Origin of the sequence: Spirillospora sp. CA-142024, assembly GCF_050942325.1 — a bacterium.
Lineage (GTDB): Bacteria > Actinomycetota > Actinomycetes > Streptosporangiales > Streptosporangiaceae > Spirillospora.
The window spans coordinates 1,232,338-1,680,937 of record NZ_CP192077.1 but is presented as its reverse complement, the minus strand read 5'-3'; the positions used below and the strand labels follow the sequence as shown (position 1 = coordinate 1,680,937).

At 71.1% G+C, this 448,600-nt stretch carries 424 protein-coding genes, 3 tRNA genes, 3 rRNA genes, 3 pseudogenes and 3 riboswitches (1 of these 436 cut by a window edge); of the genes and pseudogenes, 214 read left to right on the top strand and 219 right to left on the bottom strand.

Going from position 1 to position 448,600, the window contains the following annotated elements; translation table 11 throughout:
- Positions 1–188 precede the first annotated feature (188 nt).
- On the top strand, positions 189–431 hold the full coding sequence (locus ACQPZP_RS08210) for a hypothetical protein (protein ID WP_433477029.1): 243 nt from the start codon (positions 189–191) through the stop codon (positions 429–431).
- A gap of 19 nt (positions 432–450) precedes the next feature.
- On the opposite strand, the gene ACQPZP_RS08205 is transcribed toward ACQPZP_RS08210, so the two are convergent.
- A complete protein-coding gene (locus ACQPZP_RS08205; protein ID WP_433477028.1) occupies positions 451–3,078 on the bottom strand; it encodes a LuxR C-terminal-related transcriptional regulator in 2,628 nt (875 codons plus the stop codon).
- Between the two features lie 227 nt (positions 3,079–3,305).
- Between ACQPZP_RS08205 and ACQPZP_RS08200 the strand changes: the two genes are divergently transcribed.
- Positions 3,306–4,355 (top strand): right-handed parallel beta-helix repeat-containing protein, encoded by a 1,050-nt coding sequence (locus ACQPZP_RS08200; protein ID WP_433477027.1) that lies wholly within the window; start codon positions 3,306–3,308, stop codon positions 4,353–4,355.
- Between the two features lie 114 nt (positions 4,356–4,469).
- Here the strand turns inward: ACQPZP_RS08200 and ACQPZP_RS08195 are convergent, their stop codons facing one another.
- Entirely contained in the window at positions 4,470–5,624 is a 1,155-nt protein-coding gene (locus tag ACQPZP_RS08195) for a hypothetical protein (protein WP_433477026.1), read from the bottom strand.
- A gap of 140 nt (positions 5,625–5,764) precedes the next feature.
- Between ACQPZP_RS08195 and ACQPZP_RS08190 the strand changes: the two genes are divergently transcribed.
- The 3 genes from ACQPZP_RS08190 to ACQPZP_RS08180 all read left to right on the top strand — a co-directional run bounded on the left by ACQPZP_RS08190 (position 5,765) and on the right by ACQPZP_RS08180 (position 8,944).
- A complete protein-coding gene (locus ACQPZP_RS08190) occupies positions 5,765–7,126 on the top strand; it encodes a sensor histidine kinase (RefSeq protein ID WP_433477025.1) in 1,362 nt (453 codons plus the stop codon).
- Entirely contained in the window at positions 7,123–7,797 is a 675-nt protein-coding gene (locus tag ACQPZP_RS08185) for a response regulator (protein ID WP_433477024.1), read from the top strand. The genes ACQPZP_RS08190 and ACQPZP_RS08185 overlap by 4 nt, the downstream gene beginning before the upstream one ends.
- A gap of 154 nt (positions 7,798–7,951) precedes the next feature.
- Complete coding sequence (locus ACQPZP_RS08180; RefSeq protein ID WP_433477023.1) at positions 7,952–8,944, top strand: glycoside hydrolase family 16 protein; 993 nt, start codon at positions 7,952–7,954, stop codon at positions 8,942–8,944.
- Between the two features lie 80 nt (positions 8,945–9,024).
- Here ACQPZP_RS08180 and ACQPZP_RS08175 read toward each other — a convergent pair whose 3' ends face one another.
- On the bottom strand, positions 9,025–9,555 hold the full coding sequence (locus ACQPZP_RS08175) for a hypothetical protein (RefSeq protein ID WP_433477022.1): 531 nt from the start codon (positions 9,553–9,555) through the stop codon (positions 9,025–9,027).
- A 301-nt stretch (positions 9,556–9,856) separates the two neighbouring features.
- Between ACQPZP_RS08175 and ACQPZP_RS08170 the strand changes: the two genes are divergently transcribed.
- Together ACQPZP_RS08170 and folP are read left to right on the top strand one after the other, a co-directional pair.
- Positions 9,857–10,333 (top strand): carboxymuconolactone decarboxylase family protein, encoded by a 477-nt coding sequence (locus ACQPZP_RS08170; RefSeq protein ID WP_433477021.1) that lies wholly within the window; start codon positions 9,857–9,859, stop codon positions 10,331–10,333.
- A 210-nt stretch (positions 10,334–10,543) separates the two neighbouring features.
- Positions 10,544–11,350 (top strand): dihydropteroate synthase, encoded by an 807-nt coding sequence (folP, locus tag ACQPZP_RS08165; protein WP_433477020.1) that lies wholly within the window; start codon positions 10,544–10,546, stop codon positions 11,348–11,350.
- Here folP and ACQPZP_RS08160 read toward each other — a convergent pair.
- Complete coding sequence (locus tag ACQPZP_RS08160) at positions 11,347–12,003, bottom strand: dihydrofolate reductase family protein (RefSeq protein ID WP_433477019.1); 657 nt, start codon at positions 12,001–12,003, stop codon at positions 11,347–11,349. The two genes, folP and ACQPZP_RS08160, sit on opposite strands and share 4 nt — an antisense overlap.
- 98 nt (positions 12,004–12,101) lie before the next feature.
- Here ACQPZP_RS08160 and ACQPZP_RS08155 point away from each other — a divergent pair, with 98 nt between their 5' ends.
- Positions 12,102–12,896 carry a glycosyltransferase family 2 protein gene (locus ACQPZP_RS08155; protein WP_433477018.1) on the top strand — a complete coding sequence of 265 codons (795 nt, stop codon included), beginning with the start codon at positions 12,102–12,104 and terminating at the stop codon, positions 12,894–12,896.
- Here ACQPZP_RS08155 and ACQPZP_RS08150 read toward each other — a convergent pair.
- From ACQPZP_RS08150 to ACQPZP_RS08130, 5 genes are all read right to left on the bottom strand, one after another.
- Positions 12,859–13,350, bottom strand: a complete 492-nt coding sequence (locus ACQPZP_RS08150) for a S26 family signal peptidase (RefSeq protein ID WP_433477017.1) — start codon at positions 13,348–13,350, stop codon at positions 12,859–12,861. The two genes, ACQPZP_RS08155 and ACQPZP_RS08150, sit on opposite strands and share 38 nt — an antisense overlap.
- Complete coding sequence (locus ACQPZP_RS08145) at positions 13,347–15,182, bottom strand: ABC transporter ATP-binding protein (protein WP_433477016.1); 1,836 nt, start codon at positions 15,180–15,182, stop codon at positions 13,347–13,349. Before ACQPZP_RS08145 ends, ACQPZP_RS08150 begins: the two co-directional genes overlap by 4 nt.
- A 25-nt stretch (positions 15,183–15,207) precedes the next feature.
- Complete coding sequence (locus ACQPZP_RS08140; RefSeq protein WP_433477015.1) at positions 15,208–15,711, bottom strand: hypothetical protein; 504 nt, start codon at positions 15,709–15,711, stop codon at positions 15,208–15,210.
- Positions 15,711–16,217, bottom strand: coding sequence for a MauE/DoxX family redox-associated membrane protein (locus tag ACQPZP_RS08135; RefSeq protein WP_433477014.1), 507 nt, complete (start codon positions 16,215–16,217; stop codon positions 15,711–15,713). Before ACQPZP_RS08135 ends, ACQPZP_RS08140 begins: the two co-directional genes overlap by 1 nt.
- Before the next feature lie 62 nt (positions 16,218–16,279).
- Positions 16,280–16,486, bottom strand: a complete 207-nt coding sequence (locus tag ACQPZP_RS08130; protein ID WP_433477013.1) for a hypothetical protein — start codon at positions 16,484–16,486, stop codon at positions 16,280–16,282.
- 227 nt (positions 16,487–16,713) lie between these two features.
- On the opposite strand from ACQPZP_RS08130, the gene ACQPZP_RS08125 reads away from it, so the two are divergent.
- Positions 16,714–17,529 (top strand): hypothetical protein, encoded by an 816-nt coding sequence (locus ACQPZP_RS08125; protein ID WP_433477012.1) that lies wholly within the window; start codon positions 16,714–16,716, stop codon positions 17,527–17,529.
- A 244-nt stretch (positions 17,530–17,773) separates the two neighbouring features.
- Entirely contained in the window at positions 17,774–18,502 is a 729-nt protein-coding gene (locus ACQPZP_RS08120) for a hypothetical protein (RefSeq protein ID WP_433477011.1), read from the top strand.
- A gap of 128 nt (positions 18,503–18,630) precedes the next feature.
- On the opposite strand, the gene ACQPZP_RS08115 is transcribed toward ACQPZP_RS08120, so the two are convergent.
- Complete coding sequence (locus ACQPZP_RS08115) at positions 18,631–19,407, bottom strand: enoyl-CoA hydratase/isomerase family protein (RefSeq protein WP_433477010.1); 777 nt, start codon at positions 19,405–19,407, stop codon at positions 18,631–18,633.
- A gap of 228 nt (positions 19,408–19,635) precedes the next feature.
- Between ACQPZP_RS08115 and ACQPZP_RS08110 the strand changes: the two genes are divergently transcribed.
- From ACQPZP_RS08110 to ACQPZP_RS08090, 5 genes are all read left to right on the top strand, one after another.
- Positions 19,636–21,372 carry an N-acyl-D-amino-acid deacylase family protein gene (locus tag ACQPZP_RS08110; RefSeq protein ID WP_433477009.1) on the top strand — a complete coding sequence of 579 codons (1,737 nt, stop codon included), beginning with the start codon at positions 19,636–19,638 and terminating at the stop codon, positions 21,370–21,372.
- Positions 21,369–22,613, top strand: a complete 1,245-nt coding sequence (locus ACQPZP_RS08105; protein ID WP_433477008.1) for a CaiB/BaiF CoA transferase family protein — start codon at positions 21,369–21,371, stop codon at positions 22,611–22,613. The genes ACQPZP_RS08110 and ACQPZP_RS08105 overlap by 4 nt, the downstream gene beginning before the upstream one ends.
- A gap of 97 nt (positions 22,614–22,710) precedes the next feature.
- Positions 22,711–23,601 (top strand): ABC transporter ATP-binding protein, encoded by an 891-nt coding sequence (locus tag ACQPZP_RS08100; RefSeq protein WP_433477007.1) that lies wholly within the window; start codon positions 22,711–22,713, stop codon positions 23,599–23,601.
- On the top strand, positions 23,598–24,467 hold the full coding sequence (locus tag ACQPZP_RS08095; RefSeq protein WP_433477006.1) for an ABC transporter permease: 870 nt from the start codon (positions 23,598–23,600) through the stop codon (positions 24,465–24,467). Before ACQPZP_RS08100 ends, ACQPZP_RS08095 begins: the two co-directional genes overlap by 4 nt.
- 59 nt (positions 24,468–24,526) lie before the next feature.
- Positions 24,527–25,657, top strand: a complete 1,131-nt coding sequence (locus tag ACQPZP_RS08090) for an ABC transporter substrate-binding protein (protein ID WP_433477005.1) — start codon at positions 24,527–24,529, stop codon at positions 25,655–25,657.
- 99 nt (positions 25,658–25,756) lie between these two features.
- Here ACQPZP_RS08090 and ACQPZP_RS08085 read toward each other — a convergent pair whose 3' ends face one another.
- The 7 genes from ACQPZP_RS08085 to ACQPZP_RS08055 form a co-directional block, all read right to left on the bottom strand.
- On the bottom strand, positions 25,757–27,298 hold the full coding sequence (locus tag ACQPZP_RS08085; RefSeq protein ID WP_433477004.1) for an AMP-binding protein: 1,542 nt from the start codon (positions 27,296–27,298) through the stop codon (positions 25,757–25,759).
- Positions 27,299–27,322: 24 nt separating this feature from the next.
- Positions 27,323–28,228, bottom strand: coding sequence for an SDR family oxidoreductase (locus ACQPZP_RS08080; RefSeq protein WP_433477003.1), 906 nt, complete (start codon positions 28,226–28,228; stop codon positions 27,323–27,325).
- A gap of 30 nt (positions 28,229–28,258) precedes the next feature.
- Positions 28,259–29,245, bottom strand: a complete 987-nt coding sequence (locus ACQPZP_RS08075; RefSeq protein ID WP_433477002.1) for an acyl-CoA dehydrogenase family protein — start codon at positions 29,243–29,245, stop codon at positions 28,259–28,261.
- 34 nt (positions 29,246–29,279) lie between these two features.
- Entirely contained in the window at positions 29,280–30,467 is a 1,188-nt protein-coding gene (locus ACQPZP_RS08070) for an acyl-CoA dehydrogenase family protein (RefSeq protein ID WP_433477001.1), read from the bottom strand.
- 3 nt (positions 30,468–30,470) lie between these two features.
- On the bottom strand, positions 30,471–31,676 hold the full coding sequence (locus ACQPZP_RS08065) for an amidohydrolase family protein (RefSeq protein ID WP_433477000.1): 1,206 nt from the start codon (positions 31,674–31,676) through the stop codon (positions 30,471–30,473).
- A 100-nt stretch (positions 31,677–31,776) separates the two neighbouring features.
- The gene (locus ACQPZP_RS08060; RefSeq protein ID WP_433476999.1) at positions 31,777–32,580 is read right to left on the bottom strand and encodes an enoyl-CoA hydratase/isomerase family protein; all 804 of its coding nucleotides are present in this window, start codon (positions 32,578–32,580) and stop codon (positions 31,777–31,779) included.
- Complete coding sequence (locus ACQPZP_RS08055) at positions 32,570–34,741, bottom strand: acetate--CoA ligase family protein (RefSeq protein ID WP_433476998.1); 2,172 nt, start codon at positions 34,739–34,741, stop codon at positions 32,570–32,572. The genes ACQPZP_RS08060 and ACQPZP_RS08055 overlap by 11 nt, the downstream gene beginning before the upstream one ends.
- Positions 34,742–34,809: 68 nt before the next feature.
- Between ACQPZP_RS08055 and ACQPZP_RS08050 the strand changes: the two genes are divergently transcribed.
- Positions 34,810–35,208: a Zn-ribbon domain-containing OB-fold protein gene (locus tag ACQPZP_RS08050; RefSeq protein ID WP_433476997.1), complete on the top strand. Its 399-nt coding sequence runs from the start codon at positions 34,810–34,812 to the stop codon at positions 35,206–35,208.
- Here ACQPZP_RS08050 and ACQPZP_RS08045 read toward each other — a convergent pair.
- The 3 genes from ACQPZP_RS08045 to ACQPZP_RS08035 all read right to left on the bottom strand — a co-directional run bounded on the left by ACQPZP_RS08045 (position 35,150) and on the right by ACQPZP_RS08035 (position 38,577).
- Complete coding sequence (locus tag ACQPZP_RS08045) at positions 35,150–36,685, bottom strand: class I adenylate-forming enzyme family protein (protein ID WP_433476996.1); 1,536 nt, start codon at positions 36,683–36,685, stop codon at positions 35,150–35,152. The two genes, ACQPZP_RS08050 and ACQPZP_RS08045, sit on opposite strands and share 59 nt — an antisense overlap.
- A 13-nt stretch (positions 36,686–36,698) precedes the next feature.
- On the bottom strand, positions 36,699–37,850 hold the full coding sequence (locus tag ACQPZP_RS08040; protein WP_433476995.1) for an acetyl-CoA acetyltransferase: 1,152 nt from the start codon (positions 37,848–37,850) through the stop codon (positions 36,699–36,701).
- A gap of 79 nt (positions 37,851–37,929) precedes the next feature.
- The gene (locus ACQPZP_RS08035) at positions 37,930–38,577 is read right to left on the bottom strand and encodes a TetR family transcriptional regulator (RefSeq protein WP_433476994.1); all 648 of its coding nucleotides are present in this window, start codon (positions 38,575–38,577) and stop codon (positions 37,930–37,932) included.
- Between the two features lie 253 nt (positions 38,578–38,830).
- On the opposite strand from ACQPZP_RS08035, the gene ACQPZP_RS08030 reads away from it, so the two are divergent.
- The 5 genes from ACQPZP_RS08030 to ACQPZP_RS08010 all read left to right on the top strand — a co-directional run bounded on the left by ACQPZP_RS08030 (position 38,831) and on the right by ACQPZP_RS08010 (position 46,511).
- Positions 38,831–39,910, top strand: coding sequence for a hypothetical protein (locus tag ACQPZP_RS08030; RefSeq protein ID WP_433476993.1), 1,080 nt, complete (start codon positions 38,831–38,833; stop codon positions 39,908–39,910).
- 180 nt (positions 39,911–40,090) lie between these two features.
- Positions 40,091–40,768: a hypothetical protein gene (locus tag ACQPZP_RS08025; protein ID WP_433476992.1), complete on the top strand. Its 678-nt coding sequence runs from the start codon at positions 40,091–40,093 to the stop codon at positions 40,766–40,768.
- A gap of 134 nt (positions 40,769–40,902) precedes the next feature.
- Entirely contained in the window at positions 40,903–41,307 is a 405-nt protein-coding gene (locus ACQPZP_RS08020) for a hypothetical protein (RefSeq protein ID WP_433476991.1), read from the top strand.
- Entirely contained in the window at positions 41,300–45,100 is a 3,801-nt protein-coding gene (locus ACQPZP_RS08015; RefSeq protein WP_433476990.1) for a WD40 repeat domain-containing protein, read from the top strand. The genes ACQPZP_RS08020 and ACQPZP_RS08015 overlap by 8 nt, the downstream gene beginning before the upstream one ends.
- A gap of 118 nt (positions 45,101–45,218) precedes the next feature.
- Entirely contained in the window at positions 45,219–46,511 is a 1,293-nt protein-coding gene (locus ACQPZP_RS08010) for an aspartyl protease family protein (RefSeq protein ID WP_433476989.1), read from the top strand.
- 465 nt (positions 46,512–46,976) lie between these two features.
- Here ACQPZP_RS08010 and ACQPZP_RS08005 read toward each other — a convergent pair whose 3' ends face one another.
- The gene (locus tag ACQPZP_RS08005; RefSeq protein ID WP_433476988.1) at positions 46,977–48,398 is read right to left on the bottom strand and encodes a hypothetical protein; all 1,422 of its coding nucleotides are present in this window, start codon (positions 48,396–48,398) and stop codon (positions 46,977–46,979) included.
- A gap of 365 nt (positions 48,399–48,763) precedes the next feature.
- Here ACQPZP_RS08005 and ACQPZP_RS08000 point away from each other — a divergent pair, with 365 nt between their 5' ends.
- Positions 48,764–50,962, top strand: coding sequence for a BTAD domain-containing putative transcriptional regulator (locus ACQPZP_RS08000; protein ID WP_433476987.1), 2,199 nt, complete (start codon positions 48,764–48,766; stop codon positions 50,960–50,962).
- Positions 50,963–51,022: 60 nt separating this feature from the next.
- Positions 51,023–52,327 carry an endonuclease/exonuclease/phosphatase family protein gene (locus ACQPZP_RS07995; RefSeq protein ID WP_433476986.1) on the top strand — a complete coding sequence of 435 codons (1,305 nt, stop codon included), beginning with the start codon at positions 51,023–51,025 and terminating at the stop codon, positions 52,325–52,327.
- 368 nt (positions 52,328–52,695) lie between these two features.
- Here ACQPZP_RS07995 and ACQPZP_RS07990 read toward each other — a convergent pair whose 3' ends face one another.
- Positions 52,696–53,502, bottom strand: coding sequence for a hypothetical protein (locus tag ACQPZP_RS07990; RefSeq protein ID WP_433476985.1), 807 nt, complete (start codon positions 53,500–53,502; stop codon positions 52,696–52,698).
- A 142-nt stretch (positions 53,503–53,644) separates the two neighbouring features.
- Between ACQPZP_RS07990 and ACQPZP_RS07985 the strand changes: the two genes are divergently transcribed.
- Entirely contained in the window at positions 53,645–53,785 is a 141-nt protein-coding gene (locus tag ACQPZP_RS07985) for a hypothetical protein (RefSeq protein ID WP_433476984.1), read from the top strand.
- A gap of 432 nt (positions 53,786–54,217) precedes the next feature.
- Here the strand turns inward: ACQPZP_RS07985 and ACQPZP_RS07980 are convergent.
- From ACQPZP_RS07980 to nagA, 4 genes are all read right to left on the bottom strand, one after another.
- Positions 54,218–54,294, bottom strand: a tRNA-Ala gene (locus tag ACQPZP_RS07980).
- A 47-nt stretch (positions 54,295–54,341) separates the two neighbouring features.
- Positions 54,342–54,869: a divisome protein SepX/GlpR gene (sepX, locus tag ACQPZP_RS07975; RefSeq protein ID WP_433476983.1), complete on the bottom strand. Its 528-nt coding sequence runs from the start codon at positions 54,867–54,869 to the stop codon at positions 54,342–54,344.
- Between the two features lie 215 nt (positions 54,870–55,084).
- A complete protein-coding gene (locus ACQPZP_RS07970; protein ID WP_433467035.1) occupies positions 55,085–55,714 on the bottom strand; it encodes a GNAT family N-acetyltransferase in 630 nt (209 codons plus the stop codon).
- 84 nt (positions 55,715–55,798) lie between these two features.
- Complete coding sequence (gene nagA / locus ACQPZP_RS07965; RefSeq protein ID WP_433476982.1) at positions 55,799–56,926, bottom strand: N-acetylglucosamine-6-phosphate deacetylase; 1,128 nt, start codon at positions 56,924–56,926, stop codon at positions 55,799–55,801.
- 108 nt (positions 56,927–57,034) lie between these two features.
- Here nagA and ACQPZP_RS07960 point away from each other — a divergent pair, with 108 nt between their 5' ends.
- A complete protein-coding gene (locus tag ACQPZP_RS07960) occupies positions 57,035–57,820 on the top strand; it encodes a DeoR/GlpR family DNA-binding transcription regulator (RefSeq protein ID WP_433476981.1) in 786 nt (261 codons plus the stop codon).
- Positions 57,821–57,838: 18 nt separating this feature from the next.
- Here ACQPZP_RS07960 and ACQPZP_RS07955 read toward each other — a convergent pair whose 3' ends face one another.
- The 4 genes from ACQPZP_RS07955 to galU are packed head-to-tail and all read right to left on the bottom strand — an operon-like array spanning position 57,839 to position 60,957.
- Positions 57,839–58,312, bottom strand: a complete 474-nt coding sequence (locus ACQPZP_RS07955; RefSeq protein WP_433479568.1) for a MogA/MoaB family molybdenum cofactor biosynthesis protein — start codon at positions 58,310–58,312, stop codon at positions 57,839–57,841.
- 8 nt (positions 58,313–58,320) lie between these two features.
- A complete protein-coding gene (gene moaC, locus ACQPZP_RS07950) occupies positions 58,321–58,791 on the bottom strand; it encodes a cyclic pyranopterin monophosphate synthase MoaC (RefSeq protein WP_433479567.1) in 471 nt (156 codons plus the stop codon).
- Positions 58,792–58,796: 5 nt separating this feature from the next.
- Complete coding sequence (gene glp / locus ACQPZP_RS07945) at positions 58,797–60,005, bottom strand: molybdotransferase-like divisome protein Glp (RefSeq protein ID WP_433479566.1); 1,209 nt, start codon at positions 60,003–60,005, stop codon at positions 58,797–58,799.
- Positions 60,006–60,030: 25 nt separating this feature from the next.
- The gene (gene galU / locus ACQPZP_RS07940; RefSeq protein ID WP_433467032.1) at positions 60,031–60,957 is read right to left on the bottom strand and encodes a UTP--glucose-1-phosphate uridylyltransferase GalU; all 927 of its coding nucleotides are present in this window, start codon (positions 60,955–60,957) and stop codon (positions 60,031–60,033) included.
- Positions 60,958–60,990: 33 nt separating this feature from the next.
- Here galU and ACQPZP_RS07935 point away from each other — a divergent pair, with 33 nt between their 5' ends.
- From ACQPZP_RS07935 to mscL, 8 genes are all read left to right on the top strand, one after another.
- Positions 60,991–61,572: a 5-formyltetrahydrofolate cyclo-ligase gene (locus tag ACQPZP_RS07935; RefSeq protein ID WP_433467031.1), complete on the top strand. Its 582-nt coding sequence runs from the start codon at positions 60,991–60,993 to the stop codon at positions 61,570–61,572.
- Positions 61,573–61,655: 83 nt separating this feature from the next.
- Complete coding sequence (locus ACQPZP_RS07930) at positions 61,656–62,645, top strand: NAD(P)-dependent oxidoreductase (RefSeq protein WP_433476980.1); 990 nt, start codon at positions 61,656–61,658, stop codon at positions 62,643–62,645.
- Between the two features lie 101 nt (positions 62,646–62,746).
- Positions 62,747–64,234: a potassium/proton antiporter gene (locus ACQPZP_RS07925; protein ID WP_433476979.1), complete on the top strand. Its 1,488-nt coding sequence runs from the start codon at positions 62,747–62,749 to the stop codon at positions 64,232–64,234.
- 121 nt (positions 64,235–64,355) lie between these two features.
- A complete protein-coding gene (locus tag ACQPZP_RS07920) occupies positions 64,356–64,721 on the top strand; it encodes an FmdB family zinc ribbon protein (RefSeq protein WP_433476978.1) in 366 nt (121 codons plus the stop codon).
- A 384-nt stretch (positions 64,722–65,105) separates the two neighbouring features.
- Complete coding sequence (locus ACQPZP_RS07915) at positions 65,106–67,232, top strand: MMPL family transporter (protein ID WP_433476977.1); 2,127 nt, start codon at positions 65,106–65,108, stop codon at positions 67,230–67,232.
- 150 nt (positions 67,233–67,382) lie between these two features.
- The gene (locus ACQPZP_RS07910; RefSeq protein ID WP_433476976.1) at positions 67,383–68,210 is read left to right on the top strand and encodes an S-methyl-5'-thioadenosine phosphorylase; all 828 of its coding nucleotides are present in this window, start codon (positions 67,383–67,385) and stop codon (positions 68,208–68,210) included.
- Positions 68,207–68,899 carry an SAF domain-containing protein gene (locus ACQPZP_RS07905; RefSeq protein WP_433476975.1) on the top strand — a complete coding sequence of 231 codons (693 nt, stop codon included), beginning with the start codon at positions 68,207–68,209 and terminating at the stop codon, positions 68,897–68,899. Before ACQPZP_RS07910 ends, ACQPZP_RS07905 begins: the two co-directional genes overlap by 4 nt.
- Before the next feature lie 142 nt (positions 68,900–69,041).
- Positions 69,042–69,455, top strand: coding sequence for a large conductance mechanosensitive channel protein MscL (gene mscL, locus ACQPZP_RS07900; protein ID WP_433476974.1), 414 nt, complete (start codon positions 69,042–69,044; stop codon positions 69,453–69,455).
- Positions 69,456–69,477: 22 nt separating this feature from the next.
- Here mscL and ACQPZP_RS07895 read toward each other — a convergent pair whose 3' ends face one another.
- Positions 69,478–70,515: a D-alanyl-D-alanine carboxypeptidase family protein gene (locus ACQPZP_RS07895; RefSeq protein ID WP_433476973.1), complete on the bottom strand. Its 1,038-nt coding sequence runs from the start codon at positions 70,513–70,515 to the stop codon at positions 69,478–69,480.
- Between the two features lie 82 nt (positions 70,516–70,597).
- Positions 70,598–71,032, bottom strand: coding sequence for a hypothetical protein (locus ACQPZP_RS07890; protein ID WP_433476972.1), 435 nt, complete (start codon positions 71,030–71,032; stop codon positions 70,598–70,600).
- 128 nt (positions 71,033–71,160) lie between these two features.
- Here ACQPZP_RS07890 and ACQPZP_RS07885 point away from each other — a divergent pair.
- Positions 71,161–71,233 (top strand) — tRNA-Arg (locus ACQPZP_RS07885).
- A 306-nt stretch (positions 71,234–71,539) separates the two neighbouring features.
- Here the strand turns inward: ACQPZP_RS07885 and ACQPZP_RS07880 are convergent.
- From ACQPZP_RS07880 to ACQPZP_RS07865, 4 genes are all read right to left on the bottom strand, one after another.
- Positions 71,540–71,848: a hypothetical protein gene (locus ACQPZP_RS07880; RefSeq protein ID WP_433476971.1), complete on the bottom strand. Its 309-nt coding sequence runs from the start codon at positions 71,846–71,848 to the stop codon at positions 71,540–71,542.
- Positions 71,849–72,154: 306 nt separating this feature from the next.
- Positions 72,155–72,928 carry an ABC transporter permease gene (locus tag ACQPZP_RS07875; RefSeq protein WP_433475085.1) on the bottom strand — a complete coding sequence of 258 codons (774 nt, stop codon included), beginning with the start codon at positions 72,926–72,928 and terminating at the stop codon, positions 72,155–72,157.
- Entirely contained in the window at positions 72,928–73,956 is a 1,029-nt protein-coding gene (locus tag ACQPZP_RS07870; RefSeq protein WP_433475086.1) for an ATP-binding cassette domain-containing protein, read from the bottom strand. The genes ACQPZP_RS07875 and ACQPZP_RS07870 overlap by 1 nt, the downstream gene beginning before the upstream one ends.
- 40 nt (positions 73,957–73,996) lie before the next feature.
- Entirely contained in the window at positions 73,997–74,662 is a 666-nt protein-coding gene (locus tag ACQPZP_RS07865) for a DUF4097 family beta strand repeat-containing protein (RefSeq protein ID WP_433475087.1), read from the bottom strand.
- A 263-nt stretch (positions 74,663–74,925) separates the two neighbouring features.
- On the opposite strand from ACQPZP_RS07865, the gene ACQPZP_RS07860 reads away from it, so the two are divergent.
- Positions 74,926–75,675, top strand: a complete 750-nt coding sequence (locus tag ACQPZP_RS07860) for a helix-turn-helix domain-containing protein (RefSeq protein WP_433476970.1) — start codon at positions 74,926–74,928, stop codon at positions 75,673–75,675.
- Positions 75,676–75,708: 33 nt separating this feature from the next.
- On the opposite strand, the gene ACQPZP_RS07855 is transcribed toward ACQPZP_RS07860, so the two are convergent.
- Positions 75,709–76,755 (bottom strand): response regulator transcription factor, encoded by a 1,047-nt coding sequence (locus ACQPZP_RS07855; protein WP_433476969.1) that lies wholly within the window; start codon positions 76,753–76,755, stop codon positions 75,709–75,711.
- A gap of 197 nt (positions 76,756–76,952) precedes the next feature.
- Here ACQPZP_RS07855 and ACQPZP_RS07850 point away from each other — a divergent pair, with 197 nt between their 5' ends.
- Entirely contained in the window at positions 76,953–77,459 is a 507-nt protein-coding gene (locus ACQPZP_RS07850; RefSeq protein WP_433476968.1) for an RICIN domain-containing protein, read from the top strand.
- 79 nt (positions 77,460–77,538) lie between these two features.
- On the opposite strand, the gene ACQPZP_RS07845 is transcribed toward ACQPZP_RS07850, so the two are convergent.
- From ACQPZP_RS07845 to ACQPZP_RS07835, 3 genes are all read right to left on the bottom strand, one after another.
- Positions 77,539–78,516, bottom strand: coding sequence for a hypothetical protein (locus ACQPZP_RS07845; protein WP_433476967.1), 978 nt, complete (start codon positions 78,514–78,516; stop codon positions 77,539–77,541).
- A gap of 386 nt (positions 78,517–78,902) precedes the next feature.
- Positions 78,903–80,759, bottom strand: coding sequence for a PucR family transcriptional regulator (locus tag ACQPZP_RS07840; protein WP_433476966.1), 1,857 nt, complete (start codon positions 80,757–80,759; stop codon positions 78,903–78,905).
- Between the two features lie 59 nt (positions 80,760–80,818).
- Positions 80,819–81,826 (bottom strand): DUF4331 family protein, encoded by a 1,008-nt coding sequence (locus tag ACQPZP_RS07835; protein WP_433476965.1) that lies wholly within the window; start codon positions 81,824–81,826, stop codon positions 80,819–80,821.
- Between the two features lie 229 nt (positions 81,827–82,055).
- Here ACQPZP_RS07835 and ACQPZP_RS07830 point away from each other — a divergent pair, with 229 nt between their 5' ends.
- From ACQPZP_RS07830 to ACQPZP_RS07810, 5 genes are all read left to right on the top strand, one after another.
- Positions 82,056–82,631 (top strand): GAF domain-containing protein, encoded by a 576-nt coding sequence (locus ACQPZP_RS07830; RefSeq protein ID WP_433476964.1) that lies wholly within the window; start codon positions 82,056–82,058, stop codon positions 82,629–82,631.
- Positions 82,632–82,922: 291 nt separating this feature from the next.
- On the top strand, positions 82,923–84,266 hold the full coding sequence (locus ACQPZP_RS07825) for a sensor histidine kinase (protein WP_433476963.1): 1,344 nt from the start codon (positions 82,923–82,925) through the stop codon (positions 84,264–84,266).
- A gap of 27 nt (positions 84,267–84,293) precedes the next feature.
- On the top strand, positions 84,294–84,740 hold the full coding sequence (locus ACQPZP_RS07820; protein WP_433476962.1) for a roadblock/LC7 domain-containing protein: 447 nt from the start codon (positions 84,294–84,296) through the stop codon (positions 84,738–84,740).
- Entirely contained in the window at positions 84,727–85,092 is a 366-nt protein-coding gene (locus tag ACQPZP_RS07815; protein ID WP_433476961.1) for a DUF742 domain-containing protein, read from the top strand. Before ACQPZP_RS07820 ends, ACQPZP_RS07815 begins: the two co-directional genes overlap by 14 nt.
- Positions 85,073–85,660: a GTP-binding protein gene (locus ACQPZP_RS07810; protein ID WP_433476960.1), complete on the top strand. Its 588-nt coding sequence runs from the start codon at positions 85,073–85,075 to the stop codon at positions 85,658–85,660. Before ACQPZP_RS07815 ends, ACQPZP_RS07810 begins: the two co-directional genes overlap by 20 nt.
- Here the strand turns inward: ACQPZP_RS07810 and ACQPZP_RS07805 are convergent.
- Positions 85,582–88,083, bottom strand: coding sequence for an ATP-binding protein (locus ACQPZP_RS07805; RefSeq protein WP_433476959.1), 2,502 nt, complete (start codon positions 88,081–88,083; stop codon positions 85,582–85,584). The two genes, ACQPZP_RS07810 and ACQPZP_RS07805, sit on opposite strands and share 79 nt — an antisense overlap.
- A gap of 243 nt (positions 88,084–88,326) precedes the next feature.
- Between ACQPZP_RS07805 and ACQPZP_RS07800 the strand changes: the two genes are divergently transcribed.
- The 3 genes from ACQPZP_RS07800 to ACQPZP_RS07790 are packed head-to-tail and all read left to right on the top strand — an operon-like array spanning position 88,327 to position 91,879.
- Entirely contained in the window at positions 88,327–89,181 is an 855-nt protein-coding gene (locus ACQPZP_RS07800) for an SAM-dependent methyltransferase (protein ID WP_433476958.1), read from the top strand.
- A 41-nt stretch (positions 89,182–89,222) separates the two neighbouring features.
- The gene (locus ACQPZP_RS07795) at positions 89,223–90,617 is read left to right on the top strand and encodes an FAD-dependent oxidoreductase (protein ID WP_433476957.1); all 1,395 of its coding nucleotides are present in this window, start codon (positions 89,223–89,225) and stop codon (positions 90,615–90,617) included.
- 32 nt (positions 90,618–90,649) lie between these two features.
- Positions 90,650–91,879 (top strand): cytochrome P450, encoded by a 1,230-nt coding sequence (locus tag ACQPZP_RS07790; RefSeq protein ID WP_433476956.1) that lies wholly within the window; start codon positions 90,650–90,652, stop codon positions 91,877–91,879.
- A gap of 42 nt (positions 91,880–91,921) precedes the next feature.
- On the opposite strand, the gene ACQPZP_RS07785 is transcribed toward ACQPZP_RS07790, so the two are convergent.
- Positions 91,922–92,752 carry a maleylpyruvate isomerase family mycothiol-dependent enzyme gene (locus tag ACQPZP_RS07785; protein WP_433476955.1) on the bottom strand — a complete coding sequence of 277 codons (831 nt, stop codon included), beginning with the start codon at positions 92,750–92,752 and terminating at the stop codon, positions 91,922–91,924.
- Positions 92,753–92,858: 106 nt separating this feature from the next.
- Between ACQPZP_RS07785 and ACQPZP_RS07780 the strand changes: the two genes are divergently transcribed.
- Positions 92,859–93,092 (top strand): hypothetical protein, encoded by a 234-nt coding sequence (locus ACQPZP_RS07780; RefSeq protein WP_433476954.1) that lies wholly within the window; start codon positions 92,859–92,861, stop codon positions 93,090–93,092.
- Positions 93,093–93,256: 164 nt separating this feature from the next.
- Positions 93,257–95,455: a WD40 repeat domain-containing protein gene (locus ACQPZP_RS07775; RefSeq protein WP_433476953.1), complete on the top strand. Its 2,199-nt coding sequence runs from the start codon at positions 93,257–93,259 to the stop codon at positions 95,453–95,455.
- Here ACQPZP_RS07775 and ACQPZP_RS07770 read toward each other — a convergent pair.
- Positions 95,442–95,573, bottom strand: coding sequence for a hypothetical protein (locus tag ACQPZP_RS07770; protein WP_433476952.1), 132 nt, complete (start codon positions 95,571–95,573; stop codon positions 95,442–95,444). The genes ACQPZP_RS07775 and ACQPZP_RS07770 overlap by 14 nt on opposite strands.
- Positions 95,574–95,710: 137 nt before the next feature.
- Between ACQPZP_RS07770 and ACQPZP_RS07765 the strand changes: the two genes are divergently transcribed.
- The 4 genes from ACQPZP_RS07765 (at position 95,711) to ACQPZP_RS07750 (ending at position 97,743) form a co-directional block, all read left to right on the top strand.
- Positions 95,711–95,989: a hypothetical protein gene (locus ACQPZP_RS07765; RefSeq protein WP_433476951.1), complete on the top strand. Its 279-nt coding sequence runs from the start codon at positions 95,711–95,713 to the stop codon at positions 95,987–95,989.
- Between the two features lie 89 nt (positions 95,990–96,078).
- A complete protein-coding gene (locus tag ACQPZP_RS07760; RefSeq protein WP_433476950.1) occupies positions 96,079–96,426 on the top strand; it encodes a VOC family protein in 348 nt (115 codons plus the stop codon).
- Between the two features lie 208 nt (positions 96,427–96,634).
- Positions 96,635–97,156: a hypothetical protein gene (locus ACQPZP_RS07755; protein WP_433476949.1), complete on the top strand. Its 522-nt coding sequence runs from the start codon at positions 96,635–96,637 to the stop codon at positions 97,154–97,156.
- Positions 97,157–97,164: 8 nt separating this feature from the next.
- A complete protein-coding gene (locus tag ACQPZP_RS07750) occupies positions 97,165–97,743 on the top strand; it encodes a TetR/AcrR family transcriptional regulator (protein ID WP_433476948.1) in 579 nt (192 codons plus the stop codon).
- A 16-nt stretch (positions 97,744–97,759) separates the two neighbouring features.
- Here the strand turns inward: ACQPZP_RS07750 and ACQPZP_RS07745 are convergent, their stop codons facing one another.
- The 3 genes from ACQPZP_RS07745 to ACQPZP_RS07735 all read right to left on the bottom strand — a co-directional run bounded on the left by ACQPZP_RS07745 (position 97,760) and on the right by ACQPZP_RS07735 (position 100,405).
- Complete coding sequence (locus tag ACQPZP_RS07745; protein ID WP_433476947.1) at positions 97,760–98,320, bottom strand: NuoB/complex I 20 kDa subunit family protein; 561 nt, start codon at positions 98,318–98,320, stop codon at positions 97,760–97,762.
- 113 nt (positions 98,321–98,433) lie between these two features.
- Positions 98,434–98,928 carry a MarR family winged helix-turn-helix transcriptional regulator gene (locus ACQPZP_RS07740; protein WP_433476946.1) on the bottom strand — a complete coding sequence of 165 codons (495 nt, stop codon included), beginning with the start codon at positions 98,926–98,928 and terminating at the stop codon, positions 98,434–98,436.
- A gap of 31 nt (positions 98,929–98,959) precedes the next feature.
- Positions 98,960–100,405, bottom strand: a complete 1,446-nt coding sequence (locus tag ACQPZP_RS07735; protein ID WP_433476945.1) for a M1 family metallopeptidase — start codon at positions 100,403–100,405, stop codon at positions 98,960–98,962.
- Between the two features lie 416 nt (positions 100,406–100,821).
- A riboswitch (cyclic di-AMP (ydaO/yuaA leader) is annotated at positions 100,822–100,983 on the top strand.
- A 5-nt stretch (positions 100,984–100,988) separates the two neighbouring features.
- On the opposite strand from ACQPZP_RS07735, the gene ACQPZP_RS07730 reads away from it, so the two are divergent.
- The 7 genes and pseudogenes from ACQPZP_RS07730 (at position 100,989) to ACQPZP_RS07700 (ending at position 107,985) form a co-directional block, all read left to right on the top strand.
- Positions 100,989–101,654 (top strand): NlpC/P60 family protein, encoded by a 666-nt coding sequence (locus ACQPZP_RS07730; RefSeq protein WP_433476944.1) that lies wholly within the window; start codon positions 100,989–100,991, stop codon positions 101,652–101,654.
- A 200-nt stretch (positions 101,655–101,854) separates the two neighbouring features.
- Positions 101,855–104,250 (top strand): annotated as a pseudogene (locus ACQPZP_RS07725) (DUF4118 domain-containing protein).
- Positions 104,247–104,764 (top strand): annotated as a pseudogene (locus ACQPZP_RS07720) (winged helix-turn-helix domain-containing protein). The pseudogenes ACQPZP_RS07725 and ACQPZP_RS07720 overlap by 4 nt, the downstream one beginning before the upstream one ends.
- 30 nt (positions 104,765–104,794) lie before the next feature.
- Complete coding sequence (locus ACQPZP_RS07715) at positions 104,795–105,175, top strand: YchJ family protein (protein ID WP_433476943.1); 381 nt, start codon at positions 104,795–104,797, stop codon at positions 105,173–105,175.
- 112 nt (positions 105,176–105,287) lie between these two features.
- The gene (locus tag ACQPZP_RS07710) at positions 105,288–105,941 is read left to right on the top strand and encodes a hypothetical protein (protein WP_433476942.1); all 654 of its coding nucleotides are present in this window, start codon (positions 105,288–105,290) and stop codon (positions 105,939–105,941) included.
- Between the two features lie 11 nt (positions 105,942–105,952).
- Positions 105,953–106,801, top strand: a complete 849-nt coding sequence (sigJ, locus tag ACQPZP_RS07705; RefSeq protein ID WP_433476941.1) for an RNA polymerase sigma factor SigJ — start codon at positions 105,953–105,955, stop codon at positions 106,799–106,801.
- A gap of 68 nt (positions 106,802–106,869) precedes the next feature.
- Complete coding sequence (locus ACQPZP_RS07700; RefSeq protein WP_433476940.1) at positions 106,870–107,985, top strand: NAD(P)/FAD-dependent oxidoreductase; 1,116 nt, start codon at positions 106,870–106,872, stop codon at positions 107,983–107,985.
- Between the two features lie 9 nt (positions 107,986–107,994).
- Here ACQPZP_RS07700 and ACQPZP_RS07695 read toward each other — a convergent pair whose 3' ends face one another.
- The 4 genes from ACQPZP_RS07695 to ACQPZP_RS07680 form a co-directional block, all read right to left on the bottom strand.
- Positions 107,995–109,080 (bottom strand): glycosyltransferase, encoded by a 1,086-nt coding sequence (locus ACQPZP_RS07695; RefSeq protein ID WP_433476939.1) that lies wholly within the window; start codon positions 109,078–109,080, stop codon positions 107,995–107,997.
- Positions 109,077–109,811, bottom strand: a complete 735-nt coding sequence (locus ACQPZP_RS07690; RefSeq protein WP_433476938.1) for a DUF2334 domain-containing protein — start codon at positions 109,809–109,811, stop codon at positions 109,077–109,079. The genes ACQPZP_RS07695 and ACQPZP_RS07690 overlap by 4 nt, the downstream gene beginning before the upstream one ends.
- Complete coding sequence (locus ACQPZP_RS07685; protein WP_433476937.1) at positions 109,808–110,938, bottom strand: glycosyltransferase family 4 protein; 1,131 nt, start codon at positions 110,936–110,938, stop codon at positions 109,808–109,810. The genes ACQPZP_RS07690 and ACQPZP_RS07685 overlap by 4 nt, the downstream gene beginning before the upstream one ends.
- Before the next feature lie 92 nt (positions 110,939–111,030).
- Positions 111,031–112,245: an MFS transporter gene (locus ACQPZP_RS07680; RefSeq protein WP_433476936.1), complete on the bottom strand. Its 1,215-nt coding sequence runs from the start codon at positions 112,243–112,245 to the stop codon at positions 111,031–111,033.
- An 83-nt stretch (positions 112,246–112,328) separates the two neighbouring features.
- On the opposite strand from ACQPZP_RS07680, the gene ACQPZP_RS07675 reads away from it, so the two are divergent.
- The gene (locus tag ACQPZP_RS07675; RefSeq protein WP_433476935.1) at positions 112,329–113,498 is read left to right on the top strand and encodes an ROK family transcriptional regulator; all 1,170 of its coding nucleotides are present in this window, start codon (positions 112,329–112,331) and stop codon (positions 113,496–113,498) included.
- Here the strand turns inward: ACQPZP_RS07675 and ACQPZP_RS07670 are convergent.
- The 3 genes from ACQPZP_RS07670 to ACQPZP_RS07660 are packed head-to-tail and all read right to left on the bottom strand — an operon-like array spanning position 113,495 to position 115,926.
- Positions 113,495–113,902, bottom strand: coding sequence for a cupin domain-containing protein (locus ACQPZP_RS07670; RefSeq protein ID WP_433476934.1), 408 nt, complete (start codon positions 113,900–113,902; stop codon positions 113,495–113,497). The two genes, ACQPZP_RS07675 and ACQPZP_RS07670, sit on opposite strands and share 4 nt — an antisense overlap.
- The gene (locus ACQPZP_RS07665; protein ID WP_433476933.1) at positions 113,903–114,724 is read right to left on the bottom strand and encodes a phosphoenolpyruvate hydrolase family protein; all 822 of its coding nucleotides are present in this window, start codon (positions 114,722–114,724) and stop codon (positions 113,903–113,905) included.
- Positions 114,721–115,926 carry a Tm-1-like ATP-binding domain-containing protein gene (locus ACQPZP_RS07660; protein WP_433476932.1) on the bottom strand — a complete coding sequence of 402 codons (1,206 nt, stop codon included), beginning with the start codon at positions 115,924–115,926 and terminating at the stop codon, positions 114,721–114,723. The genes ACQPZP_RS07665 and ACQPZP_RS07660 overlap by 4 nt, the downstream gene beginning before the upstream one ends.
- 143 nt (positions 115,927–116,069) lie before the next feature.
- Between ACQPZP_RS07660 and ACQPZP_RS07655 the strand changes: the two genes are divergently transcribed.
- Complete coding sequence (locus tag ACQPZP_RS07655; protein WP_433476931.1) at positions 116,070–116,819, top strand: hypothetical protein; 750 nt, start codon at positions 116,070–116,072, stop codon at positions 116,817–116,819.
- 91 nt (positions 116,820–116,910) lie between these two features.
- On the opposite strand, the gene ACQPZP_RS07650 is transcribed toward ACQPZP_RS07655, so the two are convergent.
- The 6 genes from ACQPZP_RS07650 to ACQPZP_RS07625 form a co-directional block, all read right to left on the bottom strand.
- Positions 116,911–119,505, bottom strand: a complete 2,595-nt coding sequence (locus tag ACQPZP_RS07650; protein WP_433476930.1) for an FtsX-like permease family protein — start codon at positions 119,503–119,505, stop codon at positions 116,911–116,913.
- Positions 119,506–119,763: 258 nt separating this feature from the next.
- A complete protein-coding gene (locus ACQPZP_RS07645; protein WP_433476929.1) occupies positions 119,764–120,456 on the bottom strand; it encodes an ABC transporter ATP-binding protein in 693 nt (230 codons plus the stop codon).
- Positions 120,453–121,382 (bottom strand): ABC transporter ATP-binding protein, encoded by a 930-nt coding sequence (locus ACQPZP_RS07640; protein WP_433466919.1) that lies wholly within the window; start codon positions 121,380–121,382, stop codon positions 120,453–120,455. The genes ACQPZP_RS07645 and ACQPZP_RS07640 overlap by 4 nt, the downstream gene beginning before the upstream one ends.
- Entirely contained in the window at positions 121,382–123,943 is a 2,562-nt protein-coding gene (cas5, locus tag ACQPZP_RS07635) for a CRISPR-associated protein Cas5 (protein WP_433476928.1), read from the bottom strand. Before cas5 ends, ACQPZP_RS07640 begins: the two co-directional genes overlap by 1 nt.
- Positions 123,940–127,239, bottom strand: a complete 3,300-nt coding sequence (locus ACQPZP_RS07630) for an FtsX-like permease family protein (protein WP_433476927.1) — start codon at positions 127,237–127,239, stop codon at positions 123,940–123,942. The genes cas5 and ACQPZP_RS07630 overlap by 4 nt, the downstream gene beginning before the upstream one ends.
- Before the next feature lie 124 nt (positions 127,240–127,363).
- Positions 127,364–130,582 (bottom strand): BTAD domain-containing putative transcriptional regulator, encoded by a 3,219-nt coding sequence (locus ACQPZP_RS07625; RefSeq protein ID WP_433476926.1) that lies wholly within the window; start codon positions 130,580–130,582, stop codon positions 127,364–127,366.
- Between the two features lie 151 nt (positions 130,583–130,733).
- Between ACQPZP_RS07625 and ACQPZP_RS07620 the strand changes: the two genes are divergently transcribed.
- Entirely contained in the window at positions 130,734–131,294 is a 561-nt protein-coding gene (locus tag ACQPZP_RS07620) for a dihydrofolate reductase family protein (protein ID WP_433476925.1), read from the top strand.
- A gap of 5 nt (positions 131,295–131,299) precedes the next feature.
- On the opposite strand, the gene ACQPZP_RS07615 is transcribed toward ACQPZP_RS07620, so the two are convergent.
- Together ACQPZP_RS07615 and ACQPZP_RS07610 are read right to left on the bottom strand one after the other, a co-directional pair.
- Positions 131,300–132,205: a helix-turn-helix domain-containing protein gene (locus ACQPZP_RS07615; RefSeq protein ID WP_433476924.1), complete on the bottom strand. Its 906-nt coding sequence runs from the start codon at positions 132,203–132,205 to the stop codon at positions 131,300–131,302.
- Positions 132,202–132,999, bottom strand: coding sequence for an SAM-dependent methyltransferase (locus tag ACQPZP_RS07610; RefSeq protein ID WP_433476923.1), 798 nt, complete (start codon positions 132,997–132,999; stop codon positions 132,202–132,204). Before ACQPZP_RS07610 ends, ACQPZP_RS07615 begins: the two co-directional genes overlap by 4 nt.
- Positions 133,000–133,272: 273 nt before the next feature.
- Between ACQPZP_RS07610 and ACQPZP_RS07605 the strand changes: the two genes are divergently transcribed.
- Together ACQPZP_RS07605 and ACQPZP_RS07600 are read left to right on the top strand one after the other, a co-directional pair.
- Positions 133,273–133,629, top strand: coding sequence for a YciI family protein (locus ACQPZP_RS07605; protein ID WP_433476922.1), 357 nt, complete (start codon positions 133,273–133,275; stop codon positions 133,627–133,629).
- A 50-nt stretch (positions 133,630–133,679) separates the two neighbouring features.
- Positions 133,680–134,951, top strand: coding sequence for an RNA polymerase sigma factor (locus ACQPZP_RS07600; protein ID WP_433476921.1), 1,272 nt, complete (start codon positions 133,680–133,682; stop codon positions 134,949–134,951).
- On the opposite strand, the gene ACQPZP_RS07595 is transcribed toward ACQPZP_RS07600, so the two are convergent.
- Positions 134,932–136,095 carry an FAD-dependent monooxygenase gene (locus tag ACQPZP_RS07595; protein WP_433476920.1) on the bottom strand — a complete coding sequence of 388 codons (1,164 nt, stop codon included), beginning with the start codon at positions 136,093–136,095 and terminating at the stop codon, positions 134,932–134,934. The two genes, ACQPZP_RS07600 and ACQPZP_RS07595, sit on opposite strands and share 20 nt — an antisense overlap.
- A 260-nt stretch (positions 136,096–136,355) precedes the next feature.
- Here ACQPZP_RS07595 and ACQPZP_RS07590 point away from each other — a divergent pair, with 260 nt between their 5' ends.
- On the top strand, positions 136,356–137,297 hold the full coding sequence (locus ACQPZP_RS07590; protein ID WP_433476919.1) for a threonine/serine dehydratase: 942 nt from the start codon (positions 136,356–136,358) through the stop codon (positions 137,295–137,297).
- Positions 137,298–137,313: 16 nt separating this feature from the next.
- Here the strand turns inward: ACQPZP_RS07590 and ACQPZP_RS07585 are convergent, their stop codons facing one another.
- Positions 137,314–138,660: a serine hydrolase domain-containing protein gene (locus ACQPZP_RS07585; RefSeq protein WP_433476918.1), complete on the bottom strand. Its 1,347-nt coding sequence runs from the start codon at positions 138,658–138,660 to the stop codon at positions 137,314–137,316.
- 173 nt (positions 138,661–138,833) lie between these two features.
- Positions 138,834–139,832: an RNA polymerase sigma factor gene (locus ACQPZP_RS07580; RefSeq protein WP_433476917.1), complete on the bottom strand. Its 999-nt coding sequence runs from the start codon at positions 139,830–139,832 to the stop codon at positions 138,834–138,836.
- Positions 139,833–139,929: 97 nt separating this feature from the next.
- Here ACQPZP_RS07580 and ACQPZP_RS07575 point away from each other — a divergent pair, with 97 nt between their 5' ends.
- Positions 139,930–140,568, top strand: coding sequence for a TetR/AcrR family transcriptional regulator (locus tag ACQPZP_RS07575; protein WP_433476916.1), 639 nt, complete (start codon positions 139,930–139,932; stop codon positions 140,566–140,568).
- Here ACQPZP_RS07575 and ACQPZP_RS07570 read toward each other — a convergent pair.
- Positions 140,555–143,929: a pyruvate carboxylase gene (locus ACQPZP_RS07570; RefSeq protein ID WP_433476915.1), complete on the bottom strand. Its 3,375-nt coding sequence runs from the start codon at positions 143,927–143,929 to the stop codon at positions 140,555–140,557. The genes ACQPZP_RS07575 and ACQPZP_RS07570 overlap by 14 nt on opposite strands.
- Positions 143,930–144,152: 223 nt before the next feature.
- Here ACQPZP_RS07570 and ACQPZP_RS07565 point away from each other — a divergent pair, with 223 nt between their 5' ends.
- Both ACQPZP_RS07565 and ACQPZP_RS07560 read left to right on the top strand, forming a co-directional pair.
- Positions 144,153–147,626 carry an AAA family ATPase gene (locus tag ACQPZP_RS07565; protein WP_433476914.1) on the top strand — a complete coding sequence of 1,158 codons (3,474 nt, stop codon included), beginning with the start codon at positions 144,153–144,155 and terminating at the stop codon, positions 147,624–147,626.
- Between the two features lie 160 nt (positions 147,627–147,786).
- Positions 147,787–147,969, top strand: a complete 183-nt coding sequence (locus tag ACQPZP_RS07560; protein ID WP_433476913.1) for a hypothetical protein — start codon at positions 147,787–147,789, stop codon at positions 147,967–147,969.
- 80 nt (positions 147,970–148,049) lie between these two features.
- On the opposite strand, the gene ACQPZP_RS07555 is transcribed toward ACQPZP_RS07560, so the two are convergent.
- Complete coding sequence (locus ACQPZP_RS07555; protein ID WP_433476912.1) at positions 148,050–148,685, bottom strand: TetR/AcrR family transcriptional regulator; 636 nt, start codon at positions 148,683–148,685, stop codon at positions 148,050–148,052.
- A 152-nt stretch (positions 148,686–148,837) separates the two neighbouring features.
- On the opposite strand from ACQPZP_RS07555, the gene ACQPZP_RS07550 reads away from it, so the two are divergent.
- Positions 148,838–150,670: a serine/threonine protein kinase gene (locus ACQPZP_RS07550; protein ID WP_433476911.1), complete on the top strand. Its 1,833-nt coding sequence runs from the start codon at positions 148,838–148,840 to the stop codon at positions 150,668–150,670.
- Between the two features lie 121 nt (positions 150,671–150,791).
- Here ACQPZP_RS07550 and ACQPZP_RS07545 read toward each other — a convergent pair whose 3' ends face one another.
- Complete coding sequence (locus tag ACQPZP_RS07545) at positions 150,792–151,046, bottom strand: DUF397 domain-containing protein (RefSeq protein ID WP_433476910.1); 255 nt, start codon at positions 151,044–151,046, stop codon at positions 150,792–150,794.
- The gene (locus ACQPZP_RS07540) at positions 151,043–151,864 is read right to left on the bottom strand and encodes a helix-turn-helix domain-containing protein (RefSeq protein ID WP_433469916.1); all 822 of its coding nucleotides are present in this window, start codon (positions 151,862–151,864) and stop codon (positions 151,043–151,045) included. Before ACQPZP_RS07540 ends, ACQPZP_RS07545 begins: the two co-directional genes overlap by 4 nt.
- A gap of 271 nt (positions 151,865–152,135) precedes the next feature.
- On the opposite strand from ACQPZP_RS07540, the gene ACQPZP_RS07535 reads away from it, so the two are divergent.
- The 6 genes from ACQPZP_RS07535 (at position 152,136) to ACQPZP_RS07510 (ending at position 159,391) form a co-directional block, all read left to right on the top strand.
- Positions 152,136–152,768 carry an ATP-binding protein gene (locus ACQPZP_RS07535; RefSeq protein ID WP_433476909.1) on the top strand — a complete coding sequence of 211 codons (633 nt, stop codon included), beginning with the start codon at positions 152,136–152,138 and terminating at the stop codon, positions 152,766–152,768.
- A gap of 121 nt (positions 152,769–152,889) precedes the next feature.
- A complete protein-coding gene (locus ACQPZP_RS07530) occupies positions 152,890–153,243 on the top strand; it encodes an STAS domain-containing protein (RefSeq protein WP_433466899.1) in 354 nt (117 codons plus the stop codon).
- 212 nt (positions 153,244–153,455) lie between these two features.
- Positions 153,456–154,712 (top strand): M16 family metallopeptidase, encoded by a 1,257-nt coding sequence (locus ACQPZP_RS07525; protein ID WP_433476908.1) that lies wholly within the window; start codon positions 153,456–153,458, stop codon positions 154,710–154,712.
- Complete coding sequence (locus tag ACQPZP_RS07520; protein WP_433476907.1) at positions 154,709–156,073, top strand: M16 family metallopeptidase; 1,365 nt, start codon at positions 154,709–154,711, stop codon at positions 156,071–156,073. The genes ACQPZP_RS07525 and ACQPZP_RS07520 overlap by 4 nt, the downstream gene beginning before the upstream one ends.
- A 486-nt stretch (positions 156,074–156,559) precedes the next feature.
- On the top strand, positions 156,560–158,389 hold the full coding sequence (locus ACQPZP_RS07515) for a sporulation protein (protein ID WP_433476906.1): 1,830 nt from the start codon (positions 156,560–156,562) through the stop codon (positions 158,387–158,389).
- Between the two features lie 120 nt (positions 158,390–158,509).
- Positions 158,510–159,391, top strand: a complete 882-nt coding sequence (locus tag ACQPZP_RS07510; RefSeq protein WP_433476905.1) for a hypothetical protein — start codon at positions 158,510–158,512, stop codon at positions 159,389–159,391.
- Here the strand turns inward: ACQPZP_RS07510 and ACQPZP_RS07505 are convergent, their stop codons facing one another.
- The 3 genes from ACQPZP_RS07505 to ACQPZP_RS07495 form a co-directional block, all read right to left on the bottom strand.
- Positions 159,392–160,243 (bottom strand): hypothetical protein, encoded by an 852-nt coding sequence (locus ACQPZP_RS07505; RefSeq protein WP_433476904.1) that lies wholly within the window; start codon positions 160,241–160,243, stop codon positions 159,392–159,394.
- Positions 160,244–161,350: 1,107 nt separating this feature from the next.
- Complete coding sequence (locus tag ACQPZP_RS07500) at positions 161,351–162,235, bottom strand: hypothetical protein (protein WP_433476903.1); 885 nt, start codon at positions 162,233–162,235, stop codon at positions 161,351–161,353.
- 128 nt (positions 162,236–162,363) lie between these two features.
- Complete coding sequence (locus ACQPZP_RS07495) at positions 162,364–164,808, bottom strand: SpoIIE family protein phosphatase (protein WP_433476902.1); 2,445 nt, start codon at positions 164,806–164,808, stop codon at positions 162,364–162,366.
- Between the two features lie 201 nt (positions 164,809–165,009).
- Here ACQPZP_RS07495 and ACQPZP_RS07490 point away from each other — a divergent pair, with 201 nt between their 5' ends.
- The 7 genes from ACQPZP_RS07490 to ACQPZP_RS07460 all read left to right on the top strand — a co-directional run bounded on the left by ACQPZP_RS07490 (position 165,010) and on the right by ACQPZP_RS07460 (position 171,375).
- Positions 165,010–165,732: a TetR/AcrR family transcriptional regulator gene (locus tag ACQPZP_RS07490; RefSeq protein ID WP_433476901.1), complete on the top strand. Its 723-nt coding sequence runs from the start codon at positions 165,010–165,012 to the stop codon at positions 165,730–165,732.
- Positions 165,733–166,129: 397 nt separating this feature from the next.
- Entirely contained in the window at positions 166,130–166,759 is a 630-nt protein-coding gene (locus ACQPZP_RS07485; RefSeq protein ID WP_433476900.1) for a sigma-70 family RNA polymerase sigma factor, read from the top strand.
- Positions 166,760–166,888: 129 nt separating this feature from the next.
- A complete protein-coding gene (locus ACQPZP_RS07480) occupies positions 166,889–167,263 on the top strand; it encodes an SSI family serine proteinase inhibitor (protein ID WP_433476899.1) in 375 nt (124 codons plus the stop codon).
- Positions 167,264–167,376: 113 nt separating this feature from the next.
- Positions 167,377–167,799, top strand: coding sequence for a CBS domain-containing protein (locus tag ACQPZP_RS07475; protein ID WP_433466888.1), 423 nt, complete (start codon positions 167,377–167,379; stop codon positions 167,797–167,799).
- Positions 167,800–167,876: 77 nt separating this feature from the next.
- Positions 167,877–168,710: an ANTAR domain-containing protein gene (locus ACQPZP_RS07470; protein WP_433476898.1), complete on the top strand. Its 834-nt coding sequence runs from the start codon at positions 167,877–167,879 to the stop codon at positions 168,708–168,710.
- A gap of 113 nt (positions 168,711–168,823) precedes the next feature.
- A complete protein-coding gene (locus tag ACQPZP_RS07465; protein ID WP_433476897.1) occupies positions 168,824–170,800 on the top strand; it encodes a SpoIIE family protein phosphatase in 1,977 nt (658 codons plus the stop codon).
- Positions 170,801–170,868: 68 nt separating this feature from the next.
- Complete coding sequence (locus ACQPZP_RS07460; protein WP_433476896.1) at positions 170,869–171,375, top strand: DUF6328 family protein; 507 nt, start codon at positions 170,869–170,871, stop codon at positions 171,373–171,375.
- Between the two features lie 18 nt (positions 171,376–171,393).
- On the opposite strand, the gene proS is transcribed toward ACQPZP_RS07460, so the two are convergent.
- Positions 171,394–172,842, bottom strand: coding sequence for a proline--tRNA ligase (proS, locus tag ACQPZP_RS07455; RefSeq protein WP_433476895.1), 1,449 nt, complete (start codon positions 172,840–172,842; stop codon positions 171,394–171,396).
- Between the two features lie 58 nt (positions 172,843–172,900).
- Between proS and ACQPZP_RS07450 the strand changes: the two genes are divergently transcribed.
- The 10 genes from ACQPZP_RS07450 (at position 172,901) to ACQPZP_RS07405 (ending at position 183,244) form a co-directional block, all read left to right on the top strand.
- Positions 172,901–174,595 (top strand): proline--tRNA ligase, encoded by a 1,695-nt coding sequence (locus ACQPZP_RS07450; RefSeq protein WP_433476894.1) that lies wholly within the window; start codon positions 172,901–172,903, stop codon positions 174,593–174,595.
- Positions 174,596–174,638: 43 nt separating this feature from the next.
- Positions 174,639–176,282 (top strand): ABC-F family ATP-binding cassette domain-containing protein, encoded by a 1,644-nt coding sequence (locus tag ACQPZP_RS07445; protein ID WP_433476893.1) that lies wholly within the window; start codon positions 174,639–174,641, stop codon positions 176,280–176,282.
- A 72-nt stretch (positions 176,283–176,354) separates the two neighbouring features.
- The gene (locus ACQPZP_RS07440) at positions 176,355–177,338 is read left to right on the top strand and encodes an NAD-dependent epimerase/dehydratase family protein (protein ID WP_433476892.1); all 984 of its coding nucleotides are present in this window, start codon (positions 176,355–176,357) and stop codon (positions 177,336–177,338) included.
- On the top strand, positions 177,335–178,534 hold the full coding sequence (locus ACQPZP_RS07435; protein WP_433476891.1) for a glycosyltransferase family 4 protein: 1,200 nt from the start codon (positions 177,335–177,337) through the stop codon (positions 178,532–178,534). The genes ACQPZP_RS07440 and ACQPZP_RS07435 overlap by 4 nt, the downstream gene beginning before the upstream one ends.
- Before the next feature lie 55 nt (positions 178,535–178,589).
- Positions 178,590–178,988: an IS200/IS605 family transposase gene (gene tnpA, locus ACQPZP_RS07430; protein ID WP_433476890.1), complete on the top strand. Its 399-nt coding sequence runs from the start codon at positions 178,590–178,592 to the stop codon at positions 178,986–178,988.
- 11 nt (positions 178,989–178,999) lie between these two features.
- Positions 179,000–180,205 (top strand): RNA-guided endonuclease InsQ/TnpB family protein, encoded by a 1,206-nt coding sequence (locus ACQPZP_RS07425; protein WP_433476889.1) that lies wholly within the window; start codon positions 179,000–179,002, stop codon positions 180,203–180,205.
- 78 nt (positions 180,206–180,283) lie between these two features.
- On the top strand, positions 180,284–181,012 hold the full coding sequence (locus ACQPZP_RS07420) for a hypothetical protein (protein ID WP_433476888.1): 729 nt from the start codon (positions 180,284–180,286) through the stop codon (positions 181,010–181,012).
- A complete protein-coding gene (locus tag ACQPZP_RS07415; protein ID WP_433476887.1) occupies positions 181,009–181,362 on the top strand; it encodes a hypothetical protein in 354 nt (117 codons plus the stop codon). The genes ACQPZP_RS07420 and ACQPZP_RS07415 overlap by 4 nt, the downstream gene beginning before the upstream one ends.
- On the top strand, positions 181,362–182,477 hold the full coding sequence (locus ACQPZP_RS07410; protein ID WP_433476886.1) for a glycosyltransferase family 4 protein: 1,116 nt from the start codon (positions 181,362–181,364) through the stop codon (positions 182,475–182,477). The genes ACQPZP_RS07415 and ACQPZP_RS07410 overlap by 1 nt, the downstream gene beginning before the upstream one ends.
- On the top strand, positions 182,474–183,244 hold the full coding sequence (locus tag ACQPZP_RS07405) for a hypothetical protein (protein ID WP_433476885.1): 771 nt from the start codon (positions 182,474–182,476) through the stop codon (positions 183,242–183,244). The genes ACQPZP_RS07410 and ACQPZP_RS07405 overlap by 4 nt, the downstream gene beginning before the upstream one ends.
- Here the strand turns inward: ACQPZP_RS07405 and ACQPZP_RS07400 are convergent.
- From ACQPZP_RS07400 to ACQPZP_RS07380, 5 genes are all read right to left on the bottom strand, one after another.
- Positions 183,231–184,493, bottom strand: a complete 1,263-nt coding sequence (locus ACQPZP_RS07400; RefSeq protein ID WP_433476884.1) for a serine hydrolase domain-containing protein — start codon at positions 184,491–184,493, stop codon at positions 183,231–183,233. The genes ACQPZP_RS07405 and ACQPZP_RS07400 overlap by 14 nt on opposite strands.
- Before the next feature lie 105 nt (positions 184,494–184,598).
- Complete coding sequence (locus tag ACQPZP_RS07395; protein ID WP_433476883.1) at positions 184,599–185,120, bottom strand: YceI family protein; 522 nt, start codon at positions 185,118–185,120, stop codon at positions 184,599–184,601.
- Between the two features lie 23 nt (positions 185,121–185,143).
- Positions 185,144–185,968, bottom strand: a complete 825-nt coding sequence (locus ACQPZP_RS07390; protein ID WP_433476882.1) for a VanW family protein — start codon at positions 185,966–185,968, stop codon at positions 185,144–185,146.
- Between the two features lie 393 nt (positions 185,969–186,361).
- Complete coding sequence (locus ACQPZP_RS07385; RefSeq protein ID WP_433466872.1) at positions 186,362–186,592, bottom strand: DUF6158 family protein; 231 nt, start codon at positions 186,590–186,592, stop codon at positions 186,362–186,364.
- Entirely contained in the window at positions 186,579–188,294 is a 1,716-nt protein-coding gene (locus ACQPZP_RS07380; protein ID WP_433476881.1) for a bifunctional phosphatase PAP2/diacylglycerol kinase family protein, read from the bottom strand. Before ACQPZP_RS07380 ends, ACQPZP_RS07385 begins: the two co-directional genes overlap by 14 nt.
- 178 nt (positions 188,295–188,472) lie before the next feature.
- Between ACQPZP_RS07380 and ACQPZP_RS07375 the strand changes: the two genes are divergently transcribed.
- The 3 genes from ACQPZP_RS07375 to ACQPZP_RS07365 are packed head-to-tail and all read left to right on the top strand — an operon-like array spanning position 188,473 to position 190,723.
- Complete coding sequence (locus ACQPZP_RS07375) at positions 188,473–189,375, top strand: ABC transporter permease (protein ID WP_433476880.1); 903 nt, start codon at positions 188,473–188,475, stop codon at positions 189,373–189,375.
- Between the two features lie 4 nt (positions 189,376–189,379).
- Entirely contained in the window at positions 189,380–190,159 is a 780-nt protein-coding gene (locus ACQPZP_RS07370) for an ABC transporter ATP-binding protein (protein ID WP_433479565.1), read from the top strand.
- A 42-nt stretch (positions 190,160–190,201) separates the two neighbouring features.
- Positions 190,202–190,723, top strand: a complete 522-nt coding sequence (locus ACQPZP_RS07365; protein ID WP_433476879.1) for a YbhB/YbcL family Raf kinase inhibitor-like protein — start codon at positions 190,202–190,204, stop codon at positions 190,721–190,723.
- 78 nt (positions 190,724–190,801) lie between these two features.
- Here ACQPZP_RS07365 and ACQPZP_RS07360 read toward each other — a convergent pair whose 3' ends face one another.
- Entirely contained in the window at positions 190,802–191,302 is a 501-nt protein-coding gene (locus ACQPZP_RS07360) for a MarR family winged helix-turn-helix transcriptional regulator (protein WP_433476878.1), read from the bottom strand.
- An 89-nt stretch (positions 191,303–191,391) separates the two neighbouring features.
- Here ACQPZP_RS07360 and ACQPZP_RS07355 point away from each other — a divergent pair, with 89 nt between their 5' ends.
- The gene (locus ACQPZP_RS07355; protein ID WP_433476877.1) at positions 191,392–192,081 is read left to right on the top strand and encodes a hypothetical protein; all 690 of its coding nucleotides are present in this window, start codon (positions 191,392–191,394) and stop codon (positions 192,079–192,081) included.
- A gap of 40 nt (positions 192,082–192,121) precedes the next feature.
- Here the strand turns inward: ACQPZP_RS07355 and ACQPZP_RS07350 are convergent, their stop codons facing one another.
- Entirely contained in the window at positions 192,122–193,096 is a 975-nt protein-coding gene (locus ACQPZP_RS07350; RefSeq protein WP_433476876.1) for an ArsR/SmtB family transcription factor, read from the bottom strand.
- 59 nt (positions 193,097–193,155) lie between these two features.
- On the opposite strand from ACQPZP_RS07350, the gene ACQPZP_RS07345 reads away from it, so the two are divergent.
- Both ACQPZP_RS07345 and ACQPZP_RS07340 read left to right on the top strand, forming a co-directional pair.
- The gene (locus ACQPZP_RS07345) at positions 193,156–193,983 is read left to right on the top strand and encodes a hypothetical protein (protein ID WP_433479785.1); all 828 of its coding nucleotides are present in this window, start codon (positions 193,156–193,158) and stop codon (positions 193,981–193,983) included.
- The gene (locus tag ACQPZP_RS07340) at positions 193,884–194,345 is read left to right on the top strand and encodes an MFS transporter (RefSeq protein ID WP_433479564.1); all 462 of its coding nucleotides are present in this window, start codon (positions 193,884–193,886) and stop codon (positions 194,343–194,345) included. The genes ACQPZP_RS07345 and ACQPZP_RS07340 overlap by 100 nt, the downstream gene beginning before the upstream one ends.
- Here ACQPZP_RS07340 and ACQPZP_RS07335 read toward each other — a convergent pair.
- Positions 194,326–194,658 carry an SCO4225 family membrane protein gene (locus ACQPZP_RS07335; RefSeq protein ID WP_433476875.1) on the bottom strand — a complete coding sequence of 111 codons (333 nt, stop codon included), beginning with the start codon at positions 194,656–194,658 and terminating at the stop codon, positions 194,326–194,328. The two genes, ACQPZP_RS07340 and ACQPZP_RS07335, sit on opposite strands and share 20 nt — an antisense overlap.
- Positions 194,659–194,776: 118 nt before the next feature.
- Positions 194,777–196,093: a KamA family radical SAM protein gene (locus ACQPZP_RS07330; RefSeq protein WP_433476874.1), complete on the bottom strand. Its 1,317-nt coding sequence runs from the start codon at positions 196,091–196,093 to the stop codon at positions 194,777–194,779.
- Positions 196,094–196,487: 394 nt separating this feature from the next.
- Here ACQPZP_RS07330 and ACQPZP_RS07325 point away from each other — a divergent pair, with 394 nt between their 5' ends.
- The 6 genes from ACQPZP_RS07325 to argS all read left to right on the top strand — a co-directional run bounded on the left by ACQPZP_RS07325 (position 196,488) and on the right by argS (position 202,207).
- Entirely contained in the window at positions 196,488–197,213 is a 726-nt protein-coding gene (locus ACQPZP_RS07325; RefSeq protein WP_433476873.1) for a DUF998 domain-containing protein, read from the top strand.
- Entirely contained in the window at positions 197,204–198,082 is an 879-nt protein-coding gene (locus ACQPZP_RS07320) for an alpha/beta fold hydrolase (RefSeq protein WP_433476872.1), read from the top strand. The genes ACQPZP_RS07325 and ACQPZP_RS07320 overlap by 10 nt, the downstream gene beginning before the upstream one ends.
- The gene (locus ACQPZP_RS07315; RefSeq protein ID WP_433476871.1) at positions 198,079–198,450 is read left to right on the top strand and encodes a hypothetical protein; all 372 of its coding nucleotides are present in this window, start codon (positions 198,079–198,081) and stop codon (positions 198,448–198,450) included. The genes ACQPZP_RS07320 and ACQPZP_RS07315 overlap by 4 nt, the downstream gene beginning before the upstream one ends.
- Before the next feature lie 136 nt (positions 198,451–198,586).
- Positions 198,587–199,045: a hypothetical protein gene (locus tag ACQPZP_RS07310; RefSeq protein ID WP_433479563.1), complete on the top strand. Its 459-nt coding sequence runs from the start codon at positions 198,587–198,589 to the stop codon at positions 199,043–199,045.
- Between the two features lie 188 nt (positions 199,046–199,233).
- Entirely contained in the window at positions 199,234–200,409 is a 1,176-nt protein-coding gene (gene plsX, locus ACQPZP_RS07305) for a phosphate acyltransferase PlsX (protein ID WP_433479562.1), read from the top strand.
- Positions 200,410–200,461: 52 nt separating this feature from the next.
- Entirely contained in the window at positions 200,462–202,207 is a 1,746-nt protein-coding gene (gene argS, locus ACQPZP_RS07300) for an arginine--tRNA ligase (RefSeq protein WP_433476870.1), read from the top strand.
- Between the two features lie 166 nt (positions 202,208–202,373).
- On the opposite strand, the gene ACQPZP_RS07295 is transcribed toward argS, so the two are convergent.
- From ACQPZP_RS07295 to deoC, 6 genes are all read right to left on the bottom strand, one after another.
- Positions 202,374–203,321 carry an LLM class flavin-dependent oxidoreductase gene (locus ACQPZP_RS07295; RefSeq protein WP_433476869.1) on the bottom strand — a complete coding sequence of 316 codons (948 nt, stop codon included), beginning with the start codon at positions 203,319–203,321 and terminating at the stop codon, positions 202,374–202,376.
- Positions 203,318–203,566, bottom strand: a complete 249-nt coding sequence (locus ACQPZP_RS07290; RefSeq protein WP_433466853.1) for a DUF2630 family protein — start codon at positions 203,564–203,566, stop codon at positions 203,318–203,320. Before ACQPZP_RS07290 ends, ACQPZP_RS07295 begins: the two co-directional genes overlap by 4 nt.
- Before the next feature lie 6 nt (positions 203,567–203,572).
- Positions 203,573–204,283: a hypothetical protein gene (locus ACQPZP_RS07285; protein ID WP_433476868.1), complete on the bottom strand. Its 711-nt coding sequence runs from the start codon at positions 204,281–204,283 to the stop codon at positions 203,573–203,575.
- A 241-nt stretch (positions 204,284–204,524) separates the two neighbouring features.
- Complete coding sequence (locus ACQPZP_RS07280) at positions 204,525–205,400, bottom strand: aldehyde dehydrogenase family protein (RefSeq protein WP_433476867.1); 876 nt, start codon at positions 205,398–205,400, stop codon at positions 204,525–204,527.
- The gene (locus ACQPZP_RS07275; protein ID WP_433476866.1) at positions 205,393–206,826 is read right to left on the bottom strand and encodes an aldehyde dehydrogenase family protein; all 1,434 of its coding nucleotides are present in this window, start codon (positions 206,824–206,826) and stop codon (positions 205,393–205,395) included. The genes ACQPZP_RS07280 and ACQPZP_RS07275 overlap by 8 nt, the downstream gene beginning before the upstream one ends.
- A gap of 6 nt (positions 206,827–206,832) precedes the next feature.
- On the bottom strand, positions 206,833–207,756 hold the full coding sequence (gene deoC, locus ACQPZP_RS07270) for a deoxyribose-phosphate aldolase (protein ID WP_433476865.1): 924 nt from the start codon (positions 207,754–207,756) through the stop codon (positions 206,833–206,835).
- Positions 207,757–208,159: 403 nt separating this feature from the next.
- Between deoC and ACQPZP_RS07265 the strand changes: the two genes are divergently transcribed.
- Positions 208,160–208,795, top strand: coding sequence for an NUDIX domain-containing protein (locus ACQPZP_RS07265; RefSeq protein WP_433476864.1), 636 nt, complete (start codon positions 208,160–208,162; stop codon positions 208,793–208,795).
- 259 nt (positions 208,796–209,054) lie between these two features.
- Here ACQPZP_RS07265 and ACQPZP_RS07260 read toward each other — a convergent pair whose 3' ends face one another.
- Complete coding sequence (locus ACQPZP_RS07260; RefSeq protein ID WP_433476863.1) at positions 209,055–209,702, bottom strand: response regulator transcription factor; 648 nt, start codon at positions 209,700–209,702, stop codon at positions 209,055–209,057.
- Positions 209,687–210,946, bottom strand: a complete 1,260-nt coding sequence (locus tag ACQPZP_RS07255; protein WP_433476862.1) for a sensor histidine kinase — start codon at positions 210,944–210,946, stop codon at positions 209,687–209,689. The genes ACQPZP_RS07260 and ACQPZP_RS07255 overlap by 16 nt, the downstream gene beginning before the upstream one ends.
- A 151-nt stretch (positions 210,947–211,097) precedes the next feature.
- On the opposite strand from ACQPZP_RS07255, the gene ACQPZP_RS07250 reads away from it, so the two are divergent.
- Positions 211,098–211,532 (top strand): hypothetical protein, encoded by a 435-nt coding sequence (locus ACQPZP_RS07250; RefSeq protein ID WP_433476861.1) that lies wholly within the window; start codon positions 211,098–211,100, stop codon positions 211,530–211,532.
- Between the two features lie 93 nt (positions 211,533–211,625).
- Here ACQPZP_RS07250 and ACQPZP_RS07245 read toward each other — a convergent pair whose 3' ends face one another.
- The gene (locus ACQPZP_RS07245) at positions 211,626–211,940 is read right to left on the bottom strand and encodes a hypothetical protein (RefSeq protein WP_433476860.1); all 315 of its coding nucleotides are present in this window, start codon (positions 211,938–211,940) and stop codon (positions 211,626–211,628) included.
- A 185-nt stretch (positions 211,941–212,125) separates the two neighbouring features.
- Here ACQPZP_RS07245 and ACQPZP_RS07240 point away from each other — a divergent pair, with 185 nt between their 5' ends.
- Positions 212,126–212,248, top strand: a complete 123-nt coding sequence (locus tag ACQPZP_RS07240; protein WP_433476859.1) for a hypothetical protein — start codon at positions 212,126–212,128, stop codon at positions 212,246–212,248.
- 7 nt (positions 212,249–212,255) lie between these two features.
- Here the strand turns inward: ACQPZP_RS07240 and ACQPZP_RS07235 are convergent, their stop codons facing one another.
- Positions 212,256–213,014, bottom strand: coding sequence for an IclR family transcriptional regulator (locus ACQPZP_RS07235; protein ID WP_433476858.1), 759 nt, complete (start codon positions 213,012–213,014; stop codon positions 212,256–212,258).
- A 126-nt stretch (positions 213,015–213,140) separates the two neighbouring features.
- On the opposite strand from ACQPZP_RS07235, the gene ACQPZP_RS07230 reads away from it, so the two are divergent.
- Both ACQPZP_RS07230 and ACQPZP_RS07225 read left to right on the top strand, forming a co-directional pair.
- The gene (locus tag ACQPZP_RS07230) at positions 213,141–215,093 is read left to right on the top strand and encodes an acyl-CoA dehydrogenase family protein (protein ID WP_433476857.1); all 1,953 of its coding nucleotides are present in this window, start codon (positions 213,141–213,143) and stop codon (positions 215,091–215,093) included.
- A gap of 249 nt (positions 215,094–215,342) precedes the next feature.
- On the top strand, positions 215,343–216,167 hold the full coding sequence (locus ACQPZP_RS07225; protein WP_433476856.1) for a class I SAM-dependent methyltransferase: 825 nt from the start codon (positions 215,343–215,345) through the stop codon (positions 216,165–216,167).
- 306 nt (positions 216,168–216,473) lie between these two features.
- Here ACQPZP_RS07225 and ACQPZP_RS07220 read toward each other — a convergent pair whose 3' ends face one another.
- The 3 genes from ACQPZP_RS07220 to ACQPZP_RS07210 form a co-directional block, all read right to left on the bottom strand.
- Entirely contained in the window at positions 216,474–219,362 is a 2,889-nt protein-coding gene (locus tag ACQPZP_RS07220) for a helix-turn-helix transcriptional regulator (protein WP_433476855.1), read from the bottom strand.
- Between the two features lie 42 nt (positions 219,363–219,404).
- Positions 219,405–220,439: a CaiB/BaiF CoA transferase family protein gene (locus ACQPZP_RS07215; protein WP_433476854.1), complete on the bottom strand. Its 1,035-nt coding sequence runs from the start codon at positions 220,437–220,439 to the stop codon at positions 219,405–219,407.
- A gap of 166 nt (positions 220,440–220,605) precedes the next feature.
- Positions 220,606–220,980, bottom strand: coding sequence for a hypothetical protein (locus ACQPZP_RS07210; RefSeq protein ID WP_433476853.1), 375 nt, complete (start codon positions 220,978–220,980; stop codon positions 220,606–220,608).
- 203 nt (positions 220,981–221,183) lie between these two features.
- Here ACQPZP_RS07210 and ACQPZP_RS07205 point away from each other — a divergent pair, with 203 nt between their 5' ends.
- Positions 221,184–222,854, top strand: coding sequence for an LLM class flavin-dependent oxidoreductase (locus ACQPZP_RS07205; RefSeq protein ID WP_433476852.1), 1,671 nt, complete (start codon positions 221,184–221,186; stop codon positions 222,852–222,854).
- A gap of 454 nt (positions 222,855–223,308) precedes the next feature.
- Here the strand turns inward: ACQPZP_RS07205 and ACQPZP_RS07200 are convergent, their stop codons facing one another.
- The 4 genes and pseudogenes from ACQPZP_RS07200 to ACQPZP_RS07185 form a co-directional block, all read right to left on the bottom strand.
- Complete coding sequence (locus ACQPZP_RS07200) at positions 223,309–224,109, bottom strand: RNA-guided endonuclease InsQ/TnpB family protein (protein ID WP_433476851.1); 801 nt, start codon at positions 224,107–224,109, stop codon at positions 223,309–223,311.
- A 337-nt stretch (positions 224,110–224,446) separates the two neighbouring features.
- A pseudogene (locus tag ACQPZP_RS07195) lies at positions 224,447–224,506 on the bottom strand (hypothetical protein); the annotation flags it as partial.
- 326 nt (positions 224,507–224,832) lie between these two features.
- Positions 224,833–225,570, bottom strand: coding sequence for a hypothetical protein (locus ACQPZP_RS07190; RefSeq protein WP_433476850.1), 738 nt, complete (start codon positions 225,568–225,570; stop codon positions 224,833–224,835).
- Between the two features lie 69 nt (positions 225,571–225,639).
- Positions 225,640–225,972, bottom strand: a complete 333-nt coding sequence (locus ACQPZP_RS07185) for a cupin domain-containing protein (protein ID WP_433476849.1) — start codon at positions 225,970–225,972, stop codon at positions 225,640–225,642.
- 72 nt (positions 225,973–226,044) lie between these two features.
- Here ACQPZP_RS07185 and ACQPZP_RS07180 point away from each other — a divergent pair, with 72 nt between their 5' ends.
- Complete coding sequence (locus ACQPZP_RS07180; RefSeq protein WP_433476848.1) at positions 226,045–227,022, top strand: helix-turn-helix domain-containing protein; 978 nt, start codon at positions 226,045–226,047, stop codon at positions 227,020–227,022.
- On the opposite strand, the gene ACQPZP_RS07175 is transcribed toward ACQPZP_RS07180, so the two are convergent.
- Positions 226,988–229,576, bottom strand: coding sequence for a DUF1963 domain-containing protein (locus tag ACQPZP_RS07175; RefSeq protein WP_433476847.1), 2,589 nt, complete (start codon positions 229,574–229,576; stop codon positions 226,988–226,990). The two genes, ACQPZP_RS07180 and ACQPZP_RS07175, sit on opposite strands and share 35 nt — an antisense overlap.
- Positions 229,577–229,717: 141 nt before the next feature.
- On the bottom strand, positions 229,718–230,155 hold the full coding sequence (locus ACQPZP_RS07170; RefSeq protein WP_433476846.1) for an ATP-binding protein: 438 nt from the start codon (positions 230,153–230,155) through the stop codon (positions 229,718–229,720).
- A 177-nt stretch (positions 230,156–230,332) separates the two neighbouring features.
- Here ACQPZP_RS07170 and ACQPZP_RS07165 point away from each other — a divergent pair, with 177 nt between their 5' ends.
- Positions 230,333–231,142: a helix-turn-helix domain-containing protein gene (locus tag ACQPZP_RS07165; protein WP_433476845.1), complete on the top strand. Its 810-nt coding sequence runs from the start codon at positions 230,333–230,335 to the stop codon at positions 231,140–231,142.
- Positions 231,139–231,510, top strand: coding sequence for a DUF397 domain-containing protein (locus ACQPZP_RS07160; RefSeq protein ID WP_433476844.1), 372 nt, complete (start codon positions 231,139–231,141; stop codon positions 231,508–231,510). Before ACQPZP_RS07165 ends, ACQPZP_RS07160 begins: the two co-directional genes overlap by 4 nt.
- Here the strand turns inward: ACQPZP_RS07160 and ACQPZP_RS07155 are convergent.
- A complete protein-coding gene (locus tag ACQPZP_RS07155) occupies positions 231,485–232,492 on the bottom strand; it encodes an AraC family transcriptional regulator (RefSeq protein WP_433476843.1) in 1,008 nt (335 codons plus the stop codon). The two genes, ACQPZP_RS07160 and ACQPZP_RS07155, sit on opposite strands and share 26 nt — an antisense overlap.
- Before the next feature lie 170 nt (positions 232,493–232,662).
- Here ACQPZP_RS07155 and ACQPZP_RS07150 point away from each other — a divergent pair, with 170 nt between their 5' ends.
- Positions 232,663–233,586 (top strand): NADP-dependent oxidoreductase, encoded by a 924-nt coding sequence (locus ACQPZP_RS07150; protein ID WP_433476842.1) that lies wholly within the window; start codon positions 232,663–232,665, stop codon positions 233,584–233,586.
- 55 nt (positions 233,587–233,641) lie between these two features.
- Here the strand turns inward: ACQPZP_RS07150 and ACQPZP_RS07145 are convergent, their stop codons facing one another.
- From ACQPZP_RS07145 to ACQPZP_RS07135, 3 genes are all read right to left on the bottom strand, one after another.
- Entirely contained in the window at positions 233,642–235,648 is a 2,007-nt protein-coding gene (locus ACQPZP_RS07145) for a WD40 repeat domain-containing serine/threonine protein kinase (protein WP_433476841.1), read from the bottom strand.
- 88 nt (positions 235,649–235,736) lie between these two features.
- The gene (locus tag ACQPZP_RS07140; RefSeq protein ID WP_433476840.1) at positions 235,737–236,531 is read right to left on the bottom strand and encodes an SDR family NAD(P)-dependent oxidoreductase; all 795 of its coding nucleotides are present in this window, start codon (positions 236,529–236,531) and stop codon (positions 235,737–235,739) included.
- Between the two features lie 30 nt (positions 236,532–236,561).
- Entirely contained in the window at positions 236,562–237,947 is a 1,386-nt protein-coding gene (locus ACQPZP_RS07135) for an MFS transporter (RefSeq protein ID WP_433476839.1), read from the bottom strand.
- A gap of 108 nt (positions 237,948–238,055) precedes the next feature.
- Between ACQPZP_RS07135 and ACQPZP_RS07130 the strand changes: the two genes are divergently transcribed.
- Both ACQPZP_RS07130 and ACQPZP_RS07125 read left to right on the top strand, forming a co-directional pair.
- Positions 238,056–238,730, top strand: coding sequence for a TetR/AcrR family transcriptional regulator (locus ACQPZP_RS07130; protein WP_433476838.1), 675 nt, complete (start codon positions 238,056–238,058; stop codon positions 238,728–238,730).
- Positions 238,731–238,827: 97 nt separating this feature from the next.
- Entirely contained in the window at positions 238,828–239,361 is a 534-nt protein-coding gene (locus tag ACQPZP_RS07125; protein WP_433476837.1) for a 2,4'-dihydroxyacetophenone dioxygenase family protein, read from the top strand.
- Between the two features lie 92 nt (positions 239,362–239,453).
- Here the strand turns inward: ACQPZP_RS07125 and ACQPZP_RS07120 are convergent, their stop codons facing one another.
- The gene (locus ACQPZP_RS07120; RefSeq protein ID WP_433476836.1) at positions 239,454–240,650 is read right to left on the bottom strand and encodes an RNA-guided endonuclease InsQ/TnpB family protein; all 1,197 of its coding nucleotides are present in this window, start codon (positions 240,648–240,650) and stop codon (positions 239,454–239,456) included.
- 93 nt (positions 240,651–240,743) lie between these two features.
- Positions 240,744–241,721: a DUF6183 family protein gene (locus tag ACQPZP_RS07115; RefSeq protein WP_433476835.1), complete on the bottom strand. Its 978-nt coding sequence runs from the start codon at positions 241,719–241,721 to the stop codon at positions 240,744–240,746.
- A gap of 55 nt (positions 241,722–241,776) precedes the next feature.
- Here ACQPZP_RS07115 and ACQPZP_RS07110 point away from each other — a divergent pair, with 55 nt between their 5' ends.
- On the top strand, positions 241,777–242,892 hold the full coding sequence (locus ACQPZP_RS07110; RefSeq protein ID WP_433476834.1) for a hypothetical protein: 1,116 nt from the start codon (positions 241,777–241,779) through the stop codon (positions 242,890–242,892).
- 6 nt (positions 242,893–242,898) lie between these two features.
- Here ACQPZP_RS07110 and ACQPZP_RS07105 read toward each other — a convergent pair whose 3' ends face one another.
- From ACQPZP_RS07105 to ACQPZP_RS07090, 4 genes are all read right to left on the bottom strand, one after another.
- Positions 242,899–243,693, bottom strand: a complete 795-nt coding sequence (locus tag ACQPZP_RS07105; protein ID WP_433476833.1) for an enoyl-CoA hydratase/isomerase family protein — start codon at positions 243,691–243,693, stop codon at positions 242,899–242,901.
- Positions 243,694–243,883: 190 nt separating this feature from the next.
- Entirely contained in the window at positions 243,884–245,029 is a 1,146-nt protein-coding gene (locus ACQPZP_RS07100) for an acetyl-CoA C-acetyltransferase (RefSeq protein ID WP_433476832.1), read from the bottom strand.
- A 110-nt stretch (positions 245,030–245,139) separates the two neighbouring features.
- A complete protein-coding gene (locus ACQPZP_RS07095; protein WP_433476831.1) occupies positions 245,140–247,176 on the bottom strand; it encodes an MFS transporter in 2,037 nt (678 codons plus the stop codon).
- A gap of 101 nt (positions 247,177–247,277) precedes the next feature.
- A complete protein-coding gene (locus ACQPZP_RS07090; RefSeq protein WP_433476830.1) occupies positions 247,278–247,679 on the bottom strand; it encodes a hypothetical protein in 402 nt (133 codons plus the stop codon).
- A gap of 87 nt (positions 247,680–247,766) precedes the next feature.
- On the opposite strand from ACQPZP_RS07090, the gene ACQPZP_RS07085 reads away from it, so the two are divergent.
- Together ACQPZP_RS07085 and ACQPZP_RS07080 are read left to right on the top strand one after the other, a co-directional pair.
- Entirely contained in the window at positions 247,767–247,928 is a 162-nt protein-coding gene (locus ACQPZP_RS07085; protein WP_433476829.1) for a hypothetical protein, read from the top strand.
- 249 nt (positions 247,929–248,177) lie between these two features.
- Positions 248,178–249,038, top strand: a complete 861-nt coding sequence (locus ACQPZP_RS07080; RefSeq protein ID WP_433476828.1) for a class I SAM-dependent methyltransferase — start codon at positions 248,178–248,180, stop codon at positions 249,036–249,038.
- Here ACQPZP_RS07080 and ACQPZP_RS07075 read toward each other — a convergent pair.
- The 3 genes from ACQPZP_RS07075 to ACQPZP_RS07065 all read right to left on the bottom strand — a co-directional run bounded on the left by ACQPZP_RS07075 (position 249,035) and on the right by ACQPZP_RS07065 (position 253,281).
- A complete protein-coding gene (locus tag ACQPZP_RS07075; protein WP_433476827.1) occupies positions 249,035–250,030 on the bottom strand; it encodes a zinc-dependent alcohol dehydrogenase family protein in 996 nt (331 codons plus the stop codon). The genes ACQPZP_RS07080 and ACQPZP_RS07075 overlap by 4 nt on opposite strands.
- A 5-nt stretch (positions 250,031–250,035) precedes the next feature.
- Positions 250,036–252,393: a SpoIIE family protein phosphatase gene (locus ACQPZP_RS07070; protein WP_433476826.1), complete on the bottom strand. Its 2,358-nt coding sequence runs from the start codon at positions 252,391–252,393 to the stop codon at positions 250,036–250,038.
- 186 nt (positions 252,394–252,579) lie between these two features.
- Positions 252,580–253,281: a metal-dependent transcriptional regulator gene (locus ACQPZP_RS07065; protein ID WP_433476825.1), complete on the bottom strand. Its 702-nt coding sequence runs from the start codon at positions 253,279–253,281 to the stop codon at positions 252,580–252,582.
- A gap of 99 nt (positions 253,282–253,380) precedes the next feature.
- On the opposite strand from ACQPZP_RS07065, the gene ACQPZP_RS07060 reads away from it, so the two are divergent.
- A complete protein-coding gene (locus ACQPZP_RS07060) occupies positions 253,381–254,085 on the top strand; it encodes a UdgX family uracil-DNA binding protein (RefSeq protein WP_433476824.1) in 705 nt (234 codons plus the stop codon).
- Here the strand turns inward: ACQPZP_RS07060 and ACQPZP_RS07055 are convergent.
- Positions 254,082–255,488, bottom strand: a complete 1,407-nt coding sequence (locus ACQPZP_RS07055; protein ID WP_433476823.1) for an MFS transporter — start codon at positions 255,486–255,488, stop codon at positions 254,082–254,084. The genes ACQPZP_RS07060 and ACQPZP_RS07055 overlap by 4 nt on opposite strands.
- The gene (gene pdxH / locus ACQPZP_RS07050) at positions 255,485–256,195 is read right to left on the bottom strand and encodes a pyridoxamine 5'-phosphate oxidase (RefSeq protein WP_433476822.1); all 711 of its coding nucleotides are present in this window, start codon (positions 256,193–256,195) and stop codon (positions 255,485–255,487) included. The genes ACQPZP_RS07055 and pdxH overlap by 4 nt, the downstream gene beginning before the upstream one ends.
- A 121-nt stretch (positions 256,196–256,316) precedes the next feature.
- On the opposite strand from pdxH, the gene ACQPZP_RS07045 reads away from it, so the two are divergent.
- Positions 256,317–257,420: a citrate synthase 2 gene (locus ACQPZP_RS07045; protein ID WP_433476821.1), complete on the top strand. Its 1,104-nt coding sequence runs from the start codon at positions 256,317–256,319 to the stop codon at positions 257,418–257,420.
- A 68-nt stretch (positions 257,421–257,488) separates the two neighbouring features.
- Here ACQPZP_RS07045 and ACQPZP_RS07040 read toward each other — a convergent pair whose 3' ends face one another.
- A complete protein-coding gene (locus ACQPZP_RS07040) occupies positions 257,489–260,425 on the bottom strand; it encodes an ABC transporter substrate-binding protein (protein WP_433476820.1) in 2,937 nt (978 codons plus the stop codon).
- A gap of 124 nt (positions 260,426–260,549) precedes the next feature.
- Between ACQPZP_RS07040 and ACQPZP_RS07035 the strand changes: the two genes are divergently transcribed.
- Both ACQPZP_RS07035 and serC read left to right on the top strand, forming a co-directional pair.
- Complete coding sequence (locus ACQPZP_RS07035) at positions 260,550–260,945, top strand: hypothetical protein (protein ID WP_433476819.1); 396 nt, start codon at positions 260,550–260,552, stop codon at positions 260,943–260,945.
- Positions 260,946–260,955: 10 nt separating this feature from the next.
- On the top strand, positions 260,956–262,092 hold the full coding sequence (gene serC, locus ACQPZP_RS07030; RefSeq protein WP_433476818.1) for a phosphoserine transaminase: 1,137 nt from the start codon (positions 260,956–260,958) through the stop codon (positions 262,090–262,092).
- Between the two features lie 54 nt (positions 262,093–262,146).
- Here the strand turns inward: serC and ACQPZP_RS07025 are convergent, their stop codons facing one another.
- Positions 262,147–263,076 (bottom strand): class II glutamine amidotransferase, encoded by a 930-nt coding sequence (locus ACQPZP_RS07025; RefSeq protein ID WP_433476817.1) that lies wholly within the window; start codon positions 263,074–263,076, stop codon positions 262,147–262,149.
- 16 nt (positions 263,077–263,092) lie between these two features.
- Between ACQPZP_RS07025 and ACQPZP_RS07020 the strand changes: the two genes are divergently transcribed.
- From ACQPZP_RS07020 to ACQPZP_RS07010, 3 genes are all read left to right on the top strand, one after another.
- Complete coding sequence (locus ACQPZP_RS07020; RefSeq protein WP_433466784.1) at positions 263,093–263,245, top strand: hypothetical protein; 153 nt, start codon at positions 263,093–263,095, stop codon at positions 263,243–263,245.
- Between the two features lie 51 nt (positions 263,246–263,296).
- Positions 263,297–264,310 carry a hypothetical protein gene (locus ACQPZP_RS07015; protein WP_433476816.1) on the top strand — a complete coding sequence of 338 codons (1,014 nt, stop codon included), beginning with the start codon at positions 263,297–263,299 and terminating at the stop codon, positions 264,308–264,310.
- A 128-nt stretch (positions 264,311–264,438) separates the two neighbouring features.
- Positions 264,439–266,538 carry a hypothetical protein gene (locus ACQPZP_RS07010; protein ID WP_433476815.1) on the top strand — a complete coding sequence of 700 codons (2,100 nt, stop codon included), beginning with the start codon at positions 264,439–264,441 and terminating at the stop codon, positions 266,536–266,538.
- Here ACQPZP_RS07010 and thpR read toward each other — a convergent pair.
- The 3 genes from thpR to ACQPZP_RS06995 form a co-directional block, all read right to left on the bottom strand.
- Positions 266,475–267,098: an RNA 2',3'-cyclic phosphodiesterase gene (gene thpR, locus ACQPZP_RS07005; protein WP_433476814.1), complete on the bottom strand. Its 624-nt coding sequence runs from the start codon at positions 267,096–267,098 to the stop codon at positions 266,475–266,477. The genes ACQPZP_RS07010 and thpR overlap by 64 nt on opposite strands.
- 76 nt (positions 267,099–267,174) lie before the next feature.
- Positions 267,175–268,431, bottom strand: coding sequence for an MFS transporter (locus ACQPZP_RS07000; RefSeq protein WP_433476813.1), 1,257 nt, complete (start codon positions 268,429–268,431; stop codon positions 267,175–267,177).
- A gap of 671 nt (positions 268,432–269,102) precedes the next feature.
- Positions 269,103–269,573 (bottom strand): MarR family transcriptional regulator, encoded by a 471-nt coding sequence (locus ACQPZP_RS06995; protein ID WP_433476812.1) that lies wholly within the window; start codon positions 269,571–269,573, stop codon positions 269,103–269,105.
- Between the two features lie 103 nt (positions 269,574–269,676).
- On the opposite strand from ACQPZP_RS06995, the gene ACQPZP_RS06990 reads away from it, so the two are divergent.
- Together ACQPZP_RS06990 and ACQPZP_RS06985 are read left to right on the top strand one after the other, a co-directional pair.
- Entirely contained in the window at positions 269,677–270,252 is a 576-nt protein-coding gene (locus ACQPZP_RS06990) for a TetR-like C-terminal domain-containing protein (protein WP_433476811.1), read from the top strand.
- 4 nt (positions 270,253–270,256) lie between these two features.
- A complete protein-coding gene (locus ACQPZP_RS06985) occupies positions 270,257–270,517 on the top strand; it encodes a DUF2530 domain-containing protein (RefSeq protein WP_433476810.1) in 261 nt (86 codons plus the stop codon).
- Here the strand turns inward: ACQPZP_RS06985 and ACQPZP_RS06980 are convergent.
- Together ACQPZP_RS06980 and ACQPZP_RS06975 are read right to left on the bottom strand one after the other, a co-directional pair.
- The gene (locus ACQPZP_RS06980) at positions 270,514–273,468 is read right to left on the bottom strand and encodes a sacsin N-terminal ATP-binding-like domain-containing protein (RefSeq protein WP_433476809.1); all 2,955 of its coding nucleotides are present in this window, start codon (positions 273,466–273,468) and stop codon (positions 270,514–270,516) included. The genes ACQPZP_RS06985 and ACQPZP_RS06980 overlap by 4 nt on opposite strands.
- A 4-nt stretch (positions 273,469–273,472) precedes the next feature.
- Complete coding sequence (locus ACQPZP_RS06975) at positions 273,473–274,216, bottom strand: DUF3027 domain-containing protein (protein WP_433479561.1); 744 nt, start codon at positions 274,214–274,216, stop codon at positions 273,473–273,475.
- 277 nt (positions 274,217–274,493) lie between these two features.
- Between ACQPZP_RS06975 and ACQPZP_RS06970 the strand changes: the two genes are divergently transcribed.
- Positions 274,494–275,891 carry an MFS transporter gene (locus tag ACQPZP_RS06970; RefSeq protein WP_433476808.1) on the top strand — a complete coding sequence of 466 codons (1,398 nt, stop codon included), beginning with the start codon at positions 274,494–274,496 and terminating at the stop codon, positions 275,889–275,891.
- Between the two features lie 15 nt (positions 275,892–275,906).
- Here the strand turns inward: ACQPZP_RS06970 and ACQPZP_RS06965 are convergent, their stop codons facing one another.
- Positions 275,907–276,302, bottom strand: a complete 396-nt coding sequence (locus tag ACQPZP_RS06965) for a cold-shock protein (protein ID WP_433476807.1) — start codon at positions 276,300–276,302, stop codon at positions 275,907–275,909.
- A gap of 158 nt (positions 276,303–276,460) precedes the next feature.
- The gene (locus ACQPZP_RS06960; RefSeq protein ID WP_433476806.1) at positions 276,461–277,102 is read right to left on the bottom strand and encodes an HAD family hydrolase; all 642 of its coding nucleotides are present in this window, start codon (positions 277,100–277,102) and stop codon (positions 276,461–276,463) included.
- Between the two features lie 225 nt (positions 277,103–277,327).
- Between ACQPZP_RS06960 and ACQPZP_RS06955 the strand changes: the two genes are divergently transcribed.
- A complete protein-coding gene (locus tag ACQPZP_RS06955; protein ID WP_433476805.1) occupies positions 277,328–277,693 on the top strand; it encodes a hypothetical protein in 366 nt (121 codons plus the stop codon).
- Here ACQPZP_RS06955 and ACQPZP_RS06950 read toward each other — a convergent pair.
- Complete coding sequence (locus ACQPZP_RS06950) at positions 277,690–278,172, bottom strand: GNAT family N-acetyltransferase (protein WP_433476804.1); 483 nt, start codon at positions 278,170–278,172, stop codon at positions 277,690–277,692. The two genes, ACQPZP_RS06955 and ACQPZP_RS06950, sit on opposite strands and share 4 nt — an antisense overlap.
- 169 nt (positions 278,173–278,341) lie before the next feature.
- Here ACQPZP_RS06950 and ACQPZP_RS06945 point away from each other — a divergent pair, with 169 nt between their 5' ends.
- From ACQPZP_RS06945 to ACQPZP_RS06930, 4 genes are all read left to right on the top strand, one after another.
- The gene (locus ACQPZP_RS06945; RefSeq protein WP_433466771.1) at positions 278,342–278,959 is read left to right on the top strand and encodes a TetR/AcrR family transcriptional regulator; all 618 of its coding nucleotides are present in this window, start codon (positions 278,342–278,344) and stop codon (positions 278,957–278,959) included.
- A gap of 93 nt (positions 278,960–279,052) precedes the next feature.
- Complete coding sequence (locus ACQPZP_RS06940; protein ID WP_433476803.1) at positions 279,053–281,413, top strand: helicase-associated domain-containing protein; 2,361 nt, start codon at positions 279,053–279,055, stop codon at positions 281,411–281,413.
- Between the two features lie 140 nt (positions 281,414–281,553).
- Entirely contained in the window at positions 281,554–282,024 is a 471-nt protein-coding gene (locus tag ACQPZP_RS06935; protein WP_433476802.1) for a hypothetical protein, read from the top strand.
- Positions 282,025–282,199: 175 nt separating this feature from the next.
- Positions 282,200–283,852: a DNA repair helicase XPB gene (locus tag ACQPZP_RS06930; protein ID WP_433466768.1), complete on the top strand. Its 1,653-nt coding sequence runs from the start codon at positions 282,200–282,202 to the stop codon at positions 283,850–283,852.
- 27 nt (positions 283,853–283,879) lie between these two features.
- Here the strand turns inward: ACQPZP_RS06930 and ACQPZP_RS06925 are convergent, their stop codons facing one another.
- The 14 genes from ACQPZP_RS06925 to ACQPZP_RS06860 form a co-directional block, all read right to left on the bottom strand.
- Positions 283,880–284,815 (bottom strand): hypothetical protein, encoded by a 936-nt coding sequence (locus ACQPZP_RS06925; protein WP_433476801.1) that lies wholly within the window; start codon positions 284,813–284,815, stop codon positions 283,880–283,882.
- A 66-nt stretch (positions 284,816–284,881) separates the two neighbouring features.
- Positions 284,882–284,998 (bottom strand): 5S ribosomal RNA (gene rrf, locus ACQPZP_RS06920).
- Between the two features lie 155 nt (positions 284,999–285,153).
- A 23S ribosomal RNA gene (locus ACQPZP_RS06915) occupies positions 285,154–288,259 on the bottom strand.
- Between the two features lie 442 nt (positions 288,260–288,701).
- Positions 288,702–290,222 (bottom strand): 16S ribosomal RNA (locus ACQPZP_RS06910).
- The 16S, 23S and 5S rRNA genes sit together here, the layout of an rRNA operon.
- A 696-nt stretch (positions 290,223–290,918) precedes the next feature.
- Complete coding sequence (locus ACQPZP_RS06905; RefSeq protein WP_433476800.1) at positions 290,919–291,275, bottom strand: hypothetical protein; 357 nt, start codon at positions 291,273–291,275, stop codon at positions 290,919–290,921.
- A 58-nt stretch (positions 291,276–291,333) separates the two neighbouring features.
- Positions 291,334–291,924, bottom strand: a complete 591-nt coding sequence (locus ACQPZP_RS06900) for a phospholipid scramblase-related protein (protein ID WP_433476799.1) — start codon at positions 291,922–291,924, stop codon at positions 291,334–291,336.
- Between the two features lie 74 nt (positions 291,925–291,998).
- Positions 291,999–292,583 carry a phospholipid scramblase-related protein gene (locus ACQPZP_RS06895; protein WP_433476798.1) on the bottom strand — a complete coding sequence of 195 codons (585 nt, stop codon included), beginning with the start codon at positions 292,581–292,583 and terminating at the stop codon, positions 291,999–292,001.
- Positions 292,584–292,703: 120 nt separating this feature from the next.
- The gene (gene groL, locus ACQPZP_RS06890) at positions 292,704–294,335 is read right to left on the bottom strand and encodes a chaperonin GroEL (RefSeq protein ID WP_433466763.1); all 1,632 of its coding nucleotides are present in this window, start codon (positions 294,333–294,335) and stop codon (positions 292,704–292,706) included.
- A 302-nt stretch (positions 294,336–294,637) separates the two neighbouring features.
- Positions 294,638–295,138: a hypothetical protein gene (locus ACQPZP_RS06885; protein WP_433476797.1), complete on the bottom strand. Its 501-nt coding sequence runs from the start codon at positions 295,136–295,138 to the stop codon at positions 294,638–294,640.
- A gap of 52 nt (positions 295,139–295,190) precedes the next feature.
- Positions 295,191–295,592 (bottom strand): hypothetical protein, encoded by a 402-nt coding sequence (locus tag ACQPZP_RS06880; RefSeq protein ID WP_433476796.1) that lies wholly within the window; start codon positions 295,590–295,592, stop codon positions 295,191–295,193.
- A gap of 187 nt (positions 295,593–295,779) precedes the next feature.
- Positions 295,780–296,871: a hypothetical protein gene (locus ACQPZP_RS06875; RefSeq protein WP_433476795.1), complete on the bottom strand. Its 1,092-nt coding sequence runs from the start codon at positions 296,869–296,871 to the stop codon at positions 295,780–295,782.
- 297 nt (positions 296,872–297,168) lie between these two features.
- On the bottom strand, positions 297,169–297,444 hold the full coding sequence (locus tag ACQPZP_RS06870; protein ID WP_433466760.1) for a MoaD/ThiS family protein: 276 nt from the start codon (positions 297,442–297,444) through the stop codon (positions 297,169–297,171).
- 13 nt (positions 297,445–297,457) lie between these two features.
- Entirely contained in the window at positions 297,458–298,702 is a 1,245-nt protein-coding gene (gene thrC, locus ACQPZP_RS06865) for a threonine synthase (protein WP_433476794.1), read from the bottom strand.
- A 15-nt stretch (positions 298,703–298,717) separates the two neighbouring features.
- Positions 298,718–298,859: riboswitch (SAM riboswitch) on the bottom strand.
- 97 nt (positions 298,860–298,956) lie between these two features.
- Positions 298,957–299,916, bottom strand: coding sequence for a cation diffusion facilitator family transporter (locus ACQPZP_RS06860; protein WP_433476793.1), 960 nt, complete (start codon positions 299,914–299,916; stop codon positions 298,957–298,959).
- Positions 299,917–300,025: 109 nt separating this feature from the next.
- On the opposite strand from ACQPZP_RS06860, the gene ACQPZP_RS06855 reads away from it, so the two are divergent.
- A complete protein-coding gene (locus tag ACQPZP_RS06855) occupies positions 300,026–301,519 on the top strand; it encodes an alpha,alpha-trehalose-phosphate synthase (UDP-forming) (RefSeq protein ID WP_433476792.1) in 1,494 nt (497 codons plus the stop codon).
- A gap of 81 nt (positions 301,520–301,600) precedes the next feature.
- On the opposite strand, the gene ACQPZP_RS06850 is transcribed toward ACQPZP_RS06855, so the two are convergent.
- Together ACQPZP_RS06850 and ACQPZP_RS06845 are read right to left on the bottom strand one after the other, a co-directional pair.
- On the bottom strand, positions 301,601–302,623 hold the full coding sequence (locus tag ACQPZP_RS06850) for a sulfotransferase family protein (RefSeq protein WP_433476791.1): 1,023 nt from the start codon (positions 302,621–302,623) through the stop codon (positions 301,601–301,603).
- Between the two features lie 90 nt (positions 302,624–302,713).
- Positions 302,714–303,265, bottom strand: a complete 552-nt coding sequence (locus tag ACQPZP_RS06845) for an RNA polymerase sigma factor (protein WP_141578537.1) — start codon at positions 303,263–303,265, stop codon at positions 302,714–302,716.
- Positions 303,266–303,318: 53 nt separating this feature from the next.
- On the opposite strand from ACQPZP_RS06845, the gene ACQPZP_RS06840 reads away from it, so the two are divergent.
- Together ACQPZP_RS06840 and ACQPZP_RS06835 are read left to right on the top strand one after the other, a co-directional pair.
- Entirely contained in the window at positions 303,319–305,457 is a 2,139-nt protein-coding gene (locus ACQPZP_RS06840; RefSeq protein ID WP_433476790.1) for a serine/threonine-protein kinase, read from the top strand.
- A 145-nt stretch (positions 305,458–305,602) separates the two neighbouring features.
- Complete coding sequence (locus tag ACQPZP_RS06835; RefSeq protein ID WP_433476789.1) at positions 305,603–306,196, top strand: PadR family transcriptional regulator; 594 nt, start codon at positions 305,603–305,605, stop codon at positions 306,194–306,196.
- Between the two features lie 45 nt (positions 306,197–306,241).
- Here the strand turns inward: ACQPZP_RS06835 and ACQPZP_RS06830 are convergent, their stop codons facing one another.
- From ACQPZP_RS06830 to ACQPZP_RS06820, 3 genes are all read right to left on the bottom strand, one after another.
- On the bottom strand, positions 306,242–307,330 hold the full coding sequence (locus ACQPZP_RS06830) for a hypothetical protein (protein ID WP_433476788.1): 1,089 nt from the start codon (positions 307,328–307,330) through the stop codon (positions 306,242–306,244).
- A 195-nt stretch (positions 307,331–307,525) separates the two neighbouring features.
- Positions 307,526–308,347, bottom strand: a complete 822-nt coding sequence (otsB, locus tag ACQPZP_RS06825) for a trehalose-phosphatase (RefSeq protein ID WP_433476787.1) — start codon at positions 308,345–308,347, stop codon at positions 307,526–307,528.
- Positions 308,348–308,366: 19 nt separating this feature from the next.
- Positions 308,367–308,762, bottom strand: coding sequence for a DUF3263 domain-containing protein (locus ACQPZP_RS06820; protein ID WP_433476786.1), 396 nt, complete (start codon positions 308,760–308,762; stop codon positions 308,367–308,369).
- A 267-nt stretch (positions 308,763–309,029) separates the two neighbouring features.
- Between ACQPZP_RS06820 and ACQPZP_RS06815 the strand changes: the two genes are divergently transcribed.
- Positions 309,030–309,632, top strand: coding sequence for a MarR family winged helix-turn-helix transcriptional regulator (locus tag ACQPZP_RS06815; RefSeq protein ID WP_433476785.1), 603 nt, complete (start codon positions 309,030–309,032; stop codon positions 309,630–309,632).
- 85 nt (positions 309,633–309,717) lie between these two features.
- Here the strand turns inward: ACQPZP_RS06815 and ACQPZP_RS06810 are convergent, their stop codons facing one another.
- The 4 genes from ACQPZP_RS06810 to ACQPZP_RS06795 form a co-directional block, all read right to left on the bottom strand.
- Positions 309,718–310,029, bottom strand: coding sequence for an SHOCT domain-containing protein (locus ACQPZP_RS06810; RefSeq protein ID WP_433476784.1), 312 nt, complete (start codon positions 310,027–310,029; stop codon positions 309,718–309,720).
- Positions 310,030–310,138: 109 nt separating this feature from the next.
- Positions 310,139–312,256 (bottom strand): S8 family serine peptidase, encoded by a 2,118-nt coding sequence (locus tag ACQPZP_RS06805; RefSeq protein WP_433476783.1) that lies wholly within the window; start codon positions 312,254–312,256, stop codon positions 310,139–310,141.
- 186 nt (positions 312,257–312,442) lie between these two features.
- A complete protein-coding gene (locus ACQPZP_RS06800) occupies positions 312,443–312,727 on the bottom strand; it encodes a GlsB/YeaQ/YmgE family stress response membrane protein (protein WP_433476782.1) in 285 nt (94 codons plus the stop codon).
- 60 nt (positions 312,728–312,787) lie between these two features.
- Positions 312,788–313,435: a TetR/AcrR family transcriptional regulator gene (locus ACQPZP_RS06795; RefSeq protein WP_433476781.1), complete on the bottom strand. Its 648-nt coding sequence runs from the start codon at positions 313,433–313,435 to the stop codon at positions 312,788–312,790.
- 92 nt (positions 313,436–313,527) lie between these two features.
- Between ACQPZP_RS06795 and ACQPZP_RS06790 the strand changes: the two genes are divergently transcribed.
- Complete coding sequence (locus ACQPZP_RS06790; protein WP_433476780.1) at positions 313,528–314,691, top strand: FAD-binding oxidoreductase; 1,164 nt, start codon at positions 313,528–313,530, stop codon at positions 314,689–314,691.
- 17 nt (positions 314,692–314,708) lie between these two features.
- Complete coding sequence (locus tag ACQPZP_RS06785; protein WP_433476779.1) at positions 314,709–316,175, top strand: MDR family MFS transporter; 1,467 nt, start codon at positions 314,709–314,711, stop codon at positions 316,173–316,175.
- Here ACQPZP_RS06785 and ACQPZP_RS06780 read toward each other — a convergent pair.
- Positions 316,162–317,400, bottom strand: coding sequence for a cytochrome P450 (locus ACQPZP_RS06780; protein WP_433476778.1), 1,239 nt, complete (start codon positions 317,398–317,400; stop codon positions 316,162–316,164). The genes ACQPZP_RS06785 and ACQPZP_RS06780 overlap by 14 nt on opposite strands.
- Before the next feature lie 376 nt (positions 317,401–317,776).
- Here ACQPZP_RS06780 and ACQPZP_RS06775 point away from each other — a divergent pair, with 376 nt between their 5' ends.
- Positions 317,777–318,370, top strand: coding sequence for a TetR/AcrR family transcriptional regulator (locus tag ACQPZP_RS06775; RefSeq protein ID WP_433476777.1), 594 nt, complete (start codon positions 317,777–317,779; stop codon positions 318,368–318,370).
- A 117-nt stretch (positions 318,371–318,487) separates the two neighbouring features.
- Here the strand turns inward: ACQPZP_RS06775 and ACQPZP_RS06770 are convergent, their stop codons facing one another.
- The 5 genes from ACQPZP_RS06770 to ACQPZP_RS06750 form a co-directional block, all read right to left on the bottom strand.
- On the bottom strand, positions 318,488–319,153 hold the full coding sequence (locus tag ACQPZP_RS06770) for a metallophosphatase domain-containing protein (protein WP_433476776.1): 666 nt from the start codon (positions 319,151–319,153) through the stop codon (positions 318,488–318,490).
- 64 nt (positions 319,154–319,217) lie between these two features.
- Positions 319,218–319,835 (bottom strand): hypothetical protein, encoded by a 618-nt coding sequence (locus tag ACQPZP_RS06765; RefSeq protein WP_433476775.1) that lies wholly within the window; start codon positions 319,833–319,835, stop codon positions 319,218–319,220.
- 135 nt (positions 319,836–319,970) lie between these two features.
- Positions 319,971–320,471 (bottom strand): protein-tyrosine phosphatase family protein, encoded by a 501-nt coding sequence (locus ACQPZP_RS06760; protein WP_433476774.1) that lies wholly within the window; start codon positions 320,469–320,471, stop codon positions 319,971–319,973.
- Positions 320,472–320,619: 148 nt separating this feature from the next.
- Positions 320,620–321,201 (bottom strand): DUF4303 domain-containing protein, encoded by a 582-nt coding sequence (locus ACQPZP_RS06755; RefSeq protein ID WP_433476773.1) that lies wholly within the window; start codon positions 321,199–321,201, stop codon positions 320,620–320,622.
- Positions 321,202–321,257: 56 nt separating this feature from the next.
- Positions 321,258–321,749, bottom strand: a complete 492-nt coding sequence (locus ACQPZP_RS06750; protein ID WP_433476772.1) for a gamma-glutamylcyclotransferase family protein — start codon at positions 321,747–321,749, stop codon at positions 321,258–321,260.
- 486 nt (positions 321,750–322,235) lie between these two features.
- On the opposite strand from ACQPZP_RS06750, the gene ACQPZP_RS06745 reads away from it, so the two are divergent.
- A complete protein-coding gene (locus ACQPZP_RS06745; protein ID WP_433476771.1) occupies positions 322,236–322,646 on the top strand; it encodes a hypothetical protein in 411 nt (136 codons plus the stop codon).
- A 338-nt stretch (positions 322,647–322,984) separates the two neighbouring features.
- On the opposite strand, the gene ACQPZP_RS06740 is transcribed toward ACQPZP_RS06745, so the two are convergent.
- On the bottom strand, positions 322,985–323,422 hold the full coding sequence (locus ACQPZP_RS06740) for a DUF4267 domain-containing protein (protein WP_433476770.1): 438 nt from the start codon (positions 323,420–323,422) through the stop codon (positions 322,985–322,987).
- Positions 323,423–323,462: 40 nt separating this feature from the next.
- Positions 323,463–324,101, bottom strand: coding sequence for a hemerythrin domain-containing protein (locus tag ACQPZP_RS06735; protein WP_433476769.1), 639 nt, complete (start codon positions 324,099–324,101; stop codon positions 323,463–323,465).
- 73 nt (positions 324,102–324,174) lie between these two features.
- On the opposite strand from ACQPZP_RS06735, the gene ACQPZP_RS06730 reads away from it, so the two are divergent.
- The 20 genes from ACQPZP_RS06730 to ACQPZP_RS06635 all read left to right on the top strand — a co-directional run bounded on the left by ACQPZP_RS06730 (position 324,175) and on the right by ACQPZP_RS06635 (position 346,400).
- A complete protein-coding gene (locus ACQPZP_RS06730; RefSeq protein WP_433476768.1) occupies positions 324,175–327,420 on the top strand; it encodes a BTAD domain-containing putative transcriptional regulator in 3,246 nt (1,081 codons plus the stop codon).
- 164 nt (positions 327,421–327,584) lie between these two features.
- Positions 327,585–328,562, top strand: coding sequence for a hypothetical protein (locus ACQPZP_RS06725; protein ID WP_433476767.1), 978 nt, complete (start codon positions 327,585–327,587; stop codon positions 328,560–328,562).
- Positions 328,563–329,649: 1,087 nt separating this feature from the next.
- Positions 329,650–330,516 (top strand): hypothetical protein, encoded by an 867-nt coding sequence (locus ACQPZP_RS06720; protein ID WP_433476766.1) that lies wholly within the window; start codon positions 329,650–329,652, stop codon positions 330,514–330,516.
- A gap of 425 nt (positions 330,517–330,941) precedes the next feature.
- Complete coding sequence (locus ACQPZP_RS06715) at positions 330,942–331,286, top strand: tyrosine-type recombinase/integrase (RefSeq protein ID WP_433476765.1); 345 nt, start codon at positions 330,942–330,944, stop codon at positions 331,284–331,286.
- Between the two features lie 959 nt (positions 331,287–332,245).
- On the top strand, positions 332,246–335,731 hold the full coding sequence (locus tag ACQPZP_RS06710) for a hypothetical protein (RefSeq protein ID WP_433476764.1): 3,486 nt from the start codon (positions 332,246–332,248) through the stop codon (positions 335,729–335,731).
- A gap of 440 nt (positions 335,732–336,171) precedes the next feature.
- Positions 336,172–336,351, top strand: coding sequence for a hypothetical protein (locus tag ACQPZP_RS06705; RefSeq protein ID WP_433476763.1), 180 nt, complete (start codon positions 336,172–336,174; stop codon positions 336,349–336,351).
- Positions 336,352–336,593: 242 nt separating this feature from the next.
- On the top strand, positions 336,594–337,382 hold the full coding sequence (locus ACQPZP_RS06700; protein WP_433476762.1) for a Scr1 family TA system antitoxin-like transcriptional regulator: 789 nt from the start codon (positions 336,594–336,596) through the stop codon (positions 337,380–337,382).
- 73 nt (positions 337,383–337,455) lie between these two features.
- Positions 337,456–337,869: an ATP-binding protein gene (locus tag ACQPZP_RS06695; RefSeq protein ID WP_433476761.1), complete on the top strand. Its 414-nt coding sequence runs from the start codon at positions 337,456–337,458 to the stop codon at positions 337,867–337,869.
- 122 nt (positions 337,870–337,991) lie between these two features.
- Positions 337,992–338,837 carry a sigma-70 family RNA polymerase sigma factor gene (locus tag ACQPZP_RS06690; RefSeq protein ID WP_433476760.1) on the top strand — a complete coding sequence of 282 codons (846 nt, stop codon included), beginning with the start codon at positions 337,992–337,994 and terminating at the stop codon, positions 338,835–338,837.
- A gap of 10 nt (positions 338,838–338,847) precedes the next feature.
- A complete protein-coding gene (locus ACQPZP_RS06685) occupies positions 338,848–339,672 on the top strand; it encodes an integrase (RefSeq protein ID WP_433476759.1) in 825 nt (274 codons plus the stop codon).
- A 137-nt stretch (positions 339,673–339,809) separates the two neighbouring features.
- Entirely contained in the window at positions 339,810–340,181 is a 372-nt protein-coding gene (locus tag ACQPZP_RS06680) for a hypothetical protein (protein ID WP_433476758.1), read from the top strand.
- 14 nt (positions 340,182–340,195) lie between these two features.
- Complete coding sequence (locus ACQPZP_RS06675) at positions 340,196–341,536, top strand: FtsK/SpoIIIE domain-containing protein (protein WP_433476757.1); 1,341 nt, start codon at positions 340,196–340,198, stop codon at positions 341,534–341,536.
- Positions 341,537–341,644: 108 nt separating this feature from the next.
- Positions 341,645–341,899 carry a hypothetical protein gene (locus ACQPZP_RS06670; protein ID WP_433476756.1) on the top strand — a complete coding sequence of 85 codons (255 nt, stop codon included), beginning with the start codon at positions 341,645–341,647 and terminating at the stop codon, positions 341,897–341,899.
- Positions 341,896–342,720 (top strand): DUF2637 domain-containing protein, encoded by an 825-nt coding sequence (locus ACQPZP_RS06665; protein WP_433476755.1) that lies wholly within the window; start codon positions 341,896–341,898, stop codon positions 342,718–342,720. The genes ACQPZP_RS06670 and ACQPZP_RS06665 overlap by 4 nt, the downstream gene beginning before the upstream one ends.
- Before the next feature lie 85 nt (positions 342,721–342,805).
- A complete protein-coding gene (locus tag ACQPZP_RS06660) occupies positions 342,806–343,192 on the top strand; it encodes a hypothetical protein (RefSeq protein ID WP_433476754.1) in 387 nt (128 codons plus the stop codon).
- On the top strand, positions 343,192–343,326 hold the full coding sequence (locus ACQPZP_RS06655) for a hypothetical protein (protein ID WP_433476753.1): 135 nt from the start codon (positions 343,192–343,194) through the stop codon (positions 343,324–343,326). Before ACQPZP_RS06660 ends, ACQPZP_RS06655 begins: the two co-directional genes overlap by 1 nt.
- Before the next feature lie 13 nt (positions 343,327–343,339).
- Complete coding sequence (locus ACQPZP_RS06650; RefSeq protein ID WP_433476752.1) at positions 343,340–343,495, top strand: hypothetical protein; 156 nt, start codon at positions 343,340–343,342, stop codon at positions 343,493–343,495.
- 96 nt (positions 343,496–343,591) lie between these two features.
- Positions 343,592–345,001: a replication initiator gene (locus ACQPZP_RS06645; RefSeq protein WP_433476751.1), complete on the top strand. Its 1,410-nt coding sequence runs from the start codon at positions 343,592–343,594 to the stop codon at positions 344,999–345,001.
- Complete coding sequence (locus ACQPZP_RS06640) at positions 344,998–345,177, top strand: helix-turn-helix domain-containing protein (RefSeq protein WP_433476750.1); 180 nt, start codon at positions 344,998–345,000, stop codon at positions 345,175–345,177. Before ACQPZP_RS06645 ends, ACQPZP_RS06640 begins: the two co-directional genes overlap by 4 nt.
- The gene (locus ACQPZP_RS06635) at positions 345,177–346,400 is read left to right on the top strand and encodes a tyrosine-type recombinase/integrase (protein WP_433476749.1); all 1,224 of its coding nucleotides are present in this window, start codon (positions 345,177–345,179) and stop codon (positions 346,398–346,400) included. The genes ACQPZP_RS06640 and ACQPZP_RS06635 overlap by 1 nt, the downstream gene beginning before the upstream one ends.
- Positions 346,401–346,468: 68 nt before the next feature.
- On the opposite strand, the gene ACQPZP_RS06630 is transcribed toward ACQPZP_RS06635, so the two are convergent.
- Positions 346,469–346,541, bottom strand: a tRNA-Thr gene (locus tag ACQPZP_RS06630).
- 151 nt (positions 346,542–346,692) lie between these two features.
- Between ACQPZP_RS06630 and ACQPZP_RS06625 the strand changes: the two genes are divergently transcribed.
- The 3 genes from ACQPZP_RS06625 to ACQPZP_RS06615 are packed head-to-tail and all read left to right on the top strand — an operon-like array spanning position 346,693 to position 348,844.
- Positions 346,693–347,268, top strand: coding sequence for a dihydrofolate reductase family protein (locus ACQPZP_RS06625; RefSeq protein WP_433476748.1), 576 nt, complete (start codon positions 346,693–346,695; stop codon positions 347,266–347,268).
- Positions 347,265–347,612, top strand: coding sequence for a YciI family protein (locus tag ACQPZP_RS06620; protein WP_433476747.1), 348 nt, complete (start codon positions 347,265–347,267; stop codon positions 347,610–347,612). Before ACQPZP_RS06625 ends, ACQPZP_RS06620 begins: the two co-directional genes overlap by 4 nt.
- Positions 347,609–348,844, top strand: coding sequence for an RNA polymerase sigma factor (locus ACQPZP_RS06615; RefSeq protein ID WP_433476746.1), 1,236 nt, complete (start codon positions 347,609–347,611; stop codon positions 348,842–348,844). The genes ACQPZP_RS06620 and ACQPZP_RS06615 overlap by 4 nt, the downstream gene beginning before the upstream one ends.
- Here the strand turns inward: ACQPZP_RS06615 and ACQPZP_RS06610 are convergent.
- The 7 genes from ACQPZP_RS06610 to ACQPZP_RS06580 form a co-directional block, all read right to left on the bottom strand.
- Positions 348,770–349,654 carry an EamA family transporter gene (locus ACQPZP_RS06610; protein ID WP_433476745.1) on the bottom strand — a complete coding sequence of 295 codons (885 nt, stop codon included), beginning with the start codon at positions 349,652–349,654 and terminating at the stop codon, positions 348,770–348,772. The genes ACQPZP_RS06615 and ACQPZP_RS06610 overlap by 75 nt on opposite strands.
- 122 nt (positions 349,655–349,776) lie before the next feature.
- Entirely contained in the window at positions 349,777–350,694 is a 918-nt protein-coding gene (gene rlmB, locus ACQPZP_RS06605) for a 23S rRNA (guanosine(2251)-2'-O)-methyltransferase RlmB (protein WP_433476744.1), read from the bottom strand.
- Positions 350,695–350,810: 116 nt separating this feature from the next.
- Positions 350,811–352,205, bottom strand: a complete 1,395-nt coding sequence (gene cysS, locus ACQPZP_RS06600; RefSeq protein ID WP_433476743.1) for a cysteine--tRNA ligase — start codon at positions 352,203–352,205, stop codon at positions 350,811–350,813.
- A 68-nt stretch (positions 352,206–352,273) separates the two neighbouring features.
- Positions 352,274–353,095 (bottom strand): alpha/beta fold hydrolase, encoded by an 822-nt coding sequence (locus tag ACQPZP_RS06595; RefSeq protein ID WP_433476742.1) that lies wholly within the window; start codon positions 353,093–353,095, stop codon positions 352,274–352,276.
- Positions 353,082–354,350, bottom strand: coding sequence for an RNA polymerase sigma factor (locus ACQPZP_RS06590; protein WP_433476741.1), 1,269 nt, complete (start codon positions 354,348–354,350; stop codon positions 353,082–353,084). The genes ACQPZP_RS06595 and ACQPZP_RS06590 overlap by 14 nt, the downstream gene beginning before the upstream one ends.
- Positions 354,347–354,712, bottom strand: a complete 366-nt coding sequence (locus tag ACQPZP_RS06585; RefSeq protein ID WP_433476740.1) for a YciI family protein — start codon at positions 354,710–354,712, stop codon at positions 354,347–354,349. Before ACQPZP_RS06585 ends, ACQPZP_RS06590 begins: the two co-directional genes overlap by 4 nt.
- Positions 354,713–354,809: 97 nt before the next feature.
- Entirely contained in the window at positions 354,810–355,553 is a 744-nt protein-coding gene (locus tag ACQPZP_RS06580; RefSeq protein ID WP_433476739.1) for a DUF6585 family protein, read from the bottom strand.
- Positions 355,554–355,759: 206 nt separating this feature from the next.
- Between ACQPZP_RS06580 and ACQPZP_RS06575 the strand changes: the two genes are divergently transcribed.
- The 3 genes from ACQPZP_RS06575 to fahA are packed head-to-tail and all read left to right on the top strand — an operon-like array spanning position 355,760 to position 358,755.
- Positions 355,760–356,800, top strand: a complete 1,041-nt coding sequence (locus ACQPZP_RS06575; RefSeq protein ID WP_433476738.1) for a DUF2637 domain-containing protein — start codon at positions 355,760–355,762, stop codon at positions 356,798–356,800.
- A gap of 57 nt (positions 356,801–356,857) precedes the next feature.
- On the top strand, positions 356,858–357,478 hold the full coding sequence (locus ACQPZP_RS06570; protein ID WP_433476737.1) for a hypothetical protein: 621 nt from the start codon (positions 356,858–356,860) through the stop codon (positions 357,476–357,478).
- Between the two features lie 59 nt (positions 357,479–357,537).
- The gene (gene fahA, locus ACQPZP_RS06565; protein WP_433476736.1) at positions 357,538–358,755 is read left to right on the top strand and encodes a fumarylacetoacetase; all 1,218 of its coding nucleotides are present in this window, start codon (positions 357,538–357,540) and stop codon (positions 358,753–358,755) included.
- Positions 358,756–358,774: 19 nt separating this feature from the next.
- Here fahA and ispF read toward each other — a convergent pair whose 3' ends face one another.
- Both ispF and ACQPZP_RS06555 read right to left on the bottom strand, forming a co-directional pair.
- Positions 358,775–359,245 (bottom strand): 2-C-methyl-D-erythritol 2,4-cyclodiphosphate synthase, encoded by a 471-nt coding sequence (ispF, locus tag ACQPZP_RS06560; protein WP_433476735.1) that lies wholly within the window; start codon positions 359,243–359,245, stop codon positions 358,775–358,777.
- Between the two features lie 34 nt (positions 359,246–359,279).
- Positions 359,280–359,762 carry a CarD family transcriptional regulator gene (locus tag ACQPZP_RS06555; protein ID WP_021599843.1) on the bottom strand — a complete coding sequence of 161 codons (483 nt, stop codon included), beginning with the start codon at positions 359,760–359,762 and terminating at the stop codon, positions 359,280–359,282.
- Positions 359,763–360,105: 343 nt separating this feature from the next.
- Between ACQPZP_RS06555 and ACQPZP_RS06550 the strand changes: the two genes are divergently transcribed.
- Together ACQPZP_RS06550 and ACQPZP_RS06545 are read left to right on the top strand one after the other, a co-directional pair.
- Positions 360,106–360,879, top strand: a complete 774-nt coding sequence (locus ACQPZP_RS06550; protein WP_433476734.1) for a hypothetical protein — start codon at positions 360,106–360,108, stop codon at positions 360,877–360,879.
- Positions 360,880–361,024: 145 nt separating this feature from the next.
- A complete protein-coding gene (locus ACQPZP_RS06545) occupies positions 361,025–361,930 on the top strand; it encodes a hypothetical protein (protein WP_433476733.1) in 906 nt (301 codons plus the stop codon).
- A 132-nt stretch (positions 361,931–362,062) separates the two neighbouring features.
- Here the strand turns inward: ACQPZP_RS06545 and ACQPZP_RS06540 are convergent, their stop codons facing one another.
- The gene (locus ACQPZP_RS06540) at positions 362,063–362,743 is read right to left on the bottom strand and encodes a winged helix-turn-helix domain-containing protein (RefSeq protein WP_433466699.1); all 681 of its coding nucleotides are present in this window, start codon (positions 362,741–362,743) and stop codon (positions 362,063–362,065) included.
- Positions 362,740–363,954, bottom strand: a complete 1,215-nt coding sequence (locus tag ACQPZP_RS06535; protein ID WP_433476732.1) for a sensor histidine kinase — start codon at positions 363,952–363,954, stop codon at positions 362,740–362,742. Before ACQPZP_RS06535 ends, ACQPZP_RS06540 begins: the two co-directional genes overlap by 4 nt.
- Before the next feature lie 174 nt (positions 363,955–364,128).
- Between ACQPZP_RS06535 and phoU the strand changes: the two genes are divergently transcribed.
- Together phoU and ACQPZP_RS06525 are read left to right on the top strand one after the other, a co-directional pair.
- On the top strand, positions 364,129–364,791 hold the full coding sequence (phoU, locus tag ACQPZP_RS06530; RefSeq protein ID WP_433476731.1) for a phosphate signaling complex protein PhoU: 663 nt from the start codon (positions 364,129–364,131) through the stop codon (positions 364,789–364,791).
- Positions 364,792–364,880: 89 nt separating this feature from the next.
- Positions 364,881–365,960, top strand: coding sequence for a WD40/YVTN/BNR-like repeat-containing protein (locus ACQPZP_RS06525; RefSeq protein WP_433476730.1), 1,080 nt, complete (start codon positions 364,881–364,883; stop codon positions 365,958–365,960).
- Between the two features lie 5 nt (positions 365,961–365,965).
- Here the strand turns inward: ACQPZP_RS06525 and ACQPZP_RS06520 are convergent, their stop codons facing one another.
- Both ACQPZP_RS06520 and ACQPZP_RS06515 read right to left on the bottom strand, forming a co-directional pair.
- Positions 365,966–366,304: a hypothetical protein gene (locus ACQPZP_RS06520; protein WP_433476729.1), complete on the bottom strand. Its 339-nt coding sequence runs from the start codon at positions 366,302–366,304 to the stop codon at positions 365,966–365,968.
- A 96-nt stretch (positions 366,305–366,400) separates the two neighbouring features.
- Positions 366,401–366,814 carry a MarR family winged helix-turn-helix transcriptional regulator gene (locus ACQPZP_RS06515; protein WP_433476728.1) on the bottom strand — a complete coding sequence of 138 codons (414 nt, stop codon included), beginning with the start codon at positions 366,812–366,814 and terminating at the stop codon, positions 366,401–366,403.
- Between the two features lie 80 nt (positions 366,815–366,894).
- On the opposite strand from ACQPZP_RS06515, the gene ACQPZP_RS06510 reads away from it, so the two are divergent.
- Positions 366,895–368,049, top strand: a complete 1,155-nt coding sequence (locus ACQPZP_RS06510; protein ID WP_433476727.1) for an MFS transporter — start codon at positions 366,895–366,897, stop codon at positions 368,047–368,049.
- Between the two features lie 8 nt (positions 368,050–368,057).
- Here ACQPZP_RS06510 and ACQPZP_RS06505 read toward each other — a convergent pair whose 3' ends face one another.
- Positions 368,058–368,924: an RNA polymerase sigma-70 factor gene (locus ACQPZP_RS06505; protein WP_433476726.1), complete on the bottom strand. Its 867-nt coding sequence runs from the start codon at positions 368,922–368,924 to the stop codon at positions 368,058–368,060.
- 162 nt (positions 368,925–369,086) lie between these two features.
- Here ACQPZP_RS06505 and ACQPZP_RS06500 point away from each other — a divergent pair, with 162 nt between their 5' ends.
- Positions 369,087–369,572 carry a carboxymuconolactone decarboxylase family protein gene (locus tag ACQPZP_RS06500; RefSeq protein WP_433476725.1) on the top strand — a complete coding sequence of 162 codons (486 nt, stop codon included), beginning with the start codon at positions 369,087–369,089 and terminating at the stop codon, positions 369,570–369,572.
- Between the two features lie 81 nt (positions 369,573–369,653).
- On the opposite strand, the gene ACQPZP_RS06495 is transcribed toward ACQPZP_RS06500, so the two are convergent.
- From ACQPZP_RS06495 to mshA, 3 genes are read right to left on the bottom strand one after another with little or no spacing between them, the layout of a single operon-like run.
- Complete coding sequence (locus tag ACQPZP_RS06495; RefSeq protein WP_433476724.1) at positions 369,654–370,457, bottom strand: phosphoglyceromutase; 804 nt, start codon at positions 370,455–370,457, stop codon at positions 369,654–369,656.
- Between the two features lie 29 nt (positions 370,458–370,486).
- Entirely contained in the window at positions 370,487–370,978 is a 492-nt protein-coding gene (locus ACQPZP_RS06490) for a YbjN domain-containing protein (RefSeq protein ID WP_433476723.1), read from the bottom strand.
- Positions 370,975–372,303 (bottom strand): D-inositol-3-phosphate glycosyltransferase, encoded by a 1,329-nt coding sequence (gene mshA, locus ACQPZP_RS06485; RefSeq protein ID WP_433476722.1) that lies wholly within the window; start codon positions 372,301–372,303, stop codon positions 370,975–370,977. The genes ACQPZP_RS06490 and mshA overlap by 4 nt, the downstream gene beginning before the upstream one ends.
- A 134-nt stretch (positions 372,304–372,437) precedes the next feature.
- Here mshA and ACQPZP_RS06480 point away from each other — a divergent pair, with 134 nt between their 5' ends.
- The gene (locus ACQPZP_RS06480) at positions 372,438–373,196 is read left to right on the top strand and encodes an SDR family NAD(P)-dependent oxidoreductase (protein WP_433476721.1); all 759 of its coding nucleotides are present in this window, start codon (positions 372,438–372,440) and stop codon (positions 373,194–373,196) included.
- Here ACQPZP_RS06480 and ACQPZP_RS06475 read toward each other — a convergent pair.
- Complete coding sequence (locus tag ACQPZP_RS06475) at positions 373,184–374,035, bottom strand: class I SAM-dependent methyltransferase (RefSeq protein ID WP_433476720.1); 852 nt, start codon at positions 374,033–374,035, stop codon at positions 373,184–373,186. The two genes, ACQPZP_RS06480 and ACQPZP_RS06475, sit on opposite strands and share 13 nt — an antisense overlap.
- Before the next feature lie 113 nt (positions 374,036–374,148).
- Between ACQPZP_RS06475 and ACQPZP_RS06470 the strand changes: the two genes are divergently transcribed.
- The 3 genes from ACQPZP_RS06470 to ACQPZP_RS06460 all read left to right on the top strand — a co-directional run bounded on the left by ACQPZP_RS06470 (position 374,149) and on the right by ACQPZP_RS06460 (position 377,106).
- Positions 374,149–375,750 (top strand): AMP-binding protein, encoded by a 1,602-nt coding sequence (locus ACQPZP_RS06470; RefSeq protein ID WP_433476719.1) that lies wholly within the window; start codon positions 374,149–374,151, stop codon positions 375,748–375,750.
- Between the two features lie 49 nt (positions 375,751–375,799).
- A complete protein-coding gene (locus ACQPZP_RS06465; RefSeq protein ID WP_433476718.1) occupies positions 375,800–376,588 on the top strand; it encodes a TIGR03084 family metal-binding protein in 789 nt (262 codons plus the stop codon).
- Positions 376,589–376,650: 62 nt separating this feature from the next.
- Entirely contained in the window at positions 376,651–377,106 is a 456-nt protein-coding gene (locus tag ACQPZP_RS06460) for a universal stress protein (RefSeq protein WP_433476717.1), read from the top strand.
- Here ACQPZP_RS06460 and ACQPZP_RS06455 read toward each other — a convergent pair.
- Positions 377,103–377,615: an O-acetyl-ADP-ribose deacetylase gene (locus ACQPZP_RS06455; RefSeq protein WP_433476716.1), complete on the bottom strand. Its 513-nt coding sequence runs from the start codon at positions 377,613–377,615 to the stop codon at positions 377,103–377,105. The genes ACQPZP_RS06460 and ACQPZP_RS06455 overlap by 4 nt on opposite strands.
- A 250-nt stretch (positions 377,616–377,865) precedes the next feature.
- Here ACQPZP_RS06455 and ACQPZP_RS06450 point away from each other — a divergent pair, with 250 nt between their 5' ends.
- On the top strand, positions 377,866–378,720 hold the full coding sequence (locus ACQPZP_RS06450) for an NAD-dependent epimerase/dehydratase family protein (protein WP_433476715.1): 855 nt from the start codon (positions 377,866–377,868) through the stop codon (positions 378,718–378,720).
- A 52-nt stretch (positions 378,721–378,772) separates the two neighbouring features.
- Here the strand turns inward: ACQPZP_RS06450 and ACQPZP_RS06445 are convergent, their stop codons facing one another.
- On the bottom strand, positions 378,773–379,534 hold the full coding sequence (locus ACQPZP_RS06445; RefSeq protein WP_433476714.1) for a dioxygenase family protein: 762 nt from the start codon (positions 379,532–379,534) through the stop codon (positions 378,773–378,775).
- Between the two features lie 93 nt (positions 379,535–379,627).
- Between ACQPZP_RS06445 and ACQPZP_RS06440 the strand changes: the two genes are divergently transcribed.
- Positions 379,628–380,140, top strand: coding sequence for a MarR family winged helix-turn-helix transcriptional regulator (locus tag ACQPZP_RS06440; protein WP_433476713.1), 513 nt, complete (start codon positions 379,628–379,630; stop codon positions 380,138–380,140).
- Here the strand turns inward: ACQPZP_RS06440 and ACQPZP_RS06435 are convergent.
- From ACQPZP_RS06435 to ACQPZP_RS06425, 3 genes are read right to left on the bottom strand one after another with little or no spacing between them, the layout of a single operon-like run.
- Positions 380,137–381,222 (bottom strand): winged helix DNA-binding domain-containing protein, encoded by a 1,086-nt coding sequence (locus ACQPZP_RS06435; RefSeq protein ID WP_433476712.1) that lies wholly within the window; start codon positions 381,220–381,222, stop codon positions 380,137–380,139. The two genes, ACQPZP_RS06440 and ACQPZP_RS06435, sit on opposite strands and share 4 nt — an antisense overlap.
- Positions 381,212–381,850 carry a TetR/AcrR family transcriptional regulator gene (locus ACQPZP_RS06430; RefSeq protein ID WP_433476711.1) on the bottom strand — a complete coding sequence of 213 codons (639 nt, stop codon included), beginning with the start codon at positions 381,848–381,850 and terminating at the stop codon, positions 381,212–381,214. Before ACQPZP_RS06430 ends, ACQPZP_RS06435 begins: the two co-directional genes overlap by 11 nt.
- A 32-nt stretch (positions 381,851–381,882) precedes the next feature.
- On the bottom strand, positions 381,883–384,759 hold the full coding sequence (locus ACQPZP_RS06425) for an ATP-binding protein (protein WP_433476710.1): 2,877 nt from the start codon (positions 384,757–384,759) through the stop codon (positions 381,883–381,885).
- Between the two features lie 104 nt (positions 384,760–384,863).
- Between ACQPZP_RS06425 and ACQPZP_RS06420 the strand changes: the two genes are divergently transcribed.
- The 4 genes from ACQPZP_RS06420 to ACQPZP_RS06405 all read left to right on the top strand — a co-directional run bounded on the left by ACQPZP_RS06420 (position 384,864) and on the right by ACQPZP_RS06405 (position 388,404).
- Positions 384,864–386,321 carry an MFS transporter gene (locus ACQPZP_RS06420; RefSeq protein WP_433476709.1) on the top strand — a complete coding sequence of 486 codons (1,458 nt, stop codon included), beginning with the start codon at positions 384,864–384,866 and terminating at the stop codon, positions 386,319–386,321.
- A 69-nt stretch (positions 386,322–386,390) separates the two neighbouring features.
- A complete protein-coding gene (locus tag ACQPZP_RS06415) occupies positions 386,391–387,203 on the top strand; it encodes a class I SAM-dependent methyltransferase (protein WP_433476708.1) in 813 nt (270 codons plus the stop codon).
- Positions 387,200–387,793, top strand: a complete 594-nt coding sequence (locus tag ACQPZP_RS06410) for a hypothetical protein (RefSeq protein WP_433476707.1) — start codon at positions 387,200–387,202, stop codon at positions 387,791–387,793. The genes ACQPZP_RS06415 and ACQPZP_RS06410 overlap by 4 nt, the downstream gene beginning before the upstream one ends.
- On the top strand, positions 387,793–388,404 hold the full coding sequence (locus ACQPZP_RS06405) for a TetR/AcrR family transcriptional regulator (RefSeq protein WP_433476706.1): 612 nt from the start codon (positions 387,793–387,795) through the stop codon (positions 388,402–388,404). The genes ACQPZP_RS06410 and ACQPZP_RS06405 overlap by 1 nt, the downstream gene beginning before the upstream one ends.
- A gap of 40 nt (positions 388,405–388,444) precedes the next feature.
- Here ACQPZP_RS06405 and trpS read toward each other — a convergent pair whose 3' ends face one another.
- Positions 388,445–389,476 carry a tryptophan--tRNA ligase gene (gene trpS / locus ACQPZP_RS06400; protein WP_433476705.1) on the bottom strand — a complete coding sequence of 344 codons (1,032 nt, stop codon included), beginning with the start codon at positions 389,474–389,476 and terminating at the stop codon, positions 388,445–388,447.
- 225 nt (positions 389,477–389,701) lie between these two features.
- On the opposite strand from trpS, the gene ACQPZP_RS06395 reads away from it, so the two are divergent.
- From ACQPZP_RS06395 to ACQPZP_RS06385, 3 genes are all read left to right on the top strand, one after another.
- Positions 389,702–390,190 carry a MarR family winged helix-turn-helix transcriptional regulator gene (locus tag ACQPZP_RS06395; protein WP_433476704.1) on the top strand — a complete coding sequence of 163 codons (489 nt, stop codon included), beginning with the start codon at positions 389,702–389,704 and terminating at the stop codon, positions 390,188–390,190.
- A gap of 72 nt (positions 390,191–390,262) precedes the next feature.
- Complete coding sequence (locus ACQPZP_RS06390) at positions 390,263–391,723, top strand: MFS transporter (protein WP_433476703.1); 1,461 nt, start codon at positions 390,263–390,265, stop codon at positions 391,721–391,723.
- A 29-nt stretch (positions 391,724–391,752) separates the two neighbouring features.
- Positions 391,753–392,220, top strand: a complete 468-nt coding sequence (locus tag ACQPZP_RS06385) for a TIGR03618 family F420-dependent PPOX class oxidoreductase (RefSeq protein ID WP_433476702.1) — start codon at positions 391,753–391,755, stop codon at positions 392,218–392,220.
- Here the strand turns inward: ACQPZP_RS06385 and ACQPZP_RS06380 are convergent.
- The 4 genes from ACQPZP_RS06380 to ACQPZP_RS06365 are packed head-to-tail and all read right to left on the bottom strand — an operon-like array spanning position 392,217 to position 395,330.
- The gene (locus ACQPZP_RS06380; RefSeq protein ID WP_433476701.1) at positions 392,217–393,125 is read right to left on the bottom strand and encodes a M56 family metallopeptidase; all 909 of its coding nucleotides are present in this window, start codon (positions 393,123–393,125) and stop codon (positions 392,217–392,219) included. The genes ACQPZP_RS06385 and ACQPZP_RS06380 overlap by 4 nt on opposite strands.
- Positions 393,122–393,505 carry a BlaI/MecI/CopY family transcriptional regulator gene (locus tag ACQPZP_RS06375; protein WP_433476700.1) on the bottom strand — a complete coding sequence of 128 codons (384 nt, stop codon included), beginning with the start codon at positions 393,503–393,505 and terminating at the stop codon, positions 393,122–393,124. Before ACQPZP_RS06375 ends, ACQPZP_RS06380 begins: the two co-directional genes overlap by 4 nt.
- Positions 393,506–393,543: 38 nt before the next feature.
- Positions 393,544–394,206 carry a response regulator gene (locus tag ACQPZP_RS06370; protein WP_433476699.1) on the bottom strand — a complete coding sequence of 221 codons (663 nt, stop codon included), beginning with the start codon at positions 394,204–394,206 and terminating at the stop codon, positions 393,544–393,546.
- The gene (locus ACQPZP_RS06365; RefSeq protein WP_433476698.1) at positions 394,203–395,330 is read right to left on the bottom strand and encodes a sensor histidine kinase; all 1,128 of its coding nucleotides are present in this window, start codon (positions 395,328–395,330) and stop codon (positions 394,203–394,205) included. Before ACQPZP_RS06365 ends, ACQPZP_RS06370 begins: the two co-directional genes overlap by 4 nt.
- A gap of 133 nt (positions 395,331–395,463) precedes the next feature.
- On the opposite strand from ACQPZP_RS06365, the gene ACQPZP_RS06360 reads away from it, so the two are divergent.
- A complete protein-coding gene (locus tag ACQPZP_RS06360; protein ID WP_433476697.1) occupies positions 395,464–396,633 on the top strand; it encodes a glycosyltransferase 87 family protein in 1,170 nt (389 codons plus the stop codon).
- Here the strand turns inward: ACQPZP_RS06360 and bluB are convergent.
- From bluB to ACQPZP_RS06340, 4 genes are all read right to left on the bottom strand, one after another.
- Complete coding sequence (gene bluB / locus ACQPZP_RS06355) at positions 396,542–397,156, bottom strand: 5,6-dimethylbenzimidazole synthase (RefSeq protein ID WP_433476696.1); 615 nt, start codon at positions 397,154–397,156, stop codon at positions 396,542–396,544. The genes ACQPZP_RS06360 and bluB overlap by 92 nt on opposite strands.
- A gap of 35 nt (positions 397,157–397,191) precedes the next feature.
- A riboswitch (cobalamin riboswitch) is annotated at positions 397,192–397,387 on the bottom strand.
- Positions 397,388–397,415: 28 nt separating this feature from the next.
- Positions 397,416–397,940 carry a hypothetical protein gene (locus ACQPZP_RS06350; RefSeq protein ID WP_433476695.1) on the bottom strand — a complete coding sequence of 175 codons (525 nt, stop codon included), beginning with the start codon at positions 397,938–397,940 and terminating at the stop codon, positions 397,416–397,418.
- 40 nt (positions 397,941–397,980) lie between these two features.
- Complete coding sequence (locus ACQPZP_RS06345; protein WP_433476694.1) at positions 397,981–398,373, bottom strand: hypothetical protein; 393 nt, start codon at positions 398,371–398,373, stop codon at positions 397,981–397,983.
- The gene (locus ACQPZP_RS06340) at positions 398,370–398,645 is read right to left on the bottom strand and encodes a hypothetical protein (RefSeq protein WP_433476693.1); all 276 of its coding nucleotides are present in this window, start codon (positions 398,643–398,645) and stop codon (positions 398,370–398,372) included. The genes ACQPZP_RS06345 and ACQPZP_RS06340 overlap by 4 nt, the downstream gene beginning before the upstream one ends.
- 532 nt (positions 398,646–399,177) lie before the next feature.
- On the opposite strand from ACQPZP_RS06340, the gene ACQPZP_RS06335 reads away from it, so the two are divergent.
- The gene (locus tag ACQPZP_RS06335) at positions 399,178–400,194 is read left to right on the top strand and encodes a hypothetical protein (protein ID WP_433476692.1); all 1,017 of its coding nucleotides are present in this window, start codon (positions 399,178–399,180) and stop codon (positions 400,192–400,194) included.
- A 389-nt stretch (positions 400,195–400,583) separates the two neighbouring features.
- Positions 400,584–400,994, top strand: a complete 411-nt coding sequence (locus ACQPZP_RS06330) for a hypothetical protein (protein WP_433476691.1) — start codon at positions 400,584–400,586, stop codon at positions 400,992–400,994.
- Positions 400,995–401,307: 313 nt separating this feature from the next.
- On the opposite strand, the gene ACQPZP_RS06325 is transcribed toward ACQPZP_RS06330, so the two are convergent.
- The gene (locus tag ACQPZP_RS06325) at positions 401,308–402,339 is read right to left on the bottom strand and encodes a saccharopine dehydrogenase family protein (RefSeq protein WP_433476690.1); all 1,032 of its coding nucleotides are present in this window, start codon (positions 402,337–402,339) and stop codon (positions 401,308–401,310) included.
- Between the two features lie 100 nt (positions 402,340–402,439).
- Here ACQPZP_RS06325 and ACQPZP_RS06320 point away from each other — a divergent pair, with 100 nt between their 5' ends.
- Positions 402,440–403,408, top strand: a complete 969-nt coding sequence (locus ACQPZP_RS06320; RefSeq protein ID WP_433476689.1) for a helix-turn-helix domain-containing protein — start codon at positions 402,440–402,442, stop codon at positions 403,406–403,408.
- A gap of 58 nt (positions 403,409–403,466) precedes the next feature.
- Here ACQPZP_RS06320 and ACQPZP_RS06315 read toward each other — a convergent pair whose 3' ends face one another.
- A complete protein-coding gene (locus ACQPZP_RS06315; RefSeq protein WP_433476688.1) occupies positions 403,467–403,895 on the bottom strand; it encodes an organic hydroperoxide resistance protein in 429 nt (142 codons plus the stop codon).
- Positions 403,896–403,987: 92 nt separating this feature from the next.
- Between ACQPZP_RS06315 and ACQPZP_RS06310 the strand changes: the two genes are divergently transcribed.
- The 3 genes from ACQPZP_RS06310 to ACQPZP_RS06300 are packed head-to-tail and all read left to right on the top strand — an operon-like array spanning position 403,988 to position 406,279.
- Positions 403,988–404,911 (top strand): LLM class flavin-dependent oxidoreductase, encoded by a 924-nt coding sequence (locus ACQPZP_RS06310; RefSeq protein ID WP_433476687.1) that lies wholly within the window; start codon positions 403,988–403,990, stop codon positions 404,909–404,911.
- Positions 404,908–405,591, top strand: coding sequence for an alpha/beta fold hydrolase (locus ACQPZP_RS06305; protein ID WP_433476686.1), 684 nt, complete (start codon positions 404,908–404,910; stop codon positions 405,589–405,591). The genes ACQPZP_RS06310 and ACQPZP_RS06305 overlap by 4 nt, the downstream gene beginning before the upstream one ends.
- 4 nt (positions 405,592–405,595) lie before the next feature.
- Entirely contained in the window at positions 405,596–406,279 is a 684-nt protein-coding gene (locus tag ACQPZP_RS06300) for a winged helix-turn-helix transcriptional regulator (RefSeq protein ID WP_433476685.1), read from the top strand.
- Between the two features lies 1 nt (position 406,280).
- Here the strand turns inward: ACQPZP_RS06300 and ACQPZP_RS06295 are convergent, their stop codons facing one another.
- The gene (locus ACQPZP_RS06295) at positions 406,281–407,123 is read right to left on the bottom strand and encodes an SMP-30/gluconolactonase/LRE family protein (protein ID WP_433476684.1); all 843 of its coding nucleotides are present in this window, start codon (positions 407,121–407,123) and stop codon (positions 406,281–406,283) included.
- Between the two features lie 178 nt (positions 407,124–407,301).
- On the opposite strand from ACQPZP_RS06295, the gene ACQPZP_RS06290 reads away from it, so the two are divergent.
- Both ACQPZP_RS06290 and ACQPZP_RS06285 read left to right on the top strand, forming a co-directional pair.
- Positions 407,302–407,538, top strand: a complete 237-nt coding sequence (locus ACQPZP_RS06290; protein WP_433466645.1) for a hypothetical protein — start codon at positions 407,302–407,304, stop codon at positions 407,536–407,538.
- Entirely contained in the window at positions 407,535–407,924 is a 390-nt protein-coding gene (locus ACQPZP_RS06285) for a hypothetical protein (protein ID WP_433476683.1), read from the top strand. The genes ACQPZP_RS06290 and ACQPZP_RS06285 overlap by 4 nt, the downstream gene beginning before the upstream one ends.
- 1 nt (position 407,925) lies before the next feature.
- Here ACQPZP_RS06285 and ACQPZP_RS06280 read toward each other — a convergent pair whose 3' ends face one another.
- Positions 407,926–410,256 (bottom strand): MMPL family transporter, encoded by a 2,331-nt coding sequence (locus tag ACQPZP_RS06280; RefSeq protein ID WP_433476682.1) that lies wholly within the window; start codon positions 410,254–410,256, stop codon positions 407,926–407,928.
- A 57-nt stretch (positions 410,257–410,313) separates the two neighbouring features.
- On the opposite strand from ACQPZP_RS06280, the gene ACQPZP_RS06275 reads away from it, so the two are divergent.
- A complete protein-coding gene (locus ACQPZP_RS06275) occupies positions 410,314–410,943 on the top strand; it encodes a TetR/AcrR family transcriptional regulator (protein ID WP_433476681.1) in 630 nt (209 codons plus the stop codon).
- Between the two features lie 65 nt (positions 410,944–411,008).
- On the opposite strand, the gene ACQPZP_RS06270 is transcribed toward ACQPZP_RS06275, so the two are convergent.
- The 6 genes from ACQPZP_RS06270 to ACQPZP_RS06245 form a co-directional block, all read right to left on the bottom strand.
- The gene (locus ACQPZP_RS06270; RefSeq protein WP_433476680.1) at positions 411,009–411,743 is read right to left on the bottom strand and encodes an alanyl-tRNA editing protein; all 735 of its coding nucleotides are present in this window, start codon (positions 411,741–411,743) and stop codon (positions 411,009–411,011) included.
- Positions 411,744–411,759: 16 nt separating this feature from the next.
- Positions 411,760–412,122, bottom strand: coding sequence for a DUF2516 family protein (locus tag ACQPZP_RS06265; protein ID WP_433466638.1), 363 nt, complete (start codon positions 412,120–412,122; stop codon positions 411,760–411,762).
- Between the two features lie 176 nt (positions 412,123–412,298).
- Positions 412,299–412,781 carry a hypothetical protein gene (locus tag ACQPZP_RS06260; RefSeq protein ID WP_433476679.1) on the bottom strand — a complete coding sequence of 161 codons (483 nt, stop codon included), beginning with the start codon at positions 412,779–412,781 and terminating at the stop codon, positions 412,299–412,301.
- Entirely contained in the window at positions 412,778–413,206 is a 429-nt protein-coding gene (locus tag ACQPZP_RS06255; protein ID WP_433476678.1) for a helix-turn-helix domain-containing protein, read from the bottom strand. The genes ACQPZP_RS06260 and ACQPZP_RS06255 overlap by 4 nt, the downstream gene beginning before the upstream one ends.
- A 123-nt stretch (positions 413,207–413,329) precedes the next feature.
- Positions 413,330–413,626, bottom strand: a complete 297-nt coding sequence (locus ACQPZP_RS06250) for a YiaA/YiaB family inner membrane protein (protein ID WP_433466635.1) — start codon at positions 413,624–413,626, stop codon at positions 413,330–413,332.
- A gap of 84 nt (positions 413,627–413,710) precedes the next feature.
- On the bottom strand, positions 413,711–414,592 hold the full coding sequence (locus ACQPZP_RS06245; RefSeq protein ID WP_433476677.1) for a neutral zinc metallopeptidase: 882 nt from the start codon (positions 414,590–414,592) through the stop codon (positions 413,711–413,713).
- A gap of 201 nt (positions 414,593–414,793) precedes the next feature.
- Here ACQPZP_RS06245 and ACQPZP_RS06240 point away from each other — a divergent pair, with 201 nt between their 5' ends.
- The 5 genes from ACQPZP_RS06240 to ACQPZP_RS06220 all read left to right on the top strand — a co-directional run bounded on the left by ACQPZP_RS06240 (position 414,794) and on the right by ACQPZP_RS06220 (position 419,511).
- Positions 414,794–416,536, top strand: a complete 1,743-nt coding sequence (locus ACQPZP_RS06240; RefSeq protein WP_433476676.1) for a DUF2207 domain-containing protein — start codon at positions 414,794–414,796, stop codon at positions 416,534–416,536.
- A 62-nt stretch (positions 416,537–416,598) separates the two neighbouring features.
- On the top strand, positions 416,599–416,988 hold the full coding sequence (locus ACQPZP_RS06235; RefSeq protein ID WP_433476675.1) for a hypothetical protein: 390 nt from the start codon (positions 416,599–416,601) through the stop codon (positions 416,986–416,988).
- A 147-nt stretch (positions 416,989–417,135) separates the two neighbouring features.
- Positions 417,136–417,822, top strand: a complete 687-nt coding sequence (locus ACQPZP_RS06230; protein WP_433476674.1) for a FadR/GntR family transcriptional regulator — start codon at positions 417,136–417,138, stop codon at positions 417,820–417,822.
- Positions 417,819–419,066: a CynX/NimT family MFS transporter gene (locus ACQPZP_RS06225; protein ID WP_433476673.1), complete on the top strand. Its 1,248-nt coding sequence runs from the start codon at positions 417,819–417,821 to the stop codon at positions 419,064–419,066. The genes ACQPZP_RS06230 and ACQPZP_RS06225 overlap by 4 nt, the downstream gene beginning before the upstream one ends.
- A gap of 43 nt (positions 419,067–419,109) precedes the next feature.
- Entirely contained in the window at positions 419,110–419,511 is a 402-nt protein-coding gene (locus ACQPZP_RS06220; protein WP_433476672.1) for a hypothetical protein, read from the top strand.
- A 22-nt stretch (positions 419,512–419,533) separates the two neighbouring features.
- On the opposite strand, the gene ACQPZP_RS06215 is transcribed toward ACQPZP_RS06220, so the two are convergent.
- Together ACQPZP_RS06215 and ACQPZP_RS06210 are read right to left on the bottom strand one after the other, a co-directional pair.
- The gene (locus tag ACQPZP_RS06215) at positions 419,534–420,508 is read right to left on the bottom strand and encodes an asparaginase (RefSeq protein WP_433476671.1); all 975 of its coding nucleotides are present in this window, start codon (positions 420,506–420,508) and stop codon (positions 419,534–419,536) included.
- A 17-nt stretch (positions 420,509–420,525) separates the two neighbouring features.
- Positions 420,526–421,353 (bottom strand): 3-keto-5-aminohexanoate cleavage protein, encoded by an 828-nt coding sequence (locus ACQPZP_RS06210; protein ID WP_433476670.1) that lies wholly within the window; start codon positions 421,351–421,353, stop codon positions 420,526–420,528.
- Positions 421,354–421,373: 20 nt separating this feature from the next.
- Here ACQPZP_RS06210 and dtd point away from each other — a divergent pair, with 20 nt between their 5' ends.
- Positions 421,374–421,799 (top strand): D-aminoacyl-tRNA deacylase, encoded by a 426-nt coding sequence (gene dtd / locus ACQPZP_RS06205; protein WP_433476669.1) that lies wholly within the window; start codon positions 421,374–421,376, stop codon positions 421,797–421,799.
- 46 nt (positions 421,800–421,845) lie between these two features.
- Here dtd and ACQPZP_RS06200 read toward each other — a convergent pair whose 3' ends face one another.
- The 4 genes from ACQPZP_RS06200 to ACQPZP_RS06185 form a co-directional block, all read right to left on the bottom strand.
- On the bottom strand, positions 421,846–422,334 hold the full coding sequence (locus ACQPZP_RS06200; protein ID WP_433476668.1) for a hypothetical protein: 489 nt from the start codon (positions 422,332–422,334) through the stop codon (positions 421,846–421,848).
- 79 nt (positions 422,335–422,413) lie between these two features.
- On the bottom strand, positions 422,414–423,397 hold the full coding sequence (locus ACQPZP_RS06195) for a YgfZ/GcvT domain-containing protein (RefSeq protein WP_433476667.1): 984 nt from the start codon (positions 423,395–423,397) through the stop codon (positions 422,414–422,416).
- 10 nt (positions 423,398–423,407) lie between these two features.
- Positions 423,408–423,824 (bottom strand): Fur family transcriptional regulator, encoded by a 417-nt coding sequence (locus ACQPZP_RS06190; protein ID WP_433476666.1) that lies wholly within the window; start codon positions 423,822–423,824, stop codon positions 423,408–423,410.
- 316 nt (positions 423,825–424,140) lie between these two features.
- Positions 424,141–424,626, bottom strand: a complete 486-nt coding sequence (locus ACQPZP_RS06185) for an FABP family protein (RefSeq protein ID WP_433476665.1) — start codon at positions 424,624–424,626, stop codon at positions 424,141–424,143.
- Positions 424,627–424,821: 195 nt separating this feature from the next.
- On the opposite strand from ACQPZP_RS06185, the gene ACQPZP_RS06180 reads away from it, so the two are divergent.
- Positions 424,822–425,184, top strand: coding sequence for a DsrE family protein (locus ACQPZP_RS06180; protein WP_433476664.1), 363 nt, complete (start codon positions 424,822–424,824; stop codon positions 425,182–425,184).
- Between the two features lie 789 nt (positions 425,185–425,973).
- A complete protein-coding gene (locus tag ACQPZP_RS06175) occupies positions 425,974–426,999 on the top strand; it encodes a TerC family protein (protein WP_433476663.1) in 1,026 nt (341 codons plus the stop codon).
- Positions 427,000–427,032: 33 nt separating this feature from the next.
- Here ACQPZP_RS06175 and ACQPZP_RS06170 read toward each other — a convergent pair whose 3' ends face one another.
- The 4 genes from ACQPZP_RS06170 to ACQPZP_RS06155 form a co-directional block, all read right to left on the bottom strand.
- Entirely contained in the window at positions 427,033–427,560 is a 528-nt protein-coding gene (locus ACQPZP_RS06170; protein WP_433476662.1) for a DinB family protein, read from the bottom strand.
- 83 nt (positions 427,561–427,643) lie between these two features.
- Complete coding sequence (locus tag ACQPZP_RS06165; protein WP_433476661.1) at positions 427,644–429,257, bottom strand: pyruvate, phosphate dikinase; 1,614 nt, start codon at positions 429,255–429,257, stop codon at positions 427,644–427,646.
- A gap of 12 nt (positions 429,258–429,269) precedes the next feature.
- A complete protein-coding gene (locus tag ACQPZP_RS06160; RefSeq protein ID WP_433476660.1) occupies positions 429,270–429,911 on the bottom strand; it encodes a transcriptional regulator in 642 nt (213 codons plus the stop codon).
- Positions 429,908–430,999 (bottom strand): TetR/AcrR family transcriptional regulator, encoded by a 1,092-nt coding sequence (locus ACQPZP_RS06155; RefSeq protein ID WP_433476659.1) that lies wholly within the window; start codon positions 430,997–430,999, stop codon positions 429,908–429,910. Before ACQPZP_RS06155 ends, ACQPZP_RS06160 begins: the two co-directional genes overlap by 4 nt.
- Before the next feature lie 55 nt (positions 431,000–431,054).
- Between ACQPZP_RS06155 and ACQPZP_RS06150 the strand changes: the two genes are divergently transcribed.
- Entirely contained in the window at positions 431,055–431,240 is a 186-nt protein-coding gene (locus ACQPZP_RS06150) for a hypothetical protein (RefSeq protein ID WP_433476658.1), read from the top strand.
- 15 nt (positions 431,241–431,255) lie between these two features.
- On the opposite strand, the gene ACQPZP_RS06145 is transcribed toward ACQPZP_RS06150, so the two are convergent.
- The gene (locus ACQPZP_RS06145; protein WP_433476657.1) at positions 431,256–432,443 is read right to left on the bottom strand and encodes an alpha/beta fold hydrolase; all 1,188 of its coding nucleotides are present in this window, start codon (positions 432,441–432,443) and stop codon (positions 431,256–431,258) included.
- 89 nt (positions 432,444–432,532) lie between these two features.
- Between ACQPZP_RS06145 and ACQPZP_RS06140 the strand changes: the two genes are divergently transcribed.
- Together ACQPZP_RS06140 and ACQPZP_RS06135 are read left to right on the top strand one after the other, a co-directional pair.
- Entirely contained in the window at positions 432,533–433,135 is a 603-nt protein-coding gene (locus ACQPZP_RS06140; protein ID WP_433476656.1) for a TetR/AcrR family transcriptional regulator, read from the top strand.
- A gap of 137 nt (positions 433,136–433,272) precedes the next feature.
- Complete coding sequence (locus tag ACQPZP_RS06135) at positions 433,273–433,812, top strand: putative immunity protein (RefSeq protein WP_433476655.1); 540 nt, start codon at positions 433,273–433,275, stop codon at positions 433,810–433,812.
- A 408-nt stretch (positions 433,813–434,220) separates the two neighbouring features.
- Here ACQPZP_RS06135 and ACQPZP_RS06130 read toward each other — a convergent pair whose 3' ends face one another.
- Positions 434,221–434,793 (bottom strand): TetR/AcrR family transcriptional regulator, encoded by a 573-nt coding sequence (locus ACQPZP_RS06130; protein ID WP_433476654.1) that lies wholly within the window; start codon positions 434,791–434,793, stop codon positions 434,221–434,223.
- A 152-nt stretch (positions 434,794–434,945) separates the two neighbouring features.
- Between ACQPZP_RS06130 and ACQPZP_RS06125 the strand changes: the two genes are divergently transcribed.
- Together ACQPZP_RS06125 and ACQPZP_RS06120 are read left to right on the top strand one after the other, a co-directional pair.
- Positions 434,946–436,388: an amidase gene (locus ACQPZP_RS06125; RefSeq protein ID WP_433476653.1), complete on the top strand. Its 1,443-nt coding sequence runs from the start codon at positions 434,946–434,948 to the stop codon at positions 436,386–436,388.
- The gene (locus ACQPZP_RS06120; protein ID WP_433476652.1) at positions 436,385–436,921 is read left to right on the top strand and encodes a DUF2087 domain-containing protein; all 537 of its coding nucleotides are present in this window, start codon (positions 436,385–436,387) and stop codon (positions 436,919–436,921) included. Before ACQPZP_RS06125 ends, ACQPZP_RS06120 begins: the two co-directional genes overlap by 4 nt.
- 111 nt (positions 436,922–437,032) lie before the next feature.
- Here the strand turns inward: ACQPZP_RS06120 and ACQPZP_RS06115 are convergent, their stop codons facing one another.
- A complete protein-coding gene (locus tag ACQPZP_RS06115; protein WP_433476651.1) occupies positions 437,033–437,482 on the bottom strand; it encodes a hypothetical protein in 450 nt (149 codons plus the stop codon).
- A 219-nt stretch (positions 437,483–437,701) separates the two neighbouring features.
- On the opposite strand from ACQPZP_RS06115, the gene ACQPZP_RS06110 reads away from it, so the two are divergent.
- Both ACQPZP_RS06110 and ACQPZP_RS06105 read left to right on the top strand, forming a co-directional pair.
- The gene (locus ACQPZP_RS06110) at positions 437,702–438,688 is read left to right on the top strand and encodes a HEAT repeat domain-containing protein (protein ID WP_433476650.1); all 987 of its coding nucleotides are present in this window, start codon (positions 437,702–437,704) and stop codon (positions 438,686–438,688) included.
- Between the two features lie 248 nt (positions 438,689–438,936).
- Complete coding sequence (locus ACQPZP_RS06105) at positions 438,937–439,740, top strand: hypothetical protein (RefSeq protein ID WP_433476649.1); 804 nt, start codon at positions 438,937–438,939, stop codon at positions 439,738–439,740.
- A 100-nt stretch (positions 439,741–439,840) separates the two neighbouring features.
- Here ACQPZP_RS06105 and ACQPZP_RS06100 read toward each other — a convergent pair whose 3' ends face one another.
- Both ACQPZP_RS06100 and ACQPZP_RS06095 read right to left on the bottom strand, forming a co-directional pair.
- Positions 439,841–440,794 (bottom strand): zinc-binding dehydrogenase, encoded by a 954-nt coding sequence (locus ACQPZP_RS06100; protein ID WP_433476648.1) that lies wholly within the window; start codon positions 440,792–440,794, stop codon positions 439,841–439,843.
- Between the two features lie 158 nt (positions 440,795–440,952).
- A complete protein-coding gene (locus ACQPZP_RS06095; protein ID WP_433476647.1) occupies positions 440,953–441,297 on the bottom strand; it encodes a hypothetical protein in 345 nt (114 codons plus the stop codon).
- Positions 441,298–441,608: 311 nt separating this feature from the next.
- Here ACQPZP_RS06095 and ACQPZP_RS06090 point away from each other — a divergent pair, with 311 nt between their 5' ends.
- Positions 441,609–442,238 (top strand): hypothetical protein, encoded by a 630-nt coding sequence (locus tag ACQPZP_RS06090; RefSeq protein WP_433476646.1) that lies wholly within the window; start codon positions 441,609–441,611, stop codon positions 442,236–442,238.
- Between the two features lie 21 nt (positions 442,239–442,259).
- Here the strand turns inward: ACQPZP_RS06090 and ACQPZP_RS06085 are convergent, their stop codons facing one another.
- Both ACQPZP_RS06085 and ACQPZP_RS06080 read right to left on the bottom strand, forming a co-directional pair.
- Complete coding sequence (locus tag ACQPZP_RS06085; protein WP_433476645.1) at positions 442,260–442,445, bottom strand: DUF397 domain-containing protein; 186 nt, start codon at positions 442,443–442,445, stop codon at positions 442,260–442,262.
- Positions 442,436–443,263: a helix-turn-helix domain-containing protein gene (locus tag ACQPZP_RS06080; RefSeq protein WP_433476644.1), complete on the bottom strand. Its 828-nt coding sequence runs from the start codon at positions 443,261–443,263 to the stop codon at positions 442,436–442,438. The genes ACQPZP_RS06085 and ACQPZP_RS06080 overlap by 10 nt, the downstream gene beginning before the upstream one ends.
- Between ACQPZP_RS06080 and ACQPZP_RS06075 the strand changes: the two genes are divergently transcribed.
- The gene (locus ACQPZP_RS06075; protein ID WP_433476643.1) at positions 443,262–443,660 is read left to right on the top strand and encodes an ATP-binding protein; all 399 of its coding nucleotides are present in this window, start codon (positions 443,262–443,264) and stop codon (positions 443,658–443,660) included. The two genes, ACQPZP_RS06080 and ACQPZP_RS06075, sit on opposite strands and share 2 nt — an antisense overlap.
- 917 nt (positions 443,661–444,577) lie before the next feature.
- Positions 444,578–445,234 carry an SDR family oxidoreductase gene (locus tag ACQPZP_RS06070; RefSeq protein ID WP_433476642.1) on the top strand — a complete coding sequence of 219 codons (657 nt, stop codon included), beginning with the start codon at positions 444,578–444,580 and terminating at the stop codon, positions 445,232–445,234.
- Positions 445,235–445,286: 52 nt separating this feature from the next.
- On the opposite strand, the gene ACQPZP_RS06065 is transcribed toward ACQPZP_RS06070, so the two are convergent.
- On the bottom strand, positions 445,287–447,377 hold the full coding sequence (locus tag ACQPZP_RS06065; RefSeq protein WP_433476641.1) for an N-acetylmuramoyl-L-alanine amidase: 2,091 nt from the start codon (positions 447,375–447,377) through the stop codon (positions 445,287–445,289).
- A gap of 266 nt (positions 447,378–447,643) precedes the next feature.
- On the opposite strand from ACQPZP_RS06065, the gene ACQPZP_RS06060 reads away from it, so the two are divergent.
- Complete coding sequence (locus ACQPZP_RS06060) at positions 447,644–447,931, top strand: hypothetical protein (protein WP_433476640.1); 288 nt, start codon at positions 447,644–447,646, stop codon at positions 447,929–447,931.
- A gap of 61 nt (positions 447,932–447,992) precedes the next feature.
- Here the strand turns inward: ACQPZP_RS06060 and ACQPZP_RS06055 are convergent, their stop codons facing one another.
- Entirely contained in the window at positions 447,993–448,487 is a 495-nt protein-coding gene (locus tag ACQPZP_RS06055) for a pyridoxamine 5'-phosphate oxidase family protein (protein WP_433476639.1), read from the bottom strand.
- A gap of 52 nt (positions 448,488–448,539) precedes the next feature.
- A protein-coding gene (locus tag ACQPZP_RS06050; RefSeq protein ID WP_433476638.1) for an alkene reductase crosses the window boundary here: on the bottom strand, positions 448,540–448,600 show its 3' end. 1,031 nt of this gene lie beyond the right edge of the window; 61 of the gene's 1,092 nt are visible here — the last part of the coding sequence; its start codon lies off the right edge, out of view; the stop codon is at positions 448,540–448,542.

The window sequence follows — 448,600 nt, the reverse complement described above, 5'->3', positions numbered from 1 at the left end:
CGCCGCGGACTCACCCGCTACGGATGAGTTCCGGCGCGTTTCCCCGGCCGCCGTCGGCTCACCCGCCGGGGAGGATGCGACGTCCTCCCGGACCGGACGATCGTGGCCGAAGAGTTGCCGGAGCGGCTCCCGCCCACGGCGGCGCCCGCGTCTTCGATGCCGTACCGGGCGGAAGGAGAGGAGGTGGCGTGCCGAAGCCGGATGACGCCACACGGCATGTGGCGTCCGACTACGAGATAAGGATCAGCGGCCGGGTCGGCGAGTCGTTCCGGCTCGCCTTCGAGGAGCTCAGCATCACGGTGAGACCCGCCGAGACGGTCATGCGCGGCCGCGACATGGACCAGGCGGCGCTCTACGGGATCCTGGACCGGATCCAGGCGCTGGGGTTCGAGCTGATCGAGGTTCGCCAGATCCCGCCGACCGCGTCCTGAGCGCGAGCACGCTCAAGGGTCACAGCAGCCGGTACCGGTGTGCACGGCGCACCGCCTCGCCCCGGCGCGTCACCGCGAGCTTGCGGTAGATGCTCTTCAGGTGCGTCTTCACGGTGTTGACCGAGATGTACATTTCGGCGGCGATCTCGTCCGTCGTGAGCATCCTGGAAAGCAGGCGCAGCACCTCCAGCTCCCGCGTGCTCAACTGGCCGACGACGGCGGCGGGTGCCCCGTCCGGGTCCGGTTCCGGCGGGTGGCGGGGCATGGGGCCGAGAGGGTCGATGAGCCGCCGGTGCGGCCGCAGCAGCTCCGGATCCTGGCGCAGCACGGGGAGCAGCCAGCTCCGGGCCATGGCGAACGGCAGCCTGATCTTCTCGCGCTCGCCCAGCCGCAGCGCACGCTCCAGCGAACGACGGCCCCGCGAGCGATCGTCCGCCCGGTAGGCCAGGTACGCGTCCAGCAGCCACGCCTCCACGCGGGCCGTGGCGGGCGCGGAGGACTCCGCCAGCACCGGACGGACCGCGCGCGACGCGGCCGCCGGTTGCCGTTCGTGCAGGTGAACGCGGGCGAGCGCGACGGCTCCCTCGGCACCGCCGGCGTCCCGGGCCGCCTTCATCGCGGCCTCCGGCGCACCGCCCGCGGTCCGCGCCTCGGCCTCGACGAGGCGCATCCGGCGATGCAGCCAGGGCAGGGCGGCGGCGTCCTCGCCGATGGCGTCCAGCGCGGTCAGCGCCCGGTCGGGCCGTCCGGCGGCCATGTCCAGGCGGGCCGCGAGCAGATCGTGCAGGGCGGCGAGGAGACCGTCCGGGGACTGGTCGTTGGCCACGCGGACCTTGTCCAGCTCGTCCCGGGCCTCGTCCAGGCTGACGTCTTCGAGCGCCACCCAGGCGCAGGCGAGGTGAACCGCCGTGACCCGCCGCCCCGCGGGACTGGTGGAGACCTCGGGCAGCTGTCCCGCCCGCGTCGTCAGGTGGGACGCCCAGCGGAAGCCGCCCTGGAGCGCCTCCGCCAGCGCCAGCGCGCCCAGGCATCGCCGCCGCTGAAGGTCGCCCCCGGCCTCGGCGGCGGGCAGGGCGCGCTTGAACTCCGCCCCGGCCCTGCCCGGCCGTCCGGCCCGCAGTTCCAGGAGCCCGTGCGCGTAGCGGACCAGTGCGTGCAGCTCCGGCAGCTCGCGCGACGGCGTGCACGGAATGTCGTCGAGCAGCCGGTCCAGGTCGTGGACGAGGTCCCGCAGGTCCTCGTACCGCGTGGGGCAGTCGGCGACGAGCCTGATCAGTCCCGCGGTGAGCCGCGCCGGGACGGCATGGCCGTCCGGCAGGCCCGCCAGGAGACGTTCCGCACGGGCCAGGTGCGCGGCGCAGGCCTCGTCGTCGCCTCCGTCCAGCGCCACCGCGGCGGCCACGAGCGGCGGCTCCGGCTCCTTCACCCCCGCGGCATGGTCGGGGATGCCGCGCAGTAGCCCGGCGAGCGGCCGTCCGTCCGACAGGCCGAGCAGCCGGCCGATCGCCAGCCCGTCGACCGTCAGCCGGGACGCATAGGGCCAGTCCCCCGCCAGCACCGCCTGCCGGACGGCCTCCTCCAGCGGCCCCGCGCGGCTGAACCACTCCGCCGCACGCCGGTGCAGAGGGGCCACGTCCGCCGGATGTTCGTGCCGCAGCGTCAGGTTCAGCGCCGCGCCGAGCACCGCGTGATAGCGGTACCAGCCGTGTTCCAGCGGGACGACGAAGGCGTTCTCGCGGACCAGGCCCGCGAAGAGCTCGCCCGCCTCCGGCCCCGCGAGTTCCGCCGCCAGTTCCGCGTCGAATCGCTCCGCGACGCTCAGCCTGAGCAGCAGCCGGCGGATCGCGGCGGGCTGGGCGTCCAGCACCTCCGCGACGAGGTAGTCGACGACGGCGTGGTCGTCCCCGGCGAACGCCGCGGCGAAGCCGTCCGGGTCGGGATGGCCCTCCATCGTCATGGCGGCCAGGCGCAGCCCCGCCGCCCAGCCCTCGGTCCGCTCGCGCAGTGCTCCGACCGAGGCGGGGCTCGCCGAGACCTTGTGGTGGGCGAGCAGCGTACGGATCTCCTCCTCGTCGAACGCCAGGTCCCCGCTCCTGATCTCGGCGACCTCACCGGTCAGCCGGTAGCGGTGCAGCGGCAGCGGCGGGTCACACCGGGAGGTCAGCACCAGCCGCAGGACCGGACCGGCCGCCTTGAGGACGCGGGCCACGTCGCGGGCCAGATCGGAGCCCGCCGGCGGGCGGAAGTCGTCCAGCACGAGGACGACCGGAGCGAGGCGGCCGGAAAGGGCGAATGCGAGTTGCGCGCAGAAGATGTCGTGTTCCCGTGCGGAGCGCCGCGGGACATTGGCCACTTCCGCGCGTTCCAGCGCCGCGGCCACGAGATCCCAGAACACGTCCGGGCGGTGGTCCTCCTCCTCCAGGGAGACCCAGGCGACCGGGCCGGGCGTCCTGCCCGTCGCCGCCCAGGAGGCCGCCATGACCGACTTGCCCGCTCCCGGAGGACCGGTCACGACCGTCAGCGGACCGCGGGTCCCCGTTTCGAGCCGCTCCATCAGGCGGTCCCGGGTGATGACCCAATTGTGCCGGGCGGGGACGCACACCTTCGCTGTCGAGATCGGCGCCCTGCCCGCATCAATTCCGGCCACGGAACTAGACACTTTAGTTACCTATCCTGCGCTATGCCGCGATAGGTCCACAAGAAACCCATAAATTGGGAAAGATAAGCACCGACTGACCCGACTCCCCTCTCGGTGCCGGGGATTGAGGTCGTCGATGTCGCGGTCCGGGGCCCTAGGGCCCTCCGGGCCGGGCGCCGCGCTCCGTAGCGTTCCTGCCGATCAGTCGGGGACCGATCTTCATCGAGGAGCGAGACATGCGCCAGACCGTGCTCTTGACCGGCCTCTCCGCCGCCGTTGTCGTGGCGGCGGGAGGGGTGATCGCGACGACCCTGCGCCCCGGGCCCCTGACGGCCACGTCGGCGGGCGCCCGGCAGGGCGACGAGGTCGTCGTTCACGTGAGCCCCGCAGGAGGGGCCGGGACGTCCGCCAAGCAGGGGAACACCGCCTCGTCCCTGGCGGAGGCGGAGAAGATCCTGGAGGACAAGAGGGCGTCCAAGGCCACGGTGCTCGTCAAGGGCGGAACCTACAAGGGCGAGTCGTTCGAGTGGCGCTACTCCCCGAAGGGCGGGGACATCACCGTCCGGCCCGAGTCGGGAACGGGCCGCGTGGTCTTCGACGGCGGCGGCCGCGACGGCTACTGGGCCACCGTGCGGCCCGGCGACGCGAAGATCCACTTCAGCGGGATGACCGTCCAGAACTACACCGCGGGCGGCATCCTGTTCAGGGGCGACAAGGAGAGCCGCAAGAAGATCACCGGCGGTTCCGTCCGGAACATGACCTTCCGCAAGCTGGGCACCAAGTACGGCTCCGGTGCGGAGGGGTACGGGGCCGTCCACATGTACTACTCCTGGAACATGAAGATCGAGAAAAACAACTTCTGGAACCTGGAGAACGACACGGTCCTCAGCCGGATCCATGGCGTCTACTTCTCCAACGGCTCCGGGGACAACTCCGTGTCCGGCAACGCCTTCTACAAGGTCAGCGGCGACCCGGTGCGGGCCAGCGACGGTGCGAGCGGCAACCGGGTGACCGGTAACAAGTTCCAGACCACCGGCTGGTACGGCCTGTTCTCGTACTTCAAGTTCGACCGCGACCCGGTGTGCGGGAAGAACAACTACTTCGCCGGCAACACCTACGGGAAGGTGTATCCGCGCCCCGGCCGCAAGAAGAGCTTCAAGAACCAGCCCGTCGACTGGGACAAGCGGGGAAAGCGCGGCGCCTGCAAGCCGGACCCGATCAAGGTCGGCCCGGGCAACCGGTACGCCCCGGGTCAGCGCATCAGCATGGTCGGTGGTGCGGGGTGACGGCCCCTTCGCCCAGGTCGTGATCCCGGCGACCTGGGCGGCCGCCGCACGGCGCGGCCCGGACCGCTCGAACGAGGCGGCCGACCTCCGGTCGGCCGCCTCGTCGCCGTCCGCTCAGTTTCCGGCGGGGCCCATTACCGGAACGAACGTGTAGCCCCAGATCGACGTCTTGGCGCAGGTGGTGTGGACGGCCTGGACGGTGCCCGGGTGCAGGGTGTCGATGCCCACGCACATTCCGCTCTGGCGGGTCTCGGCGGACAGCAGGTTGAAAAGAGGCGCCGGCCGGGACGTCCCATTGTTCGCCGAGGTCTGGCCCTCCGGTTTGGCGGTCTCCAGGTTGAAGCGCTGCAACTTGTTCTTGTTGTCGCAGGCACTCGGATGCAGGAGGGCACCGTCCTTGGGGGCGTCCAGCGTGAGGCACAAGATCTGGTCTTCGTTCGTGTTGGCCTGGACGACATACGTACCGTTCGGGCGGGCTTCAAGCCGGAAGCGCTGCAGGCGGTCCTCGTCGTCGCACTTGTCCTGGGAGAGCGTCGGATCCAACTCGTCGTCAGGAAGGATCGTCAGGCATTCCCCGACCGACACCGCGCTCTCGGGCTGGATGGAGTACCAGCCCGTGCTCGGCGGGGCGGAGGCGGACAACTCGCCCTTGTGATTGTTCTCCTTCTGGCCGGGGTCGTCGTCGGCGAACCCGTTCAGCATGGCCACCCCGATGACCGCGACGGTGATGAACGCCGGCGCGGCCACGAGCGGGGTGAGAGGACGGCGCTTGCGCGACTGATCGCGCCTGCCGGAGTGATCGTCCTGGTGGGAGTGATCGCGCCTCCGCGAGTGGCCCTTGCGAGAGTGGACGCGCCTCGGAGGGGACTTGCGATGCCGGGGGAGGTGCTGGTTCGGCTGCTCTTCGGGCTGCGCCTGCTCGGGCGAGGGGGGCACGGGCGGCTCCAAAACGGCGGCGGGCTTGTCCGGAATACCGGGATCGGCATTCGCCGACGCGACCCGCTCGTGCGCACGCATCCATTCGGCCTGAACCTCGGGCACGCATCCGCACGCGCTGATGAACGCCGACACCAGTTCCCGTCTTGGCAGACTACTGCCTCCGAGCAGGCTGACCAGTCCTCCCGGGAAGAGCACGGGGGCGGTCGCCGTCCGGGCCTCAAGCTCCTGGAGGGTCAGTCCCGACCAGCGTTGAAGGTCCCGCATCACCGCGACGAACTCGGCGGGCGTACGGACGCCGTCCGGCCGTGGGACGGTCCTCCGCACCGGCATTCTCGACCCTTCTTGAGTGGAAATGCCGTTGATCGTGGGCATAGTAGCGACCTCCACTAAAGATGTGGCTAATGTTCCTATGTAGATGCGTGCGGTGACCGGTGCCTGGCCGGCGGAGCGAACTCGCGGAGGGCAGTCCGATGTCCGACCTGACCGACCGCGCCTCCGGGTCTTTGCGCGGGTCCGTCGAATCCCGGATCGGCACGACGTTCGTGCTGCTCATCCAGGTGCGGGTGCTGGTCGTCGGGGTGACGGTGCTGATCGACCAGCAGGTGCGCGGCGACTTCTGGGCGATGACCGTGCTGGTCGTGGTGGCGCTGCTCTCCGGGCTGATGCTGCTCGGCTGGGAACGGCTCATCCCGCGGCTGTACGCGCAGCCCGCACTGCTGGCCTGGGACGTGCTCGTCGGCTACGCGGTGCTCGAAGCGGGCGGGATCATCGGCCCCTACTTTCTGGTCACCGTGATCGCCGCCGGTCTGGCGGGGCTGCTGTACCGCTGGCCGACGACGCTGGCGTTGTGCCTCCAGCAGGCCGTCCTGTACTACGTGGCGCTCTTCCGGGGCGACGGCGCGGACGACATCCGGCACAGCGCCGCGCTCCCGCTGCTCCTCGCGATGCCCGCGTTCTACGGGATCGGCGCCCTGGTCGGGACGGTGATCCGGCGGCTGTTCGACGAGCAGGCCGCGGCCGAGGAGGCGGTCTGGCGCTCGGAGGCGCTGGCCATGGCAGCCGAGGAGCGTTCCCGCCTGGCCCGGGAGATGCACGACTCGCTGACCGGCACTCTGTCCGGGATCGCGTTGACGGCGTCCAGCCTTCCCACGATCGTGCGCAGGTCGCCGGACCGCGCGGAGAAGGAGGCCCAGCGCATCTCGGCCGCCGCGCAGATCGCCACTCGGCAGGCGCGCTCGCTCATCGCCGAGCTGCGCGCCGACGCCGTGCAGCGCCCTCTGCACGTCGTGGTCCGCGAGCTGGTCGCGGAGTGGGGGCGGACGGCCGGCGTCCAGGTGCGCGATCGCGTGCAGGACGGCGCCGACCTTCCGCTGCGCGCCCGGCACGAGACCGTGGCGATCATCAAGGAGGCGCTGGAGAACGTCCGGCGGCACGCCGGGGCCTCGGCCGTGGAGGTCGCCGTGACCGGCGGCCCGGAGGACCTGCGGGTGGTCGTCCGCGACGACGGCCGCGGCCTCCCCGGCCGGCCCGGCCGGGACGGCTGGCTCGACGCGCTCGCCGACGACGGCCACTACGGCCTCCTCGGCATGCACGAACGCGCACAGCGGGTCGGAGGGGAGCTCACGGTGGACTCGATCCCCGGCGGCGGCACCGCCATCACCGTCCGATTCCCCCACACCGCCTCGACCGGGACCGCCCGCGCGTCGCAAAGCCTCGTGGCCGGCGACGGCCGGGCCGAGAACGGAGCGGACGGGCGGGAGTCCGCCGGGACGGCGGCGGTGCTCGAACCGGACTGGGAGAACGCCCAGCCCGTGGACCGGAGAGGCCAATGAACGTTGACGTGCTGTGCCGGGTGCTGGTGGTGGACGACAACCCGTTCATCCGCTCCGGGCTCGCGCTGGCGCTCGAAGCGAGCGGCGAGATCGAGGTCGTGGGCGAGGCGGGCGACGGCCGCCGGGCCGTCGAGCTGGCACGGGAGCTGGTTCCGGACGTGATCCTGCTGGACGTCCGCATGCCGCATGTCGACGGGGTCTCCGCCGCCGGCGTGCTGAGCGAGATCGGCCGGGTCATCATGCTCACCCAGGTCGAGGAGCCCGAGGTGGTGCTGGCGGCCGTCCGGAACGGGGCCGTGGGCTATCTGGTGCACAACACCTTCACTCCCGAGGAGCTGTGCGCGGCGGTTCTGGAGACGGTCCGGCAACGGGCTCACCCCCTTTCCCGGGTGGCGTCGGCTGCTCTGATCGACGCCGCCCGGACGGATCCGGCCACCGTGTCGGCGGCGGCCGACCCGGCCGAGCAGCGAAAGCGTTTCGGACTTTCGGAACGCGAAGCCGAGGTCATGCATCTCATTGCCCAAGGACATCCGAACTCGACGATCGCGGCCAAACTATTTCTCACCGAGAAGACAGTCAAGAATTACATCAACCGGATCTACGCCAAACTCGGCTCCCCCAACCGGTCCACAGCCATCGTGACCTGGCTCGGAATGCCTCCGCAGGGTTGAGCGGCCGCACTGGATTGGGGTCCCTCAGGCCCGATACAGGGCCCTAGGGCCCTAGGGCCCCGGGACGCGCGCACAGTAGATTTCCACCGAATTATTCGAGTGCCGAACGGCCAGAATCGGCGGCCGGCGCAATAGCTCGGTTCGGAGGTTTACTGTGCCTTTCTCTTTCCGAAGACGAACCGTCGTCGTGGCGCTCACCACGGTGACCATCACGGTCTCGGCGTTCGCCGCCCTGCGCGAGGGCCCGGCCGACTTCGACCCGGCGTCCGACACCCAGCGGATCCCTCCCGGTGAAACGACCGTCTGGGACGCCCCCGGCCGCTTCGAACCCCCCGACGGCGCCGGCCCCTCCGACGGCCCAGGAGGGCCTGAGAGCATCGCGCCCCCGACCCCCGAGGAGACCGGGAAGCCCCGGACGCCCTCCGGCGGGACGACTGCGGCACAGCGCTATGGGTGGGGGGCTCCGCGGGCGGCGGACGAGTTCAACACCACCCTCGACACGAAGGCGTGGGAGGTCTACGACGGCCCCGGACACGCCGGGAACGGAAAGCGCAGGCCGGAAGCCGTGACCGTGAAGAACGGGGCGCTGCGGATCACCGGCGGGCCCGACGGGACCACCGGCGGACTCGGCTGGCACAAGGGCAGCCAGAAGCTGGGCCGCTGGGAGGCGCGGTTGAAGCTCAACCGCTCCTGCGCCTGCTACAACGCGAACATGCTGCTGTGGCCCGTCGGCGGAGGCGGCGGCACCGCGCCCAAGGGCGGCGGCGGCGAGATCGACTACATGGAGACCTATGAGGACAACGGCCTCCGGACGGGCGCGAACTTCTTCCTCCACTACGACCAGAAGGAAGGGTCGGAGCAGAAGGGCCGGGAGGGTGACTCGGGCCGCCTCGACGCCCACGCGAAGGTCGACCTCACCACCTGGCACACGTTCGCGGTCGAGTGGACCGCGAAGGAGATCAACGGGTATCTCGACGGCCGGCGCTGGTTCCACACCACCAGGCGGGACGCGCAGCCGCCGGGCCCGATGGGCCAGGCGATCCAGCTCGACTGGATCCCCGGGCTGACGGACACGACCGCGCCCGGCATCGACAAGAAGGGCAAGGCGGTCCTTCAGGTCGACTGGATCCGCATGTACGGCCCCTGAACGAATTCGGGCGGCGCCCACGCGGCGCCGGGTCGGCGGGGGCCGGCCCGGCGCCGTAACGGGTGGCGTTCACCGGTGCGTCAACGGATGATCTGCCACATGCCCTCGGCGTTGCGGCGCAGCACGAACTCCGACTGGAGGGTTCGCTCCGTCAGATGCCCCTCGGTCCAGCTCAGTCCCGAGAACGGCAGGACGGCGTCGCCGGATTTGTTGATCTTCCCGCCGTTGACCAGGACCCGGCTGAGCGCCTGCCGCTCCCTCGGTCTGAGGAAATGCGGCGTGTTCTTCACGCCCTTGGTGCAGTTGCCCCGTAGAGCCGGGCCGTTCACGAATTCGCCGTCCTTCGCCACGTACCGGCATACCAGGCTCTCCCCCTTCGCCTGCCCCTGGAGGAACGCCTTCAACGCGGCGCGCGCCCCGGGAAGCCCAGGCGTGGAACCCGGATCCAGTTCAAGAGGGTCGTTCGTCTCCGGCGGCGGCGTGGTCTTCAGCGCGGACTGCTTGGAAGACGGCCCCTGGGCCCCCTTGTCGTCCGAGCCGCCGCCGCAGGCGGTGGCGGTCAGCATTCCGACGAGGAGAAGGACACAACCGGCCGATTTCCGGTAAGCCATCGAACGCCTCCCTGAGAGCCCTGAATCGACCGTTGATCATACTGTGCATTAACCAATTTCTGCAATGGCTCCAGAAGCTGCAATTCGGGCGGCGAACCGCACCTGGATAGCCATTTTCACGGGCCCGCCTCTTTCGCCGCCGCCGATCTCGTTCGGCGGCGGCCGCGGCACCGGCCGGAGCAGCGCCGCGAGGCCGCCGACCGCTCCGCCACCGGCGATGCACATCACATCCCGGCGGCCGTCACATCTCGTCCGGCCGCTCCGTCAGTGAGGTGTAACAGTCGACAACGGCAAGGGGATCATGATGGAAGCCCGCTTCAACTACTACGGCACCGCGGTCGCGACCAAGTACATGAAGTACCTCCAGTCGGCGGCCAAGGTCATCTCCGGCTCGGGGCTGCCGATCGCGACCCAGCACCTGGTGGAGATCCGGGCCAGCCAGATCAACGGCTGCGCCGTCTGCACCGACATGCACACCAAGGACGCCGCGCATGCCGGAGAGACCTCGGTGCGCCTCAACCTGGTCGCGACCTGGCGTGAGGCCACGGTCTTCACCGAGGCCGAGCGGGCCGCGCTGGAGCTGGCCGAAGAGGGCACCCGCATCGCCGACACCGCCGGAGGCGTGAGCGACGAGGTCTGGGCGAACGCCGCGAAGCACTACGACGACGAGCAGCTCGCCGGCCTGGTGTCCCTCATCGCCGGGATCAACAGCTGGAACCGCATGAACGTCATCACCCGGCAGCCCGCCGGCGACTACCGGCCCGGCCAGTGGGGGTGACCCGGCGCCCCTGACCGCCCGCGGCGCACCTGACGGGTGTCCAGTGGTCACCTCGGTGACCACTGGACCCCGGTCGGGATACGCTGGTATCCGGTTCGACTTTGGGTGGTCAATGTGTCCGAGCACAGCGCTGTCTACTATCCCGAGATTTCCAGCCCGCAACGGCTGATCGGGCGGCGCACGTTTGATTTCACCCGGCAAGTGGCCGTAATGGCGATAATCAATCGCACCCCCGACTCTTTTCACGATCGCGGACGCACTTTCGCCCTGGACAAGGCGTTGACCGCGGCCCAGGACGCGCTCGACGAGGGAGCCGACTGGCTCGATATCGGAGGTGTGCCGTTCGCCCCCGGACCCGCGGTGAGCATCGAAGAGGAGATGGACCGGGTGGTGCCGGTCATCGAGGGCGCCCGGTCCCGCACGGACGCGGTCATCTCGGTCGAGACGTACCGTCCCGAGGTCGCGCGTGCGGCCTTCGACGCGGGCGCCGACGTCCTCAACAACACGAGCGGGCTCCATGACCCCGCGCTCGCCGATGTGGTCGCGGAGGCCGGCGCGAGTCTCGTCATCACGCACAGCCTCGCCGATCCCCGGACGCCCTACCCCCGTCCGCGGTATGACGACGTGGTGTCGGAGGTCGCCGAGTTCCTTCGCGAGCGGGCCGCCCTGGCCGAGAAGCACGGCGTGCCGGCGGACCGGATCATCGTCGACCCCGGCCACGACCTGAACAAGAACACCTACCACTCACTCGAACTCACCCGCCGCCTCCCGGAGATCGCACGGGTCGGCTACCCGATGCTCGTGGCGGTGTCCAACAAGGACTTCATCGGCGAGACGCTGGAGCGAGCTCAGCAGGAAAGGGTCGAGGGCACGATCGCCACCCTCGTCGTCTCCATCCTGAGCGGCGCCCGCATCGTGCGCGTTCACGATGTGGCGGAGGCGAAGCAGGCGGTGAACATGGTCGAAGGCATTCTCGGCTGGCGCCCTCCCGCCTACGTCCGCCACAACGTCGACTAGCCCTGCGCGATGCGGTAACGCAGAAACAGATAGTTTCCGTCCTGGATCGCATGGCACAGTTCCATGCTCTGCATATCGATCACCGGGCCGTTCAGGATGCGTGCGGCGTCGCCGGCGGTGATGGACGGGCTCAACGTCAGGCACAGCTCATGCAGCCAGCCGGCGGCGGCGACCTCGGCCAGGACCACCGGGCCGCCCTCGCAGAGCTGACGCTTGTAGCCGCGTCCCGCCAACTCGGTCAGCGCCTTGCCGATGTCCGCCGATTCGGCACCGCAGACGATGACCTCGGCTCGCTGCTCGGCCATCCGCCGCCTTTCACGCGGGGCGCCCTCGCAGGTGATGACGATCGGCCGGTGCCGCGTCCTCGCGAAGATCGGGCCGTCGAAGTCGAGGTTCAGGCTTCGGGACACGATGGCCAGCGGCGGCGCCGACTCGGGGAAGTCGTCGTACTCCCGGACGGTCGCGGCCCCCATGATCACGACGTCGGCGAGGCTCCGGAGCCGCCGCATGAGCTCCCAGTCGCCCCGGTAGCCGATCGCACCGGTGTTCCCCTTGTACTGGATGGCTCCGTCGAGGGTCGCGATCATGTTCGCCCGCAGCCACGGCGTCGTCTCCGGGTAGGCGTAGTTCTCCAGCATCGCGTCCACGTCCATCTGACCACTGTAGACACGGCAGGCTTCCGTTCCCCGCCTCGGTCTGTGTGACGATCAAGGCCGGGCGCCCGGCCTCGGCGCCCGCGGAAAGGAGTGACATGCCGCTGATCTCGATCATCACCGCGGTGCGCGAGCCGATGGCCGGCCACCTGCGGCAGGCCGCCGACGGCGTGGCCGCCCAGCGCCTCCCGGCCGGCTGGGAACTCGAATGGCTCGTCCAGGAGGACGGGGAGACGCCGACGGCGCGCGACCTGTGCCCCGGCGCCCTCTACGAGGCGAACGGTGCCCAGCTCGGCACCGGGACGACCCGGAACTTCGCGCTGAGTCGCGCACGTGGCGAATTGGTGGCGGTGCTCGACCATGACGACGTCCTTCTTCCCGATGGCCTCGCGACGCTCATCCCCGCCTTCGCCGAGCATCCCGGGATCGGCTGGGCGATCGGCCAGGCGGACGACCTGATCGACGGCCACCGCGTGCCCTATCCCCTCGCCTATCCGTGCGGCAGGGTCCCCGCCGGGACGATCGGCCGGCTGTACGAAGAGACCGGCCTGTGCCAAGCCGCCTGCGCCGGCCTCGTCGCCCCGACCGAACTGATTCGCGCGTTCGGCGGCTGGGGAGCCCTTCCCCGGGCCCAGGACGTGGCCCTGTTCATCGCGCTCAGCGAACTGCTCGACGGCTATCAGGAACCGGCCGTCACCTGGCTCTACCGAAAGCACCCCGGGCAAAGCACCCATCCCACCAAGACCGACACGTGGGGCGGCTACCAGGACCGCTTCATCCGCCAGCGCCTGAACGCCGTCCGCAACGGCAATCTGCCGCCTCTCCCGACCCTGGATTCGCTGAGCCCTGCCGGGGTCAGCCCGCCTGGAGGCGGCGGATCACCACGCCGATGAACTGTTCGGCGTGGACGAACCCGTAGTCGCGGGAATCCCAGCTGGTGGGCGCGTTGTCGCCCAGCACGACGAGTGCGCCCGGAGGCACGGTCGTCTCCCTGGTCTCCCCCAGGCATGGCACCCGGTCCACCGGCACGGGATCACCGGCCACGGCGATCGCCCGCTTGATGAACAGCGGACCGTCCGGGTGCTCAGTCATCACCGGGACGGCCTCCGGGACGGGGACGTGATCCGGCGGTGGCTCGGCCAGCGTCGGCGGCCGGACCCTGACCACCACGATCTGGCCCGCGCGGACGCGGCGGGTCCGGCGGACGAGGAGCCGGTCACCGGAATGGAGCGCCGGCTCCATGCTGGGCCCGTCGACCGTGGTGACCAGGTATCGCCGGCGCACCCATACGGCGAGAACACCGGCCGCCGTCAGCACGCCTCCGACGACGACCGCGAGCGCCGTCATCCGAAGTCCTCGTGAGGCTGAGAGACCTCCTGGTACCCGGCCGCCTGGAGCCGGAACAACCGGGCGTAGTGGCCGCCCGCCGCCATCAGGGTCTCGTGCGCGCCGAGTTCGGCGACGCGCCCGCCGTCGAGGATCGCGATGAGATCGGCCTCCCGGACGGCGCTGAGCCGATGCGAGATCAGCAGGCTGGTCCGGCCGGCCCGGTAGCGGCGCATCTGGCCGTGGACCTCATGCTCGGCCTCCGGGTCGAGGCCGGAGCTCGGCTCGTCGAGGATCATCAGGTCCCGGCCGTCCCGGACGAAGGCCCGGGCCAGCGCGAGACGCTGCCACTGCCCGCCGGACAGCACGACTCCGGTGTCGGGGTCCTCTTTGTCGGCCTCTGAGAAGAACATCCGGGTCAGCAGGGTGTCATAGCCACTGGGCAGCCCGGCGAGCTTGTCGTGGACGCCGGCGCGGGCGGCCGCCTGCCGGATCGCGTCCGGCCGGTCGAGCGCCCGGAGGTCGCCGACCGCGATGTTCTCCTTCGCGGTCATGTCGTAGTTCATGTGGTCCTGGAACACCGCACTGATGCGGTCGCGCAGCGCGTGCGGCGGTATGTCCCGCAGGTCCACCCCGTCCCACAGGATGCGCCCGCACGTCGGGTCGTACATCCTGCAGAGCAGTTTGACCAACGTACTCTTGCCCGCGCCGTTCAGCCCGACCAGCGCGACGGCCCGGCCGTGCGGGATCGTCAGGTCGACGCCGCGCAACACCCACGGATGGTCGTCGCTGTAGCGGAACCACACGTCCCGGAACTCGATGCCCCGCCGCAACTCCGGAGCATCGCCCGTGGCGGCGCTCGGCAGGTCCGGTTCCGCCCGGGTCACCGCGACGTAGTGGGTGAACGTGAGCAGGCGGCCATGGGCGGTGGCGATGGAGGACGTCAGCAGGTCCATGGCGGTCTGCACGCCGGCGACCGCGGCGAGGAACATGGTGACGTCGCCGACTCCGAGCGTGCCGTGCCGCGCCGCCGTGATCGCCCACCACAGGCCACCGCCCGCCACCGCGGCGCTCAGCGTGGTGAGACCGCCCTGGGCCGCCAGCTCACGCCGGCTCATCCGCTGTTCGGCACGGTTGCCGCGTGCACGTTCGGACATCATCCGGGCGCGTAGGAAGGCGCCGATGCCGAACAGCCGGATCTCGGTGGCCGCCTCCACGTCGGTCAGCAGGCGGCCGTAGAAGAACTCGCGGCGATGAGTCTGCTCGATCGCCCACTGCATGGCCGCCCGGCTCCGCGACAGCAGCAGCTCGGCGACCAGCGCCGGTATCGCGGCCAGCAGCACCAGGATCGTCATCATCGGGCTGATGACCAGCAGCGATGTGAGGAAGCCGAGGAGGGACAGCATGCCGCGCGCGGTGCCGCAGACGGCGTCCACCAGGTACCCGGTGGTGGCGGTCGCCTCCTGCGCCAGGCGCAGCCGGTCCAGGAAGACCGGATCCTCGAACCGCCGCAGTCCGACCTGGCGTTCGGTCGCGGCGAACAGCCGGTCGGTCGCCCGGACCCCGGCGGCCCGGCCGGTCTGGTCGCGCAGGTACCGGCCGATCCCAGGGAGGGCCGCGGTCGCCAGTCCGGTCGCCACCAGCGCGGCGGCCGGGCCCGCGACCGGGCCCTGCGCCGTCGCCAGCCGGTCGACGACCGTCTTCATCAGCCAGGCGGTCGCGATCGGCGCGCCGGCCTCGGCCAGGGTGATCAGCACGTAACCGGACACGCCGCCGGGCGCCGACCGCCAGGTGAGCACGGTCGCCTCGGCCCCGGCGACGGCCAGTTCCCGTGCCTGGACGTGCCTTCTCAACTGCGTGGCCCGGCGTTCGACGTCCTCATGCCGGGGTTTCGATGGGCAGGTCTTCCAGGCGTCCGCCCGTGGCCGCCACCCGGCCCTCGCCGTCGACGATGTACAGCGCCGGCGTCCAGGTGTTCTGGAAGGCGCGGCTTACAGTGCCGCCGTCCTCCTCGGCGACCACGCGGGCCGCCGGCGAAAGGACCGCGACCAGGTCCGGGTCGTCACCGGTCACCACCGCGAGCCTGGGCAGCCCCGTCGTGAGCCGCGCGAACCGCGGAGCCAGGTCGTGGCACGGCTCGCAGCCCGCGGAGAAGAAGCCGACCAGCCCGATGAGGTTCTCGCGCGAGACCGGATCGCCTTCGGTGGTCGTCGTGGTGAACTCACCGACCTGCGAGCCGGGTCCGAGCGCCACCGGCGGCCCGGTGTCCCGCGGCTGCGTCGCGCCCTGCTCCCGCAGCCTGCGGACCAGCGCGAGCGTGAGGACGAGGTTCAGCACGGACAGCAGCCCGATGAGGACGACGGCGGCGGCAAGGTAGGGCATCAGGGGTTCCTTGCGAACAGGTCGACGATGTCGTCGAGGGAGACGATCAGCACCGCTCCGACCAGCCCGGCCGCGGCGGCCACCGCGATCCCGCCCGCCGGCGGCAGGCCGCCGGGGGAAAGGCCGCCGAGCACGGCGCAGGTGAGCAGCGCCCCGTTGCGGACGAGGTGGCGCGGACCGAGCGGAACGCTGGACGGGCCGAAGCAGCGGCAGGTGGCGCGGCGTCCACGCCGGATCGAGGCCGCGATGGCGGTGGCGAAGACGGCGAGCAGCGCCGCGGCAAGACCGAAGCCGTACGGCGCGGTGGCCTGCGCGATCAGCAGCGGCGGCACCAGTGCCTCAAGCACGGTCGTCATGATCGCCAGGAGCCGCGCGTGCCCGGCCCACGCCGGCGCCAGCGCGGGAACGGACCTGGTGAAGCCGTCGAAGTCGCGGAGCTTGGAAACGGCCGACACGGCGAAGACCAGCCCGATCAGGCAGGCGCTCCCGATCCGCACGAGTTCCATGCGCACTCCTCAGAGAACGCCCGTCGCGGGCGGCCGCATGACGCCACCGCCCGCGAGGGACCTCACGGTGATCCGCAGGCACCGACCACCCAGGTGTGGCACCCCTCGTTGAGGCAGCACTGACGCTGGTACCTCAAGCCTTTGGAGCAGTAGTAGTAGTTGCTGCAGCCGGCGGACGCGGTGGCCTTCGGAGCCATCCGCGCCAGCAGGCGATCGACGAGACGGGCCATACGTGTCTCCTTCTCCCGGCCGCTGACGGCCGTGGACACCGTGATCACGATCCGGACTACCGGATTACAGCACAACCGGGCCCACGAGTGGTGGTCAAAAATGATCATTTCTCCGGCGCACCCGCCTGGATGACCTCGTGCCCTGCCGCCTCCGCTCCCACCTTGCCGCCTGGACTTTGCCCAGGACGGTCATCCTCGACGGGCCCACCCCTGGGTCCGTCTGGCTAAGCCACCAGTTTCAATTCACAACGCAAAGGAAAACGATCATGCTCGAATCAACAGGGCAGAACACCCCCGGGGCCAAGCTCATCGAGGCGTTGAGCCTCGCCGACCGCGAGTGGAGTACCCACGCGCTCGCGGCCATGGAGGAGGCCGCTGGGGCGGACACCCATCTGTTCGTTCTCCTCAAGAAGAACGACACCAGACCCCAGCTGTACCTGAACACGCCGTATGGCGTGCTCCGCCTGGACGACCTCTACAAGGTGGACCGCGGTCTGGAGGCCATCGTCGAGCCCTACCGGGGACAGGCACGGCATCGGCGTTACCTGCGGCCGCTCTGCGAGCTTTCGTGGTGGAACCGGTTCATGCTGGTGCATTACTTCGCGGGGTACCCGATCCCCAGGAAGCTGCTCGACGAGCTTCGCACGAGCCCGTTGACGCGCACGCTGAGCTGGGGAGAGCTGAACGGTCTCAACCTGCTCAACGGACGCTTCCACCAGTTCGGCGAGGAGGACCTGCTGGCTGGTGAAGGGCGCCCCCGTGAGGGAAACGTATGCTTCGACCAGTTCGCTGTGAAGGACCTGCTGGGCCGTGAAGGGCGTCCTCGTGAAGGAACTGCCTGGGCCCTCTTTGGCCAGTTCGCCGAAGTGCGGAGCAAGCTTGGTCGGCCGGTCACCGCTGGCGAGAGGCTGAGCAAGGCGACCTGGGTGAAGCCGAGGGCGCTGCGGAGGCTGCTGCGGCTGGATTCCGGCTCGGCGATCCGGCAACCGGAGGACCAGCCGCGTGATCGGCGCGGCATCACGCTCGTGACGATCGAGGCCTCCGGTACCACGATCACCGGGGTGAGCCTGAAGCAGGCCTGATTCCGAGTAACCGTCGACCTCTCAACAGAGGCCGACCACGACCATCAACCTAATCCGACAGGGCCCGGCACCTCCGCCGGGCCCTGTCCTTCTTCGGGCAACAGCCCGGGTGACCTCGGGGCACTACCGCCCTGGCTCCCACCTTGCCGCCGGGGCCCGCTTCGGGACGGTCGTCTTCGACGGGTCCACCATTGGGTCCGTCTGGCAAAGCCGGTTTCATTTCACAACGCAAAGGAAAACGATCATGCTTTCAACAGGGCAGAACCGCTCCGGGGCCGAGCTCATCGAGGCTCTGGAACTCGTCGGCCGTAAGTGGAGTTTCGAAGCACTCACGGCCATGGAGGAGGCCGCTGGGAGGGATACGCATCTGTTCGTTCTCCTCAAGGAGGACGACAGCAGCCCCCGGCTGTGCCTGAGGACTCCAGGCGGTGTGCTCGACCTGGACCACCACGACCTGGCGCCCTCCGCGGAACAGGCACCTGGTCTGTGCTACCTGCGGCCGCTCTGCGAGCTTTCGCCGAGTGACCTTTCCAAGATGGTGGATCACGACGGGAACCCGATCCCTGCGGATGTGCTCGACGAGCTTCGCACGTGGCCGGAGACGCGCGCGCTGAGCTGGAGGGAGCTCAACGCTCTCGGCCAGATCGGCGAACGCTTCCGCGAGCGCGGCGAGGAGAACCTGATGGGCCCTGACGGGCGCCCTCGTGACGGATATCTCTGGTGCGTCTTCGGCAGGGCTGCTGGAGTACGGACCGAGCTTCGTCGGCCGGTCACCGCCGCCGAGCGGCTGACCAACGCGGCCTTGGTGACCCTGCGGGCCCCGCGGAGGCTGCTGGGGCAGCGTCTCGACTTGCTCTCCACGACGATCGGATACCTGGAGGAACGTCTGCGTGACCGGCGCGACATCACGCTCGTGACGATCAAGACGACAGGTAACACCGTCGACCGGGTGAGCCTGGAGCGGGTGTCCTGATCACCGCGGCACTCCGGTAGTTGACCTATCGGCCTCTCAACAGGGGCCGACCGCGACCATCAACCTAATCGACAGGGCCCGGCACCTCCGCCGGGCCCTGTCCTTCTTCGGGCGACGGCCGCGGCCCGTCAGCGCGGTCGCCAGGTGCCGGGGCGGGTGCGGAACAGGTCTTCTTGCCCGTCCTTGTCCAGGCTTCCCAGGTTGACGAGTGAGGGGGCCACCGCGAGGGCCTGCTGGCGGCTCATGTCCCTGGCGGCCCAGACGGCGCGGACGGTTCCCTGGACGGCGGCCGGCGGGTGGGAGGCGATGACCGTCGCCACGCGGTCCGCGGCGGCGTGCAGTTCGGCGCCCGGGACGACCTCGGACACCAGGCCGATCTCGTAGGCGCGCCGGGCGGTGATTCGCTCGGCGGTCCCGGTGAGGGACATGCGCATCAGCTCCCCGAACGGCAGGCGCCGGCTCAGCTGCGCGGGCTCGACCGCCGCGACCATGCCGTAAGAGACGTGCGGGTCGAAGAACGTCGCGTGCTCGGCGGCGATCACGAACTCGCTCTCGCCGAGCAGATGGAAGGCGCCGCCGCAGGCCATGCCGTTCACGGCGGCGATCACGGGCTTCCACAGGCCGGCGGACTTGGGGCCGAGCCGCTCGGACGGGTCGTCGGCCATGAAGGGCGAACTCGGCTGGGGAATCACCTCGGCCCGGTCGATGCCGGTGCAGAACGCCCGGTCCCCGGCGCCGGTCAGCACGATGACCCGGACCGCGTCGTCGAACCGCAGGCTCCGCCAGAGCCCGTGCAGTTCGTCGACCAGGGTGCGGTCGAACGCGTTGTGCCGGTCCGGCCGGTCGAGGGTGACCCATCCGACGCCGTCCGCGGCCCGGTAGCGCAGTGTCCGAAAGTCCGTCACCTGTCCTCCCACCGTGGTGTCGGTTCATCGTCGGTCATCTGACGACCTTTCAGCAAGGCGCCTCCAGCGTTAATCTGACGGGTAGTCAGAAAGGGCGGGTGGGTCGGAGGCGGTCGTGCGGGGCAACGCCATCCGCATGCTGCACCTCGGGTCGGGCGGCCGCTGGGCCGCGGCGGCCCGGTAGCGGGAGGTGGACACCCGAGTGGGACCCAGGCGAAAGGGACCGGGATGCTGGATTATCTGATCAAGGGCGGGACGATCGTCGACGGAACCGGGGCGCCCGGATTCACCGGCGACGTCGGGGTGCGGGACGGGCGCGTCACCGCGCTGGGGGCCCGCATCGGCGAGCCGGCCGCGGAGACGATCGACGCGGCCGGGCTGGTGGTGGCCCCCGGGTTTATCGATCCCCACACCCACTACGACGCGCAGCTGTGCTGGGATCCGTTCGCCACTCCGTCGAACGTGCACGGCGTGACGACCGTGATGAGCGGCAACTGCGGCTTCACCCTCGCCCCGTTGCGGGAGCGGGACGCCGACTACATCCGGCGGATGATGGCGAAGGTCGAGGGCATGTCCCTGGCCGCGCTCGAAACCGGTGCCGACTGGAACTGGGAGTCGTTCGGGGACTACCTGGACGTCCTGGAGGGCCGGATCGCGGTGAACGCGGGCTTCATGGTGGGGCACTGCGCGCTGCGCCGCTACGTCATGGGGCCGCGCGCGGTCGGCGGCGAGGCGGACGAGGCCGAGCTCGCGGAGATGGCGCGGCTGCTGCACGCGTCCATAGAGGCCGGCGGGATGGGGCTGTCGACCACCCTCTCGCACACCCATTCCGACGGGGACGGCGAGCCGGTCCCCTCCAGGTCCGCCACGCGCGAGGAGCTCATCGCGCTGTCCCGCGCGACCGGTGAGCACGAGGGGACCACGCTGGAGGGGGCGTTCGAGGGCTGTCTCGACACGTTCTCCGACGAGGAGATCGACCTCGTCACCGCGATGAGCGCCGCCGCCGGACGTCCGCTCAACTGGAACGTGCTGACCATCGACTCGCGCTCCCCCGACACGGTGCGGCGGCAGCTGGAGGCCTCGGCGGCGGCCGCGGCCGCCGGCGGCCGGGTCGTGGCGCTGACCATGCCGGTGCTGGTCCCGATGAACATGAGCCTGGGCACGTTCTGCGCGCTCAACCTCCTCCCGGGCTGGGGCAACATCCTCGGTCTGCCGATCGACCGGCGCATCACCGCGCTGCGCGACCCACTCGTGCAGGCCGGCCTGCTGGAGCGCGCCCGCAGCCCCGAGGCCGGCGTCTTCCGCCGGCTGGCCGACTTCGGCAGGTACGTCATCGGCGACACCTACTCGGCCGAGAACGAGGGGCTCACGGGCCGTGTGGTGGAGGAGGTGGCCGCCGAGCGGGGGCTCGACCCCTTCCAGGCGCTGGTCGATATCGCCGCCGCCGACGGGCTGCGCACCGTCCTGTGGCCGATGCCGCCGGACAACGACCCGGCGTCGTGGCGGCTGCGGCAGGTGATCTGGGAGAACGAGCACGTCATGCTGGGCGGTTCCGACGCCGGCGCGCACCTGGACCGCATGTGCGGCGCCCCGTACACCACCCGCTTCCTCGGCGACACGCTCCGGGGCCGCAGGCTGGTGTCGCTGGAGCGGGCGGTCCAGATGATCACCCGTGATCCGGCACGGCTGTTCGGCCTGCGAGGGCGCGGCACCCTCGCGGAGGGCGGGCACGCCGACATCGTGCTCTTCGACCCCGCGACGGTGGGCGCCGAGAACGCGCGGCTCGTGCACGACCTTCCGGGGGGCGGGCCCCGGCTGACGGCGGGCTCGACGGGCGTGGTCCGGGTCCTGGTCGGCGGGGTGGAGACCGTCCGGGACGGCGCCGCCACCGGTGCGACGCCGGGGACCGTGCTGCGGTCCGGCCGCGACACGGCCACGGTGACGACGTCCGGGAAGCTCTCGTGACGGGCGGGGACGGACACGGCGCCCCGCTCGCCGGGGTCCGGATCGTCGAGGCGTCCATGCTCGGGCCCGGTGCGGTCACCACGCACCTGGCCGACCTGGGCGCCGACGTGATCAAGGTCGAGCCGCCGCACGGCGACTACATCCGCGAGATGACCTGGCCCATGGTGGAGGGCGTGTCGCTGATGCACCTCCACATCAGCCGCGGCAAGCGCAGCGTGGTCCTCGACCTGCGCCTGCCGGAGGGCCGGGACGTGTTCCTCGACCTGGTCCGGGGCGCGGACGCCGTCGTCGAGGCGATGCGGCCCGGCGGGCTGGAACGGCGCGGGCTCGGTCCCCGGGTGCTGGCCGAGGTCAACCCGCGGCTCGTGTTCTGCGGGATCTCCGGATACGGGGCGACGGGCCCCTACCGGGATCTGCCCAGCCACGGGATCGCCTATGACACCTGGGCCGGTCTCGTCCAGCCGGAACCGGCCGGGGACGGTCACTGGGCGATCCCCGAACACCCTTCGATCGGCATCCACGCCGGTCCGCTGTACGCGGCGCTGGGCATCCTCGCGGGGATCCTCCGGGCCAGGGCGACGGGGACGGGCGGGGTGCTGGAGGTGGCGCAGTCGGACGCGGCCGCGTCGATGGACTGGCTGCGGAGCGAGACCTGGCGCGCCTACGAGCGGCCGGAGGACGAGGTCACCGGCAATCCGGCCGACGGGTACCGGCGGCGCGAGCCCGGGACGGCGGGAATGCGCCACGGCGTGCGCTACCAGTTCTACGCGACCACCGACGGCCACGTCCTCTTCATGGCGTCCGAGCGGGAACTGTGGCGCAACTTCTGTGCGGGCGTCGGGCGGCCCGACCTGTTCGAACGGCATCCCGGGTCGCGCTACGCCGATCACGCCGTCGGGGACACCCCGCTGCGGGACGCGCTGACGGAGATCTTCGCGGGCCGCAGCAGCGCGGAGTGGATCGCGTTCGGCGTCGAGCACAACGTGCCGATCGGCCCGGTGAACACGCCCCGCACGCTGGCCTGCGACCCGCAGTTCCAGCACCGCCTGCCGTGGATCCCGGCCGACCGCCTGGGCGCCGAGCAGCTGCCGAGCCCGATCCGGTTCCTCGACGAGGAGCCGCGGTCACCGCGGCACGCGCCCTCGCTGGGCGAGCACACCGAGGAGGTCCTGCGCGACGTGCTCGGCTACGACCCGCCGGACATCGCACGGCTGCGCGACACCGGGGCGCTGGGCGCCTGACCGGCGGGGCCGCGGTGAGATCGCCGGGTGGGTGCTATTGCGTAAATCTGACGACCCGTCATATTGTCGCTTCCACCGCGCCCTTGGAGGTGAGGCCATGGAACTCAGCCGAAATGACACGAGTTCTACGATCCCCCGCGACGATTCGGAGCCGACGCCAGGCCGGGACCCCGAGCCGTCCGTCAAGATCCGGGCCACCGGCGTCGAACGCCGGTTCCGCCGCGGCAGGGCCCGGCTGCCGCGGCCCGGACGCCGTCCTGCCGCCGCCGGCGAGGTGCACGCGCTCGGACCGCTCGACCTGGACGTCGCGACCGGCGAGTTCTGCTGCCTGGTGGGGCCGTCCGGCTGCGGCAAGTCCACGTTCCTGCGCCTGGTCGCGGGGCTGCTGCGGCCGAGCGCCGGACGCCTGGAGATCCGCGCCACCGCCCCGGACCCGGCGGCGATGATCTTCCAGGACTATGGCATCTATCCCTGGAAGACGGTCCTGGCCAACGTGCGCTTCGGCCTGGACGTCCAGGGCGTCCCGCGCAAGGAGGCGACGGCGCGGGCCCGGGACTGGCTCGGCCGCATGGGCCTGACCGACTTCGCCGACTCCTATCCCGCCGCACTGTCGGGCGGGATGCGGCAGCGGGTGTCGATCGCCCGCGCGCTCGCCGTGGAGCCGGAGATCCTGCTCATGGACGAGCCGTTCGCCGCGCTCGACGCCCAGCTGCGCACCATCCTCCAGGAGGAGCTGCTGGCGATCTGCAACGCCGACCGGCGCACCGTCCTGTTCGTCACCCACAGCCTGGAGGAGGCCATCGTCCTCGGCGACCGGGTCCTGGTGATGAGCGCGCGCCCCGGCCGGATCCTGGCCGAGCGCGTGCCCCCGTTCGGCCGCCCGCGCAGCGGGGACGTCCGCAACTCGCCGGAGTGCGCGGAGCTGAAGGCCGAGCTGTGGCACCTGCTGCGAGGAGAGGTCGAGCCCTCCGAGAGGACGAGCCGATGACCGCGCCGAGCAAGTCCCACGCCCCCGCGGAACGGTTGATCGTGCGCGAGCCGGGCGCCGCCGAACGGTCCCCGGCACGTGCCGCCGCGCGGCGGCGGGCCCTGGAGATCGGCCTGGCGATCGCCGTGCCCACCGTCCTGATCGCGCTGTGGCAGCTGGCCTCGGCACGCGGCTGGATCGACGCCAGGGTCTACCCGGCGCCGTCCACGATCGCCGCGAACGGATGGGAGCGCGCGGTCGACGGCGAGCTGTGGCCGGACGCGTGGGCCACGACCCGCCGGGTCGTCCTCGGCTTCCTGCTGGGCACGGCGGTCGGCATGCTGCTCGGCCTGCTCATGGGGACCTCGCGGACGGTGCGCGCCGCGCTGGAGCCGCTGCTCGACGCGCTGTACGTGGTCCCGAAGCTGGCCCTGCTGCCGATCTTCCTCAACATGTTCGGCCTCGGCGAGGGGCCGCAGCTGGCGCTGGTCGCCACCACCGTGTTCTTCTTCGTGTGGATCTCCACCATGACGGCGATCATGGCCGTGCCGGAGGGCTACCGGGAGGCGGGCGCGGTGTTCGGCGCGAGCCGCCGGCAGATGTTCCGGCACGTGCTGCTGCCCGCCGCGCTGCCGCAGATCCTGGTCGGCACGCGGATCGCGGCCGGCGTGTCCGTCCTGGTCATCGTGGCCGCCGAGTTCGTCGCCGCCACCGACGGCCTGGGCTACCTGATCTTCAACTCGCGTTCGCTGTTCCAGAACGACGTGATGTACGTCGGCATCGTCTGCGTCGCCGTCCTCGGCGTGGTCTTCTCGGAGATCATCCGGTTCGCCGGGCGGCGCCTCACCCCCTGGGCGCCCGATGACCGCGACCGCGTCCGCACCTGATCCCCGTTCCTGTTCCGGCCCCACCCCACCACCAGCCGCTTCGGCAGCGGAGGACACCCATGAGATTTCCCGCAACCGTCCCGGTCATCGCCGCCCTGGCGCTCACCGCCGCCGCGTGCACTTCGGGGGCGACGACCTCGGCCGAGCCGCGCAAGGCACGCCCCATCACCCCGGTCGCCGGGTGCGGCGCGGGCTCCTGGACCGATCCGGCCGACCTGGCGCAGGACCGCAAGCCGGCGCGCTGCGAGAAGGGCATGCCCGCGGCCAGGCCCCTGGCCCGCAAGACCAAGATCACGGTGGCGTCGAGCACCGGCTCGGCCGAGTTCGTGGCGCCCGTCAAGCTGGGCATCGCCAACGGCGAGTTCGGCAAGGAGAACCTGGAGGTGGAGTTCAAGCAGCTGGGCGTCGCCGACTCGATCCCGCTGCTGGCCAAGGGCGAGGTCGACGCGATCTGGTCGGCGCCCGAGGCGGCCTTCTTCAACGGCATCGACCAGGGGTTCGAGCTGCGCTGGGTGCTGGGCAACTTCGCCCCCGGCGCCGGGTCCAAGTCCGGCCTGTGGGCGCGCGTCCCGCAGGGCACCGCGCCGGACGCCCTCAAGTTCGGTGACGGGACCCCGGTGGGGACGCTCATCGGCAAGGGCAGCGTGATCATGTACCCGATGCGGGAGGTGCTGCGCAAGCACGGCACCGACCTCAAGAAGGTGCGCTTCACCGGCCTCGGCGGGCCCGCGGACGTCGTGACCGCGCTCGACAACGGCGGCGTGAAGGCGGCATGGGTGGTCGACCCGCTGTGGAAGCAGCTGGACGGCAAGCCCGGGATGGCCTTCCTCGGCGGGCAGCCGCACGGCGAGCCGCTGGGCGGCATGATCTACGGGCCCAGCATGCTGCGGGAGAACCCCGACGCGGGCGTCGCCTTCGTCCGCGCCCTCATCCGCATCTACAACACCTACTTCACCGGCGACTACAAGAAGGACCCGGCGTTCGTCAAGCAGCTGTCCTCGGTCCTGGGCCTCAAGTCCGAGATCCTCAACGCCGTGCCGTCCTCGCAGTGGGACTGGGAGATCCGCAAGGACACGGTGGAGCGGTTGCAGCAGGCGTTCATCGAGGGCGGGGCCCTCGGCAAGGCCGTGCCGGAGAGCGAGGCCGTCGACCGCACCCTGTACGCCGAGGCGGTCGGTCACAAACCCTGAGCATCGGCGTCGATCTCGCGGAGCGACAGGCGCGCGGCCCCGGAACCGGTATCGGTCCCGGGGCCGAGTCCGCTGTGGAGCGGGCGTCGCGGCCCGCCGCTAGCCGAAGCGGCTGCGCAGATCGTTCTTGAGGATCTTCCCGGCGGGGTTGCGCGGCAGAACCTCGACGAGTTCCAGCCGTTCCGGATGCTTCTGGATCATCAGGCCGCGTTCCCCGAGCCAGGCCGACAGCTCGCGCAGCGACGGCGGTTCGCGGCCGGCCTCGGGGACCAGCACCGCACAGCACACCTCGCCCAGCGCCGGATCGGGCAGGCCGACGACCGCCACGTCACGCACTCCAGGATGCTCGTACAGCAGCCCCTCGACCTCGGTGGCGCTGATGTTCTCGCCTTTGCGGACGATGACGTCCTTGAGCCGTCCCGTCACGGTCACGTAGCCGTGCTCGTCGATGGTGCCCAAGTCTCCGGTGCGGAAGTAGCCGTCCGCGTCGAAGGCCGCCGCGTCGAGCGAGGCGTCGGCGTAGCCGGCCATCATCTGCGGTGCCCTGGCGCGGAGTTCGCCCTCCTCACCGGGGCGGGCGACGCGGCCGTCCGGCGTCACCACGCGCAGGTCCACGCCGGGCATCGCGCGGCCCTCGGTGCCGGCGAGGGCCCGGTCCGGATCCCGCACACTCGCCATCGAGAGAATGGGGCATTCGGTCAGGCCCCAGCCCGACGCGACCCCCGCGCCGCCGAGCTCCCTCTTGACGTCGAGGTGCAGCCTGGGCGGCTTGGGGGCGCCGCCGCCCGGGCAGACCCGCAGGCTCGGGAACCGCCGGTCGTCCGGGTGCTCGCGCTGGGCGGCGAGGTAGGCCAGATGGAACGGGGTGCCCGCGCCGGCCGTCGTCACGCCCTCCCGCCGCAGCACCTCGGTCGTGGCCCTCGGGTCGAACGTCTCGGCGAGGATCTGCGCGAACCCGTGCAGCAGGCCGGCGAACAGCCACACGATCCCGCCGATGTGGGTGAAGGGGAAGACCAGGGCGTTGCGGTCTCCGGCCGTCATGTCCAGCCGCTCGGCCATGCCCGCCGCGGTCGCCATGAGAGCGGCGTCGGTGTGCAGCGCGCCCTTCGGGTCCGCGGTCGTTCCCGAGGTGTAGAAGAGCCATCGCACCGGTGGGGCGCCGCCGGGCCGTGCGGGCGGCGGCAGGGCGGCCGGATCTCCCTCGGGCAGCGCACCGTCCACGACCAGCACGCCCACGCCCGGTGTCGCGCCCGCGATCCGGTGGGCCATCGCCGCGTGGTCGTACCCCCGCCACACCGGCGGCACGACCAGCATCGCCGGCCGTGCCTGCCCGGCGATGAACCCGACCTCGCGATCCCGGTAGATCGGCAGGATCGGATTCTGCGCGACGTCGAGCCGGGCGAGCGCCGCCACCAGTACGAGCGACTCGATCCGGGTCGGCAGCTGCCAGGAGACCGCGGCGATCCGGCCAGGTCCTCCCCCGTCCGCAGCACCTGCGGCGAGCCCTGCCGCGGCCCTTTCGGCCGCCGCGCGGTACTCCCTGAACGTCAGGCGGCGGCCGTGCTCGTCGACGGCCATCTCGGCGTCCGGCGAGGCCGCCGCCCGCCACTCGACCAGCTCCCACAGGCTCGAGGGCCGCATCGTCGTCATCCGCGGGCCGCCGGCTCAGGCGTTCGGCCGGGCGCCGTCGGCGGCGGCGCGGGCCATCGCCTCGATCCGGTCCAGCATCGGCATCCGCTCCTGGCCGATGTCGCCGGGCAGCCGGTCGGCGATCTCCGCGGGAGTCCAGCGGCCGTCGGCGTACATGGCGCGCGTCTCGTGCGGCTGGTTCCACACGGCGATCTTGCCGCCCGCGGCGGTGTAGACCTGGCCGGTGACGTCGCGCGCCGCGTCCGACAGCAGGTACACCACCAGCGGGGCGACGTCCTCGGGCTCGCCCATCTCCCCCAGGGCGAACGGCACCCCCGCCGACATCCGGGTGCGGGCGACCGGCGCGACGGCGTTCGCGGTGACGCCGTACTTGTGCATGCCGAGCGCGGCGCTGCGCACCAGCGAGACCACCCCGCCCTTGGCGGCCGAGTAGTTGGCCTGCGACACGCTGCCGGCGTGGTTTCCGGAGGTGAAGCCGATGAGGCTGCCCGAGCGCTGCCGCCGCATCTGCTCGGCGGCGGCGCGGAACACGGTGAACGTGCCCTTGAGGTGGGTGGCGACCACCGGGTCCCACTCGTCCTCGGTCATGTTGAACAGCATCCGCTCGCGCAGGATCCCCGCCACGCACACGACGCCGTCGATCCGGCCGAACGTCTCGACGGCGGTTCCCACGATGCGGCTGCCGCCCGCCATGGTCGTCACGGTGTCGGAGACAGCGACGGCAGCGCCGCCCGCCCCCGTGATCTCCGCGGCGACGGCCGCGGCGACCTCGCTGGCCGGCTCCTCGCCGGAGACGCCCACGCCGTGGTCGTTGACGACGACGGCGGCGCCCTCGGCGGCGCAGGCCAGCGCCACCGCCCGGCCGATACCGCGCCCGGCGCCCGTCACCGCGACGACCTTGTCCTTCAGGAAACCCGTCAACTCTCGCTCCTCGTGTCCGGTGTGATCAGCTCAGTCGGGGGTCAGGGCCGCGGCGAGCGCCTCCTCGTGCACGGCCGCGGTCCCGAAGGAGGCCGCCAGCACCGACGCGCGCTTAAGGAAGAGGTGCACTCCGGCCTCCCAGGTGAAGCCCATGCCGCCGTGCACCTGAACGCAGCTCCGGGCGTTGTCCAGCGCCGCCCGGTCGGCCATGACCTTGGCCGTGGCGACGGGAGGTCCGCAGTCCCCCGGCGGGACGTCCGGGTCGTCCAGCGTCACGGCGGCGGCGTACACCGCGACGCGGGCCAGTTCCGCCCGGGCGAACATGTCGGCGCACAGATGCTTGACCGCCTGGAACGACCCGATGGGGCGCCCGAACTGCTCGCGCTCCTTGGCGTACGCCACGGCCAGCTCGGTGGTGCGCAGCGCGATGCCAGCCTGAAGGGCCGCGGTGAGCACCGCGCCCTCCCGCCGCCATCGCCGCGCGGTTTCCGGACCGCCGATGTCCTCACCGGCTGGGAGTCCGGTGGCGCGGTGCAAGGGGGTGAGCGGGTCCAACGGCTCGGCGACCAGCGCGAGGGCGCCCGGTTCGAGTGCCTTGACGTCCAGGCACCGCACGCCCGTGTCGTCCAGGACGAACAGAACATCGAGCACGTCGGCGTGCTGCACGAGCGTGTGCGCCGCGGGCAGTTCGACCACCCCTGCCACCAGGTCTCCGGTGCCCGCCCCGGGAACCACGCCGCTCGCCAGGAAAGTGGCGGCCAGCGGCCCCGGCATCAGCGACCGGCCGAGCTCCTCGAACACCAGCGCCGCCTCGGCCATGCCCAGGCCCGCGCCGCCGGCCTCGTCCGGCAGACGCAGGGAGAACACCCCGACGTCCGCCAGTTCCTGCCAGAGCTCCGGGGCGAAGGGCTTTCCGTCCGCGAGGGCCAGCAGCAGCCGCCGGTCGAGACGGCCGTCCAGCAGTTCCCGGATGCCCGTCCGCAGCGCCCGCTGATCCTCGGTGGGCTGGAAGTCCACTGCGGGCTCCTCCCGTCCTCGTACCGGATGGATGTCATCGCGGGGCGGCGGCCGGCTCCCTGGGCAGACCGAGGATCCGCTCGCCGATGATGTTGCGCTGGATCTGGGAGCTGCCCGCCGCGATCGTGTACGAGAGCGAGGACAGCCGTTCCCGCGCGTACCGGCCGCTCGGCAGCCCGTCGAGATCGGACCGGGCCAGCGCGGCCGGGCCGAGCACCGCGGCCGCCGCCTCGAACAACCGCTGCCGCAGTTCGGAGAAGCGCAGCTTGACGACGGAGCCGCCGATTCCGGGGACGCCCGACCGGTTCTGCGACACGTTCCACTTGGTCAGCGACCAGAGCGCGGCCAGCTCCGCGTGCAGCCGTCCCAGCTCGCGGCGGAGCGCGCCGTCGCCCCACACCGCCTCCGACGCCCGGGCCAGGACGGCGAGCTCGCGCAGCAGCCGCAGGCAGGAGACGAGGTCCCCGGCGAACGCCGCTCCGCGTTCGAACCGGAGCGTGACCATGGCCACCCGCCAGCCGTCGTTCTCCGCGCCGATCCGGTTGGCGACCGGCACGCGGACGTCGTCGAGGAACAGCTCGGCGAACTCCGCCGTCCCGGCCAGGGTCCGCATGGGGCGGATCTCGATGCCCGGCAGGTCCATCGGAAGGATCAGCCAGGTGATCCCCTTGTGCTCGGGGGCGTCCGGGTCGGTGCGGACGAGCAGCTCGCAGTAGTCCGCCACCTGGGCGAACGAGCTCCACGTCTTCTGACCGCGCACCACGTAGGTGTCATCGTCGCGCACCGCGGTCGTGCGCAGCGCGGCGAGGTCCGACCCGGCGGCGGGCTCGGAGAAGCCCTGGCACCACACCTCCTCGCCGGACAGGATCCGCGGCAGGTGGCGGCGCCGCTGCTCGGGCGTGCCCTCGGCGATGATCGTGGGACCGGCGTGGAGCAGGCCGACGAAGTTCACCCCCACATCCGGGACGCCGGGGCGCGCGGTCTCCTCCAGATAGATCAGCTGCTCGACCGGTGAGGCTCCGCGCCCGCCCGACTCCGCCGGCCAGTCGACGCCCGCGTACCCGGCCTGGTGGAGCCTGCGCTGCCAGCCGGTGTCGTACGCGCGCCGTCCCGTCCAGTCGTCGCGCCGCGGAGCGGGCGGGAGGACGGGCAGGGTCGCGTCCAGCCACGTCCGCAGGTCATGCCGGAACGCCGACTCGGCTTCGCTGAAGCGAAGGTCCATGCTTCACGCCAGGTCGAGCTTCAGCATGCGGATCGCGTTCCCTCTCACGATCTTGTGGACGGTGTCGGCGTCCAGCCCCTGGAACATCTCCTCGGCCACCTTCCTGGTCTGCGGCCAGGTGGAGTCGGTGTGCGGGTAGTCGGTCTCGAACGTCACCCGGTCCACGCCGATGCGGTGCAGGGACTCCAGCCCATGCCGGTCGCGGAAGAAGCAGCCGTACACCTGGCGGTGGAAGTAGGTGGACGGCGGCTCGGGAATCGTGTCGCGGACGCCGCCCCAGGCGCGGTGCTCGTCCCAGACGTCGTCGACCCGCTCCAGGACGTACGGCAGCCAGCCGATCTGGCCTTCGGAGTAGGCCACGTCCAGCCGCGGGAACCTGACCAGGACGCCGGAGAACAGGAAGTCGCACAACGAGGCCATGGCGTTGTTGAACGACAGGGAGGCGGCGACGGCGGGCGGCGCGTCGGCGGAGGTGGCCGGCATCTTGGACGACGACCCGATGTGCATGTTCACGACCGTGCCCGTGTCCTCGCAGGCGGCGAAGAAGGGGTCCCAGTCGCCGGAGTGGATGCTCGGCAGTCCGAGGTGGGGCGGGATCTCGCTGAAGCACACCGCGCGGACGCCCCGTTCGGCATTGCGGAGCACCTCCTGTGCGGCGAGTTCGGCGTCCCACAGGGGGATCAGGCAGAGCGGGATCAGCCTGCCGCCCGAGTCGCCGCACCACTCCTCGACCATCCAGTCGTTGTAGGCCTTCACGCAAGCCAGGCCGAGCTCGCGGTCACTGGCCTCGGTGAAGGTCTGCCCGCAGAAGCGGGGGAAGGTGGGGAAGCACAGCGAGGCCTCGACGTGGTTGAGCTCCATGTCCTCGACACGGGCCTTCGGGTCCCAGCACCCCTTGCGCATCTCGTCGTAGGTGATGGGCGACATCGTCATGTCGTCGCGGTCGAACCCCACGGCGGCGACATGACGCTTGTGGATGTAGACGAGGTCCTCGTAGATCCAGCAGTCCGCCTGGGGGCCGTCGTCGTCGAACGTCTGGCGGTAGGTGCCGCCGCCGAGATGTTCCATCGCACCGATGCCGCGGCGCTCGATCCGCGGGCCGCGGTCGCGGAGCCGGGCGGGCAGCCAGTCGCGCCAGACGTGCGGCGGTTCGACGACGTGATCGTCGACGCTGATGATCTTCGGCAGTTCCCCGAAGGACAGGGTCATTTCACACATCCTCAGCTATCTGATGGGTCGTCAGAAACAAGTTAATCGCTGTGCGGCCGGTAGGGAAGACGGCCGGCCGAACAATCTGATGGTGCGTCAGTTACCTGCCTTCGAAGGACGCGCGGCGTCCCTCGGCGAACGCCCGCAGCCCCTCCCGGGCGTCCCGGGCGGTCATGTTGATCTCCTGCGCCAGTGCCTCGGCCTCGAAGCAGGACGCCCGGTCGCCCTCCAGCGCCCGGTTCACCAGGCGCTTGGTGAGCGCATGGGCGAGGGTCGGGCCGGCCGCCAGCCGCCGCGCCCAGTGGTCCGCCGTCGACGCCAGCTCGCCGTCCGCGACGACGCGGTTGACCAGCCCGAGCCGGGCCGCCTCGTCGGCCGGCAGATCGTCGCCGAAGAACATCAGCTCCTTCGCCCGCTGCGGGCCGACCAGCCGTGTCAGCAGGTAGGCTCCGCCGCCGTCAGGCACCAGCCCGCGCCGGGCGAACACCTCGATGAACCGCGCGCCGTCCGCGGTCAGGACCAGGTCGCACGCCAGGGCCAGATGGCAGCCGATCCCGGCGGCGGTCCCGTTGACCGCCGCGATCACGGGACGCTCGCAGTCCAGCACGGCGGCGATGAGCCGCTGCGCCCCGTTGCGGAGGAGACGCGCGATGTCGCCCGCGCGCGGCGCGGCGCCGTCCTCCTGGGCGTCGGCCGCGGCGCGGAGGTCCGCCCCGGAGCAGAAGGCCCGGCCCGTCCCGGTGAGCAGCACCGCCCGCACGCCGGGATTCCCGCTTGCGTCGCCGAACGCCTTGATCAGCCGTTCCCGCATGTCAGGGGTGATGGCATTGAGGGCCTGTGGACGGTTGAGCGTCAGTCGGCAGACACCGTCCTCCACCTCGTAGAGCAGGTCGTCAGCGCTCATCGTCGCTCTCCTCACTGCGGGACTCACGCGTCCGCTCCGGGGTGGTGACGGCGAGCGCGTCGAGGGCGACCGCTCCGGCGGGCAGCACGGCCAGGGGGTTGATGTCCAGTTCGGTGAGGACGCCGTCCAGCTCCAGGCCCATCCGCTGCACCTTCATGATCACGTCGACGAGCGCATCGACGTCCGCGGCGGGCCGGCCGCGAGTCCCGGTGAGCAGCGGGAACCCGCGCAGCCCCGCCACCATCCGCCCGGCCTCCTCGGCGTCGAACGGCGGAACCCGGAAGGCCATGTCCCGGAACACCTCGACGAACACCCCGCCCAGGCCGACCATCACCGTGGGGCCGAACACCTCGTCGCGGGCCAGGCCGACGACCGTCTCGACGCCGCCCCGCACCTGCTCGCAGACGAGTGCGGCGTCGACTCCGTCATGCGCGGTGACGTGCCGGTACGCGTCCCGGACCTGCGCCTCACCGCGCAGGTCCAGATGGACGAGCCCGAGCTCGGACTTGTGCTCGACACCCGGCCCGCAGCCCTTGAGGACGACCGGGAAACCGATCTTCGCCGCGGCGCGTACGGCTGCTTCGGCGCCGTCCACCAGCTCCTCGCGCGGCGTCCGGATGCCGTACGCGCGCAGCAGCCGCTTGGCCGTGTGCTCCGACGCGGGGCCCGGCGCAAGCGACCGCCGGGCCTCGGCGGCGGCCGGAGACGGGTGCCGGGGCACGTCGCCGAAGGGAGACCGGTACCGGGCCCGGAACTCGTGGTGGTCGAAGTAGGCGCGGACCGCGCCGACGCAGTTGCCGAACGTGCGGAACACCGCCAGCCGCCGCGAGCCGAGCAGGATGTCGCGGTACGCCGCCTCGGTGCCGACCGGCGAGCCCCACACCACGCACACCGGCTTGTCGGTCCGTTCGGCGATGTCGGCCAGGTCCCGCGCCAGGGTGTCGCTCATGGGCGGGAACGCTCCGGTGATCGGGCAGATGAGCACGCCGACCGCCGGGTCGTCGACCAGGGCCTCCAGGATGCGGCGGCCACGCCAGTCGCCGACGGGGTGGCCGCCGTTGTCGACCGGGTTGGAGACCCGCAGGTAGCCGGGGATCCACTGGTGCAGCGCCTCCTGCGTCCGCTCCGACAGCGCGGGCAGCGGCAGGCCAGCGGCCGCGCACAGGTCGGCCATGTGCGCGCCCGTGCCGCCTGAGATGGCGTACACGCAGACACCGGTACTCACCGGCGGCTTGGCTCGGGCCAGCAGCTGCGCGGTGTCCAGGAGTTCGTCGAGCCCGTCGACCCGGGTGACGCCGTACTGGCGCAGGACCGCGGAGGTCACCGCGTCGGACCCGGTGAGCTTTCCGGTGTGGGACGCGGCCATCGACGCGCCGTCCCGGGTCCGCCCGACCTTCACCAGCACGACCGGGAGGCCGCGCCGGGCCGCGTGGTCGGCGGCGAGCATGAGGGTGCGGCCGTCCTTGAAGCCCTCGACGTAGCCGGCCACGGCACCGACCTCGGGAAGGTCGGCGAAGTACCGGAGGAAGTCGGCGAACTCCAGATCCGCCTCGTTGCCGGTGGGGGCCCAGTGCGACACCCGGATGCCGAGCTCTTGGGCCTGGAAGACGGGCCGTCCCTGGTGCCCGCTCTGCGAGATGAGCGCGATGGCGGGCCCGTCGAGGTCTTCGCGGAAGGTCTCGAACGCGTTGAGGTTGGTGTTGGGACCGAGGACGCGCGGACCGCCGGCCGCGACCGCGGCCATCCGCTCCTGCGCGTGCCTGCCGTCGCCGTCGAGCTCGGCGAATCCGGAGGCGAAGACCACGGCGAAGCGCGCCCCGACGGCCGCCAGTTCCTCGATCACCTTGACCGGATCGCCCACGAGGACCGCCGCGACGTCGATGGGCTCGGGCACGCCGGCCACCGACCGGTGGCACGGCTCGCCGTCCACCAGGTCACGTCCGGCGTTGACGGGATGGACGCGCGCGCCGACGCGCCCGGCCCAGGCGCGCAGCCTGCGGTAGACGGCGGCGTTCGGCCGGTCCGGCGCGTCCGAGGCCCCGATCACCGCGAGGGTGCGCGGCCGGAAGAAGGTGCCGAGATCCGCCGTGCCGAGCGCCAGGACCCGGCCGCTCACGTCCTGTTCCGCGTCCACCGCCTGCGGCGGGCTGTTATCTGACATGTCGTCAGTTTAAGCTCACGGAGGAGATCATCTGATAGACCGTCAGATTTCTTTCGGAGGAGGGGACGTTGCCGCACTCGCATCTGCCGCTGGTCGAGGAGGAGACACGGCCGTACTGGGACGCCGCCCGTGAGGGCAGGCTGCTGATCCGGCACTGCGAGCCCTGCGGGGAGCCGTTCTTCTACCCCCGGCCGTTCTGCCCGCGATGCTGGAGCGACCGGGTCCACTGGATCGAGGCGAGCGGACGGGCCCGCCTCTACACCTACTCGGTCGTGCGCTGGAACGACCTGCCGCCGTTCGGTGAACGGGTGCCCTACATCCCGGCCGTCGTCGACCTGGCGGAAGGGCCGCGCATGATGACCGAGCTCGTCGGCTGCGAACCCGGCGCGGCGGCCATCGGGATGCCGCTCAGGGTCGAGTTCCGCGACGAGGGTGAGGTGAGCGTCCCGGTGTTCCGGCCCGGGTGACCAGACCGGCCAGGGCACGCCGGTCGATCTTGTACATCGAGGTGAGCGGAAGTTCGGCCACGACCAGCAACTCCTCCGGGAGCTTGTGCCGGGCCAGCCGTCCCGCGGCGAACGCGCGCAGTTCGTCGAGTCCGGGCGGCGCGCCGGGATCCGCCGGCACGACGACCGCCACCCCGATCTCGCCCATCACCGCGTCCGGCGTGGGCGCCACCGCGACCGCCGCGACGCCGGGACACTCGGCGAGAACGGCCTCCACCTCCTGCGGATGGACGTTGTAGCCGCCGCGGATGTACATCTCCCCGTGCCGGCCGGCCAGCCGCAGGCATCCCCGGTCGTCGACGACGCCGAGGTCCCCGGTGCGCAGGAACCCGCCGGAGAGCGCGGCGCGGGTCGCCGCTTCGTCCCGCCAGTACCCGGTCATCGTCGCGGGCGACCGGAGGAAGATCTGCCCGACCTCGCCGGGCGGCAGCGCGCGTCCGCGATCGTCGCGGATCTCGATGTCGATGCCCGGCCGGGGGCGGCCCACGGTGTGCAGCGCCTCCTCGTCCGGTCCGTCGAAGGCGGTCATGGTCCCCACCCCGCCGGACTCGGTGCTCGAATAGCGGATCGAGTACGCCGCCCCGAACCGCGTGCGCGCCCGGCGCACCAGCTCGGGCGGCGAGGGACCGCCCCCCACGACCAGCGCCCGCACCGCCGACAGATCGTGGGAACCGAACTCCGGTACCCGCAGCAGCAGCGCCACCTGCGCGGACACCCCGCCGATCACCGGCATGCGCTGCTCGGCGACCAGCCGCAGCACGTCCGCCGCGCGCCAGCGGCGCAGCAACTGCACACGGGCACCCGCCAGCAGGTGGCCTGGCAGCTTGGTCATGAAACCCACATGCGGCAGCTCCGTCCCTGCCAGCACCGGCGGAGCGGGGCGCGGACCGCCCGCGTCGATCGACGCGATCGCCCGCAACTGGCGGCCCGCGAACACCGCCCCCTTGGGCGTCCCGGTGGAGCCCGAGGTGAACACGATCGCCACCGGCCGATCCGGATCGGTCCGCACGGCCGGCGGAGCCCGCCGGTCGTCGCGCAGGCCGGCGAGCACCGCCTCCGGCGTCCCGGCAAGCGGCACCTCGATCGTCTCTGCGGCGCCTCGCCGTTCCGCGACGAGCTCCGCGGTGCCGATGACCACGTCCGGCCGGGCCCTGTCCAGGACGGCCCGGCCCTCCGGCGCGGTGAGCCGCGGGTTCACGCCCGCGGTGATCGCGCCGAGCCGGGCGAGGGCCAGGTAGGCCACCACGTACTCCACCGAGGCCGGCAGCAGCAGCGCCGCCACCTGCCCTTCGCGGACCCCGCGACGGGCCAGGCCGGCGGCCGTCTCGTCGGTGAGCCGGCCGAGATCGGCGTACGACAGCTCCGCTCCTTCAGGCGTGCGGAGCGCCGGCCTGCGGCCGTACCGCCTCACCGCCTCGTCGAGCGCCTCGGTCAGCACGCCGGACCCCCGGTCACCGGTCGGCTCCCAGGATCATCGTGCCGTTGGAGCAGAACCAGCCGCCCGTCCCGCTCACGCAGGCAAGCCGAGCGCCGGGGGCCTGCCGCTCGCCGCCCTCGCCGCGGAGCTGGCGCACCGCCTCCACCAGCAGGAACAGGCCGCGCATTCCCGGATGGCAGGCCGACAGCCCGCCGCCGTCGGTGTTGGTGGGCAGCGCGCCGCCCGGCCCGATCCGCCCCTCCGCGACGAACGCGCCTCCCTCGCCCTTGGCGCAGAAGCCGAGGTCCTCCAGGGCGACCGGCACCATGTAGGTGAACGCGTCGTAGATCTCGCACACGTCGATCTCGTCCGGCCGTATCCCCGCCCTGCCGAAGGCCAGCGGCCCCGAGACCGCCGCGGGCGACACCGTGAAGTCCGGCCACTCGCTCATCGTGACGTGCGAGACGTGCTCGCCGGTCCCCAGCACCCACACCGGCGGCCGGGCGCAGTCGCGGACGAGATCCGCGGCCGCCAGGATGACCGCGGCGCCGCCGTCCGACCGGATGCAGCAGTGCAGCCTGGTGAACGGATCCGCGATCATCGGCTCGCCGAGCACGTCGTCCACCGTGATCGGATCGCGGTACTGGGCGCCGGGGTTGCGCGCGGCGTGCCGCCGGGCCGCGACGGCGACCTCCGCGAGCTGCTCGGGCGTCGTGCCGTACTCGTGCATGTGCCGCCGGGCCGCCATCGCGTACTTGGCGATGAGCGTATGGCCGTAGGGCGCCTCGAACTGGGCCGGGCCGCGGTTGCCGGACGACAGGTTCGCGGCGCGCAGCCCGCGCTTGAGGTCCGATCGGGCGGTGGACCCGTAGGCGAGCAGCACCGCGTCGGCGTGACCGGCCGCGATCGCGTCGGCCGCGTGCGCGGCCATCACCTCCCAGGTGCCGCCGCCCACCGAGGTGGAGTCGACCCAGCGCGGCCGGAGCCCCAGGTACTCGGCGACCTCGGCCGGGGCCAGCGTGCCGAGCCCGGCGGAGGCGAAGCCGTCGATCCGCGTCCGCGGCAGCCCGGCGTCATCGAGCGCGCGACGCGCGGCCTGGGCGTGCAGCGCGTAGGGAGTCGCGCCGTCGACCCGCCCGCAGTCGGACAGCGCGACGCCGACGATCGCCACCTGGCGGCTGGACACCGGTCCCTCCCCAAGCTCATCTGACGGGTCATCAGATTAACGCTCGGGCGAACCGGTGGGAATACCCCCGCCCGGGCTGCTACTTCGGCGGACGCCGGCCCGACACGGCCCAGCAGACCAGTTGGGCCATGCTGTCCCGCAGGTCGTCGACGGAGATGTCCCAGGCCTCGAAACCCCGCTGATGTGCGGCGTTGTGCGCGAGCATGCCGACGAGCGCGCCGGCCATGGCGACCGGCCGCACGTTCTCGGCCACCCGCCCGCGCCGCTGCAGTTCCGCGATCTCGTCGGCGAGGGCCGTCGTCACGTTGTTGAGCATGCGGACGCGCAGCTCGTGGAACCGTTCGTCGCCTTCGATCGTGGCCAGGTCCACCACGCGGAGGACGGACTCGTGGTGGCGCCAGAACTCCAGGAACCCGTCGACGAGCATCCGCGCCGTCTCGTACCCGGACTTGCCGGTCCAGGGCTGGTCCTCGACCAGCGGGCGCAGCTGCTTGCCCCCCTGCGCCATCTCGGCCGCGATCGTGAGGACGGCGGCCTCGATGTCGGGAAAGTACTGGTAGAACGTGGCAGGCGACGTTCCGGCGCGGCGCGCCATGTCGATCACCGTGATGTCGCGGTACGGCGATTCGCCGAGCATCTCCGTGAGCACCTCGAGCAGTCGCCGCCGGGTGGCTTTGGCGCGCCGCCCAGCGACCCTGCCGTCTGCGGTCAGCACCGTTTCTGGCATGCCGTCAGCTTAGAGCCTCCGCGTCTGACTCGGTGTCAGATCGGCACCTCCCTCCCACGCCCGTCTGAGGCGTTCCCACCGCGCCCGGCCGGTGAGGTCCCCGGCCAAGGATGCGGAGCGCGACCGCCACCACGCACAGTTACGTCCCTCGCTTGCCCTGCGGGTTCTTCTCCGGACGGTAAGCAATGTCCAGATCAAATCCGATCTCGGACCGTTCGCGACCAGGTCGCGGACGAAGGCAAACGGAGGCAAGATGAGCAATTATTACACTGGCCAGGCGTCCCATATAGGTTCGCATCGCAACCTGTTGGCCGACTTATCGAAGGTCGACATAGGGACTCCCGGAACGATAGACGCCATCGTGGTTCCCACGATCAACCCACAGCGAGTGGGGCCCGCGATCACTCTGGCGAGGGCACTGGGGTGCGTGATCGTCCTGCTCTGCAGCACATCTTCACAGGTGCAGGAGATCCGGACAGGGTGTTCGCTGCCCCCCAACGCACTTCTCCTCGAAGTTCCGCCGGGATACAACCACCCGCTGTTCGACTTCGAGTGGCGGATCCTGGAAAAGTATACGGATATCGCGTTGAAGAGGAACATCGGGCTGACGCTCGCCCGCCTGTGCGGCTGGCGGACGATCCTCTTCCTCGATGACGACATCCGGGGCATGACGGCTTCCATGATCAGGAAGGCCGCGGCCCTGACCGAGTGGTTCCCGGTGGTCGGGTTCCAGATTCCCTGGTTCCCGGATAACTCGGTCGTATGCCATGCCAACCGGGCTTCCGGAGGTGAGCAGTCGACCTTCATTGGCGTCAACGCCACCATCGTCGACACATTTCGTGAGGTTACATACTTCCCCGATATGTACAACGAGGACTGGATGTACTTGCGCGACGCGGTCGCAGCTGGTTTGGTAGCCGTCGCAGGCGAACTGCGGCAACTGCCGTACGATCCGTTCAGCCGGAACGCCGCTACGGAGGAGTTCGGCGACCTCATCGCCGAAGCACTGGTCCGGGCGCTCCATTCCGGATTGGACGTGACCTCGTTGCCCTTCTGGGTGGACGCGATCGAAAAGCGCTCGCGTTTCATTGACGAGGTGGCGGCCCGCATTCACGGTCGCGAAAAGGAAGAACCTGTTCCGGATCGCGACCGGATCCTCCTCCGCCTCGCAGAGGCGAAGGAGCGTCTCCAGGAGATCCGGCCGACGGACTGTCTATCCTTCTATCGCACCTGGCGTGAGAATGTGGACATCTGGCGGCGGCAGCTTGGGAGTCTTCCCACCTCCCTCACCGCTCAACAGGCGGCCGCTTACCTGCATCTGTCAGGCGCGTAACCGGGACTCGCCGGTGAAGGAAGGGACCCGGTCGGCAATGGCCGGGTCCCGCTGATCTCACCGGTCCCGGGGGTCGAGGCCCCCGGGACCGGCCGTCCTCGCCCCTTGCCCGGCCGGCAGGCGGTTCCCCCGCCCGATCGTCCGGCTCGATGTCGGCGGGAGGATCTACGCTTCCGAGACATGAGCTTCGACCTGGGTGTCTGGTGCGAGGAAGCCCCCATAACGGCGAGCGTGGCCGGTGAGAAGTACCGGCAGTTCTGCGAGGGAATCCTGGACGGCGAGACGGACCCGAGAGTCGCCGCCTTCCTCACGGGTCTGAGGTCTCGTTTCCCGGATTTGAAGGACGACCTGGAGTCATCGCCCTGGAACAGCGACCCCTGGGTCGGCGGCGATCACGTGATCCTGACCGCCGCCTGGTCGCGGGCCGGCGAGATCGAAGCCTTCGTCGAACGCCTGGCCGCAGAGCATGAACTGGTCCTCTACAACCCCCAGGACGAGATCGTCCGCAACCCGCCGGTCCTGCTGTCCCTGCCGGGCCGGACGTTGAGCATGTGCGACGGCTCCGCGCTCCACAAGCCCGCCGGCGCCGCTTTGAGAGAGGCGCTCCACACGCTTTCACCACGCAATTGGTTCGCCATCCTCGACGTCGCGGAACAGGTGTACGTCCAGGTCGGTCTCGGCCCGAACGCGGGCCTCGAAGAAGGCATGTACTCCCTGGAACACCGGGACGGCTCCCCGGAGCGGCACCGCCGCCACGTGACCACCGAACTGGAGGCCGTGATCGCGGCCTTTGAAGCCGTCGCCGCGAACGAGCCGGACTGGACCGAACGGCTGACCTGGGAGCCGCTCACCTTCTGATGTGAGGTGTGCGGCGAACTGGTGCACACCGTGGCCCGCGAGATTCTTGTGGTCGTCATGGGACTTGCGGGCGCCGGTGGCCCTGGCGGACGATCTGGTTCGACGGCGCGGCGCGACGGGGACGGGCGTGGGGCATGAGCGGTGCGGTGGGACGCGGGATCGTGGCGGCGGGATCGATCGTCCTCGGGGGCGTTACGGGGGCCGCCATCAACATCGCGACGAGCGAACCGGTGACGGCCGCCGTGGTCGGGGCCGTCGTCCTCGTGCTGGCCTGGGCGACGGTAGAAGGATGGCGCGCCTACCGCGAGCACGAGCCGCAGAGCCGGTCCGAGCCGTCCCGCGAACCCGAGTCGTCGGACGATTCCCGGCCGTCCGGCCGGTCGATCGACCTCCAGCAGGACGTCGAGACGCTCAGCGGCGCGAACCTGACGGGTGCCCGCGCCGTGTCACCGGACGCGTCGGTGAAGATCAGGCAGAAGGTGAAGAAGGCCGAGGGCCGAAGCGAGATCGTCGGTTACGACGGAAGGGCCGATGGATAACCGTTCAGGCCCCCCGTCCGTTCCCGACTCCTTCGTCGCGCGGCCGTGGGTGCTCCGCCGGGTCGGCGGGTGGCTGCGCGATCCGTCCGGCGGATCGCTGCTGATCACCGGGGACCCCGGCGCCGGCAAGACTGAGATCGCCGGACATCTGGTGCGCATCGCGCGCGGCGAGGCCCCCGCACCGGGCGAGCTGGACGGATTCCGGCTCAACGCCGCGCACTTCTGCCGCGTCCGGGTCTCCGACAGCATCAGCGGAGGCGGCGTCGTCAGCAACATCTCCGCGCAGCTCGCGGACTCCGTCCCCGGCTACCTTCGCGTCCTGGCGGATCAGGCGGGGGACGCGGCCCCGCGAGAGTTCACCCTGAGCCAGCACGTCGGCGAGGTCACCGGCGGCACGGTCGAGATGAGCCTGATCCGCGAGCTTCACCTCGCCGCGCACAACCACCGGGAGACCTACAACCTCCTGATCCGCAGGCCGCTGCGGGCGCTGAGCGAGTCGGGCGCCCTGACCGGCGCCGTGGTCGTGCTCGTCGACGGCGTCGACGAGGCGCGGTCCGGCGACCACGGCAGGCTTTTCCTCGACCTGCTGGAGGCCGAGCTGGCCGAGGCGGTCCCCGGTCTGCGGTGGCTGCTGCTCGGTCGTTCCAAGCCGGTCGCCGGACGGATCGCGCGCTACCTGGACGCCCGGATCGACCTGCACGCGGACCGCCTGGACGACGCCGACGACATCGGCTCCTACGTCGCGGTCCGGCTCGGCGACCGGCCGCGGCTGGCGGCGCGCATCGCCGGGCAGGCCCAGGGCAACTTCCTCTACGCCCACTTCGTGACCGAGGAGATCCTGGCCGGACGGCGCGACGCCGGCCCTTCCCTGCCCCACGGACTGACCCAGGTGTACGAAGACTTCCTCGACCGTGAGGTGCGCGCCGACCACGACCGGTGGGCGTCGGTCGTCCGTCCCGTCCTCTCGGCGCTCGCGGTCAGCTACGGCGAGGGCCTGACCAGGCGGCAGCTCCGCCTGGCGACCGGCCTGCCCCCGGCGCTGGTGGCGGACGCCGTCAGGCTGTGCGGTCCCTACCTGCGCGCGCAGTCGACGGACGGCCCCTTCCGCCTCTACCACGACTCCCTGCGCGCGCACCTGCTCTCCCCGCCCCAGGCGGCGCCGTCGGCGACGTCCCGCCCCGGGGACGACATCGCCGAGCCCGCCGAGCGCCACATCGACCCGGCGGGCGCGCGGACGGCGCTCATCGAGGGCCTGCGCGGCGCCCAGTCCGGCCGCTGGTCGGAGTGCGACGACCCCTACGTCCTGAAATACCTCCTGGAGCACATGGTCGACGCGCTCGACGACGGCTCCGGCGACCTCGCCGCCGCCTTCGCGGCCACCTGCACCGACCCCGGCTTCCTCTGCGCCGTGATGGCCTGCGACGACACGTCCGACGCCTTCGTGCTGACGCTGGCCCGGGCGCGCAGGAGCGGGGACACCCGGGTCCGCCGCGCCGCCGACGACGTCTACCTCATCATCTCCAGGCAGCGTGCCTCGATGCGGTTCAACGTCAAGGACTTCCCGTTCGACTTCCTGTGCCATCTCGCCCACCAGGCCCACCTGGTGGGCCTCCCGGGCTTCGCCGCCGCGGTCGACGACCATCTCGACCGGCACGGGGCCGCGGGCCTGCGCACCCGCTGGTCCACCGACCATCGGATGCCCGTCGTCGCGCACCTGACCGCGGGCACGCGCGACGAGTTCGCCTGCAACGTCCTGACGATCATCGACGACGGCCGCCGGGCCCTGGGCGGGTTCGCCGACGGGACGGTCTGCCTCTGGGACGTCGCGGTCGGCGCCCGGCGGTACTCGGCACGCGTCCACGAGGACGGGGTCAGCGCCCTCGCCGTGACCTCCGACGAGGCGACGGCCGTGAGCGGCGGGTACGACGGCTCGCTGTGCGTCTGGCAGGTGGAGACCGGGGAGATCGTCCATCGCCTGCGTCCGTCCGACCGGCGCCGCAAGGCCTGGCAGAACGGCGGCAACGGCTCCTACCAGCACATCTCCGGCGCCGCAAGTATGGTCGGGCGGATCCTCGTCGCCCCCGACGACCGGACCGTCATCGCGGGCGCGGGCACCGACGTCGAGGTCTGGGAGCTGGAGACCGGCGAACGCCTGACGACCCTCACCGGACACCGGAACCTCGTCGTCCACCCGATCATCACCGCGTCGGGCGACCTCGTCACCGCCGACGGGATGCGGGAGTGGGCCGTGTGGTCCGAAGCGTCCGACCTGCTCCGCGACCGCCTGCGCGACCGGCGCCCGCAGAGACGGGACCACCTGGTGTCCACCGACTTCACCGCCGTGCACCTCCACGACCCGGCGACGGGCGAGCTCGTCGCGTCCGTCCCCGCCGCGGACGACACGGCCGAGCGGCCCGCGGTCACCTCCGACGGCGGCTTCGTCGTCGTTCCCGCGGCGGGCGACTCCTACATCATCAGGGCGGTGACCGGCGGCGAGGTCGTGGGCGGGTTCAAGAGCGACCGCACGCTCAAGTGCCACATCGTCGACTGGCGCGCGGAGAACATCGCGGTGAGCGTCCCGGGCGGCTATGTCCTCGAAGGCCTGCTGAGCGGCGTGGTCCGCGTCCACCGCCTGGGCTCCGACCAGGACTCGCGCCGTGTCCCGCACGCCGGTGCCGTCGGCGCGGCGGCATTCGCCCCGGACGGCCGGACGGCGATCACTGCCTCGCGCGATGCCACGCTCGGGTATTGGGACGTCGACACCGGCGCCTGCACGCGGCACGGGTACACCACCGAGGAGGAGGACGACATCCAGCGGTTCGCCCAGGAGCGGGCCTGGTGGATGGGGATGAGGGCGCCCGACCTGGAGATCCTGGCGATGGCGGTGTCGCCCGACGGCCGCACCCTCGCCGGTGGCTGGAGCAGCGGGGCGGTGACGCTGTGGGACGCCCGCTCGGGCGAGCGCACCGGCGTCCTGCTCGAACACCAGTCCTTCGGGAGAGGCGACTACATCATGGCGATCGGGACGGGCGACGACCTGGTCACCGCCGCCTCCGGCAGGTCCGTCCGGGCCTGGCACCCGTCCGACGGCCGGGAGGTGTTCACCATCGAGCACGACGGAGACGCGGTCATCACCCCCACGGGGAGCCACGCGCTCGTCCCCCGCGGCGAGGACTTCCAGGCCTGGGAGATCGCGACCGGCACTCTGGTCGCCGAGCTGACGGGGGCCCGCAACCGCCTCCTCCGCGTGGGAGACAGCCACCACCTCTCATCCGACGGACGCACCGCCGTGCTGTGCGGAGACGAGATCGAGATCTGGGACCTCACCGAATCCCGCATGCTCCACCGCTTGTCCGGCCCGCGCCAATGGAACGGCCACAAGGAGGTCACCCCCGACGGCGGCCGCCTGATCGACATCGGCGAGCGCCGCTCGAACGCACGGTACGAGAGCACCGGCTCACGGTACAAGGGCACCACCGCGCACCGCCTCACCTGGGATTCGGAGCCCGTCCTCACCGTGTGGGACCTGCGCACCGGCACCCGGCTCCACGAAACAAGGATGTCGTTCCTTCCGGGGAGGACGGCGCTTTCCCGAAGCGGCCGGCTCCTCCTGGCCCACGACGGCCGCACCCTCGCCGTCTGGGACCTGGAGCACGCCGCCGAGCTCGGCGTCCTCACCTTCGGCAAAAGCGTGTCCCACTGCGTGATCAACCCGGCGCGCGAGACCGAATTCGTGGTCGTTCTGGAGAGCGGCGAGGTCGTCTGCATGCGTCAGGCGGGCGTGACCTCGTAGGGATCCTCGCCGCCGCGATTCCGGGTCACAGCCGGGTCACAGCTTTTGGCGCCGCGCTGTGACCGTTCGTTGGATAGGAAATTGCCGACGGCAAAGTGATCCCGAAAAGGAGAAGGCCGTGGCAAATGACGGAGAATGGGACCGGCGTTCACTGCTGCGAGGCGCCGCCGTGCTGGCCGGCGCCGCCGCGACCGCACCACTGCTGGGCAACGCCACGTCGCAAGCCGACACCGGTGACGCGGACGCGCTGTTCAAGGCCGGGAAGTTCGAGCAGGCCGGCCGCGCCTACGAGGAGATCCTGAAAAGGGACCCTGCGAACGTGCACGCGGCCCGCCAGCGCGGCCATGTGGCGCTACTGGTCAACCAGTTCCCCGATGCCGAGAAGTATCTGACGATGGCCCTCAAACTGGCGCCCAGCGACAAGGACACCAACCAGCTCCTGGGCGACTGCTACATCCGGCAAGACAAATTCTCCCTCTCCCTCCCATGCTGGGAAGCCGCCGGAGGGGACGTCCGCGCCAAATGGTTCGGAGCGATCCGCGGCCGGCCGTATCAGATCCACGGCGACATCGCGCGGCTGCCGTGGCAGCAGATGGACCCGACACCGCTGGTGGAGGCCTCGGTCAACGGCGGACCGCCGAAGCGCTTCATGTTCTACACCGGCGCCCCCTGGCTGGGCATGAACGCAGAAGTAGCCAGGGAAGCCGGGCTGAGCGCCGTGGCCAAGCAACAGATCGACTATCTGGACGGCACCGCATGGCAGTACTTCGGGGTCCTGGACTCCTTCAAGCTGGGCGGCATCGAACTGCGCAACATCCCCGTGGAATGGTCGGAGACGGACCAGGAGAACCCCGGGCGGCCCAACGACGGCATCATCGGCACGTGGATCTGGTACCACTTGCTGACCACCTTCGACTACGCGGGCCAGTCGCTGATCCTGCGGCGCAGAACCCCCGAAACGGCCAGGAAGGCACGCGCCGATGCCGCCCGGTCGGGCGCCAAGCCCCTCCCGCTGTGGCTGGGCCATGAGCACGAGGTGTACAGCAGGGGCAGCATCGCCGGCTCCGGCCCAGGAATGGTGGGCCTGTCCATCGGCGGAGTCGGCGAGATCGCCGCGGCCATGTCCGAGGAAACGGCCGAGCGGCTGCGGATCCGCATCGACCACGACCGCCCATTGGAGACTTTCGCCCACAGCCACCCGGTCGTCGTCTACCCCTGCTACCCGAAGGAGATCCGCCTGGGCGACGCCGTGGCCAAGGGTGTCTACTGCAACGCGAACCCGGACAGCAGACCCTCCCGCTCCGGCTTCGACACCCTGGGCGCCTTCTTCCACCCCTTCTACAAGCCCTACAACGTCACCCTCGACTTCACCGACATGAACCTCTACATCGCCCGCGGCACGGCCCCTTGATCATCGCGACTACGCGGGCGAGATGTCTCATTCAGAGCTTGGCGGCGGCCATCTTCGCCAGCGGTGCCGTCGAAACAGCCGCCACCTAGGTTGATCTGGGAACTGGTGGGGACCCGCATGCTCGTCGGCAGGCGGTCGACGGCTATCCCGGCGCTCTTCTCGGAGATCAAGACGTTGCCCCGCAGGCCCGGGAGGTCGAAGTGGATACCGCAACTCGCTCCTTCACTGTGACTCCCCGTCCGGAGAAGAGCAGCCTGACGTCCTTGTCCTGCGATTCGTACCGAACGTTCGCGGCCTGGGGGAAAACGGATTCGAGCTCCGCCTCGGTCAGCAGGGAGCAGGCCTGCCAAGCCCAGAAGTACTCCTTGCGGCCTATCAAAATGCTTTCTGCTTCCTGTCGCGCCTGGTCAACGCGTTCATCCACAGCTCGCGGCGGAGCAGGCCGCCTGATCAACAGCGACTACGTCATCGGCCACTGTCTGAAGCTCTCCTAGGGGGTTGACGCAGCGTGTCGAGTGCGCGGGCGAGTTCCTGGTCGTCTCGGCCGTGCCGGCTGGTCAACCAGCACGTCATCACGTCAGCGTCGGCGTCTTTCAATACACGGTCGCGTAGCCGTTCGTGCAGCCGCCGGCGCAGCGCCACGACTCGCGGAGCGCGGGAGGCGGGCAGTAGTGGGCCCCGATAGCGATCAAGCAGGCCGGCCACCCCGGCCGCGGCGAGGTCGCGGTCGAAGTCGATGAAGTCGGCCCGGACCGGGCCGGTCAGACGGTACGGTGCCGACGCGAGCCGGTATCCGACCAGGCGGCGTAACCGTGCCAGCTCGGCGCGGATGGTGACCGCCTTCCCTCCCGGGCCGTAGATCTCGTGGGCCAGTTGCTCGGCCGTCAGGCCGCCGGGGGCGGAGAGCAGGACGGCCATCAACTCACCATGACGGCCGCTGAGTTCGTGGCAGACGCCGTCGACCCTCAGCCATGCACGGGAGAGGCCCAGCCCACCGAAGATCAGGGGGCGCTCTTCTCCGCTGGTGGTGGACTGTGCGAGGACGAAGAACGGACCACCGGGCGCAAGCCGTTCGGCGATCATCGATCGCCCGTCGGGCAGCAGCGCAGGCCCTTCCGTCAGGGGGCCGGGCAGACGCCGCGGTAGCCAGCGGGGCGGGTCGGCCCGAATGACGTGGCCATCCGGGGTGACGATCGCGCTTTGCACGCCCAGACGCCGGGTCAGACGGTCGACGTAGAGATCATTCTGTCGTGCCAGCTCGCGGTCGGCCGCCTCGCGCAGGCACGACTCGGCCAGGCGGGCGGCGCCGGTCACCGCCGCGAGGCTCAGCCCGCGAGGGGCCTTCACACTGTTGGTGAGGTCGACGACCCCGAGGAGAGAGCCGGTCAGCGGATCCCGAATCGGCGCCCCGGAACACGTGAAGCGGGTCGCCACGGACATGAAGTGCTCGGCCCCGTATACCTGGAAGGGCCGCTGCGTCACCAGGGTGGTCCCGACTCCGTTGGTCCCGGCGGTCTTCTCGTTCCATAACGCCCCGAGGACGAGGTGCGCCCGCTCGGCCTGCCGCAGCGTGCTCGCCTCCCCCGCCGACCACATCAGGGTTCCCGAAACGTCGCTGACGAAGAGCATGTGACCAGGCTCGGAGACGGCCGTACCCAGGGTCCCCAGCAGCGTCGGCCAGACCTGGGCGAGAGCATGCTCGCGCCGTTGCGCCACCACCTCGTCCTCGGCCAGTGGCACGGGGGGCAACTGCCGGTCGGGGTCCACTCCGCTCCGCCGGGCGCGGTCCCAGGAATGGAGTATCGCCCGCCGCACGGCGGCCGTGTCCCCGCCGAGGGCCAGTTCACGCTGCCGCTCGAGCCGACGGATCTCAGCTTGCTCTTCCATAGGACAGCTTCCCAAATTAAGCTGCCGCACCCGACGGTGCAACCTTGTTGCAACCCCTGGTGGCCTTCTGTTCCTCCCTCCGGCACGCGACCCATAATTGCTTCATTCGATCGGAAGACCTGAAGTCCATACCAGCCCGCTGCCTCGACCTCGACCTCAATCCTGATAACCCGTAGATCCGCTCTTCGACGGCCAAAGGCATGCGACAAGCCGAACCGTCCGCGCTGGGCCGTACCACGAGAATCGTCTGGCTCCTGCGAACCAGTGGTGACGCCGTTCGGTGACTTCGGAGAAAGCGTCGACGGGCGGGAGAAAGGCGTCGCTGCCATGGGGACCTACGCACGGAATGTTCGGTCTTGACTGCGATGAACAGTACTTTCTCGGTGCTGGGCCCGGTCGAGGCCCGCGTCAACGGCCGGGAGGCGGCCCTCGGTGGTGGACGCCAGCGCGCACTCTTGGCGCTGCTGCTGCTCAGTGCCGACCGGGTCGTGTCGGTGGACCGGCTCGTGGACGAGTTGTGGGGCGAGGTTCCGCCGAAGTCGGCGCGTCCCCAGGTGCACACGCTCGTGCATCGGGTTCGCCGTGCGTTGGGGGACGCCTCCGGCCTGCTTGAGACGAGGCCGGCAGGGTACCTGCTCCGGACCGGCTCGGCGACCGTGGACCTCCCCGTGTTCACCGGGCTCGTGGAGCGTGCCCGGCGAGCCGCGGCCGCAGGCCAGGCCGACGACGCGGCGAGCACCTTCCGTGAGGCGCTCGCCCAATGGCGAGGCCCGGCACTGGTCGGGGCGGAGGCCGCGTTCGTTCCTCGTGAGGCGGCGCGGTTGGAGGAGTTGCGCCTTGTGGCACTGGAGGAGTGCCTCGACGTCGAGTTGGCGCTCGGCCGGCATGGTGCGGTGGTGGCCGAACTCGCGTCACTGGTCGATGAGCACCCGTTGCGTGAGAAGTTGCGGGCTGGGCTGATGCTCGCTCTGTACCGCTGCGGGCGGCGGCCGGAGGCACTGCAGGTCTATCGGGACGGTCGGGCGCTGCTGATCGAGGAGACCGGGCTGGAGCCGACGGAGAGGCTTCGCAGGCTGCATGAGGGCATCCTCAGGGGTGAGGTCGAGCCGCCGCCCCTGGAGCCGGAGCCGCCGGGCCCGCCGGTTCCCGCGAGAGAGCCGGCTCCGGTTCCGGATCATCCGCCGACGCCCGGGCCGGAGCCGGCACCCGTGCCCGAGCCGGGCCGGATCCGGGCGAGTGCGCCTGGCCGGCGGCGCGTCCGGGTCCGCGGCCTCGGGATCGCCGTCGCGCTTGTGGCGCTGAGCGGTCTCGGTGGCGCTTCGGCGGGTTGGTCCGGCCGGGAGGCCGGGGGGCCGTCGCCGAGTGATCGGCAGTGGGTGGCCGGGCCGGCCTGGGTGAACGTTCCGCCGCGGCCGGTGCGGCCGGTGTTCTTCGGCGCCACCATCGGGACCAACAGCGGTGCGATGCCGGGGTTCCGGGTCGGATCGGTCCGGGCCTGGGACAGCGAGACGCGCTGGTCGGACGTCCAGCCCGGCCGGGGCCGGTTCGACTGGGCACCGCTGGACCGAATGGTGGCGGGCGCCGCGGGGGCGGGGCTGCCGGTGGCCTACACGATGGGCATGACCCCGGCGTGGGCGGCCCCGAACGGCCCGCGCAGCCCCTACGTGGACGATTCCCGGACGGCGCCGCCGCGCGATCTGGCCGACTGGGACCGCTACGTCCGCGCGCTGGTCGCCAGGTACCGCGGCCGGATCGAGGCGTACGAGCTGTGGGACTACCCCAACACCCGTTTCCACTACAGCGGTGACGTGAGCACGATGGTCGAGATGACCCGCCGCGCGTCAGCGATCATCAGGGCGGCCGATCCGCGTGCCACGATCGTCTGCCCGTCGGTCGGGGATCTGTGGGAGTGGAAGGGGAGGCGGTGGCTCGCCCGGTTCGCCGCCCTCGGCGGTTTCCGGTCCTGCGACGTGGTCGCGGTCAAGCTCCATCCCCGCCAGGGTGACGGCCGACCCGAGGAGATGACGGAACTGGCCACCCTCATCTACAACACGCTGCACAACCAAGGTGTGCATCTGCCGATGTGGGCGACCGGCCCGGCCCATTCGATCCCGACCGTCCCGGCCCTGAAGGAGGCGGACGCCAACAACCGTGCCGTTCGGTACTACCTGGCGGGCCTCTATGCCCGTTTCGAGCGCATGTACTTCTACTCATGGGGCGTGCGGAACCTGCCGCTGGTACTGCAGGTGGAGGGCAGCCCACCGACGCGGGCGGCGCTGTTCATCCAGCGGCTCCAGCGGTGGCTGGACGGGGCGCGGATCCGGTCGTGCGGGCAGGGGCAGGCCGTCGGGCTCCCCCAGGGGGCCTGGCAATGCCGCTTCCAACTGGCAGGGGACGGCCAGGAGGGCGCCGTGCGGTGGATGGCGAAGGGCACGGCGGAGATGCCCGCCGAACCGGGCGCCTACCGGATCGACCACCTCGACGGCAGGACCGTCACCCTCACCGCAGGCGACACGGTGCGTCTTACCGAACGGCCCGTACTCGTCCGCTCCGCCCTGGGCTGACCCGCTGACCTGTGGCGACAGGATGCTGATAGCGGGCGGCAAGCCGCAGACGCTTTCCTGGTGCATGGAGCGACGGGGGCCTTCGCAGCCGCATTCACCTGTGCGATTCCGGCGACGCCGACCGGCGCGATGACGTCCGGTGCGGAAAGGCATGCAGGTCGCTTTCTGACGATGAGAGCACGGGCCGGTGTCGGGCCGGGAGGGGTGGAACAGGTGGCTGGAAAACTGCGCATCGCCGTTGCGGCGGCGGCCGTTTCGGTGAGCATCGTGGCCGCGACGGCGGCGATCACCCGGGCTGAGGAAGGCCCCAGCGCGGGCCTGGGCGGCGGAGGCGGGCAACTCGGCCCCCACGACCGGTACGTCATCGGCACGTTCAACATGGGGGGCTACAACCGTCAGCTGGGGCGTCGAGGAAACGAGGTGCCCGAGGCGCTGGTCAGAGAGGTCCTCATGCGCAGGCCCGCCGTCGTCGCCATCCAGGAGGCGTGCCGCGACTGGATGGACTACCTCGACCGGCGGCTCCCCGGATACACGGTCGTGTTCGATCCCGTACGGGCGAGCAGGCCGGGCACGCCGCCGGGCGACCCGATCCAGAGGCTGCACCAGGCGGCACGAGACGGGAAACCGGCTCAGTGGGAGGATCCCACCGGCCGGGAAGGTCAAATGCCCAAGCGGTGGATGCAATGCAAGGTCCCCTCATGGATTCCGATGAGCGTGGATAGTCCGGAGATGGTCAAGGCCGCACCGCCCCGGGCATTCGGCAACGCCGTCCTCTACCGCAACGACCTCGGCATCGAGGCCATCGGCGCCCCCTACGGCCGGAAGGGGCACGGCCTGGGCACCGACACGGTTCATGTCGCGGAACCAGGGGGAGATTGGCGGAATCTGGGCATCCAACGTGAGCAGCGTGAGATGTTGTGCGTGAAGTCCTCGGCGAGGAAGCTGGTCGCCTGTTCCTTGCACCTGTCCGCCGGGACCCAGCACCAGGACGCTCTCCTGCGTGCCCAGGAGGCGTCGCAAGCCAGGTGGATTCTGCGGAACAGATTCCCCGCCGACTACACGGTATTCGTCGGAGGCGACTTCAACGCATCACCGACCGAACGGCCGGCGGATTTCTTCTACCACACCGGCTACGGAAACGGAGCGGTGGGCGATCTCAAGGAAGCGACCAGTCCCTGCCAGAACAGAATCGAGCCGCGGTTCCACGCCCGCCTCGGGCTCTACCAGTGCCGCGGCGGCGTGCAAACCATCGCGGGCCGCAAGATCGACTACCTGTTCGTTTCGCCGCGGGTACGAGTGAATTCCTCGGAGGCGGGGCCGTTGACAGAGGACCACCGCACGTTGTGGGCCGAAGTGGTGGCCTGACGTCGCCGGCAACCTGCAAATCCGATTGCGCATGGACTCAGGGGCTGACCACCTCGAAACTTCGTGCGCCCGCATTGAGAGATTCAAGTACATGAAGCGCTCAAGCGAGAATCGTTGATCATGCAGACCAAGCGGCGTCCGCCAGGGGAGAAGACGACACTCCTCGTGTTCTTCCCCTCCGCCGCGCGTTGTCTGGGAGTCGGGCGGGGAGGCAACGGCTCGATCAGCGCCCACTCGGCCACGGAACCACGTCGTGACCAACATGTCGACGATCACGCGGCGCGCTGTGCGGTGCACTCGTCCACCGCCATCGCGGGGGGCGCGAGGTGCCCGCTTGTTTCGGCAGGGTCCGCGCAAGTGGGCCGCCGTCAGCCGGGAGGAGCCGTGATATTTTGCGGCTTTCCCAGGTCATGCAGGGTGAGCGTCGCCTTGAACTTCACCATTGGCGCCCCGTCCCCCCGACCTGCGTTGAACTCGCTCACCATCGTCAGCACCCGCGGCCGGGACCGCTCGTCCACCCAGAGTTTGGAATTGAAGAGCGCATCGCCGGGATACACGCTGAGTGCGGTCTCACGCATCTCGGGGACGTCATCCAGGCAGTCGGCGATGGTGCAGGAAAGGGAGTAAACGCTCATCTGCTCGCCGCCCGTGGCCGACGGAGACGGGCGTGAGAGGAGGGCCGCCTGGTCACGGTACATAGCGGCGATCATGGTGGAGTTCATCATGGCGTCGGTGCTCGCCGGGTCGTATCCGCGCTTTCCGAAGGCCCGGGGGCCCCGCGGGAGCGTCCGCCACCGGTCGGACTGGAGGGTGTTGCGCACGTGCACCTGGTCGCCGACCGTGATCACGCGCACCGCTCCCGTCCTGACCAGATCCTCGCTGTACTGGCGGTCGATCGTGGTCTTGACCGAGAACAGGTCCAGATCGGTGGCGGGGCGCCCCGGCATGGATCGATGCGTCCCCCGCATCTGTGCGGACATCCGGAACGACGGGATCGCGAGAGTGTGCGCATAGACGTCGACCTCGGTATCCGCCCGATGCGGCTCACCGGTCAACGCGGCGAGGGCTTTCTCCAACTTCCTTGTCGCCTTCTGCTCGGGAGTCTCTTCGGCCGCGCACCCCGCCGACGTCATCGCCAGCGCGCAGAGCCCAGCCGCCACCGCCCACCACTTCATGGAATCTTCCTTCCGGCACGCCACTGCACAGGCCGCGGAGAAGGCATGCCGCCCCCCGGCCCCAGCCGCACCCTGGATAGCCGATTCCCGCTGTCCGTCGGCTATCAGATGGCTGTCATACCTGGTCAGTGCAAGGTCACGCATGACCGAGATCTCTGAAGTGCCTCATCACCAGGCGGACCGGGGTTCCCGCTACGGGCTCTGGCACGAGCCGACGGAATCTGCCGTCCCCGCGGCCCAGGGGCCGGTCGGCCGCGCACTGCAGGCGTTCGGCGTCCACTAGGACCACGACGTCTACGACGTCGCTGATGGCGTCGTCTGCCCGGTCCAGTCCATGCGGAACCTGGGCCGGTCCGAGGACCCCGCCATCAGCACGCGGCAGTCCGACGACATCTTCCTGAAGGTCCGCTTGCGGTGACGGTCGAGGTCTTTCCACGACACGACCGTGCCGGAAACCACAGACCGGCTGACGAATCCGTCCCGGCAAGCCGCGTTGGCGCTGCCGGCCTGTCGCGGACGCCCGTGCCTAAAGGCATGTCGGAACAGCTCGATGCGGCAGCGTGCCGCACTGACCCCCCGCTCTGCTGCCGGACTGTTGGACGCGACCTGCTTCGGGAGCTCCCATCAACCTCTGGGGTGATCCGCTCCCAGGGTCGGACACAACACCAAAGGGCCGCATTCCATGTTAGGAATACGGCCCTGACGTGTGTCTTCGTGGTGGAGCTGAGGGGATTTGAACCCCTGACCCCCTCGATGCGAACGAGGTGCGCTACCGGACTGCGCTACAGCCCCGAGGACTCCGTAAGGTTAGCAAACATCGTGGGGTGTTCGCGCATCGGTTACTCGCCGACGGCGCGGCGGTCGTCGGCGTACTGGTCGAAGACCTCTTCGGGGGTGACCAGCTCGATGACCTCGGCGGGCTCGGCGGCTTCGGCGGCGCGGCGGGCCTCCAGGGCGCGGGCGCGGGCCGCCGCGCGGGCTTGGACGGCGGCGCGGCGGCGGGCGGCGTCCATGCCGACGGCGACGCGGAGCAGCGCCAGGTGGCCGGCCAGCAGCAGGACCGGGGGCGCGGTGATCCACCAGGGCGCGAGGCCGGACGCGGCGACGGCGACGGCGGTGAGGACCAGCGCGGTGAGGCCGGTCGTGCGGCGGCGGCGCCGGGCGATGACGGTGGCCCGGCCCACCGGGCGGCGGGGCTCGGGGATCTCCTCGGTGAGCGGCTCCTCCTCATCGTCCTCGGTCTCCTCGGGACGCTTGTGGAGGAGGCGGGAGATTCCGGTCGCCTCGGTGTCGCGGCGCAGCCACATGGGCACGAGGACGATGGCCCAGACGGCGACGATGGCGAAGTACAGGACGGCGCTGCTCATCGGCCCCACCGTTCCCGGGCACGCTCAAGTGGCGGGCCGACTTTCGGCGCGCGAACGTGCAATGGGAGCAGGGTCACGCCCCGCACGGTACGAGGGGGTGTCAGAGGTTGACGAGTATAAGGGGCGGTGTGTCGCGAGATCGTTCCCGCCGTTACTCTCCGTTTGCCGGGCCTTCTCGATCGCAGGATTCTTACGACGGGAAAGTCATGGCCGGCTCAGGTGTGCCGGGGAAATGCCTGTTTCCGGCCGGCCAGCCAGCGGGCGCGCAGGCCACCGGGCACGTCCTCGACGGTGAGGGCGTAACAGATGTGGTCGCGCCATGCGCCGTCGATGTGCAGATGGCGGCGCCGAATTCCCTCTTCGCGGAATCCGAGTTTTTCGACGACGCGGCGGCTCGCGGTGTTCTCCGGACGGATATTCGCTTCGAGGCGGTGCAGGCCGACGGTGAAGAAACAGTGGTCGACGGCCAGGGCCACGGCGGTGGGAATGACCCCGCGTCCGGCGACGCGCTTGTCGACCCAGTAGCCGATCTGGGCGGACCTGGCCGAACCCCAGACGATGGCGCCGATGGTGAGCTGACCGGCGAATTCGTCCTCGTGGGTGACGACCCAGGGCAGCGCGAGACCCTGGCGGGCCTCGCGGCGCATGGTGTGGACCATGCTGAGGTACGGTCCGAGCCCGCTGCGGAACAGCGGCGTCTCGGGGTTCGTGGGCTCCCAGGGGCGGAGCCAGTCGGCGTTGCGGACCCGCAGTTCACGCCAGACGGCGGCGTCGCGATGCCGCAGCGGGCGCAGCCCGACAGGGCCTTCGGTCAGGGTGACCGGCCATCCCCGCAAACGTTCCACGCTTCCATGATTCCCTGGCCGGACGTCAGGACGCCATCAATTGGCACCGAGAAATCGGGCACGCGGGATGTTCGGTCACGGGAGTCACACGCGGCGGCCCTGTTTCATCACCCAGGCGACGCGGAGATCGGCGTCCAGGACGACCAGGTCGGCGTCCTTGCCCGGCTCCAGTGAGCCGACGCGGGAATCGATGCCCAGCGCGCGTGCCGGTGTGAGGGACGCGGCCTCGGCGGCCCGCTCCACGGGCAGGCCGATGTCGGCCACGGCGCGGCGGAAGGCGTCCGCCATCGTGATCGTGCTGCCGGCGATGGACGTCCCTCCGGCGAGGGTGGCGCGGCCGTCGCGGACCTGGACGTCCATGACGCCGAGGCGGTAGTCGCCGTCGCCCATCCCGGCCGCGGCCATCGCGTCGGTGATCAGCGCGACCCGGGGCGAGGCCGCGAACGCCAGGCGGACCACGGCGGGCTCGACGTGGACGCCGTCGTTGATCAGCTCGACGGTGACCCGGGGGTCGTTCAGCGCGGCGGCGACCGGCCCGCCCTCGCGGTGGTGCAGCGGCCGCATCGCGTTGAACAGGTGCGTCGCCACCCGCGCGCCCGCGTCGAACGCCGCGCGCGCCGTCTCGCCGGTGCCGTCGGTGTGGCCGACGGCGGCGATAACGTCCGAGGCGACCGCCTCCTGGACGAGGTCGAGGGCGCCCGGCAGTTCGGGCGCGAGGGTGATCATGCGGACGTGCCCGCGCCCGAGCCGGACGAGCCGGCGGAACTCGCCGAGGTCGGGGGCCCGCAGCAGCGCCGGGTCGTGCGCGCCGCAGCGGTCGCGGGCCAGGTGGGGGCCTTCGAGGTGGATGCCCGCGATCACGCAGTCCGCGGCGAGGTCCGCCAGGCCCGCGACGGCGTCGGCCAGTTCGCCGGGGGCTCCGGTGACGAGGCTCGCCATCGTGGTCGTCGTCCCCTGCGCGAGGTGGAACGCCGCGGCCCGCCGCGTCTCGTCCGGGTGTCCGAGCTGGTAGGACGCGCCTGCTCCACCGTGAACGTGCATGTCCACGAAGCCGGGAACGACGTAAAGTCCGTCGAGATCGATCACGTCTGCGGAACCGGCCGCCGACGCCGTGATCACACCGCCGGCGATGTGGAGGGCGCCGTGCCGGACGCCGTCCGGCAGGACGATCCGCGCGTTGACCAGAGAGACGGCGTCGACCGGCTTTGGCATGGAATCCCCTCGATGCGCGCCTATGATCGATGCTGATTGTTCCACGGCGGGAACGCGCAGGTAAGTCCAGCGACCACCGCCCGGACGGACGTCCGAAAGGGGGCCGGTGTGATCCGGCACGAGCGCTGGAACGCGCTGCTCGAAATGCTCGCGGACGCCGGACGGCTGACCGTCGAGGAGGCGTCCCAGCGGATGGCGGTGTCGGCCGCGACGATCCGCCGCGACTTCGACCAGCTCGCGCAGCAGCAGATGCTGACCCGCACCCGCGGCGGCGCCGTCGCGCAGAGCGTCAGCTACGACCTGCCGCTGCGGTACAAGGCGGCCCGGCACGCGTCCGAGAAGCAGCGGATAGCGGCGGCGACCGCCGAGCTGGCCAGGCCGGGGTCGATCATCGGGCTGAACGGCGGGACGACGACGTCCGAGGTCGCCCGGGTGCTCGCCACCCGCGCCGACCTGCACGCCGAGGGGTCGGCTCCGGCGCTCACGATCGTGACGAACGCGCTGAACATCGGCAACGAGCTGGCCGTCCGGCCGCATGTGAAGATCGTCCTGACCGGCGGGGTGCCGCGGCCGCAGTCCTACGAGCTGACCGGGCCGCTCGCCACCGGCATCTTCGACCATGTCACGCTGGACGTCGCGATCATCGGGGTGAACGGGGTGGACGCCCGGCACGGCGCAACCTGCCACAACGAGGGCGAGGCGGACGTGAACCGGCTGATGTCCGAGCGCGCCGACCAGGTGGTCGTGGTGGCGGACGGTTCGAAGATCGGGCACCGCGCGTTCGCGCGGATCTGCGGCATCGATGAGATCGACGTCCTGGTGACGGACGGCACCGTGCCCGAGGACGAACTGACCGCTTTCACCGAGGCCGGCGTCCGCGTCATCCGGGCATGACCGGTTCCGCGAGGCCGCTCAGGAGGGCGGACGCGGGTGGTCGCCGCCCCTGATCTGGTCCACGGCGTGGGTCAGGACGCGGCCGAGGACGGTCATGCCGTCGCGGACGCCGCCGGTGGAGCCCGGCAGGTTGACGATGAGGGTGCGGTCCGCGACGCCGGCCAGGCCGCGCGACAGGATCGCGGCCGGGACCTTCTCGCGTCCTTCCAGCCGGATCGCCTCGGCGATGCCCGGTATCTCCCATTCGATGACCCGTCGGGTCATCTCCGGGGTCTCGTCGGTCGGGGTGAGGCCGGTTCCGCCGGACGTGACGACGACGTCGTAGCCCTCCGCGACCGCGTCCCGCAGGACCTCGGCGACCGGCTCGCCGTCGGGGACGACGACGGGGCCGTCGACCTGGCAGTCGAGGTCCTCCAGCATCTCGACGAGCACGGGCCCCGACCTGTCCTCGTAGACGCCGGCCGCGGCCCGGTTCGACACCGTGACCGCCATCGCCCTGATCACCGGCGCCACGCCCCGGTCTTGCCGCCGGTCTTCTCCTCGACCCGGACATCGGTGATCACGGCGGCGGGATCGATCGCCTTCACCATGTCGACCAGCGCGAGCGCGGCGACGCTGACGGAGGTGAGCGCCTCCATCTCCACGCCGGTCCGGTCGGCGGTGCGGGTCACGGCCGTGATCGCGACGCCCTCGTCCCGGATGTCGAGGTCGACGGTGACGCCGTGCAGCGCGATCGGGTGGCACAGCGGGACGAGGTCGGGGACGCGCTTGGCCCCCATGATCCCGGCGATGCGGGCGACGGACAGGGCGTCGCCCTTGGGGATGTCACCGGCGCGCAGCATTTCGACGCACGCGGCCGACAGGCGGACGAATCCCGTGGCCGTCGCCGTCCGGGACGAGACGTCCTTCGACGACACGTCGACCATGCGGGCCGATCCCTTGTCGTCCAGATGGGTGAACTCCGACCCCATGGCACTCATGACGGCAACCTCATGACCTCGACGCGGGAACCGGCCCGCATGGCTTCGACGTCCTCCGGAAGCTCGATCAGCGCGTTCGCCGAGGAGAGCGAGCCGAGCTGGTGCGAGCCCTGCACCTCGGCCGCCGTAACGCTGTAGGAGCCCCGGTCGGACGACAGCCTGCCGCGCAGGAAATGGCGGAGCCCAGCAGGCGACGTGAGGTCTTCGGCGAGTACGGCGCTCACGGTCGGGAGGGGTTCGGGAGCCAATCCCTGCATCGCCATGAGCGCGGGTCGGACGAACACCTGGAACGACACATACGCGCTCACCGGGTTCCCAGGGAGCGTGAAGATCGGCGTGCCTTCGAGGAGACCGAACCCTTGGGGCTTACCCGGACGCATGGCCACCTTGTGGAAGCCCACCGTCCCGGTGCCGGCGAGCACTTCCTTGACGACGTCCCTCATGCCCATGGAAACGCCGCCGGTTGTGACGATGGCGTCGGCCCGAACAAGCTGGTCATGAAGCATTTCCAAGATCTTGGCGGGCTCGTCCTCCACCGTGGCCTGCCGATATCCCACTCCGCCTGCCTCGACCACAGCGGCGGTGAGCATGAAGCTGTTCGACTCCCAGATCTGTCCGGGCGCCAGTGGCGTGCCGGGTTCGCGCAACTCGTCGCCTGTGGAAACGACGACGATGCGCGGCTTCGGACGCACCGTCACCCGGGATCGTCCCACCGCCGCGAGCATGCCGATCTGGGCGGCGCCGAGCCGCGTGCCGGCGTCGGCGACGACCTGCCCGGCGAGGACGTCCTCCCCCGCCCGGCGGATGTAGTTGCCGGGCGGGGCGGCGCGAGAGACCCGCACGGTGGCGTTGCCGCCGTCCGTCCACTCGACCGGGATGACCGCGTCGGCGCCGGCCGGCAGCGGCGCGCCGGTCATGATCCGGGCGGTCAGGCCCGGCCGGATCGCCGACACGCCGGGGTCGCCCGCGACGATGTCGCCGACGACCGGCAGCGTGACCGGCCCGGTCTCGGTGGCCGCCGCGATGTCGGCCGCGACGACGGCGTAGCCGTCCATCGCGGAGTTGTCGAACGGCGGCAGCGGCGCCGGCGCGGACACGGGCTCCGCGAGCACCGTGCCCTGCGCCTCCAGCAGCGCCAGTTCGAGCGGCGGCAGCACCGCGACGCTGCCGAGGATCTCCGTCAGATGCTCGTCGACCGTTCTCATGCCCACGGCCCCAGTCTGGCGCCCGTCACGAGCCGGCGGCGTCACCCACGCCGTCCTGCCTGCGGACGAACTCGCGCAGCCACGGGATGAACTCCGGCGCCAGATCAGGACGTTCCGCGGCGAACTGGACCACCGTCCGCAGGTACTCCAGCTTGTTGCCGGTGTCGTAGCGGCGGCCCCGGAACTTCACCCCGTAGACGCCCCCGCCCTGGTCGGCGGGCATGTCGGCGAGGGTGCGCAGCGCGTCGGTCAGCTGGATCTCGCCGCCCCGGCCCGGCGGGGTCTTCTCCAGGACGTCGAACACCGCGGGGTCGCAGACGTACCGGCCGATGATGATCCAGTTGCTCGGCGCCTCCTCGGCGGCGGGCTTCTCGACGAGGTCGGAGACGCGCACGACGTCGTCCTCGCCGGTCGCCTCGATCGCCGCGCAGCCGTACGCCGACACCTGGTCGGGCTCGACCTCCATCAGCGCGATGACGCTGCCGCCGTGCTGGTTCCGCACCTCGATCATGCGCCGCAGCAGCTTGTCGCGGTCGTCGATCATGTCGTCGCCGAGCAGCACCGCGAACGGCTCATGGCCGACGTGCTGGCGGGCGCAGTGCACCGCGTGCCCGAGCCCCTTCGGTTCGCCCTGCCGGACGTAATGCATGATCGCCAGGTCGCTGGACTCGTGCACGGCGTCGAGCCGCTCGTCGTCGCCCTTCGCGCGCAGCGCCTCCTCCAGCTCGTAGGCCCGGTCGAAGTGGTCCTCGATGGAACGTTTGCTGCGCCCGGTGACCATGAGCACGTCGGTGAGCCCGGCGTCGACCGCCTCCTCCACGACGTACTGGATCGCCGGTTTGTCGACGATGGGCAGCATTTCTTTTGGAGTCGCCTTGGTTGCGGGCAAGAATCGTGTACCGAGGCCGGCCGCCGGGACGACCGCCTTGAGCACAGGTGCAATGTCGGCCATGTACTGACCCTAGTCACCCGCGAGGACAACAGCGTGCAGGACATCGTTTCGAAGACCGATCTCCGGGCCGCGGTGCTCGGACGACGTGCGGCGATGCCGCCCGAGGCCCGTGCGGAGGCGGCGCGCCCGATCCGGGACGCGCTGCTGTCCGTCCCGGAGGTCGAGATGGCCGGGACCGTCGCGGCGTACGTCTCGATCGGCAACGAACCGGACACGCGCAGCCTGCTGTTCGCGCTGTGGAAGCGCGGGACGTACGTGCTGCTCCCCCGGCTGCTCCCGGACGGCGATCTCGACTGGGCGTCCTACGAGGGGCCGGACTCGCTCGTCCCGGGCGCCCGCGGGTGCCTGGAGCCGTCCGAGCCCCCGCGCGGCGTGAACGCCGTGGGCAGCGCGGACGTCGTCGTGGTGCCCGCCGTGGCGGTCGACCGGACGGGCATACGCCTCGGGCGCGGCGGCGGCTCCTACGACCGGGCGCTCGCGCGGGTCGGCCCGGCGATCCTGACCGTGGCGCCGCTGTACGACGCCGAGCTGGTGGCGAGCCTGCCCGCGGAGCCGCACGACCAGCGCGTCCGGGCCGTGGTGACGCCGTCGCAGGGGCTGGTCCGCCTCGGCTGACCCGGCCGCCGGGCTCGTAGAGTGAGAGGGCCAAGATCGCGGACGGGGGACGCGGTCGGAGACGGCCTGACAGGAGGTTCGAGATGACGGCGCCGTGGCGGATCCTTTCCCTGCCCCCGATCGGAGAAGAGATCGTCCGGGGGTTGTTCGCGCCGCTCGGCGACGCCGCGGAGGTCGCGTTCCCGCGGACCAGGGATCGGGCCGGCCTGCTCGCCGCGCTTCCCGGCGCCGACATCGTGATCGGCGACTTCACCGGACGGCTGGCGCTGGACGCCGAGGCCGTGGCCGCGGCGCCGCGCGTGTCGTTCGTGCAGATGCCCTCTGTCGGGACGGACAGCATCGACGTAGCCGCACTGACGGAGGCGAACGTGCCGGTGGCGAACGCGGCGGGCTTCAACGCGCGCGGGGTCGCCGAATGGGCGGTCGGCGCGGCGTTCGCGCTGTGCCGCAACCTCGTCTGGGGCGACCGTGCCGTCCGGGCGGGCGGGTGGCCGCAGATGGAGATGGCGGGACGGCATCCGCGCGAGATCCATTCCCAGCGCGTCGGCATCGTCGGGTTCGGCGCGATCGGTGCCGAGGCCGCGCGGCTGTTCGCGGCGCTGGGCTGCACGGTGTCGTACTGGTCAAGGCGGAAACGTCCGGACGCGACGGTCACGTATCGCGAACTGGACGACCTCGTCTCGACGTCGGACATCCTTGTCCTCGCCTTGCCGCTGACCGACGAGACCAGGGGGCTGATAGGGCCGGAACGTCTCGCCCTGCTGCCGGACAAGGCGCTGCTGGTGAACGTGGCGCGCGGGGGCATCGCGCCTGACGACGCGGTCATCGCCGCTCTGGATTCGGGTCGGCTGGCGGGTGCCGCCCTGGACGTGTTCGACAAGGAACCGCTTCCCGACGGGCATCCACTGCGTTCCCATGAGCACGTCCTGCTGTCGCCGCATGCGGCGGGGGCGTCCGTCCAGTCACAGTTCAACCTGGTCGCGATGGTGCAGGAGAACGTCATCGCGGCCGTCCAGGGACGTGACGTGCAGAACATCGTCAACGGGGTAAATCCGCAGGTCACACGGCGATAGCGGAGATCCCGGACACGCCATCCCTCAACCGTAAATATGCGATCGGCTCGTGAATCTGTAGGATTGCTAAACGATCAACTTTGACGACCTCGAAGGGTGGGATGTTGCACCTCGACATCTGGCTACTCCTCGGGGCCACGCTTGTACTCAGCGCTATCGTCGCCGTCAGGCTGTCGCACAAGGCGGGTCTCCCGACCCTGCTGGCCTACATGGGCCTCGGCCTCTTCATCGGCGAGTCCGGCCCCCTCCACATCTATTTCGACAACGCGGAACTCGCCGAGACGCTCGGCCTGGCCGCCCTCGTCCTGATCCTCGCCGAGGGCGGTGTCACCACCAGCTGGCGGCACGTGCGGCCCTCGGTGCCGGCCGCGCTCAGCGTGTCCACCGTCGGCACCCTGATCAGCATCCTCGTCGTCGCGTTCGCCGCCATGTGGCTCGTCGGCATGGACTGGCGGCCCGCCTTCCTGCTCGCCGCGGTGCTCGCCCCGACCGACGCCGCGGCCGTGTTCTCGGTGCTGCGCCGGCTGCCGCTGCCGTCCCGGCTGTCCGGCCTGCTGGAGGCCGAGTCCGGCTTCAACGACGCGCCCGTCGTGATCATCGTGGTCACGCTCAGCGCGCACAGCACCGCCCCCAACCTGGCCGAACTGCTCGGCGTGATGATCTACGAGCTGGTCGCCGGCGGGATCATCGGCTTCGCCATCGGCTGGGTGGGCGCCCAGGCGCTGCGCCGCATCGCGCTGCCCGCGTCCGGCCTCTACCCCATCGCCGTCCTGTCGCTGTCCATCGGCGCCTACGGGGCCGCGTCGCTGCTGCACTCCAGCGGGTTCCTCGCCGTCTACGTGAGCGCGCTCGTCCTCGGCAACTCGCGGCTCCCGCACCGCCCCGCCACCAGGGGGTTCGCCGAGGGCGTCGGATGGCTCGCGCAGATCGGGCTGTTCGTGATGCTGGGCCTGCTGGCCGATCCCGGAGACCTTCCCGGCCAGATCGTGCCCGCCCTCGTCATCGGATTCGTGCTGCTCCTCGTCGCCCGTCCCGTGTCGGTGGTGCTTTCCACGCTCGGGTTCGGGATGTCGTGGGGCGAGAAGATGTTCGCGTCCTGGGCCGGCCTGCGGGGCGCCGTCCCGATCGTCCTGGCCACCATCCCGATGGTGGCGGAGGTCCCGAGCGCCGACCGGATGTTCGCGATCGTCTTCAACATCGTCGTCGTGTTCACGCTGCTCCAGGGGCCGACGCTGCCGCTGGTCGCGCGCTGGTGCCGGCTGAAGAGCGACGAGCAGACCCGTGAGCTGGACGTCGAGGCGGCGCCGCTGGAGGAACTGCACGCCGACCTGCTGGAGGTGCGGATTCCCGCCGACTCCATGATGAGCGGCGTGGAGATCTTCGAGCTGCGGCTGCCGCCCGGCGCGTCGATCACCCTCGTCGTGCGGGAAGGGGCGAGCTTCGTGCCCGAACCCACCACGCCCCTGCAGGCGGGCGACACCCTCCTGGTGGTCACCACCGAGGCCGTGCGCGAGACCGCCGAACGCCGGCTGCGCGCGGTCAGCCGGAAGGGCAGGCTGGCAGGGTGGTTCGGCGAGACCGGCGGCTGACCTCCGGCCCGCCGGGGAACATCCCGGGGGCGAATCCTGTTCCACGCATGGGTACCATTAGCAGTCGTTCAGAGTGAGTGCCAGTCCGGGCTCCGCCGGACTGAGTCAGCGAGGAGGAACCGTGCCGACGTATCAGTACGTTTGCACCGAGTGCGGCGAGCCTCTGGAGGTCGTGCAGAAGTTCAGCGACGACGCGCTGACCGAGTGCCCGGCATGCAGCGGCAGGCTCCGCAAGGTCTTCTCGGCGGCGGGGATCATCTTCAAGGGGTCCGGCTTCTACCGCACCGACAGCCGCGGCTCGGGCAAGTCGTCCTCGACCGTGGGCGCCTCGTCCAACGGGTCGTCCAACGGCTCGGGTGAGTCCAGCGGCTCCTCAGGCGACTCCGCCAAGGCGTCCTCGTCCTCCTCTGACTCCTCGTCGTCTTCGTCTGGGGGCGACTCGTCGTCGTCCAGCAAGTCGTCCTCCTCGTCTGAGAAGGTCGCCTGACCTTCTAGGGTCTCGTACGCGCACCGGGGGATCCGCTGATGGATCCCCCGGCTTTTCCTGTGCCCTGACGCCGCCGGCTACATCTTCCGATGTAGCCGGCGGCTTTTCTGTGCCTCGAAGGAGGTAGCCGACTTCCCTCCTCATGCCGGACGCGCAGGCGGGCCGGCCTGGCGACCATTGAGGAGATGGGAGATACGGCCCGGGTCGTCCGGAACCGCCCCGGCTTGACATAGCTCTACTTTAGAGAGACTCTTAGTTCGAGAAGCTCGTCAGCACATCTTGCTGGACGTAATCGCGATAGTACTTGACATGTCTCGCGGGTCGAGAGATTCTAACGCGAACGCGACATATCTCGAATCGCCCGGTGCACACAGGAGAGGAACCATGAGCGCACCTAGCCCGGCTCCCCCCAGGGGACGGTCACACCGCCTGGCCGGACTGATCGCCGGACGGCGGACCAAGTGGGCCGTCCTGGCCCTGTGGGTCGTCCTGCTGCTGGCCCTCGGCCCGCTCGCCGGCAAGCTCGGCGACGTCGAGGAGAACGACGCGGCCGCCTGGCTGCCCGGCGGCGCGGAGTCCACCCAGGTGGTGAGCCTGGAGAAGCAGTTCCGCAAGGACGAGACGATGCTCGCCGTCGTCGTCTACGAGCGGTCCGGCGGCATCACCCCGGCGGACAAGGCCAAGGCCGCCTCGGACGTCGCCGGGTTGCAGAAGCTGCCCGGCGCCCAGAAGGCACAGGGGCCGTTCCCGTCCAAGGACGGCAAAGCCCTGCAAACCCTCGTGCCCCTGACGGACGTGGACCTCACCGGCGCCGTCGACCAGGCGCGCGACCTCGCCAAGCGCGGACCTCCCGGACTGACCGCGCACGTCACCGGCCCCGCCGGCGGTGGCGCCGACCAGTTCGAGGTCTTCCAGAGCCTCGACGGCTTCCTGCTCATGGCCGCAGGGCTCGTCGTCATCGTCCTGCTGCTCTTCATCTACCGCAGCCCGATCCTGTGGTTCGTCCCTGTGCTCGGCGCCGTCTTCGCCCTAGGGCTCGCCCAATCGACGGTGTATCTGCTCGCCAAGTACGCGGACCTCACCGTCAACGGCCAGAGCGCCGGAATCCTGACCGTCCTCGTCTTCGGCGTCGCCACCGACTACGCGCTGCTGCTCGTCGCGCGCTACCGGGAGGAACTGCACCGGCACGAGGACCGGCACGAGGCCATGGCGTACGCGCTGCACCGCGCGGGGCCCGCCATCATCGCGTCCGCCGCCACCGTCGCGATCGGTCTGCTGTGCCTGCTGCTCGCCGACATGAACTCCACCGCGGGCATGGGTCCCGTGGCCGCCGCCGGCGTCCTCACCGCGCTCGCCGCCATGACGACCCTCCTGCCGGCCCTTCTCGTCATCTTCGGCCGCTGGCTGTTCTGGCCGCTGATCCCCCGGTACGACGAGAAGTACCTGAAGCCGGAGGCTTACGAAGCCGAGCACGGCATGTGGAACCGCGTGGCCGGTCTGGTCGGCAGGCGCCCGCGCGCGCTCTGGGCCGTGACCATGCTCGGACTGATCGTCCTCACGCTCGGCCTGGGCTCGCTCAAGGCGGACGGCCTGTCGGACGCGGGACAGTTCACCGGAAAGCCCGACTCGGTGAAGGGTTCCGCGGTCGTCGCCCGGCACTACCCCGCCGGTTCGGGTTCGCCGGCCGTCGTCATCGGATCCGCACCGGCGTCCGGCCCGCTCGCGCAGACCCTCCGCGGGACGCCCGGCGTCGCCGAGGTCGGCCCGCCGGTCACGGCGAACGGACTGGTCAAGTACGAGGCGACCCTCAAGGACCCGGCCGACAGCGAGGCCGCACGCACGACCATCGACCGGCTGCGGACCGCGGCGCACTCGGTCCCGTCCGCGGACGCCAAGGTCGGCGGCATGACCGCGACGCAACTGGACATCAAGCGCGCCTCCGCCCGCGACAACAAGCTGATCATCCCGATCGTGCTGGGTGTGGTGTTCCTGATCCTCATCGCGCTGCTGCGCGCCGTCGTCGCGCCGCTGCTGATGATGGGCACCGTAGTGCTGTCGTTCCTCGCCTCGCTCGGCGCCTGCGCGCTGATCTTCGAGCACGGCTTCGGCTTCGAGGGCACCGACTCCGGCTTCCCGCTGCTGACGTTCATCTTCCTGGTCGCGCTGGGGGTCGACTACAACATCTTCCTGATGCACCGCGTCCGGGAGGAGTCGCAGGCGCTCGGCACCCGCCGCGGCATCCAGCGCGGCCTCACCGTCACCGGCGGCGTGATCACCTCGGCCGGCCTGGTGCTGGCGGCCACGTTCGCGTCCATGGTCACGCTGCCCCTGGTGGGCATGGTCGAGATGGGCTTCGCGGTCGCGTTCGGCGTGCTGCTCGACACCCTGATCGTCCGGTCGCTGCTGCTGCCCGCCCTGTCGTACGACATCGGCCGGCGGATCTGGTCCCCGGGCCGGCTCGCCAAGGAGCCGGCCTCCACTCCGCCCAAGGTCCTCGACCCCGTCGGCTGACGGTGTACCCGGCGATGTGAAGGCGCCCGGCTCAGGCCGGGACCGGGGAAGGAAGGGGTCCGGCTTCGGCCGGGCCCCTTCTTCGCGGAGTTATCCACAATCGGCGGACGGCCTGCCGGGGCGGCGGGCCGGGTGGCTAGTGTCGGCGCCATGTCCACTCAGCCTTCCGTCCCCCAGCCCGCCGCCGAGATCGGCGTCATCGGCGGCTCCGGGTTCTACTCGTTCCTCGACGACTTCGAGGAGGTGCGGGTCGACACCCCGTACGGCCCGCCGAGCGACCCCATCGCGATCGGCGAACTGGCGGGCCGCCGCGTCGCGTTCGTCCCCCGGCACGGCCGCGACCACCGGTTCCCGCCGCACCGGATCCCGTACCGGGCGAACATGTGGGCGCTGCGGTCCCTCGGCGTCCGGCAGGTGCTCGGCCCCTGCGCGGTCGGCTCCCTCACCCCCGACTACGGCCCCGGCACGCTGGCCGTGCCCGACCAGCTCGCCGACCGGACGTCCGGGCGCGAGCAGACCTTCTACGACGAGGGCGCGGCCGTCCACGTGTCGTTCTCCGACCCGTACTGCCCGGCGGGCCGCCGCGCCGCCGTGGAGTCCGCCCGGACGTCCGGATGGGACCCGGTCGACCGCGGCACCCTCGTCGTCATCGAGGGCCCCCGCTTCTCGACCCGGGCGGAGTCGCAGTGGTTCGCCTCCCAGGGCTGGACGCTGATCGGGATGACCGGCCATCCCGAGGCCGTCCTCGCCCGCGAACTGGCGCTCTGCTACACCTCCCTGTGCCTCGTCACCGACCTCGACGCCGGCATCGAGGAGGGCGAGGGCGTCACGATGGAGGAGGTCCTCCGCGTCTTCGGCCAGAACATCGGCCGGCTGCGCGATCTCGTCGCGGACGTCGTCAAGGCGCTGCCCGCCGAACGGTCCTGCCCCTGCCCGAACGCCCTGGACGGCATCAAGCTCCCCCTGGAACTGCCGTGAACGCCCGCTTAGCCCGCCTGCGGCGGCCGCTGGCGGCGCTGTTCGCCGCGGCCGCCGCGGGCCTCGCCCTCCTGGCGCTCCGCCCGGGGCCGCCACCGTCCGTCCGCGTCCTCGGCGCCGCCCGCGACCTTCCGGCGGGGACGGCCCTCGCACCGTCCGACCTGCGGTACCTGGAACTACCGGCGGCCGCCGTCCCGTCCGGCGCGCTCCGGTCGGGTGCCGCGGGCCGCGTCGTCGCCGGTCCCATGCGCCGCGGCGAACCCCTCACCGATGCCCGCGTCGTCGGCGACGGCCTGCTGCGCGGGTACGGGCCCGGGACGGTGGCCACACCCGTTCGCATCGCCGACGCGGACGCCGTCCGGCTCCTCCACCCCGGCGACCACATCGACGTGCTGACGGCCCCTCCCGACGGCGCCTCGCTCCGGCTCCCACCCGACGACGCCCCCGTGTCCGGCCCGCTCACGACGCACAGCGCCGACGTGCGTTCGTCCGGCCGTCCAGCGGGCTCCGGGCCGGGGTGGGGCGGGGCCCGGATGGTGGTGTCGGAGGTGCCGGTCCTCGCGGTTCCACCGCCGGACGAGGACGGCGGGCGCGAGGGGGCGCTGGTCATGCTCGCGACCGACCGGACCCAGGCGGTGGCGATCGCGGGGGCCGGCGCGCCGCTGACGCTGACGATCACCGGTCACTGAGGTCGCCCCGGCCCGCGCGAGAACGCACGTCAGAGATCGTTCATGCGCCGACTTGGCGAACCGAGAGGGTTTCATTACGATCCGTAGCCGTTCCGGTGCCTCTCAGCCAGGGGCGCACCCCCGACAATCCCTGGAGTCGGCAATGGGTGGATTCAAGAAGTTCCTCTTCCGCGGGAACCTGGTCGACCTCGCGGTGGCGTTCGTCGTCGGAGCCGCGTTCGCCAGCCTCGTGAAGGACTTCGCGACCTCCTTCATCACCCCGCTGATCGCGCTGATCGGCGGCAAGCCCGACTACACCGACCTGGCCGTCACGATCAACGGCACGAAGTTCCCGTACGGGGTCTTCGTGACGTCGGCGATCGCGTTCGTCATCACCGCCGTGATCGTCTACTTCCTGGTCGTGCTTCCGACGGCCAAACTGATCGAGCGGATGGACCGCGGCAAGGAGGCCACCGAGCGCGAATGCCCGCAGTGCCTCAGCGAGATCCCGGTGAAGGCGAGCCGCTGCCGCTACTGCACCGCGGACCTCGTCCCCGCCACCGAGATCCCCTCCTAGACCCCGCGGCGGACGGCCCTGCTCACTCGTTCTCCGTCCCGAACTCCCAGTGCCAGGGCTCGAACGGGTTGCTGTAGGCCCACGATGGGTGGATCCATCCGTACTTCCCGGCGTGGGCCTCCATCCAGTTGAACTGGACGGAACCCGAGCTCTGCACGCCGCCGCACAGGTCGAGGGCCTGCCCCTTGCCGTGGTTGCTCGTCCCCGGGACGGCCGCGAACCCGGGGCGCTGGGCATAGACCGCGTGCTGCTCGGACAGGCTCCGGTACGCGTCCGTCACGCACATGTCGCGGCCGAAGTTGCGCTTGTACGCGGCGTTCAGCTTGTAGAAGGCGAGCGCCGCGTCCGCGCGCAGCTTGTGCCCCCCCTTCTGCGGCAGGTCGCAGAGGTACTTCGACGGGATGAGCCCGTTGGGGAACTTCTTGGCGTCCGCCGCGAGGCTCTTGTCGCAGCCGAGTTCGAGCCGTTTCTGCCGGGTCACGGCGAGCTTGTCGAGCATCGCGTTGAGCTGCTTGGTCAGCTGCGCCGACCGGGTCTTCAACCCGTCCACCTCCTGCTGGAGGCGGGTCTGCTCGACCGCGTTCTTCGACTGCAGCTCCTGCACGGTGGACGCGAGCCGCTGCCGCCGGTCCTGCAGCTCGTCGGCACGGTCCACAAGAGCCTTCTGCGACCTGGCGATCAGCGTCACGTCCGCCGTCGACCGCAGCGCCTGGCTCGGGTCGCCGCCGCCGAAGATCGCCATGGACCCGGTCGCGCCACTCTGCTGGTAGGAGGTGTTCGCGAGCCTGGCCAGCGGCTGCCGGATACGGTTCAGCTCCGCCTCGGCTCCGGCGAGATCCTTCAGCGTGCCGCGCAGCTTGACCTGCGAGGCGGCGAGGTCCTTCTGCCGGCCCTCCATCTGCTTCGTGGCCTTCTCCAGCTCGGTGCGCGCCTTCGAGGCCTCGCGGCGCAGCGACTCGAGCGAGTCGGCCCCCGCCGCCGCGTTCGCGGCGCCGAGCGGTGAGAGCGTCGTCATCACCAGGAAGACCGCGGTCAGCGCCGCCGACCGGGGGTTCGGCACGGTGGTATTCCTCCTGATGCCCAAAAGCGGAACAGCGGCAGAACGCTACTACAGGTTCTACGATGACCTGTGCGTAACGGGTTCAGCGGCCACGGTGACGTTGCCCTTCACACCACTGCCGCATCCACCAGACGTCGTCCCACCCCGCCGGGCACGGCCGCCGCACCCGCGCCGACGGCGACGGCGACGGAGCGGGCGTCGTCCTCCGCGGCGTGACCACCGGCCGCGGGGGCCGGTCCGGCGCCTTGGTCGCGGCCTGCGGCTCCGTCTCGGGCGGCACGTATCTACCGAACGTCGGCTCCCCTTCCGGGGTCACGATCCGCTGCGGCGTTCCCGCCGTCTCCGGCCGCTCCTGGGCGGGCTCCTCCCGCAGCCCGACCGCGATCACCGACGCCAGCAGGACGGGCACCGTGAAAGCCACCGCCACGACCGCGATCCGCTTGCCGCGAGACGTGCCCTCGTCCAACTCGTCCTCGGCAACCCTGTCACTCGACTGCTCGCGATGCCGTCCGGTCACGCCACCGAAGCGTACCCACACCGGCCCCGCGGGGCCTAGGGCCCGAGCCCATAACAAGGAGCGCCCACCGCTCCCCTTCCCCTACTCTGTAGGAGCCGTCCGCTACGCTCTAGCCGCAAGCGAGACAAGCCTCCGTAGCTCAGGGGATAGAGCACCGCTCTCCTAAAGCGGGTGTCGCAGGTTCGAATCCTGCCGGGGGCGCCCCTACCACCAGTGCGAACAGGGCACTGGTCGGCACCAACACCGGGCAGCGCCTGGCGTAGGACGTCCAGATAAAAGTGGTCCTTCTCCGGAAGAGAAGGACCACTTCGTCAAAAAGCGCACCAAGACTGGACGGCACGCTCCAATTGGAAATCGGCCCAGCGCGACTGACGCGCCTGGCCGATGAGTCGTAGCGGTCGACCTCCGGCTTCATGCCGGGGCCGAAGAAGTCGGTCGCCCTCCGGGCGCCTTCTTCTTGATCATCTCAACAATGACAACGCGCAGGCCCGAGAGCCTAGGGCGTCGTCACAGTCGCCACTCCACCACGGAGACCAGCACGCTGCTCTCCACGCTGGTGCGCTCCATCACGGTGCGGCTCAGGCCGTGCATGGTGATCCGCATCGCGGCGAACTCCACCGTGGTGACGTGCACCGTGGTGAACTCCAGCACGCTGGACCGCATCGTGGCGGGGTCCAGCACGAGAATCTGCTCCACCGTGTACTCCACCAGGGTGGAGCGCACCAGGGTGAAGTCAACTCGGGCAGTGCCGAATCCGAGGATGTGGGCCTCGGGACGGAGGGTCGCGGGGTAGCGGCGGTCGGTCGAGATCATCATAGTGATCACACCTTTCGGGGCTTTTGTTCCGGACTGCATATGCAGAGGCCCCCCTTCGTGGTGGGGCCTGACCAAGACCGTACGGCGCCGGAGTCAACATGCAACATGGGTGGGCTCGCATTCAGAGGCGGCGATCAAGACCACCGCCGACCGGCCTCCCGCAGAATGGCGTGAGGCCGGATAAGCGCCCTCCGACGGACCGCCGGCGATCGGGCGGCGGTTCGACGGCGCGGTGGACCCGGGACCGGGAAAGGCTCAGGGCCGTCAGACTTGTTGGTCTGACGGCCCTGTTCGGCCGGCGCATGGTCAGGCCTTGTTGAAGGTGTTCTTGGCCCACAGGTAGGACACGATGGCGATGCCGGTGCACCAGGCGGTGGCGATTGCGGCGTTGTTGTCGATGGGGTTGCCGAGCAGGAGGCCGCGGATGGTCTGCATGATCGGGGTGAAGGGCTGGTATTCGGCGAACCAGCGCAGCACGGTGGGCATGGAGTCGGTGGGGACGAAGCCGCTGCCCAGGAAGGGCAGCAGGATCAGGGGCATGGGGGCGTTGCTGGCGGACTCGGGGGTCTGGGCCTTGAGGCCGAGGGCGACCGCGAGCCAGGTGATGGCCAGGGCGAACAGGGTGAGCAGGCCGGCGGCGGCGAGCCATTCGACGGCGGTGGCGTTGGGGCGGAACCCGATGGCCAGGGCGACACCGGTCAGGACGGCGATGCCGAGCAGTTGCTGGATCACGGCGCCGACGACGTGGCCGGTCAGGACCGAGGCGCGGGAGATCCGCATGGTGCGGAAGCGGGCGATGATGCCTTCGGTCATGTCGGTGGCGACCATGACGGCGGTTCCGGTGGCGGCTGTGGCCACGGCCATGAGCAGGATGCCGGGCAGGACGTAGTTGACGTAGGTGCCGCGGCCGCCGCCCAGGCCGGCGCCCAGGGTGCCGCCGAAGACGTAGACGAACAGCAGCAGCAGGATGACGGGTGTGATGACCAGCTGGATGGTCATGGAGGGGTAGCGGATCAGGCGTTTGAGCTGGCGCCGGACCATGGTGGAGGAGTCGCGTGCGGCGAGGGTGAGGGTGCTCATCAGAGGGCCTCGGCGTTCTGGTCGGTGTGCTGGCCGGTGTGCTGGTCGGTGTGCTGGTCGGTGTGCTGGTCGGTGTGCTGGCCGGTGTGCTGGCCGGTGAGGGTGAGGAAGACGTCGTCGAGGTCGGGGGTGTGGATGCTCAGGTCGGCCGGTTCGATGTCGGCGGTGTCCAGCCGGGCGAGGAGTTCGCGCAGTGAGGCGACGCCGCCGTCGGAGGGGATCTGCAGGGTGAGCCGGTCGTCGTCGGAGGGGTCCACGAAGCCCTGGCCGAGTGTGTCGAGGGCGGTCTTGAGCGAGTCGTCGTCGGTGAACCGCAGTGATATGTGGCCGCCGGGGATGAGGCGTTTGAGTTCTTCGGGGGTGCCTTGGGCGATCAGCGTGCCGTGGTCCAGCAGGGCGATGTGGTCGGCGAGTTCGTCGGCTTCTTCCAGGTATTGGGTGGTCAGGAAGATGGTGACGCCGTCGGCGACCAGGTCGCGGATGATCTGGTACATGGAGCGGCGGCTGCGCGGGTCCAGGCCGGTGGTGGGCTCGTCCAGGAAGATCAGGCGGGGGTCGCCGACCAGGGTCATCGCCAGGTCCAGGCGGCGCTGCATGCCGCCGGAGTAGGTGGAGGCGGTCTTGCCGGCCGCCTCCACCAGGTCGAACCGCTCCAGCAGTTCGGCCGCCCTGCGCTTACCGTCTCGGCGAGACAAGTGCCGAAGGTCGGCCATCAGCAGCAGGTTCTCCTCGCCGGTGAGCAGCTTGTCGACGGCCGAGTACTGCCCGGTGACACCGATCGCGCCGCGCACATCATCGGCCTGCCGGGCCAGATCGAACCCCGCGACCTGGACGGTGCCGCCGTCCGGGCGGATCAGCGTGGACAGGATCTGCACGGTGGTGGTCTTGCCGGCGCCGTTGGGGCCGAGCAGGGAGAAGACGGTGCCTTCGGGGACGGCCAGGTCGATGCCGTCGAGCACGACCTTTTCGCCGTTCTTGTCGCGGTAGGACTTGCGCAGTCCGTTCGCCGCGATGGCCAGGTTCGTCATGATGGATGCTCCTCGGGGGGCTGGGGGCAGGGCCTGCTGGTCAGAGGCTGCGGGCGGTGATGTCGCCCTGGGAGGTGGTGGCGCGGATGTCCAGCTGAGCGGCGCCGTCGTTCTTCAAGCTGTTGGTGATGCGGCCGTAGCTGGTGCCGGCGTCCAGGGAGGCGGAGACTCCGGTGGCGGCGGCGACCGAGATATCGCCGGACTGGGTGCGCAGCACCACCGTGCCGCCCATGGCCTCGGCGATGCGGATGTCGCCCCGTGCGGTGCTGATCTCCGCGGGGCCGCGCAGCCGGCCGACCTCGACGTCGCCGTCGGTCGCGGTGAGACGGACGCTCGCGGCCTCGTCGATCTTGATCTGGCGGTACGCGCCGTCGAAGGCGACCTCGCCGAGGCGGCCGACGGCCCGCAGTTCGGCGGCCCCCGTCTTGGCCTCGACCCGGGAACCGGCGGGCAGCTTGACCGTCACCTCGACGGACCCCGACGGGCCGAAGGCCTGGTTCTTCCCCACCGGGGCCGCGATCCGCAGGACGCCGTCGGCGTAGTCGACCGTGGTCTGCTCGGCCGCCTTCACATCGCGGCTCTTGGAGGCGTTGGCGGGCAGGACCTCGACCGCGGTGTCGGTCCGGTCGGCGGCGATGACCTGGACGCGCCCGGCGGGGATGTCCAGGACGGCGGAGATCGGGGCGGGGGTGGCGAAGGTGTTCATCGTGGTTCTCCTTGCACTTGCGGCTCGTTGTTTCTGACAACGTGAACGCTACGTTGCTTTCACGATTCCCACAACGAGATCTTTGCTCTAGAACTCTATCTATGCAGGTGAACGCATCAGAATCATTGCAACGGCCTGCCGTTTAACGCAACAACGAGACCATCTTCCGTTGCAATACATTGCAGGTGAACGCTATGGTTGAGGGCGTCAGGGGACACCGAGCAGCACCATGGGGCGCCCGTGGGCATGAGGAGGGGGTCGTGATGCCGGGAGGCAGGCTCACCCAGCAGGAGCGCCAGCAGATCGCGGCAGGGCTCGCCGACGGCCTGGCCTACGCCGAGATCGCCAGGCGCCTTGACCGCCCGACCTCGACGATCACGCGTGAGGTCATGCGCAACGGCGGCCCCACCGCCTACCGCGCCGACCTGGCCCACCGCGCCACCGAGCGCCGCACCCAACGGCGCAGGCAGGCCGCGCCCCGAGGGGCGGAACCGGTCTCCCTCCCATATGGACGCGACGCCAAGGCCGTGCAGGAATACGAAGAGACCCTCACCACCGTCCTCATGACCTCAGGCCTGCCCACGATGATGGCCCGGGTGATGGCCTGCCTCTACACCACCGACACCGGCAGCCTCACCGCATCCGAACTCGCCCAGCGCCTCCGGGTCAGCCCGGCGTCCGTCTCCAAGGCGATCGCGTTCCTGGAAGGGCTGGACCTCGTCCGCCGGGAGAGCGCCGAAGGCCGCCGCGAGCGTTACGTCGTCGACGACGACCTTTGGTACAAGTCGATGATCCGCAGCGCCCGCGACAACGACCAGTTCGTCCAGACCGCGCGCCAGGGCGTCGCCGTTCTGGGCGCCGGCACCCCGGCCGCCACCCGCCTCGAAAACGCCGCCCGCTTCCTCGACTTCGTCACCGAAGGGCTCCTCCGCGCCGCGGAGCAGGCCCGCGAGATCCTCAACACCGAAACGCCCCAGGCCGGCACCGCCGATCCGAGTTCAGATCGCGGATAGGAGCCATCCCGACGGCCAGACCATGCAAGCGAATCAGCCGAGGAGTCTGGCGATCAGCTCCTCTCGGGCGGACACACCGAGCTTGCGGTAGATCGATTTGAAGTGGTCGTTGACGGTGTGGGGCGACATTCCCAGACGCCGGGCGATCTGTTTGGTGGCCTGCCCCTCAAGGACGTGGTCGATGACCGCGCGTTCCCTGAGGGTCAGGCCGTGCCAGAGCGCCATCGCGGGCAGCAGTTCGGTGCCGGTGGCCGCCTGGATCGTCACGGCCACCGCGCCCTCTTTCTCGCCGGTCATCGGCTGGGCGCGCAAGACGATCCATCCGCGCCGGGTGGGGACGCGGGTGAGCGCGGGCGTGTCCGAGCGGCGCGCGGCCTGGGTCAGGTTCCAGATGGTGCTTTCCATCGGCATGTGCGGCGCGGCGAGTGCGTGGGCGGGCAAGGTCTCCAACTCGCCGATCCACTCGCGCGCCGATGGTGTGGCCGCCACGACCACCTCATCGGCTCCGACGACGAGCACGCCCGGTGGTCGGCCGAGCCGGCTGGGCTCTGGCGGTGCTCCCGTCGCATGGCGTCTCATCGCGGCGACGACGTCCCGGCCGAGCCGCTGAGCGCGGGCCGCCTCGGCCACCGAGAACGGCCGGGCTCCCCGAGGGCGGAGCAGGACCAGTCCGCCCCATGCGGTTCCCGCCTCGACCAGCGCGACGCGCAACTCGCTGCCGACGCCCTGGTCGGCCATCACGGAGCGCATCGCGGCGTTGCGGCGCAGACCCGGAGCGTCGGTGTTGAGGACGCCCACCCGGCACGAACCCTCCACCAACCGCTCGAAGGGAAAGGGGTGATCGCCGTCCAGCCGGTCGCCCAGGGTCAGCCGGCGGGCCGCCGCCGGGCTGTAGCCGTGCTCTCTTGCCAGGAAGGACCCGACGCCGGTGACCGGGTCCACCGCGGCGAGCATGTACCCCTCGTGCGGTATCAGAGTCCTGATCCAGCGTGAGATCACCGTGCCCAGCTCCGCGGTGGAGCCGACCTCCGCCGCGGCCCCGACCACCGCGACGCCGGATGCGCTCTCTCCAGTGCCCACCCGGCCAGTATCGGCGACGCAACGCAGCCCAGCGGGCACATAGTGCCATCACTCACCGCCGTGCCACGGCTTCGTGGCCACGACAACCCCCAAGAGCTGGGGATACCTTCGCGCCCACCGCCCGGGCGACCGTTGAGGCTGACAGCGCGGATCACCGCCGGTTCGGCGGATGACCCAGGACTGGATTGGAGAGCAAGATGCGCAGATCCTCGATGCTGGTGCTGCTGCCGGCCATCGCCATGCTCGGCGGGCTGTGGGCCTTCCCCTCGGCTTCGGCGGCGCCCGCGCCGCGTCCGGAATCCCAGCGGCTCGCCGGCGTGCTGATCAAGCCCCGGACGGCCGGCGACCTGTGCCTCGAAGTCGCCGACGGCAACTCCGGCAACGGCGCCCTGGTCACGGTGTGGAACTGCCACGGCGGCAGCAACCAGCGGTGGACCTTCGACGACAAGGGAAGGATCAAGAGCGATCTCCCCGGCGACAAGTGCCTGGACGTCCGGGGCGGGAACGGGGGCAACGGCGCCGCCATCAACCTCTACGAGTGCAACGCCTCAAGTGCGCAGCAGTGGCACTTCGAGGGAGACAGGCTGGTCAGCGGGGTCAACGGCCACTGCCTCACCATCGTCGCCGCCAACTTCGCCGGCGGGGGCGCCGTAGTGAACTGGGAGTGCGTCGGCCACGTCGAGCAGACGTGGGAACTGTCCTGACCGACGACCTCACGCCGAACGGTTCGCCTCGAAGGCGAGGCGAACCGCTCGGCGGCAGCGTTGGCGGTCTCTCCCCCTGCTAGGCGCCGGCGGCGGCGGTCATCGCCTTGACCGCCTCTTCGGCCTCGTCGGCGGTGTGCCGTCCGAGGCCGCAGGCCGTGGCCACCGCGTATGCCTCGCGGCCCGCGGCGGCCTCGAACAGCCGCAGGCTCTCGACGCCGCCCGCCGGGTCGGCCGCCGCCGCGATCCCCGCGATGACCTGCCACTCCGGGGCGAGCCGGCTCAGCGGCCGGTAGAACGCCTCGGTACGCGGCGCGGGGTGCGCGCCGTAGGCCGCAGGGAGGTGCACCGGCGGCAGGCGCCTGCCGCGGCGCCGCAGCGCGTCCGCGAGGAGGTTGAGGTGTCGGACGGCCGCGCCGAGGTCGCGGGGCGCGAACATCTCCGTGTTGCGGTAGTTGCCGTAGCACAGATGCAAGATCACTTGAGCGTCGTCGGGGAAGCGCGCGATCAGGCCCGCGACCTGGGCGGCCATGAGCCGCGCGGCCACGGCCGGGCCTCCGGGCACCCGCCCGGCCATGTCCATGCCGATCAGCACGGACGGTGTCTCAAGCTGCCAGACGACGTCCGGTCCGGCGAAGGCCGCCAGGTCCGCCACCTCGTCCACGACGGCCTGAGCGAACACCGGCAGGTACCGCAGGGACGACCACGGCCGGCCGGCGAACACGAAGATCGCCAGGTCGAGCGGGCTGGGGAGGCTGATCTGCAGACGGACGTCGGCGAGTTCTGGACGCTCGGCGCGCAGCGCACGGAACTCGTCCACGATCTCGCGCAACCGCTCGGTTCGGCGCATCGACACGTCATCGGGCCGCAACCGCCGGCCGCGCCGAACGCCGTGGGTGCGCATGTCGTCGTAGTCGGCGTACTCGCCGGGCCGCTTGATCTCGAACGCCTCCCGCTCGCCGAGGTCCCGCAGGTAGGCGATGACCCAGTTCGGGTCGAGATCGCAGGGCAGGGAGATCAGCCGGTGGCCGCGGGCATGATCGAGGACCCACTCCATGGCCTGACGGGGGCCGGTGGACAGATCCGGCGGCAGACTACCGACAAAGTGAACGGAACGTTCCATACCCTCCATTCCACACAAGGCGTCATATCCAGGGTGCCGAATACACATAACCGTGATTCAGGATCGCGGGGTTGAGGCACCGGTGCCGGTCACGCCGCCCGCCGGGTACCTGGTCGACGCCCCGTCCGACGTGCCGGAGGCGGCCACACGGCGAGCCGGTGTAGCCGCGGGGCGATGGCCTGTCCGGCACGGAGGATGCCGAGTTGCTGATGATCTTGGTCGGTCGGCTCGGGGGGGTGGAGGAGGGCACCTGGCGGGCGAGACGTGGAGCGTCGGCGACGGTGACCGCGTCCCGTCACACAACAGGCCGCTCGCGGTGGTTATTTGGAAGTGGTCGATGCGGCTTGCGAGTCGTGGACTTTCAGGGCGAACCATAGGTCGTAGCGGGCTGAGGGGCCGTTCAGGAGCGAGCGGCCGAGCATCGTTTCGACACGGGTCAGCCGCTTTCGCGCACCGGGTATCGAGATGTCGAGCATCGATGCGGTCGGTTCGATGCGGGCGTTGTTGGCCAGCCATACGCGGAGTGTTCTCAGGTATGGCTTGGGGTCTCGCTCCAGGAGTGGGGAAAGTTGCAAGTGGGCCCAGCGCCCGACCTCGGGATCGTCCAGCAGCGCGTCAAGGGGCACCTGGTCGCCGTCTCCTTCCGGGCCGTCCAGGATGCGGAGTGCCAGGTGAAGGCTTGATTGCGTTCCCATGTCGTGGAGTGATCGTCCGAGGAGCCCTTCGATGTGCCGCAGCCGAGCGACCAGGGTGTTGCGGTGGATCTTCAACTGGCGCGCGGCGCCACCGCTGAAGTCCAGCCATGCTCGGAGTGTCGCGGTCAGTTCGGGTGCATCGGGATCCTGCTTGCGCTTGGGGCGGTAGGCGGACAGCGGTTCGAGCGTCGCTTCCGCCCATTCGCGGGCGCGTGGGCGCAGCAGTGCGGCGAGGTCTCCGCTCGGGCTGAAACGCGCGTAGCCCGTGCCTTCCCCGCGCGCCAACGCGAGCGCGTGAAACGCCTGCCCGTACGCCGATTCCACGTCGCGGAGCGCGACGACCTCGCTGCCGCCGATACTGATGCCGTTCGATGGGCGGGCCCAGCCCTGGAGGGCCTTTTCCATCGCGTCAGTATCATCTGTGGCCGGTGCGAGAACGATGATGTGTCGCCTGTAGACGGGGCATTTGACGATCCATGCCCGGCCCTCCGACGCCTCCTCGCAGTGGGTGACCAATTCGCCGCGCGCTTTCGCGGGGCTCTCCATGACGTAGACACGGACCTGGTCCGCCAGGCTCGGTCCGATCGCGCCGGCCACGCGACGGGCGCCCTGGACATTGCCTGTCATGAGCAGGTGGAGGACGGCTTCCCTGGTGTGTCCGTCCGCCTGGTCCGCCCGTTGCCCGCGGCGTGCGTCCTCCTCCGCGCGCCAGCACAACCCGGCCAGCCGGGAGGCGTCCGCTATCAAATGGCGCGTAGGTGGGGAGAACGGTTTCTCGCGCGTCACCACCAGCACACCGACGTTGTCCGGCGTGCCGACCGACTGGACGTTCACGACGCCTGAGCCGAGATTCACCGCGGCCGCCCCGGCCAATCCGCTCAGTACGCGTTGGATCTCACCCTGCGCCTGGTCCAGGACGTCCTGGGGAGGTTCGGGAAAGGCGTACTGTGCCCTGCCCGTGCGGTCGAGGAGCGCGACGTTTCCGGTCACGCGTCGTGCCAGCCAGCCCAGAAGGCACTCAAGACCGTTCGGGCGCATCGCCTCCCGATGCATCTCCCGATAGTCGTCGATGGCGCGCGCCCGATCCTCTCTGATGACCGTCATGATCCGCGCCCACGCCTGGGACGAGGGGAGGTGCGTCATCAGGAGCGGTATGCCGGCACGTTCGGCCGACGTGGTCAGTGCCGGGAGATCGGGTTCCCGGCCGTCAGGGAGAGCGGGGGCCAGCACGACGCCCGCGGACCCCATGCCGCCAAGTCTTCGCACGGCGGTGTCGAGCACCTCGTGCGGCGACTCGGCGGACAGCGACAGGATGGGGAGTACCCGCCGGAGAATGCCGGGAGCCGAGTCGGACCGGACGGCCAGATCCGCGCCGTCGACGAGAAGCGCCGACTCGACCTCCGACATACCCGCGGCCTCCCCGGTGAGGAGACGCAACCCCAGCTCAGGGTGTTCCAGAAGTGCGCTGAGCGTGGGCACCATGAAACCTCTTCTGCCTCGCGTTTTGATCCGCGCAGGACACTGTCCCGCGTGGACCGGTCTTACACCGGAGGAGCGAGGTAAGGGAAGTCAGGGCGGGGGACGCCCGCGGCGGAGCCGGCGTCGATCCCCAGTGGTACGGCCTTGTTGAGCACCAGCGCGAACATCACCTCCGGTGTGGGCTCGGTGAGCCCGCGCCCGTTGCGAGCGGCGAAGCCGAAGTTCGCCGGCGTTCCGATCCGGTAGCGGAGGATGTCGGGGAAGATCGTGTCGACCACCTGCTGCGCGTGCGCTCGCGGATCGTCGTTCGTGCGCATCGCCGCGACGACCTTGGTGACCACGTCGCTCACGAGCGGGCCGTAAAGCAGCCTGTCCTCAGTCGGGTGCGTCGTGTTGTAATCGCTGGCCCGTTGCGAGTCGTCCGGGTGGAAGATCGTGTTCACGAGCGGAGTCGCGCACCGGTTGATCTGGCGCCAGCCACCGGCATCGGTCGCAAGCGCCGTCGTCCCCCAGAAACCGATCTCGGCGACGTCGAAGGCGCTGTCGGGAATCTCCAGGACCATGGCGCCGACGTTCGTGCCGGCGAACAGGTTCGTCGCATGACCGTGGTCCACGGCGGCGAAATCGACTGGTGTGCCGTTCGCGACCGCCTCCTTGACGGCTCCGACGGCGGCGCCATTGATGTAGAACGGATCCGCGGCCGGGCCGGCCCAGACCCGCGCACCGCCCGTGCCGATGAGCGCCTGCCGGGTCCTGCCCTGTGCGATGACCGTTCCGGCACTGTCGCGAAAGCGCGCCGCGGCCCCGTCGATTCGGTGGACTTCGAAGGCCTGGTCGCCATCAGGGTCGCGGTCCGCGAAGGTGAAGACATAGGTGCGGTCCTCGACCGCGTCGCCATCGGTGTCGATTCGGAACTCGTATCGCGCCTCCGGATGAAAACCTCCACCGCCGGACAGCGGATTCACGTTCATCACGAAGACAGTGCCCGTGCCGCCTCGGAAGACGTACACGTCGGAGATGTCCAGACGTGGATCCTGCCGGGCGAGTGGCGAATCGAGATGGTGGGACACTAATGCTCCATCGCGGGTGTCGGGGAAGTCGCTCCTCCAGGAAGCAATGGATGATGGTAAGACCGTCGCCGGGGATGCACTAGAAACACTTTGCACAGCGAGGCGAGTATCCGGTTTCGAAATGCTGAATCACCCCTCTCATTCCATCTTGGAACGATCCAGAGCGTCTTTTGGCGTTATGCTCCGGGCGCATTCATGCACGCCACACGACCTCGGGCAGGAGCCTGTGATGACCCTTCCCCACGCCTTCCGCCTGGTGACCCCCATCGACGAGGACGCGCCGCGCCGCGCGGCACGGCTGCGGGAGTTGGACCTCCGCGAGGAGCCCGATCCCGAGTTCGACGAGTTCGCCCGCGAGCTGGCGCAATCGCTGGACGCCCCGTTCGCCATGGTCAACCTCATCGGTCCCGAGCGACAGTACTTCGCCGGGCTGTACCCGTCCTCCCTCGACCGTGGCGTCGACCCGGCGGCGGACCCGTTCCGGACCATGGCGTGCGATCACGGGTACTGCATGTACGTGGTGACGCGGGGGCATGCGATGGCTTTGAACGAGGTAATGGACTATCACCTCTTCGCCGGCAACCCGGTGGTGGACGAAATCGGGATTCGCGCCTACCTTGGTGCCCCGCTGATCGACCAGGCCGGGACGCTGGGCACGATCTGTGTCGTGGACACGGAACCCCATGATTGGGGTGCACAGGGAGTCGCCTTCATCAAGGCCCGAGCCGCCGAACTCGTGGAGCGGATCCACCAGCGGGCGAATCTGCGGAACGGGCACGGATATCCGCCCGGCGCCGCTTCCTAGAAGCGGTGCACGTTCGTTTCACAGGCTTTTCTGCGACGACCGGGACATGCGCCTTCCGGCCGTGAGTCGATGGTCACGCATAAGTGGGGACCTTCCGCACGGGTCCCATCGTCACCAAGGACATCGATGCCCGAAATTCCCAGGTACCCCGCACATCCCGCCGGAACCGGAGACGGTCGTCACCGTCGACATTCCGAGAACGGCGAGCGCCCCGCGATCGGTTTCCATTCTTCCCACCTGTACCTTTCCGTTGTCCCGGCGGTTCTCATCGCCTGCCTGGGAGGGGCCGCGGTGGCGGTCCTGGTCGTCGCCGGGACCTTCTCCCGGGCGGCCGCGGCGACAGTGGTCCTCGCCGCCGCCGGCGCGGTGGCCGTCGTGTGCGGCGCCATCGTCGCGGCGGAGAGGGCGACACGGCGGGAGCACGAGCTCTTCGGCCGTTCGGCTACCGACAACGAGAATCTGCGGCGGCGGCTGAGCGAACTCGAATCGGTGATCGCTCAGGGCCCGAGGGAGGTGCGGGTCGCGGCGGCCCCCTCGCAGCGGGTCGAGGTCTTCGTCAACCTCGCCCGGCGCATGCAGACGCTGTCCCATCGCGCGCTTCAGAAACTCGACGAACTGGAGAACCGGGTCGAGGACCCGGACCTCCTCAAGGGCCTCTTCAGGGTCGACCACCTCAGCACGCGCCTGCGCCGCCAGGCCGAAAGCCTCGCCGTGATCGGCGGTACCGCGTCCAGACGCCAGTGGAGCAGGCCGGTGGCGGTCTACGAGGTACTGCGCTCGGCCGTCGCCGAGGTCGAGGACTTCAACCGGGTCAAGATCATGCCGCCCGTCGAGGGGACGGTGGACGGCGGCGCGGTGGCGAACCTCATCCATCTGTTCGCCGAGCTCGTGGAGAACGCCACCAAGTACTCGCCACCGCACACCAAGGTCGTGCTCCGGGTGGAGGCCGTGACGGCCGGCCTGGCGGTCGAGATCGAGGACCGCGGCCTCGGCATCCCGCGGGAGACCCAGCGCCGGCTGAACGACCTGCTCGCCGACCCGGAGCGATTCGACGCCGACGAACTGGTGCGTGACGGTCGTATCGGGCTGCTGGTGGTGTCGGCCCTCGCGCGCCGGCACAAGATCACCGTCAGGCTGCAGACCAACATGTTCGCCGGCACCCAGGCCGTGATCGTGATCCCGAAGGAGCTGGTCGATCCGGTCGGCACCGCGGGCGGTGCACGACCTGCGGCGCCGCCCGAACCCGCCCGGCCGACGTCTCAACCGTCAGGCGGGACAAGGGAACCAATGCCCTTCCCCACTTCCGATCAGGACCGCATGCGCGGCCCGGTGCGTCCCGAGCATGAGGGGGTCGGCGCCCGCCAGGCCCCGCCGCCCCAAGGGATCGCGACGTCCGCCATGCAGACGAGTGGATGGAACGACCCTGCCCCTCCGGCAAATGGTGGCCGGCGTCCGGATCTGCCAAGACGCCGCCCACAGACGAATCTGTCGCCCGAACTCGTCGATGCCCCGACGCCACGGGACGACGAAGCGGACATCGGCCACAACCACCGGCTCATGGCCGCGTTCAAGCGGGGCATGGCCAGCGGTCGGGAAGCGGACCCGGTGGACAGGACCGACGAGGCCGGTTCATAGAGCACGAAACTCGGTTAGGAGCATCCTTTGAACGCCGTTTCTCCCAACCAGGCCTCAGATCTCGCCTGGCTGCTGCAAGGTCTGTCCCAGGAGGTCCCCCTCATCAGGGGAAGCGTGCTGTTGTCCTCCGACGGGATCACGAAGGCCGCCTACGGCCTTGACCGCGCCAACTCGGAATATCTCGCCGCACTCGCCTCCGGGCTCTTCTCCATGGCGCGGTCCGCCGGCACGAAACTCGACGGGGGCAACAAGGTCCGCCAGGTCGTGGCCGAACTGGAGTCCAGTCAGCTGTTCATCTCCTGGGCCGGCTTCAACTCGGTTCTCGCCGTCCTGGCCAGGGCCGAGGCCGACCCGGCCATCGTCGGAATGGAGATGGCCCGGTTGATCAAGGCGGTCCAGCCCTTCCTGGAAACGGCGGTGCGCCCGTCGTTCTCCGCCCCAGGCAACGAAAGCCGTCGAAATGGCAGCCGGTGACGAGGAAATCTGGCTCGACGACGACGCCGGCCCGCTGATCCGTCCGTACACGGTCAACGAGGGCCGCACTCATGCAACCGTGCGCCTGGACATGCTCTCCCTGGTGGTCGCCACCGGCGACCCCACCCCGGAGATGGACCCGGAGCACGTCAGGGTGCTGGAACTCTGCCATACCCCGATATCCGTCACCGAAGTGGCCGCGCACATACGCCTCCCCCTGGCCGTCACCAAGGTTCTCATCGCGGATCTCCTTGACCGCGGGGCCATGGCGACCCGGGTCTCGTCCCCACTGTCCGGCGCCGAAGACCGTGCCCTACTGGAGGCATTGCTCGATGGTCTACAACGACTCTGAGATATCTTCCACCCCGGTCAAGATTCTGATCGCGGGCGGTTTCGGTGCCGGAAAGACCACCTTCGTCGGTGCGGCGAGCGAGATCGACCCGCTTGACACGGAAGAGGTCATCACCACGGCCAGTGTGGGGATCGACGATCTCGGCGGGACGGCGGACAAGTCCACGACCACCGTGGCCTTCGACTTCGGCCGGATAACCCTTCCCCAGCAGAACATCGTGCTCTACCTGTTCGGCACACCCGGACAGGAACGCTTCTGGTTCATGTGGGACGAACTGTCCGCCGGAGCACTGGGCGCCATCGTCGTGGCCGACGCGGGACGCCTGGCCGACAGTTTCTCGGTCCTCGACTTCTTCGAGAGCCGGGGTATTTACTTTCTGGTCGCAGTGAACGAGTTCGACGGCGGGTTTCGCTATGCGCCAGAGGAGGTGCGTGTCGCTCTAGGGCTCGACCAGCGTGTACCGATCGTGTCGTGCGACGCACGAGACACTCATTCCGCAAGAGGGGTGCTTCGGTCTCTGGTCCAGTACCTTCTCCTCTCCGCTCGATCATCTTCCGCCGTCCCGTAGGACGAGGCGGCCGTTGTCGTGCCGTTCTGCTCGGCCACCCATGCCGCGATCTCGGCCCGGCTGGTGAACCCCAGTTTGCGGAGGGCCGCGCTCACGTGCGACTGGACGGTACGGGGACTGAGGAACAACACCGAGGCGATCTGCTTGTCCGTCTTCCCTTGGGCGATCAGCTCGGCCACGGCGTGCTGCTTGTCGGTGAGCAGCCGGTTCACCGGCCGTGGCCGGGCGGGAACGTCGGCCCGCGGACTGGACGACTGGCTCAGCGCCAGGTCGATCGCGGCGTCGAGTTCCATCTCCGCGCCGTAGCTCTCGGTCACGTCGTACGCGTCACCGAGGGCCGACCGCGCCTGTTCGGCGCAGGCCGCATGGGCCTCCGCCCAGGGACGCAGCCGGTGGATGGCCACGCCGAGGGCCCGCTGCATGTTCCGCGCGGCGCCGAGGAGCAGGGCGGCCTCCTCGTGATGACCGCGGGCCACCGCGCACCACGCGAGCGACTCCACGCACCAGACCGACCCCCACCGTTCGCCGATGTCCCACTGGGCGCGCAGCGCGGACCGGAACATCGTGACGGCGTACGCGGGGTCGCCGTGCCGGAGCTCGGCCACGGCACGGGCCCATTGGGCCCAAGCGGCGGCCCAGCCCGCGCCGTGGGAGCCGGCGTCGGCGAGGTGCCGGTCGGTGATGGCGAGGGCGTCCCGCGCGGGCGCGGTGAACGCGGCGGCGATGGCGTGGAGCATCTCGGCCATCGGCAGCACACGTGTGTCGTTCATCGCGGCCAGCTCGTCGCGTACGGCGGCCCACAGCGCGAGCGCATCGGGGTCGCCGTGGACGAACAGGGCCGTCGTGGCGGTGAAGAAGCGGTGAACGGCCAGCGCGAACGCCGCCTCGCCGTCTCCGGACACCGCCGGCGCCAGGTCGCGACAGCGGCGCGCCAAGATCTCGGCGTTGACCTCGTCGCCCAGGCACAGCGCGATCCAGCCCGCCTGCGCGAGCACCGTCAGCCGGAGCGGTGCGGCCGCCGGGTCGCCGGCCAGGGCCTCCTCGGCCCGCAGCAGGGTCCGCATGCCCTCGCCCAGCGTCCCGCCGAAGAACCACAGCCGCATGGCGGTCAGCGCGGAGGCGAGCCGGGCGCCGTCCTCCGCGTCCTCCGGCGTCGACGCGGTGGCGCACCGGTCCAGGACGGCCCGGTGATTCGGCAGGTCCTGGCATGCCTCCCACAGGTACCGGGTCTCGTCCGGCCCGTACCAGTGCCGGCTGCACCATTCGGCGCGGTCGAGAAGGTACGCGCTGAGCCGGCGGTGCGCGGCCGTCTCGTCGCCCGACGGCGGCGTGCGCCCGTGCCCCTCCGGTGCCGGCCGGTCTCCGGCGCGCGAGCCGAGGCGGGCCAGCCCGTACTCCCGCACGGTCGCGAGCATGGTGTACCGCGTCGGAATGGAATCGGTGTCGGGGACGACGATGCTCTTGGCGGCCAGCTCGCCGAGGAGCATCGGCACCTGGCCGGCGTCGAGCTCGCCGTCCGCGGCGACGGCCGCGGCCGCGTCCATCGTGAAGCCGCCCGCGAACACCGCCAGCCGGGCCCACAGCAGCCGCTCGGCCGGCGAGCACAGCCGGTGGCTCCACTCGAAGCTGTCCCAGAGGGTCCGGTGACGGGCCGGGGCGTGCACGTCCTCCGTGAGCGTCCGCAGCCGGAAGTCCGACAGCATCGACACGATCTCCGCGACCGACATCACGCGTACGAGCGGCGCCGCGAGTTCGATGGCGAGCGGGATGCCGTCCAGCATCCCGACCAGGCGCGCGGCGTCGGCCGCGTTCTGCGGCGTGATCGCGAAGTCCGCGCGCGCGGCGGAGGCGCGCGCCGCGAACAGCCGTACGGCCTCGTACTCGGTCACGACGGCGCGTTCGGGCGCGGCCGGGACGCTCAGCGGCGGAACGTCGATCAGATGTTCACCCGCACAGCGCAACGGCACCCTGCTGGTCGCGATGATCCGCAGTTCGGGGCAGCCGCGCAGGAGACGGACCACCAGGGGAGCCAGCGTCCGGACGAGGTGCTCGCAGTTGTCGAGCACGAGCAGGGCCGCCCGGCCGCTCAGCGCCGCGACCAGGACGTCGCCGGACTCCCGCGCCGACAGGTCGTCGATGGGCAGCGCGTCCAGGATGACCCGCCCGGCCGAGGCCGGGTCGGTGTGGGAGGCGAGGTCGACCCACCACACTCCGTCGGGATGGGCGCGGCGTGCCTCGCTCGCCAGCCGCATCGCGAGCCGGGTCTTGCCCGTTCCGCCGGCGCCGGTCAGTGACAGCAGCCGTACACCCGGGTCGGCCAGCCGCGCTTTCGCCGAGGTGAGCAGCTCCCGGCGGCCGATGAAACCGTTGAGCTCGGCCGGAACGTAGCCGCCGCGCCAGCCGTCCGCCATGCGTTCCGTCACCCGCTCCGCCTGTCCTCGCCCCCCGCCGCGGAAGCGGGGATGCCGAACGATCCGAGATCGTAGTGAATCCGGTGCCGTCCGGTGGCGGAGTCGGCCCCGTAGGGGTGATTCCGTACCGGGCTCCGTAAGTCTACGGATGAGCCGGGGAACCCTGCGGCCCCACCATTTCCGTATGCATGAGGCACCGGCGGGGCCCCGAGAATCCGCCGCCCGCGGAGCCGAGCCGGATCACGGTGGCGGTCGATGAGCGAGGCACCGCTGCGGCGCGACGGCGAGCCGATCCGCGATCCCGGGCCCACGATGACGTTGGCGGCCCCGTCCATCGCCCGCGTCGTCGACTGCCTGCTGGGCGGCAAGGACAACTTCCGGGCGGACCGCGAACGGGCGAGAGAGGCGGTCGCCGCCGATCCCCTGATCCAGCAGGTCGTCGTCGAGAACCGCCGGTTCTCCCGCAGAGCCGTCCGGTACCTGGTCCGTGAGTGCGGCGTCACGCAGTTCGTCGACATCGGGACCGGCCTGCCGGCCGCCGAGAACGCCCATGACATCGCCCAGGGCCACGACGCGAGCGCCCGGGTGCTCTATGTGGACAACGATCCGATCGTCGTGGCCCACGGTCAGGCGCTGCTCGCCGAGAACGACCGCATCGGGGTCGTCCACGCCGACCTGCGCGACCCCGGCGCGATCCTGGGCCACCCGGAGTTCACCCGGCTCATCGACCTGGACGAACCGGTCGCGGTACTGCTCACCCCGGTCCTGCAGTTCCTGTCCGACGCCGACCGCCCGGAGGAGGTCATGCGGAGGATCCGCGACGCGCTCCCTCCGGGCGGTCACCTCGTGCTCTCCCACGCATGCCCGGAGGCGCGCCCCCGGCAGGTCGAGGGCGTCATGGACGTCTACCGGTCCGTCGTGCCCTCGGCCACGGCGCGCGAACGCGAGCGCATCGCGGGCTTCTTCGGCGACTTCACCTTCGCCGAGCCGGGTCTGACCTGGGTGTCGTCCTGGCGGCCGGACGTCGCGGTGCCGCCCCGGGTGGCCGAACGCGTCTGGCAACTCGGCGGCGTCGCCCGAAAGCCGGACCCGGCCGCCGTCCCAGCCTGACATCCACCACGACGAGCCGAAGCATTGGAGAACGAACGCACATGAGCAGGAGACCGGTCCGCCGTTTCCGTGAACTCGGAGTCGCGTGGCCGCCGGTCGGCACGAGGATCGTGATGCGGCGTGCCGTCGTGCTGGGCGGCAGCATCGCCGGCCTGCTCGCGGCCCGGGTCCTCAGTGACCACGCCGACGAGGTGATCGTCCTGGAACGCGATGACCCGGACGCGCATGGGGCCAGGCCGGGAGTGCCGCAGGGCGCGCAGGTGCACGTCCTGCTGCACGGCGGGAGGGTCCAGCTCGACCGCTGGTTCCCCGGGTTCTCCGAAGGCCTGCTCGCCGACGGTGCGGTGCTGTCGAAGGACGACGCCATCCACATGTACGTCGACGGCACCCTCAAGGTGCCGGTCGCCGACGAGATCGTCAGCGCCAGCCGGCCGTTCCTGGAGAGCAGGGTACGGGCCAGGACGCTCGCCCTCCGCAACGTCCGGCTGATCCGGGCCCGGGCCCGCGGCCTGACGTTCGCGACGGACCGGGTCACCGGCGTGCGGTACACCGCCGAGGGCGATCCGGCCGACGCGATCGCCGAGTTGCCCGCCGAACTCGTCGTCGACGCGATGGGCCGGTCGAGCCGGCTCGGCGACTGGCTCGAAGAGGCCGGCCGGCCCCGGCCGCCGATGCGGCGGGTCGGCATCGACCTCGGCTACGCCACCGCGAGCTTCCGGCGCGACGGCGCCCCGCTCGGCGTCTCCACCGTCCAGTCGGTCGTCCAGCCGGGCGCGGGACGCCGCCCGGGGGTCTGCGTGCTGACCGCGGTCGAGGACGGCCGCTGGTCCATCCTGCTGTCCGGATTCGCCGACGACCGGCCGACGCGGGACCCGGAGGAGTTCCGCGCGCGCTGCCGGCGGCTCCCGCCCTTCTTCGGGTGGGTCGCCGAGGGGTCCCCGATGATCGGACCGGTCGTGACCTACCGGCAGGCCGACTCCCGGCGGCGTGACTTCCACGCGGTGCGGCGGCTGCCGGCCGGTCTCGTCGCGGTGGGCGACGCGGTCGCCTCGTTCAATCCCGTGTACGGCCAGGGCATGTCGTCGGCCGCGCTCCACGCCTCCTGCCTGTCGGCCTACCTGCGGTCGGCGCCGTCGCTCGCCGAGCCGGCGCGCGACTACTTCGCCCGCGTGCGGCTGGTCGTCGACGCCGCCTGGCAGACGTCGACGACCAACGACCTCGCGCTGCCGCACGTCACCGGCCCCTATCCGCGCGGCTTCCGGGTCGCGCACCGCATCAGCGACCTGATCCTGCGGGCCTCGGTGACCGACGCGGAGATCAACCACCGCTTCCTCCAGGTCACGCACATGCGCGCCCACCCGAACACCCTGATCCGGCCCGGTCTCCTGCTTCGCGCCATGCGCGCCGACCGGGGGCGCACGGCCGAGCATCCCTGAGCACGCCGATCCGACCACCCGAAGGAACCACCATGGACACCGTCCCAGGCGGAGCCGGACACCTTCCGCCGTACCCCGAGCGTGTGCGTCTGTACGACCAGGCGTTCGCCGCGGACCCCGCGCGGACGTACGCGCGGCTGCGGGAGTACGGCGAGGCCGTGCCGGTCGAGCTGGCCCCCGGCGTTCCGGCGACCCTCATCGTCGGTTACGAGGCCGCGCTCCAGGTGCTGCGCGATCCGATGACCTTCCCCAAGGACCCGCGGGAGTGGCAGCAGGACGTCCCGCATGACTGCCCGGTGCTGCCGCTGATGATGTACCGGCCGAACTGCATGTACACCGACGATCCGCTGCACACGCGGCTGCGGCGGGCGGTCACGCACGCGCTGGACCACATCGACTCGTCCTCGCTGCGCGAGCAGGTGGGCGACATCGCCGAGGAGCTCATCGCCGGATTCAGCGCCGCGGGCGAGGCCGACCTGCTCGCCGACTTCGCGCGGCCGCTGCCGCTGCTGCTGTTCACCCGGCTCCTCGGCTGCCCGCCCGCCCTCAGCGAGCGGCTGGCCCGCGGGTTCAAGGGCATCTTCGACGGTGTCGACGCCGAGAAGGCGAACGCCGAGCTCACCCAGGGCGTCGCCGAGCTGATCGCGTTGAAACGACGCCTGCCGGGGCAGGACCTGACCTCCCGGATGCTGGCCGATCCGGTCGGGCTGTCGGACGAGGAGGCGCTGCACCAGGTGCTCCTCCTCATGGGCGCCGGGGCCGAACCGGAGCAGAACCTCATCGCCAACGGAGTCCACCTGCTGCTGACCAGCGAGAAGATGGCCGACGACGTCTGGGGCGGCAACCTGCTCATCGAGGACGCGCTGGACGAACTGCTGTGGACCGACCCGCCCATCGCGAACTTCGGCTTCACCTATCCCCGACGGGATGTGGAGTTCCGCGGGACGGTCCTGCCGGCGCACCAGCCGGTGGTGATCGGCTTCTCCGCCGCCAACACCGACCCGCACTCCATGGCGGACGCGCGGGTGGGCAACCGGGCCCACCTCGCCTGGGGCGCCGGCTCGCACCTGTGCCCCGCGAAGCGGCCCGCGCTCCTCATCGCGACGGCCGCCATCGAAAAGCTCCTCGACGGACTGCCCGGCCTGACGCCGGCGTTCCCGGGCGGCGAGGCGACCTGGCGGCCCGGCCCGTTCCACCGCGCCCTGACGGCGCTGCCCGTCCGCTTCACCCCGACCGCGGCCGGTCCTCGCCGCCATCGTTGACGCGATCGGCCTTTGTCCCAGGGTCGGGCGTGCGGTGCCGGGCTAGGCGACGACCGCGAGCAGGGCCGTGATGGCGCCGGTGAGCTCCGGGTCACCGGCGGCCGTCGAGCGCTTGCGGGCCTGCTCCACGGTGATCCCTCTGGTCGCGAGCCGCCAGAAGGTGTCCTGGTCCATCGAGACGCGGGCGGTCGGCTCCCCTTGGGGCTCGGCCATCCGCCATCGTCCGTCCTGCCGGATCGCGGCCCATCGTCCGCCCGCCGGGCCCAGCACCTCCAGGTGAGCCGTGCTCCCCTCCGGCCGGTCGTGGGTCCGCAAGGCGTGCGGCAGGGCGCGTGCGAAGAGGTCCAGCACCGGAGCCATGAGATCGGGCTCGGTGGCGCCTGAGACGGCGACGGCGTCGCGCACCTGCTGCTGGTGGACCCAGAACTCGGTGTAGTCGCGGCCGATGTCGGGCCAGGCGGGGCTGTCGAGGTCGGTCGCGGCCCAGGAGACGTTCAGGTCGGCGGGGGCCTGGAGGTCTCGTCCCGCCCACACGGCGTCCAGCCGCGGTCCCAGGTGATCCAGCAGTTCGATCATCAGTTGCGGGCTGAGCTGCCGGGACGCCCGCACGAACTCCTCGTTGGTGCGGGCCAGGTATGCGGGAAGCGTCTCATCGTCGGCGAACACCGCGCCGCCGTGCCCGTCGCGGCTGCCCGACAGGCGCCGCATGTAGTCGTTGAGGACGTGGCCGACGACATCGTGCACGTCCCATCCGGGGCACACCGTCGGCGCGGCCCAGTCTGCGGGATCCAGGGCTCCGAGCAGTTCGAGCATCGCGCGCCGTTCACGCGGGAACAGCGGACGAACGTCGAGCGCCGGGCCGAAGATCATCATGGCGCGACCCTACCGACGCGCCTTTCCATGTGGCGAACGGGTTCGGGCATGGCGGCCGACGTGCCGGGTAGGGGACGGCCGACACCATGGAGGGGAGGCGAAACACGTGAGCGCAACGCAGGAGACCGGCGGCATCACCGGCACGATGGACAAGGACTACAACCTCGTCTGGTTCGTCGAGCAGTGCCTGAGCAACGCGCTGCGGATGGAGACCTTCATCGCCGACGCCGAGCGCGCCGGTGACACCGAACTGGCCGATCTGTTCCGCCGTGCCCAGGCCGAGAGCCGCAAGGGCGCCGAGCAGGGCAAGGACTACCTGCGGCGGCGGATGGCCGGCTGAGCGACCACCGGAGCCGCGCCCACTGATCGGCGGGAGACGACCGGCGCACGGGCGCGGTCTCCGGCATCGGGGCCGTGATCGCCGTGGCGACCGCGGCCCCGCGCAACGGTGAAGATCGATCATGCGTCCGCGTTGTGACGGTGCCTGCCACTAGGTTGCCGATCATGATGGACGACAACGACGCCGTTTCCGTCGACGCCATGATCAACGGGGACCGCCCGAAGGTTCTCGAGGCGCTGGACCGAGCACCGGGCACGATGGCGGCGATCCACCGGATATCGCATCACGTGCACCGCGACATGGGCCCGTGGGAGCGGCGGCAGATCCTCGCGCTGGACGCGGCGCGGTTCGGAGACCGGGCGTTGTCCGCCCAGATCATCGCGACGCCCGTACCGGACGAGCCGGACGCCGAGTGGACGGTGGACTGGGCGACGGGAGCCCTCGTCGAGCCCCGCTTGCGCGTGACGATCGATACCGGTCCGAATTCGGTCGGGGCGGTCGCTCCGGTCGTGATCGGCGGACGGCCGCACGTCGTCAGCGGTGGCGACTGCGAGGACGGCGGCCGCGGAACGGCCCGGCTGTGGGACGCGGTCAGCGGGGAGCCGGTCGGCGAGCCGATGGAATGCGGCGACGAAACATGGGTGCGCGCCGTGACGACCCTGGAGATCGACGGCCGCCCGCACGCGATCACCGCCGGCACCGACGAGAACCTGCGGGTGTGGGACCTGACCACCTGCCGACAGGTGCGGACGTACACGGCGAGATTCAACTGGAACACCTCTCTGGCCGCCGTGGCGGCCGGTGGGCACGTGTACGCCGTCGCCAGCTACAGCGACGACGGCTCCACCGACGGAATGGTCGAGGGCTGGGATCTCACCACCGGCTCGGCGCTGTACTGCCCCGATGACGAAGGGCTCGCCGCGCTGGCCGCCGTGGTCATCGACGGCCGGGCGCGCGCGGTCGCCGGCTTCCGGGACGGGAGCGTGTGGGTGTGGGACATGGCCACCGGCGATCTGGCCCGTCCGAGCCCGCGCGGGCATGACGCGGCGGTGAACACGGTGACCACCGTCGTCCTCGGCGAGCGTCCCCACGCCGTCACCACCGCCACCGACGGAACGGTGTTCCTGTGGGATCTGACCACCGGCGAACGGGTCGGCGCACCGCTGGTCAGCCGGCCCGAACCGGTGCTGGACGTGTCCGTCGTCGAGATCGACGGGCGGGACCACGCCGTCGTCCTGGACCGCGACGGGATGCTCGCCGTCCTGGACTTCGACACCCGTGACGAGGTGATCGAGAAGCTGTCGGTCGGCAATGCCGGCTGCGTGAGCGGCACCGTCGTCGATGGCCGTCCGCACGCGATCACCGGGCATCCGGACGGGACCGTCCGCGTGTGGGAGCTGAGGCCGCTCCCGCCGGAGAGCCGCCCGGTGCCCGGCCACCGGAAGATGGTCGACGCGGTGCTGACGGCCGAGCTCGACGGGCGCCCGCACGCCGTCTCCGGTGACTCCGGCGGAGTCGTGCGGACCTGGGACCTGGCCACGGGCGCCCCGGGCATCGTCCTGGAGACCGGTGGGCTCGGTGCCGAGATCGCACATTCCACGATCGGCTTCGGCGGCCGGGAGCACCTCGTCACAGGCAGGGGCCGCGGCGCCGAGGCCGGGATGTGGGACCTGACCACCGGCAGGCCCGCCGGCGAGCCGTTCACCGTCGGCAACGGGTTGGGCCCGGCCGCCACGATGATGATCGACGGCCGGCCGCACGCCGTCTTCTGCACCGACGACGGCCTGCCCGTCTGGGACCTCACCACCCGCGAGCGGGTCGGCACGCCGATGGACGGCGACGAGTACTGGGACATCGCCGCACCGGTGGAGATCAACGGGCGGCCGCACCTGGTCGTCGCCGCGCTGGGCGGCACGCTGTACCTGTGGGACCTCACCACCGGCCGGCCGGTGGGCGGGCCTCTGACCGGCCACGACCAGTCCGTCTACGCCATCGCCACGACGACGGTGGACGGGCGGCCGCACGCCGTCACCGCCGGCCCGGACCGGACCGTCCGGGTGTGGGACCTGACCGCGGGCGCCCAGGCCGGCTCGCCCATCACCGCCCACGAGTGGGGCGTGAACGCCGTGGCCGTCGGCGACATCGGCGGCCGCCGGCTCATCGTCACCGGCGGCGACGACCACACGGTCAGATTCTGGGATCTCGCCACCAGGGAGCAGGTCGGCCGAGACCTGCACTTCACGTGGAAGGTCTTCGGCGTCGCCGTCTCCTCGGACGAGCAGATCGTCGTCGGCTTCGGCCACGAGGTCGTCGCCCTGAGCACGACGGCGGCGTTCGCTCCAGATCGCTTCACCCGGCCTTGATGCCGGACGCCGCGAGGTCCGCGTCGATCATCTCGGTGAACAGCGACCCGGTAGCGGCCGCCAGCTCCCGCATCACCGAATCGGGCAGGACCGCGCCGCTATCGAAGGCCCGCCGCACGGTCCGTGCGAGCAGGTCGGCCCGCTGCTCCCAGCCGTCGGCCGTTGCGCCGTCCTCCTGGGCGCGCAGGAACCCCTCGAACGTCGCCTGGTAGGCGTAGCCGACTCGGCGACGTCCATATCGGCGCAGAGCAGGCCGTGCCCGGCCTGCAGCTCGAAGTAGCCCTGGGCCATCGTGGCGTGGCGGTCGTCCAGGTCGACGGTCAGCCTGCCGATCACCTCGGCGTCGGCGAGCAGGAAGCCGCGCAGCGCGGCCGCGCCGTGGCCGCATTCATCTTCCGCAGCCCGGAGGTGGACGGCTTCGACCACCGCGACACCGTCCAGCACAAGCGCATCCTGACCCAGGCCTATGCCGACGCCGACCCTCCCGCCTGTGGCCGGCCGCCGCGGCCGGCGGCTGGGTTCGCACCAGGCTGACCACGTCCGCAGCCTGACGTTCGGGCATCCGAGTCGGTGATATGCGTTAAGAGGTCCCTACCCATCGGCCATCGCCAGGAGGCGCTTCCATGAGCATTGGCCCGACCGCCACCGTGTCCATGGCGTTGCTGGTCCTCTACACCGATCACTTGGAGGAGTCCCGCCGGTTCTACTCCCGCCTGGGTCTGACGTTCCACAAGGAACAACACGGCAATGGGCCGGAGCACTACGCCGCCGTGCTGCCCGACGGGGTGGTGATAGAGCTCTACCCCGCCACCGAGCGACGCCCCGCCACAAGCGCCCGGCTCGGCTTCAACGTTACCGGCCACACCATGACGCCCCCCATGAAAGCCGGTCGGCACCTGCTCGACGACCCCGACGGGCGAACCGTCGAAGTTCACGCCGGGCCGGCCGGGCCGCCGGAATCCGAAGAGTGACGAAACCGCTCGGATTCGCTCTCCCGTCGTTCGTCGCCGTCTCCCTCCAGTTCGTTCCATGTGCGGTGCCGCGACTCCGCTTGCCCGGGCCCGCAGCGGTCGGACGCTTCCAGCGCCCCAGGACCTGGACGACTTCCTCGCCCACCGGGTCGAGCCCCTTTTGCTCTACGACTATGTCCTGGCCCGCGAGAGCGCACCCCACTAAGAGGTGCACGAGGTCCTCAGGATCGTCGCCGGCTTCCGCTTCCAGGCCCGCCGCGGCGTGTGGAACCGCTACTGCAACGCGCGCATGTTCGACGGCGTGACGCGGCAGGAGGCGATCGAGCTCGCCCATCGTAGCGATCTCTACGACTGGGACTACCTCAAGGTACGAGCACTCGGCGAGTCCCCCGAGGGCGCGAAGGAGCTGTTCGTGCACTTGTTCGACTCAGGCGAGTATCAGCAGGTCGAGTTCTGGGTGAGGGCCTTCACCGGAGCCTCTCCCAGCCGTCAGGTGATCATCGAGGTTCTGGGAGCCGCGGGCGACCACACCAAGGTCGAGGAGGGCGCGACGGAGATCAGCAAGCCCGGCCTGCGCTACGGCCGGCTGCTGGGGGACCGGCGCCTCCCATGTGCAACTGCGGGGAGCGGTGACCTACCTGCCCTCACCTCCGTCAACCGGAGGCGAGGGTCGGCACGTTCGCGTCAGGCCGGAGGGCGCGGGATAGGGTGCTCGCGCACGTCCACGTGAGGGGGAAAATGGCCGCCAGCTACGAGGAGACCCGGGCCCGTCTCCTGCACGCCGCGGTGGATCATGTGGCCGTCAACGGGGTCAGTGCCCTCAGCCTGCGCCGCCTCGCGACCGCCCTCGGCACCAGCCACCGCATGCTGGTGTACTACTTCGGGTCCAAAGAAGGGCTCCAGGCCGAGATCGTGCGGGAGGTCGAGGAGCGCCAGCGCGCGGTCCTCCACGAAATCGCCCTGAGCCAGGACCTTCCGGCCACTGCGCGAGAGCTGTGGAGCCGGCTCACCGATCCGGCGATGTTCCCGCACGAGCGGCTGTTCTTCGAGGTGTACGCGCAGGCGCTCCAAGGGCGCTCCTACTCCCCCGACGTCGCGGACAAGTTCGTACAGTCCTGGCTCTCCCAGCTGACCGAACTCAACATCCGGGCCGGCATGCCGCCCGAGACCGCGCGACCGACCGCCCGGCTCGGACTGGCGGTCATCCGCGGACTTCTGCTCGACCTCCTTGCGACCGGCGACTCCGAGGGCGTGACCGAGGCATTGGAAACCTTCATCGACCTCGCGGCCGGACCGGTAAGGCCGGCACGCGGGTGAGTTGGGCGGGGCGCGGTCACGGCGAAGCGGAGGCCTCCGGAAGACCCAGAAGCGGCAGGCGGCGGCGCTCGGCCTCTTCCAGTTCGGCGATCTGCTTGGCGCGCTGCGGTCCGAGCCTGGTGTTGTTGATCTTGTCGTGCAGCTTCAGGATCGCGTCCAGCAGCATCTCCGGGCGCGGCGGGCAGCCGGGCAGGTAGATGTCCACCGGGACGATGTGGTCCACGCCCTGCACGATCGCGTAGTTGTTGAACATGCCGCCGGACGAGGCGCACACGCCCATCGCGATGACCCACTTCGGCTCGGTCATCTGGTCGTAGATCTGCCGCAGCACCGGCGCCATCTTCTGGCTCACCCGGCCCGCCACGATCATCAGGTCGGCCTGCCGGGGGGTGCTGGAGGCGCGCTCCATCCCCCATCTCGACATGTCATGGCGGGGATCGCCGGTGGCCATGAGTTCCATCGCGCAGCACGCCAGGCCGAACGTCGCCGGCCACACCGAACTGCTGCGCGCCCACCCCGCGACCTGCTCGACCGTGGTCAGCAGGTAGCCGCTGGGCAGGCTCTCCTCCAAGCCCATGCATCACTCCAAGCCGCAATCGCCCGGGCACGCGGGGCACCCGGAACGAACACCATGAACCGATCTTGTACCACATGGTACAAGGCGGGCAAGTCCGGCGCGGCCCGGCCGGATCAGCTGAAACGCTGGGTGGGGCAGGAGCCGTCGGGGTCGATGGCATGGCTGATGCGCCGGCCGATCTCGGTCAGCTGCCGGATCTGGGCCCTGGTGAGGGGGTCCATGACGAGGCCGCGGACGGTCTCGACGTGGCCGGGAGCGGTGGCCGCGACCTTGTCCCAGCCGTCGTCGGTGAGGACGGCCAGGGTGTAGCGGCCGTCGGCCGGATCGGGAGTACGGCGCACCCAGCCGCGTTTCTCCAGCCGCGAGACCACGTGGGACAGCCGGGACAGCGACCCGTCGGCGAGGTCGGCGAGGTCGCCCATCCGGATCGTGCGCTCCCGGCTCATCGACAGGGCGGACAGCACCTGGTACTCGAAGTGGCTGATGCCGGCGTCTCGCTGCAACTGCCGGTCGAGGGCGGCCGGCAGCCTGATCACCACGCTGACCAGTCCCAGCCAGGCCTGCATCTCCTCGTCGGTCAGCCAGCGGGGCTCCTGGGACGCGTCCATGCCCCGACTCTAAGCCGGGTCACCCCGGCGTTCACCAGGCGGTGGGTTTGTCCGGTGTGTGGAGCCAGACCCTGAAGAACGCGCCGAGGTCCTGCCCGGAGACCTGCTCGGCCAGTGCCTCGAAGTCCTCGGTGGAGGCGTTGCCGTACTTCTTGGTCGCCACCCAGGTGCGGACCAGCCGCAGGAACCGCTCGTCACCGATCTTGTGGCGGAGCGCCTGGAGCGTCATCGCGCCGCGGAAGTACATCGCGCGGTGGAACATCTGGTCGCGGGTGGGGTCGGCGATCACGACGTCCCAGAACGGGGGCCGGTCCGGCTGGATGGGCGGCGGGTCGTCGTAGGACTGCTGGAAGGCGAGCTGCGCGGACTGGCCGCCGTGCCGCTCGGCCCAGTACCACTCGACCCACTTCGCGAAGCCCTCGTTCAGCCAGACGTCCTTCCAGCGGCGCACGGAGACGCTGTCGCCGAACCACTGGTGGCTGATCTCGTGGGCCACGCCCTTCTCGACAGGCGGGCTCTGGTAGGTCGGCCGTGTCTGGGTCTCCAGCGCGTTCTCGAGGTTCAGCGGCGGGCCGGAGTCGTTCTCGACGATGGACCCGGTGCTCGTGAACGGGTAGGCGCCGAAGTAGCCGGGCAGTTCGTCGGTCACCCGCGTGGTGTGGCGCGGAGTGTCGAGCGAGTTGGGGTCCGACGCCACCTCCGGGTCGACCGCGTCGAGCTGCGGGACGCCCGTGCCTGTCGTGGTCGTGGAGACGTTGAACCGCCCGATCGAGTTGGTCACCAGGTACGTCGCCATCGGGCGGTCCTCTCGCCACAGGAAGGTGTCCTTGCCGCCGGCGGTCCGCTGCCGGAGGAGGCGGCCGTTGGAGATCGCCTTGAGGCCGTGCGGCACGGTCGTCTCGACCGTGAACAGCGCCTTGTCGGTCGGATGGTCGTTGGCCGGGAACCAGGTGGACGCCCCGTCGGGTTCGCCCATGACCGTGGCGCCGTCCTTGGTGGCCAGGAACCCGTACGGCAGGTCGAAGACGACCGGGCCGCTCAGCGGCCGGGGCACACCGTCGTACCGGACGGTCACGCTGAACGACCTCAGCTTCCGCAGCCCTCTCCGCGGCGTGATCTCCAGTTCACGCTCGCCCGTGCGCTCGAACGAAGCCTTGTGGCCGTTCACGCGCACCGACCGGACGATCATCTTGTAGAAGTCGAGGTTGAACCGGGACAGGTTCTGGGTGGCGGTGGCCGTGATCGTCGTCGTGCCGGTGAGCCGGTCGGTGCCGGGGTCGTACGCGGTCTTCAGGTGGTACCGCTCGACGTCGTACCCGCCGTTGCCGAGGTCGGGGAAGTAGGAGTCGCCGAGGCCGGGTGAACCGGGCTCGTACCGGACGTCGGCCGCCGCCGCGGGCGCGAACAGCCCGAGCGTCGTCGCGCCTGCCGCGGCCACCGCCAGCGGAAGCCGGTGCGCGGACCTGGGAATCGCCATCGGATGCCCTCTCCGTCGATGTCGGACGATCACCTTGGGGCGATCTATACAAGATCATTACCGCGCCGGGCGGGAAATGTCGATCATGCTTCGGTCGGCGCCCGGCCGGACACCAACGCGCTGAGCTGGGCGGTTCGTGATTTTGGGGGAGTTTGCCTTCCTTTGGTGGTCCATGTAGCTTGTCGTCCCATCAAGGTGCTCGCCAGGCACTTCCGTGTTATGTGTCCCACGGGGCACGAACGCCTCATCCGGCACCGCCGGCCGTCCATGCGCACGCCACGCGTGCAGGTCTGAGCGCACGCCCGCAGGTGTTCCCATAACGCGGCCCCGACGCGGCCGCGCACCCATACCCATCAGCGCCGCTCTTTCGCGCACGGGACACCGGTCCCGTGGACGGGCCCAGCGCCCACGGATCGCAGCGGCGAACGCCGAGTCCGCCATCGCGCGGAGCCGGGGACCCAGCGTGCCGGACTCCAGGCAGTCCCGCACCGGGGTGAATCGGCCTGCTCCCAGGCCGTAGGGCGACTTCCACGTCCGAACCCGTCAGCTAACCCGGTAGGCGGCTTGGAAGAAGGAGTCCCCCTTGAAAGGCAAGCACAGCAAGAGCCGCAGACCTCTGCGTCTGAACCCCGGCGCCACCGGCGCCCTCGTGGGCCTCGCCTTCGTGGGCGTGGCGGCGACGACGGCGGCGCACGCGTCGATCCTGTCGTCCGGTTCGGACGGCGGCGACAAGGTGACCGCCGCCGTGGCGACGCTTCCCGTGAAGCGGACGCACTCCAAGAAGGCGGCGCACGCATCGAGCGACAGCCGCGCCGACGCGAAGGCCTCGGATGATTCGGGGAGCAGCCGCTCCAAAGTGATAGCCCGGGCCAAGACCTGGCACCCGCACACCGACCAGAGGGTCCCTTACAGCCAGACGAGCACTCACAACGGATACCGCACCGACTGCTCGGGCTTCGTGTCAATGGCGCTGGGCCTTTCCAAGCCCGGCCTCAACACCGTCGGGCTGGCGGCATCGAGGTACACCGAGCGCATCAAGATGTCCGAGCTCAAGAAGGGCGACCTCGTGATGGACGCGCTCGGGACCAACACCACCCGGCACGTGGTCATCTTCGAGAAGTGGACCGACAGCAAGCACACGTCCTACTGGGCGTACGAGCAGCGTGGCCACTACGGCACCGACCACCGCACGCGCGACTACGGCCTGTCCGACAGCGAGTACAAGGCGTACCGGCCGACGAACCTCTGAGGAGACGGTGAGACACGCCCGGCCGAGACCTCCCGGCCGGGCGTTCTCCCATGCCGTCCTCGCCGCGCACATGAAAGGCGTGAAAGGTGAGGGCGCGGGCGTATGGAGTCCGTCAAGACGGGATCGGCGGCCGCCGGGCCGGGGTTGTCTCGATGAGCCGTCGCCGAATGGGCGAGGCTCGGGCTGGAAGGATGGGGAGCATGGCCAGGGGGCAGCTCCGCGTCTACCTGGGGGCCGCCCCCGGTGTCGGGAAGACGTACGCGATGCTCTCGGAGGCGCGGCGGCGGTGCGAGCGGGGCACCGACGTGGTCGTGGGATATGTCGAGACGCATGACCGGCCGCGTACCGAGGCGCTGCTGGACGGGCTGGAGGTCGTCCCGCGCCGGAGGCTGACCTACCGGGAGACGGAGTTCACCGAGCTGGACACGGCCGCGGTGATCGCCCGCGCCCCGGCGGTCGTCCTCGTGGACGAGCTGGCGCACACGAACGTCCCCGGCGGCGGGCATGCCAAGCGGTGGCAGGACGTCGACGACATCCTGGACGCCGGCATCGACGTCATCTCGACCCTGAACATCCAGCATCTGGAGTCGGTCAACGACGTCGTGGAGCAGATCACCGGGGTCGCGCAGCGGGAGACGGTGCCCGACGAGGTGGTCCGCCGCGCCGGCCAGGTGGAGCTCGTCGACATGGCGCCGGAGGCGCTGCGCCGGCGGATGGCGCACGGCAACGTCTACCGGCCGGAGAAGGTCGACGCGGCGCTGTCCAACTACTTCCGGGTCGGCAACCTGACGGCGCTGCGGGAGCTGGCGCTGCTGTGGCTGGCCGGCAAGGTGGACGAACAGCTCGACCGGTACCGCGCCGACCACGGCATCGCCGGGACGTGGGAGGCGCGCGAGCGGATCGTCGTCGCGCTGACCGGCGGCCCCGAGGGCGCCACGCTGCTGCGCCGGGCCACCCGCATCGCCGCCCGGTCGAAGGGCTCGGACCTGCTCGCCGTCCACGTGGCGCACGGGGACGGCCTGACCGGGGCGCGGCCGAAGGACCTGGCCCGGCAGCGGCAGATCGTGGAGGGCCTCGGCGGCACCTACCACCAGGTCGTCGGCGACGACGTGCCGCGGGCGCTGCTGGACTTCGCGCGCGGCGTGAACGCGACCCAGCTCGTCCTCGGGGTGTCGCGGCGCGGCCGGTTCGCGCAGCTGCTGCGCCCGGGCATCGGGGTGACGACGACGGCGCGGTCCGGCTCGATCGACGTGCACATGGTCACGCACGACCAGGCGCGGCGGGGGGTGCCGCGGCCCGGGCGGGAGCAGGGGGTGTCGGTGAGCCGCCGGCTCAGCGGATTCCTGCTCGCCCTGTTCGGGCTGCCGCTGCTGACGTACGGGCTGCTGGCGGCGCGCCCGGCGATCACGCTGCCGTCCGACATCCTGTTCTTCCTGGCAGCGGTCGTCGCGATCGCGCTGGTGGGCGGCATGTGGCCCGCGCTTTTCACGGCGGTCGCCGGGTTCCTGCTTCTCAACTGGTTCTTCACGCCGCCGGTGCACGAGCTGACCATCGCCGAGCAGGACAACCTGATCGCGCTGGCGGTGTTCGTCCTGGTCGGGGTCGGGGTCAGCATCGTGGTGGACCGTGCCGCGCGAAGGTCGCGGGAGGCGGCGAGGCTCGGCGCGGAGGCGGAGGTGCTTTCCACGCTGGCCGGCGACGTCATGCGCGGTGAGCACGCGCTGGACGCGGTGCTGCGCCGGCTCCGCGAGACGTTCGGGCTCACCTCGGTCACATTGCTGGAACGTCCCGCGGCGGACGAGGGCTGGCGGATCGTCGCGACCGTCGGCGGCCGCCCCTGCGCCACGCCCGGCGAGGGCGACGCCGAGATCCCGGTCGGGGACGACCTGACGCTGGCGATCCGGGGCCGTCCGATGCCCGCCGGGGACCGGCGCGTCCTGGAGGCGTTCGCGGTGCAGGCGGCGGGAGCGCTGCGGCAGCAGCGGCTGCGGGCGGAGGCGGAGAAGGCGCGCCCGCTGGAGGCGGCCGACCGGATGCGCACCGCCCTTCTCAACGCGGTCAGCCACGACCTGCGCACCCCGCTGGCGTCGGCGAAGGCCGCGACCGACAGCCTGAGCAGCACCTCGATCGCCTGGACGGACGAGGAGCGCGCCGAGCTGCTCGACACCGCCCGGCAGTCCCTCGACCGGCTCGACCGGCTGGTCGCGAACCTGCTCGACATGAGCCGGCTGCAGGCGGGCGTCCTCGGTATCGCCGCCCGCCCGCTGGCGCTGGACGAGGTGGTGCCCCGCGCACTGGACGACCTGGGCGCCGGCGACGTCTCGGTGCTGCTGGACACCGACCTGCCCGAGGTCGAAGCGGACAGCGGATCGCCGACCGCGGCCCGGGCATCCCGCCCCGCGAGCGGGAGCGGGCGTTCCTGCCGTTCCAGCGGCTCGGCGACCGCGACAACCACACGGGCGTCGGGCTCGGGCTGGCGCTGACCCGCGGGCTGACCGGGGCGATGGGCGGCGAGCTGATCCCCGAGGACACCCCGGGCGGCGGACTCACGATGATCGTTTCCCTGCCCCTCCACCAGCGGAAGGAAGCCCGATGACGCGGGTGCTCGTGGTCGATGACGAACCCCAGCTGCTCCGGGCGCTGCGGATCAACCTGCGTGCCCGCGGCTACGAGGTGGACGTCGCCGCCGACGGCACGGGCGCGCTTCGCCGGGCCGGCTCGTGGCGTCCCGACCTCGTCGTCCTGGACCTCGGCCTGCCCGATCTGGAGGGCATCGAGGTCATCTACGGGCTGCGCGGCTGGACGGAGGTCCCGATCATCGTGCTGTCGGGGCGGGCGGGCACACGGTCGACCTGGCCGCGAAGACGGTGACGGGCGGCGTGCATCTGACGCCCACCGAATGGCGGCTGCTGGACGTCCTGCTCCGCAACCCCGGCAAGCTCGTCGCGCAGCAGCAGCTCCTCACCACGGTGTGGGGCCCGGCCTACAAGAGCGAGACGCATTACCTGCGCCAGTACATGGCGCAGCTGCGGCGGAAGCTCGAAAGCGACCCGCCCCATCCCCGGCACCTGCTGACGGAGCCGGGGATGGGGTACCGGTATCAGCCCTGACGCGGCGGCCCCGCGCGGCACAATTGCCGTGTGGCCAAGACTTGTCCTTGTGGTGTCGGCTCTCGGTACCGCGATTGCTGCGGACGGTTGCACCGGGGTGCTGCGGCGGCCGAGACGGCCGGGGAGCTGATGCGGTCGCGGTTCAGCGCGTTCGCCGTCGGGGACGAGCCGTATCTGCTGAGGACGTGGCATCCGGCGACGCGCCCGGAGCGGATCGGCTTCGAGGACGGCACGCGGTGGACGCGGCTGGAGATCGTCCGTGAGGAGGGCGGCGGCCCCGGCGACGACAAGGGCGTCGTCGAATTCCGCGCCCATTATCTGGCGGGCTCGGAACCCGGAGAACTGCACGAGGTGAGCCGGTTCGTCCGGCATGACGGCGCGTGGGTCTACGTCCGGGGGAAAGTGACCTGACATTCCGCCTTGCGGGCTAGGCGGTTCGGTCGCGTGGGGGAAGGCCGCCCCCGGTGGGCGCTGCGAACGTGTGGGAGGCGGGCGAAGGGCGTCCGCGGAAAAGGGGATCCACATGTCGCGGAAAAGGCGTGTTCTGGTCGCCGGCCTCGCCGTGCTGGGGATGGCCGGGGCGGTCGGCACCGGCAGCGCGATGGCCCAGGACAAGGCCGCGAATCCGAAGGAGGCCCACGTCACCGGGGACGCGTGGCTGAAGTACCCCGGCGACTCGGAGTACCCGTACCGGCGGTTCGTCGTGGACGCGCACGGCGGGCCGTGGAAGTTCGTCAACGGCAAGATGGTCATGGGAGCCGCACGCGGAACGGTGCGGTTCGACCATTACTCCCCGGACGAGCCCGGCGGGCCGTCGAAGCACCACTGGGGCTGGATCAAGGTCGACTACGTGATGGCGTCCGGCCCGATCGCGGTCGTGTCCGGAATCCGGCAGGACGACGAGCACGGCATCCCGCCGAACCAGAAACGCGCGAACCTGACCTTCTACCAGTCGCCGCGCGGCCACAAGTACGACCGGATGGGCTTCTCGTGGGGCGTCGTGTTCCCGCAGTGCCAGCAGATGGGGAGCGGCCCGGCGCCGTTCAGCACAGCCAGCTCCGGTCCTTTCGGGAAATGGCTGAAGGGATACACGGTGAAGGACGCGCCGCTGACGCTTCCGTCCGGTGAATTCCAGCCGCCGGACAACCCCGCCGACTGCTCGTTCGCCGACGAGTAGGCTCCCCGTACGTGGACGACCTGGACTGGGAGGCGCACCGCCCGGCGGTGTTCGGCGCCGCGTACCGGCTGCTCGGCAGCGTGGCCGAGGCGGAGGACGTCGTCCAGGACGTCTGGCTGCGCGCTTCGGCGGCCGACCGGTCCGGCGTCGCCGACCCCCGCGCGTGGCTGGTCACGATCGCCGCCCGGCTCGCCTACAACGTCCTGAAGTCGGCGCGGGTGCGCCGCGAGGAGTACGCCGGGCCGTGGCTGCCGGAGCCGCTGCCGACCGGCCCGGACGCGGCCGAGCGGGTGATCGTGGACGACTCGGTCGGCACCGCGATGCTGCTCGTGATGGAGGAGCTGACCCCGCCGGAACGGGTGGCGTTCGTCCTGCACGACGTGTTCGAGATCCCGTTCGACCAGGTCGCGGGGGTGCTCGGGAACTCGTCGGCGGCCTCCCGCAAGCTCGCGTCCCGCGCCCGCAGGCGGGTGGCGGACGCCCGCGACGACCGGCCGAGGGCGAGCCGCGCGGAACGGGAGCAGGTGCTCACCGCGTTCCGCGCGGCCGCCGAGGGCGGCGACTTCGAACGCCTCCTGAAACTGCTGCACCCCGAGGCCGTGTACGTGGCCGACGGTGGCGGCAAGGTCGTCGCGTCCCGCCGCCCGGTCGTCGGCGCGGAGCGGGTCGCACGCCTGCTGGCCCGGATCATGTCGCACTACCGCGTCGACCGGATCGGCTTCGTCGAGATCGGCGGCGAACTCGCCCTGGCCGCCCACCGAGACGGCCGCGTCATCTGGGTCGACACACTCGAAATCACCAACGGCCAGGTCACCACCTTCCGCCGAGTAGCCAACCCGGAAAAACTAGGCCACATGTAACCCGCTCTGGTCACATGTGGGGGTGGTGTCTTGTCTCCCTGGCGGTAGTCGAGATGAGGGAGACGGATATGTCGCATGTCGTGGTCGTGGGGGGCGGGTTCGCCGGGGTGTGGGCGGCGGCGGCCGCCGCGCGGGTGCGTGGAGAGAGCGACCTGCGCATCACGCTGATCGCGCCTGGCAAGGATCTCGTCCTGCGGCCCCGCCTTTACGAGCCGGAGCCCGAGCGGGCGACGGTCGCGCTGAAGCGGATCCTGGAGCCGGTCGGCGTGGAGCACGTCCGCGCGGCGGTGCAGGACATCGACGTGGACGGCCGCGTGGTGATCGCGGACGGGCGGCCGGTCGAGTACGACCGGCTCGTCCTCGCCGCGGGCAGCCGCCTCGTCCGGCCGGACATCCCGGGCGCCGAGCGGCTGTTCGACGTGGACACCCTGGAGGGCGCGCAGCGGCTCCGCGGCCACCTGCGCGGCCGCGACGGCTACACGGCGGTCGTGGTCGGCGCCGGATTCGCCGGCCTTGAGATCGCCACCGAGCTCGCCGGGCGCGGGCGCGTCGTCCTGGTCGAGAAGGCCGACGAGATAGCCCCGGACCTGGGTCTCGGGCCGCGCCCGGTGATCGAGGTGGCCCTCGACAGGCTCGGGATCGAACGGCGCCTCGGCACGAGCGTGGCCGAGGTGACCGAGGGCGGGGCGCTGCTGGCCGGCGGCTCGCCGATCCCCGCCGACGCGGTCGTGTGGACGGCGGGCCTGGAGGCGAGCCCGCTCACGTCCCGGATTCCCGGTGACCGTGACCGCCTGGGCCGCCTGAAGGTCGACACGCGCCTGCGGGCCCACCCGCACGTCTTCGCCGCCGGGGACGTCGCCGCCGCCCGCGCCGACGACGGTCACTGGACGGTGCAGAGCTGCCAGCACGCGGTGCCGATGGGCAAGACGGCCGGGCACAACGCGGCGGCGGACCTCCTCGGCGTCCAGCTGATCGACTTCGCCCCGGCCCCGTACGTCACGGACGTCGACCTCGGCGCCGCCGGCGGCGTCTACACCCGCGGCTGGGACCGGCTCGTCGCGCTGTCCGGCGCCGAGGGCAAGTGGGTGAAGCGCTGGCTCATGGACAAGATCCACCCGCCCGTGGACGACGCCGCGACGATCCTCGCCCACGCGGGCGTGGTCACCACGCCCATCCCGTTCTGAGCGGCGCGGTCACGGGGCGGTGAGGACGTCGAGCATTCCGGCGGCGGTGGTCGTCCAGGGGTAGCGCTCGGCGCGTGCGCGGGCGGCGGCGCGGCGTCGGGCGGACGGCAGGCGCAGGACCTCCTGGACGCCGTCGGCGAACGCCGTCGCGCGCGGCGCCACCCGGGCTCCGGCGCCCGGGACGACGAGTTCGTGTGCGGCGCCCCGGTCGGCCGCCACGACGGGCGTCCCGCAGGCCAGCGCTTCGAGGACGGCCAGGCCGAACGACTCGATGGGGCAGGTGGCGAGCGCGACGTCGGCGTCCGCCAGCAGCCGGGCCACGGCGGCGCGCTCACCGACGTGGCCGTGGAACCGGACGGGAAGCCGCTCACGCCGGGCCCACTCCCGCAGCCTGGGCCCGCACGGCCCGTCACCGACGACGTCCAGCCGGACCGGCACGCCACGGCGCGCGAGTTCCACCGCCGCGCCGATCGCCAGGTCGGGCCGCTTCTCCTTGGACAGGCGGCCGAGATGCACCAGCCGGACGCCGTCGTGCCCGGACGGCGGGCGGGGGCGGAAGGTCGTGAGGTCCACGCCCAGCGGGACGCGGTGCAGGGACGGCGCGCCGACCCGGGCGAACTCGGCGGCGGCGAACGCCGAGGTGACCACGATGGCGTCGAACTCCGCCGCGAGCCGCCGGTTCCAGCGGTCCGCGAGGGTCTCCAGCGGCATCCAGGACGGCACGCGCGGTGCGAGGATCGCGTCCAGCCGCTCATGGGAGAACAGCACCGCGCGGACGCCGCGACGCCTTGCCCAGCGGGCCGCCACGGTGAGCGTCGCCTTGTCGGAGACCTCGACGACGTCCGGGCGGAGCCGGCCGAGGACCCGCAGCACCGGACGCGGATCGAGAACGAGCCGGTATCCGGGCGCCACCGACGGCCCGGGGACGGTGATGACCGGCCCGCTCTCCGTGTCGCGGCGCGTGTAGGCGGGCCCGGGGACGACGAGGGCCCGCCGGTGCCCCGCCGCGTGATAACCGGCGCCCAGCATGTCGACGGCCGTGCGGAGCCCGCCCGAGACCGGGCTGTACAGGTTGGCGAGCTGGACGATCCTCACCCGGACACCAGCGACTCGTAGGTCACCGGGCGGCCGCCCGAGGCGACGGCGGCGTCGATGGCGGCGAGCGCGGCCCGGCGCAGACCGGGCCTGGTCAGGTCGGCCGGGTGCAGGGCGATGCGGAACGGCGTCCGCGTCCTCGCGAACGCGCGGGCCGCGCCGGTCATGAGGCGGGCGCCCGCGCGTTCGCCCGTCCCGCCGGGCCGATGCGACAGCGCGGGCATCCGGTGTACCGGGCCGCCGGGCAGGCCGTGCACGCCCAGGTGGCTCGTCCAGTAGGCGAAGCCGAGGGCCGCGAGGGCCCGTCGCGTGCCCGGGGAGGCGAGCCAGCCGGGCGGGGTGAAGCCGGTCACGCGGATGCCCGCGTCGGCGAGCAGGCCGAGACCGGCCTCCAGCCGCCGGACGGCCTCGCCTTCGGTCAGCGACCAGAACTCGCCGGCGCCCCTGGCCAGCATCCGGTTCACGCCGCCGCGCCACCGGGGGCCGCCGGGCACGCCCGCGTGCAGGTAGCCGTGGAGGGCGAGTTCGTGTCCGCGCCCGGCGGCGGCGTGCAGGAAGGAGACGAGGGCGTCGTCCTCGGGCAGGGCGGCGCCGCCCCCGAACGGGCCCGGGATCGCGAGCAGCGTGCAGGGCGCGCCGCGCTCGTCCAGGTCGGTGAGCCAGCGCGCGGTGGGTTCCGCCGTGGACGGGGCGACATCGTGGATGGACACGACGAACGGGAAGGTTCTCACGCGGCCTGCTCCGTGCGTCGTCGTTCCCCTGTGCCCTGCACGATCTCTCTGTAGTGGCCCATCAGCTGCTCGCAGACCCCGTCCCAGCCGCGTCCCCTGACCGACTCCCTTGCCTGGGCGGCCATCCGCCGGCGCATCTTGACGTCGTCCACGAGCGTCGACACCGCCGCGCGCAGTTCGGAGCCGTCGTCCGGCGCGTACAGCAGCCCGTTCACACCGGGACGGACGAGGTCGAGCGGCCCTCCCGCCGCGGCGGCGACCACGGGCACCCCTGAGGCGAGCCCTTCCTGCACCGCTTGGCAGAACGTGTCGTCCGCGCCCGTGTGGACGAACACGTCGAACGACGCGACCAGCTCCGACAGCTCCGTCCCGGTGCGGAACCCCGTGAAGACGGCGTCGGGCATCCGGCGCCGCAGCTTCTCCTCCTCCGGCCCGGCCCCGACGATCACGACCTTCGCACCGGGCACGCCCACGAGCCTGGTGAGCATCTCCGGCCGTTTCTCGGCGGCGAGCCGTCCCACGAACCCGACGATGGCCCGGCCGTTTGGTGCGAGCCGCGCCCGGAGCTCCGGCGACCGGTGGACGGGGTTGAACCGCTCCTGGTCGACGCCCCTCCCCCAGCGGGCGAGCCGCGGCACGCCGCGCCGCTGGAGTTCCGCGAGCACGGGCGAGGACGGCGCGAGCGTGCGTTCCGCGCGTGAGTGCAGGCGGCGGAGCCACCACCAGATCAGCGGGTCGGTGCCGCGCAGCCCGTAGCGCCGGGCGAACCCGGCGATGTCGGTCTGGAACACGGCGAGCGCCGGGACGTCCAGCCTCCGCGCGGCGGCGAGCCCGGACGAGCCGAGCACGAACGGCGAGGCGATGTGTGCGATGTCGGGCCCGAAGTCGCGCAGGATCGCGGTGACGCGCCGCGTGGGAACCCCCACGGCGAACGACGGGTAGAACGGCGGGAAGAAGCCCCGGACTCTTTCGACCGGGGCTCCGGCGTAGTCGGCGGGCCCGGGACCAGGCGCGACGACGACGGCCTCATGGCCATGAGCGGCTAGATGTTCGAGAACGCGGCACACCGAGTTCGTGACCCCGTTGACCTGGGGCAGGAACGACTCGGTCACGATGGCGACCTTCACGGCCGAGAGGCTCTCCGGCGCGCTCGACGTCCGGACCGCCTCCCGACGCCGTCGAGGAGAACTTCACGCGAACGGCGGACTCGCCTCGGTGATCACGCGGTCGCTCTGAGCCGCCATCCACAACGCACCAGCAGGACCGTGAGCAGGGCGGGCGCGACGAGAACGGCCGCGCGCAACGTGGTGAGGTCGGCGAGCGTCCCGAGGAGGGGCGGCGCGACGCCGATCGCAACCCCCGACGCGAGCGCACATCGCGCGGCGGCCCGGACCGGCTGCGACGCCCACGCTGCCAGCGCCTGCCCCAGGATGACCGGGTAGAGCAGCGCCACACCGAGCCCGGCCAGCAGCAACCCGCCGACCGCGACCGGCGCGGGCGACGTCCACAGCACCGCGAACCCGGCGATGCCGACGAAGGCGGCGACGACGAGCAGCCGCTCGGGCCGCCCCGCGACCCTCACCACCGGCCCGGCGGCCGCCCGCCCGACGGCCATCCCGAGCACGAACGCGGCCGACAACGTCGCCGCGCTCCCCGCTCCGAACCCCTTCACACTCCCCAGGAAGTCCGCCGCCCAGAACACCATGCAGAACTCCACCCCCACCGCCAACACAAGATCACCCCACCACCCCCAGAACACCCACCCACCCCCACCCCCGACCGCCGCACCAGCGGGCGGATCGGCGGGGGTGGTTTTGGAGGGGGTGAGGGTGTGGATGGAGGTGCGGGCCAGTAGGAGCAGAAGGGCGGCTGCGGTGAGGGGTGGGAGGACGAAGGCCGTGTGCCAGCCGAGGTCGTGGGCCAGGGCTGCGCCGATGAGGATCGGGGACAGGACGGACGCGGCGCTGGCGACCGCGTTCGCCTCGCCGATCTGGACCGTTCCATCACCGTGGTGCGCGGCCCGCAGCGCCGCCGGGACGAGCTGGACGAGTCCCGCCCCGCCGAGACCGAAGATCAGCGCGCCGGCGGCCGTGCCGAGGCGTCCGCCGGCGGCGGCGAGGAGCGCGGCGCCGCCGACGAGCGCGGTCAGGGCCGTGGGCAGCGCGTATCGTCCGAGCCGTTCCGCCAGGCGGGGCCCGATCAGGCCGATCACGACCAGTCCGAGCGCGAAGGCGGACGGATAGAGGGCGGCCTCCGCGCGCGGCAGGCCCCGTTCCTCACGCAGCTCCGGCAGGATCGAGCCGAACGAGGCGAGCAGGTAGCCGAGGCACCCGAACATGGCGTACAGGGCGAGCGTGCCCGCAGTCCGTCTGGAGGTCGTGTCGGAGGCGCGTGCTCGTTGCGTGCCCTCGTCGGGCGCCCGGTCCGTGTCCATGTCACGACCTCCCGGATTATGCTCGTGCGGCGAGGATAACCCGCGGAGCGAAGCTCGTCACCACGGCGGGCGAGGATGTCACCATGCAGCCGAAGACCGCGCACTCGGCGCGCGCCCTGCGCAGCCAGGGGGCGCTCGCCGTGCTCCGGTACGTCCATGCGCACCCGTCCGCGACACGCGCGGATGCGACACGCGCCCTGGGCCTGAGCAGCGGCAACGCGGCCGAGATCACGACCCGCCTCAAGGCGTCGCGGCTGGTCGAGGAGGACGCGCCACCCCGTACCGGTGGACGCGGCCGTCCGTCCCCCACTCTCACCGCGCATCCGGACGGCCCGGTCGTCTGCGTCGTCGACATCAGCCACGAGCGGTGGCGCGTGGCCGCCGTCCAGCTCGGCGGCGGCCTCCTGACCGAGGAGGCTGGGCACCACTCCGGCTCGCCGACGATCCTCGGAACGCTCGCCGAGCATGTCTCGGCCCTGCACACCCGCTACGGCCGCCGGCTCCGCGCGGTGTCCGCCTGCGTCGCGGGAGCCGTCAGCGGAACGGCGATCGTCCAGGCGTCCGGCATGGGCTGGCGCAACGTCGGCCTCGACCCGCTCAAGCCGCCCGGCGTCCCGCTGCTCGTCGGCAACGACGCCTCCCTCGCCGGGCTGGCGGAGGCCAGGCGCGGGGCGGGCGCGGGGGCGCGCGTCGTCCTGCACCTGACCGTGGAGGTCGGCGTCGGCGGCATCCTCGTCGTGGACGGACGCCCGGTGGACGGCGCGACCGGCGCGGGCGGCGAGTTCGGCCACATGCCGTTCGGCGATCCCGACCTGGAATGCCCGTGCGGTGCGCGGGGCTGCTGGGACCTGGAGGTCGACGGCCGCGCCATGGCCCGCGCACTCGGCCGTCCCGCCCCCCGCGATCCGCGGACGGCGGCCGAGCAGATCATCGCCGCGGCCGCATCCGCTCCGGCCTCGCGCACCGCCGTCGCGGCCGCCGCGCACGCGCTGGGACGAGGCATGGGCGCCCTGGTCAACGCCCTCGATCCCGACGTCGTCACGCTCTCCGGCCTCGCGCCCGCCCTCGCCGAGAGGGCACCGGTCGCCCTCGAAAGCGGCTACACCGCCGCCCTGATGCGTTATCGCCGATCGGCCCCGCCACCCGTCCGCCCATCGACCTTGGGCGCGCAAGGCCCCCTGACGGGCGCCGCCGACGCCGCCTTCGACGTCCTCCTGACAGAAGACGGCCTGGACGCCTGGACGAGTGGCTAGGCCTGGCTCCATTCGGGGACTGCGCCGGGTTGGTGCAGGCAGTAGTCCGGGGCGGCCTCCAGGGCCTTCTCTTCGCCGCCCGGCGTGTAGGTGACGATGAGGCGGAGCGGGCGCCATGTCGTGTTGTACGTGGAGTGCCAGACGCCCTTCGGAATGTGGACCGTGTCGCCCTCACGGAACGGGAACGGCTGCCCGTCGTCCACCATCTGCGCCGCCTCGCCGGAGATCACGTAGATGACCTCCTCGGCGTTCGGATGGTTGTGCCGTGCGTGTCCCTTGCCCGGGTTGACGATCACCTCGCCCAGCGTGCTTCCCGCGCCGGGCACGGTGGACGGCGTGACGAACCATTTGATCGACCCCCAGTCGAAGGTCATCGTCGTCACGTCGCCGGGATTCACCAGCATTCAGAGCTCCAGATTCTTGAAGGCGGCCACCTGCCGCGTGATGGCCCGCTCGGTCGGCAGCCGCTCGACGGAGGACGCGCCGAAGAAGCCGACGACACCCTGCGTCCGCGACAGGACGTAGGCGGCGTCGTCCGGCTCGGCGATCGGCCCGCCGTGGCAGAGGACGAGGACGTCGGGACGGGCGGCGAACGCGGCGTCGCGCATGGCCTGCACGCGCTCGACCGCCTCGTCCAGCGTCAGGGCCGTCCCGGCGCCGATGCTGCCCTTGGTGGTGAGACCGACATGCGGGACGAGCACATCGGCGCCGGCCTCGGCCATCGCCCGCGCCTGGTCCTCGTCGAAGACGTACGGGGCGGTGACCAGGCCGCGCTCATGGGCGAGCCGCACCATCTCGATCTCCAGGTCGTACCCCATGCCGGTCTCTTCGAGGTTCTGCCGGAACACCCCGTCGTAGAGCCCGACGGTCGGGAAGTTCTGGACGCCCGCGAAACCCATCGCCTTGAGCTGGTCGAGGAACACGGGCATCACCCGGAACGGGTCGGTGCCGCACACCCCGGCCAGGACGGGCGCGTCCTTCACGACCGGCAGCACCTCGGACGCCATCTCCACCACGATCTGGTTGGCGTCCCCGTAGGGCAGCAGGCCGGCCAGCGATCCGCGTCCCGCCATCCGATACCGGCCGGAGTTGTAGATGATGACGAGGTCGACGCCGCCCGCCTCCGCGCATTTGGCGGACAGCCCGGTGCCCGCACCCGCGCCGATGACGGGCTTGCCCTCCGCGACGGCGTTCCGCAGCCGGTACAGGACGGTCTCGCGGTTCACCAGGAGCCTCCCGAGATCATCTGGTGCAGCCGGTCGGCCATCGCGCGGCCGAACGCCGGATCGTTGATGTTCATGTCGAGCGTCTCCGTCTCCGCCGCTCCCTCCAGCGCCGCGAAGCACGCCTCGTCCGCGACGGGATCGTGGAACGGCATGCCGGGCGCGTCCAGCGCCGACACACCGCCGAGCGGGACGAACAGCACGGTGGGCCCGGTGGCGGCGGCCAGCTTGGACGCGATCCGCCGTCCCAGCTCGCCCATCTCCTCCAGCGTCGTCCGCATCAGCGTCACGGTCGGGTTGTGGACGTACAGCTCGCGCCCTTCGAACCGTTCGGGAACCGTCTCGCGCGGGCCGAAGTTGACCATGTCCAGCGCCCCCGGCGCCACGACCTGCGGGAGGCCGTGCCGCCCGGCCGCCGTGAGCCGGTCGGGCCCGGCCGAAAGCACCCCGCCGACGAGATCGTCCGCCAGCTCCGTCGTGGTCAGGTCGAGGACCCCGGCCAGCAACCCGCTCTCCACGAGCCCCTCAAGCGCCCGCCCGCCGGCCCCGGTCGCATGGAAGACGAGCACTTCGTAGCCCAGTTCGTCCAGCCGCTCGCGCGCCGCGTCGACCGCCGGCGTCGTGACCCCGAACATGGACGCCCCGATCAGGGGCCGTTCGTCCACCGCGCGCGCCGACCGCGCGTCGGCGTACGCCTTCGCCATCCCGGCGGCGGCCGCCGCCGCGTTCCCGAGGATCAGCCGCGACACCCGGTTGATCCCGGCGATGTCGACGACGCTGTAGGTCATCGTGACGTCCTTGGCGCCCACGTACGGCGCGACGTCCCCCGATGCCATCGTGGAGACGATCAGCTTGGGCAGGCCGATGGGCAGATCCCGGACGGCCCGCGCCGCGATCGACGATCCTCCGCTTCCACCGACCGCGAGGACGGCGTCCATCTCCGGCAGCCCCGCGAGGACGGCCGCGGCCCCCTCGCCCATCGCCGTGACCGCCGCGCCTCGATCTCCCGCGTCCCGCAGGGACTGAAGCGACGTGCCCCCAGCGCGGGCGACGTCCTCCGCGGAGACATCCGCGTCCACGTCGGACGGCCCGGTGCCCCCGTCGACGAGCACGGTGTCGCACCCCAGCTCCCGCACCCGCTCACGAAGCCACGTGTACTCCGCGCCCTTGGTGTCGAGCGTCCCTAACAGCACAACGGTCGCCATCGAGCCCTCCCATCCCGATACCGATTCCCCGGCTGATCACCCGGCAACCGGCATGGCGACGGCCCACCGGCACGGCGAACGTCACCGCAGGTAAGACGACCGGCCGGTGCGCCACCAAGATCCTCAAATGGGACAATGGGGACATGGCCCAGCCCTCCCTCGCCGGGATCCTGCGCAGCACCGTCGCGACCGTGCTCACCCTGCTCGCCGGCATGGCCCTCGTGGCGCTCGCCGTCTTCTTCGTCGCAGCGGAAGCCCCCGGCGGCACCCGGGACCTGGACGCCTACAACGCCGCGCCGCGCTGCCCGGCCGCGCCGTCCCAGCCCGCCGAATGCCGCTGGACGGAGCAGTTCACCGTGTCCGGCATCCACCGGACGTCCAAGAGGGGCCAACTGGATCGCGCCACGCTGACGGACGCGGACGGCACCAGGTGGGAAACGGCCTACACCAACAGACGCCCCGTCTTCAGTGACCTCAACGAGGGCGACCGGATCACCGGCACCATCTGGCGCGGCCAGGTGACCGAGATAGCGGCGAACGGCGACACCCAGACCACGGACGCCGCCCCGGCCGACTTGCGCACACGGCTCCTCATCGGCGCGCTGATCGTGATCCCTCCCGGCCTCCTCGTCACGGCCGCCTGCGCCTGGCGCCTGACCCGCCGCACCCTCCCGGACCCGACCCCAGGCATGATCGCCACCCTCGGCCTGGCCATAGGCGTCTTCTTCATCGGCCTCCTCACCCCGCTCCTGACCAGCGCAGCCGACGAGAACCTCTGGCTCACAGCAGCCGTCTGGCTCCCCTTGACCGCCATATCAATCGCCGTAGCCCGCATCTACACAACCCAAAAACAAACCGCCCAACGGGTGGCTGGCGGATCAAGGCTGGTGTGACGGGCGGGGTGCGAAGTACGTGCGGCTGGGGGACTGGTGCGCGTGGACGGGGGCGGAGCGTTGAAAACGCATGCTTTCCTCCTGCTGTGGCTCATTCGGCCTTGGCGGCTTCCAGGACGGGGATGGCGGCGGCCCGGCGCGCGGGCAGTGCCGAGGTCGCCAGCGTCGCCGCCGCCGCTCCTGCCGTCAGCAGCGGGAACAGCCACCACGGCGGGTCCGGGCGCAGGAACGAGCTGCCGGTGGTCACGTGCAGCAGGGTCAGCGTCCCCAGTGCGGTCACGGTGCCGAGGATCGTGCCGAGGGCGACCACGGTGGCCGCCTCCCAGCGGACGATCGAGCGGATCTGCCTCATGGTGGCGCCGACGGCGCCCAGCAGCCCGAACTCCCGGGTGCGTTCGGCGACGCCCATCGACACCGTGGTCGCCATGCCGAACAGCGCCAGCAGCAGTGCCATGCCAACAAAGCCGTACGTCGCTCGCAGTGCCCGGGTGAGCGAGCCCGAAGCCGCGTCCACGTACGCGTCCCGGTCGCGGACCTGCACGCCGGGCACTCCGGCCACGGCGTGGGTCAGGGCCTCGGGAGAGCCGCCCCGCACGAGGATCGCCTGGGTCGCGGCGTTGGCGTCGAGCCGGTCCATCGTCGCGGGTGCCACGAGGGCCTGTTCGGCGAAGAGGTGGGAGGGGTCGTGGTAGACGCTTGCCACGGTGAGCGCGACCCGGCCCTGAGCGGCCCGGACGACGATCTCCTGGCCGCGCCGCAGTCCCCGCTCCCGCATGACGGTCGACGACAGCGCGATCTCCCCGGGACGCAGCGCAGGCGGCCTTCCTCCCAGCCGCAGTACGTCGCGCAGCCCGCTCTGCTCGGCGCCGCTGACAAGGAAGCGGAACGAGTCGGGCTCCTCGCCCGGTTCGAGAGTGTCCGGCGGGGGCGACACGAGCTTGACCTCGGTCTGCGTGAGGGGGATCGCCCGCGAGACCCCCGGAGTGCCCGTCACCAGGGCCGCTACGTCCCGGGCCAGTGGGGCGGGCGCGCCCTCGGCGGTCCTGGCGGTCGCGGTGATCGCGTGCTCGGCCGCCATCACCTCCCGTCCCGCCTCCCGGAAGCGGTCGTGCACCGATTGCGTGACCAGCGTCGCGGAGGCGACCAGCGCGACGCCCAGCATCAGTGACGAGGCGGCCGAGGAGACCCGGCGCGGGCTGCGGGTGATGGTGGCGTGCGCCAACCGTCCGGTCTCCCCGCTGACGAGCGTCCCGAGGCGGCCCACCAGCCCGCCCAGCGGCCCGACGAACAACGGGGTGAGGACGGCCAGGGCGGTCACGGCCGGCATCGAACCGAAAAGGATCATCAGTGAGACCCCGAACGTCCGGTCCAGGCCAGGGGGATCGCTGAGGCGGACCGCGACGGCCACGGCGTACCAGAAGCCCGCACCGGCCAAGAGCGCGAACGCGGTCATCAGCCGTGGCCAGCGACGCTCCCGGGGCTCGGCGACGGTGCTGCGCAACGCCTGTACGGGTGAGACGCCCGCGGCGCGGCGCGCCGCGCGCCAGGCGGCCAGCTGGGTGACCACGATCCCGGCCGCGGCCGGGACGGCCAGCGCGACCCAGCCGAACTGGGGATCGGCGGCCGAGACGTCGAAACCGTCCCGCGCGAACAACCAGGTGATCAGCGCCGACACCGGGTAGCCGGCGGCCACGCCGGCCACCGAAGCGATGCCGCCCATCACCAGCGCTTCCAGCCGGATCAGCCGTCTGATCTGCCGCGGCGTGGCGCCGACCGCGCCCAGCAGCGCCAGCGGCCGGGTCCGCTGCCGGGCCAGCGTGCCGAACGTGTCGGCCACCACGAACAGGCCCACGAAGATCGCCACGGAGGCGAGCATGCCGATGACGCCGGCGACCGACGCGCCCTCGCTCTGCGCGGCGTCGGCCTGCGCGTGCCGCACGGTGTCCGCGGTGCGCACCGTGGCCTGCCCGCCCAGTTCCCGTTCCAGCTCGCTGCGCAGCCGATCGGCGGGCACGCCGGGGGTGGCCTTCACCCAGACGCTCTGCCAGGTGCCTGCGGGCAGCACGGCCGCACGCCGTACGGTCTCGGACGAGGCCAGCACCAGGTCGCCGGCGGCCACCGCGTCGCGGCCCTGGACACTGACGATCCCGGTGATCTCCACCCGGCGGGTCTGGCGGGGCAGCGTCAGCGCGTCGCCGACGCGGACCCTCCCGACGCGCGACATGTGGCGGACGATCGCCACCTCGGCGTCGGCGGCGGGGGCGCGCCCCGCCTCCAGCCGGTAGGGGGTCAGCCACGGGTCCGGCACCCAAGGCCGCAGCACCGTGCGGCCCTCGGCCGACGCCATGATCGCCTGTCCGCCGGGACGGGCGGCCGTCACCGCCACCGCGGCGTCCCCGGCGGCGGCCGCCACCCCGGCCCGGGACGCGATCCGGTCCAGGCGGATCCGGCCGCCGGGGGGCGCGTACGGGTCGTCCGGATCCGCCGTCCCGCCCTGCACGAGCACGTCGGTGCGGAAGTACTCGCTCGCGTCGCTCCCCGACACCGCCTCCTGCGCGCGGAGCGCGAACTGCAGCGAGCCCGCGATGAGCGCGATCGAACCCACCGCCGCCAGCAGCGTGGCGGTCAGCCGCGGCCAGCCCTGGATGAAGGAACGGCGCGCGATGAGCCACATGGCGTTTCCCATGATCATTCCGCGCAGTGGGTCGGCTCGGGCATGAACGTCTCCCATTCGATCGCCGAAGTCGCATGCAGTCGAGATAGTCTCAAATGAGACTGTATCATTCGATCCTAAAATTGAGACATGTTGGACGACCGCTAGAAGGTCCGGCCGCGACGGCCTGGCCACTGATCACGTGCAGCCCGGAATGGCGGCGCCGCCGTCGCAGCAGTGAGAGACAGGTGCATCCCGAGCCGGTCTACACAAACCCCCGTCGAGTGACGGTCAGGCGGGGACGGGCGCCTCGGTTATCACGCCGTCTTCCAGGTTCAGGACTCGGTCGGCCTCCGCCAGGAGGGTTTGGTCGTGGGTGGCCACCAGGACCGTGACGCCTTCGCTGGAGACGACCGCGCGGAGCAGCGGCATGATGGCTGCGGCGGTTTCGGAGTCGAGCTGGCCTGTGGGTTCGTCCGCGAGGAGAAGGCGGGGACGGTTGGCCAGGGCTCGGGCTATGGCCACGCGCTGGCGTTGGCCGCCGGAGAGTTCGTAGGGGCGTTGGGCCGCGTGGTCGGCCAGGCCGACGAGGCCCAGGAGGACGCGGACGCGTTCGTCGCGCTTCGCCGGAGGCGTGCGGACGAGGCGGAGCGGAACCTCGACGTTCTCGGCGGCCGACAGGACGGGGATGAGGCCGTGCGACTGGAAGATGTAGCCGATGTCGTCGCGGCGCAGGGCGAGGAGGTCGTCCTCGGAGAGGGCGCCGACGTCGCGGCCGTCGACGCGGACCGAGCCGCCGTCGGGGGTGTCCAGGCCGCCGATCAGGTTGAGCAGCGTCGTCTTGCCGGAGCCCGAACGTCCCTTGATGGCGACGAGTTCGCCGGGCTCGACGGTGAAGGACGCACCGCGCAGCGCCGGCACCTCGATCTTGCCCGTCCGATAGGTCCGGACGAGCTCTTCGACGGCCACCATCGGGTCGGTCATTCCGTTTCCTCCCGGTCGGGCCAGACGCCGACGTGGTCGCTTTCCAGGGCGAGGCGGACGCGGTCGCGCATGTCCAGGGCCTCGGTGAACCCCTTGGGGAGCTGGACGCGGCCGACGCGGTCGAGGAGGGCGTACTCCTCGACGGTGCGCGTTCCGTCGTCCTCGGAGCGGCGGCGGACCTCGACGCTGGTGCGGCCGTCGCGGATGCCGACGGTCCGGTCGACGCGCTCGGACACCTGCGCGTCGTGGGTGACGACGACGGTGGTGGTGCCGAGCTCCTCGTTGACGCGGCGCAGCGCGGCGAACACCCCGGCGGCGGTGGCCGTGTCGAGTTCGCCGGTGGGCTCGTCGGCCAGGACGACGTGCGGCTCGTTCGCGACGGCGACGGCGATCGCGATGCGCTGCTGCTGTCCGCCGGACAGCTCGGCGGGGCGGCGGCCCGCGCAGTCGCCGACGTCCAGCATGCCGAGCAGTTCGGCCGCGCGGGTGGCGCGGGCCCGGCGGGAGCGGCCGGCGAACTTCATGGGCAGCTCGACGTTCTGCGCGGCGGTCAGGTACGGCAGCAGGTTCCGGGACGTCTGCTGCCAGATGAACCCGACCTGCTCCCGCCGGAACTTCAGCCGTTCCTTGGACGCCATGGTGAGCAGGTCGGAGCCGGCGACGCGGGCGACGCCGGCGGTCGGCACGTCGAGGCCCGACAGGATGTTCAGCAGCGTCGACTTCCCCGAGCCGGAGGCGCCCACGATGGCGACAAGCTCGCCGGGGTCGACGAGCAGGTCGAGGCCCTGCAGCGCGACGACCTCGACGCCGTCGGTCTTGTAGATGCGGACGAGGTTGTCGCAGACGATGTGCGCGCCCTCGCCGTAGACGGGGCCGCGTTCGGCGGCGCGGCGTTCCAGTTCCGCGAGGTCCGGCGTGTTGGTCATCAGTCCCCCGTTCTCAGGACGTTTCCGGGGTCGGTGTCGAAGGCGCGGTCGACGGCGACGGCCGCGGCGGCGGCGAGGAGCAGCGCGCCGAGCAGCCCGAGCAGCGCCGAGACCCCCGGGACGTGTGCGGTGACGGCGAAGCCGCCCGTGTAGGGGCGCAGGTCCACGACCGGCCCGGTGATCTCGGGGAGCAGCAGGCCGAGCACCCATCCGGCGCCGACCGCGCACAGCAGGACGGGCGCGATCTCGACGAGCGCGAGGCCCCGGCTCTGCCGCCGGCTCAGCCCGAGGGCGCGCAGGTGGGCGATGGTGCAGCCGCGGGCGCGGGCGCCGACGACGAGGACGAGCAGGACGGCGAGCAGCCCGAACGCCCCGCCTGCCAGAGCACCGTCCCGGAACGTGTCGTGGACGACCGACACCAGCGGCAGCCGCGCCATGTCGCGGAGCACGTCCCGCCGCATCACGACGTCGTTCCCGGAGGCGGCGCGCAGCGCCTTGGCGTCGATGTCGTGCCCGGCGACGAAGACCTGGGACGGGAAGCCGGTCGCCCCGGCGACCATCCGGTAGGGGACGATGACGAACGCGCTGCCGGTCTCCTGCCCGGGGAAGCTGTCGATCTGGGCGGACGGCTTCACGCGGATCGGGTCCATGCCCGCACGGCTGAGGGTGGCGTCACCGGACCCCAGGGTGCGGGCGGCGAGCGGCGACGCCAGGACGCCGGAATCCGGGATGCCGGGCACCTCGGGAGCGAGCTTCCGGTAGGCGTCGACGTCCACGCCGACCACCGTCACCGGCGCCGGGTCCGTGGCGGTCGAGGCCAGGTCGATGACCCGGGCCCGGACGGCGCCGGTCACCCCGGGCACGGCGCGGATGCGGCGCAGCGCGGCGTCGTCCAGCGGCCCTGCCTCGATGCGCGCCTCGCCACCGGTCTCGGCCCAGGATGCGCGTTCCTGCCCGGTCCGCAGCGCGGTGTCCACGGTGGCGGTGAAGCCGGCGACGACCGCGGCCAGCAGCAGGACGACCAGCGGCAGCGCCCCGACGAGGTTCTGCCGGGAGGCGCGGGCGACGCCGATGAACGCGACGGCCCCGCTGCGCCGCCGCAGCAACGGCCCGGCCGCCCGCAGCAGAACCGGGTAGACGCGCAGGACGAGCACGCCGAGGGCCGCGCCGAGCAGCACGGGGACGGCGGCGATCAGCGGGTCCGTGCCGGAGGACGCGCCGCGCTCCCGCAGCAGCACGACGCCGATCACGGCGAGCGTCACCAGCAGGACGTCCAGGACGAGCCGCCGCCGGGACGGGCGCGCCGCGACGAGATCGTCCCGCCGGTCGGTCACCGAGCCGAGGCCGCCGCTGCGCTCCCGCAGGACCGTGACCGCCGAAACGCCCAGCACCACCACGACGAGCACGGCGATCGCGTAGATCGAAACGGTCTGCGGCGGGCCGGCGTCCAGCAGCCGTCCCGCCGCGTATCCGAGCGCGGCGGACGGGACGGCGGCGAGGGCCGTCAGCCCGCAGGCGGGCCCGGCGAGCTGGCGCAGCGACGCGCCGCGCGCCCGCATGACGCCGAGGACGGGCCGGAGCCGCTCGCCGAGGAGCCCGGCGGCGAGCAGCAGCACCCCGGCGGCGACCGCGACGAGCCCGCCGGAGGCGAGGCCGATGACGGACTGGGCGGTGCGCAGCCGTCCGGCGAACTCCTTCAGCCGGTTGTCGAGCGCGGTGGAGACCTCGCAGGGGAACAGGTCGGCGCGTCCCTCGACCGCCGAGCGGAAGGCGTCGAGGTCGCGGCCCATGGCCCTGGCCTGTCCCGCGCTGACCGCGCCGGTGCGGACCGGGAACCGCCACTCGTACGTCAGCTTGGTGCGCGGGTCGCGGGTGAGGCGCGTGTACCCGGCACCGTCGATCAAGGCGGTCCCCGCGTCGGCCTCGATGGTCGTCTTGGGAAGGAACTCGACGGTCGGATGCAGGATCCGGGCGCGGGGCGCCCAGAACGGGTCGGCGGGGTTCAGCGGTTCGTACAGGCCGGTGATGCGGACGCTCATGCCGCTGATCGTGATCAGGTCGCCGGTCTTGTAGCCGAGCCGGTCCGCGTACGCCTTGGCGACCATGGCCTGCATGTCGCCGCTCGTCTGTCCCGGCTTGTTGTAGGGCGGCTGCCCGGTCACGACGCGGATGCGCCGCCACGTGCCGGGCTCCCAGCCCAGGTAGAGGAGCCTGGGCCGGCTGAACCGTCCCTCGACCGCGTTCCCAGGCGAGGTGACGGACGACTCGGGCTCGCCGACGACATCGCTCAGAGAGCGAGGCAGCCGCTGCTGCCAGGCGATGGCGTTGGCGCCCAGGGCCGCCTCGCTGGGGACGCCGGAGAAGGCGGTGCTGCCCGCCGCCTCGCCGCGCACCCGGATGTCGGCGTCCGCGCCGACCGCGGCGGCCACGGCGCGGTCGTAGCCGGCGGTCGTCCGGGACGGGACGGCGACGGCGAGCAGCGCGGACACCAGCGTCAGCACGGCCAGCGCGGTGAGCGGCGCCCACTGCGCGCGGGCGAGCCGGATCGCGGCACCTCTCATCGGTCCTCCCCCACGCGCAGGCCCGCGCCGAGGTTCCGGCGCCGCAGCGTCCGGATCACCGGTGCCAGCACGAGCCCGAGCACCGCCGCCACCGCGCCGAGCACGGCCAGCACCACGGGCCATTGGACGACCAGCTCGGCGGGCGGATACGGCTGCGCGGCCTGCACGCTGAGCACGATGTGCGGGACGACGAGCCGGGCCACGACGAGGCCGAGGACCGTCCCGCCCAGCAGTCCCAGCGCGACCAGGTACGCCTGCTCGATCGCGAGCATCCCGGCGACCTGCCGGGGATGCACCCCGAGGGCCCGCAGCACCGCGAACTCGCGGTACCGCTCGCCGGCGGTCACCGCCGCGTTCACCACGAAGGCGATGACGGCGAACGCCAGCGCCGCGCCGAACCCGAGCACGAGCGCGCCCTGGAGCGCCGCTCCGAGCGGCGCGTCGCGGAGCCGGGAGCGGGTCTCGACGCGGTCGGCGGCGACCTCGCCCCAGCCGGGATGCCGGGCGAGCTCCCGGACGGCCGGGGCCGTGCGCCCGCCGCGCGCGGACACCCACCATTCGCGGGGGGTGATGCTCTCGACGCCGGCTCCGTCCACGGCGAGCCGGTCCTGGGTGAGGGTGGGCAGGTCGACCAGGACGCCCGGCCGGCCTGGCGGCACGCTCGGCAGCGCGGGCGTGATCCCCGTGACCTTGACCGGCTGGTCGCCGTCGAGGGTGTTCACGGTGACGGTGCCGCCGACGCCGACCTTGGCGCGTTTCGCCATCTCCGCGGTGATGACGCCGGGCACGACCGGCAGGAGGTCGGTGTTCTTGATGTCGTGGGACGGCGGCGTGGACGTGCCGAGCATCGCGTGGACGGCCGTGCCGGTCGCGTAGCCGTAGAAGCCCTCGCGGTCGAGGGCCGGGGACGAGGGGACCGTGAGCTTCGCCAGCGCGTCCTTCGTGCTCTCGGCGCGCGCCTTGAGCGGGTGCTCCGGGTCCTGCGGGGCGGCGAAGGCGTCCCAGCGGGCTCCGGCGGGCAGCGCGGCCTCGCCCGTGCCGTCGCCGCGGATGCCCAGCACGTCGAGGTCGAGCCTGCCCGAGAGCCTGTTGTCGTCGTAGTCGAAGTGGATGCCGCGGACCGACAGCGGGTAGGACGGCACGCCGTCCGGCCCGGCCAGGTCGGCGGCGTCCACCGCGAGGGTGTGCTCGTCGCCGTCCGCGTCGAAGCCGGGCAGGGGCACCTGGCGGGCCAGCCCGTTCGCGTCCACGACGGTCACTTCGAACCGGTAGCCCTTGCCGAGCGGCGGGACGTAGTCCGGGGGCACTTCGGGGTCCGGGCCGGAGCGGCTGAGCTTCAGGTCGAACAGCAGCCGCTTCGGCTTCCCCGGGACCGTCAGCGCCGGGACGGCGGGACGCGCCTTCGCCAGTTCGTCCAGCCGCAGGTCGTCCCGCAGCGCGTGCTCGACGCGCAGGAGCGGGCCGAGCGTCTTCGCGTCGACGCCGAGCATCGTCGCGGGCTCGGTGCCGAGGTCGGCGTCCATGCGCAGCACCGCCGTCGCGGCCGAGACGCCGGGCAGCGCCGCGAACCTCCCGCGCTGCCCGAGCGGGGCCGGGCTACCCGCTGCGGAGGAGGCGGAGAGCCGCAGGTCGGCGCCGCTCTGGAAGTCGGCCTGGTCGGTCTGCGACCGCCGCCAGGTCGCCATCGTCGTCACCGACAGCACCCCGACGGCCATCGCCATGACCAGCAGCAGCACCGGCCCTGTGTATCTGAGCTGGCGGCGCCCGACCTGCCGGGTGCCGAGGACGGGCACGAGCCCGCGGCCCCGGGTGGCGGCCCGTTCGGCGACCCGGGAGACGAACGGGACCAGACGGAGCAGCAGCACCCCGCCGGCGAGCAGGGCCAGGGCCGGGCCGGACACGATGAACGGGTCGATGCCGGACGTGCCGTCCCCGCCGCCGCCCGCGCCGTCCGCCCCGTACCGGGTGAGCTGCCAGATCGCGAGCCCGGCAACGAGCAGCAGCGCGAGGTCGGTGCCCGAGCCGCGCAGGCCGCCGCGCCCCTGCCGCCCGATGCCGGCCTGCGCCTCCACGAACGTCCGGTTCGCGCCGCGCAGCGTCGGGACGGTCAGGACGACCGCGCAGGCGAGCGCTGTCAGCACGGAGACGATCCATAGCGGCGGGAGGGGCCCGGCGTCGAGCCGCAGTCCCGAGTCCCGTACCGCGGGCGCGTGCCCGGCCAGCCGCAGCAGGGGCCCGGCCAGCAGCGGGCCGAACGCCGCCGCGGGCAGGACGATCAGCAGCCCCTCGGCGAGGCCGAGCCGGGCGAGCTGGCGCATCCCCATGCCGCGGGTCCGCAGCAGGGCGGTCTCGCCGCGCCGGTGGTCGGCGAGAAGCCGGGCGACGAGCAGCCATGCGCAGCCGGCCAGCAGGACGAGCTGGATCACTGGAATGAGCATTGTGGACCGTGCCACCTGAAGGGCGGTGCGCAGCTGCCCGGTCAGCTCGGGCAGATCGGTCGCGACGCTGAACTGCGCCCCGTCACCCGCCTTCTTGAAGGTGTCGCCCCCGGCGGTGACCCGGTCGCCGAGCGGGCCGAGGTCGCCGGGGGCGACACCGCGCAGGTCGGGCATGACGGTGAAGCGGGCCTCGGAGCCGGTGCCGGTGAACCGGGCGGCGAACACCTCGGGCGGCACGACGAACGGCCCGTACGTCGTGTAGTCGAGCCGTTCGACGCCGGTGGTGATGAGCTTGTCGTCCTGCCAGAAGTAGTCCTGCGGGTCGGGGACGTCGAACAGCCCGACGACGCGCACCTTCACGACCGACTTCTCGTCCACGCGTCCGTGCAGCGTGAGGACGTCGCCGACGTCGGCGTGCATGGCGCGGGCGGCGGCGCCGGGCAGGGCCGCCTCGACCTCCTCGGCGGTCCCCGGCCCGGGCCAGCGCCCCTTGGCGAGCCGGGCCTGCTTCTCGATCCCGGTGTAGGTCTCGAACGCCGTCAGGTCGGGATGGTCGCTCTTCTCCTGCCCCGGCAGCGTGTAGGAGTCGCTGCGCACGCTCATCGAGATCGACAGCGGGACGTCCCGGTAGATCTGCTTGAGCGCCTGGTCGACCTGCCCCTGCACTTTGGTCAGGCCGTTCGCCGGGACGTGCGTGCCGAGCGTGGTCCCCACGGACTCGAAGGTCGCGTCCGCCAGCGTGCGGCGCAGACCCTCGCGGGTGACCGATCCGGTGTAGCCGACCAGGGCGGCGAGGACGGTCGTGGCGAACAGCGCGGTCGCGCACGCGGCGAGCACCAGCGTCCGATCGCCGGTCATGCGTCTGAGAACTATCCCCCGCGGCCCCACGGCCGATGATCATCTTTCATGCGCGGGGCCCCCACAAGGGCCTGTGACGCTATTTTGACATTTCGCAACGTTCTTGCAATATGGGGCAAATTGCTCACCGTGGCGCCCAGACGGAGGGGCCCTCCGGCGAGACCGACTCCGCTCGCCGCAGGGTCTCCGCCGGTTCGAGAAGGGCGCCGGCGGCGAACGCCTCCGCGAACCCGTCCGCGCCGAGCGCGTCGCGTGCGCGACCGGTGGCCCGTTCGATGTCGTCCTGCTCGGCCGGGCCGGGAGGCACACCGGCCGCTTCCCGGACGTCCGCCGCCTCACCCAGCGCCTCCGCCGCGTCCCGGTGCCGCCTGGACAGCGTCAGCGCGGCGGCCAGGCCCTCCAGGGAGCCCGCCAGATCGCGCGGCGCCTCCAGCCTGATCGCGACGGCCAGCGCGTCCCGCTGGTACCGCACGGCGGACGCCGCGTCGCCGCGCGCCTCGGCCACGTACCCGAGACCCGTCTGGACCAGCGTCAGATACAGCGGCGGGGTCTCCTCGGGCGACGCCGCCGCGAGCATCGGCCGCAGCCGGTCCTCCGCGTCGTCGAGGCGCCCTTCACGGCACGCCACCAGACCGAGCCCGAGCTCGGCGAACGTCACGGCCTGCGCGAACCCCTGCTCCACGGCGATCCGGTGCGCCCGCCCGAACAGCCTGCGGGCGGTCGCGTGGTCACGGCGCAGGTGGGCGATCCAGCCGCGCCACGCCATCCGGACGGCGACGTCCGGCCACATCCGCAGCTCCTCCGCCATCCGCTGCCCGTCGTGCTGGAGCCGCTCGGCCCGTTCGTAGTCGCCGGTCAGCTCCGCCAGCGCGCCCAGCCACTCCACCGCCTGGAGCCGGCCCCAGCGGTCACCGACCTCGCCGAACAGCGCGGCGGCCCGCCCGGCGTCGTGTTCCAGCGCGGCCGGGTCGCCGCGGGCGTGGGCGTACATGGCCCGCATCACCAGCGCCGCCGCCTCGCCCCATCGGTCGCCGGACGCGCGGAACGCCGCCAGCGCCTCGTCCAGCAGCGCGGCGCCCGCCGCGATGTCGTCCAGGTCGGACCGGGCGAACGTCAGGAACCAGCGCGCCCACGCCTTGAGGTGGGCGTCGCCGGTCGCGTCCACGAGCCGGAGGGCCTCCTCGCGCCGGGCCGCCCAGTCGCCGGGGACGCCCTTGAGGACGGCCAGCCCCGCCCGCCAGGTCAGGGCCCTGGCCCGGACCGCCGGTGGACCGCCGCCCCGGGCGAGCGCGGACTCCAGCGAGCGCAGCGCCTCGGTCAGCCTGCCGCGCAGGAACCAGTACCAGGCGAGCGCGTTGACCAGCCGCAGGGCCTCGTCCCCGGCGGCGGCGTCGAGGGCCGCGCGCATGTTCGGGGACTCGGCGTCCAGCCTCAGCAGCAAGCGCGCCTGCTCCGGTCCGGTCAGCCGATGCTCCGCACGCTCGGCGAGATCGAGGTAGTGGCGGCAGTGCGCGGCCCGCGTCCGCTCAGTCTCGCCCGCTTCGGCCAGCCGGTCGGCCGCGTACGCGGCGACGGACTCCAGCAGCCGGTACCGGGGGCCCTCGCCCGGCCGCTCCGTCATGACGACGAGCGAGCGGTCGACCAGCCGGACGAGCACGTCCAGGACCTCGTGCGCGGGAACGTCCTCCCCCGCGCACACCGCCTCCGCCGACTCGGCCGCGCAGCCGTCGGCGTGCACGGACAGCCGGCGCAGCACGGCCCGCTCCGGCTCGGTGAGCAGGTCCCAGCTCCAGTCGATCACCGCGGTGAGCGTCCGCTGCCGGGCCGGGGCGCCGCGGTGCCCGGACGACAGCAGCCGGAACCGGTCGTCGAGCCGCTCGACCAGCCCCTCCACGCCGAGCGTCCGCACCCTGGTCGCCGCCAGTTCGAGCGCGAGCGGGAGGCCGTCCAGCCGGCGGCACAGCTCCCCGACCGGCCCGGCCGTCGCCTCGTCCAGCCGGAAGGTCCGCGACGCCGCCTCCGCCCGCGCCGCGAACAGCCGCACCGCGCCCGCCGCCGCCGGATCGTCGCCGTCGCCGGGCACGTCCAGCGGCGGGACGGCCCACACGACCTCGCCGGGCAGCCCGAGCGGCTCGCGGCTCGTCGCGAGGATCCGCACTCCTGGGACCGTGCCCAGCAGCCGTTCCGCCAGCCCGGCGGCCTGGTCGATCACGTGCTCGCAGTTGTCCAGGACGAGCAGCAGCCTGCGGGCGCCGAGCGCCGCCGCCAGCCGGTCGAGGGCCGCCTCCGGCGCGCCCGGCGCGTCCCGGATGTCGAGGATCGCCGTCAGGACCTCCGCCAGGTCGGGGACGGTCGAGCGCTCGACCCCGGCCAGCTCCGCCATCCACACGCCGTCGCCGAACGCGTCCGCGAGCCCGGCCGCCGTCTCGATCGCGAGCCGCGTCTTGCCGACCCCGCCGGGGCCGGTCAGCGTGACCAGCCGGTCGGTGCCGATCCGCGCCCGGATCTCGCGGACGGCGCCGTCCCGCCCGATCAGCTCGGTCGGCGGGACGGGCAGGTTCGACCGGCCGCGCACCCGCGGCGCGGCGGGCGCGTCCAGGCCGGGGTCCTGCCGCAGGATCGCCCGCTGCAGATCGGCCAGCTCCGACCCGGGGTCAAGCCCCAGCTCGGCGGCGAGCATCGCCCGGTAGGCCTCGTACGTCTCCAGCGCCTCGTTCTGCCGTCCGGCCCGGTAGAGCGCCCGCATGTGCGCGGCCCTCAGCCGCTCGCGCAGGGGGTGCTCCCCGACCAGGTCGCCGAGCTCTCCTGCCAGCACCCCGTGCTCACCCAGATCGAGCCGCACCTCGGCGTGCTCCTCGCACGCGGTCAGCCGCAGCTCCTCCAGCCTGGCGACCGCCGCCCGGGTGAACGGATCGTCCCGGAAGTCGGCGAACGCGGGCCCGCGCCACAGCCCCAGCGCCTCCGCCAGGAGCGCCGCCCTCTCCTTCGGCTCCTCCGCCCGGCGCGCCCGCTCCACCAGCCCCTGGAACCGCCGCGCGTCGACGCGTTCGCCGTCCGCCGTGAGCAGGTAGCCGGCCGGACGCGACTCGACCAGCGCCCGCGCGCCCGGCTCCGCGTCCTCCAGCACCCGGCGCAGCTGCGACACCTTCGCCGACAGCGCTCCGGGCGGGTTGCCCGGCAGTTCCTCGCCCCACAGGTCGTCGATCAGCCGGTCGGCGGGCACCGGACGGCCCTCGTGCACCAGCAGGTCCGCCAGCAGCGCACGCACCTTCAGGCCGGGCACCGGAACGAGCCCGCCGTCGTCGGTCCAGAGGGCGAGCGGCCCCAGCACTCCGAAGCGCACCCCCCGACCCTAACGGGGCGTCCGGTCCCGGCCGCGCGGCGCCGATCCGCTCCCGCCGCGGAAAAGAGGCCGTAAGGATGTCGTAAACGGTCGGGCGCATCGTGGTTCAGGCAAGCGAGAAGGCGAACGATCACAGGCGACGGAGGACAACATGCGCAAGATCATCAACTCGACGTACGTGTCGCTGGACGGCGTCATCGACAACCCGCAGAACTGGACGTCGGCCTACTTCCAGGACGAGGCCGCCGCCTACGCCAACGAGCTGCTGTTCTCCTGCGGCGCCCTGCTCATGGGCCGCAGGACGTTCGACGGCTTCTCGCAGGCGTGGCCGGCGATGGAGGAGGCGACCGGCGACTTCGGCGTCCGGATGAACAACCTGCCCCACTACGTCGTGTCCGACTCCCTGAAGAAGCCCGGCTGGGGGAACACGACGGCGATCCCGCGGGCCGAGGCCGTCGCCGAGATCACCAAGCTGAAGGAGGAGGACGGCCAGGACATCCTGCAGTACGGCTTCGGGCCGGTGTCGCGGACGCTCGTCTCCAACGGCCTGCTGGACGAGCTGCGGCTGTGGATCCACCCGGTGCTCGTCGGACCCGGCGACCCCGTGGGCATGCTCAACGTCAAGGACTTCTCCGCGTCGTTCGAGCTGGCCGACACCAAGATCTTCAAGACCGGCGTCATCATCGCCACCTACGTCCCGGCCGGGACGTAGGGCGCTCAGACCAGCCGGGAGAGGGCCGTCCGGAGGAGCTCCTGGGTGCGGTCCGGCGGCTCGGCCTGGACGCCGAGGCGGTTCAGGACGTCCCGGTAGCGGGCGATGTCGGAGGTCCTGTCCGGGTAGAGGGCGCCCGTGAGCTGCTCCAGGTAGACGACGTCGGGCAGTTCCGGCTCGGCGAAGCGCAGCAGCGTCACCCGGCCGCCCTCCGCCGCGTGTCCGCCCGAGGTGAACGGGAGGATCTGCACGGTGATGTTCGGCCGCGCCGCCATCTCGGCCAGATGCTCGATCTGGCCGAGCATGGTCGCGGCGCCGCCGACCGTCCGGCACAGCGCCGCCTCGTCCAGGACCGCCCACAGCCGCAGCGGCCGGGAGCGGTCGAACACGCGGCGGCGGCGCATTCGCAGCTCCACCCGGCGTTCGATCTCCTCCGGCCGTGCCTCGGGGTGGCGGGCGGTAAGGAGGGCGCGGGCGTAGTCGGGGGTCTGCAGCAGCTCCGGGACGTCCTGGACCTCGTACACGCGGACGACCACGGCGCCCTGTTCCAGGCCGAGGTACGGCTCGAACCAGGCGGGCACGACGTCGCCGAACCGCTGCCACCAGCCGGGCGTGTTGGCGTGCTCGGCCAGCTCCAGGAGCGGCTCGCGCAGGTCCGGGTCGGTCACGCCGTAGAGGGTCAGGAGGTCGGCGACGTCGCGCTCCTTGAAGCCGACGCGGCCGAGCTCCATCCGGCTGATCTTCGAGTGGGAGCCGCGGATCTCGTACCCGGCGTCCTCGGTGGAGAATCCCGCGTCCTCCCGGAACCGGCGCAGCTGCGCGCCGACCAGCATCCGGAGCACCGTCGGACCGGCCGTCAGGTGGTGGTCCTGGGCGACGCGGGCCCGGTCGCCGGGGAGTTCGCCGCTCATGGCGCCTTGCACCCCACGGCGCAGAACTCGTCGACCTCGACCGGCTCCCCGGACGGGCCCGGCTCGGCGCGCCACCGCGACACCGGCACGACGCCCGGCTCCAGCAGGTCCAGGCCCTTGAGGTACCCGGCGATCTGCTCGGGCGTCCGCAGGTGGTACGGGGTGTCGCTCGCCTGGTTCCACATGTGGATCGCGGAGCGGAAGCGCTCACCGGTGAAGACGTCGGTGCCGTCGGCGACCACGAGGTGGCTGCCCCCGGGGAGCGCGTCGAGAAGGTGCGTCACGACGGATCGCGCCTCGTCATAGCCGGGGACGTGCCCGAGGATGTTCAGCAGCATCAGCCCGACGGGCCGGCTGAGGTCGAGCGTCCGCGCGGCCTCGGCGAGGATGCGGCCCGGATCGCGTACGTCGGCGTCGACGCACTCGGTGGCGCCCTCCCGGGTGCCGGTCAGCAGCGCGCGGGCATGCGCGAGGACGAGCGGATCATTGTCGACGTAGACGATGCGGGCGTCCGGCGCGACGCGCTGCGCCACCTCATGGGTGTTGTCGGCGGTCGGCAGGCCGGTGCCGACGTCGAGGAACTGCCTGATGCCCGCCTCCCCGGCCAGGTACCGGACGGCGCGGCCGAGAAAGGCCCGCGACTGCTTGGCGATGTCCACGATCTGCGGGTAGGCGCCGATGAACCGGTCGCCGGCCGCCCGGTCTGCGGGGTAGTGGTCCCTGCCGCCCAGCCAGTAGTTCCAGACGCGCGCCGACTGCGGTCGCGTGCCACCGGTCCGGGGCCTGGGCTGCACACCGGTATCCGGTGCGGGGTCTCCCAAGGGACGCCTCCTCGACGCGTAAGAACCTTTCCACCGAAAGAAGTTACTCGTTGGAGACTCACTTGCCCACCGGACCGGGCCGACGGGACGAGTGGGAGAAGGCGGGCAAAAAGGATTACGGCCTGGCACGATACGGCCCCGGGAGAAAATCCGAAAGATTCCGGGCCGCCGTGTCGATCCGGTCCCCCCTTCTTCGACGCGTCAGTGACGGGCCGGGAGGACCGGCCGGAGACAGAGGAGACAGAGATGCGCTTCCTGATGATGACGACGGACGACGGCGCCGCGCAGGCCGGGCCGCCGGACGAGAAGACGCAGGTGGAGATGGGCAAGTTCATCGAGGAGATGTCCAAGAGCGGGGTGCTGCTGGCGACCGGCGGGCTGGAGCCCGGCGGCACCCGCATCACCTCCTCCGGCGGCAAGATCACGGTCACCGACGGGCCGTTCACCGAGGCGAAGGAGGCGGTCGTCGGCTTCGCGCTGATCGAGGTCCGCTCCCGCGAGGAGGCGATCGAGCTGTCCAGGCGGTTCTGGTCGATCGTCGGGGACGGCCAGGGCGTCATCCAGCAGGTGTTCGGCCCGGGCGACCCGTTCCCCGGGGAGTGAGCCTCCGCTGAGCTTGCGCGGCGGCCGGTGCGGGTGCTCTCATCGGCAGCGTGACGACTTCGGACGTGTCCGGTGTCCACGCGAGCGTCGACGCGGTGTGGCGGCTGGAGGCCGCGCGCATCATCGCCGGGCTCGCCCGGATGGTGCACGACATCGGGCTCGCCGAGGAACTCGCGCAGGACGCTCTGGTCGCCGCGCTCGAACAGTGGCCCGAGTCGGGCGTCCCGGACAACCCGGGCGCCTGGCTCATGGCCGTCGGCAAGCGCCGCGCCATCGACCGGATCCGCCGCCGGCAGCGCCTGGAGAACAAGATCGAGGAGCTCGGGCGCGATCTGGAGACCCTGGAGCCGGCCGAATTCGACGTTCCGGACGACGACCGGATCGAGGACGACGTCCTGCGGCTCGTCTTCACCGCCTGCCACCCCGTCCTGTCCACTCAGGCGCGGGTCGCGCTGACGCTCCGGATGCTCGGCGGCCTCACCACCGAGGAGATCGCGCACGCGTTCCTCGTGTCCGAGCCGACCGTGGCGCAGCGGATCGTCCGGGCGAAGCGGACGCTGTCGGAGGCGGGCGTGCCGTTCGAGGTCCCCGAGGGGCCGGACCGCGCCGCCCGGCTGTCGTCCGTCCTGGAGGTCATCTACCTGATCTTCAACGAGGGGTACGCGGCCACCTCGGGCGACGCCTGGGTGCGCACGGACCTCTGCCAGGAGGCGCTCCGGCTCGGCCGCGTCCTCGCCGAGCTGGCGCCCGGCGAACCCGAGGTGCACGGGCTCGTCGCGCTGATGGAGATCCAGGCGTCCCGCACCCGGGCGCGCACCGGGGCGTCCGGCGAGCCCGTCCCGCTGCTGGAGCAGGACCGGGGCCGCTGGGACCGGCTCCTCATCCACCGCGGCTTCGCCGCCCTCCTCCGCGCGAAGGCGATCGGCGAGCCGCCCGGGCCCTACGTCCTGCAGGCCGCGATCGCCGCCTCGCACGCGCAGGCCGCCACCGCGGACGACACCGACTGGACGCAGATCGCCTCGCTCTACGAGATCCTCGCGAGCGTCGCGCCGTCCCCCATCGTGGAGCTGAACCGCGCGGTGGCCGTCGGCATGGCGCACGGTCCCGGCAAGGGTCTCGCAATCGCCGACGCGCTGCTGGACGAGCCGGTCCTGCGCGACCACCACCTGCTGGCCAGTGTCCGCGGCGATCTGCTCGCCCGCCTCGGCCGGCTGGACGAGGCCCGCGCACAGTTCGAGCGCGCCGCGGAGCTCACCCGCAACGCGCCCGAACGCAGGGTCCTGCTGGAGCGGGCCGCCTCGCTCAGTAGTCCCGCACGGTGAACGAGCCCACGATCTCACCGAAGTCCTGAAAGTCGATCATCTCGGTCTCGGCGCCCGTCTCGGCGTTGCGCTGCGCGTCCACCCGCGCCTTGTTGGTCAGCGCGAGCTCCTGGTTCGCGGCGACGTACCCGCGCAGTTCCCGCTCGTAGTTCGCGAACGCGGCGCGGTGGTCGCCGCCCGCCGCCTTCAGCTCCCCGGCCAGGACGTACGCGCCGACGATGGCCATGCTCGTCCCCTGCCCGGACAGCGGCGAGCCGCAGTAGCCGGCGTCCCCGAGCAGGACGACGCGCCCCTTCGACCAGGAGTCCATGCGGATCTGCGCCATCGAGTCGAAGTGGAAGTCCTTCGCGTCCCACATCGTCTCCAGCAGTTCGGGCAGGACCCAGCCGCCGCCGGCGAGCGCGTCCTCCATGATCTTCTTCTGCGCGGCGGTGTCCCGGAAGTCGTACTCGATGGGCTCCTCGGACTCGAAGCCCAGGTAGACGCGGACCTCCTCGTTGTCCCGGACGCTCATCACGCCGCCGCCCCAGCTGCTGCCCGGCATCTGGTGGAAGACCTGCCAGCGGTCCAGGCCGAGGAAGTTCGGGGCCGTCCACACCGCCAGGTACGTGCCGAGGTGGGCGATGAAGTCCTTCTCCGGCCCGAAGACGAGGCGGCGCGTGTTGGAGTGGGCGCCGTCGGCGCCGACGACCAGGTCGAACGTCCGGATCAGCCCGCTCTGGAAGATCACCCGGACGCCGTCGTCGTCCTGCTCCAGCCCGGCGATCGAGTCGCCGAACAGGTACTCGACGCCGTCCCCGGCCGCGTCCACGAGGATGCGGGACAGGTCGTCGCGGAGGATCTCGACATCGGGGCTGCCCAGCTCACCGCCGGTGATCGTGTACTCCTCGCTCCGGTAGAGCTCGCCGCCGTCCGCGTCCACCATGGACATTCCGCGCATCTCGACGCGCTCCGCGCGGATCCGGTCGAGGACGCCCATCCGCTCGGCGACCTCCAGCGCCGGCCCGCGCACGTCGATCGCCTGCCCGCCGGCCCGCAGCCCCTCGGACAACTCGACGACCGTCACGCCGAACCCGTGCCGCTTCAGCCAGTACGCCAGCGCGGGACCGCCGACACTCGCGCCCGAGATGAGGATGTTTTTCATGAGGGACTCCCTGCTTCATCCGGCGGGACGTGTTTCCCGCACCGATGAAGAGACTCGCCGCCCCCGCTGACCGGCCGCGCACCGTTCGCTGACCGGCGTCCGGAACGGAGCGCCAGCGGAGTGGAGGACGAAGGTCAGCCGCCCTTGCCAGGGGGCCTGGGGGGTCCGCCCCCCAGACCAGCACTGACGGCGGGCTGGCCCGGGCGGTGGTCATGCGCCAAACTAGGGTTGGCTGCTTATGGCTCGGAGAGGGAGACCCGGTGATCGAACCTTCGGACGTCCAGGCCGCGGCGCGTCGCGTGGCGGGGCGCATCCGCCGCACACCGCTGATCGAGGTCGACCCGGGCCCGCTCGCGGCCGCCGGGCGGATGTGGCTGAAGCTCGAACTGACGCAGCACAGCGGGTCGTTCAAGGCGCGCGGCGCGTTCAACCACATCCTGGCCGCGCAGGAGGAGGGGCGGCTGCCGGACGCCGGCGTCGTCGCGGCGTCGGGCGGCAACGCGGGTCTCGCCTTCGCGTACGCGGCCTCGCAGGTGGGCGTCTCCGCCGAGGTGTTCGTCCCGGAGACGGCGCCGGCGGTGAAGGTCGCGCGGCTGCGCGCCCTCGGCGCGACGGTCGTCCAGGTCGGCACCCGGTACGCCGAGGCCCAGGACGCCGCCACCAAGCGGGCGGCCGACACCGGCGCGCTGTTCTGCCACGCCTACGATCAGCCCGAGGTGTGCGCCGGCCAGGGCACTCTCGGCCTGGAGATCCTGGAGCAGACCGGCGGCGAGGCGGACACCGTCCTGCTGGCGGTCGGTGGCGGCGGGCTGATCGCGGGCGTCGCCACGGCCCTCGACGGGCACGCCCGCGCCGTCGGCGTCGAGCCGGAGACGATCCCGACCCTCGAGCGCGCCCTGCACGCGGGACGCCCGGTCGACGTCGACGTCTCCGGGATCGCCGCGGACTCGCTCGGCGCCACGCGGCTCGGCGACATCGCGTTCGCGGTCGCGTCCCGTACCGGTGTGCTCCCCGTCCTGGTCACCGACGAGGCGATCATCGAGGCGCGCCGGTTCGTCTGGGACGAGTACCGGCTGGTCGTCGAGCACGGCACGGCGGCCGCGGTCGCCGCCCTGCGCACCGGCGCCTACCGGCCGTCCGCCGGGGAACGCGTCGTGGTGGTGCTGTGCGGCGCCAACACCGACCCGTCCGACCTCGTCTGAGCGGAAGCCCGGCGGCTCACCGGACGACGTGCAGGGACTGGAGCGGCTGCAACCGGACGGGCGGGGTGGGACCGGCCGTCCTCGTGGCGGGCTGGGTACCGCAGAGGGCCTCCACCACGTGCGCGGCCAGCGCGTTGTCGATCGGGTGCGGGACGGGCGAGCCGTTGGCATTGAGCTGCTGGTACTTCATCAGGTTGAGTGCGACCGAGATCTGCCGGGCACCGCCGGCGGACGACAGCGACTGGGTTCCGGCCCCGAAGACCGCGCCGTCGTGGCCCCAGAACGTCCCGCACGGCAGGTCGAGGGAGTAGAGCCCGAGGCCGTAGTTCATGAGGACGTTCCCGTCGGCGTCCTTCACGGGGATGGTCCGCTGCATCTGCGCCAGGGCGTCCTTACCGATGAGACCGCCGGTGAGGAGCTTGCGGTAGAAGCGGTTGAGGTCGTTCATGGTGGAGACCAGCGCGCCCGCCGTCCCGGCCCAGCTCATGTCGTAGGTGCTGTAGTCACGCGGGGGCTTGATGTGCTGGTACAGCGATTCGTACATCCGCGAGTGCGGGCCGGCCATCCATGCTGTGGACGGGAAGTAGGTGTGCTTCAACCCGGCCTTGCCGATGACGTTCCGGGTGATGTACTTCTCCGCCTTGCTTCTGGTCACCTTCTCCAGGAGAAGCCCGGCGATGACGTAGTTGGTGTTGGAGTAGGACCACCGCTCGCCTGGCTCTCCTGTACGCGGCGCCCGCAACCCCCACTTGATGAGCTGTTCTGGCCGGACGTTGCGGAACCGGGACTCGTCCAGGCTCTCCGGTGAGAGTTCCTGCAACGACGGGAATGCTCCGGCGATGTAGTCGCCGATCCCGCTGGTGTGGTCGAGCAGCATCCGGACGGTGGTCTGGTCGCCGTAGGAGCCCGGAAGGAGACCGGGCAGATAGCGGCCGACCGGGGTGTCGAGGCCGATGTACCCCTTCTCGACCTGCTGAAGGATCGCGGTGGCGACGAACGACTTGGTGATGCTGCCCACCCGCTGCTGCATGTTCGCCGTGACCGGGCGCCTGGTGCGCAGGTCCGCGACACCGGACGCGCCCGCCCAGGTGGTGGCGCCGTCCTTGGCCTCGGAGAAGATCCCGTACATCCCCGCGTCATGGGTGGCGTCCAGCGTGGCCCGCAGCTTGGCGGGGTCGAACGGCATGGTCGACGGGCCGGGCATCGGCAGGGCGGCGGGCGGAGCGGCGGCGGGACCGTCCTGCGCCGCCGTGGCGGGCGCCTGCGCCAGGGTCACGGTGAGCGCCAGCGCGGCGCCGGCCGCGCCTCCGCGCAACGCACCGGTGCCCGCGAGCCGCGCCGGCCGTCCGAACCGCCTCGCCATCGTCCCTGTCTTTCCGCCGCGCCGGGATGTCCCGAGAAGTCGCCTCTCTGATCAACTACTTTCTCATTCCCGCGCGCGGGGAGTGCACCGTTTCGGCGACGTTCTCCGGTCATCGACCGATGTACGCGCCGCCGTTGGGACGCAGGGCCTGGCCGGCGAGCGGTGACCCCGTCTCAGCCGAGAAGGTCGGCGAGGGTTTCGCGGCGGGACGGGTGGCGCAGCTTGTGCATGCCCTTGGACTCGATCTGCCGGATGCGCTCGCGCGTCACCCCGTAGACCTTGCCGACCTCTTCGAGCGTCTTGGGCTCGCCGCCGGACAGCCCGAACCGCAGCGAGATCACGCCGGCCTCGCGTTCGGTGAGCGTCTCCAGGACGGCGTCGAGGCGCCCGCGCAGCATCGAGGACGCGACGACGTCGGCGGGGTCGCCGCCGTCCGGGTCCTCGATGACGTCGCCGAGCTCGCCGTCGCCGTCCTCGCCGAGCGGGGTGTGCAGGGACAGCGGCTCGCGGGCCTGCCGCCGCAGCCACTCGACCTTCTCCGGCGTGACGTCGAGCTCGACGGCCAGCTCCTGCGAGGTCGGCTCGCGGCCGAGGTCCTGCATCATCCGCCGGCGGACCCGCGTCATCCGGTTGAGCACCTCGACGACGTGCACCGGGATGCGGATCGTGCGGCTCTGGTCGGCCAGCGCGCGGCTGATCGCCTGCTTGATCCACCAGACGGCGTAGGTGGAGAACTTCAGGCCGCGGCGGTACTCGAACTTCTCCACGGCGCGGATCAGGCCGAGGTTGCCCTCCTGGACGAGGTCGTTCAGCGGCAGGCCGTGGCCCATGTAGCGCTTGGCGAGCGACACGACGAGGCGCAGGTTCGCCTCGACCATGTGCTCCTTGGCGCGGCGGCCGTCGGCGGCGATCCACTCCAGGTCCTGCTTGTCCTGGAGGCTCAGCTCGTCGCCGAGGGTTTCGAGGCGCTCACGGGCGAACAGGCCGGCCTCGATGCGCTTGGCCAGGTCGACCTCCTGCTCGGCGGTGAGCAGCGCGGTGCGCCCGATGCGGGAGAGGTAGTCCTTCATCGGGTCGACGAGGTTCACGGTGGCGCGGAAGGACGCGCTCGGCGCGTGGCTGGCGTTCAGGGCGGTGTCCTTTGCTCGTCCGGCCGGGAGGGAACGGGTCACCCGATCTCGGTACCCATCAGGCTTGCGGCATAAACTTAGAATCGACATAAGTATATGTCAAGAAGAAATTTAGGTCGGGGTATGAGATGATGGCCGCATGGGACTCCGTGAGCTGAAGAAGCAGCAGACGAGGCAGAACATCTCGCACCAGGCGACGCGCCTGTTCATGCGGCACGGCTTCGACCGGGTGACGATCGCCGACGTCGCGGCGGCGGCGCAGGTCGCGAAGATGACGGTCACCAACTACTTCCCGCGCAAGGAGGACCTGGCGCTCGACCTGCACGAGGTGTTCGTCGCCCTGCTCGCCCGGACGGTCGCCGAGCGGGAGCCGGGCGAGTCGGCGCTGGCCGCACTCCGCCGCGGGTTCCTGCAGGCGGTCGCCAAGCACGACGCCGTGATCGGCTTCTCGGGCCCCGGCTTCGCGCGCATGATCGTCGAGAGCCCGGCGCTGGTCGCGCGGCTCCGCGAGTTCCATGAGGAGCGGGAGGACGCCCTCGCCGCGGTCCTGGCCGCGGAGACCGGCAAAGGACCGGACGACGTCCTCCCCCGCATCGTCGCCGCGCAACTGGGCGGAGTCCACCGCGTCCTGTTCCAGGAGACCCTCCGCCGGACCCTGAACGGCGAGACCCACGACGAGATCGCGACGGCCCTCACCGAGTCCGCGAGGACCGCCTTCGACCTCCTGGAACCGTCCCTCTCCGGCTACGCGGTACGCCCTCCGACTAGTCCTGGATGACGAGGAGGAGGTCGCCGGCCTGGACCGGGGTCGCCGCGGGGACGGCCAGGCGGGCGACGGTGCCGGCCACCGGGGCGGTGATGGCGGCCTCCATCTTCATCGCCTCGATGGTGGCGACCACGTCACCGGCGGCGACCTCGTCGCCCTTGGCCACGCGCAACGTCACCGAGCCGTCGAACGGGGCGGCGACGTGGCCGGGTTCGGCCGGGTCGGCGCGTTCGACGGGCGGCGCGTCCGAGGCGACGGACTTGTCGCGAACGGACAGCGTGCGGAGTTGGCCGTTCACCGAGCAGATGACCTGACGGACGCCCGCCTCGTCGATGTCGCCGACGGCCTCCAGCCCGGCCAGGACGCGCACACCGGGTTCGAGGTCGAACGCGACCTCGTGTCCCGTGTGGAGCCCGTAGAGGAACGGGCCTGTGGGCAGGACGGACAGGTCGCCGTAGGCCGCGCGGGCTTCGCGGTAGTCCTTCGCCGGGCCGGGGAAGAGCAGACGGTCGAGCGTGTCACGCACGTCTGGGCCGTCCAATGCCTTCTCCTCGGCGCCGTTGAGTTCAGCCCGGGCGGGCGTGTACTGGCGTCCTGCGAGGGCCTTGGTGCGGAACGGTTCGGGCCATCCGCCGGGCGGGTCGCCCAGTTCACCGTTGAGGAACCCGATGACGCTGTCGGGGATGTCGTAGCGGTCCGGGTTCTCGGCGAAGTCGTCCGGGTCGGCGCCCGCCGCGACGAGGTGCAGGGCCAGGTCGCCGACGACCTTGCTGGACGGGGTGACCTTCACGAGCCGCCCGAGGATCGCGTCCGCGGCCGCGTAGCAGCGCTCGATCTCCTCGAACCGGTCGCCGAGGCCGAGCGCGACGGCCTGCTGCCGCAGGTTGGACAGCTGCCCGCCCGGGATCTCGTGCTGGTAGACCCGTCCGGTCGGCGACGGGAGCCCCATCTCGAAGGGTGCGTAGAGCTTCCGGACGGCCTCCCAGTACGGCTCCATCACGGTGAGCGCGTCCAGGTCGATCCCGGTGGCGGCGTCGGTGAAGTCGGTCGCGGCCACGATGGCCTGGAGGGGCGGCTGGCTCGTGGTGCCCGAGAGTGGTGCGGCGGCTCCGTCGACGGCGTCGACACCCGCCTCGATGGCGGCGATGTAAGTGCCGATCTGACCGCCGGCCGTGTCGTGGGTGTGCAGGTGGACGGGCAGGTCGAACCGCTCGCGGAGAGCCCGGACCAGTGTGCGCGCGGCCGGGGCTCGGAGCAGACCGGCCATGTCCTTGATGCAAAGGATGTGGACGCCCGCCTCGACCAGTTCCTCTGCGAGCCGCAGGTAGTAGTCGAGGGTGTAAAGACGTTCGTCCGGGGACGACAAGTCACCGGTGTAGCAGAGGGTGCCTTCGACCAGGGCGTGGGTCTGCAGAACGGCGTCGATGGCCGGACGCATGCGCTCCACGTCGTTCAGGGCGTCGAACACGCGGAAGATGTCGACTCCCGTACTGGCCGCCTCCTTCACGAAGGCGCGCGCCACGGAGTCGGGGTACGGCGTGTATCCGACGGTGTTGCGGCCACGCAGAAGCATCTGGATGCACAGGTTCGGCGCGGCCTCCCGGATCGCGGCCAGCCTGTCCCAGGGAGACTCGCCCAGGAACCGGAGCGCGACGTCGTACGTTGCGCCGCCCCATGCCTCGACGGAGAGAAGCTGCGGGGTCATACGGGCGAGATAGGGCGCGGCGGCGAGCAGGTCGTAGGTGCGTACTCGCGTGGCGAGTAGCGACTGGTGCGCGTCGCGGAACGTCGTGTCGGTGACCGCCAAGGCGTTCTGGTTCCGGAGTTGCTCGGCGAACGCGCGCGCGCCGAGAGCCAGTAGCCGGTCACGCGAGCCTTCAGGGAGCGGTCCGTCCTGGTTCAGCGGAGGCAGCTTGGTCGCCGGGTCGAGGTCGGTGGGAGCGTCGCCGTGCGGCTTGTTGACGGTGACGTCCGCCAGGTACCGGACGAGCCGCGTCGCGCGGTCACCGCTCGAACGGGCCGTGAGCAGGTCGGGATGGTCGGCGATGTAGGACGTCGTGACGCCGCCCGCGCGGAAGTCCGGCTCCTCCAGAAGTGCCCGGAGGAAGGGGATGTTGGACGCGACACCGCGGATGCGGAACTCGGCGACGGCCCGGCGCGCCCGCCGCACGGCCTCCTCGAACGTCCGGCCGCGGCACGTCAGCTTCACCAGCAGCGAGTCGAAGTGCGGCGAGACGATCGCGCCGCCGTAGGCGGTACCGGTGTCGAGCCGCACCCCGGCGCCGCCCGGCGACCGGTACGCCGAGATCTTCCCGGTGTCGGGACGGAAGCCGTTAGCGGGGTCCTCGGTGGTGATGCGGCACTGCACGGCGAAGCCGCTCACGGTCACCTCGTCCTGCGCGATGCCGAGGTCGGCGAGCGTCTCGCCGCCCGCGATGCGCAGCTGGCTCTGCACCAGGTCGATGCCCGTGACCTCCTCGGTGACGGTGTGCTCGACCTGGATGCGCGGGTTCATCTCGATGAACACGTGCTCGCCGCGGTCGTCCACGAGGAACTCGACCGTGCCCGCGTTCTCGTAGCCGATCTCCTGGGCGAACCGCACGGCGTCCTCGCACAGCCGCCGCGCCGCATCCGCGTCCAGCCGGGGCGCGGGCGCGATCTCGACGACCTTCTGGTGGCGGCGCTGCACCGAGCAGTCACGTTCGCGCAGATGGACGACGTGCCCGGCGCCGTCGGCGAGGATCTGCACCTCGATGTGCCGGGGGCGGTCCACGGCCTGCTCAAGGAAGACGGTGGGGTCGCCGAACGCGCTCTCCGCCTCGCGGCGCGCCGTGTCCACGGCGGCCTCCAGGTCCTCACGGTGGTCGACGCGGCGCAGGCCGCGCCCGCCGCCGCCCGCAGCGGCCTTCACGAACAGGGGGAAACCGACCTCGTCGGCCGCCGCGAGTTCCCGTCCCGGCTCGGGCGTCGCCGAGCGCAGCACCGGCAGGCCCGCGCGCCGCGCCGCCGCGACCGCCTCGATCTTGTTGCCCGCCAGGTTCAGCACGCGCGACGGCGGCCCGACGAACGTGATCCCGTTGCGCTCGCACGCCGCCGCCAGCTCCGGGCTCTCCGACAGGAACCCGTAGCCGGGGTAGACGGCGTCAGCCCCCACCCGCAGCGCCGTCTCGACGATCCCGTCCACGTCCAGGTAGGCGCGGACGGGATGGCCGTGCTCGCCGATCTCGTACGCCTCGTCCGCCTTCTGCCGGTGCAGGGACAGCCGGTCCTCGTGAGCGTAGACGGCGACGCTGGCGATGCCGAGTTCGTAGGCCGCGCGGAAGGCGCGCACGGCGATCTCGCCCCGGTTGGCGACGAGCAGCTTTGTGATCACGTGTGTCTCCCACGGCGGGCGCGAACCGAATCTTCAGATACCTACCCAGTTGAACGGTTCGGCCGCCGCAGCGGACCGGTCGTGCGCGGTGAACAACGTGATAGATCGCGGCTGGAGCGAAAAATGCGCGATTGTTCTGCGCACCGCCCCTGGTCGAGTCCCCGTTCGTCCGGTCCCGGGGGAGCTTCCAGCTCGTTACGCTGTTCGGCCGGGGATGTGTGCTTTGAGAGGGAACGCGGTGCGGCTGCCGGAACACCTGGAACTGCTCGTCTCGGACGAGCCCGTGCTCGACTTCTACGCGGCGGGGCCGTGGCGGGTCCCGGACGGGCTGTTCGACGAGATCCGCGACCGGATCGACGCGCTCGCCGGCGACGAGCGCTGCATCAAGCTGACCACTGCCCAGCACGGCCTGATGACCACCCCTGCCCCGCTGGTCGTCGCCGAGATGATGACGCTGCTCGGCTTCCTGCCGGGCTCCGCCACCGTCCAGTCGGGGTCCAGCTCGAAGCTGTTCCACGAGTTCTTCGGGCGGTACCTGGCCGAGCCGCTCGACCCGGCGCAGGCGCGCGCCGAATGGAGCGCCGGGTCGGGCACCTTCCGGCCGTTCGACTGGCTCGAGGACGCCGGCGACCAGGACCTCGCCCTCACCCTGGCCCGCGAGTCGCTCGCCGTCTTCGCGGGCGTCGAGCCGTTCGAGCGGCGGCGGCAGGCGCTGCTCAGGCTGTACGAGACCCCTCCGCCCGGCAAGTGGATCGAACATCCGCTGGAGCGGCGGCGCGACCTCTGGGAGGCCCAGGCCGACGACGAGATCGTGGCGGTCCTGCCGGAACTGGCCGGGCCCATCGGCTACCTGGAATGGGTGTGCTCTGGGCTGCTGCCCGTGCACGAGCACCTGCGCGAGGTCGCCCCGCACGACGAGAGCACTGACGAGCTGCTCTACCGGCTGCTGCTCCAGGCCGGGCTCAAGCAGGTGCCCGCCGAGCTGTCGGTCGTCCTCACCGAGGACCAGTACGGCGAGCTGCTCAGGCGGTTCGAGGACGCGCGCGGCTCGTTCGACCCCGAAACATGGTCGATCGACGAGTGGGCGTGGCTGGCGCGGGCCCTGGGCGCAGGCGCCATCGACGCCTGCCGCGGCTGGCTCGACATGGCGACCCGCTTCACCGGCGTCGTCCAGGGGCTGCCCGGTCCCGCGAACTCCCCCGAACCCGTATGGATCCCGGTCGCGGGCTTCCAGCAGGACGTCCGGCGCCTGTTCACGCCGCGCCGCAAGATGGTGAACCCGCTGGCCGCGAGCCTCTCCAAGGCCCCGTCCCGCCCGCGCGGCGCCCGCCGGGTCGAGGTCGAGACCGGCCTCGTCGGCCAGCCCGCCGTCGTCGCGGCGCTGGAGGAGATCGCGGCGGGCGACGGGCCGGTCCGGCTGATGATCGTCGGTCCGGACGGCACCGGCAAGCGGGACGCGGCCCAGGAGATCGCCCGGCTCGTCCAGCGGCTCGGCATCACCGAACCGCCGCTGTGGCTGGCCGACGACTTCTTCGCCGCCAAAGAGGTCGCCGCCGCGACGATGCACCTCTACAACGACGCGCGCGACTGCGCCGGGACGCGCCTGATGGTCATCGACGGCCTGGACGACATGTCCCACGACGCGCAGAGCGGCGAGGCCATCGTCGAGCAGTTGCACCGTGCCCTCGACGTCCACGACGACCTCCACGTCGTCGCTCTGTGCGAGCCCGGCGGGGACGAACGGATCCGTGAGGTCAACCCTGGGCTCGCGTTGCGGTTCCAGGTCGTCCGAACGCATCCGTTCACCGCGGAGGGATACGCCGAGCTGTTCAACCGCGCCGTCCAGAACCGCGGGGCGCGCGCACACAAGCGTGCCCTGACCGCCGCCGGTCAGCTGCTCGTCCGGACGCCGCCCGTGCGGAACCTGCGCAACGCCCGCCTCGCCCAGCGCCTCGCCGACATCGTCGTGGAATCGGTCCGCGGACGCACGGAGCCCGGGGAAGAGCTCGTCGTCAAGCGTCCGGACATCCCCGCCTCGTTCGACTCACCCGCCGACGACCCGATGACCGAACTCGCCGCGCTCACCGGTCTCGGGACCGTCAAGCAGGAGATCGAGCTCATCGTCGCCGGCGCGAAGGCCACGAAGATGCGCCGCGACGCCGGGCTGCCCGTCCCGGCGGGGCCCGCCAGGCACATGGTGTTCACCGGCAATCCCGGCACCGGCAAGACCGTGGTCGCGCGGCTGCTCGCCCGCGTCCTCAAGGACCTCGGGGTACTGACCTCCGGGCACATGATCGAGACGTCCCGTGCCGGGCTCGTGGGCCGCTACGTGGGCGAGACGGCCGTGAAGACCCGGCAGGTCGCCCAGCGCGCCATCGGCGGCGTCCTGTTCATCGACGAGGCCTACGCGCTGACCCAGACGGGGTCGGACGACGACTACGGCCCCGAGGCCATCGCCGAGCTGCTGAAGGTCATGGAGGACAACCGCGACGACCTCGTCGTCATCGTCGCCGGATACCAACGCGAGATGCAGCGGTTCATCACGTCCGACCCCGGCCTCGCGTCCCGCTTCCCGCTGACCGTCCGGTTCCCCGACTTCACCGACGCCGAGCTCGTCGAGATCTTCGCCGGGCAGGCCGCGGCCGCCGGGCTGTCGCCCTCCCCCGCCGCCCACGACAAGATCGTCGAGCTGCTCCGCCGGGTCCCGCGCGGCCGCTCGTTCGGGAACGCCCGCGTCATGCGCAACCTCTCCGAACGCGCCACCGCCCTCCAGGCGCGCCGCGTCACCGCCCTGCGCAAACCCGCCCCCGAGGACCTCGCGGCCCTCCTCCCGTCCGACATCCCGGACACCCTCACCGGGTCCACCCGCGTGCGGCCGGTCACCGACCCGCTCGCCGAGCTCGACGCGCTCGTCGGCCTCACCGCCGTCAAACAGGAGGTGCACCGGCTCGCCGCCGAGGCCCGCGCCGCCGAGCTCCGCCGCGCCGCCGGTCAGCCGGTCGGCGTACCGGCCCGCCACATGATCTTCACCGGCAATCCGGGCACCGCGAAGACGACCGTCGCCCGCCTCGTCGCCGCCGTGTACGCGCAGCTCGGGCTCCTGTCGTCCGGACATCTCGTCGAGGTCTCCCGGGCCGACCTCGTCGGGCCCTACATGGGGCAGACGGCGCCGCGGGTGCGGGCCGCAGTGGAGCAGGCCCTCGGCGGCGTCCTGTTCATCGACGAGGCCTACGCGCTGGCCGGCGACATCTACAGCCAGGAGGCCGTGTCCACGCTCGTCCAGCTCATGGAGGAGTACCGCGGCGACCTGGTGGTCATCGTGGCCGGATACGAACGCGAGATGAAGGGCTTCCTGGCCGCGAACTCCGGTCTCGAATCCCGGCTGCCCAAGCGCCTGTCCTTCCCCGACTACTCCGAGGGCGAACTGGTCGCGATCTTCACGCGGCTCGCCGAGCGCGAGGGCCTCACCCTGGCCGCGGACGTCCCCGCCCGCCTCCGGCTGCTGCTCCGGGACGTGCCGCGGGGCCCGTCCTTCGGCAACGGCCGCCTGATGCGCAACCTCCTGGACGGCGCCATAGGCGCCCAGTCCGAACGCCTCACGGCCTCGTCGGACGCCGCCGAGCTCGCCACCCTGCGGGCCGCCGACCTGCGGCCCGGCAAGCACGGGACGCCCGACGGCGTCGGCCTCTACCTCTGACGGCCGCCTCTGACGGCCCGTTGCTCGCGGCGGCCGGATCCGGACGGGCGCTAAACGGAACGATCACTCGGAATAGCCGGAAGGATCTTGCGGTTGCAACTACCGTGCAAAGCCCGGCCCGCCGGGTAGCACGCACGTCCACGACCCACGGAGGTGAACCGTGCCGAGCAGCATTCCCCGCACCCGTTCCACCGCCGAACGGAAACATGTGAAGACCACGTCGTTGCGCGCCCTCGCGGTCGCCGCGCAGCTGGAACGCAATCACGCCCAGGAGGGTCCACCGGGCAAGGCGGACGGCCGGGCGGAGGTCCGCTCAAAGCGGCGGACGCCCGACCCGGCCTGACATCCCACCGCCTTGGCCCCGGCAGGCCCAGGCGCACGAAAGCCCCCGCATGCGGGGGCTTTCGTCGTTTCCGGGTCTTTCTAGCTACGCGCCATGTCGAAGAACGCGTGGACGGTGGCGCGCGCGCGTTCCGTCCCCACGCCCTCGACCATGGCGGCCAGGTGTTCCGCGCCGAGGACGGCGAGCAGTGCGTGCGCCACGGCCTCGCCGTCGGGAACCGCGTCGCCGCACTGATCGAGCAGGATCGTGAGGTGCCGGTGCCAGAAGCCGTAGGCGCCGATGCGGTATCGCGCCCCAGGCGAGGCCGTCTCCGACATGCGCACCAGCGAGAGGTGGTCGAGGACGTAGTCCAGGTAGGCATCGGCGAAGGCGTGCAGACGCTCCGGCGCCGGGACGGCCGCGGCACCGTCCCCAGGGCCGAGCGGAGCCGGACCCGACAGGATCGCGTCCTGCAACTCGCGTTCGCGTTCGTTCAGGAGGGCCACGGCCAGGCCGGCCTTGTCCCCGAACCGGCGGAAGAGTGTGCCCTTGCCCACACCCGCCTCGGTGGCGACGGCGTCCATCGTGACCGTCTCGACCCCGTGCCGCGCGAAGAGCGCGGCGGCGGCGTCCAGCACCTTCGCGCGGTTGCGCGCGGCGTCGGCGCGCTCCTTGGGCGGCGGCGTCCGCATCAGTTCCAGGTCGACGCGCCTGCCACCGGCCGGCCGACGATCCATCGACATCTCCCTTCAGCCAGAACCGGACTATAGTCCAATTAAGTCTTCGCAGCCAAGGCCCGTGATCAGCGGCTTTGCGCAGCGCATACGATCGTCTGGCCATAGTCTTGCCGGACGGTCCTGCGAGGCGGAAGCGACAGGGAGCGAGTGGTGTGACGGACAGGACGATGCCGGACGCCCAGCCACTGCGGTCGGGAGACCCGGTGGAGCTGGGCGGTTACAGGATCCTGGGCCGCCTCGGTGAGGGCGGACAGGGCGCGGTCTTCCTGGGCCGTCCGGCGGTCGAGGCCGCGGGCGCCCGTCCCAAGGAGTTCGTCGCGATCAAGCTGCTGCACGGCGGGCTCGCCGGGAACGAGTCGGCCCGCGCGCGCTTCGTCCGCGAGCTGGAGGTCGCCAAGCGCGTCGCGCGCTTCTGCACCGCGCAGGTCCTCGACGCCGACGTGGCGGGCGATCAGCCGTACATCGTCAGCGAGTACGTGCCCGGACTGTCCCTGCACAACATCGTGAAGGCCGAGGGCCCCCGCACGGGCGGCGCCCTGGAACGGCTCGCCGTCAGCACCCTCACCGCTCTCACCGCGATCCACCAGGCCGGGATCGTCCACCGCGACTTCAAGCCCCACAACGTGATGATGGGGCCGGACGGCCCGCGCGTCATCGACTTCGGCGTGGCACGCGCGCTCGGCCGGGCGAACGAGACGCACAACGTCGGCACGCCCGCCTACATGGCCCCCGAGCACTTCACCGACGACGAGATCGGCCCGGCCGCCGACATGTTCGCCTGGGGCACGACGATGACGTTCGCCGCCACCGGACGTCCCGCCTTCGGCAACGACAAGATGGCCAAGATCATGCACCGGATCCTGACGGAGGAGCCGGATCTGGGCGAGCTGCCGAGCCCGATGCGCGAGCTCGTCCTGGCGTGCCTGGCGAAGGACCCCGCGCAGCGTCCGACCGCCCGCGAGGCCCAGGAACGCCTGGTCGGCGCGGCCAGCGGCACGTCCTCGCCGGCGCCCTCCGTCCCGCCGCCGGCCGCCTTCCCCGGGCTTCCGCCGGAGATGCCGGCGCCCCGGCAGGCGTTCATGCCGCCGGGGCCGGCCGATCCGCAGGCCTCCCCGTCCGGCGTGCCCGGAGCGGCCCCGCCGCCCGAGCACGCCACCGACCCGTCGGGCGCCGGCCACCACACGGCGCCGCAGCCCGCCCCCTTCGGCGACGAGCCGTCCTTCGACGGGCCGCCGCCCGGTGGGCACGGCCAGTTCCACGCCGCGCCCGGGATGCCGCCGGTCCCGTCCGGCGGGCACGGATCGGACGGCAGGAAGCGCGGGCGTCTCGCCGTGCCCATCGCGGCCGCGGTGGCGGTCGCCGTGGTCATCGCGGGTGGTGCCGCCTGGGCCGCGACGAGGTCGGGGGACGGCAAGCGCAACGACGAGGCCGCCGCGGCGTCCGGTCAGAACCAGGGCGCGCAGGGCGGCTCCGGATCCGCGAACGGCGCCGGCGCCGGCGGCCAGAACCCGACGAAGACGCAGCCGGGGCAGCCGAAGGGCGGCAAGAGCAGGAACCCCTCGAACCCCAACGGAAGCAAGAAGCCGGGTTCGCCGCAGCAACCGGGCGGCTCGACGCCCACGAGAAGCCCCGGCGGGGGCGGCACCCCTCCCAAGGAGCCGCCCAACAAGTACACCCCGCAGCAGGTGTGCAACAGCGGCGGTCACGGAAGCGGGTACTACGTGCAACGTTCCATGAACGTGTCCGGGGGCGTCGCCTACCTGCTCTACAACAGCTCCACCTACAACTGCGCCGTCACCATGAAGACGAAGTACGTCGGTAAGGCGTCGTCCGTGTCGGTGTCGATCCAGAAGCAGGGGGGCAACCCCATCCCTGAGAGCGGATCGTTCGCGTGGTACGCGGGTCCGGTGTACGTGAAGGCGCCCGGCGCGTGCGTACGGTTCGGCGGAAACGGCAGCATGTCCGCCTACGGCAACTGCGGCTGAGCCGGCGGCAAGGGCCGGCCGGAGGCATAAAAAGAGGCCACCCTCGCGCCTGGGTGGCCCATGTCGCGTTGGGGCGACCTGGTCGACGTCGGTGCACCGGTGCCGACCGGCCGCTCGCGGTTCAGTTACTCGAAGCGATCAGATGGTCGAAGTCGCCGTCCTTGGCTCCAAGGATGAGCGCTTCTATCTCGGGGCGGGTGTAGATGAGGGCGGGACCCTCGGGATGGCGGGAGTTGCGCATCGCCACCTGCCCGTCGGGCAGCTCGGCGATTTCCACACAGTTCCCCTGGGAGTTGCTTCGCCGGGACTTCAGCCATCGCGCCCCGAGGAGCTCGGTGGCCGGCATCCCGTTGTCGTAATCGGTCTGGAGCATCATGTCTCTCTGAGAAGATCACCAAGAAGCTCGACGGTGCGCTCCGGGGTCGCGCTGTCGACGCACAGGCGTTCCATGGCCTGCAGATAGGTGTCGACGTCGTCGCGCTTGTCCAGGTACATCGCGCCGGTGAGGTTCTCGACGTAAACCACGTCCGGCAGGTCCTGCTCGGGAAAACGCAGGATCGTGAAGGCGCCCCCCTCGGCGGCGTGTCCTCCGAACCTGAACGGCATGATCTGGATGGTGACGTTGGGCAGCTTGGACATCTCGATGAGGTGCTCGAACTGGCCCCGCATCACCTCCGGACCACCGATGGGACGCCGCAGCGCCCCCTCGTCCACCACGGCCCAAAGGCGCGGTGCGTCCGGGCCCGTGAGGCGCTCCTGACGTTGCAGGCGCAGTTCCACGCGCTGGTCGATCTCTTGCTCGGCGGCTCCGGCGTTGCCCAGGCGGATCACCGCTCGCGCATACCCCTCCGACTGCAGCAGCCCCGGGACGAACTGCAGTTCATATGTGCGGATCAACGCCGCCGACTCCTCCAGGCCGACATAGGTCTGGAACCAGCCGGGCAGCACGTCGTTGTACCGGTGCCACCAACCGGGGGTGTTGGCCTCCCGCGCAAGCTGTAGCAGCGCCTCGCGTTCCGTCTTGTCGCCGACGCCGTACAACGTGAGCAGGTCGTCCACGTCGCGTTCTTTGAAGCTGACCCGGCCGAGCTCGAGGCGGCTGATCTTCGACTCCGACGCACGGATGACGTAGCCGGCGTCCTGACGGGTCACGCCCTTCTGCTCGCGCAGACGGCGAAGCTGTGACCCGAGCAGGATCCGACGGACCGTCGACCCGCTTCCCGGCGTCTCTGGAGTCACGCCCAACCTCCCGGCTATTGCGGCGGACAGCGAACCTAGTGTGCCACTGGCCTCAGTGTCCTGCGGTTACCTCCGATCACCCGCGCACGACCCGCGTCGCCCCCACCCTCACGACGCGGATGCACGTGCATTGGGCCTTGCATTCGCACGCTACGATGCGCAGGATAACGCACGAGACTTCCGAGCCACGGCTGCACAACGAGATCACTCTGCGGGGTCCGGTGGAATGACGTCACGCCATGCGCACGACGACACGCGGTGGGAGCTCGGCCCTGTGGCGGGGCCGGCCGACCCACGGGGCCACGATGGGCGCTCGACGCCCGTCCCGGAGTCCTGTGACCTGCCTCCACTGCTCGACACGGCCGTCACGGCGCTGACGGAGCTCAGCGGCCCGACGGTCTCGTTCACCGTCGAACCCGACCCCGAGTCGGTCACCGCCGCCCGGCACTTCGCCGTCTCCTGGCTCGCCGAATGGAACCTGTCCGAGCTCGCCGACGACGTCGGCCTCGTCGTCTCCGAACTCGTCACGAACGCTCTGCGGCACAGCGGAAGGGTGGCCGGCGGGCGGCCGGGCGACGACGCGCACCGTGAGGGCATGTACGGCGAGGGCATGTACGGCGACCCGGCCGACCCGCTGGGCTCCGCGCCGTCCGCGATCCGGCTGCGGCTGGGACACGAGGCGCCCTGGCTGCTCTGCGGGATCATGGACGCGAGCCAGACGGCGCCGCGCCGCAAGGAGCCCGACTACATCGCCGAGACCGGGCGCGGCCTGCACCTGGTCGAGTCGTTCAGCGTCCGGTGGGGCTGGCGGGCCCTGTCGCGCGGCAAGGTGGTGTGGGCGCTGTTCAGGTCCCCATGACGTGTGTCACCGGCCGGACGGGCGTAACGGCGCGCGACGAGGGTAGCTAATGAGTTCCCCTTCGGGAGCCCTGGAAGTTCCCTAGGGCTCTTGACGAGACGAGCGGCAGAGAGGAGCACCGGTGGACTTCGCCGTCGAGCATCGCGTCGAAAAGGGCCTCACGGTCGTGAAGATCAGCGGTGAGATCGACGTCTTCACCAGCCCCCGCCTGCGGGAGGCCCTGCTCGAGATCATCGACAACGGCGGCTCGCATCTGGTCATCGACCTCGGCGAGGTGACCTTCCTGGACTCCACGGGTCTCGGCGTGCTGGTCGGGATCTACCACCGGCTGCGCGCGCGGGACGGCTCGATGTCGTTCATGGGCGTCAACGACCGGGTGCGGCGCGTCTTCCACGTCACCCAGCTCACCAAGATCTTCGTCCTGCACCGGTCGCTCGAAGACGCCATCGCGGCGCACGAGTCGGCCGCGTCCTGATTCCGACGAAGTCGGCCGGAGCGCTCCCGTCCGGCTTTCTCCGTGCTTGTGCCGTTTCGCCGGCACGAGTTATCCACAGTTCGCACGGGCGCGCCTCCCTTGCGGCACACCCGGTACGGTGAGACCGAGATCAAGCCCGCCGCCTGGGCACGTCCCGCTGACGGGCGCGGTGCTGTCCACCAGCCGACCCATCGAACGGACGGGAGCGCTCCGTGGCAGAACAGCCGCTGCATGAGCACACGCTCGGCAATGGCCTTCGCGTGGTGGTCTGCGAGGACCACGTCGTACCACTGGCCGCCGTGAACATCTGGTACGGGGTGGGCTCGCGGCACGAGCGCGCCGGCCGCACCGGGCTCGCCCACCTCTTCGAGCACCTGATGTTCCAGGGGTCCGCGAACGTCGCCGAGGGCGAGCACGCGGCGCTGATGGAGAGCGCGGGCGCCGCGTTCAACGCCAGCACGGCGTTCGAGCGCACGAACTACTACGAGACGGTGCCGGTCAGCCATCTGGAGCTCGCGCTCTGGCTGGAGGCCGACCGGATGGGCACGCTCCCCGCCGCGCTCACCCAGGCCAACCTCGACAACCAGCGCGACGTCGTGAAGAACGAGCGCCGCCAGCGCTACGACAACCAGCCCTATGGGACGGCCTTCGAGCGGCTGTGCGCGCTGACGTTCCCGGAAGGGCACCCCTACGCGCACACCCCCATCGGCTCCATGGACGACCTGGACGCCACCACCCTCGACGACTGCACGGACTTCTTCGCCACCTGGTACGCGCCGGGTAACGCCGTCCTGTCCGTCGTCGGCGACGTCGACGCCGAGAAGACGCTGGAGGCGGTGGAGCGTTACTTCGGCGGCCTTCCGGTGGGCCCGCAGCAGCCCGCCGCGCGTCCCGGTGAGCTCGGGCCGCTGACCGGCGTCCGAGGCGAGTCGGTCGACGAGGAGGTCCCGTCGCCCGCGTACTTCGCGATGTTCACCCTGCCCACCGACGGCGGCGACGACGTCGAGGCCGCCGAGCTCGCCGTCGAGATCCTCGGCGGCGGCTCCGGCTCCCGCCTCTACGACCGGATGGTGCGCCGCGACCAGATCGCGACCGAGGTCTGGGCCGGGGTGACCCGGCTGGCGTCCGGCCCCTCCCTGGCGATCGTGGACGCCATCGGCCCCGAACCGGACAAGATCGCCGCCGTGCTGGACGAGGAACTCCAGCGGTTCGCCGCGCAGGGCCCGGACGCCGACGAGACCGCCCGCGCCACCGCCCAGGCCGAACGCGGCTTCCTGGAGCAGACCGAGACGGTGACCGGCCTCGCCAACGCGCTGTCGCAGAACGCGACGCAGTTCGGCGACCCGGCCCGGGTCTTCACCGCCCCCGGCCGCGCCGCCGCGGTCACCGGAGACGCGATCAAGGAGATGGCGGGCCGCTGGCTGGCCCCCGGCGCCCGCACCGCCCTGACCTACGGAGGCACCTCGTGAGCAGCGGCCTTGCACTGCAGCCCCGTCCCGTCCCGGGGCCCGTCCCGGTCTGGGAGTTCCCGGCCGGCGCCGCGGGCCGCGTCCCGGCCGGCCCGGCGACGCTCCGCTGCGACCTGCCCGGGCGGCGCCTCGCCGCGGTCCGGCTCGTCCTGCACGCGGGCGCGGGCCGCGAGCCGTCCGGCCTGGACGGCGTCGCGACGCTGGCCGCCCGCGCCCTGCTGGAGGGCACCGAGCCAGGCGGCGGCACCGCGCTCACCGCCGCGTTCGAGCGGCTCGGCGCCAGCCTCTACGCGCACGCCGACCTGACCGCGCTGCGGATCGCGCTGGACGTCCCGACGACCCGGCTCGGCGCGGCACTGGACCTGTTCTCCTCGGTGGTACGCCGCCCCGCGCTCGACGACGCCGACGTGCGCCGCCTCGTCCGCGAGCGGCTGGAGGAGATCGCCCAGGAGGACGCCGACCCGGGCTCGCGCGCCATGCGCGAACTGCGCGCGGTGATGTTCCCGGCCGAGGCCCGGGCGTCCAGGCCGACAGGCGGCACCCGCACCTCGATCGGGGCGCTCCAGGGCTCGGACGTCCGCTCCTTCTACGGCTCCGCGGTCCCCGCAGAGGCGACCGCGGTCGTCGCCGGCGACCTTGCCGGGACGGACGCCGACGCGGCCCTCGCCGCCGCCCTGCGGGAATGGGCGGGCACCGGCGGGCCGCTCCCCACCGCCGACCGGATCATGCCCGAGTCCGCCGCCCGCATCGTCGTCGTGGACCGTCCCGGGTCGGTCCAGACGTACCTCAACTTCGGCCACGGGATCCCGGACCGGTCGCACCACGACTGGCCGTCCCTGATGGTCGCCTCGCACGTCCTCGGCGGCGGCCTCACATCGCGTCTGAACGCGGTGCTGCGAGAGGAGAAGGGCTACACCTACGGCATGCGCGCCGGCCTCCTGCGGATGCGGCACTGCGGCCTGTTCATCGCCCAGGGCGCCGTCCACACCGAGGTCACCGCCGACGCCGTCGCCGACGCGCTGACCGAGCTGCGCGGCATCGTCTCCCGGGGCATCGACGCCGACGAGCACGGCTCGTCCGTCCGCGCGCTGGCGGACCGGGCGCCCGCCGAGTACGAGACGGCCCGCTCCGTGGCCGCCGAGCTGGCCGACGTGTCCGCCAACGGCCTGGGCGCCGACTACCCGAGCGCCTACCTGGCCGCCGTGCGCACCTCCACTCCCGACGGCGTGGCCCACGCCTACCGCAAGCACGTCGACCCGGAGGCCCTGACCGTCATCGCCGTCGGGGACGCCGCCCAGATCCGCGAGCCACTGGAGAAACTCGGCTACGCCACCGTCACCGTCACCTCAAAGGAGGAGTAGCCGCCCACCCGGGCAGACGTCGCCCCACGCCCCACGGCCCCGACAACGCCAGCAACCACAACGCCACACACCGGCGCCCGGCGAGGTGCGGCTGAAACCCACAAAGGAGAAGTAGCCGCGCCCCCATCCGGGCAGGTGCCACCACACGCCCCACACGACCAGTGGCCCCAACGACGCCAAGCAACCACAACGCCACACCCCTGCGCCCCCACGGCTTGCGGCTTTGAGGCGTGCGGCGTGCGGCGTGCGGCTTGGGGCTTGGGGCTTGGGGCTTGCGGCAAATCGTGTACCAGGCAGGCCCAACCTGGGGCCGCGGGGCGCTCGGCGGGGCGGAGGCGGCGCGGAAAATGGGCTTGTTTCCGCTTCGCGGCGTGAACCGATGGCATGGTGGACTAGGTCTAACTTGAGCGGGCCGATGTGCGCGGCCCGCGTCGCGCGGGCGGAGATGCGCGGGGAGTGCCCCGCGTCGGGAGAGGGGAACGGCCTGTGTCCTACGGGCAGATGGCAGGCGGCGGGCCGTCCGTCGACACGATCCTGGCCGAGCCGAACTGCAAGCCCGGCGGGGTCGTGGCGGGCAAGGTGCATCTGCGCGGCGGTTCCGGGCCCGCGGAGGTCCGGCATGTGACGCTGGCGCTGATGCCGCGCATGCGGGACGGGTACGGGGGCGAGACCGCCGGGCCCGAGGTGTACCGCGGCGCCCTGACCCGCGGTTTCCGGCTGGACCCCGGCGGGCAGCGCGACCTGTCGTTCTCGATCCCGCTGCCGTACGAGCTGCCGTTCACCACCGTCCTCGGCCACGAGCTCCCGGGCTTCACCATCGGGATGTGCACCGAGGTCGACCTGGCGGGCCAGCCCGATCCCGGCGACGTCGACCCGATCTCGGTGGAGCCGCTGGAATCGCAGCAGTGGGTGCTCGCCGCGATCGCGCAGCTCGGCTTCCAGATCACCAACGTGACGTTCGAGTCGTCCAAACTGCGGGGCGTCTCCCAGCAGCTGCCGTTCCACCAGGAGATCCACCTCAACCCGCCGACGGCGTTCGAGGGCCGCATCGAGAAGGTCGGGCTGAGCTTCGTCGCCAGCCCGAGCGCCATGGCGTTCGTCCTGCGCGCCGAAGACCGCGACACTCCGCAGGACGAGTCGTTCGGCGTCTTCCGGGTGCCGCACGCCGAGGCCGCCGAGACGGACTGGAACGCCAAGATCGGCCAGTGGCTGGACGCCGCCGTCGCGCTGCCGCGGTCGTCCCGCCCGGGCCCCTCCGCCCATGGCGCGCCCCCGCCGCCACCTCCGGGTCAGGCGCCGCTGCCACCGCCCGGCGGGCCCGCGGGCTTCCCGCCTCCGCCCCCCGGGCAGCCCGCCGCGGCGGCTTATGGCGGGCCGGGCGAGTACGGGCAGCACGGCAACGCGCAGTTCCCGCCGCCCGCACCCGACCCCGGCCGGCAGCCGGCTCCCATGGCGAGCCCCGGCCCCGGGTACCCGCCGGGCCCGTCCAACGCGCCCGCTCCCGGCGCCGCACCGGGCCAGGGTGGCGCGCCGGGCCATGCCTTCCCGCCGCCCCCTCCGAGCGCACCACCCGCACACTCCCCCATGCCCGGTCATGGAGGCCCGCCCGGCCCGCCTCCCGCGCCCGGCCACGCGGGCCCGCCCGGCCTGCCTCCCGCGCCCGGCCACGCGGGCCCGCCCGGCCCGCCTCCGGCGCCCGGCCACGTGGGCCCGCCCGGTCCGCCTCCCGCGCCTGGCCATGGCGTCCCGCCTGCGCACTCTCCTATGCCCGGCCACGGAGGTCCGCCTCCCGCGCCCGGGCACGTCACCCCACCGGGCGCCATGCCGCCTGGGCCCATGCCGCCCGGCGCGACGCCGCCTCCCGCGCCCGCAGGTCCGGCGCCGTACGCGCCGCCCGCCCACACCGGGCCGCCTCCGCCCGCTCCGCCGGGCCCGGCCCCCTATCCGCCCGCCGCGCCCGGGCACCCGGGCCCGCCGCCGGTGCACGTCCATCACGGTCCGCCCGGCTATCACGGGCATCGCGGCCACCACGGGCACGGCGTCGCCGCGGCCGGACTGGTCGGCGGCGCGGCCGCGGCCGGAATCGCCGGCGGTGTGGCCATCGGCGCGGTGGGCGACGTCGCGGGATATGTCGCCGGCGCCCCCGTGGACGCGTTCGGCAACGCCGTCGCCGGGTACGCGGGCGACGTCGCCGGCCACATGATCGCGGACGCGGCCGGCGGCATCGCCGGGGACATCGCGGGCGACGTGGCCGGCGAACTCGCGGGCGGTGCCGCGGAAGTCCTCGGCGGTCTGCTGGGCGGCCTCTTCGGCTGACGCCGGCGGGGCGCGCCGCCCAGGAAATGAGGGCGTTTCGGACGAGATCCGTCGCGCACTCGGCCAATGCGGCCACGGGTGGTTATCGTCGAGAGCGCAGCCCGCTTCCCGAGGAGTCACATGACCACCGTGATCCTGGTCCTGCTCTGCCTTGCGATCGCCGGACGCGAGCTCTACCTGGCCTCCGACAAACGGCTCCCCCAGGCCCAGGCGGAACTGCGCAACCTGCGGAAGCAACTGAACGAGCTCGCCAGGGAGCATGACGCCCTCAAGCAGGTCGTCGACGAGGCGACGGAGCCGGTCGGCATCCCGATCCCGCCGCCGCAGCCGGAGGGCCCGCCCACCGACCTCGTCGAAAGGCTGGACTCCGTCACCGGCCGGGTGGACCGGCTGGAGAAGCAGTTCGGCGACCTCTCCGAGGAGATGGCGGGCGTCGACCTCGACCGGGACGCACAGCACGCGCTGGCACGCTCCCTCGACGCGGTGGAGCAGGACGTCGCGGAACTGAACCGCGAGATGCTCGACCGCCTCGACCGGGAGGAGGGCGTCGTCACCGGCGTCCTGCTCAGCGAGGAGGGTGAGGGCGAGGCGCTGCTCGCCGAGGCGTACGAGCAGTGCGCCGCCGAGTGCGGGCTGCGGGTCCGCGTTCGCGACCAGCGGTCGGCGCAGGCCACGGGCACCTACTGGGGCACCGTCTACCAGATGTCCGGACGCCGCCCGGACGTCCTCGCCGAGGACCTGTTCTCCTACGTCCGCGGCCTGTACGACCCGCAGGACGCGTCCGCCGTGAACGCGCTGCTCGCCGAGCTGGCGTCATTGCGCGGCGGCGGGGTCGCGCAGTTCGGCCCGTTCGTCGCGGTCGGCACGCAGAGCGCGCTGCTGTGCGGCGTGCTGCCGGACGAGGGCACGCCGCCGACCGAGCCGTGGCAGCTCGTGGACCACATCCGCGAGCTTCCGGCCGACCGGCAGCGCGACCTGTCCTGGCTGCGCTCGGACGACTGATCAGGACCTGACGAACCGCGGCGCGCCGTCCGCCCGGTCCACGCTGAACGCCAGCAGGCATCGCGGGACACGCGCCGCGTCGATCTGCAGGCACAGCCCGAGCCCGAGCTCCGGATCGACGAACACGACGCGCCGCAGGGCCCGCAGCGCGCTGCGCGCCCTGGCCCGCGACCCCGGGCGGCCCGGTTCCAGCAGCGTCCCGGTGACGACCCGGCCCGCGTACCTCCAGAGCACCGCCGAGTCCAGCACCCGGACGCCCGCGGACGTCAGGTTCGCGACGATCACGACGCCGCTGTCGTCGTCCTCCGCCGCGGACGGGACCGGCAGCGTCCCCTCCCCCGGCAGGTCGCGCGGCGCCCGCGGCCCGCCCACGGCCCGGTGGTAGCGCAGCGGATCCAGCGTGTCGACGACGAAGGCGCCCGCGTACGGCCTGGACGCGCGCGCCGGACGCGACCGTTCCGGCGTCGCTGCCCGCACCGGCCGCACGCCCAGCCGGGCGCTGAGGTCGAACACCATCCCGGCGTCGTCCAGCCACGCCGGCACCCCGAGCTTGGCCGCCGCCGTCCGGTCGAGCGGGTCCATCGTCCGCCACAGCTCATCGGGGCGCCGCGAGAGCGTCGCCGCCAACCCGAGCCCGGGGAACGCGCTCTCCAGCACCGCGAGCGTCGCCCGCCACGTGGTGCTGCCGACGAACTCCGCCACGAACGCGTCCGCCATCGCGCGGCGCCGCTCGGGATCCGCCATCGGCCCGGGCCGCACCACCGGCGCCCACCGCGGCCGCGGCACGGTCACCGGCGGCGGCTCGGCCGACAGCCCCTTCCCCGGCAGGAACGGCTCATCGTCCCCCCGCACATGCCGCCCCGCCCGCCGCCCCGAAGCCGACTGGTCGCCCGCCCACGACGGCGACTCCAAGCGCGGCCCGGGCAGCGGCTCGTCCGAGGCGAACTCTGGCGACGTTGAGCCGGACGCAAGGGCATCGCCGGGTCTGCCCGAACCGCCCGACTCATAAGGCGCCCAGGACGGCGATCCTGACGACGCCGAGCCCCGCTCCGGGCGCGGCCCAGGCGACGGCTCGTCAAAGGCGGACTCCGGCGACGCTGAGCCAGGCCCCGATGCAGTACCAGACCCTGCCGAGCCACCCGAGCCATAAGACGCCCACGACGGCGGCTCCGACGGGGGCGAGCCCGGCTGCGGGCGCGGTTCGTCCGGGGCGGGCTCTGGTGGCGTTGAGCCGGACGCAGGGGCATCGCCGGGTCCGCGCGAACCGCCCGACTCATAAGGCGCCCAGGACGGCGATCCTGACGACGCCGAGCCCGGCTGCAGGCGCGGCCCAGGCAACGGCTCGTCGAAGGCGGGCTCCGGCGACACTGAGCCAGGCTCCGATGCGGCGCCCGACTCATGAGGCGTCCACGACGGCGGCTGGGCTGGTTGCGGGTTTGGTCCTGGCAGCGGTTCGTCCGGGGCGGGCTCTGGTGGCGTTGGGCCGGGCGTGGGGGCAGCGCCGGGTCTGGCCGAGTCGTAGGGCGTCCAGGATGAGGTCGGTTCGCCTGGCTGAGCGCCCGGCCATGGGGCCTCCGAGGGGCCGGGGCTGGGGGCCGGGGGCGTCCACGAGTCTGGTGGGGGCGGGTCGCCGGGTGTCGGGGAGACACCTGGTTCGTAGGGGGTCCACGAGGGTGAGGTCGGTTGGGTGGCGCCGGGGTCCCGTGGCGTTTGCGGCTCGCCCTCGGTGTCCGGTGGGGGCTGGACGGGGACCCAGTCGGCCGGGGGGTCGTTCGAGGCGGGGGTGGTGCTCCTGCCCGCCACGTGGACGTCCCCGGGATAGGGGCCCTGGCGGGGGCCGGCGTCCTCGGGGTCGGAGGACTCCGGGGGGCCGGGGTCCTCGGGTTCGGGGCTGCGACGGTCACGCGGGCCGAATCTCACGGTGTCGATCCTGCGCCGACTTCAAGATCATCGGCAAGTTCAGCGGTGGCTTTGGGGGGCGCCGAAGAGGGCGGCGCACAAGGCGTCGAGGCGGTCCGGGCCGTCCTCGGCGGGCAGCACGGTGAGGACGGGACGCGGTTCCCGGTCGAGCCGCAGCCGGACGGACACCTCGCGCCGCATCGGCTCGTCGATGCCCTGAGCGGCGGCGATGTCCTGGAGACCGACGGAGACGATCTCGGGGATCTCGACCACGAGGGGCTGTTCACCGGCGGGCAGTTCGTCCAGCCAGAGGTCGAGGACGCGGCGGGCGAGGCCGTTCAGGAGCCGCCCCCACGGCTCGACGAGGCCGGGTGGGACGTTCTCCGTCTGCAGTTCCGGGAGACCGAATCTGGCGAGCCCCTTGGTGGTGAAATAGAAACCGCTCCGGCCGGAGGTGTGCGGAAGGAGCATCCAGTCGGTGAGCCTGATCGTGCCGCCGGGCCCCGGCAGGGAGCGGAAGAGGCGGTCCCGCGGCAGGACCTGCGGGGTGAAGACGTCGATCACCGGGGAGTCCGTGGCGGCGCCGAGCGCGCCGGCGACGGCGCGGGCGGCCCATTCGTGCGCGGGCGGACGGCCCGGCCGGTACGCGGCGCGGACGGCGAGGACGTGCGCGGCGGCGTCGACGGCCTCCAGGGTGGACGGGGATCCGCCGTACGCGGCGAGCAGCTCGCCCGGCAGCGGCGGGAAGCCCTCCGCCGGCCGCTGGTCGAGGGTGAGCATGGGGCTGTCGAGCATTCCGAGGACGAGGTCTCGAAGCGGCGGCGAGGTGCGCCGCGTCACCTCGCCGTGCGCGAGGGCGGCGGGGTCGGGGATCGGTTCGGCGAGCGCCACGGCGTACGTGCCGTAAAGCGTCTCCGGAACCGGCAGCGTCAGATCCTCACCCAACTCGTCCCCCGGTGGGCCTCGATGAACGGCGACACCTTCGATCAGAACGAAGGGGAGGTTGGAAAGTATCTGGCGCGAACGGGACATTTACCTCTCAGAATCGCGAGGCGGGCCCACGACCACGGTGATCAGCACGGCCGGATGCGCTGCTCGAACCACACGATCTTGCCTTCCTCGGTGCGGTGCGTGCCCCAGCGGGTGGACAGGTGGCTGACGAGCTGGAGCCCGCGGCCGGACTCGTCGGTGGCGTCGGCGTGCCGGAGATGCGGCATGTCGGCGCCGTCGTCGTGCACCTCGCAGAGCAGCGTCCGGCCCTTGATCAGGCGGACGCCGAGGGATCCGGCGCCGTGCACGAGGGCGTTGGTGACGAGCTCGCTGACGAGGAGCTGCGCGGTGTCGGTGAGGGCCCCGAGGCCCCAGCCGGCGAGCCGGGAGGCGACCTGGCCGCGGATCCACGGGACCGAGCCCGGCTCGGGTTCGAGCTCCCAGCTGACGACGTCGTCGGCCGGGATGCCGTCGAAGCCGACCGCGACGATGGCGATGTCGTCGGCGGGCGTGGGCGCCGGGAGCGTGTCGAGCAGGTCGTCGCAGGTGCCGTCGAGGTCGGCGGACGCCCCGGCGAGCCGGTCGCGCAGCTCCTCCAGCCCGGTGTCGATGTCGCGGTCGCGGCGTTCGAGGAGCCCGTCGGTGCACAGCACGAGCTGGGACCCGTCCTCGACCTTGACCTCCATCGTCTCGAACGGTTCTCCGCCGACCCCGACGGGCACGCCGGACGGGACGGGCAGGACGCGGCTCTCACCGTCCGCCGAGACCAGCACGGGCGGGACGTGCCCGGCGTTGGCGAGCGTGCACAGCCGCTCGACCGGGTCGTACACCGCGAACAGGCAGGTGGCGAGGTAGTCCTCGCCGAGCCGGCGGGCGAGCCCGTCGAGCTGGCGCAGCAGCCGGGCGGGCCGCATGTCCTCGGCGGCGAGGGTGCGGACGGCGGTGCGCAGCTGCCCCATGATCGCGGCTGAGGTGAGGCCGTGCCCCATCACGTCGCCGACGACGATGCCGAGCCGGCAGCCGGGCAGCGGGATGGCGTCGAACCAGTCGCCGCCGACCTGGGCGGCCTGCCCGGCGGGCCGGTAGCGGTAGCGGACCCGGGCCCCGGCGACGTCCGGCGGGTCGTCCGGGAGCATGCTGCGCTGCAGCTCCTCGGCGACCTTCACCTCGCGCCGGTACAGCCGCCCGTTGTCGACGCAGAGCGCGGCGCGGCGGGCCAGCTCGTCGACCATGGCGAGGTCGAGCTCGTCGAACCCGGGCCGGTCGGGCTTGCGGAGCAGCTTGAACGTGCCGAGCACCCGGCCCCGCGCGATCAGCGGGACGACCAGCAGCGCGCGGCCGGTGAACAGCGGCCGCAGGTCGCGGTCGCCGAACACGGCGGCGATCCGCGCGGCCCGCTCGGGGTCGACGCACGGGATGTGGACGGGCCGCCCCGTCCGCATCGCCTGGACGAACGGCGTGCCGGACGGCAGGAACAGCGCCTCGCCTTCGGGGACGGCCTCCTCCCAGCGTCCGGGCTCGTCGTTGTGGGCGACGGCGACGCGGCGCATCGGCGTGGTCTCGTCGACCTCGTCGGCGGGCGGCGCCGAGTCGGCGACGACGCGTTCGAGCAGCTCGACGGCGGCGAAGTCGGCGAGCCGCGGCACGACCACCTCGGCGAGCGTCCGCGCTGCGTGCAGGTGGTCCAGCGAGCTGCCGATCTGCTCGCCGGCCGCGCCGAGGTAGGCGAGCGGCTCCAGCGAGCGCGACACGTCCCGGCGGGTGGGCGGCGGCCGGTCCGCGGTCCCGGACGTCCCCGGCCCCCTCCTCGGCTGCGCGCCGCCGCCGGCGCGGGGCGCGGCGCCTCCCCGGGGTGTGAGACCCGCGTGCGGGGCGGACGGCGTGTGCGGGACGAGGGGCAGCCGGATGGTCAGCCCGAGCGAGACCGCCGGGCAGCCGAAGCCGAGCACCTGCGAGGTGATCTTCTCGGACGCGGCCCGGTCCAGTGCGGTCAGCAGCTCGGCGAGGCGGCCGGCGAACGGGCCCGCGCACCGGTCGGGCTCGTCCCCGGACGGCGCCGCGAGGGTCGGCTCGACCCGCAGCAGCCGGGCGGCGGCCGGGCGGCGGGCGGCGCCGTCGGACGGCCCGGCCGAGTCGGGCGGGGCGAGCAGGAGGTCGCCGATGGTGATGCCGATCCCGTCGCGGCGGAGCCGGCGCAGGTCGGCGGCCAGCGCCAGGACCCGGACGCCGTGGTCGCCCGGGTCCCCGTCGATCGGGTAGACCCACCAGCCGACCTCGGCCGGTTCGCCGTCGTCGACGCGCCGTAGGGTGCAGGTCCCGCACCAGACGTGCCCGAAGACCTCCGGCTCGAAGGCGCCGCGATGCTCCCTCGGAAGCCCGAGCAGGGCGGCGGGCGGGCGCCCCACCGCCTGCGGCCGGGCGGCGCCGAACAGGTCGGCGGCGGTGTCGTCCCAGTGGCTGATGCGCCCACGCCCGTCCAGCGTGATGGCGGTCATCCTCGCCACTCCCAGCAGGTCCGCGATCACCATGCGGTCCCCCTCACCCGAGCGGAAACGACGCTCGAAGCTTCCCGGCAACGCGCGGTGAAGGGGAAGTTACCTGCTGTGAGACAAGATCGCCGGAAGTCCGCGAAAATGGACCGGGTGAGCGCTCACTCATTGCTCCTGGGCGTGCTAACGTCCACGGTGGAAGGTGAGGTGACACGGGGTTTGGCAGCACGGGCGGAACCGATGCGGGAGCGGATCCTGGCCGCGGCGGTCACGGTGATCCAGGCACGCGGGATCGTCGCCGCGACGACCAAGGAGATCGCGCGCACCGCGGGCGTCTCCGAGGGCAGCCTCTACAACCACTTCGCCAACAAGACCGCGTTGTTCGCGGCGGCCCTGGCCGAGGTGACCGGGACGGCGCGCACCGCGATGATGACCCTCCTCGGGTCCGCCGGGCAGAACACGGTGGAGGAGAACCTCATCCGCCTTGCCGCGCAGATGGTCGCCTTCTACGGCGAACTGCTGCCGATGACCGGCCCCGTCCTGGCCGACCCGGAACTGATCGCATGGCTGAGGGACAACGGCCCGGTGAAGGCACAGGACGAGGCCGCCGCCAAGGCACGCGCGCGGAACGGCGGTGGCCACAGAGCCGGGCCGCTGCCCCCTGGGGCGCCGGGCGGTCCCCCGGCGGGGCCGCCCGGCGGCCCCATGGCAGGTCCGGTGATGGGCCACTCCGCCCTGATCGGCTATCTGGAGGCCGAGCAGAAGGCCGGACGGCTCGCGGACGGCGCGCCGCTCCCCTTCATCGCGGCGGCCCTGCTCGGGGGGTGTCAGCAGCACGCGTTCCTGACCCGGCTCGCCGGCCCGGAGACGGTGGCGGCGGGCGCCGGGCTGCCCGCCGCGCCGGAGGAGTTCGCGGCACGGCTCGTCCCGGCCGTCCTGGCGGGTCATCTCGCCACCCCGTGACCGAACGCGGAACGCCCCCGGAATCCGCGCCTTATACCTTCTGATCAGTACCGGTTCGTCCGTCTCGCCACCCGGTGTGATGGACGACACGAAAACTCATGGCAACCTTTTGGCCCGTTCCAGGCGTCTTACATACCAGGAAGACCCACCGGCGGGTGGGAGGCGCCAGATCGGGCACAGCCCGCGACGTCCCGAAGATGCGGGGTCGCTCTGGCAATAGCCGAAGCGCGCAGCACCCTCGGCCGACCCTCCATGCGAGGCCGAGGCTCTACCGAACCCGCCGGGAACGGTGGCACGTACCAGTTGACGGGGGGCGGTTTTCCGCCCGGTCCGCGCGTGCCCCCGAACACGCGCCATGCAACCGGCCTCTCACGAGGCATTACCACGGGGAGCGACGATGACCGCTGTCACCACACCTGTCCGCCGCAACACCAAGGTCGACAACGGCCGCGACGCCAAGGGCACCGCGACGATCGAGAACACGCGGCGCTACGAGCGCGACGTCCTGCCGCTCGCCGACCCGCTGTACGCCAGCGCCGTCCGCATGACCCGCAACACCGCCGACGCCGAGGACCTCGTCCAGGAGACCCTGGCCAAGGCCTACGTGAACTTCCACCAGTTCCAGGAAGGCACGAACCTCAAGGCGTGGCTGCACCGCATCCTCACCAACAACTTCATCAACACCTACCGCAAGAAGCAGCGCGAGCCCCAGCGCGCCGGCTCCGAGGAGCTGGAGGAGTGGCAGATCGCGCAGGGCGAGTCGCTCACGTCCGGTTTCCGGTCCGCCGAGTCCGAGGCCCTGGACCGCATCCCCGACTCCCAGGTCGTCGACGCCCTTCGCGCCCTCCCCAAGGACTTCCGCGACGCCGTCTACCTCGCGGACGTCGAGGGCTACGCCTACAAGGAGATCGCGGAGATGATGGGCACCCCCATCGGAACCGTCATGTCCCGCCTGCACCGCGGCCGCAAGCAGCTCCGCGAGTCCCTCAGCACCCACAACCGCGCCGCGCACACTCTGGCCGCCTGAACGTTCTGAGAACCGCAGCAAGCACGTGATCCCGCAGCTGCCCCGTGGCTGCGGGATCGTTCGATTTCGCGCACGTTCTGTCATCGCATCGATACAATAAGCGACAACCCCTCATTGTCGGGAGTGTCGATGCCGAATCTTGCGACCGGTGTGATCGTGGGTGCGTTGGTTGCTCTCGTGGCGGCCACGCCTTCCGATTCGGGGACGTCCTTGCGGCTCTCGGTCACGCATCCCGGCGAGAACACGTCCGGGACCAGGGCGGTCACGTTGCGTTGCGATCCGCCCGGCGGCGAGCACCCCGAGCCGGCGCGGGCGTGCCTGGAGCTGAGCGGGTCGGGCGGGAGGTTCGCGCACGCGCCGGACGGCCGGATGTGCACGGACGTCTACGCTCCCGTCGTCGCCCGCGCGGAGGGACGGTGGCGTGGAAGACCCGCCCGCTTCCGGGCCGAGTACGGCAACGACTGCGTCATGCGGTCACGGACCGGAACCGTCTTCGCGTTCTGAGCCGTGCGGCCCGGCGACCGATCGGGAAACCGTCCGAATAGGCGCGCCGACCGTGGGTAGGGCGCGCACACAGGCCACGCGAGCCGCCGGCGAGTCGGGAGGATGTGCGCGCGATGCCACCCAGGGTCAGCGACGTGATGACGGCGGCACCCCTCTCCCTGCCGCTGGACGCGACGCTGTACGAGGCCGCCCGCGTCATGCGGGACGAAGGAATCGGCGATGTGCTGGTCACGTACGCCGGACAGCTCTGCGGGCTGGTCACCGACCGGGACATCGTGGTGCGCGCGGTGGCGGAGAGCCGCGACACCGCGCTGACGCACCTCGGTGACGTGTGCACGGCCGAGCTGACCACCGTCCGCCCCGAGGACGACACCGACACCGCGGCGCGACTCATGTGCGAACAGGCCGTCCGGCGGCTGCCGGTCGTGGACGCCGACCACCGCCCCGTCGGCATCGTGTCCATCGGCGACCTGTCGGTGGCGAACGGGGAGGTCGGCCCCCTCCCCGAGATCAGCAAGGCCCCGCCCAACAATTAGGACCCCCCATGAAGCATCAGGTCCGTGTGCCGGGACAGGCATCGCCGCAGTCCACAGGCCAGGATAATCTCGGAGGGGTGACGCCCACCGAAACGGTCCTGACGGACCAGCTCGCCCTGGAGATCGCCCGGCTGGGCGTGGTCGGGGAGTCCTCGGACGTGGGCACCCTGCACCGGGTGACCGAGCTCGCCGCGCGTGCCGTGGCCGGCTGCGCGGGCGCGGCGAGCGTGCGCTGGGCGCTTCCCGAGGCGGCCGGGAGCGATCCGGGTCCGGGGTTCGGCCTGCCGCCGGACACGGTGACCGACGTCCCGCACATCCCCGCGCCGGGTTCCGGGCCGGAGGCCGCTCCGGCGCCGGGCAAGCCCCGTCCGGAGCCGCTGGCCGCCGCGGCCAGCCATCCCGACCTCGCCGAGGTCACCGACCGGCAGCTGTCCCGCGGGCACGGGCCGATCTTCGACGTGGTCCGGGACCGGCGGGCGCTGACCTCCGACGACATCCTCGCCGAGACCCGCTGGCCCGAGGCGATGTCGGACATGCTCCGCCGCGGGGTGCGATGCTTCACCACGACCCCGCACGTGAATCCGCCCGTCCTCGTCACGCTCACGTTGTACGGGGTGACCCCGAAGTCGCTCGGGCACGGCCGGCACGCGCTCGCGTCCCTGCTGGTCGCGCAGGGCACCGCCGCGGTCTCCAACACCCGGCAGTACGACGACGTGCACCGCACCGCCGTCCAGCTGCAGGCCGCGGTCGAGGCGCGCGCCGTCGTCGATCAGGCCAAGGGCATTCTGATGCACGCGCTCGGCTGCGACGCCGACGAGGCGTTCGCCGAGATGCGCCGAATCTCGCAGACGCGTCACGTGAAGCTGACCGCGCTCGCCCAGCGTATCGTCGGTCAGCAGGGGCTGCCCTAGTGGTGGGCGAGGCGCATAGGCTGCCAATGGCGGCCCCGTAGATCGTGGTCCGGCCCGGTACGGGCGGAAGCCGTCCTGGTTCCACCGTGTGACGCGGACGAGAGGGAGACCAGATGCACGATCAGCCTGACCAGCTCGAACCCGAGTCCCTGCTGCGGGAGATCTCGGATCTCGAAGGACGCATCGGCGAGCTGCGCCAGGCCGCCGGCGTGCCCGAACCCGACCTGCGCGCCACGCTGGACGCGGCCCTGGTCGAGCTCGAGCTGGCGCTGACCGTGCTGCGGACGATGGGCGGCGAGCACACCGGCGAACCGGGCGGGTCGGCCGCCGCCGAGAGCGAGCGGCGGGTGCTGCGGACCGTCTTCCAGGACGCCCCCGTGCCGCTCTTCCTGCTGGACCGGACGACCAGCGTCCGCCGCGTCAACCGGCAGGCGGCGCAGCTGCTCGGCACGTCGTCCGGATACGTGTCCGGCAAGCAGTTCACGGCGTTCTGCGACATGGCGACCCGGGCCGCGGTGCGGTCGCAGCTGGCGGCGGTGGTCCGGACCGGGCAGCGCCGCCGCGTCAACGTCCGCTTTCTCGGCCGGGACCACCCGATCGACGCCGTGGTGACGCTGGCCCGGGTGTGGATCCGCGGCGAACCCGACCCGATGGTCGTGGTGGCCGCGGGTCCGACGACCACCCCGGCCGACGACCCGGCGGCCAGGTCCAAGGGCGCGGGGGCCACCCGGGTGCGGACCGCGGAGGGCGGCGGGCCGGGCGACGACGAGGCCGTGGCGACGATCGTCCACCGGATGGACGTCCTCGCCACCGCGAGCGAACTGCTGCTGGACGAGCCGGTCTTCAACGAGACCGTCGCCGTCCGGCGGTGCGCCCGGCTGCTGGCCGCCGAGCTCGCCGACTGGGCGTTCATCGATCTGACGGGTCCGAACGGCGGCCCGGGCGCGCCCCCGCAGGGCGGCATCCACGCGGCGGGCACCGCGCCGGACCTGCGCCGCCAGGTCGTGATGGGCCCGGAGGACGAGCGGTCCGTCGAGGCCGCGCGGATGCTGGAGGAGGTCGACCCCGCGGAGGACACCCTCCCCTACAGCGTGTTCGTCACCCGGCAGAGCGCGCTCCGGCCGCACGTGGAGAACCTCGACGTGCTCGGCGTGTGCCCGGACGGGCAGCCCGTGTGCGGCAAGATCGGCGCGACGTCGGTGCTGAGCGTCCCGATCGAGGACGGCGACCGAGCCATCGGCACGATCACGCTGGCGGCGAGCGGCGAGTACGGCCCGTTCGACCTGATGGACCTCGGGGTCGTCCAGCGGCTCGGCCGCTACCTGGCCCTGGTGATCCGGGCGGCCCGGCTGTACCGGCGCCGCGCCGAGGTCGCGGACACGCTGCAGGCCGGGCTGCTGCCGCGCAAGCTCCCGGCCATTCCGGGGGTGAGCGTCGCCGCGCGGTACCTGACGGCCACGCACGGCTCGGACGTGGGCGGCGACTTCTACGACGTGTTCCGCACCGAGAGCGGCTGGGGGCTTGTCCTCGGCGACGTGTGCGGCAAGGGAGAGGACGCGGCGGCCGTGACCGCGACGGCCCGGCACTGCGTCCGGCTCGCGTCCCGGTGGAAGGCCCGTCCGGGGGACGTCCTCGGCATCGTGAACGAGGCCCTGCTGGACGAGGACCGGTTCGTCACCGCGGTGATGGCGGGCCTGACGCTGGAGACCGAGCGGATCATCGTGTCGCTCGGCACTGCGGGTCACCCGCCGGCGATCGTCGTGCGCGCGAACGGCGTGATCAGGTCGGCGTCCCGCGGCGGCGTCCCGCTCGGCCTGTTCGAGGACTTCGAGGCCGGGCTCGACACGATCGACCTCAGCGTCGGCGACACGCTGATCCTGCATTCGGACGGGGTGCTGGAGGCGTGCGACATGGTGCGGCAGGAGTTCGGCCAGGAGCGCCTGCTGGAGGCGCTCGCCGGGCAGGCCGGCGCCCCGCCGGACAAGATGCTCGCCGCCGTGGAGCGGGCGCTGCTGGAGTTCTGCGACAGCGACCTGCGCGACGACGTGTCGATGCTCGCGCTGCGCGTGGAGCCGCCCACCCTCGGTTAGACGTGCGGAGCCGCCCCGCAAGTGACCTGCCCGGACTGATGGTCGATTTGTCGGGTAAAGGGCCAACCATGACCGTCAATCCCGCGGACAAGCCCCGCAACGAGACCGAGCACGAACGTCTCGACCGGCAGTTGATGGAACTTCTCCAGGGCTTCCGCGTGGCGACGACCGGCGTGCAGGTGCTGTTCGCGTTCCTGCTCACCGTCCCGTTCTCCGCCAATTTCGACGCGAAGGTGGACGGCACCGGCAAGGCGCTGTTCTACGTCGCGCTGTTCGGGGCGGCGCTCGCGTCGATCTGCTTCATCGCCCCGGTGTTCCAGCACCGGATCCTGTTCCAGCTCGACCAGAAGGCGCTGCTGATCCGGCGCGCCAACCGGTTCGGGATCGCCGGCGCCTTCGCGCTCGCGGTCTCGATCACCGCGTCCACGACGCTGATCGTCCACGCGCTGTCCGACGGGGCGGCGGCGGTCGTCACGACGGTCGTGGTCGTCCTGCTGCTGTGCGGCTGGGCGTGGTTCGTCCAGCCGTACCTCACCAGGGTGCACGCGAGCGGCCGGGCGTCGGGGGACATCTGACGCCCGGCCGTCCCGGTCTCAGTACGCCCGGCCGAAGATGACGCGCTTGCCGTACGCGGACGGCCGGCCGCACTTCACGCAGACGCCGGTCTCCTCGGGCGCGTCGGCCGCTATGACGCGGGGGGTCGCGGCGGTCTCGGCCTTGATGTCGTCCTCGCACGCGGTCTCGCCGCAGTGGAACGCCCGCGCCCAGCCGGTCGCGACCTGCGCGGCGAACGCGTCCCAGCCGTCCACCACGGCGGTGTTGTCCTCGCGGAACTTCTCGGCCCTGGCCAGCAGGAACGACTGGAAGTCGGCGAGCATCCCGGGCAGCAGCTCGGGCAGCTTGTCGAGCGGGATCTGCTCCTTGCCCTGCCCCTCCACGGTCGGGAGCCGCCGCGCGACGGTCGCGACGCCGCCCTCGATGTCGCGTTTGCCGAGCTCGACGCGGATCGGGACGCCGCGCATCTCCCACTCGTTGAACTTGAACCCGGGCGACAGCTGCGGCCGGTTGTCGTCGACGTGCACCCGGATGCCCATCGCCTTGATCGCCGCACCGAGCCGGCGGGCCTCGGCGGCGGCCTGCTCGCCCTGCTCCTTGCGCCCGATCGGGACGATCACCACCTGGTAGGGCGCGAGCCGCGGCGGCAGGACGAGCCCCTTGTCGTCCCCGTGCGTCATGATCACGCCGCCGATCATGCGGGTGCTCATGCCCCAGGACGTCGTGTGGGCGTGGGTCAGCTTCCCCGCCTCGTCCTGGTACTGGATCTCGAACGCCTTGGCGAAGTTGGTGCCGAGGTAGTGGGACGTGCCGGCCTGGAGCGCCCGGCCGTCCCGCATCATGCCCTCGATCGTGTACGTGCGGACGGCGCCGGCGAACCGCTCGCCGGGCGTCTTCTCTCCCGCCACCACGGGGATCGCCGCCAGCTCCCGCGCCACGGCCGCGTAGGCGTCCAGCGCCCACATCGTCTCGCGCATCGCGTCGGGCTCGTCGATGTGCGCGGTGTGGCCCTCCTGCCAGAGGAACTCGGTGGTGCGCAGGAACAGCCGGGGCCGCATCTCCCACCGGACGACGTTCGCCCACTGGTTCAGCAGCAGCGGCAGGTCGCGGTGCGAGTCGATCCACTTGGCCATGTACTCGCCGATGACGGTCTCGGACGTCGGCCGCATGACCAGCGGCTCTTCGAGGTCCTTGCCGCCCGCGTGCGTCACGACCGCCAGCTCCGGGGAGAAGCCCTCGACGTGCTCGGCCTCGCGTTTGAGATAGGACTCCGGGATGAGCATCGGGAAGCAGGCGTTGTCGTGCCCCGCGTCCTTGATCCGCCGGTCCAGGTCGGCCTGGAGCAGCTCCCACACCCGGTAACCGTACGGGCGGATGACCATCGTGCCGCGCACCGGTCCGCGGTCGACGAGCTGCGCCTGCACGACCAGCTCGTTGTACCAGGCGGAGAAATCCTCGCTCTGCGGCGTCACACCTTCTCGACTCACGGCACACAAGGGTACTGACCATCGGCGTTGGTCAGGGCACCTTCGCTACCCTCGCGAGATGCGCTGGTCCCAGATGTTCGTGCCCACGCTCCGCGACGACCCCGCCGAGGCGGAGGCGCCGAGCCACCGGCTGCTGCTCCGGGCGGGCTACATCCGGCAGCTCACCGCCGGCCACTACTCGCTGCTGCCGCTGGCCGTCCGCGTCCGGGCGAGGATCATCCAGATCATCCGCGAGGAGATGAACCGGATCGGCGCGCAGGAGATGCTGCTGCCGGCGCTGCACCCGGCCGAGCCGTGGCAGCGGTCCGGCCGCTGGGAGCTGATGGGCCAGGAGATGTTCCGGCTCCGCGACCGGCGCGGCACCGACCACGCCCTCGGCATGACGCACGAGGAGATCTTCGCGACCGTCGCCCGGGAGCTCAACTCCTACCGGCAGCTCCCGCAGCAGTGGTACCAGTTCCAGACGAAGTTCCGGGACGAGCCGCGCCCCAAGGGCGGCCTCATGCGGACCCGCGAGTTCACGATGAAGGACGCCTACAGTTTCGACGTCGACCGTCCCGGCCTGGACGCCTCGTTCGACGCCTACCACGGCGCCTACACGCGGATCTTCGAGCGGCTGGACATCCCGGCGCTGCCGTGCGAGGCGTCCAGCGGCACGATGGGCGGCTCCGGCTCGACCGAGTTCATGTGCCCTTCCGACATCGGTGAGGATCTCGTCGTCCACTCCCCGGCGTGCGGTTACGCGGCGAACATCGAGCGGGCGACGTCGGCGCTGCCGCCCGCGTCGGACGGCCCCGGCCCGGACGCTCCCGAACGCTTCGACACGCCCGGCGTCCGCACCATCGAAGACCTGCTGGCGTACGACGCGCCGGGCGACCGCCAGATCAAGACGCTCGTCTACGTCCTGGACGGGACGCTCACCCTCGTCCTGCTGCGCGGCGACCACCCGCTCAACGAGCAGAAGCTCGTGGACGCGACCGGCGCCGCCCGGATCCGCGCCGCCGATCCCGCCGAGATCCAGGACGCCCTCGGCGCGCTGCCCGGCAGCCTCGGCGCGGTCGGCGTGGCCCTCCCCGTGATCGCGGACGAGGCGCTGCGGGGCCGCCGCGACATGTTCACCGGCGCCAACACCGACGACGTCCACCTCCGCGGCGTCGACGTCGGCCGCGACATCGACGTCGGCACGTGGGCGGACCTGCGCGAGGTCTCGAAAGGTGAGCCTTGCGTCCGCTGCGGGGAGCCTTTGCGGATCCAGCGCGCGATCGAGATCGGGCACATCTTCAAGCTCGGCGACCGCTACGCCCGCGCCCTCGGCGTCGAGGTGCTCGACCCGGACGGCCGCCGCGTCCCGGTGATCATGGGCAGCTACGGGATCGGCGTGGAGCGCGCGATGGCCGCGATCGTCGAGACCCACAACGACGAGCGCGGCGTCGTCTGGCCGGTGGCGGTGGCCCCGTTCCAGGTCGTCGTCGTGATCGCCCAGTCCGACGACGCCGAGGTGGCCAAGGCCGCCGAGGACGTCTACGCCGGGCTGGCCGGCGCCGGCGTCGAGGTGGTGATCGACGACCGTCCCGAGCGCGCGGGCGTGAAGTTCCGCGACGCCGAGCTGACGGGCATCCCGTTCCGGGTGACCGTGGGCCGCCGGGGTCTGGCCGAGGGCGTGGCCGAGGTGACCGCGCGCGCCACCGGCGACACGTCCAAGATCGCCCTGGGCTCCGTCGTCGACCACGTCCGGACGCTTCTGGACGCGTAATTCGTTTGACGCTCTCCGTGCGCCTTCCCGAGACTCGGACACCATGGGACACGTCGAGGTCGGGCACATCGGCCATGTGCTGCCGGACGGCCGGGTACTGCTGGACGACGCCTCGTTCCGGGTCGGCGACGGCGTCACGGCCGCCCTGGTCGGCCCGAACGGCGCGGGCAAGACGACGCTCCTCAGGCTGATCGCCGGGGACCTGGCGCCCCAGTCCGGAACCGTCGCGCACAGCGGCGGCATCGGCGTGATGCGCCAGTTCATCGGCAGCATGCGGGACGGGTCGTCCGTCCACGACCTGCTGCTGTCGCTGGCCCCGCCCCGGGTACGGGAGGCGGCCGAGGCCGTGGAGGCGGCCGAGCTGGCGATGATGGAGCGCGACGACGAACCCACCCAGCTCCGCTACGCCACGGCCCTCGCGGGCTGGGGCGACGCGGGCGGCTACGAGATCGAGGTGCTGTGGGACGCGTGCTGCGTCGCGGCCCTCGGCGTCCCGTACGACTCGTGCCGCTGGCGAGAGGTCCGCACGCTTTCGGGCGGCGAGCAGAAACGCCTCGCGCTCGAAGCCCTGCTCCGCGGCCCCGACGAGGTCCTCCTGCTGGACGAGCCCGACAACTATCTGGACGTCCCGGGAAAACGATGGCTTGAGGAAAGGCTGCGGGAGACCTCCAAGACGGTCCTCCTGGTGTCCCACGATCGTGAGCTCCTCGACCGCTCCGCCGACCGGATCGTCACCGTCGAGGCGGCCCGTGTCTGGATCCACGGCGGACGTTTCTCGACCTACGCCGCCGCCCGCCGCGACCGCAACGAACGCCTGGAAGAGCTGCGCCGGCGCTGGGACGAGGAGCACGCGAAGCTCAAGGAACTCGTCAACACGCTCAGGACCAAGGCCACGGTCAACGACGGTTTCGCGTCCCGCTACCGCGCCGCGCAGACGCGGCTCCGCAAGTTCGAGGAGGCGGGCCCGCCCGAGGTCCCGCCCCGCGACCAGAGCCTGAAGATGCGGCTCCGCGGCGGCCGCACCGGGAAACGCTCGGTGATCTGCGAGGGGCTCGAACTGACGGGCCTCATGAAGCCCTTCAGCACAGAGGTCTGGTACGGCGAGCGCGTGGCCGTCCTCGGCTCGAACGGCTCGGGCAAATCCCACTTCCTGCGCCTTCTCACCGCGATCGCCGAAGCGCTCCCCCGCGGCGCGACGCCGGTGGAGCCCGTCGCCCACACCGGCGTCGCCCGCCTCGGCGCCCGCGTCGTCCCGGGCCTGTTCGCGCAGACCCACGCCCGCCCCGACCTGGCCGGACGCACCCCGTGCGAGATCGTCATGACCGAGCACGCCCGCCTCCGCAACGACGCGATGAACGCCCTGGCCCGCTACGAGCTGAACGTCTGCGCCGAGCAGCCCTTCGAAACCCTCTCCGGAGGCCAGCAGGCGCGCCTGCAGATCCTCCTCCTGGAGCTGGGCGGCGCCACGCTCCTCCTCCTGGACGAGCCCACCGACAACCTGGACCTGGCCAGCGCCGAAGCCCTCCAGGAGGGCCTGGAATCCTTCGAGGGAACCGTCCTCTCGGTGACGCACGACCGCTGGTTCGCCCGCGCCTTCGACCGCCACCTGATCTTCGGCGCCGACGGCTCCGTCTACGAATCCGCGGAACCCGTCTGGGACGAGGCCCGCGTGGCCCGCCCCCGCTGAGCACCGAGATACAGCCGAGAAGGCGGACCATGGCTCTGTCCCGGCTTGGGCTGCGGCGGATAAAGTGCCCGCGTGCGGGTGGTCGTTACTGGTGCGGCGGGGTTCATCGGAAGTCATGTGGTCGACGCGCTTTCGGGAGCGGGCCATGAGGTGCTCGCCGTGGACGCGCCCGCCCGGTCGCTCGCCCCGGATGTCGCGCGGCGCACGTGGGCGGAGGTCGCGGCGCGGCCGGGGGTCGTCGCCGCGGAGGCCGATCTGGCGGTGGACGAGTTGGACGCCGTCGTCGCGGCGGACGTCGTCGTGCATCTGGCCGGACGTCCCGGCGTACGCGACTCGTGGGGTGCGGGCGAGGCCATCGCGGAGCGGGACAACGTCCGGGCGACCCGGCGGCTGCTCGCGGCCTGCCTGGACCGACCTGCCGGGCAGAGGCCGAAGGTGGTCGTGGCGTCCAGTTCGTCGGTGTACGGGTCGGCGGGGCGGCGGCCGAACCGGGAGGACGATCGGCTGAACCCGGCCAGCCCCTACGCGGCCAGCAAGGTCGAGGTGGAGCGGCTCACCGGCCTGGCCGCGGGCGCCGGCCTGCGGACCGTCCTGCTCCGGTACTTCTCCGTCTACGGGCCCCGGCAGCGGCCCGACATGGCGTTCCACCGGTTCGTGGAGGCCGCGCTGCACGGACGTCCGCTGCCCGTGTTCGGGGACGGGCGCAACTCCCGGAGCTTCACCCACGTCCGGGACGTGGTCGCGGCGACGCTCGCGGCGGCGGCCGAGGACCTGGAGCCCGGCATCGCCGTCAACGTGGGGCACCGCGAACATGTGACGGTGCGTGACGCGATCGCGCTGCTCACGCGGGCCCTGGGCGTCCGAACGGAGATCCGCTGGGAGACACCGGTGGCCGGGGATGCCACACGGACCTGGGCCGACACGACCCGCGCCGAGGAGCTGCTGGGCTGGACGGCCACGACCGGCCTGGCCGGGGGTCTCGCGGAGCAGATCGCCTGGCAGCGCGGCTCCCGGACCGGAGACCGGGCCATGGCGGAGGGAGCCGGGGTCGGATGACGCACAGGGCGGCGTATGTCGCGTTCGACCGGTTCCCGTCGAGCAAGGGCTCGGCGGTGCACATCGCGCAGATGGCCGACGAGCTGTTCACGCACCACGGCGGCGGGCTGCTCGCCACGATCGGCGGCGGCGACCTGCCTCGCTACCAGCGGGAGGGGTCGCGGGAGATCGCCCGGTTCGACGAGCAGATCCCGAACCTGATCGACCGGGCCGAGGCGTTCTCCGGCTGGGTGGCCGCGCACCTCGAACCGCACTGGGAGAGCCTTGAGGTCTGCCACGTCCGGGACCCGTGGAGCGCGCTGCCTGCCGTAGCGGACGGGCGCCGCCACAGGGTGGTGTACGAGGTCAACGGGCTGCCGTCCATCGAGATGAGCCACACATGGCCGTGGGCGGCGCCGAAGACGCTCGGCAAGATCCGTGAGCTGGAGCGGCACTGCCTGGAGCGCAGCGACGCCGTCGTGGTGCCGTCGCAGGTGATCGGCAGGGCCGTCCGGGATCGGGGCGTCCCTCAGGGCAAGATCCATCTCGTGCCCAACGGGGCCGACATCTCTGACACTCCGGAACGGCCCACCGACGCGCCAGCCCGTTACGTCGTCTATGTCGGCGCGTTGCAGCCGTGGCAGGGCCTGGACGTACTGATGCGCGCGTTCGCGCGGCTCGCCGACCTGGCGGATCTGCGGCTGGTGATCTGCGCGTCCGTGCCGGAGCGACGGGCCAAGCCGGTGCGGCGGCTGGCCGAGCGGCTCGGGGTCGCCGAGCGGATCGACTGGAGGTTCACGCTGCCGCACCACGAGGTGGCCGCGTGGCTGGCGCACGCCGAGGTGTCGCTGGCGCCGCTGACCGGATGCACCCGCAACCTCGACCAGGGCTGCGCGCCGCTGAAGGTGATCGAGTCCATGGCGGCGGGCGTGCCGGTCGTCGCCTCGGACCTGCCGGCGGTCCGCGAACTGATGGCGGACGGGGAGCACGGGCGGCTCGTCCCGGCCGACCGTCCCGCCGAGCTGGCGCGGGCCGTCCGGATCCTGCTGGAGTACCCGGAGGAGGCAGCCGCGATGGGGCGCAGGGGCCGCGAGCACATCGAGGACAGCCTGACCTGGGCGCGGTCGCGCGCCCGGCTGGCCGAGGTCTACCGCTCGATCGCACGGGTCCGGTCGGACTTCCGGGGCACAGACACCGGCCTCAGCCGTGGCATATAAGGCATTTCGTCGAACGCCTGTGCGATAGATAAAACCCTGCTGTATATTGTCGGCCATGGCCGTGACGTTGCGAACGAACAGCAACATCGCGTTCCAGTGCGCTTTTCACGTGGTGTGGTGCCCGAAGTACCGGCGCCGTGTCCTCGGTGGGGGGATCGAGGAGCGGTTGAAACAGATCATCGGCGAGGTAATCGAGGAGAAGGGGGCCTGGCTGGTGGAGATGGAGGTGCTGCCCGACCATGTGCATCTGCTGGTGGAGGTGGACCCGCAGTACGGCATTCACCGGCTGGTGAAGGCCATCAAGGGCCGCTCATCTCGGCTGCTCCGCCAGGAGTACCCGGCGCTGAAGTCCCGGCTGCCCACGCTGTGGACAAATTCCTACTTCGTCGCCACGCTGGGCAGCGCCCCGCTGGATGCGATGCGGCGGTATGTGGAGGAGCAAAAGAACCGCTGAGAGGGGGAACCATGCTGGCTGGCCGCAAGTACCGCGCCTACATGGAGGACGGGCAGAAGGAATACGCAGACACAATCGGGAGCGTGTGCCGGTCGGTGTGGAACACCGCCTTGGAGCAGCGCCGCGCCTACCGGCGGCGCGGTGCGTACATCAACTACCGCGAGCAGGCGCACGAGCTGGCTGAGGCAAAGCAAGAGTTTCCCTGGCTCAGGGACGTGCCAGGGCACTGCCTGCAACAAGCCTTGATGGATCTGGACAAGGCGTGCCGCACCCATGGCACGTGGAAGGTCAGATGGCGCGGCAAGGGCGGGAGGCATTCCTGGGCACCCGCCTTCCGGTTCCCCGAGGGTAAGACGATCCGCGTGGAGCGGATCGGGCGTAAGTGGGGCCGGGCCCGACTTCCGAAGATCGGCTGGGTGAAGTTTCGTTGGTCCCGCTCCCTGGGTGGCGCGGTCCGCTCCGCGACGCTCAAGCGCGACGGTCGCCACTGGTGGATCAGTTTTCTGGTGGAGACCGGTGAGCCGGAGAAGACCGTGAGCCTCGAGCGGGGCCGGGTCGGTATCGACCGCGGTGTCGTGCAGGCCGTGGCCACTAGTGAAGGCCGGTTCTTCGACCGTGCGTTCCTCACTGAGGGGGAGCGGCGGCGCCTACTGCGCTTGGAACGGCAAAGAGCCCGCCGCATGCTGGGGTCCAAGCGCCGCGAGGCGTGCAAGGCCCAGATCGCGGCCATCCGGCGCCGTGAACGGGACCGACGCAGGGACTTTTGCGCGCAGACCGCCGCCGCAGTGGTGTCCGGCAACGCCCTGGTCGTGCTCGAGGCGCTCAATACCCGGAACATGACCTCCTCCGCCAAGGGCACCACGAAAGAACCGCGCCGCAATGTTGCGCAGAAACGCGGTCTGAACCGCGCCATCTTGGCAAAGGGATGGCACGCGCTGGAGTTGGCCGTCCGCAATAAGGCCCGCAGCACCGGCACGGCCGTCATCACCGTCAACCCCGCTTACACGTCGCTGACGTGCCCGAAACCGGGCTGCGGGCACGTGCACACCGACAACCGCGAGAGCCAAGCGAAATTCCTGTGCACAACCTGCGGACACCGCGAGCACGCCGACATCGTGGGGGCAAAGAACACACTGGCCCGGGGACATTCGGGTCACAGGGCGTGGAGACCTCGGGGCTGCCCGGTCGACGAAGCGCCAACCAGCGGGAACCCGTGAGGCATTACCGCTCCAACCACACCGGGTTGGGATCCCCCGGCTTCAAGCCGCGGGGAGGATCGTCAAAGGTGGTTCGTCATGTTCTGGCGTAAGCAGAAGGCCGCCATCGAGCGGTTCCATCCGCTGCACAAGGCGCTGACGCTGGAGAAGGGCTTCACCGTCTCGCTGCGGCGGGACGACTGGGAGCCGGTGGTCCAGAGCCTCGCGCGGCACCACGTCGAGATCCGGCGGCGCAGGTGGCGGCTGTCCGAGCGGGTGCCGGAGGTGGTCGTGCCGATGCTGCGGGTGCTGGCGTCCGACATGCCGCCGGACGGCGTGCTGTCGGTGGCCGTCGACATGCGCGGGCCCAACGTTCCCGGGAAGCTGGGGCCGAGGTTCGACCTGCCCGTCCACCGGCCGGTCCTGGCGATGCAGCAGTGGTTCGCGATGGACCCCTGGCTGCGGATGCGCGCCGAACTGCGGGACGGCAGCGTCCTGGAACTGATGGTCACCGACCGGGTCCGGTACCGCTGGCGCAAGAAGCGCAACCCGCGCGGCAAGGTCAAGGTGAAGACCAAGACGAAGACCGTGCATCTGGTCCGGGCCACGCGGCAGCTGGCGAAGAACGCCGCCGTCCAGCGGCCGGGGACGCCTCCGCCGAACTGGGTGAAGGTCCAGGTGAAGCAGGGGAAGCGGCTCGTGATCCGGTCGACCTGCAAGCTTCCCGGCCAGTCCGTCATGGGGGAACTGACCGGCCAGATCCTGCTGGTGGCGACGGAACCGTTCCGATGGACGCCGCCGGGCTCGTCCGCGAGGAGGACCACGTGACCCGCTGCACCGTGACCACCGGGTTCTTCGTGCTCGGACGCTGCGGGCAGACCGCGGTGGCGGCGTGCCCGCAGTGCGCCCGGCCGGTCTGCGCCGTCCATGCCGGGCCCGGCGGCCTGTGCCCCGAATGCGCCATGGCCCAGGGGTATCGCCCGCACGACCCGCACGATCCGTCATGGACGGGCTGGTACCGGCGCCACTACTACCAGACCAGCTCGCGCACCTACAGCGACACCTACTGGTACTCCTCGTTCGACCAGTACGACCGCGGGGCGTTCAACCCGGGCGACGACTACTCCTCCGGGGGCGACTGGGGGCCGGACGACGACACCGGCTTCGTGGACAGCTGATGCCCCGCGTCCTGTGGATCACCGAGCACTATCCGCCGAGCCAGGGCGGCATGGCGCAGTCGTGCGACCGGATCGTCCGGGGCCTGCGCGACGCCGGCGCCGAGGTGGACGTCGCGCACCTGACCCGCCGGGCACGCCCGTGGGGCGTCCGGCGGGAGCACGGCGGGCGGCTGCTGACCGCCCCGCTCGGCGACGACCCCGAGCACGCGCTGCGCCGCCTGTGGACGACCATCACGGCCGAGAACCTCACCGGCTACACCCATCTCGTCGCGTTCGGCGGCGTGTACGCGATGCTCGCCGCGCCCGTCCTGGCAGCGCTGCTGGACGCGCCGCTGGTCACGCTGCTGCGCGGCAACGACATCGACGTCGGCGTCTTCTCCATGCGGCGGCGCGGCGTGCTGTCGGACGCGCTGCGCGCCTCGTCGCGCGTCTGCGTCGTCGCCCGCTCGCACGCGCCGCTGGTGTCGGCGCTGGCCCCGGACGCGGCGGTCACGTTCGTCGCGAACAGCGTCGACACCGCGCAGTGGCGCATCCTGCCGTCCGAGCGGGAGCGCGGCCGGATGTGGCGGGACGAGAACGTCGAGCCAGGGCGCCGCACCATCGGGCTCATCGGCCAGCTCAAGGTGAAGAAGGGCGTGGGCTTCTTTCTGGACGCCCTGGCGGCGTCAGGCCACTCCGAGTCGTTCCACCTGCTGCTCGTGGGCGAGGTCGAGGAGTCCGTGCAGGAGTGGCTGGCCGAGCACGACGTCCCGCATTCGGTCCTCCCGTTCATGGAGCGCTACGACCTCCCGGCCGTCTACGCGAGCTGTGACCTGGTCGCGCTGCCGTCGTTCTACGACGGGATGCCGAATGTGGCGCTGGAGGCGGCGGCGCTCGGCGTGCCGCTGATCGCCTCGGACGGCGGCGGGCTCGCGGACGTGGCCGACGACGAGATCGGGTTCACGTTCACCGCGGGCGACGCGCACGCCTGCCGCGCGGCGATCGACCGGGCCGCGCGGGCGGGCGGCGAAGAACTGGCGAAGCTCGGCGCGGCGGGCGCGGAACGGATCCGGCGGGACTTCGCACCGGCTGCCGAAACGGCCGGCTACCTCGCCGTTCTCGACTCGGTCCAGTGATCGTCTGTTACGCGGCCGGCGACGGGCTGGGGCATCTGACCCGGCTCCGGTCCGCCCTGCACACGCTCCGTCTGGACGGCCCGGTCACCGTTGTCACCGGCTCGCCGTTCGCCGGCGATCCGCGCGTCACGGGCGGCTGGCAGGTCGTGGAGACCGCCGACCTCGCGGCCCTGCGGCCGGACGAAGTGATCGTGGACGCCTTCCCGGCCGGGTTGAAGGGCGAACTGACGCGTCTCCCCCGCGGCAAAAGGACGACGCATCTGGCGCGGCTGCTGCGCTGGGACGCCTACCGGCCGCTGCTTCCCGCAGAACCGCCCCGTTTCGACCGCACGTTCGTCCTAGAGGAACTCGACCCCGTGCACCACGCCTACTTACGCGCGGTCTCGGACAAGGTCCTGCCGCTGACGCTCACCGATCCCCCATCGGAACCCGTCGACGTGGACGGTTGGCTCATCGTTCACAGTGGGCCCAACGCAGAGATCCTCGAACTCGTCGCCTACGCACAGGACATGGCGTCCGCCGAAAGGGTCCGCCCGCCGATGACCCTGGTGTCGCCCCACAGGCCGGCTGATCTGCCCCAAGGCATCGCGCACGTGGACGTCTATCCCGCCACTACGCCAGGCCCGAACGTCGAACGGATCGTCACCGCGGCCGGTTTCAACGCCGTCCGCCAATACGCGCCCTGGCGGGAACGGCACCGCATGATGCCGTTCCCACGAAGCCTCGACAATCAGTACGAACGCGCAGCCCGCGCTAGAAGTACGTAGAGGTCAGGTCACCGGTCGGCCAGGTCTTCACCGCGTTGGCGGCCTTGTGAAGCAGCAGGTCGATGCCGTCGTAACTGGGTGCGTCGCCCTCCTGGCGCTGGTCGAACAGCACCGCCCACGACAGGCCGTCGTACCGGCGGACCATCAGCGTGCACGTCCCGGGCAGGCTCCCGCTGTGCCAGGTGTTGACGCCGCCGGTGACGGGGCGCACGTCCCACCCGCAGCCGTAGTAATAGCCGTTGCCGTTGATGCCGGTCTCCGGCTTGGCGAACGCCCGCTTGATGGACGTCGAGGTCAGGACCGACGTCCCGCCGTCGTAGACGCCCGCGAAACGGGTCAGGTCCATGGCGGTGGCCAGCCAGCCACCGTGCGCGTCCATGTTCTCCAGCTTGAAGGCACCGTAGGGGTAGGCGACCTTCTTGCCGCTGTTGTCGAACACGGTCGTCCCGGTGTACGCCGAGTAGTACGGCACTTCACCGGTCGCCTTCGTGAGCGTCCTGCCCTGCCGCATCCGGGTGATCTTGCGCGGCCCCAGCACGGCCTGCTGGACGTAGTCCTCGTACTTCTTCCCGGTGACCTTCTCGATGATCCGGCCGAGCAGGAGGTACCCGTAGTTGGAGTACGCGTACTGCGTCCCGGGCGCGTGGTCGAGCTTGTGGCCCGACGCGTACCTCATGATGTCGGCCCGCGTGACGGGCAGCGAGACGCCGAGCGCCGCCGCGATCTTCGCGTCCTGGAACATCGGGTCGGGCGTGATGTCGCGGTCCCAGCCGCCGAGGTGCTGGAGGAGCCGCAGCACGGTGACGTCCTTCAGCCGCGGGTCGGCCGCGGTGGAGAGCCCCAGCAGCGTCGCGGCCCGGTCGGTGAGCTTGAGCTTCCCGTCCTGGACGAGCCGGAGCACGGCCGTCGCCGTCACCGGCTTGGAGATGCTGGCGATGCGGAACAGCGAGGTCGGCTGCGTCTTGAGGCCGCTTTCGCTCGTGTAGGTGTAGCCGCGCGAAAGGACCAGCTTGCCCTTGCGGACGACGGCGAGCTGCCCGCACGAGATGTTCCGCTGCTGCATGAACGTCTTGAGGGTCGAGTCGAAGCCGCCGAGTCCCGCGAGCGCCCTGCCGCTCACCTGCCACGAGCGGGCCGCCGCGACCGCCTGCGCGGTCTTGGACGAGCCGGAGGAACATCCGGCGAGCAGCGCCGGCGCGGCCGCCAGCCCCGCCGCCTTGCCGAAGTCCCGCCTGCTGAGAGCGACCATCCCCGTCCCCCCTGAAGATCGAATGCCGGAAATGCGACGATCCCGCACCCTAGTGCATGGTGATCTTCCGGGGAGACCGGAATCTTCCAGGAGGTGAACCGAAGGTCAGCCGGGCAGCCGGAGGTCGAACTCGATCTCGACCTCGTCGGCGAGGCGCAGCGCGCCGAAGAAGGCCGAGTACGGCTTGATGCCCCAGCGGCTCTGCTCGACGGTGAAGCCGCCGCGCAGCCGGCCGGCGTCCAGGACGGCCCCGATCCGCACCGGTTTCACCCGGCCCATGATCGTCAGATCGCCCTCGACGGCGTCCTCGCCGACCGCGGTCGAGACGAAGGTGATCCGCGGATAGCGCTGCGCGTCCAGCACCTTGCGCAGGTTCTTCTTGATCTCCGCGCGGTCCTGGTCGGTCAGCGGCTTCACGCCGCCGGCGCCCTCGCGCACCTCCAGCGCGTCCACGTCGACGGTCACCTCGACGGACGACGCGTCCCGCGGCTCACGGGCCTCGACCGCCGCCGTCCAGCGGGTGGCCTCGATGGTCAGGTCGTGCCCGGCGCGCCGGCCGAGCCCGCTGCGGCCCGTGCGGACGAGCAGCCGCCCGTCGTCCGGTCCCAGCTCGAACGTTCCCTCCATGCATCCCACCCTGCCACGCGGGGTCAGAGGCACTTCACCCTGGGCTGGGCGCGGTACTCGGTGTGGAACTTCTCGCGGCGCACCTCGCGCCCGCCGGTGAGCAGCGTCCGCCACACGTCGATCTTGAAGCCCTTCCGTCCCGTCGTGGGGACGCACTTGCGGCCTCGCCCCTCGCCCGTCCCGTACGGCTTGAAGCCGTACCGCTCGGACGTCCGCGACCGAACCTCGTACTTGCGCTCGCCCCAGAGACTCACCGTCAGCGACGACGCGGTGTAGGCGGCCTGGATGCGCACAGGGGCGTCGGTGTCGTTCTTCCAGGTGAAGTCGAGCCCCGGATAGAACACGGCGGCTTCCCGCCCTTCCGGATACTCCGGCATCCACATTGTGTGTGCGCGCGCCTTCCGGATGTCCAGGCCGGCTCTGAACACCGCGTTGTACAGCGTCGTGGACACCTGGCAGATGCCGCCGCCCACGTCCTTCACCAGACGCGATCCCATGATGGCGGGCGCGGGCACGTACCCGCGGCTCCTGGTGCGCGGCCCGACGACGTCGTTGAACGAGAACGTCGTCCCCGGCTCGACGATGTGCCCGTCCAGGATCTGGGCGGCGAGCTCGATGTTGCGGACGCGCGGCTCGCCCGGCGTGAACCCCGTGGTGAACGCGCTCATCGGCCGCTCCGGCGGCGCCGCGTCCGGCGCGGCCGGGCGGGGGGCGGCGTGCTCGGGGACGGCCAGCGCCGCCGACGCCCCCGGCTGCCGCGGAAAATCCAGGTAGGCGCCTAAAAGAAGCCCCGTCGTGGCGAGCGCGCCCGCGACGATAGGCCACCACCGCCGGGCGCACTCCCGCAACAGCGGCTGACGCCCGCGGTTCAGCGGCCCGCGACGCCGCCGTTTCCGGCCAGGCCGGGTCCCCCCCACCTCAACACCCCCCGAAGATCCCCCACCGGGATCCTCCACGGACCCTGCCGGTCCCCCGTGACCAACGCCCGCCCCTTTACCCGAACAAGACGCCCCCCCGAACAACCCCAGCCCCGGCGCACGGCGCCGACCGCCCGGCCGGGCTCATGTGGGGTGACGACCCCCTATACCCCCCGAAAAGGCCGCCCGGCCGGACTCCCGTGGGGGGACGCCCCCCGGAAGATCCGACCGGACCGGCTCCCTCCGCTCCGCTGGCGCTCCGCTCCGGTGGCGCGGGACCGGCCGGGCGGCCGTGTCGGCGGCTCTGCCCTCAGCGGCTCGCGCTCAGCGGGCGCGGGCTCCCTCGCGAAGCCGTTCGGGATCGATCTCGCGGCCGGGCCGCCGCCGGAGGTACTCGGCCTCCAGCTCGTTCATCCGGCGCGTGTGCTCGCCGTACGCCTGGTCGGCGGCGTGCCGGAGCGCGTCCAGCCTCGTCTCGTACAGGTGGCCGAGCTCACGGAACAGGTCGTCGTCGGTGAGGTCGCCGGGCGCGATCCCCAGGTCACGGCTCGTCATCGTGCGGTTCCCCTCCTTCGCGGGCGTCCCGTCCCTTACCCGGTCGCCGCCGGCCGAATCGCCGTCCACCCGCCCCGCGGACGGCGGGACGGAACACCGTGAGCGCGCCGGCGTGCTTGCCGAACCGCACCGCCGGCGGGAGCGACGCCACCTCGCCGTCCCGCGCCAGCCGCAGCTCGCCGCCCGGCGACACGACCTCCAGGCCGCTCGTCCGCCAGGCGTGGTAGCCGGGCGTGACGTGCAGGTGCCCGACGAGGACCGCGGCGACCGCGCGGACACGGGGCACCCGCCGCCCGGCGGTGATCATCCGGACGTCCAGCCGCCCGTCGTCGAGGCGTTCGCGCCAGGTGGGGGCGGGGCCCCGCGACCCGAAGCCGCAGTTGCCGACGAACGCGAGCCAGACCCGGCGGCGCCTGCCGTCCACCATCAGCTCGCCCGGTTCGGAGCGGCGCAGCGTCCGGACGGCGGCGACCGCGAGCGCCGGCCACTTCCCGATCCGCTTCTGCAGCCGCTCGCGCCGGTCGACCAGCTCGGTGTAGGCGCCGAAGCTCGCCGTGTTGAGGAACAGGTGCTCCTCGCCGCGGTCCGGCCCGGCCGCGAGGGGTGCGGTGTAGGAGACGTCGACCCGGCCGACCTGGCCGCTCCGGTAGGCGTCCACGGCCTGGGCCGCGGACTCCACCCCGAGCGTGCGGGCGAAGTGGTCGAAGGTTCCGCCCGGGATGACGAGCAGCGGGACGTCGTGCCTCAGCGCGGCCCGGGCGGCCGCGTTCACCGTGCCGTCCCCGCCGATCACGCCCAGGACCGCGGCCCGCTCGGCGGCCGCTGCCAACACCTTGTCGACGTCCCCGTCCGGGTCCAGCCGGACGATCTCCGCCGCGGGCAGTTCGGCCTCCACCAGCGCGAGCGCGAGCTCGGCGCGTCCCGGCAGGATCCTGCTGTCGGGCTCGCCGGAGGCGCCCGAACCGAGGTTGACGACCGCGACGAGGCCGCGTCCGTCGGCGCTGACCCGGACATCGGCGCCCTCGGCCCGGGGCACGCGGGCCGCCGGAGGATGGGACGGCCAGACCGTGCGCGTCCCGAGCCCGGCGAGCGCGCCGATCCCGAGCCCGGCCAGGACGTCGCCCGGGTAGTGCGCGCCGGTGTACACCCGGGAGAAGGCCACCGCCGCGGCCGTCGCCGCGACCGGGACGGCCACCGCGCGCGGCGCCTCCAGCGCGACGCCGGTCGCGAACGCGGCGGCGGACGCCGAGTGACCGGACGGGAAGGCGTGCGAGGTCGGCAGCTTCCAGCGGATCCGGATCGGCGGCACGAGGTCCACGACAGGACGCTTCCGGCGGAACGCCTGCTTGCCGATGATGTTCACGGCGGGGCTGGCCACCGCGATCGCGACGGACCCGCGCAGCGCGGCCCGCCGCAGCCGGGGCCGTCCCGCGACCCCCATCGCACCGGCGGCCGTGAACCACAGGACACCGTGGTCGGCGATCCGCGACAGCCGCGGCAGGACGTACTCCAGCCCGGGCAGCCGGGCCGCCGCCACCCGGTCGAACGCCCACCGGTCGGCCCGCCCGAGCCTGCGCAGCAGTCCTATGCGCGCCAGGCCGGACCGGGCCTCGGGCCGGGCCTCGGCCCACCGGGTTCGCGGGCGGTGCGAGATGACCCTCCATGACGGCACGGCGACGCGCCGTGAGTGCTTAAGGCGCATGATCGGGGTATCCCCAGGGACGCCGACATGATTCCGTAAGATCTCAAATCGGGGGTCACATGCGGGCGAACGTCACTCTCGACGCACCGACTGCAATAGGCTTCGCGGCATGAGTCACCCGGAAAGGCTCGCTTCCCCGGGTGGCGAGTCGGTCGGAACGATCGCGGAGTCTCCTCACGTGAACGAGACGCTGGCCGACTACGCCGCACGGTATGGCCTTAGGCAGAGCGCTGCACGCCCCCCGCTGCGCAAGTACATCCAGGATGTTTGGGCTCGCCGGAACTTCATCTGGGCGTTCGCATCCGCCAAGAACATCTCGATGTACACGGACTCGCGCCTGGGTCAGGTATGGCAGTTGCTGACGCCGCTGCTGAACGCGGGCGTCTACTATCTGATCTTCGGCCTGCTGCTGAACACCAGTCGGGGCGTGCCCGACTTCATCCCGTTCCTGGTGACGGGTGTCTTCCTGTTCGGGTTCACCCAGCGTTCCGTCACGTCGGGGTCCAAGTCCGTCGGAGACAACCTCTCGCTGATCAGAGCGCTGCACTTCCCCCGCGCGACGCTGCCCCTGGCCATCGCGGTCGTCGAGTTCCAGCAGCTGCTGCTGGCCCTGGTCGTGCTGTTCGCGATCATCTTCGGGTTCGGGGAGCCGATCGGCTTCAACATGATGCTGTTCGTCCCCGTCGTGGCGCTCCAGCTCATGTTCAACGTGGGCATCAGCATGGTGATGGCGCGGCTGGGCGCGTTCAACCGGGACATCACGCAGCTGCTGCCGTTCGTCATGCGGACCTGGCTGTACGTGTCCGGCGTGATCTTCAGCCTGCCGGGACTGACCAAGCCGGGCTCCCGACTGGCCGAGTACCCCTGGCTGGGCGAGCTGCTGAAGGCCAACCCGGCGTACGTGTACGTCGAGCTGAGCCGGCACGTGCTGCTCGGCGAATATCGCGAGCACATCCAGTCCGAGCCCGGGATGCACTCGACGGCGCAGCTGTGGCTGTACGCCGTCCTGTGGGCCGCCGGGATGCTGACCGGCGGATTCCTGTTCTTCTACCGTGCCGAGGAGCGATACGGCCGTGGCTGACACAATGGTCCGCGGGGCTCTCGACATCGACCCCACCCGGGAGCCGATCGTCGTCGTGGACGACCTGCACATCGTCTACCGGGTGTACGGCGCGGGCGGCAAGGGCAACGCCGCGTCGGCGTTCTCCCGCGTCTTGCGCCGCAAGAGCCGTCCCTCGATGACCGAGGTGCACGCGATCAAGGGCCTGTCGTTCGTGGCCTACCGGGGCGAGGCCGTCGGGATCATCGGCACCAACGGCTCCGGCAAGTCGACGCTGCTCAAGGCCATCGCGGGGCTGCTGCCCCCGCACAGCGGCGGCGTCTACACCGACGGGCAGCCGTCCCTGCTCGGCGTGAACGCGGCCCTGATGAAGGACCTCACCGGCGAGCGCAACATCGTCCTCGGCTGCCTGGCCATGGGCATGTCCCCCACCGAGACGAAGGGGAAGTACAAGGAGATCGTCGACTTCGCCGGGCTCAAGGAGGGCTTCATCCAGTACCCCATGCGGACGTACTCGTCCGGCATGGGGGCCCGGCTCCGGTTCGCGATCGCCGCGGCCAAGACCCACGACGTGCTGCTGATCGACGAGGCCCTCGCCACCGGCGACGCCAAGTTCAGGAAAAAGAGCAAGCGCCGGGTCGACGAGCTGCGCAAGGAGGCCGGCGCGGTGTTCCTCGTCGCGCACCAGCTGGACACGGTCAAGGAGATATGCGACCGCGTCATCTGGATCGACGAGGGCCGCATGCACATGGACGGCGACCCTGAAGAGGTCGTCGCCGCGTACATCGAGGCGACCGGCAAGTAAGCGGTGCCGATCGCGTTCCTGTTCACGATGTAGGAGGTCGCCATGGCCGGCAAGCCACCGCTTCCGCACGAGCACCTGCCCGAGGTCCCGTCGTTCACCGTCACCAGTGACGACGTCACCGACGGCGAGCGGCTCGCGGACAGGCACGTGTTCGACGACTGGGGGTTCAGCGGCGGCAACGAGTCCCCGCACCTGCGGTGGTCCGGTTTCCCGGCGGAGACGAAGAGCTTCGCGGTGACCTGCTACGACCCGGACGCGCCGACGGGCAGCGGCTTCTGGCACTGGTCGCTGTTCGACATCCCCGCGTCCGTGACCGAACTGCCCGCGGGAGCCGGAGCCGAGGACTCGAAGGTCGGCGTGCACGCCCGCAACGACTACGGGACCAAGGCGTTCGGCGGCGCCGCCCCGCCGCCCGGCGACCCGCACCGCTACGTCTTCACCGTCCATGCGCTGGACGTGGAGTCGCTCGGCCTGGGCTCGGACACCTCGCCGGCCGTCGTGGGCTTCAACATCACCGCCCACACCCTGGCCCGCGCCACGATCGTCCCCGTCTACGGCACCTGACGGCGTCCGCCGCGCCGAACGTTCTCCGAGGCCGTCCCGCATTCCGGGACGGCCTCACCCGTCTCGACCCCGCCCTGCTCACCCCGCCCGGCCCGGCTTGAGGCGCCGGAAGCCGGGGTGGACGCCCATGCCGAGCCCCTGCTGCTCGGCCACGCGCTCCAGCAGCGTCTTCAACCGCCGGTGTTCGTCTTCTGAGAGCGCCTCGGTCATCTCCTTCTCGTGCGCCGCGCCCGCCTCCGCGAGCCCGCCCAGCACGGTGAACCCCTTCTCGGTCAGGTACAGCGCGTAGAGGCGCCGGTCGCCGGGATTCCTGCGGCGTTCGATCAGCCCCCGCTCCTCCAGCTCGTCCGCGAACGGGACGAACCGGCTCGGCGGCATGCCGAGCGAGTCGGCGAGCTCCCGCTGGCTGCGTCCGGGCGCACCGGCCAGCATGCGCAGCAGCCCGGCCTGCGGCGGCGTCAGGTCCAGTTCGGCGATCCGCTCGGCGAACCGGCCGGCCGCGTGCGCGCCCAGCTGGGCCAGCAGGAACGCCACTCCGACCGGGATCGCGGGACCGTCACCCTCACGATTCATGCTCATGTGTACATGATAGCGCCTTGACAATCGTTCTGATTTGTAATCATTATCGTTCGTATAGCACCTCGCTGAACGCGACCGAAGGAGATGTCATGACCACCGCTTCCGTCCCGGACCGTCCCGCGACCGCGGGCCGCCGGCCGCAGTCCGGACCGCCGCTGCTCGCCCCGGTCCTGTCCTTCACCGCTCTGACCATCGGTTACGTGATCGCCAACCGGTCCACCCCGCATCCGGACGCCACGGGCGCCGAGGTGCTGCGGTACGCGCAGGAGCACGGCACCGCGATCAAGGCGGGCTCCTGGCTGCTGCTGGCCTCGGCGATCCCGCTGGCGCTGCTGGCGGCCGTCCTCTACCGGCGGCTGCGCGCCCTCGGCGTCACGGCGCCGGGCTCGGCGATCACCCTGGCCGGCGGGCTGCTGGCCTCAAGCGCGCTGACGCTGAGCGCGATGCTCGCCTGGACGGGCGGCCGGCTGCCGGACGACGCGAGCCCGGCGCTCGCCCGCGCGCTCGCCGACCTGTCGTTCCTGGCCGGCGGCCCCGCCTACGGCGCGGGCTTCGCGATGCTCGTCGCCGGCATCTCCGTGACCGGCCTGCTCGCCCGGCTGCTGCCGCGCCCGCTCGCCTGGATCGGGCTGGGCCTGGCCGTCGCCGGGATGCTGTCCACGCTGACCCTGCTCGCCGACGGGTTCGCGCCGCTGATCCCGGTCATCCGGTTCGGCGGCCTCCTGTGGCTGGTGGCCGCGGCGGCGCTGCTGCCGCGCACCCGCCACAAGCGCTCCTGAGCCCCCGCACCGAGGCCGTCCCGGAACCCCCGGGGCGGCCTCAGTCGTCCCCCACGAGGACGTCGCCGACGGCCGTCCGCCGGTAGAGGACGGACCGGCCGCTGCGCTCCCTCATCACGAGCCCGGACGCGCGCAGCACGGCGAGGTGGTCACCGATCCCGCCGACGCTCATCCGCAGCCGCGCGCTCAGCCAGGTGGTCGTGGCGGGATCGGCGAGCAGGCGCAGCAGGTCGGCGCGGGTGCGTCCCACCAGCTTCGCGAGCGCGTCGGAGCCGCGGGGAGGGCGGCTCTCCCAGAGCGCGGCCACTCCCCTGGCCCGGTACATGAGCGTGTACGGCCAGTCCTGGTCGAGCGCGGCGCCGAGCTCGGAGAAGACGACCGGCACGAACGTCAGCCCGGCCCCGCCGAGCCGGAAGGTGGCATCGGCACGGATGTCCGCCTCGATCACGCCGTCCCGCCAGCGCACCTGGCGGGACAGGCCGTCCAGTGCCTCCGCCCAGCCGTAGGCGGCCAGCCGTCCGGCGCGATGGACGATGTCGCGTTCCAGGATCGACCGCAGCACCGCCCAGTCGGGTTCCAGCAGGGCGCGCCAGGCGGTCTCCAGTCCGGTGGCGAGCCGTTCGACCATGTCGGGGGCGTCCAGCACGTCCCGGACGACGGCGTCCGGCTCCGGCAGCCCCTCCAGGTTCCGGGCGATCTCCCGGCGTGCCTGGTCGAGCGGTGTCGCGCGCACCGTCGCCAGCTGCTCGGCGACCGTGAGGTTCGGCCGGGCGGGCGGCGGGACGACGAAGTCGGCCATGTACCCGTGCGGGCGGCGCAGGAAGGCCAGCGCCCGGACGGCCGGTTCCCCGGCGACCCGCCGGTACGCCGGGCGGGCCCGCTCCACCCACGGCCCCAGCGGACCGATCGGCATCCGGCCGGCGAGCAGGCCGAGCGCGCTGTGCACCTCGATCAGGGGCGCGATCCCGAACCGGCTGGCCGCGAGGTCGCCCGGGCCCACCTCGATGCGGTACATGTTTCGCTCCTCCCCGAAACATTGTCCCGGACGGGGGCCGCGATCGCAGAGTCACCGTCATGACCGCTCCCCCGACGGCGACCGCCCGGTACCGCGACGTGTTCGGCGTCCCCGAGTTCCGGACGCTGTTCTCCCTCCAGACGCTGCAAGTGGCCGCCGACTCGATCCGCACGATCGCGCTGTCGGTCCAGACGTTCGAGCGGACGGGCTCGCCCGTCGCCGCGGCGCTCGTCTTCGCCGCCGGGATGCTCCCGTACGTGATCGGCGGCGCCCTGCTGCTCTCGCTCGCCGACCGCGTCCCGGCGCGGCGGCTGCTCACCGGCTACCACCTGCTGCGCCTGGCGGTCACGGCCGTCCTCGCCCTGGGCGGCCTGCCGCTGCCGCTGGTCATGGCGCTGCTCGTCGTCGTGGGGCTGTTCGCGCCGGTCGGCGGGGCGACCATCCAGGCCCGCCTGCCCGCCCTGCTGCCGGGGGACGGCTACGTGCTCGGCCGGTCGCTGTTCACGATGACCAGCGCGGGCGCCCAGATCGCCGGCCAGGCGGCGGGCTGCTGCTGTCGGTGCTCACCCCGGCCGGGACGCTCTGGCTCGCGGCGGCCGGCGCGGCGCTGGCCACGGTCCTGGCACGGTTCCGGCTCCCGGACGCCCCCGCGCCGTCCCGGCCGACGTCCGCGGGGATGGCGGCCGAGACGTGGCGGACCAACCGCCGCCTGCTGGGCGGCCGCGGCACGCGCGGGGCGCTCCTGGCGGGCTGGCTGCCGATCTCCCTGTCGGTTGGGGCGGAGGGGATCGCCGTCCCGTACGCGGGGCACCTGGGCGATCCGGACGCGGCCGGGCTGCTGCTGTCCGCCGCCGCGGCGGGGATGTTCGGGGGGAATCTCGTGGTAGGCCGCTGGGTCCGCCCGGACCTGCGGGAACGTCTCACGCTGCCGCTGGCCGCACTGACCGGCGCCCCGCTCCTGCTGTTCGTGTTCGGGCCGGGCCTGCTCCCGGCGTGCGCGCTGATGGCGGCCGGGACGTTCGGGCTGGGCTACGAACTGGCCGTTCAGCGCCGCCTCGTGGACGCGGTGCCCGAGGAGATCCGCGGGCAGGCGATCGGTCTGTACGGCAGCGGCCTGATGACCGGCCAGGCGGCCGGCATCGGCGCGGCGGGCGCCCTGGGCGAGATCATGGCGCCCGGCCACGTCATGGCCCTGTGCGGCGCCGCCGCCCTGGTCGCGTGCCTGTTCCTCACCCGCCACCTCCGCTGACCTTCAGGCGCGGGGGCCACAGCAGCCAGGCCTGCAGCAGCCCGGCCCCGATCGTCGCGGCGAAGAACAGGATGCCGTCGAAGGGCTCCGGAGGGTGTCCGAGTAAGTCGATGAGGTACAGGGCCACCATCGAGAGCGGCGACGTGACCAGGATGAGCCAGATGCCGATGAAGCCGGGGTCGTCCGCGAACAGCACGACGGCGAGGACCATCAGGCTCGTCGCGATGACGGTGGCGGTGTACAGGGCGGCCACGACGAGTCGCACCCGGCCTGCCGGTCCGCGCGCGGCGAAGGAGAAGTAGCGAGAGGGCATGCGCTCATCGTCGCCGCGCGACGGTGAGCGCCGCCTGAGCGCTCCTACTCACTTGGGTCCGGGTACGTACCCAGATGGCGTGTTCGCCCTGGGCCGGGCGAACACGCCATCACGGCGGTTACTTCTGCCAGGGGAAGCGGTCGGCGAAGGCGGGCTTCAGGTCGTCCAGCCAGACCGCGTCGGGGTCGTACTGGGCGAAGAAGGGCTTGCCTACCAGGTCGGCGTCACGGCACTGGATGAAGTGCAGCGCGAACACCTTCTGGCCCATCAGGTCGAGGACGCCGTCCACGCAGACCTTGCCCGGGGTCGCCGACATGGACGGTCCCCGGACGGTGCGGGAGAGCCCGGAGACGTTCTTGTAGGCGTCCCGGAAGATCTCGTACGCACGGGCGAGCGGGACGGCGAAGTAATCCTGCGGTCCCGTGTCGCGCTCGATGAACATGTAGTACGGGACGAGTCCCATCCGCGTCTGGGTGCGCCACATGCTCTCCCACGTGGCGGCGTCGTCGTTGATCATCCGGATGAGCGGGGCCTGGGTGCGGATGATCGCCCCGGTGTCGCGGATGCGGCGGCAGGCCTCGGTGACCATGAGGGGCTCCAGCTCGCGCGGGTGCGTGAAGTGCGCCATGAACGCGAGGTTCTTGCCCGACTCCACGACCTGCTCGAACAGCCGGAGCATGTCGTCGGCGTCGGGATCGGTGACGAACTTCTGCGGCCAGTAGGCGAGCGACTTGGTCCCGATCCGGATGGATTCGAGCTGCTCCAGGTCGAGCAGCGGCTCGATGTAGCGGCGCAGCACCGGCTCGCCCATGATCATGGCGTCGCCGCCGGTGAACAGGACGCTGGTCACCTCGGGATGGGAGACGAGGTAGTCGCGCAGCGCGGTGGGCTCGTCGCCGGCCATCTTCAGGTCCGCCTCGCCGACGAACTGGGCCCAGCGGAAGCAGTACGTGCAGTACGCGTGGCAGGTCTGTCCCTGCTTGGGGAAGTACAGGACGGTCTCGTCGTACTTGTGCTGCATCCCCGGGATCTTGCCGTCCCCGAAGCTCGGGATGTTCAGCTCCATCTGGCCGGCGGGGTGCGGGTTCAGCCGCATCCGGACCACCCGGGCGGCGGCCTCGATCTCGGCCTTCGGGGCCTCGCGGCGCAGCAGGTCCGACAGGTGCGCGACGTCCTCGGCCGGGAGCATGTCCTCCTGCGGGAAGACCAGCCGGTAGATCGGATCGTCGGGCGCGGCCGACCAGTCGATCAGTTCGTCGATCACGTAGGCGTTCGTCCGGAACGGAAGGACCGTCGCCACGGCCCGGGTCGCGAGGCGCTGGGCGGGCGACAGCCCCGCACGAGCTGTGAGCTCGTCAAGGTGCTTCGCCGTGAAGGCGCGGAACTTGCGACCTGTGGATCGCACTGCGGGAGCCGCGTCGTTCACCAGTGTCACGTGTTGGTACTCCTTGCTGTCAGCGGGGAAACGCACAGCCGGCGGGATCGCACCCCCGGTGCGTCGTCACGGACCGTGATCAGTTCTGCTTGAGACACCCCCATTCAACCGTTTGGGACGGGTTAATGCCGAATTAATACCCCATACCGGTCAAGGGCAACGGCAGGTCACGGCGGACTATCCCGACATATCGCCTCGTCATCATGCTGGACGTCCCGCCGCTTGTACAACGACTACGACACGTCAACTTCTCCATCACCCTGCGGCAAGGCCTCGGCCAGCGGATACTCGTCAAACGCCGCCCCAGGTCACCGACCGGCGGGATCTTCGGAAATACTGGGCTGGGCGGGCAGGACCGATCGGCGCACGATCGTGCGGGCGGGAGGGGGGCCGGGTGGACTCTGACGTGCGGGAAGGGCCGGGCGTCGTACCCATGCGCGTGATCGTCCTCGCGCTGGTGGCGGCGATCAGCTACAGCACGTTCTTCCTGGAGAACGTGCTCAGCCCGAAGCTGGACTTCCTCAACGGCTATGTGAGCGAACTCTCGGCCGTCGACCAGCCGTTCCACCTCGTCTACAGCGGCGGCGACTTCATCACCGGCGTGCTGTCGATCCTGGTGTCGGTCGCGACGCTCCGCAGGCTCACGCGCAAGCCTCTGGCCACGGCCGGGTGGGCGTTCCTCGGGCTCTTCGGCGTGTGCGCCATCGGCGACGCGTCCTTCCCGCTGGACTGCGCGCCGAGCCTGGAGACCTGGTGCGCGCTGCGGGAGCGATCCGAGAACGTGTCGTTCTCGCACGAGTTCCACTCGGTGACCAGCAGCGCCGTGATCGTCTGCGGGGTGGCCGCGCTGCTCTTGCTGTCCCTCGCCGCCCGCCGGTACGGCTGGTGGCCGGCGCTCGCCCGCTGGGGCTGGCTGCTCGCGCTCGCCGAGACCGTGTTCGCACTGAGCACCCTGGGGGCGATGTACCTGGGACAGTGGCTCGGGATCGTGCAGCGCGTGCAGATCACCGTCCTGTGCCTGGGGCTGCTGACGATCGCGTGGGCGCTGTACTCCGACCGGCGGGACGCGACACGGGACGCACGGGAAACGTCGGCGGCGCGGGAGGGGGCATGTCTGTGAACGGTGCGGGCGAGATCGTGAACGTGGGCCGCGAGCAGGTGCACGTGGTCGATTCGGGGCCGCTGGACGCACCACCGCTGCTGCTGAGCTCCGGGCTGGGCGGCGCCTGGTTCGACTGGACCCCGGCGGTGGCACTGCTGCGCGACGAGTACCGGGTCACCGTGTTCGACCGCCCCGGCCTCGGCCTCAGCCCGGCGGCGGTCGCACCGCCGTCGCTGCGCCGCGACACCGCGATCATGGAGGCGCTGGCGGAGCGCGCCGGCCGGCCGGTGATCGTCCTCGCCCACTCGATGGCGGCGTTCCACGCCGAGGCGCTGGCCAGGCTGCGGCCGGAACTCGTCCGGGGCATGGTGCTGGTCGATCCGAGCTACGAGCGCGACCCGCAGGTGAGGGTGCGGCTCGCCGCCGCACTGACCCCGCTCGCCACGGCGACGGGCGCGTTCCTCGGCGCGACGCGGCTGTCGAAGGCCGCCGGGCCGCTCGGGCGGCGGCTGGTCCTCAAGCACACCAGCCGGCGCGACGAGGCCGTCCCGGAGGACGTCGTGCGGTCGGTGTACGGGCGCGGCACGGTGATCGGCGCGGTCATCGCGGAGGAGCTGGCCTACCGGGAGGAGGCCGCCGACCTGGCGCGGCTGCGCGAGCGGCGCCCGTTCCCGCCCGTCCCGCTGACCGTGGTCACCGCACTGGGGGACGTGGAGAAACCGGACAAGAAGCGCGAATGGTCCGAGGACCACGAGCACCTCGCGCGGATGAGCCCGCGGGGAAGCCGGATCGAGCTGCCGGACGCCCTGCACATGGTGCCGCTCGACCGTCCCGACGTGGTGGCCGACGCGGTCGCCGGCCTGCGCCGGGCGGAGATCGCCTCATGAGACGCGTTCCGGCCGTGCTGCTGGCCGTCCTGCTCGCGGTGACCATGTCCGGCTGCAAGGTCATGCAGAGGATCTCGGACGGGGCGTACCGCAACGCCGTCGCCGACGGCGTCGTGGACGAGCTGAAGGCGCGGGGGATCGAGCTGGAGGCCCGTCCCACGTGCGAGTCGCCGGGACGTGAGAGCGACTCCGTGGTGCGCGTCGGCTGCACGGCCCGCACCATGACCGGCGAACCGGTCAAAGTGGAGGGCGTCGCGCTCAACGCCGACACGGCCGATCCACGGGAGTCCTACGTCGTCACCGTGGGCGGGCGCGAGGTGCTGCGCAAGGACTGCCTCGGCCTCGGCTGCGACCAGCAGAACCGCTGAGCCGGCAGGACCGGCCCGGGCGCGGGGCAGGGAAGCCGGGCAAGAATCCGCATACGGAACGGAAAAACCCACCACCCGGTGCATACGCCCGCGTACCGTCGGTGACGTAGCCATTGTGAAGATACCTCGCGTGAACATGGCCCGCGTGAAGACGGCCCGCGTGAACCTCGCCCGTGTGAAGGTGCCGCGCCTCAAGATGAGCCGCACCATGGCTCTGATCCTGGGTTCCGCCGCGCTCCTCGTGGTCGCCGCGGTGGCCGGCGGCGCGTACCTGCTGCTGTCGGGCCACGAGGAGTTGACCTACAAGACACAGGCCGCGCTGCGCAAGGCGCTGCCCGTGACCGCCACCGCCGAGCTGCACAAGCGCGGCGTGACGCTGACGTCGGCGCTGAAGTGCGAGGACCTGCCCGGCTGGACACCGAGGAAGATGCGCGTGTCCTGCACCGGCACGACCTCGGACAAGAAGCCGGTCGAGGTCATCGGCAGCGGTGAGCAGGCGACTCGCAAGAACAACTACACGATCCTCGTGGACGGCCGGCCGGTCGTGGAGAACGCGCCGTGCCTGGGAGCCGACTGCGTGAAGAAGGAGGGCTGACCGGGACGGCGTGACGATCGCCACTCCGGCCGGGCACCGTCAAGACGGGTGGAAGAACGCCATACGATGCGATGAGCTGCGTTCTTGCGGCGCACCGCGTTTCCGTCCACCCTCCTGGAGCGGCCATGACCGGCACCGGCGAGCCGTCGCGCGCCGCGACGCCTCGCCCCGCGGTGCCTCGCCCTGCGATGCCGCGCCGGCCGGCGCCGGTGCGCCCGCTGCCGATCGCCGTCGACACGATGGGCGGCGACCACGCCCCTGCGGAGATCATCGAGGGCGCGGTCGACGCGGTCCGCGAGCACGGGGTCCGGGTGGTGCTGGTCGGGCAGGCGCCTCGGATCCGGCGGGAGCTGGACCGGCACGGCGCCGTCGGCAAGATCCCGATCGTGCACGCCGAGGAGGCCCTCGACATGGGCGAGGGCGCGCTCGCCAGCTGGCGCAAGCCCCGCTCGTCCATCGCGATCGCCTGCCACCTGATCAAGCAGGGCCGGGCGTCGGCGCTGGTGTCGGCGGGCAGCACCGCCGGGGTGGTGGCGACGTCGCGGCTGCGGCTGAAGGGCCAGCAGGGCGTGATGCGGCCGGCGATCGCGGTGACGCTGCCGACGCGTCCGCGGCCGACGATCCTGCTGGACTCGGGCGCCACCTCGGACGTCAAGCCGGAGACGCTCGTCCAGTTCGCCGCGCTCGGCACCGCGTACGCGCAGATCCTGCTGGGGCTGGACCGCCCGTCCGTGGGGCTGCTCAACATCGGCGCCGAGCCGGGCAAGGGGAACAAGCTCACCAAGCGGGCCCACGAGCTGCTCGCGGGCGGCAGCCACGGCATCGAGTTCGCCGGGAACGTGGAGGGCCACGACCTGCTCGGCGGCCGTGTGGACGTCATCGTCGCGGACGGGTTCACCGGCAACGTCGCGCTCAAGACCATGGAAGGGACGATCGGCACCGCCTTCGCCGAGATCCGCGACGCGATGACGTCCAGCCCGGCCGCCCGGATGGGCGCGCTGCTCCAGCGCCGCCGCCTCCAGGACCTGCGCGACCGCCTCGACCCCGACACCTATGGCGGCGGCGTGCTGCTCGGCCTGAACGGGACGGTCGTCATCGCGCACGGCGCCTCCCACGCCCGCGCCATCACCTCGGCGTGCGACCTGGCGCACCGGCTGGCCGCCGGGCGGATCGTCGAGCGGATCCGCGAGCAGGTCGCCGCGACCCGCACGTCCCGCTTCGGCCGCTGGACGCACGGCGAACGCGACTCGGAGCGGCCGGACCGGGCCGACCGGCCGGACCGGCCCGCCGAGGAGGTCCCGGAGCTCCCCTCCCCCGCCGCGAACACCGTCCCCGATCCCCAAGAGCCGCCCGCCGCGCCGTGACCGTCCGGAAAACCGGGTCAGGGCGCGGGCGCGTCGCCGATAACCTTGGAACATGCCCGATCCGCAACTCGTACTCGCCGCCCGGGTCCAGGCCGCGCTCAGCGCCGCCTTCGGACCGTCGTACGCGGACGCCGACCCGGTCATCCGGCCGTCGCAGTTCGCCGACCTTCAGGCCAACGTGGCGCTGCCGCTGGCCAAGAAGCTGGGCCGCAAGCCGCGAGAGGTGGCCGACGAGATCGTGCGCAACCTCGACACCGCCGGCGTGGTGTCGGACGTCGAGGTCAGCGGGCCGGGCTTCATCAACCTGACGCTCAGCGACGCGTGGATCGCCGGCGAGGCGCAGCGGGCCCTGGAGGACGAGCGGCTCGCCGTCCCCACGGCCGGCGAGCCGCAGAAGATCGTCGTCGAGTACTCCTCGCCGAACGTGGCGAAGGAGATGCACGTCGGTCACCTGCGGACCACGATCGTCGGGGACGCGATCGCGCGGATCCTGGCGTTCCTCGGCCACGACGTCGTCCGGGACAACCATGTCGGCGACTGGGGCACCCCGTTCGGCATGCTGATCGAGCACCTGCTCGACCTCGGTGAGGACGCCGCCGCGCGGGGCGACTCGTCCGTCAGCGACCTGACCGCGTTCTACCAGGCGGCACGGGAGAAGTTCGAAGGCGACGGGGAGTTCGCCGACCGGTCCCGCAGCCGGGTCGTCGCCCTCCAGGCGGGCGAGCCTGAGACGCTGCGGCTCTGGAACGTCCTCGTGGACGTGTCCAAGCAGTACTTCAACACCGCCTACGGGCAGCTCGGCGTCACCCTCACCGACGACGACATCAGGGGCGAGAGCTTCTACAACGACCTGCTCGCCCCGACCGTCCAGGAGCTTGAGGACAAGGGCATCGCGGTGATCAGCGACGGGGCGCTGTGCGCGTTCCCGCCCGGGTTCACCGGCCGCGAGGGCGAGCCCCTCCCGGTGATCATCCGGAAGAGCGACGGCGGTTACAACTACTCCACCACCGACCTCGCGACGATCCGGTACCGGGTCGACACCGAGCACGTCGACCGGATGATCTACGTGGTGGGCGCGCCGCAGTCGTTGCACTTCCAGATGGTGTTCGCCGTCGCGCGGATGGCGGGCTGGCTCAGCGACGAGGTACGGGCCGAGCACGCCCAGATCGGCAACGTCCTCGGCACCGACGGCAAGATCCTGCGGACCCGGGCCGGCGGCACCGTCAAGCTCTCCGAACTGCTGGACGAGGCCGTCGAGCGGGCCGGCGCGGTGTTCGACGAGATCCAGCACGACGAGCCGTTCGACGACGCGACCCGGGCGGAGATCGTCCAGGCGGTCGGCATCGGCGCGGTGAAGTACGCCGACCTGTCGGTGGCGCGCGACAGCGAGTACGTCTTCGACTTCGACCGGATGATCTCGTTCAACGGCAAGACCGGCCCGTACCTGCAGTACGCGACGGCGCGGATCCGGTCGATCTTCCGGAAGGGCAGCCTGGCGCCGGAGGACGCGACCGGCCCGATAGTCCTCGGCCACCCGGCCGAACGCACGCTGGCGCTGGAACTGCTCGGGTTCGGCGCCGTCCTGAAGCAGGCCGGCGACACCGCCGAACCGCACCGGCTGGCGAGCTACATCTACTCGGTCGCGGACGCGTACACGACGTTCTACGAGAACTGCCCGGTGCTCAAGGCCCCGGACGAGGCGACGAAGGCGTCCCGCCTGGCCCTGTGCGCGGCCACGCTGCACACCCTGGTCACCGGCCTCGGCCTCCTCGGCGTCCCGACCCCGGAACGCATGTAAGACCCAGACCTACGGGCAGGCGCGTGGAGCGAGCACAGCGAGCGGAACGCGCCTGCCCGCCGAGCCGGTCGACCGCAGCGACACGCCACAGCCCGCACGGTCGCAACACACCGGAACCGTGGCGTGAGGATCGACCGGCTCATCACGGGGGGTCCCAGGGGGATCGCTACCCCTGGGGAACACTGCGCGAGGACCGGCCGGTTTGCAACGAGGGTTCCAGGGGGTCGCTCCTCTGGGGAGACGCAGCCCGTTCGCGGGCGACCTGTTCGCGGACGGCGGGGACGACCTCCAGGGCGAACACCGGCAGCTGTTCGAGACCGCCGGCGAACAGGAACGAGTCGACGCCGTGGCCGACGGCCAGCTCGGTCAGCTCGTAGACCCACTGGCGCGGCGGGCCGTGCAGGAAACCCCGCGAGTCGCCCTCGTCGACCGCCCCTTCGAGGACGTAGACGCGGCGGATCTCGGCCGGTTCCCGGCCCGCCCGCAGTGCCGCCTCGTCGAGGCGGCGCTGACCGTCCACGAGCCGCTTCGGCGGGACGAGGGACGACGGCGCGATCCAGCCGTCGGCGACCCGCCCGGCCAGGTCGAGCCCGCGCGGCCCGGTGACGCCGAGCCAGATGCCGATCTGGTGCACCGGCGCCGGACCGGCCTGCGACGCCGCGAACCGGTAGTGCTCGCCCTTGAACCGCAGCCCGTTCTGGTCGCTCCAGTGCAGCCGGATGATCTGCACCGCCTCCTCCAGGGCGCGGCGGGCCGCCGCACCCCCGTGCCGCGGGCCGCCGTAGATCTCGATACCGTCCGGCGACATTCCCGAGCCGAGGCCGAGCTCGACGCGGCCGCCGCTGAGCCGGTCCATCGTCGCGATCGCCTTCGCGAGCGCGGCGGGCGGGCGCAGCGGCAGGCACGCCACCGCCGGCAGCACTCGGATCCGGGACGTGCCGGCCAGCACGGACGCCATCAGCGTGAGCGCGTCGACCGTGTCGCGCCGGTACGGCTGGTCGCGGACGCCGAGGAGATCGAGCCCGAACCGGTCCGCGTCCTGTGCGGCGCGGATCAGCGGTGCGGACGAGTCCGCGGCCAGCGACACACCGAACCGCAGGGGCGCACGCGTCATTGCAGGTAGCCTTCGACCTCGTCGGGCGGACGGACGCCGGTGCCGTCGTCCGGGTCCTCACCGGCCTCCAGCCGGGCCCTGCGCCGGCGCAGCAGGTCCCAGCACTGGTCCAGCGCGACCTCCAGCCGCTCCAGCCGCTGGTGCTCCTCCTCGCGACCGAGCTCGTCCCGCTGGTACCGCTCGCGGAGCCGCTGCTCCTCGCCCACGTACTCGCTGATGCGGGCCAGGATGTCCTTCTCGTCCATCGGCTTTCAGCGCTCGCGGCCGGCGTTCGTGAGCCCGCTGAGGAACCCGCCGTCCGTCCGCGTCGAATGCTGGAGCGAGTTCGTCTTCGGCTCGACGACGGGCGGCGTGGGCGCGGCCGCTGTCTTCGTGCCCTGCCGGGCGGGCGTCTTGCGGGTCGCGTTCCCGGACTTGGCGGCGGTCTTCGTTCTGGCCGCCCCCTTCGCCGCGCCGGACCGGGTGCTCGCCGTCGTCCGCGACGACGTCGACTTGCGGGCCGCGGTCGTCTTCGACTTGGGCGTGCTCGCCTTCTTCGCCGTGCTCCCCGTCTTGGTCTTGCGCGTCGTGGACGCCTTGGCCGCGGTCGTCCGGGCCGACGTCGTCGACCGCGAACGGCTCGACGCGGCCGACGGCTTGCGCGCCGTGCTCTTGGCCGACGACGGGCTCTTCCTCGCCGTCGTGCTCTTGGCCGACGTGGACTTGGCCGTCGTGGTGATGACCTTCGCCGCCGCGTCCATCGCCTTCGCGGCGTCGGACATCGCCTTGGTCGCGCTGGTCATCGCCTTGGTCATCGCCGTCATGGCCTTGGCCGACGTGGACGCCTTGGTCGCCACCGACTTCATCTGCGTCGCGGCGGTCTTGGCCTGGCTCGCGGCCTTCGTGACGCGGGTCGCCGCGGCCGCCGACGAGGTGGTCCGGGCGGCCGACGTCGACCGCTTCGCCGTGCTGCTCTTCGTCACGGTCGAGCGGGACGTCGTGGACCGCGTCGACGACTTCGCCGCCGAGGTCCGCTTCGCCGCCGGCTTCTTCGCGGTACCGGACTTGGTCGCTGATGTGCTCTTCGCACGACCGGCCGTCCCTCGGCTCGACGTCGTACGCGATGTGGTCTTGGTAGGCACTGATCTCCCCCCAGTGATGATCAGTTACGGGGAGATCTATTCCACACTTCGTGACCCTCTACACACGCAGCGTCAGCCCAGATCAGACGCCCACCGGGTGCCAGACGGTCTTGGTTTCCAGGAAGGCGGTCATGCGGGTGGTTGTGGGTTGGGTGGTCCAGTCGGTTTCGGTGGGGTGGTGGAGGCGTTTGAGGTTGTCGGCGGCTTGGTCTTGCAGGTCGTGGGTCTGGTCGTGGGGGATGCCGGTGAGGTCGAGGGCGTTGATGTCCATGTGGGAGGCCAGTGGGGGGGCGAGTTCGGTGCGGTGGCCGGTGAGGATGTTGACCACGCCGGCTGGGAGGTCGGAGGTGGCCAGGACTTCGGCGAGGGTGATGGCGGGGAGGGGGTTGGGTTGGGAGGCGATGAGGATGGTGGTGTTGCCGGTGACGATGACGGGGGCCAGGACCGAGACCAGGCCGAGGAGGGGTGAGTCGGGGGCGATGACGGCGACGACGCCGGTGGGTTCGGGGGTGGAGAAGTTGAAGTAGGGTCCGGCGACGGGGTTGGCGGCGCCGGTGACGGCGGTGAGTTTGTCGGCCCATCCGGCGTACCAGACCCACCGGTCGATGGCGGCGTCCACCTCGGCGGCGGCCTGGGGTTTGGTGGCGCCGGTGTGGCGGAGTTCGCCGGTGAACTGGTCGCGGCGGCCCTCGAGCATTTCGGCGATGCGGTAGAGGATTTGGGCGCGGTTGTAGGGGGTGCGGGCCGACCAGCCGGGGAAGGCTTTGCGGGCGGCGACCGCGGCGTCGCGGGCGTCTTTGCGGGAGGCTTGGGCGGCGTTGGCCAGGAACCGGCCTTTGGTGTCGGTCACGGGGTAGGACCTGCCTGACTCCGAACGCGGGAACGCGCCGCCGATGTACAGCTTGTAGGTTTTGCGGACGGCCAGCCGCTCAGAGAGTCGGTCAGTTCGTTCAGGCATTGAGGTATGCCTCCAGTCCGTGGCGTCCGCCCTCGCGGCCGAACCCCGATTCCTTGTAGCCGCCGAACGGGGAGGCCGGGTCGAACTTGTTGAAGGTGTTGGCCCACACCACCCCGGCCCGCAGCCGTTGCGCGGTCCACAGGATCTGCGAGCCCTTCTCGGTCCAGATCCCCGCCGACAACCCGTACGGGGTGTTGTTGGCCTTGGTGACGGCCTCCTCGGGGGTGCGGAACGTCAACACCGACAACACCGGCCCGAAGATCTCCTCGCCCGCGATCCGATGCGACTGCGCCACCCCGGTGAAGATCGTGGGCGCGAACCAGAACCCCTGCGCCGGCAGTTCGCACGGCGGCGACCACCGGTCCGCGCCCTCGTGTTCACCGGCGGCCGTCAACTCTTTGATCTTGGTGAGTTGTTCGGCGGAGTTGATCGCGCCGATGTCGGTGTTCTTGTCCAGGGGGTCACCGACCCGCAACGTCGCCATCCGGGCTTTGAGCCGGTCCAGGACCTGGCCTGCGACCGATTCCTGGACCAGCAGCCGCGACCCGGCGCAGCACACGTGCCCCTGGTTGAAGAAGATCCCGTTGACGATCCCCTCGACCGCCTGATCCAGGGCCGCGTCTTCGTAGACGATGTTGGCGGCCTTGCCGCCGAGTTCGAGGGTGAGGCGTTTGTTGGTGCCGGCGAGGGTGCGGGCGATCTGGCGGCCGACGTCGGTGGAGCCGGTGAAGGCGACCTTGTCGATCCCGTCATGGGCGACCAGCGCGGCGCCGGTGTCACCGGCGCCGGTGATGATGTTGACCACCCCGGGCGGCAACTCCGCCTGGCGGCAGATATCGGCGAACAGCAACGCCGAAAGCGGGGTGGTCTCGGCCGGTTTGAGCACCACGGTGTTGCCGCAGGCCAGGGCGGGGGCGATCTTCCAGGCCAGCATCAGCAGCGGGAAGTTCCACGGGATCACCTGCCCCGCCACCCCCACCGGCGCCGGATTCGCCCCGAACCCGGCGTGGGAGAGTTTGTCGGCCCACCCGGCGTAGTAGAAGAACCACGCCGCCACCAACGGCACGTCCACATCCCGCGACTCGCGGATCGGTTTGCCGTTGTCGATCGACTCCAACACGGCCAACTCCCGCGACCGCTCCTGGATGATCCGCGCGATCCGGTACAGATACTTGGCGCGCTCGGCGCCGGGCATCGGCCCCCACACCGACTCAAACGCAGCCCGCGCCGCTTGCACGGCACGATCGACATCCGAGGCGTCGGCACACGCGATGTCGGCCAGCACGCTCTCATCGGCCGGGTTGATCGACTTGAACGGCTCACCGTGCCCATCGACGAAATCACCGTTGATGAACAGCCCGTAGGAGGGCCGGATGTCGACGACCGACCGGGATTCGGGGGCCGGCGCATACTCGAACACTGCCATGATCCCTCAGTCCAGGGTGAAGTAGTCGGGACCGGAATACACACCGGTGGCCAGCTTGCGGCGCTGCATCAGCAGATCGTTCAACACACTGGACGCCCCCAGACGGAACCAGGCGGGCGACAGCCAGTCCGGCCCGGCCGTCTCGTTCACCAAAACCAGATACTTGATCGCGTCCTTGGTGGTGCGGATCCCCCCCGCCGGCTTCACCCCCACCTGCCGTCCCGTCGCCGCCCGGAAATCACGCACCGCCTCCAGCATCACCAACGTCACCGGAAGCGTCGCCGCCGGCGACACCTTCCCGGTCGAGGTCTTGATGAAATCCGCGCCCGCCCGCATCGCCAACCACGACGCACGCCGCACATGGTCCAGCGTGGCCAGCTCACCCGTCTCCAAAATCACCTTCAGATGCGCGGAACCACACGCCTCCTTCACCGCCACGATCTGCTCGAACACCGTCCCGTAGTCACCGGCCAGGAACGCGCCCCGATCGATCACCATGTCGATCTCCGACGCCCCCGCCGCCACCGCAGCCTTGGTGTCGGCCAGCTTGGCCTCCAACGGCGCCCGCCCCGACGGAAACGCCGTCGCCACACTGGCGACCCCGACCCCCGACCCGGCAAGCGCCCCGACGGCCGTCTCCACCATGTCGGGATACACACACACCGCCGCCACCTTCGGCACCGAGGCATCGGAGGGGTCGGGGTGGGCGGCCTTGGCGCACAACGCCCGCACCTTCCCCGCCGTGTCCGCACCCTCCAACGTGGTCAGATCCACCATCGAAATCGCCAGATCGATCGCCGCCGCCTTCGCCGACGTCTTGATCGACCGCGACGCCAACCGCACCGCCCGCTCCTCGGCCCCCACCTGATCCACACCCGGCAGACCACGCAGGAACGCACGCAGTTCGGCAGCGCTGTTCAGAGTCTCCATTGACACTCCCCCAGCATCGCCGAATCACGCTCCCGGCACAAAACGGACGACTTGATCGACCAGTGACCGCCTTCAGCCGCTCGTGGGCGGAGGACACGCCGTCGGACGACCTGGAGAGGGCCCACACCACTTCGTCACGGGTTCGGGTCTCGTGTGGCGTGCCGGGGATGAGCGGGCGGGTGTCACCCCGCGGAACCTGGTGCCTCACGGCGCGCGCAAATCCGACACATTAGAAATTTGCAAACAAAGGGGAAATTCTTCCGTACGACTCGGGGTCCCGACTCGAATTTTCCACCACTCCACTCTCGGGGGTTGCCGAAGATCATCCGTTCCGGACGGTCATCACTGCGGCCCAAGGCCGTACAGGCATCGAAAACAAAACCACGACAGGAGTTGGTCGGGGATGAATAAACCCACCATCCGCGAATGGCAGAAGTGCGACGGGTTGTGCGTCACAATTCTGCCGTTCGACGACGAAGGCAATCTCTGGGCCGGCGTCAGCCAGCAGACCGGCGGGATCTACTGGCCCGCCGGTCACATCGACGAGTTCCGAGGGTCCGCCCCTGCGGCCAAGGGTGAGCTCTCGGAGGAGATGGGCTTCAGCGCCCGTCACCTGAAGAAGCTGAACTCGGAGATGATCTGGACGCCGAACAACTGCCAGCGCGAGTACAGCTTCAAGAAACGTGGACACTGGTGGGACCTCTACCAGGCCCTGGTCGACGGGACGCCTCGTCTCGAGTCCAGGGCCTTCAAGAGCGCCCGCCTGTTCACTCCCGCGGAGCTGCGGTCTCTCGGGGATCGGACGCTGTGTTCCCTTCACGGGCAGACCTCGGGATACACGCGCCGGCTGGGCCAGGACGGCGAGTTCATCGATCCGCTGTGGCTGCTCTTCCTCTCGGAGGCCGGCCTCATCGACCTGAACGAGGAAGACCTCGAACTGGTCATGCTGGTCGTCGCGAACTCGGAGAGGCTGCCGGCAGGGTCTCCCGGGGCACCAGACCCGGGTCGGCCGGACGCACGGGCCGGCGGGCCTCGGTAGAACAGGCGCACGACCTCGCGGGCGACGTGGAATGAATTCACGTCGTGACCGCATGGAGTGCGCGGGCACACGGTTTTCCGCGCCACCGTCGCGGAGACCTCTACACGGGCCGGAATACCCCTGACGGGCGAATTCCGGGCCAATCGATTCCGGGTGGGCAAGGCTCAGTTGCCCACCCGGAATTCTTGTCTCGCCAGCCACTTCAGCGGAATGGGCTTTGACCCCGCGCGGCTCTTCGTCGCCGAACTGGACGAGTGGATCAGGTCTGGTTCAGGTAGGTGAGGACGGCGAGGACGCGGCGGTTGCCGTCGTCGTCATCGGTTATGCCGAGTTTGCCGAACATGGACGTCGTGTATTTGCTGATGGCACTCTCGCTGAGGTAGAGCCGCCGGCCGATGGCCTGGTTGGACAGTCCTTCGGCCATGAGGCCGAGCACGGAGTGCTCGCGTTCGGTGAGCCCTTCGAGCCGCCGGTTGGAGGACCCGCTGGACAGCAGTTTGCCGATGACGGCGGGGTCCATGGCGGTGCCGCCGGCGGCGACGCGCTCCAGGGCGTCGATGAACTGGTCGGCCTCGAAGACGCTCTCCTTGAGGAAATAGCCGATGCCGCCGCTGCCGTCGGCCAGGAGCTCACGGGCGTACAGCTGCTCGACATGCTGGGAGAGGATCAGGATCGGGAGTCCAGGCACTTCGCGGCGGGCGGCGAGAGCCGCCCGCAGGCCCTCGTCCGACTGGGTCGGCGGCATCCGGACGTCGACGACGGAGACGTCCGGCCGCCATTTCAGCAGCGCGTCGACCGTCTCGGGGCCGGTGGTCGCCGTCGCGACCACCTGGTGCCCGTACGCCTCGATGAGGCGGACCATTCCGTCGCGCAGGAGGTAGAGGTCTTCGGCTACAACGATTCGCATGGCACCGCCATTGTCGCGCGGGTCGGGCCGCCCGGCGGGCTGGTGATCTCCAGCGTGCCGTCGAAGACGGCGAGGCGGCGGCGCAGTCCCTCCAGTCCGCCGCCGGGGCGCGCGCCGGCCCCGCCCCGGCCGTCGTCCTCGACGTGGACGACGATGGCGGTGCCGTCCTCGGCGATGGAGATCCGCGCGCGGGTCGCCCGGGCGTGCTTGATCGCGTTGGTCAGCAGCTCGGCGATGCCGAAGTACATGGCGGACTCGATCGGCGGGTCCAGGCGCGGCCGGAGGTCCGCGGCGACGGTGGTTTCGAGAGGGCTGTCCAGAGCGAGGGTCCGGACGGCGTCGACGAGTCCTCGCTCGTTCAGGACCGGCGGGTTGATGCCCTTGACCAGTTCGCGGAGTTCGGTCACCGATGTGGCGGCGCCGGCCCGCGCCTCCCGGAGCAGCGCCTTGGCCTGGTCGGGGTCGGTCTCCATCAGCTTCTCCGCGGTCGCCAGGGAGAGCCCGAGTGCGACGAGGCGTGCCTGCGCCCCGTCGTGCAGGTCCCGTTCGATCCGGCGGATCTCGGCGGCCTGCGCGACCGTCGTGTCCGCGCGCTGGGCCGTCAGCTCGTCCACCCGGTCCGCAAGTTCCATCGCCGGCGTCGCGCGCAGGAAGCGGACGGCCACCGGCTCGACGGGCCGCCAGGCGTAGGGGGCAGTGGCGATGGCCACGACCAGTCCGAGCGCCCCGGCGGCGCGCGCGGCCGGATCCGGGTGGCCGAGCCCGAGGACCGCCGCGGCCACCCCGGCGGGCGGAAGGCACGCGACCACACCGGCGGTGAACGGCACGAGCGCCGTGAACCGGAGGTCGCGCCAGTTGGCGGGGTCGCGCCACCGGACCCGCCATTTCTGGTCCAGCAGGGCATCGTGCTTTGTGCGCTCGTAGCTGTAGCCGTTCCACCAGTACCCGGTGGACATCCGCGTCACCGGCCCCGCCTCCTGATAGCCGGCGGGGATGACGGTGCCGGTCCACCTCGCGACGAGGTGGCGCACGATGCGGCAGACCGGGCGGGACAGTGCGAGCGTGCCCACGAACACCAGCACGAGCGGCGCCACCCATGACCACGGGTTCGTCGCGCCCCACCAGATCCCCAGCGCCACCGCGGCGGCCCACACGGCCGGTACCAGCATGCTGACACCGGCCACGACGCACGCCCGCACGAACCCGACGCCTGCGTGCCCCAGCCACGAACCCAGCTGCCTCATGTCTCTTCCCTCGCGTTCCGTTCGGTGCCCCTACTCTGCACCGCGCGAAGCCCGCTGCCGCCCTGGTCAGCCGAGGAGTGGGTCTAGCCCCACCCACCCGTGCGTCCAGGCCGATACCGGATCGGCCACGCGCTTCCTAGCGTCGATGACCATGGAAACCGACACGCGCACCACGACCCTCGACATCGACCAGCCGTACGTCCGGCGAGCCTTCGCCAAGGTGAAGAGGTTCGTCGCCGCCTACGGGGCACTCGCCGTCGCCGTCCTCATCGTGGACGTCATCCTCTCGATCGCCGGTAACGAGCTGACCTCCTTCATGTGGGGCCGGACGGGCGGCGTGCTCGCGAGCGCCGCCGTGACCTACTGGCTGACCGGCCTCGCGGCACGGGGATCGCGGCCGGCCTTTGTCCGCGTCCGCATCATCTCGGTCGTCGTGCCGATCGCGATCGTCGCCGTCGACCTGATCCCCGGCGCCCTCCCGCCGTGGTTCGTCGCGATGCAGATCGCGGCCGCCCTCGTCCTCGCTCCGACCGCGTTCATCGTCAACGGACCCCGGCTGCGGGACGCCTTCCGCAAGGCGCGCTGAGCCTCGCCGCGTTGACAGGCACTAGACCTACACGGCAGGTGCGGCATGCGCTGCGGCTGGATCTGCTGCGGGTCGGCGATCAGCTGCCCACCGTCAAGGACGTGGGTGGCGCAGCTCGCCATCAACCCGAACACCGTCCTCAAGGCGTACCGGGAGCTGGAGCACGAGGGGCTCGTCGCGCCGCGGCCCGGCGTCGGGACGTTCGTGACGCGGACCCTGGCGGGCGGGTCGCTCGCCGCGCACGGGCCGCTGCGCAAGGACCTGGAGCGCCGGCTGGCCAAGGCGCGGCTTGCCGGGCTGGACGACGAGAGCATCGAGGCGCTGTTCATGACCACACCGCCCCCACATCATCCCGGCCGAGACCGCGACCGTGACGATCACGTCCAGGAACAACGACCGGATGACCATGGACCGCGACTCCCTGGAGATGCGGGTGGAGGTGAACCGACGCGTCCGGCCAGGAGGCCAGGCTGCCCGGCTCCCTGGTCGAGGGGCCATGCCCCCCCGCGCCACCGCAGGCGGGTCGTAAGGCTTCTGGCGGACCGCCCGAGAAGTGCTTCGCCGAGATCGCCCGGCTCGGCTACAAGCAGAAGGTGGTCTACCGGCCCGCCGATCGCTTCTGGCCGCTCCAGTGGGCCGAGACCGGGCTGTTCGCCGTCGTCGCGCCGGCACTGTCCGGTCTCTGCTTCTACTGGACGCGCCGCCGCCTCTCCTAGAAGTCGCTCAGCGCGCGAGGGTCAGGGTGCGCTGGATGCGGTCGGCGGTCTCACGCATCCGGTGCGCCGACCGTTCGATCTTGGGGAGCTTCCCGGGACGGCACGAGATGGCGAGCGCACCGCGGACTTTCCCGGCCGCGTCCGTCACCGGGACCGCGGCGCAGCCCGTGCCGAGCGCGTACTCCTCCCGGTCGAGCAGCAGCCCGCCGGCCGACCGCAGCGTGCGCATCAGCCGTTCGGGCTCGGTGATCGTGTGCGGGGTCAGGTCGTGGAGCGGATGCCGGGACAGGTAGTCGCGGCGCCGGTCGTCGTCGAGCTGGCTCAGCACGCACTTGCCCATCGCGGTGGCGTGCGCGGCGTCCTCGAAACCGACCCACAGGTCGACGCGCGGGGTGCGCGGGCCGTCGGCGATGTCGATGAGGCGGATCTCGTCGTCCACCTGCATGCCGAAGTAGGCGGCGACGCCAAGCTCGTCACGCAGCGCGACCAGCGTGGGACGGATGCGGGCGAGGAGCTGCTGGGTCCTGCTCTGCCCGTGCAGGGCCTCGACCCGCTCGCCGAGCACCCAGACCCCGTCCTGCAGCCGGGTCGCATAGCCCTCGTGGGCGAGGGTGCGCAGCAGGTGGTACGTCGTGGCGAGCGGCAGCTTCGCCTCCCGGGCGAGCTGCTTGGCGGGCGCGCCGTTCGGATGCGACGCCACCGCCTCCATCAGATGCAGGGCGCGTTGCACCGAGGCGATGAGAGTCGGTTTGCGTGTCTCATCCATTACGCACAGCGAACCCCTCTGGCCTGGTCCGGTCAAGGCCGTCGGCGACGGTCCGGACTCATTGGAGCATTTCTGCTCTCCGGCCGGGCAGGGTTTCCCCAACCGGCCACGGGAAGGTTCGATCACATGAGCCAGCGAACCCATGCGCACGTCGACGAGCGGACGGCCCGGAAGGTCGCCGAGGAGGCCCGGGAGACCGAATGGCGGCTGCCGAGCTTCGGCAAGCAGCTGTTCCTCGGCGACTTCCGCCTCGACCTGATCCATCCGCATCCGCGCCCGGCCGAGGAGCCGCGGCGCCGCGGCGAGGAGTTCCTCGCCAAGCTCACCGAGTTCTGCACCGCCGAGATCGACCCCGCGGTGATCGAGCGGGAGTCGCGCATCCCGGACGACGTCGTCAAGGGCCTGCGGGACCTCGGCGCGCTCGGCATGAAGATCCCGGAGAAGTACGGCGGGCTCGGGCTCGGCCAGGTCTACTACGGCCGCGCGCTGATGGTCGCGGGGTCGGTCAGCCCCGCGATCGGCGCGCTGCTGTCGGCGCACCAGTCCATCGGCGTCCCGCAGCCGGTCAAGCTGTTCGGCACCAGGGAGCAGCAGGACGCCTGGCTGCCCCGCTGCACGCGGGAGGTCAGCGCGTTCCTGCTCACCGAGCCCGACGTCGGCTCGGACCCGGCCCGGCTGCGCGCCACCGCCGTCCCGGACGGCGACGACTACGTCCTCAACGGCGTCAAGCTCTGGACGACCAACGGCGTCATCGCCGATCTCGTCGTCGTGATGGCGCGCGTCCCGAAGTCGGACGGGCACCGCGGCGGCATCTCAGCGTTCATCGTGGACATGGACACGCCCGGCATCACCGTCGAGAACCGCAACGCCTTCATGGGGCTGCGCGGCATCGAGAACGGCGTCACCCGGTTCCACGACGTCCGCGTCCCGAAGGCGAACCTGATCGGCGCGGAGGGCGCCGGCCTGAAGATCGCGCTCACCACGCTGAACACCGGCCGGCTGTCGCTGCCCGCGATGTGCGCGGCGAGCGGCAAGTGGGCCACAAAGATCGCGCGGGAGTGGTCGAAGGAGCGGGTGCAGTGGGGCCGGCCGGTCGGCGAGCACGAGGCCGTGTCCCGCAAGATCGCGTTCATCACGGCGACCGCGTACGCGATGGAGGCGATGCTCGACCTGTCCGGGCAGCTCGCGGACGACGAGCGGGGCGACATCCGGATCGAGGCGGCGCTCGCCAAGCTGTGGTCGTCGGAGATGGCGTGCCGGGCCGCGGACGAGCTGGTCCAGCTGCGCGGCGGCCGCGGCTACGAGACCGCCGAGTCCCTCGCGGCCCGCGGCGAGCGCGGCGTCCCGGCCGAGCAGGTGCTCCGCGACCTCCGCATCAACCGGATCTTCGAGGGTTCCACCGAGATCATGCACCTGCTGATCGCCCGCGAGGCGGTGGACGCGCATCTGTCGGTGGCCGGCGACATCATCGACCCGGACGCGTCCACCGGGGAGAAGGCGCGGGCGGCGGCGAAGGCGGGCGGGTTCTACGCGCGCTGGCTGCCGACGCTCGTCACCGGCGCCGGGCACCGCCCGAACGCCTACGCCGAGTTCGGGCCGCTGGCGCGGCATCTGCGGTACGTCGAGCGGGCGTCCCGCAAGCTGGCCCGGTCGATCTTCTACGCGGCGGGGCGCTGGCAGGGCGGCCTGGAGTACCGGCAGGGGTTCCTGGGCCGGATGGTCGACATCGGCGCCGAGCTGTTCGCGATGAGCGCGGTGTGCGTCCGCGCCCACGCCGACGCGTCGGCGGAGGGTCCGCCGGTGGGCCCGGGCCCGGACGGCGCCGCCGCGCCGGGCAGGTCCGCCCTGCTGCTCGCCGACGCGTTCTGCCGGCAGGCGCACGTCCGCGTCGAGGAGCTCTTCGACGGGCTGTGGCGCAACACCGACGCGATGGATGTGAAGCTGGCGCGGGCCGTCCTCGCCGGAGACTTCGCCTGGGTGGAGGAGGGCGTGCTGGACCCGTCCATCCCGGGGCCGTGGATCGCGTCGTCCGAGCCGGGGCCGAGCAGCAGGGAGGACGTCCACCGCACCGTCCGCTGACACCGCACCATCCTCTGACCTGGCGACACGCCCGGCGGGCGCCCGCGATCGATCACCGCGGGACGTCCGGCGCGTACGCATGGATAGACTGACCCGACCTTCGCGCCAGAGATCGAACCGTCCCACGGGGATCTGGTCGCGGCTCCGGAGCGGAGCGCCGGCGGAGCGGGGGTGTGGGGGTCGCCCCCACAGGAGAACGGTCCGGCGAACGAGAAGCCGAACGCCAACGCACCCAGCGAGCGGGAAGTAATGCAGTCACCTGGTCAGAAGAAGTCCATCGCAGGCACCCTCCTCAACCTCATCGGCAGCGGCCCGAAGAAGTCCGGCCCCGCCACCGCCGGGCCCGCGCCCGACGGGGACGTCGTCCAGCCCGCCGCCGGTGAGGGCGCGCTGGAGAACCATCTGGGCGGGGACGAGGCCCGCAACTACCGCAAGTACGAGTACGACACCATCGCGCCGCACGTCGGCCGGTCCATGCTGGAGGTCGGCTCGGGTCTCGGGCACTTCTCCGAGCAGTTCGCCGGACGCCTGGACTACCTCGTCGTCAGCGACAACGACCCGTACTGCGTCGGCGAGCTGCGCAACCGCTACGAGGACAACGACGACGTCGAGGTCATCGACCTGGCCCTGCCGGCCGACATCAAGATCCGGCAGAAGGTCGACACCGTCGTGATGATGAACGTCCTGGAGCACATCAAGGACGACGTCCAGGCGCTGCGCGACCTCGCCGCCGTCACCGAGCCCGGCGGCCGCATCGTCATCTGGGTGCCCGGCTACATGCAGCTGTACGGCGACTTCGACCGCAAGGTCGGGCACGTCACCCGGTACACGCCGGCCACGCTGGAGAAGTCCGTCCGCGAGGCCGGGCTGGTCCCCGAGGTCCTCAAGCCGATCAACTTCCTGGGCGGCATCGCCTGGTGGTTCGCGGTCCGCCGCGGGGGCGCCGGCTACCCCGACCCGAAGCTCGTCAAGATCTACGACCGGACGGTGGTGCCGCTCACCCGCACCATCGAGCGCTTCGTGAAGCCGCCGTTCGGGCAGACGGTCATCTGCGTCGCGCGCGTCCCGCGCTGACCCGCGCCGCGCGGACGGGGACAGGTCACGGAAGCCGGCCTGTCCCCGTCGCTTTTTTCTGTCGCCCGCAACGGTATGTCTCGCGCCGCGTCCGGGCCCGCGGACCGCGACACTGGTCGTGGCCCGACGGTTCCGGGACGCCTCTCCGGGCGGCGAAGCACCGCCTGCTTCCGCGGGCCGTGACCGAGAAGGCCGGCCACCAAGTTCCCGTGTGGTCCGACGGTTCGTGTGGCGGGGGTCAGCGGAGGGGAGATCCCCGCCACCGAATCAGCTCCGGCGGGATCAGGCGCGGCAGGATCCGCAGGATCAGGCGTCGACCTTCGGTGCGGCGAACAGGGCCAGGCGGTGGGCGGTGGCGGCGGCCTCGCCGCGGCTCGTCACGTCCAGCTTGCCGAGGATGTTCGACACGTGGACGCTGGCCGTCTTCACCGAGATGAACAGCGCCTCGGCGATGTCGCGGTTGCTGCGGCCGTCGGCGACCAGGCGCAGCACCTCGTACTCGCGGGGCGTGAGCCCGAGCGGCGCGGACGCGTCGGTCCGGCGCGGCATCCGGGTGCGGCGCAGCAGGTCGGCGATCTGCCCGGCGAGCGGCGCGGCGCCCAGCCGGTCCGCGAGCTCGGCGGCGGTCTGCAGGGCGTCCGCCGCAGCGTCGTGGTCGCCCTCGGCGAGCGCGGCCTCCGCCGCGCGGGTCAGGGCACGCGCCCGGTAGTAGGGGTTGGCGAGCGCCTCCCACTCGGCCGCGGCCTCCTCCCAGGCGGCGCGGTCGAGAGTGCCGCGCGCCCGGGCCAGTTCGGCGGCGAACGTGAGGCAGTGCGCGTGCTGGAGCGGGCCGCTGGCTTCGAGGCCGGCGGCGCGCTCCTCGAACCGGCGCAACCGGTCCGCAGCGGCGTCGCCCAGTTCGGTGCAGGCCGCAGCGCCGACGATGAGCGCCGGCCATGCGTAGCGGGCGTCGTCCGGCATGCCCCCCTTGTCGAGGACGAGGCGCAGGGCGTCCAGCGCCGTCTCGGGGCGTCCCTCGGCGGAGGCGATGCTCGCCTCAAGCCAGAGGGTGCTGAAGTAGTCCTGCGTCTTCAGCCAGTTCAACTTGAGCCGCAGGATCTCGCGGGACCTGGCCAACTGCGCCCGGGCGGTCGCGAGGTCGCCGCGCACCAGCGCCACCCAGCCCGACAGGACGAGCAGCGACGTGCGGGTGGTGATGGCCGGGTCCTGCTCCAGCGCGTGGTTCATCACGGCCATGGCCTCGTCCCACCGGCCGAGCGAGACCAGTGGTTCGGCCTGGTTGATCGACAGGAACGTGCCCTGGGTGCGGGCCACGCCGTACTCGCGGGCGAGCTTCGTGCCGCGTTCGGCGACGGCGGCGGCCTCCTCGTGCCGTCCGGCGCCCTCCAGGAAGTGCGACTTGATCACGTAGTAGCGGAGCAGCACCCGATGGTTGCGGCTGCGCTCGGCGGTCTCCCCGACCTCGGTCAGGCGCCCCTCGTCCTCGTAGTCGATGTGGGCGCAGAACAGCGTGATCAGCGCTTCGGCCTCCGCGATGGGGTCGCCGAGGGCGCGCGCGATGGCGAGCGACTCCAGCGCCGCCTCGCGGGCCTCCTCCATGGAGATGGTGATGCGCACGTAGTTGCCCAGCGTGGACAGCGCCCGGGCGCGCAGGATGGTCGGCGGGTCGGCCGGCAGCGCCTCCACGGCGGCGCGCAGGTCCTCGACGAAACCCGGGCGCGCCAGGTGGTAGAGCATGCGGCCGCGCAGCTCCAGCAGCATCGCCCAGCGGGCGGTGTCGCGCTCGCCGTCCGCGGCCTCGACCTCCTTGAGCGCGGCGGTGACGAGCTTGACGCCGCGGTCGTACTCGCCGGCCGCGTCGGCGGCGGCCGCGGCCTCCTCCATCACGGTGACGTGGTCGACGCCGATGTGCTCCGCGGCGTCCGGCACCTTGTCCCAAAGCTGGAGGACGCGTTCGAGCATCGCGAGACGTTCGGCGTAGGCGACCGCCTTGCGGGCCTCTCCCGCAGCGCGCCAGGACGCGACCAGCGCCCACGTGCTGTCGTGGGCCTGCATCCAGTGGTAGCTCAGCTCCACCCAGAGCCGCCCTGCCGAAACGAGCCCCGGATCCTTTTCGAGGGCCTCGGCATAGCGGGTGTGGAGACGCGTGTACTCGCCGGGCAGCAGATCGTCGTGGACGGCCTCGCGGATCAGGGCGTGCCGGAACGCGTAGCCGTCGCCGTCGACGACGAGGACGTTGGCGGCCACGGCGGGCCGCAGGACGCGGGTCAGCGCGGCGTCGTCGAGCCCGGACACGGCCGCCAGCAGCGCGTGCTCGATCCGGGTGCTGCCGCCGCTGGCGTCCCGCAGGACGTCCTGCGTCTCCTCGGGAAGCCGCTGGACGCCCGCCAGCAGCAGGTCGCGCAGCGACTCGGGCAGCTCGCACGCCAGCGTGCCGTCGTCGTCGAGCAGCGTCTCGATGAACAGCGGGTTGCCCTCGCTGCGGGCCTCGATCCGCTCCACCAGGCCGGGCGGCGGGGTCTGCCCGAGCAGCTGGGTGACGAGGGCCTCAACGTCGGCGCGGGGCAGCCGGCCGATCTCCACCCGGCGGACGCGTTCGAGCCGTTCGAGCCCGGCGAGCAGCGGACGCAGCGGATGGGTGCGGTGCAGCTCGTCCGACCGGTACGTCATGACGATCAGCAGCGGCGCGGTGCCGAGATTGCGGATCAGGAAGGCCAGCAGGTCGCGAGTGGAACGGTCCGCCCAGTGGGCGTCCTCGATGACCAGCACGAACGGGCCCCGCTCGGCCAGCCGCTCCAGCAGCGTCAGCACGACCTCGAACAGCCGTGCGCGCTCCTCGCCGGACGCGGTGTCCGACTCCGGCTCGCCGAACTCGGGCAGCAGCCGGGCCAGGGCGCCGGTGTCGCCGCGCGGGACGAGCCCGGCGACGCCGTCGATGCCGATGTCGCGGACGAGCCCGCGCAGGACGGTGGTGAAAGGCGCGAACGGCAGGCCGTCGGAGCCGAGCTCCAGGCAGCCGCCGACCAGCACCCGCGCCTCGGCGTCCTTGGCGAACTCCCGGATCAGGCGGGTCTTGCCGAGCCCGGCGTCGCCGCCGACGAGCACGGCCCCGGGCGCGGCGGCGAGAGCGCCCCTGAGCCGCCCGAGTTCGGCGGACCTGCCGACCAGGACGGGACTCATCGCGCGTGCGTTCACGTCACAAGCATGCCAAACGTATCGGACAATCCGCCCGGAATTTCAGTCCGTGAGACGCCGCCAGGTCTGGCCTCGGTGCTCGTCCAGCCCGGGGACCGCGCCCTGCGGCAGCGGCGGGTGGACGGTGGTCCGCACGGGGCCTTCCTCCTGAATTCTCCGCTCCCGGAAATGGTCGAGGTCGAGCATCTCGGCATGCGAGACGAGTGGCGCCACCGGTGCCCCCGCCTCGCCGAGCCTCTCGATGGCCTCGGCCTGCGTCAGCCCGGCCACCGCCGCGGTCACGGCCGCGTCCAGCTCGCCTATCCGCCCGAGCCGTTCGACGAAGGGAACATCGGCGTGCTCGTCGATCCCGAGGGCGCGGCAGGTGGCGGACCAGAGCCTCTCCTCGGACACGACACCGAGGGTGATCTTCCGGCCGTCCTTCGTCGGGTAGACGCCGTAGCCGGGGACGGGCCCCGCGCCCGAACGCCGCGTCGCCGCCGGTACGGTGCCGACCCAGTGCGCCAGGACGTCCGCCATGCCGAGGTCGATGCGGTCACCGACGCCCGTTCCGCGCGCCTTGAGGCACGCGGCGGTGATCGCGAACGCGGCCATCGTGGCGGCCGCCATGTCCGCGAGGGGAAGCTCGTCGGCCTCCGGGGAGACGGCGTCGGGCGGCAGCGCGGCGGCGTAGGCGCGGTAGTTGATGTCGTGCCCGGGGACGTCCTTGAGCGGCCCTTCCGCCCCGTATCCGGAAATGGAGCAGTAGACCAGGCGCGGGTTGAGCTCTCTCAGGGATTCGTGCCCCACCCCCAGCCGCTCGGCGACACCCGGCCTGAACCCTTCGACGAAGACCTCGGCGTCCTTGGCGAGCTCCCTGAGGGCCTTGAGCCCGTCCTCGGACTTCAGATCGAGCGCGATGCCGCGCTTGTGCCGGTTGAGGACGTCGAAGTGGTCGCCGAACATCCGCATCGGCTCCCCGCCGGGCGGCTCCACCTTGATCACGTCGGCGCCGAGCTGTGCGAGCAGCTGCGTCGCGTACGGCCCGGGCCGCCACATCGTCAGGTCGAGAACCCGAAGTCCGTCCAACGGCGCCATGGCGCTCCTCTCACATGCCGTCCGGTTCACCGTGCCGTTCGGACGCGGCGATCGTCAAGCGAGCGCTTGGTTGAGGATCCGATCCTCAAGGCCCTTCCCCCTGGAAGAGGAATGGCCCGACCTGCGAGAGCAGGTCGGGCGCTTGTCCTGTGCGGCTCGTCCGGTATCACCGGCCCTTCTGGGCCGGCTTGCCGGGCGTGGTGCCGACGGCGAAACCTGCGGCGAAACCGCAGACGCCGTTGATGAGGTAGGCCCAACCATCGGTGATGTCGACGACCGGGGCGGCCAAGGCGACGCAGCCGATGACGGCGAGCGCGGTGCCACGGGCGATGCGCCGCGCGAGCTTCCTGCCGCCGGTGGTGTCGGGGCCGTCGGAGGCGCAGGCGACCCCGCCGATACCACCGATGCCACCGATGATGGCGGGGAGGGAGAGATCAGCGAGGACGACGTCCGAGCCCTCGATGAGGGCGCCGGTGAGAGCGCCGGTGAGAGCGCCGGTGAAGACGCCGACAGCGATCGCGGTCAGGCGACGAGTCTTCATAGTGAATCCCTGGTTGTGTCGGGGTGCTCGTGTGGCACGGGCACCGGGTTGTTTGTGTGGACGCTTGTGGCTTCACCACGGTTTCGGGATCTACCGTGCCAGGCGCGGCCCTCCCGGCAAGGGAGCCGGGATGTGATCCCTTCCGGGCATGCGTGTTGACGCGGTGTCCAATTCGAGTGAGGCTGGCCGGGAGGTGGTTCGCCATGCGGTTCTCGCTGTTCTACGAGCACCAGTTGCCGCGGCCGTGGAGCGACGGGCAGGAGTTGAAGCTCTACCAGGACGCGCTGGACCAGGTGGAGATCGCCGACCGGGTCGGGTTCGACTACCTGTGGGAGGTGGAGCACCACTTCCTGGAGGAGTACTCGCACTCGTCCGCGCCCGAGGTGTTCCTCGCCGCCGCGTCGCAGCGGACCAAGCGGATACGGCTCGGGCACGGCATCGTCCAATTGCCTCCGGCCGTGAACCATCCGGCGCGGATCGCGGAACGGATCGCGACGCTCGATCTCGTCTCGAACGGGCGAGTCGACTTCGGGACGGGCGAATCCAGCTCAAGCGCCGAGCTGGGCGGGTTCGGAGTGCGTCGCACCGAGAAGCGGGCCCAATGGCAGGACGCCATCGACGCCATCACACGGATGTTCGTCGAGGAGCCGTTCGCCGGGTGGTCGTCGCGGGACATAAAGATGCCGCCGCGGAACGTGCTGCCGAAGCCCGTGCAGAAGCCGCATCCGCCGCTGTGGGTGGCGTGCTCGCGCCGGGAGACCATCCAGTTCGCGGCCCTTAACGGCATCGGCGCCCTGTCGTTCTCCTTCGTCGAGCCCGAGGACGCGGGCAAATGGGTGGACGAGTACTACCGCATCCTGGCGTCCGAGGAATGCGTCCCGGCGGGGTTCGCGGTGAACCCGAACGTGTCGGTCGTCCTGCCGATGATGCTGCACGAGGACGAGGCCACCGCCATCGAGCGGGGCATCGACGGAGCGCATTTCTTCGCGTTCGCACTGGCGCACTACTACGGGCCCACGCCGCACGATCCCGGACGCACCGACGTCTGGGAGGAGTTCCTTTCGCGGCGCGACGCCCGCGGCTTCTCCCGCGAGCAGATCATCGCCAACGCCGAGACGCTCAACGTCAACGTCGGGTCCCTTCGTGGCGCCGTCGGCACGCCGGAGCAGGTCATCGACCTGATCCGGCGCTACGAGTCGGTCGGCGTCGACCAGATCGCGTTCGTCCTCCAGGCGGGGCCGAACAAGCACGAGCACATCTGCGAGTCGCTCGAACTGTTCGGGAAGGCGGTCCTGCCGCACTTCACCGAGGGGCGCGAGGAACGGGAGGCCGCCAAGGCCGAACGGCTGGCCCCCGCCGTCGAGGCCGCGCTCGCCCGCCGGAAACCCGCCCGGACCCTGCCGCCGGGCTACCGCATCGACGAAGACGCCGAAGTGGCCCGCGCGCACCGTTCGCGGGACATCCGCTCGGCGAGCCGCAGACGGTTCAGGCAAGGTTTCTACAAACTCGTCCACGGCCGGTCGGACGAGCAGATCGAACGCCACTTCGGCCCCGCCGCCCAGCGCCTCTTCTTCGCCGGAATGGCCCGCGCGTTCGACCCGTCCGCCGCGGCCGGCTTCACCGGGGAACTGGAGTTCCGGCTGACCAACTCGGTGTGGACGCTCGAACTCGGAAAGACGCGCGCCCGCGCTCACCCGGGCCCGGCGAAGGACGCGTCCCTTGTCCTGACTCTGACGACGGCCGATTTCCTGCGGGTACTCGCCGGCGACGCCAATCCGGCGTCCCTCCTCATGGACGGCCGCCTGCGACTGCGCGGCGATCCCGAACTGGCCCCGCGCCTCAGCGAGATGTTCGGCGGCCCGTCCCCGTACTGACTCGGGGTGGCCGTGGTCCCCCGACGTCCACGGCCACCGCATAGTCAGACGTGCACTCCTCTGCCAAAGTTCGCGGTCCCCGAAAATGGATCGATCAGCCTCGCCCGATCCCTTACGGTCACGTGGTGTTCTCCCTCCAGGAACCCCCGCTGTTCACGCGCCTGAAGAAGGACGGTCGCATCCTCATCGCCGGCGCGGGCGGCGGGACGACTAATTTCCCGAAGGCACGTTAGCGCGCTGGCTGTCCCTCCACAGCCGCCGGGACACCGTCTACGCGTTCTCGAAACTCGGCGTCCAGCCTCTTCGTAAGGCGTACCACCACTTGGCCGAGCGTCTCAGCCTGGACGCCGTCGTCCTGGTGGACGGCGGCCCGGACATCCTCATGCGCGGTGGACGCCTACCACGGCTTGACATCCTCCCCCTCGGTGAACGAGGGGGATTCCAACAGCGACCGCTATCCCGTGAGGGGGAGGTCGTGTTGAGGTTCACGGTTCGCGGGCCCGCCCAGTGGCGGGCCTCCCCGTGCAGCGACCGCATGCCCTGCGGCCGTATCACGAATATTGCAGGCCGCGTTCACATCAGCGTTGACCCGGAACCCGCAGGCCACACACAAGAAGACCGCTTGGCTCTCACGGCTCTCCCCAGCGACATGCCTGCAGGCGTTACAGGTCCGCGAGGTGTTACGCGGATCGATCTTGATGACGCGTCCGGGCGCCTTGTCCTCCAGCCGGGCGACCAGAGCGCCCCAGCCGGCGGCGAGGATGCCCCGGTTGAGGCCGGCCTTCTGAGCCATTTTGCGGCCCGGCGCCTCCACCGTGCCGCGCGCCGAACGGGTCATCCCCGCGATGTTGAGGTCCTCGACGGCGATTACGTCGAATCGGCGGGCCAGGTTGGTGGAGGTCTTCTCGATCCAGTCCTTGCGGCGGTCGGTCTCGCGGGCTTTCAGCCGGGCGATCGCGGCCTTGATCTGGGCGCGGCGTCTGGAACCTGGCCGGGTGCGGGCGAGTCTGCGCAGCAGCCGCCCCAGCCGGGCCCGCTCGGCCTCCCGCAGTCCAGGAACAGTCAGCAGGTCACCGGTCGACAACGCCGCGGCCACGGCCACGCCGCGGTCCACCCCGACCGCCTCGCCGCTGCCGGGTTTGGGGATGGGGGCGGGGATGGCGGCGAACGCGACATGCCAGCGCCCGGCCCGGTCCCGGGTGACACGGTAGGACTTGGCCGCGTGAGGGATGGGCCGGGACCAGCGGAACCGCACCCACCCCCACCTTGGGGATCTTGACCTGGCCGACCCGGCGGGAGACGCGGCGCACGTCGCCGGGTTTGACCGCCACGATCCGGAATCCTTCGTGCCGTCCGGCCTTGCGCCAGGTGGGGCGGCGGTGGGTACCGGCGAAGAAGTTGCTCATGGCCTGGTGGAAGTCCTTGAGCGCCTGCTGCTGCACCGTCACCGACCCGCTGCGCAACCAGGCGAACTCCGCCCGCGCCCGGGTGAGCTGGCGGCACTGCTCGGCGAACCCCGGCGCCGACCCGCGCCCCGGCCGCCACCAGGATTGCTGTTCAACGGCCAGGTTCCAGACGAACCGGGCGTGCCCGCAATGCTCCAGCAACGCCTGCTGCTGCACGGGCGTCAGCTGCAGACGGTAGCGGGTCATGCTCGGAAAGCTACCGGCCACCGCCGACAAAACCCGGACCGACGAACCCCACAGAACTATCGTGCGGCACTGTGCCGCGTTTCCTCCCGCCTTTAAGGGCGGGGCCTCCACGCTGAAGGCAACAGGTGAACCATTCGCACGTCCTGGAGAACCTGGCCGCTCTCACCGCAGACGGTTCCTACGCGGGCGGTTCGGCGATGTCCGGTTCACACCCGGACCCGCGGCAGCGAACTGTTCATCAATCCGCTCATGGCGATGTACTTCGCCGTCGACCTGGACGGCCTCGCCCGCCGTTGCCTTTACCTGGACCGGCTGACTGAACTGAGCTAGGACCTGATGGACGGCCGGCCGGCGACGAGGTCGCTCAGCCGGTCTCCCAGGCGCTGGATGGGGAGGCGGTACCGGCGCTCCCGGATCCGCGCCCGCCGTTCCTTCCGGGAACCCTCCGCGTACCGGCGCCGCGCCCACAGCGAGTCGGGACGGGCCAGCCGGACCGCTCCGACGATCGCGAACACACTGATGAACAAGCCGAGGACGCCGGTCCAGACCTTGCCTTTGAGGAGCGCGATCACAGCCACGCACAGATTGAACAAGATGACGCTCACGAAGCTCCAGAGGCCGTCTCCGGCGTCGTTCACACCCACGGGGCTGAGCCCGAGCAGCAGCAGCCCGCACAGCGCGATCGTGATGAACACCACCTCGACCGACAGCCGGCCCTGCTCGGTCCAGTAGACGTCCTGCAGATGCAGGACCAGCGCGAACTCGTCCAGTACAAGGGCCGTCCCGACACCGAACACGGCAGCGGCGGCCGCCGCCCATCCGGCGGCGTCTTCCGGGACGGCCAGGCCGCCCACACCGCCCACGCACATGAACACCAGCCCGAACACCACGTGATGGACGTGGTGCCCGCCGGGCGTGACGTTTCCCGGCCACCACCGCACCTGCGCCCGGATCATCCGCACGCTGAACCGGATGAACAGGAACCCGGCGATGAACGCGACGAAGAAGCAGAACAACCGGAGCCGCCCGGCGTCCGTGATCTCCCGCGTGAACCAATCCCCCACATCGCCCCCCATTCCCGCGAAGCGGTAAAGCCCACCTCCTCGTTGACGGACCTGCTGGAGGCGGACGATCTACCCTTCCGGGTAGAAGAGGAACAGCGTGCAGCCCGTCGTCGTCTGCGGGACGTGCGAGGAACCCGCGGGGGCGTGGATGAACGAGCCCGCCGGGTAGTCCCGGTCACCGTCGTTGAAGACACCGGAGACCACATAGACCTCCTCGGGACCCGGTTCGTGGACGTCGACCCCCTGCCAGCCTGTGTTCGCGTCCATCTCCAGCACATAGGCCTTCGCGCCGTTGTCCCCGCTCCACAGCGGACGTAGGCGGATGCCTGGGAAGAGTTCGCGGACCGGCGCGTCCTGGACGGAGGCCCACACATAGCCAGGCGTGTTCTGTTCTGTCGTCATGGGGCCCAGCCTGGCGGCCGGCCGCAGCCCTCGCCGAGTGTCAGGAAAGACATCATGCGGTACTTTTCAGCCATGCACCGAGTAGCGGCGCTCGTCCGGCCGCCGCAGTCGACCTTCGAAGTCGCCTGCGCGGCCCAGGTGTTCGGGATCGAGCGGCCGGGCCTTCCGACGCGGTACGCCTTCGGCGTGTGCACGGAGCACCCTGGCCCGATCACGACGCGAGCCGGGTACGACATGCTCGTGACCGACGGCTTGGACGCACTCGACCGGGCGGACACCGTGGTCGTCCCAGGCTGGGTGCCCACCGACGAGCCCTCACCCGCGGTCGTCCAGGCATTGCGCCGCGCACACTCCCGGGGAGCGCGAGTGGTCAGCATCTGCTCCGGCGCCTTCGCGCTGGCGCACGCCGGCCTGCTGGACGGACGCACGGCGACCACCCACTGGGCGCTCGCGGACGAACTCGCCGCACGCTTCCCGCGCGTCCAGGTCGACCCGGACGTGCTCTACGTGGACCACGGTGACGTGGCCACCAGCGCCGGCGCAGGCGCCGGCATCGACCTGTGCATGCACCTGGTCCGCGGCGACCAGGGCGCCCAGTACGCCGCACACATCGCACGGACCATGGTCATGCCGCCCCACCGTGAGGGCGGGCAGTTGCAGTACTCGGCGCCACCGCACCCGGCACAGATCGACGGCACGCTCGCGCCGTTGCTGGAGTGGGTCACCGAGAGGCTCAGCGAGCCGGTGACCATCGAGAGCATCGCCGCGCACGCGGGCGTGTCAGCGCGCACCCTCACCCGGCGGTTCATCGACCAACTCGGCACGAGCCCGGGTCAGTGGCTGCTCTCCCAGCGGATCGCCACGGCCCAGGACCTGCTGGAGTCCTCCGACCTTCCACTAGACGCCGTAGCCCGCCGCGTCGGCCTCTCCTCGGCCACCAACCTCCGCCGACGCTTCCTGAACACCCTCGGCACAACCCCGGGCGCCTACCGCCGCGCCTTCCGCGCCAAGCCTGCTAGTAGCAGTCGGCCGCCAGCCAAGTCCGGCTGAAGTCGCCCTTCGCTAGATCGCCCACTCTGATGGCGAAATAGAGGCGGCCGCCGTCTCCCCAGAGCCAGCCGAGTTCGTCGTCGGTATCGAGTTGCAGGAGAAGACGCCATTCGGGCGTGGACGGGAGTAGCGCGGCCTCCCGGGGATCCGGCTCGTCGCCGTCCAGCGGGATGCCGTTGGAGGACATCTGGATGTGGTGCCACATAGGGCCCTGGATCCAGTCGGGGAAGCCGCCGATCTTGTGGCGGGGTTCGCCGTCGGGGCGGTCACCGACGGGAGGGAGGGCCTCCCAGGCGTCGCCAAGGGCGTAGAGGCGGCTGCTCGTTCTGGCGGGAAGTTCGAGGACGGGCCCCTCGGGTTCCTCGTCCGGGTAGTCGGCAGAAAAGTAGCCCGCATCCGCCGCGTAACCGATTGTGAACGCGGTGTGCGAGCAGGTCATGGTGCGTTCGAGAAAGAGCAGGGCCTCGTCAGGGGTTTCGGTCTCCGTGGCAGCGGAGCCGGAGTGAATGACGCGCCAGCCGTCGGTTCGGGTTGGCGCCAGCCCGTCGAAGCCGTCGAAGCCCGGTTCCGCGTTCACGACCTCATCGCGGAAGTTCAGGAAGTCGTAGAAGAAGTTCAGGTAGCCGGTGCGGGGCAGGTCCACCGCGCCCAGGGCCGTCACCTCGGCGCAGTCGATCAGGGCGAGCAGGCTCAGCGGGCGGCCATCGCGGGTCGGCCACTGGGCGCCTTGATCAAGCAGAGGGGCTCCGCCCATGCGCGTGCGTCCGCCGGTGCCGGGACCGTGTGACAGCCTCACCTCGGAGCGGACCAGTCGGCCGGCGTACTCGGGGCCGAGGTACCTCAAGCTCTGCTCCTCTTGACCGCGGCGCAACTCCGTCCACTCGCGGGAGTCGATCGGGGGGACGAGGAGCGGTCGGGTGACCGGCCGCTCCTCGCGGCGGATCCTCGGCTCGATCGAGCGGGCGGGCAGGGACGCTTCGGCCAGGTCAAGGTCGTCCAGGGGAAGCTCGAAGTTCTGTTGACCGGAGGTCACGGTGACCAGGCGATCCGCGGACGGGTCGAGCGCCGCCACGCTGCCGGCGGGGAGATCTGCCACGTGGACGATCCGGTCCCCCACCACCGTCCAGACGGCGTCTTCAGCCGCGGCCAGCAACACCCCGCGGTGCGGTTCGTACCAGAGGGCGCGGTCACCGGACAGCCGCTCCGGCCCCCGGGCCACACAGGTCCACCGGGAGCCCTCCAGGCGCCAGAGCTCGTCGTTGACGAAGAGGTAGACGCCGGCAGGCGTTCCGGCAGCCGCTCCAGGACCCTCCGGCGGGGTGCCTCGGGTCTCCAGCCGTCGCCAGGCTCCGTCCGTGAACGCCCAGGTGTCGTTCCGGCGGGACGCCGCTCGGACACCCTCGATCCGCCGGTCCCCGCCCACGAGAACGAGACGATCGTGGACCTGGTCATAGGTCATGGCGGCCTGATCCGAGGGCCGGGGGCCCGGACCGCCCTCCGCCAGGCGGCGGAAGCCCTCGTCGCCGCTGCTGCACCACAGGACGCCCATCCCGTCCAGGAGCCACAGGTCGGAGCCGTCAGTGGCGAAGTTCGTGTCGAGACCGAGCATCGTCGAAACATCGGGGCTCGCCGGGCGCGCCCACCCGCCCCAGCGTCCCGCTTCGAGGAAGCGCACCGACAGGTCACGCCTGTGGACGACGGCAAGGCGGCCGTCCAGCACCACCGGCGACACCATGCCTGCGGACGGGAGTTCGAGCGGAGCCGCGACGCGCCGGAACTCTCCGCCGTCGGAGTACCAGGTCTCCGCCACCATGAGCCCGCTGGAGTCGCTCCCGCCGAACATCACGAGCGCCCGGTCGCCGGGACCGGCGGCCAGCAGTGCACCCGCGCGGACGGCGGAGACACGAAGCCCGCCGACCCAGCGGTCTCCCTCCAGGACCTTGAGGTCCATCGTCCCGGTCTCGTCGTCGGCGACCGCGCAGACGACTCGTCGCCGGAACGGGCAGTAGGCCAGCGTGGAGATGCCGGTGTAGCTCTCGGCCAGTGGGGACGGCAGTTCGCGCCAGGCGTCGCCCGTCCATTCGTGTGTGGTCCGGTCGAAGTCGACGGCGATCACCCTGGAACCGGCCGGATCCGCGGCGAGCGTTCCCAGGCTGGAAAAGGTCGGACCGCCGACGGCGGACGCGATCTTTCCGCCGTCCAGCAGAACGGTTCTGTGCGAGCCGTGGAGCATCGGCCTGCGGGTCGAAGGGTCGAACACCGCGGTGAGCTCGCCGAAGATCCCGGTGCCCGGAATGACGACGGGGTCGGAGCCGTCCAGCGGCTGCGAACTGGCCGTTCCCGAACGGTCGAGATATCCGGCCACGGGAACGCGGGCCTCTTCGTCGAAGTAGGCGAACGCATGCCCGCTCGGGTACCCGTTCCCCTGGACGTAGCCGTCCTCACGCGGAAGGACCGGCTCCTCGGGTCTCCAGGCCGATCCGTCCCACCGCCAGACCAGCAGCTCGTGACCGCCGACCTGGACCATCACGGGCCCGTCCGGCGTGGCCGTCATCGCCGACGTGTGGCTCGCCGACGGCAGGGGGTGAGGCGATCCCAGCGGAATCCACGGCAACATCAAGATCCGTCCCTTCCGTGTACGTCCGCCATCACATCAGGGATCTTGATCTTGTGCGCCGGTTTCCGAGACCACTGATCAGCGGTACTCGGCGGCCAGGAGGGCCCACACGGTCTTTCCGTCGAACTCCGCGCGAACCCCGTGCTCCTTGCACAGGAAGTCGACAATGCCCAGGCCCCATCCACCGGGGTCGGGAGCGTCATCGGGGACGGGCCTTTCCGGCATTGAGAGATCGGGCGTGGACGCCTTGGGCCGGACCGGTGACGAATCCCAGACCTCCACCCGCAGCCCGGCCTCCGACAGAGCCATCCGCAGCGACACCGGGCGGCCGCGCGTGGCCCGGACCGCGTTCGTGAGCAGTTCCGACGTCACCAGCACGGCGTTCTCCACCGTCTCCTCGGCCAGGCCCCACTGCAACGCCTGCGACTCGACGATCAGACGCCCCTGCTGGACGGCCTCCGGCAGAGCCGGAAATCGCCGCCGCAAGGCCCGCGGCCCGGCCACCGTCCTTTCCATTCGAACCAACGCGTCCGTTTTGTCGAACCCATCGCTCGACCGCGCCCGCCTGACGATCATTTATCCCACCGCTTCCGCCGCTCGAATCACATGATTCCGCACACATTCTGTGAGACGGCGACTACGGTCGGAAGTGGGATCGACTTTGTCCAACTCGATACTTCAGGAGGGCGTCTCGTGGTGAATCGGAAGCGTCTCGATCCGACCGAGTCGGCAGCGGCACTTTTCGGGGCAAAGCTCCGGAAGCTTCGGGACAAAGCCGGACTTTCGCAGGCTCAGCTGGCCGGCGAGGTCGGCTACTCCAACGACACGATCTCCAAGGTCGAGACCGCCGCCCAGGCCCCGTCCCCCGAACTCGCCGAACGCCTGGACGCCCACTTCGGCACCGAGGACACCTTTCAGGAGCTCCAGCCCCTCGCCGCCAAGGAGGGCATCCCGATCTTCTTTCGCCCGTACGCCGAGCTGGAAAGCACAGCAGATGCGATCCGGGTCTACGACCACGTCGTCATTTCTGGTCTGCTCCAGACCGAGGACTACGCGCGTGCCGTCCTACGCCCTGGGCAACGGCCTGGCGTCCTTGAGCAGGCGATTGCCACTCGGATGGGACGCCAAGAAATACTTCGTAGAGACGAACCACCGTGGGTGGTCATTCTCCTGCAGGAGAGCGTCATCCGGAAGGTGGTCGGCTCCAAGGAGATCACTAAGGCACAGCTCGGACGGCTACTGGAGCTTCTCAAGGAGCCTCATATCAACATCTCCATCGTGCCAGATGAGGCTGCCGTTTACCCCGGTGGGGGCTTTGCTCTCTTCAGCCGTGAAGACGAACCCGACGTCGGCTATTCCGAAGGCGCGGGCAGCAGTGGCCACGTGATCACACTAAGCTCTAAAGTGAAGGAGTTTCGGCGGCTGTGGGACATGCTTACCCACGCGGCACTGAGCAGCACGGCCTCTGAGGCTCTGATCCTGGAGGTGATGGAGAGCCTGTGAAGTACTCAACGCACGGCAAGTGGCGCAAGAGCAGTTACAGCACCCAGGAAGGCGGAGCCTGCGTCGAACTGGCCGACCTTGGCGAAGCCCTGGGCGTCCGCGACAGCACCGACCCCCACGGCCCCATCCTTCGGTTCGGACGAGACGCCATGGCCGGACTCCTGACCCACATCAAGAGCGGCAAACTCGCATGGCGCAAGAGCAGCTACACAAGCCAGGAGGGCGGCACCTGCGTCGAACTCGCCGACCTCGACGCGGCCGTGGGCGTCCGCGACAGCACCGACCCCCACGGCCCCGTCCTTCGGTTCGGGCGGGAGGCCGTGGCCGGGCTCCTTGGCCGGATCAAGAGCGGCGAACTCGACCGGTAGCCGTTCCTCCGGTGGGGCTCTCTTCGGAGGGCGCGTTCTTCTGGCGGGTGTTGCGACGGTGGCGGCCAGGGGCGATGCCGAATTCACGCTTGAAGGCGTTGGCGAAAGCGTATTCCGAGGTGTAGCCGATCTGGCCGGCCACCGCGCTTAGCGGTGCGTCGGAGTCGCGCAGCAGGCGCATCGCGGTCGCCAACCGCCACCAGGTCAGGTATGCCAGTGGTGGTCGTCCGACCAGGGTCGTGAATCGACGGGAGAAGGCCGCTCGTGACAGGCCCGCCTGTCTTCCCAGTGCGGCGACGGTCCAGGGGTGAGCCGGGTCGCCGTGAATGGCGGCCAGGGCCGCGCTGATCGCCGGGTCGGTGAGCGCGGCCGCCCAGCCGGTTGCCTCGCCGTGCGCGGGCCGTTCGGCGAGCCACGCCCGGAGTATGTAGAGCAGGAGGGTGTCCAGCAGGGCGGGCACGATGGCGTCCGTCCCCGGCTGCGGCCGTTCCAGTTCCGCGCCGAGCAGGTCGACCGCGGCGCGCAGGTGGGGGTGATGCCCGACCCGGGCGGGCAGGTGCAAGAGCGGAGGCAGGTCGTCCAGCAGCGGATGGCCGCGTCCCACACCGAGCTGGTAGGCCCCGCACAGCGTCACCGTCGCCGGGTCGGCGGCGTGCACCCGGCCGACCGGCGCCGCAGCGTATCTGCGTTCGAACCTCACGTCATCCTGCGGGTCGCAGACATGCTCGGCCAGCGGCGTCGACGGGGCGTCGGCCAAACCGTGCTCACCGCCATGCGGAAGGAACACCACATCCCCTGCGGCCAGCGGAAACGGGTCACCTTCCGCGGGAATCACCCAGCACGGGCCGCGCAGGACTATCTGAAAGCCCGCCGCTCCCGGGACCGTCCGGAACCGCTGACCCCACGGCGCCTGCCATTCCACGAGGGCCGACCGCGGCTCACCGGTGCGCATCACCGCGATCACATCGCTCAGCACATCCACCCGGGCAGGGTAGCCACATCTTGCCGTGGGAGACGAACGCGTATGAATTCGAGATGGATGCGCATTGGTCGTCTGGTGGTCGGACCCTACGGTCGAGGTGACCGAAGATCACCGAACATCGGGGGCGGCTTATGACGACAGAACAGACGGCGGCTCGACGGGGCCCGACGATGATGGCCGCCCGCGTGCACGCGTTCGGTGGCCCCGGCGTGATCCGTTATGAGCGGGTCCCTCGTCCTGCTCCCGGGCCGGGCGAGGTGCTGGTGCAGGTCGCCGCCGCCGCGTTCAACCCCTCGGACGTCGGGTTCCGGGCGGGCCTGATGCGGGACGTCGTGCCGCTGGACCTGCCGTTCACCCTCGGCGCCGAGGCCGCCGGGACGATCGTCGAGACCGGAGAGGGCGTCGAACACCTGCACGTCGGCGACGATGTCGTGGGACGGCTCGACGAGGGCGGCGCGGCGGCCGAGTACATGACCGCCCCCGCCGCCCGGATGGTCCGCGCTCCGCGCCGCATCCCGCTCGCCCATGCCGCAGCGATCCCCGTCGCCGGCCTGACCGCCTGGCAGGGTCTGTTCGAGCACGCGCGCCTCGGGACGGGCACACGAATTCTCATCAACGGAGCGGGCGGTGGCGTGGGCATGTTCGCCATCCAGCTCGCTTGGCACGCCGGCGCGCACGTGATCGCCACCGCCGGCCGGCGGAGCACGGAGCGAGTCCGTGAGTACGGCGCCGAGCAGATCATCGACTACACCCTCCACAGGCCGCATGAGGTCCTGGACCGTCCGGTGGATCTGGTGTTCAACCTCGCCGCGATATCGCCCGAGGACGCGACCGGGCTCTGCCGGGCGGTCCGGCCGGGTGGCGCGCTCGTCTCGATCACCGTCCCGGTGGAGCCTCCGGCCGGAGCCCGGGTGACGGCCGGGCACTTCGTCGCCCGCAACGACCCCGAGCAGTTGGCCGAACTCGTCGCCCTCGTCGATAAGGGCGTGCTCCGCGTGGACATCGGCGCCGCCCGTCCACTCGCCGAGCTCGCGGCCGTCCACGCCGACGCCGAGGCCGGCCGCACCAGCGGCAAGACCATCCTCATCCCGTGAGGAAGAACCACCCCGGTCGGTGACTGGGGCGCCGGACGGCCATCGACCGCGGCGCCTACGTGAGCGTCCAGGTGGTGAGGCTGGTGCCGGCGGCGGCGATGGTTCTGCCGTCCGGGCTGACGGCAACGCAGGTGACCTGGGCGCCGTTGCCGGATTCGAGGACGGTGATCTTCCTGCGGCGGGCGATGTCCCACAGCGTGACGGTGCCGTTCTTGGAGCCGCCCGCCAGGAGGCCCTTCCCGCCGGATCCGATGCAGGTCACGCGGGATCCCGGCCCGGTGAGGGTGGCGGTCGGAGTGCGGGCCGCGACGTCCCAGAGCGTGATCGTTCCGTCGTTGCAGAGGTTCGCCAGCGTCGCGCCGCCGGGGCCGAACGCGAGCGAGTGAACATCGGAGTTCGTATGCGCCAGGGTGGCGATCTGCGACCGCGAGGAGATGTCCCACAGTTGCAGCAGCCCGTCGGTGCTGGTGTTGCCCGGAAGGCGGTTGCCGCTGGCGGTGGCCAGGACGTCACCGGAGGGGCTGAACGCCAGCGCCGCGACCCAGTAGCCCACGCTGCCGGTGGTCAGGGTCGCACCGCTTTTGCGGCTCGCCGGATCCCACAGCCTGACGAGCGGGGAGTCGTAGGTGGTCGCGAGCGTCCGGCCCGCCGGGTCGATCGCCACGTCGCTGAGGGAGACGTTCCACAGGACGGGGTCGGTGTAGGGCAGTTCGGCGAGGGTTCCGTTCCTGATGTTCCGGAGACTGATCGTCCCGTCGCCGTTGCCGATCACCAAGGTGTCCCCGTCCGGGGTGAAGACCGTGGACAGGGTTGCCTGGAAGCTCGGCATGAGGGCGATGACCTCCGGCAGCGGCTTGCCGAACGGGTTGACGGTTCGATGAGCGAACGACCTGGTCGGTGCCCTGGAGGACACGTCCCACAGGTCGGCCGTGCCGCCGTCCCCGACACCGGCCAGGAGAGCGCCGTCGGGGCTGAACGCGACGGATCGCACCACCCCGTGATTTCCGGGAACTGTCACCGGCGGGCCGAAGCGGGACGGCGCCGGGTCCGGTTTCCCGGCATCCGCCGGGGGCGAGCGCAGGAGCCAGGCCGCCGGGACGGCCGCGCCGACGGAGGCGACGCCCAGCCCTGCCATCATGAACCCGCGGCGGGTCGGACGCCATGCACGGGCGGGCGGGGAGATGTCCGGCACCGGCTGCGAGAACTCGCGGTCGTAAGCGCCGATCATCGCCGTGACGATGGGTGGGAGCCAGCCTCCGGCCGGCTCGGCCGGAACGGCCAGGCGGTCGAGGATCTCGGCGAGGCCCGGCCGCCGCTCCGGGTCCTTGGCCAGGCAGGCGCCGACCAGATCGGCGAGGTGGGAGGGCAGGGCGCTGAGGTCCGGGGCGTCATGGACGATCCGGTAGACGATCGCGCTCACCGGGCCCGTGCCGAAAGGGCCGTTCCCGGTCGCGGCGTAGGTGAGCACCGACCCCAGCGCGAACACGTCGCTGGGTGGCCCCACCTGGAGACCGCGCGCCTGCTCGGGTGACATGAACCCGGGCGTCCCGAGCACGGTGGTGGAGTTGTGAGCGTCGTCCAGGGCCCGGACGATGCCGAAGTCGATGACGCGGGGGCCGTCGGCGGCGAGGATGATGTTGCCCGGCTTGAGGTCGCGGTGCACGAGGTCGGCGGCATGGATCGCGGCCAGCCCCTCCGCCAGCCCCGCTCCGAGGACGCCGAGCGCCTCCGCGGGCAGCGGCCCGTGCTCGGAGACGGCCTGGTGCAACGACGGGCCGGAGACGAAGGCCGTCACCAGCCACGGCGGGTCGGCCTCCGGATCGGCGTCGACCACCTGGGCCGTGTAGAAGCCGCCGACCTTCCGGGCCGCGGCGACCTCCTGGGCGAAGCGGCGGCGGAACCTCGCGTCGTCCGCGAGTTCGGGACGGACGAGCTTGACCGCGACCAGCCGGCCGCCCGGCGACCGGCCCGCGAACACGTGGCCCATCCCGCCGCTGCCCAGCCGTCCCAGCAGGCGATACGTCCCTACCCGTTGCGGATCGCCGGGCCGTAGAGGGTCCATGTGGAGAGAGCCCCCCGTCTAACGAACACCGGTGTACACCTGACAGATTCTTCCAAGAACCACCGGCCCGGGCAACGCACGCCGGGGTTCAGGGGACCTGCGTTATGCCTCCGTCCACGCGGAGGTCTATTCCGTTGACGTAACCGGCCAATGGGCTGGCCAGGAAGGCCACCGCGGCGGCGATGTCGTCTTCGGTGCCCAGGCGGCCGCTGGGGTTCGGGGCGTACTCGGCCAGCACCTGGGGCTCCAGCTCGGACCATGGGGCGGGACGGCCCTGGGCGGCGGCACGGTCTTCGAACATGCGCCGCATGCCTACGGTGACGATCACGCCGGGACTCACGGTGTTGGCGGTGATGCCCGATCCGGCGAGGTGCCGGGCGAGGCCGGTGGTCATGTTGACCACGGCGGCCTTCGCGGCGGAGTAGTCGACCATGTTCGGAAGCGGTGTGGTCGCCCCGCGGCTTCCCACGTTGATGATCCGGCCCCAGCCGCGCTCGCGCATCGGGGGGACGAGCACGCGGATCAGCCGCACGGCGGACACGACGTTGCCGTTCACCGCGTCGAGCCAGTCCGAGGGCTCGGCGGTCTCCCAGTCGTGCTCCACGAACGGCCCTGCGTTGTTCACCAGGACGTCCACGCCCCAGCGACGGGCTCGGGCGGCCACGTCCGCGGCGGCCTCGTCGTTGGTGAGGTCGCCCAGCACGACCTCGGATTCCCCGCCTGCGGCGCGCACACTCTCCGCGACCTCCAGGGCCCGCCCCTCATCGCGGCCGTGCACCAGCACCGCACAACCCTCGCCGGCCAGCCGGTGAGCGACCGCCGCGCCGATTCCGCCGCTGCTCGCCGTCACCAGCGCCCGCCGTCCAGAAAGCCCAAGGTCCATGGCGGGCACCCTAGGCGGGCACTCTGACACTCAGCGACGGCGCGGGACGACGACGGTCGCGGCCAGAGCGGCGACGGCCAGGACGGCGAAGACCGTGAAGCCCTGCGTGTAACCGGATTCGGAGGGCAAAGACGCCCGAACCGCCAGGACGGCCGCGGCGGTCTGGGCGCCCACGGCCCCGCCGACCGTGCGCACGATGGTGTTGACGCCGGTGGCGATGCCGGTCTGGTGGGCCTCGGCGTTCTGCACGATCAGGAGTCCGATGGCGGCGAAGGCCAGGCCGTATCCGGCGCCGAGCAGCAGACCGGCGAGGTAGAAGTACGCGATGTGCCCGTGCGCGGCCGCGAGGACGGCGAGCGATGCGGCGGCGCAGACCGTCCCGGCCTGGAGAGGGAGCCTGGCCCCGTGGCGGTGGCCGAGCCGCGCGGCGACGGGTCCGGCGATCAGCATGACGAGTGCTACGGGCAGCATGATGAGCCCGGCCTCCGACGGCGTGGACGCGAAGCCGTACCCGGCGCCGACAGGCGTCTGGACGAACTGCGGGACCAGCGTGATCGCCCCGAACATCGCCACGGCCACGACGAACGTGACCAGGTTGGTCGTCGCCTGCCCCCGGACGCCCATCAGCCGGAGATCCACCAGCGGGTCGCCGATCCGTGCCTCCAGGACGGCGAACCCGGCCGACAGCAGCAGAGTCGCGCCGAACAGCGCGAGAACCGCGGGCGACGTCCAGCCCCAGGTCCCGCCCTGGCTGATGCCGAGCAGCAGGCACACCAGCGCGCCGGACAGCAGCGCCGCGCCACCGAAGTCGATCCTGCCGGTACGGGCCGGACGTACGGCGGGCAGGGCGGGGGCGGCGGCGAGGGCGGCTCCGGCGAGCGGGAGCGTCCCCCAGAACAGCGACGGTGTGCCGAACGCGTCCACGAGGGGCCCGGCGACCACCATCCCCGCCGAGCCGCCGATGCCGAACATGGCGCTGAGGAGGGCGACGGTGCCGGGGAGCCGAGCCGGCGGCAGGGCGGTGCGCGCGATGCCGAAGGCCAGCGGGAACACGCCGCCGGCGACGCCCTGGAGCGCGCGCCCCGCGACCAGCGCGCCGAGGGAGCGGGACTCGGCGGCCAGCGCGCACACCAGGCTGCCGGCCGTGAAGAGGCACAGGCAGGCGAGCAGGATCCGGCGGTGGCCGAACAGGTCGCCCAGCCGTCCGGCGATCGGCGTCGCGACCGCGCTGGCGAGCATGAAGGCCGTCAGCACCCAGGTCACCTCGGCGGTGGGCGCGGACAGTTCGCGGGCGAACGCGGGAAGCACCACGATCACGATCGTCTGGGCGAGGCTGGCCGCCAGCGCGGCCAGCAGCAACGCCGCCGCCACGATGCCGGGCGCGCCGCCCGCCGACGTCCCGTGCCGTACCGGCACGGACTGTTCCTGAGGAGCCACGAGACACGCCCTTTCCGGGGCCGAGCAGATTTAGGTTAGGCAAACCTAAATCTTGTGGACGCCCGTCCGCAAGATACGGTTCCGACTGTGAGCCCGTCCTCCACCCCGCGCCCGGCCGGGGAGCGCCGCGCCTGGGGCACGCTCGACCGCGCGCAGATCGTCGACGCCGCGCTGCGCATCGCCCGCAGCGAAGGCATGCAGGCGCTCACGATCCGCCGGCTCGCGTCCGATCTCGGTGCCTCGCGGATGGCGCTGTACCGGCACGTGTCCGACAAGGAGGAACTGGTCGATCTCGTCACCGACGCCATCGCCGAGCAGGAGGTCGTCCCGCCCGGCATCGACGACGGGCCCTGGGACCGGCGGCTGCGGCTCCTGGCCGCGGGCATCCGCCGCGAGATGGCCGCCTATCCCGGCCTGGCGGAGATCGCGACGACCCGCGCCCACCACGGCCCCGGCGCACTGCGCACCGTGGAGCTCACTTTGGAGATCCTCGCGGAGGCGGGACTCGACGAACGACAGGCCGCCCGGTACTACATGGTCTTCCTGGACATCGTGCTGGGACGGGTCCAGCGCGAACTGCACGGCGACCCCGCCGCCCTACACCGCCGCGCCAGCCTGGACGCCTCGGAAGGCCGGACGGCCGACCACCCCCGGCTGCACGCCGCCGAGCCCCACCTGACAGCCGTCACCGCCGACGAGATCTTCGAAACCGAACTCGACATGCTCGTCCACGCGATCGAAGCCGCCGCACAGCCCCAATGAAAAGGCCCGAGCGAATCGGCGAGGCAGAACATCCCAGGGGAGACAGGCCGGAGCGAAAAGGGTTCACTCGCAGAGACGTGACCGCGAGGAGCCGTGCATGCCGGAGAACCCAGGGTCGGAGTTCTGGAAGGACCTCAAGCCGATCGAGAACTCGCAGAAGCCGGACGCGCTGCCGGAGGTCTACCTGCCGAAGGTCGCCACCGACGACGACCGCTTCTACGTGCCGTTCACGGAGACGGTCGGCTCGCGGCCACTGTGGATCAATGTGAAGGACAACACCTGGTCCGACATCCTGCGGGCCAAGGAGACCGGGCTCGTCAACCGGCACTACCACCCGCACGAGGTGTTCGCCTACACCATCTCCGGCAAGTGGGGTTATCTGGAGCGTCCCTGGACGGCCACGGCGGGCGACTTCATCTACGAGGCGCCCGGTGAGGGCCACACCCTCGTCGCCTACGAGCACGAGGAGCCGATGAAGACGCTGTTCATCGTCAAGGGGCCGCTCATCTGGCTGGACGAGAAAGGCGAACCCGAGGGCTACTTCGACGTCCACGACTACATAGACATGTGCCGCAAGCACTACGACCAGGTCGGCCTGGGCGCGGACTACATCGATTCCCTATTCCGCTGACGGCGACCGGGTTCTGGCTTCTGTTCTTGACTGCTCCCCTCCCTGGGGGAGGGGGGTTCCTCCCGCCGCGAGATGTTGTGGGGATTCCTGGCTCACGCCGCCTCTGGGGACGGCGTCCCCGGAGGTCTTCTGCGATCAGCACCAGCCGGGGCCAGACCAGCCCGGACCAGCATCACGTGCGCGGAGTTCTTGTCGCGGGGCGCGACATGCCCGCACACGGTGCAGGTGTAGGTACGTTCCGACAACGGCAGTGCGTGCTTGGCTCTCGCTCCGCACTGTCCGCAGTCCATGGTGGTGTGCGCGGGGTGCACCAGCCGCAGGTCGCGGCCGTGCTTGCCCGCCATGTTGATCAGTTCGCGCTTGGCCGCGCCGATCGCGGCGTCGGCGGCCTTGCGCGCCATCGTCGATTTGGCCAGAGACCTGGGCTTGAAGTCCTCCACCGCGACGGCGTCATGGTCGCGCACCACGTTCTTGGCCCATTTGCGGGCGTCCTCCTGCCTTTGCCGCGCGACCTTCTTGTGCGCTCTGGCGGCCTGCCGCTGGGCTTTGCGGTACCCCTTGGACTGCGCCTTGCCCTTCGGGGCCCGGCGCCGCGCCATCATCCGCTGGCAGTACGCCAGCCGCCCGGCGGCCTTCTTGCCATGTTCGGCGTGCGGAAGGTCGTGGGCATCGCTGGTGGTGGCGGCGATCTCGGTCACGCCCCAGTCGATCCCGATCACCCGCCCGGTCGTGGGGAGCGGCGCGACCTGGGTGGGCACCACGAAACTGGCGTACCAGTGCCCGAGGATGTCGCGGTGCACCCGCACCGAGGACGGCTCGGCGGGCAGGTCCCGCGACCAGACCACCCGCGCCGCGATACCGCCCGCCAAGTGCAGGCGGCCGCCCCTGAGGCCGAACCCGCGACGGGTGTAGTTCAGCGTGGGGGCGGCCAGGTCTCTCTTCTTGAACCTGGGCATCCCCGCCCGCTGCCACACCGGCACACGGTTCTGAATGTCCTTGATCGCCTTCGCCCTGGACCTGCCGAAGTCACGGATGATCTGCTGCTGTGGCACCGACGCGCCCCGGCGCAGCCAGGCCATGTCCGCGCGCCAGCCGGTCAGCATCTTGTCCAGCTTGGCGGGGCCGATCTTCTCCCGGGCCCTGGCGGCGGCGCGGGCTTCGGCGACGCACTGGTTCCACACCCACCGGCACCGATCCCACTCGGCCAGCAGTGCCCGCTCGGCGGTCGACGACAGCCGCAGCCGGTAGGTGTACCGGGCGTTCCCGGAGTCACCTCTCGTCACTGTCATCAGTGTCACCACGAGGCGATGGTAGCTCACACGTTCGAACGAAGGACGACATCTCCACCAGCCGAGATCGACGGCTTCCTGACCGCCCGCAAGTCAGTCGCAGTCGGTGACGGCTAGGACGGCCACCGTCCGGTGGTCGGGACGGAGCGCGGCCATGCCCACGTCCAGCGGCGGGATGACCTGGAGATGCCACTCCGAGGTATAGAAGAGCCAGGTGCACCGGCCGGCGGCCTGCTCGATGGCCGCGGCGTCGGTCTCCCGCACGCCCGCCAGGGCCGCCAGCGACTCCCACGACGCCTTGCGCGCATAGCCGCCGTGCATGCCGGGGCCGTACACGCCGCCGGACGCGGCTCCGGCGTAGAGCTTCCGCAGGACATGTCCGGCGGTCACCCGCCGTACTCCGGTCACGCCGGCGCCGGTACTGTCCGCTGGAAGGACGCGGAGCAGCGAGGCACCGAAATCGGCGGCGGCAAGGGGACGGTCCAGCCGGAGCAGCCGGGCCTCCTCGACGTCCGCGCCCGACGGCCAGTTGCGGTAGGCGCTCAACGCCTGCCGCGCATCGGGCCAGTCGAGCGCCGCCGCCGTGATGTCGATGCCGGCCGGCCCCGGCGCGTCCGGCGCCCCCTCGTCGGGGTGACGCCGGCGGGGCTTCGGCAGCCCGGGATACCAGGGCAGGCCGTGGTCGCGCTCGGCCGGGGACGGGCGCAGCGGCAGGTCCGCGAGGGGATGCCCGGCGGCACGCAGCCTCCTGGCGAATCCCGCGGCGGACGGCACGTCATGCCGCAACGCCGCCTCCTGGAGCAGGCAGGCCGCGAGTTCGTCCGAAGGATCGGCATCCTCGAAGACCGTGAGGAGATGTTCCAAGGGCTGCCCGCAGGCCAGCCATTCCGCGGCCTCAGGCGGGCTGTAGCCGACATCGCCCCACGTCCGTCCCTTGGCGGCGATCGCGCGGACGCTCGCGACCCGGCCCGCGTCACCGGGGGCGGTGGCCAGCCGCCGCAGCGCCACATTGAAGCCGTACCGCATCGGATAGGTCGGCTCCTCGACCTCCAGCAACGCCAGGAGCAGCATGCAGCGAAGTCTCACACGCGGCACCGCGGGGAAGGGCGGCATCTAGAGTGAGCCGGTGATTCACGTTCCGCGGCATGCCACCACCTTCAGCCTTTTCGTCAGCGACGAGGAGACGGCCCGCGAGGGCGCCCAGGAGCTGGCCGCGCGTGGTCACACACTGGTCCGCGTCGCTCCGGCGTCCGGTTCCGGCTGGCGGATCGCCAGCCTCGACGAGGGTCCCTACCCGGACGAGGACGAGACCTGGTGGACGGCCGCCGAGGACCGCGTCGTCACCGAACTCGCCGTGGACCTCGGTGCCGACCTCGGGCGCTCCGTGGCTCATCCGGAGACGGCCCGCCGGTTCTTCCCCGAGGGAGAGGCCGTCTGCGACCGGACCGTGGAGCAGGTACGGGACACGCGGATCTCGGCGTTCTCCCGGATACCCGCCCGTGCCTCCCGCCCGGCCGTCGTCCACGACCTCGGGAATCCGGAGCCGCCGGAGGGGCCGACGGGCGAACCCGTCGTCCTGCGGGGGCTCGACGACGTCGACTGGGCCGCGCTCACCGGCGCCTACGGGCCGGCGGACGAAGTCCCGGACATCCTGCGGGGGCTCGCCGCCAACGACGAGGAGTGGGACGAGGCCATCGACGAGTACTTCAGTACCGTCGTCCATCAGGACACCTGCTACGACTGCACGCCGGAGACCGTCAGGTTCCTCGTCCAGCTCGCCCGCGCACCGCAGCTGTCCCCCGTGTACCGGCTGGACCTGCTGATCCACCTGACCTACATCGCCACGATCGACCCGGTGCCGCCCACCGGCGAGGCCGGCTCGGACGAGGCGGCCACCTGCCAGGCGATCACCGACCACCTGCCCGAACTGCTGGCCCTGTGGCCGGACGCCTCGGCGGCGGCGCGGGCATGGCTGATCGTCCTGGCGGCCCTGCGCCCCGCGGCGGATCGGCTCCCCGATTTCCAGGAGTTCCGGCGGCAGGTGGACGGCCCGAGCCCCGCGCTCGACCTCGCGCTCGCCCTGGTCTCCGGCGACGACGACGCGGTCCTCGACCTGACGCTCGCCGCCGCCTCATGGGACGAACAGGTCTCGGCCATGCTGGAGACCCCGATCCCCCTGCGCGTCCGCCACCTGAAGATCCTCTCCCACCTCGCCCTGACCGAGCTCACGCCCGCGAACTAGCCCGTCTCAGTGGCCCTGGAAGTCGGGGGGGCGGTTCTCCAGGAAGGCCGTGATGCCTTCTTTGGCGTCTTCGGTGGCGGTCAGCTCGACCAGTTCGCCGAGCAGGTGGGCGACCTGGTCTTCCAGGGGGCGGCCCTCGACCGCGAAGAAGGCGTCGCGGCCGCGGCGCAGGCCCACGGGGCTCTTGGACGCGATGACCCGGGCGAGGTCGTCGACGCGGGCGTCCAGGTCGGCGCGCGGGACGGCCTCGGTGACCAGGCCGATGTCGCGGGCCTCGGCGGCGGTGATGCGGGAGCCGGTGTAGTAGAGCTTGAAGGCGTGCTTCGGGGCGACGTTCCGGTTGATGATCGCCATGATCATCATGGGCCAGAGGCCGACGTTGACCTCGGGGGTGGCGAGCTTGACGTCGTCCGCGGCGATGACCAGGTCGCAGGCGGCGGCGAGGCCGAGGCCGCCGGCCACGGCGTGTCCGGCGAGGCGCGCGATGATGGGTTTGCCGAGCTTGGGGAAGGCCGTGAAGAGGCGGAACGGGGCGCTGTCGCGGATGGCGGCGGCGTCGGCGACCGGCCGTCCGTCGGCCTGGGCCCGGCCGAGGCCGCCCAGGTCGGCGCCTGCGCAGAAGGCGCGGTCACCGGCCCCGGTGAGGACGATCACCCGGACGTCGGCGTCGGTCTTGGCGCGGTCGAACGCGTCCAGGAGCTCCTCGATCATCTGGTCGCTCAGCGCGTTCCGCGCCTCCGGCCGGTTGAGCGTGATCGTGGCGACCCGCTCCGCCACCTCATAGATGATCGCCTCGTACACGCACCCTCCTGGATGGGGAACGGGCGGGACGTAAAGTCCCGCCCGCGACAACCTCAGCCTTCACGCGAACGCGCTACCTGAGCCTGGGAGCGACGCCGAAGGCGAGCTCCCAGGCTCAGGTCGCGAAGCGATGTCGCGATCGCCGCTTTGGCGATTCGGTCCCGAGCCGCCAGGCGAGGGACCGAGGTCGCTAAAGCCTTTCAATGATCGTGGCGTTGGCCTGGCCGCCGCCCTCGCACATCGTCTGCAGGCCGTAGCGGCCGCCGGTGCGCTCCAGCTCGTGCAGCAGCTTGGTCATCAGCACGCCGCCGGTGGCGCCGAGCGGGTGGCCGAGGGCGATCGCGCCGCCGTTGGGGTTGGTCTTCTCCAGCGAGGCGCCGGTGTCGGCCGCCCACGCCATCGGGACCGGGGCGAACGCCTCGTTGACCTCGAAGACGTCGATGTCGTCGATCTTCAGCCCGGCGCGGTCCAGGGCCTTCTCGGTGGCGGGGATCGGGCCGGTCAGCATGTAGACCGGGTCGGAGCCGCACACGGCGAGGGTGTGGATGCGGGCGCGCGGGGTGAGGTTGTGCCGCTTGACGGCCTCCTCGGAGGCGATCAGCACCGCGGACGAGCCGACGGAGATCTGCGAGGCGACCGCGGCGGTGATCCGGCCGCCGTCCCGCAGCGTCTTCAGGCCCGCCATCTTCTCCATCGTGGTGTCAGGGCGGGCGCCCTCGTCCTTGGCGAGCCCGGCGATGGGGGCGATCTCCCGGTCGAAGTAGCCGGCCTCGATCGCCTTGGCGGCGCGCCGGTGGCTCTCCAGCGCGAACCTCTCCAGGTCCTCGCGGCTGAAGCCCCACTTCTCGGCCATCAGCTCGGCGCCGCGGAACTGGGAGATCTCCTGCATGCCGTAGCGCTCGGCCCAGCCCTCGCCGTACGGGAAGGGCATCCCCTTCTCCAGGGCCATGGCGACGGACGACCCCATCGGGACGACGGCCATCTGCTCGACGCCGGACGCGACGACGAGGTCCTGGGTGCCGGACAGGACGCCCTGGGCGGCGAAGTGGATCGCCTGCTGGGACGACCCGCACTGCCGGTCGATCGTCACGCCGGGCACGGACTCCGGCAGCCCGGCCGACAGCCACGCGGTGCGGGCGATGTCGAGGGACTGCGGGCCGACCTGCATGACACAGCCCATGATCACGTCTTCGACCGCGGAGGGGTCGACGCCGGTGCGGTTGACGAGCTCCTTGAGCACGTGGGCCCCGAGGTCGGCGGGGTGGACGTCCTTCAGGGCGCCCTTCTTGGTACCGACGGGGGTACGGACCGCGCCGACGATGTACGCCTCGGCCACTACGCCTCCAAAATCTGGGGTTCCGTCCCTAAACCGAGTGGGATTCGGTCTGTCAGTATGAGATTACATCGCTCACGGCGCAACGCCATGTGAGCTGGGTCTCGGGAGCCCTACGCCCCGCGCTCGGCGGGCCCGGGCCCGGGGCTCAGGACCTTGCCGTCCGTCTCGTCGCCGAGGGACGCCTCGGCCAGCCTCGTCAGGACGTCCGCCAGCTCGGGATGCTCCTCGGGCGCCCAGCCGTCCAGGTGCCGGGCGAGTCCGGCGCGGCGGGCGGCGAACAGGCGTTCGGCCGCGGTCCGCCCCGACGCCGTGATGGCGAGGATCCCGTCCTGCCGCTGGACGTATCCGGCATCGACGAGCAGATCGACGTACGGGCGCCCGTGTTCGACGGGGACACCGGCGCGGTCGGCGAGTTCCTGGCCGCTGACCCTCTCGTCCTTGGCGATCCGGCACAGCGCCCAGACGCTACCCGCGGGCAGCGAGACGCCTGAGAGCGCGGCCAGCCGGTCGTACAGTTCGAACGCCTTCGCGTCCTTGCGCATGAGTTCGCTCAGCGCGCGCTCTATCTCGTGCCTGGACGACCGGACCGTCGGCGCCGCGCCGAATCCCTCCCCGTAGTCGCGCGTCTGCGCGGTCGCCCTCAGCGGGACCTCGCGCAAGAACCAGGTCAACACGAACGCGACCGCCGCTACTGGGACGGCCCAGAAGAACACCGAGTCGATCGACTGCGCATAGGCGTGCAGGACGTCCTGCTTCACCGCGGCCGGGTACTTGTCGAGCAGTTGGGGGTTCCCCTGGACGGCCGCCGGGTCGAAACCAGGCGGCAGGACCCGCGCCAGATCCTCGACATGCCCGGCGAGCTGGTTACTGAATACCGACCCGAACACCGCGACGCCGAACGAGCCGCCGATCTGCCGGAAGAACGTGACACCGGACGTGGCCGAACCGAGGTCCTCGTACGACACCGCGTTCTGGACGGCGATGACGAGCACCTGCATGACGAGCCCCAGCCCGAAGCCCAGCAGCGCGAACCGCAGGCTCATCGTGAGGGTGGACGACCCCTCGTCCAGCCCCGAGAGGAGGAACATCGCCAGCGCGATGATCGGGGTGCCGACGACCGGGAAGACCTTGTAGCGGCCGAACCGGGTGATCAGCTGCCCGGACCCGATCGAGCTGACCAGCATGCCGAGCATCATCGGCAGCAGGTAGACGCCGGACAGCGTCGGCGAGACGCCGTGCACCACCTGCAGGAAGATCGGCAGGAACGTCAGCGCGCCGAACATCGCGAAGCCGACCGCGAAGCTGATCGCGGCGCCGAGCGAGAACACCGAGTTCGCCAGCAGCGCCGGCGGCATGACCGGCTCGGCGGCGCGGCGCTCGACGAGCAGCCACACCACGATCAGGACCACCGAGCCGGCGGCGAGCGCGACGATCGGCGCGGACAGCCAGTCGTAGCGCGTCCCGCCCCAGGTCGTCATCAGCACGAGCCCGACCGCCCAGCCGACGATCAGCAGCGTCCCGAGGTAGTCGATGCGGTGCCGTTCCCGCTCGCCCGTCGCGGGCAGCACGGCGGCGATCACGGCGAGCGCCACGACCCCGATGGGCAGGTTGATGTAGAACACCCAGCGCCACGACAGGTTGTCGACGAACCAGCCGCCGAGCAGCGGCCCGCACACGCTGGCCACGCCGAAGACGGCACCGAACAACCCCTGGTAGCGGCCGCGCTCGCGCGGCGGCACCACGTCCCCGACGATCGCGACGACGAGCACCATCAGCCCGCCGCCGCCGAGGCCCTGCAGGGCGCGGAACCCGATCAGCTCGGTCATGTCCTGCGCGAGACCGCACAGCGCCGACCCGATCAGGAAGAGGACGATGGACGCCTGGAACAGCCGCTTGCGCCCGTACTGGTCGCCGAGCTTGCCCCACAGCGGCGTCGACGCCGTGGACGCCAGCAGGTACGCCGTCACGACCCACGACAGGTGGTTGAGCCCGCCGAGGTCGCTCACGATCGTCGGCAGCGCCGTGGACACGATCGTCTGGTCCAGCGCCGCCAGCAGCATGGCGAGCATGAGGGCGCCGAGGATGACGTACAGGTCCCTGCCCTTCGGCATGGCCCGCTCGTCCCTCGCCGTCGTCGCCGCCGTCATGCCGCCGTCCCCCTGCCGCCCAGATGACGGGTGTGTGCCGGGGGAGATCTACCCATGACCCGGGCGAGATCACCCAGCTCGGGCGGCAAGGTCGGAAAAGGTCAGCGCAGCAGGTCGCGGGCGACCTTCGCGGCGCCGATCGAGGCGGCGGCGCCGGCGATCCCCACCGCTCCGGCGGTGACCCACAGCGGCAGCCCCCGGCGGGTCTTCAGCCCGCTGGCGAGGTCCATCGAGTCGACCGCGAGGCCGAGCCGGGCCCACAGCCGGCGCCCGGACTCCTCGCCGCTGAGCAGGTAGCCGGCGCCGAGGGCGATCTCCCGGGCGGCGAACATCCGGACGACGTAGTCGCGGCCCGGGTGCGCGTCCCCGCCCAGCCCCGTCAGCTTCACCGTCAGCTTCGGCGCGGCGAACGCGGCGAGCCCGAGGGCGACCCGTCCGCGCGCCAGGTTGGTCATCATGTCGTCGACCTTGTCCCGGTCGTCCACTTCCTTCGCATCTGCCACAAGAGTGAGATTATCCGCCCCGACGCCGCGCGCGCCGACCCGTCTATCGTTCAAGGAGGCGGCACTCCCCCCGGAATGAAGGTGACCATGGAAGGCATCCTCACCCTCGTCGTCGTGTCACTGCTGGCCGCGTTCTGCGTGCGCTGGGCGGCGGTGCGGCTCCGGCTGCCGATGCCCACCCGGCTAGCGGTGATCACGGTGTTCGTGCTCGTCGTCCTCGCGCTGTACGGCAACCATATGCGGGGCTGAAACGCGCGGTGGGACAGGACCGCGCGACCGGACGCCGCATCTGAACGGCCGGAGAATTTCCGCGGCCGATTTCCGAACCTCCCGGCCCGGTGGCGAGTCATAACAGGCGAAACCGGCTTCACGCCCGTTCGACGTCCCGCCGAGGACGATGCGCCTCACCCCCCGGGTGGGATCCCCCGGCGCGCACCCCGTGGCGGACGCGAGCGGTACCCCGTCCGGCGAAGCCGGCCCGAGCGAGGGAGAGCACCCGTGCCGCATCCGGCGATCGCCGTCCAGGAGACCGGGGGCACGATCGCCCCGCATCTGAGGCGCCTGCTGGAGTTCGTCGAACCCGACCGGGACGACGTGTGCCTGGACGTCGCGCGCGGACGCGGGCCCATGCCCGCCGCGCTCGGGCCGCAGGTCCGCCACATGACGGCGGTGGACGCCATGCCCGTGCCGGCGGCGTCCGCGACCGGCCGGTCCGGGGGGCGGGACGGCGGCCGCATGGAGACGGTCGAGTTCGGGACGGGCCCCGTCCGGATCACCGGCGGCGCCCGCGCCCGCGACGGCGACCACGTGCCGTCGTCGGTGACGCGCGAGGACCGCAGACCGTGGGCGGGCGGCCCGGACCGGCGCACGACGGTCAAGGCGGACGCCACCGCGCTGCCGTACCGGGACAACGCGTTCTCCCTGGTGACGGCCCGGTTCTCGCTCTACAACCTGGGCGATCCCGATCATGTGCTGCGGGAGCTGCTGCGGGTGTGCCGGCCGGGCGGGCGGGTGGTCATCGCCGACCTCGTCCGCGGCAACCTCGCCGGCCCCGAACGCGACCGGATCGAGCGGCTCCGCGACCCCGACCATCCCGGCACCCCGTCCATCGCCCGGCTCACCGAGATGATCACCTCGGCGGGTGGCAGCATCCGGCGGCTGGACGTGTTCACCGTGGAACGTCCCGCGGAGCCGTGGCTCGCCGGGGCCCGCGACGACGCCGCGGCCGACCGCATCCGCATGGCGCTGCTCAACGAGGTGGACGGCGGCCCGAAGACCGGTTCGAAGCCCCGCATCATCGGCGGCGAGCTCTGGTTCACCCAGTCCTGGGCGCACGTCGCCGCGGAGCCGATCCCCTAGGGCACGAGAACGGCCGCGCCGGTGAAGCAGTCCGCGGCCAGGTCGCCCAGGGCGCGGTCCGCGTCGTCCAGCGCGTAGGTGTGCGTCGTGACGGCGACGTCGAGGCGCGCGGCGAGCGTCAGGAACTCCTCGCCGTCCGCGCGGGTGTTCGCCGTCACCGAGCGGACCTGCCGCTCCTGGAACAGGTACCGCTCGTAGTCCAGGGACGGCACGTCGCTCAAGTGGATCCCTGCGATCGCGCACGTCCCGCCACGGTCGAGGCGTTCCAGCGCGGCCGCCACCAGCTCCCCCGCCGGAGCGAAGACGATCGCCGAGTCCAGCGGGGCCGGGGCCGCGTCGAACGAGTCGCCCGCCCAGGACGCGCCGAGGTCGCGGGCCAGTTCGCGGGCGGCCGGGCTCCGGGTGAAGACGTGCACGTCGGCGCCCTCGGCGACGGCGATCTGCGCGGCCAGATGCGCGGAGCCGCCGAACCCCCAGATGCCGAGCCGCCCGCCCGGCGGCAGGGCGGAACGGCGCAGCGCCCGGTACCCGATGATCCCCGCGCACAGCAGCGGGGCGGCGCGCACATCGTCCAGCTCGGAGGGCAGGCCGTAGGTGTAGGCGTCGACGGCGAGCGCGTACTCGGCATAGCCGCCGTGGGCGTCCCAGCCGGTGTAGACCGAGGCCGGGCACAGGTTCTCGGCGCCCCGGCGGCAGAAGCGGCAGGCGCCGCACGTCCCGCGCAGCCACGCCACGCCGACACGGTCACCGAGACGGTGCAGGGCGCCGGGGCCCGCGCCGGCGACCTCCCCGACGATCTCGTGGCCGGGCGTCACGCCCGGCAGGTGGACGGGCAGGTCGCCCTCGGCGACGTGCAGATCCGTCCGGCAGACGCCGCAGGCGAGCACGCGGACCAGCAGCTCGCCCGGGCCGGGGGACAGCACGTCGCGGTCGGCGCGCCGCAAGGGCCCCGCCTCGATCGGGGACGGCTTCTCGACCACCCACGCGCGCATGGCGGTCAGGACGGCGTCAGCGGCAACTCGAACCAGACCGCTTTGCCGTCCGAGGTCGGCCGGGCACCCCACCGGGTGGCGAGCTGGTCGACCAGGTACAGGCCGCGCCCGCCCTCGTCGGTCTCGCCCGCGCTGCGGATGCGCGGCAGCCGCATGTCGGAGTCGAACACCTCGACCCAGATCGCGTCGGCGCCGCGCCGCAGCCGGAGCCGGAACTCCTTGGTCGGCGGCTCGCGGCGGCCGAGGTCGGCGCCGAGGTTCCAGTCGTCCTCGCCGAAGTCGGCGCCGAGGTCGCCGCCCTCGAACGCACCGGCCTCGAACGAGTCGGCGGACGTCCCGGTGCCGAACTCGGTGTTGAACTGTACGGGCGGCGGGGCGCTCAGCGGCTCACCGCCCCGTCCGGGCGGCCCGGCCGGGACCGGGACGACCATCTCGCGGCGCGGCGCCGGGGTGGCGGTGGCGTGCAGGACGACGTTCGTGACGACCTCGGAGACGAGCAGGCAGGCGAGTTCGGCCTGCTCGTCGAGCATCCCCCAGGTCGCGAACGCGTCGGCGGCCATCCGGCGGGCCTCCGACACCATGATCGGCTCGGCGGTGAAGGTTCGCTCCTCGACGGCCAGTTCCTCGCCGGCGGTGCGGATCACCACGATGGCGACGTCGTCGTCGATGTCGCCGGGCACCGCGTCGTAGGCGGCGTTGGCGATCGCCTCGACGCCGCCGCGCGCGACCTTGGCGACGGCGGTGCGGACCAGCTCCCGCGACTCCTCGCGGGTGTAGTAGTCGCCGTCGTCCTTGGGCCGCCGGTCGATGAGGCCGTCGGTGTAGAGGACGAGTGTCGAGCCCGGCTTCAGCTCGCTCGTCTCCTCGTTGAAGAGGATCTCCCCGCCCATGCCGGGGGCGCGCAGGCCGAGCATGCCGCCCTGGCTCTCGAACGCCAGCTCGCCGACCTCGCCGTCCACGATCAGCAGGGGCGGGTCGTGCCCGGCGTTGGCGAACTCCAGGACGCGCGACCACGCGTCGTACACGAAGTAGGTGCAGGACACGAGCGGCGGCCGGACGAGGTCGTCGCTGTTCCAGCCGGACCGCATCCGCTCGGGCCGCGTCATCGTCCGGACCCACTCGTCCAGCTTGCGCAGTATGTCGGCGGGCGGCTTGTCGTCCTGCGCGAAGGCGCGCAGCGCCGCCCGGAGCTGGCCCATGACGGCGGCGGCCCGGGCGCCGCGCCCCTCCACGTCGCCGATGACGAGGCCGACGCGTCCGGCCGACAGTGGGATCACGTCGTACCAGTCGCCGCCGACCTGCGTCTGGATGCCGTGCCCGTGCGACTCCAGCGGGCGGGCCGGCTCGTACCGCCAGGCGATCTGCAGGCCGTCCAGCGGCGGCGGCCGGTCGCCGGGCAGGAGGTGCTTCTGGAAGGCGAGCGCGGTGTCGCGCTCCTCCTCGAACAGCAGCGCGTTGTCGACGGCGAGCGCGACCCGGCTGGCGATGGCGCCGATCAGATCGCGGTCGAAGCCGTCGTAGTGCGGGTCGGGCCGCTTGGACAGGTTCGACAGCGCCAGGCTCATCACGCCGAGCAGCTCGCCGCGCACCAGCAGCGGCGCGGAGATCACCGAGGTGATGCCCATCTCGGTGCCGAGCCGCTGCGACGACTCGGTCGGCGCGGCGAACCGGTGCTGGATCATGTCCTCGACGAGGATGGCGTCGCGGCGGTCCATCGCCTTGGCGCTGAAGTGGCCCGGCGGGTAGGACACGGGCTCGCCGACCTCGGCCCAGGTGCCGGGCGGCGGCTCCCAGCCGCCGGCGTGCCGGGACACCCGCCGGTAGAGCCGGTCGCCGGTGTAGAGGTCGATGAAGCAGTGGTCGGCGAACTGCGGGACGAGGGTGTCGGCGACGCGGCGGAGGGTGCTCTCCAGCTCCAGCGACCCGGCGAGCCGCTCGCCGATCCGCTCCATCAGGCCGTAGCGGTCCTGCTCGCGCTGGTTGGAGCGGAGCGCCTCCCGCGCGAAGATCACGGTGCCGTCGACCGCACCGGACGGGTGCCGCAGCGGGACGGCGTGCGCGCGTGTGTAGACGGTGGTGCCGTCCGCGCGCAGGTTGCAGAACGTCCCCTCCCAGACACCGCCCTTGAGGACGTGCTTGGCCAGCTCGGTGGCCTGCTCGTGGTCCTCCTCGGCGATGCCCAGCGACAGGATGGAGTGGCCGATGATCTCGTCCCCGCCGAAGCCGAACAGCTGGCGGGCGAAGGCGTTGCCGTAGATGACGTTGCTGAAGCGGTCGCAGACGATGACCGCCATCTCCATCTGGTTGAGGACGGTCTCGGGCGGCAGATGCGCCTCGTCAGGCGCTTCCCCCCAGTGGTTCATCTCCCCATCCCGATAACAGTCGCGATCCTCGCCCCGATGATCACCGCGCGTCGCGGCACGGACGTCGTACGTGTTTGCCTCGTCGTATTGAACGACGAACCGGCCGCCTGGATACGCCCTGGAGACACGAAGCTGTGGAGATCTTCGGTATAGACCGTCGAGGCGGGTGCGCGCACGCCGTTCGTGTCAGCGCCGACTGACGAAGACGTGCTCGGCGATGTCGCGCCGCAGCTCGGTCGCGGGACTGTCGTCCTCGTCGTCACTGATCACCCGCACCCCGTCGTCGGTCGCCCGGAGAATCACCTCTCGTCCCGGTTGTATCCCTATCTGCTTGAGTCTAAGCATCAGGTCGCTGTCGCTCTGCACCTGCTCGCTGATCCGCCGGATCACCGCGGCCGCACCCGCCGGGCTCGCCACGGCGGTCATCACCGAGAGCGGGGCGGAGTCGGCGTCGTCGCCGTGTCCGCCCAGTTCGTCCAGGCCGGGAATGGGGTTGCCGTGCGGGCAGGCGGTCGGGTTGTCCAGCAGCGCGACGAGACGCCGCTCGACCTCCTCCGACATCACGTGCTCCCACCGGCACGCCTCGATGTGGACGTCCTCCCAGGGCAGCCCGATGACGTTGACCAGCAGACATTCGGCGAGGCGGTGCTTGCGCATGACGCGGGTCGCGAGACCGCGTCCGCTATCGGTCAGCTCGAGGTGCCGATCGCCTTCGACCCGCAGCAGCCCGTCGCGCTCCATCCGCGCGACCGTCTGGCTCACCGTCGGGCCGCTCTGGGAGAGCCGCTCGGCGATGCGCGCGCGAAGGGGAATGATCCCCTCCTCTTCCAGCTCGAAAACCGTCCGGAGGTACATCTCCGTGGTATCGATCAGGCCGTGTGAGGTCACAGCTCCCTCCAGTCTTATTTGCAGAAGTCTACTTGCATCGGCCCCGGGTCGCCGGGCCACTCGAATATCCCTGTGAAGCCGGGTACAGGGGAACGCAAGATGAACGCGAAACCTTCCCAGGACGCGGAACCGTTCCTGCCGGAGACGCCCGAGGAACGATCCGATCTCGACGCGCTGCGCCGGGCCGCCGCGGACTGCCGCGGCTGCGGCCTCTATGAGAACGCCACCCAGACGGTCTTCGGCGAGGGCTCGCCGGGCGGCCGGGTCGTCCTCGTCGGCGAGCAGCCCGGCGACCAGGAGGACCGCAAGGGCCACCCGTTCGTCGGCCCCGCCGGACGCGTCCTCGACCGGGCGCTGGAGGAGGCCGGGATCGAGCGCGGCGACGTCTACGTCACGAACGCCGTCAAGCACTTCAAGTTCAGGCGGCAGGAGGGCGGAAAGCGGCGCATCCACGAGGCGCCGAACGCCGGTGAGATGCGGGCATGCCGGCCCTGGCTGCTGGCCGAGCTGCGGCTTCTCGATCCGGACGTCGTGGTCGTGCTGGGCGCCACGGCGGGCAGGGCGCTGCTCGGCTCGTCGTTCCGGGTGACGAAACAGCGCGGGCGCCTGCTACCACTGCCGGATCTGGAGACGATCGGCACTCGGGCCGCCGCGCGCGAGATCGGCGACGAGCCGCCCGGTGATGCCGACACGCGACTGCTCGCGACCGTCCACCCGTCCGCCGTCCTGCGCGCGGAGGACCGCGACGCGATGTACGCCGGGCTGGTCGACGACCTGAAGGTCGCCGCCTCAGCCCTCCGCTAGGACGTGGGCTCGCCGCGGGAGGCGCGGGGCTCCGTGCTCGGCGATGACACCGACACGGTCTCGGCGGTGCGGGTGTCGTAGCGGAGCAGGGCGGGGACGGCGAATCCCGCCACGACGACCAGTGCCGCGCAGGCGAGGCCGCCGCCCACCCAGGACGCGGTGGCGCCTGCGACGCTCGCGGTCGCGCCCGCCCGGACGTCCCCGAGCCGGGGCCCGCCCGCGACGACGACGGTGAACACGCCCTGGAGACGCCCGCGCATCCGGTCGGGCGCGTAGGTCTGCAGCATCGACTGGCGGAAGACCGACGAGACGAGGTCGGCCGCGCCGCCGACGGCGAGCAGCACGACCGCGAGCCACAACCGGTGGGACAGCCCGGCGGCCGCCACCGCCAGCCCCCAGATCGCGATGGCCGTGACCAGGGCGATCCCCTGCTTGTGCACCCGCCCGATCCAGCCGGACGACAGCCCGCCGGCGAACGCCCCCACCGCGATCGCGGCGAACAGGTAGCCGACCGCGCCCTCCCCGCCGAACCGCGTCTCGGCCACCTCCGGGAACAGGGCGCGCGGCATCGCGATCGCCATCGCGATGATGTCCACGATGAAGGACATCAGCAGGACTGGCTGCGTGACCAGGTACCGGAGCCCGTCGAAGACCGACCGCAGCCCCGGCGAGCCGGTGACGTCGCCGAGCGGCGGGACCGGAGGCAGGCGCAGCGCCGCGTACAGCACGACCGTGAACAGCACGGCGTCGAGCGCGTACGCCGCCGCGTAGTGCCAGTGGGCCAGGAGCACGCCGGCGAACAGGGGCCCGGCCAGCATCCCGAACTGGCTCGCGGTGAAGTTGAGCGTGTTGGCCGCCGGGACGAGCGGCCGGTCGATCAGCCGGGGGATGATCGCGCTGCGGGTGGGCGAGGACACCGCGAAGCCGACCGCCTGGATCGCCACCACCCCCATGATCAGCGCGAGGCTGCCGACGTCCAGCAGCGCCTGGACGAGCAGCAGCAGCGTCGCCGCCCACATGACGCAGGAGGAGGCGAACAGCAGCCTCCGCCGGTCCACGTGGTCGGCCACCGCGCCGCCCCAGAGCCCGAACACGATCAGCGGGACGAGGTTGACGATGCCCAGCACGCCCACCCAGAAGGACGACCTCGTCATGTCGTACACCTGGACGGGCACGGCGACGGCGGTCACCTGGAACCCGACGAACGAGACGCCCTGCCCCAGCCACAGCCGCCGGTAGGCGGGGTGGCCCAGCGGCCGGGTGTCGATCGCGAGCCGCCGCAGGCGCCCGCGGCGGGCCCCGGCGCGGGGTCTGGCGGGTTCCTCCGGTTCGGAGTCGCCCTGCTCGGAGGATTCGGTGGTGTCAGGACCGTCGGCGGGGGTTCGGTGCTGTTCCGCTGTCACGGGGACAGTCTCTCCAGCACCCACCCCTCCCTGTCGTCCGGGGCCGTGCGCCGGTAGCGGATTCGATCATGGAGCCGGTCGGGGCGGCCCTGCCAGAACTCGATCGACTCGGGGGCCACACGGTAGCCGCCCCAGAAGTCCGGCAGCGGGACGGCGTCGGCGGCGTCCTCGTCCGGTGCCCCCGGCGGCCGGCCCGCCGCCGGGTCCGGCCAGCGCTCGGCCAGCTCGGCGTAGCGGCGCTCCAGCACGTCCCGCCCGGAGATGACGCCCGACTGCTCCTCGCTCGCCCAGGCGCCGAGCCGCGACCCGTACGGCCGGGTCCGGAAGTAGGCGGCCGAATCTTCCCGGGACAGCCGGAACACCGGCCCCGCCACGCGCACCTGCCGGTACATCGCGTGCCAGGGGAACACGAGCGCCGCGCGGGGGTTCTCCGCGAGGTCGCGGCCCTTGTGGGACGTGAAGTTGGTGAAGAACCGGAAGCCCTGCGGCCCGTACCCCTTCAGCAGGACCGTGCGGGCGCTCGGGACACCGTCGCCCGACGCGGTGGCGAGCACCATCGCGTTCGGCTCGATCAGCCCGGAGGCGTGCACGTCCGCGAACCACGCGGCGAAGAGGGCGAGCGGATCGGCGGGGAGCGCCGACTCCGACAATTCGCCCCCCTCGTAGGATCTGCGGAGCCGTGCGGGATCGGGCGTTGGGGAATCCACAGCGTCAGAGCCTCTCACCTGGGTCTTGTGCAACTCACATGACCCCTGGGTACTGGTCGGTAAGGCGGACAGGGTTCAATGGCACGGCACCGCCTTATCACTCTGGGAAAGGCAGGACGACATGTCCGACTTCAAACCCGGTCTCGAGGGGGTCGTCGCCTTCGAGACCGAGATCGCCGAACCGGACAAGGAGGGCGGCGCCCTCCGCTACCGGGGGGTCGACATCGAAGAGCTCGTCGGCCGCGTCTCCTTCGGCGACGCCTGGGGCCTCCTCGTGGACGACAGCTTCGACCCGGGACTGGCCCCCGCCGACCCGCACCTGCTCCCGGTCACCTCCGGTGATGTTCGGGTGGACGTGCAGAGCTCCCTCCCAACCCTCGCCACCGCGTACGGGATGAAGCCGCTGCTCGACATCTCCGACGAGGAGGCGCGCGCCGACCTCGCCCGAGTATCGGTCACGGCGCTGTCGTTCGTCGCGCAGTCGGCCCGCGGCGTCGGTGTTCCCATGGTGCCGCAGAGCCGGATCGACGAGGCGAAGACCATCACCGAGCGGTTCATGGTCCGCTGGCGCGGTGAGCCCGACCCGAAGCACGTCCGGGCCATCGACGCGTACTGGGTGTCCGCCGCCGAGCACGGCCTGAACGCCTCCACCTTCACCGCCCGCGTCATCGCCTCCACCGGCGCGGACGTGGCCGCCAGCATCTCCGGCGCGATCGGCGCCATGTCGGGCCCGCTGCACGGCGGCGCGCCCGCCCGCGTCCTGCCGATGATCGAGAAGGTCGAGCAGCTCGGCGACGCCCGCAAGGTGGTCACCGGCATCCTCGACTCCGGCGACCGGCTGATGGGCTTCGGCCACCGCGTCTACCGCGCCGAGGACCCGCGCGCCCGAGTGCTGCGCCGCACCGCCAGGGAGCTGGACGCGCCGCGCTTCGAGGCCGCGAAGGCCCTGGAGGACGCCGCGCTGGCCGAGCTGCGCGAGCGCCGCCCGGACCGTCCGATCGAGACGAACGTGGAGTTCTGGGCCGCGGTGATCCTGGACTTCGCCGAGGTCCCGACCGCGATGATGCCCGCGATGTTCACCTGCGGCCGCACCGCCGGCTGGGCGGCGCACATCCTGGAGCAGAAGCGCACCGGACGCCTGGTCCGGCCGAGCGCCCGGTACACCGGCCCCGGCAGCCGTTCCATCGGGGACGTGGCGGGCGGAGCGGAGATCCTCAAGCGCTGACCCGTCCCCCCGCACGACGCGCCTTGAGGCCCCCGGCCCGGACCGGGGGCCTTTGCCGTGTCGGGGGCCTACTCCGGCGCGTTCCCGCCCTTCTCGCCTCCGGGCGGGCAGTCGGCCTTGCCCTGCCGGCCCGCGATGAGGCGGCCGCAGACCTCCTTCACCTCGGTCGTGCCGTCCTGCTTGATCGTCGCGAGGATGACCGGCCGGTCGATCACCTGGTGGCCGGTGCTGCGGGAGCCGAACCGCAGCACGCCGCTGGCCCCGTTGCGCAGGACGTCGTGGTCCGGGTCGTTCAGCGCCGCGAACACCGACCCCGCCGACGGCAGCGCCTTCTCCTGCCAGTACACCTTGCTCGCCACGGTCGCGACGAGCGTGGTCGCGTCGTAGCCGACGGCGGCGCGGGTGATGGACGGCCGCTGCCCGGACCCCTTGTCCTCGTCGGTCATCTCCCGGACGGCCGGGTCGTAGTCGGAGTAGAAGGTCTGCGGCGACTGGTCGCCGATCCACCGCCACGTCCACGCCTCCCGCGCGGCCAGCGGCGTGAAGTACAGGTCGAAGGTGTTCTTGCGGCCGATGTCCTCGGCGTTGTCGCTGACGTACTTGGCGATCTCGTCGTCCGCCAGGACCAGCGGGCGCTTGGGGCAGGACAGTTCGAGGACGTTGATGAACGAGCGGAACTCGTCCGAACGTCCGGCGTAGTAGAACAGGTCGGGCTGGTCCTGGCACGCCTCCCGGACCGACCTGTTCAGTTCGCCCGGGTTCTTGTAGGGGCGCATCAGCGCCTTGCCGGGCCGGAACGCCTTCTGGAAGTCGGTGGCCAGGTTCCCGCTGTACAGGTCGTCGGGGTCGCCGTCGTAGATGACCACCGCGTCGTCCACCTTCTTGCCGCCGACGTCGCCGTGCCGCGCCCAGTACGCGGCGTGCGCCGCCGTCCGCGAGTTCGGGGACGCGAGCCGGAAGTAGTACGGCGAGTAGCCGGCGTCGCCGTCCAGCAGGGCCGTTCCGTCGTAGCTGTTGGCGGTGCCGACGAGGGGCAGCGCCGACTTGGCCAGCAGCTTGATCGCCTGCTGCGTCTGCCGCCGGCTCTGCTCGAAGCCGATCACCGCGACGATGGAGCGGTCCTTCAGCGCCCGCGTGCGGATCTGCTCGGCGACGTGCTCGGCATAGCGGAACCTGGCGCCCGCGTTGGCGATCAGCACCCGCAGCCGCAGGTCGTCGCCCTCGGCGGCGTCGTTGAACCGCTTCTGCGCGATCGCCAGCCCGATCAGCTCGCCCTGCACCCCGGCGAGCAGGTCGATCCGCTTGTTCTTGATGGACGGGTCGGCGGTCACCGGGCCCAGGTAGACGACCGTCGCGTACGGCTTGCCGGACTCCTTGACGTGGTCGTTCTGCGCCTCGATCGCGTCCAGGACCTTGTTCAGCCGGTTGTCGTTGTTCTTGCCGCCGGAGTCCTCGCCGAAGCGGTAGGACCCGTCGGTGACGCCGACGCATTCGCCGTTCGCCATCCGCCTGATGCCGAACGGCGAGCAGTACTTCACCACCTGGACCGAGATCACGCTGATGGAGGCGGCGGCCACCGCGACCATCGCGATCCACGGCAGCGCCGGATGGGTGAGCCGGGGGCGGCGCCGCACCGGCCGGATCGGCGGCAGGTCGCCGCCCGGGTCGCGGGTGATGTCGACGCGCAGTTCCCGGCGCGAGCCGAGGACGCCGACGCGGCGCTGCTCCCGGGTGTAGCGGTCCCACAGGCCGCGCGCGGCGATGACGCTCTGCGGCTCGCCGGACGACATGTCCACCCGGACGGCCTGCGCGAGCCGGTCGACCAGCCGCGGCCCGGACGGGGCGGACGGGTCGTCGTCGGCGGGCGCGGTCGGGTCGACGCCGGCCACGATGATGAGCGGGTCGAACCCGGGCAGCCGGCCGGTCATCTGGCTGTCGGCGCGGACCCGCTCGACCAGCTCCACGAACGTCACGCCGGGGTGCCCCGCGGACAGGTGCTCGAAGATCAGCACCGGGTAGCGGACCCGTGCCCACGCCGCCCGCCGGTAGTCGCGCCGGTAGTTGCGGCGCAGGTCCTCCAGGAACGCGGCGACGAGCAGCAGGTCGAGCTGCTCGCCGTGGTCCTCCGGCTCGACCGGGCGCGGGTCGAACACGCCGAGCGCGAAACCGAGGAAGCCGGTGGAGTCTCGGTCGACGTAGGGCTGGCGGAGGAACCAGCTGAACCTCCGCACGCCGTACCAGCCGCGCGTCCGGGCGACGATCTGCACGGTCACGAACGCGAGCCCGATCACGGCGGCGAGAACGGCGGACGCGAGGTCGAGCGCCGCCGCCGTCCCCGCGCTGATCAGCGCGACGACCGCGATCCCGATCGGGGCGATCTGCTCTAGGAAGGACAGGAACGTGGCGGGCCGGCCGCGCACCTCCTCCAGATCGCGCAGGACGTCCCGGCCGCGCCGCCGGATCACCCGGTTCAGCTCGCGGCGCCGCGCGTTCTCGTTGTCGCCGACCGGCGGATGCGTCAGCCGCCGCACGAGCTGGTGGTTCTCCCGCTCGGTGGACGACGCGCCGCGCGGCGCCGGACGGTCCCCGGCGAGCCGGATCTCGCGCAGGTCGCGCAGCCACAGCGCCATCTCCAGCAGCGGGAACCGCAGCCCCGGCTCGCCCCGGGCGCGGCTGCTCGGCTGCGACAGCTCGCGCTTGGCCTCCCGCAGCACGCCCGCGACGTCGGTGGCCGGGGTCTCGGCGGCGATGTGCGACACCGGGGCCCGCTCGTCCTCGCACCGGGACTTGAGCATCTCGGCCGCGTGGGACGCGGCCCGGCCCGGCCCGAGCAGGAGCAGCAGCGGCCGCAGCCGCTCCCGCCACCGCCAGGGCGGCCGCTCCCGCAGCCGTTCGAACAGGTCGAGCACGCCGCGGAGCCGATCCTCGCTCAGGATCCGGTCGCCGTCGCCCGCCATGCGCCACGCCTCGCTCTCTCGCTCGCCTCCGCCCGGCCGCTCCCCCACCGCCGCCCGCCGTCCTTTTGGACATTGGACGCGCCGGACGGCGAAAAGGATCGATTCCGTTGTTGGGCGGCTGGGTGGGGGCTGTGGGACGGCGAAACTCGGCCACTTTGTCATCATTGGCGCCATGAGTGAAGACCCCGCCGCCCACGACGCCCCCCTGGAAGGCGACATCGGCCCCGCGTCGTCTCCCGCGGCACCCGGCACGGCGACGCCGACGCGGGAATCGGCCGCCGAGGAACTGCGGCGGTACGAGGCGGAGCGCGAGGAACGCCGCCGCCGCACCAACGCCGTGTCCGGCCGGATCGCCCTGATCGCCGCCGCCCTGTTCCTGGCGTTCCTGACCTACGACTCCGTCAACACGGCCACAGACGCGCACTCAAAGGGCGACGACTGGCTCTACCCGCCCGCCACCATCGCCGGGGTCTGCACGGCAGCACTGGCAGCCCTCCTGACCTGGGCCTGGTACCGCCGCCGGCTCGGCGGGCGACCCGCGCCGCGATCTTCATCGCAGGTCAGATAACCTCGGGTGAGTGACCGAAAGCGCGAATCCAAGCATTGACATTCCCGCCAATCTCAAGCCCGCGGACGGCCGTTTCGGGTGCGGTCCGTCGAAGGTGCGGCCCGAGCAGCTCGCCGCCCTCGCCGAGTCCGGTTCGACCTACATGGGGACCTCGCACCGGCAGAAGCCGGTGAAGTCCCTCGTCGGCCGCGTCCGGGAGGGGCTGGCCCAGCTGTTCTCCCTGCCCGAGGGGTACGAGGTCCTGCTCAGCAACGGCGGCACCACGGCGTTCTGGGACGCGGCCGCGTTCGGCCTCGTCCGGCAGCGGTCGCAGCACCTGACGTTCGGCGAGTTCTCCAGCAAGTTCGCCAAGGTCACCACGGGGGCGCCCTGGCTGGGCGACCCGACCGTCATCAGCGGCCCGCCCGGGACGCACCCGGAGGCGTCCGCAGAAGAGGACGTGGACGTCTACGCGTTCACCCACAACGAGACCTCGACCGGCGTCGCGATGCCGATCAGGCGCCCGGCGGGCACGACGGCGCGGGAGGGCCTCGTCCTGGTGGACGCCACGTCCGGCGCGGGCGGCCTGCCGGTCGACGTTTCGGAGACCGACGTCTACTACTTCGCGCCGCAGAAGTGCTTCGCGGCCGACGGCGGCCTCTGGGTGGCGCTCGCGTCCCCGGCGGCGCTGGAGCGGATCGACGAGATCGCCATGTCCGACCGGTACGTCCCGGAGTTCTTCAACCTGAAGACGGTCGTGGACAACTCCGCCAAGGACCAGACGTACAACACCCCGGCCGTGGCCACGCTGCTGCTGCTCGCCGAGCAGATCGAGTGGATGAACGGCCAGGGCGGCCTGGAGTGGACGACGTCCCGCACGGCCGACTCGTCCCAGCGGCTCTACACGTGGGCCGAGAAGACGTCGTACACGACGCCGTTCGTGGTCGACCCCGCGCAGCGTTCGCAGGTCGTCGGCACGATCGACTTCAACGACGACGTGGACGCGGCCGCCGTCGCGAAGACGCTGCGCGCCAACGGGATCGTCGACACCGAGCCGTACCGGAAGCTGGGCCGCAACCAGCTGCGCATCGGCATGTTCCCGGCGATCGACCCGGACGACGTCGAGGCGCTCACCGCCTGCGTCGACCACGTCGTCGAGCGCCTCTAGGCGAACGCCGTAAAACCCTCGGGGGCACCGCGCCGGGCCCCCGAGGGCCGCTCCTCAGGCGACGGTCAGCAGGCCGCCGGTGCCGCCCTCGCGTTCCACGACCCGGTGAAGCAGGCCTGCGCGGTCGCTGTCGGCGTCGGAGCGCGTGAAGCCCGTCCACACGCGCGGGTCAATGTCGGTGTCCCGGGCGGTCGGCACGAAGGTGGCCGTCGCGAGCACCTCGGGCAGGTCACGGCGTCCGGGACGGCTTTCCATGCCGACCCTCAGGTAGGTGCCCTCGCGCAGCATGACGGCGGTGGCGAACCGCACCCGCGTGTGCCGCTCCGCCTCGCGGAACCACCGCGGGTTGGACGCCCAGTAGATGTTCTGGTCGGTGTCCACGGCCACGGTCAGCGGGCTGAGCGCGCCGCGGGCCAGGTGCACCTGGGTGGGACGGTCGCGGTCGACCCAGGCCAGCGCGACCCGTCCGACCAGGGCTTCGAGGACCCCGGTGACGTCGGACGGGGTCCGGCAGCCGGCCAGCAGCTGGAAGATCGGCTCGCTGTCGGTCGTACCGGACGCGGGCGGCGGCGCGAACCGGGCGCGCAGGCCGGCGGCGTCGACGTCGCCGTTGTGCGTGGCGACGACCCCGGCCGACGGGCCGGCCGTGCCGGAGAACGCGGCGGCCGTGCCGGGGACGACCATCGGGCTGGCGTTGTCCGCCTCCGCCGGGGAGCCCTGCGTCGCCCAGCGGGTGTGGCCGAGCGCGACGGGCGCGCGGTCCAGCTCGGGGAGGAACTCCGGCCGCCAGATCCCGGAGAAGCGCCCGCGGCCCTTCACCACCCGGCAGCTCGCGCCGCCCGCTCCCGGCCCGCCGAGGCCGGGCCAGTCGCCGAGCAGCGCCAGGCCGGCCGAGTCCGTGCCCCGCTCCTCCGCGAGGCTTCCCAGCGTGACGAAGACGTCCGAGGCGAGCCCCGGATCCTCGGCGAAGGGCGAACGCAGCACCCCGAACAATCCGCACATGCAGGATGAGATGCAGATCATGGGCGGGCGGTTCGAGCCGGGTGGCGGGCCGAATAAGCTCGGGGGCGTGAACCGCGCGCCCCAATGGCTGCTTCCCACCGTGCTGACCGCGCTCGTCCTGGCCGTGGTCGTCGGTGCGCTGCTGAGCTGACCGGCGCGAAATCACATGATCGTCGGGGCGCGGAACGGGGATGATCGGGCCATGACAGCACGCCGCGCCGCCGTCCGCGCCGGTGCCGCGACCGTTCTCGCCGGCACCGCCGTGTGCGCCTTCTCGCCGGCCGCCTCCGCGGGCCCGCCGGCCGCGCGCCGGGACGACCGGGTCGCGTTCACGATCAAGGATCCGCGGATCACCGAGTCCAGCGGGCTTGCCGCAAGCGCGCGGCATCCGGGCGTCGTCTACACCCACAACGACTCCGGCGGGGTCCCGAAGATCTACGCGCTCGGCCCGGACGGGCAGGTCAAGGCCGTCCTCACGGTCGGCGGCGCCGGGGCCCGCGACTGGGAGGCGATGGCGCTCGGCAAGGACGGCCGGGGCCGCCCGGCGATCTTCGTGGCGGACATCGGCGACAACCTCGGCGGCGCGTGGCCGTACGTGACCGTGTACCGGATTCCGGAGCCGTCCAGGCTGCAGAGCCGGACGCTGTCCGCGACCCGGTTCCGGATCAAGTACCCGGACGGGCCGCGCAACGCCGAGACCATGATGATCAACCCGCGCACCAACCGGCTCTTCATCGCCAGCAAGCTGTTCGGCGGCAAGATCTACGAGGCGCCGGCGCGGCTGCGGACCGGCGGGTTCAACGTGCTGCACAAGATCGGGGACGCCCCCGCCATCGCGACCGACGGCGCGTTCTCCCCCGACGGCCGCACGTGCGTCATCCGCACCTACTTCGGCGCCCGCCTGTACTCGGTGGACGCCGACGGCCGTCCGGGCGAGACGCTGAAGACGATCGACCTCCCGATGCAGTCGCAGGGCGAGTCGGTGACGTTCACGGCCGACGGCAGGTCCCTGCTGGTCGGGTCGGAGGGCAGGAACCAGCCGGTCTACCAGGTTCCGCTCCCGGAGGAGGCGCTGCCGTCGCCGTCCCCGTCCCCCAAGAACGCGGGGAACGGCGGGGACGGCCACCGGGACGCCTCCAACACGCGGATCGGGCTGTTCCTGGCGCTCGCCATCGCCGCGGCGGTCGGCTACGGGCTGATGCGGAAACGGCGGTGACGGCCGGGGCCGATGTGACGGGTGCGAATCGGCGGACCTGACCGGCACGATGGAAGTCGGTTTCGGAGGGCGATCGGATCGTGGAAGGGGGCGACGGTCCCGCGGGGACCCGTGTGAGGATGCGGACTGTGGAGCATGAGCTGGTGGGCCTCGCGGGTTCCGGCCGGCGGTGGCGTCCCGTCGCCGCCGGTCCGTTCACCGTCCTCGCGGTGGCGCTGGCGCTGCTGCCGATCCGGCCGGTGTGGCTGTGGGCCGCGCTGATCGGCGCCGTCGCGGCGATCCCGTGGCTGCTGGGGGCGGCCCCGGAGGCGCGCCGCCGCCGTCCCCGGCCGTACTGGCGGCTGTCGGCGGCCGGCCTGGAACGCCTCGGGCCCGGTGGGCTGATCATGGTCTCCTACGAGCGGTCCCGGATCGACGGCCTGGCGATCACCACCGGCGACGGCATGCTGACGGTGTTCCACAGGTTCGGGCGCACCGCGGTGGGCGGGATGACCGCGATGGGCCTGGAGCCGCTCGCGGTTTTCGTGACGGCCCGCCGGCTCGGCATCCCGATGCACGTCCTGGACGGCGAGGCGAACGACCTCCTCGATCCGGCGCTCGACGAGGCCCTGCGCGCGTCCGGGCTGGAGGACGACGTGCCCGGGGGCGGCCCGCTGCCGCGCGACCACGTGGCCGAGAAGCGGCTGCTCGACCAGGAGGCGGCCCTGCTGGCGGCGGCGCACGAGCCGCCCGCCGAGACGGCCGCCCAGGGCGGGCGGACGCGCGACGAGCAGCGGCTGGACACCCCGGAACCACTGCCCAGCCGCCGCCGGATCGTGCTCCTCGGCGCGCTCACCGCGCTGCTCGGCTCCGTCATGATCATCCGGATCGCGGTGGACGGGACGGGCGAGTTCGGCGCCCGGCTCGCCGCGGGCTGCTGGGCGCTCGCCGCGGCCGGCGGCGTCCTCGCGGCGCGCCGCCGGCTGCTGCGGGCCGCGCAGGTCCGCTGGACGATCACCGCGGAGCGGCTCCTGGTGCGGGCCCGTCCCGGCCGCCGCCGGGAGATCCAGAACCTTCCCGCGGGGGACGTCGCCGCGGTCGTCGTCGGGCCCGGCCTGCGCCTCGACCCGCTGAGCGGCGAGCCGCGCCGCGCCGACCTCGCCGCGCTGGCGTTCGGGCACCGGCTGGAGCTCGTCGCCCGGCTGCCCGCGCACGGCCTGGACGGCTTCCAGCTCGCGCACGCCCTCGACGACCACGGCTACCGGGTGATCACGCCGGGCGCGAAGGCGCCGCGCCGTCCCGACTACGGACTGGAGGGGCTGCCGGAGATCTTCGCGCAGGTGCCCGGCGGGCGGCTCGTCGTCGCCGACGACGGGCTCGGGTGGGCGGACGCCGCCGGCGACGTCGTGCTGAAGATGCCACAGGACCGCATCGGCGGCATCGAGCTGCTGACCATCGCCGGGCACGCCTGGGTCCGGCTGTACGACTCCGACGGCGACGAGTTCTTCGCCGCGCCCCTGTCGGCGCTGCGGATCTCCCGCACCGACCTGCGCGACTCCGCCCGCCGCGCCGGGCTGCCCGTCAACGACGCCGAATACGACGCCTACCTGAGCGCCGCGTTCCATTCGGCCGTGTCCACGCTCGCCGCCGATCCCGCACCCGCCGCGGCTCCGGTGCCCGCGCAGAGCGTGGGTTCTCCCTCCCAGCCCGATCTCGCGGAGGGGCACGACTTCACGTTCCCTGTCTCCGCGCCACCCAGCCCTGCCACGGCACCGGGCGCGCTCTTGGACGCGACCCGCCGCTCCCGCATCGGCACTTACGGGATGAGCGTCCTGCTATGCGAGGCGGTCGCGCTGCTGGGTGCGGTCTGGCTCGGCCCAGACCTGGGCGGGTTCAACACCACGGCGAGCTGGTCGGTGCCCCTCGGGTTCGCCATCGGGCTCTTCGGCTACTGGCTGTACGACCGCAACCGGTCGCAGCTGCGCGTGTCGTCCGCCGGTCTCGCCGTCGTCACCCGGCGCGGCAAGGTCGAGTGGGACCTGGTCCGCGACCGCATCGGCGGCGTCGGCATCGACGAGGCGGCCGAGCGGATGCCCCGGCTCGTGGTGTGGGGGCCGTCCGGGCGGGTGCTGCGGCAGATCACATTCCCGCCCGACCTGGACGAGTTGCGCCGCGCCTGCGAACGCTACGGCGTGCCCTGGGGGCCGCCGGACGCCGACCTTCCCGCCCCTCCGCCGCCGGAGCTCTGACGCAGCGACCACGTCTTCAGCGGCTCGTACGTCACCTGGCTGTAGTCCTTGCCGGGCAGGTGGCTGCGCATCAGGTGCACGGAGTCGGCCGTCCACGACACGCCCGCGAACGATGACAGCGCCTCGACGAGCCATCGCACGTCCACCGGGCGCCGGGTCCGCGCCAGCGTCATGTGCGGGCGGAACCCCTTGTGCTTGTCCGGCAGCGTCCCGACGCGGCGGCCGGCGGCCGTGGTGGACGCGGCCAGCCGCGCCAGGCTGCGCCGGTCGCCGTACAGGCCCGTCCACAGGACGCGGGCGTGGGCGCCATTGGCCGGGAACGCGCCCGCACCGGCCAGCGACAGCGTCATCCGCTCGTGCCTGCGGGCGGCGCGTTCCAGCCTGGGGAGCAGCTTGTCCAGGGTGCGGTCGTCGACCTCGCCGAGGAACGTCAGCGTGACGTGCAGCAGGTCGCGCCGGATCCAGCGCAGGTCGGGGAGCGCGTCGAGGTGCGGCCTGACGGCCTCCTCAAGCTCGTCCAGCACGTCCGGCGGCGGGACGAGCGCCACGAAAAGCCTCATGAGAGCGTCCGGAGGGCCACCCCGCCAGCTTTTCAGCAGGTGGCGCCCGTTGTCACGCGGATGGGCGGGACGGCCTTCATCCTTCGGCGGCCCGGGCGCGGCGGAACCGGGCCAGCGCGGGACGCACCCGCCCCCGCTCGTCCGGCGCCCACCGCAGCGCCAGCACGCCCACCGCGGCGGCGGCGACGGCGGAGATCAGCCCGCCGAGGATCAGGCTCATCCGCGCGCCGAAGTGCTCGGCCAGCCAGCCGATCGTGGGCGCGCCCACCGGGTTCGTCCCGAGGAAGACGAGCATGTAGAGGGCCATCACCCGGCCGCGCATCTCCGGCGCGACGCCGAGCTGGATGGTCGCGTTCGCCGCCGTGGTGATCGTCATCATCGCGATGCCGGTCGGGACGAGCAGCACCAGGAACGACCAGTACGTCGGCATTAGGCCGGTGAGGACCTCCAGCGTCCCGAACGCCAGGCCCATCGCCACCAGCAGCCGCAGCCGGGGCCGCGCGACCCGGCGGGCGGCCAGCAGGGCGCCGCTCAGCGCGCCGAGCGCCAGCATGCTGGACGCGAGGCCGAACGCGGACGCGTCGGTGTGGAAGACCTCCTTGGCGACCAGCGCGACCGTGGTGTTGAAGTTCATGCCGAACATGGCGAGGAACCCGACGAGGATCAGGACGAGCATCAGGTCCCGGCGTCCGCGTACGTAGCGGAGCCCTTCGCGGAGCTGCCCCTTGGCGCGCTTGACGGGGACGGCGTGACGCAGCTCGTCGGTCCGCATCGCGTACAGGCTGAAGAGGACGGCGCCGAACGACGCCGCGTTCACCAGGAAGACCGGGCCGGTGCCGATCAGGGCGATCAACACGCCCGCGACGGCCGGGCCGAGCAGCCGGGCGCCGTTGAAGGTGGCGCTGTTCAGCGCGATCGCGTTCGGCAGGTCGCGCTTGCCGACCATCTCGACCACGAACGACTGGCGGGTCGGGTTGTCGACGACGGTCGCGACGCCGAGCCCGAACGCCAGCAGGTACACGTGCCACACCTGCGCCGAACCGGAAACCGCCAGCAGGCCGAGGATCAGCGCGAGCACGCCCATCGAGACCTGCGTGAGCATCAGGACCCGGCGCTTGGGGTAGCGGTCGGCGATGACGCCGCCCCACAGGCCGAACAGCAGCATCGGCAGGAACTGCAGGCCGGTCGTGATGCCGAGCGCGGTGCCGCTGCCGTGGGCGAGGCCGAGGACCAGCCAGTCCTGCGCGACCCGCTGCATCCACGTCCCGGTGTTGGAGACGACCTGGCCTGCGGCGTACACCCGGAAGTTGCGGTTGCGAAGCGACCGGAACATGCCCCCGCTGCGCTCGGCCTCATCCCCAGAATGCTCCACCGGCCCGCGGCCGCCCTCTTGGAACGTTCCGCCCACCTCAGACTCGACACCCACTCCCTCCCGCCCGAGAGCGACCTCAGCGGGCGGCGCGACCTCACCGGTCGCCGCAGAATCAGTGAGCGACGCGGCCTCACCACGCGACGCGGAATCAGCACGCGACGTGGAATCAGCACGCGGGGCACCCTCGCCAGGCGGCGCGACCTCGCCAGGCGGCGCGGAATCGGCGGGCGGCGCAACCTCGCCAAGCGGCGCGGAATCGGCGGGCGGGGTGGAATCGGCGGGCGGGGTGGAATCGGCGGGCGGGGTGGAATCGGCGGGCGGCGCGGAAGTGTCGGCGGGCGCGTAGGGGGTGGGGCGGGGTGGGGTGTGGGCGCTCGGGTGGGGGGCCGCGGGGCGACGGCGGCGGGGGCGGGCGGGAGGCGCGGTCACGGGGGACGGCTTGGCGGCGGCGGTCCGGGGCGGGTGTACGGGCCGCCGGCCGTGAGGGCCGCGCGTCGCGGTCCCCTCCGGTTCGTCGGGGCCTTCGTTAGCAGAAGTCATTACCAAGGCTAACGGTAATCGGAGCGGCCGCATTCCGGCAAGGGCATATCCGGACGATCACACCGGCGGGCCACCCGAATCCCGCCGCGAGGTCAGGAACGGCTGAGCTTGTCGATGACCGGAGCGGCCCGGCGGAGGATCTCCCGCTCGTCGTCGGTCAGCTCGCCGAGCCGCTGGGCGAGCCACGCCTCCTTGCGGCGCCGTTCGTCCGCGAGCAGGGCGGCGCCCTCCTCGGTCGCGTTCAGCACGACCTGGCGCCCGTCCGTCGGATGCGGGCTGCGCGCGACCAGGCCCCGTTCCTCCAGGTAGGCGATCACACGGGTCATCGACGGCGGCTGCACCTTCTCGTGGTCGGCCAGCTCGCGCGGTGTCATCGACCCGTGCCGCTCGATGGCGGCGAGCGCGGCGAACTGCGTGAGCGAGAGCGGGCTCGGGCCGCCGTCGCCCGCCGCGGACGGCCGCAGCGTACGCAGCCTGCGCGAGAGCCGCGCGATCGAGATGCGCAGCTCCTCGGCCAGGCCCGGCGCGGACGCCGTGCGGCCCCGGATCGGTGGGGTGGTCATCGTCATTGGTCTCCCGTGCTGCTGCCCATGCTGCCACGCCGCCGCTTGACACTCTCACTAAGGCCATTAGCCTCTAGGCTAGCGATATTAAAGGAGGATCGGAATGCCCCGTGCGGGACTGTCGCCGGACGCGGTCGTGGACGCCGCCGTCGCCGTCGTGGACGCCGGGGGTCCCGGTGCCCTCACGCTGGCGGCGGTGGCGGGAAGGGCAGGGGTCGCGACGCCCTCCCTCTACAAGCATGTCCGCAATCTCGCCGAGTTGCGACACCTGGTCACCGCGCGCGTGCTGGAAGAGCTGGCCGGACGGCTCGGGGAGGCGGCGCTGGGACGGTCCGGCGACGACGCCGTCCGGGCGCTCATGTACGCCTACCGGTCCTATGTGGTGGAGCATCCGGACCGCTACGGCGCGATGGAGCAGACGGCCGCCCAGGACGACTCCACCGCGTCCGACGCCGCGGCGGAACGCATCCTGAACATCCTGTACGGGGCTCTGCGCGGCTATGCGCTGGAGGGCCCGGAGCTCGTGCACGCCGCCCGCTGCCTGCGCTCGGCCGTGCACGGGTTCGCCGTCCTGGAGGCGGCGGGCGGCTTCGGGCTGCCCGCGGACCTGGAGGCCAGTTATGAGCTTCTCATCACCATGGTCATCGGAGGTCTGGCCCAAGGCCGCCACGTAGCCTGATCCCATGACCCCTCCGCGCCGCCCGGACCCCCCGCCGATGCAGACCAACGACGTCCGCATCGCGGCCGCGGGCACGGCCGCCTGGGCGGTGGCCCTCGTCGTGCTGCTCATCGTCGGGCTGCCGTCCGGCGACCGGTGGTGGCTGTGGGTGTGCGGTGCCGGCGTCGCGATCGGCCTGTTCGCCATGTGGTACACCCCCAGGCTCCAGGCCGGGCGGGCCCGGCAGGAGGCCGACCGCGCCGCCAAGCGCGGAACGGCCGGCTAGGGCTCCAGGTCGTCTTCGGCCAGCAGCATCGGCAGGGTTTCAGGGTCGCGTAGGACGGCCTCCAGCAGGAGCCGGTCGGTCCAGTGCCCCGTGGACCATGCGAGTGCTCGTGCCAGGCCACTGACGTTGCTCGCGTGGATCTGGCCGTCCCTCGTCCACCACGGGACGTTCTGGCCGTCGACGGTCAGGCGCTCATGCGCGAGGTAGCCGGCGGGGGCATCCGGCAGGACGGCCTTGACGAAACCTGGCACCGGACGCTTTTCGCCCTCCGACTCGACCACTCCCGGCACCTCGTCGCCCGCAAGGGGCAGGTCGAGCATTTCGGCCAGCCGCACCTCCCTGCCCTGCGCGGCGATGATGAGCGGTTGCCCTTGGAGGAGAGGCAGGACGTCGGGGCTGTCCAGGACGAGGGCGTCCGCAGCGTCGACGACCTCGACTTCGCCGTCCACGACCGCACGCACACGGTCGGGCGGCTCAACGACTGCCTCTGGGGCGTCCGCCAAGGCCGTCCACAGCACGCCCAACTGAGCGCGCCTCACGGATCGGTCAGGGTCACCGAGCCGGTCGATCAGCTCTTGGGCGCCCCTGGGCTCGTCGAGCAGGTCCGTGAGCGACGTGCGCACACCCAGAGCAAGCAGGAGCCGCTCGTCCAAGCCTTCTGGCGCGACGTCGTAGAGGCCTGTCAGGGACTCGTCGCCACCTAGCCGAAACTCACCGGGTCTACGGCCGTCCAGGACCGGGCGACGACTCAGCCACCACGCCGTGTACGACGGGACGGCGACGCGCATACCGTTGTGCAGCATGACGTGGGCGGGATCCACGATCGCGGCCCGCCATGGCGGTTCGGCGAGAACCTTGAGCGCGGCCGTCCAGTCGTCCACGAGTTCCAGATCGCGGACGGCCGCGAACTCGGGAACGAGCGGGGGAAGGTCCTGGGCGCCGATGCGCCGCAGCACGTCGTCCGCCCACAGATCCTCGTCGTCGAGTTCCAGGGTCTCGGCCTCGTCGGCTAGGCCCATGAGATTCACGTCCTCGGCCTTGGCGAGGGCGAACCCGTCCAAGACGCCGATAGCCGTGAGCGTCTCCGGACCCCACCGCTCCAGCGTCTCGCCGTCCACCACGCCGAACGGCGCGTCCTCGGCCATGAGGCCCCGCAGCGGGCTCTCCGGCAGGAGCAACTCACCCGCCGGGTAGAGCTCACCGTCGTCCCCCGGCAGAGCCAGTTCGGCCAGCCAGGGCTCGTCACCGGGATCGACGTGCGCGGCCGCGGCCAGCCCCAGGACGGCCTCGGCGACCGCGTCCGGATCCTCGGCCTCGAACGAATCCGCGACGGCCGCACGCACGGCCGCGTCCGCGAGCACGGCCCGCGGCCCCGCCTCGACCGCCCCGAGCCGGAGCAGCAGCGGATGCACGGCCTCCGGATGGACGAATCGCAGGCCCAGCGCGTCCGATCCCGCCGGATCGACGCCATCCGCGATCAACAACCCCCGCGGTCCTCGCACCAGACGACCCGCGTCGCCAGCCAACGGCACCGGCAAGGCCCCCAGAGCGTCCGTGGCGGCTCCCGCCAGCGCTTCGTACATCCGGTGCCACCACGCGGGTTCCCGGTCCACAGCGGCCAGCTCATCGACGACGTCTGCCAGTTCCACCCGCCGGACCCCGAGCGCGGCCAGCGCCGGGCTCCGAGCGGGCCACTCCGGCGGCAGCAGGCCGCCGACCACGGCGTCCTCGCCGCCGAGGGCGCCGACGAACGCGGCCGGCGCGTCCACGGCGATCGCGTCCCGCCCGCGCGTGCGGTGGGGCAGCAAGGGCGCCTCCGGAAGCCGCTCCCGGATCCCCCGCCGAATCCGCGCGTCGAGTTCCCCCGCACCGACCGGCCCTGGGACGAGCCCGAGCACCTTCGGCGAAACGGGCAGCTCGCTCAACAACCTCACGTAGGCGTCCGCAGCCCGGTCCACGAGGAACTCGGTCAGCGCCCCTGGCGCAACATGCCTCCGATCAGGCGCGAGTGGAAACGACCCAATGAGCAACGCGGGCAGATCAAGCCGTTCGTCGCTGGGCGTGGGCGCGTGCAGAACACTCGGCGTGCCCTCAGGAAGCCCGTCCTCTGGCAGGGCCCACCGCACCTGCCAGAAGGGCCGTCCCCGTTCCTCCACCGGACGGTCTTCCAGAAGCGCCGCGGGAATCTCCCCATGCGCCTCGACCGTCCGCCACACACCCCCGTCGATCGCCACCTCGCCCGGCTGGCGATGCTCGGCGGTCAGCGTCCGGACGTCCCCGTCGACATCGATCTCAACGCGCTCCAGGGCCGGCAAGGCCAGCATCAGCACAGCCCCGACCTGCCCCAGCTGCCGCCGGACTGACCCGACCGCGTCGTCCCTCAACGGCAACCGCACAACGGTGTCGAACCCGTCCGGAACCTCGGGCGGCTCATCCAAGGCGAACGGCAACCGCAGCAACGGAACATGTCCGCCCCGCCGCTGAAGTTCGTCACCAAGCCCCGGAATCGCCTCGGTCAGCCCCCGAGCCCGCTCCAGGGACCACCCGACCCCCGCCGCCCCGGACGCGATGGACGGTTCGTCGGTCACGGCGACGACGGCGGCGAAGCCCACGCCGAAGCGGCCGACCGCTTCGGTCTCGTCGCGTTTGGCGGAGGCGCGAAGCGTGGAGAGGGCCTCCACGCCGACGGCGTCCAGCGGCGCACCCGTGTTCGCCGCCATCAGCACCGGCCGGCCATCGGTGCGGAGGGTCAGGCGGAGGCGGCCGGGGGCAGCGGCACGGAGCGCGGCATCGGCGGCGTTCTGGGCAAGCTCGATGACGACGCGATCGCGGTAGCCGCCAAGGGCGTGGTCCTCTTCGGCGTTGGCGTCCTCGCGGAACCGCGCCGGCGACTCGGCCCAGGCGCGCAGCACGCGCTCACGCAGGTCCCCGGCGCCGAACACGTCCTCCATGGGATCAGCTGTGGCCGAGAGCCTCGTCGTCCAGTGACGCGGCGTCCTCGTCACCACTCGGCGGGACGATCTCGTAGCCCAGTTCGTCGATGACCGGCGGGTTGTGCTCGGACACGGCCGGAAGGGACACGGCCTCGGAGTGGGCGCCGCAGCCGTGGTCGGCGGAGACGACGCGGCCGTCGTCGGGGGCGTACTCGTTGGCGCAGACGCCGAAGACCTGCCGCAGCTCGCCCGCGAGGGCGACGAAGAAGCCGCAGGTGGAGCACTGGGCGGGCGCGGACGCGGCGATCGGGGCGCGCGGGCCGGCGACGCCGTCGTACCAGCGGGTGGCGGCCTCGTCCCGGCCCTCCCGGGACAGCACCCGGACCCGGCCGAGGCCGAGCTCCCACTGCGCCTCGCGGTCGGTGGTCTCGTCCACCTGCGTGAAGCCGGGGGCGAGCCGGACGTCGTCGGGCGCGGTCGGCAGCAGATCGCCGGGGCCGAGGTCGCCGGGGCGCAGCCGCTCCAGCCACGGCACCCACGGCGGCGCGAGGAGGGCGTCGTCGCCGGGCAGCAGGACGCATTCGCTGACCGTGACCGCCTTGGCGCGCGACGCACGGGTCACGGTGACGGCCCAGCGCCAGCCCGTGTACGCGGCGTCGAGGCACGTGAAGTAGTGCGTGACCACGCGGTCCCCGTCGGCGCGCACGCCGAGGTGCTCGCCGATCCGGCCGGGCCGGGCGGTGTCGGCGGCGGCCTCGCGGGCCAGGTCGACGGCCTCGGCGCAGGCGGTGTCGATGGCGGGCGTACGGGTCCGGCGGGCGGTCCCGGAGGCGGGGCGCGCGGCGGCCGGACGCGCGGGGCTGGACTGACGCTGTGGGCTCACACGTCAATTCTCGCCCATGCGAGCACGTGGCCGGGCACGAGCCCGGGGCGTCAGTGAGGTGAGCCCGCATCCCAGCGGGGAACGTACTCTCAATTGAGCCACTCCAAGGTCCATGCCTCGACGAAGAGCCGGGACGACCGCAGGGGAGAGATCAGCGCGCATGGGAGACCGCACACGGGCGGGTCGGTCCGTACGCGCCGTCGCCGGTGGTGCGGCGCGGGCGTGCCGCGGCGCCCGCTCGGCCGTGCTGGGGACGGGACGGCTCACCCGCCGCGTCACGCACGCGCAGGGCGCCGGGCGCAGCGGGCTCGGCAGCCTGATCGAGTCGTCGGCGTTCAACTCCGCCGGGGACGCGCTGGTCACGGTCGCCCTGGCGGGAACCCTGTTCTTCGGCCTGGACGTCAACCAGGCGCGCGGCCAGGTCGCCCTCTACCTCGTCGTCACGATGGCGCCGTTCGCGCTCGTGGCGCCGCTGATCGGCCCGGCCCTGGACCGCGCCCGGCACGTCCGCCGGTACGCGATCGCGAGCACGTTCGTGATGCGGGCGCTGCTGTGCTGGGCGATGGCGAGCGCGCTCCCGCACGGCGACCAGGTCACGTTCCTGCCGGCCGCGTTCGGGGTGCTCGTGCTGTCGAAGGCGTTCGGGGTGCTGCGGGCGGCGGTCACCCCGCGCGTCCTGCCGGACGAGATCACGCTGGTGACGGCGAACGCGCGCTCGTCGTTCGCCGGGCTGATCGCCGCGTCGATCACGGCGCCGATCGGGGCCGGTCTCGCCGTCCTGATCGGGGCCGGCTGGGTGCTGCGCATCGGCACGGTCGTGTTCCTGCTGGGCATCGTGTTCACCATGCGCCTCCCCCGGCACGTGGACGTCCCGGAAGCGGAACCGGCGCGGGACACCTCCGGGAAACCCCGCCGGCTGTGGCGGGCCCTGCCGCGCGTCGGCCCGGTCGTCGCGGAGGCGATGCAGGCGAACGCGGCGCTCCGCGCGTTCTCCGGCTTCCTGATCATCTACCTGGCGTTCCTGCTGCGGCAGGAACGGTTCGACCCGGTGTCGCACCACGTCGCGCTCGGCCTGCTGGCGGCGTGCGCGGGAGCGGGCGGGCTGATCGGCACCGCGCTGGGCGCCTGGATGAAGGCGCGCGCGCCCCGGTTCATCGTGTCGGCGACGCTGGCGTCCGTGACCGTCGTGACCGCCGCCGGCGCCGCGTTCTTCGGGCTCTGGGCGGCCCTCGCCGTGGCGACCGCGGCCGGTCTCGGCCAGGTGCTCGGCAAGCTGTCCATGGACGCGGTCGTGCAGCGCGAGATCGGCGAGGAGATGCGCTCGTCCACGTTCGCCGTGTCGGAGACGCTCCATCAGCTGAGCTGGGTGCTCGGCGGACTGCTCGGCCTGGGCATGTCGATCGTCGCGGACGGACGGGTCGCGCTGGCGGTCGTGGCGGCGGCGCTGGCCCTCGCCTTCGGCCTCCTGCTGTCCCGTCAGGCCGGCACGCACCACCGGGAGCACCATCCCGGCCGCCCCACCACGATCAAGGACCCCCGCCCCGAGATGCACACCTGAGGCGCGGCCCGGTGATCAGGGGGACAGGTCGTCGGCGACGGCGCGCAGGACGGTGGCGATCTTCTTGGCCTCCGCCGGGGCGGGGTGCTTGCCGCGCCGGTAGGTGTTGGAGATCCCGTCCAGCAGCTTGATCAGGTCCTCGGTGATGACGACCATCTCGTCCGGCTTCTTGCGCCGCTGCTTGGCGATGGTCTTCTCCACCGACGGCAGCGTCTCCAGCACCCGGACCTGGAGTGCCTGCTGGCCGCGGCGTCCCTCGACCACGCCGAACTCGATGCGCTGGCCCGGCCGCAGCGTCGTGACCCCGCCCGGGAGCGCCGACGAGTGCACGAAGACCTCACCGCCGTCGTCGCGGGTGAGGAAGCCGAACCCCTTGTCGGAGTCGTACCACTTGACCTTGCCAGTCGGCACCGGAGACCTCGTTCGGTAATCGTCCTGAAATCGACCCCAAGATTAGTGCCTCGCCGCGGGCCGGTGAACACGCCGGGTGCCCCCGCGACGCCTGCGGGGCAACGGGTTAGAAGCTATCCCGGACGTCCCGGCACGGCATCCGAATATCGGTCCGCAGCTCAGGCCGTCCGGAACCCGCCGAGCCATTCGGGGAAGGCCAGCAGGTCCGGCAGGACGACGTCGGCTCCGTAGGCCGCGAGGGCCGCCGAGTCGTACGAGCCGGTCGCCACGGCCACCGCGACCGCCGACGCGGCCCGGGCGGCGTCCACGTCGCCGGTGTGGTCGCCGATGTACGCGCAGGCGCCGTGCGCGCGCAGGGCGCCGCCCTTGTCCGCGCCGAACAGGCCGCCCACCACGGCGTCGGCCTCCAGCCCGAGGAACCGCACGGTGCGCTCGGTGTCGGCCTGGTTCTTGCCCGAGACCACCACCACGCGCCCGCCCCTGGCCCGTACTGCGTCGAGGGCTTCGACGGCACCCGGCATGGGGAGGGTCGCCGGGACCGCGACGTCGGCGTAGATCGCCCGGTAGCGCGCCGCCATCACGGGCACCTCGTCCGGCGGGAACCAGTACGCGAGCTCCTCCTCCAGCGGAGGGCCGATGCGCCGCACCACCAGGTCGGTGTCGATCGGGACGCCCGTCTCCGCGGCGAGGGACGCGTAGACGGCGCTGATGCCGGCCCGGGTGTCGGCGAGGGTCAGATCGAGGTCGAACCCGACAGCGAAGTCGATGTCAGGAGATTTCGGGAGATCAACGTCGAGCACCCCCCTAGGGTAAGGGGCTGGACACACGCGAGGACCCGCGCTCTCCTGGTAGTGGCGATGCGACGGGATCCGAGTAGGAGAGCGCGGGACCGTGCTGCGGATATACCCGGGCCCCCGGCCGTAAACCAGGTGACCAGGGAAAACACAGCACCCGAACAAACCACCCCCGCCCCAAGGACGATCACCGCCCGCGCCGCCGGAGTCCCCCGGTGAAGGAGGCCGCAGATGGCAGAGACCCAGACCGAGCCCGGCGGTGATCACCGCGCCCCGCGCACGCGGCGGCTCACGGCCGGCGCCGCCACGGCCCGCCGCCGAGCCGTCGGCCTGCTCGCCACGGTGATCTCCGTCGTGACCACGCTCGTCGTGCTGGTCCTGGCCGTGCACATCGTGTTCGTGGCGTTCGAGGCCAACACGGGCAACGACCTCGTCCGCTGGTTCGGCGAACGGGCCACCGACCTGTGCTGGCAGTTCAAGGACGTCTTCCAGCCCCAGGACCACAAGGTCGAGGTCGCCGTCAACTACGGCCTGGCCGCCCTCGTCTACCTGGTGTTCGGCCGCATCCTCGTCGGCCTGGTCCGCCGCCTGCGCTAGTCGCGGCCGGGGAAGCGGACCGTGTCGAAGGGCCACGCCGTGGTGACCCACGTGCGGACGAACTCCTCCAGTTCCTTGTCCAGGGCGGAGTTCTCCTCGTCCGCACGCACCCAGAAGACCACGACGGCGTCCGCCCCGGCCTCGTCGGACGGGGCGACGTGGATACGGCCGAGCTGCCGCTCCCCGTCCGGCGTGATCACGACGTAGCTGAACGAGCGGCGCAGCTGCCCCTGCTTCTGCAGCCACGCGACGTCGATCAGGGCCTGCTCGAACGTGAACTCACGGTCGGGCCAGCCCCACTCGGGCCCGAACCGGCCGGCCAGCCGGTCCAGGCTGCCCATCACGGCGCCGTAGTCCTTGACCACGTCGTGCACGGTGATCGGGCGGATCTGGAAGTCGGGCCCGGCCACCAGGGTGGGCACCACGAAGTCCTCGGGCAGGAAGGCCCCGTCGGCCGCCTTCCGCGGAGACTTGAACATCGCCGACCTTTCCGACAACGCCCCTCCCGGCGATAGGGCGCGGACGAAGGAACTCTAGTCGCCCCCGGCCCGGTAGGAGCCGCATCGGGGATTCGGGCGCGCCGCGACGTCAGGCGGCGCCCCGGCCGGTCGAAGATGCCTTAGTGTTCTTGCGGAGGATTTCATCACCATGACGACATCTACGCGCGAGCGCATCGTGGCCGAGTCGCTCCGGTTGTTCGCCGAGCGGGGCTACGCGGCGACGTCCGTCGCGGAGATCGAGGCGGCGGCCGGGCTGTCGCCGGGCGCGGGCGGTCTCTACCGGCACTTCCGGTCGAAGGAGGAGGTGCTCGCGTCCGCCATCCGCGAACACATCGAGCGGACCCGCCGGCAGATCAGCGACGTGCTCGTGCAGGCGACCGCGTTCGAGGGCCGTCCGCTGGAGATCCGGCTGCGGATGACGTGCCAGGCCGGGCTCGCGAAGATGCGCGAGGAACAGGACCTCATCCGGGTGCTGTTCCGCGACCTCGACCAGTTCCCGAACCTCGTCGCGGAGATGCGCGAGGGCATCGTCAACCCGCTCTACGACGGGATCGCGACCTGGCTGTCGGCCCAGCCGGAGTTCGAGGGCGTGGACGAGGACTGGCCGGCCGTCGCGGCGATCCTCGGCGGCGCGGTGGTGAACTACTGGCTGGCGAACGAGTCGATGTACGAGCCGCCGACCCGCATCGACGAGAAGCGGTTCGTGGAGAGCTGGGCGCGCCTGGGGCTCGGGCTGGTGCACCTGGAACGCACTCCCGCCACCTGACCTGCGCCATCCCTGTTCCCCGTCGCGCGCGGGCTTCTACTCTTGAGGGCCTGCGCACCGGCGGCGCGCACGCCACATAAAGTTGGGGAACGGATGGAAACGTATGCGGACTGGCTGCGCGCGCGAGGCGATGACGAGCTTCGCGCGCTGCTGTCCGCGCGTCCCGAGCTGCTCGCCCCCGTCCCCGCCGACCTGACCGCCCTCGCCGCCCGTGCCGCGACGCCCGCCGCGGTGTCCCGCGCGCTCGACCGGCTGGACCGTTTCACACTCGCCGTCCTGGAGGCGCTCCTCGTCCTGCCCGCACCGGCCGGGCCGGACGCGCTGGCCGCCACCCTCGACGCCGCACCCGGCCAGGCCGCCGACGCGCTCGGCACGCTCCGCCGGTACGGGCTGGCCTGGGGGGACGACACGCCGAACACGGCACCCGGCGTCCGGCAGGCCCTGCCGCATCCGGCCGGGCTCGGACCGCCCGTGCGGGAGGTCTTCGCGGGCTACTCAACCGAGCGGCTCACCGATCTGATCACCGACCTGGACGGCGAGGAGCCGCGCGGGTTCGCCGACGCCGCACGGCTCCTGCGCCGGCTCACCGAGCTGCTCGCCGACCCAGGCGCTCTGATCGACGACGCAGGGCCCGACGCCCGCGCCGCCCTCGACCAGCTCGCCTGGGGCCCGCCGGTCGGGCGGGTCGCCGACGCGCGCCGGCCCGTGCGGACCGACACCGCGACGACCCCGATCGAGCGGCTCCTCGCGCGCGGCCTGCTCGCCGCCGAGGACGACCGCACGGTCACGCTGCCCCGGGAGGTCGCGCTGCATCTGCGCGGCGGCCGGCTGTTCCGCGACGTCCCGGCGGAGCCGCCCCCGCTCACCTCGGCCACGGAGCCGCGCCGGGAGGACGTCCTGGTCCGCGCCGCCGCCGGCGAGGCGTTCAACGCCGTCCGGCTCACCGAGGAACTGCTGGAGCGCTGGGGCCTGGATCCGCCTCCCGTGCTGCGCAGCGGCGGCCTCGCCGTCCGCGACCTGCGCGCCGCCGCGATGCTCCTGGACGTCCCGGAATGGAAGGCGGCGCTCCTCGTCGAGGTCGCGTGCGCCGCGGGCCTGCTGACCCGCAGCGGCGACCTCGACGGCGAATGGCTGCCCACCCCCGCCTACGACCTGTGGCTGATGCGCGACACCGCCGGCCGCTGGACGGAACTGGCCCGCGGCTGGCTGAAGTCCGACCGCGCCGCCGGCCTCGCCGGGGAACGCGACGACCGCGACCGGCTCATCAACGCGCTCAGCGAGGCGATGGTGCGCAGCAGCGCGCCGGCCACCCGCCGGGCGATCCTGGACGTCCTCGCGGGCGCGGGCCGCGGCGTCGTCGTCGACGAGGACGCGCTCCGCACCCGGCTCGCGTGGCTGCGGCCCCGCCGCGGCGGCCCGACCCGCGACCGGCTCCTCGGCTGGACGCTCCGCGAGGCCGCCGCCCTCGGCCTCACCGGCTTTGGTGAGCTGGCCCCCTTCGCCCGCGAGCTGCTCGCCGGCGACGACCCCGAACCGGGGCTGGAGAAGTACCTTCCCGCGCCCGTCGACCAGATCGTCATCCAGGCCGACCTGACCGCGATCGCGCCCGGCCCGCTGGTCACCGACCTCGCCCGGGAGCTCGCGCTCGCCGCCGACGTCGAGTCCACCGGCGGCGCCACCGTGTACCGCTTCACCCCCGAGTCGATCCGCCGGGCCCTGGACGCCGGGCGGACCGCCGCCGACGTCACCGACCTCCTCACCCGGCATTCGGCGACCCCGCTCCCGCAGCCGCTCGGCTATCTGATCGACGACGTGGCCCGCCGGCACGGGCACCTGCGCGTCGGCGCGCTCTCGTCCTACGTGCGGACCGACTCGCCCGCCACCCTCGACGAGATCCTCGCCGACCGCCGCGCCGGCCCGCTGCGACTGCACCGCCTCGCCCCGACCGTCCTCGCGTCCGGGCTGCAGCGCGCCGACCTGCTCGACGGGCTGCGCGCCATGGGCCTCGCCCCGGTCGCCGAGGCCCCCGGCGGCGGCGTGATCGTGACCCGGCCGGACGCGCAGCGCGCCGAGCCGCCGCCGACCGCCGAGATCGTCCGGCTGCGCCCCGACTCCCGCACCGACGCCTCGATGATCATCGCCGCGGTGCGGGCGCTGCGCGCCGGGGACGAGGCCGCCCTGCACGGCGCCGAGCACGCCCGGCAGGCCCCGTCCGGCGAGCCGCCCCGCTCCCCCGCGATGGCCACCATCGAGCGGCTCCGCGCCGCCGTCGAGCGCGGCGGACGCGTCTGGATCGGCTACCTCGACCAGCAGGGCCAGGCGTCCAGCCGCATCGTCGAGCCGGTCCGCGTCGAGGGCGGCTTCCTCACCGGCTATGACGCCACCCGCGCCGCCGTGCACCGGTTCGCCCTGCACCGCATCACCGGCGTCTCCGAACTCGACGACGCCTCATAGCCGCTCCGGAGCGGGGCCTGTGTTCGGTGTCCGGAAACGGACGCGGGAAACGACGGGAACCGGCGAACGTCGCATACGGTCCAACCTGTGACCCATCGGACCGATAGCGTGTCCGGGCGAGTGGTGTGAGGAGGCTCCCGATGAGCGGGTACGGAGGGCGTCCGCCGTCGGGCTGGGACGACCCCTATGGCGGATCGCAGGGCTGGGACTCTGGCGGCACGTACGGGCAGGGGCAGGGGTACGGCTACAGCCAGCCCGGCTACGGCCAGCCCGGATACACCCAGCCGGGTTACGGCCAGCCGGGATACGGCTACGGGCCCCCGGGCGTCCCGTACGGGGCCCCGAGCAACGGCTCCACCATCGCCGCCCTCGTCTGCAACGCCGTCGCGATCCTGCTCTGCTGCAACATCGTCGCCATTCCCGGCGTCATCACCGCCGCGGTCGCCCTCGGCCGCACCCAGACCGACCCGCCGTCCGCCCGGAGGCTGACGATCTGGAGCTGGTCGCTCTTCGCCGCGTCCGTGTTCATCGCGATCATCGTCCTGATCATCTACATCATCATCGGCGTCACGGCGTCCGACCCGGACTACAGCTCGTCCGACGGAATCTGACCGGCGTGCGCCGGTGCCATGAAGACCGGCGCAATAAAGGCGGCGGACGGGGCGTTGAACCCTGCGGTCCGGCATGGAACGCGCGACGTGGCGTCGCGGCTCGGGTAGCGTGCGGCAGCGGTGCCCGGCGTCCGGACGAGGCATCGATCATCGAAATCCGACGGGGGCTCCTGCTTTGACCGACGGTCCGCTCATCGTCCAGTCCGACAAGACGCTGCTGCTGGAGGTCGACCACGAACTGGCCGACGCCTGCCGCAAGGACATCGCGCCGTTCGCCGAGCTCGAACGGGCCCCCGAGCACATGCACACCTACCGCGTGACGCCGCTCGCCCTGTGGAACGCGCGTGCCGCCGGGCACGACGCCGAGCAGGTCGTCGACACGCTGATCCGGTACTCGCGGTACCCCGTCCCGCACGCGCTGCTCGTGGACGTCGCCGACACGATGGCGCGGTACGGGCGGCTGCGGCTGGAGAAGGACCCCGCGCACGGGCTCCTCCTGTCGTCCTCCGACCGCTCGGTGCTGGAGGAGGTGCTGCGGGCCAAGAAGATCAAGGGCATGCTCGGGGACCGGGTCGGCGAGGACGCCGTCGCCGTCCACCCGAGCGAACGCGGCGCGCTCAAGCAGGCCCTGCTCAAGCTCGGCTGGCCCGCCGAGGACCTCGCCGGCTACGTGGACGGCGAGGCTCACGCCATCTCCCTCGTCGAGGACGGCTGGGAGCTCCGCTCCTACCAGCGGGACGCCACCACGGCGTTCTGGCACGGCGGATCGGGCGTCGTCGTCCTGCCCTGCGGCGCCGGCAAGACCATCGTGGGCGCCGCCGCCATGGCCCGCGCCCAGGCGACCACGCTGATCCTCGTCACCAACACCGTCTCGGCGCACCAGTGGAAGCAGGAGCTTCTGCGGCGCACGTCCCTCACCGAGGACGAGATCGGCGAGTACACCGGCACGAAGAAGGAGATCCGGCCGGTCACCATCGCCACTTACCAGATCATGACGACGCGCCGGAAGGGCGCCTACGCCCACCTGGAGCTCTTCGACGCCCGCGACTGGGGGCTCGTCGTCTACGACGAGGTCCACCTGCTGCCCGCGCCGATCTTCCGGATGACCGCCGACCTGCAGGCCCGCCGCCGTCTCGGCCTCACCGCCACCCTCGTCCGGGAGGACGGCCGCGAGGGCGACGTGTTCTCGCTGATCGGGCCGAAGCGCTACGACGCGCCCTGGAAGGACATGGAGGCGCAGGGCTGGATCGCACCCGCCGACTGCGTCGAGGTCCGCGTCACCCTCACCGACGCCGAACGTCTGGCCTACGCGACCGCCGAACCGGAAGAGCGCTACCGCTTCTGCGCCACGACGGACACCAAGACCAAGCTCATCCAGGCGCTGGTGGACCGGCACCGGGGAGAACAGACACTGGTCATCGGCCAGTACATCGACCAGTTGGACGAGCTCGGGTCGCTGTTGGACGCCCCCGTCATCAAGGGCGAGACGCGTGTGCGTGAACGGGAGCGCCTGTTCGACGCTTTCCGCGCACGTGAGATCGACGTCCTGGTCGTGTCCAAGGTGGCGAACTTCTCCATCGACCTGCCTGAGGCCTCTGTCGCCGTCCAGGTGTCGGGGGCCTTCGGGTCACGGCAGGAGGAGGCGCAACGGCTGGGACGTCTGCTGCGGCCCAAGGCGTCCGGCGCCGGGGCCCGGTTCTACGCCGTCGTCGCCCGCGACACCCTGGACCAGGACTATGCCGCCCACCGGCAGCGGTTCCTGGCCGAGCAGGGGTACGCCTACCGCATCGTCGACGCCGACACCGTCCTGGCCGGAGACGACTTCTGACGCGATGACCCGAGGGCGCTCCTGGGCCTACTGCGGCTTCGTGTACCGCCAGAGAATCGGCCGACCTTCGGGGGTCGAGGTCAGCCAGCTGCCGTCACCCAGCGGCTCGAAGTCGTAAGCGTTGCGGGAATGGGCATCGAGGCTGTCCTGAACACCACCTGTCCGCAGATCCACCAGGTAGTGCTGGTGCCAGTCCTCTTCGTCTTCCGTCTCGCCCCCGACCGTGACGATCGCCGTATCGGGGTCCAGGTAGCCGCCGCTCCATTCGACGTAGGCATCCTCAGGCCCGTGCCCGAAGACCTCGATGGGCAGGGTCAGCACGACCTCGCCGCCGGGGTATTCATGAAACTGGACGTCGGACTGGCCATGGTCGACGCTCATGAAGCGGCGACCGTCCGGCGAGATGTCGATCGGACAGCGGTCGGCCCATGGATACCGGTCGAGGAGGAGTGCGCCGTCTGAGAGGGCACCGCGGTAGACGACGCAGCCGTCCTGGCCTTCGCCGACCGAAAGCATGAAGTGGGACCTGCTCGGATGCCTGAGGCTGGTGGCGCCGTGTCCTGCCGTTTCCAGCTCGGCCTGGGCTACGACGCTCCCTGAGCCGGCGTCCAGGACGACCCACATGTCGGGGTTGCCACGGCCGGCCATGGCATCCGGGCGGTATACCCAGACGAGAGATTCATCGAGGGAGTAGTCACAACTCGGCCAGTGACCGTACTTCTCCTTCGATCTGGGGACGAATTCATAGCGCCATAGCTCGGTGCCGCCCCGGTCAATGCAGACGACTTCGTGTTTGGTGGCGTACAACGCTCTGTGGAGTTCAGCGGTGACCGCATGATCGTGGACTTCGTCATCGGAGGTGATCCGGAACTCCGCCACCGGATCAAGCTCTCCGGCCTGGGACGTGGTCGGCTCGTAGGCACACACACTGCCGTGCAGATGGCGAGTGATGATCCGCTCCATGGCGGAAAGAGTATCCAAAACGAGGAAGGGCCCCGCCTTGTCGGCGGGGCCCTATCCATAATATGAGTCCGGCGGTGTCCTACTCTCCCACACAGTCTCCCATGCAGTACCATCGGCGCTGAAGGGCTTAACTTCCGGGTTCGGGATGGGACCGGGTGTTTCCCCCTCGCCAAAACCACCGAACGACCAACCCCCGACACCCGTCACCGGGTGCGGGAAGAATCCGTCCGAGCAACCAAGGCTCGATCATTCTATTATACGCGGGCTCCCGGTTGTTTCCTGGGAACCACACAGGGACGCGAACACTTCTACGCAGCGAGATGCTTTGAACGTTCAGTGTGTTCAAGCCACTCGGCCTATTAGTACCGGTCGACTCCACACGTCACCGTGCTTCCATCTCCAGCCTATCAACCCGGTCGTCTACCGGGGGCCTTACACCCCTTTAACAGGGTGGGAGAACTCATCTCGAGGAAGGCTTCCCGCTTAGATGCTTTCAGCGGTTATCCCGACCGAACGTAGCCAACCAGCCGTGCCCCTGGCGGGACAACTGGCACACCAGAGGTTCGTCCGTCCCGGTCCTCTCGTACTAGGGACAGACCCTCTCAATTCTCCTACGCGCACAGCGGATAGGGACCGAACTGTCTCGCGACGTTCTAAACCCAGCTCGCGTGCCGCTTTAATGGGCGAACAGCCCAACCCTTGGGACCTACTCCAGCCCCAGGATGCGACGAGCCGACATCGAGGTGCCAAACCATCCCGTCGATATGGACTCTTGGGGAAGATCAGCCTGTTATCCCCGGGGTACCTTTTAGCCGTTGAGCGACACCACTTCCACACGTAGGTGCCGGATCACTAGGCCCTGCTTTCGCACCTGCTCGACACGTCCGTCTCACAGTCAAGCTCCCTTGTGCCCTTGCACTCGCCACCTGATTGCCAACCAGGCTGAGGGAACCTTTGGGCGCCTCCGTTACACTTTAGGAGGCAACCGCCCCAGTTAAACTACCCACCAGGCACTGTCCCCCACCCGGATACACGGGTGCGGGTTAGACGCTCAAAACGACCAGAGTGGTATTTCACCAACGACTCCACCCAAACTGGCGTCTGGGCTTCACAGTCTCCCACCTATCCTACACAAGACGCTTCAGGCGCCAATGCCAAGCTGTAGTGAAGGTCCCGGGGTCTTTCCGTCCTGCTGCGCGAAACGAGCATCTTTACTCGTACTGCAATTTCGCCGGGCCTGTGGTTGAGACAGCGGGGAAGTCGTTACGCCATTCGTGCAGGTCGGAACTTACCCGACAAGGAATTTCGCTACCTTAGGATGGTTATAGTTACCACCGCCGTTTACCGGCGCTTAGATTCTCAGCCTCGACCTCACGGTCTAACCGGTCCTCTTAACGTTCCGGCACCGGGCAGGCGTCAGTCCGTATACAGCGTCTTACGACTTCGCACGGACCTGTGTTTTTAGTAAACAGTCGCTTCCCCCTGGCCTCTGCGACCCCACCCAGCTCCCGCCGCAAGGACGTTCACCAGGCGTGGTCCCCCTTCTCCCAAAGTTACGGGGGCAATTTGCCGAGTTCCTTAACCACAGTTCACCCGATCGCCTTGGTATTCTCTACCTGACCACCTGAGTCGGTTTAGGGTACGGGCCGCCGATACACTCGCTAGAGGCTTTTCTCGACAGCATGGGATCACTCACTTCACCTAAAACGGCTCGGCATCACATCTCACCCTCATATGGTGCGCGGATTTACCTGCACACCGGGCTACATGCTTACCCCAGGACAACCATCGCCTGGGCTGAGCTACCCTCCTGCGTCACCCCATCACTCACCTACTACCCCCTCGGGTCCCACGCTCCCCGCAGAACAGGCCCGAAGGCCCACACCACAGTTCGGGTGGTTAGCATCAGAGGGTTCAGCGTTGGCGCATACCAGCGGGTACGGGAATATCAACCCGTTGTCCATCGACTACGCCTGTCGGCCTCGCCTTAGGTCCCGACTTACCCTGGGCGGATTAGCCTGCCCCAGGAACCCTTGGTCATCCGGCGCACACGTTTCTCACGTGTGATTCGCTACTCATGCCTGCATTCTCACTCCCGCAGCCTCCACCACTCGATCACTCGGCGGCTTCACCGGCTACAGGACGCTCCCCTACCCATCGGATCCAAAGATCCAATGCCACGGTTTCGGCGGTGTGCTTGAGCCCCGCTACATTGTCGGCGCGGAATCACTTGACCAGTGAGCTATTACGCACTCTTTCAAGGATGGCTGCTTCTAAGCCAACCTCCTGGTTGTCACGGCAACTCCACATCCTTTCCCACTTAGCACACGCTTAGGGGCCTTAACCGATGATCTGGGCTGTTTCCCTCTCGACTACGAAGCTTATCCCCCGCAGTCTCACTGCCACGCTCTCACTTACCGGCATTCGGAGTTTGGCTGACGTCAGTAACCTTGTAGGGCCCATCAGCCATCCAGTAGCTCTACCTCCGGCAAGAAACACGCAACGCTGCACCTAAATGCATTTCGGGGAGAACCAGCTATCACGGAGTTTGATTGGCCTTTCACCCCTAACCACAGGTCATCCCCCAGGTTTTCAACCCTGGTGGGTTCGGGCCTCCACACCGTCTTACCGGCGCTTCACCCTGCCCATGGCTAGATCACCCCGCTTCGGGTCTACAGCATGCGACTAAAAACGCCCTATTCAGACTCGCTTTCGCTACGGCTACCCGCCACCGGTTAACCTCGCCACACACCATAACTCGCAGGCTCATTCTTCAAAAGGCACGCCATCACGAACACCACCCGAAGGCAGTGAGGACGCTCTGACGGCTTGTAGGCACACGGTTTCAGGTACTATTTCACGACCCCTCACCGGGGCACTTTTCACCTTTCCCTCACGGTACTAGTCCGCTATCGGTCACCAGGAAGTATTCAGCCTTACCACGTGGTCGTGGCAGATTCACACGGGATTTCACGGGCCCCGTGCTACTCGGGAACACACCCAGAAGCCACCCAGATTTCGTCTACCGGACTCTCACCGTCTACGGTCGGCCATCCCAAGCCGTTCAACTATCCGAGCAGTTTATAACTCCTTGATCCAGCGGCAGCTGGACCCGGATGGTCCCACAACCCCGCACACGCAACGCCTGCCGGCTATCACACGCGCACGGTTTAGGCTCCTCCGCTTTCGCTCACCACTACTCACGGAATCACAATTGTTTTCTCTTCCTGCGGGTACTGAGATGTTTCACTTCCCCGCGTTCCCACCAACCTGCCTATACATTCAGCAGGCGGCGACACCCCATGACGAGTGCCAGGTTTCCCCATTCGGAAATCCCCGGATCAAAGTCTGGTTGCCGACTCCCCGAGGCATATCGCAGGCTCCCACGTCCTTCATCGGCTCCTGATGCCAAGGCATCCACCGTATGCCCTAAAAAACTTGAACACACAAAACGATCAAAACAAATCGCAGACAAACAACAAGAACCACCAAAAAAACCCGAAGGGGCTTCTCGGAACAGCTCTCATCATTCGCCAGAGATGCTCGCGTCCACTGTGCAGTTCTCAAAAAACAACCGGGCCCACCAAAACCACACCACCGGAACGGTGATGCGGTCTTGGTCCCGCGATCCAGAGGCACCCAGGCTCGCGCCCGTTCCCTCAGGACCCAACAGCGTGTCCAACCCACCAGCCGCCCGAGGCCGCCGTTCCCACTCCCCCGGACCAAAGATCCCGGGGCGGTACTTGCCGGCTCACACAGGCAGTGAGCTGAGTAGCCAGTGCTCCACATCTATGAGCAGCCACCTGACGAACATGCGCCGTCACCGGTGGCCACCGACCAGAGTCCCTCGCGTGGAGGCGTCCCTGGCCAGTTGTGTGCTCCTTAGAAAGGAGGTGATCCAGCCGCACCTTCCGGTACGGCTACCTTGTTACGACTTCGTCCCAATCGCCGGCCCCACCTTCGACCGCTCCCCCCACACAAGGTGGTTGGGCCACGGGCTTCGGGTGTTGCCGACTTTCGTGACGTGACGGGCGGTGTGTACAAGGCCCGGGAACGTATTCACCGCAGCGTTGCTGATCTGCGATTACTAGCGACTCCGACTTCACGAAGTCGAGTTGCAGACTTCGATCCGAACTGAGACCGGCTTTAAGGGATTCGCTCCACCTCACGGTATCGCAGCCCTCTGTACCGGCCATTGTAGCATGTTTGCAGCCCAAGACATAAGGGGCATGATGACTTGACGTCATCCCCACCTTCCTCCGAGTTGACCCCGGCGGTCTCCCATGAGTCCCCACCATAACGTGCTGGCAACATGGAACGAGGGTTGCGCTCGTTGCGGGACTTAACCCAACATCTCACGACACGAGCTGACGACAGCCATGCACCACCTGTCACCGGCCCAAAAAGGACCCACCATCTCTGATGGTTTTCCGGCGATGTCAAGCCTTGGTAAGGTTCTTCGCGTTGCGTCGAATTAAGCAACATGCTCCGCCGCTTGTGCGGGCCCCCGTCAATTCCTTTGAGTTTTAGCCTTGCGGCCGTACTCCCCAGGCGGGGCGCTTAATGCGTTAGCTACGGCGCGGAATCCGTGGAAGAACCCCACACCTAGCGCCCAACGTTTACGGCGTGGACTACCAGGGTATCTAATCCTGTTCGCTCCCCACGCTTTCGCTCCTCAGCGTCAGTACAGGCCCAGAGAACCGCCTTCGCCACCGGTGTTCCTCCCGATATCTGCGCATTTCACCGCTACACCGGGAATTCCATTCTCCCCTACCTGCCTCTAGTCTGCCCGTATCCACCGCAGACCCACGGTTAAGCCGTGGGCTTTCACGACAGACGCGACAAACCGCCTACGAGCTCTTTACGCCCAATAATTCCGGACAACGCTTGCGCCCTACGTATTACCGCGGCTGCTGGCACGTAGTTAGCCGGCGCTTCTTCTGCAGGTACCGTCACGTTAGCTTCGTCCCTGCTGAAAGAGGTTTACAACCCGAAGGCCGTCATCCCTCACGCGGCGTCGCTGCGTCAGGCTTCCGCCCATTGCGCAATATTCCCCACTGCTGCCTCCCGTAGGAGTCTGGGCCGTGTCTCAGTCCCAGTGTGACCGGTCGCCCTCTCAGGCCGGTTACCCGTCGTCGCCTTGGTAGGCCATCACCCCACCAACAAGCTGATAGGCCGCGAGCCCAACCCTGACCGAAAAACTTTCCACCACCGACCATGCGATCGGAGGTCATATCCGGTATTAGACCCGGTTTCCCAGGCTTATCCCAAAGTCAGGGGCAGGTTGCTCACGTGTTACTCACCCGTTCGCCGCTCGAGTACCCCCGAAGGGGCCTTTCCGCTCGACTTGCATGTGTTAAGCACGCCGCCAGCGTTCGTCCTGAGCCAGGATCAAACTCTCCATCAAGGTTCGAACGACCAACCAGGGGGCGAACCCCAGCCGGCCAAACCTCAGGAAACAATCCCAGCACCACACAGACCCCCACAGGGGCCGTGCATTGCCTCAAAGAAATCCCCGACCATCCCAAAAGAGACAGCCACGGGGCGACCCGGCCAACAAAAACAGACCGGGCCGATAAAGGCACTGGCTTTTAACACGCTGTTGAGTTCTCAAGATGGATCCGCTTTCGCGTTTCCCGCTCCGGGGCGACTCGTCTTACTTTATCGGATCCGTCCGGGCTGTCAATTTCCGGGCTTCTCCGATACGCCTTTCCAATGCCGTTTGAGCGGCACCTTCCGAGCGGTGGAGCTATTTCATCAGATCCGGCCCGATTGTCAAAATCGACCCTTTCCGACCCGCCACGGCACGGCAGACACGGCAGAGCCGCGTCAGCTGGCATAGGTGGTTCCCCTCGGATCGGCCGCCGTCAGGCGTCCCACACTCCCTTGGGGCGAAGTGAACAGTATGCCCAACACGGGGGAACGTCAAACCGGCTCGCACACATCAATGTCGTCGATCCGCCCGTCCAACCGCCACGGAGGCACTTCGACACCCGTCCGACCTCGGGTTTTGTCCTGGTTCACCCCGCCCGAACCAGTCCAACAACACATTCCAGCCCGCCAATGTTTCTTTTCGGCAACGTCAACCGCCGGCGGGGACTCATCACGGTTTGGCCAGGTACCCGCCCACGAAGAGAACTCCCTCGGCCAGGATCCAGACGAAGGCCGCGACGGTGAGGAGGGCGTCCAGCCGGTCGGGCCGGTGCCGGATGCCGGGCATCGCCCACGCGGTCACGGCGACGGCCGTGGCGATGACGGCCACCGGTGCCGAGAAGCGCACCGCGTCGTCGAATCCGGCGCCGCATCCCGGGTCGTGCCGCTCGTCCTCACCGCAGAAGGCGGCGTCGCCCCAGCCACCGAGGGCCGAGAAGGCCCAGAGAACGGCCAGCGCGCAATTGGCGATCGTCGGAATGGCCGGCGAGACGCGCCAGCCGTTCGAGCGCCCGGGCATGGCCTGCACGGACAGAACGTACCTCGCCTCGTGGGAGCCGTGAAGCCCTCGCGAAACGCGTGCCGGCTCAGGTGATCTCTTTTGCCTCGTGAAGGTTCATGTCCATGACGATCGCCGTCATCACCGCCATCGTCCGCAGCGGCTCCCCGACTGGGTCGGCGATCTCCACCGAGTACTTGTCGGCCGTCGTCAGCAGGTGTGTGGCGAGCCCGGCCCATTTCTTGCGCACGTGCGCCACCTTGGCGCCGTCGCCGTCCTTCACCTCGAAGTTGTTACGCGGCACGTCCACGTCGATCGCGCCGATCAGCGTGCCGTCGTCGTCATAGATGACATAGCGGCGGCCGACTCTCTCGGTGACGTAGGACCCGACCCGCTCTCCGTCCGGCCGCAGGACCTCCGTGTACTCCCGCCCGCTCAGCTTGTCGACGATGAGCAGCGGGTCGCCGTCGGGCGTCGTCAGCAGGACCGCCCGGGCGTCGAGATTCGACTTTCCGGGGAACACGCCCCGCATGACCGCGTTGCTTCCCTGGTCGTCCGTCGGCGCCGCGATGGCAAGGACGGCGCCGTCACCGTCCAGCACCTTGTACCGCGACTTGGCGAACGGTCCCCGTCGAGGCTGCTCGACCCTGAGCGTGGAGGAACTGAAAGGGTCGCCCATGCATACTCCTAGAGCCTCGTCGTCGGCGAGTCATGCCGGCCCTTACGGTACGCGAAAGTCCTTCGGCCGGCGGGCTATCCGATCGGCCAGTCCTTGCCTTCGTACAGCATGAGATCGATCGCCAGCGGCGCCGCGACCACCAGTACACGGAGCGGATCGGCGAGGGGCTGATAGATCTCCACCGAGTACCGGTCGGCGGTGGTCAGTATTTCGGTGGCCACGCCTTTCCATCTCTTGTCCACCTGCGCGACGTGGTTGCCGTAGGCGTCCAGTGCGGCGAACTTGCGGCCGAGCCGATTGCCGTCCAGCCTGCCGACGTGACCTCCTGACGCGTCCAGAAGCGTGTACTCGTACAGCTTGTGGTTCTGCAGTGCCCCGATCTGACCACCCTCGGGAGTGCACACCCGGGTGCTTCTCGCGTTCTGCTTCTCCACCACCAGGAGCGGCACGCCCTGCACGTTCTCGACGTGGACGGTGCGGCCGGCGTCACTACCACCGAATGCGGTCCTGACCGTCTGGCGGAGCACCGAGACGTCCCGCTCCTCCGCGGTCGCGAGCAGTGCGCCCTGACCGTCATACACCCGGTACCGAGAACGCGCTGCAGGAGCGCCGCGGGGCTGATCGACGCGCAGAACCGAGGAGTTGAAGAGGTCCATCATGGATCCGCATGATGGCAGGTCTCCCATGGCGCGGATCGGATGGCGGCCACCCGAGCATGCGAAAGGGGCGGTTCCGGTTGGAACCGCCCCTTCAGCCGCCCGTTGGAGCTGGGAACTCGCTTAGAAGTCCATGCCTCCCATGCCACCGGACGGGTCGCCCGCCGGGGCCGGGTTCTTCTCGGGCTTCTCGGCGATGACGGCCTCGGTGGTCAGGAACAGCGCGGCGATCGACGAGGCGTTCTGCAGCGCGGACCGGGTCACCTTGGCCGGGTCGAGGATGCCCGACTCGAACATGTTGACGTAGTCGCCGGTGGCGGCGTTCAGGCCCTCACCCGGGGTCAGGTTGCGGACCCGCTCCACCACGACGCCGCCCTCAAGGCCGGCGTTGACGGCGATCTGCTTCAGCGGCTCCTCCAGAGCGCGCTTGACGATGTTGGCACCGGTGGCCTCGTCGCCGGCGAGCTCCAGCTTGTCGAACGCCTTGGTGCCGGCCTGCAGCAGCGCGACGCCACCACCGGGGACGATGCCCTCCTCGACCGCGGCCTTGGCGTTGCGGACGGCGTCCTCGATGCGGTGCTTGCGCTCCTTGAGCTCGACCTCCGTCGCGGCACCGGCCTTGATGACCGCGACACCGCCCGCGAGCTTCGCCAGGCGCTCCTGAAGCTTCTCGCGGTCGTAGTCGGAGTCGGTGTTGTCGATCTCGGTGCGGATCTGGTTGACCCGGCCCGCGATCTCGTTGGCGTCACCGGCGCCGTCCACGATGGTGGTCTCGTCCTTGGTGATGACGACCTTGCGGGCGCGGCCCAGCATGTCGGTCGTGGTGTTCTCCAGCTTGAGACCCACGTCCTCGCTGATGACCTGGCCGCCGGTCAGCGTGGCGATGTCGCCCAGCATGGCCTTGCGGCGGTCGCCGAAGCCCGGCGCCTTGACGGCCACGGACTTGAAGATCCCGCGGATCTTGTTGACGACCAGGGTGGCCAGGGCCTCGCCCTCGACGTCCTCCGCGATGATCAGCAGCGGCTTGCCGGACTGCATGACGCCCTCGAGGACGGGCAGCAGGTCCTTGTTGGCCGAGGCCTTGCCCTGAACGATCAGGATGTACGGGTCCTCAAGGGTCGCCTCCATCCGCTCGGGGTCGGTCACGAAGTAGTGCGAGATGTAGCCCTTGTCGAAGCGCATCCCCTCGGTCAGTTCGAGCTCCAGACCGAAGGTCTGGCTCTCCTCGACCGTGATGACGCCTTCCTTGCCGACCTTGTCCATCGCCTCGGCGATCATCTCGCCGATCTGCGGGTCACCCGCGGAGATGGACGCCGTGGAGGCGATCTGCTCCTTGGTCTCCACGTCCTTGGCGAGCTTGGACAGCTCCTCGCTGACCCGCTCGACCGCGGCCTCGATGCCGCGCTTCAGCGACATCGGGTTCGCGCCGGCCGCCACGTTGCGCAGCCCCTCGCGCACCAGCGCCTGGGCCAGCACGGTCGCCGTCGTGGTGCCGTCACCCGCGACGTCGTCGGTCTTCTTCGCTACTTCCTTGACGAGCTCCGCGCCGATCTTCTCCCACGCGTCCTCGAGCTCGATCTCCTTGGCGATCGACACACCGTCGTTGGTGATCGTGGGGGCGCCCCACTTCTTCTCCAGCACGACGTTGCGGCCCTTGGGACCAAGGGTCACCTTCACGGCGTCGGCGAGCTGGTTCATGCCGCGCTCGAGACCGCGGCGGGCCTCTTCGTCGAACGCGATCATCTTTGCAGCCATAGGCTCCAGTCCTCCCGGAACAAGGTGGCTTAGACGGATCGAGCCGACGCCCGCGACGGACGGCCCCCGCCGACGACTGCCATTCCGCCGCCGGACTGAGACCTCATCGCCCCGACCCAGACTGTGTGAAGTTGTCACTCTCCACAGCAGAGTGCCAACCGTTTGTTTAGCACTCTACCCTGCCGAGTGCAAGCGCCACACATCCCCGCCCGGGGTGTCTCCCCACCTGCCCGGACCGGCTCTGACCAGGGTCCGCCACGGTGGACGCGATGGCTCGTACTGGACAGCCTCGCAGGGGCGGGTCACCGGTCTTGTTCAGAACCTGGGTCGTGCCAGATCAACGTTCGCGAATGCCAACCGACAAGCCGCCGGCGTAGGCCGGGGGGCGCCTTGACGGCACCGACTCGCCGTAGCCAGCTCAGATACCACGCACCGAAATCGGGGCCGGGGGTGAGAGCACCGCCGCCGAACCGCAACTCCTCCCGCCACACCTGCCCGGCGGCCGGCCCCGTCACGACCAGCCGCTCGAAGGCCCCGCAGCCGATGTCAGCGATGATCATCGATCCGGTCAGCAGATCGTCGTAGTCGATGTGACGGTCGCCGATCTCGTCGTCCAGGGCCTCCGCGGTGACGCGATCACCGACCTCCAGGACGAAGCTGCGATACGACTCGGGCAGGCGGACCTCATACCGCCCTTCGAGGTCGAGCACCTGCTCCAACCGCCACGGCGCTCCCAGCCCGCCGCGTTCCCCCAGGGAAGCGAGACCGGCAAGGATCTCATCGCGATTCCACAACTGCCCCATGCCGCATCCAACCATTCGTGCCGAGGCCCGAGCGACTCACTTTGAAGCTGTCTCAGCCGACTCCGCAGGGGGCGCTGTTGACCGTGGAGATGTCGCCGCCGGGGAAGGCGAAGTAGTCGTGGGTCGTCATGCCGGCCAGGACGAGGGCGAGGACGGCGAACAAGACCATCGGGAAGCAGACGAGCCGCGCCCAGAGAGGGGAACGGGCGCCGGCCACGAGGACCGCCACCGCGAGGACGAGAACCAGCGCCGAGGTCGCGAGGACGCCGATGGGGAGCCATGCGCCGTAGCCGTGGCTCCAGTGCGCGGCGGCGCGATCGTGCAGGCAGTCGAGTTCGCGGGCCCGGTCGGCGCGGCCCTGAAGAGCGGACATGCCCCAGAAGCCGAGAACGCACAAGCCGGCAAGGGCCGGAGCGAGTGCGCCCAGCCAACGCCACAGGGTCCCTTTCATCATTCGGGGGATCCTAGGGGGCCGCGCACCGTGGTGCCGTGGTGCCGTGGTCACAGAACGGCGGGCCCCGCGTTCCATGTACTTTGCGGGGCCCACCACCGCTGTCGAGGTGAGATGGGGAGGCCGCTCCGGATTCGATGCGCGAGTCCGGAGCGGCCGTCGTGCTTCTGTGCCCCCTAGGAGCGGCGGATTACCGCTTGTTCGACTCCTGCTCGGAGCCCGACACCGAGTTGACCACGGTGTTGCCCTTGCCGTCGTAGAGCTTGGTGGAGATGTCGCCGGTCTTCACCGACTTGTTCCCGACGATGGCGACCGCGCGCGGCGACGCGGTGAAGTTCGTGAAGATGGCGTCGCCAGGGCCTTTCTCGCTGACGCGCACCGGACCGTTCTGGCCGACGGCCGCCTTCTTCACCGCGTGGATGTTCACCTCCTTGGGGTCCGGGTTCGAGGCCCGCCGCTGCGCCGACTCCGGGGCGGCCTGCTCCGCACCCTGCTCCTGCGCGGCCTGCTGAGCGTCCTGCTGCGGCGCCGCCTGCTCCGCACCCTGCTGCTGCGCCGCCTGCTGAGCGTCCTGCTGCGGCGCCGCCTGCTCCGCGCCCTGCTGGGGCGCGTTCTGCTGAGCGTCCTGCTGCGGCGCGGCCTGCTGAGCGTCCTGCTGCGGGGCAGCCTGCTCCGCACCCTGCTGCTGCGCCGCCTGCTGAGCGTCCTGCTGCGGCGCCGCCTGCTCCGCGCCCTGCTGGGGCGCGTTCTGCTGAGCGTCCTGCTGCTGCGCGGCCTGCTGAGCGTCCTGCTGCGGGGCAGCCTGCTCCGCACCCTGCTGCTGCGCCGCCTGCTGAGCGTCCTGCTGCGGCGCGGCCTGCTCCGCACCCTGCTGCGGGGCCGCCTGCAGCGTGTCCTGCTGCGGCGCGGCCTGCTGCTCACCCTGGAGCGGCGCGGCCTGCTCGTGGGAGCCCTTGCCATGCCCCTTCTTGGTCGACTCCTGCTCGGAGCCCTCGATGGCGGTGACGGCCGTGTTGTGCTTCCCGCCGTGGAGGGTCGTGGTGATGTCGCCGGTCTTCACCGGCTTGTTGCCGATCACCGGCTTGGCGTGGGGCGACTTGACGATGTCCGTGAACATCAGGTCGCCCGGGCCCTTCTCGCTGACGTACGTGGGGCCGTTGTGCCCGACGTACGCCTTCTCCACCGCGTAGAAGTTGATGTCCGCCATGGCCGAGGGAGCCGCGAGGACTGCCGCCCCCATCGCTATTCCGGACACGGCCACCGTGCGCAAAATGCGCTTCATGCCTTTCCTCACTCTCGTAAGCCTGATCGACGCCCTGTGGAGCGCCACTCCGGCTTCAATCTTCCAGGGAGAAGCAATTGTGAAACACAAGTGCTGTAGAGGTCGTGACCAAGATCAAGTAGCGGCCTTCAGTTTAACTAAAGCTTTTACCATGTACGTTTCAGGGCGATCGGCGAAACAATCAGCCAGATCCAGCCGTCAACCGGGCATTTCTGTCGCAAGAAAGTCAGAGATTCGCCCGGTGTGCATGGAAAAGCCCCGGCACGATGGACGTGCCGGGGCTTGGGGGGAAACGTGTCAGCCGCCCGCTACGGCGGGGATGATGGAGATCTGGACGCCTTCGGGAGTCGGGGTGTCGAGGCCGTCGGCGAAGCGGACGTCCTCGTCGCCGACGTACACGTTCACGAAGCGGCGGATCTTGCCGGCGTCGTCCAGGATGCGCGCGGAGATGCCGGAGTAACCGGCCTCCAGATCGGCGACGACGGCGCGCAGGGTGGCGCCCTCGGCCTTCACCTCGGACTCGCCGCCGGTGTAGGTCCGCAGGATCGTCGGAATTCGCACGGAAACGCTCATGGTGCTCCTTTTCTCAGGCGAGGCCGGCGGCGCGGAACGCGTCCAGGGACGGGGCGATGTTCGCGCTCGGCGCGACGACCGGGGCGACGGCGTCCAGCGTCTTCAGTCCGTCCCCGGAGTTGATGATCACTGTTTCGGCGGACGGGTCGAGAGTGCCGTTCTCGATGAGCTTGCGGAGCGTCGCGACCGTGACGCCGCCCGCGGTCTCGCCGAAGATGCCCTCGGTGCGGGCGAGCAGCCGGATGCCCTCGACGACCTGCTCGTCGGTGACGTCCTCGACGGCGCCGCCGGTGCGGCGGGCGACGTCCAGGACGTAGGGGCCGTCGGCGGGGTTGCCGATGGCGAGGGACTTGGCGATCGTGTCCGGCTTCACCGGGCGGATGACGTCGTGCCCGGCCTTGAATGCGGCGGCGACGGGGTCGCAGCCGGCGGCCTGGGCGCCGAAGACGCGGTACGGCTTGTCCTCGACCAGGCCCAGCTTGATCAGCTCCTGGAAGGCCTTGTCGATCTTGGTGAGCTGGGAGCCGGACGCGACCGGGACGACGATCTGGTCCGGCAGTCGCCAGCCGAGCTGCTCCGCGATCTCGTAGCCGAGCGTCTTGGAGCCCTCGGCGTAGTACGGGCGGACGTTGACGTTCACGAACGCCCAGTCGTCCTGCTCTCCGGCGATCTCCGAGGCGAGGCGGTTCACGTCGTCGTAGTTGCCGTCCACCGTCACGAACGTCCCGCCGTACACGGCCGTCGTGATGATCTTCTGGGATTCGAGGTTGGACGGTACGAACACCGCGCTGCGGATGCCGGCGCGGGACGCCGCGGCGGCGACGGCGTTGGCCAGGTTCCCGGTGGACGGGCAGGCCAGCACCTTGAAGCCCAGCTCGCGGGCCGCGGCCAGAGCGACGGCGACGACGCGGTCCTTGAAGGAGTGGGTCGGGTTGCCGCTGTCGTCCTTCACCCACAGGCTCTGCAGGCCGAGGCTCTCCGCGAGGTTGTCCGCGCGGACGAGGCGGGTCAGGCCCGGCTCGGTGTTGGGCGTCTCCGCGACGTTGGACGGGACGGGCAGCAGCCCGCGGTACCGCCAGATGTTGCGGGGCCCGGACTCGATGCCGGCCCTGGTGACGCCCCCGAAGTCGTAGGCGATCTCCAGGGGGCCGAAACACTCCTCGCAGGCGTAGTAGGGCCCGAGGTCGCGGGTGGAGCCGCATTCGCGGCAGACGAGGGCGGTAGCCGGTCCGAGGTCTGTGGCAGGCGTGAGTGCCATGAAGCGAGGCCTTTCTCCCCATCTTCCCTGCGCCACCTTGGTCGCAGGCCGGAGTTGGCACCATCTCCCGGCCGGCCTCGCAGGATCGCGAGCGCGCGTCAGCCGGGTGGTTGCCGGGGCTTCACAGGGCCGGTCCCTCCACCCCTCTGGATGAGCGGTATTCAGTTGTGTAATCCACGAGCGGTTTGAGCTCGTATGCGTGACTTTACATGAACTGACCGGATGCCAGACAGGCGGGTCCACCGATTGAGACGTTACCCGGATGAGTTCTTGATCACGCGGTCGATGCCTTGCGGGACGGTGCGCTGGGTGGGGTCGAGGAACACGTGCCGGACGATCGGGAGCCGCTCCCGGAGCCGCCGGTCGATCTCTCCGGCTACGTCCTCGGCCTGGTCGGCGCTGATGTCGTCGGAGAAGTTGACCTTGGCGGCGACGAGGATCTGGTCGGGGCCGAAGTGCATGGTGAGCAGCTCGTCCACGCCGGTCACCCCGGGGGTGCGGAGGATCTCGGCGCGGATGTCGCGCTGCGCGGCCGGGTCGGCGGCCTGCCCGATGAGCAGGCCCATGCTCTCCCGTCCGATCCCGAAGGCGAGGACGACGAGGAGCAGCCCGATGAGGACGGACGCGAGCCCGTCCCAGAATTCGGACCCGGTGATCTGGCGCAGCGCCAGCCCGCCCGCGGCGAGCGCGAGGCCGATCATCGCGGCGGTGTCCTCGAACAGCGCGGTCTTGAACGTCACGTCAGGGGACCGCCGGACATGGTCGACGATGTCGCGGCCGTTGTCGCGGGTCTCCTTGTGCGCCTGGTAGAAGGCGCGGATCCAGGACGTCCCCTCCAGCAGCGCGCCGAGGGCGAGGACGGCGTAGGCGAGCCACACCGTCGTCCCGGTGCCGCCGTGACCGGTCATGGTCAGGATGCCCTCGAAGATCGAGAACCCGGCGCCGGCCACGAAGATACCGAACGCGGCGAGCAGCGACCAGAAGTACCGCTCGTTTCCGTAGCCGAAGGGGTGGCGCCGATCGGGGGGCCGTTCGCTGCGCTGCAGGGAGGTGAAGAGGAAGCCTTGGTTGAGGGTGTCCGCCACGGAGTGCGCGCTCTCCGCGAGCATTGCGCTGGACCCGGCCAGCAGGCCGGCGATCAGCTTGGTGATCGCGAGGATGAGGTTCGCAGCACCGGCGACGAGCACGGTCTTCGTCGTCTCGGACCTGCTCATTCCGGTCGGGTACCCGCCGCACTCCCGGCTAATCGGGACAATGCACGCAGTGACCCGCACCACGCGGGTCACTTTGAAGCGCCTCGGCCACAACTGAGACCCTGCCGGTATGAGCCAAGTGCTGGTGGCATCGAATCGGGGTCCGGTGTCGTTCTCGCTGTCGGACGACGGCGAGCTCACCATGCGGCGCGGGGGCGGCGGACTGGTGTCCGGCCTCGCCGCCGTCACGGGCGCCCCGCGCGACCCCGGCCCGTCGCGCCCGGCCGGGACGCGGTCCGAGCCGTCCGCCGAGACCCCGGACGTGCTGTGGGTGTGCGCGAGCCTGGGCGAGGCCGATCGGACGGCGGCCCGCCGTTCACCGGACGGCCGCCTGGATCTCGCGGGCTACGAGACCGGCGGCGCGGCGGTACGGATGCTCGACATTCCCGCGGCCACGTTCCACCGTGCGTACAACGCCGTTGCCAACTCGACGCTGTGGTTCGTCCATCACCTTCTGTACGACACCCCGCGCAACCCGCATTTCGATGCTCGTGCCCGCCGCGACTGGCAGTCCTATGAGGCGTACAACGCGGCCTTCGCGGACGCCCTGGCACGGGACGCCGCCCAGGGAGCGAAGGCGGCGATCCAGGACTATCACCTGTCGCTGGCACCGCGGATGCTGCGCGATCGTCGCCCGGACCTGAAAATCGCCCATTTCTCGCACACGCCTTGGGCGCCACCCGAGTACTACAGGCTGCTCCCAGACGACATCGGCAGGCAGATCCTTCTCGGCATCCTCGGCGCCGACCACGCGGGGTTCCTCACCGAGCGATGGGCTCTGGCGTTCCTCGACTGCTGCGAGCTGCTGCCCGGCGCACGCGTCGACCGCGTCTCCCGTACGGTCACGTGGTCGGGCCACACCACGCGCGTAGGCGTGCATGGGCTCGGCGTCGATGGAACGGCTCTGCGCCAACGCGCCGCCGAACAGGACGTCGCTGAGCGGGCGCGCGCGCTGCGTGAACAAGTGGGCGACCGTCAGCTCATCGTGCGCATCGACCGGACCGAACTGTCCAAGAACATCGTGCGTGGTCTCGCCGCTTACCGTGAACTGCTCGTCAACCATCCCGAGTGGCGTGGCCGCGTGGTGCACCTGGCGTTCGCCTACCCGTCCCGGTACGACCTGCCCGAGTACCGGGAGTACACGGCGGCCGTCCAGGAGATGGCCAAGCAGATCTCCGACGAGTTCGGCACGGCCGACTGGGAACCGCTGATCCTGCAGGTGAACGACGACTATCCGCGCTCCCTCGCCGCCTACGGCCTGGCGGACGTCCTGCTGGTGAACCCGATCCGTGACGGAATGAACCTCGTCGCGAAGGAGGGGCCCGTCCTGTCGGAACAGGGCTGCGCGCTGGTGCTGTCGCGAGAGGCGGGCGCGGCGGCGGAGCTGTCCGGGGACGCTCTGATGATCAACCCCTACGACGTGTCGCAGACGGCGGAGGCCCTGCACCAGGCCCTGCTCATGCCGCGCGCCCAGCGGGCCGATCGCTGCGCCCGCCTCGCCGCCGCCGCGACCGCACTCCCCCCGCAACGCTGGTTCGCCGACCAGCTCGCCGCCCTCGGCTGAGCACCGGCCGCCCCGAGAGGCGGGCGCGCGTGTTGGGTTGCGGCGTGCCGCCCTTCGGGCGTAAGGGCGGCACGCCGCGGGTCAGGTGGCGGGGCTCGGGTGCTCGGCGGCGAGGAGGGACTCGACGGGGTTCGGTTCGTGGTGCTGCTTCCAGCGTTCGCGCAGCGCGGCCTTGTGCTGGGCCATGCGGCGGTGGGCGGCGGTCCGGGTGAACCGGGCGAGCTGGGACGCGGGGGGCTTCGGCAGGCCGCTCGGCTCGTAGCCGTACTCGGCGAGCCGCTCGCCGAACGCGGCCTCGGCCAGGCTGATCTCCCACGGGTCGAGCCGTTCCGCCCACGATCCGACGCGGCTGGTCGTGACGGCGTCGTGCGTGCGTCCGTGCCACTTCTTCCGGGACGGGACGATCTGCTTCGCGAGGCCCTCGGGGCGCGTCATGGCCGGGTCGAAGTCCTCGCCGAGGAACCCGCAGAGCCGGGTCAGCTCGTCGGCGGGGTCGGCGACGAGACGTTCGTACTGCAGTTCGTAGTAGGTGTCGGGGCCGAGGCGCTCGGCGAGCCGGCGGCCGCGGTCGATCGTCTCCCGCCAGGCGGAGATGGCGTGGTGGACGTCCCCGTCGAACCAGGGCATCTCCATCAGCGACGCGACGCAGTCCCGGCCGTCCCGGACGAGGTGGACGAACTGGGCGTCGGGGAACATCCGCAGCAGCGCGCCGACGTGCTGGGAGTAGCTCGGGCGCTTGTCGCCCCAGCGCTGCTTGCCGTGCAGGCGGGCGTAGGCGCGGAACACGATGCCGACCGCCGAGCCGAGGCTCGGCGGCCCGGCGGCGATCTCGTCGACGAGGTCGGCGGCGTCCATGCCGAGCGCGTGGACCTTCGTGGACCGGTCGCTCGTGATCCACTCCGCGAGCGCCCGCCTGTTCTCCCTCACCCGGAGGTCACCGAACTCGCACCGTTCCGTATAGGCGGGCAGGACGAACTTCGTCTCCGCCGGGATCGCGATTCGGGCGTGCGAGTGCAGCATCAGCCGCAGCAGCGTCGTCCCCGAGCGCGGGCAGCCGAGGACGAAGATCGGGCGGTCGTGGCGGGAGGCCGGTCCTGGTGACATGCACCGCATGCTGGTGCAGACGCCCAGCTCACGGCACCGATTCTGGACGCACCGTTGCCGCCTGATTACCGACCCTTGACGGGCCCCGGATCAGGTGTAGGACTCGCCGAGCGTCTGCCTGACCTGCTTGCGGGCCTCGTGGATACGGGACTTGACCGTGCCGAGCGGAAGCTTGAGCTGCTCGGCGATCTCCGCGTACTCCAGTTGCGAGACGTCCCGCAGGACGAGCGCCTGGATGAGGTCGGGCTTGCGGGCCTCCAGGTCCTCCATGGCGTCCAGGATGTCGACCCGGGAACCGGCGATGACGCTCGTCCGGCGCGGGTCGGGACGCTGCTGCGGAAGCTCGCCCGCCTGCTCGACCGAACGCCGCTTCAGCGACCGGTAGGTGGAGCGGGCCGAGTTCGCGACGACGACGTGCAGCCAGGTGCTGAACCGCGACCGGCCCTCGAACCGGTGGATGTTCCTCGCGACCTGTAGCAACGCGTCCTGGCACGCCTCCTCGGCGTCCTGCCGGCAGGGCAGGAACCGGGAGCTGTGCCGCAGCACGTCCGGCTCGATCCTGCGGAGGAGCTCGTTGAGGGCGCCCTGGTCGCCCTGCGCGGCCTTCACCGCCAGCTCCTCGGTCCTCTCGTCGAATGCCATGCCGCCTCAATGCTCGTTCGCGCGCTCACCCCGTTTGCTGGGATGATACGGGAGTGTCGTTCCCACCTTCAGTAGGCCGTTACCGGATCGATCGCGTCCTGGGGGCCGGGGCGTTCGCCGCCGTGTGGCTGGGGCACGACGACGCCCTGGAGTCCAAGGTCGCGATTAAGGTCCTCAACGAGAGCCTGATCGACGATCTCGACGTGCGCAACCGTTTCCTGGAGGAGGCTCGGATCCTGCGCCGCGCCGACTCCGAGCGGCTGGTCCGTGTCCACGACATCGGGGAGCTCCCGGACGGACGGCCCTACTTCGTGATGTCGTACGCGGACCGCGGGACACTCGGCGACCGCATGCGGGAAAGACCGCTTCCGGTCAACGACGCGGTCGCGCTCGCCGAGCAGATCGCCTACGGCGTCGAGGTCATCAACACGCTGGGCGTGATCCACCGCGACCTCAAGCCGTCCAACGTGCTGTTCCAGTCGACGCCGGACGGCGGCGAGAAACTGCTCATCGCCGACCTCGGGCTCGCCAAGGCCCTCGCGCACGCCTCCGGGGCGTTCACGCTTCCGGTCGGCACGCCCGGATACATGTCGCCCGAGCAGGCGCGGTTCGGCGGCGGGCTGGACGTCCGCGCCGACGTGTACGGCCTCGGCGCGCTGACCTACCACATGGTCACCGGGCGCGCCCCCGGTCCCGCGCCGGTCAAGAAGGCTCCGAGCGAGATGCGGGAGGGGCTGCCCCCGGCGTTCGACCAGGTGATCCTGCGGGCGCTGGAGGTCGAGCGGGAGAAGCGGTGGCCGACCGCCGAGGCGTTCGCCGAGGCCCTGTCCACGTTGCGTCCGACACCCGCCCCGAGCGGCTCCGCGGCGCCCGGCCCCGGCCCCGGCCCCGGCCCCGCGCCTGCGTACGCGCCGCAAGCACCGCGGGTCGACGCGGACTCGACCGTCCAGGACTTCTACAGCGACGGCGTCCAGGCCCAGCAGCCCGGCCCCGCCCGGCAACCGGGACCCGCCCAGCAGCCCGGCCCAGGACAGCCCGGCCCAGGGCAGCCCGGCCCAGGGCAGCCCGGCCCAGGGCAGCCCAGCCCAGGGCAGCAGCCCGGCCCGGGACAGGCGGGCCCGGGACAGCCCGGCCCAGGACAGGCTGGTCCGGGGCCGCAGGGCGTTCCGCCGGGGATGCAGACGCGGTTCGAGCAGCCCGGCGAGGACGACGTCCACACGTCCGAGATGCAGGTCCCGCCGCGGATGCCGGAGGGCGGCGCGACGGTCGTGGACTCCCCGAGCGGTCGCGGCACGCCGTTCGGTCAGGTCGAGGGCCCCACCGCCCCGGACAACGACAATGACCGGACGATCGCGTACCGGCCGGAACAGCAGCAGCCCCCGCAGCAGGACAACGACAAGACGTCCGTGTTCGCGCCCCAGCCGGGCCCGCAGAACGCCGGACCGCAGGGCGCCCCCATGCAGCCGATGGGCCCCGGCGGCCAGCAGCCCTACGGAGCGCCGCCCACCGGATTCCAGCCTCCGCCCCAGGGGCCCGTCCAAGGCGGGGGGCAGGGCGGCAGGAAGGGCGGCGGCGCGCCCAAGAAGTTCGCCACGCCGCTGATCATCACGGCGGTCGTGCTGGTGGTCGCGGTGGTCGGCGGGCTGGCGCTCGGCCTGATGTTCTCCGGCGGCGGCAAGGACAAGAAGGACAAGAAGGCGCCGGCGATCCCGAAGGACTTCGTCGCGATCTCCGACAACGCCGGCAAGATCAAGGCCGCGGCGCCGAAGGCCTGGCCGAAGCAGCAGCAGGAGCAGACGTGGACGCCGTCCACCGTCAACCTGAACGACGGCCAGCCGCGGCCGGTGCTCCGCGCGACCCCGGACAAGGCCGCGTTCCTCGGCAACGGCAAGGGCCCCGGAGTCTTCATCGGCGTGACCACGGATCTGCGCCAGGGCCAGCTTCCGCCGCCGAGCGCGTCCGTCCACCCGCAGTGCACGAAGGCCGCGCCGGAGAACTACACCACCCCGGACGGCGCCCTCAGCGGGACGATCACCCGCTTCACCGCCTGCAAGACCGGCACCGCGTCGGTCACCGAGGTCGGCCTCAAGGACAAGTCCGGCAAGTTCGGTCTGTGGATCCGCGTCAAGGAGACCGACAACCGCAACGCCACCAAGGACATCCTCGACAACCTCAAGGTGACCGGCCCCTAACCCGCCGAATCGGCGAGCAACCCCTCACCCGACGTCCGGCAGCGGACGCCGGGACATCGGCATGCCCGGCCGAGGGGTTGCATCGCGACATGTTTTCGATATATCGTTAATGCATCGCAACCGATCACCAACGAAGGGGTACGCGATGCACGAGCACACGAAGAGAAGGCGCGGCGGCTTCCGCGGACCGCAGGAACGCGGCCGGCGCGGCGATCCGTTCGGCCCGTGGGGGCCCGGCGGTCCGGGGTTCGGCCCTGGTCCCGGCCATCGCGGCCGCGGTGGACGCGGACGGCGGACCCGGCGCGGCAACGTCCGGGCGGCCCTGCTCGCCCTGCTCGCCGAGCGGGCCATGCACGGCTACGAGATGATCCAGGAGCTGGACGGCCGCACCGGCGGCGTCTGGCGGCCGAGCCCCGGCTCGGTCTACCCGACCCTCCAGATGCTGGAGGACGAGGGTCTGGTCAGCAGCGAGGAGGACGGCGGCAAGCGGCTGTTCTCCCTTACCGACGCGGGCCGTGAGGAGGCGGCGGCGCAGACCACCGCCCCCTGGGACGAGGTCACCGAGGCCGCCGGCGAGAACGTCCTGCGCGGACGCGAGGCGATCGGCCAGCTGATGGTCGCCCTCCAGCAGGTGATGGCCGTCGGCAGCGAGGCGCAGAAGGCGCGCGCGCTGGACGTGGTCAACGACGCCCGCCGCCGCCTCTACGGAATCCTCGCCGATGATCCCGAAGCCGAGTGAGCCGGAACGACCGGAACCGCCGTGGCCGACCCGGCCACGGCGGTTTCACTTTCCGCTCGGGAAGGGCGCCTGCTTGGCGAGGCGGTCGGCCATGTAGAGCTGTTTCCACACGTACAGGCCCATGTCCGAGCGCCTGATCGTGCGGTTGACGGGGACGTCGACCGTGGCGCGCACCAGGTACGAGGCGCCCGGCGCGAGGTACTTGTCGCCGCCGTCCCCCGGAATCAGCGAACCGCCCGCGAGACGGCGCACGACCTGGCTCTTGGTCGGCGGCGTGCACATGACTTCGGGCACGCCGGCCTGCGGCATGCAGCGTCCCCGCGCCTCCGGCGTGACGAGGTCGCGCTTGACGAACACGTCGCCGGGGAAGTCGAGCAGGATCTTCTGGTCCGTCGGGTTGCCGAGGATGTACTCGATGTAAGGGAACGCCGTCCCCGACGGGGGCGAGGACTGGAACGTCGTCACCCCGTCGCTCACCCCGGCCTTCACCGCCGCGATCCGGTACTTGGAGCCATCGGCGGTGCCCACCGTGATGGGCGAGCCCGCCAGGGGCAGCCCGCCGCCGTTCGGTGCTTGGTCACTGGCGGCCGGGGGTGCGTCCGCCGCGTCCTCGTCGCCGGAGCCGGGCGTCAGGACGAGCCCGATCGCGACCAGCCCGGCCAGGACGAGCACGCCCGCAGCGACGAGACCGCCGCGGCGTCCCGCGCGCCGGCGCGCGGCCCGGCGTTCCCGCTCGCGATCCCGCGACCCGAGCCGCACCTGAACGCCGCTGGTCTCCCGGACACCCATCGGCTCCGGTGTGGACGGGCGCGCCTCCCGCCCCGAGTAGGCGTCCTGCGCCTCGGGGACGGCGGCCCACTCCGCGGCCCCGACCCGCGCCGCCCGCTCGGGAGCCGGCGACCGCGGAGGCGCCCCCCAGACCCGCGGCGGCCCCTGCTGGGACGGGTGGGCACCCGGCGCGGGACGGGGGGCGGGAGCCGCCTGGACGATGGGGCTGGTCGGGGCGCCCGGCGGGATCGGGGCGCCGGGCGGCTGGACGGGTGTTCCCTCTCTCGGGGTGACCTTCGGGACGCCCTGGGCGGGCGTGTGCCTGATCTCGCCCGGACGGCGCGGAAGTCCCCGTTCCGTGTCCACCGTCTAGCCTCCCGATGTCCATTGTGTGACTCCCCCGTGAAGCCACACTTGCCGCAATTCACCATATTTTGGCTCAATTGGACGTCGCGTCCATGCGGACCACCGGAGTCTCGCGAGATACGACAAGTCCGGCTGTGACTCTTGTCACTTGGGCGACAACACCGACGGCGCGGGCGGCGCGGTCAGGAAAGAGAGTCAGGAGAGGGAGCCGGCGAGGCCGTCGAGGAGGCCGACCACCCCGGCCGGGCCGTCGACAACCACGTCCGCTCGCTCGGCGAGCGCGGTGACCTCCGTGGACCCGCTGCACACCAGCACGCCGGGCACGCGCTGCGCGCGCAGCGACTCGACGGCGTCGAACGCGGCCAGGTCGCCGAGGTCGTCCCCCGCGAACAGCACGGCGGACGGGCGGGCCCCGCGGTCGTCGATGAACGAGCGCAGCGCCTTCCCCTTGTCCATGCCATGCGGGCGCAGTTCGAGGACGAGCCGGCCGGGCTCCACGGTCAGCCCGGTGCGTTCCGCGAGCGCGGCCATGATGCTGCGCAGCCGTTCGAGCGCGACCTCGGGTTCGGCGCACCGCCGGGTGTGCACGGCGAGCGCCTGCCCCTTGTCCTCGACGAAGGTCTCGGGCGGGGCCCCGGCCGCCGCGAGGACGCCCGGCAGCTTCGCGCGGGCCTCGGCCACGCCGGGCGGCGGCTCCGGCTCGGTCAGCACGCCGGACTCCCACCGTTCGAGCCCGTACTGGCCGAGGACGACGAGCCCGTCGATGCCCTCGAAGCCGCCGTACTCGACGGCCACGGCGGCGGGACGTCCGGTGATGACGACAAGGGCGCCGACCAGCGGGGCCAGCCGGGCGAGGGCCGGAGCCGCGCCCGGATGGGCCCGCGCCGAGGCCGGATCGTCCACGATCGGCGCCAGCGTGCCGTCGAAGTCGAAGCCGAGCACGGCCCCGGCGGGGTTCTTACGGATCGCGTCAAGGCCGTCGGCACCGGCGGCCGTCACAGGGCGGGGAGAGTTCACGTGACCAGTGTTGGTCAGATCAGGGCCGGATGCCGAGTCGGCGCGCGGCGCGGCTGCGTTGCCGCTGTGTCCGCATCCGGCGGAGGCGCTTGACGAGCATGGGGTCGCACTCGAGCGCCTCGGGCCGGTCGATCAGGATGTTGAGGAGCTGGTAGTACCGCGTCGCCGACATGTCGAACATCTCGCGGATGGCCTGCTCCTTGGCGCCGGCGTGCTTCCACCACTGCCGTTCGAAGGCGAGGATCCGGCGGTCGCGCTCGTCGAGCCCGCCGGCGCGGAAGGCGGCGCCGTCCGCCCCGCCCTCGTCGTCGGCGGCGGGCTCGGCCGGGGGGCTCGGGGGTGGTGCGTCGTCCGTGGTCGCGTCCTGCGGGGGGACGTCGCCGCGGGGGTCACCGGGGGCGTTCGCCGCTCGCATCAGGTCCCCTCTGTGGTTACTGATCCCGGGTCGTCCGGGTTCGGGCGGGTGCCATGCTACGCGTCCGGGACGACAAGTTCCGGTGGTTCGCGGGGAGGGAATGCCGGTGGTCCAGTGCATCACATCCCCGTTCACCTGGGACTCTTTCGCGCCGTGTGTCACATGGAGAACGCCGGTCCCGGTGGCGTGCAAACATATGCACACTACATGCGTTAGAGTGGGTGGTCCGCGGCGTCCGGAACGGCGAACACGGAACGGAGACCTTGCATGGCGACGGAGACCTCCGCCACGGGACCGCCCGCCGAGCCGGACGCGTCCCGGGACGGGAGCCGTTCCGACACCGCTCTCTCGGAGATCGCGATGGCGCTGTTCCATCTGCGCCGCGTCTGGGCCAAGCCGGAACTCGTGAAGCGGGTCCGCGCCCAGACCTCCGCCGGGACGGACGGACGCCCGCTGCAACTGTCGAACCTCATGGTCGTGAACGCGGTGGCCGCCCTCACCAAGGCGGAATGCGCGGACGACCCGTCCTGCGAGGTGACCGTCGGCGCCGTGGCGGAGCGGCTGGAGATCGACCCGTCCACCGCGAGCCGGCTCGTCGGGCACGCGCTCGACGCCGGGCTGGTGTCCCGGCGCCCGTCCCCGGTGGACGCGCGCCGCGCCAACCTCGGGCTGACCGACGCCGGACGGCGCGTCAAGCAGGTCTCCGACCGGTTCCGCCGCGCCTACCTCGACGAGCTGATGACCGGCTGGTCGGCGCGGGAGCGGGCCGAGTTCGCGCGGCTGCTCACCCGGTTCGCCGACGCGGCCGTCCAGGCACCGATGTACCCGGACGGCATCGGCCGGATCTTCGAAGAAGCCGCCGCCGACTGAGCCACGCCCGGCCCAGACCACCAGCCGAGCAAAAGGCGCCGGTCGGTCGGTGTTCGCCGGGCCGACCGGCGCCTTCGGGTGGTGGTCAGGCTCCGTTGCGGAGGGCTGACATGCGCATGAGGTACTCGTCCTCGTCGATCTCGCCGCGGGCGAACCGCTCGGCGAGCACCGACTGCGCCTTGGCCATCGGGTCGGCCGCCGAGGCGGCCGCCGCGGCGCTCGTGTTCATCCGGCGGCGGATGAAGTAGAAGGCGGTCCCCAGCACGGCCAGCCAGAACAGGCCGAACGTGATCGGGAACACCGGCCAGAACGCGGGCGCGTCCCCTCCGTCGTGCCAGCCCTCGTTCCAACCGCCCGGGTGCATCGCCATCGCCTGCGTCGCCAGCGTCGTCACCATGGTTCATCGACCCTTCCTGTGTTCGGATACGTCGATGCTCGGCGACGGGTGAGGGGGGCCGCATCGTCTGGCCGGAGGCACTCGCGCTACGCCCGCCGGAGTACCGCGATCACCACCAGGGCGGCCGGTAGTCCTCGTCGTCGGCGGGGCGCGAGTGCCGTCCGCGCGGCTCGTCGCCGGGCTGGTCCGGCGGCGGGACGGGCCACTCCGGCGGTTCGGGGTCGGCGGGACCGGCCGGCGGGACGATGGGGATCGCGCCGGTGGGCAACTCGTCCGCCGGAGGTATGGGCGGGCGCGGCGGCTCCACCGGCGGCTCCGGGAATACGGCGGCGGGCGGAGCGGCCGTCTCGCTCTCGGGGACGTCCGGCGTGTCGAGCACCCCGCGGCGGAACGCCTCCCAGGCGTCGTCATCCAGGGCGGGCGGCTCGTCCCGCGCCGAGCCGTTGAGCCCGGACGCACCGTCGCCGTTGAGGACGTCGTGCCCGTTCGTGCCGTGCCCGTTGACGGCGTTCCCGTTGGCGCCGCCGGCGGCGAACTCTTCGGGGACGAACGGACGCAGCTCGCTCGACATGACCGGAGGCTGCTTCGGCTCGACGGGGGCGGGCGGCGGCTCCCCGTCCCGTCCGGGACGGTCCGGTGCGGCGTCCCAGACCGGCGCGTCCAGCGGCGAGGGTTCCGGCTGCGGCGCGTCCCAGAGTGAGGCGGTGTCCTGCGGCGGGACGTCCTCCCCGAAGGCGGGCCCCTGGTACACCTCGGTGCTCTGGAAGAGCGGCGTGCTGACCGGCGCGACCGTGGGCGCCGCGTACACCGCGGACGGTGCGGGCGTCCCGGACGACACCGCGACGGCGGGTTCGCGCGGCGCGGACGGCGCGGACGGAAGCCCGTAGTCGGCGACGGCGTCGGTGTCCCCGGTCTCCTCCTCCGGGCGCCGCCGCTGCCGCCAGCCGAGGACGAGCCCGACGGCGACCAGCAGCCCGCCGCCGCCGAGGACGAGCGGGAGCAGGAAGCCGGAGTCGCGGGCGGACGACCGTGCCGCGGGCGCGGGCGCGGCGGACGAGGGCGGCGGCGTCTCCACCGGCCCGCTGGACGTCTTGTTGATCGTATTGGCGGCGACGAGCGTGCGCGCCGCGTCGACCGTCCCGCGGCACTCGGTCGAGCCGGTCGGGTGGCCGGGCCGGGCCGGCGATCCCTGCACGAGCGCCCGCCTGACCTCGTCCGGGCTCAGCCGCGGGTAGCGCGAGCGGACGAGCGCGGCGACCCCGGCGACCATCGCCGACGACGCGCTCGTGCCCGTGCCGACGACGTAGCCGTTGCTGGCGTCGGCGCTGACGATCTCGACGCCGGGCGCGCAGACGGCGGCGTTGGAGCGCCTGTTGCTGTCCTTCCAGAGGCGCAGCCTGCGGTCGAGCGCCCCGACGGCGATCACTCCCGGGTAGGCGGCGGGGAAGTTCTTGCGGTTCGCGCCGGAGCCGTCGTTGCCGGCCGAGGCGATCAGCACGACGCCCTTGCCGAGCGCGTACCTGATCGCCTTCTCCTGCGACGGGGTGCCGTTGTAGGACTGCCGCCCGCCGCCGAGGGACATGTTGATGATCTGGGCGCCGTGGTCGACGGCGTACCGGATGCCCTGCGCGACGGCGTCGCGGTCGCCGGTGCCGGCCTGCTGCCCGTTGTCGCGCCGCAGCGGGTCGTCGTTCTCCAGCGTGACGCGGATGGACAGGACGCGGCTCAGCGGCGCGACCCCCATCATCCCCTGCGACAGCCCCGGACCATGGCCGTGACCTGCGATGATGCTGGCCATCGAGGTCCCGTGCAGGCCCCAGTAGCGGCTGCCGGGGCGGCGCAGCCCGCCGGTGAGGTCCGGGCCGGTGACCACGCGCCCGGTGAGGTCGGGGTGGCGCTTGTCGACGCCGGTGTCCAGGACCGCGACGGTGACGCCGCGTCCCCTGGAGTACCGCCACGCCTTCTGGGCGCTCAGGACGTCCAGGTGCCACTCGCGGGAGCGGATCTGGTCGGTCGGCGCGCCCCGCAGCGGCGCGGCCACGGCCCCGGCAGCGGCTCCGCGCACGGTCCGCCGTTCCGCCGCGGCGCCGTCGATCATCGCCGCCGGCACGGCGACGGCCGCGCCGAGCGTCAGGACGGTGAGGGTCGCGGTCGTCCGGGCGCCGAGCCGGTGCGGCGGCAGGGCCGGACGGGCACGCGCCGGACGGCGTCGACCGGCTTCGGACACGCCGCCCCTCCCTCCGGCAGACCGCCGCGCTTCACGGCGGCTGACATTCTGCCACGCGAACCGGCCTTGGCCCGGGCACTCGGCACATTAGGGCACGTCCGGGACAGCGCGGATCTTCCTCTCTGCGCCCACCGGCGTACTCGTCGGTAACCCTAGGCGACACGGAATGGTAACCCGCCCACGGGGTCAGCGTGGAGAGCGGCGGCGTCTGCGCCGTGGGCGCATGCTCGCCACTATCGCGACGCCGATCACCGCCAGGCCGATCTGGAAGACCAGCTCGATCCAGTCGATCCCGTTGGTGGTGTCCACGCCGACCCGCTGCGCGATCGCCGTGCCGGCGATCGCCGCGACGATGCCGACGATCACCGTGAGGATGACTCCGATGGGCTGGCGACCGGGCAGCACCAGCCGGCCGAGCGCCCCGATGATCGCCCCGATGACGATCGCGGAGATGATGCCTGTGATGTTCATTCCCTGCCTGTGCCCACTCCCTGCGGCTCATCACGCGGCCGGGCACGTCATACGGGCAGCTCAGGTGGGCTGGTCGTCTCGCATGGAGCGCAGGTCGTCGAAGGTCAGCGCGGGGCCGCCGAGGTCTCCCGGCCGCCCGGCCCGCAACCCGTCGATGATCAGGTCGAGGTGCCGGTGCGCCAGTTCCTCGCCCAGCTCTCGGGGGATCGGGCCGGGCATCGGGCGGGACAGCCGGACGAGCAGCATCCCGACGTCGCCGTGGGTGACGTCCGGGCGCAGGTCGCCGTCCTCCTGGGCGGTGGCGACGAGTTCCTTCATGATGCCGACGCCCTCATCGCGGGCGGTGGAGATCTCCTCGTCGTCGAACGGGATCTCCTCCAGGAGGACGGGGAACACGGCGCCGATGCGGATGTCCAGGACGCGGTGCATGTAGCGGACGAGGGCCACGAAGGCGGTCGGCTCGTCGTCCCGCGCGCGCTTGACCTCGTCTCTGGTGCGCTGCAAGGCGTCCAAGGCGACGGCCCTGGTCAGCGCCTTCCGGTCGGGAAACCTCCGGTAAAGGGTGGCGATGCCGGTGCCCGCACGCCGTGAGATGTCCTCCAGCGGGGCACCCGGCCCCTGTTCGACGAACACCTCCCGGGCGGCGGCGAGGATCCGGTCGCGGTTGTCTCGCGCGTCGGCCCGCAGGGGACGCTCCTTCGTTGCCATGAGCCAAGCGTAGCAATCAAGTGGAGACAAATCCTCCGGTCGGTGTTACGGTGTGAGTAAGTGGAGAAAAAACCTCCGGAAGGATCGAGATCATGAGCACCGCGACCGCCACCCGCACCGCCGGTCCGCTGACCGTCGAGGCCACCGGGCCCGCGGACGTCCGCGCCGCGATCCTCGCGTCCCGCGAGCTCGGAGTGCCGCTGACCGTCCAGGCCACCGGGCACGGCACGGTCGTCCCGCCGGACGAGGGGATGCTGCTGAAGACGTCCCGCATGACCCGCGTGCTGGTCGACCCGTCCCGCCGCACCGCCCGCGCCGAGGCCGGCGCCCGCTGGAGCGACGTGATCGCCGCCGCCGCTCCCCTCGGGCTGGCGCCGCTGTCGGGTTCGCACGCCTCCGTCGGCGTCACCGGCTTCACCCTCGGCGGCGGCGTCGGCCCGCTGTCCCGCCGGTTCGGGTTCGCCGCCGACCACCTGCTCCGCGCCGAGATCGTCACCGCCGACGGCCGGCACCTCACCGCCGACGCCGGCCGCCACCCCGACCTGTTCTGGGCGCTGCGCGGCGGCAGCGGCAACTTCGGCGTCGTGACATCGCTGGAGTTCCGGCTCCACCCCGTCTCCACGGTCTACGCGGGCGTCGCGATGTTCCCGGTCGAGCGCGCCGCCGACGTGCTCACCCGTTTCCGGGACGAATCGGCCACGCGTCCGGACGCGCTGACGGTCTCGGTCGCACTGGCGAACCACGCTTCGCACGGCCGGGTCGTCATCGTCCGGGGCGTCCACGCGGGGCCCGCGGCGGACGGCGCGCGGGCGCTGCGGTCACTGTGGCAGGCCGCCGGCCCGCCGCTGCACGACGACTTCCGGACGATGCCGTACGCCGAGACCGAGTCGCTGGGCGGCACCGCGCCCCACCACTTCCACCTCCACGCCGATCTCCCCGACCCGCTGATCGCCGTGATCGCCGCCAGTGACGCGTCCGGGATCGAGGTCCGGCACTGGGGCGGCGCGATGGCCCGTCCCGGTGCGGACGCCGGCCCGGTGGGGCACCGCGGCGTCCCCTTCTCCCTCACCATCGACGGCTCCGACGCGGATCTCGCGCCGTACGCGACCGGCGGCTCGTTCCTGAACTTCCTGCACGACACGTCCAGGACGGCGAGCGCCTACACCCCGGAGAACTTCCGGCGGCTGCGCGAGGTCAAGCGCGCCTACGACCCGCAGAACGTGTTCCACCGCAACCACAACATCCAGCCCGCCTGAAATGCGAGGTAACCGCCATGGCAACGCTCACTTCCGCTCCGGCCCCGTCCCAGAAGCTCGACCGCAGGCTCGTCACGATCGGTGTCGTGGTGGTGCTCGGCGCGATCATGTCGATCATCGACGCGACCGCCGTCAACGTCGCCACCCGCACCCTCGCCGAGGACTTCGGCGCCTCGATCACGTCCGTCCAGTGGGTGCTGACCGGCTACATGCTGGGCCTCGCCGCCGTCATCCCGGTCACCGGCTGGGCCACCGAGCGGTTCGGGGCCCGCCGCGTCTGGATCAGCGCGCTGCTGCTGTTCCTGGCCGGCTCCGCGCTCGCCGGGCTCGCCTGGTCGATGCCCGCGCTGATCGCGTTCCGGGTCGTGCAGGGCATCGGCGGCGGCATGATCATCCCGGTGGCGCAGACGATCCTCGCGCAGGCCGCGGGCCCGGCCCGGATGGGACGCGTCATGGGCTTCATCGGGCTGCCCATGCTGCTCGGCTCCGTCGCCGGCCCGATCGCCGGCGGCCTGATCATCTCGACGGCCGGCTGGCGCTGGATCTTCCTCGCCAACCTCCCGCTGGGCGTTCTCGCCGTCGTGGCGGCGTTCCGCCTGCTGCCCTCCTCCCAGGGCCGCCGGACATCCCTGGACGTCCGGGGCCTGCTGCTCCTGTGCGGCGGCGTGACGGCGTTCGTCTACGGCACCACCGAGGCGGGACGTCCCGGCGCACTGGACGCGCCCCGCACCTGGGCGATCCTCGGCGCCGCCGCCGCGCTCATCGCGCTCTACGTGCTGCACGCCCGGCGGGGAGAGGCGCTGATCGACCTCGCGCTGTTCCGCGACCGGGGCTTCGCCGCCGCCGCGGTCACCAACGTCGTCGTCGCCGTCGCGCTGTTCGGCGTCCTCGTCCTGCTGCCGCTGTACTGGCAGGTCGTCCGCGGCCACGGCCCCCTCGCCACCGGCCTGCTCCTCGCACCCCAGGCGCTGGGCGCCGCGGTGGCGATGCCGCTGGCCGGACGGATCACCGACCGGGTCGGCGCCGGCGTCGTCGTGCCCACCGGAATCGTCCTCGGGCTGCTGGGCACGGCCGCCTACACCCAGATCCACGCGGACACGTCACCCCTGCTGCTGGCCACGGCGCTGTTCGTGATCGGCCTCGGCCTGGGCGCGACGATCATGCCGTCCATGGCGGCCGCCTACCAGGCCCTGCCGCCCGCACTGATCCCCCGGGCGACCAGCGCGATCAACACCCTCCAGCGGATGGGCGCGTCCGTCGGGACCACGGCCCTCGCGGTGATCCTGCAGCACGAGATCACCGCCCAGGCACCCGGGCTCGGCGGCGCCGCCCTGGCCCCGCTCCCGGACTCGTCGCGCATCGCCGTCGCCCCGCTCCTGGCGACCGCCTTCGGGCACGCCTTCTGGATAGCCCTGGCCATCGGCGCCCTGGCCGTCGTCCCGGCGCTCCTGCTGCCGCGGAACGCGCGGTCTACCTCCGGATGACCCTCATGGGCACGGGCCCGGCCGGGCGGTAGGTGATCTCCGCCCGGCCGGGCACCGTCACACCCGGCACCAGGTCGAGCCGGTGAGTGCGGCTGATGGTCGCGAGGACCAGGGTCGCCTCCAGCATCGCGAACCCGGCGCCCACACAGATCCGGCGCCCACCTCCGAACGGCAGGTACGCATACCGCGAACGGCGCTGCTCCCCCATGAACCGTTCCGGCTGGAAGCCCTCGGGATTGGGCCATATCTCGGCGTTCCGATGGATCAGGTAGGGCGGGATGGCCAAGGTGGACCCGGCCGGCACCTCCACCCCGGCGACATCGTCGTCGTCGAGGGCGTCGCGCTCGATCGTCCAGGCCGGCGGATACAGCCGCATGGCCTCCGAGAGAACGGCCTTCGTCCACGGCAGCTGATCGACGTCCTCGGCTTTGGGCTCCCTCCCGCCGAGGACCTCGTCCACCTCGTCCTCCAGCCGCTCTCTTGCCGCCGGGTACCGCGACAGGAGCACGAACGTCCAGGCCAGCGAGGCCGCGGTGGTCTCATGGCCGGCGAGCAGCAGAGTCAGAACCTCGTCCCGCAGCTCCGCCTCGCCGAACTCCCCGCTCTCCTTGAGGAGATTCAGCAGTTCCCCACCGGACGACCCCCGGACGACCCGCTGCACCATCCCGTCCAGATGATCCAGCGCCCCGGCGAGCCCCGGAACGCGCCGGTACACCCCTCGTTTCGCCGTGGCCGCGGGCAGGAACGTCCCGGCGACGGCGCCCCGCTGGAGCGCCTCAAGCGATCGCCCGGTCCGTTCCGACTCCGCGCCCAACTCACTTCCGAACAGCGCGCGCCCGACAATGCCCAGTGTCAGTTTCCGCAGTTCACCGGCAGCGTCGAGCGCCACTCCGTCCGGCCATCGCCGCACGACCTGCTCGGTCGTCTCCACCATTTGCGGCGCGAACCCGACGACGTGCCGCTGGGAGAAAACCGGCTGCACCACCCGGCGATGCCGCCGCCACGTCTCCCCTTCGCTGGTCAGGAGCCCGTCCCCGAGAACGGCGCGCAACGGCCGATACGTAAACGCCTTCACATAGTTGTCCTGCTTGGCCACCAGCACGCGCTCGGCATGCTCGGGCCGCGACAGCAGAAAGAAGGACCGGCCCACCCCGAACGGCACCCGGACGGCATCTCCATACCGCCGCGAGAGCCCTCCATAAGTCCGGAGCGGATCCCGAGCCATCCGCCCCCACCACCGAAGAGCCTCGACGCCCCACGGCCCCGCAACACCCGTCTGCCCCATTCCCCCACCGTAGGAAGCGCCCCGCCCCCCGACAACCCCACCGAGCCCTCGACTGGGAACGAACCGGACAATCTGGCACTCCCGGGATCGTCCCCGGCTGTTCGACGGGGCCCCCGCGTCATGGTGATGCGCTGGTGCGGGGCAAATCCCGTAAGTGCACCTAAAAGAGGATTGTTGCCCCTCGGCTTGAGTGGCATCGTCGACACAATTCCGTCCGTCCATGGCAACGCGGAAGCTTCGCAGCGCATGCACTCATTAAATCTTTCCTTGCCGGTCATGCATCTTTGCTATACCGATCGCCAGGTACCGTTGAAATATGGAGGACGCCGCGGAACCCGATCGGATCATCGGCATGGCCACCCGGCTGTTCGCGAACCTCGGCTATGACGGCATGTCCCTCGGAATGATCGCCGACGCATTCGGCATCCCCGTATCCACGGTGACCACGGCGGCCGGAGACAAGCGCCGGCTGTATCTGACGGTGATGCAGCGTGCCTTCGAGGCGGAACGGGAGGCGTTGCAGTCCGCGATGGACACCTGCCCGCCGGGCCGCGCGTGCGTGCACCACATCCTCGACGCCTACATCGACTTCCATGTCGGGCATCCATACGTCAGGGCGCTCTGGGCGCACCGCTGGGTGTCCGACGCCGCCGACATCCCCGACCTGGAGAACCACTACCCCCGCCTGCTGTTCCGGCTGGTGGGCAGCAGAATCAAGGACGAGGTCCCGCCGGGCGTCAACACCTATTACCTGCTGGGCATGATGGTCTGGTGCGTCCACGGCTTCCTGGGCTCCGGAGTACTCGCAGCCGATCAGGGAATGCTGCCCGCGGACGAACCGAAAGTATTGGCGGAGTTCAGATCCCAAATGCACCTGATGTTCGAAGGCATGCTGACCGCACGCCAATGACCACCCAAGGACCCGAGCACCATCGGGCCCTTCTTCCCACCGCCGCGAGCGAACGGTACTTTCGCGCTGTACTTCTTCCCGCGCCGAGCCCATCAAGACCGGCCCGGGCTCCGCTGTTCAGCGGGTTCGTGCCGGCGGCACGATCTCGCCGACGGCACCCGAGGTCTCCAGCCGGACGACGGTGGGGCCGCGCTCGCACTCCCACGTGGTGACGTTGGCGAAGGTCGTCTCCCCGTGGCGCCAGAGCCCCCCATCCTGATGGATGTGACCGAACATGTGCAGCTTGGGACGGACCTCCCGCACCCGGGCCAGCAGGTCTTCACAACCGTGGCGTCCGGGGTAGGCGTTGGCGTCACCGATTCCGAGCGGAGGCCCGTGCGTGACCAGGACGTCGACGCCGTCCGGAATCATGGCCCATTTCTCGGCGAGGGGACGGCCTCGGGGAAGGTTGAACGCCCACTCGTTGAACTCCGGCTGCCAGGGACTGCCCCAGAACGTGACACCGTCGATATCCGTCCCGCTGTCCTCCAGGTAGCGGATGCCCCGGTCGGCCAAGACGGCGCGGGAACGTTCGGGCTCGTCCAGGAACATCCAGTCGTGGTTGCCCGCGACGACCACCTTCGTCCGATGCGGAAGGTCGTGCATCCAATCCGCGGCGTCCTTGAGCTCTTTGAGGTCCTTGCCGTGCCGGCACAGGTCACCCGCGTGCACGAAGACATCCCCATCAGGGACAGCGAGCTCGCGATGATAGGTATGCGTATCGGCAACCGCAACAATTCGCATAACGCAAGCGTACTGAGCCTCTATAACACCATTAACCCGCCCGGAGTGTCCGGCCGTGGCCCGCTTAGAGCGTCGCGCGAGTCCGACGCCGGTAGTAGGCGAAGGTGACGGCCGCGAGGAGAGGGCCCCACGCGACCAGCGGCGCGTAGGCGACGATGGCCAGGGCGCCCTGCCAGGTGTCGGGGCTGAGAGGAGCGTCGGCGGCCAGTGGACGCCCCGCCAGGTTTCGTCCGATCACCAATGCCACCGCCGCCCACGTCCACAGGGCGGTCAGGACGATCGCGCCGAGAGCCCCCGGCACCACGGCCAGGAGCCTCGGCACCCGACGTCCACGCAGGAAGGGAACCCATCGGGGGAACACCTCGCCCCATGTCGAGACGAGCCCGACGGCGGTGAACGCCAGCAGCTCCGAAACCACCGAGAGCAGCACCACGTACAACTCCAGCGGCATCCAGGACGGCAGATCGCCACTGGCGTCGGGCCCTACGTCCCGCATGATCGGCAGATGGAGGGTGACGGCCGAGATCCGCCACAGGCTGGACGGCAGCACCGTGAACGGGACGATCAGCGCGGCCGTCCGCGCCCAGCGCGGTACCCCGGCGACGGGTGCGTGCGCACCGGCCCAGGCGGCCCGCAGGCGAGGCAACCGCGGTGCGCGGGAAGCGACGGCGAAATCGGTCATGGCTCGAAGATCGCGCGCAGGGTCACGACCTCACATCCCCCACCGGCACGACCGGCATCCCCCGCCAGGGGGAATCGCCGTCGAACGCCTCATGCGCCAGTAGGCACGGCGTGTGCACGGGCAGAGGCAACCAGGTCAGGCTTCGAGCCCCGTCAGCAACCGCGCTACATCGAGTCCAGTGTTCAGGTAGTCCACGAACAAGGAGTTGTTCAGCGCCCACTTCGATCGGCGGTAGCGGACCAGAAAGATCGCGTCATCGGTGCCGTAACCCAGGAGCGTGAGGGCATGGGCCATGACAAGACCGGACCGGTTGTAGCCGGAGTGGCAGCGGACCAGCACACGCCGGCGCTGCTCGATCGACTCCACAGCCAGTTCGGCTGCCCGAGCGACCGCCCCGATCTGCTCAGCGGTCAACGGCCCGTCGGGTACTTCCACACACCTGTGCTCGACGCCGCTGTCTGGACCGTGCCCCTCCCGAACGTACAAGCTGATCACTAGATCGAACTCACGACTCACGATGACCGGTGTCCGGGTTCCCGACGGATCCCGGTAGTAATGGCCGCCCATCCACAGCAACGGGACGATCTCATCCCAGGGTGTCCCGGCGTCAGGCGCTCCCCGGCCCTCGGTCCGCATGGCCTCGCTCCTTGCAGTGCAGCCCAACCACCGCAAGGCCGGGCAAGATCAACTGATCACGCCATCACCGTACAACGCGAACTGCCGATCGCGGCATGACATGAGCGGGCGGCCAGGAGTGGCCGGAAGGGCACCGAGCCGACCGGGGTCACGCCTCCTCGAGTTGCCGCAGGTACTCGGCAAGCTCCGGGGCCGTTGGCAGCACCTGCGGGTCGACGCTCTGCCGGATCAGGCCGGCCTCCTCGTCCCCACGTTGCCCTTCGAGGATGACGACGACGAACCCGGGGGAAAGCGAATCGTGGATGCCCCCCTGCCGCGCCGTCATGGTCATCGCTTTGCAGACACGGGCCATCGCGGCGTCGTGCGCCGCCTCAAGCGTGTCCATCGCCGCATCCGTTTCGGCCTCGGTGGCGGCGGGTGCGAAGTACTCCTCAGTGAGACGGTGATACCACGGCGACATCGCATCGCTCGCGGCGTCCAGGACGTCCCACCGCCACTCCGGCGGGATGAACCGTGTCGAGTCCCTATAGTCCTCCCCGCGCGGGCGAACCTCGTTCACCGCTGCCTCAGTGTTGGCGGCCAGGGCCGGCGAGAGGATCTCGGTACCGTCCATGTAGAAGAGATGGAAGGCCGCGGCGTACAGCCGCTCGCCCGGATGCGCTTCTGCGAGGGCGGTCAGGGTGCGGCATCCGCTGTCATGCCAAGCCTTCTCGAAGGCGCCCCAGTCCATCGCCGCATGCTATCCCAGCCCTTTCAGTCCCGAACTCTGAGGCGCGAGCCGGGGCTTTAGCCGACTTGTTCGCTGGTCTCGTAACGGCGGCGCCATGCTTCGCAGCGGACGACGAAGGCGGGGAGGTGGTGAGCCTCGAAGTCTTCGGCTGACCAGTCGTCGGGGCCGACTTCAACGCCTTGGTCGCATACGTAGGTCCAGCCGTGACGGCCGTCGGCCAGGTCGATGGGGAGGAGTTGGTATTCCGAGTCTTCGAAGGCGTCCAGGACGCGCCACTCTTGGAGGGTGAGGCCGGTCAGGAGAAAACCGCGTGCGGTGGTGCTGCCGGGGACGAGTCCGGGGTAGACGCGTTCAGGCAGGGTGGCGACGCGCCATCCCTCGGCGGCTGCGGGTTCGCGGTCGGGAACGCGGTCGATGAGGGCGAACAGGACCTCAGGAAACCGGAGGCTTCCATAGACGAACAGGGCCTCCGGGCCCGCCGACAGGCGTTCCCGCTCCCCAGAGGGCGACGAGGTCGGTTGGGGCGAGCGGGGCTCGATATGCGGCATGGAGCACCTCCCGGGACACCTTAACGTCGGCTTCGGAGAGGGCCGCGAACCAGTCGAACCCGACCGGACAGGCCCACATGTGAGTGCCGTGCAGGGGGTTGTGGCGCGATCGGCGAGGTAACCGGAGCTTGCCGGTCCACCAGGGGACGGCGGCCCTGAGGTAGTCGGCGCATTCCACAGCGGGCGTCCCGGTGCTACTCGAAGGTGTCTCACTGACGTACCTGGTCACGCCATAAAATCACCATGGCTTACTGTGCGGGCCGATCCCTGGCCTTCTTGGGTTGGCCGTGTCGAATAGGAGTGGGGATGGCCAGCTTCACGTGGAGGAGGGTACGCAGACGCCTGCGGTAATGAATCCGGAACTCGGCTGATCACCGTGGCGCGGCCCGCAGTGCCGGTTCAGTTAGCCTCGGTGCAGGTGCGGTTGCCCTGCACGGTCGGCGCGGGGCCTGTCTGGCGCTGTACCGAGCGAAAGAACGGTTGTCGATGCCTGGGCTGTTCCCGAATGCGGTGCGCGATGTGCACGTCAAGTACGCCAAGAACATCGGCGGCTGCGGACCGTACGCCGCCATCACCGTCGACTTCGAACCATTGCTGGACGGCATGACCGAGTTCGACTTCGTCAACTTCGTCGACGAGGCGGATCTTCCGTCCGAGTTCGCCGAGGCCGTCGCCGACGGCATCAGGCGTGAACTGCTGGGCGACGTCGAATATGAGTGGGAAAAGCCTTTGCCGCAGGCAGGCTCCGACGCTCTGGCTGTTCAAGTCGCGCTTACTGGCGCCCGTTGGCACGAACTCGATTCCAGCGAACGCGGCTTCCGGCAGGCTGGACGCCTGGCCGTCCGCGCGGCCCTCAACCAGGACCGAATACCCAAGCGCCCAAAAAGACGGCGATAAGAAGGTCGGGGTGACATTGCCGGCCGCGCTGTTGCGCGGAACACGTTGTGCGGGTCACGGGCCCGCTTGACCTCCCGCAGCCGCGCGGGTGCGCTGCCGGAGAAGGACTTCGCCGCCGTGTCACCGGGGGACAGCTCGGTGTACGGCTTGCGGCCGCTGATGTAGGCCTCCAGGTCGGCCACGACCTCGGCCTGCTTGGCGTGTGCCGCATCAGCCGCGTGCGGCAGGCCGAGACCCAGCAGGCCGAGCAGGTACGGCTCGGCCAACGCGCCGCTCGCACCGGCCCCGCCGCCCGGCTCGGGCGCGGGCGTGAAGTGACCGTGGGGCGCGTGCAGACGTCAGGCAGGCTGCGCGGCGGGCGCTGAGGCGGTGGCCTCCTGGGCCTCGCCGGCCTTGCCGGTCTCGCGGAGGATCAGCAGACCCGTGACCGCGATCAGCGCCGAGGTCAGGCCGTGGATGCCGAACGCGGCGGCCGTGGAGCCGTGGTGGGCCAGGACGGTGACCATGTCGCCGAACGGGGCGACGGCCACCATCAGCAGGACCCAGCCCAGGGCGCGGCGGTGGCCCGTCACCAGCAGGCTGCCCATGGCCAGGCCCATCGCGATTTCGCGGCTGCCCTTCACGATGAGGAAGCCGCCGCCGTCGCCGGAGGGCCAGTGCGGCAGACCGAAGCCCGACGCCTGCGCCCCCGGGATCAGGACGAAGGACACCCCGAGGTAGAGGGTGAACAGGACGACGGCGGCGGCCAGGACGGTGTTGACGTTCTTCAGCGACATGGTTCTTCTCCTTTGACGTTCAGACGGGTCGGGGCAGTGCTCAGCCGCGGACACGGCGGATGTGGCGGGCGTAGCGGGGGCGGCCGATGACATGCCAGATGACGCGGACCGGGGCGGGGATGCCGCGCAGGACGACGGCGCGCTCGGCAGGGTTCGCGTCTTCCAGGACGGCGCCGAAGAGCGTGAGCAGGGGGAGCTTGGGTGTGTTGTTCACCAGGTGGTCGCCCAGGGAGGCCCACTCCTGTTCGGTGACGTGCTCGGCCGCGAGAGGGAGGAGGGTGGCCTCCTCGTCGTCGAGGTGTTCCAGCAGGACCGCGCGGTGCTCGGTGAGGGCGGCCACGAGGGTGTCGCGTTCGTCGGCGCCCGCGGTGGCCTCCCAGGCGGGGACCGCGGCGTCCAGCCTGGTCAGGGTGGCCGCGATGCGTTCGTGCTGGGCCTGCATGCGCAGGACGATGTCGGCCTCCAAGTCCACCCGGGACAGCAGCGGCGGCCACAGCAGCTCGTCCTCGCCCTCGTGATGGTTGTGCAGGCCCAGCCGGTAGATGCGGAAGTGGTCGGCGATCACCTTGGCGCGAGCGGTGTCACCCGGGGCGACGGCCGTGACGAGCTCCACCAGCAGCCGTGACTCACGGCGGAGGACGCGGTGGACGATCTCCATGTCCTGGGTGTCGACGCTCATCTGTTCCTCGCCCTTCGTCGGTTGCGATGCGTTCAGGCTGCTCCCGGGCCTTTGGAGGGGACTTGGAGGCGACTTGGAGCAGTCCACGTACGATGTGCGGATCATGGTCTTCGTCCAGGTCCTGGGCTCGTTCGCGGCCGAGGTGAACGGTGCGGCCGTCCACCTCGGCGGGCCGCGGCAGCGGGGCGTGCTGGCGTTGCTGGTGGCGGCGCGCGGGCAGGTCGTGCCGGTCGACCGGATGATCGAGGATCTGTGGCGCGGGGAGCCGCCGGCGCGGGCGCTGATGTCCTTGCAGGCGTACGTGTCCAACCTGCGCCGGCTGCTGGAGCCCGGACGTCCGCCGCGCACGCCGGCCCGTCTGCTGGTGAGCGCGTCGCCCGGTTATGCGCTGCGGCTGCCGCCGGAGTCGGTGGACGCGTGGCGGTTCGAGGACCTGCTCGACCGGGCCCGTACGGTCACCGACCCGCGCGCCGCCCGGTCTCGGCTCGCCGAGGCGTTGGGGCTGTGGCAGGGACCGGCGTTCGCCGAGGTCGTCGACGAGCCGTGGGCCGCCGCCGAGACGGCCCGGCTGAACGAGCTGCGCCTGGTCGCCACCGAACTGCACGTCGCGGCGGGTCTGCGAATCGGCGACCCCGCCGCGGTGGTTCCCGGGGCCGAGCGGCTCACCCGCGACGAGCCCCTCCGCGAGGAAGGTTGGCGGCTGTACGCCCTCGCACTGTGGAGCAGCGGCCGCCAAGCCGACGCGCTGGCGGCGCTACGCCGCGCTCGCGGTATCTTCGCCGATGAGCTCGGGCTCGACCCCGGCCCGGACCTGACGGCGTTGGAGGAGGCGATCCTCACCCAGCGCACGGACGTCATGCGCGAGACCGTGCCCCCGCCACCGCCGACCGCACCGCTGCCACTGCCGGTTCCGATCATCGAGGCGCCGTTCGTCGGACGCGAGGCACAGCTGTCGGCACTGGTCACGGCCGCTGCCGAGACCGCCACCGACGGAGCCCGCATCGCCCTCGTCACCGGCGAGGCCGGGCTCGGCAAGTCGACACTCCTGGAACACCTCGGCAGGCGGCTCGAACGTGACGGATGGCTGGTCGCCGCCGGCCACTGCCCCGAGCTCGACAGTGCGCCGCCCGCCTGGGCCTGGACCGAGGCGCTGAGAGCCGTCGCCGCGACCACGTCCCCAGGCGAGTTCACCGACGACCTCGCGCCGCTGCTCACCGACAACGAACCGGTGAACGCCGACGCTACCGCGGGACGGTTCCGCCTGCGCCAGGCCGTGTGGAAATGGCTCGCGGCGATCGCCGCGCAACGCCCGGTCGCCGTCGTGCTGGACGACCTGCACTGGGCGGACGCCGCCACACTGGAGCTGCTCGGCGGCGGCCTCGGCATGCGGGCCCCGATCCTGGTCGTCGCCGCGTACCGCGCGGACGAGAGCGGGCACCTCACCGAAACGCTCGCCTCCCTCGCGCGCGCCACACCCCTCCGCCTGGCGCTGCCGGGGCTGAACGACGAGGCCGTCGCGCAGCTCGTACGGACCGAATGCGAGACCGACGACGAGACCATCGCCGGGATCGCCGAGCGCACCGGCGGCAACCCGTTCTACGTGCGCGAAAGCGCCCGGCTGCTGAACGGCGAAGGCGCGCTGGTCGCCCTCTCCGAGGTCCCCGAAGGCGTACGGGACGTCCTCCGCCGCCGGCTCGCGCGCCTGCCCGAGGGTGGCGTGTCGGTCCTCCGGCTGGCCGCGGTCGCGGGCCGGGAAAGCTCGGTGGACGTCCTCGTCAAGGCCGCCGACACCGACGAGGACGGCGTGATGGACGCGCTGGACGCGGGCGTCATCGCCGGGCTCCTCGACGAGCCCGGCCCTGGCCTCATCCGCTTCGTCCACGCCCTCGTCAGGGACACGCTCGTCGCCGACGTCAGCAGATTGCGTGCCACTCGGATGCACGCCCGGATCGCCGACGCCCTGGAAGGCACCGACGACACCGCGGCGCTGGCCCACCACTACGCGCGCGCCGGCTCACCGAAAGCCGTCGGCTACTGCGTCCAGGCCGCCGAGCTCGCCGAGGCCCGCTACGCCCACGACGTGGCCGCCGACCTCCTCACCGACGCCGTCACCAACTCGACCGGACCGGACGAACGCGTCGAACTGCTCGGCAGGCTGCTGCGCGCGCAGATCCGGGCGGGAGCCGTCGGAGCCGCCCGCGAGACACGCCGTGAAGCCGTGGAGTACGCAGAGTCCCTGGGCCGCGACGACCTGATGATCGCCGCATTCACCGCATGGACGGAGCCGACCCCGTGGCAGGCCCGTACGTACGGCACGGTCGACCGTCCCATCGTCGACCGCCTGAGCCGCCTGCTGAAGCGCGAACTGACCCCTTCGGTGCGGTCCCGGCTCCTGACGGCGTACGCGAACGAGCTGATCGGCGAGGACGACCCGACCGTTCTGGAGGCGGCGCAGGAGGCACTCGACCTCGCCACCGGACCCCGGCTGCGGGCCGCGGCGCTCGAGATCCTGGCCGAAGTCCACGGCGACGCCGAGCTCTGCCGCGAGCTCGTCGAGATCGGCACAGAGCACGACCTGCCGGTCTACCGCGTCACCGGGCTGCTCAACCACGCCACCGTCGCAGCCGCCGCCAACGACCCGGTGACCATGCACCAGGTGACCACCGAGGCCCTGGAACTCGCGCGCACCTACCGAATGCGCGAAGCGATCGCCGTCACCGAGATCACGCTGGCGGCCCTGGCACTCATCGAAGGCCGATTCGCCGACGCCGAAGTCCTCTACATCAAGGCCGACGAAGGCATGCGGCGCGCCGGATCGGTGCACGCCACGGGCTTTCTCCAACTCGCCCTGGCCACGATCTGGCTGAACGACGGCACGCTCGGTGCGCACCTGGACGACGTGCGCGCCCTCCATGCCGCGCTCGGCCCCATGACCTCCGACCTGCTCGCGCTCGCCCTCCACGCCAACGGCCTGGACGCCGAAGCCCGCGAGCTCCGCGCGTCACCCGGCCCGATCCGCCCCGACTTCTTCTTCACCTTCCTCACAACGTTGCGCGCGATGGCCATCGTCGCCCTGAACGACCGCGACGCCGCCGAGGAGATCTACGCGACGCTGCTTCCGCACCGCGACGGCCCCCCGGCGGGCGCCACGAGCCTGGCGGTGGCGCTGCGCCCGGTCGCCCACACCCTCGGCGAGCTGGCCGTCCTCCTCGGCCGCGACCACGAGGCCGCCGCCCACTTCACCCAGGCCGCAACCATCGCCGACCAGTGGAACGCAGCCCACTGGGCCGCCGAGGCCCGGTCGCGAACGACCACCTAGCCTCCGGCGGATCCGGGCGCCCTCGCGTCGGCTGATTGCCGATCTTGGGCTGCCCGGGACTGTCGGAGAGGTGGCCAGGCGGCCATGGACCAACCCAACCCGAAGGTCCATGGCGCCTTGATCGGCCATGGACTGTCCCGGCTAGGCCAGGATCAGGAGAAAAAATGAGAACGACGATTTTGCCCAAACTGAGAGCTCCCCAAATGGGGGCCGCCCTCATGCTGGGCTCGGTAGTGATTGTCGGCGTGGGCTTCGTGTTCACCCGGGTACTGTCGGCCCCTCTCCAGGGGACCCTGGGGATGACCGTCTTCGGTGGCGGCATCCTCGTCGCGATCGCGCTCGTGCGAGACGGCGTCCAGGGACTGAACCCGCGCAAGCTGACTCCGCGTCAGCGGAGGGGGATGCTGCAGCACGCGCTGACCAGCTCTCTGATGAAGATCGGCGGACCAATCGCGTTCGCTCACATCGGTGCGGGCCCCTACGCCAGCATCACCGCGTTGGGCAGCCTTCTCGCCGGGCTTCCCAAGACCACGGGAACAGGTCGAGCCCTTCGCGTTCCGATCTTCCTCGCCGTGCTGATCGCGACCGGCGCCCTCCTGGGCGACCAGCGCGTCAGCTTTCTGGGGATCGGCGCCGCACTCGCCGCGGCGACGCATCCTTTCAATCTGCCGAGCCAGGCCAAACTGCTCGGCGACAAGCGCGACCAGGGTGTCGCACAGGCCAACGTCATCTGCATGTTGGTCGTCATCCCGGTGTGCTTCCCATTGGCCGACTACCTCGGAACTCCGATCGGGGACTGGACGTGGGGCGCCACCGAACTGGTCGCGATGCTGGGGGCAGGGCTGTTCGCCACGGCTCTCGCCGCCGTCATGCAGACGCGCGCGGGCATCTACCTGACCAAGGGCGGCATGGGGGTCTGGGCGGCCACGGCCCCGGCTCTCCAGCCGATGGTGGCGGTGGCACTGGCTCCCGTCCTCCTCGCCCTGTTCGGCATCGCAACGATGAACCCGAGTTCCGTCCAGTGGGTGGCTTTCGGGATCGTCACCTCCACATCCGCCATCACTGCACGGCTGGATGCGGAGGCCGCCGAGGCAGCTGAGGCCGCCGAGGCAGCACAGGAGGTATCGACAAGACGGGACTGATCCCGTCCCACCTGTTCCGGTGGCGCTCCGACGGCTCTGTCCGTGCGCCACCCGAACAGCCGCAGTACGAGAGCCCGGTCTCCACCGGGCTCTCGCTCTTTCTGGACAAGGTCGTTGCCTGCACGAATCTGCCCTGGGCCTTCTGGCTGTGAGCTTCGGACCTTCAACTGTGCGGCCCTGGCGGGGGCGATCCGTCGCGACTTCGACCGGCCACGCCTTACTGGGGACGCATAGGGCCCTGCCTGATCCGCCATTGAGAATTTATGTACCCTTTTGATTCTCAAGGAAGACGGCGATCAATTCTAGGAACTTCCCCGCTTAGATCGACGCATGGATCTGCTCATTAGGCTTAATTCTGGCGGCTAAATATTCCTGCACAAAAGACGCCAAGAGTCGATCACCTGCCAGAAGTGCGGCATGTGCATCGATCGTCACAACTAAGACCACAATATCATTCAGAGCGTTACGGAAATTCTTCTTTAGTGCGAACTGTTCTCCAAAATCAGACAGTAGCGATTGAGCAACTCGCAGTGATCTGTCCACTAAGTTGGTGGCTTACATTGGAAGCCTTGGTCGATGTCCCAAACGAGGCTATCTGTGGCGGCGTTCTCCGAACCGTCTGGGTGCTCCTCTATGGCGTACAGCCTGCGATGTCGATGTTGCGTTGGCTGACGTTGATCTCGTAGCGGCGGCACTAGCGGGGCATCGATTCGCGCCAGTAGTGAGTTCAGGTCGAACTTCCCGGCCTCGCAGACATAGCCGACGCGCGCCCGCTCCCCCGGCCGCAGTGGGCCAAGCTCACGTGGCAGCGCCGCTGTCGGCGTGTGCATGGGCGGTCTTCGCGGTCACGCTGCTCTGCCGTCGCGTACTTGTACTTCAGAACATCCATGTCAAGTACCAGTTGCGGTCATACCTAGCGCGGCATGACCCGCTTGCTGGCCTGGGTATGCCCGACTCGCGCCCAAACCGAAAACCTCCCCACGGACCCCGAGACTGGCGGCCTCCAAACAAACGGAGCACCTGGAACTCTGTGTCGCAGCAGCGAGACTCGTACAAGTAGCGTCGCTTACCTCGAAAGGTGACCCCTATGGCTCAGCACCTGCTCCTGGCCTGGCGAGGCCGGGACTTCCCGGACAGACGCATCTTCTTCAGCCTCATGCAGGATGACGGGGTCTGGGGGGAGCAGGCGCAGCTTCCTGGAGCCTTGACCGGCGCGTACCCGCTCGTTTCGCGGATCTTCGACGGCTACAACGTCCTCACCTTCAAGGGCGAAGTCCCGTCAGAGAAAAGGGTGTTCCGCTCAAATGTCTACGGCTACAACAGCTTCGGTGCACCGTTCGAGGTAGCGAACATCCGGTCCCAGTGGGGTCTGTCGCTGGCCGCTCCACCCCGTCTTAGCTCGTCCACCACCTCCATGGGGGCGTGGGTGGGTGAGGGTGGCCAGATCTGGTATGCGACGGACTCGATGCATGCGAGACCTGAGGCGATCCCCGGAGCCACCTCCAATCACCCGCCCATGCTCTTGAACCACCGGGAAGTCATCTACCTGTTCTGGCGAGGTAGGGACAACCAGCACTTTTACTGGTCCTCGCTCGGGGCCAACGGCTGGGGATCGCCGATCGGGCTCACCGATCGGATCAGCAGCGACGTGCCCGCAGTGACGTCGTTCGGCAACTGGCTGGTCATGGCCTGGGTCGGCGGAGGAACCGACAGCACGTTGTACTACAGCGTCCAGAACGCCGCCGGTTGGTCGGCGCAGAGAGCGACGCCGTTCAAGAGTGCGTGGCGACCGACACTGGCAGAGTTCAACGGCAAGCTCTACATGGCGTGGAAAGGAGAGAACGATCCCGCCATTCACTGGAGCTTCACCACTGACGGAACCCGCTGGTCTCCTGAGCAAACCGTGCCTGGAGCCGGGACCTACTCCGCCCCGTCGATGGCAGCCTACCGTTGACGCTGGACGCCATCGGTGGCTGCGCCGTTACCTCGGCAACCACCAAGGCTTACAGCGAGACGCGGACAAGCCACCACTGCGGCCCGCGATCGCGGTCCGGTGGGACTGGCCGGAAGGCGCCTCCACCATCGAGTGACCCTTAACAGACCGTGACCACTTCTCTCGGAAGCTGAGCCAGATCCGATTCTCACGGTCGCAGCCAGATGTCCTTCGTTCGTTCGCCAAGGTCGTCGGGCCCGGCGCTCAAACGCCGGAGTTGGCCCCTGATGTCCTGAAGTTGAGTGATGAGCGCATCGGCTGGCAACTGCAGCGCGTTGACTCCCGGTTGATCCAGACCAAGACGGACGGCTCTACCGACGTCCTACCGCTCCCCTCCCTTTGCACCACCGCGGTGAGGCTGCGCCAGGAGCAGCAGACGGCCGAGCGTGAGGCGGCCGGCGACGACTGGCACAAGAGCGCTCTCGTCTTCACGACCAGGACGGGGGCGTGCGGTCGAGCCGCGCAACGTCAACCGGGCCTTCGAGTCGCGGCGTGCTGCTGCCGGGGTCGAGGTCATCCGAGTGCACGACACACGGCACACGTGCGGCAAGCTGCTGGCGGCGCTGGACGTCCATCCTCGGGTGGCGATGCAGATCCTCCGGCATAGCAAGATCAGCCTCACCATGGAGATCTACACCGAGGTTCCGACCGAGCAGACCAGAGCGGCGCTCAAGCTGCTCGGGGATCATCTGCGGCAGGTCGGCGACGACAGCGGCGAGGCGCCCGTATAGCTGTACTTCGCTGCTGTACTCGCAAGCAAAAAGGCCTCTTCCTTGATCGGAAGGGGCCTTTGACGTGGGAGCCGGCGAGGGGACTTGAACCCCTAACCTTCTGTTTACAAGCAAGATCAACACCGTCCAGAGGTGTCCCCACATGCCTCCTGACCAGCGCCGCAACCTCCCGCACGTCCCCACCCGTCCAACCCCATCCGACCCCGTTGTTAGCACCGCCGTTAGCACCCACACCCGTCCCGGAGGGTGCGCCCGCGCGAACGACGAGACGCTGTGACAGACAGCTTCGCGCGGGCGTGCCCTCCGGCCCGCGGGGGGCTGGGGGTCGCGAGACCCCCGCTTCGTGCTCGCTAAGCCGTCCCTTTGCTGATGTGTCCTGGCCGTATGCGGCGGTGTTGGGTTCGTTGTTTTGCATCGTGTGCGGGCGCTCCGCGGGAATGATGTCGACTATGAGCGGTGGGCGAGTGGCTTTGCTCGTGACGGGTGTCGTGGTGGCTGCCTTGGCGGTGTTGCTGCTGGTGTTGCGTTGGGATGAGGCAAGCCGGCTAGCGACGGCCGTTCAGGCGTTGACGGGGGTCGCCGCGGTGGGGGTGGCTGTGTGGGCTGCATGGCCGGTGGTTGCAGTGTCTGGGAGTGTGCGGGTGACCCGGACCGGAAAGGCCGCCGCGACGGGTCCTGCAGGTCGGGCGAACACGGGTTTCTCCGGAAGGGGTGGTTCGGTTCCGGAGAACCTGCGGGTGAAAAGGACGGGCGATGCGGAGGGCGGAGATGCCAACTCCGGGGTCGAGTCGGGCTGACCGGAGGCTTGGGGGCGTGCGGTGAGGGCCGGTGGTTTGTGGGAGGGGGATGTTCGCCGGTCGGGGAGCGCGTCTGGTGGTGATCATTCCAATGTCAACACCGGCATCCAGATCGTGACGAGTCCGGTTCGTGGCCCTGTGCGTTCGGCGTATCTGCGGCAGGTGGCGCAGATCTTTTCGGGCGAGTTGAAGGACCGCGAGCGGGAGCGGTCGGAGTTGGCGGAGTTTTGCACGCGCGCCGATGGTCCGGCGTATGTGTGGTGGCAGGCTCCGGCGTGGTCGGGGAAGTCGGCGTTGACGGCGTCGTTTGTGCAGGATCCGCCGCCTGGGGTGCGGGTGGTGTGCTTCTTCATCACTGCTCGGTGGGCGGGACAGAGTGATCGGGCGGCGTTCTTGGAAGCGGTGTTAGGGCAGTTGGCCGAGATGGTCGGGCAGTCGCTGCCCGATGTGCTGACCGAGTCCAACCGTCAGCAGTGGTTTTGGCAACTGCTGGAGGAGGCGGCCGAAGCCTGCGCGGCCGAGGGGCATCGTCTGGTCCTGGTGGTGGATGGATTGGACGAGGATCGCGGGGTGACACGGGGACCAGAGGCGCACAGCATCGCGGCGCTGCTTCCGGGTCGGCTGCCGCACGGGGCGCGGGTGGTGGTGGCAGGCCGCCCCAACCCTCCAGTGCCGACCGATGTTCCTGACTGGCACCCGCTGCGGGATGAGCGGATCGTTCGGCGACTGGAGCCCTCGCGGTGGGCCGTGGCGATGCGTGATGCCGCTGAACGTGAACTGGCCGGTCTGCTGGATGGTGGTGGGCTGGGCCGTGTACTGCTCGGACTGCTGGTGGTGGCCGGAGGTGGCCTGTCGAGCCGGGATCTGGCCGAGATGACAGGTGAGCCGGTGCGTGAGGTGGAGCGGGTTTTACATGCGGTGACCGGGCGTTCCTTCACCGGCCGGGCCCCGCAATGGGGCGCGCTGGAACAGCGGCTGTTCGTGCTGGCACACGAGGAACTGGTGCACTCGGTCAAAGACGCTTTACGGGATGCTGAGGTGGCCGAACACCGACAGATAATTCACGCCTGGGCGGACACCTACCGGGACCAGGGCTGGCCGGCCGAAACACCGGAGTATCTGCTGCGCGGCTATCTATCGATGTTGCATGCGGCCGGTGATCTGACACGGATGCGGGCGTTGACCACCGATCGGGCCCGGCTGGATCGGATGTTGGATGTCAGCGGCGGAGACTCCGCGGCCATGGCCGACATCACCACCGTCCAAGAGTGGATCCGCGACCAGCCACACCCGGACCTGACCGCCAGCCTCCACCTGGCTTTCACCCGCCAACACCTCATCCGCCGCAACAGCAACATTCCCACCAACCTGCCCGCCGCTTGGGCGATGCTGGGCAACCCTAACCGCGCCCAAGCCCTCGTTTTTTCCATCACCGACCCCGATCATCAGGCGCAGGCGTTGACCAGTCTGGTTGGGGCGCTCGTCCAGGCCGGGGAGCTGGAGCAAGCTCGCCAGATCGCCATCGACGCCGACCACACCGCCCGCTCCATCACCGACGCCCGCCATCAGGCGCAGGCGCTGACCAGTCTGGTTGGGCCGCTCGTCCAGGCCGGGGAGCTGGAGCAAGCTCGCCAGATCGCCATCGACGCCGACCACACCGCCCGCTCCATCACCGACGCCCGCCATCAGACGGAGGCGCTGACCAGTCTGGTTGGGCCGCTCGTCCAGGCCGGGGAGCTGGAGCAAGCTCGCCAGATCGCCATCGACGCCGACCACACCGCCCGCTCCATCACCGACGCCCGCCATCAGACGGAGGCGCTGACCAGTCTGGTTGGGCCGCTCGTCCAGGCCGGGGAGCTGGAGCAAGCTCGCCAGATCGCCATCGACGCCGACCACACCGCCCGCTCCATCACCGACGCCCGCCATCAGGCGCAGGCGCTGACCAGTCTGGTTGGGCCGCTCGTCCAGGCCGGGGAGCTGGAGCAAGCTCGCCAGATCGCCATCGACGCCGACCACACCGCCCGCTCCATCACCGACGCCCGCCATCAGACGGAGGCGCTGACCAGTCTGGTTGGGCCGCTCGTCCAGGCCGGGGAGCTGGAGCAAGCTCGCCAGATCGCCATCGACGCCGACCACACCGCCCGCTCCATCACCGACGCCCGCCATCAGGCGCAGGCGCTGACCAGTCTGGTTGGGCCGCTCGCCCAGGCCGGGGAGCTGGAGCAAGCCGACCACACCGCCCGCTCCATCACCAACCCCCGCCATCAGACGGAGGCGCTGACCAGTCTGGTTGGGGCGCTCGTCCAGGCTGGGGAGTTGGAGCAAGCTCGCCAGATCGCCATCGACGCCGACCACACCGCCCGCTCCATCACCGACGCCCGCCATCAGGCGCAGGCGCTGACCAGTCTGGTTGGGGCGTTCGCCCAGGCCGGGGAGTTGGAGCGAGCCGAATACACTGCCCGCTCCATCACCGACGCCCGCCATCAGGCGCAGGCGCTGACCAGTCTGGTTGGGGCGCTCGTCCAGGCTGGGGAGTTGGAGCAGGCTCGCCAGATCGCTACCGACGCCGACCACACTGCCCGCTCCATCACCAACCCCGATCTTCAGGCGCGGGCGTTGACCAGCCTGGTGGAGGCGCTCGTCCAGGCCGGGGAGCTGGAGCGAGCCGACCACACCGCCCGCTCCATCACCAACCCCGATCTTCAGGCGCGGATGCTGACCAGCCTGGTTGGGGCGCTCGTCCAGGCTGGGGAGTTGGAGCAGGCTCGCCAGATCGCCACCGACGCCGACCACACTGCCCGCTCCATCACCGACCCCCGCCATCAGGCGCAGGCGCTGACCAGTCTGGTTGGGGCGCTCGTACAGGCTGGGGAGTTGGAGCAGGCTCGCCAGATCGCCACCGACGCCGACCACACTGCCCGCTCCATCACCGACGCCCGCCATCAGGCGCAGGCGCTGACCAGTCTGGTTGGGGCGCTCGTACAGGCTGGGGAGTTGGAGCAGGCTCGCCAGATCGCCACCGACGCCGAATACACCGCCCGCTCCATCACCGACCCCCGCCAGCGGGTGTGGGCGTTGACCAGTTTGGTTGGGGCGCTCGTCCAGGCCGGGGAGCTGGAGCGAGCCGACCACACCGCCCGCTCCATCACCGACCCCGATCTTCAGGCGTGGGCGTTGACCGGTTTGGTTGGGGCGTTCGTCCAGGCTGGGGACTTGGAGCAGGCTCGCCAGATCACCCGCTCCATCACCGACCCCCATCGGCAGGCGGGGGCGTTGACCAGTTTGGTTGGGGCGCTCGTCCAGGCTGGGGAGTTGGAGCAAGCTCGCCAGATCGCCACCGACGCCGACCACACCGCCCGCTCCATCACCAACCCCCGCCATCAGGCGGAGGCGCTGACCAGTCTGGTGAGAGCGCTCGTCCAGGCCGGGGAGCTGGAGCGAGCCGACCACACCGCCCGCTCCATCACCGACCCCTATCAGCAGGCGCAGGCCCTAGAAGGTCTCTTTGCTCAATCCCCGGCGGATAGGTGTCAGCGAATCCTCGCGGCTGTGCTAATCACTACGGAGCCAATTGCGCTGCTAAGGGGCGCGGCCATGGTTGTTCCCCAGGCTGTGATCGGGAACATTCAGTACGTTCATGAGTGGTGATCCCTTCGAGCCGGGCGGCCGGGGCGGGTCGGCCCGGAGAGGCCGCATGCCCGGCCCGGACCGCCCGGCGGCGGCCGCGTAGCGGGCGCCCTTGAAGACGTAGAGAAAGTTCTCATCCGCCAGGAGGTTGCACACAGGAGGTTGCACAAGGAGGTTGCACACAGGCGGGTGCCCTGTGTGTGGGCGGGTGCCCTGTGTCCTGTCCCGGGACAGGACACTCCCGCGTGCGGCGCTGCCCGGCAACAGGCCTGTCCGGCAGGTCTTGTGGCCGCCCTGCCGGTCCTCTCGACAGCTGTGACTTGCGCCGCATCTTGTGACTTGGCTCGAAACTTCACTTGCCGATCGAGGTCTGAGCCAAACGATCTTAAGTGCACAGTCCCAAACGGGACCCGCTTCCTCCGCACTGCGGAGATGCGGACATACGAAAGAAGGATGAGAACATGGCAGCGACTGACGGACAGTCCACCGGCAGCGGCAGTGAGGGCGAGGCGTGCCCGCTCGACCTGCCGGAGAACGGCAGCGGTGAGGCCATCACGGTCGACACCAACCCCCGTGGGGGGACGTCGGGCCTGAGCGTGGGCGACATCAGCGCCATGACGGGAAACCGCGACAAGGAGTAACCAACTCCTGATACGGCAGCACAGGACTGGCTGAGCCATCCTGTAAAGCCTTGAACAGCTACATGGGCCCCTGGCGGTACGGCTTGATGCCGTCCCGCCAGGGGTTCTTCTTTTCGGTGCACGTCCTGGCCGATATCGATTGACAACCCCGCAATCCTGGCTCCCAGGAGAAGATCGTCCAGTAGTGCGGGTGTTGTGGTCGTGGCCGTGGGTGAGGGTCTGGGGTGGTAGAACGCTCGGTTATGGGTGAGGAGCGGCTGCGGGAGATCGGTCGGGAGCTTAGGCGGCTGCGTACTGCGGCGGGGTTGTCCGGTGTTGGCCTGGCTTCGCGGGCTGGAGTGCCTCAGCCGACGGTGTCTCGGGTGGAGACCGGGCGGCGGGTTTCTGATCCGGATGTGGTGGCGCGGTTGTTCCGGGCTCTGGAGTTGGGGCCTGATGAGGTCGAGCGGCTCGCCGGGCTCGTGCGTGAGGCGTACGCGGAGACGACTCCCCGTCGTAGTGATGCCGGGGTGTCGTTCCGGGCCGGGGCGGGTGTGGAGCTGGCGTGTGGGGCTCGGTCGGTGCGGGCCTTTGAGGCGATGCTCATCCCGCGGCTGTTGTGGACGGCGGAGTATGCGGCCGCTGCGGGGGCCGGCGCCTCGGCGGGGCCCTCGTTGGAGGGTGAGGAGCGGCGGTTCTCGTTCGTGGTGAGTGAGGCTGCGCTGCGGACGTGGCCGGGGTCGGGTGAGTGCATGGCGGGGCAGTTGGCGCATCTCTTGGCGGTGTCGGGGCTGGAGGGTGTTCGGCTGGGGGTTGTGCCTCAGGAGATCGCGCCTCGTGTGCCCTTGCACGGGTTCACGGTGTACGACGATGCGGCCGTGACCGTGGAGACCTTCACGCGTGAGATGACCTTGACCAACGCCGATGAGGTGCGGGCGTACGTGGAGATCTTCGAGGGGTTCGAGCGGGCGGCGGTGTTCGGGGATTCCGCGCGGGCGCTTGTGGAGGACGCTGCGCGTGATCTGCGGGAGACTCTAGGCTTTATTCACTGAGTGTATTGAATAGCCCCCTAGATCTGTCATACGCTGCGTCTCCCTTGGGGTGTGTAGCCCCCTAGACGCGCGGATGGTGATCGACGTGGAACGCTTGTCCCGTCTGTTCGCGGGCCGACGCGAATCGATCAGCGACGCTCGGGCCTTCACCCGGGCGTTCGTGGTCGACCGCAGCCCGGATGACCTGGTCGACACGGTGGAACTGGTCGTCAGCGAACTCTGCACGAACGCCGTTGAGCACACGGCGAGTGGCGAGGAGGGCGGCCAGTTCGTTCTTGAACTGGCAGTCCACAGCGAGCATGTTCGGGTGGGCGTCGTCGACTTCGGCGCGCACACTGAGCCGACCGTCAACGATGAACCGTTCGGCGTCGATGCCGTGTCGGGTCGTGGCCTGCTCATCGTGGAGACGGTGTCCAAGGCTTGGGGAAGCGAGCGGCTCCGGGTCGGGCGGCGAGTCTGGGCGGACATCGTCGGCGCGTCCATGTGAGCGGGCCTCCGATCCCCCGACGGCGGCGACGCCTGCGCGTTGTCAGCTCCTCAACCGGCCATGAGCTTCCCGGCGTAGTGTCTAGGGTCCTAGACTCCCTGGTGAAGGCTGGAGGAGGTGTCATGCCAGGCGAGTTGGAGCGCATCGCGCAGATCGACGACCCTTACGAGCTGCTGCGTGCTGCGACCGAACGCCTGGCGGAGGCACAGCAGGAGGTCACCGAACTGGCGCGGCTGCGGCGGCGGCTGATTCAGGATCTGCACGCGCAGGGGATGTCTTACGCGCAGATCGCGCAGGCTGCGGGCCTGAGCCGCGGGCGCATTCATCAGATCCGGCACACAGGGCCGGCACCTGAGGGCGCGTTCCTCGGCTCCGGTGAGGTGACCGTGGTGACTCCCCTGCGGCCCGACCCTGCCAGCGACCGGACGTACGTTGCGCTGGACGACCTTCGGACCGGGCAGCGGCTCGAAGATCTGGCCCGGACGTTTGACCTGTCGGTGGCCTCCGACCATGTGGCGCTTGATGGGGGGATCGATCTGAACCGGGCCGGGTTGCTGGTGATCTGCGGACCCCGGATGTCGCCGGCAATGCAGGAGGCGTACGACAAGGATCCCGTCATCGAGTGGGAGCGGGATGACGCCGGTTGGCTGCTGCGCGACAAACGGACCGGGGACGAGATCCGGTCCGGGCAGGAGGACGACCCGCCTCGTTCATATGACGTGGGGTACCTGGGGCGTCTGCCTCGGCCGGACGGCAACGGCAGCTTCATCGCCATCGCGGGTATCCACCCTGAGGGGTCGCTGGGTGTCGTGCATCTGCTGACGACCGACATCGGCAGCCTGTGGGGGCAGGTCGGCAACGGGCGGTTCTCGGTCGTGGTCGGTACTGAGTACGCCTCCGATACCCATGAGCCGGTCCGCACGGAGTTGCTCACGCCGATCTACCGGCATGACGAGGCGTCGGCCTGACGGAGGACGAATGCGGGTGCTGATCGCCAGCGAACCGGGACGTCCCGACCGGGACAACGAGGACTTCGCGGCGGCGGCACCGGGCCTGCTGCTGGTCGTCGACGGGGCGGGTAGCCCGGCGGGATTGGAGTCGGGGTGTGTGCACTCGGTCGCCTGGTACGCGCTCAACCTCGGCGGGCTGCTCCTGGCCGCTGCCACGGACAAGCGCCTCGGCCTGGGCGAGGCGCTCGCGGTGAGCATCGAGCGCGTCAACGCGATGCACGCGGCGACCTGCGACCTTCGGCATCCCGGATCACCTTCGGCGACTGTGGCTCTTGCGCGTGTGCATGACGAGCGGCTGGAACACCTGGTGCTCTCGGACTCTGTTCTCGTCCTCGACCGGCCGGACCAGGGGCCGGCGGTCATCACCGATGGCCGGCTGGCTGAGGTGGTCGCGCGGCTGGACGAGCCGGACCGCCCCTCCCCCGTCGACTCCGACGAGCACGCGCGATTCCTGCGGAGTCGAGTCGAGCAACTCGCCTCGTACCGCAATCGGCCTGGCGGCTTCTGGGTGGCGAGCACTAAACCGGAAGCGGCGAGTGAGGCACTGACCGGGTCGACACCGCTCGTGGACCTGGACGCGGTCGCGCTGCTGAGTGACGGTGCCAGTCGGCTGGCCGACCGCTTCGCCCTGATGACCTGGCCTGACCTGCTCGCGATCCTCCGCAAGGGCGGTCCGGATGAGCTGATCGCACGGACGCGTGAGGCCGAGTCGACCGACCCGGACGGAGCCCGCTGGCCGCGCGGCAAGGCTTCCGATGACGCCACCGCCGTCTACTGGGCCGTCCAGGATTAGATCTTTCGAGATCTGTGCACCCCCCTAGACAGTTGGCGCAACATCGCTTACCTTGATTGTGTACCCCCCTAGACAGTCTGCTCTCGGAATGGGCTGGACCGCAGTGTCTAGGGGGGTGGACGACAGGAAGGTTCTTCATGCGCAACATTCCAGTGGACGTGTCGGCCATGACGTTCGTGTGCGTCTCCCCGCCGCGTCCCAAGCTCGTCAACCAGGACACGGGCGAGGTCAAGACCGACCGCAACGGCCAGACCGTGTTCACCGTCGGCCTGTCGGCCGCCGACGCGATGGGGCGGGTTGACCTGCTCAACGTCGCGGTGACCGGCGACCAGACGGTGACGATCGGGGAGGTCGTCACGCCGGTAGGGCTGGTGGCGTTCCCGTGGGAGGCGGTTCTTGGCGGTGAGAAGCGGTGGGGTGTGGCGTTCCGTGCCGAACGCATCGCGCCCGTCTCGGTCGCTTCGGCGTCGGGGTCGTCGGACTCGTCCGCTGCGGCGGGCGTGGCCTGATCGGCGGCCCGGTCATGACTGACCTGCTGGTGGTGCTCGGGGTCCTGGCCGCTGCGGCGGCCGGGCTCTGGGCCTGGCGCCGGTACCACCCGGTGTCGTTCTGGTACGCCGTGGGGTTCCCGGCGCGGGCGGTGCTGGTGTATCTGAGCTGGCATCACGTCGCGGCGGGCTGCAAGCTGACCCGGCAGCGGCGGCGGTTCCGGCTCACCCTCGACGCCGTCCCGGTCCTGGGCCCGGCGTCTCGCTCGGCGGCCACGGTGGTGGAGCACAAGCGGCGGGTGCGGCGGGTCGACGTCGAACGCTCCCCCCGCCTCGGCCTGCTCCGTCCGACCCGGCTTGGGTGGCGGATGCGGCTGCGGCTGCACGACGGGCAAGTCCCGGCCGACTACGAGAAGGCGGCCGAGGGGATCGCGCACGCCTGGCGGGTGCACTCGGTGCGGGTGGTTGACGTCCGGCCCGGCTACGTGACTCTGTGGGCGACCATGCGTGACCCGCTGGTGGACGTGGTCACCGAACCCGAAACCGGCGAACTGCTCACAGTGCGGCCCGGGAAGCTGGAGAACGGGCACGACTGGTTGATCGACTTCCGCACGGTGCCGCACTGGCTCAACGCCGGGGCGACACAGTCCGGCAAGTCCAACCTCGCCAACGCCCTCATCAAGGGCCTGGCTCCGCAACCGGTCGCCCTGGTCGGCTTCGACCTCAAGGGCGGGGTGGAGTTCACCCCCTACGCCCCTCGGCTGTCGGCGCTGGCCACCACCCGCAAAGAGTCCGTCGACCTGTTGGCCGATCTGGTCGGCGAGGTCGAGAACCGCATGGCGACCTGCCGCGCGCACGGGGCCCGCAACGTCTGGACGCTCCCGGAGGACCTGCGACCGGTGCCGGTCGTCGTCCTGGTGGACGAGGTCGCCGAACTGTTCCTGATGGCGGACAAGTCCGAGAAGGAGGAGGTGTCCAAGACCGCTACCGCGCTGCTGCGGGTGGCACAGCTCGGCCGCGCGTTCGCCGTGTACCTGATCGTCTGCGGGCAACGGATCGGCTCCGACCTCGGCCCCGGTGTCACCGCCCTGCGCGCGCAACTGTCGGGGCGGGTGTGCCATCGGGTCAACGATCCGGAGACAGCGAACATGACCCTCGGCGACCTGGACCCGGCCGCCCTGGACGCAGCGCGCGCCATCCCCGCCGAGACTCCCGGCGTGTGCGTGGTCGCCGGGCAGGACGGAACGTGGCACCGCGCCCGGTCGGTGTTCGTCTCCGAGCACTCGGCCGAGCAGGCGGCCCGTGACTTCTCCTACCTGACCCCGGACTGGGATGCGCTGATCGGCTCCGTCCCGGCCGTCAACCCGGCCGCATAACCGGCCGCTCCCCTCCCCTCCTTCGTTCGCTTGCGGCTCGGCGTGAGCCCCGATCACGCCACGTCCCTACCCGACCCATGCCGAAAACGCCCCTGTGGAGGCTCCCCGATGATGATCGTCCTGCGTCACCGTCCCCGTCCTCTCCCCTTCCCGTCCTCGTCCTGGTCCTCGTCCTCGTCCTCGGTCGTCCTGCCGCAGGCGATCGGCTGGGGCGGGCTGCGGGAACTGCACGTGGCGATCTGCAAGGGATGCGTCCGCTCGTTCGCCTCATCGGATGCGGCCGAGGTTGACGGCTGGGCAGACGCGCACAACTGCGGCGAACATGGCGCGCGGCCGGACGAGATCCCTGGGCGGGCGGCGTGACAAGGCGCCTGGTCGGTGCGGTCGCCGACTCGGGGCCGGTCGTCGTCCTGGCCGGGATCGCGGCGGCGGGGTCGTTCACCCACATCCGCGACACCGCCACCGAACACGGCCAACGCGGGTGGATGGCCTGGGCCATCGCGGTGTGCATCGACCTGACCTGCGTGATGGCTGCTGGCGAGCGTCAGCGGGACAAGCGCACCGGCCGCCAGACCGGGCGGTTGTCGTGGCCGACCGTGGTCCTGGTCGGCGGCGTCCTGCTGTCGCTGGCCGCCAACCTCGCCCAGGCCGACCCCTCGGTCTGGGGCTGGATCACCGCCGGCACCCCCGCGGGCGCGTTCCTGGTCGCGGTCTCCATGCTGGAACGCCGCAAAGCCGGCACCCGCACGACGGCTCGTGCCTCGACCGTCCCGGCGTCCTTCGGCCGCCCGGACCCGTCCTCGTCCTCATCGCCGTGGGTGGCGTGGGAGGACGACCGTCCCACCGTCGCCGCCCCCGTCCCGGCCGTCCAGCCCGACCAGGACGACACCAGCCGGGGCGAGGACGAGCGGGACGGACAGACCACCATCCCCGTCCCGGCCGACCAGACCGCCGCGCCCTCCTCGTCCCCATCCCCGATTCCGGCGGCCGTGTCCTCGGAGGCTTCCCCTTCGGGGTCGGCGGGGCCGCTGGTCGACTTCGCGCGCCGCGTCGCCACCGAACACGAGACCAAGCACGGACAGCCGATCACCCGGGACGCACTACGCGCCCGGCTCGGCGTGTCCAACCAGCTCGCCTCTGACCTGCTCCGCCAGATCCGCACCGAAACCGCGCCCGTCTCCTAACCCGCCTGGAGGGAATCCGCCATGACCACCCACGCCAACCCCACCGACCTGACCGGCCCGGCCGCTGCGGCGCCGGTGGTGCCCGGTGACCTGTTCGCCCGGCACCAGACCATTGCGGGCCTGCGCCCTGGCCGATTTCCTGGAGGCCAACCCGGCCGTGCCGGTCAACGAGTACGGCGAGACCTTCCACATGTTCACCCGCACCGGGGACGACGCTTCAGCGGCGGCGCTGGTCGACCAGGTCGCCGACCTCCTGGGCGTCACGGTCATCGACGACCGTCCCGACGGCGGGCACTACATCGCCGAAAAGACCTTCGGCCGCGCCAGCTACCGGATCGTGCACATCCCCGAACGGCAGAAGCGCGACCACCAGGCCCGCGCCAGCTACCGGGACAACATCGTCCTCGGCAGCGACCAGGCCACCCGCGATGACCAGCACGGGCACCTGATCAACGGGCGGGTGGTCTCCTGATGCGCCTTGTCCCCCACGCGCGAACGCTGCCCGTCCGGCTCGTCCTGGGCTGGGTGTGCGGAACCTGCGGCGGGGGCGGCGTCGCCTCCGACGGGTCCACCTGCGCCGACTGCAACGGCCACGGCCACACCTGACAGGGAGGCACCGATGTTTCTGCGTCGCTGCGCCTTCGGCTGCTTCTGGCTCGTCCTGGGCCTGTTCGCCGTCCGCCATCCCGAACACGCCGCCGCTGCCGTCCGCGCCATCGCCCACGGCCTGGCCCTCGTCGCCGACGGGCTCGCCCGGTTCACCTCGGCGTTCTGAGTTCGCCCGGCGTGGCCGCCGTCGCCGGCAAGCAGTGCGGCCACACCGGGCCCATCCCCCCACCCATCCCTCAGACAGACAGGAGACCCGTACATCGTGCCCGATCCCGCCCCGGCCCCGCACATCACCGGTGTAGCCGCGCGTGACATGGCCGCCCGCTACAACCGGGCCGACTTCCGGGCCTGGGCGCGCCGCGCGCACTCCACCGGCGGCTGTGCCCAACCGGTCCACCTGCGCGGCCGCGTCACCCACCTCGACCCCCAGACCGGCGAAATCCTGCACCACTACTCCACCGCGCGTGAGCCAGGCGGGGTGCTGCGGGTGGCGTGCAAGACCCGCCGCGCCTCGCGGTGTCCAGCGTGTGCCGAGACCTACCGCGCCGACACCTACCAACTCGTCCGCGCCGGACTGGTCGGCGGCAAAGGCGTCCCTGCCTCTGTGACCTCGCACCCGGCCGCGTTCGTCACCCTCACCGCGCCCTCGTTTGGCCCGGTCCACACCCGTCGCACCGGCAAGACCGGCGCCGTGGTCGCCTGCCGCCCTCGACGGAACGGCGGGACGTGTCCGCACGGGCGGCCGGTGTCGTGCACCGTCCGGCACTCCGACGGGGACCCTCGGCTCGGGCAGCCGATCTGCGGCGACTGCTTCGACTACGCCGGGGCAGTGCTGTGGAACGCGCACGCACCTGAACTGTGGCGCCGATTCACCATGGCGTTCCGCCGCTACCTCGCACGCTCGGCGGGCCTGCGGGTGTCCGATCTCCGTGAGGTGCTCACGGTGTCGTTCGCCAAGGTCGCCGAATACCAGCGGCGCGGCCTGGTCCACTTCCACGCCGTCATCCGCCTCGACGGACCCAACGGCCCCAACGCCGAACCCCCTGCCTGGGCCACCCTCGACCTCCTCAAGGCCGCCGTCGACCACGCGGCCGGAGCCGTGACCGTGACGAGTCCGGCGGCGGGCGATGTCCCGGCCAAAGACCACGTGTGGGGCTCACAGATCGACGTCCGGCCCATCACCACCAGCGGGGAACTGACCGACAGCGCGGTGGCGGGCTACATCGCCAAATACGCCACCAAGGCCGCTGAGTGCGTCGGCACCCTCGACCGACGCATACGCCCCACCGATGACCTCGCCGACCTACCCATCAGCACCCATGCGCGGCGGCTCATCGCCGAATGCCTCCGCTTGGGTGCCGTGGACGAGTTCGCCGGGCTGCGGCTGGCCGAATGGGCGCACATGCTCGGCTTCCGCGGCCACTTCTCCACCAAATCCCGCCACTACTCGACCACCCTCGGCCGCCTGCGCGCCGACCGCATCGACCACAACCGCCGCCAAGACGACGACGTCACGACCGGTCGCCTGCCCTTCGACGACGACCAGGTCCTCGTCATCGCGCACTGGCGCTACCTCGGCCAAGGCATGACCCCTGGCGAAGCCCTCCTCACCGCCGCCCTTACCGGCAAACCGCTGCCTGCTCTCAGCACCTACGAACGGAGTTCCGCGTGACCAAGCTCCTGCTGACCGTCCCCGAGGCTGCCCAATCGCTGGCCATCTCCCGCAGCAAGCTCTACGAGTTGCTCGCCTCTGGCGCCGTCCGGTCGATCCGCATCGACGGCTCACGCCGCGTCCCGCTCAAGGCCCTGAACGACTACGTCAACGCCCTGATGGAAGAGGCTGCGTGATGACCGACTCCGCCAGCTCCGGCAAGGTGCGAAAGCCGTCCAAGAGCAAGCCCAGGCTCCGCGACGGGGTCATGAAGCGCGGCAAGACCTGGTACTACGTCATCCGCGTGACCGACCCCGAAACGGGCGTCTCCAAGCCGAAGTGGGTCGGCGGTTTCCTCGACGAGGATGCCGCGAAAGAGGCCCGGGACGAGGCACGCGTGAAGGCTCGGCGCGGCGAGTACATCGACCGCAACTCCATCACGGTCGCCGACTACCTAGACGAGTGGCTCGACGCTCACGCCGTCGAGATCAAGCCCAAGACTCTGGCCAACTACCGGTACCTCATCGACCGTCACGTCAAGCCCAACATCGGCGGCCTGCGGCTCCAGGCCGTCCGGCCGGGCCAGCTCACCAAGCTCTACCGCGACCTCGTCACCACCGGCGGGCGCAGCGGCAAGGGGGTGTCTCCCCGGACGGTCGCGCATGTGCACTCGGTGCTTCGGAAGGCGTTCGGCGACGCTGTCCGGGTAGACGAGCTGATCGCGTCCAATCCCACAGAGCGGGCAAAGCGGCCCCGGCTCCATCACGACGAGCCAGGGAAGGTCTGGACGCCCGAGCAGCTCCGGGCCTTCCTCATCTCGGCTGAAGGGCACCGGCTCTCGGCGTTCTTCCGCCTGGCCGCATACACCGGCGCCCGGCGCGGGGAACTGCTCAACCTGCGGTGGCCAGACGTCGACTTCGACGGCTCGACAATCCACATCAAGGGCTCCGTCGCGTTCGTCGCCGGCGAGCGCATCGAGGGGACGACCAAGAGCGGACGGTCCCGCGTCGTGAGCCTCGACCCCGGAACGGTCGACGTCCTCAAGGCACACCGCAAGCGCCAGCTCGCCGACAAGCTCAAAGCGGGCGAGTTCTGGAAGGGCGCGGAAGACGGCCACGTGTTCACCACGGGATGGGGCGGACCAATCCACCCGGACTCGGTCTCGTCCCTTATGGCAACGCTGATCAAGGCGCACAACGGGGCGGACAACGTCGAGCCTCTCCCCCACGCCCGGCTTCACGACCTCCGCCACGTCCACGCCACGACGCTGCTCCTGGCGGGCGTCCCCGTCCACGTGGTGGCCGCGCGGCTCGGCCACGCTGACCCGGCGATCACCCTCCGCGTCTACGCCCACGTGGTCAACGAGCAGCTCGCCGAGGCGGCGACCATCTTTGCCGGCAGGGTGGACGGGGTCGCGTAGACGCTGCTGTTAGCAAACCCGTTAGCAAAAAGGCCTCTTCCTTGATCGGAAGGGGCCTTTGACGTGGGAGCCGGCGAGGGGACTTGAACCCCTAACCTTCTGTTTACAAGACAGATGCTCTGCCAATTGAGCTACGCCGGCGGGCTCGTCCCGCATCGTAGTCGACTTGGGGTGGGGCTCGCTCGGGAGGGTCGGGGGAAGTTTTCCGGGTGGGGTGTCGATCCTCGGGGAGTGCGTTCGTGTAGGGGGTGAGAGGTCGGCGATGGGCCGGCCGGCAGTGGGAGGGATCGGCATGGGGAAGCTGGTTCTGGTCGAGCATCTGTCGCTTGACGGGGTCATGCAGGCTCCGGCGGCGGCGGACGAGGACACGCGGGGCGGGTTCTCGCGCGGTGGGTGGGCCGCCGCGGGGAATGACGAGGTCATGGGCTCCGTGATGGCGAAGGGCATGGCCAGGGACGGGGCGATGCTGTTCGGGCGGTGGACGTACGAGCAGTTCTACGGGTTCTGGCCCAAGCAGGCGGACGGGAACCCGTACACGGACGCGCTCAACCGGGTCACGAAGTATGTGGTGTCGAGGACGTTGCGGGAGCCGCTGCCCTGGGAGAACTCTGTGCTCGTCGGCGATGTGGGGGACGTCGCCGCGGTCAAGGAGCGTACGGGGCTGACGGTGCTCGGGAGTGGGGAGCTCGCGGGCGGGCTGATGCGGCGGGGGCTCGTGGACGAGTGGCTGCTGATGATTCATCCGGTGGTGCTCGGGACGGGACGCAGGCTGTTCGGCGAGGCGCGCGAGGACCTGCGGCTCGTGGACTCGGTGATCACGACGACCGGGGTCGTGATCGCGACGTACCGGAAGAGGGAGGACGCATGAAGCTGTACGCGCTCAACATGATCCAGCCTGTGGGCCACCCCCCGCCGCCGGAGGTGCTGGGGCCGGTGATGGCGGAGCTCGCGGAGATCCGGCGCGATCTGGAGCGGCAGGAGAGCTGGGTGTTCGGGAGGGGCCTGCACGGTCCGGAGGCGAGCACGATGGTGCGGCTGCGGGACGACGAGGTGATCGCGACGGACGGGCCCTGGACGGAGGGCAAGGAGCACATCGGCGGCGTCACGATCATCAAGGTGGAGGATCTGGACGCGGCGTTGAAGGTGGCGGCCAGGTTCGTCCGGGTGACGGGGCTGCCGATGGAGGTGCGGCCGTTCCAGGGCGAGGTGTGATCGAGGAGGTCTTCCGGGCCGAGCACGGGCGGGCCGTGGCCGTTCTGGTCCGCGTCTTCGGTGACGTCGACGTCGCCGAGGAGGCGGTCCAGGACGCGTTCACCGAGGCGGTGCGGCGGTGGCCGGCGGACGGGGCGCCGCCCAGTCCGGCCGGGTGGATCATCACGACGGCGCGGAACAAGGCGATCGACCGGCTGCGGCGGGACGCGGCGCGGCCGGGGAAGCACGCGCAGGCGGTGATGGTGAACGTGGTCGAGGCGGCCGAGGTCCACACCGTGGAGGACGAGCGGCTGCGGCTCGTCTTCACGTGCTGCCATCCGGCGCTGGGGATGCAGGCGCGGGTCGCGTTGACGTTGCGGCTGCTGGGCGGGTTGTCGACGGCGGAGATCGCGCGGGCGTTCCTGGTGCCGGAGGCGACGATGGCGCAGCGGCTGGTGAGGGCGAAGACGAAGATCCGGGACGCGCGGATTCCGTACCGGGTGCCGGAGGCCGCCGATCTGCCCGGGCGGCTTTCCGGCGTGCTTGCGGTCATCTATCTGGTGTTCAACCAGGGGTACGGCGGGCGTCCGGAATTGGGAGCCGAGGCGATCAGGCTGGGGCGGGTTCTCCGGGAGTTGATGCCGGACGAGCCCGAGGTGCTAGGGCTGCTGGCGCTGATGCTGCTCATCGAATCGCGCAGGGACGCCCGGCTTGTCCGAGGTGAGCTGGTTCTGCTCGATGAGCAGGATCGTGGGTTGTGGGATCGGGGGCTTGTCGAGGAGGGGCGGGCGCTCGTCCGGCGGTGTCTGGAGATCGATCGGCCCGGGCCCTATCAGATTCAGGCGGCCATCAACGCGGTGCACAGTGACGCGGGGGACACGCGGTGGGGGCAGATCCTTGAGCTGTACGACCAGTTGATGGTCGTGGCGCCGAGTCCTGTGGTCGCGCTCAACCGGGCGGTGGCGGTGGCCGAGGTCGAGGGGCCGGAGCCCGCGCTGGGCCTGGTGGATCGGCTCGACCTCGGCCGTTACTACCTGTTCCACGCGGTCCGTGCCGATCTGCTGAGGCGGCTGGGGCGGGACGCGAGGGCCGCCGTTGAGTATGAGGAAGCGGTCCGGCTCACCGAGAACGAGGCCGAGAAGGCGTTTCTCCGGCGACGGAGGAGCAGCCTGGACGGGTCACGGCCTCCTGCCAAGGGTTTGGCCGGCGACCAGTGCGCCGAGGGCGATCGTGAAGCCGACCACCTGCCATGAGGTGAGCGTCTGGCCGAGGATGAACAGGCCGGCCAGGGTGGCGACCATCGGGTTGGTGAGGCCGAGCAGGGACACCGACGTCGGGGGCAGCCGGTCGATGCCGCGGAACCACAGCGCGTACGCGATCGCGGTCCCGACGATGCCGAGGTAGCCGAAGCCGAGGACGTTCTCACCGGTCACGGAGGAGGGGACGCCCTCGGTCGCGAGGGTGAGCGGCAGGAGCAGCAGCCCGCCGACCGTGAGCTGCCAGCCCGTCATGACCAGCGGCGATTCGGGACGTCCCCACTTCTTCGCCAGGACGATCGCGGTCGCCATGAGCGAGGTTGCGGTGAGCATGGCGGCGATGCCGAGCGGGTCGAGCCGGGCGTCGGAGCTCAGGGTCAGCAGCGCGACGCCTCCGGTGCCGGCGAGCGCCGAGTACAGGACGGCGCGGGCGGGACGGATCCGCAGGACGCCGAGCGACAGCAGCGCCACGACCAGCGGCTGGACGGACCCGATCGTCGCGGCGACCCCGCCCGGCAGCCGGTAGGCGGCGAAGAAGATCAGCGGGAAGAAGGCACCGAAGTTCAGCAGGCCGAGGACGATCGACTTCCACCACCACTCGCCGCGCGGGAGGCGCCGGGTGACGGCGAGCAGGACGAGCCCGGCGGGCAGGGCGCGCATCGTGGCGGCGAGCAGCGGGCGGCCGTCGGGGAGCAGGGTGGTGGTGACGACGTAGGTGGTGCCCCAACTCGCGGGTGCGAAGGCGGCGAGGGCGAGGTCGGACGCGTGGCGGGTCCGCAGGGCCTGCGGTAGCGCGATGGCGGTCATCCGGGTCACCTCACATTAATAATCTCAACGTTGAGATAACAACATGGCAGATACGCCAACGTCAAGTCTCTGAACGTTGAGATTATTTCCGTTAAGGCAACCCGGCGGTGCCGGCCGGGGGATCAGGAGCGCAGGCGGCTGACCTCGTACAGGGCGATGCCCGCGGCGACCCCGGCGTTGAGCGACTCGGCCTTGCCGGGCATCGGGATCGTGACGAGCATGTCGCAGGTGTCGGCGACGAGCCGTCCGAGCCCCTTGCCCTCCGAGCCCACGACCAGCACGAACGGCCCGGACGCGACCTCCAGGTCGGCGACGGTCACGCCGCCGCGCGCGTCCAGCCCGGCGACGAAGCAGCCCGCCTTCTGGTACGCCTTCAGCTGCCGGGTGAGGTTCGTGGCCTGCGCGACCGGGACGTTCGCGAGCGTCCCGGCGGACGACTTCCAGGCCCCCGCCGTGATCCCCGCCGCGCGCCGCTCCGGGACGACGACGCCGGTCGCGCCGAACGCCGACGCGGACCGGACGATCGCGCCGAGATTGCGCGGGTCGGTGATCCCGTCCACCGCGACGATCAGCGGGGCGGTGCCCTTGAGCAGGTCGTCCGGGTGCGCGTACCGGTACGGCTTGACCTGGAGCGCGATGCCCTGGTGGACGGCGCCGTCGGTCAGCCGGTCGAGCTCGTTCTTGCCCGTCTCCAGCAGCGGGATGCGGCGGTCGGCGGCCAGCTGGATCGACTCGCGCACCCGCTCGTCCGTCCCGGACGTCACGTACAGCGCGGTGCCCGGAACCCCGGCGCGCAGCGCCTCGACGACCGGGTTCCGGCCGGTGACCAGCTCGGGGACCTCACCGGTCGCGCGCCGTGCCCCGGCGGGACGTCCGGGCGCGGGCCGGCCCTCCGACGCGGCCTTGGCGCGTGCGCCCGGCCCCACCGTCGGGGTGCCGGTGCGCTTGGAGTTCTTGACGGCGCGGGCCTTCTGGCGCTTGCCGTGCCAGTGCCGGTCCTCGGCCTTGGGGGTGGGCCCCTTGCCCTTGCGCTTGGCCATTGTCGATTACGCCCCTCGCGACGATTGCGTGCTCGCTCGCCCTCGCGGCTGCCGGGCGGCTCAAGATCTCAGCGGGACGGCGACGAACCCCCGCGAACGTCTGATTTTATCCGCAGCTAGCCGCGCTTCAGTTCCCAGCGCGGGCCCTGCGGGGTGTCCTCGACGACGACGCCGGCGTCCGACAGGGCGTCGCGGATGGCGTCGGCCGCCGCGTAGTCCTTTCGGGCGCGGGCCGCCTGCCGCTGCTCCAGGGCCACGGCCACCAGGGCGTCCAGGACGGGACGGAGATCGTTCTCGCCGGACGAACGCCACTGCGGCGACAGCGGATCGATGCCGAGGACCTCCGCCATCGCCCGGACGGCCGCCAGATGGCCCCGCACCGCGTCATGGTCGCCGGACGCGAGGGCGCTGTTCCCCTCCCGGACGGTCTCGTGCAGCACCGCCAGCGCCTGCGGAACGCCCAGGTCATCGTCCATCGCGGAGGCGAACGCGGCCGGCACAGAGGAAGGCGAACCCGCCCCCACGACCTCCGAGGCGCGCGTAACGAACCCCTCTATCCGCTGGTAGGCGGAGACGGCTTCGGCCAAAGCGGCATCGGTGTAGTCCATGAGCGAGCGGTAGTGCGCCGAGGCCAGGTAGTAGCGGACCTCCACCGGACGGGCCTTGCCCAGCAGATCGGGCAGGAGAACGACGTTCCCGACCGACTTGCTCATCTTCTCGCCGTCAACGGTGAGGAGCCCGTTGTGGAGCCAGTATCGCGCGAACCCGTCACCGGCGGCCCGGGACTGGGCGATCTCGTTCTCGTGGTGGGGGAAGATGAGGTCGACCCCACCGCCGTGGATGTCGAACGTCGATCCCAGGTACTTGGTCGCCATCGCCGAGCACTCCAGGTGCCAGCCCGGACGGCCGTCCCCCCAAGGCGTCTCCCAGGACGGCTCCCCCGGCTTGGCGCCCTTCCAGAGCGCGAAGTCGCGCGGGTCGCGCTTCAGGTTCTCGTTGGGGGTGTCGCCGGCCGACCGCATGTTCTCCAGCCGCTGGTTCGACAGCGCGCCGTACTCGTCCGCCCACGACTTGACGTCGAAGTACACGTCGCCGCCCGTCGCGTACGCGTGCCCCTTCTCGACCAGCCGCCGCATCAGCACGATCATCTCCGGGACGTGCCCGGTGGCGCGCGGCTCGATCGTCGGGGGCAGGCAGCCGAGCAGGTCGTAGCCCTGCGTGAACACGCGCTGGTTGCCCTCGGCGACCGCGAACCACGGCACGTTCTGCTCCGCCGCCACTGCGATGATCTTGTCGTCGATGTCGGTGACGTTGCGCGCGAACGTCACCTCGTAGCCGGACGCGCGCAGCCAGCGCAGCAGCACGTCGTAGATGACGCCCGAGCGGAGATGCCCGATGTGGGGTGATGCCTGCGGAGTCGCACCACACACGTACATCCCCACGCGGCCCTCTTCCAGGGGCTCGAACGCGCGGACGCTACGGGTACCGGTGTCGTAAAGGCGCAAGCTCACAGGCACAGGTTATTGGATCCTCGTCCACCCGCGCGGGCGCATCGCACAGCGCGGGTCATGCCGTCCGGTCATGCCGTCGAGAACGTCTCGTCCAGCCTGGCGGCGAACGCCGGGGCCTCCGTCCCGAAACCGCCGTGGTCGCCGGGGTAGATCTCGGCGCGCGTCCCGAGCCGCTCCGCGAGGGCGAGCGTCGCCCGGTGCGGCGGCTCGCCCGCGGACTTCTCCCCCGCCGCCAGGACGATCCGGACGGGCGACCCGCGCAGCGCCTCCACATCGGGCAACGAACGCCCGAATCCGGGCACCTCGTACCCGATGAAGAAGTCGGTGTTCTTCTCGAAGCGCGCGAACATCTCCATCATCTCCGCGGTCGGCGGCTCCGAGCCTTGGTCACCGTCGTCACCGCCCGCCATGCCCATCGCGGCGCCGAACGTCCCCATCGCGGGGCCGGCGCCGCCGTCCCGGTAGGCGCGCTCCACGTCCGCGATCACCTTCTCCCAGTGCGCCGCGTCCGGCAGCAGCCCGAGCAGCGGCGGTTCGTGGGCGACCAGCGCCCGCACCCGCTCGGGATGCCGTGCGGCCAGTTCCAGCCCGATCAGGGCGCCCGAGCTGTTGCCGAACACGAAGGCCGGCCCGTCCGCGACCTCGGCGAGGAGCCGGGACGCGTCGTCGGCGTGCACCTCGGCGCGCTGCGTCGAGGGCGGCCCGGACAGCGGGCTGCGCGAGTTGCCGCGCCGGTCGTACGTCACGACCGTGTACCGGTCGGCGAGCAGCCCGGCGAGGCCGGCATAGCCCGCGGCGTCGTAGATCCCGCCGCAGATCAGCAGCAGAACCGGACCCGAACCGCGCACCTCGTAGTGCAGGCTCGCACCGGGAACGTCAAGACTTCCCATCGTCATCTCCTCCGTTGAGCCGGGCGGCGCGGGACTCCAGGTAGCGCTGCTCGGGCAGGCTGGTCGTGGTGCGCGCCGCGGCCCGGTACGCGTCTCGTGCGGCCGGCAGGTCGCCGGCCATCTCCAGCAGATGGGCCCGGACGGCGGCGAGCCGGTGATGCCCGGACATCCGGGCGTCGCCGTCCAGCGGCCGCAGCAGGTCGAGCCCGGCGGCCGGACCGTCCACCATCGCCAGCGCCACCGCCTCGTTCAGCGTGACCATCGGGTTCGGGGACAGGTGCGCCAGCAGCCGGTACAGCGCGAGGATCTGCGGCCAGTCGGTGTCCTCCGGCCGCGCGGCCTCGGCGTGCACGGCGGCGATCGCGGCCTGGAGCTGGTACGGGCCGGGCGGCGACCAGGTGAGCGCGTCGGTGACCAGCGCGGTGCCCTCCTCGATCGCCGCGGCGTTCCAGAGCGTCCTGTCCTGTTCGGTGAGCGGGACCAGCAGCCCGCCGCCGCCCGTCCGGGCCGCGCGCCGGGCGTCGGTGAGCAGCATCAGCGCGAGCAGCCCCGCGACCTCGCCGTCGCCCGGCAGCAGGTCGTGCAGCGCCCGCGTGAGCCTGATCGCCTCGGCGGTGAGGTCGCCGCGCTGCAGGTCGGGCCCGCTGGACGCCGTGTAGCCCTCATTGAAGATCAGGTACAGGACGTGCAGGACGGCCCGCAGCCGTTCGTCCCGCTCGTCCGGGGGCGGCGGGACGAACCGGGCCCCGGCCGACTTGATCTTCTGCTTGGCGCGGCTGACCCGCTGCGCCATCGTCGCCTCCGGGACGAGGAACGCCCGGGCGATCTGCGCCGTGGTCAGCCCGCCGACCGCCCGCAGCGTCAACGCGACCTGCGACGACGGCGACAGCGCCGGATGGCAGCACAGGAACAGCAGGGTGAGGGTGTCGTCGCGTTCGCCGGGCCGGTCCTCGTCGGGGCCCGGCTCGGGCACCTCCTCCGCGAAGACGGCGGCCTCGCGGTCGCGGCGGGCCCGCTCGCCGCGCCACTGGTCGGTGAGCCGCCGTGACGCGACGGTCAGCAGCCAGCCGCGCGGGTTCTCCGGAACGCCGTCCCCCGGCCACTGGACGGCGGCGGCGAGCAGCGCCTCCTGCACGGCGTCCTCGCACGCGTCGAAGGCGCCGTGCCGCCGGACGAGCGTGCCGAGGACCTGCGGAGCGAGGGTGCGCAGCAGGTCCTCGGCGGCACCGCCGTCCGGGCCGGGGAACGTGCTCACATCTCCGTCCCGGCCTCGCTCATGATCGCCCGGACCTCCATGTGCCCGCCGTACCGGACGTCCGGCCAGCGCCTGGCGATCTCGACCGCCCGCTCCTCCGACTCGCAGTCGACGGTGAGGTAGCCGGCGAAGTGCTCCTTGGCCTCCAGGAACGGCCCGTCCGTCACCGCCGGCTGCCCGCCCCGCTCCCGCACGGTCTTGGTGGTGGACGGGTCCGCGAGCGCCTCCCCGCCGACCCACTCGCCGGACTCGGTCAGCTCCTTCATGATCGCGCCGACCTCGGCGAACAGCGCGTCGCGCTCAGCCTCGGCCAGTTCCTCGACGAAACCGGGGCGGTTGAAGATCAGCAGCATGTACTTCATGTGGTCTCTCCTCGTCGTCGGGCGGCCCCCGTTCGCGGGCCGTCACGGAAGGATCGGAGCGGCCCGCCGGTTCTCGACATACCCGGCGGAGAATTCTTCACGAAGATTCGGCCAGCTCTCTGACCTGGTGACACAGCACGGTGAACGCGAGCGCGTCCGGCATCTGGGAGGCGACCGTGATCAGGTCCATCCGGCCGGGACGCGCGTGCACGGTCACGAGGCCGTTCTCGATCGCCACATCGCGGACGGCGTTCCACGGCAGCCGCTCGCCGTCCTTCTCGACGCCGCCCAGACGCACGGTGAACGGGCCTAGCCGCACGGGCTCCCCCGCCCGCACCGCCGCCAGCCGCCGCGGGACGATCCGGGCCGTCACCTCCTCCGCGACCGTCACGCCGAGGATCCGGACGTCCGGGATGTCGTCGCCGAGGCGCAGCACGCTTCCGTCGTCCGCGACGATCGCGAAACGCCACCGGATGCGCCCGCCCGGGCCGCCCGGAACCCCGGCGACCGTCACGGAGACGAGCTCGTCCCAGGTGTAGCCGGCCTCACCGCCCGGCCCGCTGACCGCGAGGCCGCCGGTGTAGAGGCAGGCGACGCGGCCGCGGACGCGCGGGCGGTCCCGTCCGGCGATCCATCCGACGGCGCCCGCGTACCCCATCGAGAGGACGAGCGCCGGGACGCCCACCCACCACAAGCGGTCGTTCAGGTACGCGATGGCCGCGGGAATGAGCGCCAGCGCGGCCAGGCCGAGCAGCGCGAGCCACGCCCACGTGCGGCGGCTCGCGGCACGTCCGTCGAAGGTCCGGACCGGCTCGCCGAGCCGGTCCCGAGGCGGCGCCACCGCCGACTACCCGGCCGTGCGGGCCCGCGTCACACCCGCGAACCTGCCGTACGGCATCGCTGCCCTCCCTGCCCTGTGGTCACCAATACCGTACGTCTCCCCACTTATCGTGCGCAGCGACATGGTGATCACCAAGAAGTTGCGGTTCGGCGCGGCCCGGGCTGGTTAATCTCGGCGGAGGAACCCTCCCTTCCGGAACGAGAGCCATGCCATCTGATCCCACCCGGCCCGGCGGCCCCCGGTACACCCTCGCGCAGCGGCGGCTGCTCACGGCCGTCGCCGGCCTCGTCGTCGCCGCGCTGGCGGGCGCGGCGTTCGCGCTGACCTACGCCATGCTCCGCGAACTCGCCGTCGCCGGCCGGGTGAGCCGCCGCTGGGCGCCGCTGTACCCCGTCATGGCCGACACCCTCACCGCGTTGACGATCCTGTCGCTCGTCGTCACCAGGAACGCCCGCTGGTGGACGCGGCTGCTCCGCTGGACGCTGCTGCTGCTCCTCGTCGCCGGGGGCGCGGCGATCTCCGTCCAGCACTCGGTCCGGGGGTTCGGCTCGCTCCCGGACGACCCGCTGCGGGTGGGCGTGGCCGTGGCACCGCACGTCATGCTGGTGATCGCCGTCTGGCTGTGGCTGACGATGTTCAAGCAGATCCGCGTGGCGCGGCCCGCCGACGAGGAGGCCGCTCCCGTCGACACGCAGCGCGGCCACGTCAAGGTCCTGGAGCCCACGCCGCCCCCGCTGGCGCTGGAGGCGGCGGCCGAAGAGGCGGAACCGGAGTCGCCCCTGACCTTCCTGGACGAACACGAGCCCGAGCACGAGCCGGAGCCGGAGCACGAGCGCGAGCCGATCCTGCCGTTCCAGGCCGAGGAGCCCGAACCGGCCCCCGAGGAGACCGCGCCGCGGGAGTTCGAGCCCGCCGCGTACGGGGAGGGCCTGTCGTCCGAGCCCGCGCCGCCGCTGGACCCGCTGCCGGAGCCGCGCCCGCCGCTGGATTCGCCGCCCGCGTTCCTGCCGACGGACGTCGAGCTCGTCCGGGGCCGCGACCACGAGCCCGCGGAGGAGCGCCCGGTCGCGGCGACGACCCGTCCGGACATCGTGATGCCCGTGCCCCACGGCACGGACGAGGACGACCACGACGACCCGCCCGCCGACCGCGCCGAGGACCCCGACGCCGGCGACCGCCCGGACAAGGACTGGAACCCGCCGCCGTCCAGCAACTTCCGCAGCGGCCCCACCCCGCCCGCCGACTAGGGCGGGACGCTCGCGCGGGGATCCCATAAGAGGCGGGTCCACGGGTAGTGGACCGGCATGAGTGCCCTGTTAGCCCGGCTCGTCGACGACGCCGCGCTCCTCCCGCCAGGTCGTGCCCCCATGGACGAGGCGCTGGACGCCATGCGCGCGGAGCCCCGCGTCCGGCCCGCGTCAGTGCGGCTCGCCCTCCCCGAGGACGCGGACCAGGCGCGGGCCGCCGCCGTCACGCTCGCCCGGCTCCCGTCCGGCGTCCCCGCGCACATCGAGGTGCGCCGTTCGCCCGGCTGGCGGGACGCACTGGACCGCATCGCCGCCGCCCGGGCCCACGGCGCCCCGCTGGGCGCCGACTTCCGGCTGGACGGCCCGGCCTCCGCGACGGCGGCGTTCATCTCGGCCTGCGCCGAGCGTGACGTGCCGATCACCTGCTCCGGTCCCGTACGGAGCCTTCCGACGGTGCTGCTGGCCACGGCGCAGGCCGCGGCCGGTGACGGCGACGTCCAGCGGACGCTCGGACGCCGCGATGCCACCGGCGTGACCGCCGACCTCGGGTCGCTCACCGGGGACGAGGCACAAGCCGCCCGCGGCCTGCTTACCGCGTTCGCCGTCCCCGGCCTGGGCACCGCATTGAGCACCCTCGACCTGATCAGGAAAGCCCCCTTTTCCACCCGGGTGGGATGACCACCGCAGGTCCCGGCACGCACCGGATGAAAGGGAATCGCCGGGGAAGATAAGTCTCCATGACGACCGTTTCGTGGGTTGAAGGCAGTGCGGACGGCGGCTTCGGCGTCGAGAACCTGCCGTACGGGATCTTCTCCCGGCCCAGGGAGCTTCCGCGTGTCGGTGTCGCCATCGGCGACCGCGTCCTCGACCTCGCGGAGCTGTCCGCCGCGGGCCTGGTGGAGGACCGCCGGTACTTCGCGTCCGGGTCGCTCAACGCCTTCATGGTCGCGGGACGTCCGGCCTGGCGGGCGAACCGGGACCGGCTGACGGAACTGCTCACCGACGAGTCGTACCGCGACCGGGTCGAGCCGCACCTGATCCCCGTCGCGGACGTGGAACTGCTGCGGCCGTTCGAGGTCGCGGACTACGTCGACTTCTACTCGTCCGAGCACCACGCCACGAACACCGGCCGGATCTTCCGGCCGCACGACGAGCCGCTGAGGCCCAACTGGAAGCGGCTGCCGGTCGGCTACCACGGCCGCGCGGGCACCGTGTACCCGTCCGGGACGCCGATCATCCGCCCGTCGGGGCAGCGCCGGACGCCGGGCGATCCCGAGCCGTCCTACGGGCCGTCGCTGCGGCTGGACTTCGAGGCGGAGGTGGGATTCGTCGCGGGCGTCCCGTCCAGCGCGGGGCGCGGCGTCCCGGCGGGCGCGTTCCGCGATCACGTGTTCGGGTTCGTCCTGGTGAACGACTGGAGCGCCCGTGACCTGCAGGCGTGGGAGTCGCAGCCGCTCGGCCCGTTCCTCGGCAAGTCGTTCGCGACGTCGATCTCCTCGTGGGTGGTGCCGGTCGCGGCGCTGGAGCCGGCGCGCGTCTCCCCGCCCGTCCAGGATCCGGCTCCGCTCCCGTACCTGAAGTGCGACGAGCCGTGGGGCCTGGACCTCTACCTGGAGGTCCTGATCAACGGTCAGGTGGCGACGCGCCCGCGGTTCGCGTCCATGTACTGGACGCCGCCGCAGCAACTGGCCCACGCCACGGTCAACGGTGCCCCGCTGCGCACCGGCGACCTGTTCGCCTCCGGGACGGTCTCCGGCCCGGAACGCGATCAGCGCGGCTGCATGCTCGAACTCAGCTGGAACGGCCGCGAGCCCCTGGAACTGGCCGACGGGACGGAACGCACGTTCCTGGAGGACGGCGACACGGTCACGATCCGCGCCCAGGCTCCGGGAGCCTCCGGTTCCCGCATCACCCTCGGCGAGGTGACCGGCACGGTCCACCCCGCGCAGCAATAGCGATCGTGGGCAGAACCCGTCAGGCGGGTGGGAGGACCAGGGCGTTGGCGATGGCGGCGAGGCCCTCGCCGCGGCCGGTCAGTCCCAGGCCGTCGGTGGTGGTGGCGGAGACGGTGACCGGAGCGCCGCCCAAAGCCTCGGTGAGGGTCTTCTCCGCTTCGCCGCGGCGTTTGCCGATCTTCGGGCGGTTGCCGATGATCTGGACGGCGACATTGCCGATCGTAAAGCCGGCCTCGTCCACCCGCCGGGCCACCTCGCGCAGCAGGTCGACGCCGGACGCGCCGGACCAGCGCGGGTCGGCGGTGCCGAAGACCGCGCCGAGGTCGCCGAGCCCACAAGCCGACAGGAGCGCGTCACAGGCGGCGTGCGCGGCGACGTCGCCGTCGGAGTGCCCGGCGAGGCCGTGGCCTTCGCCCGGCCATTCGAGCCCCGCGACCCACAGCGGGCGCGGGGAAGACGAGAACGGGTGGACGTCGGTACCGACGCCCACCCGCGGAAGCCGTTCGTTCAACTCGGCCGGCCGCTCAGCTGGCCAGGACCTCGTCGAGCAGGGCCTCTGCCTTGTCCTCGTTGGTCTTCTCGGCGAGCGCGAGCTCGCTGACCAGGATCTGGCGCGCCTTGGCGAGCATCCGCTTCTCACCCGCGGACAGGCCGCGCTCCTTGTCGCGCCGCCAGAGGTCGCGGACGACCTCGGCGACCTTGTTGACATCACCGGACGCGAGCTTCTCAAGGTTCGCCTTGTACCGGCGCGACCAGTTGGTGGGCTCTTCGGTGTAGGGTGCGCGAAGAACCTCGAAAACCTTCTCCAGCCCATCCTGGCCGACGACGTCCCGGACGCCCACGTCCTCGACGTTCTCGACCGGGACCCGCACTGTCAGGTCACCCTTGTCAACCTTCAGAACCAGATAGGTCCTGTCCTCACCCTTGATGGTGCGAGTCTCGATGGCCTCGATCCGAGCAGCCCCATGGTGGGGGTAGACGACGGTGTCGCCGACCTGGAAAGTCATGTGACAAGTACCCCTTCCGCTAGAACCAGGGTAGCACGGAAACGAGCGTGTCCGAACCGGCCTTCCCGACAAATGCGCAGGTCAGCCCGCATATTGGGGTATTGACAAAGCCCTTTATTGGTGCATCGGCGTCCAGTTCCCCACACTCAGCGTAACCGACAGGGCACTGTGCTTCCGCCAGGACGCCATTACCGGTCATCCGTCCCCGGTTACAAGCATCCGCCTCCCGGAAGGCGCGGGCGGGTTCCATACTGGGATGTGAACATGCCAACCCGTGTGGGTACCAAAGCGGCTGAATAGGACGGCGTACCGAGGGAACCCGGATCCGCGAGGGAGGTGCGGCGTGAGGCCGGACGGCGGCGACCCGGAGCCCGACGACTACGGGCTTCCGCGCGTCGACGTCGTGGTGCCCGACGACGCCCGCGAGCTCGAGCGGGACGTGGTCGCCTACCGCCGCGAGGAGCGCCGGCGGCGGCGCAGGGCGCGGACCCGGCGGCTGGTCGGCCCGCTGACCCGGTTCGGCGTCGCCATCCCGATCATCGCGGGCGCGCTGCTCGTCGCGCTGCTCAGCGGCGTGCTGATGACCGCGTTCGGGCCCCGTCCCGCGCCCCGCCCCAGCGGCGCCCAGCTGGCGCCCCGCCCCTCCGCGAGCCCCGGCAGGGTCGGCGGGCTCCTGCCGGACGAGAAGGTCGACCTGGTGACGGGCGACCGCACGCCGGCGAGGCTGCGCGACCTGCGCCCGGGCGTGATCGGCATCGTCCCGCCCGCGTACCGGTGCGAGAACGTGGTGGCCGAGCTGGCCGGCAGGACGCAGCAGTACAAGCTGAACTTCTGGCTCGTCGCCGACCCGCGCCCAGCCGGCGGCAGGAAGCCGACCTCCCTGAAGGACCTGAAGGCGTGCGCGGGCACCGCCCACAACGGGGCGCCCCTGATACTTGAGGACCGCGGCGGCGTCCTCGCGGGCGCCTACGCCCCCGCCCCCGGAACGCCCGGCCCGACGGGAACCGGGCTCACCGCCGTGTTCGTGGAGCCCGACGGCGTCGTGACCGAGGTCGCCCGCGGCCCGCAGCCGGGCCCGGAACTCACGGGAAGGGTGGAGTCGCTCCGGTCCGGCTGAGCGACGGGCCGCCCCGGCGGGCGTGTCGGCGACCCCGAGGAGGGGTTGAGGGCAGGACCTCGCTACGCTTCCCCTGGCGTGTCTCACGCCGCTCCCACTTTCCGATGCCACGTCTGTTATGACATTTCGCGAGGAGACCGACGCCGTGATCCGAAACAGCCGTCGAGTGGTCGTGCTCGCCATGGCGGGTGCCGTCGCCATCGCGCCGGTGATCTCCGGCTGCGGCGCCGGCGAGCAGCCCCAGTCCGCCCGGCCGACGCAGCTCACCGAGGGCGTCAACGTGACGCTCCCGAAGAGCCCGCCCTCGGCGGCACAGATCGACCTGCGCCACATGTTCCTCCTGGGGCCGGAGCCGGGGCAGCCGATCCCGGCGGGCACGTCCATGGCCCTCTACGGCGTGGTCATCAACCAGGTCAAGGGCCGGCAGGACCGCCTGGTCTCCGTCACCTCCCCCGCGTTCGGCGACAAGGCGAAGCTCGACGGCGGCATCGTCCTCCCGCCCGCCGCGCCGGACGGGACGGGCAGCTTCACCAGGCTGCTCGGCACACCGTCGGCGACCCCCAGCCCGACGCCTCCGGCCAAGAAGACCCGGCAGCCGGCGACCCGCGCCACGCCGAAGCCGACCGGTGTGGGCGCGACGCCCAAACTTTCGGAGACCCCCACGTCCAGCAACACGGCCACGCCGCCGCAGAGCACGCCGCCGGCGACGCCGGCGACGCCGGGCGGCGAGCAGCCGCTCGTGGTGCTGCCGGGGCTCGCCGAGGAGCTGAACCCCGGGGCCGCGGTTCCGGTGACGATGCAGTTCGAGAAGGCCGGGTCCGTCGAGTTCCGGGTCCCCGTGGTGTCGCGGCAGGGCGAGTACGCGACCTACCCGCTGCCCAGCACCCCGACGCCGACGCCGCAGAGCCCCGGTGCCCAGACTCCGGGTGCCCAGACCCCGGGGAGCGAGACGCCCGGCGGGACCGCGACCTCCACGCCGACCCCCGGCGCCGAGCCGGGCGGGGCCGAGCCGTCCCCGACGACGACCGAGACCCCCACAGCCGGCCACTGAGCCACCGTCCTCCAGCCCCCACCCACCACCAATCAAACGACGAGCTCCGCTCGGCCTGAACGCAGAGAACGGCCCGTCCCACCCCCGGACGGGCCGTTCTCCGGTTCAGGCTCGCCTGCCGGGCCGCGGCGATCAGGGCTCGAATTTATAGCCCAGGCCGCGGACGGTGACGATGTAGCGCGGTGTGGAGGGGGCTTCCTCGATCTTGGCGCGGAGCCGCTTGATGTGGACGTCCAGCGTCTTGGTGTCGCCCACGTAGTCGGCGCCCCACACGCGGTCGATCAGCTGCATCCGGGTGAGGACGCGGCCCGCGTTGCGCAGCAGCACCTCCAGCAGCTCGAACTCCTTGAGCGGCAGCTGGACGGGCTCACCGCCGACGCTGACCACGTGCCGCTCCACGTCCATCCGGACGGGGCCGGCCTCCAGCGTCGCGGGCGCCAGCTCCTCCACCTCGCCCTGGCGGCGCAGCACGGCGCGCATCCGGGCGATCAGCTCCCGGGTGGAGAACGGCTTGGTGACGTAGTCGTCGGCGCCGAGTTCCAGCCCGACGACCTTGTCGACCTCGCTGTCCTTCGCGGTCAGCATGATCACCGGGACGCTGGACTTGGCGCGCAGTTCCCGGCACACCTCGGTGCCGGGCAGCCCGGGCAGCATCAGGTCGAGCAGTACGAGGTCGGCACCGTTGCGATCGAAGATGTCCAGCGCGTCGGGGCCGGTGGCGGCGACCGCCACCTCGAAGCCCTCCTTGCGCAGGTTGTACGACAGTGCGTCGCTGAACGACTCTTCGTCCTCAACGACGAGCACGCGGGTCACGGTGTTGCCTCCCGGGCGGTGTTCTCTTGGGCTTTCCCTACGGTCCGTGCGGCGGACGCACCGGGACGGCGCGGCGTGTCGAGCAGCGGGAGCCGGATCGTGAACGTCGACCCGTGCCCCTCCTTGCTCCACACGGTCACGTCGCCGCCGTGCTTGCTGGTGACGTGCTTGACGATGGCGAGGCCGAGCCCGGTGCCGCCCGTCTGGCGGGAGCGGGCGGGGTCGACCCGGTAGAACCGCTCGAAGATCCGCTCGATCTCGCCGTGCGGGATGCCGATGCCCTGGTCCGTCACGTTGATCTCGACGTGCCACTCGTCGGACTTGCGGGTCGAGACCACGACCCGGGTGTTCTCGGGGCTGTAGGCGACGGCGTTGTCGACGAGGTTGCGCAGCGCGGTGACCAGCAGCTCGTGGTCGGCGCGGACCTGCAGGCCGTCCTCGCCGCCGGACGCCAGGTCGATGTCCTTGGAGGACGCCTTGATCTGGCAGCGGTCGAGCGCCTCGGCCATCACCTCGTCCAGGTCGACGGGGTTCAGCGCGGGCAGCGGCTCGTCCCCCTGGACGCGCGACAGCGTCATCAGGTCCTGGACGAGGTTGGTCAGCCGCACCGACTCGTACTGCATCCGTCCCGCGAACCGGCGGACGGCGTCGGGGTCGTCGGCGGCGCCCTCGACGGTCTCGGCGAGCAGCGACAGGGCGCCCACGGGTGTCTTCAGCTCGTGGCTGACGTTCGCCACGAAGTCGCGGCGGATCGCCTCGGTGCGGTGCATCTCGGTGAGGTCCTCGGCGAGGACCAGGACGAGCCCGTGCGAGCCGAGCGGCGCGACCCGGACCGCGAACCAGCGGCCGTCCGCGCGGCTTCGCGCACCGGTCGGCCCGACCTGGATCTCGGTCTCCCGGATCTCCCCGTCCCGGCGGACCAGCCGGGCCATGGCGAGCACCTCGTCCACCACCAGCCGGTCACCGCTGACCAGGCCGAAGGCCCGCGCGGCGGAGCTGGCGCGCAGGACCCGGTCCTCGCTGTCCACCACGACGGCCGAGGACCTCAGGACGCTCAGCACCGAGGCGACGCCGGGCGGCAGGGTACCCACCGAAGCCGTCGTAACCGCCGTCCGCTGGGCTCGCTCGCTCACGCGCACCGCCAATCCAGTCGCGAGCCCGATCGCGAGCCCGGCGAGCCCGGTCAGGCTCGCTACTATCTCGACCTCCACACCTCGGATCGTAAGCGGCGTTCGGGGTAACGCTTCCCCTCGGCCCTGGTCAACACGGTCTCGTTCCCCGAAAGTTCACCTTGTTATCCGGACATGTTCATGGCAATGGGGCAGGCTGTTGCGTGGGCGAGTCCGCCCTGCCCCGCCCGCCCCGTTCACTTCGAAGGACTTGAATTGCGCGACGCCTACCACGAGGAACTCGACTCCCTCACCGACAGCCTGGTGGAGATGACCCGCCTCGTGCGGTCCGCGATGGCCCGTGCGGTGACCGCCCTCCTGGACGCCGACCTGCGGCTGTCGGAGGAGGTCATCAGCGGGGACGAGCACGTCAACAAGATCGACGCGGACATCGAGGCGACGGTGTTCGACCTGATGGCCCGCCAGCAGCCCGTCGCCGGCGACCTGCGCACGCTGATCACCGCGCTGCGGATGAGCGGCGACCTGGAGCGCATGGGCGACCTCGCCGTGCACATCGCCAAGACCGCCCGGCGCCGGCACCCCGAGTCGGCCGTCCCGCCCGAGCTGCAGGCGACGGTCCTGGAGATGGGGCAGATCGCCGAGCGGATGATCGCCAAGACGGGCAGCGTGATCGCGTCCCAGGACGTCGAGATGGGCCTCGAACTGGACGCCGACGACGACCAGATGGACCGCCTGCACCGGCGCCTGTTCGACATCCTGCTGTCCCCCAAGTGGAAGCACGGCGTCGAGCCGGCCGTCGACATCACGCTCGCCGGCCGCTACTTCGAGCGTTTCGCCGACCACGCCGTCCACGTGGCGGAGAACGTCGTCTACCTCGTGACCGGCCAGCGCCCCGAAGAGATCAACGACCCGTCCTGACCCGGTCCCGCCCGAAACGCCCCGACGCGGTCGCGCCCGGGCGTTCGCGGGTCTGGACGGCCTGATCATCGTTCGTTAGCTTGCGCCTCATGAGACCGATGCGGGCGCTGGTCCGGAAGATGTCGTTCGCCGGGATGTGCGGGGCGGTGGTCGCGGTGGCCCTCGCGGCGCCGGGCACCGCGCGGGCCACGGCAGGCGGGCCGGCGTGGCGGCTCACGCCGACCGGAAGCGAGGCGCGGTTCCGGGGGCTGGCGGCGGTCGACCGGAGCGTCGCCTGGCTCGCGGGCAGCGGCGGCGCGGTGCTGCGGACGACCGACGGCGGCGGTACGTGGCGGAACGTCGCCCCGGCCGGCGCGGCGGGCCTGGAGTTCCGCGACATCGAGGCGTTCGACGCGCGGCGGGCCGTCGTGCTGGCCATCGGCGAGGGCGACGCGTCCCGCGTCTACGCGACCTCGGACGGAGGCCGCACCTGGACCCTCGGCTTCAGGAACGACGAGCCCAAGGCGTTCTACGACTGCATGACGTTCTTCGACTCCCGGCATGGGCTGGCCATGAGCGACCCGGTGGACGGCCGGTTCCGCCTCATCGCCACCGGCGACGGGGGACGCAGCTGGCGCGTGCTGCCGTCCGCGGGGATGCCTCCCGCGCTGGAGGGCGAGGCCGGATTCGCCGCGAGCGGGCAATGCCTCGTGAGCCACGGCTCCCGGGACGTGTGGCTCGCCACCGGCGGCGGGTCCCGGTCGCGCGTCTTCCAGTCCCGGGACCGCGGCCTCACCTGGACCGTCGCCGACACGCCGCTGCCGAGCAGCCCGTCCCAGGGAGTGTTCGCGCTGGCCTTCCGCGACTCACGGCACGGCATCGCGGTCGGCGGCGACTACCGGCCCGGTGAACCGTCCCCGACGGCCGCGGCGACGACCGGTGACGGCGGCCGGACGTGGCAGGCGGCGCGCCGTCCCCCGGCCGAGTACCGGTCGGGAGTCGCGTATTCGGGCCCGGCCGCGCTGGCCGTGGGCCCGACCGGCAGCGACGGCACCCTCACCGGCGGCCGCACCTGGACCCGGTTCGACACCGGAGGCTTCGACACGGTCGACTGCGCCTCCGGCGGCGCGTGCTGGGCCGCCGGCGAGAAGGGCCGCGCCGCCCGTCTCGTCTTCACCCGCGCCGGCTAGCGGCATCAGAGCCATTCGGGGGCGGCGGCGAAGGCGACCAGGTCCGCCAGGACCGGGACCACGAGCGCCATCGCGATCAGCACGAAGCGGGCCCCGGCACGCGCCGGACGCAGGGTGAACGCGGTGGCCACCGCCGACCCGAAGGAGAACACCGCGATCCCGGTGAAGATCGCGGCGAACGAACCGCTGCCGGAGCAGGAGACCTCCCCGCAGGAGTCCGGCCCGGCGGAGGTCAGTGCGGCCACGGCCAGGTTGCCCAGCGCCAGCACCGCGCTCAGCAGGATCACCACGGGCAGGGCGAGCACGGCCCCCAGTGACACGTTTCCGGTGCGCTGCTGATTCATCCTCGGCCTCCCCGACACGCGTTTGCGATCAGGTTCATCGTCGCCTTGGCAGGGCCGGCGCGGCAGCGCGCATCTACTCGGTTCCGGCTGCCGCGACTACTCAGGTTTCCCGAGGAGGGCCTGGAGGAGGTCGCGCAGGGATTCCTGCTGGTCCGGCGTGAGCGGCGTCAGCGGCGAGTGGGTGTCCAGCCGTTCGAGAACGTCGGCGCGGGCCCGTACGCCCTCCGGGGTGAGGACGATCTGCTTGGCGCGCCGGTCGCTCGGATGCGGGCGGCGCTCGACGAGGCCCTGCCGTTCGAGGCGGTCGATGACGAAGGTCGCGTTCGACGCCTCGCAGACCATGCGGTTCGCCAGCTCGCGCGCGGTGATCGGCTCGGAGAGCTCCCGGAGCGCGACGACCTGGGTGGCGGTCATGCCGAGGTCGTCGGCGATGTGGCGGACGTTGACGTCGAGCCGCTGCGCGAACTTGTGGACGAGCTTGCACACGTCCCGCTCCATCCGCTCGTCCATGCCCCGAGTGTAGCCCATGTGCTTCGAACCATGATATTGCTAGTTCGAATCATCCGAGTTCGAAGTAAATGGAGCGCCTCGTGCCCCTTCCCGTCCTGTCCCTCATGCTGGTGGTGTTCAGCCTGACCACCGGCGAGTTCGTGATCGCGGGCATCCTGCCGGACGTGGCCGGCGACCTGTCGGTGTCGGTCCCCGCGGCCGGACGGCTGGTGACCGCCTACGCGCTCGGCATGATCGTCGGCGGGCCGGTCGTCACCGCGCTCACCGCGCGCCTGCCCCGCAGACCGCTGATCATCGGCCTCGTCGCCGTGTCGATCGTGGGAAACCTCGGCTCCGCGTTGGCGCCGAACTACCCCGTGCTGCTCGCGGCCCGCTTCCTCGCGGGGCTGATCGTGGCCACGTTCTTCGCCGTCGCCATCGCCACCGCCGTCTCGATGGCCGCCCCGGGCAGGGAGGCGTCCACCATCGCGAAGGTGGCGCTGGGGCTGAACCTCGGCATCGTCCTCGGCACCCCGATCGGCACATTGATCGGCCAGGACCACGGCTGGCGGGTCACCTTCGCGGCGGTCGCCGCCGTCAGCGCCGTGGCCCTGCTGATGGTGCTGCGCTTCGTCCCCGGCGCGGAGGCCGCGACCGGGTCGCTCCGCGGCGAACTGCGCGTGTTCGCCGGCCGGGACGTCCGCCTCGCGATCGTCCTCACCGCCCTCGGCAACGTGGGCGTCGTGACGGTCTTCACCTTCATCGCGCCGCTGCTCACCGAGATCGCCGGCTTCGGCGAGGGCGCCGTCCCGGTGCTGCTGCTCGTGTACGGCGCCGGCGCGGTGGCCGGGAACCTGCTCGGCGGCCGGCTGTCCGACCGTGCCCTGATGCCGTCCCTGATCTGGCTGCTCGCCGCGCTCGCCGCCACCCTGGCGATCTTCTGGGCGGCGGGCGGCAGCAAGCCGCTCGCCGTGGTGCTGACGTTCGCGCTGGGCCTGCTGGCCTTCGCGGTCATCCCGGGCATGCAGGCCCGCGTCCTGACCGCGGCGGGCGCGGCGCCGACCCTCGCCGTGGCCGTCAACGCGTCCGGCTACCAGGTCGCCGCCGCGTTCGCCGGCTGGCTGGGCGGGACGCTCATCGCCGGGCCCGGGCTCCGCTCCCTCTACCCGGCCGCCGCCCTCCTCACCGTGGCGGGCCTGGCCACGGCCGTCCACATCCACCGCCGGGACCGCCGCCCCGCCCCGGCGAAGGTCTGACCGCGATGTCAGCGGCGCAGGGCGGTCTCCCGCTCCATGTGCGACAGCTTCCGGGGATTGCGGACGGCGTAGAGGCCGGTGATGAGCCCGTCGTCGATGCGCACCGCCATGACGGTGTCGACCTCGCCGTCGACCCGGACGATCAGTGCCGGGCAGCCGTTGACCTGTGCGGGCTGCAGCGACGCCGCGGCGGAGATCCTGCCGAGCACGCGGGCAACGGTTCCGTCCCCCACGACGGGGGCCAGCGCCGCCTGCACGACTCCGCCACCGTCGGTCAGCAGGACGACGTCGGGCGCGAGGATGTCGAGCAGGCGTTGCAGATCGCCCGTTTCGACCGCCCGCTGGAACGCCTCGATGACGCCTCGGGTCTCGTCCGGGGAGACGACCGCGCGCGGCCGGCGCGCGGCGACGTGCGAGCGGGCCCGGTGCGCGATCTGGCGGACCGCGGCCGCGCTCTTGCCGACGGCCTCGGCGATCTCGTCGTAGGCCAGGTCGAACACCTCGCGCAGCACGAACACCGCCCGCTCGGTCGGCGTGAGCGTCTCCAGCACCAGCAGCATCGCCATCGAGACGCTGTCGGCCAGCTCCACGTCCTCGGCCACATCAGGCGAGGTCAGCAACGGTTCGGGCAGCCAGGGGCCGAGGTAGGACTCCTTGCGCCGGGCGAGCGTGCGCAGCCGGGTCAGCGCCTGCCGCGTGACGATCCGCACCAGGTAGGCGCGCTGATCCCGCACAATGCCGAGATCGACGCCCGCCCAACGCAGCCAGGTCTCCTGCAGGACGTCTTCGGCGTCCGCGGCCGAGCCGAGCATCTCGTAGGCGACGGTGAACAGCAGATTGCGGTGCGCGACGAACGCCTCCGTGGCGGAATCCATGAGCACAAGACGCCGGTGTCCGCCGCCCTGTGACAGCCGCATCCAGTGGCACACGTCACATGACGGCGCCGTCACAGGGATCGGGCCGCCGGCATCTCTTGTCGTCAGGACGCTGCGCGAACGATCCGCGCGGCACGCCACTCCACCAGCGAGGACGCAGTCATGGAACAACGTTTCGACATGCTCGGCAACGAGCTCGGCACCAGGTTCTCCAAGCGGTTCGCCGCCGCCAGCACGGTGATCGTGCAATCGACGCTGCCGAAGGCCACCCAGGAGCTGGTGCAGCTGCGCGCCAGCCAGATCAACGGCTGCGGATGGTGCGTCGACTTCCACACCAAGGACGCCGCGGCCGCCGGAGAGACCCCGGTCCGGCTCAACCTGGTCGCCGCCTGGCGTGAGTCGACCGTGTTCACCGAGGCGGAGCGGGCCGCACTGGCACTGGCCGAGGAGGGCACCCGGCTCGCCGACGCCGCCCAGGGCGTGTCCGACGAGACCTGGGCCCAGGTGTGCGAGCACTACGACGACGACCAGATCGCCGCGCTCGTCGCGCTGGTCGCCCAGATCAACGCGGCCAACCGGCTCGGCGTGATCGTCCGTCAGAAGGGGGGTTCGTACGACCCCGGCATGTTCGCCGGTATGTCGAGCTGATCGGCAGGCGACTCGGCGCCCAGGCCGGGATCCGATCCCGGCCCGGGCCGGGGACCGCCGCATGGCGGCGGTCCCTTCCGGTCACTTCTTGCGGCCGCGCTTGGCCTTCGGGTCGTCCTTCGGGGCGGCGGCGGGGGTCTTGCTCGCGCCCTGGTTCTTGACGGCCTCGATGGCGGCCTTAGCGGCGGCCGGGTCGAGGTACTCGCCGCCGCGCTTGAGCGGGGCGAAGTCGTCGTCGAGCTCGTAGACGAGGGGGATGCCGGTGGGGATGTTGAGGCCGACGATCTGCTCGTCGGAGACGTCGTCGAGGTGCTTGACCAGGGCGCGGAGGGAGTTGCCGTGCGCGGCGACCATGACGGTCTGGCCGGCGGCGAGGTCGGGGACGATCGCGTCGTACCAGTACGGCAGCAGGCGGTCGACGACGTCCGCGAGGCATTCCGTGCGCGGGATCAGTTCGGACGGCAGCTCGGCGTAGCGGAGGTCGTTGACCTGGGACAGGGGGTCGCCGTCCTTGATGGGCGGCGGCGGGGTGTCGTAGGAGCGGCGCCAGGTCATGAACTGCTGCTCGCCGAACTCCTCGCGGGTCTGGGCCTTGTTCTTGCCCTGGAGGGCGCCGTAATGGCGCTCGTTCAGCCGCCAGGAGCGCTTGACGGGGATCCAGAGCAGGTCGGCCACGTCCAGGGCGATGTTGGCCGTGCGGATGGCCCGCTTCAGCAGGGAGGTGTGCACCACGTCGGGGGTGATGTCGGCGTCGAGCAGCAGGTCGCCGCCCTTGGTCGCCTCACTCTCGCCCTTCGCGGACAGGTCGACGTCCACCCAGCCGGTGAACAGCCCTTCCGCGTTCCAGACGCTTTCGCCATGCCGGAGCAATACCAGGGTCGCCATGGCACCAGAGCCTATCGGCCCTCTGGAGGTCACTCGCGGTTGGCCGGGTCCGCGAAGGAGGCGAACGCGCGGAGGTTGGCGAGGCTCTCGCCGCGCTTGACGCGCCAGTCCCATTCGCGCTGGATGGACGACTTGAACCCGCGTTCCAGGGCCTTGTCGAAGTTCTCGTCGGAGTAGGTGAGGACGCAGCCGAGAAGGCGGTCGATCTCGTCCGGCGAGACGGAGTCGAGCGAGACCCTCCCCACGAGGTGGACGTCGCCGACGTCGTCCAGGGCGAAGGCGACCCCGTACATGCGGCCGTTCTTCTCCAGGAGGAAACGGTAGAAGTCCGCGTGGTTCTCGTCGGGGCGGCGGCAGAAGAACGCCTCGACGTGGAGGGAGTGGTCGCCGACGATCAGCCACGTCATCGTGGCGAGCTTGTGCTGCCCCGGGAGCTTGACGAAGAACGCGTTCTCACGCGGCTCGTCGAACTCCAGCTCGGCGGCCTTCAACGTCTCCCTGATCGTCTCGACAACGCTCATGCCGTGACATCCGCGGTCACATTGGGGGCGATCGGAAGGGCCGGGATGGTCATGGCACCGGTATACACGTCGAGGAGGCGGTCGACGGTGGCGTCCCAGCCGAAGCCGTTCGCGTGTCGGACGGCGCCGCGGGCGAGGCGGGCGTGCAGGCCGGGTTCGGCGTGCAGGCGGCGCAGGACGGCGGCGTAGCCGACGGGGTCGTGGCCGGAGATCAGCACACCGGACTCGCCGTCCGCGACGGCCGTGCACAGGCCGCCGACGCGGGACGCGACGACGGGGGTCCCGCACGCCTGCGACTCGACGGCGACGAGCCCGAACGACTCGCTGTGGGACGGCACAACGGTGACGTCCGCCGCCCGGTACCAGTCGGCCAGTTCGGCCTGCGGCGCGGGCGGCTCGAAGCGCATGACGTCCGAGATGCCCAGGTGCGCGGCCAGCAACTGCAGGCCCTCGGGGCGGCACAGCCCGGAGCCGCTGGGCCCGCCGACGACCGCGACGACGAGTCTCGACCGCAGGGACGGATCGTCCGCGAGCATGCGCGCGACGGCGCGGAGCAGGACGTCCGGCGCCTTGAGCGGCTGGATGCGGCCGACGAACAGCAGCACGTAGGCGTCGCGCGGCAGGCCGAGGCGGCGGCGGGCGGGACCGGTGCGGTGCGGGAGAAGGCCGGTGCCGCGGGCCAGCAGCGGCGACTCGGGGCGGAACAGCGACAGGTCGACGCCGGGGCTGACGGTCGCGACGCGCGAGGGGTCGGCGTCGTAGAGGCCGACGAGCTCGTGGGCCTCCTCGGCCGTGTTGGCGACGAGCTGGTCGGACGATGCCACGACCTGTTCCTCGCCGAGGACGCGTTCGGCGGGCTCCGGCTTGTCGTCGTCCGCGAGGGCCGCGTTCTTCACCTTCGCCATCGTGTGCATGGAGTGGACGAGCGGGACGCCCCACCGCTGCTTCACCGCCCAGCCGGCCTGACCGGACAGCCAGTAGTGCGTGTGCAGGAGGTCGTAGCGGCCGGGCTCGTGGGACGCCTCGACGCGCAGCACGCCGGACGTGAAGCCGCAGAGGTGCCGGGGCAACTCGGTCTTGTCGAGTTCCTCGAACGGCCCGGCGACGACGTTGCGGACGAGGACGCCGGGGGCGAGCTCCACGACCGGGGGCAGGGCCCGCGAGGTGGCGCGGGTGAAGATGTCCACCTCGACGCCCCTGGCGGCCAGCCGCTTGGCGACCTCGACGATGTAGACGTTCATGCCGCCCGCGTCGCCGGTACCCGGTTGATCAAGAGGGGAAGTATGAACACTGACCGTCGCAACTCGGTTGATACGACGCGACACCGGACACCACCTCCGGTAGTGCAACCTATCCACAGGGTCGCGTGTTCCCTCAGTAAGGGGGGCAACCGTGACCTCACGTCATGGTGACCGAGCTCACGGGCAAGCGCCCGCGCGGAAGCTGAGAGGCTGGGCGCATGCGTAAGACCGCGATAGTGACCGGAGCAAGCAGCGGGATCGGGGCGGCCACGGCGAAGCGCCTGGCGGCGGAGGGGTTCAACGTCGTGCTCGCCGCGCGGCGGCGCGACCGGCTCGACGCCCTCGCCAAGGAGATCACCGAGAGCGTGCCCGGCGCCGGCAAGATCGTGGCGATGACGCTGGACGTGACGTCGCAGGAGTCGGTGGACGAGCTCGCGGCGGCGGTCGGCGGCTGCCACGTCCTGGTCAACAACGCCGGCGGCGCGCTCGGTCTCGACAGCGTCGCGACCGCCGACCTCGCCGACTGGCAGGCGATGTACGACACGAACGTGCTGGGCCTCGTCCGCGTGACGAAGGCGCTCCTGCCGAAGCTGATCGAGAGCGGCGCCGGGCACGTGGTCAACATCACCTCGCTCGCCGCGCACGTCCCGTACGAGGGCGGTGGCGGGTACAACGCGGCCAAGCACGCCGCCTACGCGGTCAACGACGTGATGCGCCTCGAACTGGTCGCCGAGCCCGTCCGCATCACCGAGATCGCGCCGGGGCTGGTGAAGACGGAGGAGTTCTCGCTGGTCCGGTTCGGCGGGGACGAGGAGAAGGCCGCCAAGCCGTACGAGGGCGTCCCGGAGCCGCTGGTCGCCGAGGACATCGCGGACTGCGTCGCCTGGGCCGTCACCCGTCCGCCGCACGTCAACATCGACCGGATCGACGTCCAGCCGCGCGTCCAGGCGGCCCCGCACAAGCTTCACCGCGAGTAGGGCGCGACCGCACTCCAGGGAAGCGTCACCTCGCCGAGGCGCCAGCGGTTCCGACCGCCGTACGGAGGACGCGCCAGGACGGGATGAGTCTGCGCCAACATCGACACGGCCTCGACCCAGCGCGCGCGGGGACCGAATGCCGAATGGGGGGCGGCGGTAGCCCAGCACCGGTCGAACGCCGTCAGCAGTTCGTGGACGGGTTCGCCGGGCACGTTGCGATGGATCAGCGTCTTCGGCAGCCGTTCGGCCAGGGCCGACGGACGTTCGAGCGTGCGCAGATGGGCGGCGAACGTGATCGTCTGTGGCCCGTCCTTGGTCAGGGTCACCCAGACGGCACGCCGCCCGATCTCGTCACAGGTGCCCTCCACCAGGACACCGGACGGGGCCAGGCGCTCGCGCAGGTCGTCCCAGGCGCGCCAGGCGGCCGGCTCGTCGTACTGCCGCAGGACGTTGAGCGCCCTGACCAGCACCGGCGGGCGCGGCACCGGCAGCTCGAAGCCGCCCCGCCGGAACGACAGCCCGTCGAAACGCCTCCCCAGGGACGCCTCGTGGGACCCATCCTTCAGCGCCGCGAGAACGGCGAGCCCGGCGGCGACCCGCTCGGGCTCGATCTCGATCCCGACGACGTCGAGGCGCGGCGAGACGGCGCGGAGCCGGTCGTACAGCTCGACCGTGGTGACCGGGGACGCGCCGTAGCCGAGGTCGACCGCCAGCGGGCGGGCGCCCGAGCGCAGCGCGCGGGTCTGGGTGGCGGCGATCCAGCGGTCGATCCGGCGCAGCCGATTGGGGGCGGTGGTGCCGCGGGTCACCTCCCCCCGCGGCTTGGGGGCTGGGGGCACGGGGTAATTGTTCCTTGCCACCCCGTATGCCCCGTACGTCAAGGAGTCCTGCTGAACGAGATTCGGTAAGTCATCGGTTACGGTGCTGCCGACGCCGTCCCTGAGGAGTGCCGATGCTCGACCTGGCGACCCTGCACGAGGCCATCGCCGCCGCCGTCCCCGACCGCGAGTGCCTGGTGTGGCGCGACCGCCGGATGACCTGGCGCGAGGTCGCCGACCGGACGCGGCGGCTGGCGAACGTCCTGCACGCGCACGGGCTCGGCCTGCGGGGCACGGCGTCCGAGCCGTGGGAGTCGCCCCACGACCACCTCGCCCTCTATCTGCACAACGGGCCGGAGTACCTGGAGGGCCTGGTCGGCGCGCACAAGGCGCGGGTCGCGCCGTTCAACGTCAACTACCGGTACGTCGACGACGAGCTCGCCCACCTTTTCGGCGACGCCCGGCCCGCCGCCGTGATCTACCACGCGCGCCTGGCGGACGCCATCGCACGCGTGGTGGACCGGCTCGGCGACCGGCCACTGCTCCTCCAGGTGGCGGACGAGTCGGGCGCCGCCCTCCTGCCCGGCGCGCTCGACTACGAGGACGCCCTCGCCAAGGCGTCCGCCGACCCTCTCCCAGACCGTCCCGACGCCCATGACCTGCACATCCTCTACACCGGCGGGACGACCGGGATGCCGAAGGGCGTGCTGTGGCGGGTCGGCGACCTGATGCTCGGGCCGCTCGGGATGCGGCGCCGCGACGGCGGCCCGCTCACCGATCTCGGCGAGGCGGTCGAGCGGGCCGTCCGGAGCGACGTGCGGGTGCTCGTCGGCCCGCCGCTGATGCACGGCGGTGGCACCTGGTCGGCGCTCGGCGGCTGGTGCGGCGGCGGGTGCGTGGTGTTCCCCCACCGGGTGGACGGCCTGGACGCCGCCGACCTGATGGCCACGGCCGAGCGCGAGCGCGTCACCCGGATGCCGCTGGTCGGGGACGCGTTCGCCCGTCCGGTCGTCCAGGCCCTGGAGGCGCGGCCCCACGACCTGACCTCGCTGCGGACGATCATCAACTCCGCCGCCGGCATCGGCCCCGGCGTGAAGAGGCGGCTCACCGAACTGCTCCCGCACACCCGGATCGTGGACGTCCTGGGCTCGTCCGAGAGCGGGTTCCAGGTCACCCGGCAGGGCCCGGCCGCCCCGGTGTTCGCGATGGCGGCGGGCACGGCCGTGCTCAGCGCCGACCGGTCCCGGAGGCTCGCGCCCGGCGAGGACGAGCTGGGCTGGCTGGCCAAGGGCGGCTCAGCGATCCCGCTCGGCTACCTCGGCGACCCGGTGAAGACGGCCGCCACGTTCCTCACGGTGGACGGCGAGCGGCTGGTGGTGGCGGGCGACCGGGCGCGGCTCCTCGCGGACGGCACCGTCGAGGTGCACGGACGCGAGGCCACGACGATCAACACCGGCGGCGAGAAGGTGTTCGCGGAGGAGGTCGAGACCGTCCTGCGCGGGCTGCCGGGCGTCGCGGACGCGCTCGTCGTAGGCCGGCCGAGCGAACGCTGGGGCACCGAGGTCGTCGCGGTGATCGGCCCGGCCGGCGCCCCGCCCGACGACGAGCTCCGCGCGGGCTGCGCCGCCCACCTCGCCGGCTACAAGATCCCGAAGGCGTTCGTCCGGACCGACACCGGGCTGCGCCTGCCCAACGGCAAGGCCGACTACGCGGCCGCCCGCGCCCTCATCGACTGAACGAAATTCCGTTCTGGACGAACCCCGGATCACGGGCCATTCTTGCGAAATGCCGGATCTGCACCGTCTGCTCTCCGACCTCGCCGCCGAGGGCGACTCCGTCGACGCCCTGGTCGGGTCGCTGCCCGCCGCGCGCTGGGCGGACCCGACACCGGCCGAGGGCTGGACGATCGCGCACCAGATCGCCCACCTTGCCTGGACCGACGGGCAGGCGATCGTCGCGGCCACCGACGCCGACGCGTTCGCGAAGCTCGCCGCGGAGGCCCTGGCGAACCCCGCGGACCACGTCGAGGCCGGCGCCCGCGAAGGCGCGGCGGAGGACCCCGCCGCCCTGCTCGGCCGCTGGCGCGACGGGCGGCACCGCATGGTGGACGCCCTCGCCGCCGTCCCGCCGGGCACGCGCCTCCCCTGGTTCGGTCCGCCGATGGGCGCCGCGTCCATGGCGACCGCGCGGCTCATGGAGACGTGGGCGCACGGGGAGGACGTCGCCGACGCGCTCGGCGAGCGACGCGAGCCCACGCACCGGCTCCGGCATGTCGCGCACATCGGCGTCCGCACCCGCGATTTCGCGTTCCGCAACCGCGGCCTGGAACCGCCGGGCGAGGAGTTCCGCGTCGTTCTCCAAGGGCCCGGCGGCGAGGAGTGGACCTGGGGCCCGCCGGAGGCCCGCCAGTCCGTCACCGGCCCCGCGCTCGACTTCTGCCACGCCGTCACCCAGCGCCGCCACCGCGACGACCTCGCCCTCGTCGCGACCGGCCCGGACGCCGGACGCTGGCTGGACGTGGCGCAGGCGTTCGCCGGGCCGCCCGGCCCCGGCCGCACCCCGTCCGACGCCTGAGACGTTGGACACTTCGCCGGTCCCGGGCGTTCCGGTGGCCGCGGCGTGGACATGGTGTCCGTATGACAGTTCTCATCGCATTCGACGGTTCTGACGACGCGCGGGCGGCGGTCGAGTACGCCGCGCGGCATCTGCGGGCGGAGCCGACCGTGATCATGACGGTGTGGGAGCCGCTGCTGGCACAGCTCGGCTGGGCGCCGCTCGCCGCCGCCGCGCCGGTCGCGGAGCCCGGCGACAAGTACGAAGAGGAGAAGCAGGCCGAACGGCTCGCCGAGCAGGGGGCCGAGATCGCCGGCGCCGCCGGGCTCACCGAGGTGACGACGCGCGCCGAACGCGGTGGCGGACCCGTGTGGGCCGCGATCGTCGATGTCGCGGACGAGCTGAACGCGTCCGTGATCGTGACCGGCTCACGCGGTCTCGCGGGCGCGCGGTCGGTGATCCTGGGCAGCGTCTCGACCCGCGTCCTTCACCATGCCCACCGCCCGGTCCTGGTGGTCCCGCCGCCGAAGCAGGACTAGGGCATGCCCACGGCGCGTTCGAAGGCGTCGTAGGCGTCCGCGCTGAACAGGACGAAGCGGGCGTCGACGACCTTGGTCGGGGTGGAGCGGACGGTGCCGACGGCGATGCGGGCGGCGTCGTCCATGGGCCAGCCGTAGATGCCCGCCGACACGGCGGGGAAGGCGATCGATTCGACGCCCAGTTCGTCCGCGACGCGGAGGGACTCGCGGTAGCAGGAGGCGAGCTGGTCGGAGCGGTCCTCGGAGGAGGAGTAGACGGGGCCGACGGTGTGGATGACCCAGTCGGCGGGCAGGCGTCCGGCCGTCGTCGCGATCGCCTGGCCGGTCGGCAGGCCGCCGCCGTAGTGCGAAGCGCGGAGCTTGCGGCATTCGTCCAGGATCTCGGGGCCGCCCCTGCGGTGGATCGCCCCGTCCACCCCGCCACCGCCCAGCAACGACGAATTGGCCGCGTTCACGACCGCGCCGACCTCCTGCTCGGTGATGTCGCCCCGGACAAGAGTGATCTTCATCTGCGCCGTTCCTCCGCATCTGCCGAACCTCATCAGAAGAGAAGAATTCTCCCCCGGGGCGGACGCGAAACGCGTTCGGGCGCTTCCCGGCGGTACGCTCATGGCGGACGAGGCTACGGGGAGGTACGGCTCGTCCGCTTTCGTCCGGCCGGACGCAGGGGGGTTCCATGCCGAACGCCGGGCGTGACCAGTGCAGACAGACACCACAGCAGACGATTCACAATGGCGTGACAGTCGCGGAGGTACCCCCTTGAAGATTCTCCTCGCCGGAGCGACCGGAGTCGTCGGTCGCCGGCTGATCCCGCTGCTCGTCCAGGCGGGCCATGAGGTCGCAGGGACGACACGCCGACCGGAACGCGCCGGTATGCTGCGCGAGCTCGGCGCGGCGCCGGTCGTCACGGACGTGTTCGACGGCGCCGCGGTGCGCGACGCCGTGGCCGCCGAACGCCCCGACGCGGTGATCCACCAGCTCACGGATCTCAGCTCCGAAGACTTCGAGGCCAACTCGCATCTGCGGATCGAGGGCACCCGGAACCTCGTCGAGGCCGCGAAGGCGGCGGACGTCGAGATCATGATCGCGCAGAGCATCGCCTGGCTGTACGTCCCCGGCGACGCGCCGGCGGTCGAGGCCGATCCGCTCGACTCGCGGCTGCCGCCGTACTCGGGCATCGCGGCGCTGGAGGCCAAGGTCGGCGAGATGCCGCGCGGCGTCGTCCTGCGGTACGGGGCGCTGTACGGGCCCGGCACGTGGTACGCGCCCGACGGCGCGATCGCGCAGCGGGTGCGGGCGGGCAGCCTGCGCCAGGCGCCGTCCTGGACGTCGTTCGTGCACGCGGACGACGCGGCGGCCGCGGCCCTCGCGGCGCTCGACTGGCCCGCCGGGCCCGTCAACATCGTCGACGACGAGCCGGCGACCACGGCGGACTGGCTGCCCGTCTACAGCGCGGCGCTCGGCGCCCCCACGCCGGGCAGCGCGGGCAAGCACGCGGCCGCGACGGGCCGTCCGGTCTCCAACGCCAAGGCGCGGAGCCTCGGCTGGAAGCCGCAGGTCGCGTCCTGGCGCACCGGCTTCGCGGAGATGGACGCGTCCGGCGTCACCGACTGACCCCCAGACTGCGCGAATTCCGGACGGAACGTGACAATCAGCCGCGTTCCGGTCAGCCGAACTGGAACGAGCGCTTCGCCAGCCCGAGCCAGTACCCGTCGATGACCGAGCGCCGCTCGGACGGGTCGTCGGCGTCTGCGCCGAGCGCCATGAACAGGGGCGCGAAGTGCTCCGTGCGCGGGTGCGCGATGCGCGCCGCGGGGGCCTTGGCGCGGAAGTCGAGGAGGGCGTCGATGTCGCCGCCCGTCACGGCCCGGTCCGTCCACTCGTCGAACTCCGCCGACCACGCGGGCGGGGCGGCGTCCGGATCCGGCCGCATCTCGCGCAGGTTGTGCGTGGTGAAACCGCTCCCGACGATGAGGACGCCCTTGTCGCGCAGCGGCGCGAGGCTCCGCCCGATCTCGAAGAGCCGTCCCGGTTCCAGGGTGGGCATCGACATCTGCAGCACGGGGACGTCGGCGTCCGGATACATCTCCACGAGCGGGACATAGGCGCCGTGGTCCAGCCCCCGCTCCTCGTCCCGACGCACGCCCGGGATGAGTTTGCGCACGTCGTCAGCCAGGTCCGGGGCGCCGGGCGCGTCATACCGGACGGTGTAGTACCGCTCCGGGAATCCCCAGAAGTCGTACACGAGCGGCACCCGGCGGGTCGCGCCGACGCTGAGCGGCGCCTCCTCCCAGTGCGCCGACACCATGAGGATCGCCTCCGGCTTCGGCAGCTCGGCCGACCAGCGGGCCAGCTCTCGGGTCCACCGCGCGTCGTCGGCCAGCGGCGGGGCGCCGTGGCTGAGGTAGAGCACGGGCATCCGGGCCATGTCATCATCCCCTTTTACTTGAGGCTTCAACACTACCCCATATAGTTGAAGCTTCAAGTCTTGAGACTTCAAACGTTTGGGTAGACTGACGGCATGACGGAAACGACGGGGGCGGCGAGCCCGGGGACGCGCTGGCTCGACGACGACGAGCAGGAGACCTGGCGCGCCTTCCTGTGGACGTCCCGCCTGCTCGGCGAGGCCCTCGACCGCCAGCTCCAGCGCGACTCGGGCCTGCCGCACACCTACTACATGATCCTGGCGATGCTGTCGGAGTCGCCGGGCCGCGCGCTGACGATGACCGAGCTGGCCGAGATCGTCTACTCCTCCCCGAGCCGCCTGTCGCACGCCGTCAACCGGCTGGAGGAGGCAGGATGGGTGAGCCGGTGCAAGCACGACACCGACCGCCGCACCACGATCGCCCGGCTGACCGACGCGGGCTTCGCCGTCCTCGCCGACGCCGCCCCCGGCCATGTCGCCGAGGTCAGGCGGCACCTGTTCGACCCGCTGACCCGCGAGCAGATGCTGGAGTTCCGGGAGACGCTCCGCGCCCTCCTGGGCTCCCTGGACCCGAACCGGGAAGCCCCCTGCGCGCGCGGCGAGGGTTAGGGCGCGAACACCACCGCGTGTGACTTCGCCTCGGGGTGTGCGGCGGCCAGGAGACGCATGCCCTCTTCCTCCAGGGCGGTGCGATCCGGTTCGGGGACCGGGTCGAAGGGGTCGATGCGCAGTATCGCCTCCCCGCGCTTCTTCTCGATCTTCCACATGCCGTGGACGAAGCCGTCCACGAGGAACGTCGCCCGGATGATGCCGTTGACGGTGAAGACGCGTTTGCGGTGCTCCTCGGTGATGATCCGGGCCCGGTCGGCGTGGGACAGCAGCAGGTTGTCGAAGTCCGGGAGGAACCGGACCGGCGCCGGCGTATCGGGATCGGGACGCGGCGCCTCCGGAAGGTCGTACAGCGTCCGGCCCTTCTCGTCCTGGAACGTCACGAGCCCGGGCCGGAGCCGCTCGACGACCTCGCCGAGCCGCGTCAGGCCCGACCACTGCTGGACGTCCTGGACGCTCGCCGGCCCGAACGCGCCCAGATAGCGCCGCACCAGGTCGTCCACGGACGGGTCGGGCACCGCGGGCCCCAGCCACTTCTCCAGCGTCGTGTGCCGGGCGATCCCGGACGCGCCCCAGATGCCGCGCGGCGGGACCTGCACGAGCGGCAGGCTGCATCGGACGGCCCAGGCGAGCATGGCCGCGTCCTCGTCCGGCCACCGTTCGGCGAGCCGGGCCCGCAGCTCCTTGTCGGTGCGCGGCTCGTCCTCCAGCAGGGCACGGGCCCAGGAGGCGACCTCCGCGAGGTCGACGCCGTCGAGTTCGCCCATGCGCGTCTTCAGGTAGTTGTCGAGGATCACCTGGGTGAGCGGCCGAAGCGCAAGGGCGTCGCGGGCGCTGACGAGGTGCAGCGTGCCGCGCATCAGCACGATCCGCAGCACCCGGCGCTCGGTCATCAGCTCCCCGACCTCGTCGAACGCGTGGTCCGCGAGCCTGGTCCACAGCCCGATGTGCGGCGGGTTCGGGGCCTGCGCCTGCATGCCGACCAGATGCTCGATCGCCTCCAGTACGGACATGGAATGCCGTTTCAGGAGCATCTGCCGGGCCAGCAACGCCCGGTTCAACGTCCGCCGGTCAGTCTTCATAGCGCGTCACCAGTTCCTGCCAGGTGGGAGGAGGGCCGGGGAGCTCCTGCTCGCCCGTCAGGTGCAGGGCGTCCAGCATCAGGGCCAGGTAGCGGTGCTGCAGCCGGTTCATGCGCTCGTCGTCGCCGATCCGGATGCCGTGCAGGTACTCAAGGATCACCGAGATGTCGCCGACCTGGATCTCGGGTCGCAGCGCGCCCGCCTCCTGGGTGCGTTCCAGCAGCCGCGTCGTCGCGAGGTGGATCTCGCGGCCCTTGCGGCTCATGTCCTCGGTGACCTCGAACGTGCCCGCCAGGCGCATGGTGAGGGAGCCGGCGCCGATGTCCAGGCAGCGGCGCATGAACGCGGCGAACGCCTCCCAGGCGTCGCCGTCGTCGTCCAAGGCCCGCTCCACCTCGGCGAGATAGCGGTCCATCCCGTCGTCGGCGAGCTTCTGGAGCAGGTCCTCCTTGCTTTTGTAGCGGCGGTAGAGGGCACTGATCCCCACCCCGGCGTGCTCGGCCACCGCGGAGATCGGCGCGCCCGGATCGGCGGTGAACACCGCGCGCGCCGCCTCCCGGATGAGCTCGTCGTTGCGTGCCGCCTGCGCCTTGCGCCCGCTCATGGGCGCCCGTGCCGTCGTCTCCATGCGCCCATAGTAAGGGAACGAAGAATTCCGTTCTACGTTGTGGGCCGGATTTCGGCGGGTTCGAACAGGCGCAGGCGATGCGCGAGCGCCGCCGCCTCCGTCCGGGACGAGGCATGAAGCTTCGCCAGGATATTGGACACGTGGACGCCGGCCGTCCGGGTGGAGATGAACAGCGTCTCCCCGATCTGGCGGTTGCTGCGGCCTTCCGCCACCAGGCGCAGGACCTCGGTCTCGCGCGGCGTCAGCCCCAGCCGGTCGCCCGGCCGCGGGTCCCGCCGCTCCGTTTCCGGTTCGTCCAGGCTGACGCGGGCCCGGACGGCGAGCAACTCGACCTCCCTGAGCAGCGGCTTCGCACCCAGCCGGGACGCGATTCCGGCCGCCTCACGGCACAGCGCCGGATCGGCGGACGCCTCGGCCGCGTGCCGCAGTGCACGGGCCAGCGAGTGGGGGCGGTCCAGCACGCGCCAGGCCGTCACCGCGTCGTCCCATGGCGCGTCACCGGCCTCGGCGAGGAAGGTCCACCGCTGGGCGGCCTGGACGGGGCCGATCACCGGCAGGCGTCCGGCCAGATCGCGCAGGGCGGCCAGGCGAGCGGCGGCGGCCTTCACCTCGTCCGGATCGCCCAGTGCCCGCGCGGTTCGCTCCCGCGTCAGCCGGGCGCCCGTCACCAGCACGGGCCACCCGTGGCGCGGGAGGGCGGCGAGGCCCGGTCCGGCGAGGACGCTGCCGAGGATCTCGTCGGCGCGCGACAGGTCGTCCTGCGCGAGGGCCACCTGGCAGCGCAGGTCGTGGAGCGGCAGGCGGAACATGGGGCCCCAGCTCGACGGACTCATGATCGAGTCCGCCTCGTCCGCCGCCGCGGCCGCGCCCGCCGTGTCGCCCTCCGCGAGCGCGATCAGCCCCAGCCTGGTGTGGGCGAGCGCGCGGAAAAGCGGCGGCGGGTCGAGCGCGAGGGTGTCGCGCAGCAGGTCGGCGGCCTCCGTCCAGCGGCCGAGGGCGAACAGCGGTTCGGCCAGCTTCGTCGCGAGCCCGGAGCCCTGGTCACGGGCCAGCCCGGCACGGCGGGCGATCTCCAGGCCGCGGCGTCCGCGTCCGGCGGCCTCCTCGTCCAGGCCGAGGCCGTGCAGCGCCTCCGCCTCGGCCATCGCCGCGATGACCAGCGGGACGGCCGGTTCCCCGGCGGCCCGGGTGATCTCGCGCGCCGCCGCGAACGCCGCCCGTGCCGCGTCCAGATCCCCGCCGAGCCCGTGGACGGAGCCGAGCGTGAGCAGCGCCGATGCCTGGACGCGGGCATCGGACGCGGTCGCGCGCGCCTCGGCGGCCTTCTCGGCCGCCTCCGCCGTGTGCGACAGCAGAAGCAGCCGGTTGGCGAGCGTGGCCAGCAGCCGTCCGCGGCCGGGTGTCCCGTCCGGGAGCAGCTCGACGCCGGCCCGGAGGTCGGCGAGGCCGTCGTCGCCGAGGCGGTGGCGCAGCATGCCGCGCAGTTCGAGGAGGGCCGCGGCGCGTTCCGGCGCGGGGCCGAGGCCGAGCGCCTCGGTCGCCAGCTCGGCGCCGCGGGCGGCCTCGCCCGCCGACAGGCACGCTTCGGCGGCGTGGTGCAGGACGTCCGCGCGGTCGGTGCCGAGCAGGCGTTCGGGGTCCTCGACGCCGTCCCACTGGCGGAGGAGGCGGGTCAGGATCCGCAGCCGTTCCGGATGGGCGTGCACGGACCGGGCCGCCAGCGCGGCACGCCACAGCGCCTCGAACGCCCGCTCCCGCTCGCCCGCCCGGCACCAGTGCGCCGCCTCCTCGGCCGCGGCCCGCCCGTCCGGGACGAGCCCGGGATCGTCGCACAGCACGGCACCCGACCGCGCGTGCAGGCGGGCCCGCGCGCCCGGCAGCACGTCCTCGTAGATCGCCTGGCGGAGCAGCGCGTGCCGGAACGCGTAGCCTCGCTCGGCCGTCCGCAGCAGCCCGCGTTCCACGGCCGGACGCAGTGCCGCCTCCAGCGCCGGATCGTCCAGGCCGCTCACCGATGCCAGGAGCCCGTGCGCCGGCCCTCCGCCGCACGTGGCCACCACGGACGCCGCGCGCAGAACGTCGCGGGAGTCGTCCGGCAGTGCGCGGAAGCCGGCCAGGAGCAGGTCGCGCAGCCGGACGGGCGTGCCACCGCGCGTGCCCGCGTCCGCGAGGGCCTCCACGAACAGCGGGTTTCCCTCGCTGCGCCGGCGGATCTCCGCCGCCTCGCCCGGTTCCGGGACCCGGCCGAGCCGGTGCGCGATCAGGACGCCGACCTCCGCGCAGGTCAGCGGGGCGGGTTCGAGGCTCTCGACGCGCCGGGAGCGCACCAGTCCGGCGAGCACCGGACGCAGCGGATGCCGCTCGCCGAGATCGGTCGACCGGTAGGTGCCCAGCACCAGGACACCCGGTCTGGACAGGTTGTGGACGAGGAAGACCAGAAGCTCGCGGCTGGACGGGTCGGCCCATTGCAGGTCTTCGAGGACGAGCACCAACGGGTGCTCAGTGGTGGCCGCCTCCAGCAGCGTAAGGACGTCCTCGAACAACCGGGCCCGACCGTGCATCGGGTCTGGGACGCTGTCAGGGACACCTAGGACCGGCAACCACTGCGCCAGGCCATGCCGTCCCCGCCCGGGGAGAAGCCCAGCGGCGCGCTCAGCGCCCAGTTCGCGGACGAGGGCGCGCATGGCGGCCGTGAAAGGCGCATACGCGAGGCCACCGGCGCCCACCTCCAGGCAGTCGCCCTGGACCACACGCGTCCCGGACGGGAGCCGGGCCGCGAACTCCGCGACCAGCCGGCTCTTCCCGATCCCGGCCTCGCCGCCGATCAGGACCGTCACCGGCTCGGTACCGCACGCCCGCGCGTACGCCTCGGAGAGCCTGCCCAGTTCGGCCGTGCGCGCGACGAACACCGGACCTCCTGAACACCGACCGCCGGAATCTGAAGAACCCGCCCCGCCGATCTACGTATTCCTCTCCATGTGGGCGAGGGACGTGCGGGACGAGCGTGGACTCCATGATCTCCGAAACGCGGAGCCGGCTCGTCCTGCCCGTCATCCTCTGCGCCACGTTCATGGCCTCGTTCGACTACATGGTGGTCAACGTCGCGACCCCGTCCTTCGAGCGCGACCTCCACGCCGGGCCGGTCGCCCTGGAGCTGGTCATCGCCGGTTACGCCTTCACCTACGCGGGCGGAATGGTGACCGGCGGACGGCTCGGCGACCTGTTCGGCCACCGCCGCCTGTTCGTCCTCGGCATGGCCGCGTTCACCGCGGCGTCGCTGCTGTGCGGGCTGGCGCAGTCGCCTGCCCAGTTGGTCGCCGCGCGACTGCTCCAGGGGCTGACGGGCGCGGCGATGGTCCCGCAGGTGCTCGCGCTGATCACCGCGTCCCTGCCGGCGTCGGCGCGGACCCGCGCGATGGCCTGGTACGGGGTGGTGCTGGGCGGCGGCGGCATCGCCGGGCAGGTGCTCGGCGGGCTGCTGCTCCAGGCGGACGTCCTCGGCCTCGGCTGGCGAGCGATCTTCCTGGTCAACGTGCCGGTGGGCGCCGCCGCCATCGGCTGCGCGCTCCGCGTGCTCCCCGCCGCCCGGTCGGGCCGGCGTCCCCGCCTGGACCCCGTCGGCGCCGTGGGCGTCTCCGGCGGCCTCGCGCTCGTTCTCGTCCCGCTGGCCATGGGGCGCGAGCAGGGCTGGCCCGCGTGGACATGGGTCTCGCTCGCCGCGTCCGTCCCCGTCGTGGCCGGGACGCTCGGCTGGGAACGGCGCCTCACGCGGGCGGGCCGCGACCCGCTGCTGGACCTCGGCCTGTTCCGGGCCCGCTCGTTCACCCTCGGCCTCGCGATCAACGTCACGTTCCTGGCCTCGTTCGGCGGCGTCAACCTCGTCCTCACCCTGCTCCTGCAGGGCGGCCTCGGGCTGACGCCGTTCCAGGCGGGCCTGACGTTCGGGCCGATGGCGCTGCTGACGATGGTCTCCTCGCTCCTCGGGCGCCGCCTCGTCGAGCGGTTCGGGCCGAGGGTCCTCGTGTGCGGGGCCATCGTCAACGCGGTCGGCGTCCTGGCGTTCGCCATCGAGCTGGACGTTCTCGGCGGCGGCGTGACGGCGGCCTGGCTGCTCGTCCCGCTCGGCCTCCTCGGGCTGGGCGGCGGGCTGACGCTGCCGTCCGTGATCGGCGCCGTCCTGTCCGGGATCGAGCCGTCCCGGGCGGGCGCGGCGTCCGGCGTGCTGACGACCGCGCAGCAGTTCTCGGGCGCGGCCGGGGTGGCGGTCCTGGGCGCGGTGTTCTTCGCGTCGCTCGGCACGCACCCGGACCGGGCCGCCTTCGCCGCCGCGGCCGAGACCGCCGCCTGGGCCGGCGTCGCGCTGGTCATGGCGACCGTCCTGCTGACCCTGCTGTTCCCGCGTCCGGCGGCCCCGGCCCCTGGACCGGAGCCCGTCCGGCTGGAAGAGCGTGGCGAAGTAGCCCCTTCTTGACGCGCGGGCCCTTCCGCGTCCATCATGAACATGCGTTCATGAACGCTAGTTCATAATGAGGAGGGGCTCATGACGGAGATCGTCAACACGCATCAGGCGGAGGCGTGGAACGGGTACGAGGGCGAGCACTGGGCCGAGCGTTACGACCGGTACGACGCCATGAACGGCGGGTTCAACGAGTTCCTGCTGGACGGCGCGGCGATCGGCCCGCACGACCGCGTGCTCGACATCGGCTGCGGCAACGGGCAGGTCACCCGGCTCGCCGCCGGACGGGCGACGCTCGGCGGCGCGACGGGGGTGGACCTGTCCGGCCCGATGCTCGCCCGCGCCCGGTCCCTCGCGGAGAAGGAGGGCGTCGCGAACGTGACGTTCGAGCAGGGCGACGCGCAGGTGCACCCGTTCCCGGACGCGGCGTTCGACGTGGCGGTCAGCAGGTTCGGCGTGATGTTCTTCGCCGACCCGGTCGCCGCGTTCGGCAACGTCCGGCGGGCGCTGCGGGAAGGCGGGCGGCTGGCGTTCCTGTCGATGACGCCGCTCGGCGAGACCGACATGGCGACGATCTTCGCCGCGCTTCCCGCGCGCGCCGAACCCCCGGTCGGGCACGACGGGCCGCTGTCGCTGTCGGATCCCGAACGCGTCCACGAGGTCCTCGAAGGCGCCGGTTTCCACGGGGTGACCGGCCGGAAGGTGGAGGCCGAGCAGATCTGGGGCCGGGACGCAGGCGACGCGGCGGAGTTCTTCGCCGGCTGGGGTCCGGTCCGCTACAACTACGGCGCGGGCGACGAGGTGCGCGACACCATCGCGACGGCGATGCGCCCGTTCGAACGCGACGGCGCGGTCCGGCTGCGCAGCACAGCCTGGCTCGTGACGGCGCGGCGATGAGACGGGTCGTGGTGCTCGGCGGGTACGGGGCGGTCGGCCGCGAGGTCGTCGCGGGCCTCCGCGGGCACGTGCCGGAGGTGGTGGTCGCCGGACGCGATCTCGCCAAGGCCCGGGGCGTCCACTACGTCGACGTGTCCGCGTCCCGCGAGGTGCTCGCCGGGATCGCGAAGCTGGACCGGCTCGCCACCGAGCGGAGCGCCACGGCGGTGCTGAGCGTCGGCCTCGCGCCAGGCATCACGAATCTGCTGGCCCGCGAGTTCGGCGGCGCGGACCTGGACATCGGCGTGCTGCTCGGGTCCGGCGAGCGGCACGGCCCGTCCGCCGTGGAATGGACACTCGACTCGCTCGCCGGCCTGGGCGAGTCCTGGCGGATGCGGTTCCCGGCCGTCGCGGTCGCGGCCGGCGGGACGGTCCGGGCGTTCACGGGACGGCGGCAGAGCCGCGCGACGGGCCTGGTCGCCGCGACGGTCGTCCGGCGGCTGGCCGGGATGCCGCCCGGCGTCCGGCACATCGAGGACGCCGTCGGCCCCGGCTTCCTGCCGGACCTGGCCGGGCCCGGGTTCGCGCTGACTCAATACGATGCCGGGTGATGTCACCTAGAAGAGCCGTAGGGGCCGGGGACCGGAGCCTGCGCGAGCATCTGATCGCCACGGCGGAGCGGATGATCGCCGAGCGCGGGGCGGCGGGCCTGACCGTCCGCGCGATCGCGCGGGAGGCCGGCGTCGCCGACGGCGTCCTCTACAACCACTTCGCCGACAAGGAGGAGCTGCTCGCGCACGCGCTGCGGGCACGCGCCGACGCGATCGGGCGCACGCTGGACCCGCTGCCCGAGCCCGGCACCGGGACGGTCGAGGAGAACCTGCGCGCGTACGTCGCGCACGGGCTGGTCCTGCACAACGGGCTGCTCCCGGCGCTGACCGGGCTGGTCGCGCAGCCGGACGTCCTCGCCCGGTTCGCGGCGCTGAGCGGCGGGGGCGAGGACTGGAACCAGCGGCTGTCCCGATACCTGCGCGCCGAGCGCGACCTCGGCAGGCTCGCGCCGGACGCCCGGGTGGACGCGGCCACCTCCATGATCGTCGGCGCCTGCCACGAGCCGGTGCTGTCGGTGCTGTTCCAGGGCCAGGGCATCGCCCACGAGGTCTCTCTGGACGTCGCCGACGATCTCGTGGCCACCGTCCTCCTGGGCCTCGCCGCGCGCTGACGGCCGCCGTCGCGCGCCACGAGGCGATCCCGCTACGACGCTACGAGGCCATGGCCGCCCTGACCTCGTCCAGCGTGCGGTCCGCGACCGCGTTGGCGTGCTCGTCGCCCGCGGCGAGCACGCCGCGCAGGTACGTCCGGTCGGCCATCAGCTCGGCGCGGCGGGCGCGGATCGGGCGGAGGAACTCGTTCACCGAGTCGGCCACGACCTTCTTCAGTGCGGCCGCGCCGCCGTCGCCGATCTCCGCGGCAACGGCGTGCGGGTCCCGGCCCTGGCACAGCGCGGCGAGCTGCACCAGGTTGGAGACCTCGGGGCGCGTCTCGGGCTCGTAGGCGATGTGCCGGTCGGCGTCGGTCACCGCACGCCTGATCAGCCGGGCCGTCTCGTCCTCGGTCGCGGAGAGCGCGATCGCGTTGCCGCGGCTCTTGCTCATCTTCTGGCCGTCCGTGCCGAGCAGGGTCGGCACGGCCGACAGCAGCGCGTCCGGCACCGGGAAGACGGGCCCGTAGCGCTCGTTGAAGCGGCGCGCGATCGTCCGGGTGATCTCCTGGTGCGGGAGCTGGTCCTTGCCGACGGGCACGAGGTTCGCCTTGCAGAACAGGATGTCGGCGGCCTGGTGGACGGGATAGGTGAACATCAGCCCGCTGACGGACGTCTGCCGGGACGCCCCGATCTCGTCCTTCACCGTCGGGTTGCGGCTGAGCTCTGCGACCGAGATCAGCGACAGGAACGGGAGCATCAGCTGGTTCAGCGCGGGGACGGCGCTGTGCCGGAAGATCGTCGCCTTGGACGGGTCGATCCCGGCGGCGAGATAGTCGGCGATCAGGCCGTCCACGTGCTCGGACACGTTGTCGGCGACGTCCCGGTCGGTGAGCACCTGGTAGTCGGCGACGATGACGAACAGCTCGACGCCGGCCCGCTGGAGCCGGACCCGGTTCGCCAGGGTGCCGAAGTAGTGGCCGAGATGCAGCGGTCCGGTGGGCCTGTCCCCGGTCAGGATGCGGAAGGCTCCAGGTTCGCCCGCGATGCGTGCTTCGAGTTCGCGGCTGCGGTCTTCGAGCGTGGTCTCCATGGGTCTCTCCTCGTGAGGTCCGGCCGTCCCGCCGGACCCGGCCGCGTCATCGAGGGAAAGAGGAGGGCCGCCCAGCGGACGGCCCGATGCGTGCGTGGATGTCGGCCGTCCTAGGACGGCCACCAACCCAGACACACGGTGCGGTTCATGGGCCCAAGCATAGCCCACGGAATGTAGCTGCTCACAGATAATCTAGAACGAAACCATCTTGGGTAGGCTGGACGCATGACCTCGATGGCCCCCGCGCGCACGCAGACCGACCTGTCGTTCCTGCTCGACCACACCAGCCACGTCCTGCGCACCCGCATGACCGCGGCGCTCGCCGAGATCGGGCTCACGCCGCGCATGCACTGCGTCCTGGTGCACGCCCTGGAGGAGGAGCGCACCCAGATCCAGCTGGCCGAGATCGGCGACATGGACAAGACGACGATGGTCGTGACCGTGGACGCCCTGGAGAAGGCCGGCCTCGCCGAGCGCCGCCCGTCGTCCAGGGACCGGCGCGCCCGGATCATCGCCGTCACCGAGGAGGGTGCACGGGTCGCCGCCCGCAGCCAGGAGATCGTGGACGGCGTCCACGCGGCCGCACTCGGCGCTCTGCCCGAAGACGAGCGCGATGCTCTCGTCCTGGCCTTGAACAACCTGGTCAGCGGGCATCTGGCCGCACCAGTGGAGAGCGCCCAGCCGGCCCGCCGGGCTCGCGAGCGCAGCAAGTAAATCCGTCAGAGATAGTCTGCAACAAAACTATCTGCTACGGTTTCTCCTGTGCCCCTGAAACAGGAGATGACCATGTCCTTGCCGATCCGGTCCTTGCCGCTCCGGTCCCGCTGGGCGGCGCTCGGCGTGCTGTCCGCCACGATGCTGATGACGATCCTGGACGGCAGCATCGTCACCGTCGCGACCCCCGCCATCCAGCACGATCTCGGCTTCTCACCCGCCGGGCTCAGCTGGATCATGAACGCCTACCTGATCCCGCTCGGCGGCCTGCTGCTCCTCGCCGGACGGCTCGGCGACCTCGTCGGCCGCCGCACGCTGTTCCTCACCGGGAACGCGGTGTTCACGGCGGCATCTCTGCTCGCGGGCGCCGCCACGACGTCCGGCCTGCTCATCGCCGCCCGGTTCCTGCAGGGCGTCGGCAGCGCGCTCGCCTCGGCCGTCGTCCTCGGCATCCTCGTGACACTGTTCACCGACCCGCGCGAGCGGGCGAAGGCGATCGGGGTGTTCAGCTTCACCGGCGCGGCCGGCGCGTCCATCGGGCAGGTACTCGGCGGGGTGCTGACCGACGCGCTGAGCTGGCACTGGATCTTCCTGATCAACCTGCCGATCGGCCTCGCCACGATCCTGCTGGCACTCCCGGCGCTCCCCCGCGACCGCGGCATCGGACTGGCGGCCGGGGCCGACGTCCCGGGTGCACTGCTCGTCACGTCCGGGCTGATGCTCGGCATCTACACGATCGTCAAGGTGGAGCGCTACGACTGGATCTCCGCGCACACCCTCGGCCTCGGCGCCGTGTCGCTGCTGCTGCTCGCCGCGTTCACCGTACGGCAGGCCCGCGCGGCGACCCCGCTGATGCCGCTGCGGATCCTGCGCTCCCGCAACGTGTCCGGCGCCTACGTCGTCCAGTTGCTCACCCTGTCGGCCATGTTCTCGTTCCAGGTCATCGTCGCCCTCTACATGCAGCAGGTCCTCGGGTACGGCGCGCTCGAAACCGGCCTGGCGATGCTCCCGGCGGCCGTGGCGATCGGCGTGGTGTCGCTGTTCGTCTCCGCACGGCTGTCCAACCGGTTCGGGGAGCGGTTCGTGCTCATGGCCGGGCTGGTGCTGCTGATCGGCGCGATGGCCTGGCTCACCACCGTCCCGGTGGACGCCGCCTACGTCACCGACCTGCTGCCGGTGTTCGTCCTGGTCGCGGGTGCGGGGCTGGTCCTGCCGTCGCTGACGGGACTGGGCATGTCGAGCGCCCGGCCCGAGGACGCGGGCATCGCCTCCGGACTGTTCAACACCGTCCAGCAGGTGGGGATGGCGCTCGGCGTCGCGGTCCTGACCACGCTCGCCGCGTCCCGCACCGAGAACCTCCGGGCGGACGGACGGGACGGCGCCACCGCGCTGACCAGCGGCTACCACCTCGCCTTCGGTGTCTCCGCCGGCCTGCTGGTCGCCGCTCTCGCGGTGTCCCTGCTCGTCCTGCGCCGCCCGAAGCCCGTGACCGGCACCACCGCGCCGGTCGAATCCGTCCCCGCCAACGCCTGACCGCCCCGATCACCCGAGAGGACATCACGATGACCGAATACGGCCCCGGACAGGGACCCGGCCCCAAGCCCATCAGCGAGGACGACCTCTCCCGCCTCCTCGGCGAGCAGCAGTTCGCCGTCCTCGCCACCAACAAGAAGAACGGCCACCCGCACGTGTCGACCGTCGTCTACGCGTGGGACCCGGACGAACGCGTCGTGCGGATCTCCACGACCGACGGCCGCGCGAAGGTGAAGCAGCTCCAGCGCGACCCGCGGGCGGCGCTGCACGCGTCCAGCGCCGACCACATGTCCTTCGCCGTCGCCGAGGGCAGCGCGGAACTGTCGGACGCGACCGAGAAGCCCGGCGACGCGACCGGGCGGGAACTGCTCGCGATGACGCCGGGCTTCGACGACCCGGCGGACGAGCAGGCGTTCCTGGAGCAGATGGTGAAGGACCGGCGGCTGGTGATCCGCCTGCGCGTCACCCGCCTCTACGGGACCGTCCTGTCCGACTAGTGGGGCAGGACGAGGAGCAGCAGGGGGAGGCCGGCGATGACGGGCACGGCGACGGTGGCGGCGACGCGGGTCTTGCGGGGCAGCGGTTCCGGCTCCAGCAGCCGGTTCACCCGCGCCATCACCGGGATGTCGCTGTGCGAGGCGACGCCGAGCGTGCCGGACGGCGCGGCGGCCGGGCGGGCGGCCGCGAACCGCAGCAGCGCGGTCGCCAGCTCGCGCGCCGGACGGCCGTGCCTGGCCCGGTCGTCGGCGGCCATCTCGATCAGCAGCTCCACCGCGTCCAGGCACCGTCCGACCAGCCGGAACTGCGGGAACACCTGGCGCAGCGACGCGAACGGCAGCAGCACCAGGTCGTGCCGCTCGCGGGCGTGGGCGCGCTCGTGCGCGAGCACCGCGGCCAGCTCGCCGCGGTCGAGCAGCTCCATCGTCCCGGCGCTGACGACGACCTTGGACGAGCGGACGCCCGGCACGCAGTACGCGGCGGCGCCGGGGTGGTCGAGCACGAGGGTGCCGGGCACGGACGAGTCGCGGCGCGACACGAGCGCGAGCAGCGCCCGGTGCCGCCGCCGGGCACGCACGACCCGGACCACCGCGAACATCAGCATGACCAGCAGCACCCCGGCCAGGCTGATCGCAGCGAGCAGCGCCGCCACCTGGAGCGCGTTGAGCCGGGCCGCCTGGTCGTCGTACAGGCCGGGCAGCCCGCCGAGTACGCCCTTGCGGTACGGGAGCAGGGCGAGGCCGAGCAGCGCGCCGATCGTGGCGACGCCCCAGCACAGCCCGAGGGCCTGCCAGAGCGCGATCCCGATGCGCGGCGTCCGCCACGTCCACTGAGCGCGGGACAGCAGATGCGCCCCGCCGACGGTCCCCAGGGAGATCAATGCGAGCAGGGCGGTGCCGGTCATGCCGGTGGTTCCTTGCTGGTGAGGCCGGCGAGGGCCTGGCGGATGACGTCGATCTCGTCCCGCGACACGGACCGGACGAAGTGCGCGAGCGCCGCGTCACGGTCGCCGGTCTCGTTCAGGGCGCCCAGCATCAGCTCGGTGACGTACACCTCGCGGCTCGCCACCGGGTGGTAGCGCCAGGCGCGGCCGTCGCGCTCGCGCTCAAGGAAGCCCTTCTTGGCGAGCCTGTCGAGCACGGTCATGATCGTGGTGTGCGCGAGATCGCGGTCACCGGCGAGCGCGCGGCTCACGTCACGGGCGGTCGCCGCGTCGTGGCCGGCGTCCTCCCGCGCCCAGAGGATCTCCATGACCGTGCGTTCAAGCTCTCCCAGACCCTTCACGACAGCCAGGTTATCCGACGGTCCCGTAGGGGACCACGTCAGGTAGTACTACCGCCTGTAGGGGGCGTGACCAGGCCCAGCTCGTAGGCGATGATGACGAGCTGGACGCGGTCGCGGGCGTCCAGCTTGGTCAGCAGCCGCGCCACGTGCGCCTTCGCCGTGGCCACGCTGATGAACAGCTCCCCGGCGATCTCCTGGTTGGACAGGCCGCGTCCGACGAGGGTGAGGACCTCGCGCTCACGCTCGGTGATGCCTTCCACGGGCCGCGTTCGCTGGATGGCCGGATCCGGGCGCGCCGCGAACTCCTCGATCAGCTTCTTGGTGACGCTGGGCGCGATCAGGGCCTCCCCCTTCGCGACGACGCGGATCGCCGCGAGGATCTCCTCCAGCGCCATGTCCTTTACGAGGAAGCCGCTGGCGCCCGCCCTGAGGGAGCCGTAGACGTACTCGTCGTCGTCGAACGTGGTCAGCATCAGGACGTGCGCGGTCTCGATCCGGCGGGTGGCCTCGATGCCGTCCATGTCGGGCATGCGGATGTCCATCACGACCACGTCGGGTTCGACGTTCTCGACCAGGCCGACCGCTTCGGCGCCCGTCCCGGCCTCGCCGACGATCTCCATGTCCGGGGTGTCGGCGATGAGCACGCGCAGGCCGGCGCGGATCAGCGGCTGATCGTCGGCCAGCACGATGCGGATCGTCATGCCGCCGCCGGTGCGGGGATGCGCGCCGCCACCCGGAACCCGCCCTCCGGACGGGGCCCGGCGGTGAACTCGCCGCGCAGCAGGGTGACCCGCTCTCGCATCCCGACGATGCCGTACCCGGTGCCGACCACGCCGCCGGCCCCGTCGTCCTCGACCTCGATGGCCAGTTCCTCGTCGCCGTAGCCGACGGTGACCCGGCACTGGCCGGTGCCCGCGTGCCGGACGACGTTCGTGACCGCCTCCTGGACGATCCGGTAGGCGGAGAGATCGACGTCCGGCGGGAGCGGCCTGGGCTCGCCTTCCGTCCGGATGTCGACCTTGACGCCGGCGTCCAGCGTCGCCTCGGCGAGCCGGGCGAGGTCGTCCAGGCCGGGCACCGGGCCGAGCGGGGCCGTTCCCGGGTCGTCCTTGCGGAGCGCGGTGAGCATTCTCCGCAGACCGGACAGGGTGTCGCGGCTGGTGGCCTCGATCGCGTCGAGGGCGTTGCGGGCCTCCGCCGGCTGTGTGTCGATCACCCGTCCGCCCACGCCCGCCTGGATCGCGATGATGCCGATGCTGTGCGCGACCATGTCGTGCAGCTCCCGCGCGATCCGGAGCCGCTCCGCCGCGACCGCCTGCGCCGTGGCCTGCTCGCGCATCATGTCCGCATGCTCCCGGCGCACCCGGACCGAGTTGCCCACCATCCAGATGACGACCATCGCCAGCACGACGGTGGCCAGGAACGAGTCGTTCGCGGACAGGAACGCGGCGACGGACAGGGCCTGCACGACGCAGGTGACGACCGCGACGGGGACCGAGAACGCCCGCGGACGACTGGCCGCGATATAGCCGACCGACAGATCGGTGAGCAGGATCTGCAGCCCCGCGACCGACCCGTTCGGCATCTCCACGAGGGCGAGGACCCAGGCGAAGAGCAGGATGCCGTGGGCCGGCAGCGGACGGCGCCTCAACAGGGCCAGGACCCACACGGTGAGACCGGCAGAGAGCAGGACCTCCAGTTGGTCGCCGTAGTTCCCTCTTGAGACCGTGAGGAACAGGACGCCGGGATAGAGGAGGGCCCCGGACCAGGCCAGGACCGCCCCGGCGGTGAGAGGGGGCTTCCGGGTCCCCGGCAGGGCTGACATGCGCCGATCGTAACCGGCGCCGCCCCTCCCGCACATTGGCCCGGAGGCGTAATCCCACGGGCTACAAGCGCCTTTCCCGAATGTGTCCGGCGGCCCGATGTCCGCCGCCAGCGGCCACGACACCGTTGTCCGCATGAAGCGCTGGGTGTCATTGTTTCTGGCTCTCGAAATCCTGGCGATCGTGGTCTTCTCCGCCGCCTACGACTCGCTGGACTTCCATATCTACTGGCTGGGCGGAGACGCCGTAACGCACGGCGCGCGCCTCTACCAGGAGCAGCTCGCCGACCATTGGTACACCAATACGCCTTTCATGGCGGCGCTGTTCACTCCGCTTGCCGCCCTGCCACTCACTCTGGCCCGGATGCTGTGGCAGCTGGCATCACTCGCGGCCTTCATCTGGGCCTGCCGGGCGACATTGAAAATGACCGGCCGCCACGTTCCCCTGGTGGCCGTCGTAGCCGCGGGCCTCCTCCTGCAACCGGTCTGGCAGTCGTTCTTCCTGGGGCAGGTCAACCTTTTCCTGCTGGCCCTCGTCCTCGCGGACCTGCACCGCGTCGCACTCGGCCGCCCGGCCGGGATCGGCATCGGCATCGCGACCGCGATCAAACTGACCCCGGCCGTCTTCGTCGTCCTCCTCCTGCTGACACGGAGAACGAAGGACGCGGTCACCGCCACCGCCGCCTTCGCCGTCTGCACCTTGCTCGCCTACGCCATCGCCCCGGACGCGTCCCGCCTCTATTGGCTGCACACCTTCTACGACACCTCTCGCGTGGGCGTCCCGTACATCAGCAACCAATCCCCCTACGGCGCGCTGACCCGCATATTGCGGGGAACGGCCGAGGTCGGCGACTGGTACACCGCCATCCCGCTGACGATCGGTGTTCTCGGCCTCACGGTCGCCGCCATCTGGGCAAGGCGCGGCGACTGGCTGAGCGCCACAGCGGTCACCGGCGTGACCGGCCTGCTGGTCTCCCCCATTTCCTGGGCGCACCACTGGGTCTGGATCGTCCCGGCCCTGGCGGTGCTGCTCCGAAACGGCAACCGGAAGACCGCCGCCTGCACCTTCACCCTCTTCGCTCTGTCGCCCTTGTGGTGGACGCCCCACAACGGCGACCCGCGCGAGTACGGCGTCAACCTCCTGACCCCGGTCGCCAACTGCTACCTGATAGCCGGCCTGGTCTTCCTGACCTGCATGACGATCCGCCTTCGGATCACCACCGGTCGTGGTGGACGGCGGCCTCCAGAGCTCGTCGGTGCCGCCAGCCGTGCCGTTCCAGATCCGGCGTCCGTTCGAGGTGGGTGACCGGGCCTAGGCAGAGCCACGCGACCGGACGAATCCCCTCGGGAATGCCGAGCAGGTCACGAAGGTACGTCTCCCGATAGAACGACACCCAGCCGACCCCCAGGGCCTCGGCGGTGGCGGCGAGCCACAGATTCTGGATGGCCAGGCAGACCGAGTACAGTCCCGCGTCGGCGATCGCGTGCCTGCCGAGAACCGCCGGACCGCCGCGCTCCGGGTCATAGGTGACCACGACCGACAGGCTGGACTCCAGCACCCCGTCGATCTTTATCCGGGCGAAGACGTCGGCGGCGGCCCCGGTCAACGTGGCCGCGAAGGCGGCGCGTTCGGACTGGACGTGGCCATGAAAGGCGCGCCGGATGGCAGGGTCGCCGACGAGGATGAAATCCCAAGGCTGGGACAGCCCGACACTCGGCGCGGCGTGCGCGGCCGTCAGGACCCGGTCGAGGACGTCCCGCGGAATCGGTGCACCGGTGAATTCGGCGCGCACGTCACGGCGGCGGTGAATGGCGTCGTAGATGTTCATGGGCAGGCTCCCGCTGCGTCGGGCCGCCGCGAACGGCGGCCGCGTGGAGCGAGGCCGGTCTTCGGACTCCCGGATCGACGCTCGACCGCCCGCCTTCCCGGCCGTACGGCCAGTGGCTGCGCGAACGCGCCTGGGCGGCAGCTCCCCGGTCACCGCGGCGGGCCCGTGCCGGACTTCCACCGGCTTCCCGATTCTCCCCCGCATGGGGGCACCCCGCGTCAGTTCATGCCATCCGGAACCCTACCCGGGCAACCACTCCTCAGAAGGCGGCCACCTCGGGATAGTGCCGGATGAAGTCCGCCCGGGCGATGTCCGCCTCGGACGCGTCGATCGCGATGGCGATGTGTCCGCGGCTCGCATGGAGGGACCAGTCACCGCCCGCGTCGCGATAGGCGCTGAAGGCGGCGGCGAACTGCTCCGCCGTCCCGATGACGGCGTCTGACAGGTAGGCGGCCGAACCCTCGCCGGAAAGCGGGGAGGCGCCCAACCTGCCGACCGATTCGAGGACGCCCGTCTCCCCGGCGGCCGAGAAGAACTCCGTGAGTTCGTCGGCGCTCGCGGCGTCGGGGGCGATGGGGTGCACACCGCCCGCCCTTTCCGGCTCGCCGTCCGACAGGGCGAATCCGGCGGCGACCTGCCTGTCGTCGACCTCCAGACCGAAGACCCTCTGTATCGCCTCGGCGCCCAGGCTGAACGCCTTGACCTGATGGTCGGAGTGGTCGCGCGGCTTGAGCTCCTGCGTCTCCGGCGCGAACGCCACCCCGCCCGCCGCCATCAGATCCATCAGATGCCCGTGCTGCAACGATCACAGAACCAGCCGCCGATCACCACCCCTCCACGACCACGAGCGAGCCGAGCAGCCGCCGCAGCAGGCCACCGCGGGGCCGCCGCTCGATCCGCCTCGCCCGCACGGCCTGACGCCGGGTCGGGGGCCTGGAGTGCACGGCCGGACGGGACGCCCGGGAAGGTGGGGGCGCGCCCCGTCCGGCCGTGCGGTTCTGGAGGGACGCGTACCGGCCGGCGTGAGCGCGGCGGGTCAGCTCGTGCAGCAGGCGCCCGAGCGTGGCCGGGTCGGGGGCCTCGACCAAGCGGTCACCGGTCATCGCCCACCAGCTCCCCGTGTACTCGCCCAGCCAGACGCAGCAACCGGGGAAACGGCGCGCCAGCTCGGCCGCGACCCGCTCGGGGTCGAGTTCGGCCGCCGCCCACGGCGTCACCGCTCGTCCCCGGACAGGTAGCCCAGCACGAACACGGCCGCGTCCGTGACCCGGTCGGCGGGCGCGATCGGCTCGCCCCACGATGTGAAGTACCAGAGCCCCGCACCGTCCTCGTCCCGGGTACGGCAGGAGATCGTGTCGCCCGTGTGTTGTGTGCAGCAGCTCTTGACGTGCGGGTTCCTCACTCGGAGCCCGTCGGAGTCCAACTGGACGTCGAGCTTGCGCGCGGCCAGATGCGCGGCAAGCGCCGCCAGCCGGACCTCAGGGGTCATACCATCGTCCACAGCCAGGACCTCTTTTCCTGGTCAGGCCCCGACCCACATGGTGTGTCAGCACCGGGTCGGGGCCGCTTTCGTTTCCGGGGGACGGGACGCACCTCAACTCATCCCGCGACTCTCAGTAAATCGACGTCACAGGGCGCGAGAAAAGATGAGAATGCGGAGACAGACCCGGAGACACCCGGAGACTCGAAAGTCTCCGGGTCCACAAAGGGGGCACATGCCAATGACTGCCCAAAATCCCCCAATATGGGCAGCCCGCCTCCGCTTCGAGCGTGAAGCGCGAGGCTGGAGTAAACACGAGATGGCCAGGCAACTCCTGAGAACGGACGGCCTGAAGCAAGGAAACCCGGCCAACCTCGCACGTCAGATCTACGACTGGGAGAAGGGCCAGAATTTTCCTCGCGACTGGGCCAACGCCTACGCAAAAGCGTTCAAATTAGACCCTTCAGACCTCTTCTCAACCGGGGAGGCGCAAGGGGCATCCTCTACCTATGACCCCGACTGCGAGTTCGAGGACGACGACGTGAAGCGCCGTGCCCTGCTCGGCCTCCTCGCCACCACCGCCGCGGCGGCGCCCTTCGTCCGCGACGCCGAACACCTCCGGGCCGCTCTCACCGGAACCCTCACCACCCAGGCCACGACCCGCGACGCCGACGCCTGGGAACGGGTCGCCTTCGACTACGCCCACGAGGCCGGTTTCCTCCCGCCCGAGCAGGTACTCCCCGAGATGCTCGCCGACCTGTCCGAACTCGACCTGCTGATAGCTCGCGCGACAGGCAGCGTCCGGCCACGCCTCATCCGGACGGCGGCGCAGCTCTCCATGTTCACCGCCATCTCCCTGACCGGCCTCGGCGACGTGCGGGGCGCACGCCGATGGTGGCGAACAGCCGTCCGCGCCGCCGACGAGTCCGGCGACATGCTCATCGCCTCCCACGCCCGCGCGCGAGAGGCGGTGTACGCGCTCTTCGACAACCGCCCCGAGCAATCAGTCCTGGATCTCGCCGATGAGGCCATAGCGATCAGCCACAACACGCCCTGCCCGGGACTGGCCGGGGGGCACGCAGCCAGAGCACAGGCACTCGCCCAGACAGGTCGTCACACCGAAGCGCTGGAGGCTCTGGACGACCTCAAGCGCGTGTTCGACCGGCTACCCGACCGCATCCGGGATGATCAGGAGACCCAGTTCGGCTGGTCGATCAAGCGGATGCACCACACCGCCGGCTTCGTGCACACCCACATCGGCGATCACAAGCGGGCTCGCCAGGCCCAGGACGAGGCTTTGGCCGCCTACACGTCCAAGAGCGTGCTCGGGCCCGCGCAGGTCGAGATGTACCGCGCGACGACGCTCATCCAGGAAGGCGACGCCGACGCGGGGGCCCAGCATGTGATGAGCGTCCTGGACCGGCTACCCACCGCCCACCGCAGATCCCAAACCGTCCGCAAGAACGCCGTGACCGCACTCGCGATGGCATCGCCCAAGGACGCCCGGAGACCCGCCGTGCGGGACGCCTACGCGATGCTCGCCACCGCTGCGTCCTAGCGAACTGACACCCAGCCAACGATCGGTCAACGACAAGTGCGGGTGCTCCAGAGTGGGTTGATGCCGCCCGCGCGGTCGGTGCGGCCGGTCATGTCCGCATGCCTCTCCAGCGGACGACCGGGACCGTGGCAAGCGTGCGCTGCGGGCGATCGAGACGGGCTGCCGGCCGTCCTGCAGCCCGTGGCTCGCCGGGGGCGTCATCGTCCTCATGGCCGTGGTCGGGTCGGCCGAGCGCTGCCACTTACCGCCCCGAGGACCAGGGTCTATAGCTGATTGATAGCTGTCTGAAAGGGCGGTCCGTGTATCCAGATGGCAGCGATCCGCGCAGCGGCGGATCACTGGCACGGGGAGAGAATGTGACAACGAAGCGGGTCGGCAGAATCGGGGGCATGACGGCGGTGGCCGCCGTCATCGCGGGCCTCACACTCGCCGGAGCGGGCACGGCGCACGCCGACGGCGGGGCGATCTCCGGATACGGCTACGCCGGTGGCGGCTACTGGTGCGAGCCGGACTCGCGCATCAAGCAGATGCCCGGCAGACCGCTCCAGGCGGGTTGGGTCCGCATCTGGGTCACCGGATCGGACTTCAACGGGCAGGGGCAGACCATGCAGTTCAAGGTCATCGACCCCAGGACCAACAAAGCCGACGGATATTCGGGCTGGTTCGCCATCCCGAACAGTGGTTACCGAGACGTCGCGCTCCTGCACGGGACCTGGAAGTTCAAGATCTGCGCGACCTTCGGCGGCGGCACACCGAACAAGGCCTACCGCTGGTGGGGCAAGATCGATTACTTCACGTAGTCACGCGCCTGCACGGGCCTTCCAACAGCGGTGCGTCCACGGTTGAGCACAACGACGAGACGCCCCGCATCCGCCGACGCGGAGGCGGGGCGCTGCGTGCTGGACCGTCCGCAAGAGCGCCGTGTGCGCGCTCGCGATGGCATCACCAGAGACGGCTTGCTCTGGCTCTTCACCAGGCCGGATGCCGCCGGCGGGGACCTGCGTACCGGCCTCGGGCATGTCGACATGCTCGAAGATGAGCAGCTCGGGAACGGCGCGATACCTGATCACGTAGGCGGCGACACGAAGCCTCGGCGAGTTCACCCGGCCATTCTCAATCGCGCAGGTCCACGGAAATGTGCGGGGAGAGGGCGCGGAGGAAGTCGGGGGCGTCGAAGATCTCGCCGGCGGAGGCGACACCGGTCGTCCTGGTCCGGCCGGTGAGGATGCGGTCGACCGCTTCCACCGCGAGCGGTGCGGTGATCGCGTAGATGTCCTGGCCGCGCGCCACGGCGCGCCGTTCAGCGCCTCCGGAGCGCACGACGACGTCGACGACGAAGGTCTGCGCGGACCGCCCGTGCTCGTCGGCCGCGACCGGCGCCGGGGTGTCCGGGGACGATAGATCCCCGGCCGCCTCGACCGTCATGTAGTTGCGCACCTCGGGGATGGCCAGGTGACTGGGGACGGTGACGACGTCGGCCATCGTGAACTCCCCGATGACGGTCCGGGTGCCCATCGGGGCGGGGAAGGGCCACTCCAGGGTCGGCGGCTCGTCCTGGCGGTACTCCAGCCGTCCGTTCGCGTATCGGACGCGTCGGCCGTCCCGCCGGTGCCGGGAGACCGCGCCCGCGGCCCGCGTCCCCGCGGTGGGGTGCCAGCTGTTCAGTCCGTAGGCGATGTGCGCCTCCTCGGCCGCCGTCCAGTCGCCCATCGCGGCGGTCGTGAGCAGGTCACCGAGGCCGCCGAAGAAGGCCATGGCAGGGACGATCACCGCTCCGGCGGTGCGCGCACGGTCCCTGAAGTGCGTGAACGTCTCGGCGTTGGCCTCGATCTCGGCGGCCACGTCCACGTAGGGGATCCCGGCGCGCAGTGCCGCTTCGATCACCGGGGCGGCGGTCGTGGCGAAGGGCCCGGCGCAGTTGATCACGGCCGCGGCACCGGCCAGTGCGCGGTCGAGCGAGGCCGGGTCGTCGACGGACGCCGGGCGAACGTCCAGTCCGGGTCCGGACGCCGCCAGCGCCTTCAGCTTGACGGCGTCGCGGCCGGACAGGACGGAGACGAACCCGCGATTCAGCAGTTGCGCCACCACGAACCGCCCGGTGTGCCCGTATGCGCCGAACACCGCCACCGTGCGTCCCGATCCCATGGGTTCTCCTCGTGCTCAACAGGTGTGTCAACGGACATCCTGTCCAGGGCGGGTGAAGCGCGCGAGCGTCTGGAACGCCAATGCCCGTACAATTCCGGACATGCACACTGTCGCGCTGGCCGTCACCGACGGGATGCTGCACTTCGAGCTGTCCTTGGCGTCCGAGGTTTTCGGGGCGCCCCCAGCCGGTGTGGACGTCCCCTGGTACAGCGTCGCCGTCTGCGGGCCTCGCGCCGTGCGGGTCGGCCGGTTCCTGCTGGAGCCCGACCACGGCTTCGACGGGTTGACGCGCGCCCACACCGTGATCGTCCCGGGCTGGGCCGATGTCGACCAGGACCCACCCGCCGCGCTGGTCGACGCGGTACGCGCGGCCCACGAGGCGGGCGCACGCGTGGCCTCGCTCTGCACGGGCGCTTTCGTGCTGGCCGCCGCAGGCCTGCTGGACGGCCGCCGCGCGACCACGCACTGGGCGCACACCCGGGTCCTGGCCGCCCGCTACCCCCGGGTGAAGGTGGACCCGGACGTCCTCTATGTGGACAACGGCAGCGTCCTCACCTCCGCCGGCAAGGCCGCCGCCATGGACCTGTGCCTCCACCTCGTCCGCCTCGACCACGGCTCGTCGATCGCCAACGCGGCCGCCCGCCGCCTGGTCGTGCCGCCGCACCGGGACGGCGGCCAGGCGCAGTTCGTCACCACTCCGGTGCCCGCTCCTGGCAACCATCCGCTCGGCGAGCTGTTCCCCTGGGTGATCGAACGTCTGGACCGTCCGCTGACCGTGGAGGACCTGGCCCGGCAGGCGAACATGAGCTCGCGCAACCTTGGCCGCCACTTCAGGTCGGCGACCGGTACCACCCCACTGCAGTGGCTGCTGACCCAGCGGATCCGCCACGCCCAGGAGCTGCTGGAGACCACCGACGACGGCATCGACTCCATCGCGGCGGCCACCGGCATGGGCACCGCCACCACACTGCGGCGGCATTTCAACCGCACGGTCGGCGTGCCCCCGGACACCTACCGCCGCACCTTCCGCGCCCAACGGCCGACCCCCGCGGCTCCCGCAACGACCTGACGTCCGGTGGACGACGGCTGGTCAGCGAGGGCCGTCGGGCCGCCGACTTCGGCCACGATCACAGCGGTTTTCCGTTGACCTCCAGGGAGACGGTGATGTTGTCGCGGGTGGCGTTGGAGTAGGGGCAGACCTGGTGCGCTGCCCTGACCAGGTCTGCTGCCTGATCAGGGGTGAGTGAGGGCAGGGAGATCCGCAGTTCCGCGCCGAGTTTGAAGCGGCCGCCGTCGATCGGGATCAGGGAGACCGACGCGTCGATCTCCGCGTCATCGGCCTTGAGGTTCTCGCGGCCGCCGACCAGGGCGAGGGTCGTGCCGAAGCAGGCCGCGTAGCCGATCGCGAAGAGCTGCTCGGGGTTGGTCCCCTCGCCGTCTCCGCCCAGTTCCTTGGGCAGCCGCAGATCCAGGTCCAGCCGGCCGTCGGACGTGCGGCCGCGGCCGTCCCTGCCTCCGGCGACGTGGGCTTCCGCGGTGTAGAGCGCCTTGGACATGATGAGCTCCTTTCCTTATTTAGAACTTTGCACTTCAAAAACAGGAAGTCAATCGCTAGGGTCGGGGAACCACGACGAACCGGGGAGGCCGGATGGCGAGGGTGGAGGTCGGGTACCTGCTGCCGACCCGCGAACAGGACATCCTGGGCGATTACGACCTGGGACGGCTGGTCGCGCAGGCGCGGCGCGCCGAGGAGGCGGGGCTGGACTCGGTCTGGGCGGGCGACAGCCCCGTGACCAGGCCGCGCGCCGATCCGCTGCTGCTTCTGGCGGCGGTGGCCGAGGCCACCGAGCGGGTCGCGCTCGGCACGGCGGTGCTGCTGCCCGCGCTGCGCCATCCGATCCTGCTGGCCCATCAGCTCGCCACGCTCGACCGGCTGTCGGACGGACGGGTGATCGCGGGCATGGGCGGCGGGTTCCCGAACCCGGCCACCGAAGCCCAGTTCGCGGCGGTCGGCATCGGATTCGCCCGCCGGATCGGGCGCATGGAGGAGTCCATCGAGGCGATGCGGCGGCTCTGGTCGGGGGACGCGGTCTCCTTCGCGGGCGAGCACTTCGCGTTCGAGGACGTCCGGCTCGCGCCGCCGCCGTCCCGTCCCGGAGGTCCGCCGATCTGGCTCGCGGGCAGCGGCGAGGCCGCGTTGCGGCGGGTGGCCCGGATCGCCGACGGGTGGCTGCCCTACCCGCCCGAAGTGGCGACGTACGCGAAAGAACGCGAGGCCGTCGGGAAGGCGAACCCGGCCCTGTACGCGACCCTCTGCCTGGACGACGACCCGGAGAAGGCGCGCCGGCGGCTCCGGACGAGCATCGAGCGCTATTACAACGCGCCATTGGAGTTCATCGCGTCCATCCAGGCCTTGTTCGCCGGGACCGCCCAGGACGCCGCCGACTGGTTGAACGGCTACGTCGAGGCGGGCGCCCGCCATCTCGTCATCCGCCTGGCGACCGATGACCACGAGGCGGGCCTGGAGGAATTCGCCGACCGGGTGCTGCCCATGATGAAGGAGACGCGATGACCACGTTCGTTCTCGTCCACGGGGCCTGGCACGGTGCTTGGGCGTGGGACGAGGTCGTCCCGCTGCTGAACGCCGCCGGGGCGCGCACGCTCACCCCGGACCTCGGCGGAGACCAAGGCCTTCACGACCATGCCGAGGCGGTCGTCGCCGCCCTCGACGACGTCCAGGATGAGCTGGTGCTCGTCGGGCACAGTTACGCGGGCCTGGTCGTGCGGGAGGCCGCCGACGCGCGGCCCGGCACCGTCGGCCACATCGTTCTGATCGACGGATGGGCGGGGGCGGACGGCGCGAGCTTGTTCAGCCTGGCTCCCGACGGCTTCGCCGAGACGGTCGGCGCGGCGGCCGAGGCGCGCGGGGACGGCCGCATTCCGCCCCCGCCCCCGGCGATGTTCGGCATCACCGACCCCGGTGACGCGGAGCGGCTGGCGCCGCGCCTCGTCCCGCAGCCGCTGCGCACGTTCGCCGAGCCCACCCGCCTCACGGGGGCCGTCGACAAGATTCCCGGCACGGCGATCTGCTGCAGCGGGTCGCCCTACCCCTTCGACAGGTTCGCCGAATCCATCGGATACCGGACGCTCGCGCTGGACGGCCCGCACAACGTGATGATGACCGACCCCGAGCCGCTCGCCCGGATGCTCCTGGAGGTCGTTCAAGAACAGGAAGCGCGAAGTCTAGAGTGATGAAGTGGAACAGCGAACGTACAACCAGTACTGCGCGACCGCGCGCACCCTCGACCTCGTCGGCGAGCGCTGGACGCTGCTGCTGGTCCGCGAGCTTCTGACCGGCCCGAAACGGTTCGGCGACCTCCAGGCGAGCCTGCGCGGCCTCGGTACCGGTCTGCTCGCCGCCCGCCTGAAGCATCTGGAACGCGAGGGGCTGGCGCGCAAGATCATGCTTCCGCCGCCCGCCCGCACCCCCGCGTACGCGCTCACCGAGGCCGGCGAGGAACTCGGTCCGGCCGTCCTGGCGCTGGCACGGTGGGGGCTGAAGTGGGCGATGGGCGAACGGCGCGAGACCGAGACGTTCCACCCCGGCTGGACGGTCCTCGGCCTGCGCGCCTGCTTCCAGCCCGAGGCCGCCGCCGGGCTACGCGCCGTGTACGAGTTCCAGATCGGTGACGAGGTCTTCCACGCCCGGATCGACGACGGGACGATCGAGGCGCTGCACGGCCCCGCCCAGCACCCGGACGCGACCATCACCATCAGCGAGGACGCGTTCCTCGACCTCACCGGCCAGGGCAGCACGTTCGCCGACGCGATCGAGAGCGGAACGGCGACGGCGACCGGCGACCGGGAGGCCCTGCGCAGCCTGAAGGGCCTGTTCCGCCTCCCTCCCCCGCACTCCCGGCCGTCCACCGGAAACCCTTGAGTCAGGGCCGCCCGGCGCCCGGGACGCGGACCTCGACGGCGAGGAGCCGGCCGCTGCCGGGCGTCACCATCTCGGACTCGGTCATGCCGCGCCATTCGGCGGCCGTGACGAACAGCGTCGTCCCGCCGGGGCCGCCCAGCACGCAGGCGAAAGCGCCACGGTCGAGATCGACGGTCTCCAGCACCTCGCCGCCCTCGGCGACCCGCACGCACCGCCGATGGGGGACGTCGGCGTACCAGACGGCGTTCTCCGCGTCCACGCAGATGCCGTCAGGGACGCCGTCGCCCAGCTCCGCCCAGACCCGCCGCCCCGACAGCCCGCCGTCCGCGCCGATATCGAAGGCGACCAGCCGGCTGCGGTACGAGTCGGCGACGATCAGCGTCGAGTCGTCGGGCGTCACCGCCATCCCGTTGGGGAACGCGATCTCCTCGGCGACCTGCCGGGCCGGGCCGTCCGGCGGCACCAGGAGGACGTGCCCGGGCCTGAACTCCTCCCCGGCCATCGGGTCGAAGCCCGCACCGTTCACGTAGACGTTGCCGCGGCCGTCGGCGACGATGTCGTTCCACCCCGGACGGCCGAGATCCGCGTGGGTGACCAGCGTCCCGTCGGGTTCAAGGCGGAGCAGCCGCCCGTCCGCCGACGCGACGATGACCAGCCGGTCGTCCGGGAGCCATGCCGTGCAGAGCGGCAGCGACTTCACGCGAGCGACGACCTCGCTGGATCCGTCCAGGCCGGCCGCGACGACCTCGCCCGCGGACCAGTCCGAGAAGTACAGCCTGTCACCGTGCCAGCGCGGCGACTCGACCAGCCCGCGCCCGGTCACCAGGATCCGCACCTCGCCCATTGCCCTCACCGTCCCTCTCCGCCGCCGGCTCGCCGTCCGGCGCCCCGGCGTCCTGTCCTCCATACGAACGGCCCCCGCATGTATCGACACGCCGGGGTGGCGGAACTCGTCGGCCGGCCGGTTCCCTCGGCCATGCGAGTACACACTGGAGGGGGTGAAAGTGTGTATTGTGTGGCCCATGGCGAGACTCAACATCACGCTGCCCGACGAGCTTGCCGCCACGCTCCAGGGGCTCGCCGAGGACAAGAAGATCGCCTCGGTGTCAGGGTTCCTCGCGGACGGGGCGCGCCTCAAGCTCGCCTATCTGCGCGACGCGTCCACCATCGACGACCTGTTCGGGCCGCCGAGTCCCGACGAGCAGGCCATGGTGGACCGCCTCGTCGAGGGCGGCGCGGCCCGCCGGGACGTCGCGTGATCACCGGTCACGTCTTCGACGCGACCGCCCTTCTGGACCTCGCGACCGGCAAGACCATCTACGTCCGCGCCCGGCTTCGCGCATCCATCGCCCAGCACGCGACGATCGTCATCCCCGCCACGTCCCTCGCCCGGGCCTGGCAGCTCGTCCCCGACCACGGCCGCGCCGTGCTGGAGCGGCTCCCCGGCATGCAGGTCGTCCATGTCGACGACCTCGACGACGTGATCGCCCAGCAGACCGGGCTCCTCGTCACCACGATCCCGAACCTCGGCATGGACGCCGCGCAGGCCGCCTGGTCCGCGCGCTGGCGCCGGTGGCCGCTGATCACCGCCGACCCGGACGTCTACGAGTCCGTCCCCGGCGTGCGGGTGGAACAGATCCCCTGACTCAGCCCGTCAGTTCCAGTTCCAGCTGCTCCGCGATGGGTGCGGGGGGTGTGGGCGGGGGGACGGCCGGACGGCCGCGGCCCGGCCACCACCAGTTGGCGTGGCCCAGCAGGCTCATCAACGCCGGGACCAGGACGAGACGGACGATCGTGGCGTCCATCGCGACGGCGACGGCCAGCCCCAGGGCCATCATCTTGATCGTCGGGTCGGGCTGCGGGACGAAGCTGGCGAACACGAAGATCATGATGAGCGCGGCCGAGGTGATGAGGCGGGCGGTGGCGCCGATGCCGATCACGACGGACTCGTGCGGGTCGCCCGTCCGCTCGTACTCCTCCTTGATGCGCGACAGGAGGAAGACCTCGTAGTCCATGGACAGCCCGAATATCAGGGCGAACATAAACAGCGGGATGAACGACATGATGGGAATGGCCTGGTCGACGCCCAGCAGTTCGACGCCCCATCCCCATTGGAAGACGGCCGTCACGACGCCGAACGAGGCTCCGATCGACAGCAGGTTCATCAGGGCGGCCTTCAGCGGGACGATGACCGAGCGGAACGCGATGACGAGCAGCAGCAACGCGACGCCCACGACGGCGACGACGACGGCCTGCATCCGGTCGCCGACCGTTGTGGCGAGGTCGATGATCGCGGGGTTCTCGCCGCCGAGATAGATCCGCGAGCCCGGATGCGCGTCCCGTACGGCGCTGATTTCGACGTTCCGCAGCCGGTGCACGAGATCGGTGGTCGACTGGGCGTGCGGTGCGTCCCGGGGAATCACCTGGATTATCGCCGTCGTCCCGGTGACCACGGGCTCCCCCACGGACACGACGCCGGGGACCTCGGAGATCTTCAGTTGCAGTTCCTGGCCGATGAGGATCGCGCGCTTGTCGGGCTTCTTGCTCGTGTCCGGGGCTCCCTTGGGACGCTTGGGCCGCGCGGACGGGGATGGCTCCGCCCCCGCGGGCCCGGTGAGACCGGTCAGCCCCGCACGCCCGTCGACCGTGGGCACGACCCGCTTCGGTCTGACGCGCTTCTCCTCGCCCGGGACCTTCGCGACCACCACGAACGGGCTGTAATGCCCGGCCCCGAATTCCTGGGCGACGATGTCGTACGCCTGCCGCGCCTCCATTTTCGGGGACGACATGCTGTCCGCCATCACTCCGAACCGGAGGCTGAGCGTGGGAATGGAGAGCGCCAGCAGCACGAGTGTCGCGACGATCGCGTAAGGCCACGCGTGCCGGTCGACGTGCCGTCCCCAGGCCATCCACCGGCGGGAACTCCGATCGGGCCGGACGCGGGGCATCCGGTACCGGTCGATCCGGGGCCCGAGCGCTCCGAGAACGGCGGGCAGAAGGGTCAGCGCGGCGACGACCATGACGGCGACCGCGAGGGCGGCCGCCAGCCCGATCCGCCCGATGAAGGCGATCCCGGAAAGGAACAGGCCGCAGATCGCGAACACGACGGTGCCGCCGGCGAAGACGACCGCGTGGCCCGAATGCGCCATGGCGCGTCCGACCGCGGTCTCGACGTCGTCGCCGTCGGCGAGCTGCTGCCGGTAGCGGGTCACGATGAACAGGGCGTAGTCGATTCCGGCCCCGATTCCGAGCATCGCCGCGACCATCGGAGCGGTCGGCGCGAGCTGGAACAGCGACGCGGAGAAATGGATGAGCGAATAGGCGACGACCATTCCGCACAGCGACACCACGATAGGAATGCCCGCGGCGAGGAACGACCCGAACGCCAGCAGCAGGACGAGCAGCGCGAGCAGGATTCCGGCGCCCTCCTGCGGCCCGCCCTTCGGCTGGTTGAGGATCATCGCGACGATGCCGCCGAACCTCACCTCCAGCCCGGCCATCCGGGCGGGCTCGACGGCCCGGTTCAGCGCGTCGAGGTCGGCGTGGCCGACGTCGCTCATCGTCCCGGTGAAGTTGAGCCGGACGACGACGGCGTTGTCGTCCTTCAGCCCTCCCATCCCCTGGACGTAGGGGTTCTCGGCGAACGCGACCCGGTCGAGCTTCGTGATGTTCTCGATCGACCGGCCGATCGTGAGCGCGACCCGCCAGTCCGCGGGGCCGGCCTCGGGCGTCTCGTGGAACACGACGGTCGCGGTCGGCCCGGTCAGCGAGGGAAAGTCCTGGTGGAGGGTGTCGATGGCGCGCTGCGTCTCGGTGCCGGGCAGCGTGCTCTGCTGGACGAACATGCCCCCGTGCACGAGCCCGAGGACCCCGGCACCGAGCATCACCACGGCCCACAACTCGAAGACCGTGCGCCGCCGCCGCACGCAGAGCCGCCCTAGTGCGTCCAGGAATCGCGCCATCCTCGCAGAGAACACCCACTCCATGCAGTTTTGCAATAGATGCAACTTTGCAGTCATGGTAATGTCCGTCACATGGTGGACGACGCCGGCCGGCCGAGCCTGCGGGAGCGCAAGAAGCAGCGCACCCGGCAGGCCATCGCGACCGCCGCGCTGCGCCTGTTCGCCGAGCGCGGCTACGAGGAGACCACGATCGCCGACATCGCCGCCGCCGCCGACGTGTCGCCCCGCACGTACTTCAGCTACTTCCCGTCCAAAGAGGACGTGATCTTCGCGGAGATCGACGACCGTCTCGCCGAGGTCTCCGAACGGCTGCGCCGCACCCCGGGCGAATCGCCCATGGAGACGATCCGGCGCAGCATCGTCGACGTCCTGGAGGCGCTGGTCGCGGAGCACCGCGACTACGGGCCCGTCCAGGTCGCCCTCGTCCTGGAGCGCCCCGGGCTCCGCGCCCGCGCGCTCCAGCGCATGATGGACGCCCAGGAGGCGATCGAGGCGCTGCTCCGCGAACTGTGCCCCGGCATCTCGGAGATCGACGCGGTGGCCGCGTCCGGCATCGCGATCGGCGGCATGCAGGCGGTCGTCGCGCACTGCCGCCGCGAGGGCTACGACCCGGTGTCGATGCGCTCCGCCCTCGACCGCGCCGTCGACCTCGTCGAACACGGCCTCATCTCGGTGGACGCGCTCTCCCGCCCGTCCCCCTAGACCGTCGGGCACCGGGCCGGCGGAGGCGCCCGCCCCCCGGTGCCCGGCTCAGCCACCGGGCATGGTCAGTCGGTGATTTTGATGCGGAGGCGGCGGAAGCCGCGGCCCTTGTTCTCGACCTTGGCGACCGTGATGCGGCCGATCTGCTTCGTGGAGCCGACGTGGGTGCCGCCGTCGGCCTGCGTGTCGAGGCCGACGATGTCGACGATCCGGACGTCCTGCACTTCGGGCGGCACCAGGTTCGTCGCGGTCCGGATGATGTCGGGGATCTCGAACGCCTCGGCCCTCGGGAGGCTCCGGATGTCGATGCGCCGGTCGGCCTCGACCTCGGCGTTGCAGGCGTCCTCGACCGCCTGCTTGAACCCGGGCGGTACCTCGCGCAGGTCGAAGTCCATGCGGGCGGTCAGCGGCTCCATGTTCCCGCCGGTGACGAGGCAGCCGTAGTCGCGGAACACCACGCCGCACAGCAGGTGCAGGCCGGAGTGGGTGCGCATCAGCGCGGTGCGGCGCTCGTCCTCCACCGCGCCCTGCACGATGGTGCCGGCGGGCGGCAGCGGGTCGCCCTCCTCGGGGACGAGCACCAGGTCGTCGCCCTTGCGGACGCCCGCGATCCGCGTCTGGACGCCCTGCCAGAGCAGCACGCCGTGGTCCGGCGGCTGGCCGCCTCCGCCCGGGTAGAAGGCGGACCGGTCGAGGACGATCCCGTCCGGCGCCGCGTCGAGGACGACGGCCTCCCATTCCCGCAGTGCCTGGTCGTCCAGTTCCAGCCGTGTGGTGCGTCCGAGGGTCTCCGCGCTCATGACCTCACCGTAGGGGTCACCAGGGGCCGTAGGGGCCCGATCGGGAGCCGCCGCGGCCGCCCTTCTTCTTGTACGGGCCGACGGCCGGGCGGACGTCCGCCAGGTAGACGGCGGCGGCGATGAACGCGGCGACCGGGAGGATGCCGAGCAGGAGCGCGATGGGGCTGGCGCCGAGCGCCGCCGGCGCGACCGCGTACGCGGCGCCGACCACCGTCGCGACGATCAGGATGATCATCCAGAGCTTCTTGCTCTGCTTGCTCGCCGCGGAGAACGCGCCGACGGGCACGGTCAGCGAGTCGATCAGCGCCCACGCCTCCATCGCGAACGCGATGATCAGCAGCAGCCAGAAGAAGTAGTCCAGCACGTTGAAGCCCGACATCGGCGATCGCTCCTGCTCGTCTCGGACGGCGACTCCTCGTCGCGCACACGGGTCTCCTTACCCAACCCTATGCGCACCGTCTGGTAGGAATCCTTAACCCACCTGGAGGAAAAGACGAAGAGGCCCGGCCGGGTGTTCCCGGCCGAGCCCCGCCGTGAGACGCGCTCGGGCGCCGTTTACTTCTTCGTGGTGGACCGGGACTGCCCGGTGGCCTTGGCCTGCGTCGTCCTGCGCGGCTGCGCGGGACGGGTCTTCGGGGCCGGCCTGGCGTCGGCCTCGGTGATCTCGGCGACCTCGGCGGCCTCGCGGTGGACGACCTTCTTGCCGCGCTCGGCGAGCTCGTCGAGGAACTCGAACGCGCGGGTGCCGAAGTGCGTGGCGTACGCGACGGCCGCGCCCGGCAGGTCCTTGGCGTCGACGCGCTCCTGGTACCGGGAGACCTCGCCGCGGTAGCGGTCCACGGTCTCGCGGACCTGCTCGCGGTACTTGGCGGCGGTCTCGAGCACCTCGCCCTGGTACTTGGTCGCGGTCTCGCGGGCGCGGTACTGGTACTTGGTCACCTGCTCGGGGACCTCACGGATCTTCTCCACCGCAAAGTCGCCGGCGCCGGCCACGGCGTAGACGGCCTTGTTCTCTCGGAGGTTGCTGGCCAGCGTCATCCGACCTCTTCCCTTCCATTGCTCTCTGGTCCGGTCTGGTGCGATTCGGCGTGCACCGCGGCATCGGTGCCGAGGACGCCGGTGGCTTCGTTCTCCTTGAGGAACGACGTGTAGATGTCGAGCAGAACCTGCTTCTGCCGTTCCGTGAGGAGGAGGTCGGCCCGGACCGCGGCCTGGACGTCGGTGTCGGCCTCGCGGTCTTCGAGGAAGCCGGCCTGCACGTACAGCGCCTCGGCGGAGATCCGCAGACCCTTGGCGATCTGCTGCAGGATCTCGGCGCTCGGCTTGCGCAGGCCGCGTTCGATCTGGCTCAGGTACGGGTTGGATATCCCGGAGACGTCCGCGAGCTGCCGCAGCGAGATCTTCGCCCGCGTGCGCTGCTCCCGGATGTACTCCCCGATGGAGCCGACCTTCGAACTCGCCATGTCTCCACCCTGCGTCATCGTGCTTGCAATTGCAAGCAGTCTAGCTAGCACTTCGCGGTGAATCGCCTCACATGCCAGAAAGGCCGGCGCCGTCGGGGGACGACGGCGCCGGCGGCGGGCGGGTCACAGGTTCGGGGTGGCGTACGGGTCGTGCTCGGCGAGCAGCTTGTCGAGCCTGGCCTGGTCGACGCGGCTGCTGATGGCCTGGTTCTCCTGCCTGTCGCGGACGCACTTGGCCAGCGTGAACGTAGACGTGATCACGTACAGCAGGCCGAGCGCCAGGAAGGCCCTGACCCACGCGCTGACGGGCAGGTACACGACGCCGGCGGCGACGCCGACGCTGGACACGACGAACGAGATCGCGGCCTGGATGAAGAACGCGGTGGAGCCGGCAGGCGCCGGCGGAGGGGAGGTCGTCATGGCACGAGTCTGGGATCCCACGGCGTCGAGGTCATGAGTACCCGTGCTCAGACGCGCGTGGGTAAAAGACTCAACCCCAGACCGTCAGCTCACCTTGGCGGGCGAGACGATCCAGGTGTTGCAGACGGTGAGGTTCCTGCCGTTGAAGCCGGTGATCACCCAGCCCGCGTAGTGCCGGCCCGAGCCGTGGTCGCGCTTGTCCGGCGGCTGGTGCTCGTCGCCCCGCCCCCGCACGTCCGTGATCATGGCGACGTACTGCTCGCGCGTCATGGGGAGGGTGGTGCGTTCGGTGCCGAGGAACGCGCCGGCGAAGCACTGGGCCTGCAACTCGATGCGACGGCTCGCCTCGGTGCGGGTGGCGGTGTCGCCGGTCTCCATCTGGCGGTCCCCGTAGAGCAGGATCCCGGCCCGGTCCTGGACGTGGTGGCCGTACTCGTGCGCGATCACCCGGGCGTAGACGGCGTAGTGGGACAGCGGTTCCCCGCCGGACGTCTCCACGACGTTCTGGAGCCCCACATACATCGTGTTGTTCGCCGGGCAGTAGAACGCGGACGCGCCGGGAGCCGGATAGGTGCCGCAGGGGCTGTGCCCCGGTTCCAGCCAGAACACGCGGTTGGGCTTGTCGAACGGGATCCCGGCCTTGGCGAACTGCTTGGACCATGACGTGTCCAGGCAGTCGCTCAGCGTGTTCATGAAGGTGCGCATCGACTCGGCCGACGGCACGATGCGCGGCAGCCGGCAGCTCACCGGTGTCAGCGCGCCCGTCTTGTACAGCTTGCTGTTGGTCGCCTTCTCCCGCGGCGTCGTCGGACCACCGGACGAGATGGACGGCCCACCGCCGGTGGAGCCGCTCTGTCCCCCGCTGTACAGCGAGAGCCCGAGGATCGCCAGGACGACGACGGACGTGAGGCCGCCGAAGATGCCCGCGATCGTCCCGCCGGCGCTGCGGCGCGGCGGCGGGCGCATCGGGACGTACCGGTACTGCGGCTGCCCATAGGCAGGAGGCCCGTACCCCGGACGTCCGTACGGCGGCCCACCCTGGGGCGGTCCACCGTAGGGCGGCCGGCCGTACGGGGGTGCCGGAGGCCGCGGCGGAGGTGGCGGCGGGGGGTAATGACCTGCCATAGCGCAGAATCATCGCACGCGTTCCCGATACCATTTGCGGCCATGTCTGCTATTGCGGCGGTGCTGCGGTCGCGCCCGGTGGTCCTGATGCTCTCGGCGGCGCTGGCCATACCCGCGCTGACCTGCACTTCCGCGGCGGCGGACGAGCGGTTCGCCGCGGCGGAGCGGGTGCTGAAGGACGACGTCGTCCTCACCGCGGGCCAGGGCGGGACGATCAAGGTGAAGGAGACGATCGTCTACCGGTTCGCCGGGCACGACGGCTTCCAGCGGACGTTCCCGACCCGGACGCACGAGAGCCTCACCGAGGACCGCGTCTACCGGCTGGAGAACCTGCGCGCGAGCAGCCCGGACGGCGGGCCGGCGAAGGTCGCCTCCTCCAGCGCGGGCACGAACACGACGGTCAGGGTGTCGGGCGGCAAGAAGCTGACCGGCGACCACACCGTCGTGCTGGAGTACGACCTGCGCGGCGCGATCACGCGGATGGGCGCGGCGGAGGAACTGCGCTGGCCGGTGATCGGCGGCTGGAAGGTGCCGCTGGACGAGGCGAAGGCGACCGTCGACGCCGGCACGATGATCCGCAGCGTCAACTGCTTCACCGGGCCGATCGGCAGCACGATCGGCTGCACGCAGTACTACACGAACCACACGCACACGCAGGGCATATACGCGCAGCAGGGGATGCTGCCGGGCGAGTACCTGACCGTCGTCGCGGGGCTGCCCGCCGGCACGACGGGCGGCCGCGCCATCTACGAGCGCCGCCACACGCTCGCGACCGCGTTCTCCGTCAACGCCGTGACGGGCGGCGCGCTCGGCGGCCTGCTGGTTCTGCTGGTGGGCGGCGTCGTCGCCCTCTACCTGCTGCGCGGACGGGACGCCCGGGTCGTCGGCAGGAAGGCCGCCGAGGGCGACCAGCCGCCGGTCGCCGGGACGGAGTTCGAGCCGCCGAACGGGGTGCGTCCCGGCCAGATCGGCACGCTGATCGACGAGCAGGCCGACGTGATCGACGTGACCGCGACGATCGTCGATCTCGCCGTCCGCGGCTACCTGCTGATCGAGGAGGAGGACCGGGCCCGGACGGGCCGCCTCGACTGGACGCTGCGCCGGCTGAACCGGCCGCAGGCCGACCTGCTCCCCTACGAGCGGATCCTGCTGGACGCGCTGCTGACGGCGCCCGACGGGTCCGGTCGCGAGGCCGTCAAGCTGTCAGAGCTCGGCGGGACGTTCTCGACGAAGCTGGCGCAGGTCAGGTCGGCCATGTACGACGACGTGGTGAAGCAGGGCTGGTTCGCGCGGCGTCCCGACACCGTGCGGTCCCGCTGGACGATCGCGGGCATCCTCGTCACCCTGCTCGGCATCGCCGGGACGGTCGCGCTGGCGCTCACCACCGAGTGGGCGCTGGCCGGGCTCGCACTGATCATCGCGGGCGCGGCGCTGGCCTACGGCGGCCAGTACATGCCGGCGAAGACCGCGCGCGGCGCCACCGTGCTCGCGCACACGATCGGGTTCCGCGCGTTCCTGGAGCGCGGCGTCATCCCGGACGGCGACGAGACGGCCGCTCGCCAGCGGATCGCGCTGTTCTCGCGTTTCCTGCCGTACGCGGTCGTCTTCGACGCCGTCCCGAAGTGGGCGGAGACGGTGAAGGACGCGGGCGAGCGCGCCGAGGGCGCCGACAACCTCTACTGGTACGAGGGCCCGGCCGAGTGGGACCTGTCGAAGTTCGCCGAGTCGATGCGCACGTTCACGCTGGCCACCTCGGGTTCGATCTCCCAGTCGCGCGGTCTGTGAGCGCCGCGGGCGGTTAACCGCCTGACGCGGGGTAAAGGCAGGGGGCGAGGAGGTGTCGCCCCATGCTCGCCGACCTGGCGCTCGCCGGCTCCGTCCGGCTCGGGGACGCCTATTTCATGGCCATCGGCCCGGCCGTCATCTTCCTGGCGCTCATTGCCTGGATCGTCCTGACGCTCACGGCGTCGCGCAAGCAGCACCGCTACCACGGCGGTGACGACGGCCTGTCGCATCGCGGTCCCGTGATGGGCGGTGTCATCGAGGGCAGCCCCTCTCAGCGGACGCGCCGCGACCCGGCCCCCTCGGTGACGCACCGGGAGGCGACGGCCCACGTCGAGGCCGCGCGGGCCGCCGAGGAGGCCGCCCGCGAGAAGGAGCGTGAAGAGGCCGCAAGGAGCGAGGCCGGACGGCGGGCCAAGCCGCGCCGCCGGTTCGGCCTGCCCAGGATCCACTGACGCGACGCCCGCCGGATCTCTTCCCCACACCCTTGTCCGGCGGGCGTTGTAGAAGCCCGTGGTGATCGCCGAGCCCCTCCCGGTGGTCACCACAGGTCGGGCCCTTCGTAAGATGTCTGACATCTTACTTTGGGAGGATTTGTGGGCTTGAGTCCGGTACCGGGCCGATCGACGGTGGACGCCGTGCTCGACCAGCTCCAGGCGCAGGTCAGCGACGGTTCCTGGGCGGTCGGCGAGCGGATCCCGGCGGAGCTGGACCTGGCCTCGCAGCTGGGCGTGAGCCGCCCGGCGGTCCGGGAGGCGATCCGGGCGCTGTCGCACGTCGGGGTGCTGGAGGTGCGGCGCGGCGACGGGACGTACGTGCGCAGCAGCGCCGACCCGCGTCCGCTGCTGCGCCGGGTGTCCCGCGCGTCCGCCCGGGACGTCTTCGAGGTGCAGCTCGCCTACGACGTCCAGGCCGCCCGGCTCGCGGCGCGCCGCCGCACCGACGCCGACCTGGCGCGGCTGGAGGAGCTGCTCCGCGCCCGCGACGAGGCCACCGGGCCGGACGCGTTCGGCGCCGCCGACGCGCGGTTCCACCTGGGCGTCGCGGAGGCGTCCGGGAACCCGGTGCTGATCGAGGCGATGCGGTACTTCATCGACCGGGTGCACGAGTCGCTGCGCGCGATCAGGCTGGACCGCGAGGTTCCGGAGGCGGGCCCGGCCCGGCACCGCGCCGTGCTGGACGCGATCGCGGCGGGCGACCCGGAGGCCGCCGCGGCGGCCGCGGCCGCCGTCGTCGAGCCGATCCTCGCCGTCCTGGAGGGCCTGCTCGGCCGCGAGGAGACGCGGTGACGGGGCGGCGCGCCGGCCTCGCCGGCTCCCTGCTGATGATCGTCATCGTGGCGGTCAACCTGCGTCCGGCGCTCGCGGCGGTCGGACCGCTGCTGACCGAGATCAGTGACGCGTTCCACCTGTCCGGGACGGCGGCGGGCGCGCTGACCACTCTGCCGCTGGTGTTCTTCGGCTCCTACGGACTCGTCGCGCCGTTCCTGCGGCGCACCCCGAACGGCGAGACGCTGCTGGTCAGCGCCATGGCGCTGCTCGTGGCGGGATTGCTGCTGCGGCTGCTGGACGCCCCGTTCCCGCTGTTCGCCGGATCGCTGGTCGCCGGGATCGCGATCAGCATCGGCAACATCGCGATGCCCACGATCATCAAGCGGGACCACCCGTCCCGGATCACGACGGTGACGGCGATCTACACCGTCGCCGTGACGGTGGGCGCGTCCCTGTCGTCCGGGCTCGCCGTGCCCGTGGAGCACCTCTTCGACGCCACGTGGCGGCTGCCGGTCGGCCTGCTGGCCGTCCCGGCGGCGCTCGCCGGGCTGCTCTGGGTGCCGAGGGCGCGGCGGGCCGCGCACGCGGCACGGTCGGCGCCGGCTCCGACGGCCCCGCGCGGCGTCGCCGCGCTGGTGTGGCGGTCCGGTCTGGCCTGGCACGTCACCGTGTTCATGGGCCTGCAGTCATTGCTGGCGTACGTCTCGCTCGGCTGGCTGCCGACGATCTGCCAGAGCCGCGGGATGGACGCGGCGCCGGCCGGCTACGTCCTGGCCCTGTCGGCGGCGCTCCAGGCGGTCGGGGCGCTGGCCGTCCCGGTGCTCGCCCGGCGGACCCGCGACCAGCGCCCGCTGGTGGTCGCCACGGCGGCGCTGACCGCGATCGGGTTCGCCGGGGTGACCTGGGCGCCGATCGGCTCGGTCTGGGGCTGGACCGTGATCCTCGGTTTCGGCCAGGGCCTCGGGTTCGCGACCGCGCTGTCGTTCATCGGGCTGCGCGCCCATGACGCCGACGTCGCGGCGCAGCTGTCCGGGATGGCGCAGGGCATCGGGTACGTCATCGCGGCGCTCGGCCCGCTCGCCATCGGCGCGCTGCACGACGCCACCGGCGGATGGACCGTTCCGATGATCGGCGTCCTGGCCATCTGCGCCGCCCTGAACGTGCCCGGACTGTCGGCGGGACGGCTCCGCTTCGTCGGAGCGCCCGCCGAACCGGCCGCCCAGGGGGTTAATTCGGGAATTAGCGGACACATCCCTAACTGACCCCCACGCGGGGCCGATTACCGCCATCGGGAGGTGGTCCGTCATGCTCTCCACGATCGTCGCCGACCCGGCCCTGGCGAACACGGCTCCGACCGGCGCGCTGGCCTTCGCCTGGATCATCCCTGCCCTCGCCACCGTCGGGCTGCTCGCCTGGCTGTACCTGACCATCGCGGCCTCGTCCAGGAAGGTGCACCCGGAGCGCCGGAACGACCAGGACAACCACCGCGGCATGGAACAGGGCGGCCTGTACACCTACGCGCCCGGCATGTTCTCGCACAGCTACCCGCCCTCCCGGGACGGCCAGCCGGTGGAGTTCCGGCGCGACAATCCCCAACCGGGACGGGAGCCGAGGAAGGCCTGGCCCGACGGCATCATGTACGAGCAGACGGTCTTCAAGGAGGAGTTCGAAGAACTCAAGCGCTCCAAGGAGACCGAGACCCGGTAGCCCCCCATCCGGTCGGTCAGCGCTAGACCGCCTGGTCGAAAGCCTCCGGAGCCGGGCGGATCGCGCCGACAACACCGTTCCCACCGCGCACTTCGACGATCGACATCTCGTCCAGGACGGCCTCGTCGGCGCCGTCGTCCACGCCGAGGGTCCGCAGCATCGCGACGGTGACGGGCGTCCGGGCCCGCATCGCGCCGTCGTCGATCTTGACGGCGCCGGCGCGCCCGTCGGCGAACGCGAACGCGTCCACGCCCTCGGCACCGCACTTGACGACCAGGCCGGGGACGGCGTCCATCAGCTGCCGCTCCTCGCGCCGCGTCCCGGACGTCCACTGCGGGTGCGTCCGCATGGCCTCCGCGACGCGCCGCTCGGGCGTGCCCGGCCCGGCGAGGACGAGCGCCCGGAACGCCCGCGCGACCCCGGTGATCGACACGGCGAACAGCGGTGCCCCGCAGCCGTCGACGCCGGCCGCCGCGACCGGCTCGCCGGCCAGCTCCTCCACGGTCTCCCGGACGGCGAGCTGCAGCGGGTGATCGGCTTCCAGGTAGGACGCCGTGGGCCAGCCGGCCGTGACGCAGGTGGCCAGCATCGCGGCGTGCTTGCCGGAGCAGTTCATCCGCAGCCGGGACGGCCCGCCGCTCGTCCGCGCGACCTCCTGCTGGGTCTCGGGGTCGAGCGGCCAGGCCTCCGGGCAGCGCAGGTCGCCGGCGACCAGCCCGGCGGAGGCGAGGATCTTCTCCACCCCCTCGACGTGGAAGTCCTCGCCGGAGTGGCTGCCGGCGGCGAGCGCGAGCAGCTCACCGTCCAGGTCCAGGCCGCACCGCAGCATCGCGACCGCCTGCATCGGCTTGTTCGCCGACCGGGGGAAGATCGGCACCTCGGGATCCCCGGCCCGCACCGCGACCGCCCCGTCGGCGGCGAACCCGACCGCGGCCCCCCGATGCCGCGACTCCACGAACCCGGACCGCTCGACCTCGACCAGCACAGGATTGATCATGCGCGCATCCTGCCCGGTCAGCGGCGCTTGATGCCGAACAGCGCCCGGGCGTCCGCGGACGGCATGGGGGGACGCTGGGCCAGCTGGGCTGCCTGGGCGGCGCGCTCGACCAGCTGGACGTTCGCCGTCACCGGGCGTCCCTTGGCGAAGGTGACCGTGTCCTCCATGCCGACGCGCAGGTGCCCGCCCGCCGACAGGGCGGCGAACAGGACCGGGAGGGACGTCCGGCCGATGCCGGTGGCCGACCACGTGGCGCCGTCCGGCAGCGCCTCGACGGCGGCCACCAGGGTCCGCGCATCGCCCGGCATGCCGCCCGGAACGCCCATCACCAGGTCGCAGTGGACATGGCCGCCATACGGGAGCCCGTGCTTGTCCAGGAGCCGGTGCAGCGCCGCCACATGACCCAGGTCGAACAGCTCGAACTCGGGGACGACCTCAAGTTCCTGGGTGCGCTTGTAGAGCTCCACCATGAACGACCACGGGTTCATGAACACGTCGTCGCCGAAGTTGACCGTCCCGCAGGTGAGCGAGCACATGTCGGGCTCGGCGTCCAGGACGCGCAGCCGGTCCTCGTACGGGTCCGTGACCGCGCCGCCCGTGGACAACTGGACGATCAGCCCCGTGCTCTCCCGCAGCGCCGTCACCGTGTCCCGCAGCAGGAACGAGTCGAGCGTGGGCCGAGCGTCGTCGTCGCGGATGTGCACGTGGATCACGGCCGCGCCGGCCGCCTCGCACTCCTTGGCCGTCTGGACCAGTTCATCCAGGGTGACGGGAAGGGCCGGGACGTCCGACTTCGCGGACTCCGCGCCAGTGGGCGCCACAGTGATGAGCGTCGTTGCTGCCATAAGCGGCAGAATGCATGGTCATGCGTGCGGTAGTCCAGAGGGTGAGCCAGGCCAGCGTGTCCGTGGACGGGCGCGTCGTCGGCGCGATCGAGGGGCCGGGGCTGCTCGTCCTGGTCGGCGTGACGCACGACGACGACGCGGAGAAGGCCCGCAGGCTGGCCTCGAAGCTCTGGGGGCTCCGCATCCTGCAGGACGAGAGGTCGTGTTCGGACGTGAACGCGCCGCTGCTGGTAGTGAGCCAATTCACCCTCTACGGCGACGCGCGGAAGGGGCGCCGCCCCTCCTGGACGGCCGCCGCCCCGGGTCCGGCCGCCGAGCCCCTGGTGGACGCGGTCGTCCGCGAACTACGCGCGCTGGGCGCGAAGGTCGAGACAGGCGAGTTCGGCGCCGACATGAAGGTCGCCCTCACCAACGACGGTCCGATCACCCTGATCCTGGAGATCTGATCGCCCCTGATCATCACGGGCGGCAGGGTGCCGGGCGGTTCGGCGGCTAGCGGAAGCCGTAGATCATGCCCACCAGGGCGATGACGGTCCCGGCGGTGGCGAGGAGGATGAGGGCGCGGTCCTGCGGTGTGAGGCGTCCGCGGACGTCCGAGGAGACGACCACGACCTTCCTGTCGCTCTCCTCCCGCGGGACGTCCCGCTGGAACGGGTTGCGGAGGCCGGCGAGGCGCCACAGCGCGTCGGTCCTGAGCCGCTGGTGGTCGTGCCCGCAGGCGAAGAGGCGTCCCCTGGTGCGTTCCGTGCAGGCGGCGCCCTGCTGCGACAGCACCCGGCACATCGTCGGGACGAGCATGAACTGGTACAGGCACCACGCCAGCAGGCCGAGCAGCGCGACACGCCACGAATGCAGCCACCACGCCGCCCCCGCGACGGCCGCGAACAGGGCCCACCACACCAGCGCGGACTCCCGGGCGGGACGGCGCCGGGTCCCCCGCCTGGCCGCCGGCGGCCCCTCTTTCCCCAGGTTCGCGACCATCGGCAGGAATCCACCTTCCCCGGGCGGCGGCGGTCAGAAATCGTCTCAATCCGACGATATTCGCCCGAGGGGCGGGCTGCTACCCGTGTTTCGCCGCCCGGCGCCGCAGAGCGATCTGCGCGTTCGCGCCCGTCTCCGGCGAGACGACGACCTCCTGCGCCGCCGCGACGCCGCCCGCGAGCAGCTCCGCGTCCACCGGGACGTTCCGCTTGACCAGCGCGAGCGCGATCGGCCCCAGCTCGTGATGCCGGGCCGCCGACCCGACGAACCCGATCGTCCGTCCGCCCGGGATTTCGACCGGGTCGCCGTGCGCGGGCAGGCGGTCGACGCTGCCGTCCAGGTGCAGGAACACCAGGCGGCGCGGCGGCCGGCCCAGGTTGTGGACGCGCGCGACGGTCTCCTGGCCCCGGTAGCAGCCCTTGTTCAGGTGGACGGCCGTCTCGACGTAACCCGCCTCGTGCGGGATCGTCCGGTGATCGGTGTCGAGGCCGAACCGGGGGCGGTGCTCGGCGATGCGCAGCGCCTCGTAGGCCCAGATCCCGGCCGGCCGCAGATCCGCGGGGAACTCGCCGCGCGGGACGATCCGCGTCGTGGTCCCGGCGACGTCCGGCCAGGCGAGAGAGCCGTCACCCGCGCCGGGGCCGGTGATCACCATGTGCTCGTCCGACACGTCCGCGACCTCGACGCGCAGCATGAACCGCATCCGGTCGAGGAACTCCACCAGCGACTGCGCCGCGCCCGGCTCGACGTGAGCCCACACGGCCTCGCCGTCGTCGATGACGGAAAGATGATGTTCGATGTGCCCGTTGGGGCTGAGCAGCAGGGCCTCGGCCGGCTCGAACGGCTTCAGATCGTCCAGCCGCTGGCTCAGCAGGCTGTGCAGCCAGCTCAGCCGGTCCGGCCCGGAGACCCTGACGACGCCCCGGTTGCTCCGGTCGGTGAACGCCGCCCCCTCTTCCAGGGCGCGTTGCTCCCGCGCGGGGTCCCCGTAGTGCGCGGCGACCTCCTGGTCGGGCGCGTCGGCGGCGACGGCTCCGGGCGACTGCAGCAGAGGGCTCTCCATGCCGTCCAGACTATGTGGCGCGGCAGTCCTTGCATCGCCCGTAGACGGTGAGGTGGTGCACGTCGGTCTCGAAGCCGAAGTCGCGCTGCAGGACCTCCGCCAGACCGGACGCCGCGCGCGGATCGACGTCCTCCACGGTGTGGCAGCCCCGGCAGACCAGATGGATGTGCTCGGCCTCGGCGGCCAGGTGGTAGTTCGGCGGCCCGTGCCCGAGATGCGCGTGCTTGACGAGCCCGAGCTCCTCCAGGAGTTCGAGCGTCCGGTACACGGTGGAGATGTTGACGCCGCGGGCGGTGCGCTGCACCTCGGTGCAGATCTCCTCGGGGGTCCCGTGCTCCAGGTTGGTGACCGCCTCAAGGACCAGCTGGCGCTGGGGGGTCACCCGGTACCCCTTCGCCCGCAGCTCCTGCTGCCACGACTCGACCATGCACCGAGTCTAGGTCCGGGGGCCGGTGTTCAGCCCACGGAAAACTCGCTTGCCTCGCCGCGCGGGCCTCACATACGTTCGGGGTACGCGCGAAAGGAGGTGGTCCAAGAAATGGTTGATTCTAGGACTCGCGAGGTGGCTGTCCGCTAGTCGCCGTTCCGCCTCGGCGCCGCCGCCCATCGGGCGGTGGCAACCGGTCGCGACGGTGACCGGCGAAACCCAGGCAGTTACCCGGTCCCCGGACCGATGGGCCCGTCCTGTCCATCGCCCCGCCACCCGGCGGGAAGGTCCGGGGATCGTTCATTTCCCCGGACGTTCAGGACACCTTCTTGAGCTGCGCCGACAGGTGCGACTGGAGTTTCTCGCCCATGGCCGCCATGTCGTAGGCCCAGCCGAGGTCCTCGCCGATCAGCCCGTAGAGGCGGTGGCCGCCGGTGACCTCCTTGGCCGACTCCGTCCGGGCGACGACGTCCGTGTGCAGCTCCACCCGGTTGAACGCCACGTCCCCGACGTAGATCTCGACGATGCCGGTGGGGTGGGCCAGCGTCACCTCGACCTGGTGGTCGGGACGTGGCCGCCAGTATCCCGTCTCCATGCCCAGCGGCCGCCCCAGCGTGCCGTCCTCCTCGATCTTCCAGGTCCGGCTCGCGTAGATCAGGAAGGGCTTGCCGATGTGGGTGAAGGACAGTTCCTGGCCGAAGTTGAACGACTCGATGGTGGGGTAACCGCCCACGCCGGCGCCCTCCCAGGTGCCGAGCAGGAACTTCAGGGGCTCAAGGTCCGGGTGCAGCTCAGGATCCATGGACACCGAGCGTAGCGGCGTGCGCGGCGCTACGCGTCCCGCGGCCCGGACGCCCTACTTCAGGCGGCCGAGCCGGATGACGAGCAGCACGGCGGCGACCGCCATCAGCCCGAGGACGACGACGAGGATCCCCGCATTCACCAACCCGGCCACATCGCAGGATGCTACGCGGTACGCCCGGACTAGAGTGCGGTTATGGCCCGACCACTGGTGATCAAGGTGACGGCGGGGGCGGACGCCCCCGAACGCTGCAACCAGGCGTTCACCGTGGCGGCGGCCGCCGCGGCGAGCGGCGTCCCGGTCTCCCTCTGGCTGACCGGGGAGTCGGCCTGGTTCGCGCTGCCGGGACGCGCCGCCGGGTTCTCACTGCCGCACGCCACTCCCCTGGACGACCTTCTCGGCGTCGTCCTCAGCGCGGGCCGCGTCACCCTCTGCACCCAGTGCGCCGCCCGTCGCGACATCGGTCCGGACGACGTCCTCCCCGGCATCCGCATCGCCGGCGCCCCCACCTTCGTGGAAGAGATCACCCTGGACGACGTCCAGGCCCTGGTGTACTGACCCGTCCAGGCTGAGGTGGACGGTCGTGTCCAGGCTCAGCGACGGCCGCTGAACGGCGGGAAGGCTCTTCGGCAGCCGGCGACGCGCGGCCCAGGCGGCGGCGAGACCCGCGACGGTGGAACCGGCGAGGCCGAGCATGAGGTCGCCGATGGTGTCGCGGTAGATGCTGACGGTCTCAGGGGTGTCGAGGATGAAGAGGCGGTACTCCAGGTACTCCCACAGGATCGCGGCGATGGCGCCCATTCCGGCGCACGCCAGCGCCAGCGTCCACGACGTGAGCCCGCCCCAGCGGCGCAGCGCGAGACCGGCGGCGGCGCTGAGCAGTGCCCAGTTCCCGAAGTGGCAGGCGTCGTCGAACCAGCCGATCGTGTCGTAGAGGTCGGCGGCGTTTCCGGCGACGTCCACGACGAAGGGCAGCGTCACGAGGAGGTCGATGTCCCACGGGAACCGCCCGCCGCGCCCGCGCAGCGCCCAGATGAGCGTGACCAGCATGACGGCGGCCGGGTAGGCCGCCACGCGGGCCCCCATCGCCTTGTCCGCGAACCGGTCCCATTCCGGGAAGGCGACGACGAGCGACAGGAGCACGGCGAGGGCCGCCTTGGCGGCGAGGGCGAGCGGACGCCAGCGAGAAGTATCCATGCCCGGCAGCCTCGCCGTCCGCCCCGCCAGGCCGCATCGGCGCAACTACTCAACCCCGCCTGAGCACATCCCCTCCGATCCGGGCGGCGGTAGAAGGGGCGGAGAACGGTTATAGGTCAGCCGACGTCCCGACGAGAGTGGAGCGGCCGGATGTCCGACATGCCCGCCTGGGCCTGGGGCGCGACGATCGCGCTGATCATCGCGCTCTTCGTCTTCGACCTGCTGGTCGCCGTCCGGCGCCCGCACGCGGTCGGGATCCGGGAGGCGACCTTCTGGTCGGTGTTCTACATCGCCGCCGCGCTCCTGTTCGGCCTCGCCGTGTGGCTCCTCGGCGGGTCGACGGCGGGCGCCGAGTACTTCTCCGGCTGGATCGTCGAGAAGAGCCTGTCGGTCGACAACCTCTTCGTCTTCGTGATCATCATGGCCCGGTTCGCCGTCCCGGCCGAGTACCAGCAGAAGACGCTGCTGTTCGGCATCGCCGCCGCGCTCGCCCTGCGGACCGTCCTCATCGCGATCGGCGCCGCCGCGATCAGCCTGTTCTCCTTCACCTTCCTGATCTTCGGGCTGATCCTGATCTGGACGGCGGTGCAGCTCATCCGGCACCGCGACGAGGAGCCGGACGTCGAGGACACCTTCCTCGTCCGGCGGGCGCGCAGGATCCTCCCGGTGAGCCGGGACTTCCACGGCGGACGGATGCTCGCCCGCGAGGACGGCGACCGCGTCATGACACCGCTGCTCCTGGTCTTCGTCGCCATCGGCAGCACGGACGTCCTCTTCGCGCTGGACTCGATCCCCGCCGTGTTCGGCGTGACCGACGACCCGTTCATCGTCTTCACCGCCAACGCGTTCGCCCTGCTCGGCCTGCGCGCCCTCTACTTCCTCATCGAGGGCCTGCTCGAACGCCTCGTCTACCTGTCGATCGGCCTCTCGGTGATCCTCGCGTTCATCGGCGCCAAGCTGATCCTGGAGTTCCTGCACGAGGACGTCACCCATTCCGTCCCCGAGATCCCGACACCGGCCTCCCTCGGGGTCATCCTCCTGATCCTCGTCGCCACCACGGGGGCCAGCCTGGTTCGCGTCCGCCACCATCCCGAGGAGAAGGCCAAGCCCGGCTCGCTGCGCAGACGCCGTGAGAGGCCGCGGGAGGAGGAACCCGCCGCGAGGCCGCCGCGATAGCCGGCGGCCTCGAGCCGGTCGTCCCGCGCGGGGTCAGCCCATGCTCTTGGCGCCGTCCAGGGACTCGCGGATGATGTCGGCGTGGCCGGCGTGCTGGGCCGTCTCGGTGATGACGTGCAGGAGCACCCGGCGGTTCGACCAGTGCGTTTCGGTGTTCCAGGGGGCCTTCGGCAGCGGCCGGACGGCGTCCAGGTCGGGGAGGGCGGCGACCAGTTCGTCGGTCCGGCGGGCCACCTCGCTGTAGTCGTCGAGGACGCCGGCCAGCGTCTCGCCGGGCAGCATCCGGAACTCGTCGGCGCGCCGGGCCCAGTCCTCCTCGGTCATCTCGGTGAAGTCGCCCATCGTGGACGGATCCACGATGAAGTCGGCCCAGTTCCGCTCGACCGCGGTGACGTGCTTGATGAGGCCGCCCAGGCACAGCTCGCTGGCCGTGGTCCGCAGCCCGGCCTGCTCGTCGGTGAGGTCGCGGGTGGTGAACCGCAGGAAGTGCCGGTGCTTGGCCAGCATCGCCAGCAGGTCGGCCCGTTCCCCGGTGACGCCTTGCCCGTCCTTGATGTCCATGGTCCGCCTTCGATCGTGTCCGCTCCGGTCGACGACACGCTAGGAGCCTTTGCGGACAGCTCTTGGCCTAGATTCCCGCAGCTTTAGGTGTTGAGGAGGGTGGCGTGGGCTGCCTTGAGGCGTTCTGCGTGGGGGTGGGTCGGGTCTGTCGGCGGGATTTCCTCGGCCCATTCGAGCAGGCGGTGCAGGTGGGGGTCGGTTTGCCGGGGCGTGGTGACGTGGGGGGTGCCGATGACGACTTCTCCGCCGGTCCCGTCGATGGTGATGAGCGTGCCTTCTGGGAGCATGCGTCCGGCGGCTCGTACGGAGGCGGCGGCGGTGTCGACGGTGAGGTCCGCGGCTCCCACGACCGCGGGTTTGCCCATTGCCCGGGCGACGATGGCGGCGTGGCTGGTCGGCCCGCCGCGGGCGGTGACGACCCCCGCGGCGACGGCCAGGCCGTGCATGTCGAGTGGGGAGGTGTGCGGACGCACCAGGATGACCGGACCACTGGTCGCCATCCGGGCCGCCCTGTCGGCGCTGGTCGCCACTCTGCCGACCGCGACCCCTGGGCAGGCGCCCTGACCGCGGGTGAAGAGGTCGAGCGTGCCGGCGGTCGCTATTCGGGGCCTGTGAGCATGGCGCAGATCCTGAGGGCGGACGCGGAGAAGGGCCTCGCGGCGGCTGATGAGGCCCTCGTCGGCCAGGTCGACCGCCACGCGGACGGCGGCGCGTCCGACGAGGCCGCCGGCGCGCACTTGGAGGAGCCATAGCTTGCCTGCTTCGAAGGTGAACTCCACATAGCAGGCGTCTCGGTAGTGTTCCTCGATTCGAGACATGGCTTCCAGGAGGTCGGCCCACACGTCCGGTTCTCGTTCGGCCAGGTCGGGCAGTGGCCGGGTCGTCGACCTTCCGGACACGACGTCCTCGCCCTGGTGACCGAACAGGACTTCACCGAACGGCGCGCTGTCACCGGTGTCAGGGTCGCGGCTGAACGCGACTCCGGTGCCGCTGTCGTCGCCGCGATTGCCGAACACCATGGCCTGAACGGTGACGGCCGTGCCGGCGTCGTGCGGGATGTCGTGCAGTTCGCGGTAGGTCTTGGCGCGTGGCGTGCCCCATGAGGAGGCCACGGCCTTGACGGCCAGTTCCAGCTGCGGCATCGCCTCGTCCGGGACAGGTTCGCCGGCTCGTTCGCGGATGAGGGCCTCGACGCCTCGGATCGCCTCCGCGAGGCGTGCCGTCTCGGCGCCGGCCGCGGCGGTCTCCAGGCTTTCCGGGCTCAGGCCGTAGACCGCCGAGGCGATGCCGGACAGGAACCGCAGGCGCGAGTCGAGTGCGAACCGCAGGTCGCCGGTCTCGGCCGCCAACCCCGCCGCGGCCTCGGCGGTGAGCCCGAGGTTAAGGATCGTGTCCATCATGCCGGGCATCGACACGCTGCCGCCCGAACGCACCGACACCGTCAGGGGCCGCTCGGGGCCGCCGAGGCGTCGTCGCGTGGCGGCTTCGAGGTCGGCGACGGCGGTCGCCAGCTCGGCACCGAGGCCGTCGGGGAACCGCCCGTCGCGGAGAAATGCGCGGCATGCCGCGGTGCCTATGACGAAACCCGGGGGCACGGGCAGTCCGAGACGTCGCAGTACGACGAGGCCGTGCCCTTTGCCGCCGAGGACGTCCGCGCCTTCCTCGACGTCCGCCGAAATCGGATGGATCCAGGTCATCGGTATCGGGGTTCAGTGCCGTGGGATGCCCAGAGTGACCAGCAGGTCTTCGTGAAGTTGGAACCAGATGGCGTGGTAGGACCCGATGTCGTCCGCCAGGTACTCCACCGCACCGGATCTGGCTCGGGTGAGTGCGCCGGTGAGCCGCGGTCGGTAGCGGCCGAACCGGAGCAACTCCGCGGACAGGGCTGCGCAGACGGCATCGGCCCGCATGTCGAAGTCTGTGAACCGGTCCAGGACCCGGGAGTCATAGGCGGCGTCGGTGTGGTCGTTGACCGCCATGGCTCCGTCGACGGAGCGCATTTGCCATGCCGTGCACAGATCGAGCAGCTCCGGGTTGAGCACGAGAAAGTCCTCGTAGGCCTTGGCCACAGCAGATCGGGCGCCGGCGGCGTCCATCTCGGCGGAGATCCGCTGGACGTCCGCGGCCCGGCCGGCCTCGGTAAGGCCCCACCCGCCGAAGTCACCCCGGACATGCGTGACGAGTCCGGAAGCGGCGAGATCGAGCAGTTCGGACTCCACGTCGTGTGCGGGGAGCCCGGCCGCCTCGGACACGCGGGCCAAGCCGACGAAGCCGATGCAGCGAAGGGTGTGCAGGACGAGCAGGTCGGTGCTGGTCGAGTGGGGCGAGTTCGGCACCTCGACGGGGCTCACCGTCCGGCCTCGCCGGCCCGCGTGGCGGTCGACGTGGCGGCGTGGGCGGCGCCTCGTCCGTGGGCTCGGGCGGAGATCTCGCCTGCCTTGATGCGCACCGCGGCCTCGGTGGTGTCGTCCGGATCCGGGATTCCGATGGCCGAGGCGAGGGCGGCGCCGTCGTCGAGGACGAGTCGGAGGTCCGGCAAGGCGTCATGCGCGAAGACACGTCGCAGGCACCCGGTGAGGTCGCTGATCCTGAGCCGCACGAGACGCCCGATCTCGGCCGGATCGCTCGTCACGACGGCCACGGTGATCTGGTCTCCGGGACGGGCGGCGCGCACGGCTTCCTCGGCCGCCTCCAGCCGGCCGGCCCCGAGGACCACGATCACGCTGTCGGCGTCGAATCCGACTCGGCGACCGGTGACCTGGTCCTGCAACTCCGCAGGCGGCTCCCAGGCGTCCCGGACGGGTCGCGCGGGGGCGATGTGGGGCAGGTACGGCGGATCCCAGGTGTCGGCGAGGTCGAGTTCGGCCAGGTGCCCGCAGGCGCGTGCCACGTCGAAGGGGTCGCCGAATCCCGGCGCCGTCTCGGCCAGGTGGCCGGACCCGTTCAACACCGTCAGGACCAGTTCGGCCAACCGCACCCGCCGCACCCCCGCGTGGCGGGGTGCGCGTGTTTCCAGGGCGAGCGCGAGGAGCAGAGCCTCCATCCTGGTGATCTGCGCCAGTGCCGTGCGGCCCGGTTCGTCGTCGAACAGTCCGGTCAGCGAGCGCATTTGCAGCTTCCCGCCGGCGGGGGTGTCGCCTGTCAACGGCAGCCGTTCGAGCCAGACGCGGGCGAACGCGCTCACCGCCTCGGCCAGGCCGGGCGACGGCGGCGCCGGGGCCGCGCTCGCGTGCTCGATCGAGTCGCCGAGAACCGCCAGGTAGAGAGCGCGCTTGCCCGGGAAGTTCGAGTACACCGCGCCACGGGTCAGTTCGGCCCGCTCCGCGATCCGGTCGACCTTGGCGTCGGCGTATCCGCGCTCGGCGAACTCCTCCCTCGCCGCGGCCAGTACGGCCGCTCGGGTGCGTTCCTGCTGCTGCGCCCGGGTCAGCCTGACCATCGCCCCTCCTTCGTCCTGCGAATGGCTTTAAGATACCATCACCATCCAGATGTTCATGACATCTGAATTTCTCGAACATGGGAACCAGCGGAGGAGGGTGGTCGGTGAGCGAGCACGGGGTCGGGCCCTGCTCAACGGCACACCCGTCGATGGCACCGTCACCACCACTCTGGTCTGGTGCGTGGCCCTCTTCTTCGCCTTCTGCCCCCTGGCCGTCCGCGCCTACGGTCGCCAGCAGTGACGCGGGCCTGTTTCATCATCCGCTCGGCTGGTTCTCAGGAGCCAGCGAGTCCAGCCACGTCAGCACGGCGCGCAGCGCGGCGCCCAGGTTGCCGATCTGGCAGTGGTTGTGCGCCTGCTCGGCCGCGGTGAACGTCCGGGTGCTCACCGACCGCGCACGGGTGAGGGCGGCGGCTTGGCGATGGAGCTGGTGCGAGGGGACGTAGTGGTCGTCGGTGCCGGCGAGCAGGAGCACGTCCGCGGTGACCCGCGCGGACACCGATCGGGTGGTCAGGGCGCGGGCCGCCTGGAAGAAGCCGTAGGGGGTGGAGGTGGCGGTAACGTGCATGCCCTGCCGCAGGCCCCAGTCGGCCAGCGGCTTGCGGGCGGCGGCCAGGCGGGCGGCCAGGTTGACGAGAGGCCGGGCGCGGGCCGCGAGCAGAGCGCGCAGCGCCGGCGCGGCACCGGGGACGGCCTGCCGGGCCAGGCACTCAAGAAAGTCGTCGAGGACGTCCGCGGCCACCACCCGCCGCACCCGGTCGTCGAACGCGGCGGCGCGTATCGCCAGGCCACCGCCGAGGGAGATCCCGATCAGGGTCACGTCGGTCACCTCGAAGTGGTCGAGCAGCGCGCCGACCGGTTCCTCCCAGGCCGGGGTCAGGGGCAGCCGGGCGCCTTCGAGCGCGCCGCCCTGGCCGGGCCCGTCGAAGGCGATGACGCGGTATCCCGCCCGGCACGTGGCGGCCAGCAAGGGCAAGCCCTCTTCGACATACTCGTCGAAGCCGCCGGTCACGACGATCGTGCCGCGGGGCGGCCCATCGGGTGCCAGGTCGTAGGCGGGCAGCGCGGCACCGCCGTACGGGACGTTCACGGGGGTCACGCCGTACAGGGCACGGATGTCGCGCAGGAACCGGGCCCGCGCGGGAGCACGCCGCGCGTCGCCGGGCCTCATGAAGAACTCGGCCGCGCGGTCGTAGTAGGCGCCCGCCAGGATGCGCTGCTCTTCGCGTGCTCGCGTGGCCAAGGCCAGGAAGGTCTCGATCCACTCGGCGTAGGTTCCGATCGCCGACGCCGCCGCCCTGATCTCCTCCAGCGCGTCCGGGCCGATCAGCTGCAGGAACCGGTTGCACTGGAAGTTGATGCCGACGTCGGGGTGGAGCCGGTGGTAGCCGACCGGCGTCGACCCGGGCTCGTACTCGATCACCGGAGCCTGCGTCATCATCATGCCCACCTCCCTATCGCAAGAAAACTTGCGATATGACGGTACGACCGCGGATCCGGGCAACGCAAGTTTTCTTGCGATAGCGTGGAGCGGTGACCGAATCCCACCCACCCCGGTCTCCGCAGGAGCCGGCGCGTCAGCGGCGCGGCGAGCGGATGCGCCAAGCCGTCCTGGAGGCGACCGTCGAGGCGCTGCTCGAACACGGCCCCGATGAGGTGAGCATCGGCGACGTCGCCGAACGGGCCGGTGTGCACGAAACCTCGGTGTACCGCCGGTGGCGGACTCGCCAGAACCTGATCGTCGACGCCTTGCTGACCCACAGCCGCCAGGTGCTGCCGATCCCCGACACCGGGTCGGTGCGCGGCGACCTCGTCGGGCTCGCCCGGGCCTTGGCCGCGTTCCTGTCGACACCGATCGGCACGGCGTTCATCCGGACCGCCGCGCTGACCGTCGACGACCCCGAACTGGCCGCCGCCCGCGCCACCTACATCGCCTCGCGGCTCGACCACGCGCGCGTCATCATCGAACGCGGCATCGCCCGGGGCGAGATCCCCGCCGCCACCGACTCCCGTCTGGTCCTGGAGACCCTCGTGGCGCCGCTGCACCTTCAGGTTCTGCTCACCCGCGAACCCATCGCCGATGACCTGCCACAGCGACTGGCCGACCTCCTCATGGACGGCCTGACGCGCAACTGACTCACGCGCCAGAGCGATGGCCGCAACCGCAATTTAAGGTACGCAATCACCGACTGGGAAATCTGCGCCAAAGTTTACACAGGAGGTTCAACGATAAAGTTGAAGTGAATTCCCCCCCCGCATAAAAGGACTACGCCATGGCGGATGATTCCGCGACGATCGAACTCAGCCGGTCCGAACTCCGCGAGGTCACCGGCTACGCGGTGGCGTGCGCGCGGCCCGCCCTGGTGATCTTCGAACGCGAACGTCCTGACGATCATCGTCCGCGGGCGGCGATCGACGCCGCGCAGGCGTTCGTGGACGGAGCCGAGCGCACCAAGGCGCTGCGCGACAGCGCGTGGGCGGCGCACCGGGCGGCCCAGGAGACCCGCGATGCGGGACTGGCCGCGGCGAGCGACGCCGCCCGTGCGGCCTTGGCCGCGGCCAGTGCGGCGTTCCTCCATCCCCTGGCGAAGGCCACCCAGGTCAAGCACATCCTCGGATCGGCCGCGCATGCCGCACGAGCGTTCGAACTCTCCGTCGGAGACGACCCCACCGTCGGGGCCGACCACATCGCGCAGTCGCGGATCCTCGCGCGTCCCGCCGTGGTGGACGTCCTGAGGCGCTATCCGACCGCCCCACCCGGCGGCGGCCGAGTCGGAGAACTGATCCGACAACTCGACGCCTCCCTCCGCTGACCCGCGGGCTGCATCCCCCGCCGCGGAATACACGGGCCGGGTTGTGAGCAAACTCACTCGGCACGGTGAGTGTATAACCCATGAGCGGCGGACTATCACCCACTGGTGCTCGGGGGAACGAACACCTCTGGTGACAGGGAGCAAAACAAATGAAGAAGGACTGTGAGTGCGGAGCCGCCATGAGGCCCGTCGGCATCGGCGAAACCCCCATGGGGTGGGTCTGCACGGATCCGGACAGGCACCGCGCCTACCTCAACCGCAAGTGACCGACCACGTCACCTGAAAACCACTGGCCTCGATATCGCCGAGACGCGATGCCGAGGCCAGTTCCTTGCGCCCTGGCCGACGTCCGAAGTCGGCCCCGTGCCCCGGAGGCGAGCGCCGAGGTCACCAGCCTGCTCGCCCCGGTTACTCCAAGAGGCCGGCCAGGTGTGTGTGAAGGGCGTCGTGTGCCTCTTGCGGGGTGAGGTGGCCGATGAGGACGTGCGTGGTGAGGCCGTCCGCAAAGGCGAGGAGGGTGCGGGCCTCGTGTTGTGGATCGAGCGGGACGGCGCGGTCGGTGCTCTCGCCGACTTCCGAGATGAGGCGAGTGAACATCTCGTGCAGGGCTGCGTAGTTCGCCTTCAGCGTCCTGGCGAGCGTCTTGCTGACAGCCGCCTGCGCGACGAAGGCGAGCCAGACCCTGGCCTCGGCGCGGTGCTCTTCCTTGAGCAGTGAGATCTCGCTCGCCGCGTGGCCCAGGGCGGTGCCGGCCGACTGGGCCGGGCTTCTGACGAGGCGGGCCTGAACGCGATCGCTGATCCGCTCGCCGATGTGCCCGAGAGCGAATACGAGCATCTCTTCCTTGGTGCGGAAGCACCGCTGAACGGCGCCCATGGACACCTGCGCGCGGGCGGCGACGTCGCGAAGGGTCACGCCCTCAAGGCCGCGTTCGTCGGCGAGGTGGCAGACGGCCTCGGCGATGAGGCGGCGTCGGCCCACGTGATCCACCTGCCTGGGCATGCCCACTCGCCTCCCCACTCCACGGCGCTCCGCTTCGCAGTGCACCCTATGCGATGCGCTTGCATCGGTTCCAGGCTACGGTTGCCATTCCGATGCAGGCGCATCGGTACCTAGGGGAGGAAGGAAAGGCCATGCGGGACGCCCTGTGGAAGATGTCGGCCGCGGCCCAGGCGAAGGCCGTGCGCGACGCACACGTCTCGGCTGTCGAACTGGTCGACAGTCACCTCGACCGCATCGCCGAGGTCAACCCCCAGGTGAACGCGGTCACCCAACTCCTGGCGGAGCGCGCACGCGAGGCCGCGACACGAACAGACCGTCGGCGGGCCGCCGGTGAAGCGCTGGGGCCGCTCGCGGGCGTGCCGTTCACCGTGAAGGAGAGCACCGCGATCGAAGGCGTGCCGACCACGTTCGGCACGGAGCGCTTCCGCGATCTGGTGGCGTCGGCCGACGCGCCACCGGTGGCGCGGCTGCGCGCGGCCGGGGCCATCCCCATCGGGCACAGCAACATTCCCACCCTGATCCTGGCGGGAATGCACACGCGCAGCGAGCTGTTCGGCGACACGGTCAATCCGTGGGACGGCAGCCGGACCCCGGGCGGCTCCAGCGGGGGCGACGCGGTGGCCGTGGCCACGGGCATGGCGGCGCTCGGGCTCGGCAACGACTCCGGAGGATCGGTGCGCGTCCCGGCCCAGTTCTGCGGCGTAGCGGGACTGAAGCCGTCCACGGGCCGGTTTCCGGCGGACCACCGCATTCTCGGCCCGGACGACCCAGGCCCGGCATCCCAGATACTGGTCACCGACGGCCCGCTGGCGCGGAGCGTGGGCGACCTGCGGCTGGCTTACGAGGTGCTGGCCGGGACCGATCCGCGAGACCCACGGGCCGTACCGGTGCCCGCGTACGGAGAAGCGCTTCCCGGGCCGGTGAAGGTCGCGGTCGTGGCGGACCCCGGCGGGCACGGAGTCCACCCCGCGGTTCGCGGAGCCATCGAGACCGCGGCTGACGCACTCCGCGACGCCGGATACGACGTGCGCGAGGTACAGGACGTACCGCTCATGGACGAGGCTCTTGAGGCTTACGGCCGGATCACCGTGACCGAGTTCGCCCCGACCTGGCCGGTGGTACGCGAACTGCTCGGCAAAGGCGGGGACCGCTACATCCAGATGGCAATGGAGCAGACCCCGCCCGCGAGCGCGGACGAGTTCATGAAGCTGATGGGCACCTGGATGACCATTCGCCGCTCGTGGGCCGAATTCCTCGACGCATACCCGCTCTTGCTCGGCCCGTCGTTCACCGAGCCACCGGTCGAGCCGGGGCTGGAGTCGCGCGACAGGGCGGGCCGGGACCGGGTCGGGTCCGGAATGCGCCTGTGCAGCGTGACCAGCTTCGTCGGCGTGCCCGCTGTGGCCATACCGACCGGTGTGGTCGACGGGCTCCCCTCCGGAGTGCAGATCGTCGGGCGCACGTTCCGGGAGGACCTGTGCCTGGACGCGGCTCAGGCGATCGAGGACCGGCTCGGAGTCCTCACACCGATCGACCCGCGCGCCCCGGAACGACGACCAGAATGGACACCATGAACACGGCCCCCGCCGAGGACCGTCCACCCTCTTGCCGCGACTTGGTCGGTCTCCTCGCCCAGACCGACCGGCGTGCCGCATACGCGGCCCTCGCCCTCGGCGCGACCTCTGTGGCCGAGGTCGCCGGACTGGCCAAGCTTCGCCCACCGGCCGCCGCCGCGGCGCTGCAGAAGCTGACGGACGGCCGGATCGCGGCCTTCGACAGCGAAAAGCGCACGTACACGCTGCTCGACGACACGTTCCGGCTCGCGGTCCAGGCCGAGGTCAGGGTCTCCGGTCGGGGCAGCGGAGACGGGTCGGGCTCCTACTTCCGCCGTGGTCGGCTCACGTCCATTCCAGGTAGGGCGGAAGTACGCAGCCGTGTTCTGGGTGTCGTGAAGGACTCTTTCGAGCCTGGCGCGACGTATTCCGAGGCCAAGGTCAACGCGATCTGCGGCGAATGGTTCGACGACTGGGTGAGCCTGCGCCGTGCCCTCGTGGACGAGGGTCTGTTGCGCAGAAACGATTCCGGCACCACTTACAAGCGCGTCTGATAGACGTACGAGAAACGGAGGTGCGGACGGGTCGTCGACCCGCTCGCACCTCCGGTTCGGGTTGGCCCGCCTCGTCAGGCGAGGCGGACCGGATGGGCGGATGACCGGCCGTCAGGCCAGGTCATCGAAGATGATCGCGACGACCCGGCCGGCCTCCACATCGGGAGCCACGACCGGGTATCCGTCATCCGCCTCCCATGCGGACGTGAGCCTCCCGCCGAGGCCGTACTCGTGCCAGTTGACCATGTACTGGTCCGGCGACTCCACGGCCTCGTCGTAGAACCTGTCGAGCCGGGCCCGCTGGGCTTCGCTCAGTTCGCCGGCCCAGCCGAACTCGATCTGAGTGGCCCAGCAGCCGGCGCCTCGGTCGACCCGATAGACCCGCAGGTCGAAGATGCCCTGGTCAGCCCATGTCAGCAGGCACTTGACGACAGGTTTGATCTTGTCAGCCAGACGGGGGGCCTCGAAGTACGGCATCGCCTCGTCGAGGAGACCAGCGACGTGGTGGGCATTCCCGCCCAGCCGGAAATGCAGCTGTCGGCGGTCCGGAATTTCGGACATTGTTTTTCTCCCTTGGGGGATTTGGGTTGTTCGGTACATCACTGGACCGTCACCGACTGCCGCCCCCCGGCAACTCCATCACCGCAAGTCGAACTCACTCCCTGCCGGAGTGCTCCGCCGGCATGCGAGCCGATCGCCGGAGGCGGCCGAAATATCGCCCGCCTCGGCCACCCGCTCAGGCGGGGCGTCTGTTCTTCGAGCACTGGCTAGGCTGGGCCGATGCCGGATACCGTCGAGTCCCTCGTGCACGCCCTCGGGGACAGGGACCGCGGTCGCCGGGCCGCTGCAGAGGACGGTTTGGTGGCCCTCGGCGCCGAGGTCGTCGACCACCTGCTGCCCATCCTCAGCAGCGGCCGACCGAGGCGTCATGCACTCCGGGCCGAGTCCGTTTTCAGGCGCTTGGGCGAGGACGCGGTGCCGCGGCTGCGGGAGATCCGAAGCCACGGGCCCGGACATCTGCGGCGAGTGGCTCTGCGGCTCATCGCCGATTTGAGCGGCGAGCAAGGACTTGACCTCGCCGACCGTCGAGCGGTCGAACGGCTCATACGGGTGAAACTGCGGTCCGAACGCCCGGTGATGCTGCCGCCGGAAAGCCGGTGGCTGGCCACCCCGGCGGACCGGTTCGACGCGCTCGTAGCCGCACTCGGGCTGCATGATCTACGAGCTGCCACCACGGTCATGGGACTGGCCGCCACAGAGGCCGGCAGCGCCCACGACTCAATGCAGATCAAAACACCGAACGGCGACAAGGAGACGGTATATCGCGTCTTCATCACGCCTCAATTCGGTGCCTGGCGTCTCCTTTACGGCAACGCGTTCTTGGACGCGTTCGGTGGCGAGTACCTCACCGAGAAGGTCAGTGGGCAGTGCGGCGAGGCCCACTTCTACCGCATCGATACCTACCACGACGCCCACGTCTGGTGTGTCGCTCGGAATGGCCACATGGTGCGCCGCCACGCCTCTTGGGGAGATCCGGAGTGGGTGGGGGACCCGCTTCCCTTCGAAGTCGACTACCTCGAAGACAGAATGTGGATCGAACCCTCACTGATCAGCCCGCAAGGTGTGACCGACGCGAACGTCGCGGCCCGTTACCTGTCCGTCGATGTCGGCTACATGCCCGAGAGCGAGACACACGGGCACGGTTGGCTGGCCACGACGCACCCCGGATCACCCAACTCGCACTTCAGGGGCGCCTTGCCTATTTGATCCCGCCCTCCACGCTGCGGGACTCGCAGGAAGTACAGGGGGCCTCTGCTCAACGAGCGGCATCTGGCCGCTTCGAGTGGCACACCGGACGAGCGCCGCGCCTGAGCCGAAGAGAGCTTGTTCAAGGGCTGCCAGGTCTTGACTCTGGGTCCATTTCCAGGACTGTCCGCAGGTAGATGTAGCTCAGCTCTTTACCTACCCAATGGGATGGGAGACAAATCATGGCCAGCACCTTTACCCCTGGTGACATGAAGAATCTGCTCGCAGAGAAGCGTCACCGGGAGGACCAGGAGCGCCAGCAGGCGATGGCGGCAGCCGGCGTTGTCAAGCCGGCGGACGTCGCTCGTCTGCCGAAGCTCATCCGCCTCCTCCGGGAGGTCTCCCGTAACAGGTGGATGGGCTTTGAGGAGGAGAACCAGGTACAGCGCCTCATCGGGGCCACCCGACGGAGGCTGGACGACATCGCTTGCGTCTGCGACAGGGATGACCCGATCTGGGGAATCATGGATCAATGGCGCAGCCTCCTCCATCACGACAGGCCGCGTAAGGGGCGGCCCAGCTTCCAAAAGCTGATCGAGGGGAACATCAGCCTCGCCATCAGCCTCGCGGAGCAGACAAAGTCCCTGTTGGGAGCCAAGTGTCCCGACTGGGTGGAAGACTCCCCGCAGGACAAGGCGGCAGCTGCCGTGGTCCAGCCGGAGGACGTCAACTATCCGGCGGTGCTCGTCATGGCCCTCAACAAGGTCGCCGACTCGCAGGCCCTGAGCCCGGCCCGCGAGCAGGAAATTCAGGACCTCGTCTCCCTCATCTGGGGGAGGCTGCAAGCAATCGCCGCAGGTGAAGACGATGACGCCGTGTTCCAGGACGTCGTCGACCAGTGGCGGACGTTCTACCAGCTCGACCTGCCGCTCCACAGCCGGAAAGGCATTCGGCAGCTGGTGGAGGCGGACGTCGAGTTCGCCATCGGCCTCGCCCAGGCCACACAGATCATTCTGGGCTTCAAGTGCCCCACTGGGGCCACAGGCGCCCTCCTGCAGGATCTCCTCAGGTAGACGCCGCACACCTGGAGCGCGGCACGGGACCCCCCGTGCCGCGCTCCACCGTTTCGCGCGGCCACTGCTCCTCCGAGCGCAGAGCTGAGGCACGAGGCCGTTAGATGAGCAGCAGGGTCTTTCCGATGGCGGTGCGGTTCTCGATCGCGGCGTGCGCGTCGGCGGCACGCTCCAGTGGGAAGGTCTGCCCGATGACAGGCCGGACGAGTCCGGCGGCGGCCTGGGACATCATCCGCTCCGCCCACCGCACCACGTTCGGCCCGAAATCGAAGAGCTGCTCAATGCCGATCGCGTCCACGCCCTTGAGCCGAGCCTCCGCGGAGTCGATGAGCGTCGCCTCACCGCTGGAGGCACCGTGCACCGAGAAGCGGCCACCGCGGGCCGTCACCTCGAACGCGGCCCGTCCGATCTGTCCGCCGACACCGTCGAACACCACGTCCGGTCCCGCGCCGCCGGTCTGTTCGAGCACCCGTTTGGTCCAGGCCGGCTCGGAGTAGTCGACCGCGGCGTCGGCGCCCAGTTCCCGGATCAGGTCGAGCTTGCGCGCTCCGCGGGCAGCCCCGACGACCCGAGCACCCGCCGAACGGGCGAGTTGTACCAGCAGGCTGCCGACCCCACCGGCCGCCGCCTCGACCAGCACCCACTCACCGGGGCCGATGCCGGCCTTCTCGATCAGTCCCTGTGCGGTGCTGCCATCGCTGTGCAGGGCGATGGCCTCCGGCAGGCCCAGCCCGTCCGGCACCGGAAACAGTTCCTGGACCTCGGCTACGGCACGCTCGGCGAACCCGCCGGTCTCTCCGGTGCCGCCGATGACCCGGCGCCCAAGCCAGGCCGGATCGACCTGCGGCCCAACCGATCTCACACGACCGGCCACCAGACCGCCCGGCACGTAGGGCAATGACGGCCTGGCATGCCATTTGTCGACGCCACGCCGGATCTGCGTCTCGACGAACGTCACACCCGCGACTGCCACGTCCACCACGACCTGCCCCGCTCCGGCCACCGGATCCGGCGCCTCACCGGGCACCAGCACCTCCGGCCCCCCGAATCGCATTACCCGGACTACCCGCACGCCGCCCCCTACCCGTTCGCCGACACAGACCCCAAGCCTGCAACCTCAACCACGCTTGAGATCAAGACGCCCGTTCCCCAGGCGGCAGCCACACCTGGGCGATTGTCCGTATCGCGCCCTCCACCGAAACCTGTACGCCGTCACCCGGACGCCTGCGCCGATGCACTCCGCGGTGTCTTTCTGCTGTCTATCGGCCATCCCCCTTGAGGAGCCGCTCCTTCTCGCGTGGTCGAACGTCCGCGCGTCTCGGCGCTGACTTCATCAGGCTCTGGACGGTCTCGGCCGTCTCCAGTGTTGGCGACGGCGTCATTGGCCGGCTGTCGCGGCCAGTCCTCGGCGTCGCGGGTGCCCTGCCGACGACGCTCGGCAAGCCGCCCGGTCCTCTCCCCCGTCAGGTATCCGAGCGCGGCGGCACCGATGACGGTCACGGCGGCCCAGATGATCCAGAACCACATCTCGCCGGTGGTGAACACGAGGAAATGCATGCCGTCCACGGTCAGACCCACTTTCCAATGTCGATGCGGTTCAGTGCCGGTTCCCTTCGGGAGGATCAACGGCTGTTCCGGTCGATCGGAATGCACACGCTATGGAACCGTGGAATTGAGCGGTAGAGCCCTAGGGCCCCAGGCCGGGCGGCAGGGGGCCTCAATCGGCCCCGAATCGTGGCGATCACTGACGGAGGAAACGAGAAAGTTCCGAGAGAGCGGAGATGGTCCGACTTATTGGGTCTCCATTATTCCTTAGAACGCCGATTGCCGCAGTAACCTTGAATGTGCGCGATCAAGGGCTGTTTCCCATGCCGAGCTTGCAGAACGAGGAGAGTGTGACGTTGTACCGGTCCCGCCGACTGATCCTGAAGGAGTACGACTGCGCGGAGCGGTTCGCCGCGAAGGCGGCCGAGGCCGGCTGGCCGTCCGCTGGAGAACTGCCCGCCGAGCCCTCGACAGGCACGCCGCGGCGGTCGTCATGGGAGCTCGCCTCAGGGACGTTCGTCACCTTGTTCCAAGTTCCCGAGCGCCGGCTCGCATACGTGGCCGTGCTGAGCATGCTCGGCCGGGAGGCCGCCGCCCACCTGTTGAGTCTGCCGCTGGCGAGTCTGGAGCTGGCCGGGCTTGAGGTGTGGACCGACGAGGAACTGATCGGCGCGGTGTCCGCCGCGTCGGACCCGGATGAACACGCCGCCGCCCTGATCCGGGCCGGGCTCGGCGCTCCAGGGGAGATCGCCGAGCCATGGGTACGGGCCTTCTTCGCCGCCGTTCGGCATCCCTCAGAGGAGGTACGCACTGCCGGGATCGAGGCGATCATGTACGCAGGCTGGCCACGTTTCGCCGAGCTGCTCCGGGCCATGGCCAAGGAGGATCCCAGCAGAAGCATCAGGAAGCTCGCGAAGCGGAACGCTTCCGTCCTGGAGGCCCGGGCCGTCTGATCTTCAGCTCAAATATGAGCGCTAGAGGTTCCTAAGGAGCTTAGCGAAGTGCCGGAAATCACTGTGGCTGATGACAAGCTTTGGGCCGTCGCGGTCCTTGCTATCTCTCAGAGCCACTTCATCGAAGCTAGAAGCGATCTCAACACACTGGTCCCCATCTTCATGACTTTTGGACGCCTTGCGCCAGACCAGATTACTCAGCTCCATCGTTCCTCCACCACCTTCCTGATATAAGCCCGAGAATCTTCTGTGTTGAGCGCCTTGGTGTTCAAAAGATGCATCACCGCACTCATTCTCGTGAGTTCTGATGGGTCGCGGGTTACTTCACCTCCAGTCGCCTTGACCACGTAAGCGATTTCACTCCGGTCGGCTTGGGTGGCAATCGTGAACGATGCCCTTGCCCCTCGATAGTGAGCAGTCATGGCTACTTGCAGGAATATGCCTTCCCGCAGAGACAGTTCGACCAAGTACTCAAGCTGGTCACGCATGACCTCCTTCGAGCCGACCTGTCGATACAGAATGCTCTCTTCCAAGACCACGCTGATCAGTGGTCGCGGCTTCCTGGATAGAAGCCCTTGGCGCCTCATCCTGGTAGCTACCGCATCATCATCGACCAACAGGACACGAGCATACGCCTCCGTCTGAAACAGCCCATAGACGAGATGCGTCTCATACACGCGAAGCTGGTCAGCCGATCCCTCCGCCTTTGGGAAGGCCACGAAGTGGGTCGGGTACCTGACGTGCTTGATCTTCTCCAGGAGGTCGTCCCATGCCTCAACGATCTGGCCTTCGGCGTTGAGGGTGGCGTCGAGACGCTCGGCGAAGTCTCGGCGGCACTTCGTCCGGCCGCACTCGACGTGGCTGATGTAGGAGCGCGCGACGTTGGCCAACTCGGCCAGTTCGCCCTGTTTGATATCGGCCGCCTCACGGAACCGCTTGACCACGGTCCCGAAGCCCGCCAACTCAGGGTCTATCTTCGGCCGTCCGCTACCGATTGGAGACACCGTCATTCTCCCTTCGCCCATGTCAGCAGTACTGCTTGTGCCCGAGGCGCCGGCCTTGGTGCTGGAGCCGTCCGACCGAGCGCCCTCGCTGGCGCGTCGTTATCTGACCGAGCGGTTCCGGGATCTGGGGCACGACGACGACTTCGTCGGTCGGCTCGTGGTTACCGAACTGGTTACCAACGCCTACAAGCACGTCGGATCCGGGCACATCGTCGTCCGGATCTTCCCCGACGGTCGCGCCGACCTCACCGTCATCGAGGTCTGGGACGAGGGAGCGGCCATGCCCGTGGTCCGGGATGAGGACCACGACGCCTTGAACGGGCGCGGGCTCCTGCTGATGGCGGAGCTCGTCCACGACTGGGGCGTCCGGCCGCTCAACGAGGAAGGCAAGATCGTATGGGCCCGATGCGTCCGCTGATGACGGGGAGGTCCCCGCAACATGAAGGATGCCAGACAATAACGGCAAAATAGGGCTTTTGCCCGATAAATCCCGCCCTCGGATTAACAGATCCGAAACACCTTCACTTTGCCCTTCTCAAGTTCGCATCTGATGCGAAGAATTCTCGCGTCTGATGCTGACCTATGGCGACAGAAAAAACCTTCTGACCTGCATCGAGATGCGATCACCGCAGGTCAGAGCAACTCAGTTGATTTACCGCCGTTGCTACCGCGACCTGAACATCAGGTAAAGTCTCCTTCGCCAGCACGAGGCTGGTGAAGCTCGACTCGACGAAAACGAGGTGAATTGCTAATGACCACCCCGATTCCGATCCCGCCCCAGCGGCCCCCGTCGGAGCCGAAGTCGTGATGAACCAGTCGACCGCGATCTGATCGCGGTCTGACCGATACGCTGGCCCCTTGTACTCGCGTACGGGGGCCAGCTCTTTCTGCATTACCTGTGGACCGTCGACATAAAGGATCTAGGGCCGATTTATTGGATCGACTAATGGCGAGCACCCTGGAGCGATCAGCCGGCCCGGAGCAGTGGGCCCGCTCGCATCACCACGGACTCTCGCCCCCCTTACCGCCGACTCCGCGCTGCCCTTGGCCGCCCCAGACCGTCACGCGCCGTCCGGGCCCAGCCGCGCGTCGGACCTATGGGACCTGGCACGTGCCGACCCGACGCCCGGCCACATGTAGATCAGCCCGGCCTGTGCTCCGCCGGCTTCTGGCGAATGTCGAGCCGCATCCCTGAAGGACCCGGCGCCAGCCGGGTCCTTCGTCGTATCACTGGGGTTCCCCGGGGCGCGGGCGTGACCGGGCTGGCGCGGGCGTGTCGGGGGCGACGGCGCGGGAGACTTCTGAGTGTTGGTCGTCGGGAGCCTGAGGAGAGATATGTCCGCACCTGTGTATGTCGTTCTTGGGGCCGGGCCCGGTCTGGGGCTCGGGGTCGCTCGGCGGTTCGCTCGCGAGGGATATCTCGCGGTGCTCGCCGCGCGTCTGGCCGAGCCCGCCGAGGCCCTCGCGACGACCCTCCGGGACGAGGGCCACGAGGCGGACGGCGTTGGGGTGGACCTGACCGATCCCGACGACGTCACCGAGGTGGTTCGCGGGGGCGGTGAACGGCACGGCCGGATCGACGTCCTGCATTTCCACCCCAGCGCGTGGCGGGAGAGGGATCCGCTGCACCTGAGCGTCCCTGAACTCCTCGAAGACGTCGCGCTCGGCGCCGGTGCACTGCTTCCCGCCGTCCAGGCCGCGCGGCCGTTCATGCGGAAGGGGGCCCGTGTCCTCGTCACCGGGTCCGCGGCGGCGGACACGCCCTGGCATGGGGCCGCGTCGCTGGGCGTCCAGAAGGCCGCCGTGCGGAACCTCGTCACCAGCCTCGACGCCACCCTCGCCCCGGACGGGATCCGTGCGGTGGCGGTGCAGATCAACGGTGTGCTCGACAAGGAGGGGCCGTTCTCACCGCCCCCGATCGCCGACGCCATGTGGCAGGCCGTCAGCAGGGCCGACGAGGGCTGGACCCCGCACGTCCCCTACGACGGCTGAACGTCCCGGAGGGCCGCCGGCGCCGCGCGCCGGCGGCCCTCCGGGAGAGGCGTCAGCGGAGGTACGCGAGGCCGTCGATGCCGACGGTGGGACGGCCCGAGGTGCCCGCGACGACGATCTTGATGGTGTGCTTGCCGCTGGTGCTCCAGGTGCGCGTCCACAGCAGCTGGCGGTAGGCGGTGGTGGACGCCCGGGTGTCCAATGTGCCGATCTTGGCTCCGTCCACGTAGACGTACACCGCGCCGAGGTTGGAGGCGCGCTTGAAGATCAGCCCCGCGGTGCGGCCGGTGAACGTCCAGCTCGCGCTCGCGCCCCGGGAACCGCTGTAGAGGCCGCGTCCGCCCAGGTAGTACGGGGTGGTCGTGAGCTTCCACGTGCCGGTGCGGTACGCCGAGGCCTCACTCAGGCCGCCTGTGTAGCGGCTGATGGCGGCGGTGGTGGCGTTGCCCGCGGCGTCCGCGGCGCTCAGCGTCCACGACTGGGTCGTGGACGGCTTGGCGACCGCGGCCCACTGCGTGGTGGTCGTGGCGAACGTCTTGGCGGACGGCGTGGTGGCCTTCAGCGAGCTGAGAAGGGTGTTGTCGGTCGCTTTCCAGGTGAGCCAGACGGGCCACGCGCCGCTGTTCACGGTCGACCTGCGCAGGGAGAGCGCCTGGGAGGAGATGACCGGACGGGTCGTGTCCGCGATGACCGTGAAGACCGGGGACGCCGATGTGGTGCCGTCGGCGAAGGCGGCGTGCAACTGGACCGAGTGCGTGCCCGGAGTGAGGGTCACCGTGGCCGACCCCGTCCCCGTGGCGGCCGTCGCGCCGTCCACGCTGACGTGGTAGGTCGCTCCCTCCTCCGGCGTCCAGTTCACGGTCGCGGTGCTCTTGGTGTAGTAGCGGCCGCCCGCAGCCGTCGCGCCGGTCACGGTGGCGGTCAGAGCCGGGACGGTGATCTGCTTGGCGGCCGTCCGGATGGCAGGGAGCGCGCTGTAGAGCTGCTCGCCGGGGCACGCGGTCGCGAAACCGTCGCGGTGACCGGAGATCGTGTCGAACTCGACCTGCTGCCCGTAGGGGTACTTTCCGCCCGTCCCGTTCGGGGCGGCCGAGGTCAAGGTCGTCTTCGCCGTCGGGTCGACACCGGTGAGCCCCAGCTTCCACGCGGCGATCTTCGCGACGCCGTCGAGGGCCTCGCGGGTGGGCGCCACACCGGGGACGTCAGGGTCGTCCGCGGCGGTGTAGGTGCCGAGGACGGCGATCCCGGTGGTGTCGGTGTTGAACCCGTAGGTGTGGGCGCCGTGGACGGGACGGTCGACGCCCCCGGCCCGTCCCTCGAAGACGGTGCCGCACTTGTCGACCAGGAAGTTGTAGCCGATGTCGTCCCAGCCCTGGCTCTGCACGTGGTACAGGTACACCGACCGGATCACCGACGCGGACTCGGCACAGGTGTAGGCGTTGCCCGTGTCCGTGTGGTGGACGAACGCGGCCTTGACGGCGCTGTCGTAGGTCGGCGGGTTCCGGACGATGGACTCGTCCGCACCCCATCCGGCGCGCGACACGATGGCCGGCTTCGGCGCCGTGACGGGCTCGGCGAGGGGCGCGGCGAGCGGTGTGGTCGCCGCCATCAGCCGCATCTCCGGGCCCGTGGCGGGCCCGGCCGCCCGCGGCGTGGGCGTCACCGCGCCGTTGCCCGGGTCGACCAGGTCGACGCGCAGGCCCTCGGGGAGGGTGCGGCCCTGCCCGGTCACGCGCACGTCGATGCCGTTGGACGGCCCGACCCACAACCCGTTCGTGCCGCCGCGCCCGCCCCGGTCGGGGGCGTCGGCGAGTTCCGGCTCCAGGGCGCGCCACCCCGACCAGCGACCGGTCCGGGCGTCCCGCGTGCGGAGCCGGACCGTCCCGCGGAGGTCCTCGCGAGGCTTGTCCCAGGTGAGCCCGACGAGGCTGAACGGCTCGGTCGTCGCGGCGGGCAGCCCCTCGGCCTTCCGGCCGGCGGCGGCACCGGGAAGATCCCGGAGTTCGCGTGCGTGGACCCGGCCGGGGTCCGGCCGGTCCGCGGACGACATGGTCGCCGTCGACTTCGCGGAGACCGTCCAGGTCACCGCGCCGGCCACCACCACGGCGGCGACCGAGGCCCCGATCAATGTGCGCTTAGGCATCGTTCTCCCGTTCATGACCGAGCCCGGGGGAAAAGACCCGGGCTCGTGCATGTAGAAAGCGCTGCGGCCACCTGAAACGTCACACATTCGTTCGAGTGTGCGCGCCGCTACCGGCCATCACCCGCCGGACGCACGTCCCCGCTGGTCAGCCGAGGTTTGCCCCAGGGCAGACGGGAGATTGATCGAGACAGCGCCGGGTCGCAGGGAGCGCGGACGGGGATCGCGCCCGGCCCAGGGCACATGGGGGGAAGAGCGCGATGAGAGTCATGCTGAGAGCACAGATGGACACCCAGGTCTCGAACGAGTCGATCAGGAGCGGACGGCTCCCCGAGATCATGAAGTCGATGATGGAGCGGCTCAACCCCGAGGCGGCCTACTTCGGCCCCAGCGAGGGCGGGCGCGCCTGCACCATGGTCTTCGACATGCAGGACAGCTGGACGCTGCCGACCATCGCCGAGCCGCTCTTCCAGGAGCTGGGCGCGAAGATCGAGATCCAGCCGGTGATGACCCGCGATGACCTGGACAAGGGCCTCTCCGCCCTGCAGCAGGGCTGAACGTCCGGCGGCCGGCCGAAGCCACTCCCAGCCGACCTGGGAGTGGCCCGGCGCCCGCCCGTCAGGGCGTCATGATGCCGGGTAGGCGGGACTTGAAGTCCAACACGCCGACCCAGGTGGGACGCAGGGCTATGCGGGCCATCCGGGTTTCGGGGTGAGCCGCCCCGGCGACGTAACCCGCGCCTCCCTCCTCGCCCAGAAACCGGCGGGCCGACCGGGCCTGTTCGGGGACCATTCCGTCCACCTCCGTGATCGAGACCCGGCCGCGCAGCATCAGGACCTCCGGAGGCTGCGGCTCGGTGTCGATCGTGACGGCGACGTCCGGACGTTCGCGGAGCGCACGGAGGCGGCGCGCCGGACGCAGCATGCCCAGGGGCGGGCAGCGGACGAACGTCGCCATCACCAGTTCCTCGCCCGTCCACGTGAACCACGTCGCCATCACGCGCGGCGTACCGTCGGTCGCCGTGTAGGCGAGACGGGCCGGGATCGTCGAATGCAGCAGACGCTGGGCGATCTCGGTTTCGAGCAGGCGTACATCGCCCTGGGGATATTCCACGGTCATCTCCTTCAAAGGGTTCAGAGGAGATGACCGTGGGCGTCGGCCGGATTCATCGCCGCGAGGCGAATTCCAGCGTCGGGTAGTCGGTGTAGCCGGTCGCGGCGCCCGTG

Excerpts from the sequence above, each read along its gene's own strand:
- ACQPZP_RS07585 (WP_433476918.1), bottom strand. The coding sequence starts at position 138,660 with ATGGCGAGGCGGTTCGGACGGCCGGCGCGGCTCGCGGGCACCGGTGCG.
- glp (WP_433479566.1), bottom strand. The coding sequence starts at position 60,005 with ATGAGAACGGTCGACGAGCATCTGACGGAGATCCTCGGCAGCGTCGCG.
- ACQPZP_RS06080 (WP_433476644.1), bottom strand. The coding sequence starts at position 443,263 with ATGGGCGAAGGGAGAATGACGGTGTCTCCAATCGGTAGCGGACGGCCG.
- ACQPZP_RS06875 (WP_433476795.1), bottom strand. The coding sequence starts at position 296,871 with ATGAAGCGCATTTTGCGCACGGTGGCCGTGTCCGGAATAGCGATGGGG.
- ACQPZP_RS06095 (WP_433476647.1), bottom strand. The coding sequence starts at position 441,297 with ATGCATTTCCTCGTGTTCACCACCGGCGAGATGTGGTTCTGGATCATC.
- ACQPZP_RS07335 (WP_433476875.1), bottom strand. The coding sequence starts at position 194,658 with ATGCCCTCTCGCTACTTCTCCTTCGCCGCGCGCGGACCGGCAGGCCGG.
- ACQPZP_RS06945 (WP_433466771.1), top strand. The coding sequence starts at position 278,342 with ATGACGACATCTACGCGCGAGCGCATCGTGGCCGAGTCGCTCCGGTTG.
- ACQPZP_RS07205 (WP_433476852.1), top strand. The coding sequence starts at position 221,184 with ATGCGGTTCTCGCTGTTCTACGAGCACCAGTTGCCGCGGCCGTGGAGC.
- ACQPZP_RS08200 (WP_433477027.1), top strand. The coding sequence starts at position 3,306 with ATGCGCCAGACCGTGCTCTTGACCGGCCTCTCCGCCGCCGTTGTCGTG.
- ACQPZP_RS06090 (WP_433476646.1), top strand. The coding sequence starts at position 441,609 with ATGCCGAGCTTGCAGAACGAGGAGAGTGTGACGTTGTACCGGTCCCGC.
- ACQPZP_RS07355 (WP_433476877.1), top strand. The coding sequence starts at position 191,392 with ATGACCACCGCTTCCGTCCCGGACCGTCCCGCGACCGCGGGCCGCCGG.
- ACQPZP_RS08195 (WP_433477026.1), bottom strand. The coding sequence starts at position 5,624 with ATGCCGGTGCGGAGGACCGTCCCACGGCCGGACGGCGTCCGTACGCCC.
- ACQPZP_RS06370 (WP_433476699.1), bottom strand. The coding sequence starts at position 394,206 with ATGACGATCCGCATCGTGCTGGCCGACGATCAGCCGCTGATCCGCGCC.
- ACQPZP_RS06980 (WP_433476809.1), bottom strand. The coding sequence starts at position 273,468 with ATGGAGGACGTGTTCGGCGCCGGGGACCTGCGTGAGCGCGTGCTGCGC.
- ACQPZP_RS07095 (WP_433476831.1), bottom strand. The coding sequence starts at position 247,176 with ATGACGGCGGCGACGACGGCGAGGGACGAGCGGGCCATGCCGAAGGGC.
- ACQPZP_RS07045 (WP_433476821.1), top strand. The coding sequence starts at position 256,317 with ATGTCCGACTTCAAACCCGGTCTCGAGGGGGTCGTCGCCTTCGAGACC.
- ACQPZP_RS07320 (WP_433476872.1), top strand. The coding sequence starts at position 197,204 with ATGTCTGTGAACGGTGCGGGCGAGATCGTGAACGTGGGCCGCGAGCAG.
- ACQPZP_RS06700 (WP_433476762.1), top strand. The coding sequence starts at position 336,594 with ATGGGTGAGGAGCGGCTGCGGGAGATCGGTCGGGAGCTTAGGCGGCTG.
- ACQPZP_RS06720 (WP_433476766.1), top strand. The coding sequence starts at position 329,650 with ATGGCTCAGCACCTGCTCCTGGCCTGGCGAGGCCGGGACTTCCCGGAC.
- ACQPZP_RS06315 (WP_433476688.1), bottom strand. The coding sequence starts at position 403,895 with ATGTCCAAGGCGCTCTACACCGCGGAAGCCCACGTCGCCGGAGGCAGG.
- ACQPZP_RS06310 (WP_433476687.1), top strand. The coding sequence starts at position 403,988 with ATGGCGAGGGTGGAGGTCGGGTACCTGCTGCCGACCCGCGAACAGGAC.
- ACQPZP_RS06360 (WP_433476697.1), top strand. The coding sequence starts at position 395,464 with ATGAAGCGCTGGGTGTCATTGTTTCTGGCTCTCGAAATCCTGGCGATC.
- ACQPZP_RS07680 (WP_433476936.1), bottom strand. The coding sequence starts at position 112,245 with ATGGACACGGACCGGGCGCCCGACGAGGGCACGCAACGAGCACGCGCC.
- ACQPZP_RS07385 (WP_433466872.1), bottom strand. The coding sequence starts at position 186,592 with ATGACGAGCCGTGACCTGGGGATCGCGCCCGGCGACCTCACCGACGAC.
- ACQPZP_RS07830 (WP_433476964.1), top strand. The coding sequence starts at position 82,056 with ATGACCCTTCCCCACGCCTTCCGCCTGGTGACCCCCATCGACGAGGAC.
- ACQPZP_RS07810 (WP_433476960.1), top strand. The coding sequence starts at position 85,073 with ATGGTCTACAACGACTCTGAGATATCTTCCACCCCGGTCAAGATTCTG.
- ACQPZP_RS06885 (WP_433476797.1), bottom strand. The coding sequence starts at position 295,138 with ATGGGGCAGTTGTGGAATCGCGATGAGATCCTTGCCGGTCTCGCTTCC.
- ACQPZP_RS06570 (WP_433476737.1), top strand. The coding sequence starts at position 356,858 with ATGAGTGCCCTGTTAGCCCGGCTCGTCGACGACGCCGCGCTCCTCCCG.
- ACQPZP_RS06895 (WP_433476798.1), bottom strand. The coding sequence starts at position 292,583 with ATGATGGACCTCTTCAACTCCTCGGTTCTGCGCGTCGATCAGCCCCGC.
- ACQPZP_RS06505 (WP_433476726.1), bottom strand. The coding sequence starts at position 368,924 with ATGGATTCCGCCACGGAGGCGTTCGTCGCGCACCGCAATCTGCTGTTC.
- ACQPZP_RS06970 (WP_433476808.1), top strand. The coding sequence starts at position 274,494 with ATGGGAGACCGCACACGGGCGGGTCGGTCCGTACGCGCCGTCGCCGGT.
- ACQPZP_RS07800 (WP_433476958.1), top strand. The coding sequence starts at position 88,327 with ATGAGCGAGGCACCGCTGCGGCGCGACGGCGAGCCGATCCGCGATCCC.
- fahA (WP_433476736.1), top strand. The coding sequence starts at position 357,538 with ATGACGACCGTTTCGTGGGTTGAAGGCAGTGCGGACGGCGGCTTCGGC.
- ACQPZP_RS07710 (WP_433476942.1), top strand. The coding sequence starts at position 105,288 with ATGTCGCGGAAAAGGCGTGTTCTGGTCGCCGGCCTCGCCGTGCTGGGG.
- rlmB (WP_433476744.1), bottom strand. The coding sequence starts at position 350,694 with ATGGCCAAGCGCAAGGGCAAGGGGCCCACCCCCAAGGCCGAGGACCGG.
- ACQPZP_RS08025 (WP_433476992.1), top strand. The coding sequence starts at position 40,091 with ATGAGCTTCGACCTGGGTGTCTGGTGCGAGGAAGCCCCCATAACGGCG.
- ACQPZP_RS06430 (WP_433476711.1), bottom strand. The coding sequence starts at position 381,850 with ATGGAGACGACGGCACGGGCGCCCATGAGCGGGCGCAAGGCGCAGGCG.
- ACQPZP_RS06740 (WP_433476770.1), bottom strand. The coding sequence starts at position 323,422 with ATGTCGCTGAAGAACGTCAACACCGTCCTGGCCGCCGCCGTCGTCCTG.
- ACQPZP_RS06650 (WP_433476752.1), top strand. The coding sequence starts at position 343,340 with ATGTTTCTGCGTCGCTGCGCCTTCGGCTGCTTCTGGCTCGTCCTGGGC.
- ACQPZP_RS08190 (WP_433477025.1), top strand. The coding sequence starts at position 5,765 with ATGTCCGACCTGACCGACCGCGCCTCCGGGTCTTTGCGCGGGTCCGTC.
- ACQPZP_RS07490 (WP_433476901.1), top strand. The coding sequence starts at position 165,010 with ATGCGGGAGCGGATCCTGGCCGCGGCGGTCACGGTGATCCAGGCACGC.
- ACQPZP_RS07250 (WP_433476861.1), top strand. The coding sequence starts at position 211,098 with ATGGAAACCGACACGCGCACCACGACCCTCGACATCGACCAGCCGTAC.
- ACQPZP_RS07485 (WP_433476900.1), top strand. The coding sequence starts at position 166,130 with ATGACCGCTGTCACCACACCTGTCCGCCGCAACACCAAGGTCGACAAC.
- ACQPZP_RS07535 (WP_433476909.1), top strand. The coding sequence starts at position 152,136 with ATGACGTCACGCCATGCGCACGACGACACGCGGTGGGAGCTCGGCCCT.
- ACQPZP_RS06525 (WP_433476730.1), top strand. The coding sequence starts at position 364,881 with ATGAGACCGATGCGGGCGCTGGTCCGGAAGATGTCGTTCGCCGGGATG.
- ACQPZP_RS06745 (WP_433476771.1), top strand. The coding sequence starts at position 322,236 with ATGCCTGGGCTGTTCCCGAATGCGGTGCGCGATGTGCACGTCAAGTAC.
- ACQPZP_RS08185 (WP_433477024.1), top strand. The coding sequence starts at position 7,123 with ATGAACGTTGACGTGCTGTGCCGGGTGCTGGTGGTGGACGACAACCCG.
- ACQPZP_RS07465 (WP_433476897.1), top strand. The coding sequence starts at position 168,824 with ATGCACGATCAGCCTGACCAGCTCGAACCCGAGTCCCTGCTGCGGGAG.
- ACQPZP_RS06955 (WP_433476805.1), top strand. The coding sequence starts at position 277,328 with ATGGCAGAGACCCAGACCGAGCCCGGCGGTGATCACCGCGCCCCGCGC.
- ACQPZP_RS06305 (WP_433476686.1), top strand. The coding sequence starts at position 404,908 with ATGACCACGTTCGTTCTCGTCCACGGGGCCTGGCACGGTGCTTGGGCG.
- ACQPZP_RS06060 (WP_433476640.1), top strand. The coding sequence starts at position 447,644 with ATGCTGAGAGCACAGATGGACACCCAGGTCTCGAACGAGTCGATCAGG.
- ACQPZP_RS07275 (WP_433476866.1), bottom strand. The coding sequence starts at position 206,826 with ATGGCAGTGTTCGAGTATGCGCCGGCCCCCGAATCCCGGTCGGTCGTC.
- ACQPZP_RS07185 (WP_433476849.1), bottom strand. The coding sequence starts at position 225,972 with ATGACGACAGAACAGAACACGCCTGGCTATGTGTGGGCCTCCGTCCAG.
- ACQPZP_RS06215 (WP_433476671.1), bottom strand. The coding sequence starts at position 420,508 with ATGATCAATCCTGTGCTGGTCGAGGTCGAGCGGTCCGGGTTCGTGGAG.
- ACQPZP_RS06655 (WP_433476753.1), top strand. The coding sequence starts at position 343,192 with ATGCGCCTTGTCCCCCACGCGCGAACGCTGCCCGTCCGGCTCGTCCTG.
- ACQPZP_RS07620 (WP_433476925.1), top strand. The coding sequence starts at position 130,734 with ATGCGCAAGATCATCAACTCGACGTACGTGTCGCTGGACGGCGTCATC.
- ACQPZP_RS06690 (WP_433476760.1), top strand. The coding sequence starts at position 337,992 with ATGCCAGGCGAGTTGGAGCGCATCGCGCAGATCGACGACCCTTACGAG.
- ACQPZP_RS06555 (WP_021599843.1), bottom strand. The coding sequence starts at position 359,762 with ATGACTTTCCAGGTCGGCGACACCGTCGTCTACCCCCACCATGGGGCT.
- ACQPZP_RS06240 (WP_433476676.1), top strand. The coding sequence starts at position 414,794 with ATGTCTGCTATTGCGGCGGTGCTGCGGTCGCGCCCGGTGGTCCTGATG.
- ACQPZP_RS07215 (WP_433476854.1), bottom strand. The coding sequence starts at position 220,439 with ATGGCGCCGTTGGACGGACTTCGGGTTCTCGACCTGACGATGTGGCGG.
- ACQPZP_RS07790 (WP_433476956.1), top strand. The coding sequence starts at position 90,650 with ATGGACACCGTCCCAGGCGGAGCCGGACACCTTCCGCCGTACCCCGAG.
- ACQPZP_RS06070 (WP_433476642.1), top strand. The coding sequence starts at position 444,578 with ATGTCCGCACCTGTGTATGTCGTTCTTGGGGCCGGGCCCGGTCTGGGG.
- ACQPZP_RS07315 (WP_433476871.1), top strand. The coding sequence starts at position 198,079 with ATGAGACGCGTTCCGGCCGTGCTGCTGGCCGTCCTGCTCGCGGTGACC.
- ACQPZP_RS06685 (WP_433476759.1), top strand. The coding sequence starts at position 338,848 with ATGCGGGTGCTGATCGCCAGCGAACCGGGACGTCCCGACCGGGACAAC.
- ACQPZP_RS07495 (WP_433476902.1), bottom strand. The coding sequence starts at position 164,808 with ATGGTGATCGCGGACCTGCTGGGAGTGGCGAGGATGACCGCCATCACG.
- ACQPZP_RS06065 (WP_433476641.1), bottom strand. The coding sequence starts at position 447,377 with ATGCCTAAGCGCACATTGATCGGGGCCTCGGTCGCCGCCGTGGTGGTG.
- ACQPZP_RS07760 (WP_433476950.1), top strand. The coding sequence starts at position 96,079 with ATGAGCATTGGCCCGACCGCCACCGTGTCCATGGCGTTGCTGGTCCTC.
- ACQPZP_RS06120 (WP_433476652.1), top strand. The coding sequence starts at position 436,385 with ATGAACACGGCCCCCGCCGAGGACCGTCCACCCTCTTGCCGCGACTTG.
- ACQPZP_RS08090 (WP_433477005.1), top strand. The coding sequence starts at position 24,527 with ATGAGATTTCCCGCAACCGTCCCGGTCATCGCCGCCCTGGCGCTCACC.
- ACQPZP_RS08155 (WP_433477018.1), top strand. The coding sequence starts at position 12,102 with ATGCCGCTGATCTCGATCATCACCGCGGTGCGCGAGCCGATGGCCGGC.
- ACQPZP_RS06175 (WP_433476663.1), top strand. The coding sequence starts at position 425,974 with ATGTCCGACATGCCCGCCTGGGCCTGGGGCGCGACGATCGCGCTGATC.
- ACQPZP_RS06290 (WP_433466645.1), top strand. The coding sequence starts at position 407,302 with ATGGCGAGACTCAACATCACGCTGCCCGACGAGCTTGCCGCCACGCTC.
- ACQPZP_RS08015 (WP_433476990.1), top strand. The coding sequence starts at position 41,300 with ATGGATAACCGTTCAGGCCCCCCGTCCGTTCCCGACTCCTTCGTCGCG.
- ACQPZP_RS06210 (WP_433476670.1), bottom strand. The coding sequence starts at position 421,353 with ATGGCAGCAACGACGCTCATCACTGTGGCGCCCACTGGCGCGGAGTCC.
- ACQPZP_RS06635 (WP_433476749.1), top strand. The coding sequence starts at position 345,177 with ATGACCGACTCCGCCAGCTCCGGCAAGGTGCGAAAGCCGTCCAAGAGC.
- ACQPZP_RS06460 (WP_433476717.1), top strand. The coding sequence starts at position 376,651 with ATGACAGTTCTCATCGCATTCGACGGTTCTGACGACGCGCGGGCGGCG.
- ACQPZP_RS06445 (WP_433476714.1), bottom strand. The coding sequence starts at position 379,534 with ATGGCCCGGATGCCCGTGCTCTACCTCAGCCACGGCGCCCCGCCGCTG.
- ACQPZP_RS07670 (WP_433476934.1), bottom strand. The coding sequence starts at position 113,902 with ATGCTGGTGAATCCCGGCGACGTGACGACGATGACCTTCGACTGGGGG.
- dtd (WP_433476669.1), top strand. The coding sequence starts at position 421,374 with ATGCGTGCGGTAGTCCAGAGGGTGAGCCAGGCCAGCGTGTCCGTGGAC.
- ACQPZP_RS07000 (WP_433476813.1), bottom strand. The coding sequence starts at position 268,431 with ATGTTCCGGTCGCTTCGCAACCGCAACTTCCGGGTGTACGCCGCAGGC.
- ACQPZP_RS06760 (WP_433476774.1), bottom strand. The coding sequence starts at position 320,471 with ATGCGGACCGAGGGCCGGGGAGCGCCTGACGCCGGGACACCCTGGGAT.
- ACQPZP_RS06735 (WP_433476769.1), bottom strand. The coding sequence starts at position 324,101 with ATGAGCGTCGACACCCAGGACATGGAGATCGTCCACCGCGTCCTCCGC.
- ACQPZP_RS06075 (WP_433476643.1), top strand. The coding sequence starts at position 443,262 with ATGTCAGCAGTACTGCTTGTGCCCGAGGCGCCGGCCTTGGTGCTGGAG.
- ACQPZP_RS08100 (WP_433477007.1), top strand. The coding sequence starts at position 22,711 with ATGGAACTCAGCCGAAATGACACGAGTTCTACGATCCCCCGCGACGAT.
- ACQPZP_RS06625 (WP_433476748.1), top strand. The coding sequence starts at position 346,693 with ATGGGGAAGCTGGTTCTGGTCGAGCATCTGTCGCTTGACGGGGTCATG.
- ACQPZP_RS06950 (WP_433476804.1), bottom strand. The coding sequence starts at position 278,172 with ATGTTCAAGTCTCCGCGGAAGGCGGCCGACGGGGCCTTCCTGCCCGAG.
- ACQPZP_RS07230 (WP_433476857.1), top strand. The coding sequence starts at position 213,141 with ATGAGCCAGCGAACCCATGCGCACGTCGACGAGCGGACGGCCCGGAAG.
- ACQPZP_RS07845 (WP_433476967.1), bottom strand. The coding sequence starts at position 78,516 with ATGGAGTGGGTCCTCGATCATGCCCGCGGCCACCGGCTGATCTCCCTG.
- ACQPZP_RS07930 (WP_433476980.1), top strand. The coding sequence starts at position 61,656 with ATGACGGCGCCGTGGCGGATCCTTTCCCTGCCCCCGATCGGAGAAGAG.
- ACQPZP_RS07115 (WP_433476835.1), bottom strand. The coding sequence starts at position 241,721 with ATGCTGCTCCTGGCGTTGCTGGAGGTCGAGGAGCCGACCTATCCGATG.
- ACQPZP_RS06420 (WP_433476709.1), top strand. The coding sequence starts at position 384,864 with ATGATCTCCGAAACGCGGAGCCGGCTCGTCCTGCCCGTCATCCTCTGC.
- ACQPZP_RS06880 (WP_433476796.1), bottom strand. The coding sequence starts at position 295,592 with ATGATGAAAGGGACCCTGTGGCGTTGGCTGGGCGCACTCGCTCCGGCC.
- ACQPZP_RS07650 (WP_433476930.1), bottom strand. The coding sequence starts at position 119,505 with ATGGGAAACGCCATGTGGCTCATCGCGCGCCGTTCCTTCATCCAGGGC.
- ACQPZP_RS07350 (WP_433476876.1), bottom strand. The coding sequence starts at position 193,096 with ATGTACCGCATCGAGGTGGGCCCGGGCGACCTCGCGGCCAGCCGGTTC.
- ACQPZP_RS06755 (WP_433476773.1), bottom strand. The coding sequence starts at position 321,201 with ATGGACTGGGGCGCCTTCGAGAAGGCTTGGCATGACAGCGGATGCCGC.
- ACQPZP_RS07420 (WP_433476888.1), top strand. The coding sequence starts at position 180,284 with ATGTTCTGGCGTAAGCAGAAGGCCGCCATCGAGCGGTTCCATCCGCTG.
- ACQPZP_RS07060 (WP_433476824.1), top strand. The coding sequence starts at position 253,381 with ATGAACGCGAAACCTTCCCAGGACGCGGAACCGTTCCTGCCGGAGACG.
- ACQPZP_RS06190 (WP_433476666.1), bottom strand. The coding sequence starts at position 423,824 with ATGGTCGAGTCGTGGCAGCAGGAGCTGCGGGCGAAGGGGTACCGGGTG.
- ACQPZP_RS07255 (WP_433476862.1), bottom strand. The coding sequence starts at position 210,946 with ATGAGGCAGCTGGGTTCGTGGCTGGGGCACGCAGGCGTCGGGTTCGTG.
- ACQPZP_RS08125 (WP_433477012.1), top strand. The coding sequence starts at position 16,714 with ATGCTCGAATCAACAGGGCAGAACACCCCCGGGGCCAAGCTCATCGAG.
- ACQPZP_RS06385 (WP_433476702.1), top strand. The coding sequence starts at position 391,753 with ATGACCGAATACGGCCCCGGACAGGGACCCGGCCCCAAGCCCATCAGC.
- ACQPZP_RS07125 (WP_433476837.1), top strand. The coding sequence starts at position 238,828 with ATGCCGGAGAACCCAGGGTCGGAGTTCTGGAAGGACCTCAAGCCGATC.
- nagA (WP_433476982.1), bottom strand. The coding sequence starts at position 56,926 with ATGCCAAAGCCGGTCGACGCCGTCTCTCTGGTCAACGCGCGGATCGTC.
- ACQPZP_RS06395 (WP_433476704.1), top strand. The coding sequence starts at position 389,702 with ATGACCTCGATGGCCCCCGCGCGCACGCAGACCGACCTGTCGTTCCTG.
- ACQPZP_RS07750 (WP_433476948.1), top strand. The coding sequence starts at position 97,165 with ATGGCCGCCAGCTACGAGGAGACCCGGGCCCGTCTCCTGCACGCCGCG.
- ACQPZP_RS06850 (WP_433476791.1), bottom strand. The coding sequence starts at position 302,623 with ATGTCACCAGGACCGGCCTCCCGCCACGACCGCCCGATCTTCGTCCTC.
- ACQPZP_RS06295 (WP_433476684.1), bottom strand. The coding sequence starts at position 407,123 with ATGGGCGAGGTGCGGATCCTGGTGACCGGGCGCGGGCTGGTCGAGTCG.
- ACQPZP_RS07990 (WP_433476985.1), bottom strand. The coding sequence starts at position 53,502 with ATGAAGTGGTGGGCGGTGGCGGCTGGGCTCTGCGCGCTGGCGATGACG.
- ACQPZP_RS07175 (WP_433476847.1), bottom strand. The coding sequence starts at position 229,576 with ATGACGGCCACGCCGGACGGGCCCGTGATGGTCCAGGTCGGCGGTCAC.
- thpR (WP_433476814.1), bottom strand. The coding sequence starts at position 267,098 with ATGAGGCTTTTCGTGGCGCTCGTCCCGCCGCCGGACGTGCTGGACGAG.
- ACQPZP_RS06470 (WP_433476719.1), top strand. The coding sequence starts at position 374,149 with ATGCTCGACCTGGCGACCCTGCACGAGGCCATCGCCGCCGCCGTCCCC.
- ACQPZP_RS06940 (WP_433476803.1), top strand. The coding sequence starts at position 279,053 with ATGGAAACGTATGCGGACTGGCTGCGCGCGCGAGGCGATGACGAGCTT.
- ACQPZP_RS07180 (WP_433476848.1), top strand. The coding sequence starts at position 226,045 with ATGCACCGAGTAGCGGCGCTCGTCCGGCCGCCGCAGTCGACCTTCGAA.
- ACQPZP_RS06145 (WP_433476657.1), bottom strand. The coding sequence starts at position 432,443 with ATGATGATGACGCAGGCTCCGGTGATCGAGTACGAGCCCGGGTCGACG.
- ACQPZP_RS06465 (WP_433476718.1), top strand. The coding sequence starts at position 375,800 with ATGCCGGATCTGCACCGTCTGCTCTCCGACCTCGCCGCCGAGGGCGAC.
- ACQPZP_RS07745 (WP_433476947.1), bottom strand. The coding sequence starts at position 98,320 with ATGGGCTTGGAGGAGAGCCTGCCCAGCGGCTACCTGCTGACCACGGTC.
- ACQPZP_RS07235 (WP_433476858.1), bottom strand. The coding sequence starts at position 213,014 with ATGGATGAGACACGCAAACCGACTCTCATCGCCTCGGTGCAACGCGCC.
- ACQPZP_RS06390 (WP_433476703.1), top strand. The coding sequence starts at position 390,263 with ATGTCCTTGCCGATCCGGTCCTTGCCGCTCCGGTCCCGCTGGGCGGCG.
- ACQPZP_RS07865 (WP_433475087.1), bottom strand. The coding sequence starts at position 74,662 with ATGAACACCTTCGCCACCCCCGCCCCGATCTCCGCCGTCCTGGACATC.
- ACQPZP_RS07775 (WP_433476953.1), top strand. The coding sequence starts at position 93,257 with ATGATGGACGACAACGACGCCGTTTCCGTCGACGCCATGATCAACGGG.
- ACQPZP_RS06115 (WP_433476651.1), bottom strand. The coding sequence starts at position 437,482 with ATGTCCGAAATTCCGGACCGCCGACAGCTGCATTTCCGGCTGGGCGGG.
- ACQPZP_RS06365 (WP_433476698.1), bottom strand. The coding sequence starts at position 395,330 with ATGTCAGCCCTGCCGGGGACCCGGAAGCCCCCTCTCACCGCCGGGGCG.
- ACQPZP_RS08160 (WP_433477019.1), bottom strand. The coding sequence starts at position 12,003 with ATGGACGTGGACGCGATGCTGGAGAACTACGCCTACCCGGAGACGACG.
- ACQPZP_RS06085 (WP_433476645.1), bottom strand. The coding sequence starts at position 442,445 with ATGGAGCTGAGTAATCTGGTCTGGCGCAAGGCGTCCAAAAGTCATGAA.
- ACQPZP_RS07860 (WP_433476970.1), top strand. The coding sequence starts at position 74,926 with ATGCCGGGAGGCAGGCTCACCCAGCAGGAGCGCCAGCAGATCGCGGCA.
- ACQPZP_RS08110 (WP_433477009.1), top strand. The coding sequence starts at position 19,636 with ATGCTGGATTATCTGATCAAGGGCGGGACGATCGTCGACGGAACCGGG.
- ACQPZP_RS06185 (WP_433476665.1), bottom strand. The coding sequence starts at position 424,626 with ATGGATCCTGAGCTGCACCCGGACCTTGAGCCCCTGAAGTTCCTGCTC.
- ACQPZP_RS07630 (WP_433476927.1), bottom strand. The coding sequence starts at position 127,239 with ATGACCGGCGATCGGACGCTGGTGCTCGCCGCGTGCGCGACCGCGCTG.
- ACQPZP_RS07425 (WP_433476889.1), top strand. The coding sequence starts at position 179,000 with ATGCTGGCTGGCCGCAAGTACCGCGCCTACATGGAGGACGGGCAGAAG.
- ACQPZP_RS07365 (WP_433476879.1), top strand. The coding sequence starts at position 190,202 with ATGGCCGGCAAGCCACCGCTTCCGCACGAGCACCTGCCCGAGGTCCCG.
- ACQPZP_RS06170 (WP_433476662.1), bottom strand. The coding sequence starts at position 427,560 with ATGGACATCAAGGACGGGCAAGGCGTCACCGGGGAACGGGCCGACCTG.
- ACQPZP_RS06800 (WP_433476782.1), bottom strand. The coding sequence starts at position 312,727 with ATGAACATCACAGGCATCATCTCCGCGATCGTCATCGGGGCGATCATC.
- ACQPZP_RS07120 (WP_433476836.1), bottom strand. The coding sequence starts at position 240,650 with ATGACAGTGACGAGAGGTGACTCCGGGAACGCCCGGTACACCTACCGG.
- ACQPZP_RS07140 (WP_433476840.1), bottom strand. The coding sequence starts at position 236,531 with ATGGACCTTGGGCTTTCTGGACGGCGGGCGCTGGTGACGGCGAGCAGC.
- ACQPZP_RS08150 (WP_433477017.1), bottom strand. The coding sequence starts at position 13,350 with ATGACGGCGCTCGCGGTCGTCGTCGGAGGCGTGCTGACGGCGGCCGGT.
- mscL (WP_433476974.1), top strand. The coding sequence starts at position 69,042 with ATGGGTGGATTCAAGAAGTTCCTCTTCCGCGGGAACCTGGTCGACCTC.
- ACQPZP_RS07660 (WP_433476932.1), bottom strand. The coding sequence starts at position 115,926 with ATGGCGACCGTTGTGCTGTTAGGGACGCTCGACACCAAGGGCGCGGAG.
- ACQPZP_RS06765 (WP_433476775.1), bottom strand. The coding sequence starts at position 319,835 with ATGACCGATTTCGCCGTCGCTTCCCGCGCACCGCGGTTGCCTCGCCTG.
- ACQPZP_RS07435 (WP_433476891.1), top strand. The coding sequence starts at position 177,335 with ATGACGCACAGGGCGGCGTATGTCGCGTTCGACCGGTTCCCGTCGAGC.
- ACQPZP_RS08020 (WP_433476991.1), top strand. The coding sequence starts at position 40,903 with ATGAGCGGTGCGGTGGGACGCGGGATCGTGGCGGCGGGATCGATCGTC.
- trpS (WP_433476705.1), bottom strand. The coding sequence starts at position 389,476 with ATGGAGACCACGCTCGAAGACCGCAGCCGCGAACTCGAAGCACGCATC.
- ACQPZP_RS06165 (WP_433476661.1), bottom strand. The coding sequence starts at position 429,257 with ATGACCTGGATCCATCCGATTTCGGCGGACGTCGAGGAAGGCGCGGAC.
- ACQPZP_RS06155 (WP_433476659.1), bottom strand. The coding sequence starts at position 430,999 with ATGGTCAGGCTGACCCGGGCGCAGCAGCAGGAACGCACCCGAGCGGCC.
- ACQPZP_RS06670 (WP_433476756.1), top strand. The coding sequence starts at position 341,645 with ATGATGATCGTCCTGCGTCACCGTCCCCGTCCTCTCCCCTTCCCGTCC.
- folP (WP_433477020.1), top strand. The coding sequence starts at position 10,544 with ATGGCGATAATCAATCGCACCCCCGACTCTTTTCACGATCGCGGACGC.
- ACQPZP_RS07870 (WP_433475086.1), bottom strand. The coding sequence starts at position 73,956 with ATGACGAACCTGGCCATCGCGGCGAACGGACTGCGCAAGTCCTACCGC.
- ACQPZP_RS06620 (WP_433476747.1), top strand. The coding sequence starts at position 347,265 with ATGAAGCTGTACGCGCTCAACATGATCCAGCCTGTGGGCCACCCCCCG.
- ACQPZP_RS07915 (WP_433476977.1), top strand. The coding sequence starts at position 65,106 with ATGAGCGCACCTAGCCCGGCTCCCCCCAGGGGACGGTCACACCGCCTG.
- ACQPZP_RS06925 (WP_433476801.1), bottom strand. The coding sequence starts at position 284,815 with ATGGAGCGGATCATCACTCGCCATCTGCACGGCAGTGTGTGTGCCTAC.
- ACQPZP_RS06705 (WP_433476763.1), top strand. The coding sequence starts at position 336,172 with ATGGCAGCGACTGACGGACAGTCCACCGGCAGCGGCAGTGAGGGCGAG.
- ACQPZP_RS08070 (WP_433477001.1), bottom strand. The coding sequence starts at position 30,467 with ATGGACCTTCGCTTCAGCGAAGCCGAGTCGGCGTTCCGGCATGACCTG.
- ACQPZP_RS08175 (WP_433477022.1), bottom strand. The coding sequence starts at position 9,555 with ATGGCTTACCGGAAATCGGCCGGTTGTGTCCTTCTCCTCGTCGGAATG.
- ACQPZP_RS06260 (WP_433476679.1), bottom strand. The coding sequence starts at position 412,781 with ATGACGCTGGCCAGCAACCTCCGAGAGAACAAGGCCGTCTACGCCGTG.
- ACQPZP_RS07360 (WP_433476878.1), bottom strand. The coding sequence starts at position 191,302 with ATGAGCATGAATCGTGAGGGTGACGGTCCCGCGATCCCGGTCGGAGTG.
- cas5 (WP_433476928.1), bottom strand. The coding sequence starts at position 123,943 with ATGAGAGGTGCCGCGATCCGGCTCGCCCGCGCGCAGTGGGCGCCGCTC.
- ACQPZP_RS08085 (WP_433477004.1), bottom strand. The coding sequence starts at position 27,298 with ATGCGGCCCTCGAGCCTGTGGGAGCTGGTCGAGTGGCGGGCGGCGGCC.
- ACQPZP_RS07615 (WP_433476924.1), bottom strand. The coding sequence starts at position 132,205 with ATGAGCGGCGAACTCCCCGGCGACCGGGCCCGCGTCGCCCAGGACCAC.
- ACQPZP_RS07910 (WP_433476976.1), top strand. The coding sequence starts at position 67,383 with ATGTCCACTCAGCCTTCCGTCCCCCAGCCCGCCGCCGAGATCGGCGTC.
- ACQPZP_RS06860 (WP_433476793.1), bottom strand. The coding sequence starts at position 299,916 with ATGAGCAGGTCCGAGACGACGAAGACCGTGCTCGTCGCCGGTGCTGCG.
- ACQPZP_RS06135 (WP_433476655.1), top strand. The coding sequence starts at position 433,273 with ATGGCGGATGATTCCGCGACGATCGAACTCAGCCGGTCCGAACTCCGC.
- ACQPZP_RS07795 (WP_433476957.1), top strand. The coding sequence starts at position 89,223 with ATGAGCAGGAGACCGGTCCGCCGTTTCCGTGAACTCGGAGTCGCGTGG.
- ACQPZP_RS08065 (WP_433477000.1), bottom strand. The coding sequence starts at position 31,676 with ATGACCCTGTCCTTCGGGGAACTGCCGAAGATCATCAGCGTCGACGAT.
- ACQPZP_RS07280 (WP_433476867.1), bottom strand. The coding sequence starts at position 205,400 with ATGCCTGAACGAACTGACCGACTCTCTGAGCGGCTGGCCGTCCGCAAA.
- galU (WP_433467032.1), bottom strand. The coding sequence starts at position 60,957 with ATGGCCGACATTGCACCTGTGCTCAAGGCGGTCGTCCCGGCGGCCGGC.
- thrC (WP_433476794.1), bottom strand. The coding sequence starts at position 298,702 with ATGGCACTCACGCCTGCCACAGACCTCGGACCGGCTACCGCCCTCGTC.
- ACQPZP_RS07655 (WP_433476931.1), top strand. The coding sequence starts at position 116,070 with ATGGCCCAGCCCTCCCTCGCCGGGATCCTGCGCAGCACCGTCGCGACC.
- ACQPZP_RS07700 (WP_433476940.1), top strand. The coding sequence starts at position 106,870 with ATGTCGCATGTCGTGGTCGTGGGGGGCGGGTTCGCCGGGGTGTGGGCG.
- ACQPZP_RS06595 (WP_433476742.1), bottom strand. The coding sequence starts at position 353,095 with ATGGGAAGTCTTGACGTTCCCGGTGCGAGCCTGCACTACGAGGTGCGC.
- ACQPZP_RS06995 (WP_433476812.1), bottom strand. The coding sequence starts at position 269,573 with ATGACCACCCCACCGATCCGGGGCCGCACGGCGTCCGCGCCGGGCCTG.
- bluB (WP_433476696.1), bottom strand. The coding sequence starts at position 397,156 with ATGAACATCTACGACGCCATTCACCGCCGCCGTGACGTGCGCGCCGAA.
- ACQPZP_RS07295 (WP_433476869.1), bottom strand. The coding sequence starts at position 203,321 with ATGACGCGTGCGCCCCTGCGGTTCGGTGTGTCGCTGGCCGCGGACTCG.
- ACQPZP_RS06585 (WP_433476740.1), bottom strand. The coding sequence starts at position 354,712 with ATGAAGTACATGCTGCTGATCTTCAACCGCCCCGGTTTCGTCGAGGAA.
- ACQPZP_RS08170 (WP_433477021.1), top strand. The coding sequence starts at position 9,857 with ATGATGGAAGCCCGCTTCAACTACTACGGCACCGCGGTCGCGACCAAG.
- ACQPZP_RS06490 (WP_433476723.1), bottom strand. The coding sequence starts at position 370,978 with ATGAGCGTTGTCGAGACGATCAGGGAGACGTTGAAGGCCGCCGAGCTG.
- ACQPZP_RS07145 (WP_433476841.1), bottom strand. The coding sequence starts at position 235,648 with ATGGACCCTCTACGGCCCGGCGATCCGCAACGGGTAGGGACGTATCGC.
- ACQPZP_RS06150 (WP_433476658.1), top strand. The coding sequence starts at position 431,055 with ATGACATCTGAATTTCTCGAACATGGGAACCAGCGGAGGAGGGTGGTC.
- ACQPZP_RS06785 (WP_433476779.1), top strand. The coding sequence starts at position 314,709 with ATGGCAACGCTCACTTCCGCTCCGGCCCCGTCCCAGAAGCTCGACCGC.
- ACQPZP_RS07735 (WP_433476945.1), bottom strand. The coding sequence starts at position 100,405 with ATGGCGATTCCCAGGTCCGCGCACCGGCTTCCGCTGGCGGTGGCCGCG.
- ACQPZP_RS06195 (WP_433476667.1), bottom strand. The coding sequence starts at position 423,397 with ATGGAGAGCCCTCTGCTGCAGTCGCCCGGAGCCGTCGCCGCCGACGCG.
- ACQPZP_RS07265 (WP_433476864.1), top strand. The coding sequence starts at position 208,160 with ATGAATAAACCCACCATCCGCGAATGGCAGAAGTGCGACGGGTTGTGC.
- ACQPZP_RS06220 (WP_433476672.1), top strand. The coding sequence starts at position 419,110 with ATGCTCTCCACGATCGTCGCCGACCCGGCCCTGGCGAACACGGCTCCG.
- ACQPZP_RS07955 (WP_433479568.1), bottom strand. The coding sequence starts at position 58,312 with ATGGCGGTCACGGTGTCGAACCGGGCCGCGGCCGGCGTCTACGAGGAC.
- ACQPZP_RS06900 (WP_433476799.1), bottom strand. The coding sequence starts at position 291,924 with ATGGGCGACCCTTTCAGTTCCTCCACGCTCAGGGTCGAGCAGCCTCGA.
- ACQPZP_RS07380 (WP_433476881.1), bottom strand. The coding sequence starts at position 188,294 with ATGCGCCTTAAGCACTCACGGCGCGTCGCCGTGCCGTCATGGAGGGTC.
- ACQPZP_RS07410 (WP_433476886.1), top strand. The coding sequence starts at position 181,362 with ATGCCCCGCGTCCTGTGGATCACCGAGCACTATCCGCCGAGCCAGGGC.
- ACQPZP_RS06435 (WP_433476712.1), bottom strand. The coding sequence starts at position 381,222 with ATGAAGACTGACCGGCGGACGTTGAACCGGGCGTTGCTGGCCCGGCAG.
- ACQPZP_RS06455 (WP_433476716.1), bottom strand. The coding sequence starts at position 377,615 with ATGAAGATCACTCTTGTCCGGGGCGACATCACCGAGCAGGAGGTCGGC.
- ACQPZP_RS06245 (WP_433476677.1), bottom strand. The coding sequence starts at position 414,592 with ATGCGCCCGCCGCCGCGCCGCAGCGCCGGCGGGACGATCGCGGGCATC.
- ACQPZP_RS07555 (WP_433476912.1), bottom strand. The coding sequence starts at position 148,685 with ATGGATCGTCGGCCGGCCGGTGGCAGGCGCGTCGACCTGGAACTGATG.
- ACQPZP_RS07815 (WP_433476961.1), top strand. The coding sequence starts at position 84,727 with ATGGCAGCCGGTGACGAGGAAATCTGGCTCGACGACGACGCCGGCCCG.
- ACQPZP_RS07675 (WP_433476935.1), top strand. The coding sequence starts at position 112,329 with ATGCAGCCGAAGACCGCGCACTCGGCGCGCGCCCTGCGCAGCCAGGGG.
- ACQPZP_RS06105 (WP_433476649.1), top strand. The coding sequence starts at position 438,937 with ATGAAGAATCTGCTCGCAGAGAAGCGTCACCGGGAGGACCAGGAGCGC.
- ACQPZP_RS07015 (WP_433476816.1), top strand. The coding sequence starts at position 263,297 with ATGACAGCACGCCGCGCCGCCGTCCGCGCCGGTGCCGCGACCGTTCTC.
- ACQPZP_RS06515 (WP_433476728.1), bottom strand. The coding sequence starts at position 366,814 with ATGGACGAGCGGATGGAGCGGGACGTGTGCAAGCTCGTCCACAAGTTC.
- ACQPZP_RS06350 (WP_433476695.1), bottom strand. The coding sequence starts at position 397,940 with ATGGATCTGATGGCGGCGGGCGGGGTGGCGTTCGCGCCGGAGACGCAG.
- ACQPZP_RS07035 (WP_433476819.1), top strand. The coding sequence starts at position 260,550 with ATGAGTGAAGACCCCGCCGCCCACGACGCCCCCCTGGAAGGCGACATC.
- ACQPZP_RS06410 (WP_433476707.1), top strand. The coding sequence starts at position 387,200 with ATGAGACGGGTCGTGGTGCTCGGCGGGTACGGGGCGGTCGGCCGCGAG.
- ACQPZP_RS06520 (WP_433476729.1), bottom strand. The coding sequence starts at position 366,304 with ATGAATCAGCAGCGCACCGGAAACGTGTCACTGGGGGCCGTGCTCGCC.
- ACQPZP_RS06835 (WP_433476789.1), top strand. The coding sequence starts at position 305,603 with ATGCACGAGCACACGAAGAGAAGGCGCGGCGGCTTCCGCGGACCGCAG.
- ACQPZP_RS07075 (WP_433476827.1), bottom strand. The coding sequence starts at position 250,030 with ATGCGCGCGTGGGTGGTCGAGAAGCCGTCCCCGATCGAGGCGGGGCCC.
- ACQPZP_RS06775 (WP_433476777.1), top strand. The coding sequence starts at position 317,777 with ATGGAGGACGCCGCGGAACCCGATCGGATCATCGGCATGGCCACCCGG.
- ACQPZP_RS06985 (WP_433476810.1), top strand. The coding sequence starts at position 270,257 with ATGACCCCTCCGCGCCGCCCGGACCCCCCGCCGATGCAGACCAACGAC.
- ACQPZP_RS06990 (WP_433476811.1), top strand. The coding sequence starts at position 269,677 with ATGCCCCGTGCGGGACTGTCGCCGGACGCGGTCGTGGACGCCGCCGTC.
- ACQPZP_RS06250 (WP_433466635.1), bottom strand. The coding sequence starts at position 413,626 with ATGACGACCTCCCCTCCGCCGGCGCCTGCCGGCTCCACCGCGTTCTTC.
- ACQPZP_RS08140 (WP_433477015.1), bottom strand. The coding sequence starts at position 15,711 with ATGCCCTACCTTGCCGCCGCCGTCGTCCTCATCGGGCTGCTGTCCGTG.
- ACQPZP_RS07785 (WP_433476955.1), bottom strand. The coding sequence starts at position 92,752 with ATGATGATCTTCGGCCCGGCGCTCGACGTTCGTCCGCTGTTCCCGCGT.
- ACQPZP_RS06110 (WP_433476650.1), top strand. The coding sequence starts at position 437,702 with ATGCCGGATACCGTCGAGTCCCTCGTGCACGCCCTCGGGGACAGGGAC.
- groL (WP_433466763.1), bottom strand. The coding sequence starts at position 294,335 with ATGGCTGCAAAGATGATCGCGTTCGACGAAGAGGCCCGCCGCGGTCTC.
- ACQPZP_RS07595 (WP_433476920.1), bottom strand. The coding sequence starts at position 136,095 with ATGAAAAACATCCTCATCTCGGGCGCGAGTGTCGGCGGTCCCGCGCTG.
- ACQPZP_RS08035 (WP_433476994.1), bottom strand. The coding sequence starts at position 38,577 with ATGCCAGAAACGGTGCTGACCGCAGACGGCAGGGTCGCTGGGCGGCGC.
- ACQPZP_RS07395 (WP_433476883.1), bottom strand. The coding sequence starts at position 185,120 with ATGGAGGGAACGTTCGAGCTGGGACCGGACGACGGGCGGCTGCTCGTC.
- ACQPZP_RS06675 (WP_433476757.1), top strand. The coding sequence starts at position 340,196 with ATGACTGACCTGCTGGTGGTGCTCGGGGTCCTGGCCGCTGCGGCGGCC.
- ACQPZP_RS07445 (WP_433476893.1), top strand. The coding sequence starts at position 174,639 with ATGGGACACGTCGAGGTCGGGCACATCGGCCATGTGCTGCCGGACGGC.
- ACQPZP_RS07605 (WP_433476922.1), top strand. The coding sequence starts at position 133,273 with ATGCGCTTCCTGATGATGACGACGGACGACGGCGCCGCGCAGGCCGGG.
- ACQPZP_RS07510 (WP_433476905.1), top strand. The coding sequence starts at position 158,510 with ATGACCACCGTGATCCTGGTCCTGCTCTGCCTTGCGATCGCCGGACGC.
- ACQPZP_RS07170 (WP_433476846.1), bottom strand. The coding sequence starts at position 230,155 with ATGGAAAGGACGGTGGCCGGGCCGCGGGCCTTGCGGCGGCGATTTCCG.
- ACQPZP_RS08055 (WP_433476998.1), bottom strand. The coding sequence starts at position 34,741 with ATGTCAGATAACAGCCCGCCGCAGGCGGTGGACGCGGAACAGGACGTG.
- deoC (WP_433476865.1), bottom strand. The coding sequence starts at position 207,756 with ATGGAGACTCTGAACAGCGCTGCCGAACTGCGTGCGTTCCTGCGTGGT.
- ACQPZP_RS06480 (WP_433476721.1), top strand. The coding sequence starts at position 372,438 with ATGCGTAAGACCGCGATAGTGACCGGAGCAAGCAGCGGGATCGGGGCG.
- ACQPZP_RS06680 (WP_433476758.1), top strand. The coding sequence starts at position 339,810 with ATGCGCAACATTCCAGTGGACGTGTCGGCCATGACGTTCGTGTGCGTC.
- ACQPZP_RS06845 (WP_141578537.1), bottom strand. The coding sequence starts at position 303,265 with ATGGCATTCGACGAGAGGACCGAGGAGCTGGCGGTGAAGGCCGCGCAG.
- ACQPZP_RS06235 (WP_433476675.1), top strand. The coding sequence starts at position 416,599 with ATGCTCGCCGACCTGGCGCTCGCCGGCTCCGTCCGGCTCGGGGACGCC.
- ACQPZP_RS07020 (WP_433466784.1), top strand. The coding sequence starts at position 263,093 with ATGCAGGATGAGATGCAGATCATGGGCGGGCGGTTCGAGCCGGGTGGC.
- plsX (WP_433479562.1), top strand. The coding sequence starts at position 199,234 with ATGCCGCGCCGGCCGGCGCCGGTGCGCCCGCTGCCGATCGCCGTCGAC.
- ACQPZP_RS06200 (WP_433476668.1), bottom strand. The coding sequence starts at position 422,334 with ATGGTCGCGAACCTGGGGAAAGAGGGGCCGCCGGCGGCCAGGCGGGGG.
- ACQPZP_RS07645 (WP_433476929.1), bottom strand. The coding sequence starts at position 120,456 with ATGACCGACCCGATGGTGGCCGTCGAAGAGCTCGTCCGGACCTATCGG.
- ACQPZP_RS07400 (WP_433476884.1), bottom strand. The coding sequence starts at position 184,493 with ATGGTCGCTCTCAGCAGGCGGGACTTCGGCAAGGCGGCGGGGCTGGCG.
- ACQPZP_RS08120 (WP_433477011.1), top strand. The coding sequence starts at position 17,774 with ATGCTTTCAACAGGGCAGAACCGCTCCGGGGCCGAGCTCATCGAGGCT.
- ACQPZP_RS06695 (WP_433476761.1), top strand. The coding sequence starts at position 337,456 with ATGGTGATCGACGTGGAACGCTTGTCCCGTCTGTTCGCGGGCCGACGC.
- ACQPZP_RS07480 (WP_433476899.1), top strand. The coding sequence starts at position 166,889 with ATGCCGAATCTTGCGACCGGTGTGATCGTGGGTGCGTTGGTTGCTCTC.
- ACQPZP_RS06415 (WP_433476708.1), top strand. The coding sequence starts at position 386,391 with ATGACGGAGATCGTCAACACGCATCAGGCGGAGGCGTGGAACGGGTAC.
- ACQPZP_RS07460 (WP_433476896.1), top strand. The coding sequence starts at position 170,869 with ATGACCGTCAATCCCGCGGACAAGCCCCGCAACGAGACCGAGCACGAA.
- ACQPZP_RS06790 (WP_433476780.1), top strand. The coding sequence starts at position 313,528 with ATGAGCACCGCGACCGCCACCCGCACCGCCGGTCCGCTGACCGTCGAG.
- ACQPZP_RS06575 (WP_433476738.1), top strand. The coding sequence starts at position 355,760 with ATGCCATCTGATCCCACCCGGCCCGGCGGCCCCCGGTACACCCTCGCG.
- argS (WP_433476870.1), top strand. The coding sequence starts at position 200,462 with ATGCCCGATCCGCAACTCGTACTCGCCGCCCGGGTCCAGGCCGCGCTC.
- ACQPZP_RS06405 (WP_433476706.1), top strand. The coding sequence starts at position 387,793 with ATGTCACCTAGAAGAGCCGTAGGGGCCGGGGACCGGAGCCTGCGCGAG.
- moaC (WP_433479567.1), bottom strand. The coding sequence starts at position 58,791 with ATGGGGTCGGAGTTCACCCATCTGGACGACAAGGGATCGGCCCGCATG.
- ACQPZP_RS07880 (WP_433476971.1), bottom strand. The coding sequence starts at position 71,848 with ATGATGATCTCGACCGACCGCCGCTACCCCGCGACCCTCCGTCCCGAG.
- ACQPZP_RS06810 (WP_433476784.1), bottom strand. The coding sequence starts at position 310,029 with ATGGTGACGACGCTGGCGACGCAGGCGATGGCGATGCACCCGGGCGGT.
- ACQPZP_RS07545 (WP_433476910.1), bottom strand. The coding sequence starts at position 151,046 with ATGATGCTCCAGACCGATTACGACAACGGGATGCCGGCCACCGAGCTC.
- ACQPZP_RS06780 (WP_433476778.1), bottom strand. The coding sequence starts at position 317,400 with ATGGCTCGGGATCCGCTCCGGACTTATGGAGGGCTCTCGCGGCGGTAT.
- ACQPZP_RS07840 (WP_433476966.1), bottom strand. The coding sequence starts at position 80,759 with ATGGTGCCCACGCTCAGCGCACTTCTGGAACACCCTGAGCTGGGGTTG.
- ACQPZP_RS06100 (WP_433476648.1), bottom strand. The coding sequence starts at position 440,794 with ATGCGATTCGGGGGGCCGGAGGTGCTGGTGCCCGGTGAGGCGCCGGAT.
- ACQPZP_RS06270 (WP_433476680.1), bottom strand. The coding sequence starts at position 411,743 with ATGAGCGCGGAGACCCTCGGACGCACCACACGGCTGGAACTGGACGAC.
- tnpA (WP_433476890.1), top strand. The coding sequence starts at position 178,590 with ATGGCCGTGACGTTGCGAACGAACAGCAACATCGCGTTCCAGTGCGCT.
- ACQPZP_RS06380 (WP_433476701.1), bottom strand. The coding sequence starts at position 393,125 with ATGACCGGCACCGCCCTGCTCGCATTGATCTCCCTGGGGACCGTCGGC.
- ACQPZP_RS07245 (WP_433476860.1), bottom strand. The coding sequence starts at position 211,940 with ATGGTCATCCGGTCGTTGTTCCTGGACGTGATCGTCACGGTCGCGGTC.
- ACQPZP_RS08005 (WP_433476988.1), bottom strand. The coding sequence starts at position 48,398 with ATGGAAGAGCAAGCTGAGATCCGTCGGCTCGAGCGGCAGCGTGAACTG.
- ACQPZP_RS06330 (WP_433476691.1), top strand. The coding sequence starts at position 400,584 with ATGACGGCGGTGGCCGCCGTCATCGCGGGCCTCACACTCGCCGGAGCG.
- ACQPZP_RS07085 (WP_433476829.1), top strand. The coding sequence starts at position 247,767 with ATGGAAGGCATCCTCACCCTCGTCGTCGTGTCACTGCTGGCCGCGTTC.
- sepX (WP_433476983.1), bottom strand. The coding sequence starts at position 54,869 with ATGAGCAGCGCCGTCCTGTACTTCGCCATCGTCGCCGTCTGGGCCATC.
- ACQPZP_RS08095 (WP_433477006.1), top strand. The coding sequence starts at position 23,598 with ATGACCGCGCCGAGCAAGTCCCACGCCCCCGCGGAACGGTTGATCGTG.
- ACQPZP_RS07370 (WP_433479565.1), top strand. The coding sequence starts at position 189,380 with ATGGTCCGCGGGGCTCTCGACATCGACCCCACCCGGGAGCCGATCGTC.
- ACQPZP_RS06125 (WP_433476653.1), top strand. The coding sequence starts at position 434,946 with ATGCGGGACGCCCTGTGGAAGATGTCGGCCGCGGCCCAGGCGAAGGCC.
- ACQPZP_RS07290 (WP_433466853.1), bottom strand. The coding sequence starts at position 203,566 with ATGGACGAGAAGGACATCCTGGCCCGCATCAGCGAGTACGTGGGCGAG.
- ACQPZP_RS06820 (WP_433476786.1), bottom strand. The coding sequence starts at position 308,762 with ATGCGAGCGGCGAACGCCCCCGGTGACCCCCGCGGCGACGTCCCCCCG.
- ACQPZP_RS07640 (WP_433466919.1), bottom strand. The coding sequence starts at position 121,382 with ATGACCAACACGCCGGACCTCGCGGAACTGGAACGCCGCGCCGCCGAA.
- ACQPZP_RS07575 (WP_433476916.1), top strand. The coding sequence starts at position 139,930 with ATGGGACTCCGTGAGCTGAAGAAGCAGCAGACGAGGCAGAACATCTCG.
- ACQPZP_RS06340 (WP_433476693.1), bottom strand. The coding sequence starts at position 398,645 with ATGACCCCTGAGGTCCGGCTGGCGGCGCTTGCCGCGCATCTGGCCGCG.
- ACQPZP_RS07210 (WP_433476853.1), bottom strand. The coding sequence starts at position 220,980 with ATGAAGACTCGTCGCCTGACCGCGATCGCTGTCGGCGTCTTCACCGGC.
- ACQPZP_RS06275 (WP_433476681.1), top strand. The coding sequence starts at position 410,314 with ATGGTGGACGACGCCGGCCGGCCGAGCCTGCGGGAGCGCAAGAAGCAG.
- ACQPZP_RS07310 (WP_433479563.1), top strand. The coding sequence starts at position 198,587 with ATGGCCCGCGTGAAGACGGCCCGCGTGAACCTCGCCCGTGTGAAGGTG.
- ACQPZP_RS06325 (WP_433476690.1), bottom strand. The coding sequence starts at position 402,339 with ATGGGATCGGGACGCACGGTGGCGGTGTTCGGCGCATACGGGCACACC.
- ACQPZP_RS06495 (WP_433476724.1), bottom strand. The coding sequence starts at position 370,457 with ATGGCGACCCTGGTATTGCTCCGGCATGGCGAAAGCGTCTGGAACGCG.
- ACQPZP_RS07070 (WP_433476826.1), bottom strand. The coding sequence starts at position 252,393 with ATGAACCACTGGGGGGAAGCGCCTGACGAGGCGCATCTGCCGCCCGAG.
- ACQPZP_RS06255 (WP_433476678.1), bottom strand. The coding sequence starts at position 413,206 with ATGGCGAGTTCGAAGGTCGGCTCCATCGGGGAGTACATCCGGGAGCAG.
- ACQPZP_RS07225 (WP_433476856.1), top strand. The coding sequence starts at position 215,343 with ATGCAGTCACCTGGTCAGAAGAAGTCCATCGCAGGCACCCTCCTCAAC.
- ACQPZP_RS06725 (WP_433476767.1), top strand. The coding sequence starts at position 327,585 with ATGAGAACGACGATTTTGCCCAAACTGAGAGCTCCCCAAATGGGGGCC.
- ACQPZP_RS06320 (WP_433476689.1), top strand. The coding sequence starts at position 402,440 with ATGCACACTGTCGCGCTGGCCGTCACCGACGGGATGCTGCACTTCGAG.
- ACQPZP_RS06855 (WP_433476792.1), top strand. The coding sequence starts at position 300,026 with ATGAGCCAAGTGCTGGTGGCATCGAATCGGGGTCCGGTGTCGTTCTCG.
- ACQPZP_RS06500 (WP_433476725.1), top strand. The coding sequence starts at position 369,087 with ATGGAACAACGTTTCGACATGCTCGGCAACGAGCTCGGCACCAGGTTC.
- ACQPZP_RS08060 (WP_433476999.1), bottom strand. The coding sequence starts at position 32,580 with ATGAGCGCTGACGACCTGCTCTACGAGGTGGAGGACGGTGTCTGCCGA.
- ACQPZP_RS07740 (WP_433476946.1), bottom strand. The coding sequence starts at position 98,928 with ATGGACGCGTCCCAGGAGCCCCGCTGGCTGACCGACGAGGAGATGCAG.
- ACQPZP_RS07985 (WP_433476984.1), top strand. The coding sequence starts at position 53,645 with ATGACCGAGATCTCTGAAGTGCCTCATCACCAGGCGGACCGGGGTTCC.
- ACQPZP_RS06935 (WP_433476802.1), top strand. The coding sequence starts at position 281,554 with ATGAGCGGGTACGGAGGGCGTCCGCCGTCGGGCTGGGACGACCCCTAT.
- ACQPZP_RS07850 (WP_433476968.1), top strand. The coding sequence starts at position 76,953 with ATGCGCAGATCCTCGATGCTGGTGCTGCTGCCGGCCATCGCCATGCTC.
- ACQPZP_RS08135 (WP_433477014.1), bottom strand. The coding sequence starts at position 16,217 with ATGGAACTCGTGCGGATCGGGAGCGCCTGCCTGATCGGGCTGGTCTTC.
- ACQPZP_RS07875 (WP_433475085.1), bottom strand. The coding sequence starts at position 72,928 with ATGAGCACCCTCACCCTCGCCGCACGCGACTCCTCCACCATGGTCCGG.
- ACQPZP_RS06750 (WP_433476772.1), bottom strand. The coding sequence starts at position 321,749 with ATGCCGCATATCGAGCCCCGCTCGCCCCAACCGACCTCGTCGCCCTCT.
- ACQPZP_RS08030 (WP_433476993.1), top strand. The coding sequence starts at position 38,831 with ATGAGCAATTATTACACTGGCCAGGCGTCCCATATAGGTTCGCATCGC.
- ACQPZP_RS08000 (WP_433476987.1), top strand. The coding sequence starts at position 48,764 with ATGAACAGTACTTTCTCGGTGCTGGGCCCGGTCGAGGCCCGCGTCAAC.
- ACQPZP_RS06265 (WP_433466638.1), bottom strand. The coding sequence starts at position 412,122 with ATGTCGGGCTTCAACGTGCTGGACTACTTCTTCTGGCTGCTGCTGATC.
- ACQPZP_RS06815 (WP_433476785.1), top strand. The coding sequence starts at position 309,030 with ATGGCGACGGAGACCTCCGCCACGGGACCGCCCGCCGAGCCGGACGCG.
- ACQPZP_RS06440 (WP_433476713.1), top strand. The coding sequence starts at position 379,628 with ATGACGGAAACGACGGGGGCGGCGAGCCCGGGGACGCGCTGGCTCGAC.
- ACQPZP_RS07925 (WP_433476979.1), top strand. The coding sequence starts at position 62,747 with ATGTTGCACCTCGACATCTGGCTACTCCTCGGGGCCACGCTTGTACTC.
- ACQPZP_RS07150 (WP_433476842.1), top strand. The coding sequence starts at position 232,663 with ATGATGGCCGCCCGCGTGCACGCGTTCGGTGGCCCCGGCGTGATCCGT.
- ACQPZP_RS07450 (WP_433476894.1), top strand. The coding sequence starts at position 172,901 with ATGCGCTGGTCCCAGATGTTCGTGCCCACGCTCCGCGACGACCCCGCC.
- ACQPZP_RS06795 (WP_433476781.1), bottom strand. The coding sequence starts at position 313,435 with ATGGCAACGAAGGAGCGTCCCCTGCGGGCCGACGCGCGAGACAACCGC.
- ACQPZP_RS06870 (WP_433466760.1), bottom strand. The coding sequence starts at position 297,444 with ATGAGCGTTTCCGTGCGAATTCCGACGATCCTGCGGACCTACACCGGC.
- ACQPZP_RS06180 (WP_433476664.1), top strand. The coding sequence starts at position 424,822 with ATGGCCCGACCACTGGTGATCAAGGTGACGGCGGGGGCGGACGCCCCC.
- ACQPZP_RS07475 (WP_433466888.1), top strand. The coding sequence starts at position 167,377 with ATGCCACCCAGGGTCAGCGACGTGATGACGGCGGCACCCCTCTCCCTG.
- ACQPZP_RS07260 (WP_433476863.1), bottom strand. The coding sequence starts at position 209,702 with ATGCGAATCGTTGTAGCCGAAGACCTCTACCTCCTGCGCGACGGAATG.
- ACQPZP_RS06610 (WP_433476745.1), bottom strand. The coding sequence starts at position 349,654 with ATGACCGCCATCGCGCTACCGCAGGCCCTGCGGACCCGCCACGCGTCC.
- ACQPZP_RS07345 (WP_433479785.1), top strand. The coding sequence starts at position 193,156 with ATGACCGCTCCCCCGACGGCGACCGCCCGGTACCGCGACGTGTTCGGC.
- ACQPZP_RS06770 (WP_433476776.1), bottom strand. The coding sequence starts at position 319,153 with ATGCGAATTGTTGCGGTTGCCGATACGCATACCTATCATCGCGAGCTC.